The organism is Microbacterium sp. LWH7-1.2 (assembly GCF_038397755.1).
Lineage (GTDB): Bacteria > Actinomycetota > Actinomycetes > Actinomycetales > Microbacteriaceae > Microbacterium.
Window position 1 is genome coordinate 903719 of sequence record NZ_CP151637.1, and the last position, 455280, is coordinate 1358998.

429 protein-coding genes, 3 tRNA genes and 2 pseudogenes (2 of these 434 only partly in view) are annotated in these 455280 nt (G+C 69.8%); 211 read left to right on the forward strand and 223 right to left on the reverse strand.

Annotation, left to right across the window (positions count from 1 at the left end; all coding sequences use genetic code 11):
• Positions 1-1272, forward strand: partial view of a cytochrome P450 gene (locus MRBLWH7_RS04315; protein WP_341999487.1) — the 3' portion only. The gene continues 72 nt to the left of window position 1, outside the view; the window shows 1272 of its 1344 coding nt (coding positions 73-1344); its start codon lies beyond the left edge, outside the window; the stop codon is at positions 1270-1272.
• A gap of 1 nt (position 1273) precedes the next feature.
• Positions 1274-2167, forward strand: a complete 894-nt coding sequence (locus MRBLWH7_RS04320) for a hypothetical protein (protein ID WP_341999489.1) — start codon at positions 1274-1276, stop codon at positions 2165-2167.
• A 49-nt stretch (positions 2168-2216) separates the two neighbouring features.
• Here the strand turns inward: MRBLWH7_RS04320 and MRBLWH7_RS04325 are convergent, their stop codons facing one another.
• On the reverse strand, positions 2217-3677 hold the full coding sequence (locus MRBLWH7_RS04325) for a hypothetical protein (protein ID WP_341999491.1): 1461 nt from the start codon (positions 3675-3677) through the stop codon (positions 2217-2219).
• Between the two features lie 21 nt (positions 3678-3698).
• Entirely contained in the window at positions 3699-4781 is a 1083-nt protein-coding gene (locus MRBLWH7_RS04330) for an alpha/beta fold hydrolase (protein WP_341999493.1), read from the reverse strand.
• A 307-nt stretch (positions 4782-5088) separates the two neighbouring features.
• Here MRBLWH7_RS04330 and thrS point away from each other — a divergent pair, with 307 nt between their 5' ends.
• Positions 5089-7083 (forward strand): threonine--tRNA ligase, encoded by a 1995-nt coding sequence (thrS, locus tag MRBLWH7_RS04335; protein ID WP_341999495.1) that lies wholly within the window; start codon positions 5089-5091, stop codon positions 7081-7083.
• A gap of 86 nt (positions 7084-7169) precedes the next feature.
• Positions 7170-7730: an HIT domain-containing protein gene (locus MRBLWH7_RS04340; protein WP_342001911.1), complete on the forward strand. Its 561-nt coding sequence runs from the start codon at positions 7170-7172 to the stop codon at positions 7728-7730.
• A 46-nt stretch (positions 7731-7776) separates the two neighbouring features.
• Here MRBLWH7_RS04340 and pdxY read toward each other — a convergent pair whose 3' ends face one another.
• Both pdxY and MRBLWH7_RS04350 read right to left on the reverse strand, forming a co-directional pair.
• Positions 7777-8628, reverse strand: coding sequence for a pyridoxal kinase PdxY (gene pdxY / locus MRBLWH7_RS04345; RefSeq protein ID WP_341999498.1), 852 nt, complete (start codon positions 8626-8628; stop codon positions 7777-7779).
• On the reverse strand, positions 8625-9983 hold the full coding sequence (locus MRBLWH7_RS04350) for an aminotransferase class I/II-fold pyridoxal phosphate-dependent enzyme (protein WP_341999500.1): 1359 nt from the start codon (positions 9981-9983) through the stop codon (positions 8625-8627). The genes pdxY and MRBLWH7_RS04350 overlap by 4 nt, the downstream gene beginning before the upstream one ends.
• 130 nt (positions 9984-10113) lie before the next feature.
• Here MRBLWH7_RS04350 and pdxS point away from each other — a divergent pair, with 130 nt between their 5' ends.
• From pdxS to MRBLWH7_RS04405, 11 genes are all read left to right on the forward strand, one after another.
• Positions 10114-11004, forward strand: coding sequence for a pyridoxal 5'-phosphate synthase lyase subunit PdxS (pdxS, locus tag MRBLWH7_RS04355; protein ID WP_341999502.1), 891 nt, complete (start codon positions 10114-10116; stop codon positions 11002-11004).
• Positions 10998-11600: a pyridoxal 5'-phosphate synthase glutaminase subunit PdxT gene (gene pdxT, locus MRBLWH7_RS04360; protein WP_342001913.1), complete on the forward strand. Its 603-nt coding sequence runs from the start codon at positions 10998-11000 to the stop codon at positions 11598-11600. The genes pdxS and pdxT overlap by 7 nt, the downstream gene beginning before the upstream one ends.
• 36 nt (positions 11601-11636) lie before the next feature.
• Positions 11637-12158 carry a hypothetical protein gene (locus MRBLWH7_RS04365; protein ID WP_341999504.1) on the forward strand — a complete coding sequence of 174 codons (522 nt, stop codon included), beginning with the start codon at positions 11637-11639 and terminating at the stop codon, positions 12156-12158.
• Between the two features lie 73 nt (positions 12159-12231).
• The gene (locus tag MRBLWH7_RS04370; protein WP_045302545.1) at positions 12232-12993 is read left to right on the forward strand and encodes a YebC/PmpR family DNA-binding transcriptional regulator; all 762 of its coding nucleotides are present in this window, start codon (positions 12232-12234) and stop codon (positions 12991-12993) included.
• Positions 12994-13071: 78 nt separating this feature from the next.
• Positions 13072-13644, forward strand: coding sequence for a crossover junction endodeoxyribonuclease RuvC (ruvC, locus tag MRBLWH7_RS04375; RefSeq protein WP_341999507.1), 573 nt, complete (start codon positions 13072-13074; stop codon positions 13642-13644).
• A gap of 62 nt (positions 13645-13706) precedes the next feature.
• Entirely contained in the window at positions 13707-14333 is a 627-nt protein-coding gene (gene ruvA / locus MRBLWH7_RS04380; RefSeq protein ID WP_341999510.1) for a Holliday junction branch migration protein RuvA, read from the forward strand.
• Positions 14326-15351: a Holliday junction branch migration DNA helicase RuvB gene (ruvB, locus tag MRBLWH7_RS04385; protein WP_341999512.1), complete on the forward strand. Its 1026-nt coding sequence runs from the start codon at positions 14326-14328 to the stop codon at positions 15349-15351. The genes ruvA and ruvB overlap by 8 nt, the downstream gene beginning before the upstream one ends.
• A gap of 84 nt (positions 15352-15435) precedes the next feature.
• The gene (locus MRBLWH7_RS04390; protein WP_341999514.1) at positions 15436-15897 is read left to right on the forward strand and encodes a preprotein translocase subunit YajC; all 462 of its coding nucleotides are present in this window, start codon (positions 15436-15438) and stop codon (positions 15895-15897) included.
• Positions 15898-15939: 42 nt separating this feature from the next.
• Positions 15940-17664, forward strand: a complete 1725-nt coding sequence (gene secD, locus MRBLWH7_RS04395; RefSeq protein WP_341999516.1) for a protein translocase subunit SecD — start codon at positions 15940-15942, stop codon at positions 17662-17664.
• Complete coding sequence (gene secF, locus MRBLWH7_RS04400) at positions 17664-18656, forward strand: protein translocase subunit SecF (RefSeq protein ID WP_341999518.1); 993 nt, start codon at positions 17664-17666, stop codon at positions 18654-18656. The genes secD and secF overlap by 1 nt, the downstream gene beginning before the upstream one ends.
• Before the next feature lie 54 nt (positions 18657-18710).
• Complete coding sequence (locus MRBLWH7_RS04405) at positions 18711-20960, forward strand: bifunctional (p)ppGpp synthetase/guanosine-3',5'-bis(diphosphate) 3'-pyrophosphohydrolase (protein ID WP_341999520.1); 2250 nt, start codon at positions 18711-18713, stop codon at positions 20958-20960.
• Here MRBLWH7_RS04405 and MRBLWH7_RS04410 read toward each other — a convergent pair.
• The 3 genes from MRBLWH7_RS04410 to MRBLWH7_RS04420 all read right to left on the reverse strand — a co-directional run bounded on the left by MRBLWH7_RS04410 (position 20939) and on the right by MRBLWH7_RS04420 (position 23671).
• On the reverse strand, positions 20939-21496 hold the full coding sequence (locus MRBLWH7_RS04410; RefSeq protein WP_341999522.1) for a hypothetical protein: 558 nt from the start codon (positions 21494-21496) through the stop codon (positions 20939-20941). The two genes, MRBLWH7_RS04405 and MRBLWH7_RS04410, sit on opposite strands and share 22 nt — an antisense overlap.
• Before the next feature lie 113 nt (positions 21497-21609).
• Positions 21610-23253, reverse strand: coding sequence for a DUF349 domain-containing protein (locus tag MRBLWH7_RS04415; RefSeq protein ID WP_341999524.1), 1644 nt, complete (start codon positions 23251-23253; stop codon positions 21610-21612).
• 109 nt (positions 23254-23362) lie between these two features.
• Positions 23363-23671, reverse strand: coding sequence for a dioxygenase (locus MRBLWH7_RS04420; RefSeq protein WP_341999526.1), 309 nt, complete (start codon positions 23669-23671; stop codon positions 23363-23365).
• Between the two features lie 139 nt (positions 23672-23810).
• On the opposite strand from MRBLWH7_RS04420, the gene MRBLWH7_RS04425 reads away from it, so the two are divergent.
• The 32 genes from MRBLWH7_RS04425 (at position 23811) to MRBLWH7_RS04580 (ending at position 59589) form a co-directional block, all read left to right on the forward strand.
• Positions 23811-25157, forward strand: coding sequence for a replication-associated recombination protein A (locus MRBLWH7_RS04425; RefSeq protein ID WP_341999528.1), 1347 nt, complete (start codon positions 23811-23813; stop codon positions 25155-25157).
• An 87-nt stretch (positions 25158-25244) separates the two neighbouring features.
• Complete coding sequence (locus tag MRBLWH7_RS04430; protein WP_341999530.1) at positions 25245-25781, forward strand: PadR family transcriptional regulator; 537 nt, start codon at positions 25245-25247, stop codon at positions 25779-25781.
• A gap of 13 nt (positions 25782-25794) precedes the next feature.
• Complete coding sequence (locus tag MRBLWH7_RS04435; protein WP_341999532.1) at positions 25795-26178, forward strand: hypothetical protein; 384 nt, start codon at positions 25795-25797, stop codon at positions 26176-26178.
• 176 nt (positions 26179-26354) lie between these two features.
• On the forward strand, positions 26355-26984 hold the full coding sequence (gene rpsD, locus MRBLWH7_RS04440; protein ID WP_018170803.1) for a 30S ribosomal protein S4: 630 nt from the start codon (positions 26355-26357) through the stop codon (positions 26982-26984).
• Positions 26985-27130: 146 nt separating this feature from the next.
• A complete protein-coding gene (locus tag MRBLWH7_RS04445) occupies positions 27131-27427 on the forward strand; it encodes an ATPase (protein WP_341999535.1) in 297 nt (98 codons plus the stop codon).
• Positions 27428-27506: 79 nt separating this feature from the next.
• A complete protein-coding gene (alaS, locus tag MRBLWH7_RS04450) occupies positions 27507-30164 on the forward strand; it encodes an alanine--tRNA ligase (RefSeq protein WP_341999537.1) in 2658 nt (885 codons plus the stop codon).
• A complete protein-coding gene (gene ruvX, locus MRBLWH7_RS04455; RefSeq protein ID WP_341999539.1) occupies positions 30161-30628 on the forward strand; it encodes a Holliday junction resolvase RuvX in 468 nt (155 codons plus the stop codon). Before alaS ends, ruvX begins: the two co-directional genes overlap by 4 nt.
• A complete protein-coding gene (gene mltG / locus MRBLWH7_RS04460; protein ID WP_341999541.1) occupies positions 30628-32274 on the forward strand; it encodes an endolytic transglycosylase MltG in 1647 nt (548 codons plus the stop codon). The genes ruvX and mltG overlap by 1 nt, the downstream gene beginning before the upstream one ends.
• A complete protein-coding gene (locus tag MRBLWH7_RS04465) occupies positions 32241-33119 on the forward strand; it encodes a shikimate dehydrogenase (protein ID WP_342001915.1) in 879 nt (292 codons plus the stop codon). The genes mltG and MRBLWH7_RS04465 overlap by 34 nt, the downstream gene beginning before the upstream one ends.
• A 30-nt stretch (positions 33120-33149) precedes the next feature.
• Entirely contained in the window at positions 33150-34379 is a 1230-nt protein-coding gene (aroC, locus tag MRBLWH7_RS04470; protein WP_341999542.1) for a chorismate synthase, read from the forward strand.
• Positions 34363-34956, forward strand: coding sequence for a shikimate kinase (locus MRBLWH7_RS04475; RefSeq protein WP_341999545.1), 594 nt, complete (start codon positions 34363-34365; stop codon positions 34954-34956). The genes aroC and MRBLWH7_RS04475 overlap by 17 nt, the downstream gene beginning before the upstream one ends.
• Entirely contained in the window at positions 34953-36029 is a 1077-nt protein-coding gene (gene aroB / locus MRBLWH7_RS04480) for a 3-dehydroquinate synthase (RefSeq protein ID WP_341999547.1), read from the forward strand. The genes MRBLWH7_RS04475 and aroB overlap by 4 nt, the downstream gene beginning before the upstream one ends.
• Positions 36026-36565, forward strand: a complete 540-nt coding sequence (locus MRBLWH7_RS04485) for a GNAT family N-acetyltransferase (RefSeq protein WP_341999549.1) — start codon at positions 36026-36028, stop codon at positions 36563-36565. Before aroB ends, MRBLWH7_RS04485 begins: the two co-directional genes overlap by 4 nt.
• Positions 36566-36636: 71 nt before the next feature.
• Positions 36637-37095 (forward strand): type II 3-dehydroquinate dehydratase, encoded by a 459-nt coding sequence (gene aroQ, locus MRBLWH7_RS04490; protein WP_341999551.1) that lies wholly within the window; start codon positions 36637-36639, stop codon positions 37093-37095.
• A gap of 117 nt (positions 37096-37212) precedes the next feature.
• Entirely contained in the window at positions 37213-37773 is a 561-nt protein-coding gene (efp, locus tag MRBLWH7_RS04495) for an elongation factor P (RefSeq protein ID WP_045302503.1), read from the forward strand.
• Between the two features lie 20 nt (positions 37774-37793).
• Complete coding sequence (gene nusB / locus MRBLWH7_RS04500; protein ID WP_341999554.1) at positions 37794-38204, forward strand: transcription antitermination factor NusB; 411 nt, start codon at positions 37794-37796, stop codon at positions 38202-38204.
• A gap of 52 nt (positions 38205-38256) precedes the next feature.
• Complete coding sequence (locus MRBLWH7_RS04505) at positions 38257-41526, forward strand: DEAD/DEAH box helicase (protein WP_341999556.1); 3270 nt, start codon at positions 38257-38259, stop codon at positions 41524-41526.
• A gap of 106 nt (positions 41527-41632) precedes the next feature.
• Positions 41633-43210: a Rieske 2Fe-2S domain-containing protein gene (locus tag MRBLWH7_RS04510; protein WP_341999558.1), complete on the forward strand. Its 1578-nt coding sequence runs from the start codon at positions 41633-41635 to the stop codon at positions 43208-43210.
• Positions 43211-43383: 173 nt separating this feature from the next.
• Positions 43384-43917, forward strand: a complete 534-nt coding sequence (locus tag MRBLWH7_RS04515; RefSeq protein WP_341999560.1) for a DoxX family membrane protein — start codon at positions 43384-43386, stop codon at positions 43915-43917.
• Positions 43918-44039: 122 nt separating this feature from the next.
• A complete protein-coding gene (pyrR, locus tag MRBLWH7_RS04520) occupies positions 44040-44570 on the forward strand; it encodes a bifunctional pyr operon transcriptional regulator/uracil phosphoribosyltransferase PyrR (RefSeq protein WP_341999562.1) in 531 nt (176 codons plus the stop codon).
• Positions 44567-45580, forward strand: a complete 1014-nt coding sequence (locus MRBLWH7_RS04525) for an aspartate carbamoyltransferase catalytic subunit (RefSeq protein ID WP_341999563.1) — start codon at positions 44567-44569, stop codon at positions 45578-45580. The genes pyrR and MRBLWH7_RS04525 overlap by 4 nt, the downstream gene beginning before the upstream one ends.
• Complete coding sequence (locus MRBLWH7_RS04530) at positions 45577-46887, forward strand: dihydroorotase (RefSeq protein WP_341999565.1); 1311 nt, start codon at positions 45577-45579, stop codon at positions 46885-46887. The genes MRBLWH7_RS04525 and MRBLWH7_RS04530 overlap by 4 nt, the downstream gene beginning before the upstream one ends.
• Positions 46884-47393 carry a hypothetical protein gene (locus tag MRBLWH7_RS04535; protein ID WP_341999567.1) on the forward strand — a complete coding sequence of 170 codons (510 nt, stop codon included), beginning with the start codon at positions 46884-46886 and terminating at the stop codon, positions 47391-47393. Before MRBLWH7_RS04530 ends, MRBLWH7_RS04535 begins: the two co-directional genes overlap by 4 nt.
• Positions 47390-48580 carry a glutamine-hydrolyzing carbamoyl-phosphate synthase small subunit gene (carA, locus tag MRBLWH7_RS04540; RefSeq protein ID WP_341999569.1) on the forward strand — a complete coding sequence of 397 codons (1191 nt, stop codon included), beginning with the start codon at positions 47390-47392 and terminating at the stop codon, positions 48578-48580. The genes MRBLWH7_RS04535 and carA overlap by 4 nt, the downstream gene beginning before the upstream one ends.
• Positions 48573-51860: a carbamoyl-phosphate synthase large subunit gene (gene carB / locus MRBLWH7_RS04545; RefSeq protein ID WP_341999571.1), complete on the forward strand. Its 3288-nt coding sequence runs from the start codon at positions 48573-48575 to the stop codon at positions 51858-51860. The genes carA and carB overlap by 8 nt, the downstream gene beginning before the upstream one ends.
• Positions 51857-52690: an orotidine-5'-phosphate decarboxylase gene (gene pyrF, locus MRBLWH7_RS04550; RefSeq protein ID WP_341999573.1), complete on the forward strand. Its 834-nt coding sequence runs from the start codon at positions 51857-51859 to the stop codon at positions 52688-52690. Before carB ends, pyrF begins: the two co-directional genes overlap by 4 nt.
• A gap of 1 nt (position 52691) precedes the next feature.
• Positions 52692-53591: a guanylate kinase gene (gmk, locus tag MRBLWH7_RS04555; protein WP_341999576.1), complete on the forward strand. Its 900-nt coding sequence runs from the start codon at positions 52692-52694 to the stop codon at positions 53589-53591.
• An 88-nt stretch (positions 53592-53679) separates the two neighbouring features.
• Positions 53680-53934, forward strand: a complete 255-nt coding sequence (rpoZ, locus tag MRBLWH7_RS04560; RefSeq protein WP_018170775.1) for a DNA-directed RNA polymerase subunit omega — start codon at positions 53680-53682, stop codon at positions 53932-53934.
• A 117-nt stretch (positions 53935-54051) separates the two neighbouring features.
• Positions 54052-55245 (forward strand): methionine adenosyltransferase, encoded by a 1194-nt coding sequence (gene metK, locus MRBLWH7_RS04565; protein WP_341999579.1) that lies wholly within the window; start codon positions 54052-54054, stop codon positions 55243-55245.
• A 10-nt stretch (positions 55246-55255) separates the two neighbouring features.
• Positions 55256-57277, forward strand: a complete 2022-nt coding sequence (locus MRBLWH7_RS04570; protein ID WP_341999581.1) for a primosomal protein N' — start codon at positions 55256-55258, stop codon at positions 57275-57277.
• Positions 57278-57298: 21 nt separating this feature from the next.
• Positions 57299-58222 (forward strand): methionyl-tRNA formyltransferase, encoded by a 924-nt coding sequence (gene fmt / locus MRBLWH7_RS04575; protein ID WP_341999583.1) that lies wholly within the window; start codon positions 57299-57301, stop codon positions 58220-58222.
• Complete coding sequence (locus tag MRBLWH7_RS04580) at positions 58219-59589, forward strand: transcription antitermination factor NusB (protein WP_341999586.1); 1371 nt, start codon at positions 58219-58221, stop codon at positions 59587-59589. The genes fmt and MRBLWH7_RS04580 overlap by 4 nt, the downstream gene beginning before the upstream one ends.
• Positions 59590-59635: 46 nt before the next feature.
• On the opposite strand, the gene glsA is transcribed toward MRBLWH7_RS04580, so the two are convergent.
• A complete protein-coding gene (glsA, locus tag MRBLWH7_RS04585) occupies positions 59636-60808 on the reverse strand; it encodes a glutaminase A (protein WP_341999588.1) in 1173 nt (390 codons plus the stop codon).
• 20 nt (positions 60809-60828) lie between these two features.
• Here glsA and rpe point away from each other — a divergent pair, with 20 nt between their 5' ends.
• The 15 genes from rpe (at position 60829) to MRBLWH7_RS04660 (ending at position 76740) form a co-directional block, all read left to right on the forward strand.
• Complete coding sequence (rpe, locus tag MRBLWH7_RS04590) at positions 60829-61524, forward strand: ribulose-phosphate 3-epimerase (RefSeq protein ID WP_341999590.1); 696 nt, start codon at positions 60829-60831, stop codon at positions 61522-61524.
• A gap of 52 nt (positions 61525-61576) precedes the next feature.
• On the forward strand, positions 61577-61840 hold the full coding sequence (locus MRBLWH7_RS04595; RefSeq protein WP_045302883.1) for a phosphoribosyl-ATP diphosphatase: 264 nt from the start codon (positions 61577-61579) through the stop codon (positions 61838-61840).
• A gap of 43 nt (positions 61841-61883) precedes the next feature.
• Positions 61884-62726: an ATP phosphoribosyltransferase gene (hisG, locus tag MRBLWH7_RS04600; protein WP_116193524.1), complete on the forward strand. Its 843-nt coding sequence runs from the start codon at positions 61884-61886 to the stop codon at positions 62724-62726.
• Positions 62726-63499 (forward strand): imidazole glycerol phosphate synthase subunit HisF, encoded by a 774-nt coding sequence (hisF, locus tag MRBLWH7_RS04605; protein WP_341999597.1) that lies wholly within the window; start codon positions 62726-62728, stop codon positions 63497-63499. The genes hisG and hisF overlap by 1 nt, the downstream gene beginning before the upstream one ends.
• A complete protein-coding gene (gene hisI / locus MRBLWH7_RS04610) occupies positions 63496-63861 on the forward strand; it encodes a phosphoribosyl-AMP cyclohydrolase (RefSeq protein ID WP_341999599.1) in 366 nt (121 codons plus the stop codon). The genes hisF and hisI overlap by 4 nt, the downstream gene beginning before the upstream one ends.
• Positions 63858-64493 carry a Trp biosynthesis-associated membrane protein gene (locus MRBLWH7_RS04615; protein WP_341999601.1) on the forward strand — a complete coding sequence of 212 codons (636 nt, stop codon included), beginning with the start codon at positions 63858-63860 and terminating at the stop codon, positions 64491-64493. Before hisI ends, MRBLWH7_RS04615 begins: the two co-directional genes overlap by 4 nt.
• 46 nt (positions 64494-64539) lie before the next feature.
• A complete protein-coding gene (locus MRBLWH7_RS04620) occupies positions 64540-64770 on the forward strand; it encodes a DUF6704 family protein (RefSeq protein WP_341999603.1) in 231 nt (76 codons plus the stop codon).
• A gap of 2 nt (positions 64771-64772) precedes the next feature.
• Complete coding sequence (trpC, locus tag MRBLWH7_RS04625; RefSeq protein ID WP_341999604.1) at positions 64773-65549, forward strand: indole-3-glycerol phosphate synthase TrpC; 777 nt, start codon at positions 64773-64775, stop codon at positions 65547-65549.
• The gene (gene trpB, locus MRBLWH7_RS04630) at positions 65546-66811 is read left to right on the forward strand and encodes a tryptophan synthase subunit beta (RefSeq protein WP_341999606.1); all 1266 of its coding nucleotides are present in this window, start codon (positions 65546-65548) and stop codon (positions 66809-66811) included. Before trpC ends, trpB begins: the two co-directional genes overlap by 4 nt.
• Positions 66808-67602, forward strand: coding sequence for a tryptophan synthase subunit alpha (gene trpA / locus MRBLWH7_RS04635; protein ID WP_341999608.1), 795 nt, complete (start codon positions 66808-66810; stop codon positions 67600-67602). The genes trpB and trpA overlap by 4 nt, the downstream gene beginning before the upstream one ends.
• A gap of 65 nt (positions 67603-67667) precedes the next feature.
• A complete protein-coding gene (gene lgt, locus MRBLWH7_RS04640) occupies positions 67668-68639 on the forward strand; it encodes a prolipoprotein diacylglyceryl transferase (RefSeq protein WP_341999610.1) in 972 nt (323 codons plus the stop codon).
• A gap of 162 nt (positions 68640-68801) precedes the next feature.
• On the forward strand, positions 68802-73322 hold the full coding sequence (gene gltB / locus MRBLWH7_RS04645; RefSeq protein ID WP_342001917.1) for a glutamate synthase large subunit: 4521 nt from the start codon (positions 68802-68804) through the stop codon (positions 73320-73322).
• A complete protein-coding gene (locus tag MRBLWH7_RS04650) occupies positions 73315-74781 on the forward strand; it encodes a glutamate synthase subunit beta (protein ID WP_341999612.1) in 1467 nt (488 codons plus the stop codon). Before gltB ends, MRBLWH7_RS04650 begins: the two co-directional genes overlap by 8 nt.
• 48 nt (positions 74782-74829) lie before the next feature.
• Entirely contained in the window at positions 74830-76278 is a 1449-nt protein-coding gene (gene pyk, locus MRBLWH7_RS04655) for a pyruvate kinase (RefSeq protein ID WP_341999614.1), read from the forward strand.
• Positions 76279-76350: 72 nt separating this feature from the next.
• Positions 76351-76740 carry an SHOCT domain-containing protein gene (locus MRBLWH7_RS04660; protein WP_341999615.1) on the forward strand — a complete coding sequence of 130 codons (390 nt, stop codon included), beginning with the start codon at positions 76351-76353 and terminating at the stop codon, positions 76738-76740.
• A gap of 71 nt (positions 76741-76811) precedes the next feature.
• Here MRBLWH7_RS04660 and MRBLWH7_RS04665 read toward each other — a convergent pair whose 3' ends face one another.
• From MRBLWH7_RS04665 to MRBLWH7_RS04685, 5 genes are all read right to left on the reverse strand, one after another.
• A complete protein-coding gene (locus tag MRBLWH7_RS04665) occupies positions 76812-77579 on the reverse strand; it encodes an ABC transporter permease (protein ID WP_341999617.1) in 768 nt (255 codons plus the stop codon).
• Positions 77576-78406 (reverse strand): ATP-binding cassette domain-containing protein, encoded by an 831-nt coding sequence (locus MRBLWH7_RS04670; protein ID WP_341999619.1) that lies wholly within the window; start codon positions 78404-78406, stop codon positions 77576-77578. The genes MRBLWH7_RS04665 and MRBLWH7_RS04670 overlap by 4 nt, the downstream gene beginning before the upstream one ends.
• A complete protein-coding gene (locus MRBLWH7_RS04675; RefSeq protein WP_341999621.1) occupies positions 78403-78771 on the reverse strand; it encodes a DUF1048 domain-containing protein in 369 nt (122 codons plus the stop codon). Before MRBLWH7_RS04675 ends, MRBLWH7_RS04670 begins: the two co-directional genes overlap by 4 nt.
• 2 nt (positions 78772-78773) lie before the next feature.
• Positions 78774-79133, reverse strand: a complete 360-nt coding sequence (locus MRBLWH7_RS04680) for a PadR family transcriptional regulator (protein WP_341999623.1) — start codon at positions 79131-79133, stop codon at positions 78774-78776.
• Positions 79134-79294: 161 nt separating this feature from the next.
• Positions 79295-79377 (reverse strand) — tRNA-Leu (locus tag MRBLWH7_RS04685).
• A gap of 50 nt (positions 79378-79427) precedes the next feature.
• On the opposite strand from MRBLWH7_RS04685, the gene MRBLWH7_RS04690 reads away from it, so the two are divergent.
• Positions 79428-80048 carry a response regulator gene (locus MRBLWH7_RS04690; RefSeq protein WP_056368239.1) on the forward strand — a complete coding sequence of 207 codons (621 nt, stop codon included), beginning with the start codon at positions 79428-79430 and terminating at the stop codon, positions 80046-80048.
• Positions 80049-80116: 68 nt separating this feature from the next.
• Here the strand turns inward: MRBLWH7_RS04690 and MRBLWH7_RS04695 are convergent, their stop codons facing one another.
• Positions 80117-80548: a hotdog fold thioesterase gene (locus tag MRBLWH7_RS04695; protein ID WP_341999628.1), complete on the reverse strand. Its 432-nt coding sequence runs from the start codon at positions 80546-80548 to the stop codon at positions 80117-80119.
• A gap of 64 nt (positions 80549-80612) precedes the next feature.
• Here MRBLWH7_RS04695 and polA point away from each other — a divergent pair, with 64 nt between their 5' ends.
• Both polA and MRBLWH7_RS04705 read left to right on the forward strand, forming a co-directional pair.
• Positions 80613-83270, forward strand: coding sequence for a DNA polymerase I (gene polA, locus MRBLWH7_RS04700; RefSeq protein ID WP_341999630.1), 2658 nt, complete (start codon positions 80613-80615; stop codon positions 83268-83270).
• A 79-nt stretch (positions 83271-83349) separates the two neighbouring features.
• Entirely contained in the window at positions 83350-85023 is a 1674-nt protein-coding gene (locus MRBLWH7_RS04705) for a DUF885 domain-containing protein (protein WP_341999632.1), read from the forward strand.
• Here the strand turns inward: MRBLWH7_RS04705 and MRBLWH7_RS04710 are convergent, their stop codons facing one another.
• A complete protein-coding gene (locus MRBLWH7_RS04710) occupies positions 85024-85653 on the reverse strand; it encodes a phosphoribosyltransferase family protein (RefSeq protein WP_341999634.1) in 630 nt (209 codons plus the stop codon).
• A 92-nt stretch (positions 85654-85745) separates the two neighbouring features.
• Here MRBLWH7_RS04710 and MRBLWH7_RS04715 point away from each other — a divergent pair, with 92 nt between their 5' ends.
• Genes MRBLWH7_RS04715 through MRBLWH7_RS04725 form a run of 3 tightly spaced genes read left to right on the forward strand, consistent with a single transcriptional unit; the run spans position 85746 to position 88982 of the window.
• On the forward strand, positions 85746-86789 hold the full coding sequence (locus MRBLWH7_RS04715; RefSeq protein WP_341999636.1) for an LLM class flavin-dependent oxidoreductase: 1044 nt from the start codon (positions 85746-85748) through the stop codon (positions 86787-86789).
• 36 nt (positions 86790-86825) lie between these two features.
• Positions 86826-88178, forward strand: coding sequence for an MFS transporter (locus MRBLWH7_RS04720; protein ID WP_341999638.1), 1353 nt, complete (start codon positions 86826-86828; stop codon positions 88176-88178).
• A gap of 42 nt (positions 88179-88220) precedes the next feature.
• A complete protein-coding gene (locus tag MRBLWH7_RS04725; RefSeq protein ID WP_341999640.1) occupies positions 88221-88982 on the forward strand; it encodes an SGNH/GDSL hydrolase family protein in 762 nt (253 codons plus the stop codon).
• Between the two features lie 7 nt (positions 88983-88989).
• Here the strand turns inward: MRBLWH7_RS04725 and MRBLWH7_RS04730 are convergent, their stop codons facing one another.
• Complete coding sequence (locus tag MRBLWH7_RS04730) at positions 88990-89592, reverse strand: dihydrofolate reductase family protein (RefSeq protein ID WP_341999642.1); 603 nt, start codon at positions 89590-89592, stop codon at positions 88990-88992.
• A 90-nt stretch (positions 89593-89682) separates the two neighbouring features.
• Between MRBLWH7_RS04730 and MRBLWH7_RS04735 the strand changes: the two genes are divergently transcribed.
• A complete protein-coding gene (locus MRBLWH7_RS04735; protein ID WP_341999644.1) occupies positions 89683-90069 on the forward strand; it encodes a metalloregulator ArsR/SmtB family transcription factor in 387 nt (128 codons plus the stop codon).
• A complete protein-coding gene (locus tag MRBLWH7_RS04740) occupies positions 90062-90508 on the forward strand; it encodes an SRPBCC domain-containing protein (RefSeq protein ID WP_341999646.1) in 447 nt (148 codons plus the stop codon). Before MRBLWH7_RS04735 ends, MRBLWH7_RS04740 begins: the two co-directional genes overlap by 8 nt.
• A 6-nt stretch (positions 90509-90514) precedes the next feature.
• On the opposite strand, the gene MRBLWH7_RS04745 is transcribed toward MRBLWH7_RS04740, so the two are convergent.
• The 3 genes from MRBLWH7_RS04745 to MRBLWH7_RS04755 form a co-directional block, all read right to left on the reverse strand.
• Positions 90515-91354 carry a PfkB family carbohydrate kinase gene (locus MRBLWH7_RS04745; protein WP_341999648.1) on the reverse strand — a complete coding sequence of 280 codons (840 nt, stop codon included), beginning with the start codon at positions 91352-91354 and terminating at the stop codon, positions 90515-90517.
• Entirely contained in the window at positions 91354-92274 is a 921-nt protein-coding gene (locus tag MRBLWH7_RS04750; RefSeq protein ID WP_341999650.1) for a pseudouridine-5'-phosphate glycosidase, read from the reverse strand. Before MRBLWH7_RS04750 ends, MRBLWH7_RS04745 begins: the two co-directional genes overlap by 1 nt.
• 102 nt (positions 92275-92376) lie before the next feature.
• Positions 92377-93717: an MFS transporter gene (locus MRBLWH7_RS04755; RefSeq protein ID WP_341999652.1), complete on the reverse strand. Its 1341-nt coding sequence runs from the start codon at positions 93715-93717 to the stop codon at positions 92377-92379.
• Between the two features lie 210 nt (positions 93718-93927).
• On the opposite strand from MRBLWH7_RS04755, the gene MRBLWH7_RS04760 reads away from it, so the two are divergent.
• Positions 93928-94191 carry a DUF6458 family protein gene (locus MRBLWH7_RS04760; RefSeq protein WP_341999654.1) on the forward strand — a complete coding sequence of 88 codons (264 nt, stop codon included), beginning with the start codon at positions 93928-93930 and terminating at the stop codon, positions 94189-94191.
• A 44-nt stretch (positions 94192-94235) separates the two neighbouring features.
• Here the strand turns inward: MRBLWH7_RS04760 and MRBLWH7_RS04765 are convergent, their stop codons facing one another.
• Complete coding sequence (locus MRBLWH7_RS04765) at positions 94236-94961, reverse strand: GNAT family protein (RefSeq protein ID WP_341999656.1); 726 nt, start codon at positions 94959-94961, stop codon at positions 94236-94238.
• Positions 94962-95045: 84 nt separating this feature from the next.
• Between MRBLWH7_RS04765 and MRBLWH7_RS04770 the strand changes: the two genes are divergently transcribed.
• Entirely contained in the window at positions 95046-95606 is a 561-nt protein-coding gene (locus MRBLWH7_RS04770) for a TetR/AcrR family transcriptional regulator (RefSeq protein WP_341999658.1), read from the forward strand.
• Positions 95607-95627: 21 nt separating this feature from the next.
• Here the strand turns inward: MRBLWH7_RS04770 and MRBLWH7_RS04775 are convergent, their stop codons facing one another.
• The 3 genes from MRBLWH7_RS04775 to MRBLWH7_RS04785 all read right to left on the reverse strand — a co-directional run bounded on the left by MRBLWH7_RS04775 (position 95628) and on the right by MRBLWH7_RS04785 (position 98606).
• Positions 95628-96482 (reverse strand): alpha/beta fold hydrolase, encoded by an 855-nt coding sequence (locus MRBLWH7_RS04775; protein ID WP_341999660.1) that lies wholly within the window; start codon positions 96480-96482, stop codon positions 95628-95630.
• A gap of 133 nt (positions 96483-96615) precedes the next feature.
• Entirely contained in the window at positions 96616-97482 is an 867-nt protein-coding gene (locus MRBLWH7_RS04780; RefSeq protein ID WP_341999662.1) for an AraC family transcriptional regulator, read from the reverse strand.
• Positions 97483-98156: 674 nt separating this feature from the next.
• A complete protein-coding gene (locus MRBLWH7_RS04785; RefSeq protein ID WP_341999664.1) occupies positions 98157-98606 on the reverse strand; it encodes a pyridoxamine 5'-phosphate oxidase family protein in 450 nt (149 codons plus the stop codon).
• Between the two features lie 88 nt (positions 98607-98694).
• Here MRBLWH7_RS04785 and MRBLWH7_RS04790 point away from each other — a divergent pair, with 88 nt between their 5' ends.
• Complete coding sequence (locus MRBLWH7_RS04790; RefSeq protein ID WP_341999665.1) at positions 98695-99615, forward strand: AEC family transporter; 921 nt, start codon at positions 98695-98697, stop codon at positions 99613-99615.
• 14 nt (positions 99616-99629) lie between these two features.
• On the opposite strand, the gene MRBLWH7_RS04795 is transcribed toward MRBLWH7_RS04790, so the two are convergent.
• The 3 genes from MRBLWH7_RS04795 to MRBLWH7_RS04805 are packed head-to-tail and all read right to left on the reverse strand — an operon-like array spanning position 99630 to position 101214.
• Entirely contained in the window at positions 99630-99899 is a 270-nt protein-coding gene (locus tag MRBLWH7_RS04795; RefSeq protein WP_341999667.1) for a DUF6510 family protein, read from the reverse strand.
• Positions 99899-100624 (reverse strand): ferredoxin reductase, encoded by a 726-nt coding sequence (locus MRBLWH7_RS04800; RefSeq protein ID WP_342001918.1) that lies wholly within the window; start codon positions 100622-100624, stop codon positions 99899-99901. The genes MRBLWH7_RS04795 and MRBLWH7_RS04800 overlap by 1 nt, the downstream gene beginning before the upstream one ends.
• Positions 100621-101214 (reverse strand): sulfite oxidase-like oxidoreductase, encoded by a 594-nt coding sequence (locus MRBLWH7_RS04805; protein WP_341999669.1) that lies wholly within the window; start codon positions 101212-101214, stop codon positions 100621-100623. Before MRBLWH7_RS04805 ends, MRBLWH7_RS04800 begins: the two co-directional genes overlap by 4 nt.
• Positions 101215-101400: 186 nt before the next feature.
• On the opposite strand from MRBLWH7_RS04805, the gene MRBLWH7_RS04810 reads away from it, so the two are divergent.
• Positions 101401-101958, forward strand: coding sequence for a DUF308 domain-containing protein (locus MRBLWH7_RS04810; RefSeq protein WP_341999671.1), 558 nt, complete (start codon positions 101401-101403; stop codon positions 101956-101958).
• A gap of 68 nt (positions 101959-102026) precedes the next feature.
• On the opposite strand, the gene MRBLWH7_RS04815 is transcribed toward MRBLWH7_RS04810, so the two are convergent.
• Positions 102027-104006 (reverse strand): S9 family peptidase, encoded by a 1980-nt coding sequence (locus MRBLWH7_RS04815; protein WP_341999673.1) that lies wholly within the window; start codon positions 104004-104006, stop codon positions 102027-102029.
• 4 nt (positions 104007-104010) lie between these two features.
• A complete protein-coding gene (locus MRBLWH7_RS04820; RefSeq protein WP_341999675.1) occupies positions 104011-104784 on the reverse strand; it encodes an SDR family oxidoreductase in 774 nt (257 codons plus the stop codon).
• A gap of 42 nt (positions 104785-104826) precedes the next feature.
• On the opposite strand from MRBLWH7_RS04820, the gene MRBLWH7_RS04825 reads away from it, so the two are divergent.
• The 4 genes from MRBLWH7_RS04825 to MRBLWH7_RS04840 all read left to right on the forward strand — a co-directional run bounded on the left by MRBLWH7_RS04825 (position 104827) and on the right by MRBLWH7_RS04840 (position 107659).
• Positions 104827-105321 carry an NfeD family protein gene (locus MRBLWH7_RS04825; protein ID WP_341999677.1) on the forward strand — a complete coding sequence of 165 codons (495 nt, stop codon included), beginning with the start codon at positions 104827-104829 and terminating at the stop codon, positions 105319-105321.
• Positions 105318-106364: an SPFH domain-containing protein gene (locus tag MRBLWH7_RS04830; RefSeq protein WP_341999679.1), complete on the forward strand. Its 1047-nt coding sequence runs from the start codon at positions 105318-105320 to the stop codon at positions 106362-106364. The genes MRBLWH7_RS04825 and MRBLWH7_RS04830 overlap by 4 nt, the downstream gene beginning before the upstream one ends.
• Positions 106361-107149, forward strand: a complete 789-nt coding sequence (locus MRBLWH7_RS04835) for a glycerophosphodiester phosphodiesterase family protein (RefSeq protein WP_341999680.1) — start codon at positions 106361-106363, stop codon at positions 107147-107149. The genes MRBLWH7_RS04830 and MRBLWH7_RS04835 overlap by 4 nt, the downstream gene beginning before the upstream one ends.
• 126 nt (positions 107150-107275) lie before the next feature.
• Positions 107276-107659 carry an RNA polymerase-binding protein RbpA gene (locus MRBLWH7_RS04840; protein WP_341999682.1) on the forward strand — a complete coding sequence of 128 codons (384 nt, stop codon included), beginning with the start codon at positions 107276-107278 and terminating at the stop codon, positions 107657-107659.
• Positions 107660-107683: 24 nt separating this feature from the next.
• Here MRBLWH7_RS04840 and lnt read toward each other — a convergent pair whose 3' ends face one another.
• From lnt to MRBLWH7_RS04885, 9 genes are all read right to left on the reverse strand, one after another.
• A complete protein-coding gene (gene lnt, locus MRBLWH7_RS04845) occupies positions 107684-109240 on the reverse strand; it encodes an apolipoprotein N-acyltransferase (RefSeq protein ID WP_341999684.1) in 1557 nt (518 codons plus the stop codon).
• A 50-nt stretch (positions 109241-109290) separates the two neighbouring features.
• Complete coding sequence (locus tag MRBLWH7_RS04850) at positions 109291-111813, reverse strand: DEAD/DEAH box helicase (RefSeq protein ID WP_341999687.1); 2523 nt, start codon at positions 111811-111813, stop codon at positions 109291-109293.
• Positions 111810-112577, reverse strand: coding sequence for a twin-arginine translocase subunit TatC (gene tatC, locus MRBLWH7_RS04855; RefSeq protein ID WP_342001921.1), 768 nt, complete (start codon positions 112575-112577; stop codon positions 111810-111812). The genes MRBLWH7_RS04850 and tatC overlap by 4 nt, the downstream gene beginning before the upstream one ends.
• 66 nt (positions 112578-112643) lie before the next feature.
• Entirely contained in the window at positions 112644-112889 is a 246-nt protein-coding gene (gene tatA / locus MRBLWH7_RS04860) for a Sec-independent protein translocase subunit TatA (RefSeq protein WP_116193575.1), read from the reverse strand.
• Positions 112890-112956: 67 nt separating this feature from the next.
• On the reverse strand, positions 112957-113919 hold the full coding sequence (locus MRBLWH7_RS04865; protein WP_341999690.1) for a WYL domain-containing protein: 963 nt from the start codon (positions 113917-113919) through the stop codon (positions 112957-112959).
• Positions 113916-114911: a WYL domain-containing protein gene (locus tag MRBLWH7_RS04870; RefSeq protein WP_341999692.1), complete on the reverse strand. Its 996-nt coding sequence runs from the start codon at positions 114909-114911 to the stop codon at positions 113916-113918. The genes MRBLWH7_RS04865 and MRBLWH7_RS04870 overlap by 4 nt, the downstream gene beginning before the upstream one ends.
• A gap of 46 nt (positions 114912-114957) precedes the next feature.
• A complete protein-coding gene (locus MRBLWH7_RS04875; protein WP_341999694.1) occupies positions 114958-115923 on the reverse strand; it encodes an FKBP-type peptidyl-prolyl cis-trans isomerase in 966 nt (321 codons plus the stop codon).
• Between the two features lie 9 nt (positions 115924-115932).
• The gene (locus tag MRBLWH7_RS04880) at positions 115933-116964 is read right to left on the reverse strand and encodes a tRNA (adenine-N1)-methyltransferase (RefSeq protein WP_341999696.1); all 1032 of its coding nucleotides are present in this window, start codon (positions 116962-116964) and stop codon (positions 115933-115935) included.
• Positions 116961-117668: an HAD family phosphatase gene (locus MRBLWH7_RS04885; RefSeq protein ID WP_341999699.1), complete on the reverse strand. Its 708-nt coding sequence runs from the start codon at positions 117666-117668 to the stop codon at positions 116961-116963. The genes MRBLWH7_RS04880 and MRBLWH7_RS04885 overlap by 4 nt, the downstream gene beginning before the upstream one ends.
• 92 nt (positions 117669-117760) lie before the next feature.
• On the opposite strand from MRBLWH7_RS04885, the gene MRBLWH7_RS04890 reads away from it, so the two are divergent.
• Positions 117761-118636, forward strand: coding sequence for a PAC2 family protein (locus MRBLWH7_RS04890; protein WP_341999701.1), 876 nt, complete (start codon positions 117761-117763; stop codon positions 118634-118636).
• A gap of 18 nt (positions 118637-118654) precedes the next feature.
• Here MRBLWH7_RS04890 and MRBLWH7_RS04895 read toward each other — a convergent pair whose 3' ends face one another.
• The 5 genes from MRBLWH7_RS04895 to MRBLWH7_RS04915 all read right to left on the reverse strand — a co-directional run bounded on the left by MRBLWH7_RS04895 (position 118655) and on the right by MRBLWH7_RS04915 (position 124114).
• Positions 118655-119476: an undecaprenyl-diphosphate phosphatase gene (locus MRBLWH7_RS04895; RefSeq protein ID WP_341999703.1), complete on the reverse strand. Its 822-nt coding sequence runs from the start codon at positions 119474-119476 to the stop codon at positions 118655-118657.
• Between the two features lie 59 nt (positions 119477-119535).
• Positions 119536-120837, reverse strand: a complete 1302-nt coding sequence (locus MRBLWH7_RS04900) for a M20/M25/M40 family metallo-hydrolase (protein WP_341999705.1) — start codon at positions 120835-120837, stop codon at positions 119536-119538.
• A 109-nt stretch (positions 120838-120946) separates the two neighbouring features.
• Positions 120947-121031, reverse strand: a tRNA-Leu gene (locus MRBLWH7_RS04905).
• A gap of 81 nt (positions 121032-121112) precedes the next feature.
• Positions 121113-122201 carry a VIT1/CCC1 family protein gene (locus MRBLWH7_RS04910; RefSeq protein ID WP_341999707.1) on the reverse strand — a complete coding sequence of 363 codons (1089 nt, stop codon included), beginning with the start codon at positions 122199-122201 and terminating at the stop codon, positions 121113-121115.
• Positions 122202-122314: 113 nt separating this feature from the next.
• Complete coding sequence (locus MRBLWH7_RS04915; RefSeq protein WP_342001924.1) at positions 122315-124114, reverse strand: DEAD/DEAH box helicase; 1800 nt, start codon at positions 124112-124114, stop codon at positions 122315-122317.
• Positions 124115-124376: 262 nt separating this feature from the next.
• On the opposite strand from MRBLWH7_RS04915, the gene MRBLWH7_RS04920 reads away from it, so the two are divergent.
• On the forward strand, positions 124377-125237 hold the full coding sequence (locus MRBLWH7_RS04920; protein WP_341999709.1) for an SGNH/GDSL hydrolase family protein: 861 nt from the start codon (positions 124377-124379) through the stop codon (positions 125235-125237).
• Position 125238: 1 nt separating this feature from the next.
• On the forward strand, positions 125239-125928 hold the full coding sequence (locus tag MRBLWH7_RS04925) for an SDR family oxidoreductase (RefSeq protein WP_341999711.1): 690 nt from the start codon (positions 125239-125241) through the stop codon (positions 125926-125928).
• A gap of 20 nt (positions 125929-125948) precedes the next feature.
• Here the strand turns inward: MRBLWH7_RS04925 and MRBLWH7_RS04930 are convergent, their stop codons facing one another.
• A complete protein-coding gene (locus MRBLWH7_RS04930; protein ID WP_341999713.1) occupies positions 125949-126752 on the reverse strand; it encodes an RNA methyltransferase in 804 nt (267 codons plus the stop codon).
• A gap of 23 nt (positions 126753-126775) precedes the next feature.
• Positions 126776-127549 carry a class I SAM-dependent methyltransferase gene (locus MRBLWH7_RS04935; protein ID WP_341999715.1) on the reverse strand — a complete coding sequence of 258 codons (774 nt, stop codon included), beginning with the start codon at positions 127547-127549 and terminating at the stop codon, positions 126776-126778.
• A gap of 102 nt (positions 127550-127651) precedes the next feature.
• Here MRBLWH7_RS04935 and MRBLWH7_RS04940 point away from each other — a divergent pair, with 102 nt between their 5' ends.
• Positions 127652-128485, forward strand: a complete 834-nt coding sequence (locus MRBLWH7_RS04940; RefSeq protein ID WP_342001927.1) for a Sir2 family NAD-dependent protein deacetylase — start codon at positions 127652-127654, stop codon at positions 128483-128485.
• Positions 128486-128523: 38 nt separating this feature from the next.
• Positions 128524-129129: a histidine phosphatase family protein gene (locus MRBLWH7_RS04945; RefSeq protein ID WP_341999717.1), complete on the forward strand. Its 606-nt coding sequence runs from the start codon at positions 128524-128526 to the stop codon at positions 129127-129129.
• A 9-nt stretch (positions 129130-129138) separates the two neighbouring features.
• On the opposite strand, the gene MRBLWH7_RS04950 is transcribed toward MRBLWH7_RS04945, so the two are convergent.
• The 5 genes from MRBLWH7_RS04950 to MRBLWH7_RS04970 are packed head-to-tail and all read right to left on the reverse strand — an operon-like array spanning position 129139 to position 135379.
• On the reverse strand, positions 129139-129948 hold the full coding sequence (locus MRBLWH7_RS04950) for a CoA ester lyase (RefSeq protein ID WP_341999719.1): 810 nt from the start codon (positions 129946-129948) through the stop codon (positions 129139-129141).
• A complete protein-coding gene (locus MRBLWH7_RS04955; RefSeq protein WP_341999721.1) occupies positions 129945-130472 on the reverse strand; it encodes a MaoC family dehydratase in 528 nt (175 codons plus the stop codon). The genes MRBLWH7_RS04950 and MRBLWH7_RS04955 overlap by 4 nt, the downstream gene beginning before the upstream one ends.
• A 16-nt stretch (positions 130473-130488) precedes the next feature.
• Complete coding sequence (locus MRBLWH7_RS04960) at positions 130489-131649, reverse strand: acyl-CoA dehydrogenase family protein (protein WP_341999723.1); 1161 nt, start codon at positions 131647-131649, stop codon at positions 130489-130491.
• 16 nt (positions 131650-131665) lie between these two features.
• Positions 131666-133720 carry a biotin carboxylase N-terminal domain-containing protein gene (locus tag MRBLWH7_RS04965; RefSeq protein WP_341999726.1) on the reverse strand — a complete coding sequence of 685 codons (2055 nt, stop codon included), beginning with the start codon at positions 133718-133720 and terminating at the stop codon, positions 131666-131668.
• 54 nt (positions 133721-133774) lie between these two features.
• Positions 133775-135379: a carboxyl transferase domain-containing protein gene (locus MRBLWH7_RS04970; RefSeq protein ID WP_341999728.1), complete on the reverse strand. Its 1605-nt coding sequence runs from the start codon at positions 135377-135379 to the stop codon at positions 133775-133777.
• A gap of 135 nt (positions 135380-135514) precedes the next feature.
• Between MRBLWH7_RS04970 and MRBLWH7_RS04975 the strand changes: the two genes are divergently transcribed.
• Together MRBLWH7_RS04975 and MRBLWH7_RS04980 are read left to right on the forward strand one after the other, a co-directional pair.
• Positions 135515-136111: a TetR/AcrR family transcriptional regulator gene (locus MRBLWH7_RS04975; protein ID WP_341999730.1), complete on the forward strand. Its 597-nt coding sequence runs from the start codon at positions 135515-135517 to the stop codon at positions 136109-136111.
• Between the two features lie 31 nt (positions 136112-136142).
• The gene (locus tag MRBLWH7_RS04980) at positions 136143-137960 is read left to right on the forward strand and encodes an alkaline phosphatase family protein (protein ID WP_341999732.1); all 1818 of its coding nucleotides are present in this window, start codon (positions 136143-136145) and stop codon (positions 137958-137960) included.
• A gap of 32 nt (positions 137961-137992) precedes the next feature.
• Here the strand turns inward: MRBLWH7_RS04980 and MRBLWH7_RS04985 are convergent, their stop codons facing one another.
• The 3 genes from MRBLWH7_RS04985 to pdhA are packed head-to-tail and all read right to left on the reverse strand — an operon-like array spanning position 137993 to position 141539.
• Positions 137993-139396 (reverse strand): dihydrolipoamide acetyltransferase family protein, encoded by a 1404-nt coding sequence (locus MRBLWH7_RS04985; RefSeq protein WP_341999734.1) that lies wholly within the window; start codon positions 139394-139396, stop codon positions 137993-137995.
• The gene (locus MRBLWH7_RS04990; RefSeq protein ID WP_341999736.1) at positions 139396-140406 is read right to left on the reverse strand and encodes an alpha-ketoacid dehydrogenase subunit beta; all 1011 of its coding nucleotides are present in this window, start codon (positions 140404-140406) and stop codon (positions 139396-139398) included. Before MRBLWH7_RS04990 ends, MRBLWH7_RS04985 begins: the two co-directional genes overlap by 1 nt.
• A gap of 2 nt (positions 140407-140408) precedes the next feature.
• Positions 140409-141539: a pyruvate dehydrogenase (acetyl-transferring) E1 component subunit alpha gene (gene pdhA / locus MRBLWH7_RS04995; protein ID WP_341999738.1), complete on the reverse strand. Its 1131-nt coding sequence runs from the start codon at positions 141537-141539 to the stop codon at positions 140409-140411.
• A gap of 165 nt (positions 141540-141704) precedes the next feature.
• Between pdhA and MRBLWH7_RS05000 the strand changes: the two genes are divergently transcribed.
• Positions 141705-142178 carry an Lrp/AsnC family transcriptional regulator gene (locus tag MRBLWH7_RS05000; protein WP_341999740.1) on the forward strand — a complete coding sequence of 158 codons (474 nt, stop codon included), beginning with the start codon at positions 141705-141707 and terminating at the stop codon, positions 142176-142178.
• On the opposite strand, the gene MRBLWH7_RS05005 is transcribed toward MRBLWH7_RS05000, so the two are convergent.
• Positions 142150-143160, reverse strand: coding sequence for a DMT family transporter (locus MRBLWH7_RS05005; RefSeq protein WP_341999742.1), 1011 nt, complete (start codon positions 143158-143160; stop codon positions 142150-142152). The genes MRBLWH7_RS05000 and MRBLWH7_RS05005 overlap by 29 nt on opposite strands.
• Before the next feature lie 75 nt (positions 143161-143235).
• On the opposite strand from MRBLWH7_RS05005, the gene MRBLWH7_RS05010 reads away from it, so the two are divergent.
• Positions 143236-143790 (forward strand): CGNR zinc finger domain-containing protein, encoded by a 555-nt coding sequence (locus MRBLWH7_RS05010; RefSeq protein ID WP_341999744.1) that lies wholly within the window; start codon positions 143236-143238, stop codon positions 143788-143790.
• On the opposite strand, the gene MRBLWH7_RS05015 is transcribed toward MRBLWH7_RS05010, so the two are convergent.
• Positions 143750-144649 carry an alpha/beta hydrolase gene (locus MRBLWH7_RS05015; RefSeq protein WP_341999745.1) on the reverse strand — a complete coding sequence of 300 codons (900 nt, stop codon included), beginning with the start codon at positions 144647-144649 and terminating at the stop codon, positions 143750-143752. The genes MRBLWH7_RS05010 and MRBLWH7_RS05015 overlap by 41 nt on opposite strands.
• Positions 144650-144737: 88 nt before the next feature.
• On the opposite strand from MRBLWH7_RS05015, the gene MRBLWH7_RS05020 reads away from it, so the two are divergent.
• Complete coding sequence (locus tag MRBLWH7_RS05020; protein ID WP_341999747.1) at positions 144738-145469, forward strand: exonuclease domain-containing protein; 732 nt, start codon at positions 144738-144740, stop codon at positions 145467-145469.
• A gap of 57 nt (positions 145470-145526) precedes the next feature.
• Here MRBLWH7_RS05020 and MRBLWH7_RS05025 read toward each other — a convergent pair whose 3' ends face one another.
• The 3 genes from MRBLWH7_RS05025 to glgA form a co-directional block, all read right to left on the reverse strand.
• On the reverse strand, positions 145527-145781 hold the full coding sequence (locus MRBLWH7_RS05025) for a type B 50S ribosomal protein L31 (protein ID WP_045302322.1): 255 nt from the start codon (positions 145779-145781) through the stop codon (positions 145527-145529).
• A 121-nt stretch (positions 145782-145902) separates the two neighbouring features.
• Complete coding sequence (locus MRBLWH7_RS05030; protein ID WP_341999750.1) at positions 145903-146688, reverse strand: ABC transporter ATP-binding protein; 786 nt, start codon at positions 146686-146688, stop codon at positions 145903-145905.
• Positions 146689-146697: 9 nt separating this feature from the next.
• Entirely contained in the window at positions 146698-147891 is a 1194-nt protein-coding gene (glgA, locus tag MRBLWH7_RS05035) for a glycogen synthase (RefSeq protein ID WP_341999752.1), read from the reverse strand.
• Positions 147892-147968: 77 nt separating this feature from the next.
• Here glgA and MRBLWH7_RS05040 point away from each other — a divergent pair, with 77 nt between their 5' ends.
• The 3 genes from MRBLWH7_RS05040 (at position 147969) to MRBLWH7_RS05050 (ending at position 150667) form a co-directional block, all read left to right on the forward strand.
• Positions 147969-149213 (forward strand): glucose-1-phosphate adenylyltransferase, encoded by a 1245-nt coding sequence (locus tag MRBLWH7_RS05040; RefSeq protein WP_341999754.1) that lies wholly within the window; start codon positions 147969-147971, stop codon positions 149211-149213.
• A gap of 42 nt (positions 149214-149255) precedes the next feature.
• A complete protein-coding gene (serB, locus tag MRBLWH7_RS05045; RefSeq protein ID WP_341999756.1) occupies positions 149256-149897 on the forward strand; it encodes a phosphoserine phosphatase SerB in 642 nt (213 codons plus the stop codon).
• A gap of 62 nt (positions 149898-149959) precedes the next feature.
• Positions 149960-150667, forward strand: coding sequence for an alpha/beta hydrolase (locus MRBLWH7_RS05050; protein WP_341999757.1), 708 nt, complete (start codon positions 149960-149962; stop codon positions 150665-150667).
• An 86-nt stretch (positions 150668-150753) separates the two neighbouring features.
• On the opposite strand, the gene fabG is transcribed toward MRBLWH7_RS05050, so the two are convergent.
• Positions 150754-151464: a 3-oxoacyl-ACP reductase FabG gene (gene fabG / locus MRBLWH7_RS05055; RefSeq protein WP_341999758.1), complete on the reverse strand. Its 711-nt coding sequence runs from the start codon at positions 151462-151464 to the stop codon at positions 150754-150756.
• A 126-nt stretch (positions 151465-151590) separates the two neighbouring features.
• Here fabG and MRBLWH7_RS05060 point away from each other — a divergent pair, with 126 nt between their 5' ends.
• The 4 genes from MRBLWH7_RS05060 (at position 151591) to MRBLWH7_RS05075 (ending at position 153701) form a co-directional block, all read left to right on the forward strand.
• Positions 151591-152115, forward strand: coding sequence for a DUF4190 domain-containing protein (locus MRBLWH7_RS05060; protein ID WP_341999760.1), 525 nt, complete (start codon positions 151591-151593; stop codon positions 152113-152115).
• Positions 152116-152182: 67 nt separating this feature from the next.
• Positions 152183-152584, forward strand: coding sequence for a DUF3099 domain-containing protein (locus MRBLWH7_RS05065; protein WP_341999762.1), 402 nt, complete (start codon positions 152183-152185; stop codon positions 152582-152584).
• Entirely contained in the window at positions 152581-152811 is a 231-nt protein-coding gene (locus tag MRBLWH7_RS05070) for a hypothetical protein (protein ID WP_341999765.1), read from the forward strand. The genes MRBLWH7_RS05065 and MRBLWH7_RS05070 overlap by 4 nt, the downstream gene beginning before the upstream one ends.
• On the forward strand, positions 152808-153701 hold the full coding sequence (locus MRBLWH7_RS05075; RefSeq protein ID WP_341999767.1) for an SURF1 family protein: 894 nt from the start codon (positions 152808-152810) through the stop codon (positions 153699-153701). Before MRBLWH7_RS05070 ends, MRBLWH7_RS05075 begins: the two co-directional genes overlap by 4 nt.
• An 88-nt stretch (positions 153702-153789) precedes the next feature.
• Here the strand turns inward: MRBLWH7_RS05075 and MRBLWH7_RS05080 are convergent, their stop codons facing one another.
• Positions 153790-155388 (reverse strand): ABC-F family ATP-binding cassette domain-containing protein, encoded by a 1599-nt coding sequence (locus tag MRBLWH7_RS05080; RefSeq protein WP_341999769.1) that lies wholly within the window; start codon positions 155386-155388, stop codon positions 153790-153792.
• Positions 155389-155553: 165 nt separating this feature from the next.
• Here MRBLWH7_RS05080 and MRBLWH7_RS05085 point away from each other — a divergent pair, with 165 nt between their 5' ends.
• The 9 genes from MRBLWH7_RS05085 to MRBLWH7_RS05125 all read left to right on the forward strand — a co-directional run bounded on the left by MRBLWH7_RS05085 (position 155554) and on the right by MRBLWH7_RS05125 (position 164516).
• Positions 155554-156165: a DedA family protein gene (locus MRBLWH7_RS05085; protein WP_341999771.1), complete on the forward strand. Its 612-nt coding sequence runs from the start codon at positions 155554-155556 to the stop codon at positions 156163-156165.
• Between the two features lie 12 nt (positions 156166-156177).
• Entirely contained in the window at positions 156178-157428 is a 1251-nt protein-coding gene (locus tag MRBLWH7_RS05090) for a sensor histidine kinase (protein WP_341999774.1), read from the forward strand.
• Entirely contained in the window at positions 157425-158096 is a 672-nt protein-coding gene (locus MRBLWH7_RS05095) for a response regulator transcription factor (RefSeq protein WP_341999776.1), read from the forward strand. The genes MRBLWH7_RS05090 and MRBLWH7_RS05095 overlap by 4 nt, the downstream gene beginning before the upstream one ends.
• A 96-nt stretch (positions 158097-158192) precedes the next feature.
• Positions 158193-159509, forward strand: coding sequence for an acyltransferase (locus MRBLWH7_RS05100; RefSeq protein WP_341999778.1), 1317 nt, complete (start codon positions 158193-158195; stop codon positions 159507-159509).
• A 95-nt stretch (positions 159510-159604) separates the two neighbouring features.
• Positions 159605-160633 (forward strand): iron-siderophore ABC transporter substrate-binding protein, encoded by a 1029-nt coding sequence (locus MRBLWH7_RS05105; RefSeq protein WP_341999779.1) that lies wholly within the window; start codon positions 159605-159607, stop codon positions 160631-160633.
• Positions 160634-160655: 22 nt separating this feature from the next.
• On the forward strand, positions 160656-161702 hold the full coding sequence (locus MRBLWH7_RS05110) for an iron ABC transporter permease (protein ID WP_341999782.1): 1047 nt from the start codon (positions 160656-160658) through the stop codon (positions 161700-161702).
• Positions 161699-162748, forward strand: coding sequence for an iron chelate uptake ABC transporter family permease subunit (locus tag MRBLWH7_RS05115; RefSeq protein ID WP_341999784.1), 1050 nt, complete (start codon positions 161699-161701; stop codon positions 162746-162748). Before MRBLWH7_RS05110 ends, MRBLWH7_RS05115 begins: the two co-directional genes overlap by 4 nt.
• Entirely contained in the window at positions 162745-163605 is an 861-nt protein-coding gene (locus tag MRBLWH7_RS05120; RefSeq protein WP_341999786.1) for an ABC transporter ATP-binding protein, read from the forward strand. The genes MRBLWH7_RS05115 and MRBLWH7_RS05120 overlap by 4 nt, the downstream gene beginning before the upstream one ends.
• A 2-nt stretch (positions 163606-163607) precedes the next feature.
• Positions 163608-164516 carry a siderophore-interacting protein gene (locus MRBLWH7_RS05125; protein WP_341999789.1) on the forward strand — a complete coding sequence of 303 codons (909 nt, stop codon included), beginning with the start codon at positions 163608-163610 and terminating at the stop codon, positions 164514-164516.
• A 1-nt stretch (position 164517) separates the two neighbouring features.
• Here MRBLWH7_RS05125 and MRBLWH7_RS05130 read toward each other — a convergent pair whose 3' ends face one another.
• Genes MRBLWH7_RS05130 through sufB form a run of 7 tightly spaced genes read right to left on the reverse strand, consistent with a single transcriptional unit; the run spans position 164518 to position 171256 of the window.
• Positions 164518-165894 (reverse strand): MFS transporter, encoded by a 1377-nt coding sequence (locus tag MRBLWH7_RS05130; RefSeq protein ID WP_341999791.1) that lies wholly within the window; start codon positions 165892-165894, stop codon positions 164518-164520.
• A gap of 55 nt (positions 165895-165949) precedes the next feature.
• A complete protein-coding gene (locus tag MRBLWH7_RS05135) occupies positions 165950-167116 on the reverse strand; it encodes an aminotransferase class I/II-fold pyridoxal phosphate-dependent enzyme (protein WP_341999793.1) in 1167 nt (388 codons plus the stop codon).
• Between the two features lie 58 nt (positions 167117-167174).
• Positions 167175-167504: a metal-sulfur cluster assembly factor gene (locus tag MRBLWH7_RS05140; RefSeq protein WP_045298811.1), complete on the reverse strand. Its 330-nt coding sequence runs from the start codon at positions 167502-167504 to the stop codon at positions 167175-167177.
• A 9-nt stretch (positions 167505-167513) separates the two neighbouring features.
• Positions 167514-168308 (reverse strand): Fe-S cluster assembly ATPase SufC, encoded by a 795-nt coding sequence (gene sufC / locus MRBLWH7_RS05145; RefSeq protein WP_341999797.1) that lies wholly within the window; start codon positions 168306-168308, stop codon positions 167514-167516.
• Between the two features lie 15 nt (positions 168309-168323).
• Positions 168324-168653, reverse strand: coding sequence for a non-heme iron oxygenase ferredoxin subunit (locus MRBLWH7_RS05150; RefSeq protein WP_045298814.1), 330 nt, complete (start codon positions 168651-168653; stop codon positions 168324-168326).
• Positions 168650-169837 (reverse strand): Fe-S cluster assembly protein SufD, encoded by a 1188-nt coding sequence (gene sufD / locus MRBLWH7_RS05155; protein ID WP_341999800.1) that lies wholly within the window; start codon positions 169835-169837, stop codon positions 168650-168652. Before sufD ends, MRBLWH7_RS05150 begins: the two co-directional genes overlap by 4 nt.
• On the reverse strand, positions 169838-171256 hold the full coding sequence (gene sufB / locus MRBLWH7_RS05160; RefSeq protein WP_116193622.1) for a Fe-S cluster assembly protein SufB: 1419 nt from the start codon (positions 171254-171256) through the stop codon (positions 169838-169840).
• Positions 171257-171525: 269 nt separating this feature from the next.
• On the opposite strand from sufB, the gene MRBLWH7_RS05165 reads away from it, so the two are divergent.
• Together MRBLWH7_RS05165 and MRBLWH7_RS05170 are read left to right on the forward strand one after the other, a co-directional pair.
• Entirely contained in the window at positions 171526-172485 is a 960-nt protein-coding gene (locus MRBLWH7_RS05165) for a COX15/CtaA family protein (protein WP_341999803.1), read from the forward strand.
• Between the two features lie 93 nt (positions 172486-172578).
• Positions 172579-172995, forward strand: coding sequence for a dinucleotide-utilizing enzyme (locus MRBLWH7_RS05170; protein ID WP_341999805.1), 417 nt, complete (start codon positions 172579-172581; stop codon positions 172993-172995).
• Positions 172996-173114: 119 nt separating this feature from the next.
• On the opposite strand, the gene MRBLWH7_RS05175 is transcribed toward MRBLWH7_RS05170, so the two are convergent.
• Complete coding sequence (locus tag MRBLWH7_RS05175) at positions 173115-173489, reverse strand: YciI family protein (protein WP_341999807.1); 375 nt, start codon at positions 173487-173489, stop codon at positions 173115-173117.
• 87 nt (positions 173490-173576) lie between these two features.
• The gene (locus tag MRBLWH7_RS05180) at positions 173577-174518 is read right to left on the reverse strand and encodes a heme o synthase (protein WP_341999809.1); all 942 of its coding nucleotides are present in this window, start codon (positions 174516-174518) and stop codon (positions 173577-173579) included.
• A gap of 334 nt (positions 174519-174852) precedes the next feature.
• Here MRBLWH7_RS05180 and tkt point away from each other — a divergent pair, with 334 nt between their 5' ends.
• The 6 genes from tkt to pgl are packed head-to-tail and all read left to right on the forward strand — an operon-like array spanning position 174853 to position 183067.
• Complete coding sequence (gene tkt, locus MRBLWH7_RS05185) at positions 174853-176973, forward strand: transketolase (protein ID WP_341999812.1); 2121 nt, start codon at positions 174853-174855, stop codon at positions 176971-176973.
• Between the two features lie 18 nt (positions 176974-176991).
• Positions 176992-178113 carry a transaldolase gene (gene tal / locus MRBLWH7_RS05190; protein WP_341999814.1) on the forward strand — a complete coding sequence of 374 codons (1122 nt, stop codon included), beginning with the start codon at positions 176992-176994 and terminating at the stop codon, positions 178111-178113.
• Complete coding sequence (locus tag MRBLWH7_RS05195) at positions 178110-179732, forward strand: glucose-6-phosphate isomerase (RefSeq protein WP_341999816.1); 1623 nt, start codon at positions 178110-178112, stop codon at positions 179730-179732. Before tal ends, MRBLWH7_RS05195 begins: the two co-directional genes overlap by 4 nt.
• Positions 179733-179747: 15 nt before the next feature.
• Positions 179748-181298 (forward strand): glucose-6-phosphate dehydrogenase, encoded by a 1551-nt coding sequence (gene zwf / locus MRBLWH7_RS05200; protein ID WP_341999818.1) that lies wholly within the window; start codon positions 179748-179750, stop codon positions 181296-181298.
• Positions 181295-182251 carry a glucose-6-phosphate dehydrogenase assembly protein OpcA gene (locus tag MRBLWH7_RS05205; protein WP_341999820.1) on the forward strand — a complete coding sequence of 319 codons (957 nt, stop codon included), beginning with the start codon at positions 181295-181297 and terminating at the stop codon, positions 182249-182251. Before zwf ends, MRBLWH7_RS05205 begins: the two co-directional genes overlap by 4 nt.
• A 36-nt stretch (positions 182252-182287) precedes the next feature.
• Positions 182288-183067, forward strand: coding sequence for a 6-phosphogluconolactonase (pgl, locus tag MRBLWH7_RS05210; protein WP_341999822.1), 780 nt, complete (start codon positions 182288-182290; stop codon positions 183065-183067).
• Between the two features lie 79 nt (positions 183068-183146).
• Here the strand turns inward: pgl and MRBLWH7_RS05215 are convergent, their stop codons facing one another.
• The 11 genes from MRBLWH7_RS05215 to MRBLWH7_RS05265 form a co-directional block, all read right to left on the reverse strand.
• Entirely contained in the window at positions 183147-183503 is a 357-nt protein-coding gene (locus tag MRBLWH7_RS05215) for an RNA polymerase-binding protein RbpA (protein WP_341999824.1), read from the reverse strand.
• Positions 183503-183751, reverse strand: coding sequence for a preprotein translocase subunit SecG (secG, locus tag MRBLWH7_RS05220; RefSeq protein WP_341999826.1), 249 nt, complete (start codon positions 183749-183751; stop codon positions 183503-183505). Before secG ends, MRBLWH7_RS05215 begins: the two co-directional genes overlap by 1 nt.
• A 106-nt stretch (positions 183752-183857) precedes the next feature.
• The gene (gene tpiA / locus MRBLWH7_RS05225; RefSeq protein ID WP_341999828.1) at positions 183858-184649 is read right to left on the reverse strand and encodes a triose-phosphate isomerase; all 792 of its coding nucleotides are present in this window, start codon (positions 184647-184649) and stop codon (positions 183858-183860) included.
• Complete coding sequence (locus MRBLWH7_RS05230) at positions 184640-185854, reverse strand: phosphoglycerate kinase (protein WP_341999830.1); 1215 nt, start codon at positions 185852-185854, stop codon at positions 184640-184642. The genes tpiA and MRBLWH7_RS05230 overlap by 10 nt, the downstream gene beginning before the upstream one ends.
• A gap of 5 nt (positions 185855-185859) precedes the next feature.
• The gene (gene gap, locus MRBLWH7_RS05235; RefSeq protein ID WP_341999832.1) at positions 185860-186864 is read right to left on the reverse strand and encodes a type I glyceraldehyde-3-phosphate dehydrogenase; all 1005 of its coding nucleotides are present in this window, start codon (positions 186862-186864) and stop codon (positions 185860-185862) included.
• Positions 186865-186966: 102 nt separating this feature from the next.
• Positions 186967-187593, reverse strand: a complete 627-nt coding sequence (locus MRBLWH7_RS05240) for a Fe-Mn family superoxide dismutase (RefSeq protein WP_341999834.1) — start codon at positions 187591-187593, stop codon at positions 186967-186969.
• A 154-nt stretch (positions 187594-187747) separates the two neighbouring features.
• Positions 187748-188725 (reverse strand): DNA-binding protein WhiA, encoded by a 978-nt coding sequence (gene whiA, locus MRBLWH7_RS05245; protein ID WP_341999836.1) that lies wholly within the window; start codon positions 188723-188725, stop codon positions 187748-187750.
• 70 nt (positions 188726-188795) lie between these two features.
• Positions 188796-189677 (reverse strand): RNase adapter RapZ, encoded by an 882-nt coding sequence (gene rapZ, locus MRBLWH7_RS05250; RefSeq protein ID WP_341999838.1) that lies wholly within the window; start codon positions 189675-189677, stop codon positions 188796-188798.
• 65 nt (positions 189678-189742) lie between these two features.
• Positions 189743-191674, reverse strand: a complete 1932-nt coding sequence (gene uvrC / locus MRBLWH7_RS05255) for an excinuclease ABC subunit UvrC (RefSeq protein WP_341999840.1) — start codon at positions 191672-191674, stop codon at positions 189743-189745.
• 5 nt (positions 191675-191679) lie between these two features.
• The gene (uvrA, locus tag MRBLWH7_RS05260; protein WP_342001929.1) at positions 191680-194598 is read right to left on the reverse strand and encodes an excinuclease ABC subunit UvrA; all 2919 of its coding nucleotides are present in this window, start codon (positions 194596-194598) and stop codon (positions 191680-191682) included.
• Between the two features lie 118 nt (positions 194599-194716).
• Positions 194717-195160 carry a MarR family transcriptional regulator gene (locus MRBLWH7_RS05265; RefSeq protein ID WP_341999843.1) on the reverse strand — a complete coding sequence of 148 codons (444 nt, stop codon included), beginning with the start codon at positions 195158-195160 and terminating at the stop codon, positions 194717-194719.
• Between the two features lie 42 nt (positions 195161-195202).
• On the opposite strand from MRBLWH7_RS05265, the gene MRBLWH7_RS05270 reads away from it, so the two are divergent.
• Entirely contained in the window at positions 195203-195457 is a 255-nt protein-coding gene (locus MRBLWH7_RS05270) for a hypothetical protein (protein WP_341999845.1), read from the forward strand.
• Between the two features lie 33 nt (positions 195458-195490).
• Here MRBLWH7_RS05270 and uvrB read toward each other — a convergent pair whose 3' ends face one another.
• The 3 genes from uvrB to coaE form a co-directional block, all read right to left on the reverse strand.
• The gene (gene uvrB / locus MRBLWH7_RS05275) at positions 195491-197572 is read right to left on the reverse strand and encodes an excinuclease ABC subunit UvrB (RefSeq protein ID WP_341999847.1); all 2082 of its coding nucleotides are present in this window, start codon (positions 197570-197572) and stop codon (positions 195491-195493) included.
• Positions 197573-197654: 82 nt separating this feature from the next.
• Positions 197655-198326, reverse strand: coding sequence for a hypothetical protein (locus MRBLWH7_RS05280; protein WP_341999848.1), 672 nt, complete (start codon positions 198324-198326; stop codon positions 197655-197657).
• 27 nt (positions 198327-198353) lie between these two features.
• The gene (coaE, locus tag MRBLWH7_RS05285) at positions 198354-198977 is read right to left on the reverse strand and encodes a dephospho-CoA kinase (protein WP_341999849.1); all 624 of its coding nucleotides are present in this window, start codon (positions 198975-198977) and stop codon (positions 198354-198356) included.
• A gap of 454 nt (positions 198978-199431) precedes the next feature.
• On the opposite strand from coaE, the gene MRBLWH7_RS05290 reads away from it, so the two are divergent.
• The gene (locus MRBLWH7_RS05290) at positions 199432-200226 is read left to right on the forward strand and encodes a response regulator transcription factor (protein WP_342001931.1); all 795 of its coding nucleotides are present in this window, start codon (positions 199432-199434) and stop codon (positions 200224-200226) included.
• A 30-nt stretch (positions 200227-200256) separates the two neighbouring features.
• Here MRBLWH7_RS05290 and MRBLWH7_RS05295 read toward each other — a convergent pair whose 3' ends face one another.
• The 8 genes from MRBLWH7_RS05295 to MRBLWH7_RS05330 form a co-directional block, all read right to left on the reverse strand.
• A complete protein-coding gene (locus MRBLWH7_RS05295) occupies positions 200257-201423 on the reverse strand; it encodes a hypothetical protein (RefSeq protein WP_341999851.1) in 1167 nt (388 codons plus the stop codon).
• The gene (locus MRBLWH7_RS05300) at positions 201420-203093 is read right to left on the reverse strand and encodes an ATP-binding protein (protein ID WP_341999852.1); all 1674 of its coding nucleotides are present in this window, start codon (positions 203091-203093) and stop codon (positions 201420-201422) included. Before MRBLWH7_RS05300 ends, MRBLWH7_RS05295 begins: the two co-directional genes overlap by 4 nt.
• A gap of 99 nt (positions 203094-203192) precedes the next feature.
• Positions 203193-203846, reverse strand: a complete 654-nt coding sequence (locus tag MRBLWH7_RS05305) for a hypothetical protein (protein WP_341999853.1) — start codon at positions 203844-203846, stop codon at positions 203193-203195.
• 102 nt (positions 203847-203948) lie between these two features.
• Positions 203949-204458 (reverse strand): GIY-YIG nuclease family protein, encoded by a 510-nt coding sequence (locus MRBLWH7_RS05310; protein WP_341999854.1) that lies wholly within the window; start codon positions 204456-204458, stop codon positions 203949-203951.
• Positions 204459-204637: 179 nt separating this feature from the next.
• Positions 204638-206086 carry a 30S ribosomal protein S1 gene (gene rpsA / locus MRBLWH7_RS05315; RefSeq protein WP_341999855.1) on the reverse strand — a complete coding sequence of 483 codons (1449 nt, stop codon included), beginning with the start codon at positions 206084-206086 and terminating at the stop codon, positions 204638-204640.
• Positions 206087-206366: 280 nt separating this feature from the next.
• Positions 206367-207152: a PH domain-containing protein gene (locus MRBLWH7_RS05320; protein ID WP_341999857.1), complete on the reverse strand. Its 786-nt coding sequence runs from the start codon at positions 207150-207152 to the stop codon at positions 206367-206369.
• 7 nt (positions 207153-207159) lie between these two features.
• Complete coding sequence (locus MRBLWH7_RS05325) at positions 207160-207327, reverse strand: hypothetical protein (RefSeq protein ID WP_341999859.1); 168 nt, start codon at positions 207325-207327, stop codon at positions 207160-207162.
• Between the two features lie 115 nt (positions 207328-207442).
• Positions 207443-208492 (reverse strand): zinc-dependent alcohol dehydrogenase family protein, encoded by a 1050-nt coding sequence (locus MRBLWH7_RS05330; RefSeq protein ID WP_341999861.1) that lies wholly within the window; start codon positions 208490-208492, stop codon positions 207443-207445.
• A 54-nt stretch (positions 208493-208546) separates the two neighbouring features.
• On the opposite strand from MRBLWH7_RS05330, the gene MRBLWH7_RS05335 reads away from it, so the two are divergent.
• Positions 208547-208840 carry a DUF503 domain-containing protein gene (locus MRBLWH7_RS05335; protein WP_341999863.1) on the forward strand — a complete coding sequence of 98 codons (294 nt, stop codon included), beginning with the start codon at positions 208547-208549 and terminating at the stop codon, positions 208838-208840.
• Positions 208841-208843: 3 nt separating this feature from the next.
• Here the strand turns inward: MRBLWH7_RS05335 and MRBLWH7_RS05340 are convergent, their stop codons facing one another.
• The 6 genes from MRBLWH7_RS05340 to MRBLWH7_RS05365 all read right to left on the reverse strand — a co-directional run bounded on the left by MRBLWH7_RS05340 (position 208844) and on the right by MRBLWH7_RS05365 (position 212781).
• Positions 208844-209488: an SDR family oxidoreductase gene (locus MRBLWH7_RS05340; RefSeq protein ID WP_341999865.1), complete on the reverse strand. Its 645-nt coding sequence runs from the start codon at positions 209486-209488 to the stop codon at positions 208844-208846.
• Between the two features lie 98 nt (positions 209489-209586).
• Positions 209587-210681: an NAD(P)-binding domain-containing protein gene (locus tag MRBLWH7_RS05345; protein WP_341999866.1), complete on the reverse strand. Its 1095-nt coding sequence runs from the start codon at positions 210679-210681 to the stop codon at positions 209587-209589.
• A gap of 61 nt (positions 210682-210742) precedes the next feature.
• Positions 210743-211519: an isocitrate lyase/phosphoenolpyruvate mutase family protein gene (locus tag MRBLWH7_RS05350; protein ID WP_341999868.1), complete on the reverse strand. Its 777-nt coding sequence runs from the start codon at positions 211517-211519 to the stop codon at positions 210743-210745.
• 39 nt (positions 211520-211558) lie between these two features.
• Complete coding sequence (locus MRBLWH7_RS05355) at positions 211559-211999, reverse strand: YchJ family metal-binding protein (protein ID WP_341999870.1); 441 nt, start codon at positions 211997-211999, stop codon at positions 211559-211561.
• Position 212000: 1 nt separating this feature from the next.
• Complete coding sequence (locus tag MRBLWH7_RS05360; protein WP_341999871.1) at positions 212001-212366, reverse strand: TraR/DksA C4-type zinc finger protein; 366 nt, start codon at positions 212364-212366, stop codon at positions 212001-212003.
• A gap of 49 nt (positions 212367-212415) precedes the next feature.
• Positions 212416-212781: a hypothetical protein gene (locus tag MRBLWH7_RS05365; RefSeq protein WP_341999873.1), complete on the reverse strand. Its 366-nt coding sequence runs from the start codon at positions 212779-212781 to the stop codon at positions 212416-212418.
• 324 nt (positions 212782-213105) lie between these two features.
• On the opposite strand from MRBLWH7_RS05365, the gene MRBLWH7_RS05370 reads away from it, so the two are divergent.
• Entirely contained in the window at positions 213106-213633 is a 528-nt protein-coding gene (locus MRBLWH7_RS05370; protein ID WP_341999875.1) for a hypothetical protein, read from the forward strand.
• Between the two features lie 272 nt (positions 213634-213905).
• Positions 213906-214385 (forward strand): hypothetical protein, encoded by a 480-nt coding sequence (locus MRBLWH7_RS05375; RefSeq protein ID WP_341999877.1) that lies wholly within the window; start codon positions 213906-213908, stop codon positions 214383-214385.
• Here the strand turns inward: MRBLWH7_RS05375 and MRBLWH7_RS05380 are convergent.
• The 4 genes from MRBLWH7_RS05380 to MRBLWH7_RS05395 are packed head-to-tail and all read right to left on the reverse strand — an operon-like array spanning position 214304 to position 218692.
• Positions 214304-215656 carry a DUF6716 putative glycosyltransferase gene (locus tag MRBLWH7_RS05380; RefSeq protein WP_341999879.1) on the reverse strand — a complete coding sequence of 451 codons (1353 nt, stop codon included), beginning with the start codon at positions 215654-215656 and terminating at the stop codon, positions 214304-214306. The genes MRBLWH7_RS05375 and MRBLWH7_RS05380 overlap by 82 nt on opposite strands.
• Positions 215653-216525 (reverse strand): N-acetylneuraminate synthase family protein, encoded by an 873-nt coding sequence (locus MRBLWH7_RS05385; RefSeq protein WP_341999881.1) that lies wholly within the window; start codon positions 216523-216525, stop codon positions 215653-215655. Before MRBLWH7_RS05385 ends, MRBLWH7_RS05380 begins: the two co-directional genes overlap by 4 nt.
• Entirely contained in the window at positions 216522-217784 is a 1263-nt protein-coding gene (locus MRBLWH7_RS05390) for an acylneuraminate cytidylyltransferase (protein ID WP_341999883.1), read from the reverse strand. Before MRBLWH7_RS05390 ends, MRBLWH7_RS05385 begins: the two co-directional genes overlap by 4 nt.
• The gene (locus tag MRBLWH7_RS05395) at positions 217781-218692 is read right to left on the reverse strand and encodes a hypothetical protein (RefSeq protein WP_341999885.1); all 912 of its coding nucleotides are present in this window, start codon (positions 218690-218692) and stop codon (positions 217781-217783) included. The genes MRBLWH7_RS05390 and MRBLWH7_RS05395 overlap by 4 nt, the downstream gene beginning before the upstream one ends.
• A gap of 225 nt (positions 218693-218917) precedes the next feature.
• On the opposite strand from MRBLWH7_RS05395, the gene MRBLWH7_RS05400 reads away from it, so the two are divergent.
• Entirely contained in the window at positions 218918-219841 is a 924-nt protein-coding gene (locus MRBLWH7_RS05400) for a 5'-3' exonuclease (RefSeq protein ID WP_341999887.1), read from the forward strand.
• 46 nt (positions 219842-219887) lie between these two features.
• Here MRBLWH7_RS05400 and MRBLWH7_RS05405 read toward each other — a convergent pair whose 3' ends face one another.
• The 3 genes from MRBLWH7_RS05405 to trpD form a co-directional block, all read right to left on the reverse strand.
• Entirely contained in the window at positions 219888-220889 is a 1002-nt protein-coding gene (locus MRBLWH7_RS05405; RefSeq protein WP_341999889.1) for a PHP domain-containing protein, read from the reverse strand.
• Between the two features lie 19 nt (positions 220890-220908).
• Positions 220909-221397, reverse strand: coding sequence for an aromatic ring-opening dioxygenase LigA (locus MRBLWH7_RS05410; RefSeq protein WP_116193663.1), 489 nt, complete (start codon positions 221395-221397; stop codon positions 220909-220911).
• Positions 221398-221495: 98 nt separating this feature from the next.
• Positions 221496-222557 carry an anthranilate phosphoribosyltransferase gene (trpD, locus tag MRBLWH7_RS05415; RefSeq protein ID WP_341999893.1) on the reverse strand — a complete coding sequence of 354 codons (1062 nt, stop codon included), beginning with the start codon at positions 222555-222557 and terminating at the stop codon, positions 221496-221498.
• A gap of 187 nt (positions 222558-222744) precedes the next feature.
• On the opposite strand from trpD, the gene MRBLWH7_RS05420 reads away from it, so the two are divergent.
• The 5 genes from MRBLWH7_RS05420 to MRBLWH7_RS05440 all read left to right on the forward strand — a co-directional run bounded on the left by MRBLWH7_RS05420 (position 222745) and on the right by MRBLWH7_RS05440 (position 227760).
• A complete protein-coding gene (locus MRBLWH7_RS05420; protein ID WP_342001933.1) occupies positions 222745-223386 on the forward strand; it encodes a heme-copper oxidase subunit III in 642 nt (213 codons plus the stop codon).
• A gap of 20 nt (positions 223387-223406) precedes the next feature.
• Positions 223407-224210 (forward strand): cytochrome c, encoded by an 804-nt coding sequence (locus MRBLWH7_RS05425; RefSeq protein ID WP_341999895.1) that lies wholly within the window; start codon positions 223407-223409, stop codon positions 224208-224210.
• Between the two features lie 38 nt (positions 224211-224248).
• Entirely contained in the window at positions 224249-225328 is a 1080-nt protein-coding gene (locus MRBLWH7_RS05430; RefSeq protein ID WP_341999897.1) for a Rieske 2Fe-2S domain-containing protein, read from the forward strand.
• Between the two features lie 83 nt (positions 225329-225411).
• Entirely contained in the window at positions 225412-227175 is a 1764-nt protein-coding gene (locus tag MRBLWH7_RS05435) for a cytochrome bc complex cytochrome b subunit (RefSeq protein WP_342001935.1), read from the forward strand.
• 165 nt (positions 227176-227340) lie between these two features.
• Positions 227341-227760 carry a rhodanese-like domain-containing protein gene (locus MRBLWH7_RS05440; protein ID WP_341999899.1) on the forward strand — a complete coding sequence of 140 codons (420 nt, stop codon included), beginning with the start codon at positions 227341-227343 and terminating at the stop codon, positions 227758-227760.
• Between the two features lie 9 nt (positions 227761-227769).
• Here MRBLWH7_RS05440 and MRBLWH7_RS05445 read toward each other — a convergent pair whose 3' ends face one another.
• From MRBLWH7_RS05445 to MRBLWH7_RS05470, 6 genes are all read right to left on the reverse strand, one after another.
• Complete coding sequence (locus MRBLWH7_RS05445) at positions 227770-228576, reverse strand: protein phosphatase 2C domain-containing protein (RefSeq protein ID WP_341999903.1); 807 nt, start codon at positions 228574-228576, stop codon at positions 227770-227772.
• Between the two features lie 54 nt (positions 228577-228630).
• Complete coding sequence (locus MRBLWH7_RS05450; protein ID WP_341999906.1) at positions 228631-229065, reverse strand: cytochrome c oxidase subunit 4; 435 nt, start codon at positions 229063-229065, stop codon at positions 228631-228633.
• 1 nt (position 229066) lies between these two features.
• A complete protein-coding gene (gene ctaD, locus MRBLWH7_RS05455; RefSeq protein ID WP_341999908.1) occupies positions 229067-230830 on the reverse strand; it encodes a cytochrome c oxidase subunit I in 1764 nt (587 codons plus the stop codon).
• Positions 230830-231729 carry a cytochrome c oxidase subunit II gene (gene coxB, locus MRBLWH7_RS05460; protein ID WP_341999910.1) on the reverse strand — a complete coding sequence of 300 codons (900 nt, stop codon included), beginning with the start codon at positions 231727-231729 and terminating at the stop codon, positions 230830-230832. The genes ctaD and coxB overlap by 1 nt, the downstream gene beginning before the upstream one ends.
• Before the next feature lie 168 nt (positions 231730-231897).
• Entirely contained in the window at positions 231898-232263 is a 366-nt protein-coding gene (erpA, locus tag MRBLWH7_RS05465) for an iron-sulfur cluster insertion protein ErpA (RefSeq protein WP_045298933.1), read from the reverse strand.
• Between the two features lie 129 nt (positions 232264-232392).
• On the reverse strand, positions 232393-233793 hold the full coding sequence (locus tag MRBLWH7_RS05470; protein ID WP_341999914.1) for a dipeptidase: 1401 nt from the start codon (positions 233791-233793) through the stop codon (positions 232393-232395).
• Positions 233794-233842: 49 nt separating this feature from the next.
• Between MRBLWH7_RS05470 and MRBLWH7_RS05475 the strand changes: the two genes are divergently transcribed.
• Positions 233843-234424 carry a DUF3043 domain-containing protein gene (locus tag MRBLWH7_RS05475; protein WP_341999916.1) on the forward strand — a complete coding sequence of 194 codons (582 nt, stop codon included), beginning with the start codon at positions 233843-233845 and terminating at the stop codon, positions 234422-234424.
• Here MRBLWH7_RS05475 and MRBLWH7_RS05480 read toward each other — a convergent pair.
• The 7 genes from MRBLWH7_RS05480 to MRBLWH7_RS05510 all read right to left on the reverse strand — a co-directional run bounded on the left by MRBLWH7_RS05480 (position 234399) and on the right by MRBLWH7_RS05510 (position 243115).
• The gene (locus MRBLWH7_RS05480; RefSeq protein ID WP_341999918.1) at positions 234399-235442 is read right to left on the reverse strand and encodes a quinone-dependent dihydroorotate dehydrogenase; all 1044 of its coding nucleotides are present in this window, start codon (positions 235440-235442) and stop codon (positions 234399-234401) included. The genes MRBLWH7_RS05475 and MRBLWH7_RS05480 overlap by 26 nt on opposite strands.
• Positions 235443-235460: 18 nt before the next feature.
• Positions 235461-235952, reverse strand: coding sequence for a transcriptional regulator NrdR (gene nrdR / locus MRBLWH7_RS05485; protein ID WP_341999919.1), 492 nt, complete (start codon positions 235950-235952; stop codon positions 235461-235463).
• A 31-nt stretch (positions 235953-235983) separates the two neighbouring features.
• On the reverse strand, positions 235984-237285 hold the full coding sequence (hisD, locus tag MRBLWH7_RS05490) for a histidinol dehydrogenase (RefSeq protein WP_341999920.1): 1302 nt from the start codon (positions 237283-237285) through the stop codon (positions 235984-235986).
• A 30-nt stretch (positions 237286-237315) separates the two neighbouring features.
• Positions 237316-238338, reverse strand: a complete 1023-nt coding sequence (locus tag MRBLWH7_RS05495) for a hypothetical protein (RefSeq protein ID WP_341999921.1) — start codon at positions 238336-238338, stop codon at positions 237316-237318.
• 121 nt (positions 238339-238459) lie between these two features.
• The gene (gene dnaE / locus MRBLWH7_RS05500) at positions 238460-241978 is read right to left on the reverse strand and encodes a DNA polymerase III subunit alpha (RefSeq protein ID WP_341999922.1); all 3519 of its coding nucleotides are present in this window, start codon (positions 241976-241978) and stop codon (positions 238460-238462) included.
• A 108-nt stretch (positions 241979-242086) separates the two neighbouring features.
• Positions 242087-242536, reverse strand: coding sequence for a hypothetical protein (locus MRBLWH7_RS05505; RefSeq protein WP_341999924.1), 450 nt, complete (start codon positions 242534-242536; stop codon positions 242087-242089).
• Between the two features lie 9 nt (positions 242537-242545).
• Entirely contained in the window at positions 242546-243115 is a 570-nt protein-coding gene (locus MRBLWH7_RS05510; protein WP_341999925.1) for a GNAT family N-acetyltransferase, read from the reverse strand.
• Between the two features lie 77 nt (positions 243116-243192).
• Between MRBLWH7_RS05510 and MRBLWH7_RS05515 the strand changes: the two genes are divergently transcribed.
• Positions 243193-243669 (forward strand): NUDIX domain-containing protein, encoded by a 477-nt coding sequence (locus MRBLWH7_RS05515; RefSeq protein ID WP_341999927.1) that lies wholly within the window; start codon positions 243193-243195, stop codon positions 243667-243669.
• A 27-nt stretch (positions 243670-243696) separates the two neighbouring features.
• Here the strand turns inward: MRBLWH7_RS05515 and MRBLWH7_RS05520 are convergent, their stop codons facing one another.
• From MRBLWH7_RS05520 to MRBLWH7_RS05615, 20 genes and pseudogenes are all read right to left on the reverse strand, one after another.
• Positions 243697-244617, reverse strand: a complete 921-nt coding sequence (locus MRBLWH7_RS05520; protein WP_341999929.1) for an RluA family pseudouridine synthase — start codon at positions 244615-244617, stop codon at positions 243697-243699.
• Between the two features lie 289 nt (positions 244618-244906).
• Positions 244907-245434, reverse strand: a pseudogene (lspA, locus tag MRBLWH7_RS05525) (signal peptidase II); the annotation flags it as partial.
• 3 nt (positions 245435-245437) lie between these two features.
• A complete protein-coding gene (locus tag MRBLWH7_RS05530) occupies positions 245438-246007 on the reverse strand; it encodes a DivIVA domain-containing protein (RefSeq protein WP_341999931.1) in 570 nt (189 codons plus the stop codon).
• Between the two features lie 136 nt (positions 246008-246143).
• A complete protein-coding gene (locus MRBLWH7_RS05535; protein ID WP_341999933.1) occupies positions 246144-246443 on the reverse strand; it encodes a YggT family protein in 300 nt (99 codons plus the stop codon).
• Between the two features lie 9 nt (positions 246444-246452).
• Positions 246453-246917: a cell division protein SepF gene (sepF, locus tag MRBLWH7_RS05540; RefSeq protein WP_220289416.1), complete on the reverse strand. Its 465-nt coding sequence runs from the start codon at positions 246915-246917 to the stop codon at positions 246453-246455.
• Between the two features lie 32 nt (positions 246918-246949).
• Positions 246950-247636 (reverse strand): YggS family pyridoxal phosphate-dependent enzyme, encoded by a 687-nt coding sequence (locus tag MRBLWH7_RS05545; RefSeq protein ID WP_341999935.1) that lies wholly within the window; start codon positions 247634-247636, stop codon positions 246950-246952.
• A complete protein-coding gene (ftsZ, locus tag MRBLWH7_RS05550; RefSeq protein ID WP_341999937.1) occupies positions 247637-248791 on the reverse strand; it encodes a cell division protein FtsZ in 1155 nt (384 codons plus the stop codon).
• Between the two features lie 176 nt (positions 248792-248967).
• On the reverse strand, positions 248968-249981 hold the full coding sequence (locus tag MRBLWH7_RS05555) for an FtsQ-type POTRA domain-containing protein (protein WP_341999939.1): 1014 nt from the start codon (positions 249979-249981) through the stop codon (positions 248968-248970).
• Positions 249982-249988: 7 nt separating this feature from the next.
• Positions 249989-251395 carry a UDP-N-acetylmuramate--L-alanine ligase gene (gene murC / locus MRBLWH7_RS05560; RefSeq protein ID WP_341999940.1) on the reverse strand — a complete coding sequence of 469 codons (1407 nt, stop codon included), beginning with the start codon at positions 251393-251395 and terminating at the stop codon, positions 249989-249991.
• A 75-nt stretch (positions 251396-251470) separates the two neighbouring features.
• A complete protein-coding gene (locus tag MRBLWH7_RS05565; RefSeq protein ID WP_341999943.1) occupies positions 251471-251875 on the reverse strand; it encodes a hypothetical protein in 405 nt (134 codons plus the stop codon).
• A gap of 1 nt (position 251876) precedes the next feature.
• Positions 251877-252962, reverse strand: a complete 1086-nt coding sequence (locus tag MRBLWH7_RS05570; RefSeq protein ID WP_341999945.1) for a UDP-N-acetylglucosamine--N-acetylmuramyl-(pentapeptide) pyrophosphoryl-undecaprenol N-acetylglucosamine transferase — start codon at positions 252960-252962, stop codon at positions 251877-251879.
• A 119-nt stretch (positions 252963-253081) separates the two neighbouring features.
• Positions 253082-254371, reverse strand: coding sequence for a putative lipid II flippase FtsW (gene ftsW / locus MRBLWH7_RS05575; RefSeq protein ID WP_341999947.1), 1290 nt, complete (start codon positions 254369-254371; stop codon positions 253082-253084).
• Positions 254307-255875, reverse strand: coding sequence for a UDP-N-acetylmuramoyl-L-alanine--D-glutamate ligase (murD, locus tag MRBLWH7_RS05580; protein ID WP_341999949.1), 1569 nt, complete (start codon positions 255873-255875; stop codon positions 254307-254309). The genes ftsW and murD overlap by 65 nt, the downstream gene beginning before the upstream one ends.
• Positions 255872-256984, reverse strand: coding sequence for a phospho-N-acetylmuramoyl-pentapeptide-transferase (gene mraY / locus MRBLWH7_RS05585; protein WP_341999951.1), 1113 nt, complete (start codon positions 256982-256984; stop codon positions 255872-255874). The genes murD and mraY overlap by 4 nt, the downstream gene beginning before the upstream one ends.
• The gene (murF, locus tag MRBLWH7_RS05590; RefSeq protein ID WP_341999953.1) at positions 256981-258393 is read right to left on the reverse strand and encodes a UDP-N-acetylmuramoyl-tripeptide--D-alanyl-D-alanine ligase; all 1413 of its coding nucleotides are present in this window, start codon (positions 258391-258393) and stop codon (positions 256981-256983) included. Before murF ends, mraY begins: the two co-directional genes overlap by 4 nt.
• A 26-nt stretch (positions 258394-258419) precedes the next feature.
• Entirely contained in the window at positions 258420-260204 is a 1785-nt protein-coding gene (locus MRBLWH7_RS05595; RefSeq protein WP_341999955.1) for a penicillin-binding protein 2, read from the reverse strand.
• A 68-nt stretch (positions 260205-260272) separates the two neighbouring features.
• Positions 260273-260875: a hypothetical protein gene (locus MRBLWH7_RS05600; protein ID WP_341999958.1), complete on the reverse strand. Its 603-nt coding sequence runs from the start codon at positions 260873-260875 to the stop codon at positions 260273-260275.
• Positions 260872-261840: a 16S rRNA (cytosine(1402)-N(4))-methyltransferase RsmH gene (gene rsmH / locus MRBLWH7_RS05605; RefSeq protein WP_341999960.1), complete on the reverse strand. Its 969-nt coding sequence runs from the start codon at positions 261838-261840 to the stop codon at positions 260872-260874. Before rsmH ends, MRBLWH7_RS05600 begins: the two co-directional genes overlap by 4 nt.
• Positions 261841-261949: 109 nt before the next feature.
• Positions 261950-262381, reverse strand: coding sequence for a division/cell wall cluster transcriptional repressor MraZ (mraZ, locus tag MRBLWH7_RS05610; RefSeq protein WP_056367092.1), 432 nt, complete (start codon positions 262379-262381; stop codon positions 261950-261952).
• 196 nt (positions 262382-262577) lie between these two features.
• Entirely contained in the window at positions 262578-262943 is a 366-nt protein-coding gene (locus tag MRBLWH7_RS05615; protein ID WP_341999966.1) for a DUF3040 domain-containing protein, read from the reverse strand.
• Positions 262944-263006: 63 nt separating this feature from the next.
• Between MRBLWH7_RS05615 and MRBLWH7_RS05620 the strand changes: the two genes are divergently transcribed.
• A complete protein-coding gene (locus tag MRBLWH7_RS05620) occupies positions 263007-264101 on the forward strand; it encodes a polyprenyl synthetase family protein (protein ID WP_341999969.1) in 1095 nt (364 codons plus the stop codon).
• Positions 264102-264120: 19 nt separating this feature from the next.
• Here the strand turns inward: MRBLWH7_RS05620 and MRBLWH7_RS05625 are convergent, their stop codons facing one another.
• On the reverse strand, positions 264121-264471 hold the full coding sequence (locus tag MRBLWH7_RS05625) for an Rv2175c family DNA-binding protein (protein ID WP_341999973.1): 351 nt from the start codon (positions 264469-264471) through the stop codon (positions 264121-264123).
• A 221-nt stretch (positions 264472-264692) separates the two neighbouring features.
• Here MRBLWH7_RS05625 and MRBLWH7_RS05630 point away from each other — a divergent pair, with 221 nt between their 5' ends.
• Together MRBLWH7_RS05630 and pknB are read left to right on the forward strand one after the other, a co-directional pair.
• On the forward strand, positions 264693-265832 hold the full coding sequence (locus MRBLWH7_RS05630; RefSeq protein WP_341999976.1) for a LysM peptidoglycan-binding domain-containing protein: 1140 nt from the start codon (positions 264693-264695) through the stop codon (positions 265830-265832).
• Between the two features lie 69 nt (positions 265833-265901).
• Positions 265902-267857, forward strand: coding sequence for a Stk1 family PASTA domain-containing Ser/Thr kinase (gene pknB / locus MRBLWH7_RS05635; RefSeq protein ID WP_341999978.1), 1956 nt, complete (start codon positions 265902-265904; stop codon positions 267855-267857).
• A 149-nt stretch (positions 267858-268006) separates the two neighbouring features.
• Here pknB and MRBLWH7_RS05640 read toward each other — a convergent pair whose 3' ends face one another.
• The 3 genes from MRBLWH7_RS05640 to MRBLWH7_RS05650 all read right to left on the reverse strand — a co-directional run bounded on the left by MRBLWH7_RS05640 (position 268007) and on the right by MRBLWH7_RS05650 (position 271037).
• Entirely contained in the window at positions 268007-269344 is a 1338-nt protein-coding gene (locus MRBLWH7_RS05640; RefSeq protein ID WP_341999980.1) for a 3-deoxy-7-phosphoheptulonate synthase class II, read from the reverse strand.
• A 63-nt stretch (positions 269345-269407) separates the two neighbouring features.
• Positions 269408-270097: a lysophospholipid acyltransferase family protein gene (locus MRBLWH7_RS05645; RefSeq protein ID WP_341999982.1), complete on the reverse strand. Its 690-nt coding sequence runs from the start codon at positions 270095-270097 to the stop codon at positions 269408-269410.
• 4 nt (positions 270098-270101) lie between these two features.
• Positions 270102-271037 carry an ROK family protein gene (locus MRBLWH7_RS05650; RefSeq protein WP_341999984.1) on the reverse strand — a complete coding sequence of 312 codons (936 nt, stop codon included), beginning with the start codon at positions 271035-271037 and terminating at the stop codon, positions 270102-270104.
• 151 nt (positions 271038-271188) lie between these two features.
• Here MRBLWH7_RS05650 and MRBLWH7_RS05655 point away from each other — a divergent pair, with 151 nt between their 5' ends.
• Positions 271189-273015 (forward strand): AMP-dependent synthetase/ligase, encoded by a 1827-nt coding sequence (locus tag MRBLWH7_RS05655; protein WP_341999986.1) that lies wholly within the window; start codon positions 271189-271191, stop codon positions 273013-273015.
• A 74-nt stretch (positions 273016-273089) separates the two neighbouring features.
• On the opposite strand, the gene MRBLWH7_RS05660 is transcribed toward MRBLWH7_RS05655, so the two are convergent.
• The 3 genes from MRBLWH7_RS05660 to MRBLWH7_RS05670 form a co-directional block, all read right to left on the reverse strand.
• Positions 273090-273581, reverse strand: coding sequence for a peptide deformylase (locus MRBLWH7_RS05660; RefSeq protein ID WP_341999988.1), 492 nt, complete (start codon positions 273579-273581; stop codon positions 273090-273092).
• 8 nt (positions 273582-273589) lie between these two features.
• Complete coding sequence (locus MRBLWH7_RS05665) at positions 273590-275602, reverse strand: AAA family ATPase (protein WP_341999990.1); 2013 nt, start codon at positions 275600-275602, stop codon at positions 273590-273592.
• Positions 275603-275674: 72 nt separating this feature from the next.
• A complete protein-coding gene (locus MRBLWH7_RS05670; protein ID WP_341999992.1) occupies positions 275675-279082 on the reverse strand; it encodes a pyruvate carboxylase in 3408 nt (1135 codons plus the stop codon).
• Positions 279083-279168: 86 nt separating this feature from the next.
• On the opposite strand from MRBLWH7_RS05670, the gene MRBLWH7_RS05675 reads away from it, so the two are divergent.
• A complete protein-coding gene (locus tag MRBLWH7_RS05675) occupies positions 279169-279978 on the forward strand; it encodes a ParA family protein (RefSeq protein WP_341999994.1) in 810 nt (269 codons plus the stop codon).
• Between the two features lie 133 nt (positions 279979-280111).
• A complete protein-coding gene (locus tag MRBLWH7_RS05680) occupies positions 280112-281326 on the forward strand; it encodes an aminotransferase class I/II-fold pyridoxal phosphate-dependent enzyme (RefSeq protein ID WP_341999996.1) in 1215 nt (404 codons plus the stop codon).
• A gap of 15 nt (positions 281327-281341) precedes the next feature.
• On the opposite strand, the gene MRBLWH7_RS05685 is transcribed toward MRBLWH7_RS05680, so the two are convergent.
• The 3 genes from MRBLWH7_RS05685 to MRBLWH7_RS05695 all read right to left on the reverse strand — a co-directional run bounded on the left by MRBLWH7_RS05685 (position 281342) and on the right by MRBLWH7_RS05695 (position 283237).
• Positions 281342-281884 carry a MerR family transcriptional regulator gene (locus MRBLWH7_RS05685; protein ID WP_341999998.1) on the reverse strand — a complete coding sequence of 181 codons (543 nt, stop codon included), beginning with the start codon at positions 281882-281884 and terminating at the stop codon, positions 281342-281344.
• Between the two features lie 157 nt (positions 281885-282041).
• Positions 282042-282734 carry a MerR family transcriptional regulator gene (locus tag MRBLWH7_RS05690; protein WP_342000000.1) on the reverse strand — a complete coding sequence of 231 codons (693 nt, stop codon included), beginning with the start codon at positions 282732-282734 and terminating at the stop codon, positions 282042-282044.
• On the reverse strand, positions 282734-283237 hold the full coding sequence (locus MRBLWH7_RS05695; protein WP_342000002.1) for an FHA domain-containing protein: 504 nt from the start codon (positions 283235-283237) through the stop codon (positions 282734-282736). The genes MRBLWH7_RS05690 and MRBLWH7_RS05695 overlap by 1 nt, the downstream gene beginning before the upstream one ends.
• Positions 283238-283402: 165 nt before the next feature.
• Here MRBLWH7_RS05695 and MRBLWH7_RS05700 point away from each other — a divergent pair, with 165 nt between their 5' ends.
• Entirely contained in the window at positions 283403-283753 is a 351-nt protein-coding gene (locus tag MRBLWH7_RS05700) for a hypothetical protein (RefSeq protein WP_342000005.1), read from the forward strand.
• Between the two features lie 60 nt (positions 283754-283813).
• Here the strand turns inward: MRBLWH7_RS05700 and MRBLWH7_RS05705 are convergent, their stop codons facing one another.
• Positions 283814-284215: a hypothetical protein gene (locus MRBLWH7_RS05705; protein WP_342000007.1), complete on the reverse strand. Its 402-nt coding sequence runs from the start codon at positions 284213-284215 to the stop codon at positions 283814-283816.
• Positions 284216-284320: 105 nt separating this feature from the next.
• Between MRBLWH7_RS05705 and MRBLWH7_RS05710 the strand changes: the two genes are divergently transcribed.
• Together MRBLWH7_RS05710 and lpdA are read left to right on the forward strand one after the other, a co-directional pair.
• Positions 284321-285013, forward strand: a complete 693-nt coding sequence (locus tag MRBLWH7_RS05710) for a copper resistance CopC family protein (protein ID WP_342000009.1) — start codon at positions 284321-284323, stop codon at positions 285011-285013.
• A gap of 10 nt (positions 285014-285023) precedes the next feature.
• The gene (gene lpdA / locus MRBLWH7_RS05715) at positions 285024-286421 is read left to right on the forward strand and encodes a dihydrolipoyl dehydrogenase (protein ID WP_342000011.1); all 1398 of its coding nucleotides are present in this window, start codon (positions 285024-285026) and stop codon (positions 286419-286421) included.
• A gap of 157 nt (positions 286422-286578) precedes the next feature.
• Here the strand turns inward: lpdA and MRBLWH7_RS05720 are convergent, their stop codons facing one another.
• Complete coding sequence (locus tag MRBLWH7_RS05720) at positions 286579-287250, reverse strand: CYTH domain-containing protein (RefSeq protein ID WP_342000013.1); 672 nt, start codon at positions 287248-287250, stop codon at positions 286579-286581.
• Positions 287240-287467, reverse strand: coding sequence for a hypothetical protein (locus MRBLWH7_RS05725; protein ID WP_045299024.1), 228 nt, complete (start codon positions 287465-287467; stop codon positions 287240-287242). The genes MRBLWH7_RS05720 and MRBLWH7_RS05725 overlap by 11 nt, the downstream gene beginning before the upstream one ends.
• 133 nt (positions 287468-287600) lie before the next feature.
• Here MRBLWH7_RS05725 and glgP point away from each other — a divergent pair, with 133 nt between their 5' ends.
• From glgP to MRBLWH7_RS05745, 4 genes are all read left to right on the forward strand, one after another.
• On the forward strand, positions 287601-290153 hold the full coding sequence (glgP, locus tag MRBLWH7_RS05730; RefSeq protein ID WP_342000017.1) for an alpha-glucan family phosphorylase: 2553 nt from the start codon (positions 287601-287603) through the stop codon (positions 290151-290153).
• A gap of 312 nt (positions 290154-290465) precedes the next feature.
• Positions 290466-293006: a rhamnogalacturonan lyase gene (locus MRBLWH7_RS05735; RefSeq protein ID WP_342000018.1), complete on the forward strand. Its 2541-nt coding sequence runs from the start codon at positions 290466-290468 to the stop codon at positions 293004-293006.
• Positions 293007-293228: 222 nt separating this feature from the next.
• Complete coding sequence (locus tag MRBLWH7_RS05740; protein WP_342000020.1) at positions 293229-293960, forward strand: glutamine amidotransferase; 732 nt, start codon at positions 293229-293231, stop codon at positions 293958-293960.
• Positions 293961-294036: 76 nt separating this feature from the next.
• Complete coding sequence (locus MRBLWH7_RS05745) at positions 294037-294414, forward strand: hypothetical protein (protein WP_342000022.1); 378 nt, start codon at positions 294037-294039, stop codon at positions 294412-294414.
• 182 nt (positions 294415-294596) lie between these two features.
• On the opposite strand, the gene MRBLWH7_RS05750 is transcribed toward MRBLWH7_RS05745, so the two are convergent.
• The 3 genes from MRBLWH7_RS05750 to MRBLWH7_RS05760 all read right to left on the reverse strand — a co-directional run bounded on the left by MRBLWH7_RS05750 (position 294597) and on the right by MRBLWH7_RS05760 (position 296798).
• On the reverse strand, positions 294597-295607 hold the full coding sequence (locus tag MRBLWH7_RS05750) for an NAD(P)/FAD-dependent oxidoreductase (RefSeq protein ID WP_342000024.1): 1011 nt from the start codon (positions 295605-295607) through the stop codon (positions 294597-294599).
• A 55-nt stretch (positions 295608-295662) separates the two neighbouring features.
• Complete coding sequence (locus MRBLWH7_RS05755; RefSeq protein WP_342000026.1) at positions 295663-295875, reverse strand: hypothetical protein; 213 nt, start codon at positions 295873-295875, stop codon at positions 295663-295665.
• A 107-nt stretch (positions 295876-295982) separates the two neighbouring features.
• Positions 295983-296798 (reverse strand): oxidoreductase, encoded by an 816-nt coding sequence (locus MRBLWH7_RS05760; protein ID WP_342000028.1) that lies wholly within the window; start codon positions 296796-296798, stop codon positions 295983-295985.
• 137 nt (positions 296799-296935) lie between these two features.
• Here MRBLWH7_RS05760 and MRBLWH7_RS05765 point away from each other — a divergent pair, with 137 nt between their 5' ends.
• Positions 296936-297559: a TetR/AcrR family transcriptional regulator gene (locus MRBLWH7_RS05765; RefSeq protein ID WP_342000030.1), complete on the forward strand. Its 624-nt coding sequence runs from the start codon at positions 296936-296938 to the stop codon at positions 297557-297559.
• Between the two features lie 195 nt (positions 297560-297754).
• Here MRBLWH7_RS05765 and MRBLWH7_RS05770 read toward each other — a convergent pair whose 3' ends face one another.
• Both MRBLWH7_RS05770 and MRBLWH7_RS05775 read right to left on the reverse strand, forming a co-directional pair.
• Positions 297755-298522 (reverse strand): NAD(P)H-hydrate epimerase, encoded by a 768-nt coding sequence (locus MRBLWH7_RS05770; protein ID WP_342000033.1) that lies wholly within the window; start codon positions 298520-298522, stop codon positions 297755-297757.
• A complete protein-coding gene (locus tag MRBLWH7_RS05775) occupies positions 298519-299601 on the reverse strand; it encodes a YhjD/YihY/BrkB family envelope integrity protein (RefSeq protein ID WP_342000035.1) in 1083 nt (360 codons plus the stop codon). Before MRBLWH7_RS05775 ends, MRBLWH7_RS05770 begins: the two co-directional genes overlap by 4 nt.
• Positions 299602-299686: 85 nt before the next feature.
• Here MRBLWH7_RS05775 and MRBLWH7_RS05780 point away from each other — a divergent pair, with 85 nt between their 5' ends.
• Entirely contained in the window at positions 299687-301354 is a 1668-nt protein-coding gene (locus MRBLWH7_RS05780) for an ATPase, T2SS/T4P/T4SS family (RefSeq protein ID WP_342000037.1), read from the forward strand.
• 36 nt (positions 301355-301390) lie between these two features.
• On the opposite strand, the gene MRBLWH7_RS05785 is transcribed toward MRBLWH7_RS05780, so the two are convergent.
• From MRBLWH7_RS05785 to MRBLWH7_RS05830, 10 genes are all read right to left on the reverse strand, one after another.
• Positions 301391-302629 carry a type II secretion system F family protein gene (locus MRBLWH7_RS05785; protein ID WP_342000039.1) on the reverse strand — a complete coding sequence of 413 codons (1239 nt, stop codon included), beginning with the start codon at positions 302627-302629 and terminating at the stop codon, positions 301391-301393.
• Between the two features lies 1 nt (position 302630).
• Positions 302631-303923 carry a type IV pilus twitching motility protein PilT gene (locus MRBLWH7_RS05790; RefSeq protein WP_342000041.1) on the reverse strand — a complete coding sequence of 431 codons (1293 nt, stop codon included), beginning with the start codon at positions 303921-303923 and terminating at the stop codon, positions 302631-302633.
• 5 nt (positions 303924-303928) lie between these two features.
• On the reverse strand, positions 303929-304612 hold the full coding sequence (locus MRBLWH7_RS05795) for a hypothetical protein (RefSeq protein WP_342000043.1): 684 nt from the start codon (positions 304610-304612) through the stop codon (positions 303929-303931).
• 3 nt (positions 304613-304615) lie between these two features.
• Positions 304616-305263 carry a hypothetical protein gene (locus MRBLWH7_RS05800; protein ID WP_342000045.1) on the reverse strand — a complete coding sequence of 216 codons (648 nt, stop codon included), beginning with the start codon at positions 305261-305263 and terminating at the stop codon, positions 304616-304618.
• The gene (pilM, locus tag MRBLWH7_RS05805) at positions 305260-306294 is read right to left on the reverse strand and encodes a pilus assembly protein PilM (RefSeq protein WP_342000047.1); all 1035 of its coding nucleotides are present in this window, start codon (positions 306292-306294) and stop codon (positions 305260-305262) included. The genes MRBLWH7_RS05800 and pilM overlap by 4 nt, the downstream gene beginning before the upstream one ends.
• A gap of 28 nt (positions 306295-306322) precedes the next feature.
• Complete coding sequence (locus tag MRBLWH7_RS05810; RefSeq protein WP_342000049.1) at positions 306323-307207, reverse strand: prepilin peptidase; 885 nt, start codon at positions 307205-307207, stop codon at positions 306323-306325.
• A 3-nt stretch (positions 307208-307210) separates the two neighbouring features.
• On the reverse strand, positions 307211-308842 hold the full coding sequence (locus tag MRBLWH7_RS05815) for a hypothetical protein (RefSeq protein WP_342000051.1): 1632 nt from the start codon (positions 308840-308842) through the stop codon (positions 307211-307213).
• Complete coding sequence (locus MRBLWH7_RS05820) at positions 308833-309363, reverse strand: prepilin-type N-terminal cleavage/methylation domain-containing protein (protein WP_342000053.1); 531 nt, start codon at positions 309361-309363, stop codon at positions 308833-308835. The genes MRBLWH7_RS05815 and MRBLWH7_RS05820 overlap by 10 nt, the downstream gene beginning before the upstream one ends.
• A complete protein-coding gene (locus MRBLWH7_RS05825; protein ID WP_342000055.1) occupies positions 309360-309740 on the reverse strand; it encodes a prepilin-type N-terminal cleavage/methylation domain-containing protein in 381 nt (126 codons plus the stop codon). The genes MRBLWH7_RS05820 and MRBLWH7_RS05825 overlap by 4 nt, the downstream gene beginning before the upstream one ends.
• Before the next feature lie 86 nt (positions 309741-309826).
• Positions 309827-310231 carry a type II secretion system protein gene (locus tag MRBLWH7_RS05830; protein ID WP_342000057.1) on the reverse strand — a complete coding sequence of 135 codons (405 nt, stop codon included), beginning with the start codon at positions 310229-310231 and terminating at the stop codon, positions 309827-309829.
• Between the two features lie 427 nt (positions 310232-310658).
• Here MRBLWH7_RS05830 and MRBLWH7_RS05835 point away from each other — a divergent pair, with 427 nt between their 5' ends.
• Positions 310659-311099, forward strand: a complete 441-nt coding sequence (locus MRBLWH7_RS05835; RefSeq protein ID WP_342001938.1) for a DUF2510 domain-containing protein — start codon at positions 310659-310661, stop codon at positions 311097-311099.
• A gap of 93 nt (positions 311100-311192) precedes the next feature.
• Positions 311193-312578, forward strand: a complete 1386-nt coding sequence (locus MRBLWH7_RS05840; RefSeq protein WP_342000058.1) for a DUF222 domain-containing protein — start codon at positions 311193-311195, stop codon at positions 312576-312578.
• 76 nt (positions 312579-312654) lie between these two features.
• Here MRBLWH7_RS05840 and MRBLWH7_RS05845 read toward each other — a convergent pair whose 3' ends face one another.
• A complete protein-coding gene (locus MRBLWH7_RS05845) occupies positions 312655-313713 on the reverse strand; it encodes a DUF2510 domain-containing protein (protein ID WP_342000060.1) in 1059 nt (352 codons plus the stop codon).
• A gap of 68 nt (positions 313714-313781) precedes the next feature.
• On the reverse strand, positions 313782-314081 hold the full coding sequence (locus MRBLWH7_RS05850; protein ID WP_342000062.1) for a DUF1905 domain-containing protein: 300 nt from the start codon (positions 314079-314081) through the stop codon (positions 313782-313784).
• A 50-nt stretch (positions 314082-314131) separates the two neighbouring features.
• Here MRBLWH7_RS05850 and MRBLWH7_RS05855 point away from each other — a divergent pair, with 50 nt between their 5' ends.
• Positions 314132-314932: an alpha/beta hydrolase gene (locus MRBLWH7_RS05855; protein ID WP_342000064.1), complete on the forward strand. Its 801-nt coding sequence runs from the start codon at positions 314132-314134 to the stop codon at positions 314930-314932.
• Positions 314933-314970: 38 nt separating this feature from the next.
• Here the strand turns inward: MRBLWH7_RS05855 and MRBLWH7_RS05860 are convergent, their stop codons facing one another.
• Positions 314971-315399: an SRPBCC domain-containing protein gene (locus MRBLWH7_RS05860; RefSeq protein WP_342000066.1), complete on the reverse strand. Its 429-nt coding sequence runs from the start codon at positions 315397-315399 to the stop codon at positions 314971-314973.
• A gap of 41 nt (positions 315400-315440) precedes the next feature.
• Here MRBLWH7_RS05860 and MRBLWH7_RS05865 point away from each other — a divergent pair, with 41 nt between their 5' ends.
• Complete coding sequence (locus MRBLWH7_RS05865; RefSeq protein ID WP_342000069.1) at positions 315441-315872, forward strand: DUF1294 domain-containing protein; 432 nt, start codon at positions 315441-315443, stop codon at positions 315870-315872.
• 8 nt (positions 315873-315880) lie between these two features.
• Here MRBLWH7_RS05865 and MRBLWH7_RS05870 read toward each other — a convergent pair whose 3' ends face one another.
• Entirely contained in the window at positions 315881-316678 is a 798-nt protein-coding gene (locus tag MRBLWH7_RS05870; protein WP_342000072.1) for a glycosyltransferase, read from the reverse strand.
• 50 nt (positions 316679-316728) lie between these two features.
• On the opposite strand from MRBLWH7_RS05870, the gene MRBLWH7_RS05875 reads away from it, so the two are divergent.
• Positions 316729-317316: a GNAT family N-acetyltransferase gene (locus MRBLWH7_RS05875; RefSeq protein ID WP_342000075.1), complete on the forward strand. Its 588-nt coding sequence runs from the start codon at positions 316729-316731 to the stop codon at positions 317314-317316.
• A 117-nt stretch (positions 317317-317433) separates the two neighbouring features.
• A complete protein-coding gene (locus tag MRBLWH7_RS05880; RefSeq protein WP_342000077.1) occupies positions 317434-319353 on the forward strand; it encodes a glycosyl hydrolase family 28-related protein in 1920 nt (639 codons plus the stop codon).
• A 76-nt stretch (positions 319354-319429) separates the two neighbouring features.
• On the opposite strand, the gene MRBLWH7_RS05885 is transcribed toward MRBLWH7_RS05880, so the two are convergent.
• Complete coding sequence (locus tag MRBLWH7_RS05885) at positions 319430-320437, reverse strand: aldo/keto reductase (RefSeq protein ID WP_342000080.1); 1008 nt, start codon at positions 320435-320437, stop codon at positions 319430-319432.
• Positions 320438-320574: 137 nt separating this feature from the next.
• Here MRBLWH7_RS05885 and MRBLWH7_RS05890 point away from each other — a divergent pair, with 137 nt between their 5' ends.
• On the forward strand, positions 320575-321663 hold the full coding sequence (locus tag MRBLWH7_RS05890; protein WP_342000082.1) for an FUSC family protein: 1089 nt from the start codon (positions 320575-320577) through the stop codon (positions 321661-321663).
• Between the two features lie 24 nt (positions 321664-321687).
• Here the strand turns inward: MRBLWH7_RS05890 and MRBLWH7_RS05895 are convergent, their stop codons facing one another.
• Complete coding sequence (locus MRBLWH7_RS05895; protein WP_342000084.1) at positions 321688-322662, reverse strand: L,D-transpeptidase; 975 nt, start codon at positions 322660-322662, stop codon at positions 321688-321690.
• Between the two features lie 62 nt (positions 322663-322724).
• On the opposite strand from MRBLWH7_RS05895, the gene MRBLWH7_RS05900 reads away from it, so the two are divergent.
• The gene (locus tag MRBLWH7_RS05900) at positions 322725-323444 is read left to right on the forward strand and encodes an NAD(P)-binding domain-containing protein (protein ID WP_342000086.1); all 720 of its coding nucleotides are present in this window, start codon (positions 322725-322727) and stop codon (positions 323442-323444) included.
• Positions 323445-323590: 146 nt separating this feature from the next.
• On the opposite strand, the gene MRBLWH7_RS05905 is transcribed toward MRBLWH7_RS05900, so the two are convergent.
• The 6 genes from MRBLWH7_RS05905 to MRBLWH7_RS05930 all read right to left on the reverse strand — a co-directional run bounded on the left by MRBLWH7_RS05905 (position 323591) and on the right by MRBLWH7_RS05930 (position 330299).
• Positions 323591-324022 (reverse strand): DUF2809 domain-containing protein, encoded by a 432-nt coding sequence (locus MRBLWH7_RS05905; RefSeq protein ID WP_342000088.1) that lies wholly within the window; start codon positions 324020-324022, stop codon positions 323591-323593.
• Between the two features lie 45 nt (positions 324023-324067).
• The gene (locus MRBLWH7_RS05910; RefSeq protein ID WP_342000090.1) at positions 324068-324535 is read right to left on the reverse strand and encodes a hypothetical protein; all 468 of its coding nucleotides are present in this window, start codon (positions 324533-324535) and stop codon (positions 324068-324070) included.
• Between the two features lie 89 nt (positions 324536-324624).
• Positions 324625-325590: an agmatinase gene (gene speB / locus MRBLWH7_RS05915; protein ID WP_342000092.1), complete on the reverse strand. Its 966-nt coding sequence runs from the start codon at positions 325588-325590 to the stop codon at positions 324625-324627.
• On the reverse strand, positions 325587-327248 hold the full coding sequence (locus MRBLWH7_RS05920) for a thiamine pyrophosphate-dependent enzyme (protein WP_342000094.1): 1662 nt from the start codon (positions 327246-327248) through the stop codon (positions 325587-325589). The genes speB and MRBLWH7_RS05920 overlap by 4 nt, the downstream gene beginning before the upstream one ends.
• Positions 327245-328936 (reverse strand): amidohydrolase, encoded by a 1692-nt coding sequence (locus MRBLWH7_RS05925; RefSeq protein WP_342000095.1) that lies wholly within the window; start codon positions 328934-328936, stop codon positions 327245-327247. Before MRBLWH7_RS05925 ends, MRBLWH7_RS05920 begins: the two co-directional genes overlap by 4 nt.
• A 40-nt stretch (positions 328937-328976) precedes the next feature.
• Positions 328977-330299, reverse strand: a complete 1323-nt coding sequence (locus tag MRBLWH7_RS05930) for an MFS transporter (protein ID WP_342000097.1) — start codon at positions 330297-330299, stop codon at positions 328977-328979.
• 219 nt (positions 330300-330518) lie between these two features.
• Between MRBLWH7_RS05930 and MRBLWH7_RS05935 the strand changes: the two genes are divergently transcribed.
• Positions 330519-331445 carry an Lrp/AsnC family transcriptional regulator gene (locus MRBLWH7_RS05935; RefSeq protein ID WP_342000100.1) on the forward strand — a complete coding sequence of 309 codons (927 nt, stop codon included), beginning with the start codon at positions 330519-330521 and terminating at the stop codon, positions 331443-331445.
• Here the strand turns inward: MRBLWH7_RS05935 and MRBLWH7_RS05940 are convergent.
• Positions 331418-332413 carry a YafY family protein gene (locus MRBLWH7_RS05940; protein ID WP_342000103.1) on the reverse strand — a complete coding sequence of 332 codons (996 nt, stop codon included), beginning with the start codon at positions 332411-332413 and terminating at the stop codon, positions 331418-331420. The two genes, MRBLWH7_RS05935 and MRBLWH7_RS05940, sit on opposite strands and share 28 nt — an antisense overlap.
• A 100-nt stretch (positions 332414-332513) precedes the next feature.
• Between MRBLWH7_RS05940 and MRBLWH7_RS05945 the strand changes: the two genes are divergently transcribed.
• Positions 332514-333635 carry an epoxide hydrolase gene (locus MRBLWH7_RS05945; RefSeq protein ID WP_342000106.1) on the forward strand — a complete coding sequence of 374 codons (1122 nt, stop codon included), beginning with the start codon at positions 332514-332516 and terminating at the stop codon, positions 333633-333635.
• Here MRBLWH7_RS05945 and MRBLWH7_RS05950 read toward each other — a convergent pair whose 3' ends face one another.
• The 5 genes from MRBLWH7_RS05950 to MRBLWH7_RS05970 form a co-directional block, all read right to left on the reverse strand.
• On the reverse strand, positions 333636-334340 hold the full coding sequence (locus MRBLWH7_RS05950; RefSeq protein ID WP_342000109.1) for a lipoate--protein ligase family protein: 705 nt from the start codon (positions 334338-334340) through the stop codon (positions 333636-333638).
• 38 nt (positions 334341-334378) lie between these two features.
• Positions 334379-335953 (reverse strand): multicopper oxidase family protein, encoded by a 1575-nt coding sequence (locus MRBLWH7_RS05955; RefSeq protein WP_342000111.1) that lies wholly within the window; start codon positions 335951-335953, stop codon positions 334379-334381.
• Positions 335940-336413 carry a hypothetical protein gene (locus MRBLWH7_RS05960; RefSeq protein ID WP_342000114.1) on the reverse strand — a complete coding sequence of 158 codons (474 nt, stop codon included), beginning with the start codon at positions 336411-336413 and terminating at the stop codon, positions 335940-335942. The genes MRBLWH7_RS05955 and MRBLWH7_RS05960 overlap by 14 nt, the downstream gene beginning before the upstream one ends.
• 212 nt (positions 336414-336625) lie before the next feature.
• Entirely contained in the window at positions 336626-337342 is a 717-nt protein-coding gene (locus MRBLWH7_RS05965) for a hypothetical protein (protein ID WP_342000117.1), read from the reverse strand.
• Positions 337343-337497: 155 nt separating this feature from the next.
• Positions 337498-338718 carry a globin domain-containing protein gene (locus MRBLWH7_RS05970; protein WP_342000121.1) on the reverse strand — a complete coding sequence of 407 codons (1221 nt, stop codon included), beginning with the start codon at positions 338716-338718 and terminating at the stop codon, positions 337498-337500.
• A 132-nt stretch (positions 338719-338850) separates the two neighbouring features.
• On the opposite strand from MRBLWH7_RS05970, the gene MRBLWH7_RS05975 reads away from it, so the two are divergent.
• The 10 genes from MRBLWH7_RS05975 to MRBLWH7_RS06020 all read left to right on the forward strand — a co-directional run bounded on the left by MRBLWH7_RS05975 (position 338851) and on the right by MRBLWH7_RS06020 (position 352080).
• Positions 338851-339462 (forward strand): helix-turn-helix domain-containing protein, encoded by a 612-nt coding sequence (locus MRBLWH7_RS05975; protein WP_342000124.1) that lies wholly within the window; start codon positions 338851-338853, stop codon positions 339460-339462.
• A gap of 67 nt (positions 339463-339529) precedes the next feature.
• Positions 339530-340018, forward strand: a complete 489-nt coding sequence (locus MRBLWH7_RS05980) for an adenosine-specific kinase (protein ID WP_342000127.1) — start codon at positions 339530-339532, stop codon at positions 340016-340018.
• An 86-nt stretch (positions 340019-340104) separates the two neighbouring features.
• Positions 340105-341433 (forward strand): NAD(P)/FAD-dependent oxidoreductase, encoded by a 1329-nt coding sequence (locus MRBLWH7_RS05985; protein ID WP_342000130.1) that lies wholly within the window; start codon positions 340105-340107, stop codon positions 341431-341433.
• Positions 341434-341526: 93 nt separating this feature from the next.
• On the forward strand, positions 341527-344166 hold the full coding sequence (locus MRBLWH7_RS05990) for a PEP/pyruvate-binding domain-containing protein (RefSeq protein ID WP_342000132.1): 2640 nt from the start codon (positions 341527-341529) through the stop codon (positions 344164-344166).
• A gap of 60 nt (positions 344167-344226) precedes the next feature.
• Complete coding sequence (locus MRBLWH7_RS05995; protein ID WP_342000134.1) at positions 344227-345699, forward strand: pyridoxal-dependent decarboxylase; 1473 nt, start codon at positions 344227-344229, stop codon at positions 345697-345699.
• Positions 345696-347009, forward strand: a complete 1314-nt coding sequence (locus tag MRBLWH7_RS06000; RefSeq protein ID WP_342000136.1) for a SidA/IucD/PvdA family monooxygenase — start codon at positions 345696-345698, stop codon at positions 347007-347009. Before MRBLWH7_RS05995 ends, MRBLWH7_RS06000 begins: the two co-directional genes overlap by 4 nt.
• Positions 347006-347593: a GNAT family N-acetyltransferase gene (locus tag MRBLWH7_RS06005; RefSeq protein ID WP_342000138.1), complete on the forward strand. Its 588-nt coding sequence runs from the start codon at positions 347006-347008 to the stop codon at positions 347591-347593. The genes MRBLWH7_RS06000 and MRBLWH7_RS06005 overlap by 4 nt, the downstream gene beginning before the upstream one ends.
• Complete coding sequence (locus tag MRBLWH7_RS06010; RefSeq protein WP_342000140.1) at positions 347590-349377, forward strand: IucA/IucC family siderophore biosynthesis protein; 1788 nt, start codon at positions 347590-347592, stop codon at positions 349375-349377. The genes MRBLWH7_RS06005 and MRBLWH7_RS06010 overlap by 4 nt, the downstream gene beginning before the upstream one ends.
• A 4-nt stretch (positions 349378-349381) precedes the next feature.
• Positions 349382-351484 (forward strand): penicillin acylase family protein, encoded by a 2103-nt coding sequence (locus MRBLWH7_RS06015; RefSeq protein ID WP_342000142.1) that lies wholly within the window; start codon positions 349382-349384, stop codon positions 351482-351484.
• The gene (locus tag MRBLWH7_RS06020) at positions 351481-352080 is read left to right on the forward strand and encodes a GNAT family N-acetyltransferase (RefSeq protein WP_342000151.1); all 600 of its coding nucleotides are present in this window, start codon (positions 351481-351483) and stop codon (positions 352078-352080) included. The genes MRBLWH7_RS06015 and MRBLWH7_RS06020 overlap by 4 nt, the downstream gene beginning before the upstream one ends.
• A gap of 9 nt (positions 352081-352089) precedes the next feature.
• Here the strand turns inward: MRBLWH7_RS06020 and MRBLWH7_RS06025 are convergent, their stop codons facing one another.
• The 3 genes from MRBLWH7_RS06025 to MRBLWH7_RS06035 are packed head-to-tail and all read right to left on the reverse strand — an operon-like array spanning position 352090 to position 357612.
• The gene (locus MRBLWH7_RS06025; RefSeq protein WP_342000154.1) at positions 352090-355440 is read right to left on the reverse strand and encodes an ATP-binding protein; all 3351 of its coding nucleotides are present in this window, start codon (positions 355438-355440) and stop codon (positions 352090-352092) included.
• A complete protein-coding gene (locus MRBLWH7_RS06030) occupies positions 355437-356147 on the reverse strand; it encodes a DUF4194 domain-containing protein (RefSeq protein ID WP_342000157.1) in 711 nt (236 codons plus the stop codon). Before MRBLWH7_RS06030 ends, MRBLWH7_RS06025 begins: the two co-directional genes overlap by 4 nt.
• Positions 356140-357612, reverse strand: coding sequence for a DUF3375 domain-containing protein (locus MRBLWH7_RS06035; protein ID WP_342000159.1), 1473 nt, complete (start codon positions 357610-357612; stop codon positions 356140-356142). Before MRBLWH7_RS06035 ends, MRBLWH7_RS06030 begins: the two co-directional genes overlap by 8 nt.
• Before the next feature lie 97 nt (positions 357613-357709).
• On the opposite strand from MRBLWH7_RS06035, the gene panD reads away from it, so the two are divergent.
• Positions 357710-358096, forward strand: coding sequence for an aspartate 1-decarboxylase (gene panD / locus MRBLWH7_RS06040; RefSeq protein WP_342000161.1), 387 nt, complete (start codon positions 357710-357712; stop codon positions 358094-358096).
• Positions 358097-358979: 883 nt separating this feature from the next.
• Here the strand turns inward: panD and MRBLWH7_RS06045 are convergent.
• Positions 358980-359579 carry a TetR/AcrR family transcriptional regulator gene (locus MRBLWH7_RS06045; protein WP_342000163.1) on the reverse strand — a complete coding sequence of 200 codons (600 nt, stop codon included), beginning with the start codon at positions 359577-359579 and terminating at the stop codon, positions 358980-358982.
• Between the two features lie 123 nt (positions 359580-359702).
• Between MRBLWH7_RS06045 and MRBLWH7_RS06050 the strand changes: the two genes are divergently transcribed.
• A complete protein-coding gene (locus MRBLWH7_RS06050) occupies positions 359703-360992 on the forward strand; it encodes an MFS transporter (protein ID WP_342000165.1) in 1290 nt (429 codons plus the stop codon).
• Positions 360993-361020: 28 nt separating this feature from the next.
• Positions 361021-363297: a glycoside hydrolase family 3 C-terminal domain-containing protein gene (locus tag MRBLWH7_RS06055; RefSeq protein ID WP_342000168.1), complete on the forward strand. Its 2277-nt coding sequence runs from the start codon at positions 361021-361023 to the stop codon at positions 363295-363297.
• Positions 363298-363676: 379 nt separating this feature from the next.
• Here MRBLWH7_RS06055 and MRBLWH7_RS06060 read toward each other — a convergent pair whose 3' ends face one another.
• The gene (locus MRBLWH7_RS06060; protein WP_342000171.1) at positions 363677-364279 is read right to left on the reverse strand and encodes a flavin reductase family protein; all 603 of its coding nucleotides are present in this window, start codon (positions 364277-364279) and stop codon (positions 363677-363679) included.
• Positions 364276-365475 (reverse strand): acyl-CoA dehydrogenase family protein, encoded by a 1200-nt coding sequence (locus MRBLWH7_RS06065; protein WP_342000173.1) that lies wholly within the window; start codon positions 365473-365475, stop codon positions 364276-364278. The genes MRBLWH7_RS06060 and MRBLWH7_RS06065 overlap by 4 nt, the downstream gene beginning before the upstream one ends.
• Positions 365476-365649: 174 nt before the next feature.
• Here MRBLWH7_RS06065 and MRBLWH7_RS06070 point away from each other — a divergent pair, with 174 nt between their 5' ends.
• The gene (locus tag MRBLWH7_RS06070; RefSeq protein WP_342000175.1) at positions 365650-366393 is read left to right on the forward strand and encodes a hypothetical protein; all 744 of its coding nucleotides are present in this window, start codon (positions 365650-365652) and stop codon (positions 366391-366393) included.
• A gap of 39 nt (positions 366394-366432) precedes the next feature.
• On the opposite strand, the gene MRBLWH7_RS06075 is transcribed toward MRBLWH7_RS06070, so the two are convergent.
• From MRBLWH7_RS06075 to MRBLWH7_RS06115, 9 genes are all read right to left on the reverse strand, one after another.
• Complete coding sequence (locus MRBLWH7_RS06075; RefSeq protein ID WP_342000177.1) at positions 366433-367218, reverse strand: SDR family NAD(P)-dependent oxidoreductase; 786 nt, start codon at positions 367216-367218, stop codon at positions 366433-366435.
• Positions 367219-367285: 67 nt separating this feature from the next.
• The gene (locus MRBLWH7_RS06080) at positions 367286-367741 is read right to left on the reverse strand and encodes a YbhB/YbcL family Raf kinase inhibitor-like protein (RefSeq protein WP_342000179.1); all 456 of its coding nucleotides are present in this window, start codon (positions 367739-367741) and stop codon (positions 367286-367288) included.
• Complete coding sequence (locus MRBLWH7_RS06085; protein ID WP_342000181.1) at positions 367716-370685, reverse strand: FAD-binding and (Fe-S)-binding domain-containing protein; 2970 nt, start codon at positions 370683-370685, stop codon at positions 367716-367718. Before MRBLWH7_RS06085 ends, MRBLWH7_RS06080 begins: the two co-directional genes overlap by 26 nt.
• Positions 370686-370745: 60 nt before the next feature.
• The gene (locus MRBLWH7_RS06090; protein WP_342000183.1) at positions 370746-371720 is read right to left on the reverse strand and encodes an MBL fold metallo-hydrolase; all 975 of its coding nucleotides are present in this window, start codon (positions 371718-371720) and stop codon (positions 370746-370748) included.
• A gap of 27 nt (positions 371721-371747) precedes the next feature.
• Positions 371748-372839, reverse strand: a complete 1092-nt coding sequence (locus MRBLWH7_RS06095) for an LLM class flavin-dependent oxidoreductase (protein WP_342000187.1) — start codon at positions 372837-372839, stop codon at positions 371748-371750.
• On the reverse strand, positions 372839-373567 hold the full coding sequence (locus MRBLWH7_RS06100; protein WP_342000191.1) for an ABC transporter ATP-binding protein: 729 nt from the start codon (positions 373565-373567) through the stop codon (positions 372839-372841). Before MRBLWH7_RS06100 ends, MRBLWH7_RS06095 begins: the two co-directional genes overlap by 1 nt.
• Positions 373564-375414, reverse strand: coding sequence for an ATP-binding cassette domain-containing protein (locus MRBLWH7_RS06105; protein ID WP_342000194.1), 1851 nt, complete (start codon positions 375412-375414; stop codon positions 373564-373566). Before MRBLWH7_RS06105 ends, MRBLWH7_RS06100 begins: the two co-directional genes overlap by 4 nt.
• Positions 375415-375419: 5 nt before the next feature.
• The gene (locus MRBLWH7_RS06110) at positions 375420-376280 is read right to left on the reverse strand and encodes a branched-chain amino acid ABC transporter permease (RefSeq protein ID WP_342000207.1); all 861 of its coding nucleotides are present in this window, start codon (positions 376278-376280) and stop codon (positions 375420-375422) included.
• Positions 376281-376363: 83 nt separating this feature from the next.
• Positions 376364-377458 (reverse strand): ABC transporter substrate-binding protein, encoded by a 1095-nt coding sequence (locus tag MRBLWH7_RS06115; protein WP_342000211.1) that lies wholly within the window; start codon positions 377456-377458, stop codon positions 376364-376366.
• A gap of 596 nt (positions 377459-378054) precedes the next feature.
• Here MRBLWH7_RS06115 and MRBLWH7_RS06120 point away from each other — a divergent pair.
• Complete coding sequence (locus MRBLWH7_RS06120) at positions 378055-378798, forward strand: aldolase/citrate lyase family protein (protein ID WP_342001940.1); 744 nt, start codon at positions 378055-378057, stop codon at positions 378796-378798.
• A gap of 84 nt (positions 378799-378882) precedes the next feature.
• Positions 378883-379353 carry a MarR family winged helix-turn-helix transcriptional regulator gene (locus MRBLWH7_RS06125; protein ID WP_342000213.1) on the forward strand — a complete coding sequence of 157 codons (471 nt, stop codon included), beginning with the start codon at positions 378883-378885 and terminating at the stop codon, positions 379351-379353.
• Between the two features lie 3 nt (positions 379354-379356).
• Here MRBLWH7_RS06125 and MRBLWH7_RS06130 read toward each other — a convergent pair whose 3' ends face one another.
• The gene (locus tag MRBLWH7_RS06130; protein WP_342000215.1) at positions 379357-380163 is read right to left on the reverse strand and encodes an IclR family transcriptional regulator; all 807 of its coding nucleotides are present in this window, start codon (positions 380161-380163) and stop codon (positions 379357-379359) included.
• On the opposite strand from MRBLWH7_RS06130, the gene MRBLWH7_RS06135 reads away from it, so the two are divergent.
• The 12 genes from MRBLWH7_RS06135 to MRBLWH7_RS06190 all read left to right on the forward strand — a co-directional run bounded on the left by MRBLWH7_RS06135 (position 380162) and on the right by MRBLWH7_RS06190 (position 391046).
• Positions 380162-381022, forward strand: a complete 861-nt coding sequence (locus MRBLWH7_RS06135) for an SDR family oxidoreductase (RefSeq protein WP_342000217.1) — start codon at positions 380162-380164, stop codon at positions 381020-381022. The two genes, MRBLWH7_RS06130 and MRBLWH7_RS06135, sit on opposite strands and share 2 nt — an antisense overlap.
• 85 nt (positions 381023-381107) lie before the next feature.
• The gene (locus MRBLWH7_RS06140) at positions 381108-382745 is read left to right on the forward strand and encodes an AMP-binding protein (protein WP_342000219.1); all 1638 of its coding nucleotides are present in this window, start codon (positions 381108-381110) and stop codon (positions 382743-382745) included.
• Positions 382742-383872 (forward strand): citramalate synthase, encoded by a 1131-nt coding sequence (locus MRBLWH7_RS06145; protein ID WP_342000222.1) that lies wholly within the window; start codon positions 382742-382744, stop codon positions 383870-383872. The genes MRBLWH7_RS06140 and MRBLWH7_RS06145 overlap by 4 nt, the downstream gene beginning before the upstream one ends.
• The gene (locus tag MRBLWH7_RS06150) at positions 383869-385002 is read left to right on the forward strand and encodes a CoA transferase (RefSeq protein ID WP_342000223.1); all 1134 of its coding nucleotides are present in this window, start codon (positions 383869-383871) and stop codon (positions 385000-385002) included. The genes MRBLWH7_RS06145 and MRBLWH7_RS06150 overlap by 4 nt, the downstream gene beginning before the upstream one ends.
• Positions 384999-385802 (forward strand): enoyl-CoA hydratase-related protein, encoded by an 804-nt coding sequence (locus tag MRBLWH7_RS06155; RefSeq protein WP_342000226.1) that lies wholly within the window; start codon positions 384999-385001, stop codon positions 385800-385802. Before MRBLWH7_RS06150 ends, MRBLWH7_RS06155 begins: the two co-directional genes overlap by 4 nt.
• A gap of 20 nt (positions 385803-385822) precedes the next feature.
• Complete coding sequence (locus MRBLWH7_RS06160; RefSeq protein ID WP_342000229.1) at positions 385823-386998, forward strand: acyl-CoA dehydrogenase family protein; 1176 nt, start codon at positions 385823-385825, stop codon at positions 386996-386998.
• 2 nt (positions 386999-387000) lie between these two features.
• Complete coding sequence (locus MRBLWH7_RS06165; RefSeq protein WP_342000233.1) at positions 387001-387381, forward strand: MaoC family dehydratase N-terminal domain-containing protein; 381 nt, start codon at positions 387001-387003, stop codon at positions 387379-387381.
• On the forward strand, positions 387378-387758 hold the full coding sequence (locus tag MRBLWH7_RS06170) for a MaoC family dehydratase (RefSeq protein ID WP_342000235.1): 381 nt from the start codon (positions 387378-387380) through the stop codon (positions 387756-387758). The genes MRBLWH7_RS06165 and MRBLWH7_RS06170 overlap by 4 nt, the downstream gene beginning before the upstream one ends.
• Positions 387755-388921 (forward strand): acetyl-CoA acetyltransferase, encoded by a 1167-nt coding sequence (locus MRBLWH7_RS06175; protein WP_342000238.1) that lies wholly within the window; start codon positions 387755-387757, stop codon positions 388919-388921. Before MRBLWH7_RS06170 ends, MRBLWH7_RS06175 begins: the two co-directional genes overlap by 4 nt.
• Positions 388914-389324, forward strand: coding sequence for a Zn-ribbon domain-containing OB-fold protein (locus tag MRBLWH7_RS06180; protein WP_342000240.1), 411 nt, complete (start codon positions 388914-388916; stop codon positions 389322-389324). Before MRBLWH7_RS06175 ends, MRBLWH7_RS06180 begins: the two co-directional genes overlap by 8 nt.
• A 32-nt stretch (positions 389325-389356) precedes the next feature.
• Positions 389357-390271 (forward strand): SDR family NAD(P)-dependent oxidoreductase, encoded by a 915-nt coding sequence (locus MRBLWH7_RS06185; protein ID WP_342000242.1) that lies wholly within the window; start codon positions 389357-389359, stop codon positions 390269-390271.
• Positions 390264-391046 (forward strand): enoyl-CoA hydratase-related protein, encoded by a 783-nt coding sequence (locus tag MRBLWH7_RS06190; protein WP_342000245.1) that lies wholly within the window; start codon positions 390264-390266, stop codon positions 391044-391046. Before MRBLWH7_RS06185 ends, MRBLWH7_RS06190 begins: the two co-directional genes overlap by 8 nt.
• Here MRBLWH7_RS06190 and MRBLWH7_RS06195 read toward each other — a convergent pair.
• The 3 genes from MRBLWH7_RS06195 to MRBLWH7_RS06205 are packed head-to-tail and all read right to left on the reverse strand — an operon-like array spanning position 391033 to position 394592.
• Positions 391033-392985, reverse strand: a complete 1953-nt coding sequence (locus MRBLWH7_RS06195) for an NAD(P)-binding domain-containing protein (RefSeq protein WP_342000248.1) — start codon at positions 392983-392985, stop codon at positions 391033-391035. The genes MRBLWH7_RS06190 and MRBLWH7_RS06195 overlap by 14 nt on opposite strands.
• Positions 392978-393832: an SMP-30/gluconolactonase/LRE family protein gene (locus MRBLWH7_RS06200; protein ID WP_342000252.1), complete on the reverse strand. Its 855-nt coding sequence runs from the start codon at positions 393830-393832 to the stop codon at positions 392978-392980. Before MRBLWH7_RS06200 ends, MRBLWH7_RS06195 begins: the two co-directional genes overlap by 8 nt.
• Positions 393825-394592 (reverse strand): enoyl-CoA hydratase-related protein, encoded by a 768-nt coding sequence (locus MRBLWH7_RS06205; RefSeq protein WP_342000254.1) that lies wholly within the window; start codon positions 394590-394592, stop codon positions 393825-393827. The genes MRBLWH7_RS06200 and MRBLWH7_RS06205 overlap by 8 nt, the downstream gene beginning before the upstream one ends.
• 139 nt (positions 394593-394731) lie before the next feature.
• Here MRBLWH7_RS06205 and MRBLWH7_RS06210 point away from each other — a divergent pair, with 139 nt between their 5' ends.
• From MRBLWH7_RS06210 to MRBLWH7_RS06285, 16 genes are all read left to right on the forward strand, one after another.
• Positions 394732-395868: an acyl-CoA dehydrogenase family protein gene (locus MRBLWH7_RS06210; protein ID WP_342000258.1), complete on the forward strand. Its 1137-nt coding sequence runs from the start codon at positions 394732-394734 to the stop codon at positions 395866-395868.
• The gene (locus tag MRBLWH7_RS06215; RefSeq protein WP_342000259.1) at positions 395865-396917 is read left to right on the forward strand and encodes an acyl-CoA dehydrogenase family protein; all 1053 of its coding nucleotides are present in this window, start codon (positions 395865-395867) and stop codon (positions 396915-396917) included. The genes MRBLWH7_RS06210 and MRBLWH7_RS06215 overlap by 4 nt, the downstream gene beginning before the upstream one ends.
• Entirely contained in the window at positions 396914-397777 is an 864-nt protein-coding gene (locus tag MRBLWH7_RS06220; protein ID WP_342000260.1) for an SDR family oxidoreductase, read from the forward strand. Before MRBLWH7_RS06215 ends, MRBLWH7_RS06220 begins: the two co-directional genes overlap by 4 nt.
• Entirely contained in the window at positions 397774-398529 is a 756-nt protein-coding gene (locus tag MRBLWH7_RS06225; protein WP_342000262.1) for a glucose 1-dehydrogenase, read from the forward strand. The genes MRBLWH7_RS06220 and MRBLWH7_RS06225 overlap by 4 nt, the downstream gene beginning before the upstream one ends.
• 6 nt (positions 398530-398535) lie before the next feature.
• Positions 398536-399774: an MFS transporter gene (locus MRBLWH7_RS06230; RefSeq protein WP_342000264.1), complete on the forward strand. Its 1239-nt coding sequence runs from the start codon at positions 398536-398538 to the stop codon at positions 399772-399774.
• Positions 399771-401246, forward strand: a complete 1476-nt coding sequence (locus tag MRBLWH7_RS06235; RefSeq protein ID WP_342000268.1) for an NAD-dependent succinate-semialdehyde dehydrogenase — start codon at positions 399771-399773, stop codon at positions 401244-401246. The genes MRBLWH7_RS06230 and MRBLWH7_RS06235 overlap by 4 nt, the downstream gene beginning before the upstream one ends.
• The gene (locus tag MRBLWH7_RS06240; protein WP_342000271.1) at positions 401246-402127 is read left to right on the forward strand and encodes a TIM barrel protein; all 882 of its coding nucleotides are present in this window, start codon (positions 401246-401248) and stop codon (positions 402125-402127) included. The genes MRBLWH7_RS06235 and MRBLWH7_RS06240 overlap by 1 nt, the downstream gene beginning before the upstream one ends.
• 49 nt (positions 402128-402176) lie before the next feature.
• Positions 402177-402983: an SDR family oxidoreductase gene (locus MRBLWH7_RS06245; RefSeq protein WP_342000276.1), complete on the forward strand. Its 807-nt coding sequence runs from the start codon at positions 402177-402179 to the stop codon at positions 402981-402983.
• 25 nt (positions 402984-403008) lie between these two features.
• Positions 403009-404217, forward strand: coding sequence for an MFS transporter (locus tag MRBLWH7_RS06250; RefSeq protein ID WP_342000289.1), 1209 nt, complete (start codon positions 403009-403011; stop codon positions 404215-404217).
• 106 nt (positions 404218-404323) lie between these two features.
• A complete protein-coding gene (locus tag MRBLWH7_RS06255; protein ID WP_342000292.1) occupies positions 404324-405079 on the forward strand; it encodes an SDR family oxidoreductase in 756 nt (251 codons plus the stop codon).
• Between the two features lie 16 nt (positions 405080-405095).
• A complete protein-coding gene (locus tag MRBLWH7_RS06260) occupies positions 405096-406748 on the forward strand; it encodes an NAD(P)/FAD-dependent oxidoreductase (RefSeq protein WP_342000294.1) in 1653 nt (550 codons plus the stop codon).
• Positions 406749-406881: 133 nt separating this feature from the next.
• Positions 406882-407844: a helix-turn-helix domain-containing protein gene (locus tag MRBLWH7_RS06265; protein WP_342000296.1), complete on the forward strand. Its 963-nt coding sequence runs from the start codon at positions 406882-406884 to the stop codon at positions 407842-407844.
• A gap of 55 nt (positions 407845-407899) precedes the next feature.
• A complete protein-coding gene (locus MRBLWH7_RS06270) occupies positions 407900-408997 on the forward strand; it encodes a zinc-binding dehydrogenase (RefSeq protein ID WP_342000298.1) in 1098 nt (365 codons plus the stop codon).
• A 100-nt stretch (positions 408998-409097) separates the two neighbouring features.
• Positions 409098-410480: a substrate-binding domain-containing protein gene (locus MRBLWH7_RS06275; RefSeq protein WP_342000300.1), complete on the forward strand. Its 1383-nt coding sequence runs from the start codon at positions 409098-409100 to the stop codon at positions 410478-410480.
• Positions 410480-412036 carry a sugar ABC transporter ATP-binding protein gene (locus tag MRBLWH7_RS06280; RefSeq protein ID WP_342000301.1) on the forward strand — a complete coding sequence of 519 codons (1557 nt, stop codon included), beginning with the start codon at positions 410480-410482 and terminating at the stop codon, positions 412034-412036. The genes MRBLWH7_RS06275 and MRBLWH7_RS06280 overlap by 1 nt, the downstream gene beginning before the upstream one ends.
• On the forward strand, positions 412033-413022 hold the full coding sequence (locus tag MRBLWH7_RS06285; protein WP_342000304.1) for an ABC transporter permease: 990 nt from the start codon (positions 412033-412035) through the stop codon (positions 413020-413022). Before MRBLWH7_RS06280 ends, MRBLWH7_RS06285 begins: the two co-directional genes overlap by 4 nt.
• A gap of 401 nt (positions 413023-413423) precedes the next feature.
• Here the strand turns inward: MRBLWH7_RS06285 and MRBLWH7_RS06290 are convergent, their stop codons facing one another.
• Positions 413424-415217 (reverse strand): NAD(P)/FAD-dependent oxidoreductase, encoded by a 1794-nt coding sequence (locus MRBLWH7_RS06290; protein ID WP_342000305.1) that lies wholly within the window; start codon positions 415215-415217, stop codon positions 413424-413426.
• Between the two features lie 216 nt (positions 415218-415433).
• Between MRBLWH7_RS06290 and MRBLWH7_RS06295 the strand changes: the two genes are divergently transcribed.
• From MRBLWH7_RS06295 to MRBLWH7_RS06345, 11 genes are all read left to right on the forward strand, one after another.
• Positions 415434-417668 (forward strand): CoA transferase, encoded by a 2235-nt coding sequence (locus MRBLWH7_RS06295; protein ID WP_342000307.1) that lies wholly within the window; start codon positions 415434-415436, stop codon positions 417666-417668.
• Between the two features lie 90 nt (positions 417669-417758).
• A complete protein-coding gene (locus MRBLWH7_RS06300) occupies positions 417759-418682 on the forward strand; it encodes a cyclase family protein (protein WP_342000309.1) in 924 nt (307 codons plus the stop codon).
• Positions 418682-419431 carry an SDR family oxidoreductase gene (locus tag MRBLWH7_RS06305; protein ID WP_342000311.1) on the forward strand — a complete coding sequence of 250 codons (750 nt, stop codon included), beginning with the start codon at positions 418682-418684 and terminating at the stop codon, positions 419429-419431. Before MRBLWH7_RS06300 ends, MRBLWH7_RS06305 begins: the two co-directional genes overlap by 1 nt.
• Before the next feature lie 58 nt (positions 419432-419489).
• Positions 419490-420464, forward strand: a complete 975-nt coding sequence (locus MRBLWH7_RS06310) for a GDSL-type esterase/lipase family protein (RefSeq protein WP_342000312.1) — start codon at positions 419490-419492, stop codon at positions 420462-420464.
• 1282 nt (positions 420465-421746) lie between these two features.
• Positions 421747-423207 carry an SCO6880 family protein gene (locus MRBLWH7_RS06315; protein ID WP_342000314.1) on the forward strand — a complete coding sequence of 487 codons (1461 nt, stop codon included), beginning with the start codon at positions 421747-421749 and terminating at the stop codon, positions 423205-423207.
• Positions 423208-423777: 570 nt separating this feature from the next.
• Entirely contained in the window at positions 423778-425271 is a 1494-nt protein-coding gene (locus MRBLWH7_RS06320) for an ATP-binding protein (RefSeq protein WP_342000316.1), read from the forward strand.
• On the forward strand, positions 425268-425846 hold the full coding sequence (locus tag MRBLWH7_RS06325) for a hypothetical protein (RefSeq protein ID WP_342000318.1): 579 nt from the start codon (positions 425268-425270) through the stop codon (positions 425844-425846). The genes MRBLWH7_RS06320 and MRBLWH7_RS06325 overlap by 4 nt, the downstream gene beginning before the upstream one ends.
• Positions 425843-427615 (forward strand): TraM recognition domain-containing protein, encoded by a 1773-nt coding sequence (locus MRBLWH7_RS06330; RefSeq protein ID WP_342000320.1) that lies wholly within the window; start codon positions 425843-425845, stop codon positions 427613-427615. The genes MRBLWH7_RS06325 and MRBLWH7_RS06330 overlap by 4 nt, the downstream gene beginning before the upstream one ends.
• Positions 427616-427670: 55 nt before the next feature.
• The gene (locus MRBLWH7_RS06335; protein WP_342000322.1) at positions 427671-428096 is read left to right on the forward strand and encodes a single-stranded DNA-binding protein; all 426 of its coding nucleotides are present in this window, start codon (positions 427671-427673) and stop codon (positions 428094-428096) included.
• A gap of 10 nt (positions 428097-428106) precedes the next feature.
• Complete coding sequence (locus MRBLWH7_RS06340) at positions 428107-428676, forward strand: hypothetical protein (protein WP_342000323.1); 570 nt, start codon at positions 428107-428109, stop codon at positions 428674-428676.
• A 423-nt stretch (positions 428677-429099) separates the two neighbouring features.
• Positions 429100-430752: a hypothetical protein gene (locus tag MRBLWH7_RS06345; protein ID WP_342000325.1), complete on the forward strand. Its 1653-nt coding sequence runs from the start codon at positions 429100-429102 to the stop codon at positions 430750-430752.
• A gap of 292 nt (positions 430753-431044) precedes the next feature.
• On the opposite strand, the gene MRBLWH7_RS06350 is transcribed toward MRBLWH7_RS06345, so the two are convergent.
• The 3 genes from MRBLWH7_RS06350 to MRBLWH7_RS06360 form a co-directional block, all read right to left on the reverse strand.
• Positions 431045-431563 carry a hypothetical protein gene (locus MRBLWH7_RS06350; RefSeq protein WP_342000328.1) on the reverse strand — a complete coding sequence of 173 codons (519 nt, stop codon included), beginning with the start codon at positions 431561-431563 and terminating at the stop codon, positions 431045-431047.
• 356 nt (positions 431564-431919) lie between these two features.
• Positions 431920-432360, reverse strand: coding sequence for a DUF488 domain-containing protein (locus MRBLWH7_RS06355; RefSeq protein ID WP_342000330.1), 441 nt, complete (start codon positions 432358-432360; stop codon positions 431920-431922).
• Positions 432361-432750: 390 nt separating this feature from the next.
• Entirely contained in the window at positions 432751-433578 is an 828-nt protein-coding gene (locus MRBLWH7_RS06360) for a hypothetical protein (protein ID WP_342000332.1), read from the reverse strand.
• Positions 433579-433769: 191 nt separating this feature from the next.
• Here MRBLWH7_RS06360 and MRBLWH7_RS06365 point away from each other — a divergent pair, with 191 nt between their 5' ends.
• Positions 433770-437390 (forward strand): hypothetical protein, encoded by a 3621-nt coding sequence (locus tag MRBLWH7_RS06365; RefSeq protein WP_342000334.1) that lies wholly within the window; start codon positions 433770-433772, stop codon positions 437388-437390.
• A gap of 36 nt (positions 437391-437426) precedes the next feature.
• A pseudogene (locus MRBLWH7_RS06370) lies at positions 437427-437837 on the forward strand (ROK family protein); the annotation flags it as partial.
• 64 nt (positions 437838-437901) lie between these two features.
• Here MRBLWH7_RS06370 and MRBLWH7_RS06375 read toward each other — a convergent pair.
• The gene (locus tag MRBLWH7_RS06375) at positions 437902-438870 is read right to left on the reverse strand and encodes a hypothetical protein (protein ID WP_342000337.1); all 969 of its coding nucleotides are present in this window, start codon (positions 438868-438870) and stop codon (positions 437902-437904) included.
• On the reverse strand, positions 438863-439138 hold the full coding sequence (locus tag MRBLWH7_RS06380) for a hypothetical protein (protein ID WP_342000338.1): 276 nt from the start codon (positions 439136-439138) through the stop codon (positions 438863-438865). The genes MRBLWH7_RS06375 and MRBLWH7_RS06380 overlap by 8 nt, the downstream gene beginning before the upstream one ends.
• Before the next feature lie 94 nt (positions 439139-439232).
• On the opposite strand from MRBLWH7_RS06380, the gene MRBLWH7_RS06385 reads away from it, so the two are divergent.
• On the forward strand, positions 439233-439526 hold the full coding sequence (locus MRBLWH7_RS06385; RefSeq protein ID WP_342000339.1) for a hypothetical protein: 294 nt from the start codon (positions 439233-439235) through the stop codon (positions 439524-439526).
• A 2-nt stretch (positions 439527-439528) separates the two neighbouring features.
• Here the strand turns inward: MRBLWH7_RS06385 and MRBLWH7_RS06390 are convergent, their stop codons facing one another.
• The 3 genes from MRBLWH7_RS06390 to MRBLWH7_RS06400 form a co-directional block, all read right to left on the reverse strand.
• The gene (locus MRBLWH7_RS06390; protein ID WP_342000340.1) at positions 439529-440716 is read right to left on the reverse strand and encodes a site-specific integrase; all 1188 of its coding nucleotides are present in this window, start codon (positions 440714-440716) and stop codon (positions 439529-439531) included.
• 4 nt (positions 440717-440720) lie between these two features.
• Positions 440721-440960 carry a helix-turn-helix domain-containing protein gene (locus tag MRBLWH7_RS06395; protein WP_342000342.1) on the reverse strand — a complete coding sequence of 80 codons (240 nt, stop codon included), beginning with the start codon at positions 440958-440960 and terminating at the stop codon, positions 440721-440723.
• Positions 440961-441142: 182 nt separating this feature from the next.
• A tRNA-Pro gene (locus MRBLWH7_RS06400) sits at positions 441143-441216 on the reverse strand.
• Positions 441217-441347: 131 nt separating this feature from the next.
• Between MRBLWH7_RS06400 and MRBLWH7_RS06405 the strand changes: the two genes are divergently transcribed.
• The gene (locus tag MRBLWH7_RS06405) at positions 441348-441935 is read left to right on the forward strand and encodes a GNAT family N-acetyltransferase (protein WP_342000344.1); all 588 of its coding nucleotides are present in this window, start codon (positions 441348-441350) and stop codon (positions 441933-441935) included.
• Positions 441936-441977: 42 nt separating this feature from the next.
• On the opposite strand, the gene MRBLWH7_RS06410 is transcribed toward MRBLWH7_RS06405, so the two are convergent.
• A complete protein-coding gene (locus MRBLWH7_RS06410) occupies positions 441978-443156 on the reverse strand; it encodes a low temperature requirement protein A (RefSeq protein ID WP_342000346.1) in 1179 nt (392 codons plus the stop codon).
• A 37-nt stretch (positions 443157-443193) separates the two neighbouring features.
• Between MRBLWH7_RS06410 and MRBLWH7_RS06415 the strand changes: the two genes are divergently transcribed.
• Together MRBLWH7_RS06415 and MRBLWH7_RS06420 are read left to right on the forward strand one after the other, a co-directional pair.
• Positions 443194-443871: a lysoplasmalogenase gene (locus tag MRBLWH7_RS06415; RefSeq protein WP_342000348.1), complete on the forward strand. Its 678-nt coding sequence runs from the start codon at positions 443194-443196 to the stop codon at positions 443869-443871.
• A complete protein-coding gene (locus tag MRBLWH7_RS06420; RefSeq protein WP_342000350.1) occupies positions 443868-444251 on the forward strand; it encodes an RNA-binding S4 domain-containing protein in 384 nt (127 codons plus the stop codon). The genes MRBLWH7_RS06415 and MRBLWH7_RS06420 overlap by 4 nt, the downstream gene beginning before the upstream one ends.
• Here MRBLWH7_RS06420 and MRBLWH7_RS06425 read toward each other — a convergent pair.
• The 12 genes from MRBLWH7_RS06425 to MRBLWH7_RS06480 form a co-directional block, all read right to left on the reverse strand.
• Positions 444163-444555, reverse strand: coding sequence for a hypothetical protein (locus MRBLWH7_RS06425; protein WP_342000352.1), 393 nt, complete (start codon positions 444553-444555; stop codon positions 444163-444165). The genes MRBLWH7_RS06420 and MRBLWH7_RS06425 overlap by 89 nt on opposite strands.
• 118 nt (positions 444556-444673) lie before the next feature.
• Complete coding sequence (locus MRBLWH7_RS06430) at positions 444674-446296, reverse strand: LuxR C-terminal-related transcriptional regulator (protein WP_342000354.1); 1623 nt, start codon at positions 446294-446296, stop codon at positions 444674-444676.
• Positions 446297-446414: 118 nt separating this feature from the next.
• Positions 446415-447317 (reverse strand): NUDIX hydrolase, encoded by a 903-nt coding sequence (locus tag MRBLWH7_RS06435; protein WP_342000355.1) that lies wholly within the window; start codon positions 447315-447317, stop codon positions 446415-446417.
• Positions 447318-447434: 117 nt separating this feature from the next.
• Positions 447435-448973, reverse strand: coding sequence for a ribosome biogenesis GTPase Der (gene der, locus MRBLWH7_RS06440; RefSeq protein ID WP_342000357.1), 1539 nt, complete (start codon positions 448971-448973; stop codon positions 447435-447437).
• 1 nt (position 448974) lies between these two features.
• Positions 448975-449703 (reverse strand): (d)CMP kinase, encoded by a 729-nt coding sequence (gene cmk / locus MRBLWH7_RS06445; protein WP_342000360.1) that lies wholly within the window; start codon positions 449701-449703, stop codon positions 448975-448977.
• Positions 449696-450802 carry a prephenate dehydrogenase gene (locus tag MRBLWH7_RS06450; RefSeq protein ID WP_342000363.1) on the reverse strand — a complete coding sequence of 369 codons (1107 nt, stop codon included), beginning with the start codon at positions 450800-450802 and terminating at the stop codon, positions 449696-449698. The genes cmk and MRBLWH7_RS06450 overlap by 8 nt, the downstream gene beginning before the upstream one ends.
• Positions 450803-451573 (reverse strand): pseudouridine synthase, encoded by a 771-nt coding sequence (locus MRBLWH7_RS06455; protein ID WP_342000365.1) that lies wholly within the window; start codon positions 451571-451573, stop codon positions 450803-450805. It abuts the gene before it with no gap.
• Positions 451570-452190 carry an SMC-Scp complex subunit ScpB gene (gene scpB, locus MRBLWH7_RS06460; RefSeq protein WP_342000367.1) on the reverse strand — a complete coding sequence of 207 codons (621 nt, stop codon included), beginning with the start codon at positions 452188-452190 and terminating at the stop codon, positions 451570-451572. The genes MRBLWH7_RS06455 and scpB overlap by 4 nt, the downstream gene beginning before the upstream one ends.
• A complete protein-coding gene (locus tag MRBLWH7_RS06465; RefSeq protein WP_342000369.1) occupies positions 452180-453001 on the reverse strand; it encodes a ScpA family protein in 822 nt (273 codons plus the stop codon). Before MRBLWH7_RS06465 ends, scpB begins: the two co-directional genes overlap by 11 nt.
• Positions 452985-453869, reverse strand: coding sequence for a ParA family protein (locus tag MRBLWH7_RS06470; RefSeq protein WP_342000371.1), 885 nt, complete (start codon positions 453867-453869; stop codon positions 452985-452987). The genes MRBLWH7_RS06465 and MRBLWH7_RS06470 overlap by 17 nt, the downstream gene beginning before the upstream one ends.
• 84 nt (positions 453870-453953) lie before the next feature.
• A complete protein-coding gene (xerD, locus tag MRBLWH7_RS06475; RefSeq protein WP_342000373.1) occupies positions 453954-454904 on the reverse strand; it encodes a site-specific tyrosine recombinase XerD in 951 nt (316 codons plus the stop codon).
• Positions 454905-454969: 65 nt separating this feature from the next.
• Positions 454970-455280, reverse strand: the 3' portion of a protein-coding gene (locus tag MRBLWH7_RS06480) for an NUDIX hydrolase (RefSeq protein ID WP_342000375.1). 295 nt of this gene lie beyond the right edge of the window; only the last 311 of its 606 coding nucleotides appear in the window; its start codon lies off the right edge, out of view — the gene reads right to left on this strand; the stop codon is at positions 454970-454972.

Sequence of the window (455280 nt, forward strand, 5' to 3'; positions counted from 1 at the left end):
CTGTCGATCCTGCGCAACAACCACCGGTTCTACCAGGACCGCACCGAGAAGTACGGACCGATCTTCAAAACGCGACTCTTCGGCAACAGCTTCGTGATCTTCTCCGGGCACGAGGCGTTCCACACCTTCGCGATGGACGAGCGGATCGTGCGCGGCGACGCGGACCCGATCTCGGCCGAGCAGATCTTCATGAACTCGCTCGCGCTAATCGACGGCGTCGAGCACCACGCACGCAAGGCCGTCATGCTGCGCGCGGTCGGCTATCGGTCCGCGATCGCGTCGTACCTGCCCACGATGCAGGAACTGCTCGAGCGCACGATCGATCCGTGGCTGCAGAGCGGCACCGGCCACGACCTGCGCGCCGACCTGCAGCGGTTCGCGGCACGGCTCACCGGGGCGCTGTACACCGGCGACCGCAGCGAGGAGCACGCGGCAGAGCTCGACCACCACCTCGCCAACATGCGCGATGCGTTCATGACGCTGCCGGTGCCGATCCCTGGCACGAAGTACGGCAAGGCGATCGCAGGTCGGCGGCGCATGGACGAGATCATCGGCGACGCGCTCGCGAAGCACCAGCAGGGCGGTTACGACGACGTCGTCTCTCGCATGATCGTCGCCGCGAACGACGCCGACGTGCCGGTCGAGGCGCTCCGCGGCGACATCCGTCACCTGATCTTCGCGGGGCAGGGCGGCTACTTCGTGCCGCTCACGCTGACCACGATGATCGTGGGCCAGCACCCCGACATCATGGAGCGCGCCCGCGCGGAGGTGCTCGCCGTCTCACCGGACGGCCCGATCACCATGGAGCAGATCGAGCGCATGGAGTACCTCGAGCAGATCTCGAAGGAGGTACGCCGGTACTTCGCCATGAACTCGGCGACCTTCTTCGGCCGGGTGCAGTCCGACATGGAGGTCGGAGGCTTCCGCATCCCGAAGGGATGGGGCGCGATGGGCGGCATCCACATCAACATGCGCAACCCCGACGTCTTCCCCGATCCCGACCGGTTCGACCCCGAGCGCTTCGAGGCGAATGCCGAGGCCGCGCTGCCCCCGGGAAGCTACGTGCCGCACGGCGACGGCCAGAGCACGCACCACCGGTGTCCGGGCGAGAACATCGTGACGGTCGCGGTCAAGATGTACCTGACCCTCCTCCTGCGCCGCGCCGAGTGGTCCATCCCCGAGCAGGACCTCACGCTCACGAACGAGCTGTTCCCGCTGCCCGCAAGCGGACTGCGGGTGGAGTTCCGCCAGCACGTTTCCGTCGCGGGCTGACATGGCCGACGTGACGCGGGAGCGCGGGCTCCGCAAGCTCACGCACCTGACACAGCTCATGGTGTGGGGGGACCGCCAGCCGATCACGCGAACACCCGCCGACCTCGGCCTCGACGCCGAGGACGTCTCGTTCACGGCGACCGACGGCATCGACCTGAGGGGCTGGTTCGTCCCCTCGGGCGCTCCGGCGGGGCCGGCCGTCGTCTTCGTGCACGGCTGGCTCTGGAACCGCACCGGGAACGCGGCGGGCCGTGTGCCCTTCGTCGACCGGGACGTCGACTTCCTCCCCGCGACGAAGGCGCTGCACGACGCCGGCATCCACGTGCTGCTCTTCGACCTGTCGAACCACGGCGAGAGCGGCAAGCGCCCGCCACTCACCATGGGCCGCTGGGAGGCGCGCGACTTCAACGGAGCCGTCCACTATCTGCGGGGCCGCCACGACGTCGACCCCGACCGCATCGGCGCGCTCGGCACCTCCGCCGGCGCGAACACCGTCATGTACGCGATCCCCGGCGGCCCGCCGGTCAAGGCACTGCTCGCGGTGCAGCCCACCCGGCTGCCGGTCTTCAACCGCAACTTCGCGCGCGATGTGCTGGGCCCACTCGGACCAGCCGCGGCGGCGAGCACCGACCTCGTCTACGTGTTCCTGCGGGCGCCGCTGCCGAGCCGCCACGACCCGGCGATTCCGGCACGGGAGCTGGGTGACACCGTCGTGCAGTACGTACAGGGGACGGGTGACCCGTGGGGCGAGATGGGCATCGTGGAGGGGTTCTCCTCGGTCACGCCGCGCTCGCTCGGCGTCCTGCGGTATCCGTCGACGGGTCGCTACGAGGGCTATCAGTACGTGAGCAAGGAGGCGGACGACGTCGCCGCCTTCTTCACGGCGCACCTCTGAGGTGCGGTGAGCGGCCGCCGCAGCATCCCCTCGCGGCCGCCCCACCCGATCAGGGGTGCCAGAGCGAGTCGTGGGCCGCCTGACGCGTGTACTGTCGCGGGTCGAAGAAGCGGTCGTAGTACTCCATCTCGAGGTGCGAGAACTGCAGCCACATGCCGGGCGTGTAGAACGCGTCCACGTGCGCGGGGAACCGGCCGTAGGTATCCCAGATGTAGTTGCAGATCTCCTTGGTGTACGCGATCTCTTCGGGGCCGAATCTCGTCCCCTTCTCGAGGAAGGCGCGTGCGTCGTCCGAGTTGCGGTACGGGCTCGAGAAGACCTTCTCGTTGCCGTACGCCGGTCCGGTGGCGCTGTACTTCGACTCGACCACGCGGTCGACGGCTTCATCCATCGACGAGACGTACGGGGGAGTGAGGCCCTCGAGGATGCCGTCGATCCCGACCGGGTTCGGCTGGGACGCCGGCACGGGCGGCCACGTGCGGTGCTTCTTCGGCTCCTGAAGCCGGAAGCCGAGCCCATGCCATCCCTTGGCTTCGTCCTGCTGCCAGATGTAAGGAGGGAACACCGACCCGTGGATCCAGCCGCCGAGCCCCATCGACTGGCCGAGGAGCATGAGGTTCTGAAAGTAGAAGAAGGACTCGTAGTCGGTGCGCAGCGCTCCGCCGAAGCCGAGCGGCGCCTGGCTGTCCTTGTTGAGGTAGCCGCTGCGCACCCGGTCGAGCCCGCCGATCGGGTGGTAGGGGATCTTCGGCCCGATCCCCAGGCTGCTGCCGATCTTGGCGATCCACTCGACCGTGTTCTTCGGGTGGAAGCTGCGCCAGTCGTCGAGGAAGAGCGGCCGCATGCCTCCGGGCTCGGTGAGCAGGATGATGATCGCGTTGATGTACTGCCACGTGCAGTCGACGACCGGGAAGAAGACCGTCGTCCCCGGAGCGTTGGACGCCTGGTTGTTCCAGCCGAGGTAGTAGGGCCACTCCCGCGGGAAGTCGAGCCGGCGGTCCGATACGCGCACCAGGCACTCATCGGCCGCGCCGATCCAGTCGGCTTCGCTCCAGTCGCCCCACTTCGGCGGCAGATCCTTGAGGAGTTCGAGCGCGCGCTCGCCGCGGGGGGCGCGGAGCAGGAAGATGCCGTCGTCGTTGATCATGAAGAAGTGCGTGGCCTGCGCGTTGTCGGCGCTGCTGCCGGTGCGGGCCATGATGTTGAGGAACGGCGTGCCCAACTCGTCGAGCCCGTTGTTCTCGACGAGCGGGCCGTCGTGGGTCGTGATGCCGGTGATCCCCGTCACGCATGTGATGAGGATCGCCTCCTCGAGCTTGCTCAACGGCGCCGGGGCGTTGTGGCTCTCGTGGCTGAGCGGGCCGGCGTTCACCGAGAAGCCCCGCGGGATGCGCCTCGTGCGCCGTTCGGTGAGCGCGGACAGGAACGGATACGCCGCGAGATCGGCCAGTGCCGGGTGGGTCGCTGAAGCCGTGGCCTCGGCGGCCGGGGACGGGTCGATCGATGTCATGGCGCTCTCCTCGTTCTCGTGTCAGTTGTTCCGGTCGAGCCGGCGGGTGATCACGGGATAGACGTCGCGGGCGGCGTCCTTCCCGATGAAGCAGTCCATGTGGGCGTACCCGGGGATGACGTCCCGCGTGTAGAACTCGTCGCCGTTGCGCTCGCGCAGCACGTCGTAGGTGATCTGGCTTCCCTCGGGCACGAACAGACGGTTGTCGGCACCGTGGAGGAACGCGATCGGCAGGCGGAGCCCCGACACGTCGTCGAGATAGTCGTGCTCGCCGTCGGCGCTCACGGCGTGGTCCTCGCGGAGGATTCTCGTGATGTGGCGCAGCGTCGTCATGTTGGCGACGCCGAACGCCTCCTCGAGGTGGTCGTGCGTCGCCTCGTTCAGCTGCGCGTGGTCGTACACCTCGCCGTACATGAACATCACGCGCCGGCAGAACGGGCGGTCGCACGGCTCGTCGCCGGAGGGGTAGATCGCGAGCGCCTTGTCGTACAGCGTCTCGCCCCACGAGGGGTCGTCGTCGAACTCGGTGGTGAGCGTGTCGAAGCCCAGCGCCTGCAGGATGTTCCCCGCGTAGATTCCGGCGCGCAGCTCGTTGAGGGTGCCGCCGCGAGGGTGGAGGGTCACCTGCGAGGCGACGGCGGACCGCACGCCCTCGAGGCCGAGCCCCAGCGCCATCAGCATCGTCAGCGATCCGACGCAGTGCGCCACGATCTGCACCGACTCCGCTCCCGACACCGCGCGCACCTCGGCGACCGCGGCCGGATAGTCGTACTCGGCGATGTCGTCGAGTGTGAACTGCGTTCCGCCCGACGGCAGCGCCGGGCTCGCGCGGTAGTCGAGCACCCACACGTCGTAGCCGTGCTCGTAGAGGTACTCGGGGAAGTTCGTGTCGGTGGTGTCGATCGTGTACGCGAATGCCGACGTGCCGAACCCGGGCGTGAGGATGACGGGGCCTTTGCTTCCGCCCTCGAACCGCGTGAGGCGCAGCATGACCCCGTCGACGGTGTCGAACTCGTGGATCGTGGGCTCGCCGCAGCGCAGCGGGCGTCGAACGCGTTCGTCCGAGGCTTCCGTCGCCGTCGATGCGGCTTCGTGCTCGCTCATCTCGACCCCCCAGCGTCAGCCGTACGGAGATCGTCGCGGCGAGGCGGGACCGGCCCACGGGCGACGACGGAGTCAGCATATTGCCCGGCAAGCGCTCTCGTCACGAAGTTCAGGAGCCTCGTGGGGTGCCCGTGATACCCGCCGCCCGAGAACCACTGGCTAGACTCGTCGCGTGGAACTCGTCTGGTCGACCGCTGCAGCGGCAGTGCAGACCGACACGCGAACGCTCGGTGCCTGAGCGGGCGGGGCGCGGCGTGCGCCCGAAGCTGAGTAGCCTTGAATCCGAGCCATTCCCAGGAGAGTTTCCGTGACTGACGCTGTGTCCTACCCCGCCGACGGCTTCGCCCTGTTCCCCGACCGCTCCGTGGTCGCGCTCCGCGTGAACGGCGAGCTCAAAGACCTCGCGACGGTGGTGGACGAGACGGATGCCGTGGAGCCCGTCACCATCGACAGCCCCGATGGCCTCGCCATCCTGCGCCACTCCACGGCGCACGTCCTCGCCCAGGCCGTCCAGCGCATCAACCCGCAGGCCAACCTCGGCATCGGCCCGCCCATCACCGACGGCTTCTACTACGACTTCGGCGTCGAGCACCCCTTCACCCCCGAGGACCTCAAGGCCATCGACAAGGAGATGGCGCGCATCATCCGCGAGGGCCAGCGCTTCGTCCGCCGCGTCGTGAGCGACGAAGAGGCGCGCGTGGAGCTCGTCGACGAGCCGTTCAAGCTCGAGCTCATCGGGCTGAAGGGCGGCGGAGCCGAGAAGACCGAGGGTGCGTCCGTCGAGGTCGGCGCCGGCGAGCTCACGATCTACGACAACGTCGACCGTGACGGCCAGACCGTCTGGAAGGACCTCTGCCGCGGGCCGCACCTGCCGAACACACGCATGATCGGCAACGGCTGGGCGCTGCAGCGCATCGCCGGCGCATACTGGCGCGGCAGCGAGAAGAACCCGCAGCTGCAGCGCATCTACGGCACCGCGTGGCCCACCAAGGACGAGCTGCGCGCCTACCAGACCCGCCTCGAGGAAGCCGCCAAGCGCGATCACCGCAAGCTCGGCAAGGACCTCGATCTCTTCTCGTTCCCCGACGAGATCGGCTCGGGCCTGTCGGTGTGGCACCCGCGCGGCGGCGTCGTCCGCGGCGAGATGGAGCAGCACGCGCGTCGCCGCCACATCGCGGGCGGCTACACCTATGTGTATACGCCGCACATCTCGAAGGAGGACCTGTTCCTCACCTCGAACCACCTCGTCACGTACAAGGAGGGCATGTTCCCGCCCATCGTGATGGACGAGGAGCGCGACGAGCACGGCGAGATCACCAAACACGGCCAGGACTACTACCTGAAGCCGATGAACTGCCCGATGCACATCCTCATCTACAAGGAGCGCGCCCGCAGCTACCGCGACCTGCCGATGCGCCTCGCCGAGAACGGCACGGTGTACCGCAACGAGCTCTCGGGCGCCCTGCACGGCCTCACCCGTGTGCGCGGCTTCACCCAGGACGACTCGCACCTGTTCGTCACCCCCGAGCAGCTGGAGGAGGAGGCAACCCGCGTCCTCGAGTTCGTCATCTCGATGCTGCGCGACTTCGGCCTCGACGAGTTCGAGCTCGAGCTGTCGATGCGCGACGACGAGAAGGGCAAGTGGATCGGCTCGGACGAGTTCTGGGAGTACTCCACCAACGCCCTGCGCAACGTCGCCGTCGCGAGCGGGCTGAAGCTGACCGAGGTCCCGGGCGAGGCCGCGTTCTACGGTCCGAAGATCGACCTCAAGACCCGCGACGCTATCGGCCGCACCTGGCAGCTGTCCACGGTGCAGGTCGACCCGAACCTCCCCGAGCGCTTCGAGCTGGAGTACACGGACCGCGACGGTCAGAAGAAGCGGCCGATCATGATCCATCGCGCGCTGTTCGGCTCGATCGAGCGGTTCTTCGCGATCCTGCTCGAACACTACGCTGGCGCGTTCCCGGTGTGGCTGTCGCCCGTCCAGGTGGTCGGCATTCCCGTCGCCGAGGACTTCGCGGACTACCTCGGCGAGGTCATCGACCAGCTGAAGGCCGAGGGCGTGCGGGCCGAGCTCGATCACTCCGACGATCGCATGCAGAAGAAGATCCGCACGCACACCACCCAGAAGGTCCCGCTCCAGCTCATCGCGGGCGCCCAGGACCAGGCAGGTGGCACCGTGTCGTTCCGCTTCCGCGACGGCTCGCAGGAGAACGGCGTGCCGATCGCCGACGCCGTCCGCCGCGTCCGAGAGGCGATCGCTTCCCACGCGCTGGTCAACACCGCGGAGGACTTCGCGTGAACGACGACCCGCTTGCGGGGAGTCGCGAAGTCACGGTCCCTGAGCCTGTCGAAGGGCGCGTGAGTGACGACGAGGTCGGGTCGGCGGTGCCGGGAACGGATGCCGCGGACCCGGCGCTCGTCGACGCCGCGACGCTTCCGGGGGTCCCTGATGAATTCCAGCGCCTCTGGACGCCGCACCGGATGGCTTACATCCAGGCCGGACCCGAGGTGCTGCGCAAGGAGTGCCCGTTCTGCGCGGCGCCGCGCAGGTCCGACGAGGACGGCCTCATCGTGTTCCGCGGGCGCACGGCGTACGCGCTGCTGAACCTCTTCCCGTACAACTCCGGGCACCTTCTGGTGTGCCCTTACCGTCACATCGCGACGTACGACGAGGCGACCGAGGAAGAGGTCGCCGAGATCGGCCTGCTGACGCAGCAGGGCATGCGGGTGCTCCGTCAGGTCTCGCGCTGCGACGGATTCAACATCGGCATGAACCAGGGGCACGTGGCCGGCGCCGGCGTCGACGAGCACCTGCACCAGCACATCGTGCCGCGGTGGGGCTCCGACGCGAACTTCTTCCCGATCATCGCGAAGACGAAGGCGCTGCCTCAGCTGCTCGGCGACGTGCGCCGTGCGGTGTCCGACGCCTGGAACGCGTCGACCTGAGGGGAGACGGATGCTGCGCGCTGCGGCATCCGTTCCGCTCCCGCTATCAGCGGACCTGCGTGACCTCGAACTGCAGGCGCGGGTTCGCGTAGGCGTCCTGCGATTCGACGAGCTGCAGCTCGCGCTCGCCCGAGGCGTGGGTGCGCTCGAGCAGGTCGAAGACGCTGGAGGTGGTGCGGGCGAGGGCGTCGGCCGCGTCGGTGGTCCGGTGGTAGTGCGCCGTGAACAGCGCCGCCGTGACATCGCCCGACCCGTTGGCCTTCATCGGGATGTGCGGCGTCTGCACGATCCACGCGCCGTCGTCGGTGACCGCGAGCATCTCGATCGTGCCCTCGGCGCGATCCGGGCGCTCGACGCTCGTCACCAGGACCGTGCTCGGGCCCATCGCACGCGCGGCGTCCGCGGAGGCGAGGGTCGAGTCGAGGTCCGACGGCTCGGTCTCGGTGAGGAAGCCCAGCTCGAACTGGTTCGGGGTGATGATGTCGGCGGCCGGCACCACGCGGTCGCGCAGCAGCACCGGGATCGCGGGAGCCACGAAGCAGCCGGATTTCGCGTTGCCCATCACCGGGTCGCACGCGTAGATCGCGGCCGGGTTGGCCTGCTTGACCCGCACGACGGTGTCGAGAATGACGTCGGCGATGCCGTCACCGCCCTGGTATCCCGACAGGACGACGTCGATCTGCGGGAAGACGCCGCGGTCCTCGATGCCGGCGACGACGTCGCGCACGTCGTCGGGACTGATCATCGGGCCGCGCCATGCGCCATACCCGGTGTGGTTCGAGAAGTTCACGGTGTACACCGGCATGACCTCGACGCCGATGCGCTGCAGCGGGAAGACCGCGGCGGAGTTGCCGACGTGGCCGTAGGCGACCGCGGACTGGATCGAGAGGATCTTCACCGCTCGATCATGCCACTTCGCGCGTGACGAGCCGTCCACCCCGCCGCGCGCACGGCCGCGGCCACATCGACCGCGAGCCGTTCGGCGTCGGCGTCGTCGAGGTCGTGAACCGTGAGTCGGAGGCGGCGAGAAGGCTCGCCGCCGCCGAGCACGAAGTCGTCGCCCGCGCGCGCGAGCCACCCCCGCCGCATGAGCTGCTCCGACACCGCCCGCGCAGGCACGGGGAGCGGGATCCACAGGTTCAGCCCATCGCCCGCGTCCGCCGGCACACCCTCGTTCGCGAGCCGCTCGACGAACGCGGCGTTGCGCGCCGCGTAGTGCGCGCCGGCGCGCTCGATCGCGGCCATGGTCGCAGCATCCGTCACCAATGCGTGGGTGAGTCGCTGCAGCAGGTGGCTCACCCACGTCGTGCCGGGGGTGAGGCGCATGGCGAGCCGTTCCGCGGTCTCGGGATCGGATGCCGTCACCGCGAGGCACATGTCGGGTCCGAGGAACTTCGACACCGACCTCACGAGCGCCCAGCGGCGATGGCCGGCCGCGACGAGGGAGTGGAACGGCTGCCGCGAGAGGAGGGAGAAGTGGTCGTCCTCGATCACGAGCACGTAGGGGTGCTCGCGGAGCACATCGCGCAGCTCCCCGGCGCGGCGCGCGGAGAGGCTGGCTCCGGTCGGGTTCTGGGCGCGCGGCGTGTGGACGACTGCGCGGACGCCCTGCTCGAGCGCGGCGCGCAGGCCCTCGACGGTCATCCCCTCGTCGTCGACGGGCACGGCGACGGGGCGGTAGCCGCCGATCCGCACGGTGTGGATGCTCGTGAGGAAGCACGGGTCCTCGAGCGCGACGGCGTCGTCACGCGTGAGCGCCTGGGCGAGCAGTCGCTCGACGGCGTCCGCGGCGCCGCTGGTGACGGTGAGGTGCATGTCCGCGGCCGCGGCGAGCCCGTCGCGCATCCACTCGAGCGCCCAGCGCTCGAGCCCCGGATCGATGACCGGTTCGCCGTACAGGACGGGCCGGCCGGCCATCGCCGCGAGCGCGCCGGACAGATCGGGGATCAGCTCGGGGTCGGGATTGCCGGTGCCGACATCGCGCAGCACGCTGCCCGCGGCGAAGCCCTCCTGGGCGACGGGGGAGGAGAGGTCGGCCACGCGCGTGCCGCCGCGGCCACGTGTGACGATCACCCCCGCCTGGGTGAGCTGGCGATACGCCGCCACCACGGTGTTGCGGTTCACGCCGAGCTCGTCCGCGAGGGAGCGCACGGGCGGCAGGGTGTCGCCGGGATGCAGCTCGCCGCGTTCGACGCGGGCGCGCAGGCTGTCGGCGATCTCGGATGCGGATCGGCCGCTGATGTCGAGATTCATGCCCGCCCTTCGGATGACGTCCTGCCCCGCCGAGTGCAAGGCCACGCCCATGCTATCTTTTGGCCTAGGCCAATACCCGCATTGTCCTCACCCGTTGCGCCTGGGCGCTCCGATATCGAAGGGAAAGCTCGTGACCACTGCCGACACGGGAACCGACCGCGTCAAGCGCGGACTCGCCGAGATGCTCAAGGGCGGCGTCATCATGGACGTCGTCACGCCCGACCAGGCGAAGATCGCCGAGGATGCCGGCGCAGTCGCCGTCATGGCCCTCGAGCGCGTGCCCGCCGACATCCGCGCCCAGGGCGGCGTCTCGCGCATGAGCGACCCCGACATGATCGACGGCATCATCGAGGCCGTCTCGATCCCGGTCATGGCGAAGGCGCGCATCGGCCACTTCGTCGAGGCGCAGGTGCTGCAGGAGCTCGGGGTCGACTACATCGACGAGTCCGAGGTGCTCTCACCCGCCGACTACGTGAACCACATCGACAAGTGGAACTTCACCGTGCCGTTCGTGTGCGGCGCCACGAACCTGGGCGAGGCGCTCCGCCGCATCAACGAGGGCGCGGCGATGATCCGCTCGAAGGGCGAGGCGGGCACCGGCGATGTCTCGGAGGCCACGAAGCACATCCGCAAGATCACGAGCGAGATCAACGTGCTGCGCTCGATGACGAAGGACGAGCTGTACGTCGCTGCGAAAGAGCTGCAGGCGCCGTACGACCTCGTCGCCGAGATCGCCGAGACCGGCAAGCTGCCTGTCGTCCTCTTTGTCGCGGGCGGCGTCGCCACACCCGCGGACGCCGCGATGATGATGCAGATGGGCGCCGACGGCGTGTTCGTCGGCTCGGGCATCTTCAAGTCCGGCAACCCCGCCCAGCGCGCGGCCGCCATCGTGAAGGCCACGACGTTCTACGACGACCCCAAGGTGATCGCGGACGTGTCGCGCGGCCTCGGCGAGGCCATGGTCGGCATCAACGTCGCCGACCTGCCCGCGCCGCACCGCCTCGCCGAGCGCGGCTGGTGACCACACCGCCGCGCGTCGGCGTCCTGGCACTGCAGGGAGACGTCCGTGAGCACGTGCGCGTGCTCACGGACCTCGGCGCCGAGGCGCTCAAAGTCCGCCGTCCCGAGGAGCTCGCGGGCGTGGACGGGCTCGTGCTTCCCGGTGGCGAGTCCAGCGTCATCGACAAGCTCTCTCGTGCCTTCGGCATGCGCGAGCCCGTCCGCGAGGCGATCGCCGCGGGCATGCCGATGTACGGGACGTGCGCCGGGCTCATCCTCCTCGCCGACCGCATCACCGACGGCATCGAGGGTCAGCAGACCTTCGGCGGGCTCGATGTCACGGTGCGCCGCAACGCGTTCGGAAGCCAGGTGGACTCGTTCGAGGTCGACCTCGACGTCGCGGCGCTCGGCGGGCCGCCCGTGCACGCCGTGTTCATCCGCGCACCCCTCGTCGAGGAGGCAGGCGACGGCGTCGAACGCCTCGCGAGCCTCGAGGACGGGCGCGTGGTCGCCGTCCGGCAGGGCTCGCTCCTGGGTACCTCTTTCCATCCCGAGGTCACGGGCGAGCACCGCTTCCACGCGCTGTTCCTCGACATGGTCCGCGAGCGGTTCCGGTGACGGGCGGGCACGACGCGTCGGGGTAGATTCTGAATCATGACGATCAACGACTGGTGGCGCGAGCACCCCGAGGAGCGCTACTGGATGATCGCCCCGTCGCGCGGCGTCGTCGGCGACGCCCTCTCGGCACCCAAGGCCCAGGACGAACGCCGGTTCGAATGGTCCCACGAGCTCGTCGGGTTCACCGAGCCCGGCGACACGCTGTTCGTCTGGGACCGCACCCTGCCCGTGCCCGGCATCGCCGCGTGGGGCCGCGTGCTCGGGCCGCTGGGGGAGGAGACCCGCGAGCGCCGTGGCGACGACCTGCCGCACTGGCGCATGCCGATCAGTGACACCCTGCGTCTCGCCTCGCCGATCACTCTGCCGAGCCTACGCCGAGTCGGCAGCGAGATCGTCACGGTGCGCGACCGTGTGGAGGGGCTCACCGACGGACCCGTCTACTTCCCCTTCATCGGGTCGGCCGAGACGCTCGCACCGGCCCCCGCGTACCTCACGAAGGTCCCGCGCGACCTCGTGGCGCTGCTGTCGTCGCGGTTCGGCTTCGAGTTCGCGCTGTAGCGCGGGGATAAACTAGTCCGTCGGGCGAGGCGTTCACACGCCCGAACCCGACGAGCGCGAATTCAGGAGGACCATGTCCGGGCATTCCAAGTGGGCCACGACCAAGCACAAGAAGGCCGTCATCGACAGCCGCCGTGCCAAGTCGTGGGCGAAGCTCATCAAGAACATCGAGGTCGCGGCCAAGCTCGGCGGCCCCGACCTGCAGGGCAACCCGACCCTGTTCGACGCCGTGCTCAAGGCGAAGAAGACGTCGGTCCCGAAGGACAACATCGACCGCGCGATCAAGCGCGGCGCCGGCATCGGCGGCGAGTCCGTCGAGTACTCGTCGATCATGTACGAGGGGTACGGCCCGAACGGCGTGGCCCTCATGATCGAGTGTCTGACCGACAACAAGAACCGCGCCGCCGCCGAGGTGCGCACCGCGCTCACCCGCAACGGCGGCACGCTCGCCGATCCGGGCAGCGTCGCGTACAACTTCACCCGCAAGGGCGTCATCGTCGTCGGCGGCGAGGGCACCAGCGAAGACGACGTGATGCTCGCCGTGCTCGAGGCCGGCGCCGAAGAGGTCGAGCCGCACGCGCAGGGCTTCGAGGTCATCACCGAGGCCACCGACCTCGTGACCGTTCGCTCCGCTCTGCAGGACGCCGGCATCGAGTACGAGTCGGCCGACGTCGAGTTCGTCCCCAACCTCAAGGTCGAGGTCGACGCCGACACCGCCCGCAAGGTCTTCCGCCTCATCGACGCCCTCGAGGACAGCGACGACGTCCAGAACGTCTACAGCAACTTCGACCTCACCGCCGAGGTTCAGGCCGAGCTCGAGAACGACGAGGACTGACCTCACCGAGACGAGGACGGATGCTGCGGCCAGGCGCGCCTGGCCGCAGCATCCGTCTTCCTCGCCTAGCGTGGGGGAGTGGCAACCTCCCGCGGTCGACTGCGCGTGCTCGGAATCGATCCGGGCCTGACGCGCTGCGGTGTCGGGGTCGTCGACGTGGCGCCCGACCGCTCGGCAGCCCTCGTGCACGTCGGAGTGGTGCGGTCCGAGCCCGGCGCCCCGATCGAGGAACGACTCGCGGTGATCGCGCGAGGTCTTCGCGCCGTGCTCGACGCGCATGATCCCGACGTCGTCGCCGTGGAGCGGGTCTTCGCGCAGCACAACCGCGCGACGGTGATGGGCACCGCGCAGGCCAGCGGCATCGCGCTGCTCGTGGCGGGCGAGCGGGGCATCACCGCCGCCACACACACCCCGTCCGAGGTGAAGGCCGCGATCACGGGGTACGGCAACGCCGACAAGCGGCAGGTCCAGACCATGGTGGCCCGCGTCCTGAGGCTGGAGGAGCTCCCGAAGCCTGCCGATGCCGCGGATGCCCTCGCCCTGGCCCTCTGCCACGCGTGGCGCGGTGCTCCGGCGCAGTCCGCGGCGTCCGGCCCGCTCACCCCTGCGCAGCGCGCGTGGGCCGACGCAGAGCGGCTCGCCCGACGCTGATCCCATGCGGCGCCGTGCGTGTCGCTCGAACAAACGTCCGAACCGCCCCGTAGGCTCGACGCATGATCTCCTCAGTCCGCGGCACGGCTGTGCACGTCGATACGGATGCGATCGTCGTCGAGGTCGGGGGAGTCGGCCTCCACGTCGCCGTGACGCCGCAGGTCGCGCGCACCACTCACCTGGGCGACACGGTGACCCTCCACACGTCGCTCATCGTCCGCGAAGACGCGTTCTCGCTGTTCGGCTTCGAGTCGCGCGAGGAGCTCGCCGTCTTCGGCCAGCTGCTCGGCGTCACCGGCGTCGGCCCCAAGTCCGCGCTCGGCGTACTCGCGACGCTGACCGTCCCGCAGATCGCCGATGCGGTGTCCGGCGACGACGACGCCCCCTTCCGCCGGGTCTCCGGCATCGGCCCCAAGACGGCGAAGCTCATCGTGGTGCAGCTCGCGGGCAAGATCGCGGTGACGCGCCCCACCGGTCCGGCGGGAACGGATGCCGCCACCTCCGCTGCGATTCCGGCACAGGTCGTGCAGGCCCTCGTCGGCCTCGGCTGGTCCGAGCGCGTGGCGGTCGAAGCCGTCGAGAACGTCGCCGCCGACGCCGCCGAATCCGACCGATCGTCGGTGCCGGCGCTCCTGCGCCTCACGCTCGCCACCCTCGGCCCCGCCCGGAAGGAGACCGTGAGTGGGTGACGTGCGCGAAGCGGAAGAGCCCGTCGACGAGACCGAGCTCGCGATCGAGGGCGCGCTGCGCCCCACGTCGCTCGCCGAGTTCGTCGGGCAGCAGAAGGTGCGCGGTCAGATGCAGCTGCTGCTCGACGCGGCGCGCATCCAGCAGCGCCCCGCCGACCACATCCTTCTCTCGGGGCCCCCGGGCCTCGGCAAGACGACGCTCGCGATGATCGTCGCCTACGAGAGCGGACGCCCGCTTCGGCTGTCCAGCGGCCCTGCGATCCAGCACGCGGGCGACCTCGCCGCGCTGCTGTCGAGCCTCACGCCTGGCGAAGTGCTCTTCATCGACGAGGTGCACCGTATGGCGCGCTCCGCGGAGGAGATGCTCTATCTCGCGATGGAGGACTTCCGCATCGACATCATGGTCGGCAAGGGCGCCGGCGCGACGAGCATCCCGCTCGACCTGTCGCCATTCACCCTCGTCGGCGCGACGACGCGGTCGGGCCTTCTGCCCAACCCGCTGCGCGACCGCTTCGGCTTCACCGCCCACCTCGAGTATTACGAGCCCGAAGAGCTCGAGCGGGTCATCGAGCGGTCCGCAGTGATGCTCGGCGTCTCGCTGCCCCCCGCGGCGCGCGCCGAGATCGCGCGCCGCTCGCGGGGCACGCCCCGCATCGCGAACCGCCTGCTGCGGCGCGTGCGGGACTACCTCGTCGTCCACGGCCGCACCGGCGCGGACATCGCGGCGGTCGACGCCGCACTCGACCTCTACGACGTCGACCGGATCGGGCTCGACCGGCTCGACCGGGCCGTGCTCGACATGCTGGTGAGGCGGTTCCGCGGAGGACCGGTGGGTCTCAGCACGCTCGCCGTGGCGGTCGGCGAGGAGCCCGACACGATCGAGTCGGTGGTCGAGCCGTACCTCGTCCGCATCGGCTTCATGGGGCGCACGCCGCGCGGGCGCATCGCGATGCCCGAGGCCTACGCCCACCTGGGGGTGCCTGTGGCCGACTCGGTGCTGGGATTCGATGTCCTATAATCGCTGGAGGTTTACACCCACCCCCTCCTGCAAGGCAGCGCCGCCCTTCGGCGCGTGCCTCACCCGAAAGGTGCTTCCCGCTCCATGGACTTCGCTACCTTCCTGAGCAACTACGGCCTCATCATCCTGCTGGTCGTGCTCCTCGTCTTCATGTTCTGGAGCTCCCGCCGCCGTATGCAGAAGCAGAAGGCGGAGCAGGAGCAGAAGGCGCGTCAGACGGTGCCCGGCTCGGAGGTTCTCCTTCAGGGCGGTCTCTACGGCACGATCGTCTCCTACGACGCTGACAACCTCGACCAGCCCGCCATCGTGGAGCTCGCGCCCGGCGTCGAGATCAAGGTCCACAGCCAGGCCATCCTGCGCGTCGTCAACCCGGGCGAGCACGCGGTCACCGAGGACGAGTACCTCGCCGCCGAAGAGAGCCACGCCGAATACGCCGAGGGCGTCGCGAACGGCGACATCACCTCGATCAGCGACGACCAGGGCACCGCTGCGGGCAAGGACAAGACCGACCCTGACACCGAGGCCGGCACCAAGTCGCAGGGCTGACGCCCTCCGTTCGCCCGTTCGGGCTCTCAAGAAAGCAAAGACGTGGCGACATCCACTCCCGTCCGGCATGCATGGCGCGCGCTGACCGGACTCCTCGCGATCACGGCGCTCCTGTTCGGCATCAACGCGCTCGGCGTGTACGTGTTCGGCCAGAGCTCGTGGACCCCCGCGCTCGCGCTTGACCTCCAGGGCGGCACGCAGATCGTCCTCGAGGCGCAGACCGAGGACGGCGCAGACCCGTCGGCCGAGCAGATGCAGCAGGCCGTGACGATCATCCGCCAGCGTGTGGACGCCTCCGGCGTCGGCGAGGCCGACGTCACCACGCAGGGTGGCAACCAGATCGTCGTGCAGATCCCCGGCCAGGCCGACGAAGAGACGCGCAACCGCATCGAGGCCTCGGCGCAGCTGCAGCTGCGCGCGGTGCTGTACGCCGGAGCGCCCGCCAACACCTTCGTCGGGGACGACGGCAAGGAGACGCCGTACCCGACTCCGGACCCGACGCTCCAGGCGACCCCGACCACTTCGCCGACGAACGGCAGCGATCCCGCGTGGATCACGCCGGCGCTCCAGGCCGAGTTCCAGGCGTACGACTGCGCCGACCCCGCGAACGATCCGGCGAACGCGCCGGCGGACCAGCCGCTCATCACGTGCGACGCCGACGGGACCGTCAAGTACATCCTGGGTCCGGTCGAGCTCGACGGCTCGTCGATCGACGACGCGACCTTCGGGGTCCAGCAGAACAACGGTCTGTGGGCGGTCAACCTCTCGTTCGACGCCGAGGGCACCCAGACGTTCGGCGAGATCAGTCAGCGCCTCTACGGCGCGCAGGCTCCGCTGAACCAGTTCGCGTTCGTGCTCGACGGCTACGTGCTGTCGGCTCCCTCGATGAACGGCGTAATCCTCGACGGCAAGCCGAGCATCACCGGCAGCTTCACGCAGGAGACCGCGAAGGTGCTCGCCGACCAGCTGAAGTACGGCGCGCTGCCGCTCAGCTTCACGGTCGAGAGCTCGAACTCGATCTCGGCGACGCTCGGGTCCCAGCAGCTGCAGATCGGCCTCATCGCCGGCCTCATCGGTCTGATCCTCGTCGCGATCTACTCGCTCATCGTCTACCGCGCGCTCGGATTCATCATCATCGCGTCGCTCGCGGTGATGGCCGTGCTGACGTACGTCACGCTCTGCATCCTCGCCTGGCGCATGGGCTTCCGCCTGTCGCTCGCCGGTGTCGCGGGTCTGATCGTGACGATCGGCTTCACAGCCGACTCGTTCATCGTCTACTTCGAGCGCATCCGAGACGAGCTGCGCGACGGCAAGTCGATCACCGCCGCCGTCGAGGACGGCTGGGGACGCGCGAAGCGCACGATCTACATCTCGAAGTCGATCAACATCCTTGCCGCCGTGGTGCTGTACATCCTCGCGGACTCGACGGTGAAGGGCTTCGCGTTCACGCTCGGTCTCACGACCGCGATCGACGTCCTGATCTTCATCCTGTTCACGCACCCGGTGCTTCAGCTCCTGGCACGTACGCGGTTCTTCGGATCGGGGCATTCGCTTTCCGGGCTCGACCCCACCGCGCTCGGCGCCGTCTACCGCGGCCGTGCGCAGTTCCGCGAGCCGGTGCTCGCCACGGGCGCGGCGGGCCGCCGCAACGTCAAGTCCCGCGGTGAAGCCGCGCGTCGCCAGACCATCGCCGAGCGGAAGCAGGCCGAGCTGGCCGCCGCCGAGAGCGCGAAACCCGGCACGACCGTCAAGGAGGGAGACGACTGATGCGCTCCATGAGCCAGTTCGGCAACGACCTCTACACGGGCAAGACGTCGTTCCCCTTCGTCGGCCGGCGCCGCCTGTGGTTCCTCATCGCGGCGATCCTCGTCGTGGGCTCGGCCCTGGTGCCGCTGCTGCGCCCCATCCAGTTCTCGATCGAGTTCACGGGCGGCTCGCAGTTCACGGTGAGCGGCGTGGCGTCGCCGATCGATCAGTCGCTCGCCACCGACGCCGTCCACGCGGTCGTCCCGGATGCCACGACGAAAGTCGTCACCATCGGCGACGACGCGGTGCGCGTCCAGACCGACCAGGTCACGGACGCCGAGAGCCGGGAGATCTCGGCCGCCCTCGCCGAGGCGTACAACGTGCCCGAGAGCGAAGTCAGCTACGCGTTCATCGGCCCCAGCTGGGGAGCGGACGTCACACGCCAGTCGCTGTGGGGTCTCGCGATCTTCCTCGCGCTGACCGCGATCATCCTCGCCCTGTACTTCCGGACATGGAAGATGTCGCTCTCGGCGATCATCGGCCTCGTGGATGTGCTCATCATCACGATCGGCGTCTACGCGCTGTTCGGATTCGAGATCTCGCCCGCGGCCGTCATCGGCTTCCTGACGATCCTGTCGTACGCCCTGTACGACACCACGGTCGTCTTCGACAAGATCAGGGAGAACACCAGCGAGGACGGCGAGGTGTCCGGGCGCACGTTCGGCGAATCGGTGAACCTCGCGGTGAACCAGACGCTCGTGCGCTCGATCAACACGACCGTCGTCGCGATCCTGCCGACCGGCGCGATCCTGTTCATCGGCATCATCTGGGCCGGTGCGCAGACGCTCACCGACCTGTCGCTGTCGATCTTCGTGGGAACGATCGTCGCCGCGTACTCGACGATCTTCGTCGCGGCGCCGCTGTATTCGCTCCTGCGCGAGAACGAGCCGGCCATCAAGACGCGCGATGCGCGCGTCGTAGGGGCACGCGAGCTGGCGGGCACCCCGGCCTGAGGGTCCGGCGCGCGGGCGTAGGATTGTGAGGTCCGGCGGAGGGGAGGGTATCGAGTGACCGAGACCGTCCCTCCCGCCCAATCCTCCTCGCTGCGGCGCCTGGTCCCTCGGATCTTCTCGAGGTCGGCCCGCCGCGACGACGTCGAGCAGCTCCTGCGCACGGTGCGCACGCACCACCCCAAGGGCGATCTGTCGATCGTGGAGCGCGCCTACTCGGTGGCCGAGACCGCGCACACCGGGCAGCTGCGTCAGAGCGGCGAGCCGTACATCACGCACCCGCTCGCGGTGGCCCAGATCCTCGCGGACCTGGGTCTCGGGCCGCGCGCGATCGCGGCGGCGCTGCTTCACGATACCGTCGAGGACACCGAGTACTCGCTCGAGATGCTCACCAGCGAGTTCGGCGACGAGGTCGCCATGCTCGTGGACGGCGTGACCAAGCTCGACAAGGTCAAGTACGGCGAGAGCGCGCAGGCCGAGACGGTCCGCAAGATGATCGTCGCGATGTCCCGTGACATCCGCGTACTTCTCATCAAGCTCGCCGACCGTCTGCACAACGCCCGCACCTGGGGGTTCGTGCCGCCCGAGAAGTCGCGCAAGAAGGCGACCGAGACGCTCGAGATCTATGCGCCGCTCGCACACCGTCTCGGCATCCAGGCGATCAAGTCCGAGCTGGAGGACCTGTCGTTCGCCGTGCTGCACCCGAAGCTGTACGCGGAGATCGACAGCCTCGTGAAGCAGCGCACACCTCAGCGCGAGCAGTACGTGCAGAACGTCATCGACGCGGTCGACAGCGACCTGCGTGAGCTCCGCATCCGCGGCCGGGTGATGGGGCGTCCCAAGCAGCTGTACTCCGTGTACCAGAAGATGGTGGTCCGCGGCCGCGAGTTCGACGACATCTACGACCTGATCGGCATCCGCGTGCTCGTCGGCAGCGTGCGCGACTGCTACGCCGTCCTCGGCGCGATCCACGCACGGTGGACGCCGCTGCCCGGACGCTTCAAGGACTACATCGCGACTCCGAAGTTCAACCTCTACCAGTCGCTGCACACGACGGTGATCGGCCCGGGCGGCCGCACCGTCGAGATCCAGATCCGAACGCACGAGATGCACCAGCAGGCGGAGTACGGCGTCGCGGCCCACTGGAAGTACAAGGAGCAGATGAACGGCGGCAAGACGGACTCCAAGTCCGTCGACACCGACATGGCATGGCTGGCCCACATCTCCGACTGGCAGGCCGAGACCGCCGATCCCGGCGAGTTCCTCGATTCGCTCCGCTTCGAGATCGGCGCCAAAGAGGTCTACGTCTTCACGCCGAAGGGCCGCGTCATCGGGCTGCCCGCGGGGGCGACGCCCGTCGACTTCGCATACGCGGTGCACACCGAGGTCGGCCACCGGACGATGGGGGCGAAGGTCAACGGGCGGCTCGTGCCGCTCGAGTCCGAACTCAAGAGCGGCGACGTCGTCGAGGTGTTCACCTCGAAGAATCCCGACGCCGGCCCGAGCCAGGACTGGCTCGGCTTCGTGCGCAGCACCCGCGCCCGCAACAAGATCCGCGGCTGGTTCACCAAGGAGCGCCGCGAAGAGGCGATCGAGCAGGGCAAGGAGTCGATCGCCCGCGCGATGCGCCGGCAGAACCTGCCGCTGCAGCGCCTGATGAGCCAGGACTCGTTCACCGAGGTCGCCCACCAGCTCCGCTACGAGGATGTCTCCGCGCTGTACGCCGCGGTCGGCGAGGGGCATGTCTCGACCCAGTCGGTCATCGAGAAGGTCACCGCGCTCGTCGCCGCCAACGACACCACGACCGGCCCGATCGACCTGCCGGTGGTCGGCCGGGCCCGCGCCCCGCGCAACGGCGACTCCGGCATCCTCGTGCGCGGCGCCCCCGACATCCTCGTCAAGCTCGCGAAATGCTGCACGCCGGTGCCCGGCGACCAGATCGTCGGGTTCGTCACGCGCGGCAGCGGCGTCTCGGTGCACCGCGCCGACTGCACGAACGTCAAGTCACTGATGGAGGACCCCGAGCGGCTCATCGAGGTCGAGTGGGCGCCCACGACGAAGAGCGTCTTCCTCGTGCAGATCCAGGTCGAGGCCCTCGACCGCTCCGGGCTGCTGAGCGATGTGACGCGTGTGCTCAGCGAGCACCACGTCAACATCCTCTCGGCGACGGTCTCGACCTCGAACGACCGCCTGGCGCTCAGCCGGTTCGTCTTCGAGATGGGGGACATCGTCCACCTCGACCGCGTCCTCAACGCCGTGCGGCGCATCGACGCGGTCTACGACGTCTACCGCGTCACGTCGTCCTGACGCCCGGCGACGATCGCCCGCAGGCATGCGAGCGCTGAGCGCTTGTGGGGGAGCGCACCGGCCTCCAGCCGCGCGATCGCGCGGTCGGCAGCATCCGTGTCGACGTCCGCGAGGTGGCGCGCCGCCGCCGTGTGCTCGTCGTCGCCTGCACGCGCGAGGTCGGCCAGCGTGCGTTCGGGAGTGGTGACGAGCACGCCGCCGACCAGCTGGAGGTCCTCACCCGGGACCTGCAGATCGCGGTACACGATCCGGCGGTCCGGCCGGACGTGAAGTCGCCGCGGCACCGCGCGCTGCACGGTGTGGCGGGAGGGCGGCAGCGGCAGGCCACCGTGCACCCACGCCGCCGACAGGTGGGTCGCCGCGAGCGTGTCGCCCAGCGTCTCGCTGAGCGAGCCCGCACGGAGCGCCGCGGTCTCGATGGCGTCCGCGGGGATGTACGCGTCGCCCAGGGCGACGAGGTCGCCGTCGAGGCAGGCGGCGGTGAGCTCGGCGCGCGAGAGCCGCGCGTCGGCGAAGTAGAGGAAGGGCGATCCCACGGAGGCAGTCTGCCGCACACCGGACGATGCACGGATGCCGCATCCGCGGATTGTGGAGAACCCGGCCGCCGCGAATGCGACGACCGGGTTCTGCACCGTTCAGACGGGGCGGATCAGCCGCCGAGCGCCTTGAGCCACGTACGACGGGCCTCGAGTGCGTCGGTCGCGTTCGCGATCGCCTTCTTGTCGCCCGACTTCTTCGCGGCCTCGAGCTCGTCCTCGAGCTTCTGGATCGCGTCGTACAGCTGGCGCGTCATGTCGTTCGCGCGCGCCTTCTGCTCGGGATCGTTGCGCTTCCAGTCGGCGTCCTCGCGTGAGCGCAGTGCGTTCTCGATCCGACGGAGCTCGTCGTCGAGCGAACGCTCCGTGTCGCGGGGGAAGATGCGGCCGATCTCGTCCCAGCGGCGCTGGATGCCGGTGAGGATCGAGCGGGCCTTCGTGATGTCGCGCTCGTCGCTGACGGCCTTGGCCTCCTCGATCAGCGCGCGCTTGAGGTCGATCTTCTCCCGCGAAGCTTCGGCGTCCGCCGTCTCGCGCTCGATCCGCGCACCGTAGAGGGCGTCTCCGGCGGCCTTGAAGCGTGCCCAGAGCGCGTCGTCGACCTTCTTGCCGGCGCGTCCCGCGGTCTTCCACTGATCGAGCAGCTCGCGGTACGCGGGGATGCCGTCCTCGCCCTTGGGCGCGAGGGCCTCGGCCTTCTCGACGAGGCGCGTCTTGCGGTCGCGGACGCCCTTGTGAGCTTCATCGAGCTCGGCGTAGAACGCGCGGCGGTGCTTGTCGACGGTGGCGCGAGCGTCGCGGAATCGCTTCCAGAGCTGCTGAGCCGTCGACTTCGGAAGGCGCGGACCGTTCTGCTGCTGCGATTGCCACTGGTCGAACAGCGCGTTGAGCTCGGCGGTTGCCTGCTTCCACTGCACGGTGCGCGGGTCGCGGGCGGCCAGCGCCTCGGCCTTCTCGACCAGCTCGGTGCGGGCCTTGACCGCTTCGTCGACCGCTTCGCGCGCCGCGACCGCCTCTGTCGCAGACTCGGCGGCGAGCGTCTCGGTGAGAGCGGCGACGCGGGCCACGAGGCTCGCGATGTCGCCGACGGCGGCGGCCCCGTCGAGCTTGCCGTTGATGGTGCGCGCGGTCGAGCGCAGGTCCGAGGCGGACGCGCCGCCCCGACGGTGGCGCACCTCGAGGAGCGTCACCTCGCTCGCGAGGTCGTTGTACTTTCGCTCGAAGTAGGCGAGCGCCTCTTCGGGCGAGCCGTCGGGGTACTGACCCACGACGCGCCAGCCGTCGGCCTCGCGGACCGAGACGGTGCCGTCCTCGTCGACACGACCCCACGGCTCGTCGTCCGACGGCGCGGTCTCGACGACGACGTCCACGGCCTCCACCGCGACGACATCGCCGTCTTCGACGACGTCGGCGACTCCGATCACCTCGACGGCGACGACCTCGGAGTCCTCGACGACCTCCACCACGTCGATCTCGACGACCTCGACCTCGACGCCCGCGGGTTCGGACCCTGCAGATTCGGACCCTGCAGATCCGGCTTCGTCCGGCGTCTGCTCGGATTCGCCGGTCTCGGCGGCCAGGCCATCCTCCGCGGGCCGGTCTGCCTCCGCGGTGTCTTCGGCGGCGGCGTCGACATCTGCTTCCGTCGCGGCTCCGGTCGTGGGGGCGGCGTCTTCAGCGACGGGCTGGGTCTCGTCGTCGGCCCCGCTGGTCTCGGGGGCGTCGGTCTCGGGCTGGAAGTCTGCTGCGGCAGTCACGGGTTGCACCTCATCGCGGCTCACGCCGTCTGTAGGGAGTGGGACGGGTCACAGCCTAGTACGGCGGATGGCTCGCCCGAGGTGCCGTCATGGCGCGAGACGCCCGATGTCAGGGGGTCGGCGTGGGCGTCGCGCTCGGTTCCGGCGTGGTCGTCGCCGACGGCGTCGGTCCCGGCGTCGTCGCGGTCGGAGTCGGGGTCGACGACGGCGTAGGCTCGGGGGCCCCGGGGCCGGCGACGAAGTACAGCGTCTGCGCCCCGATCAGACCGAGCACGAGCACACCGCCGACGACGCCGGCGATCAGGTTGTCGCGCGTGCGACGGCGCGCCTGGCCGTCGTGGAACTGCCGTCGCGCCTCGTACAGCCGCGTGCGCTCCCGCGCAGCCCGTGCGTCGCGGTCCTTGCCACCGGTCGCCACGTGACCTCCTCGTTCCGTTCGTGTCGGGCGCGTGCGCCTCGTGCCAGGCGGCGCCCGGGCGGGTTGATCCTACGGGGCCGCACCGCGGCGGCAAAACCGCGACCGATCCGGTGTCGTGGGCGCGGGATAGCCTGGTGGAGTGACCGGTCCTTCCGCGCTCTTCCAGGGCCTGACGCCTCTCGCCGTGCGCATGCGCCCGACGTCGCTGGACGAGGTCGCCGGTCAGTCGCATCTGCTGCGTGCGGGATCGCCGTTGGTGACACTCGCGAACCCGGAGGCCGCGGCCCGCGCCGCGACGTCGGTCATCCTGTGGGGCCCGCCCGGGACCGGCAAGACGACGCTCGCGCAGGCGATCGCCCGCTCCTCCGGGCGGCGGTTCGTCGAACTCTCGGCGGTGACCGCCGGTGTGCGCGACGTGCGCGAGGTGATGCAGGAGGCGCTGACCCAGCGCGATCTCTACGGCCAGTCGACCATCCTGTTCCTCGACGAGATCCACCGCTTCACGAAGGCCCAGCAGGACGCTCTGCTGCCGGGCGTCGAGAACGGCTGGGTCGTGCTCATCGCGGCGACGACCGAGAATCCCTCGTTCTCGGTGATCTCACCGCTCCTGTCGCGGTCGCTGCTGCTGACGCTCAAGCCCCTCACCGACGAAGACCTCGGCATGCTCCTCGACCGCGCGGTGACCGATGCCCGGGGCCTCTCGGGCACCGTCGTGCTCGGCGACGAGGCGCGCGCCGCTCTCGTGCGGCTCGCCTCGGGCGACGCGCGGCGGGCGCTCACGGCGCTCGAGGCGGCCGCATCGCTTGCGACTCCGGACGGTGACGACGAAGAAGACGACGCGACGACGATCCCCGAGATCTCAGCCGACAACGTCGCGCAGGCGGTCGATCGCGCGCTGCTGCGCTACGACCGCCAGGGCGACGAGCACTATGACGTCATCAGCGCCTTCATCAAGTCGATCCGCGGCTCGGATGTGGATGCCGCGATGCACTACCTCGCCCGCATGATCGAGGCAGGGGAGGACCCGCGGTTCATCGCCCGCCGCCTCATCATCTCGGCCGCGGAGGACATCGGCCTCGCCGACCCCCAGGCGCTGCCGATCGCCGTCGCAGCCGCCGACGCGGTGCAGTTCATCGGCATGCCCGAGGGTCGCATCCCGCTCGCGGAGGCGACCGCATATCTGGCGACGACCGCGAAGTCGAATGCGGCCTACCTCGCGATCGACGCGGCGATCGCCGACGTGCGGTCGGGCGGCTTCGGCCGTGTGCCGATCCACTTGCGCGACGCGCACTACCCGGGGGCGAAACGCCTGGGACACGGCAAGGGTTATGTGTATCCGCACGACGCCGAGATCGGCATCGCGTCGCAGCAGTACCTGCCGGACGAACTGCGGGGGCGTCGCTACTACGAGCCGAAGGCGCTGGGCGCCGAGCGCGACCTCCAGGCGCGGCTCGAGAAGATCCGTCGCATCCTCGACGGCGGATGACCGCCGACTGTTGTCGCACGATATCCCTCTGAGGTATATTAATCTCCCTCAGAGGGATATCGTCCACGTCGCGCTCGGAGGTGCCGCATGCAGTTCGTGATCCTCGGCCTGCTGCTCGGTGGCCCGCTGTCGCTCTACGACGTCCAGAAGCGGTTCGCCGCGGGCATCTCGCTGTTCTACAGCGCGAGCTCGGGCAGCATTCAGCGCGCGCTGCAGCACCTGCTAGACGACGGGTCCGCGGTCGTCGCCGCGGCCGACGGCAGCCGGCGCGGCCGCAAGCTCCACCGGATCACCGATCAGGGGCGGGAACGGTGGCACGCGTGGATGCGGGCACCCATCTCCGGCGGAACGGATGCGGAGACCACGGCCCTCGCGAAGGTCTATCTGCTGGGCCTGCTCGATGCGCCCGAGGATCGCGCGGACGCGGTCCGCAGCATCCGCGAGCACATCGACGGTTCCCGCGCGGCGCTGGAGGCACTGGCGACGGAAGTGGACGCGCGCGCCGCCGGCCTCGACCACGCGTCGCGGCAGATCTTCGCGTTCCAGCGCGCGACGCTCGATTACGGACTGCGCTCGCACGCCCTGATGCGCGAGTGGATCGACGAAGTGGGGGAGCAGGCATGAACGGGCGACTCTCGTGACACCGGCCGCCTTCGCCGCCGTCGTCGCCTGCCTCGTACTCGGCGCCCTCGCCGTTCTCCAGATCTGCGTGGCTGCCGGCGCGCCGTGGGGGCGCTTCGTCTGGGGCGGGGCGCATCGCGTGCTTCCGCGCCGGCTGAGGATCGCCAGCGCGGCTTCCGTCCTGCTCTACGCCGGTTTCGCCGCGGTGCTCCTCAGCCGGGCGGGCATCCTGCCGGGTGGCGACAGCCTTGTCATCCGCGTCCTGACGTGGGCCCTCTTCGCGTATTTCGGCGTCGGGATCATCATGAACGCGATCTCCCGGAGTCGTGCCGAGCGCCTCACGATGACACCGGTCTGCCTGGTGCTCACCGGCGCGACGCTGGTCATCGCCCTCTCATGAAGGCACGGCGGCGCGTCTGCTAAGCTTGAGCGGCTCGAAACGCAGTTTTCGGGCATCCCCTCTCTTCCTGACCTACCTTCCGGCATGCCCCGGCGTGCAGTCCGGACAGGGCGAAGACAGGGCGATACGCCCGCGGGCCGTGAAAGACACGGCCGCGTCATCGAAAGGAACACTTCGTGGCAACGAAGTCCCAGGACCGCCGCAAGGTCCGTCTCTCCCGCGCCCTCGGCGTCGCGCTGACCCCCAAGGCAGCCAAGTACCTCGAGAAGCGCCCGTACGCGCCGGGTGAGCACGGCCGCACCAAGCGCAAGCAGGACAGCGACTACGCCGTCCGCCTCCGCGAGAAGCAGCGTCTGCGCGAGCAGTACGGCATCCGCGAGAAGCAGCTGCGCATCCAGTTCAACGAGGCCCGCCGCACCCAGGGCCTGACGGGTGAGAACCTCGTCGAGCAGCTCGAGATGCGTCTGGACGCCCTCGTGCTGCGTGCCGGCTTCGCCCGCACCACCGCGCAGGCGCGCCAGCTCGTCGTGCACCGCCACATCCTCGTGGACGGCCAGCTCGTCGACCGCCCGTCCTTCCGCGTGAAGCCGGGTCAGCTCATCCACGTCAAGGCCAAGAGCGAGGGCATCGAGCCCTTCCAGGTCGCAGCCCTCGGCGGTCACGCCGAGGTCCTGCCGCCCGTCCCGGGCTACCTCGAGGTCGAGCTCGACAAGCTCCAGGCCCGTCTCGTGCGTCGCCCCAAGCGCGCCGAGGTCCCCGTGGTCTGCGACGTCCAGCTCGTCGTCGAGTACTACGCAGCTCGGTAATTCTGAGAACGCACGAAGGGCGCCGGGTCATCCCGGCGCCCTTCGTCGTCTGGGCGGTGCGAGGTGCCCGGATCGGCATACGAGGCGGCGTTTCGGCATACGATGGGGGGATGCCGCGCCCCAGCGGCCCGCGAGGAAGTGGTGACATGAAGAACCTGGTGTGGTTCCTGCTCGGCATCGCCGGAGGATTCGTCGCGGCGCACTTCATGAACAAAGACCCGCGCGGTCACGAGATCCTCGCCGATGTCGACGCGCGCATCACCGAGTTCACCGACCGCATCGGCGACGCCTACCGCGAGCAGGAGGCCCGCTTCGCCGGCATCGTCGACGACGTGCGGGATGCCGCTGCCGAAGCCGCCGGCACCGCCAAGGCCGCAGCATCCCACGCCGTCGACGCCGTCGGGGACGCCGCCAAGAGCGCGGCCGACACGCTCGGCGACTGACAGACGCATACCGCTCACCGGCAGCGCCGGGGAGTCGGCGTGCCCCGACACGCATTCGCACGCACACGCAAGGACCCGCATGAAGACCGCCGAGATCGCACAGCGCTTCCTCGATTACTTCGAGAAGAACGGCCACACCATCGTCCCCTCGGCATCGCTGGTGACCGATGACCCGGCGCTGCTGTTCACGGTGGCCGGCATGGTGCCCTTCATCCCGTATCTGTCGGGCGATGTTCCCGCGCCGTACCCGCGCGCCGCCGACAACCAGAAGTGCATCCGCACCAACGACATCGAAGAGGTCGGCAAGACGCCGCGGCACGGCACGTTCTTCCAGATGCTCGGCAACTGGTCGTTCGGCGACTACTTCAAGGAAGGCGCGATCCGCTACGCGTGGGACCTGCTGACCTCGCCGGAGACCGACGGCGGCCTCGGCTTCGATCAGAAGGACCTGTGGGTCACCGTCTACGAGGAGGACGACGAGGCGCACGACCTCTGGCTGAAGCTCACCGACCTGCCCGAGGAGCGCATCCAGCGACTCGGCAAGGACACGAACTACTGGAGCACCGGTCTTCCCGGCCCGGCCGGTCCCTGCTCGGAGATCTTCTTCGACCGCGGTCCCGCGTACGGCATCGACGGCGGTCCCGCGACCGACGACGACCGCTACGTCGAGATCTGGAACCTCGTGTTCATGCAGTACGAGATCACCAACGTGCGGTCGAAGTACGACTTCGACATCGTCGGCGAGCTTCCGAACAAGAACATCGACACCGGCATGGGCCTGGAGCGCATCGCGTTCATCAAGCAGGGCGTCGACAACATGTACGAGACCGACCAGGTGCGTCCGGTGCTCGACAAGGCGGTCGAGCTGTCGGGCCGCACGTACGGCGCGAACCACGACGACGACGTGCGCTTCCGTGTCGTCGCGGACCACGTCCGTTCGTCGCTCATGCTGATGTCGGACGGCGTCACGCCCTCCAACGACGGCCGCGGCTACATCCTGCGACGCCTCATGCGCCGCGTGATCCGCTCGATGCGCCTGCTCGGCGTCGACGGGCCGACGTTCGAGGTGCTGTTCACGGCGTCGCGCGACGCCATGAAGGACGCCTACCCGGTCGTCGAGACCGACTGGGCCCGCATCTCGCAGTACGCCCTCGCCGAGGAGGCGACGTTCCTGCGCACCCTCGCGGCGGGGGAGTCGATCCTCGACGAGTCGCTCACCGAGACGAAGGCGGCGGGGGGCACGACGCTGACCGGCGCCGAGGCGTTCCTGCTGCACGACACGTACGGCTTCCCGATCGACCTGACGCTCGAGATCGCCGAGGAAGCGGGGCTGAGCGTCGACCGCGCCGCGTTCGACGGTCTCATGCAGGAGCAGCGCGCACGCGCGAAGGCCGACGCGCGGGCCCGCAAGCGCCAGCTCGCCGACACGAGCGTGTACCGCGACCTGCGCGCGCAGGGCGAGACCGTCTTCACCGGCTACACCGACCTCGAGGCGGAGTCGGAGGTGCTCGGCATCCTCGTCGACGGCGTCTCGGTCGACCGCGCGAGCGTCGGCCAGATCGCCGAGGTGATCCTCGCCGAGACCGCGCTGTATGCCGAGTCGGGCGGCCAGGTCGCCGACAAGGGCGTCATCGTCGGCCCTGGCTACGAGCTCGAAGTGCTCGACGTGCAGAAGCCGGTGCCGGGGCTCATCAGCCACACCGTCGAGGTGTCGACGGGAGAGGTGGGTGTCGGTCAGGCGGCGACGACCGTGGTGGATGCTGCGAACCGCCGCGCCGCCCGTCAGGCGCACTCCGCGACCCACCTGGTGCACGCCGCGCTCCGCGACACGCTCGGCAAGACGGCGACGCAGGCCGGTTCGCTCAACCGCGCCGGCTACATGCGCTTCGACTTCTCGTGGGGCCAGTCGCTGTCGGACGCCACCAAGACCGAGATCGAGGAGATCGCCAACAACGCGGTGCGCGACAACCTCGAGGTGACCACGCGCGTGCTGCCGCTCGACGAGGCGCGCTCGCTCGGAGCGATGGCACTGTTCGGCGAGAAGTACGGCGACACCGTGCGCATGGTCGACATCGGCGGCCCCTGGTCGCGCGAGCTGTGCGCGGGCACGCACGTCTCCACGAGCGCCGAGATCGGGCTCATCAACCTCGTCGGCGAGTCGTCGGTCGGCGCGTCGAACCGCCGCGTCGAGGCGCTCGTCGGTCTCGACGCCTTCCGTTCCCTCGCGGCCGAGCGCGCGCTCGTGTCGCAGCTCACGACGTCGCTCAAGGCGCCGCGCGAGCAGCTGCCGGCGCGCATCGCGGAGCTGCAGGCGAGCCTCAAGGCCGCCGAGAAGAAGATCGCCGCGTTCGAGGCCAAGGCCCTCGGCGACCGGCTCCCGGCTCTCGCGGCGGCCGCCACGCGGATCGGCGACACGGTCGTGGTGGCCGAGTCGCTCGGGAACGCAGCATCCGCTGACGACGTCCGCTCGCTGGCTCTGCAGGTGCGCGAGCGGCTCGGGTCGGACGCAGCTGTGGTCGCGCTGGGCGCGGTCGTGAACGACCGGCCGGTGGTGATCGTCGCGACCAACGACGCGGCCCGAGCCGCCGGCGCCAAGGCAGGCGTGCTCGCGAAGGGTGCCGCCCGCGTGCTGGGCGGCGGCGGCGGCGGTCGCGACGACGTCGCGCAGGGCGGCGGAACGGATGCTGCGGCCCTGCCCGCGGCGCTCACCTCGGTGAAGGACGCGCTCGGCGCGTGAGCGGCTTCCGGCGCGGCACGCGGCTCGGCATCGACGTGGGCAGAGCCCGGGTCGGGGTGGCGAAGTGCGACCCCGACGGTCTGCTCGCCACACCGGTCGAGACGGTGCCGCGCGACGACGCTTCGGTTCCCCGGATCGTCGCGCTCTCCGACGAGTACTCGGCGGTCGAGCTCTATGTCGGCTTGCCGTTGAACATGCGGGGCGAGGACACGGCGTCGACGCAGGACGCCCGGGACTTCGCCGCGGCGCTGGCGGCAGCATCCGGGCTCCCCGTCCGCCTCGTGGACGAGCGTCTTTCCACCGTCTCGGCGCACGCGGCGCTGCGAAGTTCGGGCAGAACCCAGCGTTCGTCGCGTAACATCGTGGACCAGGTCGCCGCGGTCGTCCTGCTCCAGCAAGCGCTCGACGTCGAGAAGAGCACCGGACGACCTCCCGGAACCCCCGTCCCCCAGGAGCCCACCTGATGCCCGACTCATCGCCCGACGGCGAAGCCGTTCCCCGGTCGCGCCGCGCTGCCCGCGAGGCCGCCGCGCGACAGGCGGCGACCGGGGAGACGCCGACAGCCGCCCCGGCTGACCCGGCGCCCGTCGATGCCGCGGCGACGTGGGAATCGCTCATCACCGGCTCCACGCCTGTCATTGGGACCGCTCCCGGCACCGTCGCGCCTGCAACACCCCCGACCTCGGCGGATGCGCCGACGCCCGGCAGCGGCTTCCAGCCGGTGCCGCTGCGCACCCCGCGCCCGACGACCGAGCCGATCGACGTCGAGGCGCCCGCCGACGACCCGTGGATCTTCGCGACGGCGGGAGCCGGCCCCGCGATGCCCTACAGTCGCGGTGGCGCCGCGCCCGCAGCCGCCCCCGCGCCGGCGGCGGGCGCCGCAGCGCCCACTGCTCGCGGGACTGCGCCCGCCGGAGACGAGCGCGACGAGCCGTCGGCGCCCTCCGGTTCGCTCGAGGACCTGTTCAGCGGGTCGGCCTCGACGAACGACATGGGCCATGCCCCGCCGCCCCCGAACAAGAAGCGCCGGCGCATCGGCGGCTGGATCGCCCTCGGCGTCGTGCTGCTGATCCTCGGCGGCATCAGCGCCGGCGGCCTGTACGTGTGGAACACGTACGAGGACAAGATCCGCGAGGTCATGGGCTGGGAGGAGCCCAAGGATTACGAGGAGGGCCTCGCGACCGGTGAAGCGTTCATCACGGTCGAGTCCGGCGACACCGGCTCGCCGATCTCGCAGAAGCTCTACGACGCGAAAGTCACCAAGACGCCGGAGGCGTTCTACGACTACCTCATCGACACAGGCCAGAACCCGACCTTCCAGCCCGGGTACTTTCGTCTTCAGACGAAGATGACGTCCGAGGCCGCTCTCGCCGCACTCCAGGACCCCGCCAACCGCCTGGAGAACACCGCGCAGCTGCGCGAGGGGCTCACCGTCGCCCAGTCGCTTCCGATCCTCGCCGACGGCACCGGAATCCCGCTCGAGGACCTGCAGGCAGCGGTCGAAGCGGGTCCGGCGGCCTACGGCGTCGCGGCCGACAGCCTCGAAGGCTGGCTGTTCCCGGCGACGTACACGTTCGACCCGAGCGTCACGGCCCAGTCGGCGATCCAGACGCTCGTCGACCGCGCCAAGCAGTCCCTGGACGCGGCCGGCGTTCCGGAGGAGAGGCGCCAGGAGATCCTCACCATCGCGTCGATCATCCAGCGCGAGGCGCGGTACGAGGCCGACATGCAGAAGGTGTCACGCGTCATCCAGAACCGTCTCAATCCGAACAACCAGGAGACGTTCGGCCTCCTGCAGATGGACTCGACCGCGCAGTACGGCTACGGCGAGATGCACGACGGCACGGTGAGCTCCTCCGCCGAGGCGCTCGCCGACGACAACCCCTGGAACACCTATGTGCACGCGGGGCTGCCGGTCGGGCCGATCTCCAACCCCGGCGATGTCGCGATCGACGCGGCTATGCACCCCGCCGACGGCGATTGGATGTACTTCGTGACCGTCGACCTCAACACCGGCGAGACCGTCTTCACGAGCAACCTCGCGGACCACAACCGCGCGGTCGCGCAGTGGCAGCAGTGGTGCCGCGACAACCCGGACTCGGGGTGCTGAGCCCGCAGGCGTCCCGTCTGGAGGTCTGGGGCGACCCGATCGCGCACAGCCGCTCACCCCAGCTGCACGCCGCGGCGTACGCGGTGCTCGGTCTCGACTGGACCTACGGGCGCCGCCGGGTCGACGAGGCCTCCTTCGGCGGCGAGCTCGCGGGACTCGACGACGCCTGGCGGGGTCTCTCGCTCACGATGCCGCTGAAGGGCGTCGCGTTCGCCGCGGCCGCATCGCACGACCGCCGGGCCGAGCTCACCGGGGCGGTCAACACGCTGCTGCTGGATCCCGAAGGCGCACGCGGCTTCAACACCGACGTCGGCGGCATCGTCCGCGCTCTCGCCGATGACGGCGTCACCGAGGTGCCGCGGGCGCGCATCGTCGGCGCCGGCGCCACCGCGACCTCGGCGCTGATCGCCCTCTCCGAGCTCGGTGCGCGCGACGTCGACGTGGTCGCCCGCCGACCGGCAGCCGTGGAGCCGCTCGCGGCACTGGGCCGCGAACTCGGCATCTCCGTCGCGGCGACGTCGTTCGCAACATCCGTCCACGACGACGTGCCGCTCACGATCGCGACCCTTCCCGGCGACGCACCCGTCACGGATGCCGCGGCCGACGCCCTCGCCGGGTCCGGCGGCTTGCTCCTCGACGTCGTCTACGGGCACTGGCCGACCGCGCTCTCGGCCGCATGGGAACGCGCGGGCGGCGCCGCGCGATCGGGACTCGGCATGCTGCTGCACCAGGCCCTGCTGCAGATCCGGATCTTCCGGCACGGCACGCCCGACGCACCGCTCGACCGCGAGGCGGAGGCGCTGGCGGCCATGCGCCGGGCGCTCGAGGAGCCGGCGGCGGCGTAACGGCCTCCCGAGGCGTGGGAGACTGGACCAATGCTCCGCGTGCTCACGGCCGGCGAATCGCACGGCCCCGAACTCGTCGCCGTCATGGAGGGCATGCCTGCGGGCGTCCCCGTCTCCCGCGCTGCGATCCAGGCGGATCTCGCGCGCCGCAAGCTCGGCTACGGCCGCGGTTCGCGCATGAAGTTCGAAGAGGACGAGCTCACGATCTCGTCCGGCGTCGTGCACGGCACGACACTCGGCAGCCCCATCGCACTGCGCATCGGCAACACCGAGTGGCCGAAGTGGGTCGAGGTCATGAGCGCCGAGCCCGTCGAGCTCACCGAGAAGTCCCGAGGCCGCGGCGCCGCGCTCACGCGTCCTCGCCCGGGGCACGCGGATCTCGTCGGCATGCAGAAGTACGGCTTCGACGAGGCCCGTCCGATCCTCGAGCGCGCGAGCGCCCGCGAGACCGCTGCCCGCGTCGCCCTCGGCGCCCTCGCGCGCGCGTTCCTGGCCGAGCTCGGCATCCGCCTCGTCAGCCACACACTGTCGATCGGCCCCGTACAGGTCCCGGAGGGCTCTGCGCTTCCCACGCCGGACGATGTCGACACGCTCGACGCCGATCCGCTGCGCTGCTTCGACCCCGCCACGAGCGCGGCCATGGTCGCCGAGGTCGACGATGCCCGCAAGGACGGCGACACCCTCGGCGGCATCGTCGAAGTGCTGGCCTACGGGCTGCCGCCGGGGCTCGGCTCCCACGTCCACTGGGACCGCCGCCTCGATGCGAAGCTCGCGCAGGCGCTGATGAGCATCCAGGCGATCAAGGGGGTCGAGGTCGGCGACGGCTTCGAGACCACTCGCCGACGCGGCTCCGCCGCCCACGACGAGCTCTTCGTCGCCGGCGACGGCATCACCCGCTCGAGCGACAAGGCGGGCGGCACCGAGGGCGGCATGTCGACCGGCACCGTGCTGCGTGTGCGCGCGGGAATGAAGCCCATTGCGACCGTGCCTCGCGCGCTGCGCACCGTGGACGTCGCGACAGGTGACGCCGCGTCCGCCCACCACCAGCGCTCCGACGTGTGCGCAGTTCCCGCCGCGGGCGTCGTGGCCGAGGCCATGGTGGCGGTCGTGCTCGCCGACGTCGTGCTGGAGAAGTTCGGCGGCGACAGCGTCGCCGAGACGCGCCGCAACCTCGAGGGCTACCTCGCGGCGATCCCCGACGCGCTGCGCAGTGCGGCGGAAAGCGACTCCGGTCTCACCGACCATGACCTCGCGCTCTGACGCCGTTGTGCTGATCGGTCCGATGGGGGCCGGCAAGACCAGCATCGGCAAGAAGGCGGCGCGCGCACTGGGCGTGCCGTTCTTCGACACCGACGCCGCGGTCGTCCGCGATCACGGACCGATCGAGCAGCTCTTCGCCGAATACGGCGAAGCCCACTTCCGCGCCGCCGAGCGTGCGGCCGTGGTCGAGGGGCTCGCCACCGGCGGCGTCGTGTCGCTGGGCGGCGGAGCCGTGCTGAACCCCGAGACGCGCGCCGACCTGGCCGGGCACCGCGTCGTGCTGCTCACCGTCTCGCCGCGGGTGGTCGCGGGCCGCGTCCGCGACTCGAACCGGCCGCTGCTGCAGGGCGACGATGCGATCGAGCGCTGGACGGCGATCTTCGAAGAGCGCCGGCCCGTCTACGAGGAGCTCGCCGACATCATCTTCGACACCTCCACCGGTCCGCTGCAGGACGTCGTCGACGCCCTGGTCGCGTGGGTGCGGGGCACCACCGCCGACCCGTCGGCCCCCATCGGCGGCGAGCAGAAGGAGCAGACCGCATGCGATGTACTGAGCGAGCGGAGCGAGCCGAAGTGACGGATGCCACGACCATCACCGTGAGCGGAGACGCGAGCTACGACATCACCGTGGGCCACGGCATCCTGTCGTCCCTCGGCGACGCGCTCCCGCCCGCCGCACGCAAGGTGCTCGTGATCCACCCGCCGACGCTCGCCGAGCAGGCCGAACGGCTGCGCGCACAGCTCGTGGGGGACCGCGAAGTGCTGCTCGCCGAGATCCCGGACGCCGAGGCGGGCAAGCGCATCGAAGTGGCCGCTTTCTGCTGGCAGGTGATGGGCAAGGCCGACTTCACCCGCACCGACGCCGTCGTGGGCTTCGGTGGGGGAGCGGTGACCGACCTGGCCGGGTTCGTGGCGGCGACATGGCTGCGCGGCGTCGAGGTCGTTCAGGTGCCGACCACCGTGCTCGGCATGGTCGACGCCGCCGTCGGCGGCAAGACGGGCGTCAACACCGCCGAGGGCAAGAACCTCGTCGGCGCGTTCTGGGCGCCCCGTGCCGTGATCTGCGACCTCGACCTGCTCGATACGCTGTCGCGCAACGAGCGGGTCGCGGGATACGCCGAGGTCGTCAAGGCCGGCTTCATCTGGGCGCCTGAGATCCTGGAACTGATCGAGGCCGATCCCGAGGACGCCGTCGATCCGCAGAGCGCCGCATTCCGCCGCACGATCGAGCTCGCGATCGACATGAAGGCGCGCGTCGTCGGGGAAGACCTCCGCGAAGCGGGCCTGCGCGAGATCCTCAACTACGGCCACACCCTCGGCCACGCCATCGAGCACGCCGAGCGCTACCGCTGGCGCCACGGCGCCGCGATCTCCGTCGGCATGGTGTTCGCCGCCGAGCTGTCGCGTCTCGCCGGACGACTCCCGGACGCCGCCGCCCAGCGCCACCGCGACATCCTGGAGTCGCTGGGCCTGCCGACCAGCTACCGTCCGGGCGCGTGGCCGCAGCTGCTGTCGACGATGCAGCGCGACAAGAAGAGCCGCGGCGGCATGCTCCGTTTCATCGTGCTCGACGACGTCGCCAAGCCCACCGTGCTCCAGGCGCCCGACGAGTCCCTGCTCTTCGCGGCGTACCAGGAGGTCGCGGGGTGAGCATCAGCACGACGGCGGTGCGCCGCATCCGCTCCGACGAGTGGCGGGCGGTGCGCGAGCTGCGACTCGAGTCGACGAGCGATCCCGACGCGAACATCGCGTTCCTCGAGACGCCCGAGCAGGTGGCGGCGCGCCCGGAGCAGTTCTGGCGCGACCGCGCCGAACTCGCCGCCGAGAGCGAGACCGCCGCGCAGTTCGTGGCCGTGGTCGACGACGTCTGGGTCGGAAGCCTCTCCGTGCTCATCCGTGCGAGTGGGCAGACCGACCACGTCGGCCGTTTCGTCGACGACCGCCGGGCGGTTGTCGTCGGGGTCTATGTCAACCCCTCCCATCGCGGCACCGGGGCGATCGACCTCCTGCTCGTCGCCGCGGCGGAGTGGGTGACGACCCTCGGGCTCACCCGGCTCAGCCTCGACGTGCACCGGGAGAACCTCCGCGCCCAGGCGGCGTATCGCCGGGCGGGATTCGTGCCGACGGGCGAGACGTTCACGAGTGTGATCGGTCCTGAGATCGTGATGGCCCGCCCGTTGCCATGACCGCGACAGACCCCATCCGGTGCATCGGGACGGGGTCTCGGCGGCTCCACCCTCGCTGATATCGTGCGAGCATGACCGCCCCTCGCCGCCTCTTGCTCGTCAACGGCCCCAATCTGAACCTCCTGGGCACCCGAGAGCCCGAGATCTACGGCACCGCGACCCTGGCGGACGTCGTCCAGGTGGCGACGGATGCTGCCGCCCGGCGCGGCTTCGAGGTGCGGGCCGTGCAGAGCAACCACGAGGGGGTTCTCCTCGACGCGATCCACGACGCGCGACGGGACTGCGCCGGCATCGTCATCAACCCCGGCGGCCTGACCCACACCTCCGTCGTGCTCCGCGACGCCCTGTCGGGCGTCGCGCTGCCGGTGGCGGAGGTGCACATCTCGGATGTGATGGCGCGCGAAGAGTTCCGCCACCACTCCTATGTCGCGGACGTCGCCGTCGTCCACGTGATCGGCGAGGGGGTCCCCGGCTACGCGACCGCCGTCACGCGTCTCATCGACATCGTCGCCGGTCAGGCCGAGGGCTGACGAATCGGCCGAGGACCAGGCATCCCGTAGAATCGAACGTCGGCAGGTCCCACCCGTGAGCTCGTTCACGGGCAGCGATCGCCTCCACGCACTTCAACGAAACGGATTCGTACCCCCATGGCCTCCACCGCAGACATCAAGAACGGCGTCGTCCTCTCGATCGACGGCCAGCTCTGGAACGTCATCGAGTTCCAGCACGTCAAGCCGGGCAAGGGCGGCGCCTTCGTCCGCACGAAGCTGAAGAACGTCGTCTCGGGCAAGGTCGTCGACCGCACCTACAACGCCGGCGCGAAGATCGACATCGAGAATGTCGACCGCCGGGACTTCACGTACCTGTACAACGACGGCGACAACTTCGTGTTCATGGACGTCGAGGACTACGACCAGATCAATGTCGGCGCCGCCACCGTCGGCGACGCGGCGCACTTCCTGCTCGAGAACCAGCAGGTGCAGATCGCGCTCAACAACGGCAACCCGCTGTACGTCGAGCTGCCGGCCTCCGTCGTCCTGGAGATCACGTACACCGAGCCGGGTCTGCAGGGCGACCGCTCGTCGGCCGGCACCAAGGCCGCTACCGTCGAGACCGGCTACGAGATCCAGGTCCCGCTGTTCGTCGAGACCGGCACCAAGGTGAAGGTCGACACCCGCACGGGCGACTACCTCGGCCGCGTCAACTGACGCCCGGGGGCAGCTGACCGATGAGTGCCCGTACGAAGGCGCGCAAGCGCGCGCTCGACATCCTGTTCCAGGCGGACGTGCGCGGCGACGAACCCGCGACGGTGCTCGCGGCCGAGGCGAAGCGCGCGGCCAACGAGCCGGCGCGTCAGGCCTCGTGGCTGTACGCGCGAGAGATCGTCGACGGAGTGATCGACAACCAGGACGCCATCGACGAGCAGATCACGACGTTCGCGAAGGACTGGACGCTCGCCCGCATGCCCGCGGTCGACCGTGCCGTGCTGCGCATCGGCGCGTGGGAGATCCTCTACAACGACGAGGTGCCCACCGCGGTCGCGATCGACGAGGCGGTCGACCTGGTCAAGGAGTTCTCGTCCGACGAGTCCGGCCCGTTCGTCCACGGCGTCCTCGCCCGCATCGCCCGCGCGAGCTGACGACGACCGGACGCCCGTCCGGGTGTCGGCGGGAGCGGGCAGGATGGATGCCGTGACCCCGCCGTCCGCCGGACCCCCTCCGTTCGTCGACCCCGGGCACATCCGCCGGTTCGCCGACAGCGGCACGTACGAGCGCGGCGTCGGCTACTTCGCCGACGGCGCCGTCGAGCGCGTCGAATGGGACGCGGTCGCCTCCGTCATCGAGGCGGTCGTCGCCGGCAGCGGCGGACGCACGTACCGCTGCCGCGTGCGGCTCGACCCGCAGCGCGTGGACCACCCCATCGCGGCGACGTCGTGCACCTGCCCGGTGCAGTTCGACTGCAAGCACACGGTGGCGACTCTGCTCGCGAGCAATCGCCTCGCCGCCGCCCCGGCGCCGGAGAGCCGATCGTCATGGCGCGACGTGTTCGCGCCCGCTCCGACGACGGAACGCGCCCGGACCCCGCTCGCCCTCGGCGTCGAGCTCCGGCAGCGCATCCGGCGCGGTGCGTCGACATGGGCGCCGGCGCGCGTCGAGTCCGCGACGCCCCGGGGCCTGCACCAGCACGGCGCCGACGTCCTGGTCGGCCTCCGCCCGCTCGAGCGCTCCGGCCGCTCCGACGCCTGGATCAAGGGCGGAGTCTCGTGGGACGCCTTGCGCCGGCCGACCACCGCCTTCGACCCCGCGCAGGCGCGCTGGTTCGCCGAGCTGCACAGCATCGGCCGCGACGTCCGCTCGTTCGGCGCCTTCTCCGACGTCTCGGAGTGGCTCACGCTGGATGACATCGAGTCGAGCCTGCTCTGGCCGCACCTCGCGGCAGCCGCGGATCGCGGCATCCCACTCGTTCCGACCAAGCGCACCACCACCGTCGCCCTCGCGGCTTCGGCGACGGTCGCCGTGCAGGCGCTCCGCACCGGTCGCGGGCTCGAGATCGCGCCCGTCGTTACGATCGACGGCGAGCACACGGATGCTGCGGCCCTGCGCCCGGTCGGACGCACCGGCGTCTACCGGTTCACCCTCGAGCGCGAGCGCATCGACCTCGTGCTCGCGGCCGTCGCCCTGCCCGACCCGGTCCCCGCGCTCCTCGCGGCGCGGGAAGCGGTCGTGGTGCCGGGCGCCGAGGCCGAGGAGTTCGTCCGCGACCACCTGCCCCGGATCGGCCGTCGGGTCGAGATCGACGCGCCCGGGCTGGACGTCGCCCCGCCACCACGACCCGCGCTCGTCACCCGCGTGCACTTCGAGCCGAATCACCGACTGGTCTACACGCTGTCGTGGCGCTACGGCGCCGGCGACCTCCTCGAACTCGACTCGACCGGCGGGGAGCGTGACGCCGCGGCCGAGACGGCGATCCGCGGTCGCGTCGAGTCGCTGTGGCGCGACCACGCACCGGTCGACCTCGCCTCAGCCGACACGCTCACGGGCCTCGACGCCGCGGAGTTCGCGTCACGGCTGCTGCCGCTGCTCGAGGCCGACGTGGACGTGAGCGTCGAGATCTCGGGGGAGCGCCCGCAGTACCGCGAACTCGCCGGGGATCCGCGCATCGACATCACCACGGTCGAGACGAGCGATCCGGACTGGTTCGACCTCGGCGTCGTCGTGACGATCGACGGCCGCCGCATCCCGTTCGGCACGCTGTTCACGGCGCTCTCGCGCGGGCGCAAGAAGATCCTCCTGAGCGACGGCGCGTACTTCTCGCTGTCGCATCCGTCGCTGCAGCGCCTGCGCGACCTCATCGACGAGGCCGGCGAACTCGACGAGTGGGAGACCGGGCCCCGCATCAGCCGCTACCAGACCGCTCTCTGGGCGGACTTCGAGGACCTCGCCGACGAGGCGCAGCCGGCGGTGTCCTGGCGCGCGACCGTCGAGGCGCTGCGCGACGCCGACGGCGTGCCCCCGGCTCCGCTGCCGTCTGGTCTCGACGCCGAGCTGAGGCCGTACCAGCGCGTCGGCTACGACTGGCTCGCCTTCCTGTGGAATCACCGACTCGGCGGCATCCTCGCCGACGACATGGGACTCGGAAAGACGCTCCAGCTGCTCGCGCTCATCGCCCATGCGCGCGAACACGGCGAGAAGCGGCCGTTCCTCGTGGTGGCGCCGACCTCCGTGCTGTCGACCTGGTGCAGCGAGGCGGCCCGGTTCACCCCGGACCTGCGGGTCGCCGTCATCGACGCGACGCGCGCGAAGCGCGGGACGACGGTGACGGATGCTGCGGCCACGGCAGACATCGTCGTCACGTCGTACACGCTGCTCCGGCTCGATGAGCGGGAATTCGGGGCGGTGGGCTGGGCGGGCCTGATCCTCGACGAGGCGCAGTTCGTGAAGAACAGCCAGACCAAGGCGTACCGTGCCGCGCGCGACCTCTCGGCGGACGCGGTGTTCGCCGTCACCGGCACGCCGCTCGAGAACAGCCTCACGGAGCTGTGGGCGCTGCTCTCGCTGACGGCGCCGGGGCTGTTCGCGTCGAGCCGCAGATTCCGCGAGGAGTACGTCGGTCCGATCGAGAAGGGGAAGGTGCCCGAGAACCAGGAGGGCGGCGCATACCGCGCCGGTCGCCTCGCGCGGCTGAGACGCCGCATCCGTCCGCTCGTGCTGCGCCGCACGAAGGAGCTCGTGGCCGCGGACCTCCCCGTCAAACAGGAGCAGGAGGTGCGGATCGAACTGGGTGCCGCGCACCGTGCCCTCTACGACACCGTGCTTCAGCGCGAGCGCCAGAAGGTGCTCGGGCTCCTCGACGACCTCGACCGCAACCGGTTCATCGTGTTCCGGTCGCTCACGCTGCTGCGCATGCTGAGCCTGGCTCCCGAGCTGGTCGATCCCACGCACGCGGGCATCGCGCCCAGCAAGCTCTCGGCGCTCTTCGATCAGCTGGACGAAGCGCTGGCCGAGGGGCACCGCGCGCTCGTGTTCAGCCAGTTCACGTCGTTCCTGGGTCTGGTGGCGAAGCAGCTCGAGGCACGCGGCATCCCGTACGCCTACCTGGACGGATCGACGCGCGACCGTGACGCGGCCGTCGCCGCCTTCCGCGGGGGGAAGGCGCCGGTGTTCCTCATCAGCCTCAAGGCCGGCGGGTTCGGACTCACGCTCACCGAGGCGGACTACGTGTTCCTCCTCGACCCGTGGTGGAACCCCGCCGCCGAGGCGCAGGCAGTGGACCGCGCGCACCGCATCGGCCAGCACCGCAGCGTCATGGTGTACCGCCTGATCGCGAACGGCACGATCGAGGAGAAGGTCATGGCGCTGCAGCAGCGCAAGGCGCGGCTGTTCCGGTCGGTGATGGACGACGACGCGCTCTTCGGGCAGGCACTCACCGCAGACGACATCCGCGGGCTGTTCGACGACTGATCCCACACCAGCCTCGACACGCCGGATCCGGTTTTGCACGGCGGGCGATCCGGTGCGGCCAGCGAGCCTCACCTAGACTCGTCTGGTTCGACAGGAGGGCACCCCCATGCGCATCACGGGCCTCGGCCACGCCGGAATGTTCATCGAGACGGCGGGAGGGAGCATCCTCTGCGACCCGGTGATCGGGCCGACCTTCTTCGGGTCGTGGTTCCCGTTCCCCGACAACCGGGCGCTCGACTGGGCGACCTACGGCAAGGCCGACTTCCTCTACATCTCCCACCGCCACCGCGATCACTTCGACCCGGCTCTCATGCAGAAGCACGTGCCGAAGACCATCAAGGTGCTTCTGCCGGATTACCCGACGGACGACCTCGAGCAGGATCTGCGAAAGCTCGGGTACGACAACATCGTCTACACGCAGGCAGGCGTGCCGCTCGAGTTCGGCGATCTCAGGATCATGGTGACGCCGCTGCGCGCGCCGAGCGACGGACCGATCGGCGACTCGTCGCTGAGCGTCGACGACGGCACCGCGAGCATTCTGAACCAGAACGACTCGCATCCGCTCGACCTCGAGAAGCTGATGTCGTTCTCGAAGCCGGAGGCGTACTTCACGCAGGTGTCGGGCGCCATCTGGTGGCCGATGGTCTACGACCTGCCGCAGGACGCCAAGCAGAACTTCGCGAAGCTCAAGCGCGACGCGCAGAACAAGCGCGCCATGTACTACATCGAGAAGGTCGACGCCGAACACGTCTTCCCCATGGCAGGACCGCCGATGTTCCTGCGCGAGGAACTCTTCAAGTACAACGGCTACGGCATCGACGACGACGCGATCTTCACCGACCAGCGCCAGTTCCTCACCCACATGGCACAGCTGCGGCCCGACCAGAAGGGCTACGAGTTCGTGCCCGGCACGGTGGTGGAGCTGAACGGCGGTGAGATCTCCGTGACGCAGACGCTCTACACCCAGGCCGAGATCGACCGCATCTTCGACGACAAGTGGGCCTATCTCGCCGAGCAGCGCGATTCGCGCCAGGACGAGGTGCGCGCCGAGGAGGCGACGCGCGCCGCGGTGCTGCCGCCGGACGAGATGCTCGCCGCGATCAAGGAATGGTGGGAGCCGCTGCTGCGCCGCGCCCGCACGATCCGCAACGGCGTGGGCGGGGTGGTGCGCTTCCGCATCGGCGAGCTCGACATGGTCGTGGACTTCCCGAAGGCCAAGGTGCGCGAGTACGCCGAGGGCGAAGAGTGCATCTACTGGTACACGATCCCCGCCGACCTCGTCTCGACCAACATCGCCGACCACGAGATCGACTGGTCGAACTCGATCTTCCTGTCGATGCAGTTCGAGGTGGGCCGCAGCGGCAAGTTCAACGAGTTCCTGACGACGTTCCTCAAGTGCCTGTCGAGAGATCGCATCGAGTACGTCGAGAACTGGTACGCCGAGCAGACCGACCAGACCGAGGACGCGCAGCTCGGCGACTGGATCGTGCAGCGCCGCTGCCCGCACCTGCGAGCCGATCTCACCAAGACGGGCAAGATCGAAGACGGTGTCCTCACGTGCTCGTTGCACGACTGGAAGTGGGACCTCGTGAGCGGCAAGTGCCTGACGAGCCAGGGGCACCCGATCCGTGCGTCGCAGGTGGAGGACGACCTCTACCGCGCCGCGACGAGCCCCGCGGCCTGAGAACCGCCCCGAACGCCGCTTGTTGTAGATCCTCCACAACAGGCGGCGGTCGACTGTCGGCTTTTGTGTGAGGTCGGTGCTGACTTGCGCTTGTTCGTATCACCTCGCGACCTTTTCGAGTCCTGATCACCGTGCCCGCGATCGCGGGCTTCAGAACCCGAAGGAGTCACGCCATGACCACCGTTCCCATCCACGGCGCCGGCGGCGTCGTTCCCGCTTCCACCGGTCGTCCGAACCCGTTCACCGCCCTTCTCACGTGGGAGGCACGCGCCGAAGCGGCCGTGAAGACGTCGCTGCAGCGCTGGAGCATCCCCGCACTGCGGGTCGCGCTCGGCGCCGTCTTCCTCGTCTTCGGCGCCCTGAAGTTCTTCCCGGGCGTGAGCCCCGTCGAGGAGCTCGTCAGCCGCACGTGGGAGAAGCTCACCTTCGGGCTGGTCAGCGGGCAGGCCGCGCTCGTCGCCACCGCCGTCATCGAGGTCGCCGCGGGTGTGCTGCTCATCGTCGGCGGCGTGTTCGCCCGCGTCGGCCTGGTGGTGCTCGCCCTCGCGTTCGTCGGCATCCTGTCGCCGATCGTGCTGCTGCCCGCCGAGGTCTTCGGCCCGGTCGGCCCGACTCTCACCGGGCAGTACATCTTCAAGAACGTGGTGCTGATCGCCGCAGCGCTCGTCGTGGCATCCCGCGTCCTGCGCGGACCCGCTCGCCGCTGACCTCGTCACACGCACGGTGAGGGCCGGTCCCGGGTCGGGGCCGGCCCTCACCGTGTCGTAGACTGGACGGCGATCACAGCAACCTTTAACACCGTCCTGTGAGGCGGAGAAGGGAGCGGCGGATGAGCACGCGCACCGTGCTGCACGAGGCCGACATCGCCCGGGCCCTGACTCGGATCTCCCACGAGATCCTCGAGTCCAACAAAGGCCCCGAAGGACTCGTCCTCCTCGGGATCCCCACTCGCGGCGTCACCCTGGCCCGTCGCGTGGGTGCGCTCGTCGCCCAGTTCGGCGGCGCCCCGGTCCCGGTGGGATCGCTCGACGTGACGATGTACCGCGACGACCTCCACCGCAATCCGACCCGCGCGCCGCAACCGACGCAGATCCCCGCCGGCGGCATCGACGGAAAGGTCGTCGTCCTGGTGGACGATGTGCTCTTCTCGGGGCGCAGCATCCGTGCGGCTCTCGATGCCCTCCAGGACATCGGCCGTCCCGCTGCCGTGCGTCTGGCGACCCTCGTCGATCGCGGCCACCGCGAGCTGCCCATCCGACCCGACTTCGTCGGCAAGAACCTGCCGAGCTCCCGCGAGGAGCGCGTGAACGTGCGCCTCGCGGAGACCGACGGCGTCGAGGAGGTGACGATCGAGTCATGAGGCACCTGCTCGACACCCAGACCCTCGCCCGCGAGGATGCGCTGCGCATCCTCGACGTCGCGGAGGACATGGCCGACACCCAGCAGCGCGAGGTCAAGAAGCTTCCCACGCTGCGCGGCAAGACCGTCGTCAACCTCTTCTTCGAGGATTCGACGCGCACCCGGATCTCGTTCGAGGCGGCCGCGAAGCGGCTGTCGGCGGACGTCATCAACTTCTCGGCGAAAGGCTCCAGCGTCTCGAAGGGGGAGTCGCTCCAGGACACCGCGCAGACCCTGCAGGCGATGGGGGCGGACGCCGTCGTCATCCGCCACGGCGCGTCCGGAGCCCCGCGCACCCTCGCCACCAGCGGGTGGATCAGCGCGGGGGTCGTGAACGCCGGCGACGGGACGCATGAGCACCCGACGCAGGCCCTGCTCGACGCGTTCACCATCCGCAAGCGCCGGTTCGGCGGCGAGAGCCGGGGCCGCGATCTCGCCGGGGTCAAGGTCACCATCGTCGGGGACGTGCTCCACTCGCGCGTCGCACGCTCGAACGTGTGGCTGCTGAACACCCTCGGCGCGAGCGTCACCCTGGTGTCGCCGCCCACGCTCGTGCCCCAGGACATGACGAACTGGCCGGTCAAGGTGCGGTACGACCTTGACCAGGCGATCGCGGAGGGCCCCGACGCGCTCATGATGCTGCGCATTCAGCTGGAGCGCATGAACGCGGCGTATTTCCCGACTGAACGGGAGTATTCGCGCCGCTGGGGCCTGGATGCCCGCCGACTTCAGGCACTCGGAGCCGATAGCATTGTCATGCACCCCGGACCCATGAACCGGGGCCTGGAGATCTCCGCAGAAGCCGCTGACTCGCCACGCTCGACCGTGCTCGAGCAGGTCGCCAACGGCGTCTCGGTGCGCATGGCCGCGCTGTACCTGCTGCTGGCGGGCGCGGAGCGCACCCCGGCCGAGACCACGTCCACGGCGAATACCCCCGCCCCGGACGGCACAGCGAAGGAGAACACCCGATGAGCGAGACCCTTCTCTTCCGCGGAGCATTGGTCGAAGGATCGACGGCCGCCGACGTGCTCGTCGAGGACGGCGTCATCACCGCCATCGGCACCGGCGTCAGCCGCGCCGGCGCAAGCGAGATCGACGTCGACGGCCTGGTGCTGCTGCCCGGTCTGGTCGACCTCCACACGCACCTGCGCGAGCCGGGGTACGAGGCATCCGAGACGATCCTCACCGGTTCGCGCGCCGCCGCGGCCGGCGGGTACACCGCCGTGTTCGCGATGCCCAACACGTCGCCCGTCGCCGACACCGCCGGCGTCGTCGAGCAGGAGCTCGCCCTCGGCGAGGCCGCCGGCTACGTCACCGTCCAGCCGATCGGCGCTGTCACGGTGGGCCAGAAAGGCGAACGGCTCGCCGAGCTCGGCGCCATGGCCGACTCGCGAGCCCGCGTGCGCGTCTTCAGCGACGACGGCTTCTGCGTGTGGGACCCGCTCATCATGCGGCGAGCGCTCGAGTACGTGAAGGCGTTCGACGGCGTCATCGCGCAGCACGCGCAGGACCCGCGCCTGACCGAGGGCGCGCAGATGAACGAGGGCTCGGTGTCGGCCGAGCTCGGTCTGGCCGGCTGGCCCGCCGTCGCCGAGGAGTCGATCATCGCCCGCGATGTGCTGCTGGCCGAGCACGTCGGCTCCCGCCTGCACGTGTGCCACCTCTCGACGGCCGGGTCGGTCGAGATCATCCGCTGGGCCAAGCGCCGCGGCGTGAACGTGACCGCAGAGGTCACGCCGCACCACCTGCTCCTCACCGACGAGCTGGTGCGCGACTACGACGCGCGCTTCAAGGTGAACCCGCCGCTGCGCCGCGAAGAGGACGTGCTCGCCGTGCGCGAGGGTCTCGCCGACGGCACGATCGACATCGTCGCCACCGACCACGCGCCCCACCCCGCGGAGGCGAAGGCGTGCGAGTGGCACGCTGCCGCCAACGGCATGGTCGGACTCGAGAGCGCCCTGCGCGTCGTTCAGCAGTCGATGGTCGACACGGGCCTCATCACGTGGGGCGATGTCGCGCGCGTCATGTCGCGCGAGCCCGCCGGCATCGGTCGGCTCACCGGTCATGGCACACCGCTCACCGAGGGACAGCCGGCGTCCCTCGCGTTCTACGACCCGTCGCCGCGCCGCACCTTCACGACCGACGATCTGCGCGGCCGGAGCGTGAACTCGCCGTACCTGGGCCGTGAGCTCCCCGGCGACGTCCGCTGGACGCTGCACCAGGGCACGGTCACAGTCGCCGACGGCGCTCTCCTCGACACGCCGGGGGTGCGCGCATGACCCGCGAGGCCGCACTCGGCGTCATGGTCGCGGTCACCATCGCGCTGCTCGGCGTGCTGGTGTGGGCCTGGTGGCGACGAACGCGGCGCGACGCCGCGCTGGTCGCGCCTGTCGGCGAGATCCCCGCGGGCGCCGCGACGCTCTCGGTCTTCCCGACGCTCTACGTCGCGACCACGCGTCACGGCGAGCCGCTCGAGCGCCTCGCCCTCGGCGGCCTCGCCTTCCGCTCGCGCTCGGACGTGACGGTGACCGACGCGGGCCTCGCGCTCGACCTCACCGGCAAGCCGCGCGTGTTCCTCGCGGCCGACCGCATCGAGGACGTCGCACAGGCGACGGTCGCGATCGACCGCGTCGTCGAGCCCGACGGCCTCGTGCGCCTCGCCTGGCGCCTCGACGACGGCACGGTCGTCGACTCCTATCTCCGACCCCAGGATGCCTCTGCCCGCGCCCTCGCGGACGCCGTGGCGGGCATCCTTCCCCCGACCCAGACGGGAACCGACGCATGACCTCCCTGTTCCAGACCGCCCCGGCCGTCCTCGTGCTCGAGGACGGGACCCGCCACGTCGGGCGCGCCTACGGCGCCCTCGGCACCACCATCGGCGAGGTGGTCTTCGCCACCGGCATGACCGGCTACCAGGAGACCCTCACCGACCCGTCGTACGCCGGCCAGATCGTGCTGCAGACGGCGCCCCACATCGGCAACACCGGCATGAACGACGAGGACCCCGAGTCGCGACGCATCTGGGTGTCGGGCTACATCGTGCGCGACCCCTCCCGCGTGGTGTCCAACTGGCGCGCCGACGAGTCCCTGGACGACGCGCTCGTGAACGACGGGGTCATCGGCATCAGCGGCATCGACACGCGCGCGGTCACGCGCCACATCCGCTCCGCGGGCAGCATGCGCGGCGGGATCTTCTCCGGCGAGGTGGCCCGGATCGATCCCGACGAGCAGCTGCGCCTCGTCCGCGAGGCGCCCGAGATGGCCGGGCAGAACCTCTCCGCGCAGGTGTCGGTGGCGGCCGCCGAGGTCACCCCGGCCAAGGGCGAGCGCATCGGCAATCTCGCGGTGCTCGATCTCGGCGTGAAGCAGGCAACGGTCGACAACCTGGCCGCCCGCGGCTTCGACGTGCACGTGCTCCCGCAGGACGTCACCATCGACGACATCCGCGCGATCGACCCGGTCGCGGTGTTCTACTCGAACGGCCCCGGCGACCCGGCGGCATCGGGCGATCACGTGGATCTGCTGCGCGGCGTGCTCGACGACGGTCTGCCGTTCTTCGGCATCTGCTTCGGCAACCAGCTCCTCGGCCGCGCCCTCGGCCTCGGCACCTACAAGCTGCCGTTCGGTCACCGCGGCATCAACCAGCCCGTGCTCGACAAGGCCACCGGCCGCGTGGAGATCACTGCGCACAACCACGGCTTCGCGGTCGACGCGCCCGTCGAGGGACAGTTCGACAGCCCTCACGGCTACGGCAAGGTCGAGGTCAGCCACGTCGGCCTCAACGACCAGGTGGTCGAGGGTCTGCGCGCCCTCGACATCCCGGCCTTCTCGGTGCAGTACCACCCCGAGGCGGCCGCCGGACCCCACGACGCCAACTACCTGTTCGACCGCTTCCGCGACCTCGTCGTCGCGAACCTCTCGCGTGTCGACTCGCAAGCTCGCTCCACGACCGGAAAGCCCACCGATGCCTAAGCGTTCTGACATCAACTCCGTCCTCGTCATCGGATCCGGCCCGATCGTCATCGGCCAGGCGTGCGAGTTCGACTACTCGGGCACGCAGGCCTGCCGCGTGCTGCGCGATGAGGGCGTGCGCGTCATCCTGGTCAACTCCAACCCGGCCACGATCATGACCGACCCGGACTTCGCCGACGCGACCTACATCGAGCCCATCAACTGGCGCGTGATCGAGACGATCATCGCGAAGGAGAAGCCCGACGCGATCCTGCCGACCCTCGGCGGGCAGACCGCGCTCAACGCGGCGATCGACCTCCACAAGAACGGCATCCTCGAGAAGTACGGCGTTGAGCTCATCGGCGCCGACTTCGAGGCGATCAACAAGGGCGAGGACCGCCAGATCTTCAAGGAGCTGGTGATCGCGGCGGGCGCCGATGTCGCAGCATCCGTCATCTGCCACACCATGGACGAACTGCTGGCCGGCGCCGAGAAGCTCGGCTACCCGCTCGTCGTGCGCCCGTCGTTCACGATGGGCGGCCTCGGCTCGGGCTTCGCGTACGACGAGGAGGACCTCCGCCGCATCGGCGGCGCGGGCCTCCACGACTCGCCGACGAACGAGGTGCTGCTCGAGGAGTCGATCCTCGGGTGGAAGGAGTACGAGCTCGAGCTCATGCGCGACACGGCCGACAACACGGTCGTCGTCTGCTCGATCGAGAACGTCGACCCCGTGGGCGTCCACACCGGCGACTCGATCACGGTGGCCCCGGCCCTCACGCTGACCGACCGTGAGTACCAGAAGCTGCGCGACATCGGCATCGACATCATCCGCGCGGTGGGCGTGGACACCGGCGGGTGCAACATCCAGTTCGCCGTCGACCCGAACAACGGCCGCATCATCGTCATCGAGATGAACCCCCGCGTGTCGCGCTCGTCGGCGCTCGCGTCGAAGGCCACCGGATTCCCGATCGCGAAGATCGCCGCGAAGCTCGCGATCGGCTACCGCCTCGACGAGATCCCGAACGACATCACGAAGGTGACGCCGGCGAGCTTCGAGCCGACGCTCGACTACGTCGTCGTCAAGGTGCCGCGCTTCAACTTCGAGAAGTTCCCTGCCGCCGACACCACGCTCACCACCACCATGAAGTCGGTGGGCGAGGCGATGGCGATCGGCCGCAATTACGCGACGGCGCTGCAGAAGGCGCTGCGCTCGCTCGAGAAGCGCGGCTCGAGCTTCCACTGGGGTGATGAGCCCCGTTCGGTGGAGGAGCTCCTCGAGATCGCGAAGACGCCGACCGACGGGCGCATCGTCGTGCTGCAGCAGGCGCTGCGCAAGGGCGCCACGGTCGAGCAGGCCTTCGAGGCCACCAAGATCGATCCGTGGTTCCTCGACCAGATCGTGCTCATCAACGAGGTCGCCGAGTTCGTCGCGAAGGCGGGGGAGTTGGATGCCGCCACCCTCCGCATCGCGAAGGAGCACGGCTTCAGCGACGCCCAGGTCGCGCAGCTGCGCGGTGACAGCGAGGCCCAGGTGCGCGGCATCCGTCACGGTCTCGGCATCCGTCCCGTGTACAAGACCGTCGACACGTGCGCGGGGGAGTTCCCCGCGCTCACGCCCTACCACTACTCGAGCTACGACTTCGAGACCGAGGTGACACCGTCGGAGCGCACCAAGGTCGTCATCATCGGCTCGGGCCCGAACCGCATCGGCCAGGGCGTCGAGTTCGACTACTCGTGCGTGCACGCCTCGTTCGCCCTGTCGGACGCGGGCTACGAGACCGTCATGGTCAACTGCAACCCCGAGACCGTGTCGACCGACTACGACACGTCCGACCGCCTGTACTTCGAGCCGCTGACCCTCGAGGACGTCCTCGAGGTGCTGCACGCCGAGTCCCAGTCGGGGAAGATCCTCGGCGTCATCTGCCAGCTCGGCGGTCAGACGCCGCTCGGCCTCGCGAAGGGCATCGAGGAGGCCGGCTACACGATCCTCGGCACCAAGCCCGCCGCGATCGACCTCGCCGAGGAGCGCGAGCTCTTCTCCCGCCTGCTCGACGACGCCGGACTCGTCGCGCCGCGCAACGGCACCGCGATCGACGTCGACGGAGCCGTCGCGGTCGCCGAGGAGATCGGCTACCCGGTGCTCGTGCGCCCGAGCTTCGTGCTCGGCGGCCGCGGCATGGAGATCGTCTACTCGACCGAGGCGCTGCGCGACTACTTCGTCCGCGTCGCGGGCGAGGCGATCATCGGCCCGGGGCTCCCGCTGCTCGTCGACCGCTTCCTCGACGACGCGATCGAGCTCGACGTGGACGCGCTGTACGACGGCGAGGAGCTCTACATCGGCGGCGTCATGGAGCACCTCGAGGAGGCCGGCATCCACTCGGGCGACTCGTCGTGCACGCTGCCCCCGGTGAGCCTCGGGCGCACCGACATCGACCGCGTCCGCGAGGCCACGCGCGCCATCGCCGAGGGCGTCGGGGTGCGGGGCCTGCTCAACGTGCAGTTCGCGATCTCGGCCGGCGTGCTCTACGTCATCGAGGCGAACCCCCGCGCGAGCCGCACCGTGCCCTTCGTGTCGAAGGCGCTCGGCATCCCGCTCGCCAAGGCCGCGTCGCGCATCATGGCCGGCGTCACGATCGCGGAGCTGAAGGCCGAGGGGCTGCTGCCCGAGCAGGACGGCTCTCGCGTCCCGCTCGACGCCCCCGTCGCCGTCAAGGAGGCCGTGCTGCCCTTCAAGCGGTTCCGCACGCGCGACGGTCAGACCGTCGACTCCGTGCTCGGCCCGGAGATGCGCTCGACCGGCGAGGTCATGGGCATCGACCGCGACTTCCCGACCGCGTTCGCGAAGTCGCAGGAGGCGGCGTACGGCGGCATGCCGCAGTCGGGCACCGTGTTCATCTCGGTCGCCGACAGCGACAAGCGCGCCGTGATCCTCCCCGCCCACCGGCTGCAGGAGCTCGGCTTCGATCTGGTCGCGACCGAGGGCACGGCCGAGATCCTCGCCCGCAACGGCATCGGCGTGCGCGTCGTCGAGAAATACTCGGAGACGCAGGCGTCGGGCGGCACCAACATCGTCGACCTGATCAACGCCGGCGACATCGACATCGTCGTGAACACGCCGTCAGGCGGTGCCACTCGCGCCGACGGCTACGAGATCCGCGCCGCGGCGGTGGCCGGCGACAAGGCGCTGTTCACCACGATGGCGGTGCTCGGCGCCGCCGTGAGCGCGCTGCCGGTGCTGCGCGAGGGCTTCGACGTGAAGAGCCTGCAGGAGTACGCCGCCGATCGACAGGGAGCTGCATGACCTCATTCGGAGAACGCGTCCGCGCCGCGATGGCGGCGCACGGGCAGCTGTGCGTCGGCATCGATCCGCACGCGCACCTGCTGGCCGAGTGGGGGCTGGATGCCTCCGCCGCCGGGGTGCGCGAGTTCGGCCTGCGCGTGGTCGAGGCCGCCGCGGGCCGGGTCGCCGTTGTCAAACCGCAGGTCTCGTTCTTCGAGGTTCACGGCTCGGCCGGCTTCGCCGCCCTCGAGGACGTCCTCGCGGCGGCGCGCGACGCCGGACTCCTCGTGATCGCGGACGCCAAGCGCGGCGACATCGGCACGACGATGGACGCGTACGCGCAGGCCTGGCTCACACCCGGCTCGCCGCTCGAGGCCGACGCGCTCACGGTGAGCCCGTTCCTCGGGGTAGGTGCGCTCGACGGCACGTTCGACGTCGCACTGCGCAACGGCAAGGGCGTGTTCGTGCTCGCCGCGACGAGCAACCCCGAGGCGCTCGGGCTGCAGCGCGCCCGCCACGCCGACGGCGCGACGGTCTCCGCGGGCATCGTCCACGAGGTCTCCGAACGCAACGCCCGCGCGACGCCCGACGGCGAGTGGGGGAGCCTCGGCTTCGTGATCGGCGGCACCGTCGACTGGTCGGACGCCGGCCTTCGGCCGTTCGCGCCGGTGACGCCCATCCTCGCGCCGGGCTTCGGTCATCAGGGGGCGGAACCGCACCATCTCGGTGCGCGCTTCGACGTCCTGCAGGAAGCGGTGGTAGCGTCTGAGAGCCGCAGCATCCTGGCTGCCGGACCCGACCGGCTCGCCGCGCGCATATCCGAGCGCGCCCTTCTCTACCGTGGTGATTGAAATGCCCGAAGCACAGACTCGGCCCCCCGAGGTCGATCGCGTCGCCGCGTCGCGCCGTGCCGTCGCCGCCCGCCGTGAACGCGCCGCCCTCAAGAAGGACGTCGCGATGCGGGTGATCACGCCGCAGGAGCTGCTGCGACGGGCCCTCGCCGAGCCCACGTCGCCTGCCGGCGCGATGCGCGTTCCGGAGTTCCTCACCGCGATCCCGGCGATCGGCGAGGGCAAGCGCGACCGCATCCTGCACGACCTCGAGATCTCGCCCGTCAAGCGCCTCGGCGGCCTCGGCTCGCGCCAGCGCGAGGACCTGCGCCAGTTCCTCGACAGCCGATGGCCCGAGTCCGAGCCCCGCGCCGGCCGCAGCCGGCTCGTCGTGCTGGCCGGTCCCACCGCCGTGGGCAAGGGCACCGTGGCCGCGTACATCAAGGACCACCACCCCGAGATCCTGCTGTCGGTGTCGGCGACGACGCGGGCGCCGCGCCCGGGCGAGGTCCACGGCGAGCACTACTTCTTCGTCGACGACGCGGAGTTCGACCGCATGATCGCCGACGGCGAGCTGCTCGAGCACGCGACCGTCCACAACGCGTACCGCTACGGCACACCGCGCGGCCCCATCGAGAAGGCCCTCGCCGAAGGGCGCACGGTGCTCCTCGAGATCGACCTCCAGGGCGCGCGGCAGGTGCGCGAGGCCGACCCGTCGGCCACCCTCGTGTTCCTCCTGCCGCCGAGCTGGGACGAGCTCGTTCAGCGCCTCGTCGGCCGTGGCACGGAGGACGCCGCAGAGCGCGCCCGTCGGCTGCGCACTGCGAAGACCGAATTGGCCTCGCAAGGCGAGTTCGACTACCGCGTCGTGAACGACGACGTCGCCCACGCGGCCGACGAGGTCGCCCGCCTCGCGCGCTGAGGGCGTCCCGTCACGTAGAATGGTGGGATGCCTCGGCACCCCGAGGCTCCGCAGACTCTCTTTCCCATCCGATCCAGGAGGTTTCGCCATGGCCGGAACGAACCAGGGCATCATCGAGCCCCCCATCGACAGCCTGCTCGAGAAGGTCGACTCGAAATACCAGCTCGTGATCTTCGCGTCCAAGCGCGCGCGCCAGATCAACGACTACTACTCCGACCTCCACGAGGGCAACCTGTTCGACAACGTGGGCCCGCTCGTCGACTCGACCGTCGAGGACAAGCCGCTCACCATCGCGATGCACGAGATCCACGAGGACAAGCTGCGTCTGCGCCGCGCGGAGTAATCCGTCACCTCCTCGATGCCCCCGAAGACGGCTGTGTCCGTCGTCGGGGGCATACTGGTGTCCGCCTCTCGGCGCCCGGACCTCACGATGACCGGAGCCACGACAACTGGAGTACCGATGACCGACCTGCGTCTGTTCACGTCCGAATCCGTCACCGAGGGCCATCCCGACAAGATCTGCGACCAGATCTCGGACTCGATCCTGGACGCGATCCTGGACGCCGATCCGAACGGGCGCGTGGCCGTCGAGACCCTCGTCACCACCGGTCTCGTCCACGTCGCCGGCGAGGTCTCGACCTCCGCGTACGTCGAGATCCCGGCGATCGTCCGGGGCGTCGTCAACCGCATCGGCTACACCTCCAGCGAGACCGGATTCGACGGGGACTCGTGCGGCGTGAGCGTCTCGATCGGCGCGCAGTCCTCCGACATCGCGGCCGGTGTCGACAAGGCGTTCGAGCGCCGCGAGGACGGCTCCGAGGATCCGCATGACCTTCAGGGGGCGGGCGACCAGGGCATCATGTTCGGCTACGCGACGACCGAGACGCCGCAGCTCATGCCGATGGCCGCGTGGACGGCGCATCGCATGGCCGAGCGCCTCGCCGAGGTGCGCCGCTCGGGCGCGCTGCCGTTCCTGCGACCCGACGGCAAGACCCAGGTCACGCTCGGCTACGACGGCGCGACGCCGAAGACCGTCGAATCCGTCGTCCTGTCGACCCAGCACCACCCCGACATCTCGCAGAAGGCGCTGCGCGCCGCCGTGCGTGCCGAGGTCATCGACCCGGTGCTCGAGGCGACCGGTCTCGAGCTGCCCGACGTGAAGTACTACATCAACCCGGCCGGTCCGTTCGTCATCGGCGGCCCCAAGGGCGACGCCGGCCTCACCGGCCGCAAGATCATCATCGACACGTACGGCGGGGCGTCGCGCCACGGCGGTGGCGCGTTCAGCGGCAAAGACCCGTCGAAGGTGGATCGCTCGGCCGCGTACGCCATGCGGTGGGTCGCGAAGAACGCCGTCGCCGCGGGGCTCGCGGACCGTCTCGAGGTGCAGGTCGCGTACGCCATCGGCAAGGCGAAGCCCGTCGGGCTCTATGTCGAGACGTTCGGCACCGGCCGCGTGGCCGACGACGCGATCACCCAGGCGATCCTCGACGTGTTCGACCTGCGCCCCAAGGCCATCATCGACCAGCTCGACCTCCTGCGGCCCATCTACGCGCAGACCGCGGCGTACGGCCACTTCGGCCGTGAGCTGCCGGACTTCACGTGGGAGCGCACCGACCGCGCCGACGCATTGCGCTCGGCAGCCGGACTCTGACGCCGGCCGCGTGACCGCGGTGCACGACGACGAACCCGGCTCCGTCGATCGGTCGCGGCGCCCCCGCCGCGTCGCACGCGTGCTGATCGACTCCCCGCTGCCGCAGCTCGACCGTCTATTCGACTACGAGATCCCCGCGGAGCTCGCCCCCGACGCCGTGCCCGGTGTTCGCGTGCGTGTGCCGCTGCGCAGCGCCGGGCGGATGGTCGACGCGCTCCTCGTCGAAGTGGGGGAGCCGGATGCCTCCGACCGCCCGCTCTCGCAGCTCGAGGCCGTCGTGTCGCCGGTGCCGGTGCTCACGCCGCCGCTGTACGCGCTGGCCCGCCGCGCCGCCGACCGGGCCGCCGGGTCGGCGGGCGACATCCTGCGTCTCGCGATCCCGAAGCGCATGGTCCGTGCCGAGAAGGCGTGGCTCGCCGCCGACCCGCCGGCAAGCCCGGTGATCGACGGTGCGGATCGTGCGTGGGCCGACGGCGTGCTCGCGGTCTATCCGGGTCTCGCCGACGCCCTCGACCACGGCGAGCGCCTTGCGCTGGACGCCCCGCCCGTACCCGCGACGCTCGATGACGGCACCGTCGTCGGGTCTTGGGCGATCCTCCTCGCCGCGGCGGCGACGCACACCCTCGCGGCGGGGCGGAGCGCCGTGATCGCCGTGCCGGATCACCGCGACCGTGCGCAGCTCGAAGCCGCGCTGGCTGCCCGCATCCCCGCCGATGCGCTGGTCCGCGACGATGCGAAGCAGAGCGGCCCGATCCGGTACGCCGCGTTCCTGCGCACCCTTGCCGAGGCGCCGTGCGTGGTGATCGGCAACCGCTCGACGGTGTACGCGCCGGTGTCCGACCTCGGACTGGTCGCGCTGTGGGATGACGGCGACCCGCTGCTGGCCGAACCGCTCAGCCCCGGCGTCCACGCCCGCGACGCCGCACTGCTCCGGCAGGAGCTGCACGGTGGGGCCCTCGTGTTCGCGGGGCACACCCGCACCACCGACGTCGAGCGCCTTGTGGCCGTGGGCTGGGTGCGCGACCTCCCCGCAGCACGGCGCGTGAGCCCACGCGTCGTGCTGAGCGCGAACCGTGAGGGCGAGTCGCGCGCCGCGCGGGTGCCGTCGTCGGCGTTCGCCGCCGCGCGCGAGGCGCTCACCCACGGGCCCGTGCTGGTGCAGGTCGCGCGCCCGGGATACGCCCCGGTGCTCGTGTGCGCGACCTGCCGGCACCCCGCCCGCTGCGCGCACTGCGGCGGGCCGCTGCACGCGGCCCGGCAAGGCGCCGTGCCCACCTGCGCGTGGTGCGGCCGCGCGGCGAACGCGTGGGCGTGCCCCGAGTGCCGCTCGACCCTGCTCCGCATGGCCTCCTCCGGCAGCGAGCGCACCGCCGACGAACTCGGGCGCGCCTTCCCGGGTACGCGCGTGATCGTCGCCGACGGCGATCACCCGGTGACCGAGGTCGATGCGCGTCCCGCGCTCGTGGTCGCGACACGCGGCGCGGAGCCGCTCGCCGCGGGCGGGTATCGCGCGGTGATCCTGCTGGACGGGGATCGGATGCTGATGGCCGACGACCTGCGCATCGGCGAGTCGTGTCTGCGCTGGTGGTCGAATGCGGCTGCCTTGGCCGCTCCGGCGGCCCCCGTGCACCTCGTCGGCGTCGGTGGAGAGGTCGCCCGCGCGCTCGCGACATGGACGCAGGCCGCGTACGCGCGCTCGGAGCTCGCCGACCGTGCCCCGCTGCGCATGCCGCCGACCGTCCGGGTGGCCTCCGTCGACGGTCCGCGTCGCGCGGTGGACAACGCCATCGCCGCGTTGCGCACCGCCGTCCCCGAGCTCGACGGCGACGCCGTGCTCGGTCCGATCGCGCACGAGGAGTCGGTCCGTGCTCTGGTGCGGTTCGACTACGGCCTGGGCTCCCGCGTGACCGAGAGTCTGCGCGCGTCCGTGGTGAGCCATGCGATGAAGGGACGCGGCCCCGCGAAGGGTCGCGCGCCCGGACCCGCCCATACACTGAAGGTTCGGGTCGACGTGCCCGATCTCGATCTCTGACCCTCGACCTCCAGGAACGTCATGCGTCTCGTCTTCGCCGGCACACCGGCGCCGGCTGTGCCGTCGCTGCGCCGGCTCGCGGCATCCGTTCACGACATCGCCGCGGTCATCACCCGCCAGGACGCCCCCCTCGGGCGCAAGCGGGTGCTGACGCCGTCGCCCGTCGCGGCTGCCGCCGAGGAGCTCGGGCTGCCGGTGATCCGGGCGGGCCGGCTCGATGCCGCCGTCACGGCCGAGATCGCGGCGCTCCAGCCCGACCTCGGCGTGATCGTCGCCTACGGCGGACTCGTTCGCGAGCCGCTCCTGTCGGCGCCGGCCCACGGCTGGATCAACCTGCACTTCTCGCTGCTGCCTCGCTGGCGCGGCGCCGCACCGGTGCAGCATGCGCTCATCGCCGGCGACGCTCGCACCGGGGCGAGCGTCTTCCAGCTCGTGCCCGACCTCGACGCGGGCGATGTGTTCGGCGAGCTCGCCGTCGACGTCCCGGCCGACGCCACCGCGGGCGACCTTCTCGCCGCGCTGGCCGACGACGGTGCGGGACTGCTTTGCGACGTCGTCGACGCGATCGCCGCCGGCACCGCCATCGCGCGCCCCCAGCAGGGCGAGACCACGTACGCGGCGAAGCTCGGCGACGACGACGGCCGCATCCGCTGGGACGAGCCGGCCGGGGCTGTGCTCGGCCGCATCCGCGGCGTCACGCCCGAGCCTGGCGCGCACACCACGATCGACGGTGCCCGGTTCAAGGTCCTCGCCGTCGCGACCGCCCCCGGCGACGCTCCTTCGCTCGCCCCGGGAGAGATCGCGCTGCACGGAAAGCAGGTGATCGCCGGGACCGCATCCTCACCGATCGTGCTCGAGACCGTCCAGCCGGCCGGCAAGGGCGCGATGCGCGCGGCTGACTGGTGGCGAGGGCTCCGCGAGGCGACCCCGGTGGCGGGATCGTGAGCCGCACGGTCGCGGCGCGCCGAGTCGCGTACGACACGCTGCGGGCCGTCCACGAGTCGGACGCGTACGCCAACCTGCTGCTGCCGACGGCGATCTCCCGCGCCGGACTCACGACTGCCGACGCCGCGCTCGCCACCGAGCTCACCTACGGCACGCTCCGGCGCCAGGGCACGTACGACGCGGTGATCGCGATCGCCGCCGACCGCCCCGTCTCCGACATCGATCCGGCCGTGCTCGACGCGCTGCGGCTCGGCGTGCACCAGCTGCTGTCGACGCGGGTGGCCTCCCACGCCGCGGTGAACGAGTCCGTCGAGCTCGCCCGCGGGGCGGGCGGACGCGGCGCCGCCGGGTTCACGAACGCTGTGCTGCGGCGGGTGTCGCGCGATACTCCGGGCGACTGGATGACGCACGTCGCCGCGAGCGCGCGCTCCGACGACGAGCAGCTCGGCCTGCTGTTCTCGCACCCCGTGTGGGTGGTGCGCGCCTTCCGGCGGGCGCTGGCGGCGGAGGGCCGCGTCGAAGAGCTCGAGGCGCTGCTCACCGCCGACAATGCATCGCCCCGCGTCACGATGGCGGCCCTTCCCGATCTGGCGGGCGTCCCCGACGACGCGCGTCGCACGCCGTTCTCGCCGATCGGCTTCCGCCTCGGCGGCGGCGACCCCGATTCGCTGGTGCGCACGTCGCGCGGCCGCATCCGCGTCCAGGACGAGGGCTCGCAGCTCGCCGCCCTCGCGCTGACGCGCGCCCTGCCGGTCGCGGAGGGCGAGCGCTGGCTCGATCTCTGCGCGGGTCCCGGTGGCAAGACCGCCGTGCTCGCCGCCGAGGCGCGGGTGGGCGGGGCCGTCCTCGAGGCCAACGAGATCTCGCCGGCACGCGCCGGGCTCGTCCGTCAGGCTCTCGCCGGCGTCCCGCTCGAGGTGCCGGTCTCGGAGGAGGACGGCCGAGTCCGCGCGCAGGAGGCGCCCGAGACCTACGACCGCATCCTCGTCGACGCCCCGTGCACCGGGCTCGGCGCGCTGCGCCGTCGTCCCGAGGCGCGATGGCGCAAGGCGCCCAGCGACGTGCCGGCACTCACCGAGCTGCAGCGCGAGCTGCTCACCGAGGCCGTCGGCGCCCTCAAGCCCGGCGGTGTCGTCGCGTACGTGACGTGCTCGCCGCACCTCGCAGAGACGTCCGGCGTCGTCGCCGACATCCGGAGCGAATGGGGCGCTGCGCTCGAGGAGATCTCCGCCCGCGACGTGATCACGTCACTGTCGGACGCGGACCCCGGTCTGCCGCCGCAGGCCGACGGCAGCGGGCGCGCTCAGCTGTGGCCGCACCGTCACAACACCGACGCGATGTCGATCTCGCTGCTGCGTCGAGTCTGAGCCGTCGAGTCGGGTGGGGACCGCAGCATCCGTCTCTGCTCTGTCGTCACTCCCGCAGCCGGATCCCGTGGGGCATCTGCTCGAACTCGACCCGCAGTGCGACGAGCGCGGCGCTGTGCGCGCGGGCGAGGTCGCGCGCGTCGACGATGACCTCGGCGCCCTCGGGGAGCGCGTCCGCGATCTCGCGCAGCACGGCGACGACGCGCTCCGTGCCGGCCAGGCCGAGCTCTCCCGCCAGTCGCAGCACACGCCCCTCGTCGGTGTCCTCGACGGTGAACGCGGGCACCGCGACGCTCTCGTGCGATTCGAGCAGGTGCATGCCGAACCGCTCGCCGAGCGTCTCGAGGAGCGCGATGGCGCGCACCGAGTTCCCGTGCGCATCCAGGCGCGGGCTGAACGCCGCGATCCCGAACTGCGACGGGGCGACAGCGAGGAGGCCGCCGCTGACGCCGCTCTTCGCCGGCAGACCCACGCGCAGCAGCCACTCGCCGGAGTAGTCGTACATGCCGCAGCTGGCCATGATCGACAGCACATCGCGGGCGACGGCCTCGGAGACGACCCGCTCGCCGGTGACGGGGTTGTGTCCGCCGAAGGCGAGCGTCGACGACATCACGGCGAGGTCGCGCACCGTGACGAGCAGGGAGCACTGCCGGAAGTACGTCTCGACCGCGATCTCGACCGACCCTTCGATGATGCCGTGCGAGCGGAGCAGGTGCGCCAGCGCGCGGTTGCGATCGCCCGTCGCGGATTCCGAGGCGTACACCTGCTCGTCGACCCACAGCGACCGCCCCGCGAATGCGGAGAGCCCGTCGACGATGCGCGTCATACGGTCGTCGACGCCGTCGCCGGGGATGAGGGCGGACGTCGCGATCGCCCCGGCATTGACCATGGGGTTCGCCGGCCGCCCGGTGCCGGGCTCGAGGCTGATCGCGTTGAACGGCTCGCCGCTGGGCTCCACGCCGACCTTGCGCAGCACCGCGTCGCGGCCGCGGTCGGCGAGGGCGAGCGCCAGCACGAACGGCTTCGAGATCGACTGGATCGTGAACTCGTGCGCGACGTCGCCGACCGCGCGTACCCGCCCGCGCGGTCCGACGACGGCGAGGGCCAGACGGTCGGGATCCGCGGCCGCGAGCTCGGGGATGTAGCCCGCCGGGGCGCCGTCGTCGAGCGGGCGGATGTCTTCGAGGACGTCGTGCAGCAGCGCCGTGATCGGATCCACGGCTCGACCATAATGGACGCGTGCCACCGATCGACGACACCGCCCGCCAGACCGGCATCCGCATCAATCCCAGCATCCTCGCCGCCGACTTCGTCAACATGCAGGCGGAGCTCGCACGCATCGCGACGGCGGACTTCGTCCACGTCGACGTCATGGACAACCACTTCGTACCCAATCTGACATTCGGTCCGCAGATGGTCGAGCGCATCCAGGCCACGAGCCCGGTACCCCTCGACGTGCATCTCATGATCACGAATCCCGACCGCTGGGCACCCGGGTATGCCGAGCTCGGAGCAGCCTCCGTCACGTTCCACCTCGAAGCCGCGAAGGAGCCGGTCGCGCTCGCCCGCCGACTGCGCGGCATCGGCGCGCGCGCGGGTGTTGCCGTGAAGCCCGCGACGCCCGTCGAGGGGCTCTTCGACCTGCTCGACGACTTCGACCAGATCCTGGTGATGACCGTCGAGCCCGGGTTCGGCGGTCAGTCGTTCATGCCCGAGACCCTGCCGAAGCTCAGCCGCCTGGCCGACGAGGCGCGGCGCCGAGGCTCTTCGGTGTGGCTGCAGGTCGACGGCGGCATCGGCGAATCGACGATCCTGCAGGCCGCCGAGGCCGGCGCCGACACGTTCGTCGCCGGCTCGGCCGTGTTCGGCGCGGGCGACCCGGCGAACGCCATCGCGGGCCTGCGCGCGACCGCCGCCGAGCACCACGGGCACTGAGCCGGCCGTCACGCGGCGCCGCGGCATCCGTTCTGTTGGATACCCTGGCATGGTGAAGACGTTCGACACGCTGTACGCCGAGCTCGCCGCGAAAGCGGCCGAGCGCCCCGAGGGATCGGGAACCGTCGCACAGCTGGACGCGGGCGTGCACGCGATCGGCAAGAAGATCGTGGAAGAGGCCGCCGAGGTCTGGATGGCCGCGGAGTACGAGTCGACGGATGCCGCAGCCGAGGAGATCTCGCAGCTGCTGTACCACCTGCAGGTGCTGATGCTCGCGAAGGGGCTGAGCCTCGAGGACGTCTACCGACATCTCTGAGCGCGCGCTGCCCCCCGTCCTCGAACCCGAAAGCCCCGCTGCCATGCTGCGAATCGCCGTGCCGAACAAGGGCTCGCTCGCCGAGACCGCCTCTGAGATGCTCCACGAGGCGGGCTACATCGGTCGTCGCGACCCCAAGGACCTCCACGTCATCGACCCCCAGAACGAGGTCGAGTTCTTCTACCTCCGCCCGAAAGACATCGCCACCTACGTCGGCTCCGGCGCGCTGGACGTCGGCATCACGGGCCGCGATCTGCTGCTCGACGCCCGCATGCCGGGCGCCCGCGAGATCGAGGCGCTCGGCTTCGGCGACTCGACATTCCGCTTCGCCGGTCCTCCCGGACGCTTCACGTCCGTCCAGGACCTCAACGGCTCGCGCGTCGCGACCGCATACCCGGGCCTGGTCGACGCGTTCCTCGACGAGCACGGCGTCGCCGTGGACCTGGTGCCGCTCGACGGCGCGGTCGAGTCCGCGGTGCGCCTGGGAGTGGCGGATGCCGTCGCCGACGTCGTGTCGACCGGCACCACGCTGCGCCAGGCGGGCCTGGAGATCTTCGGTCCGGTGCTGCTGCAGTCCGAGGCCGTGCTGATCACATCGCCCACCCAGGCGGAGGGGACCGACACGTTGCTGCGGCGCCTCCGCGGCGTGATGGTGGCCCGGCGGTACGTGATGGTCGACTACGACCTGCCCGCCGACCTCGTCGACGACGCGGTCAAGATCGCCCCCGGCATCGAATCGCCGACGATCGCGCCGCTGCGCGACCCGGCGTGGGTCGCCGTGCGCGTCATGGTCGCCCGCAAGGGCGTGAACCAGGTCATGGACGCGCTGTACGCGATCGGCGCCCGCGCGATCCTCGTCACCGCGATCCACAACGCGAGACTCTGATGAGCCTGGTCTGCCGCGTCATCCCGTGCCTCGACGTCGCCGCCGGGCGGGTCGTCAAGGGCGTGAACTTCCAGAACCTGCGCGACATGGGCGATCCCGTCGAGCTCGCGCGGGAGTACTTCCGCCAGGGCGCCGACGAGATCACGTTCCTCGACGTCACGGCCACGGTCGATGAGCGCTCGACGACGTACGACGTCGTCCGGCGCACGGCCGAAGAGGTGTTCATCCCGCTCACCGTGGGTGGGGGTGTGCGGTCGGCCGACGACGTCGCACGGCTGCTGTCGGTCGGCGCCGACAAGATCGGAGTGAACTCGGCGGCGATCGCGCGTCCCGCGCTCCTGGACGAGATCGCCGACCGTTTCGGTGCGCAGGTGCTCGTGCTGTCGCTCGACGTCAAGCGCTCGCCCTCGACCGACTCCGGCTTCGTCGTCACCACGCACGGCGGCCGCACCGAGACGACCCTCGACGCGCTCGAATGGGCGCGCGAGGCGATCGAGCGCGGCGCGGGGGAGCTCCTCGTCAATTCGATCGACGCGGACGGGACCAAGCAGGGCTTCGACCTCGAGCTGGTCGGCCTCATGCGCGAGGTCGCCAGCGTGCCCGTCATCGCGTCGGGTGGCGCCGGCCGCGCCGAAGACTTCGGACCCGCCATCGAGGCGGGCGCGGACGCCGTGCTCGCGGCATCCGTCTTCCATTCCGGCCAGCTCACCGTCGGCGACGTGAAGGCCGCGATGCAGGCCGAGGGAATCGCCGTGCGGGAGGTGGCGGCATGACGGAGACGCTCGACGAGCGCATCGCGCGCGTGACCTTCAACGGCGACGGCCTCGTCGCCGCGATCATCCAGCAGTGGGACACCCGCGAAGTCCTCATGCTCGGCTGGATGGATGCCGAGGCCCTCCGCCGCACGCTCACCGAGGGCCGCGTCACCTTCTGGTCGCGCTCTCGGCAGGAGTACTGGCGCAAGGGGGATACATCGGGGCACATCCAGCTGGTGCGCGGAGCGAGCCTCGACTGCGACGGCGACACCATCCTCGTCGAGGTCGAGCAGGTCGGCGCCGCGTGCCACACCGGCACCCGCACGTGCTTCGACGGCCGCGACCTCGGCGCCGTGCGCGGCCCGGAGCCGTACGCGTGATCCGCAGGGCGCGACTGCTCTCCGTCGTGCTCGTCGTGCTGTGCGGCGCGCTCGGCGTGATCTCATCGACGCAGACGTGGCTCACGGTCGAACTCCAGGACGCCGCCCACCACGTCCTCGACGTACCGGGCGCATCGGCCGTGCCGGTTCTGGCGCCACTGAGCCTCGCCGTGCTGGCGCTCGGCGCCGCGCTGTCCATCGTCGGGCCGGCGCTTCGCTACGTGTTCGGCGCGCTGGCGTTCTTCATCGGGGCGGTGCTCGCCTGGCTGACCGCCCGCGTCGTGTTCGAGCATCCGGTGTCGGCCGTCGCCTCGGTCGTCACCGAGTCCACCGGCATCGCCGGAGAGGCCTCCGTCGCGAAGCTCGTCGCGTCCATCGATGCGACCGCGTGGCCGGCCGTCACCCTCGTCGTCTGGGTCGTGCTCGTCGCGGCCGGCGTGTTCGTGCTCGCGACGGCGCACTCCTGGTCGCGCACCGGCCGTCGCTACCGCACCGACGAGGCTGCGAAGGCCGCCCCCGCGACCGATTCCACGGCGCGCTCCGGCGACGGCCCGCGCCCCCACGACGCCGCCGGATCGCGCGCCATCGACGACTGGGACGACCTGTCGCGTGGCGAGGATCCGACCGCCTGACCGCTAGACTGGCGGCATCCCGCCCCGGTTCCACGAGGAGATATCCATGAGCAACAACATCGGCGACCCCGGCCACGGACACTCGCCCGCAGCCTGGACGGCCGTCGTGATCATGCTCGTGGCGGTCTCGATCGGCACCTTCTTCTTCTTCCTCGACATGCCGATCTTCGTGTGGGCGTCGGCCGCCCTCCTGGTGATCGGGCTCCTCGTGGGCTGGATCATGAAGCGCGCCGGCTACGGCGTCGGCGGCTCCAAGGTCGCGGCGAAAGAGCACTGAGCATGCTCGCCGACCTCACGGCCGGCGCGGTTGAGGATGCCGAGGCACGCGCCTCGATGCGCCCCTTGGCAGAGGTCGAGTCCGCCGCGCTGGCGCAGCGTCCCGCCCTCGACGTCCTCGCCGCGCTCGCCCCGTCCGACCGCGTGAAGATCATCGCCGAGGTCAAGCGCGCGAGCCCGTCGCGCGGAGACCTCGCCGCCATCCCCGACCCGGCCCTGCAGGCACGTCGCTACGAAGAGGGCGGCGCGTCGGCGATCTCCGTCCTCACCGAGGGCCGTAAGTTCAAGGGCACCCTCGCCGACCTCGAGGCCGTCAAGGCCGCCGTGACGCTCCCGGTGCTGCGCAAGGACTTCATCGCGACCGAATACCAGGTGCTCGAGGCGCGCGCGTCCGGCGCCGACCTGGTCCTCCTCATCGTCGCCGCGCTCGAGCAGGACGTCCTCGCCCGCCTCCACGCGTTCACGCGCGAGCTGGGAATGACGGCGCTCGTCGAGACCCACTCGGCCGACGAGGTCGATCGCGCCGTGGATGTCGGCGCACAGCTCATCGGTGTCAACGCCCGCGACCTGTCGACCTTCCAGCTCGACCGCGACCTCTTCGGCCGCCTGGCGGAGCGCATCCCGACGGGGGCGATCAAGATCGCGGAGTCGGCCGTGCTCGTGCCCGAGGACGTCGCCCACTACCGTCGTGACGGCGCGGACGTCGTGCTCGTGGGCGAGGCGCTGGTCACCAACGATCCCGTATCCACGCTGCGCGCATTCCTGGAGGCAGGCGCATGAGTCTTCGTGAGGCTCCCGGGCCGCTGTTCGGCGAGTTCGGCGGGCGGTACATGCCCGAGTCGCTCATCGCCGCGATCGACGAGCTGACGGCGGAGTACGAGGCCGCGAAGGCCGATCCGGCATTCCAGGCAGAGTTCGTGCGGCTGCTGCACTCGTATGCCGGCCGCCCGTCGCCGATCACCGAGGTGGCCCGGTTCGCCGAGCACGCGGGTGGCGCGCGGGTCTTCCTCAAGAGGGAGGACCTCAACCACACCGGGTCGCACAAGATCAACAACGTCCTCGGCCAGGCGCTGCTCACCCAGCGCCTCGGCAAGACCCGGGTGATCGCCGAGACGGGCGCCGGCCAGCACGGCGTCGCGACCGCGACCGCCGCGGCCCTCTTCGGCTTCGAGTGCACGATCTACATGGGCGAGGTCGACACCGAGCGCCAGGCGCTCAACGTCGCCCGCATGCGCCTGCTCGGCGCCGAGGTGATCCCGGTCAAGACCGGCTCGCGCACGCTCAAGGATGCGATCAACGACGCCTACCGCGACTGGGTCGCGAGCGTCGAGACGACGAACTACATCTTCGGCACCGCCGCAGGCCCGCACCCGTTCCCCGCGATGGTCCGCGACTTCCAGAAGGTGATCTCCGAAGAGGCGCGCGCGCAGCTCCTCGAGGAGGCCGGCCGGCTGCCGGACGCCGTCCTCGCCTGCGTCGGCGGGGGCTCGAACGCCATCGGCATGTTCGACGCCTTCCTCGACGACGAGGGCGTCAAGCTGTACGGCGTCGAGGCCGCCGGCGACGGCGTCGACACGCCGCGGCACGCCGCATCGATCGAACGCGGCCGCCCCGGCGTGCTGCACGGCGCGAAGACCTTCGTCCTGCAGGACGAGGACGGCCAGACGATCGAGTCCCACTCGATCTCGGCGGGCCTCGACTACCCGGGCGTCGGCCCCGAGCACGCGTGGCTCGCCTCGATCGGCCGCGCCGAGTACATCCCCGCGACCGACGACGAGGCGATGCAGGCGCTGCGCCTCCTCTCCGAGACCGAGGGCATCATCCCCGCGATCGAATCGGCCCACGCCCTCGCCGGCGCGCTGCGCATCGGCCGCGAGCTCGGCCCGGACGCCATTCTCGCGGTATGCCTCTCGGGCCGCGGCGACAAGGACATGGACACCGCCGCGCGCTACTTCGACCTGTACGACAAGGGGACGGAGGCTGCGGCCGCCGCCTCCGCGCCCCACGACGACGCCGCCCACGGCGAAGGGGAGAAGCTATGACCTCGCGCGTCGCCGCGGCGATCGACGCCGCCCGCGCCGAAGGGCGAGGCGCGTTCGTCGGCTACCTCCCGCTCGGCTTCCCCGACCTCGAGGCGAGCATCGACGCGGCCGTCGCCCTGGCCGAGAACGGCGCCGACATCCTCGAGCTCGGCCCGCCGTATTCCGACCCGGTGATGGACGGCACCGTGATCCAGGAGGCGACGCAGGCGGCGCTCGCCGGCGGATTCCGTCTCCGCGACATCTTCACGGCCGTGCGCGAGATCACGCGCCGCGTCGACGTGCCCGTGCTCGTCATGACGTACTGGAACCCGGTGCTGCAGTACGGTGTCGACCGCTACGCCGACGACCTGCTCGCCGCCGGCGGAGCAGGACTCATCACGCCCGACATCACGCCGGAGGCGGCGCCCGAGTGGATCGCCGCCAGCGAGCGCACGGGCCTCGACCGGGTCTTCCTCGCCGCGCCGACCTCGACGGACGAGCGGCTCGAGCTCATCGCGCAGAACTCCACCGGCTTCGTCTACACCGTCTCGACCATGGGCATCACGGGGGAGCGCGCGCAGTTGGATGCTGCGGCCCGCACCCTCGTCGCCCGCCTGCGTGAGCACGGGGTCGAGCACGCGTGCGTCGGCATCGGCATCTCGAACGCCGCGCAGGTCGCGGGCGTGCTCGAGTACGCTGACGGCGCGATCGTCGGCACGGCGCTCGTGCGCGCGCTGCGCGAGCGGGGCCTCGAGGGCCTCGCCGAGACCGCACGCGGCCTCGCCGCGGGCACCGCCCGCGGCGCGAACTAGACTTCTGAGGTCGGCGGCCGCCGCCGCCACGCCCAGCACGGATCCAGCAAGGACACGGTTCTCCCATGATCAACGCCGCCCTGAGCGTCGTCGCCAGCATCCCGAGCCCGTCGATCAGCTACTTCGACATCGGCCCCCTGCGGATCCACATCTACGCGCTGTGCATCATCACGGGCATCATCGTCGCGGTGCTGTGGACCAACGCCCGCCTCACCAAGCGCGGCGCCGAGCCGTGGGTCGTCATCGACATCGCCCTCCTCGCGGTTCCGCTCGCGATCATCACGGCGCGCATCTACCACGTGCTCACCCACTGGAACTTCTACTTCGGCGAGGGCGCGAACCCCTGGTCGGCGCTCTTCATCTGGGAGGGCGGCATCGCCATCTACGGCGCCCTCATCGGCGGCGCCGTCGGTGCCTGGCTCGGGTGCCGGTGGACCGGCATCCGCTTCTGGACCTTCGCCGACGCCCTCGCCCCGAGCCTCCTCCTCGCGCAGGCGATCGGCCGTTTCGGCAATTGGTTCAACCAGGAGCTGTTCGGCCTGCCCACCGACGTGCCGTGGGGCCTCGAGATCGACTACCCGAACCCGGCGTGGCCGATCGGTCTGCCCGAGGGCACGCTCTTCCACCCGACTTTCCTCTACGAGGTCCTCTGGAACACGCTCGGCGTGCTCTTCCTCGTGTGGGTGGGTCGGCGCTTCACGTTGCAGTGGGGCCGTCTCTTCGGCCTCTACCTCGTCTGGTACAGCGCCGGCCGCATCGTCTGGGAATCGATCCGCATCGACCCGAGCGACATCTTCCTCGGACTTCGCACCAACGTCTGGGCCGCGATCTTCGGCGTGGTCATCGGTCTGGCGATCTTCTTCGTTCAGAAGCGCCGTCACCCCGGCCTCGAGCCGTCGCCCTATGTGTCCGGCCGCGAGTGGAAGGCCGGACAGGCTGTACAATCTCAGGAGACCGACGACTTCGTCGACGTCAGCGAACCCCCGACGTCCGAAGCCGAAGGGGTCAGCGCCACAAGCACTCCTGCCACCAAGTAACGCAGCTCTCCCCCCGAAGAGCGCGCCCAGGGCCGACGTCGTCCCATCTTGACTATCAACGTGAGGACGGTAGGTATGGCTCCGAGCCCCCGTTCCGTCGCCTCTGCGGAGGCGAACTTCCCCGCTGCGTCCGGCCGTGCCGGATTCCCGCAGAAGCAGGGGATGTACAACCCTGCCTTCGAGAAGGACGCCTGTGGCCTGGCCATGGTGGCGACCCTCCGCGGTGAGGCCGGCCACGACATCATCGATCTGGCCCTGACCGCGCTGCGCAATCTCGAGCACCGCGGTGCGATCGGCTCCGACGCCGGCACCGGCGACGGCGCAGGCATCCTGACGCAGATGCCCGACACCTTCCTGCGCGCCGTGGCCGGCTTCGATCTGCCCCCCGTGGGCGAGTACGCCGCCGGCCTGGTGTTCCTGCCGCGCGACGCCGAGGCGCGCGAGACCCAGAAGAGCGGGATCGAGCGGATCGCAGCATCCGAGGGTCTCACCGTGCTCGGCTGGCGCGAGGTTCCGACCGCCGAGGAGAACCTGGGCAAGCTCGCCTTCGAGGCGCGCCCGGTCTTCGAGCAGCTCTTCATCTCGCGCCCGGCCACCGGCGACGCCGCCGCACTGTCGGGCATCGCCCTCGATCGCCGCGCCTACCGCCTGCGGGCTCGCGCGCGCACCGAGCTCGACGCCTACTTCGTCTCGCTGTCGTCGCGCACGCTCGGCTACAAGGGCATGGTCACCACGCTCCAGCTCGAGCCGTTCTACCCCGACCTGCAGGACGAGCGCTTCGCCTCCGAGCTCGCGGTCGTGCACTCGCGCTACTCGACGAACACGTTCCCGTCGTGGCCGCTCGCGCAGCCACTGCGCATGCTCGCGCACAACGGGGAGATCAACACCGTCAACGGCAACCGCAACTGGATGCGCGCGCGCCAGTCGCAGCTGGAGTCCGAGCTGCTGGGCGACATCCAGCCGCTGCTGCCGATCTGCACCACCGGCGCGAGCGACTCCGCCTCGTTCGACGAGGTGCTCGAGCTGCTCACGCTCACGGGCCGGAGCCTCCCGCACGCCATCATGATGATGGTCCCCGAGGCCTACGAGAAGCAGGCCGACATCGACCCGAAGCTGCGGGCGTTCTACGAGTTCCACTCGATGCAGATGGAGCCCTGGGACGGCCCGGCCGCGCTGATCTTCACGGACGGCACGCTCGTCGGCGCGACGCTCGACCGCAACGGCCTGCGCCCCGGTCGCTGGACCGAGACCACCGACGGCCTGATCGTCATCGGCAGCGAGACCGGCGTGCTCGACTTCGAACCCGAGCGCATCAAGCGCCGCGGCCGCCTCCGCCCTGGCCGCATGTTCCTCGTCGACACGGCTCAGCGCCGCATCATCGAGGACGACGAGATCAAGGCGCAGCTCGCCGATCAGGAGCCGTGGCAGGAGTGGCTCGACTCGGGGCGCGTGCGCCTCGCCGACCTCCCGGAGCGCGAGCACATCGTGCACCCGATCGCCTCGATCACCCGGCGTCAGCGCACGTTCGGGTACACCGAGGAAGAGGTCAAGATCCTCCTCACCCCGATGGGTCAGACCGGTGCCGAGCCGCTCGGTGCCATGGGCTCCGACACGCCCGTCGCCGTGCTGAGCGAACGCCCGCGCCTGCTGTTCGACTACTTCACGCAGCAGTTCGCACAGGTCACCAACCCGCCGCTGGACTCCATCCGCGAAGAGGTCGTCACGTCACTGGGCCTGGGCCTCGGCCCCGAGCGCAACCTCCTCGAGTGGGGCCCCGAGCACACGCGCGTCGTGACGCTCGACTTCCCGGTGATCGACAACGACGAGCTCGCCAAGATCCAGCACATCGACACGGCGCTCCCGGGCCGCACCTCGGTCACGATCCGCGGGCTGTACCGCGTCGAGGCCGGCCACAAGGGCATGAAGAAGCGCCTCGAGCAGATGTGCCAGGAGGTCGACCAGGCCATCGAGGACGGCGCCGAGTTCATCGTGCTGTCGGATCGCGACTCCAACAAGGACCTCGCGCCGATCCCGTCGCTGCTCATGCTCGCGGCTGTGCACCACCACCTCATCCGCAAGCAGACCCGCATGAAGTGCGGCCTGGTGGTCGAGGCCGGCGATGTGCGCGAGGTGCACCACATCGCGACGCTCATCGGGTACGGGGCATCCGCCGTCAATCCGTACCTCGCGATGGAGACCGTCGAGTACCTGGTGCGCGCCGGCTTCATCACCGGCATCGCGCCCGAGAAGGCCGTCAAGAACCTGATCTACGCTCTCGGCAAGGGCGTGCTCAAGATCATGTCGAAGATGGGCATCTCCACCGTGTCGTCGTATGCGGGCGCCCAGGTGTTCGAGGCCGTCGGCCTCTCTCAGGACTTCGTCGACACCTACTTCACCGGCACCGAGTCGAAGCTCGGCGGCGTTGGACTCGACGTCATCGCGGCGGAGAACGCCGCCCGGCACGCGTACGCGTACCCGGAGGACGCCGCGGTCCGGGCGCACGAGCGCCTCTGGACGGGTGGAGAGTACCAGTGGCGCCGCGACGGGTCGCCGCACCTGTTCAACCCCGACACGGTGTTCCGCCTGCAGCACTCGACGCGCACGCGCCGGTACGACATCTTCCGCGAGTACACGAAGCTCGTCGACGACCAGGCGAACGAGCTGAAGACGCTCCGGGGTCTGTTCGCCCTGAAGACCGAGGGGCGCACGCCCGTCCCGATCGACGAGGTCGAGTCGGTCGCGTCGATCGTCAAGCGCTTCTCGACGGGTGCCATGAGCTACGGCTCGATCTCGCGCGAGGCCCACGAGACGCTCGCGATCGCGATGAACCGCATCGGCGGCAAGTCGAACACGGGCGAGGGCGGCGAGGACGTGGACCGCCTCCTCGACCCCGAGCGTCGCAGCTCCATCAAGCAGGTCGCCTCTGGTCGCTTCGGCGTCACGAGCCTGTACCTGACCGAGGCGGACGACATCCAGATCAAGCTCGCCCAGGGCGCCAAGCCCGGCGAGGGCGGTCAGCTGCCCCCGACCAAGGTGTATCCGTGGGTTGCGCGCACGCGTCACGCGACCGCCGGCGTCGGCCTCATCTCGCCGCCGCCGCACCACGACATCTACTCGATCGAAGACCTCAAGCAGCTGATCTTCGACCTCAAGCGCGCCAACCCCGGAGCGCGGGTGCACGTGAAGCTGGTGAGCCAGTCGGGCATCGGCGCAGTCGCCGCGGGAACCGCCAAGGCGCTGGCCGACGTCATCCTCGTGTCGGGCCACGACGGCGGCACGGGCGCGAGCCCGTTGAACTCGCTGAAGCACGCCGGCACGCCGTGGGAGCTGGGCCTCGCCGAGACGCAGCAGACGCTCATGCTCAACGGCATGCGCGACCGCGTCGTCGTGCAGGTCGACGGTCAGCTCAAGACCGGCCGCGACGTCATCATCGGCGCGCTGCTGGGCGCCGAGGAGTTCGGCTTCGCCACGGCGCCGCTCGTGGTCTCGGGCTGCGTCATGATGCGCGTCTGCCACCTCGACACGTGCCCCGTGGGCGTCGCGACGCAGAACCCCGTGCTGCGCGAGCGCTTCAACGGCAAGCCGGAGTTCGTCGTGAACTTCATGGAGTTCATCGCCGAAGAAGTGCGCGAGTACCTTGCGGCACTGGGTCTGCGCTCGCTCGATGAGGCGATCGGCCGCAGCGATCTGCTCGATGTCGACGGTGCTGTCACGCACTGGAAGGCGAACGGGCTGGACCTCGGCCCGGTGCTCGACGGTCCGGTCTTCGCCGAGGACGAGCCCCGCCGCAACACCACCGCGCAGTTGCACGAGCTCGACGAGCACTTCGACGTCGGCCTCATCGAGCGCGCGCAGAACGTCATCGCGAACGGCGGCGAGATCACGATCGACCTGCCGATCCGCAACACGGAGCGCGCCGTCGGGACACTCCTCGGCCACCACGTGACCAAGGCGCGCGGTGAGAACGGCCTGCGGTCGGGAAGCATCGTCGTCAACCTCACGGGCTCGGCCGGCCAGTCGTTCGGCGCGTTCATGCCCGCGGGCATCACGCTGCGCCTCGAGGGCGACTCCAACGACTACGTCGGCAAAGGTCTCTCGGGTGGGCAGATCGTCGTCCGGCCGCCGCGCGGCGCCGCGTTCGACGCATCGAAGAACGTCATCGCGGGCAACGTGATCGGCTACGGCGCGACGTTGGGGACGATGTTCCTGCGCGGCGTCGTGGGCGAGCGCTTCTTCGTCCGCAACTCGGGCGCCACGGCGGTCGTCGAGGGCGTGGGCGACCACGCACTCGAGTACATGACCGGCGGTCTGGCCGTCATCCTCGGCGCGACCGGGCGCAACCTCGGTGCCGGCATGTCGGGCGGCACCGCGTACGTCTACAAGCTCGACCGCAAGCTCGTGAACCGCGAGGCGCTCGCCTCCGGCGAGCTCGAGCTCGGCGAGCTGGGCTCCGGTGACGCCGAGATCCTCCGCGACCTGCTCGAGCAGCACGTCGCCGAGACCGAATCGACTCTCGCCCAGGCTCTCCTCGACGACTTCGAGGCCGAGCTGGCGAACTTCGTCCGGGTCCTGCCGCGCGACTACGCCGCTGTGCTGCAGACCCGCCAGAAGGCTGTGGCCGAGGGGCTCGACCCCGACGGCGACGTCGTCTGGAACCGCATCCTGGAGGTGACGGGTGGCTGACCCGAAGGGCTTTCTGAAGGTCACCGAGCGCGAGCTGCCCCCGCGGCGGCCGGTGCCGGTGCGCATCATGGACTGGAAAGAGGTCTATGAGCCTGGTGACGCGGCGGTGCTGCGCCGGCAGGCCGGACGCTGCATGGACTGCGGCGTGCCGTTCTGCCACAAGGGCTGTCCGCTCGGCAACCTCATCCCGGAGTGGAACGACCTGACGTGGCGCGGCGAAGGCCGCGCCGCCAGTGAGCGTCTGCACGCGACGAACAACTTCCCGGAGTTCACCGGGAGGCTGTGCCCCGCGCCGTGCGAGAGCTCCTGCGTGCTGGGCATCAACCAGCCGGCCGTGACGATCAAGCAGGTCGAGGTCTCGATCGCCGACGAGGCGTTCGGAAACGGCTGGATCGAGCCGGAGCCCCCGGGGCGCCTCACCGGCAAGACCGTGGCCGTCGTCGGCTCGGGGCCGGCAGGTCTCGCCGCCGCGCAGCAGCTCACACGCGCCGGCCACACCGTCGCCGTGTTCGAGCGCGACGACCGCATCGGCGGCCTGCTGCGCTACGGCATTCCGGACTTCAAGATGGAGAAGAAGCACCTCGAGACGCGTCTTCGCCAGATGCAGGACGAGGGCACGCGCTTCCGCGCCGGCGTCGAGATCGGCAAGGACATCTCCTGGGCCGACCTCCGCGCGCGCTACGACGCGGTCGTCATCGCCACCGGTTCGACGGTGCCGCGCGAGCTCGCGATCCCCGGCCGCGACCTGGCCGGGGTGCACTTCGCCATGGAGTACCTGGTCGAGTCGAACAAGGCCGTCGCAGGCGACGCCGTGCCCAACCAGATCAGCGCCGAGGGCAAGCACGTCGTCGTCATCGGCGGCGGTGACACCGGCGCCGACTGCATCGGCACGGCGCACCGCCACGGCGCGCTGAGCGTGACCAACCTCGCGATCGGCCGCCGCCCTCCGGGCGAGCGTCCGGAGCACCAGCCGTGGCCGATGGACCCGCTCGTGTTCGAGGTGCAGTCCGCGCACGAAGAGGGCGGCGAACGCGCCTACCTCGCCTCGACCGTCGAGTTCCTCGGGAACGGCGCCGGCGAGGTGCGCGCGCTGCGCGTCGCCGAGACCGAGTTCGTCGATGGTCGCCGCGTGCCCAAGAGCGGCACCGAGCGGGAGATCCCCGCGGACCTCGTGCTGATCGCGATGGGCTTCACCGGCCCGGAGCGCGCTCTGCTCGAAGACCAGCTCGGTGCCCGCTTCACCGAGCGGGGCAACGTCCGCCGCGAGGACGACTACCAGACGACCGCCCCGGGCGTGTTCGTGGCCGGCGACGCCGGTCGCGGCCAGTCGCTCATCGTATGGGCGATCGCCGAAGGACGCGCCGTCGCAGCCAGCGTCGACCGCTTCCTCATGGGGGAGACGGAGCTGCCCGCTCCGGTCCGCCCGACCGATGTCGCCATCGGCCTGCAGCCCGCGTAGGCTGGCCGAGGCACTCGCCACCTTCAACCCACCCGGAGAAAACCACGGATGAGACGCGCCAAGATCGTCGCCACCCTTGGGCCCGCCACGTCGTCGTATGAGATGGTCCGCGCGATCATCGATGCCGGCGTGGACGTCGCCCGCTTCAATCTGAGCCACGGGGACTACTCGGTCCACGACAACAACTTCGCCAACGTGCGCAAGGCCGCGGAGGACGCAGGACGCGCGGTCGCGATCCTCGTCGATCTGCAGGGTCCGAAGATCCGCCTCGGCAAGTTCGAGAACGGACCGCACGAGCTGGCGGTCGGCGACATCTTCAAGATCACCACCGATGACATCCTCGGCACCAAGGAGATCGTCGGCACCACGTTCAAGGGTCTCCCGAACGACGTCAAGCCCGGCGACTTCCTCCTCATCGACGACGGCAAGGTCCGCGTCGAGGTCGTCGAGACGGACGACACCGTGGTCACCACCAAGGTGGTCGTCGCGGGTCCCGTGTCGAACAACAAGGGCATCAATCTCCCCGGCGTGGCGGTCAACGTCCCCGCGCTGTCGGAGAAGGACGAGGCCGACCTCCGCTGGGGTCTGCGCGCCGGTGCGGACATCATCGCCCTGTCGTTCGTGCGGGACGCGAAGGACGTCCAGCGCGTCCACGTCATCATGGCCGAGGAGGGGCGCCACGTCCCCGTCATCGCCAAGATCGAGAAGCCGCAGGCCGTCGACAACCTCGAGGAGATCATCGACGCGTTCGACGGCATCATGGTCGCCCGCGGCGACCTCGGCGTCGAGCTGCCCCTCGAGGCGGTGCCGATCGTGCAGAAGCGCGCGGTCGAGCTCTGCCGCCGCATGGCCAAGCCCGTCATCGTCGCGACCCAGATGCTCGAGTCGATGATCGAGAACCCGGTGCCCACCCGCGCCGAGACGAGCGACGTCGCCAACGCCGTCCTCGACGGCGCGGACGCAGTCATGCTCTCGGGCGAGACCAGCGTCGGCAAGTACCCGGTCGTGGTCGTCGAGACCATGGCGCGCATCGTCGACTCGACCGAGGAGCACGGCCTGGACCGCATCCAGCCGCTCACGACCAAGCCCCGCACGCAGGGTGGCGCGATCACGCTCGCGGCGATGGAGGTCGCGGAGTTCGTCGACGCGAAGTTCCTCTGCATCTTCACCGAGTCGGGCGACACCGCGCGCCGCATGTCGCGCCTGCGCCCCCGCATCCCCATGATCGGGTTCGCTCCGGAGCCGGCGATCCGTCGCCGCATGGCCCTCACGTGGGGCGTGCAGTCGACGCTGGTCGAGCACGTCGCGCACACCGACCTGATGTTCATCCAGGTCGACGACTACCTGTTGTCGAACGAGCTCGCGAAGGTCGGCGACAAGGTCGTCGTGATCTCGGGGTCGCCTCCCGGAATCATCGGCTCGACGAACGACATCCGCATCCACAAGGTGGGCGACGCGGTGCACGGCAAGGCGCCGATCTACAAGACACGGGACTGACACAGCTCATCCAGACGGCTGCGACCACTACTGTGGTCGCAGCCGTCTGGCTTTTCGAGAAAGGTGACGCCGATGTGGTTCGGTGACTTCTGGTGGTTCCTGCTGTGGAGCTTCTACTTCATCGCGTACCTGTACGTGGTGATCGTGATCATCACGGACCTGTTCCGTGACGGCAACCTCAACGGCTGGCTGAAGGCGCTGTGGATCATCGCCCTCGTCTTCGTGCCGTTCCTGACCGCCATCATCTACATCATCGCCCGCGGAAAGGGCATGGCGGCGCGTGCCCAGGCCGCGCGCGGGGGAGTGGTCGCCGAGGCCGACGATTACCGCCCGGCGGCGTCGTCGAGTCCCGCCGAGGACATCGCGAAGGCGAAGGCGCTCCTCGACGCCGGCACCATCTCGCAGGGAGAGTTCGACGCGCTCAAGAGCAAGGCGCTCGGCAACCAGTACTTCGGCGCGTAGCCTTCCACCGCGCGAGAGCGGATGCCTCGGATTCGAGGCATCCGCTCTTGCGCTGTCGCGGTGTGTCGATGTCAGCTGATCTTCTTCCGGTAGATCGCCATCGACGCGATGTACGCGACGACGAGGATGCCGACCAGCCATGCCATGGCGACCCAGATGTCGGTGCCGACCGGCTCGCCGGCGAACAATGCGCGCATCGAGTCGACGATCGAGGTGACGGGCTGGTTCTCAGCGAACCACTGCACCGGTCCCGGCATGGTCTCGGTCGGGACGAACGCCGAGCTGATGAACGGCAGGAAGATGAGCGGGTACGAGAACGCGCTCGCGCCGTCCACCGTCTTCGCCGTGAGGCCCGGGATCACCGCGAGCCATGTCAATGCCAGCGTGAACAGCACCAGCATGCCGATCACACCCATCCAGGCACCGAAGCTCGCACCGGTGCGGAATCCCATCAGCAGTGCCACGCCGATGACGAGCGCCAGCGAGACGAGGATGGACACCAGCGACGTCAGCACGTGCGCCCAGAGCACTCCCGATCGCGCGATCGGCAGCGACTGGAACCGCTCGAAGATGCCGCTCTGCATGTCAAGGAACAGCCGGTACGCCGTGTAGGCGATGCCCGACGCGATCGTGATGAGCAGGATCCCCGGGAGCATGTAGTCGACGTACGACCCCTTCGCCCCGCCGGTGTCGATCGCCCCGCTGAAGACGTAGACGAACAGCAGCATCAGCGCGATCGGGGTGACCGCGGTGGTGATGATGGTGTCGGGGCTGCGGAGGATGTGCCGCAGCGACCGGCTGGTGAGAACGGCGGTGTCGCCGATGATGTGCGCGGTCATCGTCCTTGCTTCCGTGTCGTGGCGGCACCCTTTCGCCCGGAGGCGTCGGCGGCGTCGCCGGGTTCTGCAGTGTCCTGCTCGCCGGTGAGGGCGAAGAAGACGTCTTCGAGGCTCGGCTGCTTCTCGACGTACTCGACCTTCGCGGGCGGCAGGAGCTGCTTGAGCTCGGCCAGCGTGCCGTCGACGATGATGCGGCCCTTGTGGAGGATCGCGATGCGGTCGGCGAGCTGCTCCGCCTCTTCGAGGTACTGCGTGGTCAGCAGCACGGTCGTGCCGCCCCGCGCCAGCTCCCGGACCGCTTCCCAGACCTCGAGGCGCGCGGCGGGATCGAGCCCCGTCGTGGGCTCGTCGAGGAAGATCACCGGCGGGTCGCCGATGAGGCTCATCGCGATGTCGAGCCGGCGCCGCATACCGCCGGAGTACGTCGACACCTTGCGGGTGCCGGCATCCGTCAGTGAGAAGCGGGCGAGCAGCGCGTCCGCGATCGCGCCGGGGTCGGGCAGGTGGCGCAGCTGCGAGATGAGCACGAGGTTCTCCCGTCCGCTCAGCACCTCGTCGACCGCGGCGAACTGCCCGGTGAGACTGATCGTCTCGCGCACCTTCTGCGCCTGAGCGGCGACGTCGAACCCTGCGATCGCGGCGGTGCCGGCGTCCTGCTTCAGCAGCGTCGAAAGGATGCGGACGACCGTGGTCTTGCCCGCGCCGTTCGAGCCGAGCAGCGCGAAGATGCTGCCTCGCGCCACGTCGAAGTCGACGCCGCGCAGCACGTGCAGGTCCTTGTAGGACTTCTCGAGTCCCTGGACCCGGATGACGGTGTCGGTGGTCATCTCTGGTCTCCTCGTTCCGCGTCGTCGATCGCCTTGTTGAGGCGTGCGCGCTCCTTGTCGATCCACTGCTTGCCGGAGTACGCGGCGGTGAACTCCTCCGCGAACGCCGACGCGTCCTCGCCGACGATGTCGCGCACCGGGGTGCCGTCGGCGGCCGCGCGCTCCCAGAGGTCGGCGGAGTCGCCGAGCATCTGCATCATCGTCACGCCGTCGGTCATCCCGCCGACGGTCATGAAGTACCGGTCGAGCGCCTTGGCGGCGCCGCGGTAAGGCTCGGGCAGCGCCTCGATGCGCGCTTTGTACTGGCGGTACTGCTTCTTCTGCTCGAGCGAGCCGGTGACGACTTCGTACCACTTGGCGGCCATGATCAGTCCTCTTCCTGGGGGTTGGCGTTGCTGTCTGCGTGTTCACGGTGGAGCTGTTCGATGCGCTCTGCGAGGAAGCTCCACGTCCTCCAGAAGTCCGCGAGCTGGTCGCGGCCCTGAGCGTTGAGGGAGTACACCTTGCGCGGCGGCCCCTTCTCCGACGGGATCTTCTCGACGTCGACGAGGCCACGCTGCTCGACCCTGACAAGCAGGGCGTAGACGGTGCCCTCGGCGATGTCGGAGAAGCCCTGGTCCCGCAGCCACGAGGTGATCTCGTAGCCGTAGGCGGGGCGGGAGGAGAGGATCGCGAGCACGATTCCCTCCAGCGTGCCCTTGAGCATCTCGGTCTCCTGCTTTCCCATGGCGCACCTCCTTCTTGACTACTCAGTGATGTTGACTACCAGTAGAAAGTAACACTAGGTACCGCTACTTAGCAACAGCGAATACCAAGATTCTTCGCGGGGGAGATGACGAAGAGCGGATGCCTCGGATCGAGGCATCCGCTCTGAGAGATGTCAGGGAGTGCCGGTGGTGGGAGTCGAACCCACACGCCCTTGCGGGCAACCGAGTTTGAGTCGGTCGCGTCTGCCATTCCGCCACACCGGCCCGCGCGCCGTGCCGCGCGTCCGCGATTGACCATACCGTAGGATTCAATGGTGACTGAGCAGGAGCAGACCGCCGCATCGACGGCATCCACCCCCCGCCGCGTCGTGGTCGCCGAAGACGAGTCGCTCATCCGGCTCGACATCGTCGAGATCCTCCGCGACAACGGATTCGACGTCGTCGGCGAAGCCGGAGACGGAGAGACCGCGGTGGCCCTGGCCACCGAGCTGCGTCCTGACCTCGTGATCATGGACGTCAAGATGCCGCAGCTGGACGGCATCTCGGCCGCCGAGAAGCTCAGCAAGAACCACATCGCCCCGGTCGTGCTGCTGACCGCCTTCAGCCAGAAGGAGCTCGTGGAGCGGGCGAGCGAGGCCGGTGCCCTCGCGTACGTGGTCAAGCCGTTCACGCCGAACGACCTGCTGCCGGCCATCGAGATCGCGCTGGCCCGCTACGAGCAGATCATCACGCTCGAGGCCGAGGTCGCCGACATGGTCGAGCGGTTCGAGACCCGCAAGCTCGTCGACCGCGCGAAGGGCCTCCTCAACGAGAAGATGGGCCTCTCCGAGCCCGAGGCGTTCCGCTGGATCCAGAAGGCATCGATGGACCGCCGTCTCACCATGCAGGACGTCGCCAAGGCGATCATCGAGCAGCTGGCGCCCAAGAAGGGCTGATCTCCAGGACTTGCAGAGAAGCGGATGCCTCGAGTCGAGGCATCCGCTTCTTCCATACCCGTCGGATGTCAGACCGGCGGCAGGTCCTTGATGTGGTTCGTGATGCGCACGGTCGAGCACCGGCGGCCGTTCTCGTCGGTGACCACGATCTCGTGCACGGCGAGTGTGCGACCCAGGTGGATGGGCGTGCAGACGCCGGTCACGACGCCGGATGTCGCCGAGCGCGTGTGCGTCGCGTTGATGTCGACGCCCACCGCGAGGCGGCCCGGACCCGCGTAGAGGTTCGCCGCCATCGAGCCGAGCGATTCGCCCAGCACCACGTACGCGCCGCCGTGCAGGAGGCCGACCGGCTGGGTGTTGCCCTCCACCGGCATCGTGGCCACCGCGCGCTCGACGGAGAACTCGGTGAAGACGATGCCCATCTTCTCTGCGAGCGCGCCCATGCCACGGTTCGCGGCCCACGCGAGGCCGTCCACGGGGGAGGGGGAGTGCTCGGGCATGCGTCGCCTTCGGGGTGCTCGGGGCGGGAGATCGGGTGTCGTCGGCCCTGACTAGGCTTGCAGGGTGACGGACTCCGCAAAGCCTACCCTTCTCGTCGTCGACGGCCATTCGCTGGCATATCGGGCCTTCTACGCCCTTCCCGTCGACAACTTCTCGACGAAGGACGGGCAGCACACGAACGGGATCTACGGGTTCCTCGCGATGCTGATCAACCTGATCAAGGCGGAGAAGCCGACCCACCTCGCGGTGGCCTTCGACACCTCCCGGCAGTCGTTCCGCACCCGCGAGTACACCGAATACAAGGCCAACCGCTCCGAGACGCCGTCCGAGTTCAAGGGGCAGATCCCGCTCCTGCAGGACTGCCTCGCCGCCATGAGCATCCAGGTGCTCCAGCAGGAAGACATCGAGGCCGACGACATCCTCGCGACCCTTGCGACGCAGGGCGCCGCCGAGGGGTTCCACGTGCTGGTCTGCTCGGGCGACCGCGACACGATCCAGCTCGTGGGCGACGACATCACGCTGCTCTACCCGAACGTGCAGGGCGTCTCCCAGCTCAAGCGCTACGACCGCCAGGCCGTGATCGACCGGTACGGCGTGCCGCCCGAGCAGTACCCCGACATCGCGGCGCTCGTGGGCGAGACCAGCGACAACCTGCCCGGCGTCCCCAAGGTCGGCGAGAAGACCGCCGTGAAGTGGCTCACCCAGTTCGGCTCGCTCGACGCGCTGCTCGAGGGCGCCGACTCCATCAAGGGCGTCGTCGGCGGCAACCTGCGAGACCACGTCGACGACGTGCGCCGCAACCGCCGCCTCAACCGGCTGCTCACGGACGTCGATCTGCCGCTCGCCCCCGCCGACCTCGAGGTGCAGCCGATGGACGCGCAGGCGGTGCGCGACATCTTCTCGCGACTCGAGTTCAAGACCCTCATCCCGCGCGTGGCCGAACTCGCGGGCATCGAGCAGCAGATGGCGGCGGTCACGTCGGCGGCGGCCGAACTGGCGCCCGTCGCGCAGGAGCTCGCTCCGGCGGAGTTCGCCGCGTGGCTCGACGGCGCGACCGGCGAGCTCGGCGTGACCATCACGGTCGAAGGCGGGCTTCCGGCTCGCATCGGGGTCGCCACGACGGATGCCGCGGCGGAGGCATCCTGGACCCCCGAACTGGCCGCGGCGATCGAGACGTGGCTCACCTCCGACGCACCGAAGGTCCTCGCTGACGCGAAGCCGCAGGTGAAGGCGCTCCGCCGGGCGGGACTGCGCCTCGGCGGACTCGCGTTCGACGTGATCCTCGCCGGCTGGCTGCTGCGCCCGAGCTTTCCGGACAAGAACCTCGCGCATCTCGTCGACCGCTACCTCGACGAGAAGCTTCCCGAGTCCGACCCGTCGCAGCTCGTTCCCGAGACGGAGGGGGCGACGACCGGTCAGCTCTCGTGGTACCTCGTGCGCGTCGCGGCCGCCGTCCGTGCGGAGCTCCCCGAGAGTGTGGGCGCCGTTCTCACCGACATCGAGCTGCCGACCCTGCACACCCTCGCCGACATGGAGCTCGCAGGTGTCGCGGTGTCGCACGCGACGCTGTCGCAGTTCTCCGGCGAGCTCGGCGCACGGGCCGATGCGCTCGCGCAGGAGGCGTACGCGGCGATCGGCCGCGAGGTGAACCTCGGCTCGCCGAAGCAGCTGCAGGAGGTGCTGTTCGAAGAGCTGCAGCTGCCGAAGACCCGCAAGACCAAAACGGGCTACTCGACGGATGCCGCGGTCCTGGCCGATCTGCAGGAGACCAACCCGCACCCGTTCCTCGACCTGCTTCTCCAGCACCGCGAGGCGACGAAACTGCGGCAGATCATCGAGTCGCTCGACAGCGCCATCGGCGGCGACCGGACGAGTGGATCCGACGGCCGCATCCACACGACCTACGTCCAGACCGGCAGCCAGACCGGGCGCCTGTCGAGCACCGATCCGAACCTGCAGAACATCCCGATCCGCACCGAGGAGAGCCGCCGCATCCGCTCGGCGTTCATCGTCGGCGAGGGCTACGAGACGCTGCTCACGGCGGACTACTCGCAGATCGAGATGCGCATCATGGCGCACCTCTCCGAGGATCCGGGGCTCATCGAGGCCTTCAACTCCGGAGAGGACACGCACCGCTTCGTCGGCTCGCGCGTCTTCGGCGTCGCCCCGGAAGACGTGACCCCGGCGATGCGCACGAAGGTCAAGGCGATGTCGTACGGTCTCGTCTACGGGCTGTCGGCGTTCGGCCTGTCGAAGCAGCTGCGCATCGAGCAGGCCGAGGCGAAGCAGCTCATGATGGAGTACTTCGCCCGTTTCGGTGCCGTGCGCGACTACCTGCGCTCATCGGTCGAACAGGCGCGCATCGACGGCTACACCGAGACGATCTTCGGCCGCCGGCGTCCGTTCCCCGACCTTGCCAGCCCCAACCGCGTCCTCCGTGAGAACGCAGAGCGAGCCGCACTCAACGCGCCGATCCAGGGCAGCGCGGCCGACATCATGAAGATCGCGCTCTTCCACATCCACGACGACTTCGCCGCACAGCAGCTCAGCTCGCGCGTGCTGCTGCAGATCCACGACGAGCTCGTGATCGAAGTGGCGCCGGGGGAGTGGGGGGCCGCCGAGCAGATCGTACGCAGCCGCATGGGCGACGCCGCGAAGCTGTCGGTGCCGCTCGACGTGCAGATCGGTCGCGGCGACAACTGGGACGTCGCCGGGCACTGATCGAGGAACCGGCGAAGGCGTCCGGCGGCACCGGGATCCTCGTTTGTCGGCACCGCGTCTCATGCCTAGGCTCGGTGCTATGACAGACGAAACCCGCACGCCCACGCAGATCGACAAGATCGCTGATGCGTGGGTCGACACCCTCGCCGAACTCGAGCCGACGCTCGCGACCTACATCGGTCGTTCCGAGTACAACGACCGGTTCGGCGACTACAGCCCGGCCGGCCAGGAGCGGCTGGTCCAGGAGGGCCGCAAGACCCTTGCCGCGCTCGACGCCGCGACCGCCGACGACGACGTCGACGTCGTGACGAAGGAAGACCTCTCCCGCGAGATCCAGCTGGAGCTGGACCTGTACGACGCCAAGTGGCACCTTCGCGATCTCAACGTGATCGCCTCGCACGCGCAGAACATCCGCTCCGCGTTCGACCTCATGCCCACGGCGACGAGCGACGACTGGTCCGTCATCGCGAAGCGTCTCGGCGCCGTCTCGGGCGCGGTCGGCGGTTACATCGAGACGCTCCGCGAGGGCATCTCGCAGGGCGTGGTGCCGGCTCGCCGGCAGGTCACCGAGGTGGCGACGCAGATCGCCCGCTACACCGCCGACGGCGGCTTCTTCGCGAGCTTCGCCGCCGACGCCGCGCCGGAGGAAGGGCAGCTTCCCGCTTCCCTCGCGCGCGACCTCGCCGACAACGCCAATGCCGCCCGCGTCGCCTACGACGAGCTGGCGGCATTCCTGACGACAGAGCTCGCCCCGGCCGCCACGGAGAAGGATGCGGTCGGCCGCGAGCTGTACGCGCTGCACTCGCGGCGCTTCCTCGGCGCCACGATCGACCTCGACGAGACATACGAGTGGGGTGTCGAGGAGCTCGCGCGCATGGTCGCCGAGCAGGAGGCGATCGCGAACGAGATCAAGGCAGGCGCCACCGTCGAGGAGGCTGTCGCGTTCCTCGAGCAGGACGCGAGCCGCAAGCTCTACGGCACCGACGCGCTGCAAAAGTGGATGCAGGAGACCAGCGACCACGCCGTCGCCGAGCTCGGCCAGACGCACTTCGACATCGCCGAGCCGATCCGCAAGCTCGAGTGCATGATCGCGCCGACGAAGGAAGGCGGCATCTACTACACCGGCCCGACCGACGACTTCTCGCGTCCCGGCCGGATGTGGTGGTCGGTGCCCGAGGGCGTCGAGGATTTCGACACCTGGCGCGAGCTCACGACCGTCTACCACGAGGGCGTCCCGGGCCACCACCTGCAGATCGCCCAGGCGGTGTACAACCGCGCGCAGCTCAACACCTATCGCCGGCTCCTAGGCGGCACTTCGGGTCACGCCGAGGGCTGGGCGCTCTATGCCGAGCGCCTGATGGAGCAGCTGGGCTACCTGTCCGACCCCGCCGACCGTCTGGGCATGCTCGACGGCCAGCGCATGCGCGCCGCCCGCGTCGTGCTCGACATCGGCGTGCACCTCGAGAAGCCGCGTCCCGATGGGCAGGGCCCGTGGGACGCCGACTTCGCCCTGGAGTTCATGCTGCGCAACGTCAACATGCCAGACGAGTTCGTGAAGTTCGAGGTCAACCGCTACCTGGGCTGGCCGGGCCAGGCGCCGTCGTACAAGGTCGGCCAGCGCATCTGGGAGCAGCTTCGCGACGAGGTCGCCGAGCGCGAGGGCGACGCCTTCTCGATCAAGCAGTTCCACAAGCGCGCGCTCGACCTCGGCGGGGTCGGCCTGGACACCCTCCGCTCCGCGCTCTCACGTTGATCAGTCGCCGGGGTCGTGGCGCAGCAGCGCCACGACCTCGGCGTCGGTCGTCTGGCGGAAGTCGTCGTAGTACTGCCCGACGGCCCAGAAGTCGGCCTCGCGATACGGGCACACGAACGTGTCGACGGCGTCCGCCGGCGGCTCCCACCGCTCCGGGGCGACGGGGACCGCCAGCACGATCTGGTCCGGGTCGCGGGCGCGCAGCGCGCGGCACGCCGCGATGGCGGTCGCGCCGGTCGCGACGCCGTCGTCGACCACGATGGCGGTGCGGCCCGACAATTCCACGGACGCCGAGCCGAAGGCATCCGTCCGCCGTGCCAGCTCGTCGCGCTCGGCCGCCTCGACGCGCTCGAGATCTTCCGGCGACATGCCCGCCCACCGCATCGCGCCCGGAGTGACGATGCGCACGCCCTCGGCGATCGCCCCGACCGCGTACTCCTTGTGGCCCGACGCGCCCAGCTTGCGCACGACGACCGCGTCGAGCGTGAGCCCGAGCGCCTCGGCGACCGCCGCGGCGACGACCACGCCGCCTCTCGGGATGCCGAGGACCACGGCATCCGTTCCCCGCCATCGTTGGAGCTCTGCGGCGAGCTCGCGCCCGGCGGACCGGCGATCCGCGAAGGGGATCATGCCTCCACGCTACGCTCGCGTGGCGCGACCGTCTCGGGAATGCCGGTGCCGCCCGACCGGTTCATGCAGATGCATAGAAGGAGAAGCACAACATGACCTCTGTCGACCCTGCCACGATCGAACTCGGACTCGACACCTTCGGCGACGTGACCCGCGACGCCTCCGGCGAGCTGATCAGCGGTGCCCAGACGATCCGCAACGTCGTCGAGCAGGCCGTTCTCGCCGACCGCGTCGGCCTGTCGTTCTTCGGGGTGGGGGAGCACCACCGCCGCGAGTTCGCCGTGTCGAGCCCCGAGATCGTGCTCGCGGCCGCGGCGGCGCGCACGGAGCGCATCCACCTCGGCACCGCGGTCACCGTGCTGTCGAGCGACGACCCCGTGCGTGTCTTCGAGCGGTTCTCGACCCTGGATGCCGTCTCGAACGGGCGCGCCGAGGTCATCCTCGGCCGCGGATCCTTCATCGAGTCGTTCCCCTTGTTCGGGTACGACCTGCGCGACTACGAGGCGCTGTTCGACGAGAAGCTCGACCTCTTCTCGCAGCTGCTGACGGAGAAGCCCGTCACCTGGAGCGGGACGCTCCGTGCATCTCTCGACGCCGCCGACGTGTTCCCGAAGACCGAGAACGGCCTGCGCGCCTGGGTCGGCGTGGGAGGCACCCCCGAGTCGGCCGTACGCGCCGCGCGCTACGGGTACGGGCTCATGCTCGCGATCATCGGCGGACCCGCCGGGCGCTTCGCGCCCTTCGCCGAACTGTACCGCCGGTCGCTCGACAGCTTCGAGCAACCGCAGCTGCCGGTCGGGGTGCACTCGCCGGGCCACGTCGCCGAGACCGATCAGCAGGCCTGGGACGAGGCGTACGAGGGCTTCGAGGCGATGAACAACTCCATCGGCCGCGAGCGCGGCTGGCCGACGTACAACCGGCTCCGCTTCCAGCACGATGTCGGGCCCGAGGGCGCGCTGTACGTCGGCTCGCCCGAGACGGTCGCCCGCAAGATCGCCGCCACTGTTCAGACGCTGAGCGCCTCGCGCTTCGACATGAAGTTCTCGACCGGCACGCTCTCGCACGAGAAGATGATGCGCTCCATCGAGCTGTTCGGCACCGAGGTGGCCCCTCGCGTGCGCGACATGCTGTCGTAAGCGCCACGTGGGCTTCGGCATCCGTACCATGACGCTATGACGGATGCCGCCACCCGCGCCTCGTCGACGCTCTCCGAGCGCCTCGACCGGCTGCCGTTCACCCGCAAGCACCTGCGCGTGCTCACCGGTTCGGGGATCGGATGGGCGCTGGACGCGATGGACGTCGGCCTCATCTCGTTCATCATCGCGGCGCTGGCCGCGCAGTGGAGTCTCACACCGACCGAGGCGAGCTGGATCGCCTCGGTCGGCTTCGTGGGCATGGCGATCGGCGCCAGCGTCGGCGGTCTGCTCGCCGACCGGTTCGGGCGCCGTCAGGTGTTCGCCCTCACCTTGCTCGTGTACGGGCTCGCAACCGGCGCCAGTGCGCTCGTGGGCGGGCTCGCCGCACTCCTGGTGCTGCGGTTCCTCGTCGGTCTGGGATTGGGCGCCGAGCTGCCGGTCGCAAGCACCTACGTGAGCGAATTCGCTCCCGCGCGCATGCGGGGGCGGCTGATCGTGATCCTCGAGGCCTTCTGGGCGGTCGGCTGGACCCTCGCCGCGCTCATCGGCTACTTCGTGATCCCCGCCTCCGAGGACGGCTGGCGCTGGGCCTTCGCACTCGGCGCCGTTCCCGCGTTGTACGCCCTCATCGTGCGGTGGGGCCTGCCGGAGTCGGCGCGCTGGCTCGAGCGACGTGGGCGCATCGGCCACGCGGAGTCCGTCGTGCGCTCGTTCGAAGATGCCGCCGGCGTGCCCGCGCCCGCCCCCACGGGAGGGACGACGGCGCCCCCCGCCGCCGCGACCTCCCTCGGGCAGCGACTCGGCACACTGTGGTCGCCCGAGTTCCGCGTCCGCACCGCGTGCCTCTGGCTGGTGTGGTTCTGCGTCAACTTCTCGTATTACGGCGCGTTCATCTGGATCCCGTCGATCCTGGTCGCCCAGGGGTACGACCTCGTGCGGTCCTTCGGCTTCACTCTGATCATCACACTGGCGCAACTGCCCGGATACGCGGTGGCAGCCTGGCTCATCGAGGTGTGGGGGCGTCGCGCGACTCTTTCGGTCTTCCTCGTCGGCTCGGCGGCGTCGGCGGTCTTGTTCGGCACCGCGTCCGGAGCCGGCGCGATCATCGCTGCCGGCATGGCGCTGTCGTTCTTCAACCTCGGCGCATGGGGCGCGCTGTACGCCGTGACTCCGGAGATGTACCCGACGTCGCTGCGCGCCACCGGCTCGGGCTGGGCGGCCGGGGTCGGGCGTATCGCGTCGATCGTGGCACCCCTGGTCGTGCCGGCGCTCCTCGTCGCCGGCGGCGCGCCCGTGCTGTTCGTCGTGTTCGCGGCCTTCTTCGCCGTCGCTGCGGCGGCGGCGTGGGGACTCGTCGATCGCCGGGGGATCGCGCTCGACGACCGCTGAGTGTGGCCGGACGCGCGCCCTGCCGGTCGTAGGCTTGAGCCCGTGGCATCCGTTCGATACGTCGCGATCGGCGACTCGTTCACCGAGGGCGTGGGCGATGAGCTCCCCGACGGACATGTCCGCGGCTGGGCCGACCTCGTCGCGCAGGGGTGGGCGAATGCCACCGGCGCGCGTGTCGAGTACGCCAACCTTGCGATCCGCGGCAAGCTCGTCTGGCCGATCGTCGAGCAGCAGCTCGAGCCGGCGCTCGCGCTGAAGCCGACGCACCTGTCGTTCAACGGCGGCGGCAACGACATGCTGCGCCCCCGCACGAGCGTCGCGCACGTGCTGGCGGCCTTCGAGAAGGTGCTGCGCCGCTGCGACGAGGAGGGCGTCCAGCTCATCGTGCTCTCGGGGGCCAACCCGACGGCCCAGCTGCCGCTGAAGCGCGTGATCCAGCGACGCGGCGACCTGCTGTCGCACGCCGTCGAGGCGCGTCTTGCCGAGCGCACCGACGTCGTGCAGGCGTACAACTGGTTCGACGAGGAGCTGGCGACGCCGCCGTACTGGTCCGAGGACCGCCTGCACATGAACTCGCGCGGGCACCACCGCGTCGCCGCGCGCGTGCTGAGCTCGCTCGGCGTCGAACCGGTGCCGGAATGGTGGTCGCAGCCGCCGCTGCCCCCGATGGGCTCGCGCGGCGCGGCCTACTACCGCGAGCACGTCGGCCCGTGGGTGAGGCGCCGCTTGGCGGGCACATCGTCGGGCGACGGACGCGAGCCGAAGTTCGGTCAGTGGACGGAGATCGCGCCGACCGCCCGCTGACCGACCGTCAGCGAGCAGGCGCTTCGTCCTGCGCGCGGTCGGCTCCGGGGCCGCCCGTCACCGTATAAGTCAGCTCGGCGAAGGCGCCCGCCTGCCGCACCGCGGTCAGCTCCAGACGGTCGGCACCGAGGCTCCGGGGGAGGAGGGGCTTGCCGGACGGCAAGGTCGCCGGGGCGATCGAGACGCGGATCTCGTCGAGCAGTCCCGCATCGGCGAATTGACCCGCGAGGTCGCCACCACCCACGATCCAGACGTCGCGGTCGCCCGCCGCGTCCCGGATCTGCGGCCACGTCTCGCGAACGTCGCCCGCCGAGAACCGGATGTCGACGCCCGGCACGACCGGCTGATCCTTGCTCGTGAACACCCACGTCGGGCGGTCGCCGTAGTACGAGGGCCACTTCTCGGGGTGTGCGACCAGGTCCTCGTGCTCGAGCACCCATCGGTAGGTCGACGAACCCTGCACGAGCACGCCGATGCCCGAAAGGAACCGCTGGAAGTCCTCGTCGCCTCCCTCGCCGCCGGGTGCGGCGAAAAGCCAGTCGAGCGAGTCGTGATCGTCGGCGAGGAAGCCGTTGAGCGTGGAGGCGGTGTAGTAAATGACGCGGGGCATGCGGTCACGCTAGCGCGCACGTCGGACAGATGCTTGACGACATATTCAACCAAGTGGTACTATACCAATCAGTTGAATGAAGGAGGCGCGATGACCGACGCACTGAGCCGCACCTTCGCAGCCCTCGCCGACCCGACGCGTCGCGCGATGCTCGCGCGGCTCAGCGAAGGCGAGGCGACGGTGGGCGAACTCGCCGAGCCGTTCGACATGACCTTCGCCGCGGTGTCGAAGCACCTGCGCGTCCTCGAGGGGGCGGGGCTCGTCGTACGGGGCCGCAACGCCCAGTACCGCCCGGCCCGGCTCGACGCCCGGCCCCTGGCGGCGGCATCCGACTGGATCGGGGGGTACGCGCAGTTCTGGGAGGACAGCCTGGATGCCCTCGATCAGTACCTCAACGCCCTGCAGCAGTTCGGGGCGCCCCGCACACCGACCGGCGGCACCGCCGCACCTATCGAGAAGGAGAACGACCATGACTGAGTACTTCACCGTCACGCGCACCCTGCGGGCGCCGCGCGAACTGGTGTTCGAGACCTTGACGAAGCCCGAGCACTTCGCCGTGTGGTTCGGCACGGCCGCCGTCGAGGTGCCGCAGGACAGCCTCATGATGGACGTGCGTCCGGGGGGCGCCTTCCGCGCCGTGATGCTGCTGCCCGACGGCACCCGCATCGACTGGGCGGGGGAGTACAAGGTGGTCGAGCCGCCGTCGCACCTCGCGATGACGCTGACCGACCAGCCGGGTGACGACGCCGGGCTCCCCGTGCTGTTCGACCTCGAGGAGTCCGGCGACGGCACGGTTCTCACGATCCGCCAGGACCGCAGCGACTTCTCCGACGAGCAGGTCGCCGCGACCATCGCCGGCTACAACTCGTTCATCGATGACATCGAGGGCGTGCTCGAACGCCTTCAGACTGTCTGAGCGCCCTCACAGAGCGCCCGGCCGGCGCAGCGCACTCACCGCGAGCACGCTGCCCGCCCGGGCGCTCTCGCGCGGGTCGGCGCCCTCCAGCGCCGCCACGATGAAACCCGCTGCGAAGGCGTCGCCCGCGCCGGTCGAGTCGAGGACGTCGTCCACCCTTTCGACGGGCACCTCCGTCGTCGCCCCGCCAGCGGTGACCAGCACAGGTTCGGCGCCCCGCTTGACCACATACACCACCCCACTGCGCTCCACACCGAGTTCGCGGGCCAGATGCGCCTCGCCCTCGTTCGCGAACACGACCTCAGGGCGAAGCTCCGCGAGCACACGCCGGAGCCTCTCACCGCCGAGCGCGCGCATCGTCGCCACGCTCGACAGGTCGAGGCTCAGCCGGGCACCCCGCGCGGACGCCCGGGTCGCAGCATCCGTCACCGCCCGCGCCGAGCGCGCCGTCGCGAAGCCGTACAGCGGCACGTGGACCCAATCGGCGTCGGCGAGCCACGCCGGATCGATGTCGTCGAGCTCGGCCGCGGCGCCACGGTCGGTGATCATGGTGCGCTCGCCCACGGCGTCGACGAGCACGACGATCGAGCCGGTGCGACCGTGCCGCTGCACCTTGGCGTCGACTCCGGCGGCTTCGAGCTCCCCGACCAGCGTGTGGGCGAGGGTGTCGTCGCCGACACGGCCGATGAAGCGGGACGGATGCCGCGCCGCAGCCGCGACCGCGACGTTCGCGCCGCTTCCTCCCCGCGTCAGGCGCACCTCAGCGGGGTTGTCCGTGCCGCGCTCGAGCGCCGCGGCCCCGAGGACGATCAGGTCGGCGACGAGATCGCCGATCACGACGAGCATCAGGCGTCGCCGGCGAGCGCCTGCGCGATGCGCGCGCCCAGGTCGACGTTCCCGCGGTAGACGGAGACGTTGACGTCGAGGCTGCGTCCGCCCGTCTCGCGCTGGAAGAAGTCGAGCAGGAACGGCGTCGTGGAGTGCCCCGAGATCCCCTCGGCGCCGGCCGCAGCGAGCGCTCTCGCGAGCACGTCGTCATGCAGCGCCGGGTCGAGCTGGCGATCCGCGGCCACCGGATTGGCGACCAGCAGCGTCGACGTGATGCCCAGGGCATCCCGCGTGCGCGCGATCGCGGCGATCTCGGCGGGGGACTCCACCGAGTACTCGACGTCGTGTCCGGAGTCGACTATGTAAAAGCCGGGATAGTCCGTGGTGCGGTAGCCCACCACGGCGAGGTTCAAGGTCTCGAGCCGCTCGAGGGTCAGCGCGATGTCCAGGATCGATTTGACGCCCGCACTCACCACCACGAGCGGGAGGCCGGCGAGAGTCGGCAGGTCGGCGGACTCGTCGAAGGTCTGCGAGGCGCCCCGGTGCACGCCGCCGAGTCCTCCGGTCGAGAAGACCCGCACGCCCGCCCTCGCCGCGAGATGCGCCGTGGCGGCGACAGTGGTGCCGGCGCTCAGCCCCTTGACCACCGCGACCGGCACATCGCGCACGCTCGCCTTCACGACGCCCTCGATCGTCGAGAGGCGCTCGATCTCGTCGGGTGAGAGGCCGACGGTGGGCCGGCCGTCCACGATGCCGATCGTCGCGGGGACGACGCCCAGCGCCCGCACGCGGGCCTCGGCTTCGAGGGCGACCACGACATTGCGCGGCCGCGGCAGGCCGTGGGTGAAGATCGTGGACTCGAGTGCGAGCACGGGATCGCCCGATGCGACGGCGTCGCGCACCTCCGGAGCGATGACGAGGGGATCGGACACGGGCATCCTTTCGGTCGGGGCAGTTCTTCCTGCCCGGACAGGGACACAGTATCGAGCGGATGCCGCCACCTGACCCACACGCGGGCTCGAGTCGCGCGACGCCGGCGCTCAGCCGCGTGGGCGTCGAGGGGGTCGCGGCGGATCCATCCCCAGGCGGATGCGCGTGGACTTGCGCTCGATGAGGATGAACGTGGTGCCGAGTGCCCACAGCGGCACCTGCATGAGGAACGCCAGGCGGAATGCGTCGAGGTGGTACGTCGCGGGCGTGCCGGCGCCCTGCAGGTCGAGCGCGAGACCGATGAGGAGGATCGCGACCAGCGCCGCGAGAAAGCCGCCGGCGTTGGTCACCCCTGTCGCCGTGCTGAGCCGATGCGAGGGGTTGTGCGTGCGGGCATGGTCGAAGGCGATCATCGATGCGGGTCCGCCGGTCGCGAGGGCGACGGCGAGCGCGATCAGCAGCCACAGCGGCACAGGACCGGGGTACGCGATGACGGCGACCCACACGACCGCCTGCACCGCGACGGTCGGGAGCACCAATGCGCGTGACCGCAGATGCGGGTTGCGCCGTGACAGCTCGCCCATGATCGGGCCGAGCGCCATACCCACGACGACGTACAGCGACATGATGGACGCGGCTCCGGCGGTGCTGAGGCCTTCCCCGGCGGTGAGGAACGGCATGCCCCACAGGAGGACGAACGCAGTGCCCGCGAACGGCGTCGTGAAGTGCGACCAGAACGCCAGGCGCGTCCCCGGGTGCGCCCACGCCGCGCGGATGCCGACGCCGGTGTCGATCGACGACGTCACGACCCGGATCGCGCCGGTGTCGGTGTCGACCGACACGTCTTCGTCGCGGTCCGCAGGGTGGTTGCGGATCAGGAGGAACACGAGGATCGCGAACAGCACGCCGAGGCCGGCGATGCTGCCGAACGTGATCGTCCAGGACGTGGCGTGCAGCAGCGCCGCGAGCGGGATCAGCGCCACGAGCTGGCCGGCCTGCCCCACGATGCCGGTCAGCTGCACCATGATCGGGCCGCGCTGCGCGGGGAACCACGTCGCGATGAGTCGCAGCACCCCCGGGAAGATCGCGGCGTCACCGGCTCCCAGAAGCATGCGCGCGAGGATCGCCACCCCGACGCTGGGCGAGATCGCCATGGTGAGCTGTCCCACCGCCATCAGCAGCATCCCGGCCGTCATGATCGGCCGGGCACCGTATCGGTCGAGCAGCACGCCGATCGGGATCTGCATGCCGCCGTATACCGCGAGCTGCACCACCGCGAAGAGAGACAGCGTGGCGGCGTCGGCGTCGAAACGCGCCGCCGCGTCAACGCCCACCGCGCTCAGGGACGAGCGGTTGGTGATCGCAAGGACGTATCCGGCGACGCCGACCGTCCAGATCACCCACGCATATGCCCCCGGTCCCGTCGTGCGAGGACGGGACAGACTGTGCACCCTTCCACAGTAGTCACCGAGACGGATACTGCCGCCCGCCGCCATCCAGCGGATGGAGGACCCGAGCAGCCGCACCTGCTCATTGCGGCAGCATCCGTCTCATGTCAACCCCCTCCCGCAGGGCGGGTCAGCTGCGGGACCGTACAAGTGGGACTCCTCGTCCCGAAGCAGGGGAAGGCTCATCGCCGCGCCCCGGAAAGGACACCTCGCATGAGTATCGGAGCAGGCATCGCTCTCTTCGCCATCGGAGCGATCCTCGCGTTCGCGGTGAACGTGGAACTGGAGTGGGTGAATCTCGACATGATCGGCTACATCCTCATGGGTGCGGGAGCCGTCATCTTCGTGGTCGGCATCGTTCTGCTGGCGCGCCGTCGGCGATCGGAATCCGTCACGCGCACCGCCGTCGACCCCAACGTCAACGAGCAGGTCACACGCCGGAGCACGAGCACCACCGACGACGCCGCCGGCCTCTGAACCATCGTCCGGCCGCGGACGCTGCGGCGTCCGCGGCCGGTTCGTCAGTGCCCGGCGATCGACGGCTCGATCTGGGCGCGAAGCCCCTCCACGCCCCGCAGCTCGACCGGATCGCCCAGTCGCGTGGCATGCTCACCGCGGAGTGAGTCCCAGCGTTCGCGCGACATCACGAAGCGGTTGTGCAGCACCGGAATGCCCTCGCGGGCGACATGGAACGCGCCGTCGGACTCGTAGCCGACTCGTCGCGACACGGCGTTGGAGGGGGCGTTGTCGACGAAGGCACCCGATGTCGCCTCTCGGGCGCCGAGCCCCTCGAATGCCAGGTGCAGCGCGAGCATCCGCATCCGGGTGCCGATGCCCCGTCCCTGATGCTCGCGGCCGAGCCAGGACCCGGTGGTGACGCGACGCAGCACCGGCCAGTCGCCGGCGGTGAGCCCCTGTACGCCGACCGGCTCGCCGTTCTCGAGTACCGCGAGCTCCAGCACGAACGCGTCCTGGGCGATGCGACTGCGCATGCCCCACTGGAAGGTGAGCACACTTCGCGCGACCTCGTCGGCTGTGCCACGACTCCAGGGATGCTCGAACGGCATGGCGTTCGGATCATGGATGCCGCGACCGGCGAGCTCCGCGAGCTGCACGAGGACCGTGTCGTCGATCCATCGGAGTTCGAGGTCGCCCGCGCCCACCGAAACCGCCGAGGCCGGCCAGAGACGCGCGAGCGGGTCGGTGTGCGGCATCTCGGCAGTCTGCCAGACGTCGGGGGAGGCCATCAGGGGGAGCTGACTGACGCGTCGAGCATCTCGTACAGTGGGCGTGCGCCCATTCAAGTGGGCGCACGCCCATCAGGAGGAATCTTGCCGACCGGACAAGCGCTTCACGACGCACGCACACTTCTGCTGGACGCGGGACGTCGCGTGCTGTCGTCAGACGGGGCGGGCGCACTGACCTCCCGGGCGGTGACAGAAACCTCCGGCGTCGCGAAGGGGGTGTTGCACCGCCATTTCGCCGACTTCGACGACTACCTCGGCGCGCTCGTCGGCGAAGAGAGGCGGCGGATCGAGAACATCGAGCCTCTCGTCGCGGACTCGGCGTCCGCAGCGGTGACGGATGTGCTCGAGCAGGTCTTCACTCCGACGATGCTGGGCCTCGCGAGCATCCTGATCACCCGCGAGCGATTGCGCCGCAGGCTGCAACGCGACGGATCCCCGGAGGTCCCGCTGTTCGCCGACACCACGTCGGTGGTAGCCGACGTCCTCGCCGCCGAGCGTGAGGTCGGCTGGATTCCCGAAGACGCCGACATTCCCGCCCTGGCGCTCACCCTCGTGGGAAGTGCGCACCTCCTCTATGTGAGCGCAGGAGACGCGCGGCCGACTCGCGATGCCCTCGACCGGATCGTGCAGTCGATCCTCCCTTAGCCCCGGGATGGAGCACGTCCCTCAATTGGCTGGGCCACCCTCAGCGGATGGAGCGTCGAGGAATCCGACGACCACATCACGGACCAGGTCCACTCGCGCCAGCCCGAAAAAGTGGGTCGTACCTGGAAACACCGCGAGCTGGGATGCCGGGACGCCGACGAAATCGCCGTTCACGTCGCCGCCGCGCAGGCGCAGGAACTCGACCGCATGGTCGAGCGAGACCATGTCGGCGTCACCGACGGTGATGAGCGTCGGTGCCTCGATCGCGCGAATCTCTGCTTCGGTGCGATCCGGGAACCCGCTCTGGTACGTGGCACCGAGCTTGTCGAGCAGCACTTGAAGGTGTTGCAAGTCGGGGTGGGGCGACTTCGCCAGGTAGGCCGCTTCCATCGGGGTGCCGGCGATCATGTCGACGGTCATGGCGGCGACCGCGTCCGCGTTCTCGGACCCGCGCATGCCGGATGCGGCGAACGAGGTCGAGGAGATGATGACTCTCCTGACCCGCTCCGGGTGCTCGATGGCGAGATCGAGCGCAACCGCCCCGCCGACGCTGAAGCCGAGGATGTCTGCGCGCTCGACGGCGAGGTGGTCGAGCACGGCCAGCACGTCACCGGCGAAGGCGGCCGCCGAGAACGGCCGGTCGATGTCGTTCGTGCGCCCGTGGCCCTGGAAATCGACCGCGATGACTCGCCGTCCTGCCGCGAGCGCTGGGATGAGTGCGCCGAACTGCTGCTCGATGTCGAACAGACCGCCGTGCAGCAACACCAGCGGTGTGCCGTCGGTGGCGGCGCCATGGACTTCGTAGTACATGCGAAGCTCACCGAGTGCGACATAGCCGGTCTCGGCGGCGGAAACGGGGGCTGTCGGATCCGTCATGCCAGTACCGTCGCAGAGACGCGTCGGCACATCAACCTCCTGCTCGACTTCACGGCGTACGCTTCAGGGAAGGCGGCAGCGTGTGGTCGGTGCCTGCGGCCGCTTCACGCCGCGCGCTCCGCTGCCGCTCCGACTACTCGCGTTCCACCGGCAGCCACAGCTCGCAGGTCGCGGAGCTGAAGTCGGGGGAGCGATCGAGCACCGCCACGATGGACGGGCCCGGCCGAAGGCGCCAGGGGTTCGACGGGAACCAGTCGCTCGCTGTCGCCGCCCAGGTGGATTGCAGTGCGGCGGGGTAGGGCCCTTCCGTGCGGAAGACCGCCCACGCACCGGCCGGGACCCCGATCACGTCCAGATCGTCGGGAGGGGACTCGTCCTCACCCACCGCGACACCGTGGAGATAGGTCAGTTGCGTTCCCTCGGCATAGTCGGGATCGACGTCGGCGCTGACCTGGAGGAGCCCGGCCGGTTCGGTGCTGCTGAGGCCCTTGAGCCGGGCGTGCTCGCTGATGGGGAGCGCGGCGATGTGCGCCTGGATGTGCGGATTGACGCCCTCATGGATGAGGGGCACACGTGCGGCATGGCCGACGAGCTGGAATGCCGGCCTGTCGGCGATACGGGTGTCCATGGGTGTGTTCCCTTCTACGGTCAGGCGGAACCTGAGCTGCGGTTGCGATCGAAGGGGACCGCCGTCGCGGCGCACGTCAGCGGGGCTGGCACCGTGGACCGCCCGGAACGCGCGACCGAACGCCTCCGTGGAGCCGTAGCCGTAGCGCACAGCGATGTCGAGCATCTCCCCATCGCCGAGCAGGTCGCCGGCGGCGACGGACATGCGCCGACGTCGGATGTACTCCGACAACGGCATGCCCGCGAGCGACGCGAACATGCGGCGGACGTGGTACTCGGTGGTGCCGAGACTTCCGACGACGCCGGCGAGATCGACGTCTTCCGACAGGTCTGCCTCGACGAGCTCGATCACACGGTTGAGAATCGCGATCACTGTTCCTCCTTCGACACCCAAGCCTCGTCGGACGCTCAACGGAGCACCCGACTATCACGGTTCGATTCGATCGTGCCGCACCTGATGTCAGAAGGGCGGGTTCTCCGGCGGATCTGCGAGCTGGTCGAGAAGTGCTCGGACGCGCTCGCGCAGACCCCGAACGGGTTTCGGGTGCGATACCCACGGAGGAACTCGACCCAGCGCTTGGAGGAGATCGCCCAGCGGATACGCGCCGTGGCCGTAGGCTGATCGGCCGCCCACGCGAGGCGCTGTGAGGCACAGCATTCCCATGGGCGACAATCCCTGGTCAGACCACCTTTCAGGGGAGGGCGCCTAGCGATACCCGTTTCTGCAGCAATTGCGAATCTGGCAAAGAGCACAAGTTCCAGCTGACATAATGTGCATTATCGGCGCAGTTCGCGAAGCGGCGGGATCGGAACCCCTTCCATGCCCCCCGCGCCAGAAGAGATTCTCAGAAGGGGTTCCGCCCACAGAGATTCACGACCGAACCTGCACACAAACTCATCGCGCGACCGTCGCCGAAGATGACAGAGTCAACCGGATGACTTTCCTTGCGCGTGTTACACGGCTGTAGTTCCACCGCGACTCCGGGTCGCAGCATCCGTCTTGCGCGGCGCCTACCGCCGGGTCGGGCTCGTATCGGCGTAGGCCGCTCAGACGACCCAGTCGCCGTCCCGCATGAGCACGCGGCCGGCGAGCTCGTTCGACTCGCGCCATGCCTGGATGCGCGTCGGCCGCAACACCAGGAACACGTAGCCGGCGAGCCCGCGCGGGTCCCAGTCGGCCTGTGCCGCGTACGCCTCACCGAGCGGGGCGTCGTCGTCGACGCCTGCGGCCCGCTCGAGCACGACGTCGATCATCGCCACGTCGCGCGTCGGGCCGAGCGCCAGCCGTGCGACACCCGACGCGCCGAGGTTGCGAGCAGTCACCGACCGCTCCTGCAAGGCGATGACCGCCCGGTCCCCGATCCACGCGAGGGACAGCGGCACGAGATGCGGCGCCGCGTCCGGCGACGCGGTCGCCACCCAGACGTCGGCCGCCGGGGCCGTCAGCGCCGCGAGCAGATCGGCCGTGCGGGTCACGCGGTCACGAGGTTCAGGCATCCGTTGCTCCCTTGGGTCGGCGCGTGCCAGTCTGCCATCCGACGGCACGCGATTCGCTCACCAGAGAACGATTTCCTAGGCTCGGAGCATGCTGGAATCGCTCACCGGGTTCGTCGTGGTGGGCGTGGCTATCCTCGTGGGCTGGATCCTGGGCCGCATCGACCTGCTCGGCGAACACGCGCGCCCAGTGCTCGCACGGCTCACGTTCTTCGTCCTCTCGCCGTTCCTGCTGTTCGTCGTCCTTGCACAGGCCGACGTCCAGACGCTCTTCTCGGCGCTCCTGCCGGTGTCTGCCATCGCCGCCGTGGCGGTGATCCTCGTCTACGCGATCGTCGCCCGCCTCGTCTGGCGACGCTCCGCCGGCGAGACCGTGATCGGCGCCCTCAGCGCGGGGCAGGTCAACTCCAACAACATCGGCATCCCGCTGTCGCTGTATCTCCTCGGCAGCGCGGCGTATCCCGCGCCGGTGATCCTCATGCAGCTGCTGGTGTTCACGCCCATCACGATGGCGATCCTGGATGCTGTCACCACCGCCCGCGCATCGCTCTGGCGTGCGGTGGCCCGCGTGGCGACCAACCCGATCGTGGTCGGCTCCGTGCTCGGCACACTCGTCTCCGTGCTGGGGATCGAACTGCCGCCCATCGTGATGGAGCCGGCCGTGCTCATCGCGAACGCGTGCGTGCCGATCCTCTTGATCGCCTATGGCATCTCGCTGCACGGACAGCGTGTGCTGGGAGCGTCGGGCCGCCGCCGCGACATCGTCCTCGCCACGACCCTGAAGCTCGTCGCGATGCCGGTGATCGCCTGGGCGGTCGCCGAGCTCGTGTTCGGCCTCTCGCCGCACGACGTGCTCATCGTCACTGTGCTCGCTGCCCTGCCCACCGCGCAGAACGTCTTCAACTACTCGCAGCGCTACGACGTCGGCGAGACGATCTCCCGCGACACCGTGTTCCTCACGACGATCGGCTGCGTCCCCGTGCTGATTCTCGTCACCCTGCTCCTGGGCTGACCCGCTTCAGCAGGTCACGGCCGCACGATCTCGTGCAGCATCCCCAAGACGAGCCGCACCCGGTCTCCGTCGCGGAGCACGGTGAACAGCGTGTGCGTACAGGAACGGCAACGGACGATCGCCGCGGTCTCATCGAGCTCGACGACGGCCTCGGCAAGCGCCGAAGCGTCACCGCACCCGCCGCACACGCCGACGAGCGCGGTGACGTCCGCGCCGAACACGTCCCACAGCATCCCCGCCGCGGCGTTGCCGTCGACGACGCTTGCGGCGTTCTCCGCACGCATCATGCACCTCCGAAACGTTCGGTCCTGATCCGAGCAGGCTCATGACCTAAACCGACGAGCGCGTCGGCGACGTGTTCGACGAACCCCGTGGGCCCGCACACGTAGACGATCGGCTCGCGGCCCGGCTCCCAGGTCGCCTCGCGCAGGGCGTCGTCGTCGAGCCGCCCGACCCGCCCTGCCCAGTTGTCGGGCGCCGCGCGGGTGTACCGCCAGGCCAGCCCGACTCCCCCGTCAACGGTCAGCTGTTCCAGCTCCTCGCGATATATCGCGTCATTCGCAGTGCGGACGGAGTAGAGCAGACGGACGGAAGCTGCCGCCCCAGCATCCGTCGCGGCCCGCACCATCGCCATCAGAGGCACGATTCCGGATCCTCCCGCGATCAGCTGCACCGGCTCCTCTCCCCCGGGGTGCCACACGAAGTACCCGCCGAGCGGGCCCTTGACCTCGAGCTCGTCACCGGGAAGCACGTCTTCGACGAGGTACGGCGACACCTCGCCCTCGGGGATCTCGTCGACCGCGAGCTCGATCGTGTCGCCGGTGCCGTACGAGCCGAGCGAGTACGACCGCACCGCCTGATAGCCGTCCTCGGCGGTGAGCCGGATGTCGACGTGCTGGCCGGCGTCGTTGCCCGGCCAGCCCGGAACGTGCAGTCGCAGGATGCGGGCCGACGGCGTCGCGGCCACCGCGTCGACGACCTTCCCCGGCCTCCAGCCGCCGACCGTCACCAATACCGCTCCTCGGTCCACGGGTCGCCGTGCATGTTGTAGCCGTTCTGCTCCCAGAAACCCGGCTCGTCGTCCTGCATGAGAGTGAGCCCGCGGACCCACTTCGCGCTCTTCCAGAAGTACAGGTGCGGCACGAGCAGCCGTGCCGGGCCGCCGTGCTCGGGGTCGAGGGGCTCCCCCTCGAACTCGAACGCCACCCACGCCTTCCCGCCCAGCAGATCCTCGAGCGGCACGTTGGTGGTGTAGCCGCCGTAGGAGTGCGCCATCGCGTACTCGGCGACCGTGTCGACGCTGTCGAGCAGCGTGTCGAGCGACACGCCGCGCCACGACGTGCCGAGTTTGGACCACCGGGTCACGCAGTGGATGTCGGTGTGGACGTCCTCGATGGGCAGGGCCATGAATTCGTCCCACGTCCAGGAGACCGCGTCGCCGCCTTCGGTGCGGATGCCGAAGCGCCACTCATCCTGCTCGATCCTCGGCGTCGGCCCGGCCGACAGCACCGGGAAGTCCTCCGTCAGGTACTGCCCGGGAGGCAGCCGCGGATCGCTCTCGCGGCGACGCGCCCCGAACCCTCTCGACACGACGGCCATCGGAACCTCCTCCTGCGCGCCGCCTGGGCGCGCACGCTCGCGGGAACGGACACGCACACGCTAGCGCGGCGCGGCCCTCTGAGGCGATGGGCATCGGGCAACACACGTTCACGCTCTCTTGCATGTTCGATCTGGGGTCTAAACTTTAGCCGCATCACGTACAGGGAACTCTCAGAAAGGACCCTCATGTCTACTGCATCCGAAGCCGAGAAGTCGGCCGTCAACGGAATCCGCACGGCGCTCGGCGTCGGCGGCGTCCTCGCCATCATCGTCGGCATCCTGATCCTGGTCTGGCCGGGCAAGACCGCCGCGGTGATCACGGCGATCATCGCGATCTACGCGATCGCCGCCGGACTGGTCTACGCCGGTCTCGGGATCTTCTCGAAGACCAAGGGCGGGTGGGCTCGCGTCGGCCACATCGCGCTCGGCATCCTGTTCATCATCGCCGGCGTCGTGGCCTTGTTCAACCTCGGCCAGACCACCGCATGGCTTGCGCTGTTCCTCGGCATCCTCATCGGAATCATGTGGATCGTCGAAGGCATCGTGGCGCTGTCGACGCTCGGCGACGCCGCGTCGAAGGGCTGGTCGATCTTCTTCGCCATCCTGAGCATCATCGCCGGTATCGTCGTGCTGTTCGCACCGGTGTGGGGCGTCGCGATCCTCTGGTGGATCCTCGGCATCGCGCTGGTCGTGCTCGGTGTCATCAACATCGTGCGCGCCTTCACCTTCAAGGGCGACATCTGATCCGCACCTGAAGCGCAGTCGGCCCCGGGAGTGAACGCTCCCGGGGCCGACTCATGTCCGCGGTCGGATCAGCCGACGGGAAGGTGCCGGCTCCACCAGTCGAGCACCGCGTCGAAGCGCTCGACACGGTGGCGCGGCTGGCCCGAGCGGGTGAGCTCGTGGTTCTCGCCGGGGAACACCAGCAGCTCGGCCTCGGTCCCCTGGCGCTTGAGCGCCGAGTAGTACCGCGTGGCCTGCTCGAGCGGGCACCGGAAGTCCAGCTCCGAGTGCATCACGAGCGTGGGAGTCGTGACCTGAGCGACGACGGCCATCGGGCTCTGGCGGGCGATGTCCTCCACCGAGATGCCGACGTACTCGTCGCCGAAGAACGACCCGATGTCGCTCGTGCCCTGGAACGAGAGCGGCTCGAGGAAGCCCCGCTCCACGATCGCCCCGGCAAACCGGTGGTCGTGCGCGATGACCCACGCGGTGAGGTAGCCGCCGTACGAGCCGCCCTGCACGCCGACCCGTTCGCCGTCCAGCCGCGGGTCGTCCGCGATCGCGCCCTCGAGGAAGTCGATGACGTCGGCGAAGTCGACCGTGCCCATCTGCTGACGGATGCTGCGCCCGTGCGCCCGCCCGTAACCCGACGACCCGCGGGGGTTCGAGTAGACGACGGCGTATCCGGCATCCACCAGCACCTGCGTCTCGTCGAAGAGATGCACGCCGTACGAGGCGAAGGGTCCGCCGTGGATCTGCAGGACGACGGGGAACGGCCCATCCCCCTCCGGCGTCGCGACCCACCCGTGCACGGGGTAGCCGTCACGGCCCGTGACGGTCAGTTCCCGAGGGAGGACGGTTCCGGATGCTGCGGCCCGAGCTCCGAACGCGGTGAGCGTGCGTGCCGCATCGTCTTCGATGAGGACGAGCTCGCCGAACGAGTCCGGCTGGGACACGGCAGCCACGACACGGCCGCCACCGGTCGCGTGCCCGCGCACCTCGACGTCGCCGCCGAGCAGCTCGCTGACCGCACGGTCGCGGGAGATGCGCAGCAGGCGCACACGACCGCGTGCAGCATCCTGCACGAGGAAGCCGTCGCCGTCCACGCGCAGGTGCCCCTCGCCGAGGTTCAGGGCGTCGGCGTCCGTGATCCGGCGCGCGACCCCGTCCTCCACGAGCCAGAGTCCGATGCCGGGGGCGATGAAGTCCACGCCGTCGCCGACCTCGTGCGCGAGGAGGGCGATCGTGCCGTCTAGGGCGACGACCGCTTCGTAGATCGCGATCCCCGCGTCGGTGCCGAGCACCTCGCGCTGCCCGGAACCGTCGACGGCAAGGGCGACGATGCGGTTGCGCAGGTCACGGCGATCCGTCTCGATCTCGTCGGGGACGGTGAGAATCTCGCGGCCGTCGGCGGTGAAGACGACGCCGCCGTGCGATGCCGTGCCCTCGCTCAGCTGGCGCGCCTCGGCAGCGACCAGCGTCTTCTTCGGCGGCGCTTCGTCATCGGGGCGCACGGCGGCGGCGGGCTCGTAGAACGGCTCGGCGTCGACCTCGGGCGCGGCGATGGCGAAGACATGCGCCGGGCGGTCGCCGATGTAGCCGAGGCCGTTCGCGTGCCAGCGCACGCCCGTGATGTGCCGCGGCGCCTCGGCCGCAGCATCCAGCCCCTCCACGCTGCCGTAGCGGCCCTTCTCCGGCACCCGGGCGACGAATGCGATGGTCGCGCCGTCCGGCGACCACGCGAAGTCCTCCACGCCCAGCACGGCGTCGGTGGCCTGCACCGGCTCGCCCCCGGAGGCCGCAACCACATGCACCTGCGGCTTGCCCTTGGCGTCACCGCGGAGGAAGGCGATCCGCGTGTCGTCGGGCGAGAGTTTGGGCGCACTGTCGGCGGTGCCGCGCGTGAGGCGGCGCGGCGTCCCGTCGGGGAGATCGATGCGCCACACCTGGCCCACGTTGCGGTTGGCCGCGAGGTCGGGGCGCGAGGTGGCGAAGACGGCCAACGAGCCGTCGGCGGCGATCTCGGGACGCCCGACCGAGACGAGCGTCTCGATGTCGTTCGCCTTCATCGGTTCACTCCGCGCCGAACGACGACACGTCGCCGACCAGGCGGGTGTTGTCGGCGGGCACCGGGTCGAGTGCCGCCTGGGCGACCTCGGCAGCGAACTCCGACACGTTGTAGAGCTTGCCCGCGTCCTCGCGGCGGGCGGCGATGGCGCCCGGGTTGGCCCGCTCGAGCAGGGTCGCCGTGATCGTGCCCTCGATCATGTCGCCCGACACGACGACGAAGTCGACGCCGCGCTCGGCGAGCACGGGGATCCGCTCGCGCAGGGCGTCCTCACCGGCGCGCTTGGACAGCGCGACCGGCTCGTACTCCGGCATCGTCGGGGTGGTGCGGATGAAGTGCGCCTGGTGGCTGGTGACGAAGACGACGCGCGAGCCCTCGCCGAGGATCGGAAGCGCGGTCTCGAGCACGTTCACCTGCGCGTCGCGGTTGAGAAGGAGCGCGTAGTCCTCGGCCATGCCGGACTCCATGCCGCCCGACGCGTTGAGCACGAGGATGTCGAGCGAGCCGAACGTGTTCGCGACCTCGTCGAACATCGCCTGCACGGATGCCGGGTCGGTGAGATCGGCCCCGACGACGAGCACCCGGACGCCGAGTTCGCGCAGCTCGGTCGCGAGCTTCTCGGCCCGCGGAGCCTTGTTGCGGTAGTTGATGACGACGTCCGCTCCGGCCTGTGCGAGGTAGCGGGCCGTGTCGGCGCCGATGCCGCGGGACGAGCCCGTCACGAGTGCGGTCTTGCCGCTCAGCGAGCTCTCGGGAAGCGGGGACAGAGTCTGAGTCACGTGTAGACCCTACCTGCTAGGTTCGAGCTGAGGAGGCGCACCGTGGAGCTCATCGAGGTCGTCGAACAGTGGGCGTGGATCGGCTGGCTGGTGCTGATCCTGGTGTTCCTGGTGATCGAGATGCTCACTCTCGACTTCACGTTCCTGATGCTGAGCATCGGCGGCCTCGCCGGTCTCATCTCCGACCTTCTCGGCGCACCGATCTGGCTGCAGGTCATCATCGCCGCCGGCGTGGCCGCGGCGCTCGTCCTCCTCCTCCGCCCGCCGCTCCTGCGACGCCTGCGCCGCGGCGAAGACCCGACGCCGTCGAACGTCGACGCGCTCATCGGTCTGGGCGGCACCGTCGTGTCGTCGGTCGGCGCACACGGCGGACAGGTCAAGCTCGCCAACGGCGACATCTGGACCGCGCGCACCGAGGCGGGCGATCTGCAGCCCGGCACGCGCGTGCGTGTCAGCCGCATCGAAGGCGCGACCGCGGTCGTCCGCTCCGACTCCCCCGAACCCCTCGCCCCCGCACCAGAGGACCCGCTCGCATGAACGACTTCACCTCGGCCATCCCGACGGCGATCGGGTGGATCCTCGCGATCGCCGTCTTCATCTTCGTGCTGGTGGTGATCTTCCGGTCCATCCGGATCATCCCTCAGGCGACCGCCGGAGTCGTCGAGCGCCTCGGTCGCTACCACAAGACCCTCACGCCGGGCCTGAACCTGCTGGTCCCGTTCATCGACCGTCTGCGACCGCTTCTCGATATGCGCGAGCAGGTCGTGTCGTTCCCGCCGCAGCCCGTGATCACCGAGGACAACCTCGTGGTCTCGATCGATACCGTCGTGTACTTCCAGGTCACCGACGCCCGGGCCGCGACGTACGAGATCGCCAACTACCTCAGTGCGGTCGAGCAGCTGACGGTGACGACGTTGCGCAACGTGGTCGGCGGGCTCAACCTCGAAGAGGCGCTCACGAGCCGCGACGAGATCAACGGCCAGCTGCGCGTCGTGCTCGACGAGGCGACCGGCAAATGGGGCCTGCGGGTGTCGCGCGTCGAGCTCAAGGCGATCGACCCGCCCCACTCCATCCAGGACTCGATGGAGAAGCAGATGCGCGCCGAGCGCGAGCGCCGTGCCACGATCCTCACGGCGGAGGGCTCCAAGCAGTCGCAGATCCTCGAGGCCGAGGGGCGGAGACAGGCCGAGATCCTCCGGGCCGAGGGCGACAAGCAGGCCGCGGTCCTGCGCGCGCAGGGCGAGGCCGAGGCGATCCAGACCGTGTTCGACGCGATCCACCTCGGAAACCCCGACGACAAGCTGCTGGCCTACCAGTACCTGCAGACCCTGCCGAAGATCGCCGACAGCGCGTCGAGCAAGCTCTGGATCATCCCGAGCGAGTTCACCGAGGCGCTCAAGGGTCTGACGGGCTCCTTCGCGGGAGTGATGGCGGATGCTGCGACCAAGGGCCGCACGCCCGCAGCGGGTGGCATCGCCACCGGTGGCGGCTCCTCGGGCGGCAGTGCGCCGGGCGCCGCGGCATCCGGCGGGGCTGCGATCGGCGGTCCGCCGCCCGCAGTCACCCCGCCCACCCCGTGACCCACCCCTGGTTCGAGGGCGTCTCGACGCCCCGCGTGCTCGCACACCGCGGCCTCGTCACGCCCGACGCCGCGCACAGCGGCATCGTCGAGAACTCCTTCGCCGCGGTCGCCGCCGCGCACTCGGCAGGGGCGGACTACGTCGAGTCGGACTGTCACCGCACGGCCGACGGGGTCGTCGTGCTGTTCCACGACGACGACCTGTCACGCGTGACCGGAGACCCGCGCAAGATCGCCGACGTCACGGTGCGCGAGCTCGAGCACCTCATGGCCGGCCGGGGCGGGCTCATCACCCTCGCGCAGGCTCTGACCGCGTTCCCGACCGTGAGATTCAACCTCGATGTGAAGGCGCCGGGTGCCGCGTCCGCGGTCGGCACCGCGATCGCACCGTTCGCCGACCGGGTGCTGGTGACGAGCTTCTCCGACGAACGGCGTCGCGCCGCGCTCACCGCGGCACGGGCCGTGGGCGAGGCCTCGGGCCGCAGCATCCGTCCCGCCACATCCGGGGGTCGCGGCACGATCGCACGCGTGCTGGCGGCCGTGTCGGCGCGGTCGGATCGGCTGGTCGCACGGGCCTTAGCAGGCGTCGATGCCCTTCAGGTTCCCGAGCGGCAGGCCCGCGTGCGCGTCGTCACGCCCCGGCTCGTCGCGGCCGCGCACCGGCACGGCGTCGAGGTCCACGTGTGGACCGTCAACGCCCCCGACGACATGATCCGGCTGGTCGAGATGGGGGTCGACGGCATCGTCACGGACAGGGCTGACGTCGCGATCGCCGCCCTCCGATAACCCGCGACGGTGACCGGGCGGACCCTCCGCTGTGCATCCACTGTGAAAGGTCGATGAACAGCGTCCCTTCGGATGATCCGCTCAGGTCACTTCGTTATACCTGTACAGCGACGAGAGGACCACAAAATGGCAGACCGCAGCCTGCGCGGCATCCGACTCGGCGCCCAGAGCCTACAGAGCGAAGAGGGCGTCGTGTTCCATGAGCGCGCACAGCACATCTACTCGTGCACGTCGTGCGGACGTGACACGACTTTGACCTTCGCGGCCGACGCCGAGGTTCCCCCGGCATGGGAGTGCCGCACGTGCGGCGCGGAAGCGCTGCTGCGCGTCGGCGACGGCACCGCGACCGTCGATCACTCCGGTGACAAGACGCCTCGCAGCCACTGGGACATGCTCCTGGAGCGCCGCACCATCCCCGAGCTGGAAGAGCTGCTCGAGGACCGCCTCGCGTACGTCCGCGCCCGTCGCGGCGCCGGCGAGGCCGTGACGGTGGACAAGCTCAGCGCCTGACCCGCGCTCCGCGCGACGCCGGCCCTACGGGGCCGGCGTTTTCGCGTCCCCGCGCGAGCGCAGGCGTGAGGCGACGCCGAGCCCCGCGAGCACGACGACGCTGCCCCATGCCACAAGCGCGTTCAGCCACGGCCCGATGATGACGGCCGGCGTGAGGCCGGTCCGGAGCGCGACGTCGGTCAGCATGTGTCCGGGCTCGTCCGCCGAGAGCCCGTCGATGGTGGACCCGTCGGGAGCGATCACCTGACTCGTGCCGACCGTCGAGAGGTTCACGACCGAGCGCCCGGTCTCGATCGCTCGCAGTCTCGCGACGGCCAGCTGCTGCAGGTTCTCGTCGGTGCCGCGGAAGTCGGCGTTGTTCGTCTGGAAGAGGTAGATCTGCGCACCCTCGCGCGCGCCTTCCCAGATCAGCGCGTCGTAGATGACGTCGAAGCAGATCGCGAGCCCCGCGACGGTGCCGTCGATGTCGAACACCGGCGCGGTGGTGCCCGGCGTGTAGTCGCGGCCGATCATGCCGATGAGATCGGGCGCGATCGACGCATAGAACTGGCGGTCGGGCACGTACTCGCCGAAGGGCACCGGGTTGCGCTTGTCGTAGGTCTGCTCGATGCCGGTGCCCTCGCGCCAGACGAACGACATGTTGAAGTACTCGTCGCCGCGCTTGTCGATCCGGTTGGCGACCAGCGGGGCGCCCACCTGCCTCACGACACGATCGAGGGCCGCCGCGACGACCGGCGATCCGTCGGGGTCGACATCCACGCTCCCCTCGGGCCACAGCACCACATCGACGCCCTTCGCACCGAACAGCGGTTTCGTGGCCTCGTACTGGGACTCGAGGATGTCTCCCGCCTCCCGGTGGTCGAAATAGCCGGCCGGGCCGTTTCCCTGCACGCTCGCGACGCGCATCGTGCCCGCCGGCGTCGTCGCCCACGCGGGGACGAGGAGGAGCGCGGTGGCGACGAGCGCCAGCACCGCGACCGGGAGGACGGGACGGATGCCGCGTCCCCTCGTCCGTCGCGGGGACCGGACGAGCTCCACCGCGGCGGCGACGAGCGCGACGATCGCGAATGTGAGTCCGGCAGTCCCCGCCCACGAGACCACCTCGGCGAAAGGCCCGTTCACCTGCGACGTGCCGACGCGCCCCCACGGGAAGCCGCCGTACGGGAAACCGCCGATCACCGCCTCTTTCGCGGTCCACAGCCCCGCGATGAGCACCGACGTGAGCAGGATGCGGCCGCGGCGCGGCACCACCACAGGCACCCATCGGTACGCGAGTGAGATGAGCACCGCTCCGCCCGCGACGAACAGCGCTTCGAGCAGGGAGAGCGCCACCCACGGAAGCGGTCCGACCCATTCGGCGGTGAAGTCGACGTTGAGCAGATAGAACGCCAGACCATAGGCGAGCCCCGTGAGGAACGCGCCGCCGACCCGGCGCCCGATGAGCGTCACGAGCGCCAGGGCGACCGACACGAATGCCATCGGCCACCACGCGACCGACGGGAACGCCAGGTCGAACAGCACCCCGGCCAGCACCGAGAGGGGAACCGCCGCCCACAGCGGGAGGATCGGGCGAGGTGGCACGGATTCAGCCTAAGCGAGCCGAGCGGCGTTCCTTCGCCGCCTCGGCGGCCCTAGACGCCGGAGTACGCGACGATGCCGCGGCGCACAGCATCCAACGCCTTACGGGCCGTTCCCGCGATCGGCTGATCGGCGACGATCGACAGCTGGTCGAGCAGGTCGATCGTCTGCTTCGACCAGCGCACGAAGTCGCCGGCGGCCATGTCGGCCTCGATCAGCACGCGATCGAGCATGCCGCCGCGCGCCCACGTGTGCATCGCCAGCGCAAGACCGGCCGCGACAGGCTCGGTGCCCGGCAGCCGATGCTCCTGCTCGATGTCGTCGAGCTCTTGCCATAGGGACAGCGTCGCCTCGAACGCCGGGCGGAACGCCCCGCGCGGCAGCCCCCTCTCCCCTGGGCCGCCGTCGTCCCGCCGCGGCTCGTATACGAGCGAGCAGGCGAGCGCGGCGAGGGAGGCGGCATCCAGGTCCTTCCAGATGCCGCGCCGCAGCGACTCGGCGACGAGGAGGTCCCGCTCGCCGTAGATGCGGCGCATCGTGCGACCCGCGGGGGTCAGCGTCGTCGTCCCGTCTTCGTGGATCGACACGTACTCGAGGGCGCCCAGCACGTCGACGACGCGGTCGAAGATGCGCGCCACCGTGCCGGTGCGGGTCTCGATCTGGCGCCGCAGCTTGTCGACGTCGCGCTTGAGCTTCCAGTACCTCTCGGCCCACCGCGCGTGTTGCTCGCGGTCGGGGCATTGATGGCACGGATGCCGCTGCATCTGCTTGCGCAGGCTCGCGATGTGCCGCTGTCGCTCGTCGCGAGTCCGGCGGGACGCGCTCACGTCCTTGCGGTTGAGCTTCTCGACGTCGCTCAGCTCGCGGCGGATGCGCGAGTACTCGGCGAAGTCGCCGCGGTCGCACGCCATCGCCTTCGCGTAGCCTGCGAGCGACTCCTCCTGTTCCTTCACCTGCCGGGCGAGCCCGACGACGGCGCGGTCGGCCTGGAACTGGGCGAACGAGGACTCGAGGATCTCGCGCGCCTTGGCACGGCCGAACTGGTCGATGAGGTTGACCGCCATGTTGTACGTCGGCCGGAAGCTCGAGTTGAGCGGGTACGTGCGTCGGGAGGCGAGGGCGGCCACGGCCTGCGGGTCGAGACCCTCGGTCCACTGGATGACCGCGTGTCCCTCGACGTCGATGCCTCGCCGGCCTGCCCGACCGGTGAGCTGCGTGTACTCCCCCGACGTGATGGCGACACGGGCTTCGCCGTTGAACTTCTCGAGCTTCTCGAGCACCACGGTGCGCGCGGGCATGTTGATGCCGAGGGCGAGGGTCTCGGTGGCGAACACGACCTTCACCAGCTTGCGCTGGAAGAGCTCCTCGACAACCTCCTTGAACGCCGGCAGCAGTCCCGCGTGGTGCGAGGCGACGCCGCGCTCGAGGTTCTCGCGCCATTCCCAGAAGCCGAGCACGGCGAGGTCCTCCTCGAGGAGGGTGCGCGTGCGCTCCTCGATCACGGCGCGGATCTCGCGCCGCTCCTCCTGCGAGGTCAGCCGCACACCGGCACGGCGCACCTGTTGCACGGCCGCGTCGCAGCCCGCCCGGCTGAAGATGAAGAAGATCGCGGGCAGCAGGTTGGCGCGCGACAGCAGCTCGACGACGTCGGGGCGGTCGAGACGCTCGATCCGCTGTACGTTCGCGGACCGCACCGGCCGCTTGCCGCCGCGGTTCGGGCGACGACGGGCTGCCTCGTATCCCGCTTGCCGCGCGCTGTTGGACGCCTGCACCCGATGATTGCGCTCGAAGTTCTGGCCTTTGAAGGAGCGGATGCGCATGAGCTCCTGGTTGACCTGGGCCGTCGCGATGCCGGCGCGGTCGTCGAAGAGCGGGAGCAGATCGCCGCGCACGAGCACGTGCTGCTCGAGGGGCACCGGGCGCGTCTCGGAGACGATGACCTCTACCGCAGGTTCGCCCCCATCGGCACCGGCGCCGCGCACCGTGTCGAGCCAGTCGCCGAACTCCTCGGCGTTCGAGACGGTCGCCGACAGTGAGACCAGCCGCACGCTCGGCGCGAGGTGGATGATGACCTCCTCCCACACCGCGCCGCGGAAGCGGTCGGCGAGGTAGTGCACCTCGTCCATGACCACGTAGCGGAGGCCCCGCAGCGCAGGAGAGTCGGCGTACAGCATGTTGCGCAGCACCTCGGTCGTCATGACGACGATGCGCGCATTGCCGTTGATGTTGGTGTCGCCGGTGAGGAGACCGACCTCGCCCTCGCCGTAGACGTCCTGGAGCTCACGGAACTTCTGGTTCGAGAGCGCCTTCATCGGAGTCGTGTAGAACGCCTTGTCGCCGGGTTCGCGCATCGCGAGGTGCACCGCGAACTCGCCGACGATCGTCTTTCCCGCCCCGGTGGGGGCGGCGACCAGGACGCTCCGGCCCTCCTCGAGGGCCTGGCATCCTTCGATCTGGAACGGATCGAGGGTGAACCGCTGGGAGGCGGCGAAGGCGGCCGTGATCGGGTGCGTCCGGTCGAGGCGCGCGGACGCGCTCGCGCGCGCGTAGCGGTCGGCGGGAGCGGGCTCGCTCACGAGACCTCGGGCGGCAGGATGCCGGCTGCGCGGTCCCGCTTGGCCTTGCGGCGGTCGAACAGCATCGAGAGGCCGACTGCCGCGAAGTACAGCACACACAGGATGCCCGCGAGCAGCAGCATCGAGGTGACGTCAGCGGCGGGGGTCGCGGCGGCCGCGAACACGGTGATCACGATGATGGCGACGCGCCATCCCTTGAGGATGCCGCGACCCGACACGACGCCCGCCAGATTGAGCGCCACCAGGAAGACCGGCGTCACGAACGAAACCCCGATCACCAGCAGCAGCTTGAAGACGAAGTCGTAGTACGTGGCGTAGTCGTAGAACTGCGCGATGCCCTGGTCGTTCGGCACGAAGTTCGCCATGAGCACGACCATGTGCGGCATGATCAGCCAGCCCACGTACAGCCCGGCGACGAACAGGGGGATCGCGGCGGCGAGGAAGCCGATCGTGTAGCTGATCTCTTTGCGCGTGAGCCCGGGCATGATGAACGCCCAGATCTGCCAGAGCCAGATGGGCGCCGAGATCAGCAGTCCGATCGCGAACGCGATCCGCATGTGCAGGTCGAAACCGCTCGACACGGTCGTGAAGTTGAGCGCGATGTACTGGTCGCCGCGTTCGCCCGCGATCTGCACGATCGGCTGCGAGAGCAGGTCGATGACCCAGCCGCTGATGACGAATGCGACGATCATTCCGACGACGAGGCCGGCCGCGGCGATGAAGAAGCGCCGCCGGAGCTCGCGCAGATGCCCGCCCAGAGACATGCGCTTGTCGCGCCGAGGCTGCTCAGGCTCCTCGATGCGCGGTGGATCCGTGGTGACCACGGTGGGTCAGGATGAGGGGTCTGCGGTGCTGCTCGAGCTCGCGGGGGTGTCGGCCTTGGGAGTCTCGGACGCCACGTTCTCGGCCTTCGGCTTCGCCGTGGAGTCGTCTTCCTTCATCGCCTTCATCTCGCCCTTGAAGACCCGGGCGGACTGACCGAGGCTCTTGGCCAGAGCCGGCAGTTTCGCCGCCCCGAACAGAAGCAGGATCACCGCGAGGATGATCAGAAGGTGCGGCCATCCGAATGCGCCCATGCGGAGTCTCCTTGTCGGTGCGGATGTGCGTCCAGTGTAACCCGACGGCGAGCGGCCAGAACTGCCCTCACCGGTATTGCGCCAAGCCCGCTTCTGCCCAGTCCGCGACGGCGCGACGTGCGGCCGCAGGCTCGAGCACCTCGACGAGTCCGCCGCGGCGCGCCGCGAGGCGGCGGAGGCTCAGCTCGTCGGCGACCCGCATGGTCGCGACGGTGACGCCGTCGGCGGTCTCGAGCGTGGCGCGATCGAGGTAGTCCCCCAGCAGCGGCGCGACATCCTCCGCGAATCGGATGCGCGCGACCACCTCGCCCGCGTCGGTGTCGAACCAGTCCGGTGCCTGGTCGACGGCGTGCGTGCTCGGGATGCCGGTGAGCTCGAGGTCGCTGACGCGGTCGAGGTGGAACGTGCGCATCGCCTCGCGCAGATGGCACCAGCCCTGCAGGTACCACTGCCCGCTCGCGATGTGCACCTTCACCGGGTCGACCGTGCGCGTCGTGGGCGCGGCGTCCGGCGCCTTGTACGTGAACGACACGGCGACGCCTCGCCGCAGCGCGTCGGACACGAGGTCGCGCACGGCGTCGACGGGCTCGGTGGCGAGGATCACCTCGGCGGGAATCCCCGACGCGCCCCGCGCGAGCTTCGCGAGAAGCCCCGCGTACACGGCGGTGTCGCCCACGCCCGGGATCGACCGCGCCAGCTGCAGGCCCGCCAGGAGCGCCGCCGCCTCGCGTGCCGTGAGTTTGGGCGCGCGCTCCAGACCGACGGAGTTCGTGATGACGATGAGGTCGCGCTCGTCGAGGAGGTCCCAGTCGATGTCGAACAGGTCGTTCGCCATCTGCCAGTAGCCGCGGTCGCCCGGCAGGCCGATCACCGTGAGTTTCTCGACCATCGACCGCATCTGCTCGGGTGAGACGTCGAACTCGTCGGCGGCCTCCGCCAGCGACACCTCGCCCTTGCCGATCAGGTACGGGACGAGCTGGAGCATGAGGGCGGCGCGGTCGGTCGCCACGAGTTGGCGCCGGACGCTCATGAGATCCCTCCGTGGAGGTCGCGGGTCGCCGCGAGCCGGTCGATGACGCGGTCGCGCAGGTCCGCCGGTTCGACGACCCGAACCTCGGGACCGTAGGAGGCGAGCTCGTCGGCGAAGATGTGCGCGTCGACGTACGGCACGCGGATCCCCTGCTCGGCGGGCTGGGCGCGCCGCGCGAGACGCAGCGCCGCCTCGGTGCCGGGGTTCACCTCCAGCAGCGCCGAATTGCGCGCAGCGACGTCGTCGAGACCCGCGAGTGCGCGGTCGCCCGCACCCTCGCGCAGCGCCGCGTCGAAAGACGCGCGGGTGATGGAGACCGCACCGACGATGCGCGCGAGCAGGAACGTGCGGTCGGCCTGGACGTCGAGGTCGATGCCGAACACGTGCCACCGGCCCTCGTACTCGACGAGGGCGAGCGGCTGCACGCGCCGCGTGCGAGGTGCCGCCTCCCCCGGCTTGAGGTACGGGAAGGTGACCACGCGGCTCGACTCGATGGCCTGCTGCAGCGCCGGGAACGCGGGATCGCGCAGGCTGAGGCGCGGCGAGAAGCCGATGATGGGCTCGTCGACGAGATCCCCCAGGGCGCGGATCTTGCGCAGTCCGCTGCGGGCGTCGTCCGACATGGAGCTCTCGCTCCAGACACCGCCGGCGAGGGTGAGCAGCGCCAGCTCGGCGGGGGTGAACTCGATGTCCTCCGGGAGCTCGTACTCGGCGCTCGGCACGCGGTACCGCGCCTCGCGCAGGTCGTCGGGGTCGGCCCAGTCGCCGATCGTCTCGATGGGAACGCCCAGCCCGCGCAGCGACTCCTTGTCGCGCTCGAACATCTTCTCGAGCGCGTCCTTCGACGCGCCCGCCTCGCTCTGCTCGCGGTAGCCCGCGACCGAGGTCAGGATGGTGTCCTTCGTGAGGCCCTGATCGGTCGCGATGAGCGCCACCACGAGGTTCACCAGGCGCTCCTCGGGCGGGATCTTCGCGGCGGCAGTGGCAGGCACCCGCCTATCCTATGACCGCCCGTGTCGAGGTCGTCGAACCCCGGCGCTACTCCGCCGGCACCGCGTCGACGCCGAGGATGTCGATGACGAAGACCAAGGTCGAGTCGGCCGGGATGCCGCCCTGCGCCTGGTCGCCGTAGCCCTCGGCGGGCGGCACGACGACGAGCACCTGCGAGCCGACGGTCTGTCCTTCGAGCGCCTTCGCGAAGCCGGGGACCACGGCGTCGAGCGTGAGGGATGCGGGCTCGCCGTCCCACGTCGAGTCGAAGGGCTCGTCTTCACCCCACACCACGCCGGTGTAGTGGACGCGCACCGGCTGCTCGCCGGTGACCTCGTCGCCGTCGCCCTTCTTGAGCGTCTGGATCGTCAGATCGCTCGGGGCCGCACCGTCGGGGATGATGAGGCCGGGGCGTCCGTCGGGCGCGCGCACGACGCTGGGCAGCCCGAAGCCGCTGTTGAACTGGTTCTGGCCGTCGGCGGCCGCGAGGTACACCTTGCGCAGGTCGATGACGGCGACGAGCGCGTCTCCGTCATCGAGACCGGCCTGCTCGGCGACGCCGTCGCCCAGGTCGTCGGGCGACAGCGCGACCGCGACGCGGGATCCCTCGGTGGCGCAGTGCAGGGCCTCCTCGAAGCCGGGGAAGTTGGCGAACTGCGCGACCGAGCCCACCCGTGACAGGTCGCCGTCGTACGGCGTCGCGGCGAGCAGCTCGCCGGTCGTGCCGCTGAACAGTGCGACGTCGAGCACGAGAGACTGGGTCGCGGACGTGATGGCGGTGCCGTCACCCGTCACGACGTCCTCGTAGGCGAGCTGCGGTGCCTTCACCGGCGTGTACAGGTCGACCTCGGGCTCGTCCTCGGTGTCGCCGGTGACGGTGATGAGGTCCATCACGTCGGGGTTCGATACCTCGGGACGCGAGCAGTCGGACAGGGACGAGCCGGGCAGCGAGCATCCGGCCAGGCCGACGGTCACCAGTCCCAGGACAACCAGGGCAGCGGGGATCTTGCGCACCGGGCTAGTTTAGGCGGACTCGTCGGGCGTGTCGGACCGTCCCGCCGCCTGGCGCGCGCCCTCGGCGGCGCGCTCGGCCTCGCGCACCCGCTTGCGCAGGTTCTTGTCGGTGATCTGCCGGTCGCCGACGGCGCCCGGCGTCCACAGCTCCACGTCCTCGTCGCCGTAGCTCGACTTGGATGCACGGCGCTTCACCTCGGGCGGGATGGCCCCGGGGGCCAGCCGGCGCGCCCACACGAGGAACCCGGTGTGCGCGATCATGCGGTGATCCGGGCGCACGGCGAGGCCCTCGACGTGCCAGCCGCGCACCATGGTCTCGTTCGCGTCGGGCTCGGTGAACAGCCCGGTCCCGCGGATGTACTCCGCGACACGGCTGAGCTGGGTCGCCGTCGCGACATAGCAGACCACCACACCACCGGGGGTGAGCGCCTCGGCCACGGCGTCGATGCACTCCCAGGGCGCGAGCATGTCGAGCACGACACGATCGACGGATGCCTCGGCCACCGTGTCGTTCAGCTCCTCGGCGAGGTCGCCCACCACCACGTCCCAGTTCGCCGGAACGTGGCCGGTGAACGTCTCCACGTTCGCCCGCGCGACCGCGGCGAAGTCGTCACGGCGCTCGAAGGAGACGAGCCGCCCTTCGCCCCCGATCGCGCGCAGGAGCCAGAGCGACAGCGCCCCCGAGCCCACGCCGGCCTCGACGACCGTGGCGCCGGGGAAGATGTCGGCTTCGGCGAGGATCTGCGCCGCGTCCTTCGGGTACACGATCGCCGCACCCCGCGGCATCGACATCACGAAGTCGCGCAGCAGCGGCCGCAGCGCCAGGTACTCGTGCCCGCCGCTGTTGGCGACGACGGACCCGTCGGGCTGCCCGACGAGCTGCGAGTGGCGCAGCACGCCGTGGTGCGTGTGCAGCTCACCGCCCTCGCGGAGCGTGATGGTGTGGAGGCGCCCCTTGGGTCCGGTGAGCTGGACGCGGTCGCCGAGGCGGAACGGACCGCTCGGACGGGAGCCCGCGGTCTCCAGGTTGTCGTCGGTCATCGGGCGGTCTCCTCGGCGGGGTGCGTGGCGTGGACGCGGGCGCGGTGCGCCGCGTGGAAGTCGACGACATCTGCGGCCGTGCGCCCTTCGAGGCTCTGCCATAGCGTGTGGGCGCCGGCGCCAGTGAGCGACACCATGAGCGGCACGCCGATGACCGACGCGCCCGACGCGACGGCTGAGCGCAATCCGTTGGGCGAGTCCTCGATGGCGACCGTCTGGTCGGGCGTGACTCCGAGCGCCTCGCACGCCTGGAGATAAGGGTCGGGAAAGGGCTTCGGGCGCGTGGCGTCGTCGCCGGCGATGACGACGTCGAACGCGTCGAAGTCGATGAGGTCCACGACGGTCTGCGCCATACGACGCATCGACATCGTCACGAGTCCCGTCTTGACACCGGCGTCACGCAGGCTCGCCAGCAGCTCACGGGCGCCGGGGCGGAACGGCACGCCCGTGGCGGACAGCTGGCGCATGACGTCCTCGGTGAGGTGGTCGATGATCGCGTCGGTGCTCATACGCACGCCCGTGCCCTGCAGGATGCGGGCGGAGTCCTCGAGCCCGAGGCCGACCAATCCGAGCGCCTGCTCATGCGACCACGTCCCCCCGAAGCTCTCGATGAGAGGCGTCTCCGCCGCCATCCAGTACGGCTCGGTGTCGACGAGGGTGCCGTCCATGTCCCACAGGACGGCGGCGAGTCGGGGCGCATTCACCGTGCAATCCTACCGAGGGCTCTCCGGCCCTCCCCGGGGGTGGGGGCCTATCCTGGAAGGAACCCGCAGCGGATGAGGGCGAAAGGGGTCCCGTGGACGGATTGGGTCGTCGTGTTCTCGTCGCAGCGTTCGACGGTTGGAACGATGCGGGCGAAGCCGCGTCGTCCGCCATCACCCAGCTGCGCGACGGCGGCTCGTACGAGACGGTGTTCTCGGTCGATCCCGAGCTGTACTTCGACTACCAGTACACGCGTCCGCACATCGCCGCCGACGGCGACGGAAGCCGCACCCTCCGCTGGCCCGAGGCGACGCTCCTGCGCCCCGCGCAGGCGACGCGCGGGACGCAGCTGTGGCTGCTCACCGGCGTCGAGCCGGCTCGCGCGTGGCAGGCGTTCTCGTCGGAGTTCATCGATGTGGCCCTGCGCGAGGACATCACCGGGTTCGTCGCCATCGGCTCGATGATGTCGGACGTGCCGCACACGCGGCCCATCTCGGTCTTCTCCGGCAGCGACAACGAGAACCTGCGCACTGCGCTCGAGCTCGAGCGCAGCACCTACGAGGGCCCGGTCGGCATCCTCAGCGTCCTCGGCGACGCGGCGGAGCGCGCGGGTATCCCGACGGCGAGCCTGTGGGCGAGCGTGCCGCACTACGTCGCCGGCCACACGCCCTCGCCCAAGGCCACGCTGGCGCTCCTCGACAGACTCGAAGACCTCACCGGCGCCCCCGTGCCCCGCGGCGACCTCGCGACGGAGGCCGCGGCGTGGGAGGCGTCCATCGACGCGGCCGCGGCCGACGACGAGGAGATGACCGAGTACATCCACCAGCTCGAGCGAACCCGCGACACGTGGGACTCCCCCGAGGCCTCGGGCGACGCGATCGCCCAGGAGTTCGAGCGGTACCTGCGCCGCACCGACGGCAAGCCGGGCGACGGGCCGAGCAAGCCCGGCCGCGACGACCCGCGCCGCTGAGCGGCATCCGTCCCCGCGTCAGGGGTTTATCACGCCCATGCTCAGCAGCACCAGCAGCAGTGAGCCGACCGCCACGCGGTAGACCACGAACGGCAGGAAGCTGTGCTTGGAGATCCAGTTCATGAAGAACGCGATCACCCCGAGCGCGACGATGAACGCGACTGCGGTGGCCACCGCGGTCTCGCCGAGCGTGAACATGCCGGGCTCGTCGAGGCTCTTGAACAGCTGGAAGAAGCCGCTTCCGAAAACGGCGGGGATCGCGAGCAGGAAGGCGTAGCGCGCAGCGGCGGCCCGCTCATAGCCCATGAAGAGGCCGGCGGTGATCGTCCCGCCCGAGCGCGACACGCCCGGGATCAGCGCGAGCGACTGCGCCAAGCCGTAGATCACGCCGTGGCCGATGGTGATGTCCTGCAGCTTGCGCTTCTTCGCGCCGACGTGGTCGGCGATGCCGAGCAGCACGCCGAAGAAGATCAGCATGCCCGCGGTGATCCAGAGCGACCGCAGCACCGTCTCGATCTGGTCCTGGAACAGCAGGCCGAGCACCACGATGGGGATCGAGCCGACGATGATCAGCCAGCCGAGCTTCGCGTCGGGGTCGTTGCGCGGGATGCGGCCGAACAGCGCCCGGAACCAGTGCCCGATGATGCGCACGATGTCACGCCAGAAGAACACCACGACGGCCGCCTCCGTGCCGATCTGGGTGATCGCGGTGAAGGCCGCGCCCGGGTCCTCGGCGGAGGGCAGGAATTCGCCGAGGATGCGCAGGTGCGCACTCGACGAGATGGGGAGGAATTCGGTCAGTCCCTGGACGAAGCCGAGGATGATCGCTTCGAGAAGCATGGGCGCCTTTCAGCCGTTGCCATGACGGATGCGGCGGGGAGCTCGCATCCGTTCGGTTCTCAGTAGGTGCGGAGCAGATCTGTGAGGACGGCCTGGCCGAACACGAGGGCGTCGATCGGGACGCGCTCGTCGACGCCATGGAACATGCCGGTGAAGTCGAGGTCGGACGGCAGGCGCAGCGGCGCGAAGCCGTACCCGGCGATGCCGAGGGAGGCCAGCGCCTTGTTGTCGGTGCCGCCGCCCATGAGGTACGGCACGACGGGCGCGCCCGGGTCGTGGCGGCCGAGGGCGGCCACCATCGCGTCGACGAGGTCGCCCGAGAACGGGACCTCGAGACCGATGTCCTGATGGACGACCTCGACCTCGACGCCGTCGCCGACGATGCGCCGGATGTCGGCGAGGGCCGCCTCCTCGGTGCCGGGGAGGGCCCGCACGTCGATGAGAGCCTCGGCCCGGTCGGGGATGACGTTGTGCTTGTAGCCGGCCACGAGACCGGTCGGGTTGGTGGTGGTGCGCAGCGTCGAGCGGAGGAATCCGGATGCTGCGCCCGTGGCTGCCGCGACGGCGTCGGGGTCGCCCGCGTCCCGGCCGGTGAGCTCGGCGAGCCGCTCGCTCATCTCGCGCGACGTGTCGGTGAGGGTCACGGGCCACGCGGTGCGACCGAGCGCCGCGACTGCCTCGGCGAGCCGCGTCACGGCGTTGTCGTCGTGCAGCTTGGATCCGTGCGCGGCGCGGCCGCGTGCGACGAGGCGGATCCAGATGAGCGCCTTCTCCCCCACCTGGAGGAGATACGCATGGCGGTCGCCGAGGGGAATGGAGTAGCCGCCGACCTCGCTGATCGCCTCGGTGGCGCCGGTGAACCATTCCGGGCGGTCGCGAACCACGAGCGCCGAGCCCTCGACACCGCCGTTCTCCTCGTCGGCGAAGAACGCCAGCACGAGGTCGCGCTCGGGCTGCTCGCCCGATCGCAGGACATCGGCGACCGAGGTGAGGATCATGGCGTCCATGTTCTTCATGTCGACGGCGCCGCGGCCCCACAGCATCCCGTTCTTCACGACGCCCGCGAACGGATCGACGCTCCAGTCCTCGGCGATCGCCGGAACCACGTCGAGGTGGCCGTGCAGCACGAGCGCGGGCTTGTCGCTGTCACGGCCGGGAACCCTCGCCATCACGTTGGTGCGGCGCGGGACGGGCTCGTAGAACTCGGCCTTCAGGCCGAGCGTCTCGAGGTAGGCGCCGACGTACTCCGCGGCCTCCCGCTCTCCGGCGGCGCGGCCGCCGCCGTGGTTCGTCGTGTCGAAGCGGATGAGATCCCGCGCGAGTGCGGCGACTTCGGGGAGTTCGGCATCGGATGAGGGCACGCGTTCCAACCTAGCCGTCACTGGTTTCCCGTCCGTTTCCGAATGCCGTGGTCGACCCGCGAGGCCTCGCAACGACGAAGGCCCCCTTTCGGGGGCCTTCGACCTACTGTGCGCGAGGGGGGACTTGAACCCCCACGCCCTATACGGGCACTAGCACCTCAAGCTAGCGCGTCTACCTATTCCGCCACCCGCGCAGGTGGTTTTCGGTTTCGCAACCGAGGAATGACATTACCACGTCACCGGAGGTTCAACGAATCGCGCGACGCCCGGGCGCGTCATCCCAACGAGACGCCGAACAGCAGGCCCAGGACGTAGGTGACGGCGGCGGCGCCGAAGCCGATGCCGAGCTGGCGCAGCGCGCGGCGCAGCGGCGGGGAGCCCGACAACAGGCCTACAGCGGCACCTGTCGACATCAGCGCGATCCCGACCAGCACGAGGGCCACCACGACCGCGGTGAGGCCCGACAGGCCGAAGATCCACGGCAGGACCGGGATGATCGCACCGGACGCGAAGAACAGGAAGCTCGACAGCGCGGCGGACCAGGCGCTTCCCACCACCTCCTCGTGATCGGCGACGGAGATCGGTCCGGTGTCGGCGCGTCCCTGGCCGAGAGCGTGGGCGGCTTCGACGACGCGGCGGGCGCGCGCGGATGCCTCGGCCTCCGGCATCCCGCGGGTGCGGTACACGAGCGCCAGCTCGTTGGCGTCGATGTCGAGGTGCGGGATGGCGCCGTCGGCGTAGTCGCTCGGCTCCGTGGCCGCGAGGAGCTCCCGCTGCGAGCGGACCGACACGAACTCCCCCGCGCCCATCGACAGCGCGCCCGCGAGGAGACCGGCGATGCCGCTGAAGAGCACGAACTGGCTGGAGACGCCGGTGGCGCCGATGCCCATGACGAGCGCGAGGTTCGAGACGAGCCCGTCGTTGGCACCGAAGACGGCGGCGCGGAACGTGCCCGACAGGCGACGGCGGCCGCGGGCGGCGAGCCCGCGCACGACCTCGTGGTGGATCCGCTCGTCGGCTGCCATCGTCGGGGTCGCGAACGGCTCGTCGTCATAGGGCGAGCGAGCCTCGGCGTTCTGGGCGAGGGCGAGCACGAAGATCGACCCGAACCGCCTGGCCATCCAGCCGAGCATGCGCGTGCGCACATCGGCTCGGGGCGGTCGCGCCGGTTCGCTGCCGAGCAGCAGCAGCCAGTGGGCCTCGTGACGCCCCTCGGCCTCGGCGAGGGCCAGGAGGATCTCGCGCTCCTCCCCCGAGCGTCGTCCGGCGAGCTCGCGGTAGACATGCGCCTCCGCGCGCTCATTCACGAGGTACTGCGCCCAGCGGCGTCGATCGCGGTCGGTCGGTGCGGCGGGCGTGCTCACTCAAGCCTCCAGTCGGGGTGCGGGACCCGTCAACGCTAGTCACCGCTGCGGGCACGGCTGCCCCGGAACCGGGGATTGCCAGCATTTCGGGGATCCGAACGTCCCCGCGCCCGTCAGGAGCGGACGCGCTTGCGAAGCACGTCGATGCGCGACTGCAGCTGCGTCACGGTGGCATGCGACACGGCCGGGCCGCCGCAGATGCGGCGCAGCTCGGCGTGCACGAGGCCGTGGGCCTCGCCCGTCTGGCGGGCGTAGAGGCCGACGAGGCTGTTGAGCAGCTGGCGCTGCTCCTTGAGCGTCCGGTGCAGCGCCTGCGGCAGCGCGGGCTCCTCCTCGGGCACCGTGGCCTCCTGCGCCTCGCGCGCGCTCCGGTGACGCGACTGCCGCGACACCCGCGACATGAGCACATCGTGCACCTGGTCGGGCTCGAGCAGACCCGGGATACCGAGGAACTCCTCCTCCTCGGGGGTGCCGGGCACCGCGAGCTGGCCGAACTCCTTGCCATCGAAGAGCACGCGGTCGAAGTGCGCGAGCGAGCCCAGCGCCTGGTACGTGAACTCCTCCTCGAGCGCGTCGGACGCCTTGTCCTCGCGCTCCGCCGCGTCCATGAGGTCTTCTTCGGCGTTCCACTCGTCCTCGCCGTCGGAGTCGCGGTCCAGAGCATGGTCGCGCTGGCGCTCCATCTCGTTCGCGAGCGCGAGCAGCTGAGGCACGTTCGGCAGGAACACGCTCGCGGTCTCGCCGCGACGCCGCGCGCGCACGAAGCGTCCGATGGCCTGTGCGAAGAACAGCGGGGTCGACGCGCTCGTCGCGTACACGCCGACGGCGAGCCGCGGCACGTCGACGCCCTCCGACACCATGCGCACCGCGACCATCCACCGGGTGGTCGACTTCGAGAACTCCTCGATGCGGCCGGACGCCTCGGCCTCGTCCGACAGGACGACGGTCGGTGCCTCGCCGCTGATGTCCTGCAGGATCGCGGCGTAGGCGCGCGCGGCGGTCTGATCCGTCGCGATCACCAGGCCGCCGGCATCCGGAACGTGCTCTCGCACCTCGGTGAGCCGCCGGTCGGCCGACCGCAGCACGGCGGGGATCCAGTCGCCTTCGGGATCGAGCGCGGTGCGCCACGCCTGCGACGTGATGTCCTTCGTGTTGTCCTGGCCGAGCTGCGCCTCCATCTCCTCGCCGGTCTTCGTGCGCCAGCGCATCTGGCCCGCATAGACCATGAAGAGCACCGGACGCACGACGCCGTCCTCGAGCGCGCGGCGGTAGCCGTAGGCGTAGTCGGTGCGCGAGACGCGGATGCCCTTCGCATCGGGGTGGTACTCGACGAACGGGATGGGAGCCGTGTCACTGCGGAACGGCGTTCCGCTCAGGAGCAGCCGGCGGGTCGCCCGCGCGTACGCCTCGCGCAGCGCGTCGCCCCAGCTGAGTGCGTCGCCGCCGTGGTGCACCTCGTCGAGGATCACGAGCGTGCGCGCGTCCATCGTCAGCCGCTGATGGACGGATGCCTTGACCGCGACCTGCGCGTACGTCACGGCGACGCCGTGGTACTGCCGTGCGGGCGCGAAGTGCCTGTTGCTGAACGCCGGGTCGAGACGGATGCCCACGCGGGCGGCGGCGTCGGCCCACTGCGTCTTCAGGTGCTCCGTCGGGGCGACGACGACGATGCGGTTGACGACGCGGCGCCGCAGCAGCTCGCTCGCGAGGCGGAGGGCGAACGTCGTCTTGCCGGCGCCAGGGGTCGCCGCGGCGAGGAAGTCGCGGGGTCCGCCGCCGGGGCCGTCCGGGCCGTCCAGTCCGAAATAGAGATCGAGCGCCTCGGCCTGCCACGCGCGCAGACGCTGCGCGGTGCCCCACGGCGCGCGCTGCGGGTAGGTGGGCGACAGGTGCTCGGCGGCGAAGCTGCCGATGTGCGGATCGGCGCCGTGGGGGCCGGTGCTGAGGCGGCGGTCGGCGAGGGACTCGGTGAGGAGTTTCCCGGGGAGGGCGGGCGGTGATTCGATCGTCGTTTCGTCCGTCACCGATCACACCTCCCCCGTAGACAACGAGTCACCACGATAGACGACCCGGACGACATCGAGGGTCGACGAGTCGTGGGGCCGCAGCATCCGTGGATGTCCCCCTGCCGCGATAGCCTGACTGTCGGTCACGAGCCGAGAACGGATGACACGGATGTCCACGAGCGAAGATCCCCGCAGCCCCTACGTCGCGAACGCCGAGCCGCACCCGTGGCGACGCTACGTCGCGATCGGCGACTCGTTCACGGAGGGGGTGGGCGACCCCGAGCCGTCGGCCCCGAACGGGTTCCGTGGCTGGGCCGACCGTGTCGCGGAAGTGCTCTCGGAGCAGGTCGACGACTTCGCCTACGCGAACCTGGCGATCCGCGGGCGCCTGATCGGCCAGATCGTCGAGGAGCAGGTGGCGCCGGCCATCGCCCTGAAGCCGGATCTCGTGACCTTCTCGGCGGGCGGCAACGACGTCATCCGCCCCAACGGCGACCCCGACCACGTCGCTCAGCTCTTCGAGGACGCCGTCGTGCGCCTCTCACGCGACGGCGCGACCGTCGTGGTCTTCACGGGCATCGACACGGCGTTCACCCCGGTCTTCCGCGGCATCCGCGGCAAGGTCGCGATCTACAACGAGAACATCCGCGCGATCGCCGAGCGCTACGACTGCATCGTCGCCGACCAGTGGGCGCTCAAAGAGGTGCAGGACATGCGCTTCTTCGACGACGACCGCCTGCACTACAACGCCCTCGGGCACCACGAGGTCGCCCGCATGGTGCTGCGCGCGCTCAACGTGCCGAACGACCTCCAGCCGATGCAGCCGGACCCGCTCCCGGTCCGCACGTGGCGCCAAGCCCGGGCCGTCGACATGGTCTGGGCGCGCGAGTACTTCGTGCCCTGGGTGCTGCGGCGCGTGCGTCACCAGTCGTCCGGCGACAACGTCACCGCGAAGCGTCCCGACCCGCTGCCCGTGATCACCCTGGCGCCCGGGCAGGACCCCGCGGCCGGTCGCGGCGAGGAGGCCTGACGTGGCGACGCACCTCGTCACCGGCGCGGGCTCGGGCATCGGCGCGGCCCTGACCGAGATGCTCGCCGCGCGCGGCGACGAGCTCTGGCTGCTCGTGCGGGATGCCGGCCGCGCCGCGCAGCTGCGAGAGCGCTTCCCCGGTGCGCAGACGCTCGTCGGCGACCTCGCGGACCCGGCGCGCCTGTCGTGGGCGTTCAGCCATCAGACCGTGCCGCCCCGGCTCGATGCGCTCGTCCACGTGGCAGGTGTCGTGGAGCTCGGCGCGGTCGGCGAGACGCCGGTCGCGACGTGGCAGCACCAGCTCAACGTCAACGCCGTCGCGCCGGCGGAGCTCACCCGCCTGATGCTCCCCGCCCTGCGCACCGCCCGCGGACGCGTCGTGTTCGTGAACTCCGGGGCCGGCCTGCGCGTGAGCCCCGAGTGGGGTTCGTACGGTGCCAGCAAGTTCGCGCTGCGTGCGGTCGCCGACGCGCTCCGCGAGGAGGAGCGGGCCAACGGCGTGCGCGTGACGACGGTGTACCCGGGCCGCACGGCGACGCCGATGCAGGAGAAGGTGCACCAGCAGGAGGGCGCCGACTACGACGCGTCGCAGTGGATCGACCCGGCCTCCGTCGCGTCCGCGATCCTGGCAGCCCTCGACCTGCCCCGCGACGCGGACCTCACCGAGCTGACGGTCCGTCCGGGCGCCTGAGCCGCGCGCGGCGGGACGGGTCAGCGCGCCCGCAGCTCCCACAGCGCGACAGCACTCGCGGCGGCGACGTTGAGGGAGTCGACGCCACCCGCCATGGGAATCGTGACCACGGTGTCGGCGGCCTCGAGCGCGCGGCGCGACAGTCCGTCGCCCTCGGCGCCGAGCATGAGGGCGACCCGCTCCGGGCGGCGCCCGCTGAAGGTGTCGAGCGACACGGCGTCGTCCGACAGCGCGAGCGCCGCGAGCTCGAAGCCCGCGTCGTGCAGCACTCCGCGCGCCTCGCCCCACTCCGGCAGCCGCGTCCACGGCACCTGGAACACGGTGCCCATGCTCACCCGCACGCTGCGCCGGTACAGCGGGTCGGCGCACCTCGGACTCACGAGCACCGCATCGGCGCCGAGCCCCGCCGCCGCGCGGAAGATCGCCCCGACGTTGGTGTGATCGACGATGTCCTCGAGCACGACGACGAGCCGCGCGTCTTGGACGACCTCCGCCACGGGCGGGAGATCGGGCCGATGCATCGAGGCCAGCGCGCCCCGGTGCACGGCGTAGCCGGTGAGGGACTCGGCGATCGCCGGGGTCACGACGTACGTCGGCACCGCAGCATCCGTCACCAGCTCCTCGATGTCGGGGAGCCACTTCTCCTGCACCAGCACCGACCTCGGGCGATGGCCGGCGGCGATCGCGCGCCCGATGACCTTCGCCGACTCGGCGATGTACAAGCCGCCCGCGGGCTCGATCACGCGCCGCAGCGCGACATCGGTGAGATCGCGGTAGTCCGTGAGCCGCTCGTCGGAGGCGTCGGTGATCTGGATCGCGTGCATCGCGTCCCATCGTCGCACGGCGCTCAGGCCCGAGTGCCGACCGCCGTCCAGGCCCGCGCGGTCGCCGTGAACGCCCCGTCGCCGAGCTCCTCGCGCAGCGAAGCTTCGAGCCGCGCGAGCTCCTGCCCATCGAGCATGGCGATGTACCGGCCCGCCGGCCCGACGCCGAGGAGGAACGGGTCCCACCAGTCGGCGAAGTCTCGGAACGACACCGTGCACTCGACGACGGTCTGCGCGACGTCGGCGAGTCCTGCGCGGCGGAAGATGTCGACGAGCTGCCCCGGTGCGGCTCCGCTGAGACCGGCCTCTCCGCGCACGTCCTCGTCGAGTCGGCGTGCGACGCGCCAGAACGTCGAGAGCGGGCCGCCGTCGCCGGCGTGGTCCCACACACAGGCCGAGACGCGGCCCCCCGGCGCCGTCACGCGGCCCATCTGCGTCACCCCGCGCACCGGGTCCGACATGAAGTGGACGACGAGCTGGGCGAGCGTCGCCCCGAACTCCCCGTCGGCGAACGGCAGATGCTCCGCTTCGGCGACACGGACGTCCACGCCCGGGCACAGCTCCTCCGTCGCCTCGACGAACGCCGGTTCCGGATCTGCGGCGCTGATCGCCGCAGGCCCGCGACGCTTCACGAGTTCGAGGGTCAGCATCCCCGGTCCGCAGCCGACGTCCAGCACACGGGCGTCCGCGTCGACGCCGTCGAGCCCCACGGTGGCGAACCCGACCGCGAGCGGGGTCGAGAACCGGCCCATGAAACGCGCGTACTGCTCAGCGCTGACGCCTCCGAAGCTGCCCACGCGCTCATCCTGGCACGCCGCGCCGCCCCGTAACATCCCGGAAAACCGCGGGGCCTACACTCGACGCGAAGGGGGTGCGCCGTGACGACGATCGCGACCGGAATGGACGCCCGGACCACCGATGCCGTGGCCCAGGCCATCGCCGCGCTTTCGGGCCGGCGCATCGCCGTCCTGACGGGCGCGGGGGTCTCGACCGACTCGGGCATCCCCGACTACCGGGGCGCGGGCGCGCCCGTGCGGACCCCGATGACCGTCGAGCAGTTCCTCTCGAGCGACGCGTCGCGCCGCCGCTACTGGGTGGGAAGCCACCTCGGCTGGAAGGCGTTCGCGTCGGCCGAGCCGAACCCCGGCCACCGCGCCCTCGCCGACCTCGAGGCCCGCGGGCTCGCGACCGGGGTCGTCACCCAGAATGTCGACGGGCTCCACGTGCGCGCCGGCAGCCGCCGCGTCGTGGAGCTCCACGGCACGATGCGCCGCATCTTCTGCACCCACTGCGGCCAGGTCTTCGACCGGCGCGACCTCGCCCGTCGCGTCGAGGATGACAATCCGTGGATCCGCGTGCCCGAGAACGTCGCACTCGGCCCCGACGGCGACGTGCTCCCCGAGAGCACCGAGGGCTTCCGCATCCCCGACTGCAGCGTGTGCGGCGGGATGCTGAAGCCCGATGTCGTCTTCTTCGGCGAGTTCATCCCCGCCGAGAAGTTCCGCGAGGCCGAGCAGCTCGTCCACACGAGCGGGGCGCTCGTCGTGGCGGGGTCGTCGCTGGTGGTGAACTCCGGTATCCGGCTGCTCGAGCGTGCACGCCGCCGTCGCCTGCCCGTCGTCATCGTGAACCGCGGTGCGACGCGCGCCGACGCCCGGGCGACGGTCAAGATCGACGCGGGCACGAGCGAGGTGCTGCGCGCGCTCGCCGACGGGTTGCCCGCTCTCGCCTGAGCGGCTGACGCCCAGACGGCGCGGGTAGGGTCGAGAGCATGACCGCGCTCACCCTGATCCGCCACGGCGAGACCGATTGGAACCGCGACCGGCGCATCCAGGGCGCGACCGACATTCCTCTCAACGAGACCGGGCGCTCGCAGGCCCGCGCGACCGCGCAGGTGCTGCGCGAGCGCCTCGACGGCGCCGTGCCTGTGACGATCGTGTCGAGCGACCTCGCCCGTGCCCGCGAGACCGCGGAGATCATCGCCGCCGAGCTCGGCCTCGCGGCTCCGCGCACGTACGCCAGTCTGCGCGAGCGCGCATACGGCGAGGCCGAGGGTGTCGGCATCGAGGAGTTCCGCAGCCGCTGGGGCGACTGGTACACGGCGGAGGTGCCCGGTGCCGAGCCGTGGGCCGATCTGCGCACCCGTGCGATCGCCGCCCTCGGCCGTGTCGTGCGGGAACACCGCCGCGCGACCGCTCCTGCCGCGGCCTCGCTCATCGTCGTGAGCCACGGCGCGCTCATCCGCGAGGTGATGCGCCACGCGACCGCCGGCGAGCTGCCGCTCGAGGGCGAGCGCCTCGCCAACGGCGCCACCCACGACTTCGTCTACGAGCGCGACCACCTGCGGCTCGTGACCTACGCGGGGCTGGTGGCCTAGGCTCGGCGCTCAGCCGTCTGCGCGGGCCAGCACGCCGCGCGCGTGGCGCAGCACCGGCTCGTCGACCATCCGTCCCTCGTACGAGAACACGCCGCGCTCGCCGTCGGCCGCCGCGAGGACGGCACGCGCCCACGCCACGCTCTTCTCGTCGGGGCGGTAGGCGGCACGAATGACCGCCACCTGGCTCGGGTGGATGCATGCGGTGGCGCGGAAACCGGATGCTGCGGCATCCGCCGCCTCGATGGCCAGGCGCTTCGCGTCCTCGATGTCGAGGTGCACGGCGTCGATCGCGGCCTTGCCGCGCGCGCCGGCCGCCAGCAGCACGCGAGACCGCGCATAGCGCGCGATGTCGCGATAGCGGCCGTTGGGCTTTCGGCTGGAAGTGCCGCCGATGCTCGCGACGAGGTCCTCCGCGCCCCACATCATCGCGACGACGTTGTCGAGGGCGGCGATGCGGTCGGCCTGCGCGACCCCTTTCGCCGTCTCGCACAGGGCGACGACCTCGAACCGGGCGTCGATGCGCCGGACGCGCTTGGGCGACTCCGACTTCGCGACCATGATGCGCCGGTAGTCCGTCTGCGACAGCGTGGCGAGGTCGGCGGTGAAGGCGTCGGTCTCGGGCGGGTTCACCCGGACGATGACCCGCGCCGGGTCGAGCTCCGACTCGATGAGGTGACCGCGCGCCGCGGTCTTGTCGGCGGGCGCCACGGCGTCTTCGAGGTCGAGGATCACCGCATCGGCTCGGTCGTACGCCTTCGCGTATCGCTCGGGCCGGTCGGCCGGGCAGAACAGCAGTGCGGGGCCGAGATCGAAGCTCACGACGTCTCCTCCGGGGTCTTCGGTGCGCCCCACATGAGCGCAGTCCGGGTGGCGAGGGCGACGACCTCGCCCCGCTGATTGCGGCCGGTGTGCCGCAGCGTGACGATCCCCTGCCCCGGTCGCGAGGCCGAGAGCCGCTTGCCGAGGACCTCGGTCTCGGTGTAGAGCGTGTCGCCGTGGAACAGGGGCGCCGGGAACGACACGTCCGTCATCCCGAGCTGGGCGACGAGCGTCCCCTGCGTGATCTGCGAGACGGATGCGCCGACCATCGTCGCGAGCGTCCACATCGAGTTCATGAGGCGCTGTCCGAACGGCTGCGACTCGGAGAACGCGGCATCCAGGTGCAGCGCCTGCGTGTTCATGGTGATCGACGAGAACAGCACGTTGTCGGCCTCGGTCGCCGTGCGGCCTGGCCGGTGAAGGTACCGCGCACCGACCTCGAGCTCGTCGTAGTAGAGCCCGCGCTGCACGATCTCGCGCGCCTCGCCGGCGGGAAGGGCGTGCTCGGGAGCGTCGGGGGTCACGTCTGTCACGCTACCCTCACGCCACGCCGAGCGCCCGTGCGATCACGAGGAGCTGCACCTCGTTCGTGCCCTCGCCGATCTCGAGGATCTTCGAGTCGCGGTAGTGGCGCGCGACGGGGTACTCGTTCATGAAGCCGTTGCCGCCGAAGATCTGGGTCGCGTCGCGGGCGTTGTCCATGGCGGCGTCGCTCGCGGTGAGCTTCGCCATCGCCGCCTGCGTCTTGAAGGGCTTGCCCGCGTCGCGCAGGCGCGCGGCATGGTGCCACGCGAGCCGCGCGACGTGCACCCGCTGCTGCATGCGGGCAAGGAGGAATTGGATTCCCTGCCGCGTCGAGAGCGCGTCGCCGAACACCGTCCGCTTCTTGGCGTAGTCGACGGCGGCGTCGAGGCATCCTTCCGCCGCTCCCGTCGCGAGCGCGGCGATCGCGATGCGTCCCTCGTCGAGGATGTGGAGGAAGTTCGCGAACCCGCGTCCCTCCGTCCCGAGCAGGTTCGCCGCGGGCACGCGCACGTCCTGGAACGTGAGCGGGTGCGTGTCGGACGCGCGCCAGCCGACCTTGTCGTAACCGGGCTCGACGGTGAAGCCGGGTGTGCCGTGGGGCACGATGATGGTCGAGATCTCCTTGCGGCCGTCGGTCTCACCCGTCACCGCGGTGACCGTGACGAACCGCGTGATGTCGGTGCCCGAGTTGGTGATGAACTGCTTCGAGCCGTTGATGACCCACTCGTCGCCGTCCCGGCGCGCGGTCGTGCGGGTGGCGCCCGCATCCGATCCCGCCTCCGGCTCGGTGAGCCCGAAGGCGGCGAGCGCCGTGCCGGCGAGGAGGTCGGGCAGGAGCTCCTGCTTCTGCTCCTCGGTGCCGAACCGGAACACCGGCATCGCGCCCAGGCTGACGCCCGCCTCGAGCGTGATCGCGAGCGACTGGTCGACGCGGCCGAGTGCCTCGATCGCGAGGCAGAGCGCGAAGTAGTCGCCTCCCTGTCCTCCGTACTCCTCGGGGAACGGCAGGCCGAACAGCCCCAGCTCCGCCATCTGCGCGACGACATCCATCGGCAGGGTGTGCGTGCGGTCGGCCTCGTACGAGACGGGCGCGACGACCTCGTCGGCGAACTGCCGCACCAGGGCGGCGAGCTCCCGCTCGTCGTCGCTGAGGTCGTAGGTGTCGTAGCTGTCCATTGCTGCTCCTCGGGTGTCAGGAGGTCGGCGCGGACGCCTCGTGGGCGTCCGCGGTGGATTCGTCGGGAGAATCGGATGCCGCCGCCGGCGCGTCGGCGAGCGAGACGTGCGCGAGCACCTGGTCGCGGCGCACCTGCTCCCCGACGGAGATGTCGACGCGCACCACGCCGTCATGCGGGGCGAGGACGGGGTGCTCCATCTTCATCGCCTCGATCGTCACGATGCGGTCGCCCGTGGCGACGGTCGCGCCATCGGTCACATGTACGGCGACGACGGCGCCCGGCATCGGGGCGCGCAGTTCCGGATCGGATGCCGCGGCCGCGCGCTCTCGGGCCGCCAGGCGCCGCTCCATCGCGGCGCGCCGGCTCAGCCGGTGGAGGCGATGCGTCGCGCCATCGGCGTGCACCCAGACCCAGCCGTCGGCGTCGACCGCCGTGCGCGCCGGCAGGGCCGCCGAGGTGGCTGGTGTGGTCGCGTCCGACGCTCCGAGGCGCCCCGACGTGTCACCTCCGCCGGCTGTCACGGCGTGGACGTCACCGGATTCGTCGAGGAGCTGGAGCGTCGCCGGCACGGCGGGCGCGCCCGCCCGCCATCCCTCGAGCTCTCGCCAGGCCGCACCGCTGCCCGCAGCCCGCGGTGCATCTGCGCGGCGCGAGTCGATCGATGCTGCGGCGCGCAGCGCGGCGGGCGTCGGCGGCTCGCTCGTGTAGGCAGGCATCCGGTCGATGAGCCCGGTGTCCATGTCGCCCGTCTGCACGCCGTCCTCAGCCAGGAGCGCGCGCAGGAAGCCGATGTTGGTGTCGAGCCCGAGCACCACCGTCTCGGCGAGCGCGCCGTCGAGCCGTGCGAGCGCCTCCGCCCGGTCGGATCCGTGTGCGATGACCTTCGCGATCATCGGGTCGTAGTCCGCCGTCACGACGCTCGCGGTCTCGACGGCCGAGTCGGTGCGGACGCCCCCGGCGGCCCGCCACGCCAGCACCTCGCCGGTGGCGGGCAGGAATCCGCGCTCCGGTGACTCCGCGTACACCCGGGCCTCGATCGCGTGGCCGTCGAGGCGCACGTCGTCCTGCGAGAACGAGAGCGGCTCCCCCGCGGCGATCCGCAGCTGCTGCTCGACCAGGTCGAAGCCGGTCACCAGCTCGGTGACCGGGTGCTCGACCTGGAGGCGCGTGTTCATCTCGATGAAGAAGAACTCGTCGGGCCGGGCGGCGGCGACGAGGAACTCGACGGTGCCCGCTCCGCGATAGTCGACCGATGCCGCCGCCGCGCAGGCGGCCGCGCCCAGGCGCGCGCGGGTGCCGGCGTCGACCGCCGGCGACGGCGCCTCCTCGATCACCTTCTGGTGCCGGCGCTGGAGCGTGCACTCGCGCTCGCCGAGGTGGACGACGTTCCCATGCACATCGGCGAGCACCTGCACCTCGATGTGGCGCGGGCGCTCGATGAGCCGTTCGAGCAGGAGGGTGTCGTCGCCGAACGCGGCCGACGCGACGCGACGCGCGGTCGCGAGGGCGTCGGGCAGCTCGCGAGCCGACCGGACCACCTGCATGCCCTTGCCGCCGCCGCCGGCCGACGGCTTCACCAGGAGGGGGAAGCCGGTGCGCTCGGCGGACGCCGAGATCTCAGCATCCGTCATCCCTGCTGCGCTGAAGCCGGGCACGGTCGGCACGCCGTGGGAGGCGACGTGCGCCTTCGCGCGGATCTTGTCGCCCATCACCTCGAGCGCGCGCTCGCCGGGACCGATGAACACGATGCCCGCCGCGGTGCACGCCCGGGCGAAGGCGACGTTCTCCGACAGGAAGCCGTACCCGGGGTGCACCGCCTGCGCACCGCTCGAGACGGCCGCCGCGACGACGGCGTCGATGTCGAGGTACGACTGCGCGGCCGCGGCGGGACCGATGCGCACGGCGTCGTCGGCTTCGCGCACGTGCGGCGCGTCGGCGTCGGCGTCGCTGTACACGGCGATCGACCGGATGCCGAGGCGCCGGAGAGTGCGGATCACCCGGCGGGCGATCTCGCCGCGGTTGGCGACGAGGACGGTGTCGAACCCTTCGGCGGGTTCAGGCAGCGGCATTCCGTCTCGCTTCGCTCGCTCAATGACCGGGGGCATGCTTCGCACTTCTCTCGCTCACATCCGGAAGACGCCGAAGCGCGGTTCGGGGAGGGGGGTGCGCGAGACGACGTCGAGCGCGAGGCCGAGAAGGTCGCGGGTGTCGAGAGGGTCGACGACGCCGTCGTCCCACAGGCGCGCCGTCGCGTAGTACGGGTCGCCCTGCTCCTCGTAACGCGCGCGGATCGGCGCCTCGAACGCCACCTGGTCGCCGGCGGACCACGCCTCGCCGCGCGCCTCGAGCTGGTCGCGCTTGACGGTCGAGAGCACCGACGCCGCCTGGCTGCCGCCCATCACCGAGATGCGGCTCGCCGGCCACGTCCAGAGGAACCGCGGCGAGTACGCGCGACCGCACATCGAGTAGTTGCCGGCGCCGAACGACCCGCCGATCACCACCGTGAGCTTCGGCACCCGGGTGGTGGCGACGGCCGTGACCATCTTCGCGCCGTCTTTCGCGATGCCGCCGGCCTCGGCATCCCGCCCCACCATGAAGCCCGAGATGTTCTGCAGGAACAGCAGCGCCACGCCGCGCTGGTCGCACAGCTCGATGAAGTGGGCGCCCTTCTGGGCGGACTCGCTGAACAGCACGCCGTTGTTCGCGACGATGCCGACCGGGTGCCCGTGGATGCGCGCGAACCCGGTCACCAGCGTGTCGCCGTACTCGCGCTTGAACTCGTGCAGCTCGCTGCCGTCGACGAGTCGGGCGATGACCTCGCGGACGTCGTACGGCTGGTTCACGTCGACGGGCACGACACCATACAGATCGGATGCCGCCACCGCCGGCTCGACGGTCGGCACGACCTCCCACGCGGGCTCTGCCGGCGCGGGCAGCGTCGCCACGATGTCGCGCACGATTTGGAGGGCGTGCTCGTCGTCCTCCGCGAGGTGGTCCACGACGCCGGAGCGGCGGGCGTGCAGCTCTCCCCCGCCGAGCTCCTCCGCCGTGACGACCTCGCCGATCGCCGCCTTCACCAGCGGCGGACCGCCGAGGAAGATCGTGCCCTGGCCGCGCACGATCACCGTCTCGTCGCTCATCGCCGGCACGTACGCGCCCCCGGCGGTGCACGAACCGAGCACCGCGGCGATCTGCGGGATGCCGGCGGCGGAAAGTCGCGCCTGGTTGAAGAAGATGCGGCCGAAGTGGTCGCGGTCGGGGAACACCTCGTCCTGCATCGGCAGGAACGCGCCGCCGGAGTCGACGAGGTACACGCAAGGCAGGCGGTTCTCCAGAGCGATCTCCTGTGCCCGCAGGTGCTTCTTGACGGTGAGCGGATAGTACGTCCCACCCTTGACCGTCGCGTCGTTGCACACCACCATCACGTGGCGGCCATGCACCAGCCCGATGCCCGCGATCACGCCCGCGGCCGGGGCGTCGCCGTCGTAAAGGCCCTCCGCGGCCAGCGGGGCGACCTCGATGAACGGGCTCCCCTCGTCGAGCAGTCGCGTGACCCGGTCGCGCGGCAGCAGCTTGCCGCGCGCGACATGCCGTTCGCGCGAGGCGGCGGGTCCGCCGGCGGATGCTGCGGCCAGCCGCGCGCGCAGCCCCTCGGCAAGCTCCCGCTGGGCGTCGCGCGTGCGCGCGAAGGTCTCGTCGTGCACTGCGGCGGTGCTCAGCACGCTCATCCGGATCTCCCGCGCATCTTCCTCGACGTCACGATCGGATCACGTCCGTTGTCGGGACGCGATCGGATTGGTTAGTGTTCACTAACTGAGGTTCAGGTTAGCGAGCCTTAACTGGATTTACAAGCGGAGCAGCAGATGACGAACGGTGTCACCGACCGCGATCGCGCGAAGGCCGACCGCCACGCGGCGATCCTCCACGAAGCGGCCGCGCTCTTCGCCGAGCGCGGGTTCAGCGGCGTCAGCCTCGAAGACATCGGCGGGGCGGTCGGGGTCAGCGGTCCCGCGCTCTACCGTCATTTCGCCAACAAGCAGGCACTGCTCGGCGCGATTCTCGTCGAGGTGAGCGAGCGGCTCCTCGCGGGCGGGCGCGCAGTGATCTCGAGTCATGACGAGGCCTCCGAGCAGCTGGACGCGATCATCGCCTTCCACGTGGAGTTCGCGCTGCGCGACGCCGACGTCATCCGTGTCCAGGACCGCGACCTCGCGAGTCTCAGCGACGACGACCGCCACACCGTGCGGCGCCTGCAGCGCGAGTACGTCGAGGTGTGGATCGGCATCCTCTCCAGCGTCCATCCGGAGCGCGACGAGGACGACCTCCGCGTGCGTGCGCACGCCTGCTTCGGCCTCATCAACTCGACACCCCACACCGTGCGGGCGTCCAGGTCGCGCCCCGGCGAGCGCGACGTGCGCGGCATCCTCCGGACGATGGCCCGCGCTTCGCTGACCGCCTGATCCCCTGCCGGGGGCCTAGTCTGGACGGACCATGACGGGGCATGGCCAGCAGGACGACGCCCGGGCGGGGCGCGTCGACGGCACCGAGACGTCCGCCGACTCCGGCGCGCCCGAGTCGGCGGACTCGAGCTCGCGTCGCGACTTCCTCAAGCTCGGCGGGGTCGCCGCCGCCGGCCTGGTGGTGGGCGGCGCAGTGGGAGCCGCGGCCGGCGCGGCCATCGGCCACACGATCGGCCACCGCGAAGGATCGGTCGACTTCGGCGCCCTCCCACCGCGCTCGGAGCCCGGCTTCGACCACGTCGTCGTCCTCATGGGTGAGAATCGGTCCTTCGACAACCTGCTGGGATGGCTCTACACCCCCGAGAACCTGCCCCAGGGAGCCACGTTCGACGGGCTCGCGTTCGGCGACTACGCGAACACGGCGCCCTCCGGCGAGCGCGTCGCGGTGCACGCCTACTCGGGGCCCACGGACGACGTGATGGCGCGGCCCGACCCTGATCCCGGCGAGGAATTCCCGCACGTCAACACGCAGATCTTCGGTGTCGTCGATCCGAGCGACAACGCCGCGAGCCAGGTGGGCGACATGGCCGCGCCGTTCAATGCGCCCCCGTCCGGCACCGCGCCGACGATGGCGGGCTTCCTCCACGACTACTGGAACAACCTGACGCGGCTGCGCCACGGCACACAGCCGACCATCGACGAGGCGTCGCACATCATGGGCGGCTTCTCCCCCGAGCAGCTGCCGGTGCTGTCGACGCTCGCGAAGGGATTCGCGGTCTTCGACGCCTGGTTCGCCGCCGTGCCGTCGCAGACCTACTGCAACCGGTCGTTCTTCCACGCCTCGACATCGCACGGCTTCGTCACCAACAAGCACGGCGGCGGCTACGACAAGTGGCTCGACGCGGCGCCGACGCCCACGATCTTCAACCGGCTCGAGGACGCCGGCATCGCGTGGAAGGTCTACTTCGACGAGATGCAGCTGGTATCGCTCACGGGGATCCTGCACGCGCCCGTGCTGGAGAAGTACTGGCGGACGGGCCGCTTCGGGCACATGACGGAGTTCTTCGACGACGCGAAGGCGGGCACCCTCCCGGCGTACGCCTTCATCGAGCCGCGGCTGGTCTACAACCACAACGACTTCCATCCGCCGTTCGGCGCGCTCCGCGAGAGCGAGGTCGACGGCTCAGTCGTGGTGGACTCCGCCGTGTCGGACGTGCGGGCCGGCGAGAAGCTCGTGGCCGACGTCTACGACGCGATCAAGGCGAGCGCGACGCCGGATGGCTCGAACGCGATGAACACGCTGCTGCTCATCACGTTCGACGAGCACGGCGGGACGTACGACCATGTGCCGCCGCCGGCGGCGACCCCGCCCGTCGCCGACGAGGAGCCGGGCGAGATGGGGTTCGCTTTCGACCGTCTCGGCGTTCGCGTCCCGACGATCGCGGTGTCGGCCTATACGCGAGCCGGCACGATCGTGCACGACGAGATGCATCACGCGGCGGTCGCCGCCACCCTCGCTCGGCTGCACGGGCTGCGCCCGCTGACCCGGCGCGACGCCGAGGCGCGCGATCTGTTCTCGGTCGTGAACCTCGACATTCCCCGCGACCCGGCGACGTGGCCGGTGGTGCACCCGATGTACGTGCCGCCCAACCCCGACGAGGACGAGCTGAGCGACCTCAAGGACGGCCCCCACAGGAACAAGCCCCTCAGCCAGCCCGGACGCGGGCTGCTCGGACTTCTGCTCGCGCGGTACGCGGCGCCCGGCGCCGCCGAGCCGGAAACCTATGCCGAGGCGTACGACGTGCTCCAGAAGCACGGCCTCGGGCTGTTCTACCCGAAGAAGGACTGACCGGCCGATCCCCCGGCCGGCCAGCGGCCTTCTCAGCGCAGCAGCATCGCCCGCCCTGGCTCGCGGAGGATGTCCGCGACGTCCACGAGGAACCTCGATCCCTGCTCGCCGTCGACCAGGCGGTGGTCGAATGACAGCGCGAGCGTCATGACGTCGCGCAGCGCGATCTCGCCGCGATGCTCCCACGGCTGGCGCCGGAGCGCACCGAGCGCGAGGATGCCGGCCTCCCCCGGATTGATGATCGGCGTCCCGGCGTCCACGCCGAACACGCCCACGTTCGTGATCGAGAACGTGCCGCCCATCATGTCGGCCGGCGCCGTCTTTCCCGCGCGCGCGGTCTCCGCGAGCCCGCGGATGGCGTCGGCCAGCTCGACCAGGGTGAGGTCCTGGGCATCGCGGATGTTCGGCACCACGAGACCGCGCCCCGTCGCCGCGGCGATGCCGAGGTTCACGTAGTGGTGCTCGACGATCTCGCCCGCCTCGTCGTCCCACTTCGAGTTGAGGCCGGGGTGACGCCCCAGCGCGAGGCACACGGCCTTCGCGGCGACGGCCATGATCCCGATCCGGTGCTCCTGCAGGTCGCGGTCGCCCTTGAGCGAGGCGATGAGCTCGCTCGTGGCGGTCACGTCGACCGTCAGGAAGGTCGTGACGTGCGGCGCGGTGAAGGCGCTGCGCACCATGGCGTCGGCGGTCATGCGACGCACCCCGCGGATCGGCGTACGCGTCGTGCGCTCCCCCGCCACGGCCGGCGTCGGCATCTCGAACGTCTCGACCGGCTCCGGCGCAACGGGTGCGGTCGTCGTCGCACCCACGCGCGTCGCGTACGCCTCGACGTCGGCGCGCGTGATGACACCCGACGCCCCGCTCGCTTCGACGAGCGCGAGGTCGATACCCAGCTGCTTCGCCAGCTGCCTCACCGGCGGCGTCGAACGCGGGCGCTCCACGGGACGCTCCACGACATCCGCGAACTGGATCGCATCGTGCGGAGCCGCCTCGAGGACGGCGGTGTCGGATGCTGCGGCCACGGCACCTGCGACACGGGCGCGGCGCTGCGGGCGCCCGGCCCCCTTCGGCGCGGCGCCGTAGCCCACGAGGTTGGGCTCGGATTTGGCCGATTCGGCCGGCGCGCTCAGGGAGACCTCCGGGGCGGAGGTCCGGGCCTCCGCGGCGGGCGCCGAAGGCGCAGCATCCGTGCCGCCGATGTCGAAGGAGATCAGCACCGAGCCGACCGCCACGACCTCGCCCGCTTCTGCGTGGAGCGCGGTGATGGTGCCGGCGTAGGGCGACGGCAGCTCGACGACCGCTTTCGCGGTCTCGACCTCGGCGATCGTCTGGTTGAGACTGACCGTGTCGCCGACGGCGACCAGCCACTGCACGAGCTCGGCCTCGGGAAGCCCTTCGCCGAGGTCTGGGAGCGTGAAGTCCTGCACCGCCATCAGTCCAGCACCCCGCTCAGGCTGTTCGGCCGGTCCATGACGCGGTCCACGGCGTCGAGGATCCGGTCGAGGTCGGGCAGGTGGTGCTTCTCGAGCTTCGCCGGCGGGTAGGGGATGTCGTGCCCGGTGACGCGCTGCGGCGCCGCCTCGAGGTAGTTGAAGCAGCGCTCCGTGACGCTCGCGATGAGCTCGGCGCCGACGCCCGCCTCGCGCGCGGCCTCATGGGTGACCACGACGCGCCCCGTCTTGCGGACAGACGCGGTCACCGTGCGGTAGTCGACCGGCGAGATCGAGCGCAGGTCGATGACCTCGATCGAGACGCCGTCGTCCTCGGCGGCGGTGGCGGCGTCCAGCGCCGTCAGCACCTGCGAGCCGTACGTCAGGAGCGTGACGTCGCTGCCCTCTCGAGCCACGCGGGCAAGCCCCATCGGCGGGGCGTCCGCGAGCTGGACGTCCAGGTCGACCTCGCCCTTGGTGTGGTAGAGCCGCTTCGGCTCGAAGTAGACCACCGGGTCGTCGGACGCGATCGCCTGCCGCAGCATGACGTAGGCGTCCTGCGGGTTCGACACCGCGATCACGCGCAGGCCCGACGTGTGCACGAAGTACGCCTCCGGCGACTCCGAGTGGTGCTCGGCGGCGCCGACGCCGCCTGCCCACGGGATGCGGATCGTGATCGGCATCTTCACGTTGCCGCGCGTGCGGTAGTGCAGCTTCGCGACCTGGCACACGATCTGGTCGAAGGCGGGGTAGACGAAGCCGTCGAACTGGATCTCGACGACGGGACGGTAGCCGCGGAACGCGAGTCCGACAGCGGTGCCCATGATGCCCGCTTCGGCGAGCGGGGTGTCGATCACGCGCTGAGCGCCGAACTGGTCGAGCAGGCCGTCCGTGATGCGGAACACGCCGCCGAGCTTGCCGATGTCCTCGCCCATGACGAGGACCTTGTCGTCGTCCGCCATCGCGCGGCGGAGTCCTTCGTTGATGGCCTTCGCCATCGTCAGCTGCGTCATCGTCACACCCCCTCGGCGGCCGGGGCGAACCCGTCGAGGTACGCGCCGAACCACTCGCGCTGCTCGGCGAGGCCCGAGTGGGCCTCGGCGTAGACGTTGTCCAGCACGGTGAGGGGGTCGCGGGTGCGGGCGGTCATCGCCGCCTGGCGCACCGACGCCGCGAGGGCGTCGGCGTCGGCCTCGACACTCCCCACGAACGCCTCGTCGAACTCGCCGCGCGACCGCAGCAGCGCCTCGACGCGGGCGATCGGGTCGCGCCGGCGCCACTTCTCGACCTCCTCCTTGTCGCGGTAGCGCGTCGGGTCGTCGGACGTGGTGTGCGGCCCCATGCGGTACGTGACCGCCTCGATGAACGCGGGGCCGTTGCCGCGGCGCGCGTTGTCGAGCGCCCAGCGCATCGCGGCGAAGCACGCCAGCACGTCGTTGCCGTCGACGCGCATGCTGGGAATGCCGAAGCCCGGCGCCCGGCCGGCGATCGGGAACTTCGCCTGCACCGTGACGGGCTCGGAGATCGCCCACTGGTTGTTGGTGCATACGAACACCACGGGAGCGCGGAAGGAGGAGGCGAAGACCATCGCCTCGTTGACGTCGCCCTGGCTGGACGCGCCGTCGCCGAAGTAGGCGACCGACACCTGGTCTGTGCCGTCGCGCTGCACGCCCATCGCGTAACCGACCGCGTGCAGCGCCTGTGCGCCGATGATGATCTGCTGCGTCGCGGTGTTGATGTCGTAGGGGTTGTAGGTCGAGTGCTCCTCGCCGCGCCACGCCAGGACGAAGTCCGCGGGCTTGCCACCTCGGGCGTAGACCACGCCGGTCTCGCGGTAGCTCGGGAAGGCGAAGTCGTCGGCGCGGAGGGCTCGGGCGGTGCCGATCTGGGTCGCTTCCTGCCCCTGGCACGGCGGCCACAGGCCGAGCTGGCCCTGCCGCTGCAGGGCGACGCCCTCGGTGTCGATGCGCCGCAGGAGCACCATGTCGCGGTACAGGCCGCGCAGTGTCGCGGCGTCGACGTCGGCCACCCAGCGATCGAGCTCGGGGTCGGCGATGCGCTCGCCGTCGGGGGTCAGCAGTCGCGCGACATCCTCGATGTCGGTCGCGAGATCCGCTGTGGGTGTCAGGGTGTGCGTCATCGTCATCACTCCTCTTCGCCGGCCCCCTTGTGAGGGGCCGCTTGGCGTGCGCCGGCCTCTTCGCCGACTCCTCCAACGGTACGTCTGTATCGCACCTCGCTCAAGCATTCAAAGACTTCTTGAGCATGTTGACAAATGAAACACACAGGAACCGTGCTAACGTTTCGCACTATGAGTGCCCTCGATCACGTCGACCTGGAGCTGCTGACAGCGCTCTCCGCCGACCCCCGCGCGACCGTCGTCGCACTCGCCGAACGACTCGGTCTCTCGCGCAACACCGTCCAGGCGCGCATGTCGCGGCTGGAGAAGGGCGGGGTCTTCCTGTCGTACGAGCGAGCCATCTCGTCCGCCTCCCTCGGGTTCCCCATCGAGGCCTTCATCAGCGTCATCGTGCGGCAGGCCGACCTGCCCCGCATCGCCGTCGAGCTCGCCCGCGTCCCCGAGGTCGTGCAGGCGCACGGACTGTCGGGTCAGGTGGATCTGCTGGTGCGGGTCGCGTGCCGCGACACCCAGCACCTGTTCGACACGGACGCCCGCATCCTCGCCATCGAGGGCGTGGAGCGCACCGAGACGTCGCTGGTCATGGGCGAAGTCATCGCCCACCGCGTGACGCCGCTCATGGAGCTGGCGCGGCGGGACTCATAGCCGCCGGGCCTTTCGGGTTTCCGGTCGACGACGCGTCCGCGCGCACCAGCACCACGCCGACCAGGATCAGCGCGCCGCCGGCGAACTGGATGGGCGCGGGCACCTCGGCGAGGAAGATCCAGGCGAACATGAGCGCGAAGAGCACCTCCGACAGCCCGACGAACGACGCCACGCGCGAGCCGATGCGCGGCACCGCCATCACGCCCAGCGCGTAGCCGAGCGTCGTCGCGATCGCGGCGACCCAGCCGAGGGGCATCCACCACGGGACCGTCACTCCGGCGAGAACCACGTCGACCGCCGGAGCCTGGAACGGCAGGAACCCCGCGAGGCACAGCACACCCATGACCACCGCACCCGTCAGCAGTCCGCTCGCGGCCAGCGCGAGCGGCGGCAGGTCGTCGCCTGTCCGCTCCGAGATCACGAAGTAGGCGCAGACGCACACGGCCGCGGCGAGCGCGAGCAGCGTTCCGATCAGGTCGAACGAGGCGCCCGAGATGTCGACGACCAGCACCAGGCCGACCATCGCGACCGCGGACCCCCACAGCACGAGCGCCGACGGCGCTCTGCGCGTGCGCGCCCACACCGCCGCCACGAGCATGACCGGCGCGAGGTATTGGATCAGCAGGGCAACAGCCACCGGCATCCGCTGCATCGCCGAGAAGAAGAAGAGCTGGCAGCCGAGCACCGGCATCAGGCCGAAGCCGACGATGAGCCGCCAGTGCCGCTTCAGGAAGCCCCGCTGCCGCTTCATCGCCAGGAACAGCGCCGGCGAGAGCACCAGGCCCGCGACCCCCATGCGCACGAGCAGGGCGGCACCGAGCGACCATCCTGCCTCGAGGAGTGGCTTGATGAACGGTCCGCTCGACGAGAACGCCAGCGCCGACGCCACGCCCATCACAAGCCCGCTCGTGCGCATTCGCGCGCTCCTGCCGAAGGCCGCGCCGGGAGCGATGACGGGCAGGGACGTGCTCGAGGCGGTCATGGGCGGAATCCGACTGTCAGGAGTGAAGACTGTTTACACTGGTGACAGTAGCGGAACGGCATGTCAGGAGTCAACGTGATTTTCATTCATGACACGGAGCAGAATCTGCGCGCCGCGTCGTACCTCGTCAACACGATGCCCGGCTTCGACGGCGAGGACACCCTGGTGACGCTCGAGGACTTCGAGGACTACCTCAGGGTCAACCCCTATACGGGCACGATCCGCCGCGACGAAACCGAGCTGGCAGCCATCCGCGCCGTCCGCCCGCGGCTGCGTCACCTGTGGGAGGTCGACCGGGAGGGCGCCGTCCCGCTGGTGAACGAGATGCTCCGAGACGGGCAGGCGCTCCCCCGCCTCGTGATCCACGACGACTTCGACTGGCACATCCACGCCACGAGCGACGACGCGCCGCTGGCGACGCGCATCCTGGTCGAGGCGGCGCTGGCGTTCGTGGACGTCATCCGCGCCGACGAGTACGGCAGGGTGCGCGTCTGCGCGGCCGACGACTGCGACGGGGTGTACGTCGACTTCTCGAAGAACGGCTCCAAGCGCTACTGCGACACCGGCAACTGCGGCAACCGCATGAACGTCAACGCGTATCGGCGTCGGAAGGCGCGAGAAACCGCGTGATCGCGTCGGCGGCGGCCGCCGGCGTCTCGTAGTGGATGAGGTGGCCGACGTCGGGGATCTCGACGAGATCAGCGTGCGGGAACATCGTCGCGAGCTCCCGCTCGGCCTCGATCGGCGTGATGTCGTCCCTGACGGCGGCCACCAGCAGCGTCGGCTGCGCGATGCGCGGAGCGAACGCGCGCACATCGTGCGACACCGACGCGACGAACGCGTCGTGCAGCACGTCGCGGTCCGCGAAGCGCGAGAAGTAGGTGTCGTGCTGATCGTGCACGAATCGACGGATGCCGGAGTCCTTGGTCTTCGCCATCGAGACGCTCATCACCCGCACGATGAGGCCATTGCGCAGCAGCGCCTCTCCCAGGCCCTTCGGGAGCTTCGCGCCGGCCCAGTAGTAGAAGACCGCGAGACGCGTGAGGATGCCCCGTGGACCTTCGAGCGCCGGAGCGCCGATCGGGTTCACGAGGATCACCCGCGGCGTCTCGAGGCCACCGGCGACGGCGGCCGAGACGACGATCGAGCCGAACGAATGCCCGAGGATCACGGCTCCGGGTGCGACGGCCGCGGCGAACGCCCGCAGCCAGTCCGCGTACAGGTCGAGGTCGTGGATGCGCCCGGGAACGGGAGGCGTCTCGCCGAAGCCGGGAAGGTCCGGCGAGATCACCCGCACGCCCGGCAGGTGCGCGACGACGGGCTCGAGCCCGTGGTGCTCGCCGCGGAAGCCGTGCACCGCGACGATGGTCGTCTCGGCGCCTGCGGGGCCGTAGATCCAGTACGCCGTCGTGCCACCCAGCACAGCGACCTGGCGCCGCTCGACGGGGATCTCGTCGAGGAGCGGGGCGTACGGGTTCGGCGCGGTCACCCGTCGAGTCTACGAGGACTCCCCCGGGCCCGGCTGTGCGCGGAGCGCCTGCGGTCGGATGTCGGAGGCGACGCATACCGTGAACGGCATGAGCCGCCCGCAACCCGCACAGCTGCCGCTGTGGGATGTGCCGGACTGGGTTCGCATCGTGGGCGTGTTCGACCTCGAGACCACGGGCGTCGACGTCACCGCCGATCGCATCGTGACGGCCCACGTGGGTCTACTCGACGCCTCGGGCCGCGTCATCCGTGCGCGCGACTGGCTCGCCGACCCCGGCGTCGAGATCCCCGAGGGTGCGAGTGCGATCCACGGCATCTCCACCGAGCACGCGCGCGCGAATGGCCGGCCCGCCGGCGAGGTCGTGGGCGAAGTGGTCGCGGCGGTGAGCGCGCTGCTGGACGCAGGCATCCCGGTCGTCGCGTACAACGCGCCGTTCGACTTCTCGCTGCTGAAATACGAGTCGCTGCGGCACGGCGTCACGCCGATCGAGGACCCTTCGCCGGTCATCGACCCTCTCGTGGTCGACAAGGCGTACGACCGGTGGCGCAAGGGCAAGCGCACGCTCGAGGTGGTCGCTGCCCACCACGCCGTGCGGCTGGACGCCGCGCACGAGGCGTCGGCCGACGCGGTGGCGGCGGGCCGCGTCGCCCAGGCGCTCGCCGAGCGCTTCGCGCCGTGGCTGCCCGCGACCGTGCACGAACTGCACACCCGCCAGATCGGCTGGGCCCGGGCGCAAGCCGAGAGCCTCACCGAGTACTTCATCCGCATTGGGCGGCTCGACCCCGACGACCGGCTCGACGGGCGCTGGCCGATCCGCTGATGCGGCCCCGGAAACGCGAAGACCCCGCCGTGGGCGGGGTCTTCGGGGCGGAGCTGCTTACTTGGAGCCGCCGAAGTTCTTGAAGCGCTGGTTGAACTTCTCGACACGACCGGCCGAGTCCATGATGCGCTGCTTGCCCGTGTAGAACGGGTGCGAGGCCGACGAGATCTCGACGTCGATGACGGGGTACTCGACGCCGTCGAGCTCGATCGTCTTGTCGCTGGTCACCGTCGAGCGGGTGAGGAAGGTCTCGCCCGAGCCGAGGTCACGGAACACGACGGCCTGGTAGTCCGGGTGGAGGTCAGTCTTCATGATGGTCCTTTGAGGATGGTGCCCTGGATTTTGCCAGGGCGGTCAAAGTCTGGGGTGCGAATGCACCAAAGAGAGATTCTACCAGTCTCCGGCGCGGACGCCGAACCGGCCGCTTCGAGACTCAGTGCTCGGCGCGGGCGGCGTATCGACCGCCCTCTTCGTTGAGGCGGATCGGAACGCCGAACGTGTCGGTCAGGGCCTCGGCGGTCAGGGTCTCGCGGATGGGACCTGCCGCCACCGCCTGGCCGTCGCGAAGCAGCAGCACGTGGGTGAATCCGATGGGGATCTCTTCGACGTGGTGCGTGACCATGATCATCGCCGGTGTCGTGGGCGCCTGGGCGTAGCCGCCCAGCAGGATGAGGAGCTCTTCGCGGGCGCCGAGGTCGAGACTGGCGGTCGGCTCGTCGAGGAGCAGCAGCTCGGGGTCGGTCATCACGGCACGGGCGATCTGGACGCGCTTCTGCTCGCCGTCGCTGAGGGTGCCGAACGTGCGGTCGGCGAGGTGGTCGAGCTTCCACTCCGCCAGCACGCGCAGTGCGCGGCGCTCGTCGATGTCCTCATAGTCCTCGCGCCAGCGGCCGAGCACCGAGTACGCCGCGGTCAGGACGACGTTGAGGACGGTCTCCTCCGGCGGCACGCGACGCGCCATCGCCGAGGAGGCGAACCCGATCCGGGGCCGCAGGTCGAAGACGTCCGTGCGTCCGAGGCGCTCCCCGAGGATGGTCACGACGCCCGACGTGGGGTGCAGCAGCGTGTCGGCCATCTGGAGCACGGTGGTCTTGCCGGCGCCGTTGGGTCCGAGGACCACCCAGCGCTCGTCGTCGTTGATGGTCCAGTCCAGGTGGTCGACGATGTTCCGGGTGTTTCGGCGGACGACGACGTCGGAGAACTCGAGCACCTGGGGCATGCTGACAGCCTATCGGCCGCCGCCGGCCACCTCCGCGTACAGCTCGGCCGTCTGATCGCCGATGCGCTGCCAGCTGAAGTCCTCGGTCGCGCGCCTCCGCCCGGCCGCGCCGTACTCTCTCGCGCGCTCCGGATCGCTCACGACCTCGGTGAGCACGCGCGCGAGATCCGCCACGTACTGCTCGGGATCGGTCGGGGTTCCCGTGCCGTCCTGCACCTGATCGATCGGCACGAGGCGCCCGGTGACGCCGTCCACGACGACCTCGGGGATGCCGCCGGTCGCCGTGCCGACGACGGCGGCGCCGCAGGCCATGGCCTCGAGGTTCACGATGCCGAGCGGCTCGTAGACCGATGGGCAGACGAAGGTCGTCGCCGCGCTGAGGATCGTGCACAGCTCGTGGCGTGACAGCATCCGATCCAGCCACACCACGCCCTCGCGGGTCGCCTGCAGCCCGCGGACGAGCCCTTCGACCTCCGCCATGATCTGCGGTGTGTCGGGCGCGCCGGCGGCGAGGATCACCTGCACATCGGCAGGGAGGCGCTCGGCGGCGCGGAGGAAGTACGGCAGCCCCTTCTGCCGCGTGATGCGTCCGACGAAGACCACCGACGGCTTCGCCGGGTCGATCCCGAGCTCCGCCAGCAGCGCGAGATCCTCGACCGGATGCCACGCCTCGACGTCGATCCCGTTGTAGATCACCCGCACGCGCTCAGGGTCGAGCGACGGGTAGCTGCGGAGGATGTCCTCGCGCATGCCGTTGCTCACCGCGACGATGGCGGCGGCGCTCTCGTACGCCGACTTCTCGATCCAGCTCGAGACCGCGTACCCGCCGCCGAGCTGCTCGGCCTTCCACGGGCGCAGGGGCTCGAGACTGTGTGCCGTCACGATATGCGGGATCCCGTGCAGCAGCGAGGCGAGGTGTCCCGCGAAGTTCGCGTACCAGGTGTGGCTGTGCACGACGTCGGCGCCGGCGACATCCGTCACGATCTCGAGATCCGTGCCGAGCGTCTGCACCGCGGCGTTGGCGGAGGAGAGCTCGGCGGGCACGCTGTAGGAGGTGGTGCCCTCCTCGTCGCGCTGAGCGCCGAACGCCCGCACCCGGACGTCGATGCTCGCGCGGAGCGCCTTGACGAGCTCCGTCACATGGACGCCGGCGCCACCATAGATCTCGGGCGGGTACTCCTTGGTCACGATGTCGACGCGCATGGCACGAAACCTAATACACGCGGACGCCCGCGTGTAACGGGTACCCGGAATCTCCCACCGGCCCTAGGGTGGGTGCCATGCCAGCAGCCCCCAAGGTCTTCGGAATCATCCTCGCCGGCGGCGAAGGGAAGCGGCTGATGCCGTTGACCGCGGATCGCGCCAAGCCCGCCGTCCCGTTCGGCGGGCAGTACCGACTCATCGACTTCGCGATTTCGAACCTGATCAACTCGGGCCTCAGGCAGATCGTGGTGCTGACGCAGTACAAGTCCCACAGCCTCGACCGCCACATCTCGCAGACCTGGCGCATGTCGGCTCTGCTGGACTCCTATGTCGCGTCGGTTCCCGCGCAGCAGCGCCTCGGCAAGCGGTGGTTCTCCGGATCGGCGGACGCGATCCTGCAGAGCCTCAACCTCATCAACGACGAGCAGCCCGACATCGTCGTCGTGATCGGCGCAGACCACGTCTACCGGATGGACTTCCGGCAGATGCTCGCCGCCCACATCGAATCGGGCGCGCGGGCCACGGTCGCCGGCATCCGTCAGCCGATCTCCCTGGCGAACCAGTTCGGCGTGATCGACGTCGACCCCGACGACCCGATGCGCATCCGCGAGTTCCTGGAGAAGCCGCAGAACGCGATCGGTCTGGCCGATGCGCCCGACCAGGTGCTCGCCTCCATGGGCAACTACATCTTCGACACCGACGCGCTCATCGAGGCCGTCGAGTCCGACGGCGAGCTGCCGACGTCCAACCACGACATGGGCGGCGACATCGTCCCCTACTTCGTGGATCGCGGCGAGGCCGGCGTCTACGACATGAACCGCAACGACGTGCCGGGTTCGACCGACCGCGACCGTTACTACTGGCGCGACGTGGGAACCATCGACTCGTTCTTCGACGCGCACCGCGACCTGATCTCGACGCTGCCGGTGTTCAACCTGTACAACATGGACTGGCCGATCCACTCGCAGGCGGTCAACTCCCCGCCCGCGAAGTTCGTGCGCGATTCGGTCGGCCGCATCGGCAACGCGATCGACTCGATCGTGTCGCTCGGCTCGGTGCTCTCCGGCACGCATCTCGAGCGCAGCGTGGTGGGCCCCTGGACGCTGGCCGGCGGCGGATCGACGATCACCGACTCGGTGCTGTTCGACCACGTGCAGGTCGGCGCTGGCGCGCGCGTGCACCGCGCGATCCTCGACAAGAACGTCGTCCTCGAGGACGGCGCCACGGTCGGCGTCGACCGTGACAAGGACCTCGCGCGCGGCTTCACGATCACCGACACCGGCATCACCGTCGTCGGCAAGGGGTTCCGCGTCGAGCGCTGACACACGGCGGGAGCGGCATCCGGGTCCCGCTAGCGTGGGAGCATGCCTGTCGCCCCCGCCCGCTTCCTCGTCGTGCTCGACGCCGACTCCACGCTCATCCGCAACGAGGTCATCGAGCTGATCGCCGACGAGGCGGGACGCGGCGCGGAGGTCGCCGCGGCGACGGAGGCCGCGATGCGCGGCGAGGTCGACTTCGCGACCAGCCTGCGCTCGCGTGTCGAAGCTCTCGAAGGCGTGCCTGTGACGGCGTTCGCGCGCGTGCTCGCGCGCATCGAGCCGACGCCGGGTGTGCGAGAACTCGTCGCGGCCGTGCACGAGCGCGGCGGCGCCGTCGGCGTCGTGTCGGGCGGGTTCCACGAGATCCTCGACACCGTCGCCCCAGAGCTCGGCGTCGACGTGTGGCGCGCCAACCGTCTCGCGACGAGCGACGGCGCCCTGAGCGGCACCGTCGACGGCGGGATCGTGGATGCCGCGGGCAAGGCCGCCGCCCTCCGCGAATGGGCCGACGAGCGCGATGTGCCGCTCAGCCGCACGCTCGCAATCGGCGACGGCGCGAATGACCTCGAGATGATGGCGGTCGCCGGGCTCGGCGTCGCGTTCAACGCGAAGCCCGCGGTGCGCGAGCGCGCCGACGTGGTCGTCGGCCCGATCGACCTCGCCGAGGTCATCCCGCTGCTGCCGTAGACCGTCGGCCTGCCCCTGTCGCAGTCTGTTCCGATGTCGGGCGCCGTCGGTAGCGTCGGAGCATGCACATCATCCTCGTTCCCGGGCTGTGGCTCGACGCGTCGTCGTGGGGCGACATCGACCCCGCTCTCGAAGCCGCCGGGCATCGCACCCACGCTCTCACGATGCCCGGAGTCGGCGTCCCCGCCACCGAGTCCGCCGGCATCGGCATCGCGGACTGGGTGGCGGCGACCGTCGCCCAGATCGACCGCCTCGACGGGCCCGTCGTCCTCGTCGGGCACTCCGGTGGCGGCAACGTCGTCTACGGCGCCGTCGACGCCCGACCCGACAGGGTCGCGCATGTCGTGTTCCTCGACACGTTCCCACCCGGAGACGGCGGTTCGATCTCCGAGTTCCCCGTCCTCGACGGCGTGATCCCCTTCCCCGGCTGGGACTTCTTCGACGAGTCCGATGTCGCCGACCTCGATCCGCAGACCAGAGCCGACGCCGCCGCCCGGGCGAAGTCGGTACCCGAGAAGGTGCCGACCGATCCGATCCGTCTCACGGACGAAAGGCGGCGCACCGTGCCGGCGACGATGATCACCGGAACGGTGCCGGCGGCGCAGGTCCGCGAGATCATCGCGGCGGCGCCGCCGTGGGCGGCAGAGCTCGCCGCGCTCGAGCACCTCGACATCGTCGAGCTCGGTTCACCCGGAGACCCCACCGGCCACTGGCCGCAGTTCTCGCGACCCGGCGCGGTCGCCGAGGCGATCCTCCAGGCGATCGGCTGAACGTCGACGGGCTCAGCGCACGCAACCCCGGTCGCTGAGCCCGTCGCCGGGCACTGCGGCCGTCGAAGCTCGATGAGTGCTGCGGGTCAGTGCCCCATGCCGAGGCCGCCGTCGACGGGGATCACGGCTCCGGAGATGTAGGCGGCGTCGTCCGAGGCGATCCACGTCACGACGCCCGCCACCTCGTCCGGGGACGCGAAGCGCCCGGCGGGGATGTTCTTCTTGTACTCGGCCTGCGTCTCATCCGCGAGTTCTGCGGTCATGTCCGTCTCGATGAAGCCGGGCGCGACGACGTTCGCGGTGATGCCGCGGGCGCCCAGCTCGCGGGTGAGCGATCGGGCGAAGCCGACGAGCGCGCTCTTGGAAGCGGCGTAGTTGATCTGGCCCGCCGAGCCGTACAGCCCGACCACGCTCGAGATCAGCACGACGCGGCCCCAGCGGGCGCGCAGCATGCCCTTCGAGGCGCGCTTGACGACACGGAACGCGCCGCCGAGGTTGGTCGACACGACGCTGTCGAAGTCGTCCTCGGTCATGCGCAGCAGGAGGGTGTCCTTCGTGATGCCGGCGTTCGCGACCACGATCTCGACCGGGCCCAGAGCGTTCTCGACCTCGGTGAACGCGGCGTCTACGGCTGCAGCATCCGTCACGTCCGCCCGCACGGTGAGAGTTCCCTCGGGACCCTCGCCGGAGCGTGCGGTGACGGCGACCCTGTAGCCCTCGGCGACGAAGCGCTCCGCGATGGCGCGGCCGATGCCGCGGTTTCCGCCGGTGACGAGGACGACGCGATCGGTGGACATGGTGACACTCCCGGGGTTGTGGCGGATCCGCACCAGCCTATCGGCGCGGCCCCGATCGGCCCGCCTGTTTGACACCCCGGCGGCGCCGCTGGGACGCTGGTCCCAGACATCGAAGAAAGGCCGCCCGTGAGCGACAACACCCCGCAGAACCCCGCATCGGAACCCGGGGCATACCCGCCGGTTCCGCCCGCTCCGGCGGCGGATCAGCCCGCCCAGCCGGCTCCTGGCGCGTACCCGCCGCCCGCCCAGGGCGCCTATCCCCCGCCGGCCTACGGCGCGCCCGCCGCGCCCGCGTACGGCAGCGCCCCCGCCTACGGCTCAGCCCCGGCGTACGGCGCTGCTCCCGGCTACGGCTACGGCGCACCGGCGAAGACGAACACCCTCGCGATCGTGTCCCTCATCGCATCGATCTCGAGCTTCGTGATCCTCCCGTTCATCGGCTCGATCGTGGGCGTGATCACGGGCCACATGTCGCTCAATCAGCTCAAGACGAGCGGCGAGCAGGGGCGCGGGATGGCGCTCGCCGGCACGATCGTCGGCTGGGTCGGTCTGGGCCTCACGATCCTCGGGATCATCGCGGCGATCCTCTTCTTCGCGTTCTTCGCATCGATCTACCAGGACTACGGCTCATACAGCAGTTACGGCTCCTGAAACGCATCGCCCCGGGACACGTCCCCGGGGCGATGCCGCGGTGCAACCGGCGTACCCTGGAAGTACCGTGAAGAGTTCGAGCCACGCCCCGTCGGCGACATCCCTGCCGCGTTCCCCGCGCGACGACGTCGACGCGCGTTCGACCCGGTACCTGATCACGATGGGCATCCGCGTCGCGTGCTTCATCCTCATGGTGGTCATCACGCCGTACGGCTGGTACACATGGGTCTTCGGCGCGGCGGCGATCTTCCTCCCCTACATCGCGGTCGTCTCCGCGAACGTGGGCCAGGAGGCACGACGCAATCGGCGCGAGGACCCGGAGCCCGCGCTCCCCGCCGCGCCCTCGACCGCAGCCCCGACCGACACGCAGGTGATCCGCGTCGAGGAGACGCGGGCGATCACCGGCGACGAGGCGCGGCCCGATGAGAAGCGGCCGCGCGCCGACGACGAGGCGGACCCCACCGCATGAGCGACGCCGGACCCGACCAGGTCGCCGACGCGGTCTGCTCGCGCGCAGGGTGCCGTGCCACGGCGCGCTGGCGCATCGATTGGCGCAACCCCCGCATCCACTCGGAGGATCGCCGCAAGACCTGGGTCGCGTGCGATGAGCACGTGGGCTACCTGCGCGAGTTCCTGGCGGCACGCGACTTCCCGGTGTCGGTCGAACCGCTCGCCTCGACGGAGGCCGCGCGATGAGCCCTCGCGCCGTCAGCATGCAGAATCTCCCCCGCGCCGGCCGCTGGGCGATCTACATCGCCCTCGCCGTGCTCTTCGCGATCGCGTGCGCCTTCCTGTCGAACTGGCAGTTCACGCGCAATCAGGAGCGCTCGGCGCAGCTCGCGCTCGTCGCCGAGAACTACGACGCCCCGCCGGTGCCGCTGTCCGACCTCGTTCCCGCGGACGGCGAGCTCTCGCCGCAGGACGAATGGCTCCCGGTGGTCCTCACCGGAACGTACCTGGCCGCCGAACAACTCCTCGTGCGCAACCGGCCGCACGGCGGCACCTCGGCCTTCGAGGTGCTCGTGCCCTTCCGCCTCCACGACGGACGCGTGCTGCTCGTCGACCGCGGCTGGGTGGCCCCGGGACAGGACCAGCCCGTCCCGGACGCGATCCCCGCGCCGCCGTCCGGCGAGGCGACGGTGGTCGTACGGCTGCGACCGGGCGAGGCCCTGCCGTCGTCGGGCCGCTCGGCTCCCGAAGGACAGGTCCCGACGATCAACCTGGGGCTCATCGCCGACGCGCTTTCGCCCGCCTCGAGCGAAGCGCTCGAGCAGAGCGCATACGGGGTCATGATGTCGGAGGACCCGGCGCCGGCGACCGCGCCGACCGCCCTCGAGCCGCCGTCGGACGACCCCGGACCCCACCTCTCCTACGCGATCCAGTGGATCCTGTTCGCCGTGATGGGCTTCGTCTTCATCGGCTACGTCATCCGCACCGAACGCCGCCATCGTCGCGAGGACGCGGAGGACGCCGAGTCGGAGGACGGCGGAACGGATGCTGCCACCGCCGCGCCGCCCGCTTCGCGCCGTCGCCGCGACCGCGACGCGGAGGACGAGGACGCGCTTCTCGACGCCGCCGGCCGCTGACCCGCCGTCGGCGCCCCCTTACGCGAGCGAGACGGGTTTCGATATGCCGCCGCTGGCGCGTCGGCTACTCAACCACCGTGCTTCTTGGTCACGCAAGCGTGACCAAGTCCGCGTAGTCGCGGCCCCAGATGTCTTCGACGCCGTCAGGCAGGATGAGCACGCGCTCGGGGTTGAGCGCCTCGACGGCGCCCTCGTCGTGGGAGACGAGCACGACCGCGCCCTCGTAATGCGCGAGCGCGCCGAGGATCTCCTCGCGAGAGGCGGGGTCGAGGTTGTTCGTAGGCTCGTCGAGCAGGAGCATGTTCGCCGACGACACGACGAGCGTCGCGAGCGACAGGCGCGTCTTCTCGCCGCCGGAGAGCACCCCGGCCGGCTTCAGCACATCGTCGCCGGTGAAGAGGAACGAGCCGAGCACCTTGCGGGCATCGGTCGCGGTGATGTCGGGCGCGGCCGACATCATGTTCTCGAGCACCGATCGCGACACGTCGAGGTTCTCGTGCTCCTGCGCGTAGTAGCCGATCTTGAGGCCGTGCCCGGGTTCGAGCTGCCCCGTGTCGGGCTGGTCGACGCCCGCGAGGATGCGCAGCAGTGTGGTCTTGCCGGCGCCGTTGAGCCCCAGGATGACGACCTTCGACCCGCGGTCGATCGCGAGGTCGACGTCGGTGAAGATCTCGAGCGAGCCGTAGGACTTCGACAGCCCCGAGGCCATGAGCGGCGTCTTGCCGCACGGGGCGGGCTTCGGGAAGCGCAGCTTGGCGACGCGCTCCTCCTGGCGCACCTCGTCGAGGCCCGCGAGCATCTTCTCGGCGCGCGCCACCATCTGGTGCGCCGCGGCGGCCTTCGACGCCTTGGCGCCGAACCGGGCTGCCTGCTGCTGCAGCACGGTGGCCTTCTTCTCGACGTTGGCGCGCTCCTTCTTGCGGCGCTCCTCGTCGGCCACCCGCTGGCGCAGGTAGTTCTTCCAGTTCATGTTGTAGACGTCGATGACCTGGCGGTTCGCATCGAGGTAGAAGACCCGGTTCACGGTCTCGCCGACGAGCTCTACGTCGTGCGAGATGACGATGAGCCCGCCCTTGTAGCCCTTGAGGAACTCGCGCAGCCACACGACGCTGTCAGCGTCGAGGTGGTTGGTGGGCTCATCGAGGATCATCGTCTGGGCGTCCGAGAAGAGGATGCGCGCGAGCTCGATGCGGCGGCGCTGACCGCCCGACAGGGTCTTGAGCGGCTGGTCGAGGATGCGATCCGGCAGGGAGAGGTTGTGGGCGATGGATGCCGCCTCGGCCTCGGCCGCGTAGCCGCCGAGCGCCTCGAAGCGCTCCGTGAGGTTGGCGTACTTGCGCATCGCCTTCGCGGCCACGGCCTCGTCACCGTCACCCATCGCAAGAGATGCCTCGTGCATCCCGATCGCGAGCGTGCCGAGTCCGCGGGCGTCGAGGATGCGCGTGCGCGCCAGCATCTCGGGGTCGCCCGAGCGCGGGTCCTGCGGCAGATAGCCGAGCTCGCCGGAGCGCTCGACCTTGCCGTCCGCGGGGATGAGGTCGCCCGCGAGCACCTTGGTCAGCGTCGTCTTGCCGGCGCCGTTGCGGCCGACGAGGCCGATCTTGTCGCCGTCCGAGACGCGGAAGGAGACGTCCGACATGAGCACGCGGGCGCCCACGCGGATCTCGAGGTCGTGCACGGCGAGCACAGCGGAAGTCCGATCCGTCGATGGAGATGGGGAGGTGGCCGAACGGCCAGCCTCCCAGTATACGGGGCGCCCCTCCTCGTGGTTCGACGGAATACCTCCGCAGAGGGACCCACCCGATACCGCAGAGGGATGCTGCAGCCCGCAGTCCGCGCATACCGTTCCGGGGTGGATCTCATCTCCGACCTCGTTCTGCAGGCCGTGGCCTCGCCATGGCTGTATCTCGCGATGTTCGCCGTGGCGCTGATCGACGGGTTCTTTCCGCCGGTGCCGAGCGAGACGGTGCTGGTCGCGGCGGCGGCGGTCGCAGCATCCACCGGCCGTCCAGATCTCATCGCGCTGGGTCTCGCGGCCGCCGCCGGCGCCGCGATCGGCGACAACATCGCGTTCGCGATCGGAAGGCGGACAGGCACCACCCGGCTCGCCTGGAGGCGGCGGCCTCGTGTCGCCCGGGCGCTCACGTGGGCGCGTGCCGCGCTCGATCGGCGTGGCGCCGGCCTCATCCTCGGCGCGCGATTCATCCCCGTGGGCCGGGTGGCCGTCAATCTCTCCGCCGGCGCCGTCGGGTACCCGTGGCGGCGGTTCGCGCTGCTCAGCGTCGCGGCCGGCTTGTGCTGGGCCGGCTACAGCATCGCGATCGGCCTGCTTGCGGGCGCTTGGCTGAAAGACAGCCCGCTGCTCAGCGCGGGCCTGGGGATCGTGCTCGCGGTGGGCATCGGGCTGCTCGTGGACAGGCTGGTCGCCGCGCGCGCACGCCGGGTTCCGGCGATCGTCGACTGACAGGATGACATCGTGCGTGCCACCACCTCCCCCGTGACCGCTGAATCCCGGACGCGTCGACGCCCGACCCCGCACGCGATCGCGTTCGGCGCCCTCGCACTGGCGGCGGTCGCGCTCTTCTCCGTGCTCGTGCCGGTGCAGATCACGCTCTACGGCCAGCCGGCACCGTTGGCGTTCCTCTTCGGAGCGATGCTGTGCGCGGCCCCGCTCGTGGCCGCGCGGTTCCCTCGCTGGTCCATCGTCCTGGCCACCGTGGCGGCGGTCCTGCTGCCGCTGCCGGGTGGCCCGGCCGCGGCGACCTGGCCGTGGCCGTGGTCGGTGCCGGCGATGCTCTCCTTCATCCTGTTCGTCGGCACGCTCGCGATCGTGCACGGCTGGCACATCGCCCTCCTGGCCTGGCTCCTCGGCGTCGGCGGGACCCTGGCGGTCGTGATCGCGCTGGCCGCCACCATGCCCGTGGTCGCGGGGATCGTGAATCTCGTCATCGTCACGTCGGTGTCTGGGGCCTGCCTGCTGGTGGCGGTCCTCGCGGCCAGCCGTCTGCGCGTCGGGGCCGAGCTCACGCGCGAGCGCGAACTCTCCGCCCTCGAGCAGTCGCGTCGCGTCCTCGTCGAGGAGCGCACCCGCATCGCGCGCGAGTTGCACGACGTCGTCGCGCACGGCATGTCGCTCATTCAGGTGCAGGCCTCGACCGCGCGCTACCGCGTATCCGGACTCTCCGACGAGGCGGCGCACGAATTCGAGGAGATCGCGCAGACGGCGCGCGAGGGCCTCACCGAGATGCGACGGCTGCTCGGAGTGCTCCGCACCGACGACCAGCAGGCTGACCTGGCGCCCCAGCAGGGGATCCGTGACCTCCCGGATCTCGTGCAGGCGCTGCGGCGCGCGGGCGCCGAGATCGACGCTGCGCTCGTCGCCGTGCCCGACGCCGTGCCGAGCGCCGTGGACATCGCCGCCTTCCGCATCGCCCAGGAGGCGCTGAGCAACGCGGTGCGGCACGCGCCGCAGGCGCGCATCGAGCTCGCCATGGAGACGGATGCTGCGACCCTGCGCCTCCTCGTCCGCAACGGTCCTCCGGGCGAGGCCGCCCACGCCGACACGTCTGCGCCGCGAGGGCACGGCCTCCTCGGGATGCGCGAGCGCGCCGCACTCGTCGGCGGCACGGTGAGCGCGGGGCCGGACGCCGATGGCGGATGGACGGTGCGCGCCGCGCTGCCCCTCGCCCCACTCCCACCCGACCCGATTCCCGGAGGTCCAGCGTGACCATCAGTGTTCTCATCGCGGACGATCAGGCCATGGTGCGGGCGGGCTTCGCCGCCCTCCTCGCCGCGCAGGACGACATCCGCGTCCTCGGCCAGGCGGCGGACGGCGACGAGGCGGTGAGGCTGTCGGCCCGCCTCGACCCCGACGTCGTGCTGATGGACGTGCGGATGCCGGACCTCGACGGCATCGCCGCGACGCGGCGCATCCTCGGTCCGGGCTACCCCGCCGCCCACGTGCCGCGGATCCTGATGCTCACGACGTTCGACATCGACGACTACGTGTACGACGCCCTCGAAGCCGGGGCGAGCGGCTTCCTCTTGAAGGATGCACTCCCCGAGGACCTCGTCCACGCCGTGCGCGTGGTCGCCGCGGGTGACGCACTGCTCGCACCGAGCGTGACACGACGCATGATCGAGCATTTCGCAGCTCGACGACCCCGCGCCGGACGCGCCGCCGCGGCGCTGCGCAACCTCACCGAGCGCGAGCGCGAGGTGCTCGCGCTGATCGGCCGCGGGCGCTCGAACGCCGAGATCGCGGCGGAGCTGTTCATCTCGGAGCAGACGGTGAAGACGCACGTCGGCAAGGTGCTCGCGAAGCTCGGGGCCCGCGACCGCGTCCAGGCGGTCATCTTCGCCTACGACGCAGGGCTCGTCGAACCCGCCCCCTGATCCCTCCGCGGGGTGACGCCGCAACGACACCACGGAGCGATGCGGACGCGCCGACCGGCTCCATAGCCTTCCCGGGATGCACCCCGAGGAGGCCTCATGACCATCGCCCGCACCGTCGTCCCGGCGCCACCCTCCCGGATCGGCGCGCCGGTCAGAGACCGCGCCGTCGATCTCGTCCGCGTCGGCTGCATCACGGGTGTCGTCGTGCTCCACGCGATGATGGTCGGCGTCGCCGTGACCGAGGGCAGTCCGTCCTTCGTCAACGCGAGCGAGGGCACCGCGTGGATCATCCCGCTCAGCTGGCTCCTGCAGGTCATGCCGCTGTTCTTCGTGATCGGCGGGTTCTCCGGCGCCACCGCCTTCCGCCGAGCACGACTCCGCGGCCAGGGCGGCGCCGACTTCGTGGCGGGCCGGATCCATCGCCTGCTGCGTCCTGCGCTGGCCACGATCGGCACCGCGGGAGCGCTGCTCGGACTGCTCGCCTCCGCGGGAGTCCCTGCCGACCTCGTCGCACTCGCGGGCTTCCGCTTCGCTCAGCCGCTGTGGTTCCTCGGGGTCTTCCTCGTCTGTCAGGCGCTGCTGCCGACACTGCTCCGCCTGCATGAACGCGCGCCCACGCGCACGATCGCGGCCCTCGCGGGAGCCGCGGTCGTGGTCGACGTGATCCGGATCAGCACGGACATCGAGGCGTTCGGGTTCGTGAACCTCGCTTTCGTCTGGCTGGCGCTGCAGCAGCTGGGGTTCTTCCTGGCCGACGGAAGGATCGACGCGCTCTCGCGACGCACTCGCATCCTGTGCGCTGCGGGGGCGATCACGGCACTCGGGACATCGTTCGTCGCGGGAGTCCATTCGGCGGACCTCGTCGCGAACATCAATCCGCCGACGACGGCCCTGCTGCTGGTCGGCGTCGCGCACGCGGCGCTGTTCTCCCTCCTCCGCGGCCCGCTGGAGCGGCTCTCGGCGCGCCGCGCACCGGCACTGGCCGTCGCGGCAGTCACGCCTCGCGCGATGACCGTCTACCTGTGGCATATGCCGGTGCTCCTCTGTCTCGCCGGCTTGACAGCCGCCGGCGCGATGGGCACCGGCGTGCCGCTCCCCGTCATCGACAGCACGTGGTGGTGGATCACTCGCCCGGCGTGGCTGGGAGTAGCGCTGGCGGCGACGGTTCTCGTCGCGTGGCCGCTCGCCCGGATCGAGGCGGCGCCCTCGCCGGCGCGCAGCCGGTCCGCCGGACGCATCGGCCTCGCGACCGCGGCAGGAACGGCGGCCGTGGTCCTGCTCCTGGTGACCGGAACGACCGTGTTCACCGCGGCGGTCGCCGCAGCGCTCCTCGTGGCCGCGCTCCGACTCGCGCGCGCATCGTGGCGAAAGCCCCCGCTGGACGATCGGGGTTTCGCGTTCGCGGGACTGTGACACGGCGGATTCGCGATCTGGGAAGCGGCTAGGTAAGGTTGGCCTTACCCAGCCCTGCTGAGGGCATCCTTACCTAAATCCTTCCGGAGGATTCCGTGCGCCTCAACCGTTCCGCCGCCGCCACCGCGACGCTCGCCGTCGCCGCGATCGCCCTCGCCGGATGCGCGAGCGCGGCCGCCGACAACACCGACACCGCAGCCTCGTCAGGCGCCGGCTTCCCGGTCACGATCGAGCATGCCTTCGGCGAGACGGTCATCGAGTCCAAGCCGGAGCGCGTCGCGACCGTGGCGTGGTCGAACCAGGAGGTGCCGCTCGCGCTGGGCGTCGTCCCGGTCGGCATGGCCGAGGTCGCGTGGGGCGACGACGACGGCGACGGCGTGCTGCCGTGGGTCGAGGACAAGCTCGAGGAACTCGACGCCGAGACGCCCGTGCTCTTCGACGAGACCGACGGCATCGACTTCGAAGCCGTCGCCGATACGCAGCCGGACGTCATCCTCGCCGCGTACTCCGGCCTCACGCAGGAGGAGTACGACACGCTGTCGAAGATCGCCCCGGTCGTCGCGTACCCGGAGGTCGCCTGGGGCACCTCCTACGAGGACATGATCCGCCTCAACTCGCAGGCGCTCGGCCTCGCGGAGGAGGGGGACGCCCTGATCGAGGAGCTGCACCGCGAGGTGGACGCCGCCCTCGCCGATTACCCCGAGCTCGCCGACGCGCGCGTGCTCTTCTCCTACATCGACCCGTCGGACTTCAGCCAGGTCGGCTTCTACACGAGCCTGGACACTCGCCCCGGTTTCCTCGAGGGTCTCGGCTTCCCGGTGCCCGCCGTCGTCGAGGAGGAGTCGGACGGCGTCGAGTTCTACACCTCGGTCAGCGCCGAGGAGGCCGACCGCTTCGCCGACGTCGACGTGTTCGTCACCTACGGCGACGCGACCGGCTCGATCATCCCTCAGCTGCAGGCCGACCCGCTGCTGTCGCAGATCCCTGCGATCGCCGAGGGTCGCATCGCCATCCTGGAGGAGGGAACTCCGCTGGCGGCGTCCGCCAACCCGTCGCCGCTGTCGATCGGCTGGGGCGTGGACCAGTACTTCGCGCTGCTCGACGACGCCCTGACCGCCGACTGACGAAGGCCGGGGGTTCGATCGGGTGACTGTCACCGAGACACGCACGCCGCTGCCGGATGCCGCAACCCTGCGGCGTCCGGCAGCGGTGCGACTGGCCTGGCTCGCGGTGTCGTTCGCGGTGCTCGCGATGCTGTGCGTCGCGAGCGTCGCCTTCGGCGTGCGCGACGTCGCGCTCGGCGACATCCTCGCGGGGCTCGGCGGCGACACCTCCGGCGTCGCGCAGGCCGCCGTGGTCGCGCGGGTGCCCCGGACCGTGCTCGCGATCCTCGTGGGCGCGGCACTGGCGATGTCGGGCGCCGCGATGCAGGCGGTGACCCGCAACCCGCTCGCCGACCCGGGCATCCTCGGGATATCGGGCGGGGCCGCGCTCGCCGTGGTCATCGGCATCGCCTTCTTCGGCATGTCGGATCCCTACGCCTTCATCGCGGCCTCGATCGTCGGCGCCGGCGGCGCCGCGGTCTTCGTCTACACGGTCGGCTCACTCGGCCGCGGCGGGGCCACGCCGCTGAAACTGGCGCTCGCCGGCGCGGCGACGTCGGCGGCGTTCATGTCTCTCGTGAGCGCGGTTCTCCTCCCCCGTGTGGACCTCCTCGAGACCTTCCGCTTCTGGCAGATCGGCGGGGTCGGCGGCGCGACCTGGGATCGCATCGGGACGATCCTCCCGGTGCTCGCGATCGGCGGGGTGATCACTCTCGTGTGCGCGCCCGGCATGAATACGCTGGCGCTCGGCGACGACGTCGCGACCGGCCTCGGCGAGCACGTGCTCCGCACGCGGCTGATCGCCTCCGCGGGCGCCGTGATCCTGTGCGGTGCGGCGGTGGCGATCGCGGGCCCCATCGCCTTCGTGGGCCTGATCATCCCGCACCTGTGCCGCCTGCTGGTCGGCACCGACCACCGGTGGCTGCTCCCGTTCTCGGCGGTCGCGGGAGCCGTGCTGCTCGTCGCCGCGGACATCGTCGGCCGCGTCATCGCGCGCCCGGACGAGATCGAGGTCGGCATCCTCACCGCGCTCATCGGCGCCCCGTTCTTCATCTGGATCGTCCGCAGGCAGAAGGTGCGGGAACTGTGAGCTCCGCCACTTTCCTCCGTCCCACCGCGCAGACCGTCGTCACCGGCCGGCGCCGCCGCAGCCGCCGGCGCGCCATCGTGACCGTGGCGCTCGCCGTCGGCGTGGCGCTGGTCTTCGTCGCGTCCCTCATGATCGGGCAGACGTTCTACGGCCTCGACGAGGTCGTCCGCGTCCTCCTCGGCGACACGGTGCCCGGCGCTTCGTTCACGGTCGGCGAGCTGCGCCTCCCCCGGGCGGTGCTGGCGATACTCGCCGGCATCGCGTTCGGTATCGCGGGCGTGACCTTCCAGACGATGCTGCGCAACCCGCTCGCGTCGCCCGACATCATCGGCATCACCGCGGGCGCGAGCGCGGCTGCGGTGTTCGGCATCGTCATCCTGTCGCTGAGCGAGACCGCGGTCTCCGTCCTCGCCGTGGCGGGCGGCCTGGCGACGGCGCTCGCCATCTACCTCCTTTCGAACAAGGGCGGCTTCGCCGGCACGCGGCTGATCCTCATCGGCATCGGCGTCGCCGCCATGCTCGACGCGGCGGTCACGTATGTGCTCTCGAAGGCGCCGGCGTACGACCTGCAGGCCGCGATGCGGTGGCTCACCGGCAGCCTGAACGGCGCGAGCTGGTCCACCGTCCTCCCGCTGGCGCTCGCGAGCGTCGTGCTCGTGCCGGCGCTGCTGGCGAAGGGGCGCGACCTGAACGTGCTGCGCCTCGGCGATGACGCGGCCGCGAGCCTCGGCATCCGTCTGCAGAGCACCCGGCTGATCGGCATCATCGCGGCCGTGGCGCTGCTCGCCTTCGCGACCGCCGCGACCGGGCCGATCGCGTTCGTCGCGTTCATGGCCGGCCCCATCGCGGCGCGCATCGTCGGGCCCGGCGGCTCCCTGCTGCTCCCCTCGGCTCTCGTCGGCGCGCTCCTGGTGCAGCTGTCGGACCTCCTGGGACAGTTCGCGTTCGACAGCCGCTACCCGGTCGGGGTCGTCACCGGCGTGCTGGGCGCTCCCTTCCTCATCTACCTCCTCATCAGGACGAACCGCTCCGGAGGCTCGCTATGACCGAATCCCACAGCCTGTCCGCGGAGGCTCTGACACTGTCGTACGGCGATCGTACGATCGTCGAAAACCTCGACCTCGTGATCCCGCCCGGCCGCATCACCGCGATCGTGGGAGCGAACGGATGCGGCAAGTCGACGCTCCTCCGCGCGCTCGCGCGTCTCATCTCGCCCCGCGAAGGCCAGGTGATCCTCGATGGCAAGGTCCTGCACGGCCGCGCGACGAAGGAGATCGCCCGCACCCTCGGACTCCTCCCGCAGAGCCCGACCGCCCCCGAAGGCATCGCCGTCGCCGACCTGGTCGGCCGCGGACGCCACCCGCACCAGAAGCTGCTGGCGCGCTGGAGCTCCCACGACTACGAGGTCGTGGCGCGGGCGCTCGCCTCGACGGGCATCGAGGAGCTCGCCGATCGCTCGGTCGACGAGCTCTCCGGCGGGCAGCGTCAGCGCGCCTGGATCGCGATGGCGCTCGCGCAGGAGACCGACATCCTGCTGCTCGACGAGCCGACGACCTTCCTCGACGTCGCGCACCAGGTCGACGTGCTCGACCTCCTGACGGACCTCAACCGAGACCGCGGCACCACGATCGTGATGGTGCTGCACGACATGAACCTCGCCGCGCGCTACGCCGACCACCTCTTCGCGCTGCGCGCGGGCCGCGTCGTCGCCAGCGGCGCGCCCGGCGATGTGATGACCGGCGAGCTCATCCGCGAGGTCTTCGACCTCGACGCCCTGGTGGTGCCCGATCCCGTGTCGGGCTCGCCGATCGTCCTTCCGCGGGGCCGGCACCACGTGTCGCCGGTGCCCGCCGCGGCGACCTCGCTCCCTGAGCCCGCCTCCCCCCTGCCGACAGGAGCCTGAAGATGACCGACGCCGACGTGCCCTACCGCTTCTTCCGTGCGCGGGTGACGGCCATCGCCGACGTGACGCCGAGCTTCCGCCGCTTCACGTTCGGCGGCGACGACCTCGGCGACTACGGCGACCCGGGTCTCGACCAGCGCATCAAGATCGTGTTCCCCACGCGCACACTCGGCCTCGACGCGATGCCGACCGGCGACGACTGGTACACCCGGTGGCGCGAACTTCCCGAGGACCAGCGCCTGCCGTTCCGGACGTACACCACGCGCTACGTCCGCAACCACCTCAGCGAAGTCGATGTCGACATGGTCTCCCACGACGTCATCGGCCCCGCCTCGGACTGGATCGACCGGGCCCGGGTCGGCGACGAGGTGCTCATCTTCGCGCCGACCGCCGCGCACAGCGGCGTGAGCTTCGGCATCGACTTCGTGCCCCCCGCACGCGTCGACTCGATCCTGCTCGCCGGCGACGAGACGGCCGCGCCCGCGATCGCCGCGATCCTCGAGCAGCTTCCCCGAGACGCCCGCGGAGTGGTCGCCGTCGAACTGCCGCACGCCGACGACGCCGCGTACTTCCCGCGGCATCCCGGGTTCGAGTACCGCCTCGGCGCCCGCGGCGACCGGGAGCGTCACGCGCACCTGGTGGAGTCGGTGACGGATGCCGCGGCGCGCCTGGTGCCCGCCGGTGCCGGCGCGGACGTCGAGGAGATCGACATCGACACCGACATCCTGTGGGAGGTGCCACGCACGGCGAAGGGCGGCGCGGCGCTGAAGAGCGCACGCCTGTACGCGTGGCTGGCAGGGGAGGCCGGCGCCATCAAGTCCCTGCGCCGCCACCTCGTCGCCGAACGCGGCGTCGACCGCCGCGCGGTCGCGTTCATGGGCTACTGGCGCCTCGGCCGCGCGGAGAACTGACTCAGGCGCGCGGCGCCTCGTGCGCGTGGCCGAGCCTGAGGCCCGGCAGGAGCGTGCCGAGCGCCAGCACCACGGCGATCGCGAAGACCGCGGGGAAGCCGGCATCCGTCCCCGCCAAGGCCGTGAAGACGAGACCCATCACCGCGATCGAGGACGCCGACCCGACCGCGTCGGAGATCGACAGCGCCGACGAGTTGAACCCCTGATTCTGCGGCGTCGAGTACGCCAGGGTGAGCACGGTCAGCCGCGGGTACATCAGACCCATGCCGCCTCCGGCGAGACTCCACCCGGCGATGAGGACCGGGGCAGGCAGTGCGAGGAGCGCCGTCGCAGCAGCGATCAGCAGCGCGGCAACGAGCAGCGCGGTTCCGACAAGCGTGATGCGGGTGTTCCCCATCCGGTCCCCGAAGCGGCCCTGCACGTCGGCGGCGATCGCCCACGCCAGCGCGGCCGCGGTGAGCCCCAGTCCCGCCCACGTCGGCGAGAAGCCGTAGCCGTCGATCAGCAGGTACGGCACGTAGATCTCCGCACCGAACAGCGCTCCGGCGATGAGACCGCGCATCAGCACGACACTCGGCAGGCCTCTCGCCGCCACCAGGGTGCCGCGCGGCAGCAGCGGCCGTGACGCGAGCCCGATGACGACGACGGATGCCGCCACCGCCGCCCACGCCCACGCCCCGAGCTCGCCCGCCAGGCTGAGCCCGAGCGCGCCGACCGCCACCGCGACCGCGCACGCGAGGCGTGGGCCGATGCGAGCCGTCGAGGGTTCGTCGGTGTGCAGCGGAAGGCCGTGCAGTCGTGCCACGACGAGGACGAAGGCGACGACGGTGAGCGCCGCGACACCGAGGAACACCCAGCGCCAGTGCAGGAACTCCGTCACCGCCCCGGCGAGGAAGGGCCCGATCAGCGACGGCACGACCCACGCGGCCGAGAACGCGGCGAAGACGCGTCCGTGCATCGCGCCGGGGTACACGCGCGCGACCACGACGTAGAGCGCCACCGTCTGCCCGCCGGTGCCGAGCCCCTGCACCAGGCGGCCGGCGACGAGCACCGGCATCGTGAGGGCGAGGCCCGCGATGAGGAGGCCCACGACGAAGAGCGCGACCGCGGTGATGAGCGGGGCGAGCACGCCGCCGCGGTCGCACCAGGCGCCGACGGCCACCATGCCGATGACACTCGTCGCGAGAGTTCCGGCGAACGCCACGGCGTAGAGGCGTTCACCGGCGAGGTCGGCGCTCACGACCGGCATGACCGTCGTCACGGCGAGCGACTGGATCGCCGCCAGGAAGATGAGCGCGACGGCGCCGACAGTCACCCACAGGAAGCGCCCTCCCCAGACGCCGGAGGCTTCTGCATCGACGGCGGCCGGGAAGGTCATCCGGCCAGGCTAACCCCTCCCGCAGACGGACGGGGGCGAACGGATGCCCCTGCAGTCAGCTGCGCGCAAGTGCGCCGATCCGCTGCACGGCCTCGCGGAGGAGCTCGGGATCGCAGCCGAAGTTGATGCGCACGTGCCCCTTCCCCTCGGTGCCGAAGAGCGGCCCGTGGTGCAGGGCGACCTTCGCCTCGCGGAGCACCTTCACGGCTGGATTCTCACCCCACCCGTACGCCGAGAGATCGACCCACGCGAGGAAGCCGGCATCAGGTGGCAGGTACCGCGCCTGCGGCAAGTGCTCCGCGAGCAGGTCGGCCAAGAGAAGTCGGTTGGCGTCGAGGGCGGCCAGCAGGCTCTCGAGCCACTCGTCGCTGTCGCGAGAGTACGCGGCGACGTTCGAGAGCGCGCCGAACAGCCCCGTGCGCCACTCGACCTCCCACGGCAGGGCGCGCAGCTGCCGGGCCTGCGCGTCGCCGCCGCCGACCATGACGGCGCACTTGAGACCGGCCAGGTTGAAGGTCTTGCTCGCGCTGGTGACGGCGTAGCCGACCCGCCGAGCGGAGCCGGACGCGGCGAGGAAGGGCGTGAACGGCTTCTGCGCGTAGGTCAGGGGACCGTGGATCTCATCGCTGATCACGGTCGCGCCGAAGCCCTCCGCGATGTCGGCGAGCGCCGCCAGCGTCTCCGGCGCGTGCACCGTGCCGGTGGGGTTGTGCGGGTTGCACAGCAGTACAGCGCGCGCGCCGCCCGCGAGAGCCGCCTCGACACCGGGCAGATCGATCTCCCAGCCGGCGTCGCTCGTGACGAGCGGCACCCGCTCGACGACGCCTCCCGCCTCCTCCACGGTGTCGTAGAACGGCGGGTACACCGGGGGCATGACCACGACACGGTCACCGGGCTCGATCACACGGCGCAGGATCTCGACGACGCCCATCATCACGTCGCCGGTCCAGAACACGTGCGACGGGTCCACGTTCCAGCCCCAGCGCCGCTCGGCGAAGCCCACGAAGGCTTCACGCACACCAGGCTCCGGCGGGGTGTAGCCGGTGTCACCGAGCTGGACCGCGCGCGTCAGCACCTCGGTGATCGCCGGCGCAAGGGCGTAGTCCGTCTCGGCGACGAAGAACGGGAGTACGTCCTCTCCGTACTTGCGCCACTTCGTGCTCGTACGCTGACGCAGCTCGTCGATGGGCAGGGCCTGCAGCGGGGTGACGGTGACGTTCACCCGAAAAGCCTAACGAGCGCGGCGGGACGGCCGCCGTTGTGCGTCCTCGTATGAAGCGTCAGATCGCGAAGCCGAGCGCGCGCATCATGTCGCGCCCGTCGTCCGTGATGCGCTCCGGCCCCCACGGCGGCATCCACACCCAATTGATGCGGAACCGCTCGACGATGTCATCGAGCGCCTGAGCCGTCTGCTCCTCGAGCACGTCGGTGAGCGGGCACCCGGCGGACGTGAGGGTCATGTGGATGACCAGCGCGTCGTTCTCGTCGTCCCACGCGAGATCGTAGATGAGGCCGAGGTCGACGACGTTGATCCCCAGTTCGGGGTCCATGACGTCCTTGAGAGCCTCGGTCACCTCGTCGTACTTCTCGGGGGTGAGCGTCGCCGTCATACGTCGATCCTACGCTTCGCTGCCGACGGGGGCCTCGGCCGACTCCGCTTCGCCCGCGGGCAGGAAGCGGTCGTAGCCCTCGTCCTCGAGGCGGTCGGCGAGCTCAGGGCCGCCTTCCTCGACGATGCGCCCGCCCACCATGACGTGCACGAAATCGGGAGCGATGTAGCGCAGGATGCGGGTGTAGTGCGTGATGAGCAGCACGCCGAGGTCCGTCTCCGCCTTGGCGCGGTTGACGCCCTCCGACACGATCTTCAGCGCGTCGACGTCGAGGCCGGAGTCGGTCTCGTCGAGCACGGCGATCTGCGGCTTGAGCAACTCGAGCTGGAGGATCTCGTGACGCTTCTTCTCACCGCCCGAGAAGCCCTCGTTGACGTTGCGCGACGCGAACTTCGGGTCCATGCGGAGGTTCTTCATCGACGCCTTGACGTCCTTGGTCCACGTGCGGATCGAGGGCGCCTCGCCGTCGATCGCGGTCTTCGCGGTGCGCAGGAAGTTCGTGACCGTGACACCGGGGATCTCCACCGGGTACTGCATCGCGAGGAACAGACCGGCGCGGGCGCGCTCATCGACCGACATCGCGAGGACGTCCTCGCCGTCGAGCGAGATCGAGCCGCTCGTGACGTTGTACTTGGGGTGTCCGGCGATCGTGTACGCGAGCGTCGACTTGCCGGAGCCGTTGGGACCCATGATCGCGTGGGTCTCACCCGTGCGGATCGTGAGCGTCACACCGTTGAGGATCGACGTGGTGCCGGCATCCGTCTCGACCGTCACGTGGAGGTCGCGGATCTCGAGAACAGACATTCTTCAGTACCTTCTTCAGTTCACTTCGAGCTTGACGGTCGCGTCGATGAGCACGTCATCGCCGTCGACGGTGACCGCGAAGACCGGGACCGGCTCGTACGCGGGGAGGTTGAGGGGCTTGCCGGTGCGCAGCGAGAACGCCGAGCCGTGGGCCCAGCACTCCAGCGACTCGCCGTCGACGAAACCCTCGGACAACGAGATGTCGCCGTGGGTGCAGACGTCGCCGATCGCGTGCACTTCGCCGTTCGAGTCGAGCACGACGGCGATGGCCACGCCGTCCACCTCGACACGGGTCGCCTCGTCCTGGACGAGGTCGCTGAGGGCGCACACGCGCTGAGCGGTCACAGGCCGGCCTCCTTGGCGAGTTCTTCCTCGATCGCGGCGAACAGCTCCGCCTCGAGGTCTTCGACACCGATCTTCTGCACGATCTCAGCGAGGAACCCGAGCACGACGAGGCGTCGCGCCTCATCCTCGGTGATCCCGCGGGCCTGCAGGTAGAACAGCTGCTCGTCGTCGAAGCGCCCCGTGGCGCTCGCGTGCCCGGCACCGCGGATGTCGCCCGTCTCGATCTCGAGGTTGGGGATCGACTCGGCGCGGGCGCCCTCGGTGAGGACGAGGTTGCGGTTCGCCTCGTAGGAGTCGGTGCCCACGGCATCCGGTCCGATGAGGACGTCGCCGATCCAGACCGTGCGCGCCGCGGCGCCCTGCAGGGCGCTCTTGTAGAGCACGTCGCCCGACGTCTCGGCGCCCTTGTGGTGCAGGTAGACCTGGCTCTCGAGGTGCTGCCCGGAATCGGAGTAGCTGAGGCCGTAGAGCTCGGCGCGCGATCCGGTGCCCGCCAGCTCGATGCTCGGGTTCACGCGCACGATGCCGCCGCCGAAGCTGACGACGACGTGGCGGAGGGTCGCGTCGCGCTCGACGCGCGCCTGGTGGGACGCCACATGCACGGCGTCGTCGTCCCAGCGCTGCACCGTGACGAGCTCGAGGTGCGCACCATCGCGGACGATGATCTCGACGTTCTGCGCATGGTGCGCGGTGCCGGTGTGGTGGAAGACGACGGTCGCGTGCGAGTTCGCCAGGGCCTCGATCACGACGTGCGCGTGGGCACGACCGCCGGTGCCCTTCAGCGAGACGACGATCGGCTCAGAGTATTCGGCGCCGGCCGGGATGCGCAGCAGGGGCGCCTCGCTCTCCTGCTTCCACGCGATCGCGCTGGGCAGGTCCTCGGGGCGGAAGACCTCGCCCCGCGGCGCGGCGCCGACGACGAGGCGCTCCTGCACGAGTCCCTCAGGGGCGTCGACGTCGACCTCGATGACCCCGTGGGGTCCGGCCTCGTCGGCGAACAGCGGCTGCAGCGGGGCGATCGGCGTGTGCTTCCAGTTGACCTCGCGGCCCGTCGGCGCAGCGAAGGCGGTCGGGTCGTACGACCAGGGTCGCTCGGAGCGGGTCTGCACGGGTACGAAGGCACCGGCGCCATCGGTGTGGCCCTTCGCGCCGGGAACGGTGGGGGCCTCGGTGGTGGGGCTCATCTAGCCGACGGATCCTTCCATGCCCATCTCGATGAGCTTGTTGAGTTCGAGCGCGTACTCCATGGGCAGCTCGCGGGCGATCGGCTCGATGAAGCCGCGCACGATCATGGCCATGGCCTCGTCTTCGGGCATGCCGCGGCTCATCAGGTAGAAGAGCTGCTCCTCGCTGACCTTCGAGACCGTGGCCTCGTGGCCGAGCTGCACGTCGTCGACGCGGATGTCGATCGCGGGGTAGGTGTCCGAGCGCGAGATCGTGTCGACCAGCAGCGCGTCGCAGCGCACGGTGTTGGCCGAGTGGTGCGCGTTCGCGTCGACCCGGACCTCGCCGCGGTAGCCTGCGCGCCCACCGCCGCGGGCGATCGACTTCGAGACGATCGACGACTGCGTGTACGGCGCCATGTGGATCATCTTGGCGCCGGCGTCCTGGTGCTGGCCGGGACCGGCGAAGGCCACCGAGAGCGTCTCGCCCTTGGCGTGCTCGCCCATCAGGAAGATCGACGGGTACTTCATCGTGACCTTCGAGCCGATGTTGCCGTCGATCCACTCCATCGTCGCGCCCTCGTGGGCGACGGCACGCTTGGTGACGAGGTTGTAGACGTTGTTCGACCAGTTCTGGATCGTTGTGTAGCGCACGCGCGCGTTCTTCTTCACGATGATCTCGACGACGGCCGAGTGCAGCGAGTCCGACTTGTAGATCGGCGCCGTGCAGCCCTCGATGTAGTGGACGTACGAGCCTTCGTCGGCGATGATCAGCGTCCGCTCGAACTGGCCCATGTTCTCGGTGTTGATCCGGAAATACGCCTGCAGCGGGATCTCGACGTGCACGCCGGGCGGCACGTAGACGAACGACCCGCCGGACCAGACGGCCGTGTTCAGCGCGGCGAACTTGTTGTCACCGGCGGGGATCACGGTGCCGAAGTACTCCTCGAAGAACTCCGGGTGCTCGCGCAGGGCCGTGTCGGTGTCCATGAAGATGACGCCCTGCTGCTCCAGGTCCTCGCGGATCTGGTGGTACACGACCTCGGATTCGTACTGGGCGGCCACGCCCGCGACGAGGCGCTGGCGCTCCGCCTCGGGGATGCCGAGCTTTTCGTAGGTGTTGCGGATGTCCTCGGGCAGCTCCTCCCAGGAGCCGGCCTGCTTCTCCGTCGACCGCACGAAGTACTTGATGTTGTCGAAGTCGATCTCGCTGAGGTCCGCGCCCCACGTCGGCATCGGCTTGCGCTCGAAGAGCTGCAGACCCTTGAGGCGGGTCTTGAGCATCCACTCCGGCTCGGCTTTCAGAGCCGAGATGTCGCGCACCACGAGGTCGCTCAGGCCGCGCCTGGCGCTCGCTCCCGCGGCGTCGGCATCGTGCCAGCCGAACTCGTAGACGCCCAGGCCTTCCAGCTCAGGGCGATCGATCAGCACATCAGACATCGTCTCGTTCTCCTCCGGGTCCTGGCGGTGTCATCCGTCCCGGCATCCGTGCTCCCCGGTGGAGATACCGGAAAGGGATGCCGCTTCTCGGGCCCTCTCAAGCGGCGCCGACCATCGCGCCTAGAATGTCAGTGGTGCGCGGCGCTGTGAAGCACATGCGCGTCCGACCCCTCGATTCTACAGGCTCCGGCCCCTCCCGGCCGCGCCGTGACGTCACGTCGCGGCCGCGTGCGGCGCCGCCGAACATCTCCCAGGAAGCGACGATCAGCATGTCCGCGCAGCAGACCACCACCACGGCACCGGGAATCTGGAGGCGTTTCTGGCGCTGGCTTCCCGACGAGGTGGACCGCCGGGTGATCGCCGCCGCCTGGGCGACACTGGTCGTGCAGATCGGCATCGTCGGCACCGGCGGGCTGGTTCGCCTTACCGGCTCGGGGCTCGGCTGCGACACATGGCCGCGCTGCAGCGAGGACTCCTTCGTGCCCGTTCCCGAGGTGTCCGGTGTGCACGGGTTCATCGAGTTCGGCAACCGCCTCCTGACGTTCGTGCTGGTCGCCGTCGCGATCATCACGTTCCTCTTCGTGGTGCGGATGCGCCGCGAGCGTCGCGACCTGTTCTGGCTGTCGCTCCTCATCGGCCTCTACGTGCCGCTGCAGGCGGTCATCGGCGGCATCACGGTGCTCACCGGGCTCAATCCCTACGTCGTGGGCCTCCACTACTTCGCATCGGTGCTGCTCGTCGCGTTGGCGGCAGGGCTCGTCGTGCGTGTGTACGCGGTGCCCGGGCCGCGTGCTCTCGCGGTGCCGCGCTGGTACGCCGTCGTGACCCACATCACGAGCGCCTTCGTGCTGCTCACCGTGGTCGTCGGCATCCTCGTGACCGGCTCCGGCCCGCACGCCGGCGACGGCGGCGCGGCGCGCAACGGGCTCAATCCCGAGCTCATGCAGCACATCCACGCGTGGCCGGGCTACCTCACCTTCGCTCTCACCGTCGTGCTCGTCGCGGGCTCGTGGCGCACTCCTGCGGCGCTGCGCCTCCGCCTGTGGACGCTGCTGCTCCTGGCGGTCGAGTTCGCGCAGATCGCCGTCGGCCTGTGGCAGGCGCGGACCGGCCTTCCGATCGTCCTGGTCAACATCCACATGGTGCTCGCCGTAGCGCTCGTGGCCGCCATGACCGCGGTGGTCATGAACCTCACGGCACCGGTCGCGGCAGACCTCGCCCACAGCTGATCCATAGCAACCGGATTGGCGTCGCACGGACTCCTTTGCGAGGGTGGGATGCCGCGACCACCCGGGTTGCGCATCCCGAGGAGTGATCGACACATGTCCACCCGTCCCCGTCTCATCCGCAGCATCCCGTTCTGGGGCCTCGTCGTGGTCTCGCTGGCCACCATCGCCGGCGGGTGGTACATCACCACCGACAAGCTCGGCTCGATGACGACGACCCTGACCGACGGCAGCGCGACCGGCGTCGACGTGTACGTCGGCCAGTCGATCGCCCAGCTCGGCTCGATCCTCATCGGCGCCGGCGTGATCGGCGTCCTGCTCGCGCTCGGCGTCGCCGCCCTCTCGACGCTCCGCCCGCACCCCGCGGTGGAGGTCGTCGAGCCCATCGACTGGACCTCGGAGTCCGAGACCGTCGCCGAGGAGCCGCAGGCCCCGAAGGCGACCGACGCCACCCCCGCCGAGGCCGCGGAGCCGGTCGACGCCGAGGCCGAGGCATCCGTCGCCGCTCGCTGATCCACCCAGCAAGAACGGAGGGGCCGCCCGGTTCGCCGGGCGGCCCCTCTCATGTGCCATCGGGCGCGCTTCGTGATCGCGAAGCGGCCGACGGACCTGCCGCGCGCGCAGCATCCGCGTCAGGGCGACGGTCGCCCCGGCGAGCCGTGATCGACGAGCGGCTGCACCTGCACGCCGCTGTGGTCCTGCCGGACCTCGCCGAGAAGACCCGCGAGCTCCAGGGCCGCGTCGAGGTCGGCGACGTCGATCACATAGAAGCCGCCGAGCACCTCCTTCGTCTCGACGAACGGCCCGTCCGTGACGAGCGGTCGCTCAGCACCGGGCCGCAGGGTCGTGGCCGTGCGGGTGGGCTTGAGTTCGCCGGAGGCGAGGACCGCCGACCCGGCCCGCGCGCGGAACGCCCGGTGGCCGTCGTCGATCTGCCGGAGCTCCGCGTCGGAGGCCGCCTCCCAGCGCGCCTCGTCGCCGTAGATCAGGATCAGGTACTGCGCCATGTCTGCTCTCCTCCTTCGTCGAACGGCATTGTGCCCTTCATTTGAACGACGAACGAGAGGGTGCCGGAATCGACAACCGCCCAGAGGTCAGAACGGCAGCAGCGGGTCGACCGCGATCGCGACGAACAGCAGCGTGAGGTAAGTGATCGAGGCGTGGAACACGCGCATCGGCCGCGGCTCGGTGCCGCGCACCGCGCGGTTGTAGAGCACGTGGGACTCGTAGATGAACCAGCCGCCGAAGACGAGGGACGAGACGGTGTAGACGAGGCCCATGCCGGCGACGGGGATCAGCAGCAGCGAGCACACCACGGTGGCCCACGCGTACAGGATCACCTGGAGGCCCACCTGCGAGCCGGCGCGCGTCGCGCCGAGCATGGGAACGTCGACCTCTTCGTACTGGTCCTTGTACTTCATCGACAGCGGCCAGTAGTGCGGCGGCGTCCACAGGAAGACGAGGGCGAAGAGGATGACCGGCGGCCACGCGAGCGAGCCGGTCACTGCGGTCCAGCCGATCAGCACCGGGAAGCAGCCCGCGATGCCGCCCCACACGATGTTCTGCTCGGTGCGGCGCTTGAGGATCATCGTGTAGATCACGACGTAGAAGAAGATGGCGGCGGCCGACAGCGTCGCGGCGAGCCAGTTCGTGGTGAGCCACAGCCACACGGTCGAGAACACCGCCAGCGTCCACGCGAAGATCAGCGCGCCGCGCGGCGAGACCTCGCCGGTGACGAGAGGGCGGTTCACCGTGCGCTGCATGTGCGCGTCGATGTCGCGGTCGAGGTACATGTTGAACGCGGCGGCCGATCCGGCGCTCGCGGTGCCGCCGATGACGGTCGCAAGGACCAGCCACACGTCGGGGAAGCCGCCCTGCGCGAGGATCATGACCGGCACGGTCGTCACCAGCAGCAGCTCGAGCACGCGCGGCTTCATCAGCGCGATGTACGCGCGGACGGTGCGGCCGAACGTCTGCGGAGGCCGGCTGGAGCCGTCGACGGATGCTACGGTCCCGGCCGTCTTCGTGCTGTCCATGGCCCCCGCAATCGCCGCCTGCAGAATCCCCCCAAGTCTAGGGCATCGGCGTGTCGCGGCCGGCTCGCAGGCGACCGCGACGATGCGGGGGCGGATCACATCGGCCGGTCCGCGCGCGTGAGCAGAACGTGACTCCACCGACACCGGGATGTCACCGATGACGACCCGACGTTCGAAAGACTCCGTCACATAGACGGCTTGCATGGCCTGGGCGGTATGCCCCTTCGCTATGCTGAGAAACACGCGCGCCCGTCGCCGATTCCCCCTTCTCCATCCGGACAAGGGCCGCGAGCCGGCCACATTCTTTGGGCGCACTCCACAGAAAGGCGACCCGGTGTCGGAACTGCGTTGGGATGAGATCGATCGGCGAGCGGTGGACACCGCGCGCGTCCTGGCAGCGGATGCGGTGGAGAAGGTGGGCAACGGCCACCCCGGCACGGCGATGAGCCTGGCGCCGGCCGCGTACCTGCTGTATCAGCGGGTGCTGCGCCACGATCCGACGGACACCCACTGGGTCGGTCGCGACCGGTTCATCCTGTCGGCGGGCCACTCGTCGCTCACCCAGTATGTGCAGCTGTACCTGGGCGGATTCGGGCTCGAGCTCGAGGACCTCAAGGCGCTGCGCACCTGGGGCTCGCTCACCCCGGGTCACCCCGAGTACGGCCACACCAAGGGCGTCGAGATCACGACCGGTCCGCTGGGCCAGGGCCTCGCCTCGGCGGTGGGCTTCGCCTACGCGGCCCGCTACGAGCGCGGCCTCTTCGACCCGGAGGCCGCTGCCGGCGAGTCTCCGTTCGACCACCACATCTATGTGATCGCCGGTGATGGCGACCTGCAGGAGGGCGTCACCTCGGAGGCCTCGTCGCTGGCGGGCCACCAGGCGCTCGGCAACCTGATCGCGATCTACGACTCGAACCAGATCTCGATCGAGGACGACACCAACGTCGCGTTCACCGAGGACGTCGCGAAGCGCTACGAGTCCTACGGCTGGCAGGTGCAGGTCGTGGACTGGAAGAAGACCGGCGAGTACGTCGAAGACGTCGCCGAGCTGTACGGCGCCATCGAGGCCGCGAAGGGCGAGACGACCAAGCCGTCGCTGATCATCCTCCGCACGATCATCGGCTGGCCGTCGCCCGGCAAGCAGAACACCGGCAAGATCCACGGCTCCGCGCTCGGCGCCGACGAGCTCGCCGCCACGAAGAAGGTCCTCGGCTTCGACCCCGAGCAGTCCTTCGTGGTCGCGGACGACGTCATCGCGCGCACCCGGGCGCTGGCCGATCGCGCCGCCGAGCAGCGCGCAGTCTGGCAGGAGTCCTTCGACGCGTGGGCCGCCGCCAACCCGGAGCGCAAGGCACTGTTCGACCGCCTCGAGGCCGGCGAACTGCCCGAGGACGTCGCATCCGCTCTGCCGTCGTTCGAGGCCGGCAAGGACGTCTCGACCCGCGCCGCGTCGGGCACCGTCATCAACGCGCTCGCCGCGGTGCTGCCGGAGCTGTGGGGCGGCTCGGCCGACCTCGCCGAGTCGAACCTCACCACCATCAAGGACGCCAAGTCGTTCATCCCGGCCGAGTGGTCCACGCACGAGTGGTCGGGCGACCCCTACGGCCGCGTGCTGCACTTCGGCATCCGCGAGCACGCGATGGGCGCGATCGTCAACGGCATCAAGCTGCACGGCCCGACCCGTCCGTTCGGCGGCACGTTCCTCATCTTCAGCGACTACATGCGCCCGTCGGTGCGTCTGGCCGCGCTGATGAACATCCCGTCGATCTTCGTGTGGACGCACGATTCGGTCGCGCTCGGTGAGGACGGCCCCACCCACCAGCCGGTCGAGCAGCTCGCGACGCTGCGCGCGATCCCGAACTTCACGGTGGTGCGCCCGGCCGACGCGAACGAGACCTCGGCCGCGTGGCTCGAGATCGTCCGCCGCCAGGACGGGCCGTCGGGCATCGCGCTGACCCGTCAGAACATCCCGGTGTTCGCGCGCGGTGAGGGTGAGGCGGAAGGCGACGTGTTCGCATCGACCGACGGCGTCGCCAAGGGTGCGTACATCCTCGCCGAGGCGCCGAACGGCACCCCCGACGTGATCCTCATCGCGACCGGCTCCGAGGTGCAGCTGGCGGTCTCCGCCCGTGAGACCCTCGCCGCCGAGGGCGTGAACGCCCGCGTGGTGTCGGCGCCGTCGCTGGAGTGGTTCGACGAGCAGGACGAGGCGTACCGCGAGAAGGTCCTGCCCGCGGCCGTCACGGCGCGCGTGTCGGTCGAGGCCGGCTCGGCGCTCACCTGGCGCGGCATCGTCGGCGACGCCGGCCGCTCCGTCGCGATCGACCACTTCGGCGCGTCGGCCGACTACAAGACCCTGTTCCAGAAGTTCGGCATCACCGCCGACGCCGTCGTCGAGGCCGCCCGCGAGTCCCTCGCGGCCACGGCAGCACTCGAACTCGCAGCGGCGAAGTAAGCACGAGGAGAAGGCAGAATGAGCACCCCCACCGAGAAGCTGGTCGCTGAAGGCGTGAGCATCTGGCTCGACGACCTGTCGCGCGAGCGCATCACGTCGGGCAACCTGACCGAGCTCATCTCGACGCGCAACGTCTCAGGCGTCACGACGAACCCGACGATCTTCCAGGGCGCGATCGGCGGCGGCGGACACGCGTACGCCGACCAGATCTCCGAGCTCGCGAAGGCGGGCGCGTCGGTCGACGACGCGATCTTCGCGGCGACGACCGACGACGTGCGCGACGCGGCCGACATCTTCCGTCCCGTCTACGACGCCACGAACGGCGTGGACGGCCGCGTGTCGATCGAGGTCTCCCCCGACCTCGCCCACGACACCGACGCGACGATCGCGCAGGCCAAGGAGCTGTGGGCGAAGGTCGACCGCCCGAACGTCCACATCAAGATCCCCGCGACGAAGGCGGGCTTGCCGGCCATCACCGCGGTGCTCGCCGAGGGCATCTCCGTCAACGTCACGCTGATCTTCAGCCTCGAGCGCTACGCAGAGGTCATCGAGGCGTTCCTCTCGGGCATCGAGCAGGCGCAGGCGAACGGCCATGACATCTCGCAGATCCACTCGGTGGCGTCGTTCTTCGTCTCGCGCGTGGACACCGAGGTCGACAAGCGCCTCGCCGCCATCGGCACGGACGAGGCCGGGGGCCTGAAGTCGCTCGCCGGCGTCGCGAACGCCCGTCTCGCGTACGAGCTGTTCGAGAAGGAGTTCGCCACCGATCGCGCGAAGGCGCTGACGGATGCGGGAGCCAACGCCCAGCGTCCGCTGTGGGCCTCGACCGGCGTGAAGGACCCCAACCTCCCCGACACGCTGTACGTCACCGAGCTCGTCGCCCCCGGCACCGTCAACACCATGCCGGAGAAGACGCTCGAGGCGACGTTCGACCACGGCCAGATCGCCGGCGACACGGTCACCGGCACCTACGCGGCCGCGCACGAGGTGTTCGACCGCCTCGCCGCGGTCGGCGTCGACTTCGCCGACGCGACCCAGGTGCTCGAGGACGAAGGCGTCGAGAAGTTCATCGCCTCCTGGCACGACCTGCAGGGCACCGTGAAGACGGCCCTCGAGGACGCGCTCCAGGCCACCCGATGAGCTTCGACATCCACCTGTCGGGGCACGTCAAGTCCGTCGTCGAGGCGACGCTCCCCGGGCTCGTCGCGAGCCTGGTGGCGTCGGGGATCACCGGGGGCGACTCGTCGCTGTGGGGTTCGGAGGCGGAGGACGAGGCATCCCGTCGGCTCGGGTGGACAGAGGCCGTCAGCGTCTCGCGCCCGCTGGTGCCCGAGATCCTCGCCCTGCGCGAGCGCCTGCACGCCCGCAACGTGACCCGGATCGTGCTCGCGGGCATGGGCGGCTCGTCGCTCGCGCCCGAGGTGATCACGCAGACGTCGGGTGCGCCGCTGGTGATCCTCGACTCGACCGCGCCGGGCCAGGTGCTCGCCGCGATCGACGGCGACGCCCAGGCGGGCGACCTCACGCGCACCGCGCTCGTGGTGTCGTCGAAGTCGGGGTCGACCGTCGAGACGGACTCGGCCAAGCGCGCCTTCGAGGCCGCGTTCCGCGACCTCGGCATCGACCCCGCCGAGCGGATCATCGTCGTGACCGATCCCGGCTCGCCGCTGGACCAGGAGGCCCGCGCCGACGGGTACACCGTGTTCAACGCCGACCCGACCGTGGGTGGCCGCTACTCGGCGCTCACCGCGTTCGGGCTCGTGCCGGCAGGCCTCGCAGGCGCCGACATCTCGGAACTCCTCGACGAGGCCGAGGCGTCGCTGCTCGAGGTCTCGATCGACAGCCCCGACAACCCTGCGCTCGTGCTGGCTGCGGCCATCGCCGGAGGCGAACCGCGCAAGGACAAGCTCGGCCTCATCACCGACGGCACCCACATCGTGGGGCTGCCGGACTGGATCGAGCAGCTCGTCGCCGAGTCGACGGGCAAGGAGGGCACCGGCATCCTGCCCGTCGTCCTGCTGCCGGTCTCCCCCGAGGTCGACACGAAGCCCGCCGATCTGCAGATCGTGCGCTTCGTGGACGAGGCCAAGAAGTTCCACCTGTTCGAGCACCACGAGGGCGAGATCCTCGTCAGCGGCTCGCTCGGTGCGCAGTTCGTGGTGTGGGAGTACGCGACGGCGATCGCGGGACGGATGCTGGGCATCAACCCGTTCGACCAGCCCGATGTCGAGTCCGCCAAGGTCGCCGCGCGCAGCCTGCTCGATGCCCGTCCCGAAGCCACTGCGCCGGCGTTCGCCGTAGAGGGCGTCGAGGTGCGCGTCTCGGACCCCGCCCTCGCCACATCCGGAACGGTCGCGGGAGTGCTCGACGCACTGTGGGCCCGCCTTCCCGAGGACGGCTACGTCGCGATCCAGGCCTACGTCAACCGCCTCGAGCTCGGCCAGCTCTCCGGCCTGCGCGAACTCGTCGCCGCGGACTCGGGTCGCCCCGCCACGTTCGGCTGGGGGCCCCGGTTCCTCCACTCGACGGGGCAGTACCACAAGGGCGGCCCCGCGAACGGCGTGTTCCTGCAGATCCTGGAGCAGACCGACGTCGACCTCGAGATCCCTGGCCGGCCGTTCACGTTCGGCCAGCTCATCCAGGCGCAGGCTGCGGGCGACGCGGCCGTGCTCGCCGAAGGCCACGGCCGTCCGGTCGTGACCCTGACCCTCACCGACCCCCAGATCGAAGTGCTCTCGCTCTTCGAAGCGGCACAGTAGGAGTTCGAGCCCCACATGACCGTCGAGATCTCGCGCGGGCACAACCCGCTGCGCGACCCCGAAGACCGTCGCCTCAACCGCATCGCCGGCCCGAGCGCGCTCGTCATCTTCGGCGTCACGGGAGACCTCTCCCGCAAGAAGCTCATGCCCGCCGTCTATGACCTCGCCAACCGGGGGCTGCTGCCTCCCGGCTTCGCGCTCGTCGGCTTCGCGCGACGTGACTGGGAGGACCAGGACTTCGCCAAGGTCGTCTACGACGCGGTGCGTCAGCACGCCCGCACCGAGTTCCGCGACGAGACGTGGCAGCAGCTGCTCCAGGGCATCCGCTTCGTCTCGGGCGAGTTCGACGACCCGGACGCCTTCCGCCGTCTGAAGGACACCGTCGACAAGCTCGACACCGACCGCGGCACGATGGGCAATCACGCGTACTACCTGTCGATCCCGCCGAAGGCGTTCCCCCTCGTCGCGGAGCAGCTGAAGTCCTCGGGCCTCGTCGACGACACCGCCGACCAGCCCGACCGCTGGCGCCGCGTCGTCATCGAGAAGCCCTTCGGTCACGACCAGGAGTCGGCGCGCGCCCTGAACGATGTGCTCCGCTCGGCGTTCCCGACGGACTCGATCTTCCGCATCGACCATTACCTCGGCAAGGAGACGGTCCAGAACATCCTGGCGCTGCGCTTCGCGAACGAGCTGTACGAGCCGATCTGGAACCGCAACTACGTCGACCACGTGCAGATCACCATGGCGGAAGACATCGGGGTGGGCGGCCGTGCCGGCTACTACGACGGCGTCGGCGCCGCGCGCGACGTCATCCAGAACCACCTGCTGCAGCTCATGGCGCTCACCGCGATGGAGGAGCCCATCTCGTTCGACGCGAAGGACCTCCGCGCCGAGAAGGAGAAGGTGCTCGCCGCCGTCACCCTCCCGGCCGACCTTGCGCGCTCGACCGCTCGCGGTCAGTACGCCGGCGGCTGGCAGGGCGGCGAGAAGGTGCTCGGCTTCCTCGAGGAAGACGGCATGAACCCGCAGTCCACGACCGAGACGTACGCCGCCGTCACGCTCGAGGTGAACACGCGCCGCTGGGCCGGCGTGCCGTTCTACCTCCGCACCGGCAAGCGCCTCGGCCGCCGCGTCACCGAGATCGCCGTGGTGTTCAAGCGCGCCCCCGAACTGCTGTTCTCGCGCAGCCAGACCTCGGGTCAGGGCCAGAACGCCCTCGTGATCCGCGTCCAGCCCGATGAAGGCGTGACGATCCGCTTCGGCTCCAAGGTGCCGGGCGCCGGCGCCCAGGTGCGCGACGTCACGATGGACTTCGGCTACGGCCACGCATTCACCGAGGCGAGCCCCGAGGCCTATGAGCGGCTCATCCTCGATGTGCTCCTCGGCGACCCGCCGCTGTTCCCGCGGCACGAAGAGGTCGAGCTGTCGTGGAGGATCCTCGACCCGATCGAGAAGTTCTGGGATGCCCAGGGCGGCCCGCTCGAACAGTACTCGCCCGGGTCGTGGGGCCCGGATTCCGCGGACGAGATGCTCTCCCGCGATGGTCGCACCTGGAGGCGCCCGTGATCGTCGACCTTCCCGACACCACTGTCAGCAAGATCTCCCGCGCACTCGTCAACGTGCGCGAAGAGGGCGGGGCTGTCGCGCTCGGCCGCGTGCTGACGCTCGTGATCCTCACCCGCGAGGGCGCCGTCGAAGAGGTGATCGAGGCCGCGAACGACGCGTCACGCGAGCATCCGATGCGCGTCATCGTGCTGATGATCCCCGACTCCGGCGACGGCGAGTCCCGCCTCGACGCGCAGATCCGGGTCGGCGGCGACGCCGGCGCGAGCGAGGTCGTCACGCTGCGCGCGTTCGGCGACGCCGGCCGCTCGAACCTCGAGAGCCTCGTGACGGGTCTCCTCCTCCCCGACGCCCCTGTGGTGGTGTGGTGGCCCAACCGGACCCCCGATCACATCTCGCGGACGTCGATCGGCCGCATCGCGCAGCGCCGGATCACGGATGCCGCGACCAAGTCGGACCCGTCGGCGTGGGTCGCCGGCCTCGGCGAGCAGTACGCGCCGGGCGACACCGACCTCGCCTGGACGCGCCTGACGCGCTGGCGCGAGCAGCTGGCCGCGATCCTCGACCAGCCGCCGTACGAGCCCGTCCTGGGCGTGCGCGTGCGCGGGGCGTCCGACTCGCCCTCCACCGCGCTCCTGGCGGCGTGGCTGCGTCTCACGCTCGACGTGCCGGTCGACTGGGCCTACCTCGACGCGGAAGAGTGGCCGCACGGCATCAAGTCCGTCGTCCTGGTGCGCGCGAGCGGCGAGGTGCTCCTGGAGCGCCCGTCGCCCGGCGTGGCCATCCTCACGCAGCCGGGTCAGCCGACGCACGACCTCGCGTTCCCCCGCCGGACGCTGCGCGAATGCCTCGCGGAGGAGCTTCGTCGACTCGACCCGGACGTCCTGTATGGTCGAGTGATCACCGAGGGTTGGGAGCTGCTCGACCCCCCGGCGACGAAGGGGACGCAGACCTGATGAGCGGTGCGCGGGTGACGGACGGGACGCAGACGGATGCCTGAGGGCTGGGCAGAGAAACGCGTCATCATCAGTTCCGATCCCGCCGCCTTGGCCGAGTCGGTCGCGCCCCGCTTCCTGAGTCGGGTCACCAAGCGCATCGATGAGGGCAAGCTCGCACACATCTCGCTCACGGGCGGCTCGATGGGCGCGGCCGTGCTCGCGGCGGCCGCGCGGAATCCACGTGCGGCGCGTATCGACTGGTCGCGCGTGCACTTCTGGTGGAGCGACGAGCGCTTCGTTCCGCTCGGCCACGCCGAGCGGAACGACCGCCAGGCCCGTGACGCGTTCCTCGATGTCGTCGAGGTCCCCGCGGAGAACATCCACGCGACCCTCGGGAGCGACGACGGGGCCGACCTGGACACAGCGGCTGCCGCGTACGCCGATGAGCTCGCGCGCTTCCCGGGTGCCGAGGGCGCGTGGCCGTCGTTCGACGTCTGCTTCCTCGGCGTCGGCCCGGACGGGCACATCGCATCGCTCTTCCCCGACCGCTCCGAGATCCAGATCACGGACCGCTCGGTGGTGGCCGTGCGCGACTCCCCCAAGCCGCCGCCGGAGCGCATCACCATGACGCGCCCGGTGATCAACAGCTCGAAGCGCGTCTGGCTCGTGCTGGCGGGCGCCGACAAGGCGGCCGCCCTCGGGCTCGCCCTCGCCGGCGCGAGCTACGCGAGCGTGCCCGCTGCCGGCGCGAAGGGCCGCAAGCGCACGACGTTCTTCGTCGACCAGGCCGCCGCCGCTCAGGTGCCGCCGGACCTCATCGACCGGGAGTACTGACGCGGCTCGGCGACGAGCGCCGGACATACGAGAAGAGCGGATGCTGCAGCATCCGCTCTTCTCGTATGTGTGAGGTTGTTCAGTCCTGGCCGCGGCGCTCGCGCAGCTGCTTGAGCGCGTCGTCGAGGAGGGTCTCGGCCTCTTCCTCGGTGCGGCGCTCCTTCACGTAGGCGAGGTGCGTCTTGTACGGCTCAGTCTTCGCGACGGCGGGAGGGTTCTCCTTGTCGCGGCCTGCCGGGAGACCCGAGTGCGGCGAGTCGATCGTGTCGGGGATCTCCTCTTCGGGGATTCCCGCCGCGAAGTAGCGGACGGTCTCGTTGCCCAGGGCATCCCAGTACGAGACGGCCACGCGGTCGGCGTGGAAGCCATGGTCCTGCTCGCCCATCGGACCGGCACCGACGCGGGTGCCGCGGATCGCGTTGCCTCCGGTGGCCATCAGACGGCCTGGAACTTCGTGATCAGGCCGAGGGCGACGATCGAGGCGAACCACACCAGGGCGAGGACCACCGTGAACCGGTTGAGGTTGCGCTCGGCGAGGCCCGAGGAGCCGAGCGCCGACGTCATGCCGCCGCCGAACATGTCGGACAAGCCGCCGCCGCGCCCTTTGTGGAGCAGGATGAGGAGAGTCAGCAGGAGACTCGTGATGCCGAGAAGCACCTGCAGGACGAACTCGAGGATCTGCACAGTCGTTGAAGCCTTTCGCTGCGATCGTTCGCCGATCGCACAAGGGTCAAGTATACGTGTAGGTCGGCGGGCGGTGAGGAATACTCACCGCCCGCCGACCGCGGGGTCAGACCCCGACGTGCTTCTGGTAGCGGATGATCGCGGCGAACTCGTCGACGACGAGGCTCGCACCGCCGACCAGGGCGCCGTCCACGTCGGGCTCGCGCATGAAGCTCGCGATGTTCGCGGCCTTCACCGACCCGCCGTAGAGCACGCGCGTGCGCGCTGCCGCGTCCGCGCCGAGCTTCTCGCCGATGACCTCGCGGAGCTTGGCGCACACGTCCTGCGCCTGCTCCGGCGTCGCGGCCTGGCCGGAGCCGATCGCCCAGACGGGCTCGTAGGCGACGACGATGTCGGCGTCGGCCTTGAGCCCCTCGAGCGCGACCGACAGCTGGCTGACCGGCACGGCGCTGGCGCCGAACTTCTCCAGGTCCTCGCTGGTCTCGCCGACGCAGATCACGGGCACGAGGCCGTGCTTGAGCGCGGCCTTGACCTTCGAGCCCACGACCTCATCCGTCTCGTCGTGGTACTGCCGGCGCTCGGAGTGGCCGATGATGACGTACTTGGCGTCGAGCTTGGCCAGGAACGCACCCGAGATCTCACCGGTGTACGCGCCCGAGTCGTGCGCCGACAGGTCCTGTGCGCCGAGGGCGAACGGGATCTTGTCGGCATCGAGCAGCGTCTGCACGGTGCGCAGGTCGGTGAAGGGCGGGAACACCGCGACCTCGACCGAGCCGTCCTCGTGCTTGGCGTCCTTGAGGGTCCAGTGCAGCTTCTGCACGAACGCGACCGCCTGAAGGTGGTCGAGGTTCATCTTCCAGTTGCCCGCGATGAGCGGGGTACGGCCTGCTACTGCCATCCGAGGACCTCCAGTCCGGGGAGCTTCTTGCCCTCGAGGAACTCGAGGCTGGCTCCGCCGCCGGTCGAGATGTGACCGAAGGCGTCGTCGGCGAATCCGAGCTGACGGACCGCTGCGGCGGAGTCGCCGCCGCCGACGACCGACAGGCCGTCGACCTCGGTGAGCGCCTGGGCGACCGCCTTGGTGCCCGCGGCGAAGGGTGCGAGCTCGAACACGCCCATTGGGCCGTTCCAGAACACCGTCTGGGAGTCGCGCACGAGCGCGGCGAAGCGCTCGGCGGTCTCGGGGCCGATGTCGAGGCCGAGACCGGATGCCCCGAACGCCGTGTCCTCGATGCCGTCGGCGCTCGTGACGACGTGATCCGCGTCGGCGCCGAACTTCGAGGCCACGACGACATCGGTCGGGAGCACGAGCTCGACGCCCGACTCCTCGGCGCGCCGCATGTACTCGCGCACGGTGTCGAGCTGGTCGGCCTCGAGGAGGCTCGAGCCGACCTTGTGCCCCTGTGCGGCGAGGAAGGTGAACAGCATGCCGCCGCCGATGAGGAGACGGTCCACGCGCGGCAGCAGGTGGTCGATGACGCCGAGCTTGTCGCTGACCTTCGAGCCGCCGAGCACGACCGTGTAGGGACGCTCGGGGTTCTCGGTCAGGCGGTCGAGCACCTCGACCTCCTTCTCGATCAGGAACCCGGCAGCCGAGGGCAGGAGCTCGGCGAGGTCGTAGACCGACGCCTGCTTGCGGTGCACGACACCGAAGCCGTCGGAGACGAGCACGTCGCCGAGGGCGGCGAGCTCCTCGGCGAAGGCGCGGCGCGTGGCGTCGTCCTTGGCCGTCTCGCCGGGGTTGAACCGGAGGTTCTCGATGATCGCGACGTCGCCGTCCTCGAGGGCGGCGACGGCCTCGCGGGCCGACTCCCCCACCGTGTCGCGCGCGAACGCGACGGGCTTGCCGAGGAGCTCCGAGAGTCGCTGGGCGACGGGCTCGAGGCTGTACTTCGCGTCGGGGGCACCGTCGGGGCGGCCGAGGTGCGAGCAGACGATGACGCGGGCGCCCTGGTTGATCAGGGCGTTGAGCGTGGGGAGCGTGGCCCGTACACGGCCATCGTCCGTGATGACCGCGTCCTTGAGGGGGACGTTCAGGTCAGCACGGACGATGACACGCTTGCCGGCCAGCGAACCCAGCGTGCTGAGGGTGCGCAGAGCCATCGGGATCAGAGCTTCGAGGCGACGATCTCGGTGAGGTCGACGAGGCGGTTCGAGTAGCCCCACTCGTTGTCGTACCAGCCGACGACCTTGACCTGGTTGCCGATGACGCGCGTGAGACCGGCGTCGAAGATGCAGGAGTGGTCGTCGGTGACGATGTCGCTGGAGACGATCTCGTCCTCGGTGTACTTGAGGATGCCCTTGAGCGGGCCCTCGGCGGCGGCCTTGTAGGCCGCCTTGATCTCGTCGACGGTCACCTCGCGCTCGAGCTCGACCGTGAGGTCGGTCGCAGAGCCGGTGGGAACCGGCACGCGCAGCGCGAAGCCGTCGAGCTTGCCCTTGAGCTCCGGCAGCACGAGGCCGATGGCCTTGGCGGCACCGGTCGACGTGGGGACGATGTTCAGCGCGGCGGCGCGGGCGCGACGCAGGTCACTGTGCGGGCCGTCCTGCAGGTTCTGGTCGGCCGTGTAGGCGTGGACCGTCGTCATCAGGCCCTTGACGATGCCGAACTCGTCGTTCAGCACCTTCGCCAGCGGCGCGAGGCAGTTCGTGGTGCACGAGGCGTTCGAGATGATGTTCTGCGTCTCGGAGTCGTAGGTCTCCTCGTTCGCACCGATGACGAACGTGCCGTCCTCGCCCGTGGCGGGAGCGGAGATCAAGACCTTCTTGGCACCGCCTGCGATGTGCTTCGCGGCGTCGACGGCCTTGGTGAAGCGGCCGGTCGACTCGATGACGATGTCGACACCCAGCTCTCCCCAGGGGAGGTTGGCGGGGTCGCGCTCTTCGAAGACCTTGATGGTCTTGTCACCGACCGTGATCGAGTCCTCGGTGTACGAGACCTCCTGGTCGAGGCGGCCGAGGATCGAGTCGTACTTGAGCAGGTGCGCAAGCGTCTTGTTGTCGGTGAGGTCGTTCACCGCCACGATGTCGAGGTCCGCACCCTGCGCGAGAGCCGCGCGGAGGTAGTTGCGTCCGATTCGGCCGAAGCCGTTGATGCCGATCTTGACAGTCACGGAGTTTCTCCTGAGATGTGTCGTGCGCGAATGCGCGGTTGTTGCGATGCGAACGAGGACAACGGCGTCCCGGCGGGCTGTCCCGCCGGGACGCCACGCTTACTAGGACAGTACCAGCAGGCCCGAGGTCTTCTGACGGGCGGCGTCGAGGCGCTGGGCCACGTTCTGCCAGTTCGCGATGTTCCAGACCGCCTTGACGTAGTCGGCCTTGACGTTGAGGTAGTCGAGGTAGAAGGCGTGCTCCCACATGTCGAGCTGGAAGATCGGGATCGTGCCCTGCGCGGTGTTGCCCTGCTGGTCGAACAGCTGCTGGATGATGAGCTGCTCGCCGATCGGGTCCCAGCTGAGGACGGCCCAGCCCGAGCCCTGGATCCCATTGGCGGCGGCGGTGAAGTGCGCCTGGAACTTGTCGAAGCCGCCGAAGAACTCGTCGATGGCCGCGCGCAGCTCGCCCTCGGGCTCGCCGCCGCCCTCGGGCGAGAGGTTGGTCCAGAAGATCGAGTGGTTGACGTGACCGCCGAGGTGGAACGCGAGGTCCTTCTCGAGCTTGTTCACGTTCGCCAGGTTGCCGGACTCGCGCGCCTCGGCCAGCTGCTCCAGCGCGGTGTTCGCGCCGGTGACGTACGCCTGGTGGTGCTTGCTGTGGTGCAGCTCCATGATCTTGCCGCTGATGTGCGGCTCGAGTGCGGCGTAGTCGTAAGGGAGGTCGGGCAAGGTGTACTTCGCCATGTTCTCTTCTTCCTGTCGGCGCGCGCCGAAGTCCCCGGCGCAGCGAGGGGTGACGGATTCATCCTACTGAGGGCCAACGCCCGCGCGGCGGGGTTGCTTCCGTCTGTGACGTATGGAAGACGGATGCCGCGGACCGCAGCATCCGTCCTGGGTTTCAGTCCTCGATACCGGCGGGAACGGCCGATTCGGTACCCGGCAGGCCCTCGGCCTCGGCCTTCTTGTCGGCCATGGCGAGGAGGCGGCGGATGCGGCCGGCGACGGCGTCCTTGGTGAGGGGCGGGTCGGCGTGGTGGCCGAGCTCGTCGAGGCTCGCGTCACGGTGCGCGAGGCGAAGGTCGCCCGCCTGACGGAGGTGGTCGGGTACCTCGTCACCGAGGATCTCCAGCGCGCGCTCCACGCGCGCGCACGCGGCGACGGCGGCCTGCGCCGAGCGGCGCAGATTGGCGTCGTCGAAGTTCACGAGCCGGTTGACGCCCGCGCGCACCTCGCGGCGCTGACGCATCTGATCCCACTCGCCGGCGGCGCGGACGGCACCCATCGCGGCGAGGGCCGCGCGGATCGCCTCACCCTCGCGCACGACGACGCGCGGGATGCCGCGCACTTCGCGCGCCTTGCCGGCGATGCCGAGGCGGTGCGCAGCGCCGACGAGCGCCATCGCGGCCTCCGACGACGGGCAGGTGATCTCGAGCGCGGCCGAGCGACCCGGGTCGCTGAGCGTGCCGGCGGCGAGGAACGCGCCGCGCCAGATGGCGGCGAGGTCGCCGCGCGAGCCCGTGGTGAGCTTGTTGGGGAGGCCGCGGACGGGGCGGCGGCGCTGGTCGAGGAGACCGGTCTGCCGCGCGAGGGTCTCGCCGCCCTCGATCACGCGGACCGCGTAGTGGCTGCCCGTGCGGGCTCCGGAGCCCTGTACGTGGACGAGCTCCGGCCGCACGCCGTAGAGCTCGACGAGATCGCGGGCGGTGCGGCGCGCGAGGATGTCGGAGTCCAGTTCGGCCTCCACCGCGACGCGGTTGGCGATCGAGTGCAGACCTCCCGAGAATCGCAGCAGCGACGTGAGCTCGGCCACCCGTGCCGTAGGGCGCGGGTCTCGCACGGTGATCAGCTCGGCCTTCACGTCAGCGGTCAGCGACACGGGTCTCCTTCATCGGTCTTGCGGGAACGACCGTCAAGCCTACCCGGCCGGTCCGGCCGCGCAGGCGCGGTCACTCGCGCCCGAGGTCGCGGTGCGTCACGCGGACGGCGACGCCGGGCACGCTCGCGAGGCGCTGCGCGAGCTCGCGCACCATCACGACCGAGCGGTGCTTCCCGCCGGTGCAGCCGATCGCGACGACGGAATGGCTCTTGTTCTCGCGCTGATAGCCCTCGAGCACCGGGCGCAGCGCCGCGCTGTACGCGTCGAGGAACTCCTCCGCGCCCTCCTGGCCCAGCACGTACTCGCGCACCTCCTCGTCCTCGCCTGTGAACGGGCGGAGCCGCTCGTCCCAGAACGGGTTCGGGAGGAAACGCATGTCGGCCACGATGTCGGCGTCCGGCGGCAGACCGTACTTGAAGCCGAAGCTCTGGAGAGTCACGGTGTGCCGCGCCGCACCCTCCTCGCTGAAGAGGTCGGCGACCTTCGTCGCCAGCTGGTGGATGTTGTACGACGACGTGTCGATGATGACGTCGGCGCTCTCGCGGACGGCCGCGAGGCGCGCGCGCTCGCGACGGATGCCGTCGAGGATGGTTCCGTCGTGCTGCAGCGGGTGAGGGCGCCGCACGGCTTCGAAGCGCCGCACGAGCACCTCGTCCGAGGCATCCAGGAACAGCAGCCGGATCTGCCGGCGCTCGCGGAGCGCGCGCATCGCGTCCGGGAGGTCCGAGAAGAGGTCTCGCCCCCGCACGTCGACCACGACGGCCACCCGGGGCAGCACTCCCCCGGCGAGCTCGGTGAGCTCGAGCAGCGGCTTGAGCATCTGCGGGGGGAGGTTGTCGACGACGTACCAGTCGAGATCCTCCAGCGCGTTCGCCGCCGTAGACCGCCCGGCACCCGACATCCCCGTGACGATCAGCACTTCTCCGACGTCTTGACGCGTCGCCTCGCCCATGACCACCCCCGTCCCGACAAGCCTAGTCAGTCACAGCGGACGGCCGCTCGTCGGTGCGACCGGCGCTACGGCGCGTCGGCGAGGGCGGCGGGCTCGGCGAGGTGCGTGTGGATGGCCGACGCGAGCTTCGGGCCGACGCCGGGAAGCTGTGCGATCTCCTCCGGCGTCGCCTTCCGCAGCGCCGACACTGAGCCGAAGTGCCGCAGCAGCGCCTTGATCCGGGCATCGCCCAGGCCGGGCACCTCGGCCAGCACGCTCTGGATGTCGCGGCGCCGGCGCTTGCGCTGGTGAGTGATCGCGAACCGGTGGGCCTCGTCGCGAAGCCGCTGCAGGAGGTACAGCGCCTCGGACGTGCGGGGCAGGATGACCGGGTACTCCTCCCCCGGCAGCCATACCTCCTCGAGCCGCTTGGCGATGCCGCACAGCGCGATCTCCTCGTGCCCGGCGTCGCGCAAGGCCCGCGCCGCGGCCTCGACCTGGGGCTTGCCGCCGTCGACGACCAGCAGCTGCGGCCGGTACGCGAAGCGCGGGCGGCGCCGCTCGGTCACCACTTCGCCGTCCGCGGTCGGGTCCGGGGCGGCATCCGGCTCGTTCTCCTCCGGACGGTCGAGGTACGCGAGCCGGCGCGTGAGCACCTGGTACAGCGAGTCCGTGTCGTCGGTGGTCTCGGCGACGCCGAACGAACGGTACTGGTCCTTGCGGGGAAGTCCGTCCTCGAAGACGACCATCGATGCCACGACGTTCGTACCGCTCAGGTGCGACACATCGAAGCACTCGATGCGCAGCGGCGCCTCCGCGAGCTCGAGGGCCTCCTGCAGGTCGGTGAGCGCCTGGCTGCGCGCGACGTAATCGCTGGTACGGCGGGTCTTGTGGAGCATCAGCGCCTGCTGCGCGTTGAGCGTCGCGGTGCGCATGAGGTCCGCCTTCCGGCCGCGTTGCGCGATCTGGATCGTCACGGCCTTGCCACGGCGCCCACGCAGCCACTCCTCGAGGTCAGCGGCGTCGTCGGGCATCGCCGGCACCAGCACCTGCTTCGGGATGTCGGCGCCCGCGGCGTTGCCGTAGGTGCGCTGCAGAACCTGGTCGACGAGCTCGCCGCCGGTGATGTCGAGCTCCTTCTCGATCGTGGTCGCGCGCACGCCCCGCACGCGGCCGCCGCGGATCACGAAGTGCTGCACAGTGGCGGCCAGTTCGTCTTCGGCGATCCCGAAGAGGTCGGCGTCGGTGTCGGATGCGAGCACGAGCGCGCTGCGATTCAGCACGGCGTCGATGGACTGCAGCCGGTCGCGGTAGACGGCGGCCGCCTCGTAGTCCATCGCGGCCGAGGCCTCGCGCATGCGCGCCGTGAGCTCTCTCGTGAAGCGCTGGTCGCCGCCGGACATGAAGGCGATGAAGTCGTCGACGATCGCGCGGTGCTCCTCGATCGTGACCTTCATCGAGCACGGCCCGCCGCACCGCCCGATCTGCCCGGGGAAGCACGGCCTCCCGGTCGCCATCGCCTTCTTGTACGACGAATCGCTGCAGGTGCGGATCGGGAACACTCGGATCATCAGATCGATCGTGTCGTGCACCGCCCACACCTTCGGGTACGGACCGAAGTACTTCGCTCCCGGGATGCGGCGATTGCGCGTCACGATGACGCGCGGCGCCTCGTCGGCGAGGGTGATCGCCATGAACGGGTACGACTTGTCGTCCTTGTAGCGGACGTTGAAGGGCGGATCGAACTCCTTGATCCACTGGTATTCGAGCTGCAGCGAGTCGACGTCGGTCGCCACGACTGTCCATTCGACCGACGCCGCGGTCGTCACCATGCGTCGCGTGCGCTCGTGGAGCGTGTGCAGCGGCGCGAAGTAGTTCGACAGGCGCGCGCGGAGGTTCTTCGCCTTGCCGACGTAGAGCACGCGCCCGTCCCGGTCGCGGAACCGGTAGACCCCGGGGTTGGTCGGGATCTCTCCCGGCTTCGGCTTGTACGGGACGGTGGGAGCGGAGCGCGCCATGCGGCTCAGCCGGCCTTGCGGGCCTCGACGAGCTCGGTGACCGCGTGCGTGGGGGCGCGCAGCCCGAGGACCTCGGCGAGGAACGCACCCGTGTGACTGTCTTCCACGCGCGCCACCTGCTCGGGCGTGCCCGTTGCGATGACCTGGCCGCCGCCCGAGCCGCCCTCGGGGCCGAGATCGATCACCCAGTCGGAGGACTTGATGACGTCGAGGTTGTGCTCGATGACGATGACCGTGTTGCCCTTGTCGACCAGGCCGTTCAGCACCTCGAGCAGCTTGCGGACGTCTTCGAAGTGCAGACCCGTGGTCGGCTCGTCGAGCACGTAGATCGACCGGCCGTTGGTGCGCCGCTGCAGCTCGGTGGCGAGCTTCACCCGCTGCGCCTCGCCGCCCGAGAGGGTCGTGGCGGACTGACCGAGCCGCACGTAGCCGAGGCCGACGTCGACCAGCGTCTTCAGGTAGCGGTGGATGGCCTGGATCGGCTCGAAGAACTCCGCCGCCTCTGCGATCGGCATCTCGAGCACCTCGGCGATGTTCTTGCCCTTGTAGTGCACCGCCAGGGTGTCGCGGTTGTACCGCTTGCCGTGGCAGACCTCGCAGTCGACGTACACGTCGGGGAGGAAGTTCATCTCGATCTTGATCGTGCCGTCGCCCGAGCACGCCTCGCAGCGGCCGCCCTTGACGTTGAAGCTGAACCGGCCCGGCTGGTAGCCGCGCACCTTCGCCTCGGGCGTCTCGCTGAAGAGCGTCCGGATGCGGTCGAAGACGCCGGTGTAGGTCGCCGGGTTCGACCGCGGCGTGCGCCCGATCGGCGCCTGGTCGACGTGCACGACCTTGTCGAGGTTGTCGAGTCCCGTCACGCGTGTGTGCTTGCCGGCTACTCGCCGCGCACCGTTGAGGCGCGTCGCGAGGACCTGATAAAGGATGCCGTTGACCAGCGACGACTTGCCCGAGCCGCTGACTCCGGTGACCGAGGTGAGCACGCCGAGCGGGAAGTCGACCGTCACGTTCTTGAGGTTGTTCTCGCGCGCGCCGACGACGGTCACCTGGCGCTTCTTGTCGATCTTGCGGCGCTTCTTCGGCGTGGGGATCGAGCGCCGGCCCGACAGGTAGTCGCCGGTGATCGAGTCGGGGTCGGCGAGGAGCTCGCCGATCGGCCCGGAGTGCACGACCTCGCCGCCGTTGACGCCGGCGCCGGGGCCGATGTCGACGACCCAGTCCGCGGCATGGATCGTCTCCTCGTCGTGTTCGACGACGATGAGGGTGTTGCCGAGGTCGCGCAGCGCCACGAGGGTCTCGATGAGACGGCGGTTGTCGCGCTGGTGCAGGCCGATCGACGGCTCGTCCAGCACGTACAGCACGCCGGTCAGGCCGGAGCCGATCTGGGTCGCGAGCCGGATGCGCTGCGCCTCGCCGCCCGAGAGCGTCGCCGCGGCGCGGCTCAGGCTGAGGTAGTCGAGGCCGACGCGGATGAGGAAGTCCAGCCGGAGGCGGATCTCGCGCAGCACCTGCGCGGCGATCGTCGCCTCGCGTTCGGTGAGCGTCAGCTTGGCGAAGTACTCGCGCGCCTCGCCGAGGCTCAGGCGCGAGGCATCCGCGATGGAATGCCCGTGCACCTGGACGGCAAGCACCTCCGGCTTGAGTCGCGCGCCGTCGCACACCGGGCACGGCACCTCGCGGAGGTACTCCGCCCAGCGCTGACGCTGCGTGTCGGACTCGGCCTGGGTGTACTGCCGCTCGATGTAGGGGACCACGCCCTCGAAGCCTGAGGAGTAGCGCATCTCGCGGCCGTAGCGGTTCTTCCACCGCACCGTCACCTTGTAGTCCTCGCCGCGCAGCACCGCCTCGCGCACTTCGGACGGGAGCTTCTTCCACGGCGTGTCGAGCGAGAACGCGAGGTCGTTCGCGAGTCCTTCGAGCAGGCGCTCGTAGTACTGGAAGAGCCCTTTGCCCTGGGTCGTCCACGGGATGAGGACGCCTTCGCGGATCGAGAGGTCCTCGTCGCCCAGCATGAGCTCGACGTCCACGGACATGCGGGTGCCCAGGCCCGAGCACGCCGGGCAGGCGCCGAACGGCGCGTTGAACGAGAACGTGCGCGGCTCGATCTCCGTCAGCTGCAGCGGGTGGCCGTTCGGGCACGCGAGCTTCTCGGAGAACGACTGCCACGCGGCATCGCCCTCTTCGTCGACGAAGTTGACCTGCACGACGCCGCTCGCGAGCGAGAGCGCGGTCTCGACCGAGTCGGTGACGCGGTCGAGGATGCCGGGTGCCGCGACCAGACGGTCCACGACGACCGCGATGTCATGCTTGTAGCTCTTCTTGAGCGTCGGGGGCTCGGCGAGCTGGACCAGATCCCCGTCGACGATGGCACGGGCGTAGCCCTTCGCGCCGAGCTCTTTGAAGAGGTCGACGAACTCGCCCTTCTTCTGCGTGACGACGGGTGCGACGATCTGGTACCGCGTGCGCTCGGGCAGCTCCATGAGCTGGTCGGCGATCTGCTGCACTGTCTGGCGCTGGATGACCTCGCCGCATTCGGGGCAGTGGGGCACGCCGATGCGCGCCCACAGCAGGCGCATGTAGTCGTGGATCTCGGTGATCGTGCCCACCGTCGACCGCGGGTTGCGGTTCGTGGACTTCTGGTCGATCGACACCGCGGGGCTGAGCCCCTCGATGAAGTCGACGTCGGGGCGGTCGACCTGCCCGAGGAACTGGCGGGCATAGGCGCTCAGCGACTCGACGTACCGGCGCTGGCCCTCTGCGAAGATCGTGTCGAACGCGAGGCTCGACTTGCCCGAGCCCGACAGGCCCGTGAACACGACGAGCGAATCGCGCGGGATGTCGAGGTCGACGTCCTTGAGGTTGTGCACGCGGGCACCGCGGACGCTGAGCTTTCCGCTGGTACCGCCGAGGGAGTTTGCGGGCATGCTTCCGGGCAGAGCGACAGGGACGATGGGCACCCGACAAGTCTAGGTGGGGCCTCCGACACGCGGGCTGGGAGCCGTTCGCCGTGGGCGAAGACAGGGCCCTCGCCGCGGTCTTCGGTCAGCGGGCGCCGGCGAACGGCTGCAGCGCGTCGCGGAGCGCCAGGAGCGCGGCGGCATCCGTCCCCACGCTCGCCATCACCTTGCCCGGCACCTCGAGCGCCTGAACCCGCAGGTGCGCACCCGCCTCGGTCAGCCGGACGTCGAGCACCCGCTCGTCGTCGTCGCGGCGCGAGCGGGTGACGAGGTCCTGCGCCTCGAGGCGCTTGACGAGGGGCGACAGCGTCGCGGGCTCCAGGGCGAGTTCGGCGGCGAGCTCGCGCAGTGAGCGCGGCGACCGCTCCCACAGTGCGAGCATCACGAGGTACTGCGGATGCGTGAGGCCGAGCGGCTCGAGGATCGGCCGGTACAGCCCCACCACGTTGCGCGCCGCGGTCACCAGCGCGAAGCAGACCTGGTTGTCGAGCTTGAGCAGATCGTCGGGGCTGAGTTCGGCGTTCTTCACGGGATTATCCTATCGGCACTAATCATTAGTACACTAATGAACATGCGAGCAAGGGATGCCTCCACCCCCGACCGTCGTCCGCTCCGCGAGCGCGTGCGCGAAGCCGGCGGATGGTACGCGTTCCTCAACTCCAACTTGATCCGCGTCGCCGGCCCCGCCGCCGTGGGGCCATACGAGACGACTCCCCCGCCGAGCCAGGCGGAACGGGCCGAGCGTGCGTGCCCGCTGTGCGGCGTGCCGATCTCGCAGCACACGTTCGACCGTTCCGGTCCGAAGCCTCTGATGCACTGCCCGTAGTCGAGCGCGCGCGAGCGTCGAAGGGCGCCGGGCTCAGGCGTGGCCCGCGCGCTCCATGGCACGCAGCTCCTTCTTGAGGTCCTGCACCTCGTCGCGCAACCGCGCGGCGAGCTCGAACTTCAGTTCCCCGGCCGCGGCGAGCATCTGCTGGCTGAGGTCGGCGATCGTCGCCTCGAGCTGCTCCGCGCCCTCGGCGGCGATTCCCTCGCGGCGCAGCTGCGGGGTCGGGCTCTTGCCGACACCCGACTTGGTCTTCGCCGCCGCCTTGCCCCGCAGCATCCGATCCGTATCGGATGCCTCGCGGGCGAGCACTTCGGTGATGTCGGCGATCCGCTTGCGCAGCGCCTGGGGTTCGATGCCGTTGGCGGTGTTGTAGGCGATCTGCTTCTCGCGGCGCCGGTCGGTCTCTTCGATCGCCTTGGCCATCGAATCGGTCACGGTGTCGGCGTACATGTGCACCTGACCCGAAACGTTCCGGGCCGCGCGACCGATCGTCTGGATGAGCGAGGTGCCGCTGCGGAGGAACCCCTCCTTGTCGGCGTCGAGGATCGACACCAGCGAGACCTCGGGCAGGTCGAGACCCTCTCGGAGCAGGTTGATGCCGACGAGGACGTCGTAGACGCCGGCTCGCAGCTCACTGAGGAGTTCGACGCGACGCAGCGTGTCGACGTCGGAGTGCAGATAGCGCACACGCACGCCGTGCTCGCCGAGGAAGTCGGTGAGCTCCTCGGCCATCTTCTTCGTGAGCGTCGTCACGAGCACCCGCTCGTCGCGCTGGACACGGATGCGGATCTCTTCGAGCAGGTCGTCGATCTGGCCCTTCGACGGCTTCACGACGATCTCGGGGTCGACGAGGCCCGTCGGGCGGATGATCTGCTCCACCACGCCGTCCGCGATGCCCATCTCGTACCGGCCCGGCGTCGCGGACAGGTACACCGTCTGACCGACGCGGTCCTTGAACTCGTCCCATCGGAGCGGGCGGTTGTCGAGGGCGCTCGGCAGCCGGAACCCGTGCTCGACGAGGGTGCGCTTGCGCGAGGCATCCCCCTCGTACATCGCCCCGATCTGCGGGACGGTGACATGCGACTCGTCGATCACCATGAGGAAGTCGTCGGGGAAGAAGTCGAGCAGCGTGTGCGGCGGCTCGCCCGGCGCGCGCCCGTCCATGTGGCGCGAGTAGTTCTCGATGCCCGAACAGAACCCGAGCTGCTGCAGCATCTCGAGGTCGAACGTCGTGCGCATGCGCAGACGCTGCGCCTCGAGCAGCTTGTTCTGCGACTCGAGCTCTTTCAGCCGCTCCGCGAGCTCGTCTTCGATGGTGCCGATCGCGCGCTGCACGGTCTCGGTGCCGGCGACGTAGTGCGACGCCGGGAAGATCGGCACGCTGTCGAGCCGCTGAACCACGTCGCCGGTGAGCGGGTGGAGCATGAACAGCGCCTCGATCTCGTCGCCGAACATCTCGATACGGATCGCGTACTCCTCGTACACCGGGATGATCTCGATGGTGTCGCCGCGGACGCGGAAGTTGCCGCGCGAGAAGTCGACGTCGTTGCGGTTGTACTGCATCGCGATGAACTTGCGGATGAGCGCGTCGCGGTCGTAGACCTCGCCCACCTGCAGCGCCACCATCGCGCGCAGGTACTCGTCGGGCGCGCCGAGGCCGTAGATGCACGACACGGTGCTGACGACGACCACGTCGCGTCGGCTGAGCAGGGAGTTGGTCGTCGAGTGGCGCAGCCGCTCGACCTCGGCGTTGACCGACGAGTCCTTCTCGATGAACGTATCGGTCTGCGGGACGTACGCCTCGGGCTGGTAGTAGTCGTAGTAGCTGACGAAGTACTCCACGGCGTTGTGCGGCATGAGCTCGCGGAACTCGTTCGCCAGCTGTGCGGCGAGGGTCTTGTTGTGGGCGAGCACGAGGGTGGGGCGCTGGACGGCCTCGACGAGCCAGGCCGTCGTCGCCGACTTGCCGGTGCCGGTCGCGCCGAGCAGCACGACGTCGGTCTCACCGGCGTTGATGCGCGCCGCCAGCTCGGCGATCGCCTGCGGCTGGTCGCCCGAGGGCGCGAATTCGCTCACGACCTCGAACGGCCGCACGGATCGAGTGGTCTGCACCAATCCAGCGTAGGCGCGGCCCCCGACATCGGGGCGGCGTTCGCGACGAGCGGATGCTGCCGCCCGCCGCCCGTGCGGAGATTCAGCCGCCGAAGCCCCCGCCGCCGTCGAAGCCGCCCCCGAAGCCCCCGGCGTCGAAACCACCGCCGAATCCGCCCCCGTCGAAGCCGCCGCCACCGTCGAAGCCACTGCCTCCGCCGCCGTCGAAGCCGCCCGAGCCGGGGTCGTAGGTCTCGCCGATCCAAGCGGGGCCGTCGCCGATCTGCAGAGATCCGGCACCCACCGTGTAGTACGCGGCGACCGAGCTCGACAGCAGGAACTGGTTCGCCACGATCGTCATCACCCCGACGTTCATGAGCATCGCGCGGGGGTCCACGGCGTCGCGCGGGTCGCGATCGTCGACCCCGACCATCGTGCGGGCGGGGTCCGCCGAGGACCGGGCCGCGGCATCGGCCTCCCCGGCCGCCGCGGCGCGAGCTGCCCTGTGCTCCTCGGCGCGACGGACGAGCCGCGCGATCACGGTCGGGTCCTCGGCGGCGACGTCGCGCTCCGAGTCGGCGAGGAACGGCCGCAGCTGCTCGAACATCTCGCGCCGGCGCTCCGGCGGGACGTCCGCGAAGGCCGAGGCGTGCGCGCTCTCGATCACGGACGCGGGCAGGGTGTTGAGGAGGTAGACGTAGCGCGCGATGCGCTCCTCCTCGGTCGTCGCTCCGTACGGCGTCTTACGCCGGCGGAACCTCGAGAACACGGCCATGAGGGACCTCCTCGCTCCGCTTCCAGATTACGATCGCGCGGCGCGCTGCGCGACGTGCTCGCCGAGCGAGGCCCACAGCTCGTCGACCTGGCGCTCCGTGCTCTCGAGCGAGCCGGCGGTGTCGATGACGACGTCCGCGATCCGGAGGCGGGCGTCGTCGGGCACCTGCGACGCGAGGCGGGCCGCCGCATCCGTCTCGGTCATGCCGCGCAGCTCTACGAGGCGCCGGAGGCGGACGTCCTCGGGCGCGTGCGCCACGACGATCAGCTGCCAGGGGTCCTCGACACGCGCCTCGACGAGCAGCGGCACGTCGTAGACGACCACCGCGTCGGGATCCGCCGCGAAGGCCGCCTCGAACCGGCGCGCGGACTCGGCGCGGACGGCGGGGTGGACGATCCCGTTGAGCTGCCTGATTGCGGCGTCGTCGCCGAACACCCGGCTGCCGAGGGCGGCGCGGTCCAGGGATCCGTCGGGTCGCAGCATCCGCTCCCCGAAGGTCTCGGCGATCGCGGCCAGCACAGGCGAGCCGGGCTGCTGCACCTCGCGGACCAGCTGATCGGCGTCGACGACGACGGCGCCATGCTCGGCGAGGCGGCGGGCGATCGTGGACTTTCCCGAGGCGATGCCTCCGGTGAGGGCGACGAGCGGCATGGTTCGAGCATGCCACGCGCCGCCCCAGCCGGCGCCGCCGGCGCCGCAAAGCCTTGCGCGGTTCCTGAGGCGGGCCTGAGCGGGCGTTGAGGTCCCGGAGGTAGCCTCGGGGCACCCGAAGGACAGATTCACCCGTGTGGCACTGGGGAGGGCGGGAGATGAACGCCGGACCCGACATCGTGGTAACCGACGCGACACCGCTCCGCTGCACCAGCCGAATCGTCCTGGGGTACGGACGGGCCGCGCGCGTGGGGACAACTGCGGCCCGGGTCCGTGCACGGAGGACGCGCGCAGGGCGGGATATGGGGATATCTCCCGCCCTACGCGCGGTCCGACGGACCGGCCGGGTGGCGGACGCACGCGAGCAGAGCTCAACGGCCCGCCCCGCATACGGTCACCTCCCGTGATCATCGACGGCCTGCCGCACCCGTTCCGCAGCGCGTTCTGGGATATCATGACCGACGTCCAGGGTCCGTCGACGGCACCGGACCCGGAGGGTGCATCGGTGGAAGAAGCGCGCGTCGCGGTCGTGATCGAGGACGAGGAAGACATCCGTTCTCTCCTGTCGACCGTGCTCGCTCAAGCGGGCTTCGAGGTGCACGGCGCGGCCAACGGCGCGGACGGCGTGGAGCTGGTGCGGGAGCGCCGGCCACTGGTGACGACGCTCGACGTCAACATGCCGGGCATGGACGGCTTCGAGACCGCCAAGCGCATCCGCGCCATCAGCTCGACCTACATCGTGATGCTCAGCGCCCGCAGCGAGGAGATCGACGCTCTGCAGGGACTCGAGGCGGGGGCCGACGACTACGTCGCCAAGCCCTTCCGCCCGCGCGAGCTGCGCGCCCGCATCGACGCGATGCTGCGCCGGCCGCGGCAGGTGGCGCCGGCCGACCCCGAGGCCGTCGGTGAGAACGGGCCGCCGGACGGCGTCTGGCTCGAGCACCACGGGCTGCGCCTCAATGCCTCGACCCACCTCGTCACCGTCGACGACCAGGACGTCGAGCTCACGCGAAGCGAGTTCGACATCCTCGCCGACCTCCTCGTGGCAGGCCGGCGAGTCCGGGCGAAGTCGGATCTCGCCCTCATGCTGCGCGGCGACCAGTACGCGGTCAGCGACTTCGTCTCCGACAGCGATGCCCGCGCGATCGAGGTGCACATGGCGAACCTCCGACGCAAGCTCGGCGAGTCGCCGGCGCAGCCGCGGTGGATCGAGACCGTCCGCGGCGTCGGTTACCGCCTCACCGCCTGACGCACGCTCCGCGAGGGCGGACGGATGCCGCTACTCGCCCTCGTCGACCAGCACCGACGTCTCGACGTTCGCAGCCGCGCGGCTCGCGGCCTCGCGGGCCGCGAGCAAGAGCTCCGCGGGGTCGTACCCCGCGGTCTCGCTCAGCGCCACGCCGACGCCGACCACCGGGATCACTCCCCCGCCGACCTTCCCGAGGTCGTCGAAGAGGCCGCGGTAGATCGCGCCCGCCTGCCGTCGCGCCTCCTGCGCGGATGCGACCGCGAGGGCGATGACGAGCCCGGTATGCCCATCCTGGCCCACGACGGCGTTCGTCGGCGCGTGGTGGCGCACCCCGGTGCGCCAGGTCGCGGCCACCGCGCCGGCGACGTCACTGCCGAACGCGGTCGAGATCTGGTCGAGGTCGTCGAGCCGCACGGCCGTCACGGCGATCGCCTCGAAACGCCGCTCGGCGCGGCGGCACATGCCCTCGAGCACGGCGACGAACGACGCCTCGCTGAGGATGCCCTGCTCCTCGTCGACGGCCTGGGCCTCGCGCAGATAGCCGCGCACCGGCGCGCGGCTCGCGCGCAGCACCGAGGTCACGACGACGGCGACGATCGTCAGCGTCACCGTGAGGTAGCTCGTGCTGATCGTGCCGAACGCAGTCTCGAACAACGCGCTGTCGGGGCCGGAGGTCACGAAGGCGGTGGTGCGCGACACGTAGTACAGCGACTGGAATCCGAGGACGGCGCCCAGCACCCACGCCGTCCGCGACTCGCGCATCTCGCCGCGGAGACACTCCACGGCGCCCGCGCCCGCGAAGGCGAGCAGCGGCACGAACATCCACAGCGCACCCGCCCAGTCGCCGCCTTCGTCGCCCTCGACCGCGACCGCGAGAGCCGCCATCGCCACGGCTCCGACCACGAGGATCGACGACCAGCGCATGTCGCGCCGGTTGAAGCGGCGGCATCCCAGCCACATGCACCCCGTGCCCGCGACGAACGCCGCGTTTCCGACGGCGATCGCCCACCAGGCGCCGTCGGACTGCGACCAGATCGTGTAGGCGAGGGTGGTGAGCATCGCCGCGAGGAACGCGATCGACCAGATGCGCCCCGCCCCCTCGTCCCGTCGCAGCAGCGTCTCGAGGATGAACAGCACCCCGCTGACGTTGACGACCAGCGCGGTCATGATGAGGACGCTCGGCAGATCGAGGGTCATCGCTCGTCTCCTTCCGGGCCGATCGAAGGCAGCTTCACGATGAAGGTCGAACCGACGCCGGGCGCGCTGTGCAGGGCGAGCTCGCCCCCGTGGGCGCGCACGATGTCGCGGGTGATCGCGAGGCCGAGGCCGGTGCCGGCCCGGCGTTCGCCGCCGGCCTTGTAGTACCGCTGGAAGAGTCGCGACCGGTCGGCGTCCGTGATGCCGACGCCGGTGTCGCGCACCAGGATCCAGCTCGACGTGCCGTCGGTCGTGGTGCCGACGAACACCGTGCCGCCGTCCTTGTTGTAGGCGATGGCGTTCGACACGAGGTTGTCGACGACCTGCCGCAGCCGCAGCGGGTCGGCCCAGGCGGTCGCGGGCTCGAGACCCGTCTCGTCGATGATGATCGCCCGGGCGGTCGCCCTCGGCAGTGCGTCGGCGGCTGCGGCCCGCACGAGGTCGCGCACGTCGAGGAGTTGAGGGGCCAGAGATGCCTCGACCGACGACGGCGACGAGCTGGACGCCGCGAGGATGTCCGCCACGATCCGGAGCAGGCGCTCGGCGTTGCGCTCGGCGACGTCGAGGCTCGCCCGCACCGCGTCGGGGGTGTCGGGGTCCTCGATGGCGAGGTCGAGGTAGCCCAGGATCGACGTGAGCGGGGTGCGCAGCTCGTGCGACACCGAGGCGACCAGGTCGTCGCGGGCCCGGAGGGCGTTGAGCTCGGCCGTCACGTCCCGCGAGACGACCACCGCGCCGGCGTCGCCGCCGTCGGGGTCGGTGAGGCGTCGCGCCGTGACCGTGAGCGCGCGGCGGGGTCCGGGCTCTGGCCCGAACCACACCACCTGATCGTCGAACGCCTCACCGCGGCGCGCGCGCTCGAGCGGAAGCTCGTCAGGCGGCAGCGGCGAGGTGCCGTCGTCGCGGAACGCCGGCACCTCGGTGCCGTCGTATTCGAGCTCGAATCCCTGCAGGAGCCTCCCGTGGGCCTCGTTCGTGACCGCGACGCGCCCGCTCGTCCCCATCCGCACGACGCCGAAGTCGACGGCATCCAGCACCTCGGTGACCACCTGCTCCTGACGTCTGGTGCGCGCGAGCACACTGGCGAGCAGTTGCGACTGCTTCGCCAGCAGCATGCGCTGGGCATCCGAGCGCCGGGCGTTGAGGTGGCTCGTGACGGCGACGGCGATGATCACGAGCGGCAGCAGGAAGGTCCGGTACGTCACCTCGGCGGCGCTCAGCGCGGTGAGCACGCTGACGATGCCCGCGATCGCGACGATGACGCCGAAGAGCCCCAGCAGGCCGAAGCCGCCGGCGAGCCACGTCGCCGGGAAGATCCACAGGAGCCCGAGGGCCGTCTCGGGCGCCGCGACCTGCATCAGGGTGATCGCGACGATGTCGATGGCGGGCACCACCGCGACCCAGCCGTAGGGCAGGCGGCTCCACGGCACGACGAGCGTGACGGCCGTCACCGCGACCACGACGACCACGCCGAGGAAGAAGAGCACCGGCTCGCCGCCGAACGGCCCGATCGCCACGAGCACGCCGAGCACGAACACCACCGCCGCGAGCAGCAGCTGGTTCAGCGTCGCGGTGCGACCGCGCGTGTGATCGGCGCCATCCGGCGCGGTCCCGCCCGTGCGGGAGCGCGCCGCGGGCCCCTCCGGCTCGCCCCGTTTCGCGGCGGTCATACCGCGACGGTAACGGATGCTGCGGCCCTGCGCCCGAACGGCGCGCTCGCCGCCGCCCACCGGGCCGGCGAGTGCGCCGGGTGCGACCCAGGCGCCGGATCAGAGCCCGAAGTCGCCGAAGTCCCCGAATCCGCCCATGTCGCCGCCGGCGGCGTCGCCACCCCACCCCGAGCCCGGGTCGCCGCCCCAGCCGGAGCCGGAGTCGGCGCCGGCGTCGGCGGCGCCGGTCTCGCCGGACCCGCCGTCCGCGGCCGAGCCGTCCTCGGAGCCCTGGTCGTAGGCGAGGCCGGGCGCCAGGAACGAGCTCACCAGCGCCGAGCCGATGACGTAGCCGACCACCGTGCCGAGGATGGACGAACCGAGCATCGAGCCGAACGAGGGGCCTTGGCGCTGGGGTCCGAGCGTGCGCTCCATGAAACCGGGGTTGGTGTACTCGGCGCGGGTCGCGGCACGGGCCATCGCCTGCGGATCGGTCGAGCGCGGCTGCTCCTGCGGCGGGAGGCCCGCCGAGAGCTCGGCGAGAACCTGCTGCCGCTGCGGCTCGGTGAGCTTCGCGAAGGCCTCCGCGTGCACCTGCTCGATGGTCTCCGGCGGCGCCGTCTTCAGTAGGTATCGGTAGCGTTCGATCGCGATCTCGTCCTCGCTCCGGGGCGGCTGAGTGCCCGGCCCCTGGGCGCCGTAGCGGTTCTGCGGGACAGGCGGAGCCTGGCGCGCGTCATCCGCGCCTCCGAACAGTCGGTCGAGGAATCCCATGTGCTGCTCCGTCGTCTGCGTGGGCGGGTGGATCCTCAAGCTAGGCGCGTTTCCTCCGAACCTGCTGGAGGATCCGCGGTGGTTCTCGCAGAGCGTACCGGCTCACCCGCGCGCCGCGAGCGCCTCGCTCAGCCAGCGGACGTGGAGGTGCCACGGGTCGTCGACGCCGGCGGCCAGCACCGCGATGTGGGCGGACAGTGCGTCGGAGCGGCGGAACCACTCCGTCCCAGGGAAGCGATCGGCGGCGAATTGCAGGTGCCGTCGCTGCTCGAGCGCACGCCCGCCACGCTCGAACGCCAGCAGCTCGTCATGCCAGATGGCCCCGAAGCGCTGACGCGGGTTCGCGCTCGTGCCGATCTTCACGCGGTCGCCGTAGCGCAGGTAGTACACGACGTCGACGCGGGGCGGCGCGACGTCGTCGTCGGGCAGGTCGCCATGGCGCCATTCGCACACGGCGCACAGCCAGCCGGACGGATAGCGGACGCCCAGCCGCGACCCGCACAGCCGGCACGGCGACGGCAGTGCATCGGTGACGCCGTACTGGGCGCCTGCCCACTCCCCCGCCGCCGCGAGATGACCCTCGCACAGCGCGACCGGAGCGTCCGCAGGCACAGCGCCGCGGCATCCGTCGTCATCGACAAGACATCTCGCGGCGGGAGGAAGCTCTGACACAGGGCGACGGTACCGGCGACCTCCGACGTCGGGGCAAGCGAAAGGCCGCCACCCCGCCGAAGCGGTGGTGACGGCCTTCGAACCGGACGGTTCAGCGAACCGGGCGGCTCAGCTCAGGATCAGCGACCCGAGAGCTTCTCACGCAGAGCCGCGAGTGCCTCGTCGTCGGCCAGCGTGCCCACAGGGCTGCTGTCGGACGAGAACGAGGACGAGCCGGTCTCGGCCGGAGCAGCCGCCTCGGCCTCGAGGGCCTTGGTGACGGCGGCCTTGTGGGCCTCCCAGCGCGAGTGGGCGGCGGCGTACTCCTGCTCCCACTTCTCGCGCTGCTCGTCGAAGCCTTCGAGCCACGCGTTCGTCTCGGGGTCGAAGCCCTCCGGGTACTTGTACTCGCCGTGCTCGTCGTACTCGGTGACCATGCCGTACAGGGCCGGGTCGAACTCGGTGCCGTTGGGGTCGACCGACTCGTTCGCCTGCTTCAGCGAGAGCGAGATGCGGCGACGCTCGAGGTCGATGTCGATGATCTTGACGAAGACCTCTTCGCCGACCGACACGACCTGCTCGGCGAGCTCGACGTGCTTGCCCGACAGCTCGGAGATGTGCACGAGACCCTCGATGCCGTCTGCAACACGCACGAACGCACCGAACGGAACGAGCTTGGTGACCTTGCCCGGCGCGACCTGACCGATCGCGTGCGTGCGGGCGAAGACCTGCCACGGGTCCTCCTGCGTCGCCTTCAGCGACAACGAGACGCGCTCACGGTCGAGGTCCACCTCGAGGATCTCGACGGTGACCTCCTGGCCGACCTCGACGACCTCGGACGCGTGCTCGATGTGCTTCCACGAGAGCTCCGAGACGTGGACGAGACCGTCGACGCCACCGAGGTCGACGAACGCACCGAAGTTGACGATCGACGAGACCGTGCCCTTGCGGACCTGGCCCTTGTGGAGGTTGTTGAGGAACGTGGTGCGCGACTCGGACTGCGTCTGCTCGAGCAGGGCGCGGCGCGAGAGCACGACGTTGTTGCGGTTCTTGTCGAGCTCGAGGATCTTCGCCTCGATCTCCTGGCCGAGGTACGGCGTGAGGTCGCGGACGCGGCGGAGCTCGATGAGCGATGCGGGGAGGAAGCCACGCAGGCCGATGTCGACGATCAGACCACCCTTGACGACCTCGATCACGGAGCCGGTGACCACACCGTCGTTCTCCTTGATCTTCTCGACGTCGCCCCACGCACGCTCGTACTGTGCGCGCTTCTTCGAGAGGATGAGGCGGCCTTCCTTGTCCTCCTTCTGGAGAACGAGGGCTTCGACCTCGTCGCCGACCTTGACGACCTCGTTGGGGTCGACGTCGTGCTTGATGGAAAGCTCACGCGAGGGGATGACGCCCTCGGTCTTGTAACCGACGTCGAGGAGGACCTCGTCGCGGTCGATCTTCACCACGGTGCCCTCGATGAGGTCGCCGTCGTTGAAGAACTTCAGGGTCTTCTCGACCGCGGCCAGGAAGTCCTCGGCAGATCCGATGTCGTTGATCGCGACCTGCTTGGTGGCCGGGGCGGTCGTTGCGGTAGTCATGTAGTGGGTTGTCCTTGTTGGGGTTGGGTGTCGGGCCCCGGCTTTCAGCGGCTCCCCCGCGCGAGCGCGAACGGATGCCTCGACCGAGGCGAAGCGGATTTTCCAGCGATGTCACTCGGCCCCTGCGGGGATCCGGTCACCGGCGCGAACCGGAACTCGGGCGTGGCGAAACAGCCACACGAGTGACACTCCAGGGTACCAGAACGGCCGGGTCTGAAGAGATGTTCCCGATCGCCTCGAAATCCGCGTTCACACGGGGCCCCGCGGTTCGGTGTCGGGTTCAGCGGGGGAGCTCGATCGGGGCCGTATTCGTCCGGTCGGGATCGAAGGGCGCCGGCGACGGGGTCGCCTCTCCGCGCAGCTGCGCCAGCCGCTCGTCCTCCCGCCGCTGTGCGTCTGCGAGCCAGTCCCACCCCGATGTCGTGGAGCCGCGCCGCACGTCGGGGACCGGAGCGGTCGAGCTGCGGTCGTCGACGACCGGCACGACGGTGACGGATGCCGCGGCCGGAGGCGCCGGCGGTGCCGCAGGCGCGAAGGGCGCCCCGGCGAACTGTTCCGCCCCCGGCCGGCCGGCGGCACCGCGGAGGCCGGCCTGCTGGATGACGCGCTGGATCGTGAGCCCGCGCTGGTCGGGATCGCCGACGTACTTGATCTCGCGCAGCCCCTGCTCCTGCGCCGCGGACTCGAAGACGAAGTGGCCGTAGCCGAAGATCCGGCCGATGAGCGGCTTGTACACCGAGATGTCGAGGATGCGCGCAAGCGGCATGGTGGCGATGCGCTGCGACAGGATGCCGTGCACGCGGAAGACGCGCATGTTGGTGATGACGAAGCGGTCGGTGTGCTGCTCGAAGACCCGCCAGATCGCGTGCAGGGTCACCGCGGCGCCGAGGAGCGCCGGCACCCACCAGGCCTGCGCGGGGACGAAGAAGGCGAGCAGGAGCACGACGACGCCGCCGAACAGCTCGAGCACCGCCGAGACCGTGGCGGCCCAGTGCTTGCGGACCTCGTCGACGACGTGCTCTCCCTGATCCGAGATCAGGTGCTTCTCGATCCGCGGATCGAACATCTCGGTCCTAGCCCTGGGCGAGCGCCATGAAGAAGTCGACGACGGCGACCCCGGCGCCCCACACGGCGCCGACGGCGCCCTGCACGGCGTTCGCCGCATCCTGCGGCCGGGTGATGAGGTAGAACGCCGCGAACGCGATGATGAGCACCACGACGATGCGCTTGATCAGCTTCACGGTTCGGGTTCCCTTCGCCTTCCTGCTGTTCTACCCCACGAACACCCTCCCACGCGCAGGCGCGCGGGCGCGTCGCGAATCGCTGAGCCGGTGTTCGGGCGTGCCACGAGCCCGCTCACGGCCGCAGCAGCACCTTCGTCGCGCGCCGCTCGTCCATCGCAGCGTACGCCTCGGCGGCGTCGGCAAGCGGGAGCTCGAGGTCGAACACGCGGCCCGGCCGGATCGCACCCGAGCGCACATCGGGCAGGAGTTCCTCGATGTAGCCGCGCACGGGCGCGACGCCGCCGTTCACGCCCACGTTGCGGTTGAACATCTGCCGCACCGGCAGCTCCGGTCCGCCGTTGGGCACGCCCACATAGCCGACCATGCCGCCGGGACGCGTCGAGCGCAGCGCCTGGTCCATCGACTCCTTGGTGCCGACGCATTCGAGAACGCGGTCCGCACCGATGCCACCGGTGAGCGCGAGCACCGCCTCGATTCCGGCCTCGCCGCGCTCCGCCACGATGTGGGTGGCGCCGAACTCGCGCGCGAGCGCCTGCCGCTGCGGATGACGCGACATCGCGATGATCCTCGTTGCGCCGAGGCGCTTGGCCGCGATGATCGCGCACAGCCCGACCGCGCCGTCGCCGACCACCGCGACGGCGTCGCCAGGGCCGACGCCCGCCGAGACCGCGGCGTGGTGGCCCGTGCCCATGACGTCGCTGAGGGTGAGGAGGCCCGGAACCTCGGCATCCGCCACGGGTCCCGGTACGACCGCCAGCGTGCCGTCGGCGAGCGGCACGCGCACGCGCTCGCCCTGGCCGCCGTCGGCGAAGCCGCCGACGCGGTCGTCGCTGCCCCACCAGCCGCCGGTGAGGCATGAGGTGCTGACGCCGTTCCGGCAGTTCGCGCAGGTGCCGTCGCACACGTAGAACGGGGCGATCACGAAGTCGCCGGGACGCACGACCTCGACCTCGTCGCCGACCTCCTCGACGACGCCGACGAATTCGTGGCCGATCCGATGCGGCTCGCGTGTGGGCGTGACGCCGCGGTAGGGCCAGAGGTCGGAGCCGCACACGCATGCGGCGACCACGCGCACGATCGCATCGGCGCCGGTGGACAGCACGGGATCGGGGACGTTCTCGACGCGGATGTCGCGGGCGGCATGGATGACGGTGGCGAGCATGACACGAGCCTAAGGCGGCGGGCCCTCACCCGCGGCCGCTGGCACGATGGACCCATGTGGATCGGGTGGATTGAGTTCGACCTGCTGCTCGGCGACGTCCGCTCGCTCAAAGAGAAGCGCGGCGTGCTGCGCCCGCTCGTCGCCGAGTTGAGCCGGCGCACCGAGGCGGCCGCCGCGGAGGTCGGCGAGCACGACCTGCACCGCCGGGCGAGAATCGGCGTCTCGATCGTGGCGTCAGGGTCGTCGCACGTGCGTGATGTGCTCGACCACGCCGAGCGCCTGGTCGCCGACCACCCCGAGGTGACGCTGCTGTCGGCGCGCCGCGGCCTGCATTCCAGCGAGGACTGAGGTTCAGCCCGCGATCGCGTGGCCGATGATCTCGTCGCCGGCGCCGAACCGGATGGTCCGGCCGATCGTCGAGTCGTCCGCGATCGTCGCAGCGATCACCGCGGCCACGTCCGCGCGCGGGACCGCGCCGCGTTCTTCCGGATCGAGTGCGATGCGGCCGGTCGGCGGATCCAGCGTGAGGGTACCGGGCGCGAGGATCGTCCAGTCGAGCGCGCCCGCGGCGAGGTGCGCGTCCGCGGCCCATTTCGCGTCGGCGTAAGGGAAGAACGAGGCGTCGGACGCGATGCCGTGGTCCGCGCGCGAGCCCAGCCACGACACCATCACGTAGCGCAGCACGTCGGCCGCCGCAGCCGCGTCCATGGAGCGGATCGCGGCATCGCGGTCGACCGCGTACGTGCGCGACGGGTCGCCGCCGCCGGCCCCGGCGGACCAGACGACGACGTCGTTGCCGGCCACGATGTTGACGAGCTGGTCGAGGTCCAGCGCCTCGACATCGGCGACGAGCGGCTGCGCGCCCGTCGCCGCGACCTCCGCCTCGTGTGCCGCGTTGCGGATCACCGCGGTCACCGTGTGCCCCTGCGCCACGAGCAGCGGCTCCAGCAGCAGAGTGACCTTGCCGTGGCCGCCGAAGATCAGGATGCGGGCCATCGTTCCCCCTTCGTCGTGCGCTCCACGCTACGCCGCGGCCGCTCCGCCGCGCATCACGCTCGGCCTGCTGGGCGACGCGCCCGGCCGCTCCCGAGTCGTCAGGCGGCGATCGCGACCGGGTCCGCCACGATCGCTCGGACGGCGTCACGGCCCGCTCGATTCGCGCCCACGGTCGACTGCGACGGGCCGTAGCCGATGAGGAAGAGGCGCGGCTCGTCGATCGAGCGCCCGTTCTCGACACGGAACCCGCCTTCGGGCGTGCGCAGCCGCAGCGGCGCGAGATGGTCGAGCGCGGGCCGGAAGCCCGTGGCCCACAGGATCACGTCGGCGCGCTCCAGCGTCCCGTCGGGCATGCAGACGCCGTCCTCCTCGATCGAGGAGAACATCGGATGCCGCACCAGCACGCCGCGAGTCTCGGCCGCCCGCGCCCAGGGCGTCCAGTGCATCCCGGTCACCGAGATGACACTGCCGGGCGGAAGACCCCGGCGCACGCGGTCCTCGACGCCGGCGATGGCGGCGACGCGCGCCGGGATGTCGAAGTCCTCCTCGACCCAGTCCGGCTCGCGCCGCGTCACCCAGAAGGTGTCGGCGACGTGCGAGATCTCGTCGAGCAGCTGCACCGCCGAGACGCCGGCGCCGACGATGACGACGCGCTCGCCGCGGAACCCTTCGGCCGAGACGTAGTCGCCCACGTGCAGCTGCCGCCCGCGGAAGCGCTCCTGCCCCGGATAGTGCGGCCAGAACGGACGCGTCCACGTGCCTGTGGCATTGATCACGAAGCGCGCGGCCCACGTGCCGCGGTCGGTCTCGACCCGCAGCCGACCGCGGGGGTCGTCGTCGGCGCGGCGCACCGCCTTCACCTGCACGGGCCGGAGCACGTCGAGCGCGAAACGCTCCTCGTACTCCGCGAAATACGCGGGAAGGATGTCGCGGCTCGCCGCTGCGGGATCCGCCGGGGGCACGGCGAATCCAGGCAGCTCATGGATGCCGTTCACCGTCGCCATCCGCAGCGACGCCCAGCGGTGCTGCCACGCTCCGCCGGGCTCGGGGTTGGCATCGACCACGAGGAACGTTTGGTCCACGGCGCTTGCGCGCGAGAGCGGGACGAAGCCGCGGCGCTGCAGGTGATACGCGGCGGAGAGTCCCGCCTGGCCGGCACCGATCACGATGACGTCGACGGGTGCGGGCTCCATGCCCGGCACAACGACGATCGGCCCGCGAGGATTCCCCCCGGGCCGATCGGACGAGGCCCCGTCAGTTCAATGCGCGGGTGGAGGCGGGGATGACGCCGTCCGCGTACAGGTCGGCCGCGAGATCCTGCAGCGCGGTCAGCGCGACGCGCTGCGTCGTGGGTCCATATGAGATGCGAGCGACGCCGAGCGCCTCGTACTCCCCCGCCGGCAGCGCGCCGGGCACGCCGATGACGCTGATCTTGCGCTCGCCGATCCCCTCGACGAGCCGGCGCGTGACGTCGGCGTTCAGGATGCCGGGCACGAACACGAGGTCGGCGCCGGCGGCGAGGTAGGCGCGTCCACGCTCGATCGCGTCGGCGATGGACTCCTCGATCGGCCGCTTGCCGGCCCGCACGAACGCGTCGGTGCGGGCGTTCAGGACGAACGGCACGCCCTCTGCTTCCCCGGCCGCGATGATCGCCTCGACGGTGGCCGCGGCCTCGTCGAGCGGCACGAGGCGGTCCTCCACATTGGCGCCGACGACGCCCTTGCCGATCGCGCGACGCACGGTCTCGCCGGGATCGCCGTAGCCGGCGTCGAGGTCGGTGCTCACCGGAAGGTCGCCCACGGCCTCGACGATCCGGCCGACCATGTCGAGCGTGGTCTCGAGCGGGATCCCGCCGTCCGGATAGCCGAACGTCGCGGCGATCGAATGGCCCGCCGTCGCGATGGCGCGGGTCTCGGGGAGCGCGGCGATGGTGCGGGCCGACACGGCGTCCCACACGTTCACCAAGCGCAGGATCTCGGGGGCGGCGTGCAGTCGGGCGAGGGTCTGTGCTTTCTCTGCCTGAGTGGTCATGACTGCCACGCTATCGGCGCTCCGAGCAGGGAGGACCGGTCACGCCGGATCGATCCGGCCGTCGAGGTACCACCAGCGCCCGCCCTGCTGAACGAAGCGGCTCCGCTCGTGCAGCACGCCGCGATCGCGGCCGTGGCGCCAGGCGGCGCGGAACTCGACGACGCCCCGCTTGTCGGCCTCGGCTCCCTCCCCGACGGCGGCGATCTCGAGTCCGGTCCAGCGCTGGTCCGGATCGAGGGTCAGGTCGTCGGGACGCGTGCCCGGATGCCAGGTCTCGCTCAGATACGCCGCGTCGCCCACCACGAACGCCGTGTACCGCGACCGCATCAAACGCTCAGCGGTCGGCGCCGGCGTTCCGCGCAAGGCGGGGGCGCAGCATCCGGCGAAGCGTTCGCCGCTCCCGCACGGGCAGGGATCGGCGTCGGCGACGCGAGGAAAGCCGTCGAAGGCGGCACGGGATGCCGCGGCGCCGAACGACACGTCAGGCGCCGGCCTTCTCGGCGCACGACACGCAGCGGGTCGCGAAGGGTCGCACGCGAAGCCGCGCGATCGGGATGCCCCGACCGCAGTCGACGCAGATTCCGTAGGTGCCGGCCTCCCAGCGCCTGACGGCCTCGTCGATCTCGGCGATCTCCCGGCGGGCGGCTTCCTCGAGGGCGACAGCGCGGGACCACTCCCCCGACAGCGTGACGCCCTCGGGATCATGCTCGTCGTCGGCGACGTCGGAGCCGCGATCTGCGCGGAGCTCCTCGAGCGTCTCGTCGATCGCCGCGATGCGCACGGTGGCCGCGTCGTGCAGCTCGTCGAGGAGCGCTCGCAGCTCTGTCCGGCTCGCGGCGGAGGTCATCGCATGAGACTACGCCCGGATGCCGCGGCCCGGCCGCAGCCGTGCCGGATCAGCCCGAGACCTCCACGGTGAACGTCACATCCTGGATGCCGCCGTCCTCGTTCGACAGCACCACCTTCGTCGTCCCCTCGGCGAGCCCCTCGACGCCCGGGTTGTACGTCGTGCCGCCCTCTTCGCGACCGGCCGTGAACGTCGCGACGGACGTATCGGAGACGACGCCGCGGTAGCTGTCGACGGCGAGGTCGCCGGTGTCGATGTTCAGCACCTGTCCCACCGCGAGCTCGACGGTCTCGCCCTGGAGGTCGCCGACGTCGCGGGTGACCGGAGCGATGACCGGCTGCGGCGAGGCGCAGCCGCTGAGCGCGACGAGGGAGGCGGCGAGCATGAGCGAGACGACCGGTCCGGCGATGCGCATGGCGTCATGATGACAGCCCAGCCGCCGCACGGCCAGTGCGCGGCATTCGTGTGGTCAGGCGATAGGGATCTCCCAGGACGAGCTCTTAGCCTGGAGGCATCGCGGTGAGGGGGAATCCCGGTCCCCTCCGCGAAACCCCTGCAGGCGATGAGTCGCCCGGGACCACTCCTCGTGCCCGACCCCCCGTGGGCACGAAGGGCGGTCTCACCGACCCGCCCGGAGCCGGCGATCTGCGACACTCCCCGGACGCGATCGCCGGCTTCTCCGCGTGCGCGCTGTGGATAACTCCGTCGGAGCGTCGACGCCGGCGGATAGCGTGGGGGCGTGAGGACTCGGGTGACGGCGGCGGCGCTCAGCGGCCTGCTCGTGCTCGTGCTCGCCGGGTGTACCACCCCGGGGCCGGTGGAGCCCACGCCGACGCCGGCGTTCTCGAGCGAGGAAGAGGCGTTCGCCGCGGCGGAGGAGACGTACCGGGCCTACGTGGACGCGCTGAATCAAGTGGATCTCAGCGACCCGGAGACGTTCGAGGCCGTGTACAGCTGGACGACCGGCGAAGCCAACGCCAACGAGCGGAAGTCGCTCTCCCAAATGCACGCCGACGGGTGGGTCGTCGATGGCGATACGGCTGTCGTGGGCTTCCACCCCGGTGCCATCGAGGACGGAACCGTTGACGCGGTCGTATGCAGTGACGTGAGTGAAGTACAAGTGTCGAACGCCGAGGGGCAGTCGATGGTTTCTCCGAACCGCCCAAGTACATACGCGCTACAGGTAGCGTTCGTTGCTTCGTCAACTGCGACGGGGCTCAGCGTCAGCACCAGCGATGCTGTGGAAGACTCCCGGTGCAGCTCGTAGCGGCCTCCCTGGTGTTGCTCGCGATTGTGGGGCCAGTGCACAGCTCACCAGCCTCAGATTGTTCGGGGTCTAGCGCTTGGACCTACTGCGAGGTAGACAACAGCGGGTCGAGCGTCAGCGTCGGCGCGGGCAAGTCCCAGCCCGGCAAGGCGACGAACAACGAGCCCCGATCGAACTCTGGCGCCGCTCCCGCGCCCGAAGCCCCCACCGAGCCCGAGGACTGCGGTCCGCTCAACCGCTGCGAGACGTACGTCGTCGCCGGCCCGCCTGACGTGACCCTCGCCGACCTCGCCTCCTTCCGGCCCGCGCAGCCGACGCTCGCCGGAGAGCCCGCGGGCTTCGGCGTCGTCGGAATGCCGACGAACCTGCTGGCGTCGGCATCCGAGCAGCTCATCCCGGGCACCGTCCTCGGGTGGGACGTGACCGTGCGCTTCGTCCCGGTCGCCTATGTGTTCGGCAACGGCGATGGCACGACAACGCGTGCGACCACCGGCGGCACGTCGTGGGCGGCCCTCGGCCAGGGGCAGTTCACGCCGACCGCGACGAGTCACGCATACCGGGCCCGTGGGACGTACCCGGTCTCGGTGACGGTCGAGTACGAGGCCTCCGTCGATTTCGGCAGCGGCACCTGGCGGCCCGTGCCCGGTGTGGTGCGGGCCCAGGCGGCCGGCTACGGCGTGCGCGTCGTCGAGGTGCGCACGGCGCTCGTGGACCGCACCTGCGTCGAGGATCCGACCGGCCCAGGCTGCTGAACGGCGCCCGCGATCGAGCGGCGCGCACGATTCGTCAGCCGCACCACCTCGCGCAGCGGCACGCCGACGGCGTAGGCCACAGCGCCCGATGCGGACGTGTCGCTGCGGCCGAGGGCGACCTTGCGCTCCCACGCGTCGCGCAGCACACCGCCACGGCGAGACACCGGCGCGCGGGGCGGCAGCCGCCCCGCCGAGCGCTGCGCGAGCAGCGCCTCGACGTGGGCTGTCCAGTCGTCGGCCTCGGGCGCATGGAAGTAGTTCTCGTCGAGCCACTCGGGATCGGGGTGCCTGAACCGGCGCGCGACGACGTCGTCCTCGCTCGCGAGCAGGTCGGCGTCGGCGAGCGTCTCGTTGATGAGGCGCGGCGAGACCCCGAACGTGTCGAGTGCGATGACGGGGATGCCGCGGGCGATCGCCTCGATCGCCGCCGTGGAGCTGACGGTGACGAGGCCCTCCGCGGTGTCGAGCGCGGCGCCCATCGACCCGGTCGAGGTCACGAGATTCCGCGGCAGCGGGCCGAGCGAGGCGAGCAGCTCGGGGTAGCCGTCGAGCTCGGCGTGCGTCTGGTGCTCGCCCGACGCGGCCCGGAGCTTCACGACGACGCGCCGCGACGGATCCGCCTCGGCCGCCCGCACGAGCATGCGCGCGACGCGCAGCCGGTCCTCCCGCCCTGCGGGCACCTTCGCCTGCGTGGCGAACACGAGGTCGGTGCCGTCGGCGTCGGGGCGGGCGCCTCCGCAGGCGGTCACCGCGCCGCGCGCGAAGGGCAGCGTCGCCAGGGCGTAGCGGTGTGCGTAGCCGGTACGGGCAGACAACGCGCCGAACTCGCGCACCTCGCGGCGCGAGTGCACCACGAACAGGTCGGACTGCAGCCGGTAGACGACGGCTCTGCGTGTCGCGGGGATCGAGATGCCGGGAAGCCCCGTCACCACGACGGGGCGCAGAGCGAGTGCGGCAAGGTCGCGCGCGAGCACGCGCACGAGCGGACCGCGCGCGCCGATCACGACCACCTCTGCGCGCAGTTCGGCGAGGCGGGCCGCCAGGCCGGGGTAGGCGATCCGCTCCACGCGATCCCGCGCCAGCCCGCTTCCCCTGAGCGCGGAGTCGAGCTGGGCATCGCTCACCACGAGCGGCGTGTCGAGCACCAGGAGCGAGGCATCCCATCGCTCTCCGACACTTCCGAGCAGTGCCGCCGCCCACTTCACGTAGGAGTCGGTGTCGGCGATCGCGACGACCCGCGGCCGCCTGCCTTCCGTCGCGTGCGCACTCACGCGGGGACGCGGCGCAGCTTCGCCATGGGCGCGAGTTCGCCCGGGTACACGCGCTTGACGCCGTCGCCGAGGGCCGCCTCGATCACGCGGATGTCGCGCACCAGGTGCTGAAGGCCCGCCGGCTCGAGCGACGCGGCGTGGTCCGAACCCCACATCGTGCGGTCGAGCGTGATGTGCCGCTCCACCGCGACGGCGCCGAGGGCGACGGCCGCGAGCGAGATCTGCAGACCGCGCTCGTGGCCCGAGTAGCCGACCGGCACACCCGGGAAGCGGTCGCGCAGCGCCGGGATCATGCGCAGGTTGGCCTCCTCCGGTTCCATCGGGTACGTCGACGTCGCGTGCATCAGCACGAGGTGATCGGTGCCGAGGATGTCGATCGCGGCGTCGATCTGCTCGATCGTCGACATGCCGGTCGAGAGGATCACCGGCTTGCCGGTGTCGCGGAGCGCCTGGAGGAGCTCGACGTCGGTGAGCGAGGCCGATGCCACCTTGTGTGCGACGACCCCGAGGTCCTCGAGGAAGGCCACGCTCGGCACGTCCCACGGCGACGCGAACCACTCGAGGCCGCGGAGCAGCGCATGGTCCGAGATCTCGATGTACTCCTCGCGATCGAACTCGACGCGCCGACGGTAGTCGAGATACGTCATGCGGCCCCACGGGGTGTCGCGCGGCATGTCGCGCATGTGCTCCGGAGTGGCGATCTCAGGTGTGCGCTTCTGGAACTTGACCGCGTCCGCTCCGGCGTCGGCCGCCACGTCGATGAGGCGCTTGGCGATGTCGACGTCGCCGTTGTGGTTCAGCCCGATCTCGGCGATGAGGTACGCGGGGCGTCCTCCCCCGACGACGCGGGATCCGATGGTGACGGTCATGAGGCCTCCTGTGGTGCGGTGGGGTGATCGGATGCGGTGACTCGCACCGGCGCGACGGCGGGGCGGAGCGTGTCGGCCACGGCCGTGGCCGATCTGCCGGTGAGCACGCGCTCGGCGAGGTCGCGCACCGCGCCGGCGCCGCCAGGGTGGTCGAGCACGACGCGCGCGGTGGACAGGACGAGGGGGTGCGCGTCGGGCACAGCGATGGGCCAGCCGACCATCTCGAGGCACCCGAGGTCGTTGACGTCGTTGCCGAGGTACGCGATGCGCGAAAGCGGAATGCCCCGCTCCCGCGCCCACTCGCGCAGCACCGCCGCCTTGTCGGCCGCGGCCTGTCGCACATCGACGCCGAGCTTGCGCGCACGGGCCGCGACGACGGGGTTCGCCTCGGTCGAGAGGATGAGGAAAGGGATGCCGCCGGCCCGCAGCATCCCCACCCCCATGCCGTCCGATCGGCTCACGGTGACGGATTCGACGCCGTTCTGGTCGACGTGCACGGTGTCGTCGGTGTGCACGCCGTCGAAGTCGGTCACGACCGCGTCGACGGGGATCGCACCCGCGTGGGCGCCGAACGAGTCGCGGTCGACCAGCGGCGCGAGCGTGCGCGCGAGCTCCAGCTCGTCGAGCGTGTCGATCTCGATCGCGGTGCGCGGGGCGACCTCGGCGATGCCGACGCTGCCGAAGAAGCGGTGGTTCGCCGCGCGGAAACCCGCCGCCCGCATGACGTAGAAGCCGCCCGTCTCGAGGTAGTGCGGTTCGCGCTCCTGCCGGCGCGGGCGCACGTCGATCTCGTGGTTGACGGGCTCGGCCGCGCTGCCGACGCCCTTCTCCCACAGGAAGCCGTACGTCTCGACGGCCGAGAAGACGCTGTCGCGCCGTCGCGAGCGCACGAGCTGCACGGCCGCGGTGAGGGCGTCGACGTCGATGAACGGCGAGGTGGCCTGCAGGAACGCGAGGACGCCCACGTCGACCTTGCGCGCGTCGAGCGTGTCGAGGGCGTGCACGAGCGCGCTCTCGCTGCTCGCCAGGTCGCCGGAGAGGTCCGCGGGTCGCTCGACGATCTCCGCCCCCCATTCGGCGGCGACTGCGGCGATGTCGGCGTCGTCGGTCGTCACGACGACGCGGTCGATCGCGGGACAGCGCCGCGCCGCCTCGACCGCACGCGCGACGAGCGGGACGCCGCCGACGCGCTGCAGGTTCTTGCGCGGCACGCCCTTCGAGCCGCCGCGGGCGGGGATGACGGCGACGACCTCGCTCATGCCGCCGCCGTCCGGGCCGAGCGGCGCACGCGGCCGGTGTGCACGGTCGCTCCCGTGCCTGCGAGTACCAGCGGGAGTGTGGTCGTGGTGCTCGACGGCAGCGTGTGCACGTCGAGCGGCCCCCGAGCCCCGGCGAGCACGAGCTCGACGGGCAGTCCGGTCTGGTGGATCCGCAGCTCCGGCGCGGTCGCGACGGCGTCCAGCTGCTCCGCCGTCTCCCGGCGGTGCGGGAGGTACACGGCGCCTCCGGCAGCGGCATCCCGCGCCCATCGGACGTAGTCGAGCAGCAGCATCCGTCCGTCGACCGGCAGCGCGCTGCCGAGCACGACCCGGCGGCCGAGTCCGGGCGCGGGAGGCGCGCTCTGCCGAGTCCACGAGAAGTCGTGGCGTCGGATGCCGAACCCGTGGTCCGCGAGTGCGTCGAGGCGGTCGGCGCCGAGGTCGAACGCGGTGAACATCCCCGCTCGCCGCGCGGTCGCGCGGCGGTGGACGAGCTCCGCGGCGAACGGGGCGACGAAGGTGGTGAGTCCGCGCTCGTCGATGCTCGGGCGCGCGTAGGGACGCCGGCCGAGGAGCGTGTCGGCGTATGCGATCGCGTGGGCGCCGTCATCGAGGAAGGTGATGCGGTGCGGGCGCAGGACCGCGGCGGCGAGCCGGAACTGGCCCGAGAAGCCGTCGCCGACGAGCCAATGGCCGTGGCGGGCGAGCAGGCTCCAGGGGATGCCGAGGTAGGGCTCGAGCGCGCCGAAGCGCGCGCCGCGCGACAGCAGCACGTCGGCGGTGGCCGAGATCTGCGGGGTCAGCCGGCCGGCGACCGGAACGGTCGTCCTGTGGGCGGCCGCCCACTCCGCGGCGCCGACGAGCTGCAGCGGCGACTCGACCCACGCCAGCACGTCCTCGCGACCCATGGGGCGCCCTCCTTCCGGCTGTGCCTCACGATCGGGCTCAGCGCTGTCTGCCCACGGTGGGCGCCCGACGTGAACGCGATGGGTCCTGGCGTGGGGCCGGTGCCGGTCCGGTAGGTGAACGGCGGGTAGCGGGGCACGGCACGTCGCGGCCGCCATCCCCCGACGACGAGCCGACGCGTTCCTGCGCCCGGGGTGCACGTCGGCGGCGCATGCCAGGATGAACGCGTGACCGACCGCCTGATGCTGCTCGACTCCGCGTCCCTGTACTTCCGCGCGTTCTACGGGGTGCCCGACACCGTGCGCGCCCCGGACGGGACGCCCGTCAACGCGGTCCGAGGCTTCCTCGACATCATCACGCGGCTCATCACGACCTACCGTCCGACGCATCTCGTGGCGTGCTGGGACGACGACTGGCGACCGCAGTGGCGCGTCGAGCTCATCCCGACGTACAAGACGCATCGCGTCGCCGAGGTGGTCGCCGGCGGACCCGATGTCGAAGTGGTCCCCGATCCACTCGAAGTGCAGGTGCCTGTCATCCGCGAGGTGCTCGACACACTCGGAATCAGGATCGTCGGCGCCGCGGCCCACGAAGCCGACGACGTCATCGGCACCCTCGCCACCACCGCGACCATGCCGGTCGACATCGTCACCGGCGACCGCGATCTGTTCCAGCTCGTCGACGATGCGCGCGACGTCCGGGTGGTCTACACCGCACGCGGCATGAGCAACCTCGAAGTGCTCACCGACGCGTCCGTGGTCGCCAAGTACGGCGTGCTGCCGTCGCAGTACGCGGACTTCGCCACACTCCGCGGCGACTCGTCCGACGGCCTCCCCGGCGTCGCCGGGATCGGTGAGAAGACCGCCGCCGGGCTCCTCGCGGCCCACGGCGACCTCACCGGGATCGTCGCCGCGGCCGAGCGCGGCGAGGGCATGTCCGCCGGCGTGCGCTCCAAGGTGCTCGCCGGGCTTCCTTACCTCGCCGTCGCTCCGCAGGTGGTGGCCGTCGTCCGCGACCTCCCGCTGGACGTGCCCGACCCCCGCCTGCGCCCTCTCACCGAGGAGGGCAAGACGGATGCCGCGTCCCTCGCCGAGCAGTGGGCACTCGGTGCGTCGATGAATCGCATCGTCGACGCCCTCGACACGGTCTGAGCCGCGGTGGCGTCAGCGGGCGCGGCGCCGGTCCGTCGGCGCGGGCTCAGGCGCCGCGGTCGCGTCCGGTCCAGGCGTGCAGCTTATCCAGCGGCCACGTGGTGACGATGCGCTCGGCCGGCACGCCCATGCGCTCGGCGCGCTCGGCACCGTAGTCGAGCAGCGACAGCTGGCCCGGCGCATGAGCGTCCGAATCGATGGAGAAGAGGCATCCGATCTCCAGCGCCAGGGCCATCAGTTCGTCGGGCGGATCCTGCCGCTCGGGCCGCGAGTTGATCTCGACCGCGACGCCGTGGGCCTCGCAGGCTTCGAACACGGCGCGGGCGTCGAAGGTCGACGGAGGCCGCGTCCCGCGCGAGCCCTCGACGAGACGGCCGGTGACATGGCCGAGCACGTCGATGTGGGGGCTCGACACCGCAGCCACCAGGCGCCGGGTCATCGGGCCGCGCTCCATGCGCAGTTTGGAATGGGCGGATGCGACAACGACATCGAGTTCGCCGAGCAGGTCGGGCTCCTGATCGAGCGCGCCGTCCTCGAGGATGTCGACCTCGATGCCCGACAGCAGGGTGAACCCGTCGCCGCTCATGCCCGCCACGACCTCGAGCTGTGAGCGCAGGCGCTCGGGCGACAGCCCGTTCGCGACGCGAAGCCGCGGCGAGTGGTCGGTGAGGGCGAGGTACTCGTGACCGAGGGCTCGGGCCGCGTCGACCATGAGATCGATCGAGGTGAGGCCGTCCGACCAGTCGCTGTGCGAGTGGAGGTCGCCGCGCAGCAGCGGCCGCAGCGTCGACGTGCGCTGCACGCCGGCGCGCTCGCGCAGGTCGACGAGGTAGCCGGGCACGTCGCCCGCCAGCGCCTGCTGGATCACGGCCAAGGTGGAGTCGCCGATGCCCTTGCGGCGACGCAGAGCAGCGGTGTCCCGCAGCTCTGCGTCGCTCAGGCCCTCGATCGCATCGGCCGCGGCGCGAAAGGCCTTCGACTTGTACCGGGACGAGCGCTCACGCTCCAGGAGCGTGGCGATCTCGGCGAGCGCGTCGTGGGGATTCACGGGGAAAGAAGCGGGCGGATCAGTAGACGTTCGACCGTCTGATCACCACCGGTACGCTCGCCAGGCGGTGGATCGCCCAGCCGAACAGGATCGCCAGCACGCCCATGCCGGCTGCGAACAGCGCGACGCCGTACGCGACGACCGAGGTGAAGAGGGATGCGCGCAGGAACGACGCCTGCATCACGGTCGCCCGCACCGGGTCGTCCTGGTCGAGCTCGGCGTACGTCTTGCCGCCCGACGCCTCGAGCGCATGGGTGTTGATGATGTCGGCCTGCACGTAGGCGGTGAAGGGTCCGGTGACCTGCTGGCCCTGGAACGCCGCGGCGTCGTCGGGGATGGTGATGTTCTCGGCCGTGAGCTGGGTGGTCACGCCGATCCACGCGATGATGCCGACGACGATCAGCAGCACGCCGCCGATGATCCCGAGGATGCCGACCGCCTTCACCAGGCCGACCTTCTTCTCGGGGGGCTCGATCACGTCCGTGGTGCGGGGCTCTTCCTCGCTCATGCGTCCTCCTCGGATGCGGGTCGTTGAGCCACACGCTAGCGGCGCCGCGCGGGGCGGCGGAAGAGCGCGCGTCGAGAGAACCCGGTGGTCCGGGCGACTCAGGACGCGAGTGCGCGCGTGGCGTCGACCCAGCGATCCAGGGTCGACGTCGCCGCGCCGCTGTCGATCGCGGCGGCGGCGTCGTCGCGCGCCTCCGCGAGGCGCTCGAGGATCGGCCGCTGCACCTGTCCGGCGTCGCGGAACAGCCGGTAGGCGACAATGCCGGCGGCCGCGTTGAGCAGCACGATGTCGCGGACCGGACCCTCGTCGCCGGCGAGCACGCGGCGCACCACGTCCGCGTTGTGGGCGGGGTCCCCGCCGAGCAGGTCGTCCATGTCGGCCAGCGGGATGCCGAGGTCGCGCGGGTCGAGGTCGTGCTCGTGGATGTCGCCGCGACTGACCTCCCACAGCCGGCTGTGCCCGGTCGTCGTGAGCTCGTCCAGTCCGTCGTCGCCGCGGAACACCAGCGCGGTCGCGCCGCGCGTGCGGAAGACGCCGGTGATCAGCGGCACGCGGTCGAGGTGGGCGACGCCGACCGCGTTCGCCTCGGCACGCGCGGGGTTGCACAGCGGCCCGAGGAAGTTGAACACCGTCGGGACGCCGAGCTCGCTGCGCGTCGCCGCCGCGTTCTTGAAGCCAGGGTGGAACGCGCCCGCGAACGCGAAGGTGATCCCCGCGCGGGAGAGCGTCTCGGCCACCGCGTCGGGCGACAATGCGAGATCGACGCCGAGTGCGCCCAGCACGTCGGAGGAGCCCGACGAGGAGCTGGCGGCCTTGTTGCCGTGCTTGACGACCGGGATCCCGGATGCTGCGGCCACGAGCGCAGACATGGTCGAGACGTTGACGGTGCCGAAGCGGTCGCCTCCCGTGCCCACGATGTCGAGGACGGCGGCGTCGACGGGAAGCGGCAGCGCGGCCTCGAGGATCGCGTCGCGGAACCCGACGATCTCGTCGACGGTCTCGCCCTTCGAGCGCAGGGCGACCAGGAACCCCGCCAGTTGAGAGGAGGTGGCGGTGCCCGACATGATCTGCCGCATCGCCCAGGTCGACTCCGAGACGCTGAGGTCGCGTCGCTCGAGCAGCGTGGTGAGGATTCCCGGCCAGGTGTACAGCTCCGCCATAACCGAGAAGCCTAGCCGGGCCCGCGAATCGGAACCGTTTCGTGACACGGCGTCCCGGTCGCGGCGATTCTGCGTCTTCACCACGGCTTCACGGCAGAGTCGCAGGGTTCTTTTAGGCTCTCCTAAGTTCGGGACCCGGCCAAGACATGCCCTCCGATGCGAAAATCGCGGCTTGAGATCGGCCATAATGGGGAGCGTGACGACCTCCACAGCGACCTACTCCCAGGCCATGCGGTCCGTCAAGCGGCCGGATCCGGTCGCTGTCGGAACCATCGTGTGGCTCGGCAGCGAGGTGATGTTCTTCGCGGGCCTCTTCGCGATCTACTTCACCCTGCGCAACACCTCGCCCGAACTGTGGGCGCAGGAGACGCAGCTGCTGAACATCCCGTACGCGACCGTCAACACGATCATCCTCGTGCTGTCCTCGGTCACGTGCCAGATGGGCGTGTTCGCGGCCGAGCGCTTCCAGCCCTACTCGACGAAGAAGCGCGGCTGGCTCGGCTGGGGCATGGTCGAGTGGTTCTGGCTGACCTTCGCGCTCGGCGCGATCTTCGTCTCGGGCCAGGTGTGGGAGTACGCCCAGCTCGTCATCGAGGGCATGCCGATCAGCGCGAACTCGTACGCGTCGGCCTTCTACCTCACCACCGGCTTCCACGCCCTCCACGTGACGGGCGGCCTCATCGCCTTCCTGCTCGTGATCGGACGCGCGTACGCCGTCAAGAACTTCGGGCGCAAAGAAATGACGTCCTCGATCGTCGTGTCGTACTACTGGCACTTCGTCGACGTCGTCTGGATCGCCCTCTTCCTCGTCATCTACTTCCTCAAGTGAGAGCGGAGCTGAACCCCGAAATGGCACGAGAGACCACGCGCCGCTCGAAAGGCCGCCGCAGCCCCTGGGCAGCGGCCGCACTGATCGGCATCGGCCTGCTCATCACGGGCGGCGTCTACGCCGGTGCATCCGCCGCGATGGCGGCCACGACCCCCGAGACCGTCGCGAACTCCGCGCTCACCGTCGAAGACGGCAAGAAGCTGTTCCAGGCCAACTGCGCCACGTGCCACGGCCTCGACGTGCAGGGCACCGAGGACGGCCCGTCGCTCTACGGCGTCGGCGAGCTCGCCGTGCACTTCCAGATGAGCACCGGCCGCATGCCGCTGCAGATGCAGGGCCCGCAGGCTCCGCAGAAGCCGGCGCAGTTCACCGAGGAGCAGATCACCGCGATCGCCTCCTACATCCAGTCGATCGCGCCCGGTCCGACCTACCCCGACGACGAGGTGCTCGACGGCGAGGGAAGCGCATCCGAGGGCGGCGAGCTCTTCCGCATCAACTGCGCGATGTGCCACAACGTCGCGGGTGCCGGCGGTGCGCTCACCGAGGGCAAGTACGCCCCCGCTCTGCACACCACCACCCCGCTCAACATGTACGCGGCGATGGTGACGGGCCCGCAGAACATGCCGGTGTTCAACGACATGACGCTGACCACCGAAGAGAAGCGCGACATCATCACCTACCTGCTCTGGCTGCAGGACAACGAGTCCGCGGGCGGATTCTCGCTCGGCTCGCTCGGCCCCGTCTCCGAGGGCCTCTTCATCTGGATCTTCGGCATCGGCTCGCTGATCGCCATCACCGTGTGGATCACGGCGAAGTCCAACTGATCGACGCACGACACACGTAACACTTGACGAGGAGCAGCATGGCCCACGAGGACGACCCGCTAGAGCACGAGAGGGCTTCCTGGAAGCCCTCCCCCGGGCTCGCCGTCGCGGTCACCGACCCGGTGAGCAACCCTGGCCTCCCCCCGCACCGCGAGCGGATGACCGACAAGGACCCCGCTTCCATGAAGCGCGCGGTCCGGGGAATCTACACGCTCTTCTACCTGTCGATCGCCGGCAGCATCTGGGCGATCGCCGCCTACATGCTGTTCCCCATCGAGAGCGGGCGGATCGTCGACATCCGCAACAACAACCTCTTCATCGGACTCGGCATCGCCTTCGCGCTGCTCGCCATCGGCGTCGGCGCGATCCACTGGTCCAAGGCCGTCATGTCCGACAAGGAGTTCGTCGAGCCCCGTCACGCCACGCGCGGTCGCGACACGACGCGTGAGGCCGCCATCAAGGCCTTCGCCGACGCCGACGCCGACTCGGGCTTCGGCCGCCGCGCGATGGTCCGCAACTCGCTGATCGCCGCCCTCGTGGCGTCCGTCGTGCCCGGCGTCGTCCTGTTCCGCGGTCTCGCGCCGTTCAACTCGCCGGAGAAGCCGCACGCGGGCGACCCGGTGTACCTCCTCGAGCACACCATGTGGAAGGAGGGCATGCGCCTTGCGCACGACCCGTCGGGCGAGCCCATCAAGGCGGCCGACCTGACCCTCGGCTCCGCCGTGCACGTCATCCCCGAGGCACTCGCCGAGGTCTCGCACAGCGACGGCTACCTCGACGAGAAGGCCAAGGCGATCGTCCTCCTGATCCGCATGCTCCCCGAGCAGCTCACGGAGTCCGAGGACCGCAAGGAGTGGTCGTACAACGGCATCGTCGCCTACTCCAAGGTGTGCACGCACGTCGGCTGCCCGGTGGCGCTGTACGAGCAGCAGACCCACCACCTTCTGTGCCCGTGCCACCAGTCGCAGTTCGACGTGACCGACCACGCGAAGGTCATCTTCGGCCCGGCGGCCCGCCCGCTGCCGCAGTTGCCCATCACCGTCGACGACGAGGGCTATCTCATCGCCCGCAGCGACTTCCTCGAACCCGTCGGCCCGAGCTTCTGGGAGCGTCATTGAGCACCTCAACCGTCACTGAGCAGCCTGCGGCTCCGGCGGCTCCCGTCTCACGCAACGGTGACCGCCCGCTCGGCGGGCGCTTCATCGGCGCCACCGCGAACTACATCGACGAGCGCACGAGCCTGTCGGGCTTCGTCAAGGAGCTCGGTCGCAAGATCTTCCCCGACCACTGGTCGTTCATGCTGGGCGAGATCGCGATGTGGGCGTTCGTCGTCGTGCTCCTCTCGGGGACCTTCCTGACGTTCTTCTTCCAGGCGTCGATGACCGAGACGCACTACAACGGCGCGTTCCTGCCCATGCGAGGCATCGAGATGTCGGCCGCCATGGCGTCGACCCTCGAGATCTCCTTCGATCTGCGCGGCGGCCTCCTGGTCCGTCAGATGCACCACTGGGCCGCTCTCGTGTTCGTCGCCGGCATCGGCGTCCACATGCTGCGCGTGTTCTTCACTGGCGCGTTCCGCAAGCCGCGTGAGCTCAACTGGGTGATCGGCTTCATCCTGTTCATCCTCGCGATGGGTGAGGGCTTCACCGGCTACTCGCTCCCCGACGACGTGCTCTCGGGCAACGGCCTCCGCATCATCGACGGCATGGTGAAGGGCATCCCGATCATCGGAACCTGGACCTCGTTCCTGCTGTTCGGCGGTCAGTTCCCCGGTGACGCCATCGTCGGTCGCCTCTACACGCTGCACATCCTGCTGCTGCCCGCGATCCTCGTCGGCCTGCTCGTCGTCCACCTCATGCTGATGGTGATCAACAAGCACACCCAGTTCGCGGGTGCGGGTCGCACGAACAGCGTCGTCGTCGGCTACCCGATGATGCCGGTCTACATGTCGAAGATGGGCGGGTTCCTGTTCATCACGTTCGGCGTGATCGTGCTCATCGCGTCGCTGTTCACGATCAACCCGATCTGGAACTACGGCCCTTACGACCCGTCCCCCGTCTCCGCCGGCACCCAGCCCGACTGGTACATCGGCTTCGCGGACGGCGCCCTGCGCCTGGTTCCGCCGGGCTGGGAGTTCCTGTTCCTCGACCGCACGTGGTCGTTCAACATCATCGTTCCGCTCGTCGGGCTCGGTCTGTTCATCGTCCTCGTCCTGATCTACCCCTTCATCGAGGCGTGGGTCACCGGCGACAAGCGTGAGCACCACATCGCCCAGCGTCCTCGCAACTCGGCGACCCGCACCGCCATCGGTGCGGCCGGCGTCACCTTCTACGCGGTGCTGTGGGCGGCGGCGGCCTCCGACATCATCGCCACCCACTTCTGGCTGACGATGGAGGGCGTGATCCACACGCTCCAGGCTCTGCTGATCCTGGGTCCGGTGATCGCCTACTTCGTCACCAAGCGCATCTGCATCGCGCTGCAGAAGAAGGACCGTGAGATCTCGCTGCACGGTTACGAATCGGGACGCATCGTCCGCCTTCCCGGCGGCGAGTACATCGAGGTGCACCAGCCGGTCGACGACTACGAGCGCTTCAAGCTGGCCTACTTCGAGACCTACGAGCCGCTCGTCGTGCGTCCGAACGCCAAGGGCCAGATCCCGTGGCACGAGAACCTCCGCGCATCGATCTCGCGCTGGTTCTTCGAGGATCGCCTGACCCCGGTCACCCAGGCCGAGCTCGACGCGGCGCTGGCTCACCAGCACCACGACCTCGACCACATCGCGGCCGAAGAGGACCTCGAGATCCAGGCGGCACACGAGCGCGCCGGCGTGCCGGACGCTCCGCACAAGCCGATCGACGACGGGAAGCACGGAGAGGTTCCGGTGCGCCCCTCGAACGTGATCGTCCCGGAGCGCGAGCCCGGCACGAAGGCTCCGCGCAACCGCGAGAAGGAGTCCGACCAGTAGGTCGCCGCATTTCGCAGACGGATGCCCCGGCACGATCTTGACGATCGCGCCGGGGCATCCGTCATCCCGGCCCGGCGACATCCCGCCCCGTGTTCGGCAGGAATCGGACGACGTCTGACCGAGCATCCGGCGCTCGGCGATCTTGCCCGGCCTTAGCGTGGACGCATGACAGATGCTCTCTCCTACTTCTCCGCCAAGCTCGCCCTCGAGACCGACTCGTCGGACGTCTACGCCGCGCAGAAAGCCGGCGAGCACCTCGTCCTCGTCGATGTCCGCGGTGACGAGGCGTGGACGCAGGGGCGCATCAGCGGCGCGATCCACATGCCGTACCGCGAGATCGCCGAGCGCGCCCCGCGCGAGATCGACCCGTCCTCATCCGTCGTCGTCTACTGCTGGAGCCCGGGCTGCAACGCCGGGGCCAAGGGCGCGATCGAGTTCGCGAAGCTGGGCTACGCCGTCAAGGAGATGATCGGCGGGTACGAGTACTGGGTGCGCGAGGGACAGCCGACCGAGAACGACGAGGGCGCACTCCCCCGCGTGTTCGACGCGCAGGTCATGGTCGTACGCACCCGCGTCGCCGGCTGAGGCGCCCGCTCAGGCCGATTCCAGACCCTCCATGAACCGCTCGGCGGCGGCACCGTAGAAAGACGTCTGCGTGGGCTCGCCGCCGATCCCGTCGGCCGCGTCGACGTCGCACACGACGACGGTGACGTTGTCATGGGAACCGGCTTCGAGAGCGACCGCCACGCACGCCTCGACTGCCGTCCCCGCGTGAGGGAATTCCAGGAGGAGCGCGCGGATCTCGGCGTCCGGGACGTAGTCGGTGAGCCCGTCGCTGCACAGCAGCCACCGGTCTCCGTGCTGCGCGTCGAACCCGGTGACCGCCGCCGCATCACGCTCCGCCCCGCTGAGCGACGCGGTGATGATGTTGCGGCGAGGGTGGGAAGCGGCATCCGTGATCGAGACGATTCCCCGATCGACGAGCGCCTGCACGAGCGAATCGTCTCTGCTGGCCTGCGTGAGTTCACCGGCCCGCAGGCGGTATGCCCGTGAGTCACCGGTGTGCGCGAGCAGGAGTCCGCCGCCCCGGGCGACGAACAGTCCGGTGAACGTCGTGGCCATGCCGCTCAGCGATGGATCGCGCTCGACATGAGCGCGAAGGTCCCAGTTGGCCGATCGCACGGCATCGGCGAGCTGTACGGGCTCGAGGCCGTCCAGACGCCCCGCGGCCAGCCGGTGGATGAACGCGGCCGAGGCGAGATCGCCGGCGGGTCCTCCTCCGACGCCATCGGCCACGGCGGCGCCCCACGAAGCCGTGAACGCTGCGTCCTGGTTCGTCGCGCGGTGCGGGCCGACGTCCGAGCAGGCGGCCGCACGGAGAAACGCACGGGGCCCCGTCACAGACGGGTCCCCGTGCGCGTCACGCAGTGTGGCATGCGGGCCGGCAGCGCCGGATCAGCGGGCGAAGTATCCGCGGTAGTACTCGTACACCCAGCCGACGATCGCGACGACGAACACGCCGATGCCGATGGGCATGAGCCACGCACCCACGGCGAGGCCGATCATGCCCAGCGCCGCTGAGAACGCCAGCACGATGGGCCACCACGACCACGGGCTGAACTCACCGAGCTCAGGGTCGCCGTCGTCGATGTCGGAGGTGAGGACATCCTCGGGCAGCTCGCCGCCTTGGGCGTTGTGCACCCGGCCGATGTAGAACGCGATCAGGGCGCCCATCAGGGCGGTGAACAGCAGCGCCACGCTGCCGACCCACTCGATGGCGTGGTACCACACCAGGTCGGGGTGGGCGATGATGTTCCAGATGGTGTAGACGATCGCCACCAGCAGGAAGAAGATAGACAGCAGCCACCAGAGTCCGGTGTTCGTGCGCACCTTACTTCACCTCTCCATCGGCAAGGTCGGCAACCGGGGCTTCGGGAGCGTCCTTCGCGGGACCGACTCCGACGGGGATGCCCGCCTCGGGGTGGTTCAGGTCGAACGCGGGCCGCTCGCTGCGGATGCGCGGGATCGACGTGAAGTTGTGACGCGGGGGCGGGCAGGAGGTCGCCCACTCGAGCGATGCGCCGTAGCCCCACGGGTCGTTCACGGTCACCTTCGGCGCCTTGCGCGACGTGATCCACACGTTGAAGAGGAACGGGATCATCGAGGCGCCGAGGATGATGGCGCCGATCGTCGACACCTGGTTCTGCCAGGTCCAGCCGTCCGCCTCCGAGTAGTCCGCGTAGCGGCGGACCATGCCGTCGACACCCAGCCAGTGCTGGATGAGGAACGTCATGTGGAAGCCGATGAACAGCATCCAGAAGTGGACGTATCCGAGCCGCTCGTTGAGCATGCGCCCCGTCCACTTGGGCCACCAGAAGTAGAAGCCGGCGAACATCGCGAACACGACCGTGCCGAACACGACGTAGTGGAAGTGCGCGACGACGAAGTACGAGTCCGACAGGTGGAAGTCCAGGGGCGGCGACGCGAGGATCACGCCGGTGAGACCACCGAACACGAACGACACCAGGAAGCCGAGGGCGAACACCATCGGGGTCTCGAACGTGACCGAGCCCCGCCAGAGCGTGCCGATCCAGTTGAAGATCTTCACGCCGGTGGGCACCGCGATGAGCATCGTCATCAGCGCGAAGAACGGCAGCAGCACCGCGCCGGTGACGTACATGTGGTGGGCCCACACCGCGACTGACAGCGCGGCGATCGCGATCGTCGCGTAGACCAGCGTCTTGTACCCGAAGATCGGCTTGCGGCTGAAGACCGGGAAGATCTCGGACACGATGCCGAAGAACGGCAGCGCGATGATGTACACCTCGGGGTGACCGAAGAACCAGAACAGGTGCTGCCAGAGCAGCACACCGCCGTTGGCCGGGTCGTAGATGTGCGCGCCGAGCACGCGGTCCGCCGCGGCGGCGAGGATCGCGGCGGCCAGCACCGGGAACGCCATCAGGATCAGGATGCTCGTGATCAGGGTGTTCCACGAGAAGATCGGCATGCGCCACATCGTCATGCCCGGCGCGCGCATGGTGATGACCGTGGTGATGAAGTTCACCGCGCCGAGGATCGTGCCGAAGCCGCTCATGCCGAGGCCGAGCATCCACAGGTTTCCGCCTGCGCCTGGCGAGAAGCTGGCGTTCGCGAGCGGCTGATAGGCGAACCAGCCGAATGCAGCCGCACCCTGCGGGGTGAGGAAGCCGGCGACGGCGATCGTCGAGCCGAACAGGAAGAGCCAGAACGCGAACGCGTTCAGACGCGGGAACGCGACGTCAGGCGCGCCGATCTGCAGCGGCAGGATCGCGTTCGCGAAGCCCGCGAACAGGGGCGTCGCGAACATCAGCAGCATGATCGTGCCGTGCATCGTGAACAGCTGGTTGTACTGCTCCTTGGTCGGGATGATCTGCATCCCGGGCTCGAACAGCTCCGCACGAATGAGCAGCGCCATCACTCCGCCGAGGAGGAAGAAGACGACGGAGGAGATCAGATACAGGTAGCCGATCGTCTTGTGATCGGTGGAGGTGATCCACTTGACGATGATGTTGCCCTTCTGCTCTACGCGCGATGCGCTGAGCAGGGCCGCCTGCCGCGGCGGCAGGGTCGTCGGACGCCCCTGGGACGTCTCCTGGAGAGGGAGCGTCGTCGCCATCAGTGGTCCACCTCTTCCACGTTCTCATCGATGGAACCGCCCGTGCCGGGCAGGTTCTGAAGTCGGTCGTAAGCGTCGTTGATGTCGCCGGTCTGGCCCGCCTCGCGAAGCGTGTCGAGATACTCCTCGTACTCGGCTGCGCTCACGACCTTGACGTTGAACAGCATCATCGAGTGGTACTCGCCGCAGAGCTCGGCGCACTTGCCGGCGTACTCGCCCTCGCGGGTCGGCGTGAAGGACCAGTAGTTGTCCTTGCCGATGTACATGTCCTTCTTGTAAAGGAAGTCGATGATCCAGAACGAGTGGATGACGTCACGCGACTGCAGCTTGATCTTGACCGACTCGTTGACCGGGAGGACCAGCGTGGGAAGCTCGCTGATGACATCGCCGCGCTCGTCGGTCTGCGCCTGGACGCCCATGGTCCAGACGGTCTCGTCATCGCTCGCACCGTCGTACTGGAAGTCCCATGACCACTGCTTGCCGATCGCCGTGATCGACACGTCGGGCTCGTCGTACTGCGTCTCGAGGATCGCCTGGTCGCGCGCGGTGAAGGCGAAGAAGCCGACGACCAGGATGAGCGGGACGACCGTGTAGAAGATCTCGATCGGCATGTTGTAGCGCAACTGGACCGGCAGGCCCATCTGGCCCTTGCGACGCCGGTAGGCGATCGCCGCCCACCCCATGAGGCCCCATGTGATGACACCGACGACGAGCAGCACGATCCACGAATTGACCCAGAGACCCGCGACCATGTCGACGTGGTTGGTGGCCGGCTGGCCTTCTTCGGTGAACCCGGGGAGGAAGCCGTGCAGCTCGGTCGGGGTGCATCCGGCGAGGACTGCAGCCGCTGCGATCCCGAGTGGGAGAACGGCCCAGCGGATACGGCGTTTCGAAGGCACGGTGCACCTTTCCGATCACGAACAGGACTCTCGCCAGTCTAGGGCAACCGCCCAGGCGATTCAGGCCATCCGCTCAGGTTGGATCGTGTCGCAGGGGCGGAAAAAGGCGGGCCCGGGCGCCAATCGGAGCGCACCGGACCCGCCGGAAAAGTATCGGATCGTTAGCGATCAGTGGAAGCTGTCGCCGCACGCGCACGACCCGGCCGCGTTGGGGTTGTCGATCGTGAAACCCTGCTCCGAGATGGTGTCCTTGAAGTCGATCGTGGCGCCGTCCAGGTAGGGCACGCTCATGTCGTCGACGATCACCTCGACACCGTCGAAGTCGACCGTCTTGTCGCCGTCGAGGTAGCGCTCGTCGAAGTAGAGCTGGTAGATCAGGCCGCTGCACCCGCCGGGCTGCACGGCCACGCGCAGACGCAGGTCGTCGCGGCCCTCCTGCTCCAGCAGGTTCTTGACCTTGCCGGCGGCGGCGTCGGTCAGCAGCACACCGTGCTCGCGGGCGGTCTGCTCGGTCGTCAGTGCGGTGTCGGTCATGGCACTCCTCCGGAAGGGCCGCCCTGGATCGATCATCCACTCAGGCGGCGGGATGCGTCGATTCTACGCGTGCCCGCTGGCAGAAGGCTCCGGGACCGACGCATTCGCGGCGATCCCGGCGCCCCGGCGTCACGGCTGGGATGTGCGCCCGTCGAGCTTCTCGAGGAGGAGCGCCTCAGAGAGCACCGCGTTGCGGAACGTCTCGAGGTGCAGCGACTCGTTCGGGCTGTGGGCCTTCGCGTGCGGGTCCTCGACGCCGGTCACCAGGATCTGCGCACCCGGGAACTCGCGCACGAGGTCGGCGATGAACGGGATCGAGCCGCCGACGCCGATGTCGACGGACTCGACGCCGTAGCCCTCGTGCAGCGCCTCGCGGGCGGCCTCGACCGCCCAGCCCGACGTGTCGACGAGGAAGGCGTCGCCGTAGTCCTGGTCGGTGAAGGTCAGCTGCGCCCCGAACGGCGCATGCTCGCGCAGGTGCGACTCGATGGCGGCGTATGCCTCGCGCGCCGGCTGGCCGGGCGCGATCCGGGCGCTGATCACGACCGAGATCTCGGGGCTCAGCGTGTTGGAGGCGTTCACGACGCTCGGGGCGTCGATGCCCGTCACAGTGATCGACGGCTTGTTCCAGATGCGGCTCAGGACCGTGCCGCGGCCGATGGGCGAGACGCCGGCGGGCAGCCCGGCCTCGTCGCGCAGGGTCTCCTCGCTGTACTCGGGGGTCGCCGCATCCCGTTCCGTCAGTCCCGCAACCGCGACGGCGCCGTCCTCGTCCCACAGCGTCGCGAGCAGCTTGACGGTCGCCATCATGGCGTCGGGGACGGCTCCCCCGAACATGCCGGAGTGCGAGGCGTGCGCGAGCGTGCGCACCCGGAGGGTGAAGCGTGTGTTGCCGCGCAGCGACACTGTGAGCGCGGGGGTCCTGGCGTCCCAGTTGCCCGAGTCGGCGACGACGATCACGTCGGCGCGGAGCGCGTCGGCGTTGTCGGAGAGGAACTGCGCGAACGACCGCGAGCCCGCTTCCTCCTCCCCCTCGAAGAACAGCGCGACACCGAGATGGAAGTCGTCGCCGACGCCCTCCGTGAGCGCGCGCAGCGCTGCCAGGTGGGCCATGATGCCGGCCTTGTCGTCGGCCGCGCCGCGGCCGTACAGCCGGCCGCCGCGCACGGTGGGCTCGAACGGCGACGACTCCCAGAGCGACTCGTCGCCGACCGGCTGCACGTCGTGGTGTGCGTAGAGCAGGATCGTCGGGCGACCGTTGCGCGCGGCGCGGGTCGCGAGCACCGCAGGGTTGCCCGGCTCCCCCGTCTCCGGGATCACCGCCGTCCGGATCTCCACCGTCTCGAACACACCGGTCCCGCGCACGAGTTCGGCGACGGCATCGGCGCTGCGCTGCACCTCGGCGGGGTCGAACCCGGGGAACGCGACGGACGGGATGCGCACGAGATTGCCGAGATCGGCGAGGGCGGCGGGGATGCCGGAAGCCGCGGCTTCGCGCACAGCATCCTGTCGGGAGAGCTCAGAGGTCATGCGGGTAATCTTAAGTGCACCCCTTCTTCCCGCACTCCGAGGATCATCCGTGGCCAAGAACACCGACCCCGTGCCGAACGACGCCCCTTCCGAGGGCGCCGTCCTGAACGGCATGCCCGCCGGCAAGGGCCGCGCGACCCCCTCTCGGGCCGAGCAGGAGGCCGCCCGCAAGCGCCCCCTGGTGCCCGATAGCAAGGAGGCGAAGGCGCGGGCCAAGGCGGATCTCGCCGCGCAGCGCGAGAAGGCCCGCATCGGCATGGCCAACGGCGATCAGCGGTATCTCCCTGCCCGCGACCAGGGTCCGCAACGCAAGTTCGTGCGCGACTGGGTCGACGCCGGCTGGCACCTCGGCGAGGCGGTCATGCCCGCCATGGTGCTCGTCATCCTCGCGACGTTCCTGCCGATCCCCGCGCTCCAGTACTACGCCTTCGTGGGCCTCTGGATCTTCATCTTCTTCGTCATCGGCGACATGGTCATCACGTCCATCACCGTCAAGCGCGCCGTCAAGAAGAAGTTCGGCGAGGGCAAGGTCGAGAAGGGCCTGGGCTGGTACGCCGCCATGCGCACCGTGCAGATGCGCTTCCTCCGTCTTCCGAAGCCGCAGGTCAAGCGCGGCCGGAAGCCGGCCTGAGCTTCACCAGACCCCGGTTGATCTGCCGCGCCCACAGCGGGCCGCGGTAGAGGAAGGCCGTGTAGCCCTGCACGAGGGTGGCGCCGGCATCCAATCGCTCCTGCACGTCGGCGGCGGTCTCGACGCCGCCGACCGAGATCACCGCGAACCCGGCGGGCACCGCCTGGCGCAGCAGCCGCAGCACGTCGAGCGCCCGCGCCTTCAGCGGCGCTCCCGACAGCCCGCCGTCGCCGGCGGCCGCCACCGTCGCCGGGTCGGTGACGAGGCCCTCGCGTGAGATCGTGGTGTTCGTCGCGATGATCCCGGACAGTCCGGCATCGACCGCGAGCTGCGCGATCGCCACGATCTCGTCGTCGGGGAGGTCCGGCGCGATCTTCACCAGCAGCGGCGTGGCGCCCGCGGCGTCGCGCACGGCGTCGAGCAGCGGCCGGAGGGTCTCGACCGCCTGCAGGCCGCGCAGTCCCGGGGTGTTCGGCGATGACACGTTCACCACGAGGTAGTCGGCAAGCGGCGCCAGCAGGGTCGCGCTGCGGACATAGTCGGCGGTCGCATCGGCGACGTCGACGACGCGACTCTTGCCGATGTTGACGCCCAGCACCGTGCGACGCGAGCGCTTGCGCAGCGTGCGCAGACGTGTGGCCGCCGCCTCGGCGCCGTGGTTGTTGAAGCCCATGCGGTTCACGACCGCGCGATCCGGGATCAGCCGGAACAGCCGCGGCCTCGGGTTGCCGTCCTGCGGGATCGCCGTGACGGTGCCGACCTCGACGTGACCGAAGCCGAGGGCGTGCAGCCCCGATGCCCCCTTCACGTCCTTGTCGAACCCGGCGGCGACGCCGAACGGCGAGTCGAAGGACAGCCCCAGTGCGGTGGTCGCCAACGCCGATGCGGGCCGGGTGATCGCACGCGTGGCCCACGAGAACGGCGGGACCCCCAGCATCCGTATCACGACCATCGCCGAATGGTGGGCGGACTCGGGGTCCATGCGCGACAGGACAGTGCGGAAGAGGAGGGGATACATCCCTCCTAGGCTATCCGGTCACTCCGAGGCGGCCGCCGCGCTCTCATCGCGAGCCGGCGCGCGACCGTGGTCGGCTCGCAGCTGGTCGATCGCGGCCTCGAAGTCCTCGAGGGAGTCGAACGCCTGGTAGACGCTCGCGAAGCGCAGGTAGGCGACCTCGTCGAGGTCGCGCAGCGGGCCGAGGATCGCGAGGCCGATCTCGTTGGCGTCGAGCTGCGAGGCGCCGGTCTGCCGGATGCTCTCCTCCACGGTCTGCGCCAGGACCGCGAGGTCGGCGTCGGTCACGGGCCGGCCCTGGCACGCCTTGCGCACGCCCGACATGACCTTCTCACGGCTGAACGGCTCGATCACGCCGGAGCGCTTGACGACGTTGAGGCTCGCCGTCTCGATCGTCGTGAAGCGGCCGCCGCACTGGGGACACTGACGACGGCGACGGATGCTGAGACCGTCGTCGCTGGTGCGCGAGTCGATGACGCGTGAATCGGCGTGACGGCAGAACGGGCAGTGCATGGCAGAGACAGCCTACGCCGGGAATCCCGGCTCAGTCCTGGAAGCGAGCCGTGATGGCCTCGCCGTGGGCGGGGAGCGCTTCGGCCTCGGCCAGCGTCACGATGGCGTCGTGGACAGCGGCGAGGGCGTCGCGGTCGTACTCGATGACCTGCTGAGGACGCAGGAACGTCGCAGCCGAGAGGCCGGACGAATAGCGCGCCTGTCCCCCGGTCGGCAGGACGTGATTGCTGCCGGCGAGGTAGTCGCCGAGGCTCACCGGGGAGTCGGCGCCGACGAACACGGCGCCCGCGTGCACGAAGTCCTCGGGGCGCGGGTCGGCGAGGTGCAGCTCGAGGTGCTCGGGCGCGTAGGCGTTGCTGAACGCGGTCGCCACGGAGATGTCGTCGACGAGCACGATCGCGGACTGCGGTCCCGCGAGGGCGGCGGCGACGCGCTCGGCGTGCCGGGTCGCGGCCGCGCGGGGCGCGACGGCCTCGAGCACTCCGGCGGCGAGGCGCTCCGACGTCGTCACGAGGACTGCGGAGGCCTGCTCGTCGTGCTCGGCCTGGCTGATGAGGTCGACGGCGACCAGGCGCGCGTCGGCGCTGTCGTCGGCCACCACGAGGATCTCGGTAGCGCCGGCTTCGGCATCCGTCCCGACGAGACCCGCCACGGCGCGCTTGGCGGCGGCCACGAAGTTGTTGCCGGGGCCGGTGACCACGTCGACCGGCTCGAGGCCGAGCGACGCGACGCCGTGGGCGAGGGCGCCGATGGCGCCCGCCCCGCCCATCGCGTACACCTCGGTGACCCCGAGAAGCTTCGCGGCGCCGAGGATCACCGGGTGCACGCGGCCCGCGAACTCGCGCTGCGGTGGAGAGGCCAGCGCGATCTCGGACACTCCCGCGACCTGCGCCGGCACGACGTTCATGACGACGCTCGACGGGTACACGGCCTTGCCGCCGGGGACGTAGAGACCGACCCTGCGCACCGGCTGCCACCGCTGCGTCACCCTGGCGCCGGGTCCGAGCTCGGTCACCGTCGGCGCGGGCACTTGCGCGGCGGATGCCTCGCGCACGCGCTCGATCGCCTGCTCGAGTGCGGCGCGCACGGCGGGGTCGAGCGCCTCGAGCGCCTCGTCGAGGTGCGCGGCGGGGACGCGGATGTCGTGTCCCGCCACGCCGTCGAACCTGTCGGCCTGCTCGCGGAGAGCGACCTCGCCGCGCGCGGCGACGTCTTCCACGATGTGCGCGGCGGTGGCGAAGGCCTCTTCGCGCGCCGCCTCGGCACGGGGAACGGTCGCGAGGAGTTCCGCGGGCGAGAGCGTGCGCCCGCGCAGGTCGATCGTCCGGAGCATCCGTCTACGGTACCGCGCGCGGTGCCGGTGTCAGCCGCGCGTGACGCCCGAGACGTCGTGCAGGTAGCCGATGCGGCCGTCCTCGTGGCGCACCACGAACACGTCGCCGCGGTCCTCGATCACGAGGGCCCACGCGCTCGGGCCGATGCGGAAGACCGGGATGCCGATCTCGTCGACGATGTCGCGCTCCTCGGGCACGAGCGCCCAGAAGGCCTGGTGCTGCGCCGCGGTGGCGGCCGCCGGCTCGACGGTCGACGTCGGATTCTCGACGTGCTCGAAGGACTCACGGGCCTGCGTCGGCTCGTTCGGCGCCGGCGTGGCCGGCTCCTCCGCCGGCACGACCTGCTCGTCGAGCGGGATGACGGTGGTGGCGAAGTCCTCGTTCGCGGACGCGTCCGGCGTCGCTGCGGCTTCAGCGCCTTCCGTCGCGGCACCTGCCGGGGCGTAAGGCGTGTACTCGGGCTCGACCTCGGGCTCCGGCTCGGGTCGAACGTGCGCAGGGCGAGGCGACACGCGCCGGACCGGGCGGGCGCTGCGGTGGGCAGGAACCTCGGGGCGACCACGGAAGTCCTGCGCGAATGGCGCGATGAACGGCGCGGCGACCGTGAGCACGACGCCGGCGAGCATGAGGAAGAACTCCACCCACACGACCCACGAGGCGAGGAAGCCCTGGCCGACGGAGAGCCGCACGAACGAGTTCCACAGGATGGACAACCACAGCACGGTGGCGACGGAGAAGGCGACCGAGGCGAACTGATCGATGCCGAGCGAACCCACACGCCGGATGCCCTGCGGCGACAGGCGGCGCAGCACGATCAGGAACACCGCGATGGTGGGGACGCCGATCGTCAGCACCCAGTCGATGCCGCTGGTCCAGACCGACGGCGCCGACTCGAACGGGCCGTAGATCGGGAAGAACGACACCACGAACGCGACGATCCACGTGCCGACGAGGGCGACCTCGCGGATGGAGAACGGTCCGACGCCGTACTGCGGCGGCTCTTCGGTCGCAACCGCCTCGTCGATGTTCTCGCCCTGCTTCTCGTCCGTCACGATGTTTCCTTCCGGCGAGCTCCCGAGGCTCGCGTCGACCCGATATTACCCACGGCGTATGAGACGCCGATGAGACGACGCGACGCGCGGCGACACGCGCCGGCGCCCGCGCACGATTGCTTCACCCCAGGCATTGCGGCCCGAGAAGTCCCTTGAGCTCGCCGTACAGATCCGGGGTGATCCGCACGGTGTGCGGGACCTCGAAGACCTTGGCCACCGTGCCGCTGTGGAGCTTGAGCGACACCTCGGTGTCGCCGGCGTGACGGTTCAGGGTCTGCAGGAGCTCGCCGACGAGCGCCTCGCTCGCGCGGCGCTCCGGAATGATCAGCACCAGTGCGCTGGACTCGTCCATGCTTCCGAGATCCGGGGCGAACGCCGACTGCGCGTGGAGGTTCATACCGTCGTCGCGACGCGAGACGCGGCCGCGCACCACGAGGATGGAGTCCGCCTGCAGCATGTGCTGGAACTCGGTGTAGGTCTTGCCCATGAACATGACCGTGATCTCGCCGTCGAAGTCCTCGACGGTGATCATGCCGTAGGGATTGCCGCTCTGCTTGGCCACGCGGTGCTGCACGCTCGTGACCAGGCCGGCGATCGTCACCTGGTCGCCGTCACCGACGTCCTCCGAGGCGAGCAGATCGTGGATGCTGGTCGACGCGTGCTTCGCGAGCGGGATCTCGAGCCCCGCCAGTGGGTGGTCGGACACGTAGAGGCCGAGCATCTCCCGCTCGAACGCGAGCTTGTCCTTCTTGGTCCACTCGGGCCGGTCGGGCACCTTGGCCGCCTGGTGCGGCTCGTCGTCTGCCCAGAGCGAGTCGAAGTCGAAGCCGACCTCGCCGTTGGCCTCGCGGCGCTTGTCGAGCACGGCGGCCTCGGTCGCGTCCTCATGGATCTCCATGAGTGCGCGGCGCGTCGATCCCATCGTGTCGAACGCGCCGGCCTTGATGAGCGACTCGACCGTCCGCTTGTTCGCGACGTGTACCGGCACCTTCGACAGGAAGTCGTGGAAGCTCGTGTAGGGTGCATCGGCCCGCGCGGCGACGATGCCGTCGACGACGTTGCCGCCGACGTTGCGCACCGCCCCGAGGCCGAAGCGGATGTCTTCGCCGACGGCCGCGAAGTAGCGGATCGACTGCCCCACGTCCGGCGGGAGCACTTTGATGCCCATGCGGCGGCACTCGTTGAGGTACACCGCCATCTTGTCTTTCGAGTCGCCGACGCTGGTGAGGAGCGCGGCCATGTACTCGGCCGGATAGTGGGCCTTGAGGTAAGCCGTCCAGTAGGACACGAGCCCGTAGGCGGCGGAGTGCGCCTTGTTGAAGGCGTAGTCCGAGAAGGGAAGCAGGATGTCCCACAGCGCCTGGATGGCGGCCTCGCCGAACCCGCGCTCCTTCATGCCGCCGGAGAAGCCCTCGTACTGCTTGTCGAGTTCGGACTTCTTCTTCTTGCCCATGGCGCGGCGCAGGATGTCTGCCTGGCCGAGCGAGAAGCCGGCGACCTTCTGGGCGATGGCCATGACCTGCTCCTGATAGATGATCAGGCCGTAGGTCGTGTCGAGGATGTCCTTGAGGGGCTCTTCGAGCTCGGGGTGGATCGGCGTGATGTCCTGCAGCCCGTTCTTGCGCAGCGCGTAATTGGTGTGCGAGTTCGCACCCATCGGGCCCGGGCGGTACAGGGCGATCACGGCCGAGATGTCTTCGAAGTTGTCGGGCTTCATCAGCCGCAGCAGGGATCGCATCGGCCCGCCGTCGAGCTGGAAGACCCCCAGCGTGTCGCCGCGGGTGAGCAGGTCGTAGGCGGGGCGGTCGTCGAGCGTCAGGTGCTCGAGGTCGAGCTCCTCCCCGCGGTTGAGGCGGATGTTGTCGAGCGCGTCCGAGATGATCGTGAGGTTGCGCAGCCCCAGGAAGTCCATCTTGATGAGGCCGAGGGTCTCGCACGACGGGTAGTCGAACTGCGTGACGATCTGGCCGTCCTGCTCGCGCCGCATGATCGGGATGATGTCGAGCAGCGGCTCCGACGACATGATCACGCCGGCCGCATGCACGCCCCACTGCCGCTTCAGTCCCTCCAGCCCGAGTGCACGGTCGAACACCGTCTTCGCCTCGGGATCGGTCTCGATCAGCGTGCGGAACTCGACAGCCTCCTTGTAACGCGGATGCTGCGGGTCGAACATTCCGTCGAGCGGCATGTCCTTGCCCATGACAGGCGGCGGCATGGCCTTCGTCAGGCGCTCCCCCATGCTGAACGGGAACCCGAGGACGCGTCCCGCATCCTTCAGGGCCTGCTTCGACTTGATGGTGCCGTACGTGACGATCTGCGCGACCCGCTCGGAGCCGTACTTCTCAGTGACGTAGTCGATCACCTCACCGCGGCGGCGGTCGTCGAAGTCGACATCGAAGTCAGGCATCGAGACGCGGTCCGGGTTGAGGAAGCGCTCGAAGATGAGGCCGTGCTCGAGCGGGTCGAGGTCGGTGATCTTCATCGCGTAGGCGACCATCGAGCCCGCACCCGAGCCTCGGCCGGGGCCGACGCGGATGCCGTGGTCCTTCGCCCAGTTGATGAAGTCGGCGACGACGAGGAAGTACCCCGGGAAGCCCATCTGCAGGATGATGCCGGTCTCGTACTCCGCCTGCTTGCGCACCTTGTCGGGGATGCCGCCCGGGTACCGGTAGTGGAGCCCGCGCTCGACCTCCTTGATGAGCCAGCTGTCTTCGGTCTCGCCGTCGGGGACCGGGAAGCGCGGCATGTAGTTCGCGGCAGTGTTGAACTCGACCTTGCAGCGCTCCGCGATCAGCAGCGTGTTGTCGCACGCCTCGGGATGGTCGCGGAAGAGCTGGCGCATCTCCTGCGCGGTCTTGATGTAGTAGCCGTCGCCGTCGAACTTGAACCGATTCGGGTCGTCGAGGGTGGACCCGGACTGCACGCACAGCAGCGCCGCGTGCGCGTCGGCCTCGTGCTGGTGCGTGTAGTGGGAGTCGTTGGTGGCCACCAGAGGGATGCTGAGATCCTTGGCGAGTCGCAGCAGGTCGGACATGACCCGCCGCTCGATCGAGAGGCCGTGATCCATGATCTCGGCGAAGTAGTTCTCCTTGCCGTAGATGTCCTGGAATTCCGCGGCCGCCGCCCGGGCCGCGTCGTACTGACCCAGGCGGAGGCGCGTCTGCACTTCGCCGGACGGGCAGCCGGTCGTCGCGATGAGTCCCTTGCCATACGTCTGCAGGAGTTCGCGGTCCATGCGCGGCTTGAAGTAGTAGCCCTCCATGCTCGACAGCGAGCTCAACCGGAACAGGTTGTGCATGCCCTCGGTGGTCTCGCTCCACAGCGTGGTGTGCGTATACGCACCGGAGCCGGAGACGTCGTCGCTCTTCTGCTCGGGCGTGCCCCACGCCACACGAGACTTGTCGCTGCGGTGGGTGCCGGGCGTGACGTACGCCTCGAGTCCGATGATCGGGTTGATGCCTGCGGCCTGCGCCGCACGATAGAACTCGAACGCCGCGAACGTGTTGCCGTGGTCGGTGACGGCGATGGCCGGCATGCCGTACTCGGCCGCAGCCTGCGTCATCGCCCCGATCTTGGCCGCTCCGTCGAGCATCGAGTACTCGCTGTGCACGTGCAGATGAACGAAGGAATCGGATGCCACGCATCGAGTCTAGGTTCGGCCGCCGACACCTGCCGCGGCATCCGTCGTGAGTCGCGCACTCCCGCCGCGAGGTCCCCTCACCCTCGACTCGAGGATGAAGGCCGGATCTCAGAAGTCTTCGTCGAGGGCGTACTGGCGCTGCCACGACTCGGGGCGGTCGATCCTGAGGCCGTACAGGTAGCGGATCAGCTGCCCCTGGTGCTGGGTCTCGTGCTCGAGCAGCGCAAGCACGTAGCGGAGCGAGTCGTCGTCGGCGGGATCGATGCCGCCGACCCATTCGTCGACGGCGGCGGCGGTCTGGCCGAGCGCGGTACGGACCGCGGCGGCGTCCGACGAGCCGTCGCGCGCGACGGGGCTGGAGAATCCCTGCCACTCCCCCGCCCGTGCGGCCTTCGGGAAGCTCTCGCGCGCGCCGAGCACGCACCACAGCTGGTGTCCGATCGTGTCGGAGGGCAGATCTGCCAGATGCGAGCCGAGGTGCTCGGCGGGAATCGTGTCGATGAAGTCGAGGTAGAGGGTGTTGGCGCGCTCGAGCCGGCGGCGCAGGAGTTCGTTCACGCGTCCACGCTAGAGGTCGAGCCGCATGAGCACGCGGGGAAACCCCGACAGCACCGACTCGGTGTCGGCCGCCTTCACGAATCCCGCCTGCTCGAAGAGGCGGCGCGTGCCGACGTAGGCCATCGTCAGGTCGACCTTCTCGCCGCGGTTGTCGACGGGGTAGCCCTCGAGCACCGGGGCGCCGCGATCACGCGCGAAGTCGATGGCGCCGTCGATGAGTGCGTGCATGACCCCCTTCTTGCGATGACCGGGCCGGACGCGGAAGCACCACACCGACCATGCGTCCTGTTCGTCGACGTGCGGGATCTTGCGGAAGGTGGCGAAGTGTGTCTGCGCGCGCGGCGCGACAGCCGCCCACCCGACGACCTCCTCACCGTCGTACGCGAGCACGCCGATCGGTCCCTCCTCGTCGATGAGTCGCCGCACCCGCTCGCCGCGCTCCGGCCCCTTGAGCGCGAGGTTCTCCTTCGACGGGATGCGGTAGCTGAGGCAGAAGCACACATTGGAATCCGGATTCTTCGGACCGACCATCGTGGCGACGTCTTCATAGACCGTCGCAGGTCTCACCTCGATCGACATGCGAACACTCTGCCCGCAGCATCCGACATCGTCCAGGCGGTGGCGATCGCGCCCACCACGCCGCATAGGGTGTGAGCATGCCCACCCCGGATTTCGTCCTCGAGCTGCGCGAGAAGATCGGCACCCACCCTCTGCCGCTGGTCGGCGTGACCGCGGTGGTCGTCCGCGATGCCCGTGTGCTGCTCGGCCGGCGCAGTGACAACGGCCACCTCACGCCGGTCACCGGCATCGTGGACCCCGGCGAGGAGCCCGCCGATGCCGCCGTTCGGGAGACCCTCGAAGAGGCCGGCGTGGTCTGCCGGGTCGAGCGGCTCGCGTGGGTGCATCAGATTCCACGGGTCACGTACGACAACGGCGACCAGAGCGACTATCTCGACCTCGCGTTCCGCTGCCCGTGGGTGTCGGGCGAGCCCTACCCCGCCGACGGCGAGATGACGGAGGTCGGCTGGTACGAGCTCGCGGCCCTGCCCGCCGAGGTCAGCGCGGAGATGCGTCGCCGGATCGAGGTGGCGGTGCAGGACGAGGTCCCCGCACGCTTCGAGGGCGGGCGCTGAGCTCGCCTCGAGCCTGCTCCCGCCGGTTCAGTCGCCCCGCAGCAGGCTGAGAGCGTGGGCGAGGTCGGCCGGATAGTCCGACGTGAACGTGACCCAGTCCCCCGTCGTGGGGTGCGCGAACGAGAGCTCGCGCGCGTGCAGCCACTGACGGGTCAGGCCCAGCCGCGCCGACATCGTCGGATCCGCGCCGTAGAGCGGATCGCCGACGCACGGGTGCCGGTGCGCGGCCATGTGCACGCGGATCTGGTGGGTGCGGCCGGTCTCGAGGTGGATCTCGAGCAGCGACGCGCCAGGGAACGCCTCGAGCGTCTCGTAGTGGGTGACCGAGTCCTTGCCTTCCGGGGTCACCGCGAACTTCCACGAATGGGACGGATGCCGCCCGATCGGCGCGTCGATCGTGCCCGCGAGCGGGTCGGGGTGACCCTGCACGACGGCATGGTAGATCTTCTCGACCTCGCGCTCCTTGAATGCGCGCTTGAGCGCGACGTACGCGCTCTCGGTCTTGGCGACGACCATGAGCCCGCTCGTGCCGACATCCAGTCGGTGCACGACGCCCTGGCGCTCGGCGGCGCCGGTCGTCGCTATGCGGTAGCCGCCGGCCGCGAGGGCGCCGAGGACGGTCGGCCCCTCCCATCCGAGGGACGGGTGCGCCGCGACACCGGAGGGCTTGTCGACCACCACGATGTCGTCGTCGTCGTAGACGATGCCGAGGTCGGGCACCTCCACAGGCACGACGCGGGGCTCCTCCTTGGGCGCCCACGACACATCCAGCCACGCGCCGCCCCGCAGCTTGTCGGACTTGGCGAGCGTGCGCCCGTCCATCGTGACGCCACCGGCCTCAGCGACCTCGGCCGCGAACGTGCGGGAGAAGCCGAGCATCTTGGCGAGTGCCGCGTCTACGCGGACGCCGTCGAGGCCGTCGGGGACGGGTAGGCTGCGCGAATCCACGTCAGAGCTGGGCGCCCGACCCGGGCCGCTTCGGATCGTTGCCCGTCTCATGGTCGGCCTCGAACTCCTCGGCCTCGCGCTCGGCCTCTTCCTCGACCTTGCGCTGCTCCGCCTCGCTGAGCGGCGGCAGGCCGCGCTCGGCGGCGGGGATGCCGGCATCCGGGTCGGCCACGGGGAACTCGTCACCGAAGCCCTCCACGGTGCCGCCCGAGGCGAACTGGTCGCCTTCGGCGCCGAGCAGCGTCTCGTCGCTCTCGCTCTCGCTCTCGTTCTTGTCCTTGCGGCCGTGGTCGCGCGTACCGTCCATGTGAACCCCCACGAGTACCAGGAGTGCGATCGCGATCATGTCGCACACGATGAAGATGTCGGCGACGTTGTAGATCGCCGGGGACATGCCGGGGAAGAACCACATCCACGGCGTGTTGATGAAGTCGACGACGTGCCCGACGCCGAAGCCGGGGTCGCGGAACAGCCGGTCGGTGAGGTTGCCCAGGACGCCGCCGAGGAGGAGTCCGAGGGCGACCGCCCAGAGGCGCGAGCGCACGCGCGTCGCCGCGAGCCACGCGATGACGACGGCGACGGCGGCCAGCGCGATCGTGAAGATCCATGTGACCTCCTCGCCGAGCGAGAAGGCGGCGCCGGGATTGCGGGTCAGATAGAAGCTCAGGAAGTGGCCGAGGACCTCGACCGGCTCCTGGTACGGCAGATTCTCGAGTGCGAGATACTTCGCCAACTGGTCGGCGGCCAGCACCGCCACCGCGAGAACCGCGATGATGGTGCCGGCCGCCGCCTGACGAAGGGGAGGTCGGCGCGACAAGGCCTAGAGGCCCAGCGCGGAGACCGGCTGTGCGCCGGACGCCGTCGCCGTGGTCTCGAGGTCGCGCAGCTTGCCCTCGATGTAGCTGCGCAGCTGCGCGCGGTAGTCGCGCTCGAAGTTGCGGAGCTCGGAGATGCGGCCCTCGAGCGTCGTGCGCTCGCGCTCGAGCTTGGAGAGCTCCTCGCGACCGCGGGTCTCGGCCTCGGACACGATCGACGCCGCCTGCGACTTGGCGTCGGAGATGAGCTGGTCGCGCTGCGCGATGCCCTCGGCGACGTGCTCGTCGTGCAGGCGCTGGGCAAGCTCGATGATGCCGGCGCTCGCGGCGGGGCCGGCTCCGCCGACGGGGGCGGCCTCGACGACAGGCGCCGGGGTGGGCGCAGCGGCAGGTGCGGCAGCACCCGACTCGTACGCCGCCAGCTTGGCCTTCAGCTCCTCGTTCTCGGTGAGAGCCTTGCGCCACTCCACGACGATCTCGTCGAGGAAGTCGTCGACCTCATCCGGGTCGAAACCCTCCTTGAAGCGGACGTGCTGGAACTGCTTGGTGACGACGTCATCGGGGGACAATGCCATGGTGATTCCTCTTTCGAGCGTCTGGTCGCTGGCCGATGTCGGGGCGGCCGCCGGCTGGCGGCCGTTCGTATCAGCAAAGCATAGTCATCGGTTCTGAGAGTGTCGAAGCCGGCGACCGGGTCGGAGATGAGTCGGTTCAGCCCGCGATAGTGCGGGTGATGCTGAGCAGGATGAAGCACAGCAGCATCGTCAGCGCGAACCCGAAGTCGATCGCGATGGCACCCACGCGCAGCGGCGGGATGAAGCGACGGAACAGCCGGATCGGCGGGTCGGTGACGGTGTAGATGATCTCCGCGGCGACCAGGCCCGCGCCCCGGGGGCGCCACTCGCGGTTGAAGAACGGGATCCAGTCGAGGACCAGGCGCGAGAGCAACACGAAGACATAGATGAGCAGCGCGAGGTTGAGGATCGCTGCGATGAGTTGGACGACTGCCACGTAGCCAGATTACGGCTGTGCGAACGGAACCGACTCCGGATCCGCCTGCGCGACCGCTCCGTCGCCTGACACGGCGACGTTCTCGGGCGACAGCAGGAACACCTTGCTGGTGACCCGCTCGATGCGTCCGTAGAGGCCGAGCGACAAGCCGCTCGCGAAGTCGATGAGGCGCCGCGCATCGGCGTCGCTCATCTGCGAGAGGTTGATGATGACGGGGATGCCGTCACGGAAGTTCTCCGCGATGATCTGGGCATCGCGGTACTGCTTGGGGTGCACCGTGAGGATCTCGTTGATCGCCGCGGGCGCCGGCTGACGCACGACCGCCGGGCGGTGGATCGGGGTCACCGGCGCCGCCGGCTTGTCGACCACCTTCTCGGAGGTGCGAGCACGCGGCTGAGGGGCCGGCTCTTCGTAGACCTCTTCCTCGTCGGCGAGTCCGAGGTACACCATGGTCTTCTTGAGCGGGTTCGACATCTGATCCTCCGTAGTGCTCATCTGTTCCGAGGCTAATCGCGTTCTGGCCTGGGTCCGGTGATTGCCGAACCGATGCGTAGGTGTGTCGCGCCGGCCGCGATGGCCTCGGCGAAGTCGGCCGTCATGCCCGCGGAGATCCAGTCGGCGTCGGCGACGACCGAGCGCACGACGCCCGAGAGACCGTTCAGGCGCTCGAAGGCGGGTGCGGGCGGCTCGTCCAGCGGTGCGACCGCCATCACCCCTCGCACGCGCAGCGAGGGCAGCGCCGCGGCATGCGAGGCGAGTGCCTCGAGGTCGCCCGGTGCGACTCCCCCACGACCCGGGTCGTCCGTGAGATTCACCTGCAGCAGCACGTCCAGGACGAGGTCGCCCGGCTCGGCGGCGGCGTCGAGCGCGTCGGCGAGGCGGGCGCGGTCGAGCGAATGGACGACGGATGCCGCGGCCCGGATCGCACGCGCCTTGTTGGTCTGCGCCTGCCCGATGAAGTGCCAGTGCAGGCCGTCGAGGTCTCCGACCTCGACGGCCTTGCGACTGAACTCCTGCTGCCGGTTCTCCCCCACGTCGCGCACACCGAGCCCGTACAGCTCCTTTACGAGCGACGCAGGGTGGAACTTCGTCACGACGATGCGGGTCAGCTCGGACGGATCGCGATGCGCTGCCCGCGCAGCATCCGCTATCCGTTCATCGATCGCCGCGAGACGCTCGGCGAGACCGCCCACTTACTTGAGGAAGTCGGGGATGTCGAGGTCGTCGTCGCCGAAGGCGGTGTCGTACGACGACTCGGTCACCGCGCCGACGGGCACCGGAACGGCGGCAGGCGTCTCGACGACATCGCGGTCCTTCGCAGCCTCGTCGGCGGGCGTCACCGGCAGCGCGGGGGTCGAGACGACGCGGGCGGCCGTGATCGGCTCGATCCGCGCTTGCGGCTCGCCGCCGTCGAAGCCGGCGGCGATGACGGTGACGCGCACCTCGTCGCCGAGCGTGTCGTCGATGACGGTACCGAAGATGATGTTCGCCTCGGGGTGCGCGGCCTCCTTGACGAGCTGCGCCGCGTCGTTGATCTCGAAGATGCCGAGGTTCGAGCCGCCCTGGATCGACAGCAGCACGCCGTGTGCGCCCTCGATGGAGGCTTCGAGCAGAGGCGATTCGACGGCGAGCTCCGCGGCCTTGATGGCGCGATCCGCTCCCCGCGCCGAGCCGATGCCCATGAGGGCCGACCCCGCTCCCTGCATGACCGACTTGACGTCGGCGAAGTCGAGGTTGATGAGACCGGGCGTCGTGATGAGGTCCGTGATGCCCTGCACACCGGCGAGGAGCACCTGGTCGGCCGTGGCGAACGCCTCGATCATCGAGATGCCGCGGTCGCTGATCTCGAGCAGGCGGTCGTTCGGCACCACGATGAGGGTGTCGACCTCTTCCTTCAGGCGCGCGACGCCCGACTCGGCCTGCTGCTGGCGGCGACGACCCTCGAAGGAGAAGGGCTTCGTCACGACACCGATCGTGAGTGCTCCTATCGACTTCGCGATCTTCGCGACCACCGGGGCACCGCCGGTGCCGGTGCCGCCGCCTTCGCCCGCGGTCACGAAGACCATGTCGGCGCCGCGCAGCGCCTCCTCGATCTCCTCCGCGTGGTCCTCGGCGGCGCGGCGACCCACTTCGGGGTCGGCGCCCGCGCCGAGCCCGCGTGTCAGCTCGCGTCCCACGTCGAGCTTGACGTCGGCGTCGCTCATGAGCAGCGCCTGGGCATCGGTGTTGATGGCGATGAACTCGACGCCTCGCAGGCCGAGCTCGATCATGCGGTTGACCGCGTTCACTCCGCCGCCGCCGACGCCGACCACCTTGATGACGGCGAGGTAGTTCTGGTTCTGGCTCATGCCGGCCTCCGTAGCCCTGGACCTGTCTAAACCTTCAACCTCTAGTAGAGGTATAAAGAATTGCCCGGTATGCAATTCCTTTGTCACGAAAGTAGGCGGATGCCGCGCGCGCGCTCGGACCGAGTCGGCGTGTCGCGGCATCTGGTGCCGGAAGTCGCTGCAGGAAGGCGCGGAGGTCAGCGGACGACGACGGCGTCCGGTGACGAGACGTCATAAGAGAACACGTCAGCGGGCGGGCGGGCGGCCATCGTCGCCTGCAGCACATACGCCTTCTTCGCCGACTCCTCGGCACTCCCCCACACCACCTGGGTGTTCGTGCCGCCCAGCTCGAGCGTGACGTCGTCGGGGGTGGAGGCCGTGACCGCCGTCACCTGTGCGCGGATCTCCTCGGGCAGCGATCGCATGACCCGGCCGGCAGCGGCGAAGGCCTCGGAATCCACGCCGCCGGTGATCGTGAGCAGCGGCGTGCCGGGGCTCGGCGTCGCCGTGGTCGAGAGGGCGACCCCCGCCGCGTCGACGAGCGTGTAGCCGGCGCGGGTCTCGATGAGGCCGATCGGCGTGCGCTCGACGATCCGCACCACCAGCTCGTGCGGCGGGCGCGCCTCGAGCGCGTAGGTCTCGATCAGCGGGAATGCGACGAGCTCGGCCTTGACGGCGCTCTCGTCCACGAGCGGCAACGGCGTTCCGAGCTGCCCCGACAGGGCGTCGGTGATGTCGGCGACGGCGAGCTGCTGCGCGCCCACCACCGTGATCTTCTCCACCCCGAAGAGCGGACTGTACGCGGCGCCGAGAGTGCCGAGGGCGAGGAGCAGAACGGATGCTGCCGCCCCGAGCCACACCGCACGCCGGCGTCGCTGGCGCACGGTGAAGCGGCGGATCTCGGCGCGCAGCGCCTTGCGCCGGGCGCGAGCCGCCTTGAACACCTCGCGGAAGCCGACGTCCGCAGCATCCGTCGCCTCGCCCGTCGTCGCCTCCGCGAGCGTCGGCTTCGCGTCGGCCAGCGGCGTCGGCGGCGCCAGCGGGATGACGGGCGCCGTGGGGCTCTCGTCGAGCGTCGGCTCCTCGGGCTCGCGCTCCGCCGTGCGCGGCGCGGGTGCATCGACGCGACGGGGGGCGCGCGCCGGCGCGGCCTTCTCCGCCGTGCCGCGCGAGGCGACCGGCGGCTGCGGCAACGGCGACGGGCGGCGCATACGACCCCTACGCTCCGGCGTCCTCGCGGCCGAGGGCCTCGAGCACCTGCGGAATGATGAGGTACACGTTGCCGCAGCCGAGCGTGATGACGTAGTCGCCGTCTCGGGCGACCGAGGCCGTGTAGTCGGCGGCCTCCTGCCAGTCGGGCACGTAGTGCACGTGCGACGGGTCCGCGAACGCGCCGCTCACGAGCTCTCCCGTGACACCGGGCACGGGGTCTTCGCGGGCTCCGTACACGTCGAGCATCACCGTATGGTCGGCGTACCGCTCGAGCACCTCGGCGAACTCGCGGTACATCTCCTGCGTGCGCGAGTAGGTGTGCGGCTGCTGGATCGCGATGAGACGCCCGTCGCCGACGACCGAGCGCGCGGCCGCGAGGGCGGCGGCGACCTCGGTCGGGTGATGGGCGTAGTCGTCGAAGACGCTCACGCCGCGCTCGACGCCGTGCAGCTCGAAGCGGCGGACGGTGCCGGCGAAGCCCTCGACCGCGCGGACCGCGGGCTCGAGATCGTGGCCGAGCGTGAGCAGCACGGCGACAGCGCCGGCGGCGTTGATCGCGTTGTGCGCGCCGGGCACCGGCAGCTGCGCGTCGACGGTCACGCCGTCGTGCGTGATGCGGAACGAGACGGGGCCGTCGGTCACGATGTCGCTGACCCGCACCGTGGCGCCGTCGGCTTCGCCGAAGGTGACGACGTGAGGGTGTGTCAGCTGGGCGGTGACGAGCTGCGCGCCCGCATCGTCGGACGAGATGACGACGGCTTCGCGCGCCTCGTTCGCGAACCGGGCGAACGCGGCGTAGAACGCGTCGCGCGTGCCCCAGTGGTCGAGGTGGTCGGGGTCGACGTTCGTGATGAGCGCGACCGACGTGTCATAGAGCAGGAACGTGCCGTCCGACTCGTCGGCCTCGATGACGAACAGGTCGTCCGAGCCGCTGCCGCTGGAGACGCCGAGCTGCGCGATCACGCCTCCGTTGACGAAGGTCGGCTGGACGCCGAGATCCCGGAGGGCGGTGACGATCATGCCCGTCGACGTGGTCTTGCCGTGCGCGCCGGCGACCGACACGAGGCGGCGGCCGCCGATCAGCCAGTACAGCGCCTGTGAGCGATGGATGACGTGAAGTCCGCGCTCTTTCGCGAGCACGAACTCGGGGTTCTCGGGCCAGATCGCGCCTGTGTGCACGACGGTGTCGACGTCGTCGGCGAGGTTCGCGGCGTCGTGCCCGACGTAGACGGTCGCACCGAGCTCAGCGAGTTCGCGCAGCGCCTTGCTGTCGGCGCGATCGGAGCCCGAGACGCGGATCCCGCGCTCCACGTACATGCGGGCGAGCCCCGACATGCCGGATCCGCCGATTCCGATGAAGTGCGCGGCGGTGATGTCGTCGGGAATGGGAAGACTGAGATCGGGTCTGATCATGACCGGTCAAGTCTAGGTCGGGTCACGGATGCTGCGGCCCCGGCGCGCTGGAGGGCCCGGCTCAGCCCGCTCGCGTCACAGCTTGGTGTTCGTGCACTCGCCGAGCTGCGACATCGACAGCGCCTCGGGGCACTCGTCGAGCCACCACCCCTCGCCGTACGCATCCTTGGTCATGTCGGTGTAGATCTCCCACCCGCCGCCGGGGAGCACCCGGTAGTACTGCGTGATCGGGTCGCCCTCGACGGTCGGTCGCGTCACTGCGAGCTCTGCGCCGGCGGACGTCGCCTCCTCGAGGCAGGCGATGTCTCCTGTCGGGACCGCCTCACCCTGATCGAGCTCGACAGTGCCGCACGACGGAAGCTCCTCGCGCTGCAGAAACGCCGTCGGAGTCGGTCCGCCCTTCGGCTCCCCCGGGCCGACGACGCATCCGCTCAACGCGAGGATGCACAGCGCGGTCAGTGAGGCCGTAATGACGCGCATCTCAGGCGCGGAGAGCGTCGTCGATCATCGCGACGACGTTCTCCGTACCCGTGCGGGTGCCGACGGATGCTGCGGCCGCCGCCATGGCCGCGCGGCGGGCCTTGTCGGCCAGGAACGGCACGACCTCGGACCGCACGCGCTCGCCGGTGAACTCAGCATCCGGGATCAGGATCGCCGCGCCCGCGCGGACCGCTGACGAGGCGTTCAGCGCCTGCTCGCCGTTGCCGACGGCGTACGGCACGTAGGCGGTGGGGATGCCCAGCGCACTGATCTCGCTGACGGTGGCGGAGCCCGCGCGCGAGACGATGAAGTCGGCGAGGGCGAAGGCAAGGTCCATCCGATCCACGTACCGGCGGACGACATAGCCGGGCGCGGCGGGGTCGACGAGTTCGGAGCGCTCGCCGGTGACGTGCAGCAGCTGCCACCCGGCGTCGACGACGGCGCGCCAGCCCTCGCCGTGTCCCTCGCCGAAGGCGGCGTTGAGTCGCTGGGCGCCGAGCGAGCCGCCGAACACGAGGAGCACGGGCTTCGCCGGATCGAGGCCGAAGTACGCGGCGGCCTGGTCGCGGAGCGCCTCGCGGTCGAGCGACACGATCTCGCGGCGCAGCGGCATGCCGACGACCGTCGAGCGCTTCAGCGGGGTCCCCTCGAACGCCACGCCGACGCCCGCCGCGCGACGGGCGCCGAGCACGTTCGCGAGACCCGGGCGGGCATTCGCCTCGTGCACGACGAACGGCACGTTCTCGCGCCGCGCCGCGACGTACGCGGGAGCCGACGCGTAGCCGCCGAACCCGACGAGGACGTCGACGCCGCGCTGGGCGATGTGCGCGCGCACCTGCGAGATCGCGCGGGGGAAACGCGCCGGGAACGCGGCCGCCGCCTTGTTCGGACGGCGCGGGAACGGCACCTTGTCGACGAACAGGAGTTCGTAGCCGCGCTCGGGCACGAGCCGCGCCTCGAGCCCCTCGCGAGTGCCGAGCACGAGCACCTCGGCCTCGGGGTCGCGTGCGCGCAGCGCGTCGGCGACAGCCAGGAGCGGGTTGACGTGTCCGGCGGTGCCGCCGCCGGCGAGAAGATACGTCGTCACTCCCCGAGCCTACCCGGCTCGGTCCCTCCCGGGTTTGGGGCGCGTCGCGGTCGTTCGGGGTGCACGGCGTGCGCCCCGAACGCACGCCGCACGCCCCAAACCCCGGCGGCAGCCCGTGGTCAGCGGACGGCGCGGAGCTTCGCGCGCTCGCGCGCGGCGCGGGCCGACGCGATCGCAGCTTCGCGGCGCGCGACGGATGCCGGCAGCGATCGCGCGAACGCGAGCAGCACGCCGCACGCCAGCAGCACCGACAGCAGCGACGTGCCGCCCTGCGACATGAACGGCAGCGGCACGCCGAGCACCGGGAACACGCGCAGCACGACCCCGATGTTGATGAGCGCCTGCCCGACGATCCACACCGTGATCCCGCCGGCCGCGATGCGCACGAACGGGTCGTCGGTCTTGCGGATGACGTGGAACGCGCCGACCGCGAAGAGGGCGAACAGCGCCAGCACGACCGCGCAGCCGATGAGACCGAGCTCTTCGCCCACGATGGCGAAGATGTAGTCGTTCGCCGCCGCGGGGAGCCAGTCGTACTTCTCGCGCGAGTTGCCCAGACCGAGGCCGAAGATCCCTCCGCTCGCGAGTCCCCAGATCCCGTGCAGCGGCTGGTAGCAGTCGTTGAAGTAGTCGTCGAGGCAATTCGGGTTCAGGAAGCTCATGAACCGACGCATGCGGTCGGGGCTCGTCACGGCGAGGAACGCCACGGCACCCGCCGCCGCGATCGCGGGCAGGACGAAGATGCGGAGCTTCACGCCCGAGAAGAACAGCGCGCCCAGCACGATGAGCACGAGGATCATCGCGGTGCCGAGGTCGTCGCCGGCGAGCACCGTCGCGATCGCGAGGCCCGCGACGGGGACGAGCGGGATGAACACGTGCTGCCACTTGGTCAGCAGTGTGCGCTTGCGGAACAGCACGAACGCGACCCACAGCGCCAGGCCGAGCTTGAGGAACTCCGACGGCTGCGCCTGGAAGCCGCCGATGATGATCCAGTTGCGGTTTCCGTCGGCGCCGTGGCCGAGCGGCGTGAAGACGAGGAGCTGGAAGGCGACGCCGAAGATGAGCGCCGGCCACGCGATCTTCTTCCAGAACGTCACCGGCAGGCGGCTCGCGATGAACATCAGCGGGATGCCGATCACGGCGAAGACGACCTGCTTGAGCACCATCTCCCACGGCGCCTCGCCGGCGGCGGTCGCCGTCGCGGAGGTCGCCGACAGCACCATGACCAGCCCGAAGACGGTCAGCAGCAGCGCGGTCGAGGCGATGAGCAGGAACTCGCTCGGCACGGGTGCGAACACGCGCCCGAGCGAGACGCGGGCGGCGAGCCCGCGACGTGCCGGCTTGTCAGCCTCGGTCGTCGCCGGGGCGGGGCGCGTCTGGCGGGCCCGAGGCGGCTGCGTCGTGGTCACCCGGGTCCCCCGTTCCGATCCGTTCCCTCACCGCTGCAGCGAATCTGCGGCCGCGGTCCGCGTACGACGCGAACTGGTCGAAGGATGCGGCAGCGGGAGCGAGAAGAACCACGTCCCCGTCACGCGCCACCCCTGCCGCCAGTTCGACGACCTGCGCCATGACCTCTTCAGTCTCATCGGCGTCCACCTCGAAGACGGGCACCGCCGGCGCGTGTCGCTCGAACGCGGCCACGACCGCGGTGCGGTCGAGGCCGATGACGATCGCCGCCTTCGCTCCGGCGCCGCGGCCCGAGACGAGGTCTGCGATGTCGACCCCCTTGAGGAGCCCGCCGACGACCCAGACGGCTCCCGGGTAGGCCGCGAGCGACGAGGCCGCGGCGTGGGGGTTGGTGGCCTTGGAGTCGTCCACCCACGTGACGCCGTCGTGGCGCGCGACGACCTCGATGCGATGCGGGTCGAGGCGGAAGCCGCGCAGCGCGTCGCGGATCGCCGCGGGTGCGACATCCAGCGATCGCGCGAGCGCCGACGCCGCCAGGATGTTCGCGACGATGTGCGGCGCCGCCAGTCCGAGGGAGGCGAGCTCCTCGACCGTGGTGAGTTCGAGGGCGCTCTTGTGCCGGTCCTCGAGGAACGCGCGGTCGACGACGATCCCCTCGACGACACCCAGGTCGCTCGGTCCCGGCACGCCGAGGTCGAAGCCGATGGCGCGGGCGCCCTCGACGACCTCGGCGTCTTCGACCATCGCCTGGGTGGCGGCATCCGCCTTGTTGTAGACGCAGGCCGCACGCGTGTTGTCGTACACGTGCGCCTTGGCGGCGCGGTACTCCTCGAACGATCCGTGCCACTCGAGATGGTCGTCGGCGAGGTTGAGGCACACCGCGGCGTAGGGCGACAGCGGGTCGTCCGAGTCCTGCAGCCCGAGATACCAGAGCTGGTGGCTCGACAGCTCGACCACCAGCGCGTCGAAGCCGGAGGGGTCCCGCACCGCGTCGAGCACCGGCGTGCCGATGTTGCCGACCGGCGCGGCGCGCAAGCCGCCCGCGACGAGCATGCTGGCCGTGAGACGGGTGGTGGTGGTCTTGCCGTTGGTGCCCGTGATGAGGATCCAGTCGGCGGGCGTGCCGTCCGCACGCACCACCTTGTCGCGCACGCGCCACGCGAGTTCGACGTCTCCCCACAGCGCGATGCCGTTCTCCCGCGCCCACGAGATGAGCGGATGCCGCGGCGCGAAGCCCGGCGACGCCACGACGACCTCGGGCGCGAACTCGATGAGCTCGGCGGGCACCGACTCGAGCGATCCCGTCCACAGGCGTGCGCCGATGACGGGCAGCAGGCGCTCGTACTCCTCGTCTGCCTTCTCGGTCACGACGAGGACGTCGGCGCCGAGCTCGGCGAGCGTGTCGGCGACGGAGAAGCCGGTGACCGAGAGGCCGAGCACGGCGACCCGCAGACCCTTCCAGTCGGCGTTCCAGCTGGTCAGGGCGCGGAGGCGATCCGGGGTCATGTGCGAGAGAGCCATTCGACGTAGAAGAATCCGACGCCCGACACCGCGAGGAGGCCGGCGATGATCCACATGCGCACGACGATCGTGACCTCCGACCACCCTCGCAGCTCGAGGTGGTGGTGGAACGGGCTCATGAGGAACAGGCGTTTGCCGCGCGTGATCTTGAAGTAGAGCCGCTGCAGGATCACCGACCCGGGGCCGATGATGAAGACGCCGGCGACCAGCACGGCCAGCAGCTCGGTCCGGGTGAGGATCGCCATCGCAGCGATGACGCCGCCGATCGCCATGGACCCGACGTCGCCCATGAAGACCTTGGCCTTGGGCGCGTTCCACCAGAGGAACCCGACCAGCGCCCCGACGAAGGACGCCGAGACGATCGCCAGATCGAACGGGTCGCGCGTCGGATAGCAGGCAGCCTTCGCCGCGGCCGAGAGCGCGTCGCCTCCCCAGCACGCCTGGTTGAACTGCCAGAACGCGATGAGGCTGTAGGCACCGACGACGAAGATCGCCGCTCCCGCGGCCATCCCGTCGAGCCCGTCGGTCACGTTCGTGCTGTTGGAGAACGCGACCCCGATGAACGTCACCCATGCGAGGTAGAGGATCCAGCCGATGACGAGCCCGAGCGTCATGAACCCCAGGGCCGGAACATCGCGGAAGACCGACACGAACGGCGACGCCGGCGTCTGGTCGAACTGGTTCGGGAAGTTCAGGGCGACGATGCCGAACGGCACCGTGACTGCGACCTGGCCGGCGACCTTGCGCCAGCCGCTCAGGCCCATGAACTTCTGCTGGCGCACTTTCATGTAGTCGTCGATGAAGCCGACCGCGCCGAGCCCGACCATCATCCAGATGACGAGCAGACCCGAGATCGTCGGCGGGTTGTTGCCCACGTAGCACCCGACCAGGTAGCCGACGATCGTGCCGACGATGAAGATGGTGCCGCCCATCGTGGGCGTGCCGCGCTTGGTCTGGTGGTTGGGGTTGCGGATGTCTTCCGGTGTCCGGATGACCTGGCCCCAGCCCCATTTGCGGAAGAGCCGCAGGAACACCGGGGTGAGGAAGAGGGTGAATGCCAGCGAGATCGCCGCCGCGGTAAGGAGAGATCTCACGAGAACGATTCTCCCAGACGATCGCCGAGGAACCGGAGCCCCGCTGAGTTCGAGGACTTCACCAGCACGCGGTCGCCGTCGCGCAGCTCGCCCTGCAGGTAGTCGAACGCCTCGTCGGCGGTCGAGAAGAAGACGGCCTCGTTGTCCCACGAGCCCTGCGCGACCGCCTCGAGGTACATGCGGCGCGCCGGGTCGCCCACGACGACGATGCGCTGGATGCCGAGTCTCACGGCCAGCAGCCCGACGCGGTCGTGCTCCTCTTCGGCGTACTCGCCGAGCTCGCTCATCGCGCCGAGCACGGCGACGGTGCGCTCGTCTGGCGCGGTGATCTGCGCGAGGGTGCGCAAGGCAGCCGCCATCGAGTCGGGGCTCGCGTTGTAGGCGTCGTTGATGATGCGCACGCGGTCCGAGCCGAGCGGCTGCATGCGCCACCGCTCGGCGATCTCGACGGTCTCGAGGCGAGCGACGGCATCGGCGAGCGAGACGCCGAACGTCGTCGCCGCGGCGATCGCGGCCAGCGCGTTCATCACGTGGTGCTCGCCCAGGACCCTCAGGCGCACCGGCAGCGAGACGCCGTCGGCGGTGACGGTGAAGGAGGTCCCGGATGCTGTGACCACGACGTCGTCGGCGCGCACATCGGCGGCGGGGCCGCGGCCGAACCAGCGCACCGAGGCACCCTGCTCGGCGGCGATCGGGGCCATCGCCGCAACCCGGGCGTCGTCGGCGTTGAGCACCGCCACTCCCCCGGTGCTCAGCGCGCGGACGAGCTCGGACTTGGCGTGGAACGTCGCCTCGATGCCACCGAAGCCGCCCGCGTGGGCCATGCCGACCATGAGCACGACGCCGACGTCGGGGTCGACCAGCCCGGCGAGGCGCGCGATCTCGCCGGGCGCGCTCGCGCCGAACTCGCTGACGAGGTACTTGGTGGTGCCGGTGACGCGCAGCATCGTGAGCGGCGCTCCGACCTCGTTGTTGAACGACGCCTTCGGCGAAACGGTCTCGCCCTCCCCCTCGAGGATGCGGGCGAGCAGGTTCTTCGTCGTGGTCTTGCCGTTTGACCCGGTGATCCCGACGACGCGCAGGTCTCCGGCATCCTTCACCGTCCTCACGACCTCGCGGGCGAGGTCCGCGATGGCGGCGACCACATCGGGCACCACGATCTGGGACACGGATGCCGTGACCCGCCGCTCGACGAGGGCCAGCGCGGCCCCCTTCTCGACGGCGGCGTCGACGAACAGATGCCCGTCGGTGGATTCGCCCGGCTTGGCGACGAAGATGCCGCCGGGCTCGATCAGGCGGGAGTCGGTGTCGACGGCCCCCGACACGACGGTGTCGAGGGTGTCACCGTTCTCGAGGTGCACCTCGCCCGAGACGGCACGGGCGATCTGGGCGATGTTGAGCGCGATCATGTGGGGAACTCCGGAAGCTCGGGACACTACCCGAACTTGGGCAGCAGCTCCGGCGACGTCGTCGAGGGCATGACGCGGTAGGTCTTGAGAACCTGGGTCATGGCCTTCTGGAACGCGGTCGCGTTGGCCGCAGACGATGTTACCTTCGTCGGCTCGTCGAGGGTGACGACGACGACGTACTCGGGGTCGTCGGCAGGGGCGAAGCCGACCATCGTCGTGTAGTAGACGCCGGCCTTGTAGTTGCCCTGGCCGTCGCTCTTCTCACCCGTACCCGTCTTGCCGCCGAGGCGGTAGCCGGGGATGGCGACCGTCTTGGCGTAGGGCGCCTGGAGGAAGACGTTCTCGAGCATCTCGCGCATCTGTGCCGACGTACCCTCGCTGATGACACGCTCGGGCTCGGCGACGTCGGGTTCGACGACCGTGCCGTCGGCCTTCGTGCACGACTCGATGATCTGCAGCGGCATCTTCATGCCGCCGTTCACGATCGCCCCGTACGCGCGGGCGAGCTCGGGCATGGTCGTGGTGACGCCCTGACCGAACGAGGTGTTGAGCGTCGTCTGGGCTCCCCATTGATCCGCCGGGTAGATGAGCCCCTGACCTTCGCCCGGGTACCCCGATGCCGTGCCCTTGCCGATGCCGAACCGCGTGAAGTAGTCGTAGCGCGTCTGCTTGTCCACCTTCTGGCTGAACTTCGAGATGCCCGCGTTCGAAGAGTCGATGAGCACGCCGGTGAGCGTGTAGGTGTACGCCGGGTGCTGGAAGGAGTCGCGCACGCGCGCGCCCCCGTCGAAGCCCTCGAGACCCGATGCGACGACGGTGGAGCTCGGTGTCTGTCCGCCGGCGTCGATGACGGTCGCCGCCGTGAGGCCCTTGAAGGTCGACCCGGGCTCGAACCAGTCGGTGAAGATGCTGCTCGTGCGGTCCTTCACCGGGGCGGCGGCGAAGTCGTTGGGGTCGACGGTCGGGTACTCCGCGGCCGCGCGCACCTTGCCGGTCTTCACCTCGTAGACGAGGATCGCGCCGCGCTGGGCGGCCATCGTCTGCGTCTGCTCGGCGATCAGCTGCTGCATGTACCACTGCAGATCGCGGTCGATCGTGAGCTGCAGTGTGCCGCCGTCGGTGGCGGGTGTCTCCCGCTCGGTGCCCGGGATGACGACCCCGTCCTTGCCCTTCTCGTACGTCCGCGTCCCGTTCGTCGCGGCGAGGCACGCGTTCTGGGACTGCTCGAGGCTCTCAAGGGGGGTGCCGTCGGCGCCGACGAAGCCGATGAGGTTGCCGGCGACCGCGCCGTCGGGATACGTGCGTGCGGGATGCGAGACGCACGCGATGTACGGCGTCTCGAGGTCGGCCAGAGCCCGGAACTGCTCTGTCGACACGCCCTTCTTCAGCACCGCGTACTGCGAGTTCGGGTCCTCTGCGAGGGCAGCGCCGACGATCGCACGGACCTCTTCGGGCGTCTGGCCCGTGATCTCGGCCACGTCGTTCGAGACGTCCGCCCACAGTCGGTCGTCGGATTCTCCCGCGAGCACCTGCTCGTCGATCTGGGTGATGAGCAGCGGCGACAGCTGACAGTCGTAGCGAAGGATGCTGCCAGCCAGGGTCTGGCCGTTGGTGTCGACGATCGCCCCGCGCGTGCCGTAGAGCGTCTGCTCGCCGGCGAAGGCGACATCGAGCGAGTCCTTGATGTGATCGTCGGCGTTCACGACCTGGATGTCGACGAGGCGGACGATGAATCCGGCCAGCACCGCCAGGACGACAGCGAGGGCCACGACGGTTCGGCGGCGGGGGCTTCTCGTGCTTCGTGTCGTCATCTGCGTCTCGTGCTCTGCGCCTCGTGCAGTGGGGCGTCTCGATCGGTTCTCGGCTCGGCGTCGTCGCTTCAGTGTGTGCTCGGAGTGGGCAGTCCGTCCGTGAGCGGCGGCGGAGTGTTGCCGACTCCGCCGTCGGGTGTCTCGGCGACCTCGACCGGCAGCCCGTCGATGGTCGCATCGGGCACGGTGACCAGAGGTGTGTCCGTGATGAGCGAGTTGGGAACGGATCCGCGGCCGATCGCGTCGACCGACGACGTGCCCATCGCGACCTCCGACGGTCCGAGGATCGCGCCGTCGCTCAGCCGGAGGTAGCTGGGCGCCTCGTTGATGACCATGCCGAGCGCCGCCGCGTTGGCGGCCAGGTACTGCGGCGAGCTGAGCCCGGCGACGTCGTCGTAGAGGATCTGCTTCTCGTACGTGAGGTCGCGCTGCTCCTTCGTCAGCGCCGCGATCTCATACGTGCCCTGCGTCGTCATGATCGACAGCGACATCTGGGCGCCGGCGATCAGGAACGCCCCCAGCACGGCGACGATCCCGTAGAAGAGCTTCGGACGACGCCGGCGGGCCGGGGCATCGACCACCCGCAGCCGGCGGCGCGGGGCATCCGTCCTCTCCGGGGCGACGGCCCGGCCGAAGCGCGCGCTCGTCGTGGCGTTCGCGATCGTGCTCATGACGCACCCCCAGCGTGCTCGGGCCTCACGCGCTCAGCGGCTCGGAGGCGCACCGGCGTGGCGCGCGGGTTGACCGCGCGCTCCTCGTCGGTGGCGAGCTCGGCACCCTTGACGAGCAGTCGGAACTTGGGGGCGTGCTCGGGCAGCTCGACCGGCAGCCCCTTCGGAGCGGTGGATGCCGAGGCGTCGGCGAAGGCGCGCTTCACCAGCCTGTCTTCGAGGGACTGGTACGAGAGCACCACGATGCGGCCTTTGACCGGGAGGATGCCGAGCGCAGAGGGCACCGCCCGCTCCAGCACCGACAGCTCGCGGTTGACCTCGATGCGCAGGGCCTGGAACACGCGCTTGGCCGGGTGGCCGGTGCGCTGGACGGCGGCAGGAGTCGCCGCCTGCAGGATCTCGACGAGGCGGCCGGACCGATCGATGGGCGCCTCGGCACGCGCGGCGATGATCGCACGGGCGTAGCGACCGGCGAGCTTCTCCTCGCCGTACCGCTCGAAGATGCGCCGCAGGTCGCCCTCGCCGTAGGTCGCGAGGATGTCGGCGGCCGTCGTGCCCGCCGACTGGTCCATGCGCATGTCGAGCGGCGCATCCTGCGCATACGCGAAGCCGCGGTCGGCGACGTCCAGCTGCAGCGATGAGACGCCGAGATCGAAGAGGATGCCGTCGGCCGCGGCGAAACCGCTCGAGATCACCGCGTCCGCGATCCCGTCGTAGACGGTGTGCACCAGGTGCACGCGGTCGCCGAAGGGGGCGAGGCGCTCCCCCGCGATGCGGAGGGCGTCGGTGTCGCGGTCGAGGCCGATGAGCTGGAGCTTCGGGAAGCGCTGGAGGAAGGCCTCGGAGTGGCCGCCCATGCCGAGTGTGGCGTCGACGAACACGGCACCGTCGTGCTCGAGCGCCGGCGCCAGCAGCTCGACGCAGCGCTCGAGCATGACGGGGGTGTGGATGTCGCGGAGGTTCATGATCGTCGCCTGGCGGTCCTGGTCCGTCGGCCCTGATCCCCATCCGCTCCGACCTGGCGCCGGGGAAGTGGCGTCAGGGCACGAGCAGCTGGGAGTCACGGCCGAGGGCTCAGAACAGGCCCGGAATCACCTCCTGCTCCAGCTCGGCGTAGCTCTCTTCGTTGGCCTCGGCGTAGGTGTTCCACGCCGTGGCGTCCCAGATCTCGGCATGAGCGCCTACGCCGGTGACGACGAGGTCGCGCTCCAAGCCGGCGTATGCGCGCAGCGGAGGGGGGATCGTGATGCGGTTCTGACTGTCGGGCTTCTCGGCGCTCGCGCCCGAGAGGAACATGCGCAGGAAGTCGCGCGCCTGCTTGTTCGCGAGCGGCGCCTCGCGGATGCGGTCGTGCACCCGCTCGAACTCCTTCTCGCTGAACACGTACAGGCAGCGATCCTGTCCGCGCGTCACGACGACACCCCCACCAAGGTCGTCGCGGAACTTCGCCGGAAGGATGACGCGCCCTTTGTCATCGAGCTTGGGTGTGTGCGTGCCCAAAAGCATCGGTACATCACACCCCCTTCGTCCGGACCCCGGGTTATGCGCCACTTTACTCCACTCTCCTCCACTTCGCTACCGATTCGTGATCTGACGCTCCTCCGCTCATCGCCCGGGCGGATGTACGGCCGGCGCGCGGGCAACAAAAAAGCACCGACCCGAAGGTCGGTGCTTCTCGTGCCGGTTCAGGCGGCGGGGACGCTCAGCGCTCCTCCTGCCGCTTGTCCCAGCGATCGTTCATGCGGTCCATGAACGAAGCGCTGTTCTGGGGTTTGGCGGGTCGGTCGGCTTCGACTCTCACCTTTCCGGGGCCCCGCCCGGGAGTGACGGCGAGGAGGACCCCGCCCAGCATCACGACGAATCCGATGACGCCGACGACGATCAACTGCTGCGAGACCCCGACGATGAGACCGCCGAGCCCGAGCAGCACGAGGATCGTGCCGTACACGATGTTGCGATAGCTCAGAGTGCGTCCGTCGCGGGGCGCGCTGACGACATCCGCGTCGTTGCGCATGAGATGGCGTTCCATCTCGTCCAGCAGGCGCTGCTCCTGTTCGGAGAGTGGCATGCTTCCCCCTCTGTACTTCCGTGGCTCGATTGTACGCGTGCCGTTCCTCACTAGGCTAGGCCCGTGTCCGCCTCCGCCTCGCCGATCGAAGCCATTTCCCAGCGAGTGGACATGTTCGTCTCGGCTCAGCGCCGGAGTGTGGCCGACGCCGGTCCCGAAGCGGCCCGATTCGTCGCGGCCGGAGCGGATGCCGTGACCGGCGGAAAACGCCTTCGCGGACGCTTCTGCATCTCCGGGTGGAGGGCTGTGGAGGAGTCTTCGGGCACTGTCGGCCCCGCACCCGCCCCCGTGATCGGTGCGGCCGCCGCCCTCGAGGTGTTCCACGCCGCGGCCCTCGTCCACGACGACCTCATCGACAACTCCGACACGCGCCGCGGCCGCCCGTCGGCGCATCGCGCCCTCGAGGCCGGGCACCGCGGCGCGGGCTGGCTCGGCGACGCGGACGCGTTCGGCCGCTCGGGCGCGATCCTGCTCGGCGACCTGCTCGTGGCGTGGAGTGATGACCTCCTCGAGGAGGGTCTTGCGCAGACCTCCCCCGACCGCGCGGCAGCGGCCCGCCGTCAGTACGCGCTGATGCGTCGCGAGGTCACGCTCGGACAGTTCCTCGACATCGCCGAGGAGTCCGCGTTCGCCAGCGAGCCCGACGACCGGCACACCGAGCGGGCGCTGCGCGTGGCATCCTTCAAGTCCGCGCGTTACAGCGTGCAGCAGCCGCTCGCGATCGGCGCTGCGCTCGCGGGGGCGGATGCTGCGCAGGCGGCGGCGCTGGCCGCGTTCGGGCACCCGCTCGGCATGGCCTTCCAGCTGCGCGACGACGTGCTGGGAGTGTTCGGCGATGAGGCCGCGACCGGCAAGCCGTCCGGCGACGACCTGCGCGAGGGAAAGCGCACGGTGCTGATCGCGTATGCGCGGGAGGCGCTCGCGCCGACCGCACGGCGGATCGTCGACGAGCTCGTCGGCGACCCCGGCCTCGACTCTTCCCAGATCGCGTCGCTGCAGCAGACGATCGTCGACACCGGCGCGCTCGACCGCGTCGAGAGGCTCATCGCCGATTACGCGCACGAGGCCGATCGCGCACTCTCGGGCGCACGGCTCGGCAATGCGGCCGTGGGCGAGCTGCGCGACCTCGCGCGGGCCGCGACGGTCCGCACGACCTGAGTCCCCGGACGCCGAAGGGTCAGGCCAGGGTGCGGGCGACCCGGCGGACCTCGCTCTTACGACCGGCGAGGAGCGCCTCGATCGGTGCGATCCCGATCGTGTCCTCGGGGCTCAGCAGCCAGTCGATCGCCTCGTCGTCCGAGAAGCCGGCGTCGTGCAGGACGAACACGGTGCCCCGCAGCGACGACAGCGGGTGCCCGTCCACGACGAAGACCGACGGCACCTTGAATACGCCGTCGCGCTTGGAGCCGACGAGGTAGTACTCGTCGAGCAGTCGGCGTACCCGGCCGAGGGGTTCGCCGAGCACCTCCACGAGGTCGGGCAGGGTGAGCCAGTCGGTCTCGAAGCGCGGAGCGGCGTCAGAGGTCACGGAAGCAACTATCTCAGATCGCATCGGGCACTCGTCCACCGCACTCTGGCCTCATGAGTAACAGAAACCTCTTTGATTAACACCAGTTGACACCAATAAACATCCGTGACACGGTTCTCGAAGTCGACTGAGGGGGGAAACTCGTGCGACAGGTCCGGAGTACAAAGAATCGTGTCGACCGCAGCGGCACGCCGTCTCGAGCGATCTTCGCCGGCGTCCCCGTGGCCGTCGCAGGTTCGATCGCGCTGACGCTGTCGGCGGCGCCCGCACATGCAGCGACGACGGATGCTGCGCCCGTGAGCGTGCCGCGCATGCTCGGCGCCGCCGCCGTGAACGTCCCCCGCGTCACCGCGCTTCCCACGGTCCGGGTGGCGGCCGAGACCGCGCCCGCGACGTATACCGTGCAGCGCGGCGACACCGTGAGCCGGATCGCGGCGCGGTTCGGCCTGCGCACGAACGACGTGCTCGCCCTCAACGGGCTCGGCTGGTCGTCGACGATCTACCCGGGTCAGGTGCTCAAGCTCAGCGCGGCCGCCGCACCCGCGCCCGCCGCACCCGCGCCGGCCCCGTCTGCCGGCACGTACACCGTCCAGCGCGGCGACACCGTCAGCGCGATCGCCAAGCGCCACGGCACCACGACGAACGCGGTGCTCTCGGCCAACGGGCTCGGCTGGTCTTCGATCATCTACCCCGGCCAGACCATCAGGATTCCCGGCGCGGCCGCGCCCGCAGCATCCGTTGCCGCGCCGGCGCCGGCGCCCGCTCCTGCTCCCGCGCCCGACACGACGTCGGGCGGGTCGCACACGATCACCGCAGGCGAGACGATCAGCTCGATCGCGAGCCGGTACGGCGTCACGACGAACGCCGTGCTCTCGGCCAACGGGCTCGGCTGGTCGTCGATCATCTACCCCGGACAGACCATCAAGATCCCGGTCTCGGCCCCCTCGATCCCAGGCCTCACGTCGGAGCAGGTCTCCAACGCGCAGCTGATCGTGCGCATCGGGCGGGAACTCGGCGTCTCCGACAGAGGTATCGCCATCGCACTCGGCACCGCGATGCAGGAATCGTCGCTGCGCAACGTGACGTGGGGCGACCGCGACTCGCTCGGCCTGTTCCAGCAGCGTCCGAGCTACGGCTGGGGCACTGCCGCGGAGGTGCAGGATGCTGCACGTGCGACGCGCGTCTTCTTCGGCGGCGCCGGCGACCCCAACGGCTCGCGCACGCGCGGGCTGCGCGACATCCCCGGCTGGGAGAACCTGACCTTCACGCAGGCCGCCCAGGCGGTGCAGATCTCGGCCTATCCGGACGCGTACGCCCAGTGGGAGGCCTCCGCCTACTCCTGGCTCGCCGCGCTCGGCTGACGTCACATTGCGATCTCGGCGGGTGAGCCGCTCCGCCGGCTCGCAGGCACGGATCCGTAGACTCTGAGGGTGAGCACGAGTCAGCAGACGGATCCGCTGATCGGCCGTCTGGTCGACGGCCGATACCGGGTGCGTGCTCGCATCGCCCGCGGTGGCATGGCCACCGTGTATGTGGCGACAGATCTGCGCCTCGAGCGACGGGTCGCGCTCAAGGTCATGCACTCCCACCTGAGCGATGACACGGTCTTCCAGAGCCGGTTCATCCAGGAGGCCCGCGCGGCCGCCCGCCTCGCCGATCCGCACGTGGTCAACGTGTTCGATCAGGGCCAGGACGGCGACATGGCGTACCTCGTCATGGAGTACCTCCCCGGCATCACGCTGCGCGAGCTCCTGCGCGAGCAGCGCCGGCTGACCGTCCCGCAGGCGGTGTCGATCCTCGACGCCGTGCTGTCCGGGCTCGCCGCCGCGCACAAGGCCGGCATCGTGCACCGCGACGTCAAGCCTGAGAACGTGCTCCTCGCCGAAGACGGCCGCATCAAGATCGGCGACTTCGGTCTTGCCCGCGCGACGACCGCGAACACCGCATCGGGCGCCCAGCTGCTCGGCACGATCGCGTACCTGGCACCCGAGCTCGTCACGCGCGGCACCGCAGACGCGCGCAGCGACATCTACGCCATCGGCATCATGCTGTACGAGATGCTCACCGGCGAGCAGCCGTACAAGGGCGAGCAGCCGATGCAGATCGCGTTCCAGCACGCCACCGACTCCGTGCCGCGGCCGAGCGTGAAGAATCCGGGCGTTCCCGAGCCCCTCGACGAGCTCGTGCTGTGGGCGACCGAGAAGTCGCCCGACGAGCGGCCCGTCGACGCGCGCGAGATGCTGCAGCGCCTGCACGACATCGAGCGCGAGCTCGGCATCTCCCCCGTCGTCACCCGCACGGGCCCCATCGGCATCGTGCGCGACGACGTCGCCGCGACCGGCGAGCTCACGGCGGTGCTGCCCGGCACGGCGACCGGTCCCATCGCCACGATGGCCGATGTCGACAACGCCGGCCGTCTGCGCACGGCGACCCAGCGCCGACGCTCTCGCGGCGCCTGGCTCGTCGTGCTCGTGCTCGTGCTCGCGACGCTCGCGGGCGGCCTGGGCTGGTGGTTCGGCTCCGGTCCGGGCTCGATGGTCGCGGTCGCCGACGTCACCGGCATGACGTTCGACCAGGCGTCTGCACGTCTCCAGGAGGACTCGCTCGTCGCGGTCCAGCAGGGCGAGTACAGCCTCGACGTCGCGGCGGGTGAGGTCATCCGCAGCGATCCGGGTGGCGGCACCCGCGTCGACAAGGGCGCCGAGGTGGACGTCTACGTCTCGCTCGGTCCGCAGGAGGCGACATTCCCGTCGTTCTCGGGAATGCCCGAGGCCGATGCGCGCGCCGCCCTCCAGGCCCAGTCCGTGTCCGCCCCAGACGAGAGCGCCACCTTCTTCACCGACGCCGCCCCCGACGTCGTCATCGGCGTGATCATCCGCCCCGCGGGCGCGCCGGAGGACGGCTCGCAGGATGTCGCCTGCATGGACGGCTGCACCGTGCACCAGGGCGACACCGCGCGCCTGCAGGTCTCGCTCGGCCCTCTCCCGAACGTCTCGGGCGAGAGCGAGGGCAAGGCGCGCAGCACGCTCGAGGGCCTCGGGCTCGTCGTCGCCGATCCCAGCCAGGCCGAGTCCAGCGACTCGGTGAAGGCCGAGCGCGTCATCCGCGTCATCGGCAAGGAGGACGGCACCTGGCTCGCTCCCGGCGACACGGTGACCCTCGTGGTGTCGACCGGCCCTGCGCTGTTCGAGGTCCCCGACTTCGAGGGCATGACGCTGGCGGCAGCACGCCAGGCCGCCGCCGACGCCGGATTCACCATCGACTACGACGACCGCTGGGACGCCTTCCCCGACCCGTTCACCAAGGTCGAGTCGCAGAAGCCCGACGCCGGCGACATGGAGCCCAAGGGCACCGTCATCTCGCTGCGCATCGCCGCCGCCCTCTGACGCAGAACGAACAGATCCCGGATGCCTCGGGGTGAGGCATCCGGGATCTTCTGCGTGTCAGGCTGACGGGGTCTCGACTCGCTTCGCTCGCTCAACCTCGACCCGGCACGCATCAACGCTCGCTGGCGCTCGCATTGATCCGAGCCGCGTCAACGCTTCTCGAGCTCCTCGGCCACGAGGAAGGCGAGCTCGAGCGACTGCATGTGGTTGAGGCGCGGGTCGCACAGCGACTCGTAGCGGGTCGCAAGGGTGGCCTCGTCGATCTGCTCGGAGCCGCCGAGGCACTCGGTGACGTCGTCGCCGGTGAGCTCGACGTGTATGCCGCCGGGGAACGTGCCCACCGAGCGGTGCGCCTCGAAGAAGCCGCGCACCTCGTCGACGACGTCGTCGAAGCGACGCGTCTTGTAACCGGTGGGCGTCGTGATGCCGTTGCCGTGCATCGGGTCGGTGACCCACAGCGGGGTCGCGCCCGAGTCCTTGACGGCCTCGAGCAACGGCGGCAGCGCGTCGCGGATCTTGCCCGCTCCCATGCGAGTGATGAAGGTGAGGCGACCGGGCTCCCGGTTCGGGTCGAGCTTGTCGATGAGCTCGAGCGCCGTCTCGGGCGAGGTGGTGGGGCCGAGCTTCACGCCGATGGGGTTGCGGATCTTCGAGAAGTAGTCGACGTGCGCGCCGTCGAGGTCGCGCGTGCGCTCGCCGATCCACAGGAAGTGGGCCGACGTGTTGTACGGCGTGCTCGTGCGCGAGTCGATGCGGGTCATCGGGCGCTCGTAGTCCATGAGCAGACCCTCGTGACCCGTGTAGAACTCGACGCGCTTGAGCTCGTCGAAGTCCGCGCCGGCGGCCTCCATGAACTTGATGGCGCGGTCGATCTCGGTCGCCAGGCGCTCGTACTGCTGGTTGGCGGGGTTCTGGGCGAATCCCCTGTTCCACGAGTGCACCTCGCGGAGGTCGGCGAAGCCACCCTGCGTGAACGCGCGGATCAGATTGATGGTCGACGCGGCCGTGTGGTAGCCCTTGAGCAGCCGGTTCGGGTCCGCCTTGCGCGAGTGCTCGGTGAAGTCGTAGCCGTTCACGATGTCGCCGCGGTAGGCCGGCAGGGTCACGTCGCCTCGCGTCTCGGTGTCGCTCGAGCGGGGCTTCGCGAACTGGCCCGCCATGCGGCCCATCTTCACGACCGGCATGGACGCGCCATACGTGAGCACGACGGCCATCTGCAGCACCGTCTTGATGCGGTTGCGGATCTGCTCGGCGGTCGCGCCGGCGAAGGTCTCGGCGCAGTCGCCGCCCTGGAGGAGGAACGCCCTGCCCGAGGCGGCGCGCGCGAGGCGGTCGCGGAGGTTGTCGACCTCACCGGCGAAGACCAGCGGCGGCAGGGTCGCCAGTTCGGCGGATGCTGCGGCCACAGCCTCGGCGTCATACCACTGCGGCTGCTGCTTGATGGGCAGGGTCCGCCAATGGTCGAGTGCGTCGAGGTGCTGGAGCATCCCCCGATTCTAGCCGTGGCTCGGCGGGCGCCGGCGCCGCGTGACGACCGGCCAGCCGGGCGTTCAGCGGGACTTCGGCTTGAGCCGGTCCTTGACGGTCGACGCGTAGACGTCCTCGTACTCCTGCTCCCCCAGCCGCTGCAGCGCGACCATGATCTCGTCGGTGATCGAGCGCAGGATGTAGCGGTCGCCCTCCATGCCCTGGAAGCGCGAGAAGTCGAGCGGTTCGCCCACCACGATGCCGACCCGCACGATCCGCGGGATGGTGGTGCCGATGGGCATCATCGTGTCAGTGTCGACCATCACGACCGGCACGACCGGAACGTGCGCCTCGAGGGCCATACGGGCGATGCCGGTGCGACCGCGGTAGAGCTTGCCGTCGGGGCTGCGCGTGCCCTCGGGGTAGATGCCGAGCAGATCACCGCTGCCGAGCACCTGAAGACCCGTGTTGAGGGATGCCTCGGACGCCTTGCCGCCGGAACGGTCGATGGGAAGCTGGCCCGTGCCCTTGAAGAACATGCGGGTCGCCCAGCCCCTGAGCCCCTTGCCGGTGAAGTAGTCGCTCTTCGCGAGGAACACCACCGGCCGGTCGAGCATGAGCGGCAGGAAGATCGAGTCCACGAACGACAGGTGGTTGCTCGCGAGGATCGCGGCGCCCTCGGCGGGGATGTTGCGACGGCCGACGATCCACGGGCGCCAGATCGCCTTGACGATCGGTCCGATGACCACGTATTTCATCAGCCAGTAGAACATCGCGCTACGCCTGTGTCCCCGCGAGGTCGGCCGCTCCGATGAGGCCTGCGTCGTTGACGAGCTTCGCGATCTTGAAACTCGCGATCGGCCGGTCGCCGTAGCCGGGCAGCGACTTCTCGTACGCAACGCGCATAGGGGCGAGCAGGGCGTCGCCGAGCTGGGCGACGCCGCCGCCGATGACGAAGAGCTCGGGGTCGAGCACCGCCTGGAATCCGCCGCACGCCTCGCCGAGCGCGGTCGCGACGCGCCGGAGCGCCTCTGCGGCGCCGGCGTCGCCGGCGAGCACGAGGCGCGACACGGCCGGCCCGCTGATCTTGCCGTTCTCGGCACGGTGCGCTGCGAGAGCGGCGCCGATGCCGCCGCCGTCGGCGATGTCGTTGGCCTCGCGCTGCAGAGCGCGGCCCGACGCATACTGCTCGAGGCATCCGTGCTGACCGCAGCCGCAGAGGATGCCGTCGCGGATGAAGCGGATGTGCCCGAGCTCGGCGGCGATGCCGTGCCCGCCGCGGAAGAGCTGGCCGTCCAGGACGACCGCCCCGCCGACGCCGGTGCCCATCGTGAGCATGACCATGTGCTCGACGCCGCGGCCCGCCCCGAAGCGGAACTCGGCCCACCCTGCGGCGTTCGCGTCGTTCTCGATGGTGACCGGCAGGCCGATCCCCTCTTCGAGCGTCGCCTTCAGCGGCTCGTTGTGCCACGCGATGTTGGGGGCGTGGATGACGGTCGCCCGGTCGCGGTCGATGAAACCGGCCGCCGCGACGCCCACGGCGGCGACGTCGTGCGCGCCGCGGAAGTAGCGGGCCATGTCGACGACGGCCTGCGCCAGCGCGGCGGTGTCGGTGGGCGTGTCGACACGGAGCTGTTCGACGATGGTGCCCTCTGAGTCGACCACTCCGCCCGCGATCTTGGTTCCGCCGATGTCGATGCCGACCTTGAGCACGTTCTCCCTCTCCTCCGCCGCACGCGCGACAGCGCCTTGAAGTCTATCCAGGCGGTGCTCTCCACATCCCCCGCTGAGTTCGATGTGACACCTGATTAGACTCGGATGAGATCCACCCGAGATTCAGTCGTCCGGTACCGAAGGAGCTGCCGTGGTCCAATTCGAAGTCCCTGCTATCGTCCCCGCCGATCCGCAGGCGAACATCACCGACCTCCTGGTCGAGCGCGTCAAGGCGACGCCGAACCTCGCGCTGTTCGCCGTGCCCGAGGGCGAAGGGTGGCGCGACATCACCGCCGCCGATTTCCAGAAGCAGGTCATCGCGCTGGCCAAGGGCTTCGTCGCGGGCGGCATCGAGCCCGGCGACAAGGTGGGCTTCATCGCACGCACGACCTACGAATGGACGCTCGTCGACTTCGCGCTGTTCTTTGCCGGCGCGGTCATGGTGCCGATCTACGAGACCAGCTCGAGCGCGCAGATCGCCTGGAACCTGACCGACTCGGGCGCAGTCGCCGTCATCACCGAGCTGCCCGACCACAGCGCGCGGCTCGCCGACGCGCGTCCCGAGCTCCCGCTGATCCGCTCGGCGTGGGAGATGCACGGCGGCGACCTCGACAAGCTCGTCGCCGAGGGCGCGAGCATCACGGACGAAGAGATCGAACGGCGTCGCAACATCGCGAACGGCGCCGACATCGCGACGCTCATCTACACCTCGGGCTCCACCGGGCGTCCCAAGGGCTGCGTGCTGACCCACAGCAACTTCGTCGAGCTGGCGCGCAACTCCGCCAAGTCGCTGCACGAGGTCGTCGAGACGCCGGGCGCCTCGACCCTCCTCTTCATCACCACGGCGCACGTGTTCGCGCGCTTCATCTCGATCCTCGACATCCATGCCGGGGTGAAGACGGGCCACCAGCCCGACACGAAGCAGCTGCTGCCCGCCCTGGGGTCGTTCAAACCGACGTTCCTCCTGGCCGTGCCGCGCGTGTTCGAGAAGGTCTACAACTCGGCCGAGCAGAAGGCGGAGGCGGGCGGCAAGGGCAAGATCTTCCGCGCCGCCGCGCACACCGCGATCGAGCACTCCCGCCTTCAGCAGGAGGGCAAGAAGATCCCCTTCGGCACGAAGATCAAGTTCGCGCTGTTCGACCGCCTCGTCTACAGCAAGCTGCGCACGGCGATGGGCGGGAATGTCACGTACGCCGTCTCGGGCTCCGCTCCCCTGGGCCCGCGCCTCGGGCACTTCTTCCACAGCCTCGGCGTCACGATCCTCGAGGGCTACGGCCTCACCGAGACGACGGCCCCCGCGACCGTCAACCTGGCGACGAAGTCCAAGATCGGCACCGTGGGCCCGGTCCTGCCGGGTGTCGGCATCCGTCTCGCCGACGACGGCGAGATCCAGGTGCGCGGGATCAACGTGTTCAAGGAGTACTGGCGCAACCCGGAGGCCACCGCGGCCACGTTCGACGGCGACTGGTTCAAGACCGGCGACATCGGCGCGTTCGACTCCGAGGGCTTCCTCACGATCACCGGTCGCAAGAAGGAGATCATCGTCACCGCCGGCGGAAAGAACGTCTCCCCCGCGGCTCTCGAGGACCCGATCCGCGCCAACCCGATCGTCGGTCAGGTCGTGGTCGTCGGCGACCAGAAGCCGTTCATCGCGGCCCTCGTGACGCTCGACCCCGAGATGCTGCCGGCTTGGCTCTCGAACAACGGCCTGCCGGGCGACATGTCGCTCGCCGACGCCGCCAAGAACGACGCGGTGCGTGCCGAGGTGCAGCGGGCGATCGACATCGCGAACAAGAACGTCTCGCGCGCCGAGTCGATCCGCAAGTTCACCATCCTCCCCACGGAGTGGACGGAGGGCAGCGGGCACCTCACCCCGAAGATGAGCATCAAGCGCAACGTCATCCTCGATGACTTCGCCGGCGACATCGACGAGATCTACGCCGTTCCCGTCAACACGACGAACGTGTCGCTCTCGTAGCGGACGACGGATGCCGCGAGCCCCGGGCCCTTTTCAGGGTCCGGGGCTTCGCGTTGCGCGGTGAAGCGGGCGTCTCAGAACCAGTCGGACTCGCGGATCTCACGCATCGCCGTGCGGCGCCCCTCAGGGGTGAGGCGGTCGAGGTACAGCGTGCCGTCGAGGTGGTCGGTCTCGTGCTGCAGCGCCTGGGCAAGAAGGCCTTCGCCCTCGAGCACGACTTCGGCGCCGTCGAGGTCGATGCCGACGACCTTTGCCCAGGGGTAGCGCACGGCGTCGTGCCACAGGCCGGGCACCGACAGGCAGCCCTCGCCGATCGCCTCGGGCTCACCCGAGACCTCGACCAGCACGGGATTCAGGACGTAGCCGATGTCGCCGTCGATGTTGTAGCTGAACGCGCGCAGCCCGACACCGATCTGCGGCGCTGCGACGCCGGCTCGACCGGGGAGCTCGACGGTGTCGACGAGGTCGCGGACCAGGGCGCGCACGCCGTCGTCGATCACACCGATGGGGGCGCTGACGGACTTCAGGACGGGGTCGCCGAACACGCGGATGGGGCGGACTGCCATCGGATGCCTCAGGCCGCCGTCGAGAGGGAGCGCAGGCCCTCGACCACGGTGGCGGCGAGCCGGCGGGCGGCATCGCGCGTCGCGGGCTGGAGCTCGCGGAACACGATGGCGCTGCCGGCCGCGATGTGCGCGTCGTACGGCACGCGCACGACGGCGCGCACGCGGGTGCGGAAGTGCGATTCGAGCTCATCGAGCTGGACGAGCGGATGCCCCGGCCGCGCGTTGTTGAGCACCACGACGGCGCTGCGCACCTTGTCGGCGTAGCCGTTCGTCTCGAGCCACGTGAGCGTCTCGGACGCGAGCCGCGCCTCGTCGACGCTGAGGCCGGCGACGATCACGATCTGGTCGGCGAGGTCGAGCGTCGCCCCCATCACCGAGTGGACGATGCCCGTGCCGGTGTCGGTGAGCACGACCGAGTAGTAGTGGGCCGCGAGGGCCGCGACATCCCGGTAGTCGGCGTCGTTGAACGCCTCGGAGACGCGCGGGTCGGTGTCGGAGGCGACGACGTCCAGACGCGTCTCGTCGCGGGCGACGATGCCCGAAAGGTCGTTGAAGCCGACGACCTCAGGGCTGATGCGCACGAGGTCGCGCACCGTCTTGCCGCTGTCACGCGAGATGCGCTCGGCGAGCGTGCCACGGTCGGGGTTGGCGTCGACGGCGATCACCCGGTCGTCGCGCGCGTCGGCCAGCGCCTGACCGAGCAGGGTGGTGACGGTCGTCTTGCCGACGCCGCCCTTGCGCGAAAGCACGGGCACGAAGCGCGCGCCGCCGGCGAGCGGCGCCGCGATGCGGCGGTCGAGCTCTTTGCGGGCCTTCGCGCGCTTGCTGTCGCCGAGGTTGATGCGCTTGCCCGAGATCGAGTAGACGAAATGCTGCCACGCGCCCTCGGGCTCGGGGCGCACCACCTGGTGCGGGTCGAGCAGGCGATCGGCGGTGAGCAGGTCGGCGGTCTCACGGTCGGCCTCGAACTCGCCGAGGCGCTTCGAGGTCAGGGCCACATCGGCGCGCGGGAACGGCGTGCGCTCGACCGCCGAGCGCTCCATCACCGGCTGGGCGCCGGTGTGGTTGGCCTCGCGGCGCGTGGCGGGCGCAGGTGCAGGTGCGGTCTGCGCCGCCGCAGCTGCCGCCGGGACCGACGGACGGGCGGGCGCCGGCTTCGGCGCGGCAGGCGCCGGTGTCGCGGTTGCCTTCTGGTCGTCGGCAGGGGTCTTGGCGCTCATGGGCTCCTCCGCGCTGTCGTCGGTCGCGATGACATCGTCTCCCGTTGCGGCGTTCTCCGCCAGGGCGGATTCCACGCCGTCGTCGGCGAGTTCGAGGTCGAACTCGGCCGGATCGAATTCGCCGTCGAAGTCGGCGTCTTCGAATTCCACGGCGTCGAAGTCGGCGATCGCGAACTCGTCGACCGCTGGCTCCGCGGGTGCGGACTCGGTGGCAACGGGTTCGGCCGGCGGCTCTTGGGCCACGGGCTCGGCCTCGGGCTCGGTGGCGACGGGCTCTTCGGCGACGGGCTCTTCGGCGACCGGCGCGGACTCGTCGGCGACGGCTTCGGGCTCTTCGACCACGGACTCGACCTCGGTTTCGGGCTCGGCCCATGCCTCCTCGACCACGTCGTCGCGGTCGACCTCGACCTCGGCCTCGATCACGTCGACGATCTCAGCGTCGGCGAGGTCCTCCGTCGGCGGGACCGGGGCGAACCCCTCGCCCTCGACGGTCCACTCCTCGAGGTCGGCCGGGCTCTCGACGATCTCGGCCTCGCTCGTCTCGGTGGAGAATTCCTCCACCGAGACCGCCTCGATCACCGGAAGGTCGGCGTCGGCCGGGATCTCGATGACGAAGGGCACCTCGTCGTCGATCACGCCGTCGTCGTCGCGGTCGTCGTCGGATTCGGACGGCAGTTCGACGTTCACCTGCGCCGTCGCACCACCCAGGATGCCGAGACCGGTCGTGTCGATGCTTTCGGTCTCGGACAGCACGCCGTTTTCAGGCTCGTCGGGCGTGTGTTCGGTGCGATCGGGCGTCACAGCGGGGTTCTCCTGAAAAGACGGCGCCGGGCTCATGCCGCAGGCGCGTAGGGGCGGATGCCACCCTCCAGGCTACTGCGCCGGACGGATGACGACCAAAAGGTCGCCGGCATCGACCTGCGCGGTCTCGGGGATGACGAGGCGCTCGACGACGCCTTCGACGGGTGCGGTGATGGCCGCCTCCATCTTCATCGCCTCGATCGACGCGACCGGCTGGCCGGCCGCGACCGTGTCGCCCGTCTTGGCCTTGAGCGTGACCACACCCGAGAACGGCGCGGCGACCTGCCCCGGCTTCGAGGTGTCGGCCTTCTCCGCCTGGCGTGCTTCGACCTTGATGCTGCGGTCGCGCACGAACACCGGGCGCAGCTGACCGTTGAGCGTCGTCATGACCGTGCGCATGCCCTTGGCATCCGCTTCACCGATCGCCTCGAGTCCCACGTACAGCTGCACGCCGGGGTCGATCTCGGCGACATGCTCCTCTCCCGGCTTGAGGCCGTAGAGGTAGTCGGGAGTGCCGAGACTGGCGAGGTCGCCGTACGTCTCGCGGTTCTTCTCGAATTCGCGCGCGGGCCCGGGGAACAGGAGGCGGTTGAGCGTACGGCGGCGCGTCGCGGCGTCGCCGGCGAGGCCCGCCTCCTCGTCCGCGGTGAGCGGCGGGATCTCGATCGAGACCGTGCGCCCCGCGAGCACCTTCGTTCGGAAGGGCTCGGGCCAGCCGCCCGGGAGATCGCCGAGCTCGCCCGCCATGAAGCCCACGACCGAGTCCGGGATGTCGTAGTTCTGCGGGTTCGCCTCGAAATCCGCCGGATCGGCGCGCACGGCGACGAGCGCGAGGGCGAGGTCGCCCACGACCTTCGACGACGGCGTCACCTTCGGGATGCGGCCGAGGATGCGGTCGGCCGCGGCGTACATGTCCTCGATGAGCTCGAAGTCGTCCGCGAGGCCGAGGGCGATCGCCTGCTGGCGGAGGTTCGACAGCTGCCCGCCCGGGATCTCGTGGTGATAGACGCGACCGGTCGGCGAGGCGAGGCCGGACTCGAACGGACGGTACAGGTGGCGCACCGCCTCCCAGTACGGCTCAAGGTCGCTGACAGCCTGAAGGCTGAGCCCGGTGTCGCGGTCGGTGTGGGCGAGCGCGGCGACGAGGGCCGAGAGCGACGGCTGGCTCGTGGTGCCCGACATCGGTGCGGCCGCAGCATCCACGGCGTCCACTCCCGCGGCGCTCGCCGCGAGCAGCGTCGCGAGCTGGCCGCCCGCGGTGTCGTGCGTGTGCAGGTGCACGGGCAGGTCGAAGTTCTCGCGCAGCGCGGTGACGAGCTTCGCGGCGGCGGCGGGACGCACGAGGCCCGCCATGTCCTTGATGGCGAGGATGTGCGCGCCCGACTCGACGATCTGCTCCGCGAGGCGCAGGTAGTAGTCGAGCGTGTACAGCTTCTCCGCCGGGTCGAGCAGGTCGGAGGTGTAGCAGAGCGCGACTTCGGCGATCGCGGTGCCGGTGGAGCGCACCGCGTCGATCGCGGGACGCATCTGCGACACGTCGTTGAGGGCGTCGAAGACGCGGAAGATGTCGACCCCCGTGGCCGCGGCCTCGCGCACGAAGGCGTCGGTCACCTCGACGGGACGCGGCGTGTAGCCCACGGTGTTGCGGCCGCGCAGCAGCATCTGGATCGGGATGTTCGGCATCGCACTGCGCAACGCCTCGAGGCGCTCCCACGGGTCCTCGGCGAGGAAGCGCAGCGCGACGTCGTACGTCGCGCCGCCCCACGCCTCGACCGAGAGCAGCTGCGGCGTCATGCGCGCGACGTGCGGGCCGACGCGGACGAGATCGCGCGTGCGCACCCGCGTCGCGAGCAGCGACTGGTGGGCGTCGCGGAACGTCGTCTCGGTGATGGCGAGGCCGCTCTGCGTGCGCAAGGCGCGGGCGAAGCCCTCGGGGCCGAGCTCGCGCAGGCGGTCGAGCGTGCCCGCGGGCGGCGCGGCGGCGAGATCGATGGCCGGCAGCTTGCTTCCCGGCGACACCGACAGCGGCTTCTCGCCGTACGGGCGGTTGACCGTGACGTCGCCGAGCCAGGCGAGCAGCTTCGTCGCGCGGTCGCGCGAGGGGTTGCTCGTGAGCAGTTGCGGGCGCTCGTCGATGAAGGACGTGCTGACATCGCCCTCGATGAAGGCGGGGTCATCGAGCACGGCGCGCAGGAACGGGATGTTGGTCGCGACGCCGCGGATGCGGAACTCGGCCAGCGCGCGGCGGGCGCGTGCGACGGCGGCCGGGAAGTCGCGGCCCCGGCAGGTGAGCTTCGCGAGCATCGAGTCGAAGTGCGGGCTGATCTGCGACCCCGCGGCGGTCGTTCCGCCGTCGAGGCGGATGCCCGCGCCACCGGGCGAGCGGTACGTGGTGATGCGCCCGGTGTCGGGGCGGAAGCCCTGCGACGGGTCCTCCGTCGTGATGCGGCACTGGAGTGCCGCCCCGCGCAGCTGGATGCGGTCCTGAGTGAGACCGAGCTCAGCGATCGTCTGCCCCGCCGCGATGCGGATCTGCGACTGCACGAGGTCGACGTCCGTGACCTCCTCGGTGACGGTGTGCTCGACCTGGATGCGCGGGTTCATCTCGATGAAGACGACCTCGCCGGTGCGGGGGCCGGCGGTCTCGAGGAGGAATTCGACGGTGCCGGCATTCTCGTAGCCGATCGACCGTGCGAAGGCGACGGCGTAGCCGTGGAGGGCGTCGCGGATCGCTGGGTCGAGGTTCGGCGCCGGCGCGATCTCGATCACCTTCTGGTGACGGCGCTGCACCGAGCAGTCGCGCTCGAACAGGTGCACGGTCTCGCCGGTCTTGTCGGCGAGGATCTGCACCTCGACGTGACGGGGCCGCTGCACCGCCTGTTCGAGGAAGACGCGTGCGTCGCCGAAGGCGCTGCCGGCCTCGCGCATGGCCTCGGCGAGGGCGGGCGCGAGCTCCTCCTTGCGCTCGACCCGCCGCATCCCTCGTCCGCCGCCGCCGGCGACCGCCTTCACGAAGATGGGGAACCCGATCCCGTCGGCCTGAGCGAGCAGCGCGTCGACGTCGTCGGAAGCGTCCGTGGAGCGCAGCACCGGCACGCCGGCGGCGATCGCGTGCTGCTTCGCGGTGACCTTGTTGCCGGCCATCTCGAGCACCTTCGAGGGCGGGCCGATGAAGGCGATGCCGTTCGCGGCCGCCTTCTCCGCCAGCTCGGGGTTCTCCGACAGGAAGCCGTAGCCCGGGTAGATCGCGTCGGCGCCGGCCGCCTGCGCGACGCGGATGATCTCGTCGACATCGAGGTAGGCGCGGACCGGGTGGCCCTTCTCACCGATCTCGTAGGACTCGTCCGCCTTCTGGCGATGCAGCGAGCCGCGGTCCTCGAAGGGGAACACGGCGACGGTGCGCGCACCCAGCTCGTATGCGGCTCGGAACGCTCGGATGGCGATCTCGCCTCGGTTCGCGACCAGGATCTTGCGGAACATGAGACCTCCGTGTGCGGCGGCGCAGGCGGACCCGAAAATGCGGGCTGAGTGTGCTCTCAGCCTAGGGGACGGTAACGTGGTGGCTTGTGCACGTCCTATCCGTCAGCTCGCTCAAGGGTGGCGTCGGCAAGACGACCGTGACTCTCGGACTCGCGTCGGCGGCTTTCGCCCGCGGTGTCCGCACGCTCGTCGTCGACCTCGACCCGCAGTCCGACGTCTCGACGGGCATGGACATCCAGGTGGCCGGCCGCCTGAATGTCGCCGATGTCCTCGCCAACCCCAAAGAGAAGACGGTCCGCCAGGCCATCACCTCGAGCGGCTGGGCGAAGGTGCACCCGGGCACGATCGACGTCATGATCGGCAGCCCGTCGGCCATCAACTTCGACGGACCCCACCCGAGCGTCCGCGACGTCTGGAAGCTCGAAGAGGCGCTCGCCACGATCGAGGCCGACTACGACCTCGTGCTCATCGACTGCGCCCCGTCGCTCAACGCCCTCACCAGAACCGCGTGGGCGGCCTCCGACCGCGTCATCGTCGTGACCGAGCCCGGGCTCTTCTCCGTCGCCGCCGCCGACCGCGCACTGCGTGCGATCGAAGAGATCCGCCGCGGCCTCTCCCCCCGCCTGCAGCCGCTGGGCATCGTGGTCAACCGCGTGCGTCCGCAGTCGATCGAGCATCAGTTCCGCATCAAGGAGCTCCGCGACATGTTCGGCCCGCTCGTCCTGAGCCCGCAGCTGCCCGAGCGCACGTCGCTCCAGCAGGCGCAGGGCGCGGCGAAGCCGCTGCACATCTGGCCCGGCGACTCCGCCCAGGAGCTCGCCGCCGACTTCGACTCCCTGCTCGACCGCATCATGCGCACCGGTCGCATCCCGGTCGCCGAGGACTCCCGCGCGTGATCTGACGGATGCCGCGGCCCGCAGCATCCGTGGGAGTGACCACTTTGCTCACCCGATGAGCACATTGCGCTACTTGTGCACGTGCGGGTGAGCTCGACTTGCCTTTCGTCGCGATTTCGCTGACCATATCGCCATGGCATCGATGACGCTGCACCCTGACAGCCTTGCCGTGCACGCCGGCCGCGACGATCTCGCGGGCCAGGGCGTCCACGCTCTCCCCCTCGACCTCTCGTCGACCAACCCGCTTCCCGGCATCGAGCTCGGCGGCATGTCGTACGAGGTGCTCGCCACCGGCGGCCACCCGTTCGAGGGCGGGTCGAACGTGTATGCGCGACTGTGGAACCCGACCGTCGCCCGTTTCGAGGAGGCCCTCTCGCGTCTCGAGCACGCCGAGGAGGCGGTGGCGTTCTCGTCCGGCATGGCGGCGGTCACCGCCGTGCTGCTCGCGCTGACCCACGAGTCGGGAAAGCGCCACGTCGTCGCCGTTCGCCCGCTGTACGGCGGCACCGACCACCTGCTCGCCTCGGGGCTCCTGGGCGTCGAGACCACGTTCTGCTCCCCCGACGGTGTCGCCGCGGCGCTGCGCGACGACACGGCGCTCGTGGTGCTCGAGACCCCGGCGAACCCCACGCTCGAGCTCGTAGACATCCGCGGGGTGGCTGCGGCGGCGGGCGACGTACCGGTGCTGGTCGACAACACCTTCGCGACGCCGGTGCTGCAGCACCCGCTCGATCTGGGCGCCTCGCTGTCGCTGCACAGTGCCACCAAGTACCTGGGCGGCCACGGCGATGTCGTGGGCGGTGTCGTCGCGTGCGACGCGCGACTCGCGGCGGCGCTTCGGCGCACCCGCGCCATCACCGGCGCGATCATGCACCCCCTCGCCGCCTACCTGCTGCACCGCGGTCTGGCGACGCTGCCCGTCCGCATGCGGGCGCAGCAGGAGGGGGCTCGCATCGTCGCCGAGTGGCTCACCACCCGGCCCGAGGTCGCGTGCGTGCACTTCCCGGGATTCGCCGACAGCGACCCCCGCGGCCTCATCGGCACCCAGCAGAGCGGACCCGGCGCGATGATCGCGATCGAACTCGCCGACGGGTTCGATGCGGCGTCGGCTCTGACGGCGTCCGTCCGGCTCTTCACGCATGCCGTGTCGCTGGGCAGCGTCGACTCGCTCATCCAGCACCCCGCGGCACTCACCCACCGACCCGTCACGGCGGACGCGAAGCCCTCCGACGCGCTCGTGCGCCTCTCCATCGGCCTCGAGGATCCGGCGGACCTGATCGCGGATCTCGAGCAGGCGCTCACCACGACAGCGGGCGCGCATGAGCAGATGGAGTCTGCGCTCGGCTGACTCCGGCCGCGCGCTCTATGCCGTGCGGGCGGCGCGGCGCACCGAGAGCTCGTCCATCGGGTCGGGCTTCTCGACCTCGAACTCGAGGAGCTCCGATTCGACCTCGCGCAGCACCTTTCCGACGGCGATGCCGAAGACGCCCTGACCGCGGCTGACGAGGTCGATGACCTCGTCGTTCGACGTGCAGAGATAGACGGATGCCCCGTCGCTCATGAGCGTCGTTCCTGCGAGGTCGCGGATCCCGGCGGCGCGGAGCTGGTCGACGGCCGTGCGGATCTGCTGAAGCGAGATGCCGGTGTCGAGCAGGCGCTTGACGAGCTTCAGCACCAGGATGTCGCGGAAGCCGTAGAGCCGCTGCGAGCCGGATCCGCTGGCGCCGCGGACCGTCGGCTCGACGAGCTCGGTGCGGGCCCAGTAGTCGAGCTGGCGGTAGGTGATGCCGGCGGCCTTCGCCGCGGCGGCGCCGCGGTAGCCGACCTCGTCATCCATCGCGGGAAGACCGTCGGTGAAGAGGAGTTCTGCACTGAACGGCTCGCCAGGAGCAACGTCTCCGGTCATGCTCGTTCCCCCCTCCGGATCGAATAGTTCCACGCTAGATCAGCCTCCCCCTCGCGGCAACGACATCCGGCGTTCGGGGGTCGGCGTGTCGCGCACTTCGGCACGTTTCGCAGGCTCCCTCGACGACCGGTCGGGGAAGGGCGACTTCCTCCGCACCTCAGGACAGCATGCGCTCGAGCGCCGCGCGCACGAAGATCGCGCGCACGTCGTCGAGACGCCGGGTGAGCTCCGGCGCCAGCTCTCCGGCGCGGCCGCGGGACGCGGCATCCGTCCGCCGAAGCAGGGGCGCGAGAGCCGACTCGACGAGCGCCACGTCGCGTTCGGCGCTCTGCCGCAGCGCGCGAACGTGGCGCGGCTCTATGCCGTGCCGGTCGAGTGCGACGAGAGCACGCAGCAGCGTCACCGACTGCTCCGTGTACGACTCGGCGCCCGTGAGGATGCCGGTGCTGATGGCGTCGTTGAGCAGCTGCGGTGCGGCGCCCGCCGCCGACAGCAGCTCATCGCGGCGATAGCGGCGCGGAGCCGGCACGATGGACGGCGGAGGCACCGCCGTCGGTGTTGCCGGGTCGCGGCCGGCGTCGACATCCTCGAGGTAATCCCGGATCACCGACAGCGGCAGGTAGTGGTCGCGCTGCAGGGTGAGCGCGAGGCGCAGTCGCTCCAGGTCGCCCTGCGAGAACTTGCGGTACCCGGACTCGGTGCGCAGGGGCGTGACGATCCCCTGGACCTCGAGGAAGCGCAGCTTGCTGGAGGTCAGGGAGGGGAACTCGGGCGACAGACGCGCGAGGACCTGACCGATGCTGAGAAGACCCGCGGACGACGCCCTGTCACGGACGGAAGCCGCGGGCATCAGGCCTCCGTCGCCCTGGAGAGGTCAGCCGGTGAGACGAAGAAGTTGAGTCGGAACTTTCCGATGCGCACCTCGGCGCCGTTGGTGAGCGTGGCCCGATCGACCCGCTCGCCGTTGACGTAGGTGCCGTTCAGCGAGCGCTGATCGACGAGCTCGAACGTGGTGCCGGTGCGGTTGATCTCCGCGTGGCGGCGAGAGACGGTGACGTCGTCGAAGAAGATGTCGGCTTCGGGGTGCCGCCCGACCGTGGTGACATCGGCATCGAGCAGGTAGCGGGCGCCGGCAGTGGGTCCGGAACGGACCAGCAGCAGGGCGGCGCCGGACGGGAGGGCGTCGATCGCGTCGAGCTCGGCCTCGCCGAGCTCGCTGCCGAAGGGCACGAAGGACAGGTCGGAATCGTGGCCGAACGTCTGCGTCGTGTCGGACGCGCGGTCGGACTCGTGTGCGTCGGACCCTGCGGCCCGGCGGATGTCGCCCTGATCGGGTCGGCGGTCGTGCTCCACGGTTTCCTCCTCTGTCTCGCCAGCCTATCCGATCGCCCTCGGCTCGGAAGAGGACGTTCCCGGTTGCCGCAATGTTTCGCCGCGTGTCGGCCGAGATGCCGCGAACGGCACACCCCCCTAGCCTGGCAGGACCGGCAACGATCCGTTAACCAGAAGGAGACCACCGTGTCGAGCCCGCACAGCCACATCCCGCCCCTCGAGGTGCGTGAGGCTGCGGCGTGCATGTGCGACCACGGTGACAACTGCTCCTCGTTCGCACCGGGCCACGCGCTGCACCTGATCCAGGCACGGCTCGCTTCGGCGACGCCGTCGGAGTGGGCGGACGCGATCGTCGAGGCATCCGACGAGCGCTCGGGTTTCGTGATCCTCCGCACGCTCGCCGACTGGAGCGCGGTGGCGCTCTGGAACGGCACCGGCGCAGCCGCCGCCGCGAAGCCCGGCACGCCGGTCGCGATCCACGAGCGCTACCACGTGCTCGCCGTCGGCGGCGCGCGGTTCAACGTCCTCCGCGGCTGACGCTTCGACAAGCTCAGCGACCGGGCCGGCCGAGCCGCCGCAGAGAAGAAGCGAAGAGCCTCAGCTCATCGCCATCATCATGTCCTTCATGGCCATGCACGCGTCCATGCACGCCTTGCAGGCCTGAGCGCACATCTTGCAGACCTCGCTGTGGTCGGCGTGCTCCATGCACTCGTCCATCGTCAGCTGGCACATCGCCATGCAGGCGTCGAGCATCGACATCATGGTCGCGGGGTTCATGCCCTGCATCCGCATCATGGCGCGCATCATCGTGTTGCACATGTCCGCGCAGCTCATGCACGCGGGGGCGCACGACATCATCTGCGTGGAGCACACCGTGCATGCCTGCTCGCAGGCCGAGCAGGCGTCCATACAGGCCTGCATGACCGACATGTCCATGGTCTCCATGCCGGGCATCGACATCATGTCCTTGGACATGGCGCCCATCATCATCTGGTCCATCCGCCGGATCCTTCCGCGTGGGGAACGGCGGGCTCCGGGCCCGCCTGTCGCCAGGCTAGACCTCGCCGGGCCCCCAGCAAAGAGCCGGATAGGCTCGATCGGGTGATGTCACAAACTCTTCACAGGCCGCTTCCCGCCCGGGTCTGGGCATTCCTCGCCGCACTGCTGATCGCCTCCGGGATGATTCTCGCCGCAGCCTCCCCCGCCAGCGCGCACGATGAGCTGCTCGGCAGCGATCCGGCCGCAGACGGCACGCTCGAGGCCCTCCCCGCGGAGCTCACCCTGACCTTCAGCGCCGAGATCGCCGACGACGAGGGCGCCTCGGTCGTGGAGGTGATGGATGCCTCGGGCGCGTCGCTCGCGGACGGCGCACCGACCGTGCGCGACAACGTGCTGACCCAGCCGCTCGCGGGCGAGGCATCCGGTGCCGTGAAGGTCTTGTGGAAGGTCGTCTCGAGCGACGGGCACCCGATTTCGGGCGAGTTCACCTTCGCGGTCGAGGGAGCACCGGCGCCGGCGCCGACCGAGACCACCGTCCCCACGCCGACAGAGACCGCAGCGCCGAGCGAGTCTGCCGGGCCGACGCCGACGCCGACGGTCACGAACGGGCCCGTCGCGGACGACGCATCGACCGCGCTGCCGTGGATCATCGCCGGCGTGCTCGCCCTCGCGCTGATCGGCGCCGTGGTGTACCTCCTCGTCTCGCGCTCGCGCCGCGAGAAGGCCCTCGCGAACGGGTCGACCGACCGCGCCGCCGACGCCCCGGGGCCCGACTCCGAGCCCCCCGTCGACCGATAGGCTTGAGACCATGCCTCATTACGACGTCGCCATCCTCGGCGCGGGGCCCGGCGGCTACGTCGCAGCCGTCCGTGCTTCGCAGCTCGGCCTCAAGGTCGCCATCATCGAAGAGAAGTACTGGGGCGGTGTCTGCCTCAACGTCGGCTGCATCCCCTCGAAGGCGCTGCTGAAGAACGCCGACCTCGCACACCAGTTCCACCACAAGGCCGACCTGTTCGGCATCTCGGGCGATGTGCACTTCGACTTCGGCGTCGCCTGGGACCGCAGCCGCAAGGTGGCGGACACCCACGTCAAGGGCATCCACTACCTGATGAAGAAGAACAAGGTCGACGAGTACGAGGGCCGCGGGTCGTTCGTCGACGCGAACACGATCGACGTCGCCAAGACCGACGGCACCACCGAGCGCGTCACGTTCGACAACGCGATCATCTCGACCGGCTCGAAGGTCCGGCTGCTCCCGGGCGTGCAGATCGGCGGAAACATCGTGACGTACGAGGAGCAGATCCTCGCGCGCGACCTGCCCCAGTCGATCGTCATCGTCGGCGCCGGCGCCATCGGCATGGAGTTCGCCTTCGTGATGGTGAACTACGGCGTGAAGGTCACGATCATCGAGTTCCTCGACCGCGCCCTGCCGAACGAGGACGCGGACGTCTCGAAGGAGATCGCGCGCCAGTACAAGAGCTACGGCGTCGACATCCTCACCTCGACCAAGGTCGAGACGGTCACCGACCACGGCGACAAGGTCACCGTGACGTACACCGCCAAGGACGGCAGCCAGGGCTCGATCGACGCCGACAAGGTCATGATGTCGATCGGCTTCGCCGCCAACGTCGAGGGCTTCGGGCTCGAGAACACCGGCGTGAAGCTCACCGACCGCGGGGCGATCGACATCGACGACCACATGCGCACCAACGTGCCGCACATCTACGCGATCGGTGACGTCACCGCCAAGCTGCAGCTGGCCCACGTGGCCGAGGCGCAGGGCGTCGTCGCCGCCGAGACCATCGGCAAGGCCGAGACCATGACGCTCGGCGACTACCGCATGATGCCGCGCGCGACGTTCTGCTCGCCGCAGGTCGCCTCGTTCGGTCTCACCGAGCAGCAGGCGCGCGACGCCGGCTACGACGTCAAGGTCGCGAAGTTCCCGTTCTCGGCGAACGGCAAGGCGAACGGCCTGGGCGAGCCCATCGGCTTCGTCAAGCTCATCGCCGACGGCGAGCACCTCGAGCTGCTCGGCGGCCACCTCATCGGCCCTGACGTCTCGGAGCTCCTGCCCGAGCTGACGCTCGCGCAGAAGTGGGACCTCACCGCTCTCGAGGCGGCGCGCAACGTCCACACGCACCCGACGCTGTCGGAGGCCGTGCAGGAGGCCTTCCACGGCCTCGCCGGCCACATGATCAACCTCTGATCAGCAGACGCAGAAACGCCCTGGGCTTCCTCGGAAACCCAGGGCGTTTCGACTCGCTCGTTCCTCGCTCGCTCAACGACCGAAAGTAGGGCACCGGTCGTTGAGCGGAGCGCGCTCTGGCGCGCGAAGTCGAAACGCGTCGGGCTTGCGAGCGACCTCAGGCGCCGAGCGTGCGGGCGAGCTTGGAATCGGATGCCGCGGCGCGGCCGCCTGCGGCACGCACCGCGGCTTCCGCGGCCGCGAGCAGCGCGGCGCGGCCCTCGTCCGAGGTCGGGGCGGCGGGTCCCAGCTCGAACTCCCATTCGCGCCAGGACCGGTCCACGCCGGCGCGCTCGTCGGTGGCGACGACGTGGTCGTCGACGAACTCCGCGACGAGGCCGCCGTGCTCGTCCTGCAGTGCGTAGGCGGTGCGGCTGTTGCGGATGCGGGCGATCGGCGCGAAGTCCGACGCGCGCGCGATCTTCGAGACCGCGTCGGCGACAGCATCCGGGATCTCATCCACGGGGCCGATCGGCCAGTGCAGCTCGACCCGGCCGCCGTCGGCGCCCCGCGGGCCCTTGATGTGCCAGCCCTCGTCAGGACCGCCGGTGCGGTGGCGCACCGCGTAGCCCGCGTGCGCGAGCGCGAGGTCATCGCTGTCGAGGTAGGTGGCGTCGAGCTGACGCAACTCGGGGTCGCCGACGCGCGCCACACCCGGAAGCGCCGACCAGTCGGGCAGCGGCGTCGACTCGTCGACGTCGAACTTCAGCTCGACCTCGACGCTGTGCGACGCGCCGCTCGCGGCGGCGGCGTCGCCGCCGGCCGCGTGGGGAGTGCGATCAGTCGTCACGACCATCCGGGTTCGGGTCGATGTCTTCGGTGGCCTCGACGTAGACGAAGCGCGTCTCGGTCGGGCCGTCCTGGTCGCCCGTGTGGGTCTCGTCGCCCTCGCGGCGATAGACGAGCTGCCCCTCGCCGTAGGGGACGATGTACGAATCGGAGACGGTCGGGTCGAGCGGAATGATCTGTCCGTCGAGGGGTCCGCCGTGCAGTCGTGCGATTGCCATAGCGCCAGCGTAGACCCGGCACCCGACGCGAGCGGCTCCCTTTCGGTCGCCGCACGACGTGTCGCGCCCTGCGAGACTCTCGGTCACCGACCCGGTGCAAGCGCTTCCAGCTTTTGCCCCTAGAATCGCGAGCGTGAAGGCCATCCGCACGTTCACCGTCCGTCCCGTCCTCGCCGACTCCCTCGCCCCGCTCGACCGCCTCGCCTCCAACTGGCGCTGGTCGTGGAGCCGTGCGACGCACGCGCTGTTCGCCTCGATGGATCCCGTCCTGTGGGACGAGACCGGCGCGAACCCCGCACGGATGCTCGGCGCATTGGGCCAAGAACGCCTGGACGAGCTCGCCCGGGATGAGCAGTTCGTCGCCCGCGTACGCGAGGAGGACGAGCGCCTCGCCGCCTACCTCGAGGGCGACCGCTGGTTCCAGCACCTCGAGGGCGACAAGCCGGTGCACATCGCCTACTTCTCCCCCGAGTTCGGCGTCGACGGCTCGCTCCCCCAGTACTCCGGCGGCCTCGGCATCCTCGCCGGCGACCACCTCAAGAGCGCGTCCGACCTCGGCGTGCCGCTCACCGGCGTCGGCCTCTTCTACCGCGCCGGGTATTTCCGCCAGTCGATCGGCGACGACGGGTGGCAGCGCGAGAGCTACCCGCTGCTCGATCCGTACGGACTCGGCCTGACGCTGCTCCGTGACCGCGAAGGCGCCCCCGTCGAGATCGCGCTCGACCTGCCTGGTGGCCGCCGCCTGCACGCGCGCATCTGGGTCGCCGACATCGGCCGCATCCCGCTCCTGCTGCTCGACTCCGAGACGCCCTCGAACACCGACGAGATGCGACGCGTCACCGACCGCCTGTACGGTGGCGGCGGCGAGCACCGCCTGCTGCAGGAACTGCTGCTCGGCGTCGGAGGCGTTCGCGCGGTGCGCGCGTGGTCGGAGCTCGCCGGCCGCCCCGCGCCCGACGTCTACCACACGAACGAGGGCCACGCCGGGTTCCAGGGCCTCGAGCGGATGTCGGAGCTCATCACCCACGACGGCCTGAGCTTCGACGAGGCCCTCGCCCAGGTGCGCGCGGGTACCGTCTTCACCACTCACACGCCGGTGCCCGCGGGCATCGACCGCTTCCCTCGCGAACTCATCGCCGACTTCCTCTCGAGCAGCCTGTTCCAGGGACTCGACGCCGGCCGCGCGATCTCGCTCGGCCTCGAGACGTGGGAGGGCGGCGACCAGGGCGTCTTCAACATGGCCGTGCTCGGCCTGCACCTCGGCCAGCACGCGAACGGCGTCTCGGTGCTCCACGGCGAGGTCAGCCGCGGCATGTTCGGCATGCTGTGGCCGGGGGTCGACACCGACGAGGTGCCGATCACGTCGATCACGAACGGCGTGCACGCTCCGACGTGGGTGCACCCGGCCCTCAAGGCCGTCAGCGAGCGGGCGTGGGGCGACGCGCACACCGACACGCACGACTGGACCGATCGCGGAATCGTGACAGATGCCGAGCTCTGGGGCGTCCGTCAGCAGATGAAGGGCGAGCTCGTCGCGGAGGCGCGGCGGCGGGTCGCGGCATCCGTCTCCAACGGCCACACCCCCTCGTGGGTGGCGGATCTGCTCGACCCGGAGGTGCTGACGATCGGCTTCGCGCGCCGCGTGCCGACGTACAAGCGCCTGACGCTCATGCTGCGCGACCCCGAGAGGCTGACGCGCCTGCTCACCGACCCGGAGCGCCCGGTGCAGATCGTGATCGGCGGCAAGTCGCACCCGGCCGACGACTCGGGCAAGATCCTGATCCAGCAGCTCGTGCGCTTCAGCCGCGACCCGAAGGTGCGCGGGCGCATCGTGTTCCTGCCGGACTACGACATCACGCTTGCCAAGGACCTGTACCCCGGCTGCGACGTGTGGCTCAACAACCCCCTGCGCCCGCTCGAGGCGTGCGGCACGAGCGGCATGAAGGCGGCGCTCAACGGCGCCCTCAACCTGTCGATCCTCGACGGGTGGTGGGACGAGTGGTACGACGGCGAGAACGGCTGGGCGATCCCCACGGCCGACACCGCGTCGAACGATGAGGAGCGCGACGACGCCGAGGCGGCCGCTCTCTACGATCTCATCGAGCACCAGCTGGTGCCGCGCTTCTACGAGCGCGAGGGCGGGATTCCGCTGCGCTGGCTCGCCATGGTGCGCCACACCATGACCGAGCTCGGCAAGAAGGCGACGAGCGACCGCATGGTGCGCGATTACGTCCAGCGGCTCTATGTGCCGGCGGCGGCGCACGACGTGGCGCTTCGCGCGAACGGCTTCCTCGAAGCGCGCGCTGTCGCCGCGTTCGTCGCGCGCGTGCGCGAGGCGTGGGGCCGCGTGTCGATCGCAAGCGTCGACAGCTCGGGCATTCCGCAGCAGGCGCAGGCCGGCGACATCCTCGAGGTGCGCGCCGACGTGCGGCTCGACGGCCTGTCGCCCGACGACGTCGCGGTCGAACTGCTCTACGGCGCGACGAACGAGGACGACGCCCTGGCCCGCGACCACTCGGTGTACCGCCTGTCCCCCGGCGCGTCCGCGGCGGACGGCGCCACGGTGTTCAGCGGCACCCTCCCGCTCAGCGTGACCGGCACGTTCGGCTACACCGTCCGCGTGCGCCCCGCGCACGCCCAGCTGGTGTCGCCGGTGGAGCTCGGCCTCGTCACGTACGCCTCCTGAGTTCGGATTGACGGATGCCGCGGCACGCCGTTTCCCCGGTCGTTGAGCGAGCGAGGAACGAGCGAGTCGAAACGCCTTGAGCGTCTCGAACACTCAAAGCGTTTCGACGTCGCGCGCCAGAGCGCGCTCCTCTCAACGACCGGTGGGGCGGCGTTCGGCGCCCGCTCATTAAATCGTTCCAATTTCTCCGCCCGAAGTGTTGACCCTGGCACGAGCGGCTGACTAGTGTCGTCCGGGAAAGCGTATTCCTGGCGAATACCACGATGAGGTCCGTCCCCACACGGACCCCAACCTCGGGAGAGCGATTCGACGATGAATCTTCGCAGCACATCTGTCCGCGCGCTCGTGGCCGGCACGGCCGCATGCGCACTCACGCTCGGACTGGCGCAACCGGCGCTGGCCGAGCAGCCCTCCCCCGCCGGCGCACAGCTGGAGGCGCTCGACCGCGGCCTTGTCGCCGTCTCGACCGGCGAGGGCGTGTTCCTCAGCTGGCGCCTGCTCGCGACAGAGGCCGGTCCTGCGACCGCGACGGGCGTGAGCGGCCCCTCGTTCGCCGTCTTCCGCGACGGCGAGCGCATCGCCACGGTGGACGACAGCACGAACTATGCCGACCAGGGCGGGACCGCAGCATCCGTCTACGCGGTCGCTCCGGCACGGAACGACGTGACCGGCGAGCAGTCGGCGCCGGTGTCGGTGTGGAGCGACGGGTTCTACGACCTGCCGCTGCAGAAGCCGGCCGACGGCGTGGCGCCCACGAGCGTCCTGTTCCCCGAAGGCGAGAAGTACACCTACTCGGCGAACGACGCCTCGGTGGCCGACGTCGACGGCGACGGTGCGTTCGAGTTCGTCGTGAAGTGGGACCCGTCGAACTCCAAGGACGTGTCGCAGAAGGGCTACACCGGCCCCGTCTACATCGACACGTACGAGCTGGACGGCACGCTGCTCAACCGCATCGACCTCGGTGTGAACATCCGCGCAGGCGCCCACTACACGCAGTTCATGGTCTACGACTTCGACGGCGACGGCCGGTCAGAGACGATGCTGAAGACTGCGCCCGGAACGACCTCGATCCGCTACAACGCCGACGGCACCGTCGCATCCGAGGCCGGCATCACCATGCTCGCCGACGACCTCGCGGCCGGATACCAGGCGACCGACGACTACCGAATGAGCGCTGCGGACTACCGCCAGCACCTCATCGAGACGTTCGAGGGCTGGTCGGCGCATCCCGAGGTCGTCGCGGGCCACTGGCCGGCGACCCTCGAGCAGGCGTTCGGCATCCCGGTGACGCACGAGTACCCGCTGTCCACCGCGTCGGCGACCGAGCTCGTCGACTACTTCATCACGACATACGCGCCCGCGCGCAGCGCCCGCAACGACCTGACCACCTTCGAGGGCTTCATCGTCGACGGGCCGGAGTACCTGACGGTGTTCGACTCGGCGACCGGCGAAGAGCTCGAGACGGTCCGTTACGAGCCCGGTCGCGACGACGACGGCCTCCTGTGGGGCGACTACGCGATGGCGCGCATCGAGCCGGGCAACCGCGTCGATCGCTTCCTCGCGGGCGTCGCATACCTCGACGGCACGCACCCGTCGGCGGTGTTCGCACGCGGCTACTACACGCGCACGACCGTCAACGCCTACGACTGGGACGGCGAGCACCTCACCACGCGCTGGGCGGTCGACAGCGGCCACGTGCCGTTGACCAACCCGTTCAACGACGGTCCGCACGGCCGTGACGGCACCGACCCGGTGTACGGCGCCATCACGACGCAGGGCTTCCACTCGCTGAGCGCGGCCGACGTCGACGGCGACGGCAAGCACGAGATCGTCTACGGGGCGGCGACGATCGACGACGACGGCGGCCTGCTGCACAGCTCGTTCGACGAGCTGCCGGCCGGCAGCGCCACGCCGGGACAGAACGTGCGCCTCGGCCACGGCGACGCGATGCACGTCACCGACATCGACCCGAACCGCCCCGGTCTCGAGATCTGGACGGCGCACGAAGGCGCCACGTTCGCGCCCTACGGCTCGGCGATGCGCGACGCCGCGACCGGCGAAGTGCTCTTCGGCGCCTACTCGGGCCGTGACACCGGCCGCAGCATGATCGGCGACGTGCGCTCCGACGTGCCGGGACTCGAGGTGTGGGCGAGCATGCCCAACGGCACCGAGGGCTCGGGCCTGCTGAGCGCGACGAACGTGCCGCTGGCAGCATCCACCCCCGGAACCAACCAGTCGATCCGCTGGGCGGCCGACATGACCACCCAGATCGTCGACGGCGCCCTCGACGTCACGCCGACCATCAGGGACTGGACCCGTGGCACTGTGCTCACGGCCGATGGCACCCGCACGAACAACGGCACCAAGGGCAACCCGTCGCTCGTTGCCGACGTGTTCGGCGACTGGCGCGAGGAGCTGCTCGTGCGCACCGCCGACTCGAGCGCGCTGCGCATCTACACGAGCACGGAGACGACGACGCACAAGCTGCCGACGCTCATGCACGACGTGCAGTACCGCGCCGAGGTGGCTCGCCAGAACACCACCTACAACCAGCCGTCGTACACGAGCTATTACTTCGCGAGCGATATGGACTTCGCGAACGTGCCCGTGCTCACGACCGCTGCCACGCCCGGCGCGCCGAAGTTCACCGACCCGAAGGGTTCGAACTCCGACCACGTGGTCGTCGCGCCCGACGCGTCGTTCGACTACTACGTCAACGGCGTGAGGGCCGAGAAGCCACTGGTCAAGGTGCCCGCCGGCTCGAAGGTGCAGGTGACCGCCGTCCCGAAGGACGGCTTCGCCGTGGCCACCGATGCGGTGTCGACCTGGACGCACCAGTTCGGCGGCGAGTAACGGATGACGGATGCCTCGGCCCGGCGCACTGCGCCGCGCCGAGGCTTTCGTGTGTCTGCCGTTTCCCGGTCTTTGAGCGAGCGAGGAATGAGCGAGTCGAAACGCGTCGAACCCGACGCAACGCCGCGGCGCTGACACTTTCGAATACCCGGGACGTTTCGACTTCGGGCGCTGGAGCGCCCTTCGCTCACCGAGCGGCGGGAGGGCCCGTAGGCTGGTGCGGTGAAGCCGTTCGTCCTCCTCGCGACCCGTGCTGAGGACGTGCCGGCGGACGAGGAGTACGCGCTCTTCCTGCGGTATACCGGCCTGGAGCCCGACGAGCTCATCCGGGTGCGGCTCGAGGCCGAGACGATGCCGCGGATGGACCTCGACGCGCTGTCGGGCATCTTCGTGGGCGGCGGGCCGTTCAACGCCTCCGATCCGCTCGACAAGAAGTCGCCGACGCAGCGCCGGGTCGAGCAGGAGTTCGGCATCCTCCTCGACGAGGTCGTCGCGCGCGACTTCCCGTTCCTCGGCGCCTGCTACGGCGTCGGCACGCTCGGCGCGCACCAGGGCGCGGAGATCGACCGCACCTACTCCGAGCCGATCGGCGTCGTGCCCGTGACGATGACAGAGGCCGGAGCATCCGATCCCCTGCTCGCCGGCATGCCCGAGACCTTCGGCGCGTTCGTCGGACACAAAGAGGCGATCACGCAACTGCCCGCCTCGGCGACGCTGCTGGCGTCGTCGCCCACGTGTCCGGTGCAGATGTTCCGGGTCGGCGAGAACGTGTACGCGACGCAGTTCCACCCCGAACTCGACGTCGAGGGCATCACGACGCGGATCCACGCCTACGCCGGCTACGGCTACTTCGCGGCCGACGAGCTCGACCTCACGCTGGCCGCCGTGCGCCGCGCGACCGTCTCGCACCCGAGCCGCATGCTGCGCACCTTCGTCGAGCGCTACGCCCGCTGATCCTCTTCGCACAGCGCGAGCGGGGTGGTACGCTCCCCGCACCGGCTGCCTCCGCCTGGGGAGATCGAGGTGCGTCATGGGCTCGAAGAAGCTGCTCATCACGGGTGCCGTGATCGCCGTCGTCGCGGCGGCCGCGATCATCGTGCCGGCCGTCGCGTCGGGCGTGCCGCTCGCTCGGGTGTTGCCCGCAACGAGCGTCGTCACACCGGATGACGCGCCGGGCGGACTGGGCAACGGCAAGGCGTGGGGCCATCGCAAGGACGATCCCGCATTCCCGGGTGACAACGGCAACGCGTGGGGGCACCACAAGGATTCACCCGACTTTCCCGGCGACAACGGCAGCGGCGACAGGCAGGAAGACGGTCCGGGCAACGGGAACGGCAAGGCCTGGGGACACCACAAGGACTCCCCCGACTTCCCCGGCAACAACGGCGACGATCAGAGCGACGACTAGGGCGTGTCTGACAATTGTCGGGTCCAGGCTATGGCGACTTGGATGAGGACGGCGGCGCGGTAGACGACGGCGTGCAGCGTCAGCCGCAGCGGTGAGCTTGGCAAGGACCCTGTCCCAGGTTCCGTCCGTCGCCAATGAAGGTGAGGCGAGAGGGTGACGGCCGAGATCTCAGGGCTTCAAGATCATCCTGTGAAACCTCTTGGGCTTACGTTGGCGATCTCCTGGAGGGCGGCGTCGGTGTCCGCTGTGGCCAGCATCCTGTTGATGTCGGCGCCCGCCAGTGCGCCGGCCGCGGCGGAGGCCCCGACCTGGGCGGTCAGATCGGTGGCGTTGCCGGCCACCCACACACCGGGCACCTCGGTGATGCCGGCCACGCCGGAGGCAAAACTGCGGCCTTTCGGCAGGTCCTGCACCGGCAGTCTCAGACCTTCCAGGCCCTGGGCGCGGATCTGCATGTGCGCGAGGACCGCGAGGACGCGGCGGGCCACGACCTGGCCGTCGGCCAGGCGTACACCGGCGAGGGCGCCGTCCTCGTCCTTGATGACCTCGGTGACCGGGGTGTCGATGACGCGGATGCCGCGGGCAGCGAAGCGGGCGCGGTTGTCCTCGTCCAGGTCAGTGCCGTGGGTGAAGTAGGTCAGGTCCTCGGTCAGCTGGCGGTACAGAAACGCGTGGTCGATGGAGACCGGGCCGGTGGCGAGGATACCGATGGGCTCATCGCGCACCTCCCAGCCGTGGCAGTACGGGCAGTGCACCACGCTGTGCCCCCAGTGCTCGGCGAGCCCGTGCACCTCCGGCAGCACATCCATGAGGCCGGTCGCCACCAGGATGCGGCGGGCGGTGATGCTGCGGCCGTCGGCCAGGGTGACGGTGAACCGCAGGTCTCCGCCCGCCGACGGGGCGGCAGGCTCGGCGGCGACGACCTCGCCGAACACGACGCGTCCGCCGTATTGGCGCACCTGCTCCCGGCCCCGTCGAAGGACCTCGGACGGCGGGGTGCCGTCCAGTGCGAGGAGGCCGTGCACGGCCTCCGCGGGCGCGTTGCGCGGGGAGCCACTGTCGATCACGACGACCGAGCGGCGGGAGCGGGCGAGGATCAGTGCGCCGTTCAGCCCCGCGGCGCCCCCGCCGATCACCACCGCGTCGACGGTCCCCTCGTCCAGGGCGTCGCTCGCGTACGGAGGTGTCGTCACAGCCATGGTCTCCTGCCTTTCCTTATCAGTCATGGTTCGGTCAGTCATGGTTCGGTCAGCCTTTCGAGTTCTGGGTGGTCATCCCGTACTTGAGGGGCGCGGGCATGCTCGCCCGCAAGTGCTCGTGCAGCTCCGCCTGGAGCGCTGGAGCGAGCGAAAGGTTGGGCGACCACTGACGCCAGAGGCGGTCGATGAGGGCGAGATCGCGGGCAGTGGCCAACCAGCCGCTCCCCGGCGGCAGGTCGAAAGTGACGTGCTTGAACTCCATTTGTGTTGAGCCCATTCCCAGAGCGGTCGGACGGGAGATGCTGAGGCCGGCTTCGATGTCTCTGTCCGGATATGGGCGTCTGCTCGGCTGCCTCGTGCTACTCGGGGTCAGCCGGCCAGCCGGTTGAGCTTGCGGATTTGTGTGTCGAAGGCGCGCGACGGCACGATCCGGCGCAGGAGGCTGACGCGTCCGGCCATCGGACCGGCGGTGTAGCGGAGCTTGGGCTTGGAGTCGGTGGAGGCCGCGACGATCACCTTCGCGACGACTTCCGGGGCGTCGGCGTTGCGCACGGCCGTGGCCAGGACGTCTCGGGAGATCTCCCGTTGTGCGGCGTAGATCGGCAGGGGCGAATCGGGTGCCAGGCTGCTCGCCTCGAAACTCGTGCTTGTGAAGGCCGGCTCGACCAGTAGCACGCGGACGCCGTGCTCGCGAAGCTCGTGGTCGACGGACTCCGAGTAGCCCTCGACCGCATACTTGGTGGCGGCGTAGGTGGCCATGAAAGGTGCTGGGATCAGACCGAGTACCGAAGAGACGTTGACCACGCGGCCACTGCCCTGAGCGCGCATGTGGGGCAGCACTGCGTTGGTCATCCGCATCAGGCCGAAGACGTTGATGTCGAAGACCTCCTTGGTCTGGTCGATCGAGCTCTCCTCGCCGGCGCCGACTGCGCCGACGCCTGCGTTGTTGACCAAGACATCGATTCGACCAAACCGATCAAGAACCTCGTCGACCAGAGAGCGGACAGATTCGTCGCTGGCCACGTCGAGATCGAGGAACGTCACCCCGGCGAGCGGCCCGGCGTTCGCCGCGTTGCGGCTCGTGCCGACCACCGCGTAGCCGGCGTTCACGAGGGCGAGCGCTGCTGCCCGCCCGATCCCGGAGGAAGCACCCGTCACGAGGGCTACGGGGGAAGCTGTCTGCATGTTGGTTCCTTCGGTTGTGGGCGTGACTTCGTCGTGCCCGGCGCGGGTCGCCAGACGTTTGTGTACTGAACAGTCAAGAACCTAGGCGGTTCTGTACTGATTTGTCAAATACGGCGGGTCGGCTCTACCGTTGGTGTATGGCGAGACCACGAAGCTTCGACCGCGACCATGTCCTGCATGCCGCCGAGCGGCAGTTCCGCACGACGGGCTACAACGGCACCAGCGTCGACGACATCAGCGCCGCCACCGGCCTCGGCCGCGGCAGCCTCTATGCCACGTTCGACGGCAAGCACGGCGTGCTGCTGCAGGCGATGGCCGGCTATTTCGCCCGGCTGGCACAAATTGCGCCGAAAGCGCTCGCCGGACCGGACGAGGGCGCTCTGGAACGACTGCATGGGTACCTGCTCCGCGCCGTCCACGGAGTGCCACTCGCCGCCGACGTACCCCCCGCCCCCGACCGGGCGGCGGCGGCCTGCTTCGCCGCCAAGATGGCCCTGGAACTCGGCACCTCCGACCCCGAGGTGAAACGCCTGGCCAACGACTGCTTCTCCGTGGTCGCGACGGCGGTGGCCGACTGTGTGCGAGCGGCGCAGCGCAACGGCGACATCGACCCCGACGCGGATCCCGACGACCTTGCGTACCTTCTGCTGACCATCGTCCGCGGGACCGACGTCGTAGGCGCATACGGCCACAGCCCCGCCCGCCTGACCTCGATCGCGGAGAGCGCGTTCGCCTTGCTGCCTCGCCGGCACCACCGCTGAGTAGGGCACGGCCGGCCCCGTTGAACAGGCACCTGATCCGGTCGGCCCACTTCGACGCCGCGGGGGCACGGCCCGGGCCCGCGACCAGATACGACAAGCACGCCATCGTCTACCGCGCCGCCGTCGTCATCCAAGCCGCCATCGCCCGACGATTGTCAGACACGTCCTCGTCGCGATGCCCCGGCTGCGCTGAGATCAGTCGGTCGACGCCGTCACGATTCGGGAGACGGATGCTGCGCCCACCGGTTCGACCGATGCCAGCGCCGGACCGAGACCGATGTCGACCAGGACGATATCGCCGGCGAGCTCCGCTCCGCGGCCGGTGACGAGGCCGGCCTTCACTGCGCCGAACGTGACGGTGACGGATGCTGCGAGCACGGCGTCGTCGGCCTCGCCGGTGTCGGGGTGCAGACCGCTGGGGATGTCGACGGCGATGACCCGCGGCATCCGTCCTCCTCTGCGGAAGTCGTCGAGGATCGCCGTGACCGCCTCGCGCGCCGTGCCGCGCAGGGACGGATCGCTCGAGGCGCCGATGCCGAGGATGCCGTCCACCACGATCGCATAGTGGCGCACGGCGTCGTCGACCTCGGGGAGGTCGACGCGACGGACTCCGGCGGCGACGGCGGTGGCGAGGGCGGTGACATGGAAGCGCTCGGAGACGAGGAGCGCGTCGACGTCGGCGACGCGGGAGAGGTGCGCGGCGGCGTAGAGGGCGTCGCCGCCGTTGTCGCCGGAGCCCACGAGCGCGAGCACGCGGGGCCGCAGCGCGAGCGGTGTCTCGCGGATCACGGGTTCGAGGACGCCGGTCATGGTGACGACGGTCTCGGGCGTGGCGAGCTCTGCGCGCACGACGTCGGCCAGGGCGGCGGCGGCGCGGCGCATGAGCGGGACTCCGGAGTCGAGCAGAGGGCGTTCCGCCGCACGCACCTGCTCGGCGGTGTAGGTCGGAACACGCTGGGTCATGTGCGGTCGACCCTCTCCGGGACGCGCTCCTGCTCGGCAGGGGTGTCGTCTGGGGCGGCTTTCGCCTCACGCTTCTGGGCGGCGAGCTTCTCGCGCTCGGCGTCGGCGCGCGCGTGCTCGAGCTCTTCGGTGGCCACGCGCACGGCATCCTCGGCCCGGCGCACCCGCCGCACCGCGAACGTCGGGGATCCGAAGCGCTCGCGGACGCGGTCGACCCGCTGACGTTCGCTCACGATGACCCAGGTGGATGCGAGGAGTATCACCTGCGCCGAGAGGTTCAGCCACAGCAGCAGGGCGATGAGCGAAGCGAACGAGGCGAGGAGCGGGTTCGAGCCGGCGCCGGCGACGAAGAGGGAGGAGAGCTGTTGCAGCACCGTCAGGCCGATCGCGCCGATGACGGCGCCCGACCAGAGCGAGGCGGGGTGTGCTTTGACCCCGCTGAGGGACACGAACGCGAGCGCCACGATGGCCACGTCGAGCAGGAACACCACGATGATCGAGACGGAGCGCGTGGCGAAGTCGGCGAACGGGCCGTGGCTGACGCCGAGCCAGTCCAGTGCCGCACCGACGAAGGAGGTGCCGACGAAGGTGGCGCCGGCCGACAGCACGAATCCACCGCCGATCGCGATGGCCAGGAGCAGGTTGCGCACGATCACCCAGATCCAGAACACGTCGTCGTGGACCTTGTCGGCGAGCGAACGCAACGCGACCCGCAGCGACCCGATGGCACCGATCGCCGCGCCGACGAGAGCGACGAGGGCGATGATGCCGGCGACCGTGAGGTCGGCCGGAGCTTCGATCGTCGAGACGTCGATGAGCCCGTCGTCTCCGGTTCCGAGCAGGCCAGGGATCGCAGCATCCACCGCGTCGACCAACGACTGCCACGCAGCAGGGTTGTCGGCGAGCCAGACCGAGGCGAACGAGAAGCCGAGCAGCACCCCCGCGAACACCGAGAACAGCGCCCGATAGGTGATGCTGTCGGAGAGCATGGGGCCCCGGCGTTCGAGGTAGTGGAACCAGACGCGCACCGGCCGGAGGGAGAGTGCCCAGGCCGTCAGCTTCGCGATCAGGTCCGCCATGGCGCCACCTTATCGAGTGCGTCAATCCTGAGGATCAGGCTTGACGTGCGGCAGATAGTCTGTCCCTCGGGGATAGGGGTGTGCCGTGAGAGGTCTTGCACAGACGCTGGTGCTCACAGGAGCCGTGAGGGCTGCCGACATGTCGGCCGCCCTCGCTCAGGTGGGCGAAGGTCCGGAGTTGCAGCGATTGCTGGTGAGCTCGAAGCTCGTGACCGAGGGGCAGGTCGCCGAGGCGATCGCCCTGCATACCGGCCATCGGTACGTCGACCTCGCCGAGATGCCGCTCGACCCGAACGTGGTCGCGCTGGTTCCCGGCGCTCTGTGCCGCAAGTACGGTCTCATCCCGGTCGACCGCCGCGGGGATCGCCTCACGGTGGGCGTGCTCGACCCGACCGACATCGTCGCGCTCGACGACGTCGCCTCCATCACGGATCTCTTCGTCGAACCCGTCGTGGTCGCGGAAGACGCGCTGACGAACATGTTCGAGCGGTTCCTGCGCTCGGACGAAGAGCTCAGCGAACTGTCGATGTCGATCGAGGAGTCGAGCGAGGCCACCGAGGCGGCCTTCACCGAGAGCCTCGAAGAGCAGGACGACTCGGCGCCGATCGTGCGCTTCGTGAATCTGCTCATCGCGCAGGCCATCAACGACCGTGCGAGCGACATCCACGTCGAGCCCGGCGAGAAGCAGCTGACCGTGCGGTTCCGCATCGACGGCGTGCTCCACGAGATGCAGAAGGCCGACCGCGCGATCCAGGACGGCATCATCTCGCGCCTGAAGATCATGTCGTCGATCGACATCGCCGAGAAGCGCAAGCCGCAGGACGGCCGCCTCTCGGTCACGCACGAGAACCGTACCGTCGACCTCCGCGTCGCGACGCTGCCCACGGTGTGGGGCGAGAAGATCGTCATGCGCATCCTCGACAACACCGGTCAGACCATGACGATGCGCGACCTGCTGTTCTCGAGCACCAACGAGAAGCGGTTCCGCGAGGCGATCACGAAGCCGCACGGGATGATCCTGGCGACCGGACCCACCGGTTCCGGAAAGTCGACAAGCCTGTACACCGCCCTGCGTTCGATCGCGAACCCGAAGATCAACGTCATCACCGTCGAGGACCCGGTCGAGTACCGCATCGCCGGCATCAATCAGGTGCAGGTGAACAACCGCGCCGGACTGACGTTCGCGACGGCACTGCGGTCGATCCTGCGGTCGGACCCGGATGTGGTGCTGGTCGGCGAGATCCGCGACTTCGAGACGGCGAACATCTCGATCGAGGCGGCTATGACGGGGCACTTGGTGCTGTCGACGCTGCACACGAACGACGCACCCTCTGCACTGACCCGGTTGACCGAGATCGGCTGCGAGCCGTTCCTCGTGGCGACGGCGTTGTCGGCGGTGATCGCCCAGCGATTGGCGCGGCGGCTGTGCATGCGCTGCCGTGAGCCGTTGGTGGAGCCGAGCGAGGTGCTCGCGGCGCTGGGCTTCCCACATGACCCGGCGGACGTGCCCGAGCTGTACAAGGCGATGGGATGCCCCGCCTGCAGCGGCACCGGGTACCGCGGGCGCGTGGCGCTGCACGAGGTCATGACGCTGAGCGACGAGCTCGAGTCGCTGGTGGTGACGCGCTCGACCGGATCGGAGATCCGTCAGGTGGCGCTCGAGCAGGGGATGATCTCGCTCCGCGAGGACGGGTGGTCCAAGGTCGCGCAGGGGCTCACGACGATCGAGGAAGTGCTCCGGGTCACGGTGTGATCTAGTCCCGGTTCCCGGTCGTCGAGTCCCCCACCCCTACGCCTGCTTCGCGAGCTCCCCGTAGAGAGTGAAGATCGGCAGGTACAGCGAGATCACCATGCCGCCGATCACGATGCCGAGGCCCACGATGAGGATGGGCTCGATCGTCGACGACAGCTGCGCCGTGGCCGTCTCGACCTCGTCCTCGTAGAAGTCCGCGATCGAGGCGAGCATGTCGACGAGCGTGCCCGACTCCTCGCCCACCGACACCATCTGCGGCACCATCGCCGGGAAGACCTCGGCCTTGGCCAGCGGCGCGGCGAACGAGCGGCCCTGGCGGATCGACTCCTGCACGTCGCGCACGGCCTGCTCGATCTTCCAGTTGTTCGACGCCTGCCCGACGATCGCGAGCGCCTGGATGATCGGCACACCGGCGTTGAGCATCATCGAGAGGTTCCGCGCGAAACGGGCGACCGCGATCTTCGTGGTCAGCTTGCCGAAGACGGGCATCTTCAGCTTGATCGGGTCGACGAACCGGCGGTACTGCTCGGTGTGCCGGTTCGCGCGCCACCAGACCAGCGTTACGACTACGACGAGAATGATCGCCGGGATGATCCACCACATGTTGTTGGAGATCGTCACGAGGATCTGCGTCGGCAGCGGCAGCGAGCTGCCGAGCCCCTTGAACATGCCCTCGAAGATCGGCACGACGAAGGTCACCATGACGAGCACGCCGATGATCGCGATCACGAGCACGATCGCCGGGTACGTCACCGCGGCGCGGATCTTGTTGTGCAGCTCGGCTTCGCGTTGGTAGTTGTCGGCGATCGACCCGAGCGCACTCCCGAGGAAGCCGCCCGCCTCCCCCACCTTGATGATCGACAGCATCAGCGGCGGGAAGGTCTGCGGATGCCGCGCCAGCGCCGCCGAGAACGACGACCCCGACTCGACGTCGGCCTGCACCTGCACGAGCGCCGGCTGCAGCTTCTTGTCATCGGTCTGCTCGATGAGGATCGAGAGAGTCCGCATCAGTGGCAGACCGGCATTGATGAGCCCGGCCATCTGCCGCGAGAACACCGCAAGCGTGCGCGCGGACACGGTCTTGGTCGCGCCTGGCAGCTTGATGTCTTTGTTCAAGCCGGTGTTGGACTTCAGCGTCACCTCGAGAGGCGTGAGCCCCTGAGCCTTGAGCTTGCCGGTGACGGCAGACTCGCTCGCGGCCTCGATGGTCCCCTTGACCACCGACCCGCCACGCGGGTCGACCGCCCGGTAGACGAACTCCTGCACGACGGCCATGTCAGCCCTCCCCGTTCGAGGCGGCCCACGCCTCGAGATCGTCGACGCCGCCCCACTCGACGTCCCGCGCCGTGGGATCGACGCGACCCCCGACGGTGGGTGTGCCGAAGCGGGATCCCATACCGATGCCGGTGCCCCGCGCTGCGTTCGCTGCCGGAGCCGCAAGCTCCCCCTGCCGCCATTCGCCGGCGTGGTGCGCCCACTCCTCCGCGTCGAGATCGCGCGGCTTGATGTAGACGCCGTCGAGGCTCTTCGGGTCGACCGCGAAGTCCACGGCGACGTTGCGCGCGATGGTGCCTTCGGCGACGAGGCGACGAAGGTCCTGATCGAGCGTGTGCATGCCGATCTCCGAGCCCGCCTGCATCGCCGAGTAGATCTGAGCGACCTGACCCTCACGGATCATGTTCGCGACGGCCGGCGTGTTGATGAGCACCTCGGTGGCGATCGTGCGGCCATTCACCTGCGCGAGCGGCAGCAGCGTCTGGCTGATGATGCCCTGGAGCGTGTCGCCCAGCTGCGTGCGGATCTGGTGCTGCTGGTCGGCGGGAAACACGTCGATGATGCGGTTGATGCTCTTGGCCGCGCCCTGCGTGTGCAGGGTCGAGAGCACGAGGTGGCCGGTCTCGGCGGCTGACAGGGCGGTCGAGATCGACTCGGGGTCACGGAGCTCGCCGATGAGGATCACGTCGGGGTCCTGGCGAAGCACACGACGCAGCGCCTCGGCGAACGAGTTCGTGTCGCGCCCGACCTCGCGCTGGTGGACGAGCGAGCGCTTGGACTGGTGGTGGAACTCGATCGGGTCTTCGATCGTGACGATGTGCGCCGGCACGAGCTGGTTGACGATGTCGACCATCGCGGTGAGCGTCGTGGACTTGCCCGAGCCTGTCGGGCCGGTGAGCAGCACGAGACCGCGAGGGCGGAGGGCCAGGTCGCGAGCGATCGCGGGCGCGCCCAGCTCCTCGAGCGAGTACACCCGGTCGGGGATGTAGCGCAGGGCGATCGCGATCGAGCCGAGCTGCCGATAAACGTTCGTACGGAACCGGCCGATGCCCGCTGTCGCGTGCGCGAGGTCGACCTCGCCGTGCTCGAGGAATTCGGCGCGCTGCCCTTCTGTCATGAGGGCGAACGCGGTCCGCTCGACCCAATCGGCCGACAGCGGGGTCGGGTACGCCTCGATGGGCACGAGGTCCCCGTCGACGCGCAGCAGTGGCGGCGCATCGGCGGTGATGTGAACGTCCGATGCGCGGTGCCGAGCGCCGTACGCGAGGAGCGTTTCGAAGTCGAGGTCGTCCATGGTCGTCACCCTTCCTCGTCGATGTAGCTCAGGGCGGTGATCTGGATGTCGACGGTGCCTTCCCCGCTCTGCGTCATCGTGACCGCCATGCTGTTCAGCAGGCGCGGGCCGGCGCGCAGCGCGTCGACGAACGCGGTCACCTGCGCCATGTCCGCCGCGGTGGCGCTGATCACGAAGTCGACCTGCTGGCGACCAGCTGCGACGGCGGCATCGGGTGCCGCTGCCGCGTTCGCCTCGGTCGCGTTCGGGTCGGCGGTCGCGTTCAGGTCGGTCGCAGCATCCGTCGCCTCCGGTGCAGGAGCGGCTGCCGCAGCCGCCGGGTCCCCGTCCGTCGCACCGGTGCGGGTCGCGTACACGACCTGCTCCCCCGCCGTGACGGATGTGATGGCGACACCGGATGCCGCGGCCGCATTGCCGACGACCTCGAAGACGTCGTCGTACTGCCCCGTGGCGGGGATCTGCGATCGCAGCCCCGCGACGTTCGCGGTGATCTCGTCGAGGTTCTCCTGCTGAGCGGTGAGTTCGTCGACCTGCGCCTGGTAGAGCGCGTTCGTGCTCGCGACGGTCGCGGTCTGTCCGTCGACCGTGACGGCCTGGAAATAGAGAGGCATGGCGACGAGGAACACACCCAGGGCGATGACGCCCAGCGAGACGATCAGACCGATGGCGGTCACGAGGTGCTTGGGCATCGTTCACTCACCCCCTTCTTCGGCCGCGAACTCTTTCGAGTACACGGACTGGTCGAACTCGACGTTCAGTAGATACGAGAAGCGGTCTGCCGATACCTGGCTCGAGGTCACCGACTGCCCGTCGGCGTACAGGACGCCTTCCACCCCGCGGAGGGAGCGGATGAGAGCCACGACGTCGAGCGGGGTCGGGCTGTCGAAGGTGACGGTGCCGACGAGACCCGGCTCGACGGCCGGGTCGTCGCCCTGCGGCACACCGCCGACGGCGAGGTCCAGGCCGGTGATCGTCGTGTCGGCCGGCAGCACGCCGGTGATCTTCGCCATCACGGGCGCCCAGGCGAGGTCGGTCGCCATGGCGTCGGTGCGGAAGTCCGTGAGCTCCGACTCGGTCGCCAGCGCCTGGCTGACCTCCGAAAGCGACGCGATCTCGGTGAGGAGCGCGTTGGTCCGGGCCTGCTCGGCGACCAGTCGCTGGTCCGCGAAGAACTTGAAGGCGAACGCACCGGCGATGATGAGCACCGCGACGACGATGGCCGCGAGGGCGATCCACACCCACAGCCGCACCAGCGAGTCGCGCTCGCGCCGCACGATCTCGCTGCGCGGCATGAGGTTGACGCGGGGTGCTCCCGAGAACGGGACGGGGATGGCGGTCATTTCGAGGCCTCCCCGAGTGCGATGCCGACGGTGCCGACGAGGTTCAGCGCGACCTCACCGGCGGGCGGCGGCGTCGAGATCGAGATCACGTCACCCACCGAGACGACGGCCATCGGGGTGTCGATGGCGGCGCCCAACGCAGGCAGGACGCCTTCGACTCCGGCGCCGGCGCCCGTGACGAACATCCGTGTCAGCGGCGCTGCCGTCGGGCGGCTGCCGAAGAAGGCGAGCGTGCTCCGGAGGCGGGCCGCGAGGTCGGAGACACCGGGGGGCGTGGCCGCGCGGATGGCACCGCGCGTGCGAGCGGGTGCGGCGAGGCCTGTGGACGCGCCCATGCCGTTCCCGGCGACGGCGAGCTCGAGCTCAGGCTCAGCGACCTCTGCGCTGTGCCGACGGCTCGCCGCAGTGGCGACGTCGATCGGCAGCAAGCGCACGAAAAGCGGAACGCCTCCTCGCGAGATCACGACCTGCGTGGTGTGATCCCCGATGTTCACCGTCGCCACGGTCTCCTCGCGGGACGCCAGCGGTGCCGTGACGCGAGCGAGGCCGAACGCCGAGAGGTCGACCGCCTGCGCGCGTACCTTGATCTTCGCGAGCGTCGAGATGATCTGCTCGATGTTCTCCGACACGGCCGCGACGAGCAAACCCGAGACCTGGTCTCCGTCCTGCGACAGCGGGAAGAAGTCGAGCACGGCCTGGCTGGCGGGGACGGGCAGCAGGTCCTGCACCTGGTACGGCAGCGCCTCGCGCAGCAGATCAGGCCGCATCGCCTGAGTCGTGTACTCGCGCACCAGGATGCGGCGGCTCGCGACGCCGAGAACGGCATCCTTGCTCTTGAATCTGGCGCCCGTCCACAGCTGCCGGAGCGCGACCGCGACGGCGCCCGAGTCGAGCACCTCTGAGTCGCGCGCCGCCTCGGGCGGCAGCGGCACTTCCCCGTAGGCGACGAGCTGGGGTTTGCGACCGAGCGAGATCTCCGCGGCGCGGACACTCTCTTCGGTCACCTCCAGCCCGACAATCGTCTTCCCCATGACTTCCCCTTCCCCCAAGACGTCGGCGTCAAGCGCCGACGAAGAGATTCACGTACCACTTGCCGACGGCCTCGCCGGCGAACACCCCTGTCCAGGCGCCGAGGATCATCCACGGCCCGAACGGAATGGCGGTCTTGCGTCCGGCGCGACGCAGCAGCAGCAGCGCGATGCCGAACACTCCCCCGTACAGGAAGGCCGCGAACGCCCCCACAGCGAGCGCACCCCATCCCAGCCAGCCGAGGTAGATACCCACAACCCCGGCGAGTTTCACGTCTCCCCCGCCCATGCCGCCCGGCCGGGCCGCGCGCAGCAGGAAGTAGAAGAGGTACAGCACTGCCATGCCGATACCGGCCATGAGCAGCAGGCCCCACTCGCCCGTCAGCCACGCGGCGATGGTGAACAGAATGCCGGCCACGAGGTAGCTCGGCAGCACGATGCTGTTCGGCAGACGGTGAGTGTCGAGGTCGATGAGCGTCAGCACGATCGAGATCGCGGCGAAGTAGAGGTACGCGACGATGACGAGGCCGAGCGCCCAGAGATCGGCGGGACGGACGACGCCGTCGACCTGTGGCGACGCGAGGTAGGTCGGCAGGTTCGTGCCGAGAAGTCCTTCGTAGACGACGGTGCCCCACCATGTGACGACCGCGAAGGCGATACCCGTGACCGCTTCGACGATCGGGTACCGCAACGAGATCGGCGCCTTGCAATTCGCGCACTTCCCGCGCAATGCGATCCACGAGACGACTGGTACGTTCTGCCACCACTTGATCGCCGTGTCGCAATGCGGGCAGCGGCTCTCGCGCATCAGGGAGATCTTCGCCGGCACCCGGTAGGCGACGACGTTGAGGAACGACCCGATGACCAGGCCGAGGATCCCGGCGATGACGGTGAGGAAGACGATGAATGGAGTCATGCGCTAACGCTCTGACTGGTACGCGAGATTGTCCAATCGCGTGACCGTGTTCGAGGGGTCGAAGATGCCCCCGGTTCCCTTGATGCCGCAGCTGATGGTGGGCAGAGTCGGAGCCCAAGACATCGGCATGCAGGTGAATGTTCCTCCATTGAGGTGGAGGCCATCGCTGCCCATGTATAGCTGACCGGACATGGTCAGCGACATAGTGCTGCCGATGCCGCATGCGCTATAGATCAGTGTCCGAACGTTGTTGGTCGTTCCCGCGGAGAACTTGTCGAGCACTGACGACGCGCATGCCGGAGGTCGTCCATCGCTTCCATTCGGATCGAGGTGCACGATCAAGAGCTGAGGTCCGGCGGCCAGAGTTGTTCCGGTCGGACGGGAGATAGTCCCGGTCAGTTCGAGGTCCATCTTCTCCGCTGCGGGGACGAGGATGACGACATCACGCGCCACCGTGACATTGCCGGGGGCGACCTTGATGCCGCTGCCGCCTGCGGGGCACCCTGTCATGTCAATGACGGCGCGAGTGCCAGTTGCGCTGAGGACGGCCTGCAGCTCTGCGGTGCTGCACACCGTGCCGGCAGCTGGCGCGTAGACGGGCAATGCTGCGGAGCTCCACGTCGTCGAGGCGGTCAGCTCTATCCACGCCGTCGCCGCGAACACCTGCTCGAGCGTCGGAGAGATCACGGGTGTGGGCTCGCCGGTCAGGACTGGTACGGGCGTGGTTCCGTCAGCCTTCGTCCAGTCCGCAGGGACGTGATCGACCATCGCGAGGTGGGTCCTGAAGGAACCGTCGACCTTGCCCTTGCCGTTCTTGGTGTCGATGTTGCCCGCGGCGTAGACGTCGCCTCCGACGCTGACGCCGTTCACATTGAGTTTGATCTGCCCGGCGACGGAGATGACATCGCCGCCCACGGTGAACTTCTTGTTCTTGATTTCGATCGCGTCACGGGCATAGACGCTGCCGGTGACGGTGCAGTCGTCAGTGATCGTCAGCCCGCCGCGGAGGACCCAGAGGTCGCCGTCTATGGCGCCCGTCGCGCCGTTGTTGCATTCGTAGTCACCCTCGCGGATGACGAGATCACCGGTGTAGGTCGACTTCGTCGCCTTGAACTCCCCCTCGAAGAAGGCGACGGTGCCGGAGGGGGTCGTCGCCGGCCCGTGGTACCACGGGTACACGGCGTCAACAGTCGTCTGTGCGTCGTCCGTGCCGGTGCCGGTAGATCGGATGACAACCCACTTCGTCGTGGGCGTGGGACATGTGGCGGTGACCCCGGTCGCGTCCCAACCGGTCGGCTTGACTGCGGCCTCCGACGAGCGGATCGAATAAGAGAAGACCGGCGACGTGCCTGCGGTCGAGTTCGCAGACATGGCCACAGAAGCGCAGTTGAGGCCGGTCGAGGTGATCGCGGACTTGATGGACGCAACCGCGGTGTCGCGGCCCGATTCGGCTGCGATGAACGCCTGCGTTCGGTCCTTGTTATCGACGTTGGCACCAATGGTGAATACGACTGAGGCAGCAATGGTCGCAGCAATGATGAAGCCGACGAACATGACGACGACAACCGTGACAAGGACGGCACCGCTCTCGTCCTGCTGACGTGTGCGGTTCAGAAACCGATCGATCACCAGCATCCGTCGCTCCCTGTGTCTTGAATCGACCGTGGCAGAACATCGCCCACGAAGGTCACGGGCGAGGCATCGGTTGTGATCTTGAATGTGTAGGTGACTGAGCCTGCAGTCGTGCGCGCGAGGTACGGCGTGGTTCCCTGCTTCTCGATGCCGGACTGCCACGCCGGCCAGGCAGTGTTCGGGGATGTCAGCGCTGCCGACGCGGTTGTGAACTGGGCCTCCGTGTCGGTGATTCGAAATCCCTGGCACTTGAGTTCGCCTGTGAGGGAAGTCCGCACCCGCAGCACGGTCCCGCTCTCGGTGACCTCGAAATACAGGGCGTTGCGCATCGCCCGTTCGATCGTCGAGGATACGAGTTGTCCGCGATTCGTCGCTTGCGTCACCGTGGTCACCTGCTCCTGCGTCTTCCAGGAATTGACGAAGATCGTCGCCACAGCGGCGATCACGATGCCTGTGATGACGATCGCGACAATGAACTCGATCAGGCCGAGCCCATCGTCGTCCGCGCGCGTCGTGGAAGTCATGGGATGTAGATGAGTGCGGTCGTCGTCGCGAGGGTGCGTCCCTCGCCGTCGACGTTGATGGTCAGTGTTGCGGTGCCACCGGGTGCACATCCAGCGACGGTGCTAGTGGACGTCGATAGCTGGACCCCCCGTCCGTCGACAACCGCCGGCCGTGAGGCGATCGCAGAGAGGTAGAGGCACGTCGGGGTCGCGCGTGCGTCGTCAATCAACGAGTTCATGTAGCGCGTAGCGGTGGCCGTGGATGCCTGTTGTGACGAGAGCACAATGCCTTGCCAAAGAGCCGGCAGGATGGCGATCGCGACCACGCCAAGAAGGAACATGGCGATGATCACTTCAACCAACCCAAAACCCGTCTCAGAGTTTGAATGTGATTGCATCGACGTGCCTTCCGCCTAGGGATTGAGTCTCCTGATAGCAGGGGCCGAGAACCAGGCAACTGGCCCTCGGTCCCCCACAATCTTGGCTACTTGCAGGCGGTCCCGTTTGCCAGAGCCCCGGGACCCGCGTAAACGGTGGTCTGACCCGTCTTCGCGGCGCTAACACAAACGTCGGTGACAGAGGTGCCCTTAGCGAGCGCGGTCGTGATCTGGCCACTGCCACCAGAAGCAGCAGCTTCGGCCGGAGTCGGACTCGCTGCGTCATCCGCAAACGCGGCGGCGGCCGCCGTGGCCCCGCTCGCCGCGGCCGCCGTGAGCGCGTTCTTCTCGGCGGTCGCCTGGATGTTGGCGAAGATCGGGATCGCGATCGCGACCAGGATCCCCAGGATCACAACAACGATGATGAGTTCAATGAGGGAAAAGCCCTCTTCACCCTCTTCTTCGCGACGACGCTTGGCGGCGTCAATGTAGTTCTTGATGGTTGCACGCATGGCGCTTGTCTCCCCAGTTGAGTTGAGTGGTCAACTCCGACAGACCGGCGCCACGAAACGCACGCCGGTCTCAGTCATCCCCAGTAACGAAAATCCCAGATCCTGTCGGAGCTGGGTTTGAGACACACGCGCAAAGCGTGAATCCCCTCCCGCCATAGAACCTCTCACCCGCCCTGGCAACCTGTCAACGACGGCGCGCGCAGTGTTCCCCTAAGAAAGCCTCAGTCAGACCGCGCGAAGACCTTGCCGCGCAAGTCGTGTGACCCAGTACTCTGGCGCCCTGGGGAAGCAGCGGGCGGCAGCATCCGTCGTCCGTTCGAAGGACCGGGGAGACCTCAATGACGACGTCACGCACGCGAGGTTCGGCAATCGAACGATGAGCGCCGATGGGCCCACCCCGCAGGCGCAACTGCCGCCGCCGGGATGAATCTACGACCCGTCGACGGAGCAGACCCGCTGGTGGGACGGCGTGGCCTGGACGCACCATGTGCTCCCGCCGACCACGGCGCCGACGTACGGGGCGACGTTCGGCACCGACCCCAAGCAGAACGCGCCCGCGACGGCGAAGAACGGGCCGGCGAGAGCGGCGCTCATCCTGATCCTCGTGCAGCTGCTCGGCTCTTTCGGGATCGCGGCGCTCGCCTTCGCCGTCGGATCGCAGATCCTGCAGTACCTCTGGCTGTTCGGCATCCTGTCGCTGCTGTGGTTCCTCATGGCCGTGGCTGCGTTCGTGCTCGCGATCGTCGGCATGGTGATCGCGGTGCGGCGCCCGACGCGCAAGCGCGAGGCGGTGTTCGCGCTCGTGCTCACGTCGATCGCGATGGTCTGGATTGTGCTCCGTACCGTCGCGTCCGTCTTGCCGTACTGAGCGACTCAGCTCGCCGGGCGGGGGCGCGGCATCTGTCGCGCCGTCGCCTCGTAGCTTTGGTCGAATGTCGGAGCCCCTCCGTAGTCTGAACATGTGAACCTTTCATCGCCACTGGACGAGCTGGACCCGTGGATCGACGATCCCGACGGCTTCCTCTCGGAGGCAGAGGCGCTCGAACTGGGCATCGAGCCGCCAGAGTTCGACGTCGCTGAGCTCGACGCCAGCGGCGAGTCACACACTGCCGCGATGCATGAACTCGAGGGCATCAACGCCCGCGCTCGAGTCCTCGTCGCCGACGAGTACGCGGGAATCGCGAATGTGCTCAAGGATGCGGCAGCCTGCCCTGATCCGTGGGTCGGCCCGGATCCGACGCTGGATCCTGCGTGGCTCGATCCGCAGGGACGGTCCGCGGCGGCCGTGCGCGCCGAGCGGCGGAACATCGCGGTGCGAGCCGCGGCACTCGAGCTCTCGGTGCGGTTGGGTATGTCGGAGAACGCGGTTCGTACCCGGGCGGCGCACGCCGACACGCTGCGCGAGCGATGCCCGAAGATCTGGGAGGCGTTCCGGTCGGGGCGCATCGTCGCGCAGAACGCGGCGACGGCGGCGGCGCAGGCCGCGACTCTCCCCGCTCGTGCAAAGGACGCCTGGGCGAAGTTCGACGAGCAGCTCGCCGGGTCGGCGCAGACGCTCGCGCCGGGAAAGTTCCGCGTGCGGGCCAGGGTCGTCCGCGAACTCGTGCACCCCGAGCACATCGATGAGCGGCACAAGCGGGCGAACGACGAGCGAAACGTCTGGTTCCAGCGTGAGGCCGACGGCATGGCCTCCTACACGGTGTTCACCACTGCCGACCAGGTGATCGCTCTTGAACGGTACGCGGATGCGCTCGCCCGACACCTACGCGCCCAGGAAGGTGAGGAGCGCACGCTCGCACAGCTCCGTGCAGACATCGTGGTCGACCTCACCGCACGAGGCATGTCGCACGCCGCCGAGTCCGGCACCTGGCGTGCGCGCGCATCCGTGGCGATCACGGTGCCGGTCCTGACACTTCTCGGACAGGACGACGAGCCGGCCACGCTAGACGGCTACGGGCCGATCGACACCGAGACCGCGCGGCGGCTTGCCGGTGACGCAACCAGCTGGGTCCGCATCCTCACCCACCCCGTCACCGGCACGGTTCTCGACGTCGACCGCACCACCTACCGCGTTCCGAACGCGCTGCGACGGTGGCTCGGGGTCCGTGACCAGGTCTGCACCGGGCCGGGATGCATGAGATCCGCCCGAGATTGCGACATCGACCACCTGCTCGACTGGCAGTACGGCGGGAAGACCGCCGACACCAACACGGGTCCGCTCTGCGAACCACACCATGTGATCAAGACCAAGAGCAAATGGGTGCTCTATCGCGATGAGATCACCGGCGCGAGATCGTGGGTGTCGCCCACCTCGTTGACGGTCCCGGTGGAACCACCACCGTTCTGACGCACGCTCCACCGCAACGCCCGCACTCGGCGGCGCCGCACGACGGCGCGGTCGCACGCGCGAACGACACGCGCCCTCAGTTCAAGATCGCGAGTGCCTGCTGCGTGGCGACGATCGCAAGCCACGCCACGAGCCCGATCGACACGGCGACGGCGATCCCCGACATGAGCCTGCTCGTCCGGCGCTGCGTCGCCACGATCAACCCGCCGATCGCGAGGAAGAACGCGCCGGCGGCGAACGCCACGCTGACCAGGCTGACCAGGCCCGCCACGGACTCGTTCCAGCCACTCAGCCAGAACACGACCGCCAAGCCGCCGAGCGCGGCCACGACGATCAGCACGATCGACGCGCGCGCCGGGATGTTCGCCGGAGCAGCCTCGGGAAGTGGCGGACGCATCTCCCCGACGTACGAGCTCGACATCGGCTGATACACGATCGGCGTCGGCAGCCGATCGTCGACCGGCGCGGGACGCCGGGGCACGATCTGGTCGGGAAAGGTCTCGCCCTTCGCAACCCGGGAGCCGTTCGTCGCGACCTCGTGCGGTGCCGACGCACGAGGAGCCGAAGCGGCAGGCGGCGTCGGGGCGGGCGCAGAGCCTTCGAGTTCCGGCGCGACGGACGGCGGATCCACGGATGCCTCCTCCCGGGCCGCAGCGGGCTCAGCCAGCGACGACGGAGCCGGCCACACCGCGGCCGCATGCGGCTCCTCGTGCTCAGCGGCAACCGGGACGGATGCCTCGACCACCTCCGCGTGCGAAGGCTCGAGCGACTCGTCGCCCAGCGACGACGGAGCCGGCCACACCGCAGCCTCATGCGGCTCCTGGGCGACCGACGCCAGCTCGGGCGACGCAGCCGCCGCACCGGGAACCTCCGACGCTTCGCCAGGAGCAGCATCCACGCCCGCCGCATCCGAATCCGCCGCCCGCTGCGCACGCAACTGAGCCCGACTCATCGGCGGGCCATGCGCCGTGCTCGCACCACCCGCGACGTCCGTGGCATCCGTGGCGGCAGCATCCGTCGTCAGCGGACGGTAGTCCTCCGTCCACGCAGCGCCGTTCCACCACCGCAGGCGGTCAGCACGCGAGTCGTCCTCGTACCATCCGGGCGGCGGTCCCCCCTGAGACCCGTCCGTCATCATGCTCCCCAGCACAGTGATTCTCGAGCGCAAACATACCGGAGCCGGGGACCGAGAGCACCACGTGATCAGCCGTCGAGCACCTCGATCCTCACCGTCACGGGGCCACCGTCGACAAGCCCCTCGGCGTCGCGCACCGCCTTCTTCAACGGAAGCACGTACGACCCGGAGTCCGACGACGGGAAGATCGACGTCGTCCACTCGCTGCGGCCGATGTGCGCCCGCACGCGCACCGAGCCGAATCCGCGGTACGGGCGCGGGATCTCACGGATCTCCTCGCTCAGCTCGGACGGCACCGACGTGAAGAACCAGGCCGCATCCTCACGTGCGTCCCACCGGAACACGTCGCCGTCGAACTCGATGATCACGAACACGAGGGTAGCGAGCAGGTCCGACGCGGCGAGCGTATGCTTCGGGCATGGCCGCCATCGTGGCCGATGGAATCCGCATCGCGTACCGACGAGAAGGCCGCGGTGCACCGCTCGTGCTGCTGCACGGAGCCTTCGAGGACTCGAGGGCGTGGAGCGACGAGTTCGACCGCCTCACCGCCTCGGTCGACCTGATCGCGTGGGACGCTCCGGGATGCGGTGGATCTGACGACATTCCGGCCGGATGGACCGACCGCGACTGGGCCGACGCGGCCGCGTCGTTTCTCATCGCACTCGGAGTGACCTCGCCGTGCGTCGCCGGGTTCTCGATGGGATCGGTGGTGGCGCTGCTGCTCGCCCGCGATCACCCCGACGTCGTCGGCAGTCTCGTTCTCGTGGGCGCCTACGCCGGATGGGGTGGCTCACTCGACCCCGAGGCGCTCGCTCAACGAACGGACGCGGCGCGGTTCACCATCGATCATCCCGTCGAGGAGTGGGCCGACGACTTTCTCGATTCGGTCTTCGCGCCGGGCTCCATGCCCCAGCGGCGCGCTCGGGCGCGCGCGCTCCTCGACGACTGGCGCCCGGCGACCACGGCCGCGCTGCTCGAGGTGATGACGCTGGACCTGCGCCCCGCGCTCCCCTCGATCCGCACGCCCACGGTGATCGTGCGCGGGGCGCAAGACGCGCGAAGCCCCCGCGAGGCCGCGCTCGACGTGGTCGCTGCGCTTCCCGACGCGCGCCTCATCGAGATCCCCGACGCCGGCCACGATTGCACCGGTCCTGAGCTCGACGCGGTGCTGATCGCGGCGGCTCGCAGCAGTCACGAGCAGCGCTCGGCCGGCGCCTGACGTCGCCGCCCGATCCGCCGTCCCGTGACCCGGAGCTCTTACAGGTGTTCGCCCGGCGCGCCGCCGTGGCGATCCACCAGGCGCTGCAGACAGCTCGACCAGCCGTCGATGTGGTTGTCGCGCTCCTCCGTGGTGGCGAAGCCGGAGTGCCGCACGATCACCCGGGTCGTGGCATCCGCTGCCGACTGCAGCTCGACCTCGACGTCGGTGGTGTGCTCCTCCCCCGCCCACCGCCACCCGAGCCTCAACGCGTGCGGCGCCTCGAAGGTGAGCACCGTACCCTCGACCGCCATGTCGACGGGCACCGACCGCACCTCCCAGCGACCGAGCTCGCGCAGCTCGACGACCGCGGTCGTCTCGAAGCGCGGCGGCCAGAACCACTCCGACAGACGACCCGCGACGGTGAATTCCCGCCATGCGACATCGACGGATGCTGCGACAAGCGCCTCTTCGGTGAGCTCATGCATGGTGACACCGTACGCCGACCCACACCCATAGGATCGTGCGCATGTCGAACCCGCGCCCTCGCGCTTCCCTCGCCACGTCGGAGCGGCCGGGCCGCGACCTCTCGAAGCCGCTGCCCGCGGCGCTCAGCTGGATCACGCTCGTCGCTTTCGCGGCGACCCTCGCAGGCGCATACGTCGCGCTCGGGCTCGCGTGGTGGGTGCCGGCGCTCTACGTGGCGGCGAGCATCGTCGCGTTCGCCGCCTACGGCATCGACAAGTCGGCCGCGCAGCGCCAGGCGAACCGCATCTCGGAGCAGACGCTGCTGATCCTCGGACTTGTCGGCGGCTGGCCGGGCGCGCTCGTCGCGCAGCAGGTGTTCCGTCACAAGACTCGCAAGCGATCGTTCCGCCGTGCCTTCTGGGGCACCGTCGGGGTGAACATCCTCGCACTGGCGGCGTACGTCTACCTCACTGCCCCCGCGCTCGGCGGCTGAGTCGGGCGTCAGCGGCCGTATTCAGGCGCCCAGTCGTCACCCTCGGGCATCCACTCGCCCGAGGCGGACGCCACTCGGGACGGCTCGGCCCGGCGCCACTTGGCGCCCTCGGGCCAGCTCGCGGCGAACGTCGACGCGACCCGGAACACCCGCCGCGAGAGCCCGGACAGCGTCTGCACCGGGCGTGCCGACACGGGCATGCGCAACTGCGGGTCGTAGCGGACGCCGTCGGACAGGCGGAGCCGGATCGTGAGGTCGAGATCGTCATGGATGCGCGCGTTGCCGCGGTCGACCTGGTCGCGCACGCGCTCCCATACGCGCGTGCGCATGGCGAAGTTCGAGCCGAACACCAGCGGGATGCCGAGCCACTTCTTGATCCAGTAGTGGCCGCCGCCGATGTACCAGCGTTCGCCGAGGTAGTTCTGGACCGCCGTGCCGCCATAGAATTCGGCGCCGCCGGTCAGCACGCCGAGCGTGGGATCCGAGACGAATGCGCGGACGAGTCGTGCGATCCAGTCCGGGTGCGGGCGGGAGTCCGCGTCCAGCCGCGCGATGATGTCGGCGTGCTCGAGCGCCGCGTCGTAGCCGCGGGACGCGGCCGGCCAGATGCCGATGGCGGGCTCATATGCCACGACGGCGTCGTAGGCGTGGGCGACGGCGGCCGAGGCATCCGTGCTGGCGTTGTCGACGACGATCACGATGTCGGGCTGATGCGTCTGCGCGGCGAGTGCGGCCAGGCACGCGTCGAGATAACCCGCGTCATTCCGGCACGGAATGACCACGGCGACGCGAGGGGCGAGGGGCACAAGCCACACCATACTCCCGGCGTGTCGGACGGCCGCGTTACCCTGCCGACATGGACGGACTGCGTTTCGCTCCCGCCAACGAGGCCTCGTGGGACGACCTGCAGGCCGTCCTCACGGGCGCCGCGCGCCGATGCCAGTGCCAGCGGCAGCGCCTCGGCGACCGCGACTGGTGGTACATGCCCGAGGCGGAACGCGCCGCGATCCTCCGCGCCGAGACGCACTGTGACGACCCGCGCGCGACCGAGACGATCGGCATCGTCGCCTACCAGGACGACGAGCCCGTCGCGTGGTGCGCGGTCGACCGGCGAGGGGTGTACGGGCGGGTTCGCGGCTCACCCGTTCCCTGGCAGGGCCGCGACGAAGACCCGGACGACGATTCGGTGTGGGCGATCGCGTGCATGATCGTGCGCAAGGGGCATCGCCGCCTGGGACTCACCTATCCGCTCGTCGCCGCCGCCGTCGAGCACGCCCGCGAGCGCGGAGCCGCGGCGGTGGAGGGGTATCCGATGCTCACGGGCGGAAGCGCGGTGATCTGGGACGAGATGAACGTCGGCCCCGTCGGTCCGTTCCTCGCCGCCGGCTTCCGAGAGGTCACGCATCCGACGAAACGGCGTCTCGTCATGCGCCTCGACTTGTGAAACGAATCAGCAAGCGCTCGCCCGAAACTGGCTCTTGAGACCGCTCCCACGGTTGGTTACAGTCCGGTAAGCAAGCGGCAATCCCCGCCGCCCCCACCTCAACGGAGAGGACTTTCCATGCCCGCCCCCGTTTTCCGTACCCCGTCGCGCGCGCGATCGGGTCGACGTGCCCGCGCCGTGCGCATCGGCAGCGTGGTGACCGGCACCGCGCTGGTCGCGAGCGCCCTGCTGGCCACGCCCGCGGTCGCCGCGCCACCGCGCGCCGTCGACCCTTTCCACCCGGACTTCGGCCCGAACGTCACGATCTACTCCCCCGACGTTCCTGTGGCCCAGATCCAGTCGGATCTCGACGCGCTGCACGCGCAGCAGGTCGACGCTGAGATGAGCACCACGCGCAAGGCCGTCTACTTCCTCCCCGGCCAGTACGGCTCGGCCGCTGATCCGCTGCAGGTCAAGGTCGGCTACTACACCGAGGTCGCGGGCCTCGGCGCGTCGCCCGGGGACGTCACCGTCCACGGCGCCGTTGAGGTCTACAACCGCTGCCTGGCGGACGGCGGCACGGGCAACTGCCTCGCACTCGTGAACTTCTGGCGCACGATCTCGAACCTGTCGATCGACATCGACAAAGCGGGCCAGGACGGCTGCCGCGCCAGCGCCGAGTTCTGGGCCGTGTCGCAGGCGGTGTCGATGCGACGCCTCGACATCTCGGGCGGCAACCTGTCGCTCATGGACTACTGCACCGCCGGCCCGCAGTACGCCAGCGGCGGCTTCATCGCCGACTCGCGCCTGCCGTTCGTGGTGAACGGCTCGCAGCAGCAGTGGCTGATCCGAAACAGCGAGGTCGCCGGCTGGTCGAACGGCGTCTGGAACCAGGTGTTCTCAGGCGTCGTCGGCGCCCCCGACGACGCGGGCTTCCCCGACCCGCCGTACACGACGATCGACGAGACGCCCGTCAGCCGCGAGAAGCCGTACCTGTACGTCGACGACGAGGGCCGCTACAACGTGCGGGTGCCGGCGGCGCAGCGCGACACGAGCGGGATCAGCTGGGCCGCGGGTGAGACGGCGGGACGCAGCATCCCGATCTCCGACTTCTACATCGCGACCCCGTCGGACTCGGTGAAGGACATCAACAACGCGCTCGCGCGCGGCCAGAACCTGATCCTCACGCCCGGCATCTACGACGTCGCCCAGTCGATCGAGGTGAAGCGCGCGAACACCGTCGTGCTCGGCCTCGGGCACGCGACGCTCACGGCGGTGAACGGCGCGGTTCCGCTCGAGGTGAAGGATGCCGACGGCATCGTCGTCGCGGGCGTCACCATCGACGCGGGCGAGACGCTCTCGCCGGTGCTGCTGCGCGTCGGGAACCCCCACGGCGGCAAGAAGCTCGACGCGAGCAACCCGATCACACTCAGCGACGTGTACTTCCGCGTCGGCGGCCCGCACATCGGCAAGACCACGACGGCACTCGAAGTGAACGCCGACGATGTGCTCATCGACCACACCTGGGTGTGGCGTGGCGACCACGGCGTCGAGGGCTTCGACCCGACCGACGGTGTGAACGGCGACAACGAGCGCTGGGCCACCAACACCGGCACCACCGGCGTCATCGTGAACGGTGACGACGTGACCGCGACGGGCTTGTTCGTCGAGCATTTCCAGACGTACAACACCCTGTGGAACGGCGAGAACGGCCGGGTCATCCTGTACCAGAACGAGCTGCCGTACGACCCGCCGACGCAGGCGGACTGGACGCAGCCGAACGGCACGCTCGGCTACCCGGGCTACAAGGTGGCGGACCACGTCGAGAATCACGAGCTCGACGGCGCCGGCGTGTACGTGTTCAACCAGAACAACCCGTCGATCCTCACCGCCAACGGGTTCGAGGTGCCCGAGACCCCGGGCGTCCGCCTGCACCACATCATGACGGTGAACCTGTCCGCCGGCACGGTCCAGCACGTCGTGAACGGTGTCGGCGGCCAGGCCGACAGCACCAACACGGGAACCCCGCAGTTCGTGGTGGATTACCCGGCCCCGTGAAGACCCCCCGGAAACCGGATGCCTCGGCCCTGAGCGCTGCGCGGGGTCGGGGCATCCGGGCTTCAGGGCCGCCAGGTCACCAGAGCGGGTGGATCGCCGCGCGAAGGTCGCGGTCGTAGACGTCGTGCACCACGCGGTCGAACGCCGCGAGGTCGAAGCCGGGATCTTCGAGAGCGCTGTCGAGCAGAGCGGCCGCAGCGGCGTTGGCCTCGGCCTGCCGCACGTTGCGCGCGCCGGGGATGACACTCGTGACGCCGGGGCGCGAGGCGATCCAGGCGAGCGTGGCGGCGGGGAGCGACACGCCGGCGGGGAGGGTTCCGGCGAGCTCGCCCGCCGCCCGGACGCCGGTCTCGAAGTCGACGCCCGAGAACGTCTCGCCGCGGTCGAACGCCTCGCCGTGGCGGTTGTAGGTGCGGTGGTCGTCCGCGGCGAACGTCGTGGTCGCTGTGTACTTGCCCGACAGCAGGCCCGACGCCAGGGGCACACGCGCGAAGATCGCGACACCGGACGCCTCGGCGGCGGGCAGCACCTCATCGAGAGGCTTGAGGCGGAACGGATTGAAGATGATCTGCACGTTCGTCACGTTCGGGCGGGCGATCGCCGCGAGGGCCTGTGCGGTCGTCTCGACCGAGACGCCGTACGCCGCGATCGCGCCGTCGGCGACGAGCTCGTCGAGCGCGTCGTACGTGGCACCGTCGTCGATGACCGCGGTCGGCGGGCAGTGCAGCTGCACCAGGTCGAGCGTGTCGACTCCGAGGTTGGCGCGGGAGCGGTCGGTCCACGCGCGGAAGTTCTCAGGCGTGTAGTTCTCGGGCTCCTGCGCGAGGCGCCGCCCCATCTTCGTCGCGACCGTGATGCCGTGGCCGGGCCGGGCGGTGAGGAACCGGCCGATGAGCGACTCGCTGCGCCCGTCACCGTAGACGTCGGCGGTGTCGAAGAGGGTGACGCCTTCGTCGACGGATGCTGCGAGCACCGCGGTCGCGTCCTCCTCCGTGACCGCGCCCCAGTCGGCGCCGAGCTGCCAGGTTCCGAGGCCGATGGCCGAGACCGAGCGTCCGGTGCGGCCGAGTGCGCGCTGCTGCATGAGGATCCTCCGGGGTCGAGGGGTGGGGGTCGTGTTCCAGCATCCCACGAGGTCTAGTGCGCGAGGCTGCGGGATGCAATCCCCGGGCGGGGAGCGCCGACGCGGACTAGCGTGGCCGGGATCGAAGGAGCAGAGCCTTGACCGCCGAGCGCACCCCGACCCTGCGCCGCGCCGCCTCGTACACGGCGCGCCTCGCCCAGCAGCCGAGACTGCTGCTGGCCATCAAGACGTCGCTCGCGGCCGTGCTGGCGTGGTACCTGGCGCCGCTCATTCCCTTCCTCGACGACCAGTACTCCTACTACGCGCCGCTCGGCGCCCTCGTCACGATGTACCCGACGGTGGCCCGCTCCGCCCGGGTGGGCTTTCAGGTGCTGGTCGGCCTCGCGGTGGGCATCGGGCTCGGGCTCTCGGGCGTCGCTGCGCTGCGTCTCGGTGTGCCGGGCGGCGTGGTGCTGGGCACGGTGATCGGCGTCGGCGTGCTGCTGGGCGGAGTGCGACTGCTCGGGGACGGCGGGGATTGGGCGCCACTGGCCGCGCTGTTCGTGCTCCTCATCGGGGGCGCCACCGACCCCGAGGAGTTCTCGGTCTCGTACCTCGGCACGACCGCATTCGGAGTGATCGTCGGGATCGTCGTCAACCTCCTCGTCGTGCCGCCGCTGTACCTGCGCAGGGCGAGCGAACGACTCTCGGCGCTGCGCGACACCGTGACCCGGGTGCTGGACGACGCGGCGGACGCCGTGACCGAAGAGCGCATCGGCGCCGACCGGTTCGAGTCGGCGATGCGCACCCTCGCCGAGACACGCGAGACCGTCACCGCGGAGGTCGACGAGGCGGAGGAGAGCGCTCGAGCGAATCCCCGTCGCCGCCGCCACCGCGGCGAGCGCGAGGAGAACTCACGCCGCATGGCGGCGCTCGACCGCACGGCCTTCCTCACCCAGGAGCTCATCGACCTCCTGCTCGAGTTGCAAGCGGCCGACGACGCGTCGCTCGCGGAGGAGGTCCGCGACGAGCTGGCCGGCGCGATCAGGAGCACCGCCGACCTCGTCGCGACCCCGCTCGGCGACCCGGACGCTCCGCAACGGCTCCGTGAAGCGGGCGATGCCCTGGCGGACTACCAGCGGGCGCTCGGCATGCCCCGGCCCGGGACACGCGCGGAGATCGCGACGGGCGCGGCGATGGAGCTGTGCCTGCGGCGCATCATCGACGTGTCCCGGCCCTTCGTGTGAGGCGCGGGCGCCTCGCGACGTCCGTCACGGGTTGACGATGACCGGGGTTCCCAGCGGGAGCTCGGAGAGCTTCGTGATCGCGGAAGGGTCGACGCGGAGGCATCCGTTCGAGATCGCGCCCGAGCGATCGTCGTGGTAGTGGAACGCTGTGACCGCGACATCCGCTCCCCCGAAGCCGTCGAGGACCGGCGACTGCACCGACAGGTACACGATGGGATGGCCGCGCGTGTAGGAGTACTCCGGCACGACGCGGGTGGTCATGATGAACGCGCGACCGAGCGGCGTGGGTGTGCGGTCGGTGCCCCACGCGAAGTCCGAGGCGATGCGCTCGGGCACGCCGGCGCGGACGATGTCGATCGTGCGGCCCGAGATGCTCACGACGACGCTGGTGTCGGTGGGCGCGAGGTCGACGTCGCTCTTGCGCATCCAGCCGGTCGTCTGCGCCGGGTTGCCCTGCGACGGCACAGCCTGGCGCCCGGTGAGGAGCACCTTGACCCAGTTCTCCTGCTCCTCGACCACGGGGACCGTGGTGCCGTCGTACGAGTACTCGTGCGGCAGGTACGCGACCGGCTGTGCCGTGGGGTCTGCCCAGACGGGGGCACCGATCCCCTTCGCGGCCGCCCGCACGGGAAGCGGGGTCGCGTACGCCGCATCGTCTACGGGAAGCGCGGGGATGACCGCGAAGACGTTGACCTGCGGGAGGGTCGAGACGTCGTAGGAGGCGGTGTTCGCGGCGAAGCCGGTGGGCGTGGGCGTCGGGGTCGGCTCGGCGCTCGGCGTGGCTGCGGCAGATGCGGCCGCGGTGGGGGTCGGGGCGGGGGCGGGGCCGTTGGGCGGCGGCCGCAGCAGCAGGGCGGCGGCGAACCCGGCCGCGAGCATGATCGCGGCGAGGGCGATGAGGGCCCAGACCCACAGTCGTCGCCTCGACGGCACGCGCTCGTCACCCTGCGGCACGGCAGACTCGTCCGCCCCCGGGCCGTCGGTCTCGGCATCCCCCATTCCCCCATCGTCGGTGGCGATGACGGATGCTGCAACCCGCTGCCGCTCGTTAGCCTGGGCCGGTGAGCAGTCAGGGTGATCAGGAGCGGCCGATCCGGGTTCTCGGGATCATCGGGGCCGGGCGTGTGGGCCAGGTGCTCGCACGGCTGGCACGCGCCGCGGGGTACCGGGTGCTCATCGCCGGGTCGGGCGACCCGGCGCGGATCGCCGGGACGATCGAGGCGGTGGCTCCGGGCGCGGTTGCGGCCGAGGCATCCGTCGTCGCACACGACGCCGATGCGGTCGTGCTCGCGCTGCCGCTCCCCCAGCACCACACGCTGCCCTCCGAGGGGCTGCGGGGAAAGCTCGTGATCGACGCCATGAACTACTGGTGGGAGGTGGACGGCTTGCGGGCCGACTTCGGCGACCTGCGCACGACGACGAGCGAGACGGTGCAGCGGTTCCTGCCCGCGTCGCGGGTGGTGAAAGCCTTCAACCACATGGGCTACCGAGACCTGGACGAGGAGGCGCGGCCCGCCGGCGCCGCCGGGCGGAAGGCGATCGCGGTCGCCGGCGACTCGGCGGCCGACGTCGACGTCGTGATGCGACTCGTCGACGATCTCGGGTTCGACCCGGTGCTGGCGGGGCCTCTCGCCGCGGGGATCATGCTCGAGCCCGGCGCAGAGGCCTTCGGCGCCGACGTCGATGCGGACCAGCTGCGGGCGATGCTCGCGCGGTTCCCGACCTCGCAGCGCGGGATCATGGTCGCGCGTGCGCGCGCCGCGGAGCCAGAGCGGTCGTGACCGTGCGCCGCGCTCACGCGTTTCGACTGCGGGCGCCAGAGCGCCCTCCGCTCAACGAGCGGGTGTGTCCAGGTACCGCTCGTTGAGCGAGCGAGGGACGCGGTCGTTGAGCGAGCCTGCGAGTCGAAACGCAGAGTCGAAACGCCTCAGCGCGGTCGCGACGCTGTGTGGAGCAAGGCATCGACCGCGGTCGCGAGCATGATCGTCGCCACGTAGACCAGCAGGTCGCGGGCGTCGAAGACCGTGCCGAGCACCAGCATCACCGGCGGAAACCTCGTTCCCCACGCGAGCGGGAGTCCCGTCAGCTGGAACAGCTCGACCGCGACGCACCAGGCGGTGGCGATCGCGCCCGCGCCGAGCGCGGGCAGACGCGGGGCGAGCAGGACCACCGCCAGGTACGCCGCCACGGCGTAGAGCGCGTCGCCGGCGATGTCGGTCACCGCCGTATCCGGGAGCAGCGCGTGCACCAGAAGCCCGGCGGCGACGGCGGCGACGAGCAGCAGCGCCGCGACGATACGGCGCGTGTCCGGGCTGCCGCCCCCGCGGGACGACTCCAGCTCGGCGCGCGTGAAACCCATGCGTTCAGTCTCACGCACCCGCGGTCGCAGCCCGGTGATCGAGCGTCAGGTGCGCGTGTGACCCGCCGGCTCGAGGTGGAAGTCGTTCGACGGCGATCCGTCGGGCCGAGTGGTCTCCTGGAAGACGAACTCCAGTCCGCGCTCGTCGAACGCGCGGAACCACTCGTCCCAGCTGACCTGTCGCAGGTCTTCGAGGTCGTTGCCGAAATCGAAGTCGAGCCGGAGCTCGCCGACGTTCCCGTCGTGCTCGGTGCCTTCGACGGTCGCCGGCATCGCGTGCCGGTCCTGCGCCCAGCGCCGGATCACGTCGTGGTCCGTCGTCGCGCTGTGCTCGACGGCCTCATGCTCCATCTCGCCGTGCGAGACGGCGTCGCCTCGCATGGCGTCCTGGCGGGCGGCTGCCTCGCGCTCGGCGTTCTGCTGCGAGGTGTCGCTCTGCGGGACGTTCTGACGGGCGTCGGCCGGGGTGCCGGCGCCGGGGTTCTGCTCGGGGGTGTCCATGTGGTCGCTCATGGCGGTCCTCCTTCTGGGGTCCTTCCAGCCTGCGACGGGCGGAACGCTCCGTGGAGGGGCTTGTCACCCGGCAAGGTGCGCGCTAGGACTCACCTCCGGGCGGCCTCGATCTGCGCGGCGATCACCGTGACGAGCTCGTACACGACGTGACTCGCCGCGATGCCGGTGAGCTGCGCGTGGTCGTACGCGGGCGACACCTCGACCACGTCCGCGCCCACGACGTTGAGATCGCTCAGGGCACGCAGCATCCGGAGCAGTTCCCGGCTCGTCATGCCGCCGGCCTCGGGGGTTCCGGTGCCCGGGGCGTGGGCGGGGTCGAGCACGTCGATATCGATCGAGATGTAGAGCGGCCTGTCGCCGACCCGTCGGCGCACACGCTCGATCGCGGCCTCGATGCCGCGCTCCTCGATGTCGACGCTCGACACGATCGAGAACCCGAGGCGCTCGTCGTCGTCGAGGTCCTGCTTCGAGTACAGCGGGCCCCGCGTTCCGACGTGGCAGCTCGCGGTGAGGTCGATGAGCCCCTCCTCGCTCGCGCGTCGGAAGGGCGTGCCGTGGGTGATCGGGGCGCCGAAGTAGGTGTCCCACGTGTCGAGGTGCGCGTCGAAGTGCAGCACCGCGACGGGTCCGTGCTTCTTGTTCACCGCCCGCAGCAGCGGCAGCGCGATCGTGTGGTCGCCGCCCACGGTGACGATCCGGTCGACGCGCTCGCCGAGGGCCGTGGCCGCGGTCTCGATGTCGGCGACCGCCTCGCCGATGTCGAACGGGTTCGCCGGGATGTCGCCGGCGTCGACGACCTGCGCCGCCGCGAACGGCGACACGTCCTGCGCGGGGTTGTACGGACGCAGCAGGCGCGACGACTCGCGCACGTGCGAGGGGCCGAACCGGGCGCCCGGGCGGTAGCTGACGCCGGTGTCGAACGGGATGCCGACGATCGCGATGTCCGCGCGCGGCACCTCTTCGATGCGCGGCAGTCGCGCGAACGTGGCGATGCCGGCGTAGCGCGGGTAGACGGACGCGTCGACCGGGCCGACGGGCTCGTGGTTGTCGGTCATGAGTTCCCTCTCGGGGTGGAGGATTCGGTGGACGGATGCTGCGGCCGTGCGCCCTGCGGGATGTGGACGAGCTGCACGCCCCCGGCGGTGATGGCGTCGGCGAGCGCGGACCCGATCTCGTCCGCGGTCTCGGCGCGGCGGCCGGTCGCGCCGAACGCGTTCGCGAGTGCGACCCAGTCGGGCTGCACGAGGTCGACTCCGACGGGACGGATGCCGCGGTCCACCTCGTTCTGCTTGATCTCGGCGTAGCCGCCGTTGTCGACGCACACCACGGTGAGGTCGAGTCGCTGCTCCACCGCGGTCGCGAGCTCGTTGACGCAGAACATCAGCGCGCCGTCACCGACGACGGCGACGACGGGGCGGCCGCCCTCGGCGGGCTGGGCGACGCGTGCGCCGATCGCGGCGGGGAGGCCGTACCCGAGGGTGGCGTAGGTCGGCGTGTACAGCAGCGAGTGCGGGCAGGACTGGCGCAGCACGTTCGCCAGCGCCAGGTAGACGATCTGCGACGAGTCGCCCGCGACGATCGCATCGTGCGGAAGGGCGGCGGCGATGGTCTCGGCGAGCGCGACGGTCTCGGGAAGGATGGACGCCGTCTCGGCGGCGATCGCGGCGCGCTCGGCCGCGAGGTCGCGGGGCCTCTCCGCAGCGTCGGGGAGCGCGGCGAGGAGGTCTTCGGCGACCGCTCTACAGTCCCCCACGATGCCGACCGCGGCGTCGAGATTCTTGTGCACCTGCGCGGCCGAGATGTCGACGCGAATCACGGCGCCGCGTGCGTCGAGCCGGGGCGTCCACAGCTCGGCCTCGCCGAGCTTCGAGCCGAGCACGAGCAGCACGTCGGCGTCCTCGGCGACGCGGCGCGCCGCCTCGAGGCGCAGGTTCGAGCCCAGCGACAGCGGGTGATGCTCGTCGACGGTCGCCTTGCCGTTCAGGGTCGTGACGACCGGCGCACCGAGGCGCTCGGCGAGCGCCGTGACGGCGCGGCCGGCGCGCGTGGCGCCGCCCCCGGCGACGATCACCGGGCGCGCAGCATCCGTCAGCAGCGCAGCGGCTTCGCGCATGGCCCTCGCGTCACCGCGAACCGGCGCGGGAGACGGACGAGCGTCGCGAGCCGCTGTCGGCACGTCGGCCGGCGCCTCGAGCACGTCGAGCGGGATCTCGATGTGCACCGGCCGCGGACGCCCGGTGCGGAACAGCGCGAATGCGTCGTGCACGGCGTCGACCGCTTCGGTCGCGCTCGTGACGCGGCGCGACCACTCGGCGATCGCGCCGACCATCGCCGTGGCGTCCTTCGTCTCGTGGAGCGTGCCGACGACGCGGAACTCGGCGCCGAGCGCGACACCGGGCGAGATCACGAGCAGCGGCCGCGACTCGCAGAACGCCGTGCCGATGGCGCTCATCGCGTTCTGCAGGCCGGGACCCGATGTGGTGATGACGACGCCGGGGAGCCCCGTCTGCTGCGCCCAGCCGTCGGCGCCGTACCCCGAGCCCTGCTCGTGACGGTTCGTCACCGCGCGCATGCCGAGATCGGCCAGCGGACGGTACAGCTCGAGGTTGTGCGTGCCCGGGATGCCGAAGACGGCGCTCACCCCGTAGCTCCGCACCGTTTCGAGCACGGCGCGGCCGGTCGTGTCGGCGTACTGGTCGGCGATAGCGCTCATGTCGCCAGTGCCTCCACCCGCACCGACGCGTACCGGCGCTCGCCGCCCACCCACGTCTCGAGCACCGGGATCTGCGAGATCTCACTCGCCTCTACGGCCAGGGGGTCGGCGCCGAGCACCACGAAGTCGGCGTACTTGCCGGCCTCGAGCGAGCCGAGGTCGTCCTCGCGACCGAGAGACACGGCGCCCTCGTAGGTGTGCGCGCGGAGGGCGGCGTCCGCCGACACCCGGAGGCTGTCGGGACCGAGCTTGTGCCCGCGCCGTGTCACACGTGTGACGGCGGTCTGGATCGCCTCGAGCGGGATCGGCTCGGCCACCGGCGCATCGGACGAGATCGTGAACGGCACCCCCGCCGCCTCGAACTCGCCCAGCGGGTTGAACCGCTCCCCCGGCGTGCCGATCGCCTGCTCGACGCCCTCGCCCCAGTTGAAGTAGTGCTGGGTCTGATTGACGGGACGGATGCCCGCTGCCGCCATCCGCCGGATGTGCTCGGGTGTCGGCAGCCCGCAGTGCTCGATGCGGTGGCGGGCGTCGTCGTCGGGGTTCTCGGCGAGCGCCGCCTCGATCGCCGATACCACCATCTCGATCGCCGTCGGCGACTGGGCGTGCGTCGCGGTCTGGAGTCCCGCCCCGTGCGCCTTGCGGATCAGCTCGGTGTACTCGGCGGGCTCGTGGTACAGCTGGCCGGTGCGGCACGGATCGCCGACGTAGCCGTCGGGGAAGTACGCCGTCCAGCCGCCCAGCGTGCCGTCGGCGTAGAGCTTGATGCCGGCGAAGCTCAGGTGCGCGTTGCCGAACTGACCGACGAGCCCCATCTCGAGCGCCTCGTCGAGCAGGTGCGACAGCAGGTACATCGACACGCGCAGCTGGAGGCGCCCGGCCTCGGCGAGCCGCAGGTACATGTCGAACTCGCGGCGGGACACCTGCGCGTCGCCGATCGTGGTCACTCCCCCGGCGAGAAAGCGCTGCGTCGCGACATCCAGTTGCCGCAGGTGCTCGTCCGGCTCGTCGGCGAGGTGGAAATTCGGTCCGTGGTGGCCGATCTTCACACCGTGCACGCCGGTGAGCATGTTGCACGCGGCATCCGAGATCTCGCCCGTCGGCTCGCCGTCGGCATCGCGGAAGATCTCGCCGCCCTCGGGGTTCGGGGTGTCCCTGTCGACGCCGTTGATCTCGAACGTGTACGAGTTGACGACCCCGCCGTGCCCCGACGCGTTCATCAGGTACACCTCGCGGTCGTTCGCCACCTCGTCGAGCTCGAATCGGGACGGATGCCGCTGCTCGGCGAGATTGCGGTGCTCGTAGCCGTACCCCCGCACCGGGCGCCCTGGCGGGAGATCCGCGGCCGCCGCCTGCAGGAGCGCCACGATCTCGGGAATGCTGCCGGCCTTCTCGGGACCACAGTCCACCCAGGTCATGAGCTGCCCGTACATGAGCGGGTGGGCGTGCGCGTCGACGAAGCCGGGGACGATCACCGCGTCACCGAGGTCGACGACGTCGGGGTCGAGGCGGAGGGCAGCGGCGGCATTCCGGCATTCCTCCGCCGTGCCGATCGCGACGATCCTGCCACGGTCCGTCAGCATCGCGGAGGCGGTGCTGGCCTGCGCGTCGACGGTGTGGATCGCGGCCGCGATCACCAGCCGTGGCGTCTGCTGCGCGGGACGGTCGAAGGGGGCGAGCTTTCTCATGCTGTCCTCGGGTTCGATTCGAGAGCGGGCGGTTCCGGGCTCAGAGCGTGCGTGCCGCGGTGGTGTCGGTGCGCGGCGTGAACGAGTCCGTCACGGGCGCCTCGTCGGAGTGCTGCGGCGCGAGCCAGGTGCAGAGACCGGCGAGGAGGGCCATTCCGATGAACATGAAGATGACCGACCAGACGCTGCCCGTCCAGGCGATGAGCATCGTCGCGAACCAGGGCGAGAACCCGGCCCAGATCGCAGCTCCCACGCCGTACGACAGGGCGATCGACGTGTAGCGCGCCTGCGGGCGGAACATCTGCGCGAGGATCGCGGCGATGGGCGCGTACGTGGCGCTCATCGCGATGCGCACGAGCGACGCCATCAGGAAGATGACGGGCTCGATCTTGCCGGGCAGCACCAGCATGAACGGCACGAACGTGAGCACCGAGGTCACGAGTCCGATGTACATGATGTTCTTGCGGCCCCACTTGTCGCCGAGCCAGGCCACCGGCAGCGTGACGACGAACTCGATGAACGAGGCGATCGTCATGGCGTCGAGGATGAGCTGCGGGCTCATGCTGATCGGCTCGCCCGTGGCGTACGCGGTCGCGAACGTCGTCGCGAGGTAGTAGCCGCCGGTCGAGATGGGCAGCAGCCCGATGCCCAGGAGTATCGGCTTCCAGTTGACTCGCAGCGCGAAGGCGAGCGGCATGCTCTGCTTGCGGCCCTCGACCTTCTGCTCGAAGACCGGCGACTCCTCGACGCGGTACCGCACCCAGAAGCCGACCCCCACGAGCACGATCGACAGCAGGAACGGGATGCGCCATCCCCCGTCCATGATGAAGTCCTCGCCGAAGCGGGACATGATCGCGAAGATGCCCGAGGCCAGCAGCGCGCCGGCCGGATTGCCGAGCTGCGTGAAGCCGCCGTAGAACGTCTTCTTGCCGGCCGGTGCGTGCTCGACGCTCATCAGCACCGCACCGCCCCACTCGCCGCCGACCGCGAGGCCCTGCAGCGCGCGCAGCAGGATCAGCAGGATCGGCGCGACGATGCCGATGGTCTCGTAGGTGGGAAGGCACCCGACGAGCACGGTCGCGACGCCCATGAGCAGGAGCGTGATGACGAGCGACACCCGGCGGCCGAGCTTGTCGCCGATGTGGCCGAAGATGATGCCGCCGAGCGGGCGCACGAGGAAGGCGACGGCGAATGTCGCGAACGCTGCGGCGGTCTGCGCGAGCGGGTCACCGCTCGGGAAGAAGAGCGGTCCGAACACGAGCGCGGCGGCGGTCGCGTAGACGTAGAAGTCGTACCACTCGATGGTGGTTCCCACGAACGCGGCGATGCCTGCGCGCCGCGCCCTGCTGGTGGTGGAAGTCATGACCGCTCCTTTGCGGATGTATCGGGGATGCGATGAAGGCTAAGGACGAACGGATGCTGCTGGCAAGGGCAGAACTCCAGCGCGCGCCTTCATCCACTGGGGTTCTGTCATGCATGTCGCGCAGAATCACGCGATGCGTCCTGTCCGAGTCGTTCTAGACTCGGATTCTGCGCACCACGCCGTGCGTTCCCCGGGAAATCGACGAATTCGAGGATCGCGATGGATTTCGACGCCGAACTCATCCGCGAGCTGCAGGTCGACGGCCGCGCCAGCATCCACACGCTCGCAGGGCGCCTCGGTCAGTCGCGCGCCGCCGTCTCGACGCGCCTGAACGCCATGCTCGCCGACGGCACGGTGCGCGTCGTCGCCGCGGTCGACCCGGTGTTCCTCGGGCAGCACGTGCTCGCGCACGTCTCGATCCGCACGCAGGGCGGTGTCGAGCCGGTGGCGCAGCACCTTCGCGGACTCAGCGAGACCGTGCTGGTCTCCGCCGTCGGCGGTGCGTACGACCTCGTGACCGAGGTGCGGCTCGGATCGATGCCCGCGCTGCACGACCTGCTCGCGCAGATCCGGGCGCTCCCCGGCGTGGCCGATATCAACACGCTCATCTACACCGACGTGGTCAAGGGGTTCTTCGTGTCGGAGTACCACGGAGACGTCACCGTCGACACGATCGACACCGCGCTCATCGAGCAGCTCCAGCGCGACGGCCGCAAGAGCTACCGCGCACTGGGCGAAGCCGTGCGGCTCTCCCCCTCGGCGGTCACGACACGAGTGCAGCGGCTCGTCGACGGCGGCGTCATCAAGATCAGCGCGGTGGAGGCGCGCGGCCTCGTGCACCGCCAGCTGTCGATGGGCGTCGGCCTGAACCTCGCGGACGCCGACGACCGGGTGACGGAGGCGCTGCGCACGTGGCGGGGCGTCGACTTCGCCGCACGCACCCTGGGCCGCTTCGACGTCGTCACGACGCTCGTCGAACCGTCGGCCGGCGCGTTGTACGCGAGCCTGGAGCGGATCCGCGCGATCCCGGGCGTCTCGGGGGTCGAGGCGTGGTTCCACCTCGCGGTGCTCAAGGAGGACTACGCCCGGACGCTACGGCCGGCCGGCGGCGGCATCCCTCAGCCGCTCGGGTCGATCACCGGGTGATGGGCCCGGCCGTCAGTCCCCGCTGCCCGCTGAAAGCGCGCGGCCAGCTCGTGCAGCGCGACGCGCAGGTCGGGCGCGTTCACCACCTCGAACTCGGCGTCGAGCATGCCGAGGTAGAGCGCGAGCGTGCGCGGATCGTCGGAACCGACGACGATCTCGCACCGGGAGTCGCCCTGGTCGATGATCGACAGACGGACGGGAATCAACCCACGAACGTGATCGGCGGAGGCGTGGACGACGACCCGCGCGCGGTAGTGCCACGTCGCCGTGGCGACGCCGCGCGCCACGTGTTCGACGATCTGCTCATCGGGCGGCAGGGGCTTCGGCACGAACCGCGGACCGACGGGCGGCCGGAGGTCGATGCGATCCACGCGGAAGGTTCGCCACGCGTCGCGTGCCGGTTCCCAAGCCAACAGGTACCAGCGCGAGTTCGCCGCGACGAGCCGGTACGGCTCGACGTCGCGACGGCTCCGGCTTCCGTCGTGGGACACGTAGTCGAACCGCACCCGCTCGGTGTTGCGGCACGCGGCGGCGATGGCGACGAGCAGGTCGGGCGACACCGCCGTCTCGGGCGACGGCACCGACAGCGCCGACACGCGGAGCGACTCGACGCGTTCACGCAGGTGTGACGGAAGCAGCCGCTGGAGCTTGAGCAGGGCACGGACGGATGCCTCGGCCGCACCCTCGACCGCGCCCGACGTCGCGGTCCTGAGCGCGAGGGCGACGGCGACCGCCTCGTCGTCGTCGAGCAGCATGGGCGGCATCGTCGCGCTCTCGCCGAGCCGGTACCCGCCGGCGACACCCGGACTCGCTTCGACCGGATAGCCGAGGCGACGAAGGCGATCCACGTCATTGCGCACGGTGCGGGTGGTGACGTCCAGCCGCTCCGCGAGCTCCGGGCCGGTCCAGTCGCGCCGCACCTGGAGGAGGGAGAGGAGGCGGAGCAGCCTCGCCGAGGTTTCCAGCACCCGTCAACGATCCCATCGATTGCGGAACGAACTGTTCCGCATCGCACGATAACTTCGGCTCAGTGGACGCACAAGCGCCCGGAGAATCGAAGGAGAGACGATGGACGAGATCACGCCTTACAGCATCGCGGTCAGCGACGATGAGCTCGAAGACCTGCGGCGCCGCCTCGACACCACCCGCTGGCCCGACGAGTCGCCCGCGGACGGGCGGGAGCGGGGCATTCGCGCGGCCGAACTGCGCGCCCTCGCCGACCGATGGCGCGATGGGTTCGACTGGCGGGCGGTCGAGGCGCGACTGAATCGTATCCCGCAGTCGATCACCGAGATCGACGGCCAGCGGATCCACTTCTTCCACGCACGGGCAGAGGAGGAGAACGCCCCCGTTCTGCTCCTCACGCATGGATTCCCCAGTTCCAACGCCGAGTTCGAACGCCTGATCGAGCTGCTCACCACGTCCGGAGACGGCCAGTCATTCCATGTGGTGGCGCCGGCACTGCCCGGGTACGGCTTCTCGACGCCGTTGAGCGGCGCAGGCTGGGCGATGGGCCGCACTGCGCGGGCCTGGGTCGAGCTCATGCGTCGCCTCGGTTACGACCGCTACGGCGTGCACGGCGGCGACATCGGGGCCGGAGTGTCGGGCCTCGTCGCGGGGCTCGACCCCGAGCACGTCACCGGCGTGCACTTCGTCACGGATCCGATGACGGCCGCCAACACGGCGACCTTCCTCCCCGGTCTCGCGGAGAGCCTCGACCCCGACGACGCGACCGACCACACGATTCTCGAGCGAATGGACGCCTTCCGGAACGACGGGTCGGGATACCTTGCGATCCAGAACACCCGCCCGCAGACGATCGGCTACGGCTTGACGGACTCGCCGGTCTTCCTGCTCGCCTGGATCGCCGAGAAGCTGCAGGACTGGACCGACGTCGACCTCGAACCCGCCCAGATCCTCACGCTGGTGTCGATTGCATGGTTCGGGAGGGCGGGCGCGTCGGCAGCGCATACTCTCTACGACCAGGCGCACTCGCAGGACTGGGGCGCGCCGTCGAAGGTGCCGCAGGCAGCGGCCGTGTTCGGCGCCGATCCGACGGTCCGCCGGGTCCTGCCCTTCCCGGCGGACGGGCGCTGGACCGAATTCGAAGGCGGACTGCACTTCCCCGCGATGGAGATGCCCGACGTGCTGGCTGACGACCTCCGCGCCTTCTTCGGACCGCTGCGCTGATCATGCGCCCGTGAGCGCGGCGATCAGCGCGCGTTCGACCATCGCCCGCGGCATACGCGGCACCTCCGTGGCAAGCGTGCCGAAGGTCGCCGGGTCCCACTCGAGTTCGAGTGCCGCGTTCACGGCGAGGAGCACGTCAGTGAACCGCTCGACGGCGCCGAGCGGCAGCATCCCGCTCAGCAGTCGTGCGCCGCGCACGGCGCGCTGCGAGGTTCCGATGAGCTTCACGGCGCCGCGCGCATTGATGCTGAACTCGCCGGGGCAGTACTCCCCGGGCACATCGCCGACGCGGGCGTCGACGCCGAGCCCGCGCATCGCCACGACGAGCGCGTCGCCGATCTCGCGGAAGAACCGCACCTGGTCGATCGCTCCGTCGGCCTCGCGCGCGACCACGTCGAAGACGATGCAGCTCTCGTCGTACGCCACGGCGCGTCCGCCCGTGGGACGGATGGCCGGTGTGAAGCCGCGCTCCTGGGATGCCCGTCGTGCCATGTCGAACCCGGGCATGCGGCTCTCGCGGCGGCTCATCGCGACGGTCGGCACCGGGCTGTACAGGCGCACGACGCGCGGTTGCGCGATGGTGCCGGTCGCCACCGCCCGCAGGAGCTCGGCGGACCTTTCGAGGTCGGTCGCAGCATCCGCTCGCTCCTCCTGGCGGATGACGAGCACCCTGCCCTTCGGCGGCAGCGGGTCGAGCATGGTCATGCGCCCCACACTCTCACGGGACAGGCCGGGCCGGACGTTCACTCGGGGTCGTTGCCGGTGTCTCGTCCGAGGCGGAAGGGCGTCGTGACGCCGTTGTAGGCGACGTGGGTCATGAGGCCCTCCGCCGCGTGAGGGAGGTTGTGGCAGTGGTCCATCCACACGCCCGGGTTGTCTGCGATGAATGCGACCTCGAACGACTCGCCGTGCGCGACATCGAGGGAGTCCACCCACCACGGGCTGCCGGACGACGGCACGCCGTCACGGGTGAGGACGAGCAGGTGGTGCCCGTGAAGATGCATCGGATGTGCCTCGCCGCTGCTGTTGGAGATCGTCATCACGACGACGTCGCCCTCGTCGACCATGTACATCGGCACGCCGGCCCCCAGACCGCCGTTGATCGTCCACCAGTAGCCCGGGCGTCCGTCGAGGAAACCGGGAAGGCGGCCGATGTCGTAGGTGAAGCGGCGATCGGGGGCGTCCGAGTCGAATGCGGTCGGGGCGGGCTCGCCGTAGGAGAGCAGATCGAGCGGGTCCCTCGGCGCCGACGTCTGGTCGACGTGAGCGCCGTGCGGACCGATGACGAGCGAGGCACCGGGAACCTGGACGCGGACGGCACCACCGGCGGGCACCCGTACCTCGAGGTCGGCACGACCGCCCGCGGTGATCTGCACGCTCTGATCGGCGACGGCGGTGGGGCCCACGAGATCGTGACCATCGACGGCGAGCACTCGGAAGGACGAACCGCTCACCCAGGCGCTCGTCGGCGTCGAGTCGGTGTTGATGAGTCGCACGCGGACGCTGTCACCCGGGGCCGCCTCCTGGTGCGAGTCGCCGATCGCGCCGTTGATCGTGCGGGCGCCCCCGGGGTACGTGTGGATCGCTGCGACGACGTCGAGGACCGGAGGGTTCCCGGCCGCCGCGGCGGCGGCATCCGTCTGCGGGGTGGGACCGAAGATCAGCGCGCCGAAGAGGCCGCCGACGACCTGCGGGTGCGAAGCCTGGTGCGCGTGGTACCAGAACGTGCCGACCTGCTCGGCGACGAAGCGGTAGGTGAAGGTCTGGCCGGGCATCACGGCGTCCTGCGTGACGCCGGCGACACCGTCCATCGCGTTGGGGACGTCGACCCCGTGCCAGTGCGCGGTGACGCCGGCGGGCACGTCCTCGTTGCGCAGCACCACCTCGACGAGCTGCCCCTCCGTCGCCCGGATGGTCGGGCCTGGCGTGCTGCCGTTGAGCGTGAATCCGTCGAACGGCGCACCGCCCGGGAGCGTGACGCGCTCCGCCCGCGCGATGAGTTCGACGTGGACGTCGGCGGGGCGGTCGGGGTCTGCCGTCAGGTCGGACACGCTGGTCTCGTCGGCCGCGGGACCGCTCGCCGCGGTGCGTGTGCCGGAGGCGCTGACGTGTCCGTGCGCCGCACCGGGGGTTTCGGCACCTGGCCCGCCCCCGAAGTCGGGAACGCCCATGTCGATCGCCGAGTACGAGCCGGGCAGCACGCTGGCCCACCACATCCAGCCGACGAGCCCCACCGCGACCACGCCGAGCACGGCGCCGAGCCGGCGGGCGAACCAGGCCCACCGGCTCTTCGCCGAGTCCGTTCTAGGCGGAAGCACCGACGGCCGCCGGCGCGGCCGCGTCGGCCTTCGCGATGACACGGCCCCTCGAGGCGTTGAGCCCAGCCAGCAGCGCGGTCGTGAACAGCAGCAGGGCGTTGATGCCGTGCAGGAAGCCGAGCAGCGGAATGCCGTGACCGAGCAGTCCGAGCGTCACCTGCAGCACGACGAGCACGAGGACGCCGGCGGCGAACGTCACCGCGTGCCGCACCTTCACGAAGAACGACACGATCAGCAGGATCAGCGCGAGCGCGGGGATCACGAACATGCCGTTCATGCCGTGGATCATGAAGCCCATCACTTCCGGGAACGGCGGCGGGCCCTCCTGCGCGGAGGCGTCGACGACGCCGCCTTCCGCGATGTACAGGCCGAGACCGGCCGACGCCCAGGCGTGCGAAGCGGCTTGCAGCGCGACCAGCGCGCAGATGGTGAACGACAGAATGCGGTAAGTAATGCGCATGATTGCTCCTTGATGTCGGGATCAACGCATGTGCAGAGTCGTGCGCGCGCTGCACTGATACGTCGAACGACGGATAGTCCCCACGCTGACCCCCACCGGGTCCCCCAGGACCCGAGTGCCACCATCACCGGTGTCGGCGGCGATCGGTTCATGCTCCCACTCCGGCCCGGCCGTTACCAGAGCGGATCGGGCGGCGCATCGGGGCGGACGCGTCAGGGTCGTCGCCAGTGCGACGGCGGCTCTTCGCTGCGCCGGAGTGGTCGGTAGGCCCGCCACGTGGAGCTGAAGCGGTAGCCGCCGTATGAGACACCGGCGACCACCACGACGGCGCCCACGACCACGCCCACAGCAACCGAGACCCCGGTCGCCACGCCGAACGCCGCACATAGGCCTCCTGCACACATGCCGGCGACGGACGCGGTCACGAGGATCGCGAGGACCATCGAGGATCCGAGCAGCTGCTCGATTCCGCTCCGGTAGCGGAGGAAGGAGTACGTGACGGACATGCCGAGCTGGTCATCGCTCGTCGAGGCGAGGAAGTTGCGCGCCGCCGCGGGGTCTACCTCACGGTAGGCGCCACGGATCCGGTTCATCGCGACGACATACATCATGTCCTCCTCGGCCACCGTGATGACCCGGATCAGCGTCAGCAGCCCGACCACCGTCAGAAAGCCGAGGATGCTCAGCGCCGCCACCGGGAACCACGATCCGAACCCACTCGCCTGGCCCAGCAGACCGATCGTGACCAGTCCCGCCGACACGAGCGTGAGGAAGATCGTGATGCGGGTCAGCACCTCGCTCTGCGCGGTGCTGCGTGCTGCGAGCAGCCCCCAGTGCTCGGTCGCCAGGATCTGCAGCCGGCGCGCGAGCGCCGCGTCGCTCTCGGCCCCGCTCGCCTCGGCCCCACCCCCGTCGGCCCCCGTCCCCATGGTTCATGGTCCCACCGAGGTCGGGCGGGCGGTAGGCCGCTCCGGACCGCCCCGCCGAGTGCACAGAATCGGAGGTCCGACGCGACACCGCGGGTCGCGGCATCCGTCCCCGGTGTGTCGGTCGAAAGCTCCGACTCTGTGCGAGCAACCCGGGCTCAGGCGGCCGCGCCCTCGGGGTTCTGGGCCCACAGGTCGGGGCCGAAGACCTCGTAGTGGATGCGCTCACTCGGGATGCCGCGCGCCATCAGCGTCGCGCGGGAGACGCGCATGAACGGCAGCGGGCCGCACATGAACACCGTCGCGTCGTCGGGGAGCTCGACGTCGGCGAGGTCCATGAATCCCGCGCGCGCCGGGTGGAGCGTCGGGGCGGTCTCCGCATCGGTCTCGTACCAGTTCTGGGCCCTCGCGTCGTCCATCGCGAGCACCTGGCGGCGCAGCGAAGAGTACAGCGCGTGCGAGTCGTGCGCGCGGTCGGCGTGGAACAGGCGCACGGTGCGCTGCGGCTGGCGGCGCGACAGGTCCTCGAGGATCGCGGCGACCGGCGTGATGCCGATGCCGGCCGACACCAGCACCAGCGGCTGATCGGAGCCGTCGAGCACGACGTCGCCGGACGGCTGCGACACGTCGAGCACTGTGCCGGGCGTCGCGTTCTCGTACAGCCACGTCGACACCTGGCCGTCGGGCGTACCGGCGGTGCCGCGCACGCGCTTGACGGTGACGCGGAGCGAGTCGCCGCGCGGTCCCGAGGAGATCGTGTACTGGCGCGGCTGACGCGAGCCGTCGGGCAGGTCGACCGCGATCGCGACGTACTGCCCCGTGTGGTGCGACGGCACCTCACCCGCGACGGGTGCGAGCAGGAGGGAGAACACGTCGTCGGATTCCTCGAACCGCTCGACCACCCGGTACTCCCGCCACGGGTGCTCGGGGTCGGTGCCGCCCTGCGCGTAGAGCTTCGCCTCCTCGGCGATGAGCGAGACGCCGAACAGCCAGTACACCTCGTCCCACGCGGCGCGCACCTCGGCCGTGACGGCGTCGCCGAGCACGGTGCCGACCGCGTCGAGCAGGTGGTGCCCGACGATCGTGTACTGGCGGGCCTGGATGCCGAGCGAGACGTGCTTGTGCGCGATCCGGCGCATCACCGGGGTGAAGTCGGGCGCGTCGGGGTCGATGAGCTGGACGGCGAACGCGACCACCGATGCGGCGAGCGCCTTCGGCTGCTCCCCCACCGCCTGGTTGGCGCGGTTGAAGACCCGCAGGAGCTCCGGGTGGGCGGCGAACATCGCCGGGTAGAAGACCTTCGTGATCTCCTCGGCGTGCTCCGCGACGACACCCGCGGTGGCGCGGACGATGGCTTCGGACTCCGGTGAGAGCTGCATGGGGTTCCTTTCTCGGACCGGACGCGACGCCTTCGACCTTCCTCCGTCCGCGCGCGGGACGGCGGGCGTTCCACCGGTTTTATCCGGCCCGTCTCCCAGCGCAGCCGGATCCGGGCGGGTTACCGTCGGAGGATGCCCCGCCGCGCGCACGACTTCCGCGGGCTCACACAGCCCCGCCGCCTGCAGCTGCTGCAGGCGATCCAGCGCGTCCCCGGACGCCGCGCCGGCGAGCTCGCGTCGGAGTGCGGCATCCCGCTCAACACCGTCCGCGATCACCTTCGCGTGCTCGAAGACGAAGGGCTCATCCGCAGCGAGACGCTTCAGGTCGGCGTGCGCGGGCGCCCGCCGGTGGTGTTCCATCCCGTGCGGGAGTCGGCGTCGAGCGACGCGGCGAGCGCGCGCGTCGAAGGCGCCGAGACGCGGGGACGGATGCTGCGCGCCGTGACCCGCAGCGACGCTCCGCCGCTTCCCGCCGACGCCGCGCGTCAGCTCGACGTGCTCTACGAGCACCTGGACGACGCCGGGCTCGACCCCGCCGTGGACGAGACGACGCTGTCGTTCGACCTGGCGCCCTGCCGCTACCACGACATGATCGACGAGGACCGCGCCCTCGTGTGCGGCGTCCACGCGCGACTCGTGCAGGACGTGCTGCTGCACACCGAGGGCCCGCTCGAGCTCCAGCGCCTGGAGCCCTTCGTGACGACGCACCACTGCCGGCTGCTCCTCACCAGCCGCGCCGGATAGCGCTCGCGGGTTCCCGGCGTGTCGAGAGGACGAGGAGTCTAGGCTGGCGCTGTCGGAGGAGGTTCCCATGACCGTCGACATCGAGGTCGTTCCGCTGGACAAGCCGGACGACGTGAACGTCATCGTGGGCCAATCGCACTTCATCAAGACCGTGGAGGACCTGCACGAAGCGCTCGCCGGAGTCGGCGGAACGCTCCGGTTCGGCGTCGCGTTCTGCGAGGCATCCGGTGCGCGGCTCGTGCGCCGCACGGGCAACGACGATGACCTCGTCGCGCTCGCCGTCGATGCGGCGCTGGCGATCGGCGCCGGTCACGCGTTCGTGATCATGCTGCGCGAGGGGTTTCCGGTGAACGTCCTCAATCAGGTGAAGGCCGTGCCCGAGGTCTGCTCCATCTACTGCGCGACCGCGAACCCGGTGCAGCTCCTCGTCGCGGTGACCGACGCCGGCCGCGGCGTCGCGGGCGTCATCGACGGTCAGCCGCCGGTCGGCGTCGAGACCGAGCAGGACGTCGCCGACCGGCGAGATCTGCTGCGCGCCATCGGGTACAAGCTCTGACCTCGGCGGCGCCCGTGGATGGGCGACCCGCCGGAAGCCGCTAGCGTCGAAGGGCGCAGCGAAGCGCCGGCCGGGGAGGATCGCAGATGGATCATTTCGACACGATCGTCGTGGGAGCGGGAGTCGCGGGACTGACCGCTGCGCGCCTGCTGAGCAGGGCCGGCCGTCGCGTCGTGGTGTTCGAGGCCCGGGACCGCGTGGGCGGCCGCATCTCGACCGACCGCCACTTCCCCGGGACAGTGACCGACATGGGCGCCTCCTGGATCCACGGCATCAACGGCTCCCCCGTCGCCGCGGCCGCGGAGGCGTTCGGCATGCGCACCGTCGAGTTCACCGTCGGCGGCTACCAGCCCGACAGCCACCCCATCGCCTATTACGGCCCCGACGGGAGTCGATTGACGGATGCTGCCGCCCAGGCGTTCATCGACGACATCCACACCGTCGACGCCACGCTGCGGGACGTGATCGCCGCCTCCGCCCCCGACGCGTCGTACCGCGACGTGACCGATGCCGCGCTCGCGGCGCAGGGCTGGGACGCGGCGCGCACGCAGCGCGTGCGCGAGTTCCTCGAGCACCGGTCGGAGGAGCAGTACGGCGCCTGGATCGAGGATCTCGCCGCCCACGGACTCGACGACGACGCCATCGACGGCGACGAGGTCGTGTTCCCCGAGGGGTACGACCGCCTGCCGCGCCGGCTCGCCGAGGGACTCGACATCCGTCTCATCCATGTCGTGACAGACGTGCAGTGGTCGCCCGAGGGGGTGCTGGTGACGACCGATCGCGGGCTGTTCGCCGCCGACACCGCGATCGTCACCGTGCCGGTCGGCGTGCTGCAGTCGGACGAGTTCGTGATCGAACCGCCGCTGCCCGAGCCGGTCGCGGGGGCACTCAGCAGGCTCACGATGAACGCGTTCGAGAAGGTGTTCCTGCGGTTCCCGGCGAAGTTCTGGGACGACGGCGTCTACGCGATCCGCCAGCAGGGGCCCGAGAGCCGCTGGTGGCACTCGTGGTACGACCTCACCGCGCTCCACGGTACGCCGACGCTGCTCACGTTCGCCGCCGGTCCCGCCGCGGTCCAGACGCGCGACTGGACGGAGGACGAGATCGTGGAGTCGGTCCTCGTGCAGCTGCGGCGCCTGTACGGTGACCGTGTCGAGGCGCCGACGCACGTGCACGTCACGGACTGGCAGGACGACCCGTGGTCGCACGGCTCGTACGCCTACATGACGGTCGGGTCGACGACGGCCGACCACGACGACCTGGCGACGCCCGTCGGCGGCGTGCTCCACCTCGCCGGCGAGGCGACCTGGACCGACGACCCGGCGACGGTTCCCGCCGCGATGTTCTCGGGCCACCGAGCCGCCGAGAACGTCCTGGGACGCAGCATCCCCATCGAAGAAGCCTGGACCGGCTGACGACATCCGGTCGATCTTGTGGCGAGGTGCGCGGAGTGCGAGTCTGCACCTGAGCCCACGAGCGTGGGCCGACCTGGCCGAGAGGACGACACCATGGCCGCGTCCACTCGAGAGGAGCCCGTCGACGCGGGCACGGCCCTGGTCGTCGATCTCGCCGAGCTGTCGGCCGACGACCTCGCGACCGTCGGCGGCAAGGCGGCCAACCTCGGCGAGCTGATCCGCGCGGGCTTCGACGTGCCGCCCGGCTTCTGCGTCACCACCGAGGCCTACCGGCGGGCGGTCCGCGGATCGGCCGTGGAAGCAGGGACGATCACGGATGCTGCGGCCGCCCGTACGGCGGTGCTCGAGGCGCCGTTCCCCTACGAGGTGGCCCAGGCGGTGCGAGAGGCGTACGACCGGCTGGAGCCCGGGGCGGGTCCCGTCGCCGTCCGGTCCTCGGCGACCGCGGAGGACCTTCCGGGAGCGAGCTTCGCCGGCCAGCAGGACACCTACCTGAACGTGGTCGGAATCGACGACGTGCTGGACGCGGTCCACCGCTGCTGGGCATCGCTGTGGACCGACCGGGCGGTCGCGTACCGCACCGCCCAGGGCATCGACGGCGCGGGCGTCGCGCTGGCGGTCGTCGTGCAGCGGATGGTGGACGCCGAATCGGCGGGCGTGCTGTTCACCGCCGATCCGGTGACCGGCCGTCGGCGACAGGCGGTGATCGACGCTGCGCGTGGCCTCGGCGAGGCCGTCGTATCGGGCTCGGTCGACCCGGATCATTTCGTCGTCGACACGGCGACCGGACGGATCCTGGATCGCCGAGCCGGCCGCGACGGCGACCAGGCGGCGAGCGTGACCGATTCCCAGGTGCGTGCGCTGGCCGCGCTCGGAGACCGTGTCGAGCGCGCGTTCGGCAGTCCGCAGGACATCGAGTGGGCGATCGACGCCGACGGGCACGCGTGGCTCACGCAGTCCAGGCCGATCACGACGCTGTTCCCGGTACCCGTCCGCGACGCCCCCCTTCCCGCCGCCCACACCCGCGTCTATTTCTGCGTCAGCCTGGCGCAGGGGCTCCACCGGCCCATCACGCCGATGGGAATCGCCGCTTTCCGGGTGGTCGGCTCGGGGTTCCTCGACCTCATCGGCCGCCGTCCCGCCCGGATCGCCGACGGACCCGGGGCGTTCGCGATCGGGGGCGACCGCATCTTCGTCGACGCGACGCCGGTCGTGCGATCGACCGTCGGCCGCGAGATCATGCCGCGGGCGCTCGACGTGATGGAGGCGCGGTCCGCCGTCGTGGTGCGCGGACTCTTCGCCGACCCGAGGTTCTCCGTGCTCCCGCGCTCGCGGCGACGCTTCGCGCGCGGCGTCCTCCACCTGGCCGCCCGCATCCGGCTCCCGCTCCTGGTCGGGCAGGCGCTCTTCAGTCCGGCAGCGGCGCAGCGACGGGTGCACCGGTTGGCGAGGGAGGTCCGGACGCGGGACATTCCCGCCGGCGGCGACATCCCGACGCGGGTCGACGGCGTGGTCAATCTGCTCTTCCGTGCGATGCCGCTCGCACCGCGCAGCCTGCCCGGCGCCCTCGTCGGCTTCGGGATGCTGGGACTCGCCGGGCGTCTGCTGCGTGGTTCGACGCAGCCCGGCGACCTGCAGACGGTGCTCCGCAGCGTGCCCGACAACGTCACCACCCAGATGGATCTCGAACTGTGGGACGTCGCCGTGCGCGCGCGGCGCGACGCCGAGTCGGCGGCGGCGCTGCGCACCCGCGACGCCGAAGACCTCGCGGACGCCTATCTCACGGGCGCTTTGCCCGCCGTCCTGCAGCGCGCTATGGCGAACTTCCTCGCCCGCTACGGTCACCGCGCCGTCGCCGAGATCGACCTCGGCATGCCGCGCTGGGGCGAAGACCCCGCGCACCTGTTCGGTGTGCTGTCGGGATACCTTCGCCTCGACACGGATGCTGCGACCCCCGCCCAGCACTTCGCCGCCGGTGCGCGCGACGCCGAGGCGATGATCGACACCCTCGTCGCTCGCGCACGTCGGCGCAGCCGGCTCCGCGCCGCGGCCGTCGGGTTCTGCCTGCGGCGCACTCGGGCGCTCGTCGGAATGCGCGAGATGCCGAAGTTCCTGATCATCACCGCGATGCGCCGGGCCCGGGCGGAGCTCGTCGACATCGGTGCCGAGCTCGCCGCCGCAGGACGGATCGCAGATCCGGGGGACGTGTTCTTCCTCGACTTCGAAGAGGCCAAGCGGGCGGCCGCGGGAATCGACATGCGCGCGACGGTGCGCGAGCGCAGAGACCGCTACGGCACCGAGCTGCGACGCCGCCACGTGCCGCGCATGCTGCTCTCCGATGGGACGGAACCGGAGGCCGTCGGCGACGGCTCCGCCGCGGATCAGCCCGGGGCGCTGCGGGGCACCCCGGCATCGGCGGGGACCGTCACCGCGCCGGCGCGGGTGATCCTCGACCCGGTCGGGGCGCGCCTCGAGCCCGGGGAGATCCTCGTCGCCCCATCGACCGATCCGGGCTGGACGCCGCTGTTCCTCACCGCGGGCGGGCTCGTCATGGAGATGGGCGGCGCCAACAGCCACGGCGCCGTCGTCGCCCGGGAATACGGCATCCCTGCGGTGGTCGGAGTCGCGCGCGCGACCGACACGATCACGACCGGCGTCGAGGTGACCGTCGACGGGGCGTCGGGCGTCGTGACGATTCCGCCGGCCGACGAAACTGTTACGTCCGCGCATTGACACACGCTCCGAGATCGACTTAGTTAGGCAAGGCAACCCTAACTGAAGGAGCTCTCCCCCGTGCTCGATCTGCTCACGCGTTCCACCGCCGACACCTACCGCTCCCTCATCGCACAGACCTCGGCGCAGGTCGCCGATCGGTTCGAGGCGACGACGCAGCCGTTCTCGGGCGCGTCCCGCGCCGAGCTCCAGATGCTCGTCGACGACGTCCCCCTCGACGGCGAAGGCATCGGGTCCTCGCAGGCCGTCCGCGAGATCGACGAGCTGTTCCTCGAGCACGCGGTGTGGTTCCACCACCCCGCATACGCCGCCCACCTCAACTGTCCGGTCGCGCTGCCCGCTGTCGCGGCCGAGACCGTGCTCGCAGCGGTCAACACGTCGGTCGACACCTACGATCAGTCCGCGGTCGGCACGCTCATCGAGCGGCGGCTCATCGGCTGGGCCGCCGACCGCGTCGGCTTCACCCACGGCGGCGGTGTCTTCACCTCGGGCGGCACGCAGTCCAACCTTCACGCGCTGCTGCTGGCCCGCGAGGCCGCCATGGCGGCGACGCCTCTGCCGCGTCCGCACGCGCTCGCACGGCTCGTGATCTTCGCGACGGCGTCGAGTCATTTCAGCGTGGGCAAGTCCGCTCTGCTGCTGGGGCTCGCCGACGACGCGGTCGTCGAGATCGCCGGCGACGGGCAGGGACGGATGGATGCCGCCGCCCTGGCCCTCGCGATGCGCGAGGTCGCGGCATCCGGTCGCCTGCCGATGGCCGTCGTGGCGACCGCCGGCACGACCGACCGCGGGGTGATCGACCCGGTCGACGCGATCGCGGACGTCTGCGACGAGCACGGCGTATGGCTGCACGTGGACGCGGCCTACGGCTGCGGGCTGCTCGTGTCGCGGCGACGCCGGCACCTGCTCGCGGGCGTGGAGCGTGCTCGATCGGTGACGATCGACTTCCACAAGAGCTTCTTCCAGCCGGTGTCGTCGAGCGCGATCCTGGTGCGCGAGCCGCGCGACCTGGCGGCGGGCGCCTGGCACGCGGACTACCTCAACCCGCTCGAGAACGACGAGCCCAACCAGGTCGACGTGTCGCTGCAGACCACGCGCCGCTTCGACGCCCTCAAGCTGTGGGTCACGCTCCGCGCGCTCGGGGCCGACCGCATCGGCGACATGTTCGACACGGTCATCGACCTCGCAGAAATCGTCGGCGACGAGATCGCGGCTGATCCCGAGCTCGAGCTCGTCGGCCACACGCAGCTCAGCACGGTGCTGTTCCGCGTGCAGCCCGAAGGGGTCGACGACCGCACGCGGGACGCCCTCGTCGCGGGCGTCCGGCGCGTGCTGTTCGAATCGGGGCGCGCACTCGTCGCGAAGACCGTGATCGACGGGCGACCCTGTCTCAAGCTGACGCTGCTCAACCCCTCGACCACACTCGACGACATCCGTCAGATCCTGGCGATGGTGAAGGATGCCGCCACCACCCTCGCGGGCATCGCGCCCGAGTTCGACGAGGCTCTCGCGGGCGCGGAGGCGTCCGCATGAGCGCGCACGTGCACGACATCGTCGGTGTCGGGATCGGCCCGTTCAACCTCGGGCTGGCGTGCCTGGCGGAACCCACCGGGCTGGACGCGGTGTTCCTCGACCGCGCCGAGGGCTTCCGCTGGCATCAGGGCATGATGATCGAGGGCGCCACGATCCAGGTGCCGTTCCTCGCGGACCTCGTCACGATGGCCGACCCGACCTCGCCGTTCTCGTTCGTGAACTGGCTGAAGCACACCGGTCGCCTCTACCCGTTCTACATCCGCGAGAGCTTCTACGCGCTGCGCACCGAGTACGACGCGTACTGCCGGTGGGCGGCCGCGCAGCTGCCGAACCTGCGCTGGAACCACGAGGTGATCGCGGTCGAGCACGACCCCGCCGACGACACGTACGTCGTGCGCGCCATGCGCACCGATACCGGCGAGGAGAGCGAGCTGCGCGCACGGCACGTCGTGCTCGGAGTCGGAACGCAGCCCGTCATCCCACCCGCCCTCCGCGGGCTCGACGGCCCGGTGATCCACAGCTCGGAGTACCTGGATCATCGCGACGCGCTGCGCGCGTCGGGCTCGGTCACGGTGGTCGGCAGCGGCCAGTCGGCCGCCGAGATCTACCGCGACCTGCTGGAGGGCGCGCGGGACCCTGGTTATCGGCTCGACTGGGTCACCCGGTCGCCGCGGTTCTTCCCCATGGAGTACACCAAGCTCACGCTCGAGATGACCTCGCCGGAGTACACCGATCACTTCCACGCGCTGCCGATCGGCATCCGCCAGCACCTCGGGCGCGAGCAGCGGAGCCTGTACAAGGGCATCTCGGCCGACCTCATCGACGACATCTACGACACCCTCTACCGGCTGAGCGCCGACGGGCCCGTGCCCACGACTCTGCTGACCGACACGGAGGTGACGTCCGCCGAGTGGGACGGCGGTCGCTACCGGCTTCAGCTGCGCCACGCCCAGGTCGACCGCGAGTACGTGCGAGAGACCGCGTCCCTCGTGCTGGCCACCGGCTACGCCGCGCAGACGCCGCCCTTCCTGGCGCCGATCGCCGACCGCCTCGACCACGACGTGCTCGGCCGCCTCGCGGTGGCGCGCGACTACAGCGTCGACGGCGGGCGCGGCCGCGTGTTCGTGCAGAACGGAGAGGAGCATACACACGGTCTCACCGCGCCCGACCTGGGCTTCGGCGCCTGGCGAAACTCGTCGATCCTCGCGTCGATCACCGGCCGCGAGGTGTACCCGATCGAGCGCCGCATCGCCTTCCAGGACTTCGGGGTGCCGGCCGACGCCACCGCCGCGATCGGTGCGGCCCGATGACGTTCACGACCTCGATCGTCGCGGCCGACCCGCAGCGCGACGCCCCCGTGCTGCAGCGATGGCTCGCCGACCCGCACGCCGCGTTCTGGGGCATGGGCGATCTCGACGTCGACGCCGTGCGTGTCTACCTCGCGGGCGTCGCGGCCGACCCGCACCAGCAGGCCTGGCTCGGACTGGTGGACGGCGTGCCCACCTTCTTCGCCGAGACGTACGACCCGGCGCACGTGCTGCTGCGCGGCATCCATGTCCCGCTCCCCAGTGATCTCGGCATGCACGTGCTCATCGCACCGCCGAGGGGCGAACCCCGCCATGGCCTCACCGACGCCGTCTTCGCCGCCGTCATGACGTGGTGCTTCGACGGGCTCGGCGCGCAGCGCGTCGTCGTCGAACCCGATGCGCGCAACGACCGCATCCGGCGCAAGAACCTCCGCGCCGGCTTCACCGAGCTGCGCCACGTCTCCATGGACGAGGGCGGCCACGCCAAGACCGCGGTGCTGTCGGTGTGCACGCGCGACGACTACGCCCGCTCCGAACTCGCCGCCGTCGCGGCACCCGCACTCGCACGAACAGGGATTTCCGCATGACCGCCGTCGCCGCTCACCTCTCCCCCGCTCACCTCGCCGACGCACAGCGCCACCTCGTGACCAAGGCGATCGCCGAGTTCAGCCACGAACGTCTGCTGATTCCCGAACCCGTCGTCGGGGGCTGGCGCGTCACCGTGCCGGACGCCGACGTGCAGTACCGGTTCGAGGCGGTGCGCGCCGAGCTCGATCACTGGGTCGTCGATGAGGCGAGCCTGCGTCGGCTCGTGGCCGGCGAGCCCGCCGAGCTCGACGCGCAGGCGTTCATCCTCGAGCTGCAGCCGGCGCTGGGCTTGTCCGATCAGCTCCTGCCGATCTACCTCGAGGAGATCGCCTCCACGTTGGCGAGCGCAGCGTTCAAGATCGCCCGAGGGGGGCCCTCGGCCGACGAGCTGCTCACGGCGGACTTCCAGACCATCGAGTCCGCCATGACCGAAGGGCATCCGGGGTTCGTCGCGAACAACGGACGCATCGGCTTCGGCGTCTCGGCCCACGCCGCCTACTCGCCCGAGGCGGGGCGTCCGTTCCGGATGGTGTGGCTCGCGGCGCGCCGGTCGCAGTCGCATCTCGCGCTCGGCGCGGGCCTGGACGAGGCATCCCTCCTCTCCGGCGAGCTCTCGCCCGCCGAGCACGCGCGTTTCGCCGAGCGCGTGACGCAACTCGGCGAGGACCCCGGCGACTACCACCTGCTGCCGGTGCACCCGTGGCAGTGGGAGAACCGCATCGCGATCACGTTCGCACCCGACGTCGCGCGGCGCGACCTCGTGCTGATCGGCGAGAGCGACGACGAGTACCGCGCGCAGCAGTCGGTGCGCACGATGTTCAATGCGACGAACCCCCACCGGCACTACGTGAAGACGGCGCTGGCGGTGCAGAACATGGGGTTCCTGCGCGGGCTGTCGCCGGCGTACATGCGCGTGACCCCGGCGATCAACGACTGGGTCGCCGAGCTCGTGCCCGGGGACGCCACCCTGCGCGACTCGGGCTTCCGCGTGCTGCGCGAGCGCGCGTCGATCGGGTACACCGGCGACGCGTACCACCGGACGCCGACGCCGTCTGCGCACCGCAAGATGCTCGCCGCCCTGTGGCGCGAGAGCCCGGTGCCGCTGATCGCGCCCGGCGAGCGGCTCGCGACGATGGCGGCGCTGCTGCACCGCGACGCAGACGGTCGCTCGTATGCGACGGCGCTGGTGAAGGCGTCCGGGATGGCCGCGACGACGTGGGTGCGCGCCTGCCTGCGTGCCTACCTGCGCCCGCTCGTCCACTGCCTGCTCGCGCACGACCTCGCGTTCATGCCGCACGGCGAGAACCTCATCCTCATCCTCGAGGATCACGTACCGCGCGGCGTCTTCATGAAGGACATCGGAGAAGAGGTCGCGCTGCTCGCCGACCGCGCCGTGCCGGACGCCGTGCGCCGCATCGTGTCGCCGGTCGACGACGAGGAGAAGGCGCTCGCGATCTTCACCGACGTGTTCGACGGCGTGCTGCGCCACCTCGCCGGCATCCTGCACACCGACGGGACGCTGCGCGAGAGCGAGTTCTGGCGGATCGCCGCCGAGATCATCGACGAGCACGAGGCGCAGCATCCGTGGATCGACTCCCGGGTGGATCTGCGTGCCGATGCGTTCGCGCACTCGTGCCTGAACCGCCTGCAGCTGCGCAACACGCTGCAGATGGTGGACCTCGCGAACCAGTCCGCGTCGCTGATGTACGCGGGAACCCTGTCGAACCCGGTCGCCCGGTCGCGCGTCGGCTCGGCCGCGGTGCGGGAGCCTGTGGGAGTCTGACGCCATGGCGGAGGTCTATCGCGACGGCCTCGGCATCCCCCACATCCGCGCGACGGATGTCGGGGACCTCGCCGAGGCGCAAGGAGAGGTGACGGCACGCGACCGCGGCTGGCAGATCGAGGTCGACCGGCTGCGCGCTTCGGGGCGGCTGTCGGAGCTGATCGGCGAGGCAGGCGTGGCGTGGGACGCCTTCGCGCGGCGCGCACGCCTCGACGACACCGCCCGCCGGGCGTGGGAGGGGACGGATGCGGAGACCCGCGCCTTCGTGAGCCGCTACGCGGAGGGGGTTCGGCGTGGCATGGCCGCCGTCGGCGGGGGTGCGATCGAGTTCCGGACGCTCGACGACGTCTTCGGCGACACGCGACCGCTCGAGCCGTGGGCCGATCACGACCCGCTCGGTGTGCTGCACGTCGCGCACGCGCTGTTCTCGACGTTCCCCGTGATGCTGTGGCGCGAGCACGTCGCCGCGACGCTCGGCGACGCGTGGGTCGATGTGTTCGCGGGGTACGGCGACGGCGGCGACGAGACGCTTCCGACGTCGGGCAGCAACGGGTGGGCGCTGCACGGCTCGCGGACCGCATCCGGGATGCCACTGGTGGCGGGCGACCCGCACCGCATCTTCGAGCTGCCCGGCGTCTACCAGCAGGTGCGGCTGGCGTGCGACGAGTTCGATGTCGTCGGTCTCGCGTTCCCCGGCGTTCCCGGGACCCCGCACTTCGGGCACGCCGGCGACGCGGCGTGGGGCGTCACGAACGCGATGGCGCACGGCGTCGACGTGTTCCGCGAACGACTGCGACGGGTCGCCGGCGGCTACGAGGCGCTCGGACCCGACGGCTGGCGCGGCGTCGGCGTCGAGCGCTCGGTGATCCGGGTGCGCGGCGGCGACCCGGTCGCGGTCGAGGCCATCGAGACGGAACGGGGCACGGTCGTGACCGAGCTGCGTCCCGATGGCGACGGGCTCGTCGGATGGAGTGTGCGCATGCCCGCTCGCGCGAACGCCGACCTCGGCGCCGGTGCACTTCTCGGCCTGCTGCGCGCCAGATCCGCCGGCGAGGTCGTCGCCGCGTTCGGGCGATGGGTCGACCCGGTGAACCGGGTGCTCGCCGCGGACCGCGATGGCGCGGTGCTGTCGGTGACGGCCGGGGTCGCGCCGGACAGGCCGCGTGGCGAGCGTCGGCTGCCGTTGCGCGCTGAGTCGGGGACGGCTGCGGGGACTCGAGCGGGCGGGCGCCCACTCGCGGTGACCGATGTGGCGGTGGACGCGAACGAACGGCCGGGTCGCGCGGAGATCGACCTCGGATGGGCGTACTCGTCGTCTCACCGTGCAGAGCGCATCCGTGTCCTGCTCGAGGAGCGCCGACCGGGCTCCGTCGACGAATTCGTGGCCGTCTGGAGCGATACGGCGAGCGGCTCGGCGGCCGCGCTCCTTCCGTTCCTGCCGCGCGGGCCCCTGCCACCTCGGGCCGCCCGGGTGCGCGACGCGCTCGTGGGCTGGGACGGACGGATGGATGCGGCATCCGTCGCCGCCGGCATGTTCGCGGCCTGGCGAGCCACCCTTCTGCGGCGGGTGGCCGCGCATCCGGTGCTGCGACCGCTGCACACGCCGCACGGCTTCGGCGCGGTCTTCGACCCGTGGCTGGGCGTCACCGGGCAAGTCGCCGCGGCGCTGGCGCGGCTGCTCGCCCACCCCGCCTTGCGCGACGACGTCGAGGCGCTGGTGGTGGCCGCGCTCGACGACGCCCCCGACGCGGCCGAGTGGGGTGCGACGCATCGCCTGCTCGCCCTGCACGTGCTCGCCGACGTGCCCGGGGCCATCGATCCGGGCGCACGCCTCGATGTGCCGCTGTCGGGCGACGGCGACGCGGTGCGGTGCACGGGCTCGACGCCCGGTGTCACCGACCGGTCGTGGCGGGGCTCGGTCGCACGATGGGCGTGGGACCTCTCCGACCGCGAGAACAGCCTGTGGAGCGTGCCGTTCGGCGCCGCAGGCGACCCCGGCTCACCGCACTTCTCCGACCAGCTCGCGGCATGGTCCGAGGTCCGACCCACGCGGGTCGTGACCGACTGGGCCCGCCTCCGTCCCGACGTCCCGACAGGAGCCGCATGACCATTCTCACCGCGGACCGCCTCGTGAGCGGACCCGCCGGCGCCGTCGTGCACACGGCCGATGACCCCGTGCTCGGCCGCATCGAGATCGCGGTGCTCGACCCGGTCGCCGACCTCGACGTGATCCACCGCTGGGTGACGGCCCCGACCGCCCGCTTCTGGGGTCTCGGGCAGCTCACGTCCGCGGAGCTGAGCGAGCTCTACGCGTACGTCGACGGCCTCTCCACCCATCACGCGTTCCTGATCCGGCGCGACGGCCTCCCGATCGTGCTGTTGCAGACCTACGAGCCCGAGAACGACCCGCTCGGCGAGGTGTATGACGCCCAGCCCGGGGATGTCGGCATCCACTTCCTGCTCGGCGACCGCGGCGCACCCGTGCGCGGTCTCACCACGCGCGTGGCGCACGTGATCACCGGGTTCCTCTTCGCACAGCCCCCGGTCGACCGCATCGTGATCGAGCCCGACGTCGGCAACGACCGCGCCGTCGCCCGCGCCCGCCTCTTCGGGTTCGCCCTCGGCCCGCAAGTCGAGCTGCCCGGCAAGTCGGGGCAGCTCGCGTTCCTCACCCGGGACGCGTGGGAGTCGGGCGGGGCCTGACCGAAGCCCTCAGCCGCGCAGGCCGACCTTGGGCTTGGCCCAGGAGCGTCCCCGCGTGTCTTTGAGGATGTCGTACTCCACGTCGACGTGCGGCTCGATGGCGCTGTACTTGTCGTTCGGCGCACCGATGACGAGCTGGAACCCGAGGCCCCGCCAGGCGCCGATCGCGCGCTTGGTGAAGTGGGCGTCGGCCTTGATCAGCGCCTCGTCCATGAACACCGGCGCATAGCGCGGGCGCGCGGCGCCCGCGTCGCCGAGCTGATAGCGCAGGGCCGCGCCCACGATGAAGGCGATCAGCTCCTGCGACTCGCCGCCGGACTTCTCCCCGATGTGGTCGTAGAGGGCCACGTGCTTCTTGGTCGCCGCGTCGACCCGCTCGGCACTCACCCGCACGTGGTTGCGCACGTCGATCAGATCGGCGAAGTCGGGCGCCGAGCGCCGCATGTGGCCGATCAGCCGCGACATACGGCGGTACGCCTGCTCCCGCTCGTCGTCGGACGACGCCGCCTCGATGAGGGCGCGCACCTCTCGCAGTTCTCGCCGGAAGCGGCGGCGCGCCTCGGACTGGTTCTCTCGCGTCGTGATCTGCAGGCGGTGGTCGTCGTCGTAGAACGGCAGGTCCTGCATGATCTCGTTGATCGGCTCGATGCGATCGCGGATCTCGCGGATCGAGCGGCTCAGCGTGGAGTCGAGGTTGGTGAGGTCGTTGCCCGACAGCTTCAGGAGACTGTCGCGCCACTCGGCCTCGAGTTCGTGAAGGCCGCTCGTCCTGAGCGCCTCGAGGATGCGCTCGAAGTCATCGATCGACTCGTCGGGGTCGGGCAGGAGGTTCGGGTTGGGCCAGCGCTCCAGGAAGCTCACCATGATGCGCCGCACGCTGTCGCGCTGCTGCTCGAGCGAGTCGGCCGCCGCCCGGCGGTCGTCGACCAGCCGCTGCGCGGCGGTCGTGAGGGCGGCGACGAAACCTGCCAGCGCGTCCGACGCGCTTTCCGGATTCGACGTCTCGGCCAGACGGAATCGGTCATCGAGGAACGCGCTCTGCTCGGGGCTCAGCATCCGTCCCGCATCCTCCGCGGCGTCGACGACCGTCTGATCCGAGTCGACGTCGTCGATGACGTCGCTCCACTGGGACTCGATCTGCTCGCGCTCCACCGTCGTTCGCGCGATCTCTTCGCGCAGGCGAGCCGCCTTCCCCTTCGCGGCGGCGATCTGGCCCTGCACGCGGGCGATCTCGGGATTGGACGCCGTCACCTCCTCCTGCACGGCGAGCCACCGGTCCCGCTCAGCGGTGATCGAGGCGACGTCGACCTGCTCCCAGGTGAGATCACGAAGCTTGGCGTACACCGCGAAGCGAGCGTCGAGGGCATCCAGCGCGGCATCCGTCCGCTTGCGGTTCTCCACCGCTCGTCCGAGCCGGGCGCGGGCCTCGTCGAGCTGTCGGGCGAGGTCGGCGAGGCGCCGGTCGTTGGAGAATCCGAGCACGTTGTCGCGTCCATGCCCGCCGTGGGCGCCGCGGCTCCCCTGCGATATCTGGCCGCTGAGCGTCAGCGCCATGCGGTGCCGCGACAACTCGGCGGCGGAGTCGACGCACACGAAGCCGAAGCGGTCGTCGAGGCGCTCCTGCAGCCAGCCGGTGAACGGGGTGCTCTGGTAATCGAGTCGCCCCGGAAGCGTGGTCGTGTCACGGAGGTCCACCTCGGCGAGCCCGGTGTGCACGCCCTCGTAGCGCAGCCGCACCGGCGTGCGGACTGAGTCGATCGCGGTGCGGAACCTCCCGATGTGCGCCACGTCGATGAGGAGCGTCGTGGCGAACCCGCCCAGCGCGAGGTTGAAGGCCTGGCGCCAGGGCTCGAACTCCGTGCGCACCTCGACGAGCTCACCCACGAACGGCAGGTCCTCGAGCTCGATCCCCGCGGCGCGCGCCACGAGCTCGCGAGATTCGTGCAGCGCGCTCGGAATGTTGCCCTGCAGCCCGGTCGCCCGCCGCACCTCCGCCTCCAGCTCGGCGATCTCTCGCGCGATGGACTTCTCCGCCGAGATCGCCTCCGCGTACTCGGCGCGGGCGCCGCCCTTCGCGTCGCGGTCGGCGAGCGTCTCTCGGGCGCGTTCGACGAGCGTCGTGAACTCGGCGTGCGTGGCCGCCTCCTCACCGATCGCGCGCAGGTCCGCCTCGAGCGCCACGCGCCGGTTCTGGGTCGCGGTCAGCCGCCGCTCGACTTCGCGGAGCTCGCGCTGCGCGGTCTCGAGGCGACCACCGCCCGACAGCCGCAGCACCTCGACGAGCCCGTCGCGCTCAGCCTCGGCCGCATCGGCGAGCGCGCGGTTCTCACGCAGCGAGATGTCGGCCGCGTTCTTGCGGTCGCGCAGCTCGGTCTCGACGTCGCGCAGGAGACCCAGCCGGCGATCTGCGCGCCACAGCGTCGCGAGCGAGGCCGGGTCGGAGAACTCGCCGACCTCGTCGATGAGCTGCAGTCGCTGGATCGCCGCCGCGATCCTCTCGCGCAGTTCGCGGATCGGCTCGAGGGCGCTCACCTGCTGGCGCGCCGTGAGCATGCGCGTGCGCGTGCTCTCGAGGCCGTCGAAGTGCGCGACGACGGCGTCGGCGGTGGTCATCGTCTCGGGCTCTTCGAGCACGAGACGCTTGTAGAGGTCGTCGACCGTCGTGATCTGCTGGCCGGCCTGGATGCGGGCGAGCAGGCTCATGGCCTTTGACCCCGCCCCCGCCGCGCCGATCCCGAGCACCGCGTGCAGCCGCGCCGAGAACTCCCGATCGGTCCCGACAGGGTCGAGCCCGGCGTTCCTGATGGAGAGGTCGGAGAGGCGCAGCGCCGCCGCCTGCTGGAGCGAGCTCAGGTCGAACGCACGGTCCGTCGTCGCGCGCACGCGCACGGTGTCTTCGAGAACACGCGCGCCGGCCGGGATGTACCAGGCGCGCACCGCGGTGAAGCGGGAGCCGTCGTGGTCGATCCACGTCATCGCGACGGCGGTCCAAGTATCCTCGCCGTCGCCGCGGAGCACGCGCATCTTCGTGCCGTCCTCCGTGCGGGACTCGTCGAGCTTGCCGCGGCCGTACGAGAGGATGTTGCGCTGCTCCTCGCCGCGGGGTCGGCCCGTCACTCCCCCGTTCGACGCGCCGTTGAACGGCGTCGTGTGCGGCATCATGAGGGCGATGTAGGCGTCCATCAGCGTCGACTTGCCCGAGCCCGACCCACCGCACAGCAGGGTGGCCTCCGGCGAGAACCGCACGCGGTGCGCGCCGTCGTAGCCGCCCCAGTTGACGAGCTGCAGATCCTCGGCGAGCCACTGCTGACCCCGGGAAGCTGCCGGGATGAGCCCGAACAGCGTGTCGAGCATCGTCACAGCGCGGCCTCCTCGAGTTCGGGGTCTTCGAGATCCGGAAGGGGACCCTGTGCGCGCAACCAGTCACGCAGCTCGCGCAGCTTCTCCGCGCTCAGCACGATCTCGACGAGGGGGCTGATGCGGAACCTGCCCGTCGTCTCTTCGTCGACGATGCCGTCGCGCGCGAGCCGATCCATCGCCTTGCGGATCGACCGCTGACGGCGAGCGGTGTCGCCGTCGGCATCCACGAAGTAGCTCATCACCGTCTGTTCGACGTCTTCGATATCGACGCGCGCCGCAGGCTCCCCCGCCGCCGACTCGCGCTGATAGACCGTGCGCAGGTGGACGAGCACGAGCGTCTCGGAGCGGGTGTACGCGGCATCCCGAAGCAGGATCGGCATCTCGAGCTCGTCGGAGCGCACCTGCTGCTTGTATGCGACGCCGCGATCGTGGTCCACCACGAGGCGCACGAACAGGTCGTTGAGGCGCGACTCGATGAGCTGCTGGTTGTCGAGCAGCACCGTCCACTCGTCGCGGTTGCGGTCCGCGAGCACGAACCGTCGCTGGAGCACGTGCACGAAGACACGACGCACGGCCGGGTCGAGGACGCCTCGGTCACCGGGGAAGAGCTCGTCGAGGTCGTCCTCCATCGCGGCGGGCGCGATGAACGCCTCGCTCGCATCGACGTCGCCGGTGTCGAGATCGCTCCGTTCAGCGGTCTCAGTCATCGTCGTGCTCCTTCGCGGTGCGGGCGGTCACGGATCCGAACGCGAACCGTCGCGTCGTCCCGTCGGGACGCAGCGCTTCGACGACGGACACCCCGCCGCCTTCGCTCATGCCGTTGCGGTGCGCGATCTCGAGGAGGCCCACGAGGTCGACCGGGCGTCGGGCGGCGTCGTCGACGCCCTCGAACGCGTCGCCCAGGTCGAACTCGTCGCCGAGACCGGAGACGTACGCCTCGAGCTCGGCGTACCGGGGTCCGCCCCAGGCGCGGGTGTCAGCATCCGCGAATTCCGCGTCCTCGTCCGAGGCGGTGAGCGGCGCCGGCGCGCCGGGCGGACGGATGTCGCTCACCGACTGCCGCAGGTGGCCGATGTCGGCCATGGGGAGGCTGCGCAGCGGCTCGACCCCGGCGTCGGAGGACGAGCTTCGGGTCCACGCCTGAAGACCCGACATGACGTCGCGCAGGAGGTCGTCGACGTGCCGGTCGCGGATCGGGTCGTGGGTGCGGACCTGCCCGGTGATCACGCGCGAGGCACGGCGCTGGGCGGTGAGCACCTCCTCCACGCCGAGCTCGACCCGGCGGCCGATGGCATCCAGCTCCCTGCGCTGCTCGGCGTCCATGAGGCGTGTGAACGGCTGTGCGAGCAGCGTGTGCAGCTGTTCGGTGAGGCTGTCGATGCGCTCCGGATCGCCGATCAGGCGCAGCGCCCCCGCGAAGGCCCGGCCTTCCGCGGTGGACTGCATGACGTGCTGGCCGCGCTGCAGGTACTCGCGCAGCACCTCGCCGGTCGGCCGGACGTCGCGACGCAGATCCGCGACGACATCGCGCTGCATCGCCTTGATCGACTCGGCGACGCGGGTGAAATCCGCCGGCAGCTCGCGCGCCAGGTGCAGGACGTTCTCGGCCTCTTCGAGGAGCTGCTCGTCGTCGACCGGCTCGGACTGCCCGAGCTCGAGGCGCGCGATCTCGGCATCGAGCGCGTCACGCTCCTGGATGAGGCGGGCCCTTCGCACGGCGGGATCGGTCTCGGCGTGATCGGAGAGGCGGTCCACCGCCTCGAGCAACGTGCGGACGCGGGAGTTCGAGACGCGCGTGCGGCCGCCGGCCGTGCGACCGGTGATCTCGAGGGCGCCCACCGCGTGCGCGGTCAGGCGGTACACCTCGGTGTCGCCGTCGATCTGCGGCACGAGCCATCCGACTCTCACCCAGTAGCGGCAGATCTCGCGGGCGGTACCGACGGGGAGTGTGCGGTCGCCCTCGTCATAGCCCGCGGCGCGGAGTTCGTCGAGGATCTCTGCGACTTCGGCGTGGGCGTCGGAGATCTCGACGGACGGGCGATCGACCGTGAACACGATCGAGAGAGCCGCGACCACGAAGGGGGCGTATCGACCGTGCAGGAGGTCGAGGGTTGGGGTTCGGAACGCCGCGAGTGAGCGCAGATATGCCGCCTCGGCACGAGTGTTCCCCATCGCCTCCAGCCTACCCGGGGCGGCGGGACACCGCGATTCGGGGCGACCTCGCGCGATCGTATTATTGGGCTCGATCCACTGACCCCTCGGAGTTCCCTTGCGTCGCACGCTGCTCAAGTCCAAGATCCACCGCGCCACCGTCACCGGAAGTGACCTGAACTACGTCGGGTCGATCACGATCGACGCCGACCTCTTGGACCTCGCCGACATCGTCGAGCACGAGCAGGTGCACGTGGTCGACGTCAACAACGGCGCGCGCTTCGAGACGTACACGATCGCCGGCGAACGCGGCACCGGCGTGATGCAGATCAACGGCGCCGCGGCGCGCCTCGTCCACACCGGCGACGTCGTGATCGTGATGTCGTACGCCCAGTACGAGCGCGAAGAGGTGCTCGAGCACCAGCCCGTCGTGGTGAACATCGATGAGTCGACGCCCGGTGCGCCGGCGAACAGCGCCGTGCGCGTGCTCACAACCGCGGGCTGACCGCGGTCGTCGGGCCAGCGGCCACGCAGACGACGAAGTCCCGGAAGCCGATCGGCTTCCGGGACTTCGTCGTTCTCGTCGGGATGACAGGATTTGAACCTGCGACCCCCTGGAGAGTTCAGGCGATTTCCGAGCTCCACCGGTTGTCATGAGAACCCTCGCGTTCCCTTGTCTTGACAGGGAACCGGGCGGTTCGAGTTCTCCGATTGTATCCGGTCGGCTCGGGTCGCCCCTGAGTGATTGGGGTGGCGAAGTGATGGCGCACTCCCCCGGCGACTCGTCGGCCGGCTGAGTGGCCCACATGCACACCTTCCTTATGGAAGGGAGCTGAAAATGAACCGCAGCATCGCCACCTAAACTGCCTCCTTACCTGAGGCGTCGATAGCACCGTCCGCCGAGCACCGTTGGATGAGCGTCGTATTCCTGCAAGGCGAGGGGGCCGACGCCGTTCTCCAGATGATCGACCGAGACAGATGCGAGGCTGTGATCCGCCACCTGTCCTAATGGGATGTCGGCGACGAGACGAGGGATGCCGCGCTGGGTAACGGAAATGTGTACGACGAGATGATCCCGCAGAGTCCGACCGATGAGGTCGTCCCACGTGCGGCGTCGGGCTACGCGCTCGCGAACAACGGGCGCTTCGGGTACGTGTCTCTGCTGCGCACCTTCGCGCCAGTCACCGAGCAGCCACCTATCCCAGCGACCCCGTCGCCCGCTCGGCTGGAACACGTGCGGATCGCGCCAGTTCGGCACGTCACGTCCAGGCGCGCTACTGGGCACTACCTCTGACGGGCTCCAGCTCGTTGGCGGGCGAGGCAATCGTGATCGACATGCCCTCCGGATCCCTCTACGCGCCGTCGCTCCCACCGGATCGCCACGAGGGCTAGTCGACAGCAAAGAACCTTTCGCAGTACGAGTCGAACACACCGATGATGTCCAGCGTCCGGTCACGCACCCACACGGCTTCGAGTCCATCCCAGAAGGCGGTGAATTCGGCGGCGGCGATGGCTGGGTCACGTTTCCAGGTGAGCCGCCGCTCCAGTTCGGATCGGGCACCCCGCTCCCGATTGCTGTAGAGCTCGTGCGCCGGGTGGGTGGGAGACAGGGCCTCCACCGACAGCATCACATGGAGACGGACCAGTTCGGGTTTGCTGATGTTCCTCTCGAACACGGCGGTGTATAGCGCGCGCACGTCGACCGACGTGCCGGAGTTGTACCGTTTCGCGGCCTCTTGGAAGTAGGTGTACTGGTCCTCGTCGTGGGCGTTGATCACCGCGATGAGCAGGTCGTCCATCGATGCGAAGTAATGCAGGACGGATGGTCGTCGGATGTCGCATGCCTCGGCCACCGCTGCCAAGGTCACCGCTGTATACCCTGAGTCGCTGATCAGGCGGGTTGCGACTTCAAGAATCTGGGCGCGACGTCTTTCGGGACTGAGGCGCACACGCCGGCGCGATGGTGCAAGGGGGGCTGTACCGGTCATAGCCGAGAGCCTACTGGCGTGTCTTGCAATTATCTACACCGTGGTAGATACTATCTTCACCTTGGTAGATAAGCCGGGTCCGGAGCAGCGACGCTGACCGGAATGCCTCGAGTTTGGATGATGATGTCCTCTGAAATCCCTGATCCCTTCGCTCACCCCGACGTTCTCGCAGAACCGACCGGGACGATCGGCGCCCGCCCGGGTCGCCGAGGAACGGCGCGGCTCGGAACCGCATTCTTCATCGGCGGCCTCGGATGGGTCTTCGCCAATACGGTTCTGACCGGCGTGATCACCGCCGCAAAGCTGGCCATCCTCGCACCGGAGGACAAGGTGGTGCTACTGGGGCTGATCACCGCACTGACCGCGATCGTTTCGACCGTGATCCTCTTCTTCTGGGGGGCGATCTCCGACCTCACCCGGAGTCGGTTTGGGCGCCGCACCCCCTGGATCATCATCGGCGCGATCGGCGGTCTCCTGGGCCTGGTGTTCGTCGCGTTGGCCGACACGGTGCCCCTGTTCATCGTCGCGCTAGTGATCTACTCGATCATGTTCAACGCCCTTCCCCCCGCGATGCTGGCGGTCTTCCCGGACAGGGTGCCCCGCACGAAGCGAGGGACGATGTCAGCTGTCTACGGCGGAGCACAGCTCGTAGCCGGTTCGGTTGCAGTCATCGTGGCTTCGGGCTTCATCACTGCTCCCGACACCGTGCTGTACATCGCTGGCGGGGTGCTCCTGGTCTCGGCGGTCCTTTTCGTCCTGATCGCCCCTGATAGCGACAACAGGGACCAGCCGCGCGAGCGGATGAACATGCGCGGGCTGCTGCACGCCTTCCGCTTCCCGGCCAAGGCGCCGGACTTCTACTGGGCCTTCGCCGGTCGATTCCTGCTCCTGCTCGGATTCTTCATGGTGACGAACTTCACGCTCTACATCCTCACGGACTTCATCGGGCTCTCCAATGAGGAAGCTGGCGGGATCCTCGCCCTGTCCGGACTCGCGCTGCTGGTGTCTACGGCCATCGGCACGTTCGTAGCCGGGCCGTTGTCGGATCGGATCGGCCGCCGCAAGATGCCGATCTTCGTGGCTGTGATGCTATTCGTGGTGGCCCTCGCACTACCGCTGATCTTCCAGACCGGATGGTCGATGATCGCCTTCACGGCGGTCGCAGGGCTGGGCTTGGGGGCCTTCCTCTCCGTCGACACCGCCCTCATGACAGAGGTCCTGCCGTCGGACGAGGAGGCCGGCAAGGATCTCGGCATCCTCAACACCGCCAACACGGTGCCGGCCATCGTGGCGCCGATCGTCACGTCGACTATCGTCGCGTCGGGATTGGGATACCCGCCGGTATTCATCGTTTCCATCGTGATCGTCCTCATCGGCGGGTTCAGCATCTTCAAGATCAAGTCGGTCCGCTGAGCTGGCCCCGAGATCCACGGCACCCACCATGATCGATATCAATCACTTGTCCGTACCGGAACGTGCGGCCCTAACCAGCGGCGGCACGTTCTGGGAGACCAAGACGGTTCACGGGTATCCGCCCATTGCCTTCTCCGATGGTCCCCACGGTGTTCGGCGACAGCTGGAGAACGCTGACCACCTCGGAATCGCGGAGAGCGTGCCAGCCACCTGCTTCCCGCCCGCGGCCGCGCTCGCTCAAACGTGGGATCCCTCACTCGTCCGCCGGGTTGGCGCGGCGCTGGGGGTTGAGGCCAGGAGCCTCTCCGTCGACGTGCTCCTGGGCCCCGGCATCAACATCAAACGCGACCCCCGGGGTGGCAGGAACTTCGAGTATTTCAGTGAGGACCCGTTCCTCACCGGGGCCCTCGGAGAATGGTGGGTCCGAGGTCTGCAGAGTGAAGGAGTCGGCGCTGCCCTGAAACATTTCGCGGCCTACAGCTCCGAGACGGACAGGATGCGGGCCAGCTCTGATGTTGACGAGCGGACCCTGCGGGAGATCTACCTCCGCGGCTTCGAACGGATCGTGAAGAAGGCGAAGCCGTGGACGGTGATGTGCTCCTATAACCGGCTCAACGGTGTGTACACCGCTGAAAACCGTTGGCTGCTCACCGATGTCCTCCGGGGCGAGTGGGATTTCGACGGGGTCGTCATCAGCGATTGGGGAGGGGTGAGGGACCGCGTCGCCTCCCTCGATGCTGGGCTTGACATCGAGATGCCCGCGAATGGAGGACTTAGCGACGCCTTAGTGGTGTCCGCCATCGAAGAGGGCCTCATCGGAGCTGATCGGCTCGAAACCGCGGCCCGCCGGGTGGCTGCCCTAGTCGAGAAAGCCGAGGCTGTTGCCGGCGCGCCCGTCGGGTTCTCGGTCACGGACCATCACACCCTGGCACGGGAAGTCGCGGGACGCTCCATCGTCCTGCTGAAGAACGATGACCGTGTGCTTCCTCTGCGTAGCGGTGGAAGCATCGCAGTGATCGGCGAATTCGCGAAGAGCCCTCGCATTCAGGGCGGCGGCAGCTCGCGTGTAAACCCGACGATCGTGGACACGCCGTTCGATGAGATACGCGACCGGAACGGCGGGAGTGCGGTGACCTTCACCGCCGGCTTCGCCACGAACGGATCTGAAGACGCCGACGAGCTGCGCGCCGACGCCCTCCGCGCCGCCACAGGTGCAGAAACGGTGGTGCTCTTCCTCGGGCCGGGCGACGCGCAGTCCTCCGAAGGCTTCGACCGCGACAACATCGAACTCCCCGACGACCAGCTGCACCTCCTGCGCACAATCGCGGCAGTCCACCACCGTGTCGTGGTTGTCCTCACCAGCGGCGGAGTACTCGGCCTGACCGACGTCACCGCCCACGCGGCGGGCATCCTCTCAACAAGCCTGCTCGGCCAGGGGGGAGGTCGCGGGATCGCAGACGTCCTTTTCGGCATCGTCAACCCTTCGGCCCGCCTCACCGAGACCGTCCCGAAACGACTCGAGGACGTTCCCGCCTTCTTGACAGCTTTCGCTGAGAACCAGCACACCGTGTACGGGGAACGTCACTTCGTCGGCTACCGCTGGTACGACGCACGCCAGATGGACGTCGAATACCCGTTCGGCCATGGCATGTCTTATACGTCGTTCGCCTACGGTGATCTCACGGTGACCCTCGTCGAGGACCGGCTCTCGGCTTCTTTCGACATCACCAACACCGGCGATAGAGACGGTCGGGAGGTCCCGCAGCTGTACTTCGGCGTATTCGAGTCGGTGATCTCGCGCGCACCCCGCGCGTTGGTCGGCTTCGACAGTGTTGTTCTCGAGCGTGGTGAGACGCGCCGGATCACGATCGATGTCCCTCTGACTGAGCTTGCCTACTGGGATAGCCGCATGAGCCGGTGGGTTATCGAAACTGGACGGTACAACTTGTTCGTGGGAGCCTCGAGCCGCGACGTCCGCTCCACGACAACCGTGATGATCTCAGGTGACGACGCGCCACCGCCACTTACCCTGAGCTCGACGCTCGGTGAGGTCCTGGAGCATCCGGGTGCACAGAATCTCGCCCGCACCCTCCTTGGCGGCTCTGCCGATGCGATGGCGGACGGTACAAACGAACTCGGCATCGACATGGCCCGGATGATGGCCTCGATCCCCATCGCACGGTGGGTGACCCTCTCCGCAGGCGCACTGACGCGAGAAGCCCTCACCCAAGCTCTCGATGCAATCAACACTTCGGGCGCCCCATGGCCAGTCCGTTTCGGGCCCGCCCCCAGCGCACAGGACTAGCAACCGTGATGTCAGAAGCTGAATTCGGCCAGGCCGCTGAAAGCTCCGCCGACCGACCCGATGACGGAAGACCCCATGAACGTCACCGCCTCCCGTCCGGTGTTCGGCCCTAGCTGCTGACGGAGGCTGACTGGATCGACTCGACCTGCGAGTGAGCCGCTCCACTCTGGCAACAGATCCGGTCGTCAACGCCAACGCCTACGTCGACGTCGTCGTCCCGTATGGCCGGCACCGATCCCACGTCCAGTGCCGCTCGCCATGTCGCAAAGATCCAAAGCGACGCGCTCGTGCTCTGACACCATGCGCAATTCGCCGCGGCCTCATCGGTGATCAGTTAAGCGTCCTCCGTCGTCGACAGGCGGTGAAAGTGATCCGCCCATCACAGGCGCGAGTGCTCTCCGAGGTGATGCCAAGCACGATTGTGATAGACGAGGGGTCGCGTCGTCTCTGCGTTCGCCTCCGCACTTCCAGCGGCTGGTGCACTCGTCTGGAGCGCGTGCACGACCATGAGCGTCGAACTGCCTGCCTCCAACTGAGCGATGACCGCGCCGCGGATCCAGGCGTGCGCACCGTGGTACACCGGCTCGCCGGTGACCAGTCGATTCCAGGAGTCCTCGTCGGCGAACCGGTCCACACCGCTCGTCGCGCACAACTTGGCGATACCGATCTGGTCGGCGCCGAGAAGATGGACGACGACTGTCTCGGCGCGTTTGATCGTCGGCGCGCTCGATGAGAGCTCCGAAATCGAGAAGACGAGCAGTGGAGGCTCGGCACTGACCGAGAAGACCGACGTCGCAGTCAACCCGACGGGACCGTCGCCCGCATCTGCGGTGACCACCGCTACACCGGCGGGATGGTTGCGGAATGCCCGCTTGAACTCGTCCGCGCTGACTGTGTTCGGGAGTGTGCGATGCGGCGTCACACTCTCCGGGTTGGTCGCACCGGTCGGATGCGTCTGGTCAGACTCGGCCACCGCGGTCATGCGTTCTCTCCCCGCCACTCGGCGAGGATCGGTCCTGCGGCAGGGATGAGCGTCGATTGGTCGACGAGGAGGTGCGTTTTCGCGGTGGCGATGTCGCGGGTGGCGCGGCCCAACGCGCTCGGGTTGCGGAACGCCTTGCTCCCGCCCCACAGCTGGGTGAACGACGTCAGCTGGTCGGCGACGTTGTGAACCCACGTCGACACCTGTCGGACCCGGGCATCGTGATAGTCGGAGAGCCCGCCCTCCAGCGTTGCGGCATCCTCGGCTTCCTGGAAGACCCGGTATGCGAACGCCCTGGCAGCCTGATACTCCGCTTCGCGGACGGCGAAGTCGTGCGCGAACAGAGGGTGCTCCCCGATCGTGCCGGCGTATCCGAGCCGCGCCTTGTTCTTCGCAACGTCGGCGATCTCCTCGAGCGCCCGGCCCATGATGCCGAGCGTTACCGCCGCGTGGCCTGCAACGCTCATGCTGATAAGGCTCAGCGAGAAGACACCCTCGGACCGGTTCGGCTTCGCCGAGGATGCGGTGGAGAATGCGCGCCGCTCCGGGAGGAACTGCTCCGGCACCTCGTAGTCGATGCTTCCGGTGCCGACCATTCCCATGACGTCCCAGCCGCCGAGGTACTCCACGTTCTCACGCGGGAAGTAGGCGAACAGGGTGTTCGGCTCGCCGTTGGGCAGCAGCTCCGGCTTCCCTTCGTCATCCACCACCATGAGACCCGCAGCGACATACGTCAGGAACGCGGATCCGCTGAGGAACTGCAGCTTCGCCTTCGCTCGGTAGCCCCCCTCTACCCGCACGGCCTTGCCGAACGGCGCAGAGAATCCGGCGGAGACGGCCTTGTCGTCCCCGCCGTAGAGTTCCTGCGCACCGTCGGTCGGAAGGTATCCCGCGCCGAGGCCGATTCCGAGCGTCGGCGCCATCAGTGCCCACCCCGTGGATCCGTCGGCTCGAGAGATCTCCTCAAGCACCGCGACAGTCTCGGTCAGACCTAGGCCGCCGCCGCCGAGATCGGCGGGGAGGAGCATCCAGTAGAGCCCCTTCTCGCGGAGGGCATCCGCGACCGCGGGGGTGATCGTCGCGGTGCGCTCCATCTCGTCGGCTTCGCCTCGGATCAGGGGTGCGAGTTCTTTCGCGCGGTCGAGGTAGTCCGCGCCCGCGGACTTCGTGACATCCAACACCGTCTCCAACGACATCTCTTCCACCTTTCCCGGAACCCGGTCCGGTATCGAGGTCGCACGTCGCGTTCGGCTTCGCCGCAGAACGCGACGTCGCGTTCTTGGTCAACTCATAGTAAGAAGGGAGTTGAAAAAACGAATAGACAGTTCGGTTATTCGAACAATGTCCGCCCCGCGGAAGGATGGGAACTCATGTCGGTCTCCCCGTCGTACGTCGCCCTGCCTACCACCGGCCCCCTCTCGTCTGCCCTCGGCCATGCCTTGATCACCATGGCCGAGACGACGACCGAGGCGTCCGACCGGTACACGCAGTTCTACGAAGGCGACCATTTCGTCCCCGTCGCGATGAGCAGTCCGTGGTTCTTCGCCGGAAGGCGGTGGGAGGGATCTCCGGGCTACACCGCCCAGCAGGGACTGGCAGCCACGGCCTCGGCCGGCCGGTGGTTCCTGGGCGTGTACCTGATCGTCGAGGGCCGGCTCGACGACGCCAAGTCCTGGATCATGAGTGCGACGAACCGGGCGAACGATGAGGGGCGGTCCTTCGCGGACCGGACACCGCTCATGACCGGGTTCGCCGACTTCGTGGGCTCTCGCCGCAAGCCCGATTTCCCCACGGACGAGTATGCGCTGATGGACCCCACGAAGGCGCTGTCGGTCGAGGTGGTCATCGACCGTGACGGCCAGGGGGCAGGATGGCTTCTCGATCGCGCGGAGTCGGTGGTCCGCGACGTGGAGAGCGTGTCCGCGGTCCACATCTTCGGCGACCAGACCCCCGACGGCGAGGCGCGCTTCACGCTGCTGTGGTTCCTCGACTCCGACGCCGAGGCGCACGCGCCCTCGACGGCGGAGGTGGAGCGCATGGAAGCGGCCGGCTACCCCGTGCAGGTGCTGGCGGCGCTCACGCCCCGCCGCATGGGTGTCGCCGCGGCCGGGTAGTCCTGCGCCGGCCGTGGGCCGGGCGCCTGCACGCGGTGATCAGAGCGCGAGGTAGCCTCCGTCCACGGGCAGCGCCACGCCATGGATGTTGGACGCCGCGTCGGAGGCGAGGAAGAGCACCACCGCTGCCGCTTCCGACGGATCCGCCACCCGGCGCGTGGGATACACGCGATCGACATGCTCCTGCCACTCGTCAGGCGTGAAGCGGCTGATGAACTCGTTAAGGATCTCCGTCCGGTGGGCGCCGGGGCAGATCGCGTTCACGCGCACGCCGTGTCGCGCGTAGTCGACCGCTGCGGCCTTCGTGAGGCCGATGACCGCCGCCATCGCGGCGCAGTACTCGGCATTGCCCGCCATGCCCACGACACCGGCGATCGAGGACATATTGATGATCGCGCCGCCCCCCGACTCGACCATCGCCGGGATCGCGTACTTCATACCGAGGAAAACGCCCTTAGCGTGGATGCCGATGGTCCGGTCGAAGGATTCCTCATCGACCGCAGCCAGCGGGCGGCCCTGACCGCTGTTGCCGGCGTTGTTGAACAGCACGTCCACCCCGCCCCATTCCCGCGTCGCGCGGTCGACCATGCTGCGCACCGAACCGGCGCTGAGCACGTCCACCTGCTGACCCTCGATGCTCCCGGGGAGGCCAGCGGCCAGCTCGCGGGTGCGCTCCAGCGGCTGACTGCGCCGCCCGCCGACGAGCACTCGGGCGCCGCGCGCGGCGAAGGCGAGAGCCGTCGCCTGTCCGACACCAGTCCCTCCGCCCGTGATGAGCACCCGTTTGCCCTGGAACGCACCCGTGGAGAAGACATCATCGGCCATAGGCAGATCCTCGCGGGCCGGCGCCGCCGCGTGCGCAAGCCGCTCATCGGGCGGGACGCGACGGTCGCTACCCTCGCGAGTAGGTCGCCACCAGGCGCGCCTGCTCGATCACGTGCGATGCGTACTGGGCGAGAAACTCGGCACGGGACGGCTCCCCACTGACCGATCGGTCGAGCGCATAGAGCCAGAAGTAGTAGTGATGCTTCCCATGCCCGACGGGAGGACGAGGGCCGAACCATTCGCGTTTTCCGGCGTCGTTCTGGCCGGTCCGAAACGGCAGGTCGTCCCCGAGGAGTCCGGCACGGGCGGGTATCCCATAGCAGGTCCAGTGCGAGTAGCCGAACGGCAGCGGGGCGTCAGGGTCATGCATGATGAGCGCGAGCTCGACGGCGCCACTCGGGACACCTCGGATACTCAGCCGCGGCACCGCGTTGTCGAAATAGGCGGTGAAGCGGTCGGGGAATCGACCGCCCCCGGGCAGATCAAGGCTGGTCAATTCAAGATCCCGGATGTTGAGCGCCACGACTCGTCCTCTCCTCATGCCGTCGCCGCCCTCGGCGCCGGACCGATTTCGTCTCGTTCAAATAGCCCGGCGGGTCGAGGATCTCCGCGAGATGCCAGCCGCGTCGAGCCGGCTCGAGCTGCTGAACCTGCATGGAGCAGCTGAAGCCGTCGGTGAGGACGGGCGTCTCGGGTCCGGTCCGGTTCAGAGCAGGGATGAGCGCCTGCGCCGCCACTGCCATCGACACGTCGTAGTGGGCGGCCTCGAAGCCGAAGTTTCCCGCGACGCCGCAGCATCCTGTCGCCTCACGGACGATCGTGACACCCACGGCCTCGAGGGCGGCCCGCTGCACGCCTGCGCCGAACACCGCGTACTCGTGGCAGTGGGTCTGCACCGTGACCTCGGACGCGACGTGCGCGGGCCTCCAACCCTGCGTCGTCCAGTCGGTCACGGCCTCGGCGAAGCTCCGGATACGAGCTGCCACGCGCTGCGCCGCCGCGGTGCCGACCAGCTCGGGCCCGTCCTTACGCAGGGCCGCTGCGCAGCTGGGTTCGATCACGACGATCGGACGGTCGGTTCCGTCGTCCAGCCTGTCGATCGCGGTCCGCAGCAGCCGCTGGGCTGTGCTGAGCTGACCCGTCGAGATGTACGTGAGCCCGCAGCAGGCGTCTGCCTCGCACGACACCGTGTGCCCGGCATCCGACACGACCCGCGCCGCCGCTCCCGCCACCTCGGGGCGGAATCCCCTGGTAAAAGAGTCGACGAAGAGGACGACATCCCCGTCCGTTCGCTTCGTGCCGTGCACCCCGAGCGCCTGTCGCAGACTGCGCCGTGAGGCGAAGGAGGGCAGGCGCCGGAGTGGGCTCAGTCCCCCGGCACGGAGGAGGACTCGACGTAGCGGAGTCCTCAGCACGGCGTTGACCACCGGGCTGATGTGCACAGTGAACCGCAGCCACAGCGGCAGCCATCCGAGAGAGTAGTGCGACATGGGGCGGATCCTGCCGGCGTAGTAGTGCGAGAAGAACTCGGACTTGTACGTCGACATGTCGACGCCGGCCGGACAGTCGGTGGAGCACGCCTTGCACGAGAGGCAGAGGTCGAGCGCTCCTCGCACCTCCTCTGACCGCCACCCGGACTCGGCGCCCCGCGCCCCCCGGACCATGTCCTGGAGCACTCGCGAACGGCCTCGGGTCGAGTCGGTCTCTTCATGCGTGGCCCGGAAGCTCGGGCACATCACACCGCCGGTGTCCGAGCGGCACCGGCCCACGCCGATGCAGGACTGCACCGCATGGACCCACGGGTCAATGTCGTCCGGCGCACCGGCAGCCGGCTTCAGGTCGAAGTGCGTGCGCCACGCACGATCCGGAACGTCCGCGAGAGCCAGGTCGGCGTCGAACGGGGCGGGGTCGACGATCGAGCCGGGATTGAGCAGGCCGAGACCATCCCACAGCGCGCGGAACCGCCGGAACGAGTTCATCATCGAGGCGGAGTACATCACAGGGAGCAGCTCCGACCGCGCACGGCCGTCGCCGTGCTCACCCGAGAGCGAGCCGCCATGCCGCACCACTAGGCGCGCGGCATCGTGAGTGAAAGCCCGGAACACCTCCCGCCCGGACTCGGTCCGCAGGTCGTACGAGATCCGGATGTGCATGCAACCGGCACCGAAGTGGCCGTACATGATGCCCGTGAGACCGTGCGCCTCCAGGAGTCCACGGAAGTCGGCCAGATAGTCAGCCAGGTTCTCAGGCGCGACAGCGGAGTCCTCCCATCCGGCCATGGTCTCCCCGCCGCGCGCCGGTCTTGACGAGAGACCGGCGCCATCCTCGCGCACGCGCCACAGCGCTGCCCGGTCGGAAGGATCGCTCACCAGGAGCCCCTCCCGCATCCGTCCCATCGTCTGCAGCCGGCTCAGGAGCCGCTCCGCCTCCGCGACGACCGACGCTCTGTCCTTCCCGTCCAGATCCACGTAAAGGAACGCCTTGCCCGCGGGCATCCCAACGACACTCTGCGGCCCTCGGCGCATGCGCATCGTCTCAACGATGTCCTCGTCGATCCCCTCGACCGCGGCGGGCCGGAACGTCAGGATCTCCGGGATGTCGCGCGCGGCGTCGACGACGTCGGCGTAGCCGAGGCAGACGAGTAGCGCGCTCGCCGGTCTGGGCACCAGTTTCATGCGCGCCCGCACGACGACGGCGCATGTGCCCTCGGAGCCGACCAGCGCCCTTGCTGCGTCGAAGCCGTTCTCCGGCAGCAGGTGCGCGAGGTGGTAGCCGGAAACCTGTCGCGGGATGCGGCCGAGCTCCAGTCGAAATTCCGCGAGGTTGCCGAGGGCCAGGTCTCGCAGGCCGTTCTCCAACTCCTCTGCGCGGCGGAGCGAGTACTCGTCGTCAGCGCGAGTCGCGCGGATTCCGCCGGCGGACGCAGTCAGCGCGGCCCCGTCGGACGTGACCACGTCGAGTTCGATCACGTGGTCGGTCGTTCGCCCGTACCGGACCGAGTGGTTCCCGCAGGCGTCGTTGCCGATCGCGCCCCCGACTGTCGCACGGTTGCGCGACGACGGATCGGGGGCGAACGTCGCCGCCCCGCCGCTCGCATCCTCGACTGCACGGGTCAGGTCGGACAGCACCACCCCGGGGTCGACGTCCGCGAGCATGGCGTCCGTGTCGATGCGGTGGATGCGCGTCATATACCGGGACACATCCATGACGACTCCCGCGCCGACCGCGTTCCCCGCCATCGACGTCCCGCCGCCCCGCGTCACCAGGCTGGTTCCTGTGGAGCGACATGCGGCGATGACCCCACGCACCTGCTCGGGGTCCCGGGGGTACACGACGACAAGCGGGGGGACTCGGTAGTTGGACGCGTCATACGAGTACGCCGCGAGCGTCGCGCCCGAGCGGTCGACGATGACGCCGGTCGCCTCCAGCAGATCCAGCAGCGCCGTGCGCTCTCGCGTCAGACTCACCTGTTCTCCGATCTCAGCCGGCGCGCTCGATCCCCGTTGCCCCGAGATGGTCCGCACGGGTCAGTGCGACCCGGCCCGTACTCGCGTCATATGCATCTCGGTCTGCGCGAGGGCAGCCACCAGCCGGGGGCCGACGAGGGTGCTCAGGCCCGCGGTCCACGGGATGCGCTGTGCGGTCCCCCACACCGAATCAGCGGGTCTGTCGCGCATCGCCCGGGCGACCGCTCGAGTGCGGGCCTCATGGTGCTCTGCGATTTGGGCGCTGCGCTCCGCCAGGCCCGTGAAGCGATACCCGTGCCCGGGGCTGACGACGAGGTGGTCGTAGCGAACCGTCTTCCGCAGTGAATCCAGATAGCAGTCGAGAGGATTCTCACCGTCGCCCACCCAGTGCCCGATGCCGGGATTCACGATCGGCAGCACATGATCTCCCGAGAAGAAGAGACCCGAGCCCTCCTCGACGAGGCACACGTGCCCCGCCGTGTGGCCGGGCGTGTCGACGACCACGACCTCCCGACCGGGTATGGGCAGGACATCGCCCTCCTCGACCCGCACGTCCACGTGGATATCGGCTGCGCGCATACTCGATTGCGAGACACGAGCGCGAAGCTCGCCGCGCGACTTGTCGGGCACTCCCCACCTGGCAAGCGCGCCCTCGTCGGGGAATGCGACGTTCTCCTTCAACTGGCGCGCCTCTCGGGCACCCATGACGGTGGCGGCTCCATGATCGCGGAGGCGGTGCGCCATCCCCAGATGATCGAGGTGCAGGTGCGTGACGATGCAGGACCGCACTGATCCTCGGTCGCGACCGATGTCGGTCAGGAAATCCGTGAGGATGCGGACGTTATCCTCCGAGTCTGCACCGGGGTCGATAAGGTGGATGCCCCGCTCGGCGTCTTCGAGGACATAGCAAAGCGTGAAGCGCACGGACCCGTTCGGGAAGTCGATCGGAAGGGGAAGGCACCAGGTGCGCTCATCGATCCGCTCCGGCATGGGAAGCTCTCCGCGCATCGCGGCCTCTTCGCGGCTGCGGGTCACGGCGGAGTGGGACGCGCGCATACGGCCTCAGCTCCGGGATTCCCGCGCCGCGGGCCTGACCTGCTGATCGCCGTCGGCGCCGGACAGCGTGGACGCGGCGTCGTCGGCGACTCCCGCGCGCCATCGGTCGAAGAAGCCGACGAGGTCCGGCTGGGCGTAGCCGCCCCACAGGTTCGAGACGCCATCGGCGACGAGAGTGCGGAGGCGATCGCGCACCTCGTCTGGGCGACCCATCACGCCGAACTGCTCGAGGAGATAGTCCCGCAACCCGAGCTCCTTGATCAGCGCCGCATTCGGATTCTCCAGCTCGCCATCCGCATGGTGCACGTAGGAATAGCGCTGCGCCAGTTCTGTGAACGCCCCACGCAGCGAATCGGGGATGACGCTTCGCCCTCCACCCTTGACCAAGAGGTTGCCGGCGACCGCCAGAACCGAGCCCGACGCGTCGGCGGCGAGATCGCCCGACTCGGCGACGTCCAGGCAGACGTAGTGCCAGACCTCGATCTCTGAGGGATCCCTGCCCACGGAACGGGCGCCGAGGGCGATGTGCTCCGCCGCGAACTCGCGCGACCGCTCCCCCACCCCGAGCCCGACGACGACGCCGTCGGCCACCCGGCCCGCGGCCTGCAGAGATCTCGGTCCGTGCGCCGACATGAGGATCGGAATCCGTCCGCCCGACCACCACTGGAGCCGTGCGGTCTCGCCGCGATACTCGGCCCGCCCCGTCTCGTGCATGCTGCGGATGGCCAGGATGCATTCCTCGAGCTCGGCGAGTGTTGTCGACCGCGCTCCGGAGTTGCGCAGGGCACTGTCCCCCGTGCCGATGCCGAGCACGGCGCGGCCGCCGGAGAACTCGTGCAGGCTGGCGATCGCAGAGGCAGTGACAGTGGGATGCCGGGTCACCGGGTTCGTCACGCCCGGACCGAACAAAATCGACGTCGTTGCCGCGGCGATCATCGTCAGTGTCGTGTAGAGCTCCCGGGCGGTCGACTGCATGTCCCCGACGCGGAGGGCGCTGAACCCGGCACTCTCAGCTGCCTGGGCTACCGTGCCGATGTCGCGCAGCGCAGTGGCCGGAAGGTTCACGCTCACCCGCGCAGTGGTCCGCCCGGCGGTCATCAGACGGCGCCAAGGATCATCGATGCGATCGCGTCCGCCGACACCTCACTCGCCGGAGCATTGAGCACGACGCGACCCTGGTCGATCACCACGATGTCGTCCGCGTTGCCGTTGAGGACCTCGTCGATCTGCTGCTCGACAAGCAGGATCGCTAGGCCGGACTTCTTCAGGCTCGCGATGACCTCGAAGACCTGCTCGACCGCCACTGGCGACAGGCCAGAGGACGGCTCGTCGATCAGCAGTACGTCGGGCTCGCGGCAGACAGCAGTGGCTATGCTGAGCATCTGCTGCTGCCCGCCGCTCAGCTCGGCCCCGAGCTGCGTGCGACGCTCGGCGAGGACCGGGAAATTCTCCCACGTCTTCTCCAGCAGCTCCGCGTGCCGGCCCCGCCCGCTGCCGCCCGGAAGGGAGACGATGAGATTCTCCTGCACAGTCAGGTTGCGGAACACCCGCTTGCCCTCCTGCACGAGGCCGATCCCCATCCCCACGCGCTTCCACGGCTTCTTGCGGGTGACGTCGGTGCCGCGGAACGTTACCGAGCCCGACTTCACGGGGAGCAGTCCGAGCAGGCCGGACAGGAGGGTCGTCTTCCCTGCGCCGTTCCGGCCGAGGAGGGCGGTCGTGCGGCCCGGGGAGACTTCGATGTCGGCGCCCCATACGGCGATCAGGTCCCCGTAGCCGAGGCGGAGGTCCTTCGCGACGAGGATCGGTTCCGTCTGGGTGCTCACGTCGTCACATCCTCTGGGGTAGCGGTGTCGGCCGCGCCGTGGCGGCTTCCGAGGTAGCTCGCGATCACGGCCGGGTTCGATCGGATCGCGGCCGGTGTCCCAGTGGCGAGAGTCGCGCCGAGCTCCATCACGTAGACGTCGTCGGCGAGGCCGAGGACGAACGAGATGTTGTGCTCGATCAGCACGATGGTGGCGCCGGCGTCCCGCAGGCGCAGGAGCAGGTCGCGCAGCTCTCCCAGAGCATCGTCGTCCATGCCGGCGGCGGGCTCGTCGAGGAGGAGCACCTTGGGCCTGCCGGCCACCGCCCTCACCACCTCGAGGAGGCGACGGGTGCTCAGCGGAAGGCTGGACGCCACCGACTCGGCGCGGTCGGACAGCCCGACGATGTCGAGTGCCCCCAGAGCGACGGCGGTGTCGTGACGCCGGGTTCGCCAGAACCGGGGCAGTCGCAGGATCGATGAGACCATCATCAGCCTGCCGTCGATCATCGCTCCGGAGCGGGCGACCTCGAGCACGGACATCGTCTCGGGGATGAGCGGTGTCTGGAACGTCCGCCCGACCCCCGACCGGGCTCTCTCGGCCGGTCGCTGAGCGGTGATCTCGACGTCCTCGATCTCGACGCGGCCTTCATCGAGGGTGATCACACCCGACACGGCGTTCAAGAGGGTGGTCTTACCCGCTCCGTTGGCGCCGATAAGGCCGGTGATCCGGCCGGGCTGCGCCTCGAAGTCGACGCCGCGCAGCGCCTTGACCGCACCGAACGCCCGGCTGGCGCCACTCACCGTGAGCCGCTTCCCCGCGATGCTCGCGAGCAGTTCGTCGCGTGCCGCCGCCGCAGCGCCCGAGGAGAGGGTCGCCGCCGCACCCCAGCGCGCCCTGGCACGACTGCGGACCCATTCGAGCCCCTTGCGCCCCCACCCGGCCAGCCCGATCGCGAAGACCGTGCCCACCAGTAGGAGGAAGACGCCGTAGACGAGCATCGAGTATCGCTGGAACTCCTGCGAGCTCAGCGGTCCGAGGACGAGAAGGGTCGCTCCGATCGCCGCGCCGTAAATGCTCTGCGCTCCGCCGACGACCGCCGCGGCGAGCACGGCGACCGACAGCGTGAGCGTGAAGGAAGACGGACCGACGTAGCCGGTGATGTAGGCGAAGAGCGCGCCGGCCACGCCGGCCGGGATGCCGGCGATGAGGTAGGCGCTCAGTCGCAGGCGCAGCGACGACTGGCCCAGAGAAGCCGCCAGGACGGGACTCTTCTTGAGCACGAGGAGCGCGGTCCCGTAGCGCGAGAGCACGAGGTTGCGGAAGATCATGATCCAGATCGCCGTGATCAGCACGCAGAACACGAAGAACGCATCCGGATCGGCCAGGCTGATCCCGAAGATGGTGGGAGCGGTGATCCCGAAGAGGCCCGTGTATCCGCCCGTGTACTCCTCGAATGCGACCGCCAGAGGCGGAACCAGCATCACGAGGAAGAACGTGGCAAGCCCGAGAGACAGGTGCGACAGCCTCAGTCCCGGCAGGCCGGTGATGAGGCCGATCACGGCGGACATGAGAATGACCACGACGAGGATGACGGCGAAGTCCTTCTGCCCGGCCTGGGCGAGGAGCGCCGTGGCATAAGCCCCGAACGCCATCATCGCGACCTGGCCCAGGATCACCTCGCCCGCATATCCGAAGGCGAGGCTCAGTCCGCTCACCATGAGGGTGTAGACGGTGATCAGCATGATCTGACGCTGAACGCCACCGCCCATGCCCAACGACGGCAGGAGGAGGATGAATATCAGCACGACGAGCGGGATTACCCAGCCGAAACGTGCCAGCGGACTGGCTTTGAGGAAGCTGCGCATGAGTATCACACCAATCGCATTCGCCGGTCGCCGAACAGACCCGTTGGCTTGAACAGGAGAACCGCGAGCAGGAGGACGAACAGGACGAGAAGAGGGAAGCTGGAGCCGAGGTAGCGCTCGGTGAGCGCCTGGACGAGGCCGACGACGAGCCCCCCGATCCAGCACCCGAGGTAGCTCCCAAAGCCGCCGATGGTGAGCGCGACGAAGCCGAAGATGACGAGCGTCGAGCCCAGGCTGAACACCACGGACACCTTCGGTGCGACGACGAAACCGAGCGCGCCGCCGATGGCGCCAGCAATGATGAAGCCGTTGACGGTGAGACGGGACACGTTGATACCGCGGGATGCCGCCGCCTGCTGGTCGCTCGTGACGGCTCGGCCCATGAGGCCCCATCGCGTGCGCTGCTGAATCCACGTGCCGGCAGCGGTGAGGATGATCGCGATGCCGATGAGCCACACGTCGACGACGGTGAGAGTGCCTCCGGCGATGTGAATGATCGAGTCCGGCATGAAAAACGGCACGGTGCGCGGGTCGCCGCCCCAGATGGCATAGACGACACCCTCGACGACCACGCCGAATCCGACGGTCGTGACCAAAGCTGCCCAGCCGGTCTTGTCCGACAAGGGTCGGATGGCCAGCAGCTCGGTTAGGTACCCGAGAAGGCCGCCCACGACCGCGCCGGCGGGAATCGCCAAGAGGGGTGAGAACCCCGCCTGGGTGACGACGAGGCTGACGAATGTCCCGGCCATCAGGTACTGCGCGGTCGCGAAGCTGAAGATGCCGGACGACGCGATCGTGATGTTGTAGAGCATCGCGGTGATGGCATAGAGCGATCCGATCGCGATCCCGGCGAAGAGTACGGTCATCGTGTCCTCATCGTTGTTGGAAGCGGGCGGGTGCCGCAGCGTTGCTGCTGTATCGCTACGGCACCCGATGTTGCGTGTCCCGTCTAGGGGGTTACCATCCCGTCGACGAGGGGTCCCGCCGGGGTGTACTCGAAGAACTCCGGTGTCCACGCGTAGTTGGCGTGAGTCTCGGTGTCGTACTCGAACGTCGGCGGCCCAATCCACCACTTCGAGATGGAGTCCGGGATCGGCTCTCCCTTGAGGCCCTCAAGCGCTGCGACCAGGTCTGCCACTTCATCGCTGTCGCTCGCCTCGTAGGCGGCCTTGATCGCGAGAATCGCCTCGGTGCCTGAAATCTGGCTCGTGAAACCGTTCTCGATGGGGCCGTAGTCCTCGATGTACCGGGACTGGATCGACTCGAACGCCTCGCCGTCCGTCCACTCACTGGGGTAGATCCCGTAAAGGCCGGTCTGCACGAAGAGGTTGTTCCAGTCCTCCGGCTTCGAGATCACGCCGAGGTCCTGGGAGGCGAACCCGCCGCCCTCGCCGTACGAGACGACATCCCATCCGATCTTCGTCCGCGCTGCGAGGATCGCCGTAGCGACCGCTCCGGTCCCGTTGATGATGAGTGCATCGGGATCCTCCGCGCGCACCGCCTCCAGTGCCGCCGTGGCGTCGACGGACGTCGTCGGCACGAATCCGCTGACGACGTCGAGGTCGTACTCCCCTGCCACCTCAGTGAATCCGTCGACGGCACTGCGACCGCTTTCATCGTCCGCGGCGATGTAGCCGACCTTCTCGTATCCCTCGTCGGCCATCTTCTTGGCGAGGGCCTCCACGATCACCGGGTTCGGGATCGCCACCTGAAAGGTGTAAGGGAAGTTGGCCACGTTCGTGACCTCCGGGCTCACCGACGTCGAGGTGGAGAAGATCTCCGCCTGCGTCGTGATTGGGGCGAGAGCGAGCGCCTCGAAGCTGTACTGACCCGCGAAGATGGCGTCGGGCGCGTCATTGCTGGAGAGGTAGGTCTGAAGGTTGTTGACGGCCTGGGCCGCGTCCCCTGCACTGTCGACGAACGTCAGGTTCACCTGACGGCCGTCGATGCCGCCGTCCTCGTTGATCAGATCGACGATCGTGCGCACACCATTGGACTGCGGGATACCGCCGGTCGCTGCGAGCGGGCCGCTCTGGGACGACACGACGACGAGTTCGAACGCACCATCTCCGCCGTCGGTCGGCGTTTCGCCGCCTCCCTGTGAAGCGCAGCTTCCTAGCATTACGGCGGACGTCACGACAGCGACGGATGCGAGCGCGCGCCGCCGCACATCTCCATGTCCGCGCCGAATCTTGTTTGCTGTCAACGGAATCACCTCTCTGTGATCGACTCTCGGGTTCTCTGACCGGCAGCTGTGTCGGCTGGATTGACTGCCTGCCGCTGGCGGATGCCCAGAGTCAACGCCCCACGCACGCAGTCGACGCGCAAGCGTCCCATTCCATGAGACTCGCACCGCCGGCGGCAGGTGTGAGACCGGCTGCCCGAGCAGGTTTCGAGCCGCGTGCGAGCTCCAGCGTCCCGCGGAATGAGACTGGTTCGGCCTTGCGGCGGACGCGGCCGGAGACTCGGATGCACGGCTTGAGCGCGGCTCAGGCATGAGGAGGGAAACAGCGTGGTTTCTTCACGAGACGAGCCGACCCCGCCGATCGAACGGACCGGATTCAACCTGGAGGACCGCGAGTCGTGACGAGCAGATTGCGAAAGAAGCTGGACGATGGCGCCCCCGCCCTCGGTGTGATTGTGGGACTGCCGTCCCCGGCGGTGGTCGAGTATGTGGCCGTCGCCGGATACGATTTCGCCGTCGTCGACACGGAGCACGGCGCGATCTCCGCTGAGACGGTCGAGCACATGATTCGCGCGGGCAACGCCTTCGGGCTCGACGTCGTCGTCCGCGTCGGGGCGAACGACCGCGCTCCGATCCAGGTGGCTCTCGATGCCGGAGCGGCCGGAGTTCAGATCCCGATGGTCGAATCCCGCGAGCAGGCTGAACGGGCGGTGCGCTTCGCGCGGTACGCGCCCTACGGCAGCCGGGGCCTCGCCGGCAACCGCGCCGCCGCCTACGCGCCGATGAACGCAGAGCTGATGGCAGACGCGAACAGCTCGGTCATCGTGATCGCGCAGATCGAGACGGTGGCGGGCAAGGCGGTTGCGGCGGAGATCGCTGCGGTCCCTGGGGTCGACGTGGTCTTCGTGGGACCGACCGATCTGTCCCAGTCGATGGGCTATCCCGGCGCCATCGAATCGTCGGAGGTCAATGCAGCGATTGATGAGATCGCTGCGGCGGCAGCGCGCGATTCGATACTGGGAACGCTCGCTCGCTCCCCCGGGAGTGCTGGATCGTTCCTGGAGCGCGGGTTCCAAGTCATCGAAGTCGCCGCCAATTCGCTTATCCTTCGCGCTCTGAAGGACTACATCGAGCCGATTCGCGGCCTGCATGGCGCGAGCGTGCCGCTCCCCGAGCTCGACGCGTCGTCGTCTCGCTGACGTCCGCATCATCTTCGACGCCCCTTCGCGACCCGGGCAATAGTTGCCGTTGGCAAGTATATCGTTCCGATGCAGACTGATTGGGTGACCGCGCAACCCCTCCATCACGGCAACCCGCTGGCGACGACCCTGTACGACATCGTGCGTGTCCTTCAGTCGCACGAGATCAGCCAGCTCGTCGGTGACCTGCAGGGGACGCCCTTGTCGGCATCTTCGGTGCGGGCGCTCTGGTTCCTCGGCCGCGGCTCCGACCCCACGCAGTCGGAACTCGCGCGCGAGATGGGGGTGAGCGATCCGACGGCTAGCAAGCTGCTCGGACGGCTGGAGGAACTCGGCCTGGTGCGGAGGGTGCGCGGCAGCGATCGCCGGACCCGACGAGTCGCCCTGACGACGGCGGGAGTCGCCGCGGCGCGCGCGGTGTACGAGTCCGGCGATCAACTCCTAGACAGCGCGCTCGGCGAGCTCAGGCCCGACGCCGTCGCGCGACTGATCGACCAGCTCGAAGTGCTCCGGGCCGGACTCCGCGCCCAGCTCCCGGGCGGCGACCTCTCCTGATTCTCAGTCCGTGAGCGGGCTGGCCGACTCGCCGCGGGTCTGCCGCTCGAGCATGGCCAGACCGTAGTTCCGTGACAGGCTCCGGGCGTTCTCGAGGACGACTGGGGCGGCGCGCTCGAGCGACTTCAGATCGGGGAATCCGGTGACCGAGATTGCTGCCAGCGGCTTTCCCGCGAAGTCGAGGATCGGTGCCGCGACGCAGAAATTGATGTTGTTCGACTCGTGCACGTCGAAGGCGACCTGACGTCGGCGCACCTCTGCCAGATGAGCACGGAAGCGTCCAGGGTCCGTGATCGTGTTGGGTCCGCGCGGGTCCAGGCCCTTCTCGATCACCTTCTCCGCGATCGAAGGCGGGCCCATCGCGAGCAGGATCTTCCCGAGCGCCGTGCAGTGCGCAGGGAGCCGGCTGCCGATCCCCGAAGACATGCGGGCGTCGCGCTTCGCGTGCAGACGGTCGACGTAGACCACCTCTGTCCCGTCGAGCACGGCGAGGTTCACGACCTGCCGGGTGAGCTCGAGGAGGCGGCCGAGGTAGGGCAGCGCGATCTCCGAGAGACTGGCCGATCGCGCGGCGCGATTGCCGATCTCGAAGATGGCGAGGCCCAGTTCGTAGCCTTCGTTTGTCCGTCGGAGGAGCCCCAGTTCGATGAGCTCGTTGGCGATGCGGTGGGTCGTCGACCGAGGGATGCCGGTGCGCTCGGCGAGCTGGTTGAGAGTCAGGAAGTCCTCACGAAGCCGGAAGGCGTCGAGGATGGCGAACCCCCTCCCGAGCACCGATTTCGCCGTCGATTCGCTCTCCTCCACCGCCATGGTGCACATCATACGTCCGCCCGCCAGGTGGGACGGCCAGGCCGCCACGCACCCGCTCGTCCTAGTGTCGTCGGCGACGGAGGAGGTCGAGATGGCCGATCGGCTGGCGGGAAAGGTGGCGCTCATCAGCGGCGCCGCACGTGGGATGGGGGCCGCCTTCGCGCGTGCAATGGTCGCCGAGGGCGCGTACGTCGTCGTCGCCGACGTGCTCGACGCCGCCTGTCGCGAGCTCGCGTCCGAGCTGGGCGCGAGAGCGAGGTTCGCGGCACTCGACGTGCGGGAGAGCGCGCAGTGGGACGCCGCGGTCGCCGTTGCCGTCGCCGAGTTCGGCGGGCTCAGTGTGCTCGTGAACAACGCCGGCATCATCCGCAGCGCCGCGACGGCGGACACGACGGATGCCGACTGGGACGACGTGCTCGCGATCAACCTGACCGGCGCGTTCCGTGGCATCCGCGCTTCCCTTCCCGCGCTGACCCGATCCGCGCCGAGCTCGATCGTCAACATCTCCTCCACCGCCGGAATGAAGGGGATGGCGCGGATCCCGGCGTACACGGCCTCGAAGTTCGGACTCCGAGGTCTCACCAAGTCCCTGGCGGTCGAGCTCGGCACGACCGGAGTTCGGGTTAACTCCGTTCATCCGGGGAACATCCGCACCGACATGCTCACCCGCACCGGGCCCTTCCCGCTCGTGCCGGCCGGCCGCGCCGGCACCGCCGAAGAGGTCGCTAGGGTCGTCGTCTTCCTGGCGAGCGACGAGAGCTCCTTCGTCACCGGCGCGGAGTACGCGGTCGACGGCGGAGAGACAGCCGGAGTCGCCGGCGATCAGCGAGACGAGCGCCCCCGCCATCCCGAAGAGTGAGACAATCAACCCCTCGCGCCCCGTCTCCGCGCACAGTGGTTTCAGGGCGCGGTCGCGCCCCCACGATCGATTGAAGAGTGACAGCGTGGTTGCTGAATCCGCACCGTTCGACCCGACGCGCGAGGTCCGATACGACCTCGAGTTCGCGAACATCCCCGACGTCCTGAGGCGCCGGGCGCATGACATGCCCGACAAGGTCGCCGTCATCGACGAGGGCTCCGAGTACACCTACGGACAGGTCTGGGACCTGGTCCGCCGGGCAGCGGGCGGCTTCCGGGACCTCGGCCTCGAAAAGGGCGACCGGTTCGCCGTGATGCTGGAGAATCGCCTGGAATGGATCGTGGGTGTCCTCGGCGGACTGGTGAACGGCGGGATCCTCGTTCCGATCAGCACCCGATTCGTGGGCGCCGAGGTGCGGCTCCTCCTCGAGCTGAGCGGTGCGCGCGTAATGCTGACCTCGTGCGACGGCGCACGGGACTACCACCGTCTGATCTGCGACGACCTGGGTACCGCGCCCGTGGAGAGGGTCGTCGTCGTCGGCGCGAGTTCCTCCGGCGAGATCACGAGCTGGGACGACCTCCTCGCGAACCCGCTCGGCGCTGCCGAGCTCGACGCCCTCGTCGACGGCATCACGGGCGACGACATCTCCGACATCATGTTCACCTCGGGGACGACGGGCACTCCGAAGGGCGTCGTCGCCCGGCACGGCCAGAGCGTCCGCGCCCACGGCCAGCTGATCACGTCGGCGGGCTATCGGGGCGACGATCGCGTCGTGGTGATCCCGCCCTTCTTCCACACCTGGGGCTACAAGTCGGGATGGCTCGGGTGCATGCTGCTCGGCAGCACGTCGATCCCGGTCAGGCGCCACGATGCCGTCTCGACCATGGCGCTCATCGAGCGATTCGGCGCCACCGCACTCCCCGGGCCGCCGACCGTCTTCCACGACATCCTCGACTCACCGGAGCGCGGCGACTACGACCTCACGAGTCTCCGACTCGCATTCCCGGCGGCAACGACCGTGCCCGCCTCGCTGGTGCTGCGCATCCGGAACGAGCTGGGCATCGCGCTCGTGACGACGGCCTACGGCCTGACCGAGACCATGGCCACGGTGACCGCGAACAATCCGACCGACACGGTCGAGCGGATCACCGAGACGGTCGGCCGACCGATCCCCGGCTGCGAGGTGAGGATCGTCGACGTCGCGACGAACGCCGTCGTGGGCCCCGGTGAGACCGGCGAGATCGAGGTGCGCGGATTCAACGTCACCTCCGGCTACTGGGACAACCCCGCAGCGACGCAGGAGCTGTTCGACGGCCAGTGGGCGCGGAGCGGCGACATCGGGACGATGGACGCCGACGGCTACGTCCGCGTCACGGATCGCAAGAAGGACATGTTCATCATGGGCGGATTCAACGCGTATCCCGCGGAGATCGAGCACGTGCTCAGCGAGTATCCGGGGCTCCAGCGCGTGTCTGTGATCGGCGTCCCCGACGAACGCTCCGGCGAGGTCGGTGCGGCGTTCGTCGTCCCGAGGCCCGGTGCCGTCATTGACGAGGCTGCCGTGATCGCCTGGTCGCGGGAGCGGATGGCGAACTTCAAGGTCCCGCGGTACGTGCACGTCGTCGACGACCTGGTCTACAACGCGAGCGGGAAGGTCCTCAAGGGAGCGCTCCGCGAGCAGCATCGGCGCATCGTCGAGCCGTCGCCGGGAGTCCTGTCATGACCGCCGGCGGCCTGCCGCGCGTGGTCATCGTCGAGGAGGGGATGCGCGATGGCCTGCAGATCGAGTCGAGCGACGTCACCGTCGACGAGCGCGTGCGCCTCCTCGACACCCTGTCTCGGTCGGGGCTCCAGCGCATCGTGGTGGGCGCATTCGTCAGCCCTCGATGGAGCCCGTCGATGGCCGGCACCGACGAGGTGATCCGGAGGATGCACGTCGAGCCGGGCGTGGAGTACACCGCGCTCGCCCTCAACGCGAAGGGCGTCGAGCTGCAGCAGGAGTTCATCCCGCCGCTCACCCGCAAGAACGCGGCACGCACGATCGTCCACGCCTGCGACGTCTTCGTCCAGCGCAACACCAACCGCGATCAGGCAGCGGAGATCGCGGCGTGGCCGGGCGTCATCGGCCGCGCGGTCCGCGCCGGCGCCGAGACGGCGACGATCGCCCTCAACGCCGGATTCGGCTCGAACTGGCTGGGCGATTTCTCCCACGAGGAGCGGATGAGCTACCTCGAGCGTCAGCACGATCTCTGGACGGCCGCAGGCGTCGAGGTCGACACCGTGTGGCTCGGCGACCCGATGGGGTGGAACACGCCGGGGATCGCGACCGAGATGATCTCGGCGATCCGCGCGCGCTGGCCCGCGGTGCGCACGTTCCACTTCCACCTGCACAATCAGCGCGGGGCGGCGATCGTAACCGCCTACGCGGCGATCATGAGCCTGGGCGCGGAGCACACGGCGGTCTTCGACACCGCCATCGGCGGGATCGGCGGATGCCCCTACTGCGGCAACGGGCGAGCCACCGGCATGATCCCCACAGAGGACTTCGTCGACATGCTCGAGGAGATGGGCATCGACACCGGCGTGGACCGGGCCGTGCTCATCGAGGCCGCACGGCTACTGTCTGAGATCCTCGGGCGGCAGGTTCCGGGCAAACTCAGCCAGGCCGGACCGCGACCTCGCGGAGCGGACCTCTACCCGATGGACATGCCGTTCGTCGAGACCTTCGCCGAGGCATCCCACTTCGTCGACGGCCCCGCCGCCTACGCGCACCAGCGCTCCCCCTGGCCGGAGCCCATCCACAGCGATGCCCGGGACGCCGTCGAGTCGACACTGAGGAGCGCGGAGTGAGCGGCGCGCTGGAGGGCGTGCGGGTCGTCGACGTGACCAGCAACGTGGCCGGCCCGTTCGCGACGCACATCCTCGCCGCCCTGGGCGCCGAGGTCGTGAAGGTCGAGCGTCCCCACACCGGTGACGACACCCGCGGCTGGGGGCCCCCGTTCTGGGACGAGGTGGGCCTCACCTTCCTCGACCTGAACCGCCGCAAGGAGAGCGTCGAACTGGACCTGAAAGATGCCGCCGACCGCGAGCGCCTCCTCGATCTCATCGCCTCGGCCGACGTGCTGGTGCAGAACCTCCGCCCGCAGAGCCTCGCACGCGCAGGCTTCGGCCCCGACGAGATGACCGCGCGATTCCCGCGGCTCGTCTACTGCGACATCTCTGGCTTCGGCTTCACCGGACCACTCGCCGACAGCCCGGCTTTCGATCCGCTGATGCAGGCGTACTCCGGCCTGATGTCCATCACAGGGCACGATGACGCGGCACCCGCGCGCATCCCGGTCTCGATGCTCGACAAGGGAGCGGGGATGTGGGCTGCGATCGGCGTGCTGGCCGCGCTGCGCGACCGGGAGACCACCGGGCGCGGTCAGGTCGTCCGCACGTCCCTGCTCGAGACGGCGTTCGGCTTCCAGGCCGTCCAGGCGATGAGCTACCTGGCGACCGACGTCGTGCCGACCCGGCTCGGATCCGGGACCACCGGGATCGCACCGTACGAGGCCTTCCCCACGCTCGACGGGCACGTGGTCATCGCCGCCGCGAACGACCGACTGTTCCGCGGTGTCTGCGCCGCCCTCGACCGCAGCGATCTCGCGACCGAACCCCGGTACGCGTCCAATGCGCAGCGCTTCGCCGCGCGCGCTGAGCTGCGTGACGCGCTGACGGAGCTTACGAAGGTGCTCAGCACCGCAGACCTCATGGAGCGGCTCGGGGCGCACAGCGTCCCCGCCCACCCGGTGAACACGATCGCCGACGCGGTGACCAGCCCTCAGGTCGACGCGATGCGCCTGTTCCAGCCCGTCGACGGGATGGCCGACGGCGTCGTCGCGATGCGGCTCCCGGTGACCTTCGACGGCGAGCTCGACAGTCCCGCCACCGCCCCGCCGACACTCGGCGGCACGACTCGGAAGGAGACCGGTCGATGACCGAATCGACGGATGCCGGCACGGACGGGCTTGTCTACGAGGTACGCAACCGCGTCGCGTGGCTGACACTCGACCGGCCCCACCGGCTCAACGCGCTCAGCACGAAGCTCTCCGCCGACATCGCTGCCGCGGCGGCGGAGGCGACCGAGGACCCGGATGTCTGGGCCGTCGTGATCCGCGGAGCGGGCGGCCGATCCTTCTCGGTCGGGAAGGACCTCAAGGAGCTCAACCAGAACGACGTCACGGGGCGCCCGCCGGCGACGCCGATGATCGGCTCGGCCCGCAACAACATCTTCGAGTCCGTCCTGGAGATCCCGAAGCCGGTCATCGCCTCCATCGACGGGTACTGCCTCGCCGGAGGGTTCGAGCTCGCGCTGGCCTGCGACATCCGCATTGCATCGGAGCCTTCGACGTTCGGCATGCCCGAGTCCCGTATCGGAATGGGCGGCAACTTCGCGTCGGTCGTGCTCCCGCGGATCATCCCGCGTGCGATCGCCGCGGAGATGCTCTACTTCAGCCGGCGGATCGACGCGCGGCGCGCCGAGCAGATCGGCCTCGTCAACCACGTCGTCCCGGCGGAGGAGATCGCCGCGTACACCGATGCGTTCGTGGCCGAACTCATGACGTACGCCCCCCTGTCGCTGCGGCGGTACAAGGAGATGATGACGAAGGGCTGGGAGCTGCCCATCCCGACCGCACTCCGCCTCAACGTCGGTCCGAACCCCTACACCTCCGCCGATCGCGTCGAGGGCGTCTTGGCGTTCCTCGAGAAGCGCCCGCCCGTCTGGCGCGCCGAATAGACCTCCCGAAAGGATCATCCATGCTCGACTTCGACGACTCCATCTACCTCGACGAGGACCTGCTCGCCATCCGCGAGGCCATCACCGAGCTCTGCGCCCGCTTCCCGATGCAGTACTGGATCGACAAGGACACCGCGGGCACCTACCCGGAGGAGTTCGTGGATGCGCTGCAGGAGGGCGGCTGGCTCTCCGTCCTCATCCCGGAGGAGTACGGTGGTGGCGGCATGGGCGTGCGCGCCGCGGCGGTCATCCTGGAGACCATCAACCGCTGCGGCGGAAGCGCGAACCAGGTGCACGCGCAGATGTACACCATGACGATGGTCGTTCGGCACGGGTCCGAGGAGCTCAAGCAGCGACTGCTCCCGCGAATCGCGTCGGGCGAGCTGCGCATGCAGGCGTTCGGGCTCACCGAGCCCGACGCAGGCTCCGACACGACCAAGATGCGCACGCGGGCCGTCCGCGACGGCGACCACTATGTCCTCAACGGCGGCAAGATCTACAGCTCACGCTTCTTCCACTCCGACATCTACCTCGTGATGGCGCGGACGACGCCGCTCGAAGACGTTCAGAAGAAGATCGACGGGATCAGCGCCTTCGTCGTCGACATCAAGGACGCCGGCGACGCCTTGCGCGCGACCGCCATCGACACGATGCTCAACCACGAGACCGCGCAGGTCTTCATCGACAACCTACGGATCCCCGCCGAGAACCTGATCGGCGAGGAGGGCAAGGGCTACCGCTACCTGATGAGCGGTCTGAACGCGGAGCGCATCATCGTCGCCTCGGAGCACGTCGGCTCGGCGTTCTGGTTCCTCGACCGCGCCACGGAGTACGCGAATGAGCGCGTCGTCTTCGATCGTCCGATCGGCCAGAACCAGGGCGTGCAGTTCCCGCTCGCCAAGGCCTACCTCGACACCTCGGCCGCCTCCCTGTTCCGCTGGCACGCCGCAGCGCTCTTCGACACCGGGGCGCAGGCCGGATTCGAGGCCACCGCCGCGAAGTACCTCTCGTCGCAGGCGCAGTGGGCGGCGGCAAACGCCGCCATGGACACCTTCGGCGGCGCCGGCCTCACGACCGAGTACGGCATCGAGCGGAAGTTCCGCGAGGCGCGGCTGTCGATGGTAGCGCCGGTGAGCAACAACCTCGTACTGAGCTACGTCGCGACGCAGCAGCTCCAGCTTCCGCGGTCCTACTGACAATGGCCGACGTCCTCTTCGACGAGATCGAGGTCGGCACGGTCCTGCCGTCTCGGACCTATACGATCGAGGCCGGCGAGGTCGCGGCGTACCGCGCCTCGCTGGGCCTCGCGGAGGGCGACGACGTCCCGCCCACCTTCTGCGTGCTGCTGCTGCGGGAGATGCGGACACTGCTTCCGGCGCCCCCTGGCGGCATCCATGCGGAGCAGCGGTTCGATTTCCACTCGCCGCTTCGCATCGGCGACAGGATCGTGGTGACCTCGACCGTGACGGAGAAGTACATCCGCAACGAAAGGCGGAACGTGGTGATCACGACCGACTTCGCCCGCGAGGGCGGCGACCTCGCGATCCGGGGAGTGGCCAGGAGGATCTGGGCACGATGAGCGAGCCGATCCATCAGGAGTTCGAGATCACGAGGGAGCAGGTGACTCGCTACGCCGACGTCGCCGTCGACCACAACCCCCTCCACCTGGACGACGAGTTCGCGCGCGAGCGAGGGTTTCCCGGAGCGATCGCCCACGGGCTCCTCACGCTCGGGCTGATCTCGTCGGCGCTGGAGGCATCCTTCGGATCCGCGTGGACTAGCGGCGGGAGGATCGAGGCCCGCTTCTCCGCGCCGGTTCCGGTGGGCGCGCGAGTTCGGGTGGATGCTGCGCCCATCGACTCATCCGAGGCCTCGGAGCTGCACTACTCTCTCGAGGCCCGCGTAGCGGACGCGATCGTCGTGAAGGCGACCGTGTCGGTTCCGGTGACATCGTGACGGACGGTCGCAGGGCGGTCATCGTCGGCGTCGCCGACGCGCCGCTGACGGACGGCCGGGTCGCGCCCGAGCAGACCGTCCTCCAGATCCTGGCGACGACGGGAGCCGCGGCCCTCGCCACGGCTGGCCTGTCGTGGCAGGACGTCGACGGCCTTGCCACCACCGGCGCGTGGGGGCTGTCGGGGGTCGGACAGTGGCCGACGCTCACGCTGGCGGAGTATCTGCGGCTCGCGCCGACCTGGATGGACTCCACCGCACTCGGAGGCTCGTCATTCGAGGTGCATGTCGCCCACGCCGCGGCCGCGATCGAGCGCGGCGACTGCGAGACCGTCGTCATCACCTATGCCAGCACCCAGCGCAGTCAGCGCAGCCGGAGTCTCGGCGGCCGGCCGCCCGAGCTGAGCGCGCAGTACGAAACGATCTGGGGGCTGCTGTCCCCCGCAGGCAGCTACGCTCTCGCGGCCCAGCGTCATATGCACGAGTTCGGCACCACCTCGGAGCACCTCGCCGCGGTCGCCGTCGCCGCGCACCAGTGGGCGGCTCTCACTCCGGGAGCCACGACCGGTGCGATCACGATGGACGAGGCGATGTCGAGCCCGCTGCTGAGCGACCCGCTGCGGAAAGTGGACTGCTGCCTCGTCACTGACGGCGGCGGCGCCATTGTGCTCACGACCGCGGAGCGCGCCCGCGATCTCGACGCGACCCCCATCGCCGTGAGCGGGACAGGCTCGGTGATGACGCACCAGTTCATCAGTCAGATGCCGGACCTCGCCAGATCGACGGCGGGGGTCAGCGCGGGCCGCGCGCTGGCCGCGGCAGGTCTGAGCATCGACGACATGGACGTCGTCGAGGTCTACGACTCCTTCACGATCTCGGTACTGCTCGCCCTCGAGGCTCTCGGAGTGTGCGCCCCGGGCGAGGCCGGACCGCTCGCCCTGAGCGGGGGTCTCGGCCCCGGCGGCGATCGTCCCGTGAACACCAACGGCGGCGGGCTGGCCCATTCCCATCCGGGCATGTACGGCATCTTCCTGCTGATCGAGGCGTATCGGCAGCTCACCGGGCAGGCTGGCGTCCGTCAGCTCCCTCGCGCCGAGACGGCGATCGTCAACGGGACCGGCGGCGTGCTCTCCAGCAACGGAACGGTGGTGCTCACCCGTGCCTGAATACCCGATCCGCCCGCTCCCGATCGTCGACGCGGAGTCCGCGCCGTTCTGGGCCGCGCTGCGCGAGCACCGGTACAGCGCCCAGCGCTGCCACGCGTGCGGGACGATCTACCTGTACCCCCGCGTGCTGTGCCCCGAGTGCCATTCCCCCGACGTCGGTTGGGTGGCGCTGGGCGGAGGCGGCGAGATCTACTCGTTCACGGTCTCCCGCAGACCCGCCGCACCTGGGTTCGCCTCACTCGTCCCCCTCGTGGTCGCCCTGATCATGCTGGACGAGGGGCCGCGGGTCATGTCGAACATCGTCCGAGCCGACCCGGAAGGGATCCGCATCGGGGCGCGCGTCGAACTGGAGTACCTCGACGTCACCGAAGAGATCACGCTGCCGGTGTTCCGGCTGGCCTGAGCAGCAGCAAGCAGTACGAGAGAGGGAGCAGCATGTCAGGTCTCGGCGGAAAGGTCGTCCTGGTCACCGGAGGCGGCGGCGGAATCGGCGCGGCGATCGCGGAGCGGCTCGCGACCGACGGCGCACGCGTCATCGTCCACGACCTCGGCGTCTCGCTGGACGGTCAGAGCACGGGCGACCCGGGACCCGCCCAGAGCGTGGCCGACGGCATCGTCCGCGCCGGCGGCGAGGCCGTCGCCGAGTTCGGCGACGTGACGGACTACGACGCCATGGGCGCCGTGTTCGAGCGCGCGATCGACCGCTGGGGCAGCGTCGACGTCGTCGTCCCGGTGGCGGGCATCCTCCGCGACCGCATGATCTTCAACATGACCCCCGAGGAGTGGGACGCCGTCATCAAAGTCCATCTGCGCGGCCTGTACACCGTGACCTCGCACGCCTCGCGTCACTGGCGCGCCCAAGAGGCGACGGTGGGAGGCCGACGGCTCATCGCCGTGACCTCCCGATCCGGACTGTTCGGTGCAGCCACGCAGCCGAACTACTCCGCGGCCAAGCTGGGCGGCGTCGGCTTCGTCTACTCCTGCGCGAAGGCGCTGAGCAAGTACGACGTCGCGTCGATGGCGATCGCCCCCACCGCGGCCACCCGCATGACGGCGACTCAGCCCGGCGACCGGGCCACCGCGCGCGCCGACGACGAGGAGTTCTCGCCCGACAACGTCGCACGCGTCGTCTCCTACCTGGCCGGCGATCGCTCATCCTGGCTGAACGGTCAGGTCGTCGGCTCGAACGGCTATCAGATCGACCTCTACACGCGCCCCCGGGTCGGAGCGTCCGTGCGCCGCGACGCGCCGTGGGACGCGGACGACCTCGCCACGACACTGGAAGCCGAGTTCCAGGCACTCGCGGACTCGCAGAGCGCGCTGGGAATGGCGGCACGCTCCGATGGATGAGCGTTCGCTGCTCCGGACCTCCGCCGAGGGCGCGGTCCTCGTGCTCACGCTCGATGACGCCGAGACCCGCAACGCCTTCACCCCCACCCTCCGCGATCAACTGGCCGGCGCCCTCGCGGCGGCCGTCGAAGACGACTCCATCAGGGCGGTCGTCCTGACCGGCGCCGGCAGGGGGTTCTGCTCCGGCGGCAACACGCGCGCGATGGGGACGGTGACCGAAGCGCAGAAGCGCGCCAGCATGCTGCGCACGGCGGAGTTCGTCGAGCAGCTCGTCACCTTCCCGAAGCCGGTCGTCGCCGCCGTCCACGGATACGCGGTCGGGGCGGGCATCCCCCTGGCACTCGCGTGCGATGTCGTCGTCGCCGAGCAGAGCACGCGCTTCATCGTGGGCTTCACCGCCCTCGGGCTGGTCCCCGACCTGGGTGCGCACTTCTTCCTCGTGCAGGCGCTCGGACCGCGCGGCGCCAAGCGCCTCCTGTGGTCGGACGGCGAGGTCGACGCCGACGAGGCTCACCGCCGAGGGCTGGTGGATGAGCTCGCCGGCGACGGCGATGGCCTCAGCCGAGCGGTCGCGCTGGCCTCCGGGCTCGCCGCCGGACCGACCTTGGCCATGGGGGCCACGAAGCGCATCATCGCCGACGCCGACCTCGACGACCTGCGCCGGACGCTGCGCGCCGAGGCCGAGGCATCCGCCCGCCTGCGCAGCAGCGAGGACCACATCGAGGGCGTCGCGGCGCTGCGCGAGAAGCGCCGCGCCCGTTTCACCGGGCGCTGACGCGGCTCTCGACCCGGAAGTCCTCCGGCAGGAACTGGTGCGCCAATAGCCAGTAGTCGCTGATGCGCCAGGGCAGGAAGATCACGACGCGCCCGGCCGAGTTCTTCACGTAGCTGCGCACGAGATCGGTGCCCCACACCATGCCGGCGTTCATCGAGTCGACCTCCGCTTGATACTCCTGGAGGATCTCCGGACGCACGGCGAGCGTGCCGCCGCCCTGCTCCTCGAGGAACTCCACCGCATCCGCGATGTATCCCGCGGAGACCTCCGCGATGAAGAGGTAGCTGCCGCCCGGACCGGGGTGCGTGTTGGGGCCGTACATGATGAAGAGATTGGGAAAGCCGGGCACGGTCATCCCCAGATAGGCCGAGGCATCGTCCTTGTTCCAGGCGTCGCCGAGCCGCACGCCACCGGGTCCTGTGACCGGGAGGGTGGCGAGGTACTCGGTCGCGGAGTACCCGGTCGCGAAGATCACGATGTCGACCTCGTGCTCCTCTGCGTCCTCCGCGACGACGGCGTGGGGGCGGATCGCCGACACGCCCCGCGGGACGACGCGGACGTGGTCCTTCCGGATGGCGGCGAACCAGCCGTTGTCCAGCAGCAGCCGCTTGGCGAACGGCGGGTAGTCGGGGAGCGAGATCTCGATGAGATCGTCCCGGCCCTCGAGCTGCTGCCGCAGATAGCGCTCGTAGTAGCGCCGCTGCGAGGCGTTCACCCGGTTCACCGAGCGCGGGAACTCCTCCCAGCCCTCCTCGACGAGCAGCGCGGGGAAAGCTCCGTCGTTCCAGATCGTCGCGAGCCGGAATCGCCACCACTCCCGATAGCTCGGCACCCAGCGGTTGAGCTGGTCGATCTCCGGAGGGAACTGCTCGAAGTAGTCCTCGACGGGGGCGATCCACTGCGGCGTGCGCTGGAAGAGCACCAGCTCGTCCACCTGATCCACGATCGCCGGGACGAGCTGCATGGCGCTCGCGCCCGCGCCGATCACCGCCACCCGCTTTCCGCGCAGATCCACGCCCTCGGGCCATTGGGCCGTGTGGATGACCTCCCCCGCGAAGTCGTCGATGCCCGGCATCGCCGGCATCGCCGCGGTCGCGAACGTGCCGACCGCGCTGACGAGGACTCGCGGCGTGAGGACCTCCGTGCCGCCGTCGGGGATTCGCAGCTCGATCCGCCAGCGCTCGCCCTCGTCATCCCAGACCGCGCTGGTCACCTCGGTGCCGAACCGGATCGACTCGTGCAGCGCGTGGCGCTCGGCGACGGACCGCGCGTAGTCCAGCATCTCGGGCTGCCGGGCGAACACCCCCGACCACGGGTACGGATCGGTGGCGAGCGAGTAGAGCTGTGTCGGCGTGTCGACGCCCGCGCCGGGGTAGTTGCTGGTCAGCCAGACACCGCCGACGTCGGAGTTGCGCTCGATGATCGTGAACGGGATGCCGCGTTCCTGGAACTCGATACCGGCCCGCAGTCCCGAGAAGCCCGCCCCCACGACCACGACGTCGGTCTCGATGAGCCGTTGCTCCCCCGGCACCGCCTCCGACGGCGACTCTTCGACACGCCCATCGACGGACTCGTCGATGGCCAGATCCGCGGCGAAGATGTCGGCGTACTCGATCCGCGCCGGCTGTCCGATCGCCGCCGACATCAGCGCGCGCAGGGTGTCGCGGTCGGGCCTGCTCATCGCGGCGGGCCGGCCGGCGTGCCACTCGAGCACGGCATCCAGCGCCGCCTCGCGGACCTTCGCCTGCAACTCCGGCGCGAGGCCGCCCGAGGGGTTCTCGACGAGCCCCCGCACGCGCTCCACCGTGTACGGCGGCTCGATCCACGACCGGTCTCCGGTCAGCTGCACCAGCACGGGCAGGAGGGTCGGGATGCTCGCGTGCTCGAGAGCCTGCGCGAGTTCCGCGCGGCCGATGGCCTGACGAGGGAGTTCAGTCATGCGTTCGCTGTCCATTCCTGCCGATGCTGAGGGGATCGGCGACCTCCACGCGACCCGGACGCCGGTCGAGCTCGGCGATGTCGAGCCCCGACGACGTGCAGATGTAGAGGAGTCCGTCGCCGCCGAGCCGGCACGCCCAGGCCGGCTGCGAGGCCGTGAGGCTCTCGACCTCCACTCCCGTCGCGTCGACATGACGGACGACGGCGGATCCCATCGCGGCGTACCAGATCCCGCCCGATGCGTCACGGTCGATTCCGTCCGGTCGGGTGCCGGGCGGGAGCTGGACGAGCGTCTCGCGGTCGGTCAGCTCGCCGCCGGCGTCGATGCGGAAACGCGTGATCCGGTCGGCGAAGGTCTCCGCGAGCACCAGTTCTGTCCCGTCCGGCGACACCGCCATGCCGTTGGGCCCGAGGAGGTCCTCGGCGACGACCACGGCCGCCCCGTCGGCGTCGACGTGGACGAGGACCGTCGGCCGCGGCGGCTCCTTCGTCAGGCTGAATCCGACGTTGCCGACGAAGAAGCCGCCTCGCCGGTCGGACTCGAGCTCGTTGGTCCGGGAGGAGGAAAACGGACGGATGTCGATGTGCCGGACGGGCTCGCCGCCGTCCCACCGGTAGACGGCCCGGTCGGTCATGCTGACGGCGAGCGCGCCGACGTCGTCCCAGCCGAGTCCGGCCGCCGAACCCGGGACGCGGAATCGCACGCGGACCGAGCCGCTTCGCGGGTCGATCGACGACACCTCCCCGGTGTGCATGTCGGAGACCCACACTTCGCCGTCGTGCCAGCGCGGGCACTCCGGGAAGGCGAACCCGGCGGCGAGGATCCTGGTGTCGACCGGGTCAGTCATGGAATCTCGGCTCCCGGCGCTCCGCGAAGGCGGCCATCGCCTCGCGTGAGTCGGGGTGTCCGCGCAGGCGCGCGGTGAATGTCTGCTCGTGTCGGTAGCCCGCTCGCAGCTCCATGAACTCCACGTCGTTGAGGGACGCCTTCGCCAGCCTGACGGCGGCCGGGCTCTTGCGCGCGATCAGCTCGGCGAGCTCGAAGGCGGCGGCCAGCGGGTCCTCGGCCGACTCGGCGGCGGGGAACGATCCGCTCGCGAGCAACTCGGATGCGGGAACGGCGGCTCCCGTGAGCGTCATGCGTCGCGCCCAGCGGCTTCCGAACAGTCGCGCCGCCCAGACGCCGCCGCCGAGGAGTCCGACGTTGATCTCGGGCAGACCGAAGGCCGCGCGCTCCCCCACGACGACGATGTCGGATGCCGCGACCAGGCAGAGTCCGCCTCCGAGCGCCGGGCCGTCGACGGCGGTGACCACCGGCACGGGGCAGTCCGCGATCGACGCGTTGAGCTCGCGTGCCAGCCGGTTGTAGGCGCTCTCCTCGCCGGACCCGGGGTCGCTCTCCCGGCGTGCTTTGACGTCGCTGCCGGCGCAGAACACGCGGCCCTCGGCGGAGAGGACCGCTGCACGGACGCCGCTCGTTCCGCCGATCCGGTCGAACACGTCGACGATGTCGGACATCGTCTGCGCAGTCAGCGCGTTCACCGGCGGGCGGTTCAGCACGACATGGGCGACATGGCCCGTCACGTTCATCGTGACCTCTGACGACACTGGCGCCACCTTCTTTCCTCGCGCGGTCTCATGTTGCTCGCAACACGGACGGGAAATCGCGTCCATCCCACCTGGCGGGATGGACGGGGGCCCGTTGGGGAGCGACTCGTAGCCTGGCCGATGGATACAGAGGGGTGACATGTCAGCAACGGCGCGCGATACGGAGCTTACGGCGACCGAACTCGCCCTGCAGAGCGAGGTCCGCGAGTTCCTCGCGGCAGAGCTTCCGAGGGGCAGCTTCGTCCCCGGACTCGGGATGGTCGGCGGACGCGACCCGGAGTTCTCGAGGAAGCTGGCCCAGCGGGGATGGCTGGGGATGTCGATCCCCGCGGAGCACGGCGGGGCGGGGCGTTCGGCGGTGGAGCGATTCATCGTCGTGGAGGAGCTGCTGCGATGGGGCGCGCCGGTCGAGCACCACTGGAACGCCGACCGCCAGATCGCGCCGATCCTCGCCCGCTACGGCACCCCCGAGCAGCGCCGTCGGTTCGTGGATCCCATCTGCGCGGGTGAGCTGTCGTTCGCCCTCGGGATGAGTGAACCGGATGCCGGCAGCGACCTCGCCGCCGTCGCCACCCGCGCTGTCAAGGTCGAGCGCGGCTGGCGGGTCAACGGCACCAAGATCTGGACGAGCGGAGCGCACGAGAGCGACTGGTTCATCATCCTGTGCCGCACCAGCGACGAGGAGGACCGCAGGCAGGGCCTGTCGCGCCTTATCGTCGACCTCCACGGGGAGGGCGTGACGGTGAAGCCGATCGAGTTCCTCGACGGGACCTCGGAGTTCAACGAGGTGTCGATGGTTGACGTCTTCGTGCCCGATGACCTCCTGGTCGGCGAGGTGGGGGCGGGCTGGAGCCAGAACGTCGCGGAGCTCGTGTACGAGCGGGGCGGACCCGAGCGGTGGCTGTCGCCGTACCTCCTCGTCGAGCAGCTGCTCCGCGAGCACGCCGACGGGCTTCCGGATGCCTACGCCGCTGTCGTCGCGGACGCCACGGCGGCCTGGTGGGCGATGCGGCGGCTCTCCCTGCAGATCGCACGCAAGATCGATCGGGGGGAGGCTCCCGCTCACGAGTCGGCGCTCGTCAAGGACATCGGGACGCGGTTCGAGCAGAAGCTCGTCGCCGACCTGCTGGACGTCGCCGAGCAGGACGTGGTCGAGGACGAACCCGGATCGTTCCGCGGGCTCCTCTTCGCCGCCGTCCTCAATAACCCGGCCTGGACACTCCGCGGAGGGACCACCGAGATCCTCCGCACCATCATCACGAGGGGGCTGCGATGAGCGACGACAGCGACCAGATCGCCGAGGTCGTCGACGAGGTGCTCAGCGCGTGGGGACCGGCCGACCAGGCGAAGCCCGAGACGAGCCTCGCCGCGTGGGAGGCCCTGCTCGAGCTCGGCTTCCCGTACGTGTCGCTCGATGAGGATCTCGGCGGCTCCGGCGGCTCGCACGAGGACGCGTTCGCCGTCCTCCGGGCGCTGGGCGCCCATGGCTCGGGTGCGCCGATCGCCGAGTCCGGGCTGCTCGCCGGGTGGCTGCTCACCCAGGCGGGGCTCGAGATCGAACCCCGACTGGTGGCGTTCGCACCCCCGCTCGGCGGGACGCTGACCTACGACGGCCGGACCGTCGCCGGAGAGGTGTCGGGTGTCGCCTGGGCGGAGCACGCCGCGTACCTCGTCGCTCTGGCCGAAGGACCCGACGGTCCGGTGGTCGTGGAGGTGCCCGCGGAGGCGCTGGCGGTGAGCGCGACCGCGCACACCCTCGCCGGCACACCGCGCAGCAGAGTCGTGCTCGACCAGGCAGCGCCCGCCCGCGTCGCACCCAGCACGGTCGATGCGGGCCGGCTCCTCCGGCGGGCGGCGGCCACCCGCGTCGCACTCATCGCCGGCGGACTGGAGCGGGCCCGCGATCTCAGCGTCCGGTACACCGCCGAGAGGGTCCAGTTCGGGCAGCCCGTCGCCAAGTTCCAAGCGGTCCAGGTGCATCTGGCACGCCTCGCCGAAGATGCGGCGCTCGTCGGGATGACGGCCGATCTCGTGGCATCCGCTCTCGATTCCTCCCCCGATCCCGCTTTCGACATCGCCGCCGCCACCCTCGTGGCGCGGGCGTCGACGAGGGAGTCCACCAAGGCGGCGCACCAGGCGCACGGCGCTATGGGCGTCACCCGGGAGTACCCGCTGCACGTCGTGACCCGCCACCTCTGGCAGTGGGCGCACGACTACGGCTCGCTGAGCCTGTGGCGCGGCGTCGTCCTCGACGCGGTGCGCGCGGGGGGTGCCGACGGCTACTACCCGCTGATCGCGGCCGAGACGAACGGCCCCGGGAGATGACGCTGCTCGAGGGAAAGTCCGTCATCGTCACGGGTGCCGGCCGCGGGCTCGGGCGAGCATATGCGTTCGCCGCCGGAGCAGCCGGCGCCTCGATCGTCGTCAACGACATCGACTCCGTCTCCGCCGACCGCACCGTGGCCGACCTTTCCGCCGCAGGGTTCCCGGCCGTCGCCGCGCCCGGCGCCACGGATGAGACGCGCGTCGGCGTCAGGCTCGTCGACACGGCGCTCGGCGAGTTCGGCCGACTGGACGGGGTCGTGGCCAATGCCGGGGTCATGCGTGCGGCGTCGATCTGGGAGGAGACCACCGCGAACCTCGAGTGGCACTTCCGGGTGAACGTCGTCGGCGTCGCGAACGTCGTCGTGCCCGCCGCGAAGGCCATGCGCGACAGCGGCGGCGGATCGGTCGTGCTGGTCACATCGGGGGCGCGCACCGGCTTGCCGGGGATCGGCGCCTACGGAGCCAGCAAGGGTGCGGTCGCGACGCTCGCGTGGACCTGGGCGACCGAATTGGCGGATGCCGGCATCCGTGTCAATGCGATCTCCCCGGTCGCCAACACCGACATGTTCGCGCTGGCCGTCAACCAGCTCGCCCCGCCTCCCGACCCCGAGCAGATCGCACCGGTCGTGACCTATCTCCTCTCCGATCGCTCACGACGGATCACCGGTCAGATCGTCCGGTTCACCGGCACCGTCGCCGGGCTCTATCCCTCGCCGGTCCCGCTGTCGGCGGAGGCGTCGGCGGACGGATGGACCGCGGAGGAGATCGCGGACGCCATCGAGGGTCCGCTCGCCCACGGCATCGCGGATGTCTCCTCGGGCGCCGACCTGCTGCGCGTGCCGCTGGAGCCGACCCGGTGACCGAGCGCCTCGCGGAGAAGGTGGTCGTCGTCACGGGAGCCGCCCAGGGGATGGGCCAGACGCACGCACGCCGTCTCGTCGCCGAAGGAGCGCTGGTCGTGCTCGCGGACATCGACGAGGAGGGCACCGCGGTGCTTGCCCGCGAACTCGGCGAGGCAGCCCTGCCGGTGAGGCTGGACGTGACCCGGGAGGCCGACTGGTCGGACGCGCTCGATCGTGCGGTCGAGCGGTTCGGGCGCGTCGACGCGCTCATTAACAACGCGGGGCTCCTTGCCCGGGGTGACGTGGACTCGACCCCGCGCGAGACCTGGGAGCGGGTGATGAACGTGAACGCCACCGGCGTGTACCTCGGCACGGCAGCTGTCATGCCGCTCCTGAAGGCGCAGTCCTCCGGGTCGATCGTCAACATCTCCTCGGTCGACGGGCTGCGCGGCACCGACCACCTCTTCGCCTATACGGCGAGCAAGTGGGCGGTGACGGGAATGACCAAGGCGGCGGCCATGGAATGCGCGCCGTGGGGAATCCGCGTCAACTCGGTGCATCCGGGGCTGATCCTGACCCCGATGTCCGAGTCCCTGGGCCCGACGCGCCTCGCGATCCCGATGGGGCGAGGGGCCCGGCCCGAAGAGGTCTCGGCGATGGTGGCGTTCCTCGCCTCGGACGAGTCCGCGTACTGCACGGGGGCGGAGTTCGTGATCGACGGCGGCCTGACCGCCGGCATCCCGCACCGCGACCCCAGCGCCGTCGCCTGAAGAGCCATGGACTCCCACCGACCTCGCCCGCATCTCAGCCGGAGCGCGGCGTTCTGGACCTCGAGCGGGATCATCGTCACCATCCTCGCCGCCTCGAGCGCGCCATCCCCTCTCTATCCCTTCTACGAGGAGACGATCGGGCTCACTCACATCGACATCTCGTTCGCCTTCAGCGGCTACCCGATCGGGCTGCTGCTCGCTCTTCTCATCGCCGGATCAATCTCGGATCACCTCGGCCGCAAGCCGGTGATCATCGTCTCGCTGGCGGGACTCATCTGCTCGATGGTCCTCCTGCTCGTCGCCACGGCGACGCCGGTCCTGATAGCGGGTCGCCTGCTGCAGGGACTGTCGACCGGGGTCGCCCTGGGCGCGGTCGGCGCGTATCTCGTCGAGCTCGCACCCGTCGGGCGTCCCCACCTGGCCAGTCTGGTCAACAGCGCGGGGGCGGTGATCGGCACCGCGGTCGGCGCCATTCTCGGGAGCGTGGCGGCGCTGGTCTGGCCCTCGACGCCGATGGTTGTCTTCGGCCTCCTCCTCGTGATCTTCGCCGGCGAATTGGTCAGCATCTCGTTGTCGCCGGAGTCCTGGCGCCGCGTGCCGGGGCTGGCCGCCTCGCTCGTTCCCCGTATCCACATCCCCCGGCGGGTTCGTCGCGAAGCGCCCTGGACGATGCTTGGCCTCTTCCTCGCGTGGGCGGCATCCAGCGTGACCCTCTCTCTGGCGCCCGTGCTGCTCAGCGACCTCGTGGGCGGTTCCGGGGCGATCCTCGGCGCAGTCGTTGTCCTGACGATGTGCCTGCCGGGGGCGGTCGCGGCCTTCGTGCTCGCGAAGCAGTCTGCGGCCACCATCATGATCGTGACCGTGATCAGCCTCATCCCGGGCGCAGGACTCACGATCCTCGGCACGTCGCTGAGCTCCCTGACCGCCTATCTCGCGGGCACCGCGATCGCAGGCATCGGCGTCGGTGCGTCCCTGCTGGGCGCCCTCCGGATGCTGACGACAGCAGCCGACCCCGAACACCGGGCGGGCGCGATCAGCGCGGTGTACGTCGCGGCGTACGTCGGACTCGCGCTCCCCACCATCCTCGTCGGCGCACTGGCGTCCACGCTGGGCCTCGCAAACGCCTTTCTGGCGTTCGAGGCGGCTGTCGTGGCATTCGCGGTGGTCAGCCTGATCGGACTCGTCCTCACCACCCGGCCAGGTCCGCCGGGACCCGCCAGTGCGCAGTTCAAGGAGGCAACATGACCATCGCTACCTCGCTCGACGAGCGTTCCGTCATCGCGGACGTCCCCGACGGCCTCTTCATCGGAGGACGCTGGGTCCAGACTGAAGCGCGCATCGCCGTGCGCGACCCGTCGTCGGGCAAGACGCTGGCCGCCATAGCCGACGCCGGCGCCCGCGAGGGCGTCGCGGCCCTCGACGCCGCCTCCGGCGCTCAGCGCGGGTGGGCGAGGTCGAGCGCCCGCGACAGAGCGCGGGTGCTGACCCGGGCGTACGAACTGGTGCAGCAGCGCCGTGACGAGTTCGCCCTCCTCATGACCCTGGAGATGGGAAAGCCGCTCCCGCAGTCGTACGCGGAGGTGGACTACGCCAGCGAGTTTCTCCGCTGGTACGCCGAGGAGGCGGTCCGCATCGGCGGGTGGTACGGCAGCAATCCCGAGAACACTGGGCGGATGATCCTGTCGCATCACCCAGTCGGTCCGGCCCTTCTCATCACCCCGTGGAACTTCCCGCTGGCGATGGCTACGCGCAAAGTCGCTCCCGCGATCGCGGCGGGCTGCACGAGCATCATCAAGCCCGCTGCGCTCACTCCCCTGAGCACGCTGGCGTTCGCCCGGGTCCTGGAGCAGGCGGGTCTCCCCGACGGCGTCGTCAACGTCGTCACCACATCGGCATCCGGGGCCCTCTCGGGCGCGGTTCTGAAAGATGCGCGGCTCCGCAAACTCAGCTTCACCGGCTCCACCGAGGTTGGCCGAACACTTATCGCACAGGCGGCCGAGAACATCCTCCGGGTCTCGATGGAACTGGGCGGGAATGCGCCGTTTCTCGTCTTCGAAGACGCCGACCTCGACGCCGCAGTGGAGGGCGCGCTGCAGGCGAAGTTCCGCAACATCGGCCAGGCATGCACCGCCGCAAACCGCCTTCTCGTTCACGAGTCGGTCGCCGGGGCGTTCGCCGATCGCTTCGCGCGCCGGGTGGAGGCGATGAAGATCGGCCGCGGAACAGAACCCGATGTAGAGATCGGTCCGCTGATCGACGACCGCGCCGTCGACAAGGCGGGCCGGCTCGTGACCGACGCGGTGTCGCGAGGCGCGCGGCCGGTGCTCGAAGGCGGGGCGATCGAGGGAGCGGGATCCTTCTACGCCCCGACCGTTCTGAGCGACGTACCCCGCGATGCCCGGATCGGCAGCGAGGAGATCTTCGGGCCCGTTGCAGCGATCAGCAGCTTCCGCGACGAGGACGACGCGATCGCCGCGGCGAACGCCACCGAGTACGGTCTCGTGGCGTACGCGTACACCGAGAGCGTGTCGCGCGGTCAGCGCCTGATGGAGCAGCTTGAGACGGGGATGCTCGGCTGGAACGTCGGCGTGCTGTCCAACGCCGCGGCGCCGTTCGGCGGCGTGAAGCAGTCCGGCTTCGGTCGCGAGGGCGGTGCCGAGGGCATTCACGACTACCTCTCGATGAAGTACACGCTCACTCCGAACCCGTACCGGTGATGGAGGGTCTGTACCCCCGGGTTGCTGCGCACCTCGGGATCTCCGGCCCCGATTCCCCGCTGCTCCGTGAGACAGCCGGCTCAGTCGATCCCGTCGATCAGATTCTGGCGGCCGCTGACCTCGGCTTCGCCGGCGTCTTCGACAACTCGCTGCTGCAGCGAAGCGTGCGCGATCAGCGGCGGATGGGCAGGGCCCTGGCCGCGCGGAGCCTGTGGTTCGGCACGTGCACGCTCGCGGCAGCGCACACGGTGACCTGGACGGACCCCGGGATGGACCCCCGGCCGGCGATCCAGGCTGCCGCGGCGGCGATGGATCGGGCCGGAGCGAAGCTTCTCACCGTCATCGTGCACGACGACGGCACGGACCCCGCCGCGCAGCAGCGGCACGCGGCCGCCGGTCTCGCGCTGGCTGCAGACGAGGCGGTCCGGCACCAGATCACGATCGGCCTCGAGCCGGTCAGCCCGCAGCGCGTCCCGGGGGTGCTCGTCAGCCGGGTCGCCACAGCGCGAGCCATCGTCGACTACGTCTCCCACCCCAGCCTCCGCCTCGTCGCGGACACCTGCCACATCGCGCTCGAGGGTGACGACGTATCCGAAGCCCTGCGGCTGAACGCCGGACTCTGGTGCGCCGTCCAGATCGCCGATGTGCCCGGAAGGGTCGAACCGGGGGCGGGCTCTCTTCCCTTCACCGAGATCTTCGGCACGCTCCGAGATCTCGGGTGGACCGACCCCGTGGAGGCGGAGTTCACGCCGTCACAGACGGGCGAGGCCGGTGAGCGTCGCGCCATCGCGCTGCTCGAGGCCCTGCGCGGAGACGGATTCGCGGCCGGCGGACCGAACCCACGCTCCGCGGTCCCGTCGAGCGGGATCCTTCGACTCTGAAGATCTGCGCCGCTCATAGGATCACCGCGTCCGAAGGAGGGCCACACCCATGACAGATCACCTGGCAGGCAAGACCGTTCTCGTCGTCGGAGGAAGTGTCGGGATGGGCAGGGGCATCGTCCGCGCGATCGCCCGTCAGGGCGGGAACGTCGTCGTCGCCGATCGCGATGACGTCGGCGGTGCGGAGTGCGTCGAACAGGTCGTAGTAGCCGGGGGCGCGGCATCCTTCGTCCACTGCGATGTGACCGACGAGGAGCATATCGCCCGTGCCGTCGACACCGCACTGGAGCGGCACGGCCGACTCGACGCGGCGGTGAACAACGCGGCCATCGAAGGGCCGAAGATCAACACGATGGACTACCCGGACGACGACTGGCACCGCGTGCTGCACATCAACCTCACCGCGGTGTGGCAGTGCATGCGCCACCAGATCCGCGCGATGCTCGCCAACCCCGGAGGATCGATCGTGAACGTCGCCTCCACCGCCGGACTCACCGGGCTGCCCGGGCGTGCCGCGTACAACGCCGCGAAGCACGGAGTGATCGGGCTGACGAAGACCGCGGCCATCGAGTTCGGCCGCGTGGGGATCCGGGTCAACGCCGTCGCCCCGGGCTACATGCGCACCCCGATGAGTGTGCGCATCATGGGCGACCGCCTGGACGAGATCGGCCGCGAGGCGTCACTGCTCGGCCGGATCGCCGAGATCGACGAGATGGGCGAACCGGTCGCGTTCCTGTGCGGCGACGGGGCGTCCTGGATCACGGGCGCCGCGCTACCCGTCGACGGCGGCTTCCTCTCTCACGGTTGGTTCACTCGCCCGACGGGCTCGGATGGCATCCTCTACCCGTCCGAGTGAGCCCGCGGTCGTGACGGATCGGGCTATGAGCGACCTTCAGGGTCATCTCCCCGGCGACCCGAGTTTCCGGCGAGTCTCCCTGGCGCTCTTCTTCGCCGGATTCGCCATGTTCGTGCAGCTCTTCGACGTTCAAGCGGTGCTGCCGGAGCTCTCCGCGGAATTCGATGCCTCGCCCGCCTCCGCCGCTCTGACCGTGGCGGCGGGCTCCGTCGGCATCGCGGTCTCGGTCGTCCCGTGGGCGACCCTCTCGGACCGGGTCGGCCGCGTACCTGTTATGAAGTGGGCGATCATGGGGTCGGGCATCCTCGGGCTCGTCTCGCCGCTGGCTCCCACGCTCGAACTCCTCGTGATCTCGCGGTTTCTCATCGGGCTCGGCCTCGGGGCGATCGTCGCAGTGGCGATGGCGTATCTGGCCGAAGAGATCCACGCACCCTACGTCGCCTCCGCCGCGAGCACCTTCGTCGCCGGGAACGGGTTCGGAGCGCTGTTCGGCCGCATCGTCGCCGGTCTCGTGACGGAGTGGACCACGTGGCGAATCGGCATCGGCGTGCTCGCTGTCGTCGCATTCGCGCTCGCAATAGGATTCATCACCATCGTTCCCCCGTCCCGACGGTTCAGCCCGCGCGAGCGAGGTACGGCGCGCGAGCTCCCCCGCGCGTTCGGGCGCATTTTCCGCGATCGGGGCCTCGTCGCGCTCCTCGTGTCGACGTTCTTCCTCACGGCGATCGTCGCGATCGCATACAACTACGTCGGATTCCGCTTGCTCAGCCCCGAGTTCTCCGTCCCCCCGACGCTTTCCGTGCTGGTGTACGCGGTGTTCGCCATCGGCTCGGCGACGGTGTACTTCGTCGGCCGCGTGGTGCGGCGAGTAGGGAGGGTCCGGATCCTCATCGGCGCGTACGTGGCCGGGGCGAGCGGCGCAGTGGTCATGAACGCGACCCACCTCGTGCCGCTCATCCTCGGCCTCGCACTCGTGACGATGGGCGCATTCACCGCGCAGGCTCTGCTGAGCGGGTGGGTCCCGCAGCATGCGCGCAGGGATCGGGCGCTCTCGACCGCGACCTATCAACTCGCCGGGCAGAGCGGCGCGGCACTCCTGGGCTGGGGAGTCGGGCTGTTGTTTGGGGCGATGGGGTGGGCCGGCGTCACCGGTGCGATCGTCGTCGCGTTCCTGCTCGCCCTGACGCTCGTCGTGACGGTCTTGCGCGAGGTCGAGCGGTCAGATCGCACCTAGGCACTAGATCGAATAAGTGAACACTGTTTTCGCATAGCCGAACTCTTGCTACAGTATGCGAGTGGCGCCGACGCCACCACCCCCGAACGATCACTGGAGATGGACCGTGGCTGAGACTTCATTCGACTTCCTTCACTTCCCCGACGACGCCGTCGCGGTGGTAACCGGCGCGGCGTCCGGGATCGGTCGTGCGACCGCGGACACCCTTCTCGCGGCCGGGGTCGCCGTCTCCGGGTGGGATCTGTCAGCGGACGCGATCGCCGAGTGGGCGGATGCCGCCACTGCCGCCGGAGGGCGCGCCATCGGCCTGACCGTGGACGTGACCGACGCGGCCGCGGTGGGGCAGGCCTTCGAGCAGACCACCGAGCGTCTCGGACCGGCGGGATTCCTGGTGAACAACGCCGGCCCCGCGTCGACCTCCGAGTTCGCGTTCGACGACGCTCTGCGGATCTCGGCCGGCAGTGTCGAGCTCGTGACGCGTACCTGGCTCGCCACCGAGGGCTCCGCGGACGGGCACGTGGTGAACATCTCGTCCGTCGCGGGGTTCCACATCGGTGTCGGCCAGTCCTGGTACCCGGCTGCGAAGGCCGCGATCGCCGGATACACGAAGTACCTGGCGCTCAACCGCCCGAACGGCATCCGCGCCAACGCCGTCGCTCCGGGAATGACGATCACCCCCCGCACCCGTGAGTTCTATGTCGAGAGCGAGGCAGGCAAGGCGATCGTCGACCGCAACCCCTTCAAGCGCCCCGGGCAGCCCGAAGACATCGCTGCGGCGATCGTGTTCCTCCTCGCCCCCGTGTCGACCTACGTCAACGGCCTCCTCGTGCCCGTCGACGGCGGCTCGCTTCTCACGCAGTGAGGCAGGGACCACAGACATGACCGAACGAACTCCCCGCGTGGCCGTGATCGGCGCGGGCTTCAGCGGAATCGCCGTAGCCGTCGAACTCATCGATGCCGGATTCGAGGATGTCGTCGTCTTCGATGAGGCGGACGGCATCGGCGGGACGTGGTGGCACAACAGCTATCCCGGCGCCGAGGTCGACACTCCCTCGATCCTCTACTCGTTCTCGTACGCCCCCGAGGCATGGAGCCGGAACTTCGTCCAGCGCGACGAGCTCCAGGCGTATCTCGCCAGGGTCGCGGATCGCTTCGGGGTGACCGAGAGGACTCGCTTCAACACGAAGGTGCGCTCCGCGACCTGGAACGCCGATCGCCACAGCTACACCCTCGAACTCTTCGACGGCAGTCGGGAGGAGTTCGAGTTCGTCGTCAGCGCCGTGGGCTTCCTCAATGTTCCGAATCTTCCCACCTGGCCCGGCCTCGACGAGTTCGAAGGACCAGTGCTGCACTCGGCCCGATGGGATTCGGGAGTCGACCTGACCGGGCGGGCGGTCGCGGTGGTGGGTTCCGGCTCGACCGCCGCCCAACTCGTACCCGGCATCGCGGACACCGTCGAGAGTCTCTTGATGTTCCAGCGCGAGCCGGGATGGGTCCTCCCTAAGAACAGCCGCCCACTCACCGAGGAAGAGCGGCTCGCCGCAGGGTCCCCGATCGTGCAGCGCATTGTCCGCAGCAACATGCTGTGGCGGCGCGAGAAGGTGCAGCACGGCCTTCGCCTCCTGAAGCCCGGTACGAAGGCGAACCGGGCAGCCGAGTCGAATGCCCGGAAGTTCATCGGCACCGTATTCGCCGATCGCCCCGACCTCGCCGAGGCCGTCACCCCGAAGTATCCATTCGGAGGCAAGCGTCCGATCATGGCGGACGACCTCTACCCCGCTCTGCTGCTGCCGAACGTCAAACTCGTCCCCCGAGCGGTCGAGCGCATCACACGATCGGGCGTGGTCGACTCGTCCGGAGAGCACCACGACGTCGACGTGCTCGTGCTGTCCACCGGCTTCGACACGCGCTATATCACGACGCTTGACGTGTACGGCGCCGACGGGAGGAGCCTCCAGCAGGCCTGGAACGGCGAGCCGGAGGCGCTGCTCGGGGTGCTCACGCCGGGCTTCCCGAACTTCTTCATGATGTACGGGCCGCTGACCAACGGCGGAGCGGTGGCTTCGATGCTCGAAGAACAGGCGAAGTACGTCGGCGCGGCCATCAAGGCCGTCGTGCGGGAGGATGCCGACCACATCGAGGTTCGTCCGCAGGCGGTCGTGCGCTTCAACGAGATCATCCAAGGGAGACTCGCGGGCTCGGCCTTCTATGACGCGAGCAACTACTACAAGAGCCCGTCGGGCAAGGTGGTGACGCAGTGGTCCGACGGTGTCGGCTACTACATCTTCATGTCGCGGCGCTGGCGGCGCCGCGCCTGGACGCTGGCGCGCGACACGAACAAGCGAGCACGCCCCAGATGGGCACGCCCGCGCCCACGCGGCCTGCGGCGTCTCGATCTCTGGCCCGGGATCCTGCATCCGGTCCGGACGTACCGATGGGTGAAAGAGCTTCAGCAGACCGACCGGGGCAATGCGTTCGCGGCCGGGCGAGCCGGCAATGTGGAGAAGGTCGAGATCGGGACGATCGTCTGAGGCGGGTCGTCGAGGGTCGGACGCGTTCAGATCCGAGCCTCCGGCTAGTCTGGCCGTATCATCACGGTGGGCGTCGGCCGGTGCCCACCCGAGGTCATCGAGTCGGGCCGCACGCGACTCAGGAGGAGCGCGCATGGAGGACTTCGAAGCCCGGCGACAGCGGCTCGTCAAGGAGAGCGGCCCCACCGGTCGAACCGTCGCCGTGCTCGATTTCCTCGCCCTTAACTCGGAGTCGGAGTACACGTTCGCCGAACTGGCCCGTCAGACAGGGATCAGCAAGGCGACGCTCCACGACATCGTGCGCGTCCTCGTCGAAAACGCCTACATGCGGCGGAGCACCAATGGTCGGCTGAGCCTTGGCCCCGCGATCATCGGACTGGGCGATGCGGCGATAGGCAGCCGGCTCGCACTCCTCAACCTCTCGCGTCCGCTCCTGTCCCAGCTCGCCGCGTCCGAGGGCCTGCAGGCCGTCGCCAGTACGGTGACCGACGACGAGATCGTGATCCTCGCTCGTCACGGCGATCGGCTGGTCCGCAGTCCCTGGTACGAGGTGGGAGAGCGGATCCCGTTCGCGCCGCCCATCGGCACGGTCTTTCTGGCGTGGGGCGACGAAGCAGAGCTGCAACGGTGGTTCGAAAAGTCCGATGACACGCCGTCGGATCTCGATCACGACGAGATCCGGTCCGCCGTCAGGGCCGCACGCGAGCGCGGCTACACCTTCGGGCTGCGCGTGAACGCTCGCGAGCGTCTCCAACTCGTGCTCCATCGTCTCGAGGACGAAGAGACCGTCGACGGTGCGAAAGCGCACGTCGGCGAGCTGCTGGCCGAGATGAAGGACGAGCGATACCTCGTAGCGGAGCTCAACGAGAGCAGTGCCTACGACGTCGACTTCATCTCGTCGCCCGTCTTCGACTCTGTCGGCAGAGTGTCGATGGCGGTGAACGTCGTGGGCTTCACCCGCCCCCAGTCCAAGATGCAGATCGAGCGACTCGGCAGACTGCTCCTCAGCGTGGCCATGCGGATCACGGCAGCGAGCGGCGGGGTTGCGCCGGACAGTTTCCCGTTCGAGATTCGATCGAATAGTCGAACTCGTTGACTAGATAAACGATCGGCCCGATAGCCTGCTCCCAACCCTTGTCAAAGGAGCGAGCATGACTGTTCGACGCGTCGTCTACGACCCCGGCACCTCCGGTCTCAGGCTCGAAAGCTTCGACGATCCGATCGTCCCCAAAGACGGCCTGCTCGCCTCCGTGAGCTACGGCGGGGTATGCGGGACAGACGCCCATCGGCTCGCCGGCCATCTTCCCGCTCCCCCGGGACCCATCGCGCTCGGACACGAGGCGGTGGGCATCGTCACCGCTGTGGGGGGCGCCCGTACGTCCGACTCCGCGGGTACGCCGCTTCACCTCGGCGACCGGATCCTCTGGTACTCGCCCGCCGCGTGTGGTCACTGCCGCTCGTGCACGATCGACCGCGACCCGTCTACGTGCGCGAATCTCCGGTGGCCCTACCCGGCTCACGAGGACGGGCCGGCCGGTTTCCAAGAGGTGGCGGCGATCGCCCCGAACGTGCCGATGTACCGAGTGCCCGACATCCTCCCGCTCGAGGCGGCTGCTGCATTCGGCTGCGCCATGCCGACGGCGCTCAGCGCCCTTGATCAGGTCGGGGAGATACGGCGGGGATCGGTCGCCGTCGTCCTCGGCTCGGGACCTGTGGGTCTCGCTGCGACACTGGCGATGTCCGATCTGCCGCTCGCACGACTCATCGTGGTCGGCACCGGAGAGGAGCGCTTGCGGGCCGCGGCCGCCTTCGGCGCGACCGACGTGCTCGACATCGCCGCCACGACGGTGGAACAGCGCCGAATGGCTGTGCTCGACGCATCCGACGGCCGCGGGGCAGATCTGGTGTTCGAAGCGGCCGGCGTCCCCGCCGCGTTCACCGACGGCATAGAGCTCCTCGCGGTCCGTGGAACCCTCGCCATCGTCGGGCTCTACTCAGGTGAGGCGACGGCAGCCGTCGATCCGGTCTTGCTCAACAACCGCAAACTGAGGATCGTCGGGTGTCTCGGATCCGACCCGGGTCATCTTTTCCGTGGGATCGAACTGCTCGCGCGCTTCCAGGAGCGCTCACCGCTCGAAGGGGTGGTCTCGCCGCAGGTGTTCCCCCTCGGGCAGGCGGAAGAAGCGATTCGCGCGCTCGGTTCGGGCGCTCTGGTGAAGGCGTACATCGCGCCGGCGCTCGACGCCTGATCAGGGCCGGACACCATTCGGCACGGCAGGTGTCTCGCGGGGTGGGACAGTTTCGCGCCGTCTCCGGTGGCTCATCAATATGATTCGGTCCAATCGCGGGATGTTCGCTTATTCGACCGCGATCAACGAAAGAAGGAACGGCCGCCTTCGCTCACACGAGCATCTCGCGGTCGTGACAGTCCACCGCAGAACAACGAAGTTCCTGGAGGCAACAACAATGACCCGTGCAACTGTCACCCTCGGTCGCACCACGCGGCGCCCTCGCCGCCTTGTGCGAACGGCAGCGCTCGCAGCCGCCGCGGCCCTGCTCCTCGCCGGTTGCGCCACCGATGTGCCGCCGGCGTCGGGCCCGTCGGGGGCGCCCAGTGCGCCGTCCGACGAGGTCACGCTGTCGGTCCCGACCTCGGGCCCGTGGGAAGGCAGAGTGATCGGGTCAGCCGAGAACGCGCCAACCGTGGACGGAGATCAGGTCACTATCGACGTGGGCGCCGCCGCACCCATCACCGTCGAGAAGGACAAGAAGCTGAGGATCGGGTTCTCCTTCTCGGGTTCCTGCACGGGGTTCTACCAGATCGCGTGGGCCTGGGCCCAAGCCGCGGCGGAGGAGTACGGCTACGAGGCCGAGCTCCTCGAGAACTGCTTCGACCTCGATCTCCAGATCAGCCAACTGCAGCAGGCGATCAACGACGGGAAGTACGACGCGATCGTCGGCACGACCGTCGACGGATCGACGGAGTGCGATCTGTGGACGAAGGAGCTGCCCGCGGCGAACATCCTCGTCGTCCCGATGTCCAACCCGGTGTGCGGCCTCGACGCGGAGCCGGTCACCGCGATGTACTCGCCCGGCACCCTGGCGTACGTCGGCGGCGCGACGGGCACGACTGCTTCGTGGCAGGCGTTCCTGGAGGTCGCCTACGGCGATCACGCGGGCGAGAAGGGCCTGTCCATCAACTATCCAGTGGGGATCTGTGGGTGCGCGACCTCCTACGGCCTTGCGGTGGAGAATGCGCTGGAGGCGACCGGCAACGAGGTCGATCTCACGATCTCTGAGGTGAAGGGAACGGATGCCGCGGCCGGCCAGGCGCTCGCGCAGCAGTACCTCAACGACAACCCGGACGCCGGGTTCATCAACGTGCTGTCGTGGGAGACCGGACAGGGCGTGGTCGAAGCGGTGAAGTCCGCCGGCCTGGAGGATCAGGTGGACGTGTACATCTCCGGAGCGGATCCGGGCTTGGTCGATGCGATCGTGGCCGGCGACGTCACCGCGACGAACCCGAACTATCCCGGCCACTCGGCATGGGCGGCTGTCCAGCTGCTGCACCAGATCGTCTCCGGCGAGACGATCCCCACCATCGTCGCCAACGACGGGGCCAAGCTGGAGTCGTTCAGCGACACCGAGCCGCCGTTCGGGACGTTCATCGACCAGACGACGGTCGAGGACTTCGAGCCCGACACGGTCGATAGCGCCTCGGCCCGAGGATAGTGAGCACTCTCGCAATCGGTGAGGTCGCGGCATTCGCGTGCCGCGACCTCACCAAGAGCTACGGACCCGTGCAGGTCCTGGCGGTCGAGGAGCTGACGATCCGGCCCGGATCCATCCATGCACTCATCGGCCAGAACGGCGCCGGCAAGTCGACGTGCCTCAGCATGCTCGCGGGCCGGGTACAGCCGACCAGCGGGTCGATCGCCGTGTTCGGCGACCAGGTGGACTTCCGCGCGCCGCACGACGCGCTCCGGGCGGGCATCAGCGCCATCTACCAGGAGCTCTCCAATGTACCGACGCTGACGACCCAGGCGAATCTGCACCTCGGGGATGAACTCCGCAATGGCCCGTTCCTCGACGAGCGGGCGATGCGTCGGGAGCTGCAGCGCTGGAACGAGTATCTGGGGGTCTCGATCCCCCCCAATGTCGTCGCAGGGCGGCTGTCCGTGGCCGAGCAGCAGCTGCTCGAGATTATGCGAGCGCTGCACCACGGATCGCGCATCCTTCTGCTGGACGAGCCGACCGCGAGCCTCTCGCTCACCGAATCGCGCCGGCTGCTCGACGTCATGAAGGAGCTGCGGAGCCAGGGAACGACTCTCGTGCTGGTGAGCCATCACCTGGACGACGTGCTCGAGGTCGCGGACGACATCACAGTGTTCCGGGAGGGCCGAGTCGCACTGGAATCGTCGGCCGGCGAGCGACGGAAGTCCGCCCTCGTGTCGGCGATGCTCGGGGCAAAGGGCGTCACCGAGGAAGCAGCCGAGAGCGAGCAGATCTCGGTCGCACGGCGCCATCGCCCGAGCAAGGAGGTGCTCCGCGTCGAGGGACTCACGGTCGAGGCCGCCGTCGAAGAAATCTCGTTCTCTATCGAAGAGGGCGAGTTGGTGGGCCTCGGAGGGCTCGTCGGCTCTGGCCGATCGACCATCCTCCGTGCGCTCATGGGGCTCGGAAAGCGCACCGGCGGCCGGATGTGGATCGACGGGCAAGAGGTCCGCTGGCCACGCTCCCCTCGCGCGGCGTTGCGCTTGGGGATCGGGATGATCCCCGAGAGCAGGAAGTCCGAGGGACTCCTCCTGGGCGCCTCCGCCGCCACGAACATCGCATTGCCGCGGCTGCGGGGTGCAACGAGGTCGGGGGGCCTGACGCGGCGGTCGCTGCGTGACGCCACGGCGCCGAGCGCTCTCGGTGCCGGGTACGACCCCGGCCGCCTGGACCAACGCGCGGGGACACTGTCGGGAGGCAATCAGCAGAAGCTGCTCCTCGCGCGCTGGGACTTCACACGCCTCAGGGTGCTCCTGGCCGATGAGCCGACGCGAGGCATCGACATCGGCGCCAAGGCGACGATCATCTCGAACCTCGAGGCTCGCGCCGCCTCAGGGCAGGCGGTCCTCTTTGCGTCAGCCGAGATGGAGGAGGTGACGGCGCTCTGCAGCCGGGCGCTCGTCCTGAACGCCGGCCGGCTGGCGGGAGAGCTGCACTCAAGCGACGAGCCCATCACCGCCGACGCGATTCTCGCGCTGGCGTTCGGAACCGAGCAGGATGCGGAGACCTCATGACAACCACGATGAGCATGAAGACGGTCGGCGGCTCCGTGGGGAGTCCACGCCCATCCGCGTTCCTCTACCGGAACGCGATGTTGATCCTCCTCGGCGTGCTCGTGGTGGCGGCAGCCTGCGTCTACCCGAATTTCCTGACGCCGGCCAACATCAGCCTCATCCTGGTCCAGAACGCCGGGCTCGGAGTGATCGCGATCGCGATGACGTTCCTGATGGTGACGGGTGCGTTCGACCTTTCCGTCGTGCCGGTCTTCGTCGGGGGTGGAGCCGTCTACGCGGTGCTCTCCAGCACTGTCCATTGGAGCATCGCTCTCCTGGCCGCGCTCGCAGTCGGCGCGACGGCGGGACTCGTGAACGGCATAGTCGTCACGCGATTCAAGGTGAACTCATTCATCGCGACCCTCGCGACAGCGTCGGTCTACAGCGGGATCGCCGTCGCACTCATGGGTACCAACATCATCAACATCCAGTCGCCGAGCGCGCGATACCTCGGCACCGGGACGGTGGCAGGGGTCCCCATGCCCATCGTCATCCTGGTCGCCCTCTTCGTGATCGGGCAGCTCGTGCTCGGGCTCACTCCGTACGGTCGGCGTCTCATGTCGATCGGCGGCAGCGAAGAGGCGTCCCGGCTCGCTGGACTGCGGGTGAACGGTCTGCGGCTGAGCGCGTACCTCATCGTCGGAGCGAGCGCGGCGTTCGCAGGAGTGCTCTTCGCGAGCAAGCTCGGTGCGATCCAGTCGACTCAGCTGAATTCGTCCGCCGACCTCCTGCTCAACGCCATCGCAGTGGTCGTTGTCGGCGGAACCTCGCTCTACGGGGGCGAGGGTTCGGTGTGGCGGACGGCCATCGGCCTCATCGTCTTCGCGGTGCTCGACAACGTGCTCGCAGGCATCAACGCGGGTCAGCCCGCGGTCGCTATCACGAAGGGATGCGTGATCATCCTCGCGGTCATCACCGACGCTCAGGCGCGGAAGCGATCGGGCTAACGCACCTCCGGGCCCGGCGCCGAGCGCCGGCGGCGTCGTATGCGGAGTCCTCGTGTCGGACTATGTTCCGACCCCGCCCTCTTCGACGCGATGGAGGCGGGCGAGGTCACCCGACCAGCCCGAATTGTTCGGGTCAGACCGCGTGGGGCGGCCGAACTTCTTCAACTCACAGGTCTGCGGCGAGGCCTCTCCGACGATCGTGGCGAATGACGGAGGAAGTCTGGAGAGCTTCAGCGAGACATTCGCCCGTTCGGGACCTTCATCGACCGGTAGACGGTCGGGGACTTCGCGCCCGAGACCGTTGAGCGCGGCAGCGGACGGCTGACCGTTCCGACCTATCCACGACACGAAGAGGAGCCGCAGAGCCGATCGGTTCGGTTCCGCGGCTCCTCACCCGCGAATCAGGCCGACGCGTCGGGATCGCGGGGGATGATGCCTTCCTCGATCGCCTTGATCAGGAAGGCCGGCCATTTCGAGAAGAAGCTCGACGACTGGACGAAACCGGGCCCGAACCAGAGGCCCGGCTGCGCGCTGCGGCGCCACGCGTTCGGGTACTCACCCTGATCGTCTGTCGGCACGTAGATTCGGTCGATCTTCTCGGCGGCCTTGCCGAACCGCGTCTTCAGGTAGTCCCAGAACTGCACGTATCCGGTGGCGAAGAGGATCAGATCAGCGCGATCGCGTGAACCGTCGCTGAAGATCAGAGTCTCACCGTCGACCTCCACCAGTTCCACTCCCTGCTTGACCTTGATCTTTCCCTCCGCGATCAACCTCGATCCGCCGAGGTCGAACTGGTATCCGTCTTTGCCGGACATGTGCAGGCCGATCACGCCGGTCTTGTCCGGGCCCCACTCGAGCTTGAATCCGTTCGCCGTCAGTCCGTCCAGCAGTTCCCGGTCGTGCTCGGCTGCCGCAGCAACGATGTTCTGCAGCCCTGCCAGAGCGGCAGGAGAGCGATTTGGAAGCGAGAAGGCGACCTGATCCGTGTAGTCCTTCGTCCAGATCTTGTCCTGCGTGTACAGGCCGTACATGTACTTGAACGTCGCCTCCAGGCTGATGACGTAGGTCGAGGACCGCTGGAGCATCGTCACATCTGCGCCCTGCTCCCAGAGGTCCTGTGCCAGCTCGTGTGCGCTCACGCCTGCGCCGATGACGATCGCCCTCTTGCCCGCCCACCGGGACGCGTGCTGATACTCGCCCGTGTGCGCCCACTCGCCCGTGAACGTGTCCAGGCCCCTCACCTCCGGGATGCGAGGGGGTCCGTTCAAACCGGTGGTGATGACCACATGGCGCGGGTGCAGCTCACGGAAGGAGCCGTCTGCGAGACGTGTGCGCAGGTTCCACCGCTGCGCGTCCTCGTCGTAATCGGCGTCGAGGAACTCCGTGCCCGTCCATACGTTCAGATCCAGGAGCTTCGCGTACGACTCCATCCAATCGGCGAGCTTGTCCTTCGGGGTGTGCGCCGTCCAGGTGTCGGGGAAGGGGATGTAGGGCTGATCGTCGGCGAAGATCGGGCTGTGAAGCGCCAGCGCGGAATAGCGCTTGCGCCAGTTGTCGCCGATCCGCTCGTTCTTCTCGATCACAAGCGTGGGCACACCTAGTGCCGTGAGCCTCGCTGCCTGCGCCAGGCCGTTATGGCCGCCGCCGATGACGACGACCACGGGCTCTGAATCGGTAAAAGAGGATTCCTTCGCCCGATCGTCCGCCCATCGGGTGCGGCCGGGGACGACTTCATAGACCTTGCCGTCTCTGCGGTGGTGGCGGCTCCGCTCCGGGAACCGCTCTAGTGCGTCGAGCTGCGTCTGAAGCACAGCGGCCGCGTAGCCCTCATCGGACTGCACGAGAACGACGAAGGCCCGGTTCGAGCGCTCGTCGGTCCGGAATCGGAAGAAGGCGTTGACCGCGCCGTCGATGACGACCGGAGCCTGACCCTCGTCGGGGACGAAACCCGAGGCGTGCCATTTCGTGCTCCACTCGGCCAGGCGTTCCACGAGCGCCTCGCGGCCGATGCGGTTGGAGTGGTCCCACTCGAACGCGAGGAAGTCGCGCCAGGTGGCGTCGGGCAGGAAGAGCCGGGCGAGCGCCTCGGTGGATCCGCCGCGCAGGGCGTTCTCGAGGGCTTCGAGCCAGTCGGCGAGCACGTCGCCCGGATCGTTGCTCGCGGCGCTTTTTTCGAGGGGGGCTGCGATCGTCATCTGATGCTCCATTCACAGCGTTGTGACCGTATGACGGCGTGGAGTAGCCCGCGCCATCGCGAAACTGGGTCCCACCTTTGCGGCAGCCGACCCTCGGCCGCATATTCATCCCGCCCGGTGGGATCCGTTCGAGTGGGCACCGCGGTCATGCGCATCCTGGGACGTGCGGAGCGTGAGGTCAGGGCCGCATCCACCCGCACTTCGAAGGGGAAGCGCATGACGGAGCTCGCAGGCGTCTGGGGCGGAAGGCGCGAGGGTCCTCTCTCGGGGATCCGCGTGCTCGACCTCGGTCAGTACATCGCCGGCCCCATGACGGCGATGCTGCTCGCCGATCAGGGCGCCGACGTCGTTCGCATCGAGCGACCGGGGGGTCCGCGGTGGCGCTCGCCCGCGAATACCGCGCTTCTGCGGAATCGCACCACGCTCGAGCTGGACCTCAAGGGGGACGGAGGGCCGACGCTGATCGAACTCTCGCGCGAGGCCGATGTGCTCATTGAGAACTTCCGGCCGGGAGTCATGGCGAGACTCGGCTTGGGACACGAGTATCTGCTCGAGGAGGCGCCGCAGCTCGTGTACTGCTCGCTTCCGGGTTTCGGCAGCAACGACCCTCGGGCCGGGGTGCCCGGCTGGGAGGGCCCGGTAATGGCTTCCGCAGGAGCGTACGCCTCGCCGGACACAGGAAGCATGTATGCGGATGCGCAAGCCCCCGATGATGCTCCCCCGATGGCGTCGGATGTGCCGCTGGCATCCGTCTTCGCGGCGATCCACGGTGCGCTCTCCATCTCGGCGGGACTCCTGGCCCGCGAGCGGGACGGCCACGGCCAATGGATCGAGGTGCCACTCCACGATTCGCTCTTCGAGGCCAGCGGCTCGCGGGCGATGACCTTCGAACGGAATCCTCCGCCGTTCACGAGCTTCGGAAGCGGCGTCTACGTGTGCGAGGACGGACGACACGTCACCTTCCTCGCCAACTGGCATCGCCACCTTCTGTGGTTCCTGACGGCGGCGGGGCGTGATGACTGGATCGACGACGGCAGCGTCGACTACGAGCTCCTTTGGACGGATGCCTCGGCCGGAGACCGCCTCCGGGACAGACTCGTCGAACTTTTCCGTGAGCGACCCGCCGGCGAGTGGGAACGCATCGGCCGGGCAGCCGGATGCACCATCGCGATGGTCCGCTCGACGGCGGAGTGGCTCGAAGAGCCGGCCACCATCCGGTCCGGCGCCGTCGTGCGCACCGCGGACCCCGAAGGAGGGGAGGTCAGTGTCCCGGGGATCGCCGTGGCCTCGCGGGCCTCGCAGGTGCCCGCACAGGAGTCATCCGCACGGGCGGCGGCAGCGACGGGGCCTGACGAGCGGCCGCCGCTGGACGGCGTTCGAGTCCTCGAGATGTCGCTCGTCGTCGCGGCCCCGACGACCGGGAGGCTGCTCGCGGAACTGGGGGCGGACGTCATCCGCATCGGGGCTGACCCTGCCACCAGCCGTGCGATCTTCCCCGAACCGCTCATGCACGTGCAGCTGAACCGGGGCAAGCGCACGGCGATCGTCGATCTGAAGACCGAGAGCGGTCAGGAATGGCTTCGCGGCCTCGTTCCCTCGTGCGATGCCGCGATCCAGAACTTCACGATGGGGACGGCGGAGCGTCTCGGAGTGGATCCGGAGTCGCTGAGAGGTCTGCGCCCGGACATCGTCACCCTCTACCTCAACGCGTTCGGGACGACGGGACCATGGGCGGCGCATCGCGGATTCGCCGAGATCGCGAACGTCGCAAGCGGCCTCACCGATCACGTGCTCGACGGCACCATGCCCGCGAGCGGATCGTCGCCGATCATCGACCGGCCCCGCTGGTTCTTCACGGACTACGCCGCCGGCGCACTGGGCGCCTTCGGTGTCGTGCTCGGCCTGCTTCAGCGAGCGCGGTCAGGAGTGGGCGCGGACCTGAGCACCTCGCTGTTCAGCGCGACCGCACTGGAGCAGATCACGTGGATCGCCGGTCATCGCGCGGCCGTCGACGCCGAGCCGGGAGAGCAGTCGGTGCGGGGAGTGCACCGGACCGCGGACGGATGGATCTCCGTCCACTGCCCCGCCGAATCGCTTGCTCGGGTCAGAGCGGAGTTCGGCGCGGATGCGGCCGCTGACCCCGCGCGCACGCTCGGTGAGGCGGTTTTACACCTCGACCGTTCAGCCGCCTGCGATCTCGTCGTCCGGCTGGGAGGTGGTGCGCAGCCCGTGCTGTCTCTCAGTGACGTGATGGCGCCGGACGGGCTCGCCGCCGCACGCGGGCTCCGCATCGCCGCCCTCACAGCCGATCACGGTGTGGTGACCTTCGCAGGACCTGTGGCTCGGTTCTCTCGAACGCGGATGGTGGTGGCAGAGCTCCCCGCACCTTTCGGTTCGGACACCGACAGCCTGGAGCGTGAGTTCGGGTGCCAGATGCGTCCGCACGGTTGAGTCTCAGGGGACGGCGCGCTACCGTGGTCGTACATTCGATCATCCTGATCGAATAAACGAACGATCTCGCGTAGCAAAGGAGCACGTCAGATGCCAGAGACGACCGCACCCAAGAAGAACTGGGGTCGCTGGGGGGCCGACGACGAGCGCGGCGCGCTCAACCTCATCGACGACACCAAGCGCGCATCCGACTACGAGGTGCTGCGGACGGGGAAGATCTACTCCCTCGGCCTGCCCATTCAGCGCAGCGGAGTCCCCGTCTTCGAGTACCGCGGACCGGCACAGCGGCTGACGCTGGCGTCGCAGACGGATGGCGCGTTCTGGGAGAGCTTCGGCGAGGCGATGGACATCCCGACCGATGGCGCGGGAGGCAACGAGGACCTTCTGATCTTCGGCACGCACAGCGGGACGCACCTCGACGCGCTATGCCATGTGTATCACGACGACCACATGTACAACGGCTTCGAGACCTCGACGTTCGGCTCCTACGGCGGAGCTGCCCGCAACTCGATACACCAGGTCGACGGCGTGGCGGGTCGTGCGGTCATGCTCGACGTCGCCGCGCACCTCGGCGTCCCCTGGCTGGACCCGATGTTCCGCATTACCGACGACGTGCTCGAAGAGGTCCGCGAGGCGCAGGGAACATCGATCCGGCCGGGCGACATCCTGCTCGTCCGGACAGGGTGGATCGACTCGTTCTACGACTCGCTCGCCAATGGCACCGAACTGTCGGCCGCACAGGCAGGCATCGACCAGAGCGCCGTGGACTTCATCGACCGATACGACATCGCGCTCGTCGGCAGCGACAACGGCGCCGTCGAATGCCTCCCCTGCGACGAAACGCTCCTCTCCGTCCATGTGAAGCTGCTCGTCCACCGCGGGATCAACCTGCTCGAGTTCGCCGATCTTCGAGGGATGGCTGCCGACGGCGTTCATGAGTGCTTCCTCGTCATCGCCCCGATGAAGGTCGTGGGCGGGACGGGCAGCCCGGTCAACCCGATCGCGATCGCCTGATGGCCGCCAGGGCGACGGCTGCGCCTGTCGCGATCATCACGGGCGCCTCGTCAGGCATCGGCCGCGCGACCGGCGAACTGCTCGCCCAACGCGGGTGGTCGATCGTCGTGGCCGACGTCGATGCCGGCGGATTGGCGACACCTGCCTGGCCACAGGGTGAAGTCGAGACGTTCACGGGCGATCTGGCAGATCCTCGGGAGGCACAGGCTCTGATCTCCGCAGCGAAGGAGCGATTCGGTCGCATCGATGCCCTGATCAATTCGCACGGCGTCACGCGCGCGGAAGACAGCAGGGTGGCGGACACCCCGGATGCGCTGTTCGAGCAGATCCTGTCCGTGAACCTGGCCAGCTTCTTCTACACCTGCAAGTACGCCCTCCCCGAGTTGTCGCTGTCCGACCAGGGTGCGATCGTGAACCTCGCCTCGGCCGCCGCGCTGGGCGCCCCAGGGGGCCCGGCATACACGGCGAGCAAGAGCGGGATCGTCGGCCTGAGCCGAGTGATCGCCCGCCAGTACGCTGAAGTGCCCGTTCGCTGCAACGTCGTCTGCCCAGGGCCGACCGACACCCCCATGTACGCCACCACCCTGCGCAAATGGGGGCTCTCCGAGTACACACCGCCGCCGGGAACCATCCAGCGGCTCGCGTCTCCGACAGAGATCGCGGAGGTCGTCGCGTTCCTTGCGTCGCCCGCCGCAGCGTTCGTCACGGGCGCGACCTACTCAGCCGACGGCGGGCAGACTCTCTATTGAGCAGGTCCCGCATCCCAAGCACGATGGAATGGTCGCACCGCGACGAAGGAGGGCTGCGGTGATCATCACCGACCCCGCACCACTGTTCCGCGGCGGAATCCAACTCCGACCTGCACTCGGCGCGCCGCGCCTCGACACCGAGGACCGTCGGCTGCCCGCCGACACCGCCGACACCGCGACCATCCCCGCGGGCATGCACCTTGCGTTCCGTTCGTGTGACCGCCGCTTCGTCGTGCACTTCGACGTGGGCGAGCCCCACCCGTTCTCCCCGCCGACACGACCGGACACGTTCACCCTGTGGCTCGGCGATCGAGTGGTGGCCTCCGCAGTGGCGACAGCCGGATCACCGGCGGTTCTGGAGCTGGAGGGCGAGGCATCCGTATCCGATTCGGCCCAGGAGTTCGTCCTGCACCTCCCCGAGGCCCTCCGGCCTTCGATCCACGCAATCGAGAGCGAGCGTGCCGTTGAGCCGGTCGACGACCATCCCTTGGTCTTCGCGTACGGCGATTCGATAGTCCAAGGGTGGTCGACGAGCGATCCAGGACTGGCCTGGACCGCGCGGGTGGGCAGGATGCTGGGGGCCGAGGTGTGCAACCTGGGGTTCGCGGGCGCCGCCCGCGGCGAAGTGGCCGTGGCGGAACAGCTCGCCGCCTCGCCGCGCCCGCCTGCCGCGGTCGTCCTGGCATTCGGAACCAACGCGTGGACGTTCCCGCCTACCACTCGGGTCGCGATCGCCGAAGCCCTCCGGATCTTTCTGACGACCATCCGGGACGCCTGGCCGAGCACACGCATCGTGTTCGTCAGCCCGATCGTTCGGCCGGATGCCGATGACACGCCGAACCGGCTCGGTGCGACGCTGAATGACCTCCGGGAGGCCCTCGAATCGGCGGCGGCCGAGTACGCAGACGTCGCTCTCGTCAGGGGCCTGCAGATCATGACCGTCGATGAGCTGGTCGACGGGATTCACCCGGGGGACGAGGGTCACGAGCTCCTTGCACAGGCGATCGCGAACGCGATCGGACCGCTGCGCTGACGCGGTCGTCACGGTCATCGCTAGGCAGGAGGAAGCCGAGCCGCAAGAATACGAGCGCTCGTTTCCTGTCGGATCGTTGTAACCGATCCGGCGGCGACATTCGCGATCGTAGTTCGGCCCACGAGAGTGAGTCCCGCAATCGTTCTCAAGGAGAGACCGACGCGTCTCAGCTCCTCGATCCGGTGCGCCGCAGACCGTGCATCGACGACCTCCGGCGGCGATGCGATTCCGACTTCTCGCGCGCGGCGCCTCCGCGTCGCGTTTCGCGCCTCATTGCAACTCAGTCCGTTGCTGCCCTTAGGGCAAGCGTCGTGATTCCGACAACCCTTCAGGTAACCCGTGGACGTTCCGTGCTGCACGATTGAGCTTCCACGTGAGCCCTTTCTGCGCGCGGACGCGCGCGGGGCCGGAGGTACACGGGTCGACGACTCCATGCCCTCCGGTCGAGCCAGGACGACCGACTCGACCGGTCGGCCTTGGTGACGCAGTACGCTCTCTTCGGCGGAAAGTCGAGACACCATGAAGTCGGCTCTGCGGGCCAGCGCCGCGTCCACGCAAGTCATATATGTCGCCGATCCGTGGTTGGCGCACCCGCCCCGCGATCGGCATCCTTGCCGGTAGCCGAGGGCCGTTCCGTGCTGGATGTGCTCACTGAGCATGGTGCCGCCTTCCACTCTTTGGGCCGCCTCCTTTGGCCCGACAGTTTCACGCTAAGCCGCCCGCCGACACGCCCTCGCTCAGATGCCCGCCCTATGGGACGGTGCCGCGCGATGGCAGAGGCTCCAGGAGTTCCCTTCGGCAGCCCGCCGTCCTCGCGGGCCAAGTACTTCTCCCGTTCGCACGACGGGCGAGCCGGCATTGACGACGACAACCGGGGGCGGGCCGAGACCCCCCGGTCAGAGCGCTCCACACCCGGACCTTCGAACGCTCGGTCCGCGATCCGTCGCTGAATGCGATGGCCGTCTGGGAGCGGCTCCGGGACCGCTTCTTCGATAGCTTCCGGAGCGGGAGCCGCGGGGGCAGGTGGCGCGGGCGCTGCGGCCGCCGCCGGCCCCGCCGCGGCGGTTGTCATCGGCGGCCAGGTGGTCAGCAAGGCAGCGGCTGCCGGTCCCAAGCTCGGCTCCGCAGCGGGCGCCGCCGCTTCAGGGCACGCCGAAGGCGCCGCACCGACCGAGCTGCCACCCGCGACGGCAACCCAATCTGGAGCTCCTGCCGCTCCCCTTCCGAAACCCACGGCCACTCCCCCGCGTCCGGTCCCGGCTCCGCGCGAAAGGACACCCGCATGATCACCAACTCTCATCAAGCACATCAGCTTCGGCCGGTGCAGTTCTCGCGATTGCCCAAGCGTGGCGTGCTGCTCGGCCTGTCGTTGGCCCAAGTCGTCACTCTCGCCATCGGGCTCATCGCGTTCACCACCGCGGTTTACGTGGGCGGCGGCATCCTCTTCGGCCTGACCTCGCCGGTCTGGGCGACCAGCCTGATTCTCTCGTTTGTCCCGCTCGGCGGCCGAAAGGTGATCGAGTGGGTTCCTATTGCCCTTCGCTGGGTGTGGCGAAGCATCGGCGGCCAGCTTCGGTTCCGGGCCGACGTCGTGCGCCCCCGCCCAGCCGGCACGCTCGCCCTCCCAGGAGACGCCGCGGCGCTGCGTGAGTGGGTGGACCCGGAGACGGGCGCGGCAATGATCCAAGACCCGCACGCCCAGACGCTGACCGCCGTGGTCAGCATCAGCCATCCCGCGTTCGTCCTGCTCGACAGCGGCGAGCAGGAACGACGTGTCGCGGGATGGGGCCGCGTGCTCGCAACCGTCTGCCGATCGGGCCGCATCGCCCGAGTGCAGATCTGCGAGCGCACGGTCCCCAGCTCAGGCAGCGGGCTCGCTGAATGGTGGACCCGGCACGGCAGTGACGATGGCAGCTGGCCCGCAGTGACATACAAGGAGCTCATCGAGCGCGCCGGACCCGCTGGCGAACGACATGCGACAACGATCTCTCTCGCACTCGACACGCGCGCCGCAGCTCGACAGATCCGCGCCGCGGGCGGCGGTGTGAAGGGAGCCGCCAGCGTCCTGCGCCAGGAGATGACGACCTTCGCCGCAGCGTTGCGCGCCGCGGACCTCACACCCTCAGAGTGGCTGACTCCGGGCGCGGTGGCCGTCGCCCTCCGCTCGGCCTATGACCCCGCCGCCGCACCGGCCCTGGAGCGCCACGGTGACATCGGCCGGTCTCTCGCCACGGCGGGCCCCGTTGCCGTCACCGAGTCGTGGGATCGTCTGCGAACTGACTCTGCACATCACGCCGTCCTCTGGGTCTCTGAGTGGCCGCGATCGCAGGTCTTTCCCGGATTCCTCTCTCCCCTGCTCCTGACCTCCGGCATCCAACGCACCTTCACACTTATCTGCACTCCGGTCCGCGCGGATGTCGCAGCGCGGGACATCCGGAGAAAGAAGGTCGGACTCCTCGCCGACGCCGCACAGCGCGCGAAGATCGGTCAGATCGAGGATGCCGCGCGCACCGCCGAATACAACGACGTCGTCCAGCAGGAGTCAGACCTCGCGGCGGGGCACGGCGTGCTGAGATACACCGGCCTCGTCGCCGTGTCTGCATCGTCGGTCGAGGAGCTCGACGCCGCTGTCGCCGCGATCGAGCAGGCCGCCGTGCAGGCAGCGTGCGAGACACGACGGCTCGTGGGGCAGCAAGCACAATCTTTTACCGCGGCTGCCCTCCCACTCTGCCGAAACATCTGACCTGCCGCGCCATAACGATCACGGCGAACTTCCTTGGGGAACTCACACGCACCTCTTCAAAGACTCCGCAGCAAGGGGAAGCACGATGCCCACTTTTCAAGATCCGGTCGTGGATGGCGAGGAAGCATGCCAGGCGTTGCGCGCCCTCGCGCACGCCACACGCTCGTTCGACCAACCTGCAGAGACCTACACCGTCGTCGGAGACGTGCTCGGCGGTTTGAGATCGCTCGAACAGGTTCTGGAGCAGCTCGCCTCGGCGCATACGAGCGAGACTGCGATCGCACGCACGAACGACGGCGATCCCTGGGCCGGGATCGAGGAAGCACACGCTGCCGCAAGTGCGCTCCGACGCGCTTCGACCCTCGTTGCCCGAGCAGGCATCGCCGTAGACCAGGCATCCCAGCACTCGGGACGCATCGCATGGGGGGCGGGGTCGCCGACCACACCGGTACTGCTCACCGAATTGATCGCACCACGGATCGATGCCGACGACTCCTTCCAACGGGGAGTGCGACCTTCGTCGTTCCGCCGGGCGACGCCCGCGAGCCGCCGACGAAACGGGATGTCGCTGTGAACGCACGAGATGACCAAAGAGTCCACAGTGCGGTGCTCGTGGGCCCCGCCGGGGAACGCAGAAAGGACCGCCGCGCAAGGAAGACAGCATCGCAACGACTCGCCGCCGACTCCCGAGCGACTGCTTCTGCGGCTCAGCGCGCCCAGTGGGAAGCGCTACGGGCTGATCAGCGGGCGACCACTTATCTCCCCGCATCCGGCGAGTCACGGCCTGCCGCGCTGCGCACACCCGGTCGCCTCCGTCTTCCCCGCCATCAGGACACGAGCGCGACCCTCGCCGGCGCGTACCCGTTCCTCGCCGAGGGCGGGCTGGGTTCTCAAGGCGTCTTCGTCGGGCAGGACCTCTACTCGGGCGCCTCGTTCGTCTACGACCCGTGGGTGCTCTACTCCCGCGGGATGATCACCGCGCCGAACATCGTGCTCGCGGGGATCGTGGGCTCCGGCAAGTCCTCGCTCGTGAAGAGTCTCTACACGAGATCCATCCCCTTCGGCCGGCGGGTGTACGTACCCGGTGACCCCAAGGGTGAGCACACCGCCGTCGCCGAAGCTGTCGGCGGGCAGGCGGTTGTGCTCGGACACGGGATGTCGAACCGCCTCAATCCCCTCGACGAAGGTCACCGCCCGTCAGGTCTCTCCGATGAGAGCTGGGCCGGCCAGGTCGCGTCACGTCGCCGCGATCTGATCGGCGCGCTGACCGAGACGGTGCTCGATCGACCGCTGAGCCCGCTCGAACACACGGCCATCGACCTCGCGCTCGCCGACGCGGTTCGCTCCTGCGATACACCCATCCTGCCGATGGTCGTCGAACGGATCCTCTCCCCCGACGAGTCTCAGCGAGCCGATCGCCGACTCGTGGAAGACGGCCGCGTAGTCGGGCATGCACTCCGACGACTCGTCGCCGGCGACCTCGCCGGACTCTTCGACGGCCCCAGCACGGTCACGTTCGACCCGAGCCTGCCGATGATCTCGCTCGACCTCTCCCGCGTCGCCGAGAACGCGACACTCGTTTCCGTACTCATGACCTGCTCGTCCGCCTGGATGGAATCCGCCCTCCTCGACCCACACGGCGGGCAGCGATGGGTCGTCTACGACGAAGCCTGGCGGCTGATGTCGCACCCCGCTCTGCTGCGGCGCATGGACGCCCAGTGGCGGCTCGCGCGCCACTACGGGATCGCAAACCTCCTCGTGTTCCACAAGCTCTCCGACCTCGACAACGTCGGCGACCAAGGGTCCGCAATGCGGGCAATCGCATCCTCCCTCCTCGCCAACGCCGAGACCCGAATCATCTACCGTCAGGAAGCCGACCAGCTCGGCGCCACCGCGAGCGCGCTCGGGCTCACCGGAACTGAGCAGAGCCTGCTGCCGGGGCTCGGGACCGGTCAAGGTCTGTGGCGAATCAAGGACCGCAGCTTCGTCGTGCAGCATCAGCTGCATCCCGCAGAGCTCGCAGCCTTCGATACCACCAGTCGGATGACGGAGGGCATGAAATGAGCACAACGCACGCGATGCGGAGAGCACCAGATGCCCTCAACGTGCCGCCGGTCTTTCCGGTGATCGCCATGACGATCGCGGCAGACGGAACCATGACGGTCGCCGTTGATGGGGCGCCGCTCGAGCCGCCCAGGTTCGGCCCACCGTGGGTTCGATCGTCCTTCGCGGCCGTCATCGATTCGGTGCTCGAGGATCGCGGCTCCCCTGTTCGGGTGCTGGTCTACGAGACCGACGGCACGGTCTTCTCCGACCTCATCACCAGACCGCTGCAACGGGAGCTTGACCCGATCTCGCCGCCGCCGCGCGATGAATCCCTCGTCAGGGCCGTTCAAGGCTCGGACGCCCTGATCGATGCGGCACCGTTGATCGCACCGCCGCGGGTAGTGCTCGGCGAAGTCGGCTTCATCCCCGGCGAGGACGTCGCCGTCGCGATCATCGTTCGCCACATCAAGGCATCCGCGGACGGCTCGGCCCGAGCTCTCCTGGAGCCGGGAATCTGCCAGGTAAGCGCCACAGGCGAAGTAGTCCTCGTGGGGCGCATCTCCGGCACCTGCGTCATCGGAGACCTCACGTGAACGGCGGCCTCGACCTGGATGTCTCGGGTCGCGACGGCCTCGCCAACCTCGCCCTCCTCGGACTGGGTGCGGTCATCGCTATCGCCGCGGTCCTCCGTGTCGCCGGCGACGTCGCCGCGTTCCTCACCGGAGCGGCGCAACCGACCGGTGGTCTCGCCGCCGGACTTGGAGTGTTCGGTACCCCGGCAGAGCCCGGGGTGGCGCTGGGCTCCGCCGGGCTCAATCCGATCGCGTACTGGATTGCCGTGGCCCTTCTTGTGGCGCTCGTCGCCGTTGCCGCGTGGTGGGTGTGGCGGGTTCTCCGCAACCTCACTCGCCACGCCCGCTCGGATCCCAACCGCATCGCCGGAATCGCCTCCTCTGCCGACGTGCGGCGCGCCGCGTCGGACCGAGCGCTCCTTTCCCGAGCCGCCCATCTGCGGGCATCCGTCACCAAGCCGCAGCCCAGCGATGTCGGATATCTCGTCGGAGTAGCGCGGGGATCGAAGGTCTGGACTTCTGTCGAAGACTCCATCCTCGTCATCGGCCCGCCACGATCCGGCAAGGGAGCCCACATCGTCATCAACGCGATCCTCGACGCACCGGGAGCAGTCGTCACGACCTCCACAAGGCCGGACAACTTGACGACGACGATCCGGGCGCGGATGAAACGCGGACCCATCGCTGTCTTCGATCCGCAACAGCTCGCCCCCGGCGTGCCGGCGGGATTGCGTTGGTCACCCGTGCGCGGGTGCGAGATCCCGCTCACGGCGATGATCCGAGCCGCAGGACTCGCGGCGGGCACCGGCCTGTCGAGCGTCGGCGTCGAGAACGGCGGCTTCTGGGAGGGGAAGACACGCACCGCGCTGCAGGCGCTCCTACACGCGGCTGCGCTCGATGGTCGCTCACCCGCCGAGCTCTACCGTTGGACACTCGACCCGGCGGCCGCGCAGGAAGCTGTCGCGATTCTTACGAGCAGCCCGGCGGCGGCGGTCGGCTGGGCGGCGTCACTCGAGGCGATGATCGATGCCGACCCGCGCACGCGCGACTCCATCTGGCAAGGAGTCTCCCTCGCGCTCGCAGCCCTCGCCGACCCGCGCGTCCTCGATGCCGTCAGCCCGGGCGAGAATGAGCACTTCGACCCGGAGGCGTTCCTCCGCCACAACGGCACGCTGTACCTCCTAGCGACGGGAGCCGGCGCCGGCGCATCCTCCTCGCTGGTTGCCGCACTCGTCGAGGACCTCGTGGAGACAACCAGACGGATCGCGGCGCGCTCGCCCGGCGCCCGGCTCGACCCGCCCATTCTCTTGGCTCTGGACGAGATCGGAAACCTCGCGCCGCTGCCATCGCTGCCCGTTCTGATGGCGGAAGGCGGCGGCACCGGGATCACGACGATGCCAGTTCTCCAATCGCTCGCGCAGGCCCGCCAGCGTTGGGGCGACAACGCGGCCACGGCGATCTGGGACGCGAGCATCGCGAAGATCGTGCTGGGTGGCGCATCCGGAACTCGGGATCTTCAGGACATCTCGACCCTCATCGGCGAACGCGACGAGGTCACCGACTCCGTCACGGTCGGAGAACGCGGACTTCGCTCCAATCAGCGATCGACGCGCCGCGTTGCGATCATGCCGCCCGACGTCATCCGCACCCTGCCGTACGGCACCGCGCTGCTCATGCTGCGCGCCGCGCCGCCCATCGTCACGCAGTTGCGTGAATGGACCTCGCGTCCTGACGGCGCCAAACTCCGCGACGACCGCGCCCGCATCGAGGAGCGACTGCGCCGGGGATAGCCGACGCACCTCCTTACTGATGGCCGACCTGCGGCCTCCCCGGTAGGAGCATCCGATGACGATTCACACCCAACAGTCGCTCTCCGGCTTCCTCGCGTCCGAACCCCAACTCGCGTTCAACGCGAAGGGCGAGGCCCGCTTCTGGGCACGCATCGGGCAGGAGCACTTCGAGCGCAACGACGACGGCACCTTCACTCAGACCGAGACGACTTACCACGACCTCGTGATGTTCCGCCGCAACGCCGAACGCGCCTATGCGATGTTCAACAAGGGCGACGCCTTCATCGCCGAGGGTTACACCCACACATCATCCCGACAGCGCGACGGCGAAACGGTCGAGACCGAAGAGTTCGTTGCGAAGCGCCTCGGCCACGACTCCGCTCGCACGAACTACACGCTGCAGCGCCGCCGCACCGTCCCGTCGCTGGCGCCCTCGACGCCGGCTGCGAGCAAGCCCACCGTGCGCCCCGTCACCCTCTGAGGACACCCCGATGCCTGCGGACGAGCCCCTCCACATCCCGGGCTACGTGTTCGAGCCGCCCACGCCCGATGAGCCGGATGCGGAGCCAGAAGGACTTCCTTCCATCCCCCGGCCGGTGAACTGGAACACTCTCACCTCAGACCGCGCCGCGTTCGAGTGGGTTGAGCTCGACAGGTGGGTGAACTGGCTGCGACGGACATACGGACTCGGCCCGTCGATCATTCCGCCGCTCTGGCATCGCCATCCCGAGCTCGTCTGGGAGCTCTCAGCCCTGCACCTCCACTGGCTCTGCGCCTACGACGAGCAGCAACACGGATCCGCCCCGCTGGGCTGGCACCAAGACTTCGCCGCAGCGCGCGAACGTCTTCACGACTGGGTAGCCGCGTCCGGCTCGCGGCTGGATCGCGACCGCGCCACACGCCAAACCGCGTGGCCGGGAGAAGACCCCGCGCCCACGATCGCCGAAGCGCCGATTCAGGATCGGGCGGCCGACTTCCGCACCTTCGTCGTCGAGGACATCGCGCGTCGGCGAGCCGTGGAGTATGCCTTCGTCGCCGACGGAGTTGGCCGGGATCAGTAGACCCGGGGCGGCTTCGGCTAGCGGCGCTGTAGCACGCGCGCCCCGAGAGACAGACTGCTCGCATACCCGCTCGCGAACGCGCCCAAGTTCGTCCGGGTCAAACGCAAACGTCGAGCTCGGCGGCTCCCGACAACTCGACGCCGCCGTTCGTCTCGTGCCCGGCGCCGCCATTCTTCGAGGTCCACCCGCGTGCGCACGCTGGAGGACCGGTATCCGGACGCGCGTCCCCGCTCACGCCCGCGGGCAGTGCACCCGTGAGGACCGCTACATCGGCTGACCGGATGCCATCGGCGCCGTCCTGCACCGAGTTCTGCTCGACCGCTCGTGCGCTGAACGGTTGGTTGCGAGTCTGGACGAGTCCAGGCCTCGGCCATTGCGCTCTTTCCTAACGAGTCGGTGGCGGCTGCCATACTCAGGAGCAACATGAGGAGCGAGCCAAGCAAGGAAGAGACCGCGGAGATCCTCCGGCAGGCGGACGAACGAAGCACAAGCCAAACGAACGGCAGCGGGCCGTGGACGGTCGTGTGCGACAACTGGGACGAGGACAACCGAGGAGGCGGCCGCTTCGCTGCATTCTCAATACCCGAGTACCGCAAACGTGCGCTCCAGAGCGCGGCCTGGGACCTCACCAAGGGGGATGGCTTCCCTGGGTTCTCGCAGGGCCATGAGAACGGTGATTGGGTCACGACCTATCACCGCAACGCTTCCGGTCCGGACGTTGAGCCGCTCGTTATTGTGCAGTACATGCACGGCGTTGCGCCCGATGCGTATCTCATCTCCGAGGAGTTCCGGCTTCTACTCAACCTGTGGGAGGACCGGTCGACGGGCAACTTCTACAGCGTGACCGAAGACGGTGCCAAGGAGCTCGCGATCGAGTTCGCCGGAGAGCGAATCCGCATTCGGACCCCACTACTGCGCCGTTTCCAGGCCGCTCGTCAGCTCGATCTCGTGCTGTTCTCTGACACGGATGTCACTGTGGAGACGGAACAACCAGCCGATGCGTTTCGCGACCTCGAGGAGGATGACCACATCGAGGGCGACTCAGTAGTGTACCTGGGAGTCGGTGACATGGACTTCCACGAGAATCAGGTGTTCTCCCGCCTGCTGGTGAAGAGGGTCTTGCCGGCACCCTCGAGGGAGAAGAGCGGGATCTGGCCGTGGGACCGCCAGGATGAGGAGTACCCGGAGTTCATCATTGGTGAAGACGAGGACGGGCGCCCACTCAAGTTCACGTGCGAGGAAGACAAGCTCGCCAACTACTTCGGCAAGAACCCAGACGCTCCGCACTACCTCACGCCTGTGTTCTTCAAACCAGAAGTACTCAAGCGCTACTATGACGATCCTGCTCTATACACCGTGACCGACGGGCGTCTCACTTGCGGGTCGCTATGGGGTGTGCAGATCGACAATGGCAGCCCTGCCGCAGTCATGGTCTTCCTGGGCGACCTCGGCCGCGACATCCCGAGTAGTCACAGGGATCATTGGCGGGCATACAACATCCCGCCGGTCGGAACAATGAGCGAGTCGACCTTCCGACGATCGTTCCTGGCGCAGCCCGCCGAAACCGAGAACCCGGAACACCTCTTCAAGAATGCCTACCTCGCGATCCAACGCCAGTGGCTCGCGACGTGGGGATGGGGACTGTACCGCGATGCAAAGGGAAGCGATGCGGAACTGATCCAACGAGCCCGGATTCCGCTCAACAACACAGACACCGAGTTTGAAGCGCAACTGTTGAACCTCGCGAAGTTGCTGATCGATCTTCTGAACGAGGGTGCAATCGCGAAGGGTCTGCCGCCGGTCAAGGGCGAGAAGGGCATCGCGAAGCTCGGCCGCTTTCTCGAGGCGCACGGCTATGAGCACACCGATCGCGACGTCGCGCTCCTGCGCCGCGTTCAAGGACTACGGTCAAGAATCGCGGCCCACACGTCAGGATCAAGCGGGCAAGCGTTTCTTGCTGGAGAGTTGGATGGCAAGAGCAAGAGCGACTTCATCCAGCACCTAATGGTCGAAGCGACGCAGATGTTTGCCGGCCTATCAAAACTGCGCCCTGGGACTGAAGATCCGGAAGGCTAGCAACCCCGGAATCAGCTCAGGTTGAGCCAAGGTGCTTTTTAACGGCATCGGCAGCCGGCGGTTACCGCCGGAGCGAGATCGAGTGAGTAACGGGATCCAAGGTGCCCAGCTCCATTTCGGCGCGCTCGACCACGGTCCTGCGGGCAGCCGGCGATGGCAACGTGGTCCTTGGCACGGCTAAGCGAGCGCTATAGCGGCACGCGCCATCTGAGCGTGCAGTTTCTCTGCCAGCCGCCTGCTCCCGAAGCCGAACGAGCTTTCGAGTGCTGGCTGCGACCGCGTCGGGCGGGCCCTAGTTCGGCAAAGCGTAGGTCGGTAGCCACGGGCGGCCAGAACCCTCCGTCGACCAGCGCTCGTACAGCCTCCCGTATTGGGTGCGGAGCTCCGCGAGCCTTCTGTCCAGCACCCGGCCAGCCTGCCGCTTGTCGTCCGTGTCGGAATCTTCGAGCTGCCAGATATGGCGGTTCCGCGTCTCGGTCACCTTGACGGCCTCGGCGATGAGCAGCGCGCCCACCTGAACATCTGGAAGCGTCGGACCGGTATCGCACAAGTAGCGAGCAGACCAATAGACGACGTAGTCGTCTTCGTCATCGCTCCACCGCTCGACCTCGAACCACCACCTGTCACCGTGCGGCCATCCGCGCACCCGCTCCGGTCTGGCAAGGCTGAAAACCCGGAAGTCAGAGAACGCGCACGCACTAACCGCGGGGCGGTTGCCGTCACCGAAGTCGTAAGCGACGTCGCTGAGCCCGAGATGCTCGATCAGCAGCTCATAGACAGCGAGCACCTTCTGACTGTCGGCGGCTCCCATGCGCTCATGATGTCAGACGGGCTACGGGACCGCAGAGGTGTGCCGGCCCGGCCGCCGCGCGTAGGCGGGGCTCCGCCTACGCCCGAGTGTCACCAATTACCCGACTAGCTGTGACCTCAGGACTACGGGATCGAAGTGCGGCGCTCACTCATCCTTGCCGGAGCAGAGCGCGACGCGCCCGATCGGTCACGCTCACGCTGAGAGCTGTCGCCACTCCTGGTTCTTCACTCCCGCGGCGCGAATCCTTCGGCCCGTGGGCACATTCTCGCGCGAATCCCACGTGCCCATCGGAGACGACACTTCGACCAAGAGTCTGCGCGGATGTACCACCGCAGTGCACGTCAGACGTGGCCGCGCTACCCGCGAACCATCTCTGATTCCAGAGCAGCGCGTACATGGTCGAGGACTTGCTCTCGGTGACAGTGGTGTTCGTCTTCTTCGAAGCAGAACACGGCGATCGTCTGCGTCCGGGCGAGCTCCACGAGTTCTTTCAGACTGGTGCCCGCTGCGTCGTGTGTGAGCGTGTTGCGGTACCGGTCGCGTGCCTGGTGAGCGGATGAAGATGTGGTTTCCGCGTATCCGTCCCGGTTGGCGCGTGGGTTGCCAAGTGAGGGCATGTGGCGGTAGCGGATCCCGGCTTGCTCGAGCGCGGTTGTGAGGGCCTTCTTGGAAAATCCTGGCTTGCGTGAGATGGCGTTCAATCGCACGTCGACGAGGGTTTCTACGCCGCGGAGGCGGAGCCGGGAGATGAGCGCGTCCTGGGTCAGGCCTTCGTATCCGATTCCGGTGATGTCCACGTTCGGTTTCCTCCTCGTTGTGCGTTGGCGGTGGGCTGCGACTCGGCATCGCGTGCCGCAGTATTGCGCGCCGCGCCGTCCGGCGAAGGAGGCGCCGCACCATAGGCAGGTGCGCGACGTGGGCCGACGAGCGCGCAGCTCACGGCTCACGCTGGTCGACAGTGCTTCGAGCTCCTCCAACGTTAGAGCCCGGACATCCTCCATGTAACGGATCATATCTGTTACATGCAGGATGTTGCGGAGGCGTGTGGACATGCCACCTGGCGGACCCGCCCGACCCTCACCCGCCCGGTCTGCCTTATCGCCGCATGGGTGAGGGCGCAATGGTCAGTGCCCGCGGTCACCACTGACCGAGCACGACGGCCGCGACGGATGTTTCAGACGGCCTTACTAGATGCCGAGATCGAGGGTGGCGGCGAAGTCGGATGACTTCGGCGGCGCGTAGACGCCGAGGACCGAGAAGTTACGCCGCTTGGTGGGATCCGCGATATTCCCGACGAAGAAGTGCGTGCGCTTGTCGTCTGCGCAGAGTTCGTCATGGAACCGGCGGCGAATGCTCTCTGCCGCGGCGTCGTCGCTCATGTTTCGCAGGCGCAACTGAAACGCGGTGAGTTCCCAGTCCAGGATTCGCTGCTTGTGCCCGGAGCAGCCAGCTGTCTCGCAGAAGTAGTGGTACTTGGCGATGAACCGCGGCGGCTTCAGCTCGGGGGGTGTCGTGTCGCCGAACAGGCTTTCCTGTTGGAGCGCCCGGTCGATCTTGGCCTGTTGGGAGGGTGTCCACGGCTGGCCAGGTTCCACGATCACTCCCTTCAGCGTCGGGACTCGGACCAATCCCAGGGATGTGGCGTTCATGTTCTGCACGACGCCGGCGCGCAGCTCGCACATGGTCGGCCCGATCAGTGGCTCGAGGATCGCGCCTCGTGCGCGAATGTCCTTGATTGGTTTGCCTTCGCGGCGGACGGTGTCGATGTTGAGCCGGTTGCTCTCCGGACGCAGGTCGTTGATCGGCGGAATCAGGTCAACGTCGATGACGTCGTACTTCTTGAACTGCTGGTCCGTGGCCATCCACCGGAACGGCACGGGGTAGAGGCGGATGAACTCGGGCTGGACGCTGTCCAGGCGGACGCCAGCGACGCACACCGTGTCGCCATACTTCTCCGAGGGCTCTGGGGAGGCCTTGACTGTGATCAACACGCGGGCGCTCTCTGACAGAACCACAGAGCCTCCTTCGAGTTGATTCCATGATGCCCGGGACCGGCGTCGGGCACCGTGTGGCGCGCCCGACGTCAGCTGTGCGGGTGGCGCGTGAGGGTATGGGCAACAAGGCGAGTGGCACGCTGCGGGTGTCTCCGAGCAGGAAACGTGCTCGGGACACGCGTCCTGAATGCGGCGCGTGCAATGATTCCGAGGTGCCCGACACCGCTAACACTTCACACGCGGGTGGTGCGGCGAATGAGTACGGCAGCCTCCATCGCAATGGGCTGGCCACCGTGCTCGCCGCGCATGGCCTGTCTGGGACGCCACTGGACGGAGTAGACGACCGGGTTCCGGTCGAGATCGCTCTTGAGACGGCGGACGCCGTGGACGACATCGTGTGCACGATGGCGAACGGCGAGCGATGGTTCATCCAGGCAAAACGCTCCGTGAACGATTCCTCGCTCCGCAGCGCCTTTCGCCAGTGGCTGGCCCAGCCGCTCGCGGCAGCAGACACGCTCGTTCTGGCATTGCGAACTGTCGGTGGTCAGGTTGCCGGAGCAATGCGCGTCCTGGATGGTCGTCGCCAGGGACGCTCGCCGGAACCGCCGGCGGGCGACCGCGCCCACTTCGAAGCGTTCAAGGCCAAAGTCCGCGAGGAGTGCGGTCTCCGCACGGACGAGATCCTCGAACGCGTGCGACTAATCGCCTGGGAGGTTGAGGACGTCAGTGATACTCGCGCGGACTCCGCGGCAGCCCGGCTGGAACGGCTCACTTCGCCTGGTTCGGGCCCGGCGGCGTTTCGTTGCTTGCAGGCCTTCTTCCAGCGTCAGTCCGCGGCACGGACCAGCACTTCCAGTCGCGACTGGGTACAAGCGCTGATCGACAACGGCATGGATGTCGCGATCGACGGTCTAGGCAGCGCTGCGGCGGCCCACGAGCTTGAGCATCGGGCATTGGACGAGTACCGCGACCTCCTGGCGAGTCGCAGGGACCGGCTGGGTCTGGCGATGATCTCCCCGCAGGTCCCAGTGCTGAGAGTTGATGACTTCATCGGGTCGGTCGACGTCGAGTATGACGTGGACGAGTCGCGTGCTAGTAGCGATCCGCTCACGCACGTGCTGCGCCGGAACGGCCGACTTATTCTTCGTGGCCTTCCTGGCGCGGGAAAATCCGAGGCTGTGCGACAGGTCGCGGCGTGGCTTGCCGCGGAATCGGGGGCGCCGCTTCCGTTGCTCGTGCGGCTTCGGGACATCGCTCCCTCGGTGACAGGCGTGGATGACGTGTCTCTGGACTTGCTGATCCGCACAGCCGCCTCTCATGGCGGGCGCGAACCATCGGCTCCGCTCCTGCGCGCGCTGCACGCGGAAGTCCGAACCGGCTACTGCACCCTGCTACTTGACGGGCTCGACGAAACGCACGCGAAGCGCGGCGCCATCGCGGCCGGCGTCGCGCAGGTTCTCGCCGGTCTCAGCCCGGATGTCGGAGTGCTCCTTACGACCCGTGAAAGTGCGATGGACGCCGCGGCACACCTCGCGCTGCCCGTGGTCGATCTCAAGCCTCCTTCCAGTCGCCGGGCCCAGGTCGCCCTCGTCGAGTCGTACGCTGCTGCAACGCTTCCCGAAGGCGATCGTGATGAGTGGTGCCGTGTCAAACTCGCGCTGATCAGTTCATACGCTGAGTCCCACCGAGACATCTGGGAGGTGCCCCTCCTCGCGACACTGGCGACGCTGAGACTCCTCGACGGGCACTCATCCGTGGACTCGGCCGTCGAGCTTCTGAAGAGTGTCATCGACGACAGCATCAACCGGTGGGAGGTGCAACGTTTCGCGAACAATCTGGATGCACCCGACCCAGGCTTCAGCGCAGGAATGTTCCTTGACGGTTTCGCGGTGATCGGCCGCGCCCTCAACGCGAACGCAACACTGTCGGTCTCGGATGCCCGACGATTGGTCCTCGCTGCGCTGGCGCCCTGGGCGCTCTCGTCTCGTTCGGCCGAGCGGATAGCCGAGTTCGTGGTCGAATTCTGGGACGAGACGGTGGGTGTTTTCGTCGATACGGGCCAGAACCTTCAACCACGATCACGAGTGTTCGCGGAGTTGGGCGATGCGTACGCCGCGGTGCGACTGGACTCCGTCACGGAACGGCGGGACTGGCTGACGCAGTGCCTGGACAACCCGTCCCGCGCCAACGCGCTCGCGCTCGCCACAAGCGCAGATATTGACGTCGCCCGATGGTTGATCAGGGCTGCGGTTGAGGAGGAGGGCGTCCGACGCTCGCGCGCAGCGAGCTGGGTAGCGGAGTACTTGCCGTCCTGGCCACACATGACGGACGCGGACGTGAGTGACGCCATGTCCGCGTTTGCCGCCGCGGCTATCGACGGTGTTCCGGTCAACACGGACAAGCCAGAGGGGGACATCCTTGCCATATTCGCCACTGCTGAGGAGTCGAAGGACAGGCATGACGGGCCTGGCTGGCGATTCGCCGTCGAGCTCGCCAGTCTTCCCGTCCCCTCTCACTTGCGCCCGCAGAAGGACGCGCTCCTGGACAACTATCGAACCGATCCTGACCGCTGCGCGATCCTGCGTGCACTCTGCGAGCTGGCGGAGGTCGCCGACTCACCTATTGATGCGCGCACCGGACCCGTCGTTCGCGCGGTCGAGCGCGCACTGGCATACCCCTTGGCTGAGTACCGAGACGTGGCGCCCTCGCGTGATCGCTTCGGCACACTCAACATTGGCATCAGCAATGAGCGACCACCTGCTGGTCTAGACCGCGTTGCGGTTCGAGCCGCCCATATAGCGAACTACTTGACCCCGGCTGCCGTCGACAGGATCTGGGACATATCGATCCGCCTCCCAGCGGGCAAGTACGACGAAGTGCGCAGAACGCTCGCCGGAGCTGGATTCGAGAGCCCACACGAGGCGGCGCGCGAGCTGCCCTGGCTGGCTCAGGCACAACTGGACGAGTTCGAACTGGGCTGGTTCTTGCCGCACCTGGTCGCCGGAGAGGAGTCAGCGGACGAAATTGCGGCGATGGAGCGTTGGCAGATGTGTGCCCTGGCCGATCTGGTCGACTTCGCGAGTCTGGGCAAGGCCGTTTACTGGGAACTGCGAGAAGCCAGCAAGACCCCCGCGAACACCGCCGAGCTCCTCCTCACGGCCGCGATCGGCAGCGCGCAACTCAGTCACGCCGCCGTGCGTGTCGAAGCCGAGGATGTCAGCCGTGCAGGCGGTACTGAGCACGACGACCTCGTCTCGTATCTCTTCACTCCGCGCCTTCAGCCCGCATCAAGAGCAGAGGGTGTCATTCCCGAAGCGATGGCAAGGGACCTGGTTGCAATAGTCGCAGACCGTGGACGATGGGGATCGGAACTTGCACGCAACGTGTTGCTGAACCAGTCATACCCATCGGTCTGCGAGGCTGCGCGCAAGGTGGTTGCCGCGAACTGGCACAGCGAACGAAACCTCGCTTTCGTGCGACTATTCAATGCCACCTCGGCTACAGCCGAGGCCGCACTTCTGATGGCTGAAGGCGGCGGAGCGCGTGCGGCGACCGCGCTCTACCTCGCGGCGGACGACACCGATGACGACGAAGAACTGCTCCTCCGCGCAAGAACCGACGCCGACGGCACCGTGCGCGATGCCGCCGGCGCGACACTCGAGGAGGTCTTGGCCGCCCAGCACTGGACCTGCATCTGGTGCTTCGAGGCGAACCCCTCCTCCTTCTACGTCTGCGGGCGCTGCGGGCACAGCTCGAGCAACTCCTTGGCCACTCACAAGCACATCCGCGAATACGTGAAGCAAGCCGAAGCCCGCGCCGGAGGCGAAAGCTAGGCACGCAGAGGGCCGGTTGCCGCCGGAGGTCACCCTGCCGCCTCACGAATTGTGCGTGACTCCGCCCGCGGGCTCGGCGTTCTGGTAACAGCCATCTGCAACCTCACCCTTCCCGACCGCATCATCATTACGGGTGAAGTGATGCGACTCGCGGTGGTCGGCCATCAGGCGCTCAAGGAAAAGACCCGAGAGCTCCGCGACACCCGCGCCAAGACACCGCCGATCAGCCACTCCTCCAGCGACAACGTCGAAGGGGCCGCCGGAGCAGCCGTCCTCGCAATCCAATCCTTCGCGCTCGGCACCCCACGCCTTTTCGATAGTCAAGCCCGCGGCATCGCGAGTACTTCGAAGCGCCTGCCGGTCCCACCCAGAACGCGAGCCGGAGACGACCCGCTTTTCGTAAGCCCGGTGCGGCTGCTCGGTGAGTCCGTACACGCCAGGGCGTGAGGGAACCTTGTGATCAAAGCACCCACGGGCTCCTCCATCGGGCAATGCCCGCATGGGGATCCCGTTAGAGCGAGATGTCCGGTCCTCGTTTGGCGAGGTCGGTCGTGAGCCAGCGGAAGACGGCGATCGACGCCGTCGGCGAAGCAACGCTCGCGCGGAGGTAGCCGCGGCTAGCGAACTCGAGCGCGTGACGGCGCGGCTCCGTGTGTACGTCGAGCGGTAGCATCCCGCCGCGGAAGCGCGCACGCGAGACCTCAGCGACGCGCGCGCGAAGTTCCACCTCGTGTTCGGCGAAGTACACCTCGGCGATCGCGAGGATCTCGCGGACGACACGTCGGTTCTCCGAACGCTCCTGCATCGCGCGAACCAACTCGGGTGGGGTCGGCACGTCTTGCTCTCTGATTCGGGCCACTTCCTGACCACCGCGCGGTTTCGCGAAGAACTCGTCCGCAGCAGCGTCGTTGTGGCGTCGATCCGGAGCGTGTACCCGGTGGAGCTGTCGCTCGGGGAGCCCGGCACGCGCCCGGCGACGGGCGAGGCGCCTCGCTTCGTTCTCTCGCTCGCGATACGTCGCACGCCGATCAGGGGTCGGGGACCAGGTCGAGTCGCGACCGCCGGCCCGGGCGCGGTCGACAGCGCGCCTGCGGGCTTCGTTGGCCTTCTGTGGGTCGGCCGCCGCACGGGCGCGACGGCGCTCGGCGATGGCGTCGCGATTCCGGTAGTAGTAGTCGCGTTGGGCCTGCTTGTAGGCCTCCGGATGCTTCTGCTTGTACCGCTCGCGCGCTTGCTGACGCTCCTCCGGGTGGTCCTTCGCCCACTCCTTCGCCCGCTCGATGCCTTTCTGGCGCCGCGCCTTCTCCTCCCGCTCCCGCTGCGCGCGAGCACGCTCACGCTCACGGTTCTTGCGACGGATGTCCTCGCGATTGCGCTCCCGGTACTCGGCGTTATAGCCCGGGTGCGCCTCGTTCCATGCCTTCCGCTGTGCGGCCAGACGTGCGGCACGCTCTTCCTCGCTGGGGTGAGGGTCACTCATGGTCATCTGCGACGAGCACGCCGTCGAGCTCCGCGAGCGCAGTAAACAACTCTTCGCGCGTAGCGGTGGGGTCTCTGATGGCGCGCGCGAACAGCTCGGCGATCCGGCCCCGCTCGGCGTCGGACACGTCATCGAGCCGCGCCAGACACCAGTCGATGTCCTCGTCGAGGCTGTAGCTCGGATCATCCGCCTCGATGCCGGGGTAGTAGAGGAAGGCGAGCACAGCGACGTGCTCCAGGACGGCGTCAGCGCGCTCACGATCGCTCATGACAAGAAGGTGCGCGCGTGAAGCCCGCCAGCGCCTACGGCAATGTCCGCGGGCCGGTCTACTCTCATGTGCGTTCGGCCGGAGGAGGAAGCCCATGGTCGAACCGAGCCGATGGCACCCGCTTCTCGCCGCGCAGGAAGACCCTCCCGGCACGTGGCGATTGATCGACGGGTTCGACCGGGAGTACGGCACCATCGAGATCCGCCGAGTGAACGCCACCGATGTCCGCTACCGCGCCACATTCCGAGGCGAGGTCATCGGCTGGTCGACAAGCCTCCGCCTTGCGTGCGAGCGGGTGCACGCCGAGTTCATTCGAAACCACGGCCCGGGCGGCGGACCGATCGCGAGCTGGGGCTCGACGAAGGGCCCACCCCAACCGGCTTCGTGAGGCTACGGCTCCTGATCGCGCGCGAACGCACGGTCCAGCATCGCGGCGGTCGACGGATTCACCATCTCGTTCCGCCGGATGTAGTGCTGAACCGTGATCTTCGGATCTGTGTGTCCCAGCAACTCAGCCGCAAGTTCCACACCCGCCTGATCGTTGATCGCAGTCGCCACAGTGCGGCGGAAGGCATGCGGGGTGACTCCTTCGATGCCGGCGATCTCCATGACGCGCCGGAGCTGCCGCCGTACGTTGTTGGTCGTCAGAGGTGTCCCGTCCCGGCTGCAGAAGATCAGCGCGTCCAGCGACGGGTCCGTGAGCCGGGCCAGGCGCCGACGGACAGCCTCAGCTGTGAATGTCGGAATTGCGACCGTGCGCCGAGACTTCGCGGTCTTGGGGTGGTCCTGGCGCTGAGTGGGTTCGCCCTTGTTGCTGACGATTGTTCCGGCGATGCGAATCGAAGGCACTGGGCTGGTGATGTCGACGTCCCGACGCCGAATCGCCAGCACCTCGCCGATGCGTGCGGACGTTCCGAGCATGACCTCGATGATCCCGCCGAGCTGCCCGTCCGGCTTCGGCCCTGAGATGGCGCGGCCGCTCTCCCACAGGGCGATCGCCGCTCGGATTGCGCCAACTTCAACCGGAGTGAGCGCGTCGGGTGTTCTCGCCGGCCGGTGCAGTCGAGCGACGTGATCCACGGGGTTTCGGTGCAGGATCTCATGGCGCACGGCCAAGCTAAATGCCGAGCGCAGCACAACTCGCCCATGCTTCGCTCGGCTGTAGCTTCGCTTGTTCAGCTGCTTGAGTAGTTGATCGCAGCGCGCGACGCCGATCTCGCGGAGCGTCAGATTGCCGATCGCCGGCATCACGAGAGTTCGCATGTCGCGCTCGTAGAGCTGCCGCGTAGTCGTGGACAGGCGCTCGTCCTGATCGAGGTCGTCAAGCCAGTAGTCCACGAGTTGCGAGAACAGACTGTCGGCAGTGAGAACAGTAGTCGACGGCTGGAACATGCTTCTCGCCGAGAGCTTCACCTTCAGCGCACGTTCGGCAAGCGTGCGCGTCTCGGCCGAAACCTGCACGAGCCTCGTCCGACCATCCCAATCGCGGTACCGCGCCCGCGCGATCACGCGGCCGTTCTCGGCCGTGAGAAAGCCGATCTCGCCGAAGGTACCGATCGCAAGCCGCGCGCGGCTCATCGCGTCACCTCGGGTCGGCTGGTGACGGCGCGCCCAGCTCCCGGTGCGCTTCGACCCACGTGCGCACGTCTGAAGCCGCAAAGGTCAGGTGCTTGCCATATCGATGGGCATGAGGCGCCTGCCCCTTCATCCGCCATTCGTAGATCGTCGACACCGGGACACGCAGATGTGCGGCGAGCTCGTTGATGTTGAGGAGTCTCTCCAAGCCCCAGAGCTCGAGGGTCACGCTGTCGATGGCGTCCATACCGAGTAGGTAGGCACGATGTCGCCCTACCGTTCGGCAGCGACCCGAACGAAGTCGGGCCAGCCGAGACGCGGCGTCGCGATCGGGCGCTGGAGCGGTCAAAAAGATGGCATTGCGATGACGTGATCAAGTTTCACCAAGGAAAAAGTCCCGGGAACCCTTAGGTTCCCGGGACTTACCGGTCGGGATGACAGGATTTGAACCTGCGACCCCCTGACCCCCAGTCAGGTGCGCTACCAAGCTGCGCCACATCCCGTTGACCACACTGACGCGCGGACAACTCCCCCATCCTACCCGCTCCCGGCAGGCGTCGCGAACCGAGGGACGCCCGGGCGTGGCATCCGTCGATCGCTTGCCGGTGTCGGTGGGGCCCACTAGCGTCGCGCCATGGCGAACATCACCATCGAACCGGTTACGGCAGATCGCTTCGACGACGCGCAGCACGCGCTCAGCGGCGGCGGGGACGGGCGCGGATGCCAGTGCCAGTGGTGGATGATGACGAACGCCGAGTGGCAGCAGACGTCGCAGGCGCAGCGGCAGGAGCTCCTGCGCGACGAGCTCGATGCCGGGCCGCCCCCGGCGCTCATCGCCTACGTCGACGGCGAACCGGCCGGCTGGGTGCGGATCGGGCCGCGCACGAAACAGGTGCGGCTCGGCCGCACGCGCAACTTCACGACCGCGTCGGAAGAGGCGTGGGAAGACGAGACCGTCTGGTCGGTGAGCTGCTTCGTCGTGCGCAAGGAGCACCGCAACCAGGGCCTCAACGCGAAGCTCCTGGAGGCCGCGATCGCGTACGCGCGAGAGAGCGGAGCCCGGGTGATCGAGGCGTACCCGCTCGACCCGGACGCCGGCAAGAAGATCCCGTCGAACGAGTTGTTCCACGGCGTGCTGTCGACGTTCGAAGACGCCGGGTTCCGCGAGGTCGCGCGCCCGAAGCCGCATCTCGCGATCGTGTCGCTCGACCTCGCACGCTGATCCGCGCCCGGGCGCACCCCGGGCGCGCGGCATCCGTTCGCGTCACTGCATCGTCGCAGGCTCCCGGCGGACGCGATCGACCTCGAGCACGACGACGACGCACACCAGGAGCGCGGCGGCGACGATGTACTCCCCCGACGGCAGCAGACCCGCCAGCGCGATCAGCACCGCGCCGGCGACCACGGCGGCCGACGCCCAGCGCGACAGCGAGGCCCGCAGCAGGACGAACCACGACGCCGCCACCACGATCGCGATCGGCAGCGTCAGGGCGAGACCGGCGATCTCGTGCGAGATCTCGGTGTGCCCGGTGATCTCGTCGATCTCGACCTCCACGCCCGCCGACACGGCACCGACCGCCGCGAAGATCACGTAGTGGAGGTAGCCGAAGCGGAAGGCGGACTTCCTGCCCTCCAGCCGGTGCTGCTGCTCGCGGGAGAAGTACACCCACCAGATGCCGGCGGTCACGACGATCCCCGAGATCGCGAGCGTCACGAGCTCCGGGACGTGCTCACCCTTGCCGAGCGCGTCGATGATCGCGTTCGCCGACGCGAGCAGACTCTCACCGAGGAGCAGGAGCGTGAACAGCCCGTAGCGCTCCGCGATGTGGTGCGGATGCCACGCCGTGCGCCCCGAGGACTCGCCCCACACCGGTACGAGCAGCTCGAGCGCCACGAGCACGAAGAAGGTCCAGAACTGCGCCGCCTCGTCCAGCAGGTAGATGCGCGCGACCCACAGCACCTGCACCACGGCAACGCCGAGGGCCATGCGCAGCGCGGTGCGACGGGATTCGGGATCGGATGCTGCGGCCCGCAGCCACTGCGCCACCAGGGCCAGCCGCATGATGACGTAGCCCCACGTCACCACGAGGAATTCGAACTCCACCATCGCGTCGTGCACGCCGGCCGCGAGGACGAGCACGCCGCCCATCTGCACGATCGTGAGCACGCGGTAGAGCCAGTCGTCGGTGTCGAACGCCGAGGCGAACCACGTGAAGTTCATCCACGCCCACCAGATCGCGAAGAACACCATGAGGTACGCCAGCACGCCCTGGCCCATGTGGTCCTCGGTGATGAGGTGATGCAGGTTCTGCGACGCCTGCGACACCGCGACGACGAACACCAGGTCGAACAGCAGCTCGAGAGGCGTCGCCACCCGGTGGGCCGCATTCGTATCGCGAGCGGACATCCGGACGAGGCCCATCCGAGCCAGCACATCGGTCATGCGACGATTATGGTTGCCCTGCGTATCGAGGAGGATCATGCGTCGGCTGTGGATCGGGTTCGTGCCCTACATCGCGGTGTCGATCGTGCATGTCGCGGCGCTGGCGGTCGGCTCCGACGCGGTGGCCGCGCCGACGAAGCTCGCCCTGATGCCGTTGCTCTCACTCGCGGTCGTGTGGGGCGTCCGCGGCTCACGATGGACCCCCGCCCACACCCTGCTGGTCGCCGCCATCGGGCTCTCGTGGCTCGGCGACGGCGCCGGCACGTTCGTGCCCTGGCTGCCGACCGTGCCGATGATGCTGCTGTTCTTCGGCCTCGCACACCTCTGCTACATCTGGCTCTTCTGGCGGATGCTGGCCGTGCGCCGCGTCCCGCTCTGGGCCGCCGTGTACGCCGTGTGGTGGGTGGTCCTTCTCGCCGTGCTGTGGCCGAACCTCGGCGCGCTGGCCATCGCCGTCGCGGTCTACGGTCTGGTGCTCGGCGGCACCGCGGTCGCAGCATCCCGTTGTCATCCGCTCATCGTGTGGGGCGGCGTGTTCTTCCTGATGTCCGACTCGGTGCTGGCGTTCCGCCTCTTCACGCCCGACGCGATGCCCGCCTGGACGAGCCCGCTCGTCATGCTCACGTACTGCGCCGGGCAGGGGCTCATAGCCGCGGGCGTGCTCGCGAGCGTGCGGACCCGGCGAGCGGCGAAGAGCCCGGTGGCGACGCGATGACGGATGCCGCGACCCCGGGCAGGTCGGTCAGGGTCGACGCCTGGCTCTGGGCGATCCGGATCTACAAGACGCGCTCGGCCGCGACGACCGCGTGCCGTGCGGGGCACGTGCGCGTCAACGGCGAGCGGGCGAAGGCCGCGCAAGGAGTGAGGCCCGGGGACGAGGTGCGGGTCCGCATCGACGGTTTCGACCGCATGCTGGTGGTGCGCCAGACCATATCGAAGCGGGTCGGTGCCCCGCTGGTCGCGACCGCCATGGAGGATCGCACTCCCCCACGCGACCCCGCTCCCGTCATCGCGCAACGCGATCGGGGCGCGGGCCGGCCCACCAAGCGCGAACGGCGCGAGATCGACCGCCTGCGCGGCCGCGACGACGGCTGACGGCGACGCCCGCGGGAACCGGGTCGTCGAGCGCGCCCCGCCGGACCACGCGCCGCTGCGCGAGGCACAGGACGAGCATGATCGCGCACGAGATCACGTAGAACGTGTGCAGCGCCCAGATCGGGCCCACGGGCAGGCTGAACACGTAGAGCGAGTAGACCGCATTGGCCGCGTTGATCATCGCGAGGCTCGGCAGACTGTACGACGAGACATCACGCGTGCGCAGCGCCTTGCCGAGCATCGGCAGGTTGCTGACCGCGAACACCACGGTCGAGACCGTGCCGGCGATCAGCGGGATGTCCATGACCACACGGTAGGCACCGGTGCCCGCCGTCCGCGTCGGACGAAGAGCGCATCTTCGCCGAACGACGCCCGTGGGTCATTCTGTGTAGAAGCGGCTCACGCCGCGGGCTGTCGCGCGATCAGACCAGGCCGTTCTCGTACGCGTAGGCGGTGGCGGCCGCCCGGGTCGAGATCCCCAGCTTGATGAAGATGTTGGCGAGGTGACGCGCGACCGTCTTCTCGCTCAGGGAGAGCTTCACGCCGACCCCGCGATTGGTGAGGCCCGTCGACACCAGCCGCAGAACCTCCAGCTCACGCGGCGTGAGGGCGCCCACGCGCCGGTCGCCCATCGCGGCGGCGAGGTCGGCCAGCGCCGGTTCGGCGCCCAGAGCGAGGAACACCCCGCGGGCAGCGTCGAACTCCTGCTGCGCTTCCTGCCTCGCGCCAGCCGCGTGCAGGGCGCGCCCGGCGAGCACGCGGCTTCGCGCGGCTTCGTACGGCACCCCGACGTCGTCCCAGGCGCGGACGGCGCCGCGCGCCGCCTCCCGCGCGTCGGCCACCCGGCCTTCGGAGAGCAGCACCCGCGCCTCAGCGGTGGCGATGGCGGCCTCGAGCATCGGCGTGGCCGTCGTCCTGCTGGCATCTCGCAGCTCCTCGACCGCACGACGGGCGGCCTCGCGATCTCCGGCGGCCACCTCGATCTCGACGACGGCCGGCAGCAGGAACCGCCGCGTGAGCGGGTCGGCGCCCGCCGCACTGCGGCGGATCTCGTCCTGCGCGCGCTGCGTGCGACCGAGCGCGAGGTGGAGCAGTGACAGCCCCGGCTGCGGTTCCCACCCGGATTCGCCGGCGCGGCGGTAGGACTCCTCGGCGGAGTGGAACGCCCCTCGCAGGCGCGAGAGCTCCGCGTGCTGGTAGGGGGCGCCCCAGATCGCGCGGTAGTCGCCTCCCCGAAAGCGCGCCAGCGCGAGCTCCGCCGCGGTCGATGCCTCGGACCAGGCTCCGCGCAGAAGGAGGAGACCGGCCTCCAGGGCGCGATACTGCCCGCTGAACGCGACGAGCTGGGGCTGCGCACCGCACCACCGGGCCAGCACGCCCGTCCACGCCGTCGCGCGCTCCAGGTCGAAGGCGAGAACAGCATCGGAGACGGCGCCGCAGATGATGACGCCCGTCGGAAGCGGAGCGACGCCGCCTGCCGCAACGGCCGCCATCGCGCGGTCGAGGTGTTCGAACCCCGCGGCGATGGCGCCGGACTCGATCAGCGATTTCCCCAATCCGAGCCTGGCGAAATTTGCGAGTTCGCGGTCGTCCTCACGCTCCGCGATCGCGAAGACCTCCTCGAACCCGCGCACCGCCTCGGCGGTGTTGCCGCTGCCGAGCTGACCGACGGCAGGTGCCATCCGGGCGAACCCGGCCAGCGCGCCGGGCTCGACCATCCCGCTCACGATCCGCATGGCGCGCGCCGCCCACATCACGCTGTTCGTGAAGTCCCCTTGTTCGATCAGGTCGAGCGCGAGCCATCCAGCCGCACGCGCGGCGCCCGCGGGTTCCCCGGCGGTCAGGTACGCCCCGTAAGCCCGTGAGAGTGCGTCGATGCACGCCTGCGGTTCGCCGCGAAGCAGAGCCGCCGTCGATAGCAGCTCCAGATCGGACGCGCCCAGGCCCTCGCGCGCTTCCACGCGGGCGAGCAGTTCCGACGCATCTGCCCAACGCCGGTCGGCCACCGCGGCACGGCCGGCGTCGAGGTCGCTGGAGGAGATCATGCCGCTCCCGCCTCGTCGCGTGCCGACCGCGGGTCGGCCTGGGCGCCCCTCGTGTGTTGCGGGAACGCTACCGCCGATCCCGGCGGTCCCGCAAGGACGACGCCGGCTGTCGGGGCCCTCAGCCCGCGAGCAGGTCGAGCAGCCAGCGCGCGCCGCGAACGGCGGCGCCGGCATGCGTCACCCGGTCGGAAAGTCCGCGGTCGCTCGTGACCACCGTCACCCGGCGCCCTGCGGCGGCCCCCTGCTGCGCCACCACGACGATGGCGTCATCACCGGACGCGTCGGCCCGCACCACACCGACACCCGGCGCACCCTCCACCTGGCGTGCCTGTCCCTCGACGACCGCGGTCCACTCCGGGTACCAGGTCTGCTCCGGCAGGCCCAGCGCGGACGCCGGGATGCCCTGGGCGGCGAGATCGGCCATCCGTGCCACGAGCCGGGAGGCCGCGCCCCGGCGATCGCGCCACCAGCCGTCGGGCACCGAGCCCATGACGTTCGCGATATCGACGATGACCGCCGGCCGCACGCTCAGCAGGCCGCGCAGCTTCTCCCACGAGGCCGCGAAGGCGGGGTGAAGCGGGTACTGCGTGACCTCGTCGACGGGGACCCAGGCGAGCTCGCGACTCTCGGGATCGCTGATCGTGGGCTCGAACGGAACGCTCACGTCGCCCACGACGGTGGTATAGCTCCAGTACCCGAGATCGAAGACGCTCAGCACGCGAGGCTGCACCGCCGCACCTGGCACGCCCGCCTCCTCGGCGGCCTCGCGGAGCGCACCGTCGCAGGCCGATTCGCCCTCGTGACGCGCACCTCCTGGCAGCGCCCAGGTGTCGCCGAAGTGGCTCCACGACGCGCGGTGCTGCAGCAGCACCCCTTGCTCGGCGTCGACTGCGAGCAGACCGGCGGCCCCGAAGCGCCCCCAGTACCGCTCCCCTGTCGGTGCGACCACCCATGCGTCGCCGGGGTCGCGGGGTCCGTGCGGACGCCGGGGCTCGCCGGGGGCAGGAGGCTCGATCGTCACCCTGCCAGCCTGTCACACCCCGCCCGCACACGGCGGCGATGACCCCGCGTGACCAGGCCGGCATGAACGGAACGACGGATGCCTCGGGGCGAGGCATCCGTCGTTCCCCGGCTCGCGTCAGCGCTGGCGACGCTCGCGCACGCGCATGTTGATCACGATCGGCGAGCCCTCGAAGCCGTACAACTCGCGCAGGCGCCGCTGTATGAAGCGGCGGTAGCCCGGGTCGAGGAAGCCGGTCGTGAACAGCACGAAGGTCGGCGGTCGCGTCGACGCCTGCGTGCCGAACAGGATGCGCGGCTGCTTGCCACCGCGCAGCGGATGCGGGTGCTCGGCGATCAGCTCGGTGAGGAACGCGTTGAACTTGCCCGTCGGGATGCGCTGATCCCACGACTCGAGGGCCGTCTCGAGCGCCGGCACGAGCTTGTCGAGGTGGCGTCCGGTGCGGGCCGAGATGTTGACGCGGGGCGCCCACGCGACGTGCGCGAGGTCCTGCTCGATCTCGCGCTCGAGGTAGCGGCGGCGGTCCTGGCCGTCCATGTCGTCGTCGTTGAGGCGATCCCACTTGTTGTACGCGATGACGAGCGCGCGTCCGGACTCGAGGACGAGGTCGATGATGTTGAGGTCCTGCACGCTGATCGGCTGGGTCACGTCGATGACGACGATCGCGACCTCGGCCTTTTCGAGCGCAGCCGATGTGCGCAGGGACGCGTAGAAGTCGGCGCCCTGCTGCAGATGCACGCGGCGGCGGATGCCGGCGGTGTCGACGAAGCGCCACAGCTTGCCGCCGAGGTCGACGATCTCGTCGACGGGGTCGCGAGTCGTGCCGGCGAGCTCGTTCACGACCACGCGCTCCTCGCCCGCGGCCTTGTTGAGCAGCGACGACTTGCCGACGTTCGGCCGACCCAGGATCGCGACGCGGCGCGGTCCGCCGATCTCGGCCTTGGCCACCGCCGACACGTCGGGCATGATCTTGACGACCTCGTCGAGGAGGTCGGCGACGCCGCGGCCGTGGATGGCCGAAACCGGCCACGGCTGGTCGAGGCCGAGGTTCCAGAGCGCTGCGGCCTCGGGCTCCTGGCGTGCGTCGTCGATCTTGTTGGCGACGAGGAAGACAGGCTTGTTCGCTTTGCGGAGCAGCCGCACGACGTGCTCGTCGGTGGCGGTGGCGCCGACCATCGCGTCGACGACGAAGAGCACGACGTCCGACAGGTCGATCGCGACCTCGGCCTGGGCTGCGACCGAGCGGTCGATGCCGCGGGCGTCGGGTTCCCAGCCGCCGGTGTCGACGAGCGTGAAGCGGCGGTCCATCCACTCTGCCTTGTACGTGACGCGGTCGCGCGTGACACCCGGGGTGTCCTCCACGACGGCCTCGCGGCGGCCGAGGATGCGGTTCACGAGCGCCGACTTGCCGACGTTCGGGCGCCCGACGATCGCGACGACGGGCAGCGCCGGCAGGAACTCGATGCCGTCCTCGCCCACGGCGATGCCCGCGAGCAGCGCCGCATCCTCGTCGTCGAGGTCGTAGTCGTCGAGGCCGACGCGCAGCGCGACGGCCCGCTGCTCGGCGAGGTCGTCGTCGAGGTCCGCGAGGTTCTCGGCGAGGCGGTCGTCGGCGGGCTCGAACTCGTCGAAGTCGGCGGGGTTGTCAGCGGCCATCTCAGGCTCCTGTCTGCAGTGGGTCGACCGCCGGCGCGCTCAGCGCGGCCCGGACTACGCCGAGCACGGCGTCCACGGTCTGATCGAAATCGAGGGAGGTCGAATCGACGACCTCGACACCGGGCGCGGCGGTGAGGAAGTCGACGACGGCCGAGTCGGATGCGTCGCGCCGATGGAGCGCGGCGGCGACGGCCGCAGCATCGTGCGTCGTCAGCTCGGCGCTGCGGCGTGCGGCGCGGATCTCCGGCGCGGCCGTGAGGAGGATGCGCACCGGGGCGTCGGGCGCGACGACCGTCGTGATGTCGCGGCCCTCGACGACGACACCCGGTCGCCCGGAGCGCGCCACGAGCGCGCGGAACAGCGCGTTCACCGACTGCCGCACGGCGGGCACGCGCGCGACGCCGCTCACGGCGTCCGACACGCGAGGCTCGCGGATCGCGTCGGTCACGTCGGCCTGACCCACCCGCACCCAGTACGCGTCGGGATCGAGTGAGATCGCGTAGTCGAAATCCCCCGAGACATCGAGGACGGATGCTGCGTCCGACGTGTCGATGCCGTGCTCGAGCGCGTGCCACGCGAGGGCGCGGTAGGCGGCGCCGGTGTCGAGGTAGCCGTAGCCGAGGCGTCGGGCGACCTGCTTCGAGACGCTGGACTTGCCGCTGCCGGCCGGGCCGTCGATCGCGACGACGACGGGGTCTGGTCCCGGCTTCGTGATCGCGGGGTCAGTCATTGGTGGTGCTCGCAATCTTCCAGCCGCGCGATTCGAGACCGTCGATCGCCCGGCGCACGGCGCTCGGAACGACGCTGATCTCGGCGAGGCCGAACTGGGCGCCGGGAGAATGCTCCAGGCGCAGGTCTTCCACGTTCACGTCGAGGTCGCCGAGCTCGCCGAAGAGGCGCCCGAGCTGCCCGGGGGTGTCGTCGACCATCACCACGACCTGCTCGAAGCGGCGGTTCTGGCCGTGCTTGCCCGGCAGGCGCTCGACACCGTCGTTGCCGCGGCGGATCGTGTCGGCGACGGCGCGCCGGGCGCCCGGGGCGTCGGGCTCGCGCAGCGCGTCGGCGACGGCGGTGAGGTCGGCGGTGATCTGATCGAGCACGTCGACGACGGGCGCCGCATTCGCGCCGAGGATCTGCACCCACAGCTCCGGGGCCGAGGCCGCGATGCGGGTCGTGTCGCGCACGCCCTGACCGGCGAGCCGGAGCGAGCCGTCGGGGGCGTCGACGAAGCGTCCCGCGAGCAGGCTTGCCACGAGCTGCGGCACGTGCGAGACGAGCGCCACGCCGCGGTCGTGGTCTTCAGGGGTCATCTCGATCGGCGTGGCGCCGAGGTCGAGTGCGAGCCCTTCGACGAGCGCAAGGTCGGCGGACGGGGTCTCCTCGTCGCGGCACACCACCCACGGACGCCCGACGAAGATGTCGGCGCGCGCCGAGATCGCTCCTCCACGCTCGCGCCCGGCGAGCGGGTGCGAGCCGATGTAGTGCGTGAGGTCGACGCCGCGCTCCCGCAGCGTGCGGAGCGGTTCGAGCTTGACGCTCGCGACGTCGGTCACCACGGCGGCCGGGTGCTGCTCGAGCTCGCGCTGGATGACGTCGGCGGTGACGTCCGGCGGGACGGCGACGACGACGAGCGACGGCTCATCGTCGTCCGCGGCGCGGCGACCGGCACCGTAGTCGATGGCGAGGCGCAGCTGAGACGGCGACGTGTCGTCGAGCGCGACATCGACGCCGCGCGCGCTCAACGCGTGGCCGATACTCGCCCCGAGGAGGCCTGCACCGACGATCCGCACCGTGCCCTGCACGCGCGGAGCGAGGGAGGTCGCTGTCACTTAGTCCTCCTGTTGACCTGCGGCTTGGCGCGAAAGAGTCAGCAGAGCGCCCCGCTCCACTTTAGTCAACTCGCGGGCGCGCCCGGCTGGCAGCGTTCCCAGGTGCAGCGGCCCGAACTGGCGGCGCACGAGTTCGACGACGGGATGCCCCACCTCGGCCATCATGCGGCGCACGATGCGGTTGCGCCCCGAGTGGAGGGTCAGCTCGACCAGGGAGCCGCCTCCCTCGGTCGAGGACGACAGCAGCCGCGCCTTGTCGGCGGAGATCGGGCCGTCCTCCAGGTCGACTCCGCGCAGGAGCCTCTGAATGGTCTGCGGTGTCACGCGGCCGTCGACCTTGGCGATGTAGACCTTCGTCACACCGAACGACGGGTGCGCGAGCACGTGTGCGAGCTCGCCGTCGTTCGTGAGCACGAGCAGGCCGCTGGTCTCGGCATCCAATCGCCCCACGTTGTACAGGCGCTCCGGCCACTCCTTCGTGAAGCGGCGCAGGTCGGGACGACCGCGGTCGTCCTTCATGGAGCTCACGACGCCGGTCGGCTTGTTGAGCATGACGTAGCGCTTGGACTGGTCGAGCTGGACGGCTGTGCCGTCGACGTCCACGAGGTCCTTCTCGGGGTCGATGCGCGAGCCCAGCTCCGTCACGATGTTGCCGTTCACGCGCACACGGCCCTCGACGATGAGGTTCTCGGCGACGCGCCGCGAGGCGACGCCCGCATTCGCGAGCACCTTCTGCAGGCGCACGCCCTCGGTGGATTCGGCGCCGGTCATCGTCGCACTCCTTCGTCCTGGCTGTCTCCGACTTCATCGGCACCGTCGAGCAGCGGCGAGATGTGGGGCAGCTCGTCCAGCGAGTTGATGCCGAGGTGCACGAGCAGCGCATCAGTGGTGCCGTAATTGATGGCGCCGGTCTCGGCATCGGCGAACAGCTCGGTGATGAGCCCGCGCGCGAGCAGCGTGCGCACGACCGAGTCCACGTTCACGGCACGGATCGACGCGACCTGGCTGCGGGTCACCGGCTGCTTGTACGCGATGACCGCGAGGGTCTCGAGCGCGGCCTGCGAAAGGCGGGACGGCGCCTGGCCGCCGACGTACTCGCTCACGAGGTCGTCGAACTCCTCACGGACGTAAAGGCGCCACCCGCCGCCCACCTCGCGCAGTTCGAACCCGCGCACGGGCCCGCCGGCCCTGCCGTCGTAGTCGTCGACGAGGGCCTCGATGGCCTGGCGCACCGCGGGCACCGGTGCGCCGACGGCGGCGGCGAGGCTCACCAGGCTCTGCGGCTCCTCGACGATCAGCAGGATCGCCTCGAGCCGCCGGGCCACATCGGTCACCGTGACGGCGGGCGCGGCACCCCCTGCTGAGCTTGTCGAAGCATCATCGGTCATAGTCGGCTCCCAAGGTGGCGAGGTTCTCGTCGCTCCAGCGCTGCGCGCTCCAGCGGAGGGTCAGCTCGCCGAGCGGCTCGAGTTGTTCGAACGACAGGGCGGCGTGGCGGTACAGCTCCAGCACCGACAGGAAGCGAGCGACCACCACGCCCGGCTGGCCGACGCCCGCGATGAGCTCGCGGAACGTCAGGGCGCCGGCATCTCTCAGCAGCGTCACCACGATCGCGGCCTGCTCGCGGATGCTCACCAAGGGTGCGTGCAGATGGTCGAACCCGATGCGCGGGATCTCCTTCGGCGTCATGGCCAGCAGCGCGAGCGCCGCGAAGTCGTCGGCGCTGAGCGACCAGACGAGTTCCGGCACGGCGTTGCGGTACTTCTCGTCCAGGCGCACCGAGCGCGTGTGGCGCACGGCCTCGCGGCGCAGGCACCGCTCGAACCACGCCGACACCTCCTTGAACGCGCGATACTGCAGCAGCCGCGCGAACAGCAGATCGCGGGCTTCGAGGAGCGCGACCGATTCGGCGTCGACGAGCTCGCCCTGCGGCAGGAGACCGGCCACCTTCATGTCGAGCAGGGTCGCGGCGACGACGAGGAACTCGGATGCCTCGTCCAGCTCCTCGCCCGGACCCAGATCACGAAGGTACGCGATGAACTCGTTGGTCACGAGCGACAGCGACACCTCGGTGATGTCGAGCTCCTGCTTCGAGATCAGGGTGAGGAGGAGGTCGAACGGTCCGTCGAAGTTCGAGAGCGCGACCCGGAAGCCCTCTCCGGTCGTTGAGTCTGCCGAAGCGTCAGGCGACAGCGCCACGGGCGACCAGCTCCCGCGCCAGCCGCAGGTAGGCCTGCGCGGCGGCGTGCTCCGGCGCGAACTCGGTGATCGGCATGCCCGAGACGGAGGCATCCGGGAACTTGACGGTGCGGCCGATCACGGTCTCGAGCACGTCGTCGCCGAAGGCGTCGACCACGCGCTCGAGCACCTCGCGCGAGTGGAGCGTGCGCGCGTCGTACATCGTGGCGAGCACGCCGTCGAGCGTGATCGTGGGGTTGAGGCGGTCGCGCACCTTGTCGATCGTCTCGATGAGCATCGCGACGCCACGGAGGGCGAAGAACTCGCACTCGAGCGGGATGACCACACCGTGGCTCGCGGTGAGGGCGTTCACCGTCAGAAGGCCCAGCGAGGGCTGGCAGTCGATGAGGATCACGTCGTAGTCGCCCGTGACTTTGCGCAGCGCCCTCGACAGCGTCTGCTCGCGCGCGACCTCGTTGACCAGGTGCACCTCGGCGGCTGACAGGTCGATGTTGGCGGGGATCACGTCGAGGTTCTCGACGCGCGTGTGCACGATGACCTCGTGCGGGTCGCGCTTGCCGTCGAGGAGCAGGTCGTAGATCGTCGGGATCTCGTGGGTCTGGATGCCGAGACCCGCCGACAGCGCACCCTGCGGGTCGAAGTCGACCGCGAGCACCTTCCGGCCGTAGCCGGCGAGGGCGGCCGCGAGGTTGATGGTGGTCGTCGTCTTGCCGACGCCGCCCTTCTGGTTGCACAGCGCGATGATGCGGGCAGGGCCGTGACCGTCGAGCTTCGGCGGGGTGGGGAACCCCTGATAGGGACGACCGGTGGGTCCGATCGGAGTGTCCCCCGTGGCGGCCTTCGTCGCCGCCTGTGCCTTGCCCGCCACCAATGCTCCCGCCTACGTGCTTCGTGTCCACCGATTCTAGTCACGCCGCGCCTGCGAACGCCCGCGGCGCGGCGGGCGCGCGGCTCAGCGGGCGCGCGGATGCGACGTGGCGTACACGTCGCGGAGGGCGTCGACCGACACGTAGGTGTAGATCTGCGTCGTCGCCACCGAGGCGTGGCCCAGCAGCTCCTGGACGACGCGCACGTCGGCGCCGCCCTGCAGCAGGTGGGTCGCGAACGAGTGCCGCAGCGTGTGCGGCGACACGTGCGCAGTGAGGTGGGCGCGCTCGGCCGCCGCCTGGATGATCAGCCAGGCGCTCTGCCGCGACAGCGGTGCTCCCCGGGCGCCGAGGAAGAGCCTCGGGGTCGAACGCCCGCGATGCGAGAGCTCGGGCCGCGCACGCGTGAGATAGGCGTCCACGGCCGCGCGCGCGTACGAGCCAACCGGCACGATGCGCTCCTTCGAGCCCTTGCCGCGGACGCGGAGCACGTCTCCGTGCGCCGCGTCGTCGACGTCCAGCTGCACGATCTCCGACACACGCGCGCCGGTGGCGTACAGCAGCTCGAGCAGGGCGCGGTCGCGCATGCCGAGCAGGTCGCCCGCCGCCGCTCCCCCGCTGCCGGACACGTCGGCCCCGGTCGCCGGCGCCGGGCCCGAGGCATCCAGCAGGCTCTCCACCTGCTCGATCGTCAGCGCCTTGGGCAGCCGTCGGGGCTGCTTCGGCGGGCGGAGGTTCGACGACGGGTCGGCGGGCTCGATGCCTTCGCGGGCGAGGAATCGGTGAAGCCCGCGCACCGACGACTGCAGCCGCGCGAGCGACGACGCCGCCATGGGCGGCTGGGCGGCCGCGCGGTCGGCGATGAAGCTCGCGAGCGTGACTGACGTGACCGCGGCGGTGTCGTCGATGTGCTGCTCGCGCAGCCACTCGGCGTAGCCGGAGAGGTCGCGCCGGTACGCCGCGACGGTGTTCTCCGACAGGCCGCGTTCGATCGCGACGTGGCGCAGGTAGGAATCCACCGCCCGAGCGATCTGCATGTCAGCCGCCTCCTGTCACGAGGGTCTCACGTCCGGCGGGAGTGCCGGCGAACTCCGGAGGGTTTTCAGACTCCCGGATGCTCGTCGGCGCGAAGGCGCTCGGCCGCGGCCAGCACGCCCACCGCGAGGATGCCGTTGCGCAGGCGCCCCGCGAGGATCCCCGCCACGGCATCGCCGAGCGGCAGCCACTCCACCCGGATGTCGGCCTCCTCGTCCTCCCGTGCGTGCACCTCGTTCGCGGAGGTCAGGCCCCGTGCGAGGAACAGGTGGACGATCTCATCGTTCCCGCCGGGTGTGGTGAAGATGCTCACCAGCGGCTCCCACGACGAGGCGACCAGGTCGACCTCCTCGGCGAGCTCGCGGCGGGCGGTCTCGA

Bases quoted from the DNA above. Each gene is read 5' to 3' on its own strand.
- MRBLWH7_RS04320 (WP_341999489.1), top strand. From the start codon at position 1,274: ATGGCCGACGTGACGCGGGAGCGCGGGCTCCGCAAGCTCACGCACCTG.
- MRBLWH7_RS04325 (WP_341999491.1), bottom strand. From the start codon at position 3,677: ATGACATCGATCGACCCGTCCCCGGCCGCCGAGGCCACGGCTTCAGCG.
- MRBLWH7_RS04330 (WP_341999493.1), bottom strand. From the start codon at position 4,781: ATGAGCGAGCACGAAGCCGCATCGACGGCGACGGAAGCCTCGGACGAA.
- MRBLWH7_RS04350 (WP_341999500.1), bottom strand. From the start codon at position 9,983: ATGAATCTCGACATCAGCGGCCGATCCGCATCCGAGATCGCCGACAGC.
- MRBLWH7_RS04365 (WP_341999504.1), top strand. From the start codon at position 11,637: ATGACGATCAACGACTGGTGGCGCGAGCACCCCGAGGAGCGCTACTGG.
- MRBLWH7_RS04370 (WP_045302545.1), top strand. From the start codon at position 12,232: ATGTCCGGGCATTCCAAGTGGGCCACGACCAAGCACAAGAAGGCCGTC.
- ruvA (WP_341999510.1), top strand. From the start codon at position 13,707: ATGATCTCCTCAGTCCGCGGCACGGCTGTGCACGTCGATACGGATGCG.
- MRBLWH7_RS04390 (WP_341999514.1), top strand. From the start codon at position 15,436: ATGGACTTCGCTACCTTCCTGAGCAACTACGGCCTCATCATCCTGCTG.
- secF (WP_341999518.1), top strand. From the start codon at position 17,664: ATGCGCTCCATGAGCCAGTTCGGCAACGACCTCTACACGGGCAAGACG.
- MRBLWH7_RS04430 (WP_341999530.1), top strand. From the start codon at position 25,245: ATGCAGTTCGTGATCCTCGGCCTGCTGCTCGGTGGCCCGCTGTCGCTC.
- MRBLWH7_RS04445 (WP_341999535.1), top strand. From the start codon at position 27,131: ATGAAGAACCTGGTGTGGTTCCTGCTCGGCATCGCCGGAGGATTCGTC.
- alaS (WP_341999537.1), top strand. From the start codon at position 27,507: ATGAAGACCGCCGAGATCGCACAGCGCTTCCTCGATTACTTCGAGAAG.
- mltG (WP_341999541.1), top strand. From the start codon at position 30,628: ATGCCCGACTCATCGCCCGACGGCGAAGCCGTTCCCCGGTCGCGCCGC.
- aroC (WP_341999542.1), top strand. From the start codon at position 33,150: ATGCTCCGCGTGCTCACGGCCGGCGAATCGCACGGCCCCGAACTCGTC.
- MRBLWH7_RS04475 (WP_341999545.1), top strand. From the start codon at position 34,363: ATGACCTCGCGCTCTGACGCCGTTGTGCTGATCGGTCCGATGGGGGCC.
- aroQ (WP_341999551.1), top strand. From the start codon at position 36,637: ATGACCGCCCCTCGCCGCCTCTTGCTCGTCAACGGCCCCAATCTGAAC.
- efp (WP_045302503.1), top strand. From the start codon at position 37,213: ATGGCCTCCACCGCAGACATCAAGAACGGCGTCGTCCTCTCGATCGAC.
- nusB (WP_341999554.1), top strand. From the start codon at position 37,794: ATGAGTGCCCGTACGAAGGCGCGCAAGCGCGCGCTCGACATCCTGTTC.
- MRBLWH7_RS04510 (WP_341999558.1), top strand. From the start codon at position 41,633: ATGCGCATCACGGGCCTCGGCCACGCCGGAATGTTCATCGAGACGGCG.
- MRBLWH7_RS04515 (WP_341999560.1), top strand. From the start codon at position 43,384: ATGACCACCGTTCCCATCCACGGCGCCGGCGGCGTCGTTCCCGCTTCC.
- pyrR (WP_341999562.1), top strand. From the start codon at position 44,040: ATGAGCACGCGCACCGTGCTGCACGAGGCCGACATCGCCCGGGCCCTG.
- MRBLWH7_RS04525 (WP_341999563.1), top strand. From the start codon at position 44,567: ATGAGGCACCTGCTCGACACCCAGACCCTCGCCCGCGAGGATGCGCTG.
- MRBLWH7_RS04530 (WP_341999565.1), top strand. From the start codon at position 45,577: ATGAGCGAGACCCTTCTCTTCCGCGGAGCATTGGTCGAAGGATCGACG.
- MRBLWH7_RS04535 (WP_341999567.1), top strand. From the start codon at position 46,884: ATGACCCGCGAGGCCGCACTCGGCGTCATGGTCGCGGTCACCATCGCG.
- carA (WP_341999569.1), top strand. From the start codon at position 47,390: ATGACCTCCCTGTTCCAGACCGCCCCGGCCGTCCTCGTGCTCGAGGAC.
- carB (WP_341999571.1), top strand. From the start codon at position 48,573: ATGCCTAAGCGTTCTGACATCAACTCCGTCCTCGTCATCGGATCCGGC.
- pyrF (WP_341999573.1), top strand. From the start codon at position 51,857: ATGACCTCATTCGGAGAACGCGTCCGCGCCGCGATGGCGGCGCACGGG.
- gmk (WP_341999576.1), top strand. From the start codon at position 52,692: ATGCCCGAAGCACAGACTCGGCCCCCCGAGGTCGATCGCGTCGCCGCG.
- rpoZ (WP_018170775.1), top strand. From the start codon at position 53,680: ATGGCCGGAACGAACCAGGGCATCATCGAGCCCCCCATCGACAGCCTG.
- metK (WP_341999579.1), top strand. From the start codon at position 54,052: ATGACCGACCTGCGTCTGTTCACGTCCGAATCCGTCACCGAGGGCCAT.
- fmt (WP_341999583.1), top strand. From the start codon at position 57,299: ATGCGTCTCGTCTTCGCCGGCACACCGGCGCCGGCTGTGCCGTCGCTG.
- hisG (WP_116193524.1), top strand. From the start codon at position 61,884: ATGCTGCGAATCGCCGTGCCGAACAAGGGCTCGCTCGCCGAGACCGCC.
- hisF (WP_341999597.1), top strand. From the start codon at position 62,726: ATGAGCCTGGTCTGCCGCGTCATCCCGTGCCTCGACGTCGCCGCCGGG.
- hisI (WP_341999599.1), top strand. From the start codon at position 63,496: ATGACGGAGACGCTCGACGAGCGCATCGCGCGCGTGACCTTCAACGGC.
- MRBLWH7_RS04620 (WP_341999603.1), top strand. From the start codon at position 64,540: ATGAGCAACAACATCGGCGACCCCGGCCACGGACACTCGCCCGCAGCC.
- trpC (WP_341999604.1), top strand. From the start codon at position 64,773: ATGCTCGCCGACCTCACGGCCGGCGCGGTTGAGGATGCCGAGGCACGC.
- trpB (WP_341999606.1), top strand. From the start codon at position 65,546: ATGAGTCTTCGTGAGGCTCCCGGGCCGCTGTTCGGCGAGTTCGGCGGG.
- trpA (WP_341999608.1), top strand. From the start codon at position 66,808: ATGACCTCGCGCGTCGCCGCGGCGATCGACGCCGCCCGCGCCGAAGGG.
- lgt (WP_341999610.1), top strand. From the start codon at position 67,668: ATGATCAACGCCGCCCTGAGCGTCGTCGCCAGCATCCCGAGCCCGTCG.
- gltB (WP_342001917.1), top strand. From the start codon at position 68,802: ATGTACAACCCTGCCTTCGAGAAGGACGCCTGTGGCCTGGCCATGGTG.
- pyk (WP_341999614.1), top strand. From the start codon at position 74,830: ATGAGACGCGCCAAGATCGTCGCCACCCTTGGGCCCGCCACGTCGTCG.
- MRBLWH7_RS04660 (WP_341999615.1), top strand. From the start codon at position 76,351: ATGTGGTTCGGTGACTTCTGGTGGTTCCTGCTGTGGAGCTTCTACTTC.
- MRBLWH7_RS04665 (WP_341999617.1), bottom strand. From the start codon at position 77,579: ATGACCGCGCACATCATCGGCGACACCGCCGTTCTCACCAGCCGGTCG.
- MRBLWH7_RS04670 (WP_341999619.1), bottom strand. From the start codon at position 78,406: ATGACCACCGACACCGTCATCCGGGTCCAGGGACTCGAGAAGTCCTAC.
- MRBLWH7_RS04675 (WP_341999621.1), bottom strand. From the start codon at position 78,771: ATGGCCGCCAAGTGGTACGAAGTCGTCACCGGCTCGCTCGAGCAGAAG.
- MRBLWH7_RS04680 (WP_341999623.1), bottom strand. From the start codon at position 79,133: ATGGGAAAGCAGGAGACCGAGATGCTCAAGGGCACGCTGGAGGGAATC.
- MRBLWH7_RS04695 (WP_341999628.1), bottom strand. From the start codon at position 80,548: ATGCCCGAGCACTCCCCCTCCCCCGTGGACGGCCTCGCGTGGGCCGCG.
- MRBLWH7_RS04705 (WP_341999632.1), top strand. From the start codon at position 83,350: ATGACAGACGAAACCCGCACGCCCACGCAGATCGACAAGATCGCTGAT.
- MRBLWH7_RS04710 (WP_341999634.1), bottom strand. From the start codon at position 85,653: ATGATCCCCTTCGCGGATCGCCGGTCCGCCGGGCGCGAGCTCGCCGCA.
- MRBLWH7_RS04715 (WP_341999636.1), top strand. From the start codon at position 85,746: ATGACCTCTGTCGACCCTGCCACGATCGAACTCGGACTCGACACCTTC.
- MRBLWH7_RS04720 (WP_341999638.1), top strand. From the start codon at position 86,826: ATGACGGATGCCGCCACCCGCGCCTCGTCGACGCTCTCCGAGCGCCTC.
- MRBLWH7_RS04730 (WP_341999642.1), bottom strand. From the start codon at position 89,592: ATGCCCCGCGTCATTTACTACACCGCCTCCACGCTCAACGGCTTCCTC.
- MRBLWH7_RS04735 (WP_341999644.1), top strand. From the start codon at position 89,683: ATGACCGACGCACTGAGCCGCACCTTCGCAGCCCTCGCCGACCCGACG.
- MRBLWH7_RS04740 (WP_341999646.1), top strand. From the start codon at position 90,062: ATGACTGAGTACTTCACCGTCACGCGCACCCTGCGGGCGCCGCGCGAA.
- MRBLWH7_RS04745 (WP_341999648.1), bottom strand. From the start codon at position 91,354: ATGCTCGTCGTGATCGGCGATCTCGTCGCCGACCTGATCGTCCTCGGG.
- MRBLWH7_RS04750 (WP_341999650.1), bottom strand. From the start codon at position 92,274: ATGCCCGTGTCCGATCCCCTCGTCATCGCTCCGGAGGTGCGCGACGCC.
- MRBLWH7_RS04760 (WP_341999654.1), top strand. From the start codon at position 93,928: ATGAGTATCGGAGCAGGCATCGCTCTCTTCGCCATCGGAGCGATCCTC.
- MRBLWH7_RS04765 (WP_341999656.1), bottom strand. From the start codon at position 94,961: ATGGCCTCCCCCGACGTCTGGCAGACTGCCGAGATGCCGCACACCGAC.
- MRBLWH7_RS04775 (WP_341999660.1), bottom strand. From the start codon at position 96,482: ATGACGGATCCGACAGCCCCCGTTTCCGCCGCCGAGACCGGCTATGTC.
- MRBLWH7_RS04785 (WP_341999664.1), bottom strand. From the start codon at position 98,606: ATGCCTGAACCTCGTGACCGCGTGACCCGCACGGCCGATCTGCTCGCG.
- MRBLWH7_RS04790 (WP_341999665.1), top strand. From the start codon at position 98,695: ATGCTGGAATCGCTCACCGGGTTCGTCGTGGTGGGCGTGGCTATCCTC.
- MRBLWH7_RS04795 (WP_341999667.1), bottom strand. From the start codon at position 99,899: ATGCGTGCGGAGAACGCCGCAAGCGTCGTCGACGGCAACGCCGCGGCG.
- MRBLWH7_RS04805 (WP_341999669.1), bottom strand. From the start codon at position 101,214: ATGGCCGTCGTGTCGAGAGGGTTCGGGGCGCGTCGCCGCGAGAGCGAT.
- MRBLWH7_RS04810 (WP_341999671.1), top strand. From the start codon at position 101,401: ATGTCTACTGCATCCGAAGCCGAGAAGTCGGCCGTCAACGGAATCCGC.
- MRBLWH7_RS04815 (WP_341999673.1), bottom strand. From the start codon at position 104,006: ATGAAGGCGAACGACATCGAGACGCTCGTCTCGGTCGGGCGTCCCGAG.
- MRBLWH7_RS04830 (WP_341999679.1), top strand. From the start codon at position 105,318: ATGAACGACTTCACCTCGGCCATCCCGACGGCGATCGGGTGGATCCTC.
- MRBLWH7_RS04840 (WP_341999682.1), top strand. From the start codon at position 107,276: ATGGCAGACCGCAGCCTGCGCGGCATCCGACTCGGCGCCCAGAGCCTA.
- tatC (WP_342001921.1), bottom strand. From the start codon at position 112,577: ATGTCTCTGGGCGGGCATCTGCGCGAGCTCCGGCGGCGCTTCTTCATC.
- tatA (WP_116193575.1), bottom strand. From the start codon at position 112,889: ATGGGCGCATTCGGATGGCCGCACCTTCTGATCATCCTCGCGGTGATC.
- MRBLWH7_RS04865 (WP_341999690.1), bottom strand. From the start codon at position 113,919: ATGAGCGTCCGGCGCCAACTCGTGGCGACCGACCGCGCCGCCCTCATG.
- MRBLWH7_RS04880 (WP_341999696.1), bottom strand. From the start codon at position 116,964: ATGACCGACGACAACCTGGAGACCGCGGGCTCCCGTCCGAGCGGTCCG.
- MRBLWH7_RS04895 (WP_341999703.1), bottom strand. From the start codon at position 119,476: ATGCTTCTCGAAGCGATCATCCTCGGCTTCGTCCAGGGACTGACCGAA.
- MRBLWH7_RS04920 (WP_341999709.1), top strand. From the start codon at position 124,377: ATGTCCACGAGCGAAGATCCCCGCAGCCCCTACGTCGCGAACGCCGAG.
- MRBLWH7_RS04930 (WP_341999713.1), bottom strand. From the start codon at position 126,752: ATGCACGCGATCCAGATCACCGACGCCTCCGACGAGCGGCTCACGGAC.
- MRBLWH7_RS04940 (WP_342001927.1), top strand. From the start codon at position 127,652: ATGGACGCCCGGACCACCGATGCCGTGGCCCAGGCCATCGCCGCGCTT.
- MRBLWH7_RS04945 (WP_341999717.1), top strand. From the start codon at position 128,524: ATGACCGCGCTCACCCTGATCCGCCACGGCGAGACCGATTGGAACCGC.
- MRBLWH7_RS04960 (WP_341999723.1), bottom strand. From the start codon at position 131,649: ATGGACAGCTACGACACCTACGACCTCAGCGACGACGAGCGGGAGCTC.
- MRBLWH7_RS04965 (WP_341999726.1), bottom strand. From the start codon at position 133,720: ATGCCGCTGCCTGAACCCGCCGAAGGGTTCGACACCGTCCTCGTCGCC.
- MRBLWH7_RS04970 (WP_341999728.1), bottom strand. From the start codon at position 135,379: ATGAGCGTGCTGAGCACCGCCGCAGTGCACGACGAGACCTTCGCGCGC.
- MRBLWH7_RS04975 (WP_341999730.1), top strand. From the start codon at position 135,515: ATGACGAACGGTGTCACCGACCGCGATCGCGCGAAGGCCGACCGCCAC.
- MRBLWH7_RS04980 (WP_341999732.1), top strand. From the start codon at position 136,143: ATGACGGGGCATGGCCAGCAGGACGACGCCCGGGCGGGGCGCGTCGAC.
- MRBLWH7_RS04985 (WP_341999734.1), bottom strand. From the start codon at position 139,396: ATGGCGGTGCAGGACTTCACGCTCCCAGACCTCGGCGAAGGGCTTCCC.
- MRBLWH7_RS04990 (WP_341999736.1), bottom strand. From the start codon at position 140,406: ATGACGCAGCTGACGATGGCGAAGGCCATCAACGAAGGACTCCGCCGC.
- pdhA (WP_341999738.1), bottom strand. From the start codon at position 141,539: ATGACGATGACGCACACCCTGACACCCACAGCGGATCTCGCGACCGAC.
- MRBLWH7_RS05000 (WP_341999740.1), top strand. From the start codon at position 141,705: ATGAGTGCCCTCGATCACGTCGACCTGGAGCTGCTGACAGCGCTCTCC.
- MRBLWH7_RS05005 (WP_341999742.1), bottom strand. From the start codon at position 143,160: ATGACCGCCTCGAGCACGTCCCTGCCCGTCATCGCTCCCGGCGCGGCC.
- MRBLWH7_RS05020 (WP_341999747.1), top strand. From the start codon at position 144,738: ATGAGCCGCCCGCAACCCGCACAGCTGCCGCTGTGGGATGTGCCGGAC.
- MRBLWH7_RS05025 (WP_045302322.1), bottom strand. From the start codon at position 145,781: ATGAAGACTGACCTCCACCCGGACTACCAGGCCGTCGTGTTCCGTGAC.
- MRBLWH7_RS05030 (WP_341999750.1), bottom strand. From the start codon at position 146,688: ATGCCCCAGGTGCTCGAGTTCTCCGACGTCGTCGTCCGCCGAAACACC.
- glgA (WP_341999752.1), bottom strand. From the start codon at position 147,891: ATGCGCGTCGACATCGTGACCAAGGAGTACCCGCCCGAGATCTATGGT.
- MRBLWH7_RS05040 (WP_341999754.1), top strand. From the start codon at position 147,969: ATGCCAGCAGCCCCCAAGGTCTTCGGAATCATCCTCGCCGGCGGCGAA.
- serB (WP_341999756.1), top strand. From the start codon at position 149,256: ATGCCTGTCGCCCCCGCCCGCTTCCTCGTCGTGCTCGACGCCGACTCC.
- MRBLWH7_RS05050 (WP_341999757.1), top strand. From the start codon at position 149,960: ATGCACATCATCCTCGTTCCCGGGCTGTGGCTCGACGCGTCGTCGTGG.
- fabG (WP_341999758.1), bottom strand. From the start codon at position 151,464: ATGTCCACCGATCGCGTCGTCCTCGTCACCGGCGGAAACCGCGGCATC.
- MRBLWH7_RS05070 (WP_341999765.1), top strand. From the start codon at position 152,581: ATGAGCGACGCCGGACCCGACCAGGTCGCCGACGCGGTCTGCTCGCGC.
- MRBLWH7_RS05075 (WP_341999767.1), top strand. From the start codon at position 152,808: ATGAGCCCTCGCGCCGTCAGCATGCAGAATCTCCCCCGCGCCGGCCGC.
- MRBLWH7_RS05100 (WP_341999778.1), top strand. From the start codon at position 158,193: ATGACCATCGCCCGCACCGTCGTCCCGGCGCCACCCTCCCGGATCGGC.
- MRBLWH7_RS05120 (WP_341999786.1), top strand. From the start codon at position 162,745: ATGACCGAATCCCACAGCCTGTCCGCGGAGGCTCTGACACTGTCGTAC.
- MRBLWH7_RS05125 (WP_341999789.1), top strand. From the start codon at position 163,608: ATGACCGACGCCGACGTGCCCTACCGCTTCTTCCGTGCGCGGGTGACG.
- MRBLWH7_RS05130 (WP_341999791.1), bottom strand. From the start codon at position 165,894: ATGACCTTCCCGGCCGCCGTCGATGCAGAAGCCTCCGGCGTCTGGGGA.
- MRBLWH7_RS05140 (WP_045298811.1), bottom strand. From the start codon at position 167,504: ATGACGGCGACGCTCACCCCCGAGAAGTACGACGAGGTGACCGAGGCT.
- sufC (WP_341999797.1), bottom strand. From the start codon at position 168,308: ATGTCTGTTCTCGAGATCCGCGACCTCCACGTGACGGTCGAGACGGAT.
- sufD (WP_341999800.1), bottom strand. From the start codon at position 169,837: ATGAGCCCCACCACCGAGGCCCCCACCGTTCCCGGCGCGAAGGGCCAC.
- sufB (WP_116193622.1), bottom strand. From the start codon at position 171,256: ATGTCTGATGTGCTGATCGATCGCCCTGAGCTGGAAGGCCTGGGCGTC.
- MRBLWH7_RS05165 (WP_341999803.1), top strand. From the start codon at position 171,526: ATGTCCGCGCAGCAGACCACCACCACGGCACCGGGAATCTGGAGGCGT.
- MRBLWH7_RS05170 (WP_341999805.1), top strand. From the start codon at position 172,579: ATGTCCACCCGTCCCCGTCTCATCCGCAGCATCCCGTTCTGGGGCCTC.
- MRBLWH7_RS05175 (WP_341999807.1), bottom strand. From the start codon at position 173,489: ATGGCGCAGTACCTGATCCTGATCTACGGCGACGAGGCGCGCTGGGAG.
- MRBLWH7_RS05180 (WP_341999809.1), bottom strand. From the start codon at position 174,518: ATGGACAGCACGAAGACGGCCGGGACCGTAGCATCCGTCGACGGCTCC.
- tal (WP_341999814.1), top strand. From the start codon at position 176,992: ATGAGCACCCCCACCGAGAAGCTGGTCGCTGAAGGCGTGAGCATCTGG.
- MRBLWH7_RS05195 (WP_341999816.1), top strand. From the start codon at position 178,110: ATGAGCTTCGACATCCACCTGTCGGGGCACGTCAAGTCCGTCGTCGAG.
- zwf (WP_341999818.1), top strand. From the start codon at position 179,748: ATGACCGTCGAGATCTCGCGCGGGCACAACCCGCTGCGCGACCCCGAA.
- pgl (WP_341999822.1), top strand. From the start codon at position 182,288: ATGCCTGAGGGCTGGGCAGAGAAACGCGTCATCATCAGTTCCGATCCC.
- MRBLWH7_RS05215 (WP_341999824.1), bottom strand. From the start codon at position 183,503: ATGGCCACCGGAGGCAACGCGATCCGCGGCACCCGCGTCGGTGCCGGT.
- tpiA (WP_341999828.1), bottom strand. From the start codon at position 184,649: ATGGCAGTAGCAGGCCGTACCCCGCTCATCGCGGGCAACTGGAAGATG.
- MRBLWH7_RS05230 (WP_341999830.1), bottom strand. From the start codon at position 185,854: ATGGCTCTGCGCACCCTCAGCACGCTGGGTTCGCTGGCCGGCAAGCGT.
- MRBLWH7_RS05240 (WP_341999834.1), bottom strand. From the start codon at position 187,593: ATGGCGAAGTACACCTTGCCCGACCTCCCTTACGACTACGCCGCACTC.
- rapZ (WP_341999838.1), bottom strand. From the start codon at position 189,677: ATGGGCGAGGCGACGCGTCAAGACGTCGGAGAAGTGCTGATCGTCACG.
- uvrC (WP_341999840.1), bottom strand. From the start codon at position 191,674: ATGGCGCGCTCCGCTCCCACCGTCCCGTACAAGCCGAAGCCGGGAGAG.
- uvrA (WP_342001929.1), bottom strand. From the start codon at position 194,598: ATGCCCGCAAACTCCCTCGGCGGTACCAGCGGAAAGCTCAGCGTCCGC.
- MRBLWH7_RS05270 (WP_341999845.1), top strand. From the start codon at position 195,203: ATGCGAGCAAGGGATGCCTCCACCCCCGACCGTCGTCCGCTCCGCGAG.
- MRBLWH7_RS05280 (WP_341999848.1), bottom strand. From the start codon at position 198,326: ATGGCCGTGTTCTCGAGGTTCCGCCGGCGTAAGACGCCGTACGGAGCG.
- coaE (WP_341999849.1), bottom strand. From the start codon at position 198,977: ATGCCGCTCGTCGCCCTCACCGGAGGCATCGCCTCGGGAAAGTCCACG.
- MRBLWH7_RS05290 (WP_342001931.1), top strand. From the start codon at position 199,432: ATGACCGACGTCCAGGGTCCGTCGACGGCACCGGACCCGGAGGGTGCA.
- MRBLWH7_RS05295 (WP_341999851.1), bottom strand. From the start codon at position 201,423: ATGACCCTCGATCTGCCGAGCGTCCTCATCATGACCGCGCTGGTCGTC.
- MRBLWH7_RS05300 (WP_341999852.1), bottom strand. From the start codon at position 203,093: ATGACCGCCGCGAAACGGGGCGAGCCGGAGGGGCCCGCGGCGCGCTCC.
- MRBLWH7_RS05305 (WP_341999853.1), bottom strand. From the start codon at position 203,846: ATGGGATTCCTCGACCGACTGTTCGGAGGCGCGGATGACGCGCGCCAG.
- rpsA (WP_341999855.1), bottom strand. From the start codon at position 206,086: ATGACTACCGCAACGACCGCCCCGGCCACCAAGCAGGTCGCGATCAAC.
- MRBLWH7_RS05320 (WP_341999857.1), bottom strand. From the start codon at position 207,152: ATGTTCGATCCGCGGATCGAGAAGCACCTGATCTCGGATCAGGGAGAG.
- MRBLWH7_RS05330 (WP_341999861.1), bottom strand. From the start codon at position 208,492: ATGCTCGCCACCGTCATCCATGCCGCCCGCGACATCCGCGTCGAGAAC.
- MRBLWH7_RS05335 (WP_341999863.1), top strand. From the start codon at position 208,547: ATGTGGATCGGGTGGATTGAGTTCGACCTGCTGCTCGGCGACGTCCGC.
- MRBLWH7_RS05340 (WP_341999865.1), bottom strand. From the start codon at position 209,488: ATGGCCCGCATCCTGATCTTCGGCGGCCACGGCAAGGTCACTCTGCTG.
- MRBLWH7_RS05345 (WP_341999866.1), bottom strand. From the start codon at position 210,681: ATGGAGCCCGCACCCGTCGACGTCATCGTGATCGGTGCCGGCCAGGCG.
- MRBLWH7_RS05350 (WP_341999868.1), bottom strand. From the start codon at position 211,519: ATGACCACTCAGGCAGAGAAAGCACAGACCCTCGCCCGACTGCACGCC.
- MRBLWH7_RS05360 (WP_341999871.1), bottom strand. From the start codon at position 212,366: ATGACCTCCGCCGCGAGCCGGACAGAGCTGCGAGCGCTCCTCGACGAG.
- MRBLWH7_RS05365 (WP_341999873.1), bottom strand. From the start codon at position 212,781: ATGCGCATCGCCGGACCGGTCGTCTCGCTCATGCTCGCCGCCTCCCTC.
- MRBLWH7_RS05385 (WP_341999881.1), bottom strand. From the start codon at position 216,525: ATGACCGTCACCATCGGATCCCGCGTCGTCGGGGGAGGACGCCCCGCG.
- MRBLWH7_RS05390 (WP_341999883.1), bottom strand. From the start codon at position 217,784: ATGAGCGAGGTCGTCGCCGTCATCCCCGCCCGCGGCGGCTCGAAGGGC.
- MRBLWH7_RS05395 (WP_341999885.1), bottom strand. From the start codon at position 218,692: ATGGGTCGCGAGGACGTGCTGGCGTGGGTCGAGTCGCCGCTGCAGCTC.
- MRBLWH7_RS05410 (WP_116193663.1), bottom strand. From the start codon at position 221,397: ATGAGCGAGGAAGAGCCCCGCACCACGGACGTGATCGAGCCCCCCGAG.
- trpD (WP_341999893.1), bottom strand. From the start codon at position 222,557: ATGGCGGAGCTGTACACCTGGCCGGGAATCCTCACCACGCTGCTCGAG.
- MRBLWH7_RS05420 (WP_342001933.1), top strand. From the start codon at position 222,745: ATGGGGAGCGTGACGACCTCCACAGCGACCTACTCCCAGGCCATGCGG.
- MRBLWH7_RS05425 (WP_341999895.1), top strand. From the start codon at position 223,407: ATGGCACGAGAGACCACGCGCCGCTCGAAAGGCCGCCGCAGCCCCTGG.
- MRBLWH7_RS05430 (WP_341999897.1), top strand. From the start codon at position 224,249: ATGGCCCACGAGGACGACCCGCTAGAGCACGAGAGGGCTTCCTGGAAG.
- MRBLWH7_RS05440 (WP_341999899.1), top strand. From the start codon at position 227,341: ATGACAGATGCTCTCTCCTACTTCTCCGCCAAGCTCGCCCTCGAGACC.
- ctaD (WP_341999908.1), bottom strand. From the start codon at position 230,830: ATGGCGACGACGCTCCCTCTCCAGGAGACGTCCCAGGGGCGTCCGACG.
- erpA (WP_045298933.1), bottom strand. From the start codon at position 232,263: ATGACCGACACCGCACTGACGACCGAGCAGACCGCCCGCGAGCACGGT.
- MRBLWH7_RS05470 (WP_341999914.1), bottom strand. From the start codon at position 233,793: ATGACCTCTGAGCTCTCCCGACAGGATGCTGTGCGCGAAGCCGCGGCT.
- MRBLWH7_RS05480 (WP_341999918.1), bottom strand. From the start codon at position 235,442: ATGTATCCCCTCCTCTTCCGCACTGTCCTGTCGCGCATGGACCCCGAG.
- nrdR (WP_341999919.1), bottom strand. From the start codon at position 235,952: ATGCACTGCCCGTTCTGCCGTCACGCCGATTCACGCGTCATCGACTCG.
- hisD (WP_341999920.1), bottom strand. From the start codon at position 237,285: ATGCTCCGGACGATCGACCTGCGCGGGCGCACGCTCTCGCCCGCGGAA.
- MRBLWH7_RS05510 (WP_341999925.1), bottom strand. From the start codon at position 243,115: ATGTCGATCGAGGTGAGACCTGCGACGGTCTATGAAGACGTCGCCACG.
- MRBLWH7_RS05515 (WP_341999927.1), top strand. From the start codon at position 243,193: ATGCCCACCCCGGATTTCGTCCTCGAGCTGCGCGAGAAGATCGGCACC.
- MRBLWH7_RS05530 (WP_341999931.1), bottom strand. From the start codon at position 246,007: ATGGCATTGTCCCCCGATGACGTCGTCACCAAGCAGTTCCAGCACGTC.
- sepF (WP_220289416.1), bottom strand. From the start codon at position 246,917: ATGTCGAACCCGCTCAAGAAGACCATGGTGTACCTCGGACTCGCCGAC.
- ftsZ (WP_341999937.1), bottom strand. From the start codon at position 248,791: ATGAGCCAGAACCAGAACTACCTCGCCGTCATCAAGGTGGTCGGCGTC.
- MRBLWH7_RS05555 (WP_341999939.1), bottom strand. From the start codon at position 249,981: ATGCGCCGCCCGTCGCCGTTGCCGCAGCCGCCGGTCGCCTCGCGCGGC.
- murC (WP_341999940.1), bottom strand. From the start codon at position 251,395: ATGATCAGACCCGATCTCAGTCTTCCCATTCCCGACGACATCACCGCC.
- MRBLWH7_RS05565 (WP_341999943.1), bottom strand. From the start codon at position 251,875: ATGCGCGTCATTACGGCCTCACTGACCGCGCTGTGCATCCTCGCGTTG.
- murD (WP_341999949.1), bottom strand. From the start codon at position 255,875: ATGACCCCGGATCGCCTCCGCGCCCTGACCAGCTGGAACGCCGACTGG.
- murF (WP_341999953.1), bottom strand. From the start codon at position 258,393: ATGATCGCGCTCAACATCGCCCAGATCGCCCGTGCCGTCTCGGGCGAG.
- MRBLWH7_RS05595 (WP_341999955.1), bottom strand. From the start codon at position 260,204: ATGACGACACGAAGCACGAGAAGCCCCCGCCGCCGAACCGTCGTGGCC.
- MRBLWH7_RS05600 (WP_341999958.1), bottom strand. From the start codon at position 260,875: ATGAGCACGATCGCGAACGCCACGACGAGCGCGCGCTTCGGCCGGGCC.
- rsmH (WP_341999960.1), bottom strand. From the start codon at position 261,840: ATGAACCTCCGCGACATCCACACCCCCGTCATGCTCGAGCGCTGCGTC.
- mraZ (WP_056367092.1), bottom strand. From the start codon at position 262,381: ATGCTTTTGGGCACGCACACACCCAAGCTCGATGACAAAGGGCGCGTC.
- MRBLWH7_RS05615 (WP_341999966.1), bottom strand. From the start codon at position 262,943: ATGCCACTCTCCGAACAGGAGCAGCGCCTGCTGGACGAGATGGAACGC.
- MRBLWH7_RS05640 (WP_341999980.1), bottom strand. From the start codon at position 269,344: ATGCTCCAGCACCTCGACGCACTCGACCATTGGCGGACCCTGCCCATC.
- MRBLWH7_RS05645 (WP_341999982.1), bottom strand. From the start codon at position 270,097: ATGTTCTACTGGCTGATGAAATACGTGGTCATCGGACCGATCGTCAAG.
- MRBLWH7_RS05660 (WP_341999988.1), bottom strand. From the start codon at position 273,581: ATGGCAGTCCGCCCCATCCGCGTGTTCGGCGACCCCGTCCTGAAGTCC.
- MRBLWH7_RS05670 (WP_341999992.1), bottom strand. From the start codon at position 279,082: ATGTTCCGCAAGATCCTGGTCGCGAACCGAGGCGAGATCGCCATCCGA.
- MRBLWH7_RS05680 (WP_341999996.1), top strand. From the start codon at position 280,112: ATGGCATCGATGACGCTGCACCCTGACAGCCTTGCCGTGCACGCCGGC.
- MRBLWH7_RS05685 (WP_341999998.1), bottom strand. From the start codon at position 281,884: ATGACCGGAGACGTTGCTCCTGGCGAGCCGTTCAGTGCAGAACTCCTC.
- MRBLWH7_RS05690 (WP_342000000.1), bottom strand. From the start codon at position 282,734: ATGCCCGCGGCTTCCGTCCGTGACAGGGCGTCGTCCGCGGGTCTTCTC.
- MRBLWH7_RS05705 (WP_342000007.1), bottom strand. From the start codon at position 284,215: ATGGACCAGATGATGATGGGCGCCATGTCCAAGGACATGATGTCGATG.
- MRBLWH7_RS05710 (WP_342000009.1), top strand. From the start codon at position 284,321: ATGTCACAAACTCTTCACAGGCCGCTTCCCGCCCGGGTCTGGGCATTC.
- lpdA (WP_342000011.1), top strand. From the start codon at position 285,024: ATGCCTCATTACGACGTCGCCATCCTCGGCGCGGGGCCCGGCGGCTAC.
- MRBLWH7_RS05725 (WP_045299024.1), bottom strand. From the start codon at position 287,467: ATGGCAATCGCACGACTGCACGGCGGACCCCTCGACGGACAGATCATT.
- MRBLWH7_RS05735 (WP_342000018.1), top strand. From the start codon at position 290,466: ATGAATCTTCGCAGCACATCTGTCCGCGCGCTCGTGGCCGGCACGGCC.
- MRBLWH7_RS05745 (WP_342000022.1), top strand. From the start codon at position 294,037: ATGGGCTCGAAGAAGCTGCTCATCACGGGTGCCGTGATCGCCGTCGTC.
- MRBLWH7_RS05755 (WP_342000026.1), bottom strand. From the start codon at position 295,875: ATGGAGTTCAAGCACGTCACTTTCGACCTGCCGCCGGGGAGCGGCTGG.
- MRBLWH7_RS05760 (WP_342000028.1), bottom strand. From the start codon at position 296,798: ATGCAGACAGCTTCCCCCGTAGCCCTCGTGACGGGTGCTTCCTCCGGG.
- MRBLWH7_RS05765 (WP_342000030.1), top strand. From the start codon at position 296,936: ATGGCGAGACCACGAAGCTTCGACCGCGACCATGTCCTGCATGCCGCC.
- MRBLWH7_RS05770 (WP_342000033.1), bottom strand. From the start codon at position 298,522: ATGACCCAGCGTGTTCCGACCTACACCGCCGAGCAGGTGCGTGCGGCG.
- MRBLWH7_RS05775 (WP_342000035.1), bottom strand. From the start codon at position 299,601: ATGGCGGACCTGATCGCGAAGCTGACGGCCTGGGCACTCTCCCTCCGG.
- MRBLWH7_RS05785 (WP_342000039.1), bottom strand. From the start codon at position 302,629: ATGGCCGTCGTGCAGGAGTTCGTCTACCGGGCGGTCGACCCGCGTGGC.
- MRBLWH7_RS05790 (WP_342000041.1), bottom strand. From the start codon at position 303,923: ATGGACGACCTCGACTTCGAAACGCTCCTCGCGTACGGCGCTCGGCAC.
- MRBLWH7_RS05795 (WP_342000043.1), bottom strand. From the start codon at position 304,612: ATGCCCAAGCACCTCGTGACCGCCATCGGTCTGATCGTCTCGCTGGGC.
- MRBLWH7_RS05800 (WP_342000045.1), bottom strand. From the start codon at position 305,263: ATGACCGCCATCCCCGTCCCGTTCTCGGGAGCACCCCGCGTCAACCTC.
- pilM (WP_342000047.1), bottom strand. From the start codon at position 306,294: ATGGGGAAGACGATTGTCGGGCTGGAGGTGACCGAAGAGAGTGTCCGC.
- MRBLWH7_RS05810 (WP_342000049.1), bottom strand. From the start codon at position 307,207: ATGACTCCATTCATCGTCTTCCTCACCGTCATCGCCGGGATCCTCGGC.
- MRBLWH7_RS05815 (WP_342000051.1), bottom strand. From the start codon at position 308,842: ATGCTGGTGATCGATCGGTTTCTGAACCGCACACGTCAGCAGGACGAG.
- MRBLWH7_RS05820 (WP_342000053.1), bottom strand. From the start codon at position 309,363: ATGACTTCCACGACGCGCGCGGACGACGATGGGCTCGGCCTGATCGAG.
- MRBLWH7_RS05825 (WP_342000055.1), bottom strand. From the start codon at position 309,740: ATGCAATCACATTCAAACTCTGAGACGGGTTTTGGGTTGGTTGAAGTG.
- MRBLWH7_RS05830 (WP_342000057.1), bottom strand. From the start codon at position 310,231: ATGCGTGCAACCATCAAGAACTACATTGACGCCGCCAAGCGTCGTCGC.
- MRBLWH7_RS05845 (WP_342000060.1), bottom strand. From the start codon at position 313,713: ATGACGGACGGGTCTCAGGGGGGACCGCCGCCCGGATGGTACGAGGAC.
- MRBLWH7_RS05855 (WP_342000064.1), top strand. From the start codon at position 314,132: ATGGCCGCCATCGTGGCCGATGGAATCCGCATCGCGTACCGACGAGAA.
- MRBLWH7_RS05860 (WP_342000066.1), bottom strand. From the start codon at position 315,399: ATGCATGAGCTCACCGAAGAGGCGCTTGTCGCAGCATCCGTCGATGTC.
- MRBLWH7_RS05865 (WP_342000069.1), top strand. From the start codon at position 315,441: ATGTCGAACCCGCGCCCTCGCGCTTCCCTCGCCACGTCGGAGCGGCCG.
- MRBLWH7_RS05875 (WP_342000075.1), top strand. From the start codon at position 316,729: ATGGACGGACTGCGTTTCGCTCCCGCCAACGAGGCCTCGTGGGACGAC.
- MRBLWH7_RS05880 (WP_342000077.1), top strand. From the start codon at position 317,434: ATGCCCGCCCCCGTTTTCCGTACCCCGTCGCGCGCGCGATCGGGTCGA.
- MRBLWH7_RS05885 (WP_342000080.1), bottom strand. From the start codon at position 320,437: ATGCAGCAGCGCGCACTCGGCCGCACCGGACGCTCGGTCTCGGCCATC.
- MRBLWH7_RS05895 (WP_342000084.1), bottom strand. From the start codon at position 322,662: ATGGGGGATGCCGAGACCGACGGCCCGGGGGCGGACGAGTCTGCCGTG.
- MRBLWH7_RS05905 (WP_342000088.1), bottom strand. From the start codon at position 324,022: ATGGGTTTCACGCGCGCCGAGCTGGAGTCGTCCCGCGGGGGCGGCAGC.
- MRBLWH7_RS05910 (WP_342000090.1), bottom strand. From the start codon at position 324,535: ATGAGCGACCACATGGACACCCCCGAGCAGAACCCCGGCGCCGGCACC.
- speB (WP_342000092.1), bottom strand. From the start codon at position 325,590: ATGACCGACAACCACGAGCCCGTCGGCCCGGTCGACGCGTCCGTCTAC.
- MRBLWH7_RS05920 (WP_342000094.1), bottom strand. From the start codon at position 327,248: ATGAGCGCTATCGCCGACCAGTACGCCGACACGACCGGCCGCGCCGTG.
- MRBLWH7_RS05925 (WP_342000095.1), bottom strand. From the start codon at position 328,936: ATGAGAAAGCTCGCCCCCTTCGACCGTCCCGCGCAGCAGACGCCACGG.
- MRBLWH7_RS05930 (WP_342000097.1), bottom strand. From the start codon at position 330,299: ATGACTTCCACCACCAGCAGGGCGCGGCGCGCAGGCATCGCCGCGTTC.
- MRBLWH7_RS05935 (WP_342000100.1), top strand. From the start codon at position 330,519: ATGGATTTCGACGCCGAACTCATCCGCGAGCTGCAGGTCGACGGCCGC.
- MRBLWH7_RS05945 (WP_342000106.1), top strand. From the start codon at position 332,514: ATGGACGAGATCACGCCTTACAGCATCGCGGTCAGCGACGATGAGCTC.
- MRBLWH7_RS05950 (WP_342000109.1), bottom strand. From the start codon at position 334,340: ATGACCATGCTCGACCCGCTGCCGCCGAAGGGCAGGGTGCTCGTCATC.
- MRBLWH7_RS05960 (WP_342000114.1), bottom strand. From the start codon at position 336,413: ATGCGCATTACTTACCGCATTCTGTCGTTCACCATCTGCGCGCTGGTC.
- MRBLWH7_RS05965 (WP_342000117.1), bottom strand. From the start codon at position 337,342: ATGGGGACGGGGGCCGACGGGGGTGGGGCCGAGGCGAGCGGGGCCGAG.
- MRBLWH7_RS05970 (WP_342000121.1), bottom strand. From the start codon at position 338,718: ATGCAGCTCTCACCGGAGTCCGAAGCCATCGTCCGCGCCACCGCGGGT.
- MRBLWH7_RS05975 (WP_342000124.1), top strand. From the start codon at position 338,851: ATGCCCCGCCGCGCGCACGACTTCCGCGGGCTCACACAGCCCCGCCGC.
- MRBLWH7_RS05980 (WP_342000127.1), top strand. From the start codon at position 339,530: ATGACCGTCGACATCGAGGTCGTTCCGCTGGACAAGCCGGACGACGTG.
- MRBLWH7_RS05985 (WP_342000130.1), top strand. From the start codon at position 340,105: ATGGATCATTTCGACACGATCGTCGTGGGAGCGGGAGTCGCGGGACTG.
- MRBLWH7_RS05990 (WP_342000132.1), top strand. From the start codon at position 341,527: ATGGCCGCGTCCACTCGAGAGGAGCCCGTCGACGCGGGCACGGCCCTG.
- MRBLWH7_RS06000 (WP_342000136.1), top strand. From the start codon at position 345,696: ATGAGCGCGCACGTGCACGACATCGTCGGTGTCGGGATCGGCCCGTTC.
- MRBLWH7_RS06005 (WP_342000138.1), top strand. From the start codon at position 347,006: ATGACGTTCACGACCTCGATCGTCGCGGCCGACCCGCAGCGCGACGCC.
- MRBLWH7_RS06010 (WP_342000140.1), top strand. From the start codon at position 347,590: ATGACCGCCGTCGCCGCTCACCTCTCCCCCGCTCACCTCGCCGACGCA.
- MRBLWH7_RS06015 (WP_342000142.1), top strand. From the start codon at position 349,382: ATGGCGGAGGTCTATCGCGACGGCCTCGGCATCCCCCACATCCGCGCG.
- MRBLWH7_RS06020 (WP_342000151.1), top strand. From the start codon at position 351,481: ATGACCATTCTCACCGCGGACCGCCTCGTGAGCGGACCCGCCGGCGCC.
- MRBLWH7_RS06030 (WP_342000157.1), bottom strand. From the start codon at position 356,147: ATGACTGAGACCGCTGAACGGAGCGATCTCGACACCGGCGACGTCGAT.
- MRBLWH7_RS06035 (WP_342000159.1), bottom strand. From the start codon at position 357,612: ATGGGGAACACTCGTGCCGAGGCGGCATATCTGCGCTCACTCGCGGCG.
- MRBLWH7_RS06045 (WP_342000163.1), bottom strand. From the start codon at position 359,579: ATGACCGGTACAGCCCCCCTTGCACCATCGCGCCGGCGTGTGCGCCTC.
- MRBLWH7_RS06050 (WP_342000165.1), top strand. From the start codon at position 359,703: ATGTCCTCTGAAATCCCTGATCCCTTCGCTCACCCCGACGTTCTCGCA.
- MRBLWH7_RS06055 (WP_342000168.1), top strand. From the start codon at position 361,021: ATGATCGATATCAATCACTTGTCCGTACCGGAACGTGCGGCCCTAACC.
- MRBLWH7_RS06060 (WP_342000171.1), bottom strand. From the start codon at position 364,279: ATGACCGCGGTGGCCGAGTCTGACCAGACGCATCCGACCGGTGCGACC.
- MRBLWH7_RS06065 (WP_342000173.1), bottom strand. From the start codon at position 365,475: ATGTCGTTGGAGACGGTGTTGGATGTCACGAAGTCCGCGGGCGCGGAC.
- MRBLWH7_RS06070 (WP_342000175.1), top strand. From the start codon at position 365,650: ATGTCGGTCTCCCCGTCGTACGTCGCCCTGCCTACCACCGGCCCCCTC.
- MRBLWH7_RS06075 (WP_342000177.1), bottom strand. From the start codon at position 367,218: ATGGCCGATGATGTCTTCTCCACGGGTGCGTTCCAGGGCAAACGGGTG.
- MRBLWH7_RS06095 (WP_342000187.1), bottom strand. From the start codon at position 372,839: ATGACCGCCGGGCGGACCACTGCGCGGGTGAGCGTGAACCTTCCGGCC.
- MRBLWH7_RS06105 (WP_342000194.1), bottom strand. From the start codon at position 375,414: ATGCGCAGCTTCCTCAAAGCCAGTCCGCTGGCACGTTTCGGCTGGGTA.
- MRBLWH7_RS06110 (WP_342000207.1), bottom strand. From the start codon at position 376,280: ATGACCGTACTCTTCGCCGGGATCGCGATCGGATCGCTCTATGCCATC.
- MRBLWH7_RS06135 (WP_342000217.1), top strand. From the start codon at position 380,162: ATGGTGCACATCATACGTCCGCCCGCCAGGTGGGACGGCCAGGCCGCC.
- MRBLWH7_RS06130 (WP_342000215.1), bottom strand. From the start codon at position 380,163: ATGGCGGTGGAGGAGAGCGAATCGACGGCGAAATCGGTGCTCGGGAGG.
- MRBLWH7_RS06145 (WP_342000222.1), top strand. From the start codon at position 382,742: ATGACCGCCGGCGGCCTGCCGCGCGTGGTCATCGTCGAGGAGGGGATG.
- MRBLWH7_RS06155 (WP_342000226.1), top strand. From the start codon at position 384,999: ATGACCGAATCGACGGATGCCGGCACGGACGGGCTTGTCTACGAGGTA.
- MRBLWH7_RS06160 (WP_342000229.1), top strand. From the start codon at position 385,823: ATGCTCGACTTCGACGACTCCATCTACCTCGACGAGGACCTGCTCGCC.
- MRBLWH7_RS06165 (WP_342000233.1), top strand. From the start codon at position 387,001: ATGGCCGACGTCCTCTTCGACGAGATCGAGGTCGGCACGGTCCTGCCG.
- MRBLWH7_RS06170 (WP_342000235.1), top strand. From the start codon at position 387,378: ATGAGCGAGCCGATCCATCAGGAGTTCGAGATCACGAGGGAGCAGGTG.
- MRBLWH7_RS06185 (WP_342000242.1), top strand. From the start codon at position 389,357: ATGTCAGGTCTCGGCGGAAAGGTCGTCCTGGTCACCGGAGGCGGCGGC.
- MRBLWH7_RS06190 (WP_342000245.1), top strand. From the start codon at position 390,264: ATGGATGAGCGTTCGCTGCTCCGGACCTCCGCCGAGGGCGCGGTCCTC.
- MRBLWH7_RS06195 (WP_342000248.1), bottom strand. From the start codon at position 392,985: ATGACTGAACTCCCTCGTCAGGCCATCGGCCGCGCGGAACTCGCGCAG.
- MRBLWH7_RS06200 (WP_342000252.1), bottom strand. From the start codon at position 393,832: ATGACTGACCCGGTCGACACCAGGATCCTCGCCGCCGGGTTCGCCTTC.
- MRBLWH7_RS06210 (WP_342000258.1), top strand. From the start codon at position 394,732: ATGTCAGCAACGGCGCGCGATACGGAGCTTACGGCGACCGAACTCGCC.
- MRBLWH7_RS06215 (WP_342000259.1), top strand. From the start codon at position 395,865: ATGAGCGACGACAGCGACCAGATCGCCGAGGTCGTCGACGAGGTGCTC.
- MRBLWH7_RS06220 (WP_342000260.1), top strand. From the start codon at position 396,914: ATGACGCTGCTCGAGGGAAAGTCCGTCATCGTCACGGGTGCCGGCCGC.
- MRBLWH7_RS06230 (WP_342000264.1), top strand. From the start codon at position 398,536: ATGGACTCCCACCGACCTCGCCCGCATCTCAGCCGGAGCGCGGCGTTC.
- MRBLWH7_RS06235 (WP_342000268.1), top strand. From the start codon at position 399,771: ATGACCATCGCTACCTCGCTCGACGAGCGTTCCGTCATCGCGGACGTC.
- MRBLWH7_RS06240 (WP_342000271.1), top strand. From the start codon at position 401,246: ATGGAGGGTCTGTACCCCCGGGTTGCTGCGCACCTCGGGATCTCCGGC.
- MRBLWH7_RS06245 (WP_342000276.1), top strand. From the start codon at position 402,177: ATGACAGATCACCTGGCAGGCAAGACCGTTCTCGTCGTCGGAGGAAGT.
- MRBLWH7_RS06250 (WP_342000289.1), top strand. From the start codon at position 403,009: ATGAGCGACCTTCAGGGTCATCTCCCCGGCGACCCGAGTTTCCGGCGA.
- MRBLWH7_RS06260 (WP_342000294.1), top strand. From the start codon at position 405,096: ATGACCGAACGAACTCCCCGCGTGGCCGTGATCGGCGCGGGCTTCAGC.
- MRBLWH7_RS06265 (WP_342000296.1), top strand. From the start codon at position 406,882: ATGGAGGACTTCGAAGCCCGGCGACAGCGGCTCGTCAAGGAGAGCGGC.
- MRBLWH7_RS06270 (WP_342000298.1), top strand. From the start codon at position 407,900: ATGACTGTTCGACGCGTCGTCTACGACCCCGGCACCTCCGGTCTCAGG.
- MRBLWH7_RS06275 (WP_342000300.1), top strand. From the start codon at position 409,098: ATGTTCGCTTATTCGACCGCGATCAACGAAAGAAGGAACGGCCGCCTT.
- MRBLWH7_RS06285 (WP_342000304.1), top strand. From the start codon at position 412,033: ATGACAACCACGATGAGCATGAAGACGGTCGGCGGCTCCGTGGGGAGT.
- MRBLWH7_RS06290 (WP_342000305.1), bottom strand. From the start codon at position 415,217: ATGACGATCGCAGCCCCCCTCGAAAAAAGCGCCGCGAGCAACGATCCG.
- MRBLWH7_RS06295 (WP_342000307.1), top strand. From the start codon at position 415,434: ATGACGGAGCTCGCAGGCGTCTGGGGCGGAAGGCGCGAGGGTCCTCTC.
- MRBLWH7_RS06300 (WP_342000309.1), top strand. From the start codon at position 417,759: ATGCCAGAGACGACCGCACCCAAGAAGAACTGGGGTCGCTGGGGGGCC.
- MRBLWH7_RS06305 (WP_342000311.1), top strand. From the start codon at position 418,682: ATGGCCGCCAGGGCGACGGCTGCGCCTGTCGCGATCATCACGGGCGCC.
- MRBLWH7_RS06315 (WP_342000314.1), top strand. From the start codon at position 421,747: ATGATCACCAACTCTCATCAAGCACATCAGCTTCGGCCGGTGCAGTTC.
- MRBLWH7_RS06325 (WP_342000318.1), top strand. From the start codon at position 425,268: ATGAGCACAACGCACGCGATGCGGAGAGCACCAGATGCCCTCAACGTG.
- MRBLWH7_RS06335 (WP_342000322.1), top strand. From the start codon at position 427,671: ATGACGATTCACACCCAACAGTCGCTCTCCGGCTTCCTCGCGTCCGAA.
- MRBLWH7_RS06340 (WP_342000323.1), top strand. From the start codon at position 428,107: ATGCCTGCGGACGAGCCCCTCCACATCCCGGGCTACGTGTTCGAGCCG.
- MRBLWH7_RS06345 (WP_342000325.1), top strand. From the start codon at position 429,100: ATGAGGAGCGAGCCAAGCAAGGAAGAGACCGCGGAGATCCTCCGGCAG.
- MRBLWH7_RS06350 (WP_342000328.1), bottom strand. From the start codon at position 431,563: ATGGGAGCCGCCGACAGTCAGAAGGTGCTCGCTGTCTATGAGCTGCTG.
- MRBLWH7_RS06375 (WP_342000337.1), bottom strand. From the start codon at position 438,870: ATGAGTGACCCTCACCCCAGCGAGGAAGAGCGTGCCGCACGTCTGGCC.
- MRBLWH7_RS06380 (WP_342000338.1), bottom strand. From the start codon at position 439,138: ATGAGCGATCGTGAGCGCGCTGACGCCGTCCTGGAGCACGTCGCTGTG.
- MRBLWH7_RS06385 (WP_342000339.1), top strand. From the start codon at position 439,233: ATGGTCGAACCGAGCCGATGGCACCCGCTTCTCGCCGCGCAGGAAGAC.
- MRBLWH7_RS06390 (WP_342000340.1), bottom strand. From the start codon at position 440,716: ATGAGCCGCGCGCGGCTTGCGATCGGTACCTTCGGCGAGATCGGCTTT.
- MRBLWH7_RS06395 (WP_342000342.1), bottom strand. From the start codon at position 440,960: ATGGACGCCATCGACAGCGTGACCCTCGAGCTCTGGGGCTTGGAGAGA.
- MRBLWH7_RS06405 (WP_342000344.1), top strand. From the start codon at position 441,348: ATGGCGAACATCACCATCGAACCGGTTACGGCAGATCGCTTCGACGAC.
- MRBLWH7_RS06410 (WP_342000346.1), bottom strand. From the start codon at position 443,156: ATGACCGATGTGCTGGCTCGGATGGGCCTCGTCCGGATGTCCGCTCGC.
- MRBLWH7_RS06415 (WP_342000348.1), top strand. From the start codon at position 443,194: ATGCGTCGGCTGTGGATCGGGTTCGTGCCCTACATCGCGGTGTCGATC.
- MRBLWH7_RS06420 (WP_342000350.1), top strand. From the start codon at position 443,868: ATGACGGATGCCGCGACCCCGGGCAGGTCGGTCAGGGTCGACGCCTGG.
- MRBLWH7_RS06425 (WP_342000352.1), bottom strand. From the start codon at position 444,555: ATGGACATCCCGCTGATCGCCGGCACGGTCTCGACCGTGGTGTTCGCG.
- MRBLWH7_RS06430 (WP_342000354.1), bottom strand. From the start codon at position 446,296: ATGATCTCCTCCAGCGACCTCGACGCCGGCCGTGCCGCGGTGGCCGAC.
- der (WP_342000357.1), bottom strand. From the start codon at position 448,973: ATGGCCGCTGACAACCCCGCCGACTTCGACGAGTTCGAGCCCGCCGAC.
- cmk (WP_342000360.1), bottom strand. From the start codon at position 449,703: ATGACTGACCCCGCGATCACGAAGCCGGGACCAGACCCCGTCGTCGTC.
- MRBLWH7_RS06455 (WP_342000365.1), bottom strand. From the start codon at position 451,573: ATGACCGGCGCCGAATCCACCGAGGGCGTGCGCCTGCAGAAGGTGCTC.
- scpB (WP_342000367.1), bottom strand. From the start codon at position 452,190: ATGACCGATGATGCTTCGACAAGCTCAGCAGGGGGTGCCGCGCCCGCC.
- xerD (WP_342000373.1), bottom strand. From the start codon at position 454,904: ATGCAGATCGCTCGGGCGGTGGATTCCTACCTGCGCCACGTCGCGATC.